Raw genomic sequence first — 461,373 nt, forward strand, 5'->3', positions numbered from 1 at the left:
GATTTATTGTCCATGGCAGAGAGGAACTGAACCGGGTAATTGAGAAGCTGCGCCAGATTGAAGGCGTGATGGATATTGAAAGGACGGCGGGGTAGAGCGATGAAGGTAGAGAAGTTTGTTATTGGAATGATCCAGACGAATTGTTATCTTGTTCAGAATGAAGAATCAAAGGAATGTTTTCTGGTGGATCCGGCTATCTGTCCGGAAGAGCTGGTGAGCCATATAAAAAGCGAGGGACTTGAGCTGAAGGCAATTCTGCTGACACACGGGCATTTTGACCATATTATGGGGATTGATGGATTCCTGAAGGAATTTCCGGTTCCCGTTTATGCACACGAGGAGGAGCAGGGGCTGCTAAATGATGCCGTGCTGAATGCCTCGGCAGAATATGGACCAGGCTATACTTTTTCAGGTGCCGAGTATTTAAAAGACGGCCAGAAGCTGACAGCTGCAGGGATGGAGATCGAGGTGCTGTATACGCCGGGACATACAATCGGCGGATGCTGTTACTATATTCCTGCGGAAGGTGTACTGTTCAGCGGGGATACCCTGTTCTGGACTTCCATCGGCAGAGGGGATCTGCCCACAGGAAGCTACAGCGAGCTTGTGCGGTCCATTCAGGATAAGCTGATGCGCCTTCCCGGGAAGACTAAAGTTTATCCGGGGCATATGCAGGAGACTTCGATTGGTTTTGAGAAGATACACAATCCGTTTATTTGATATGGCAAATTCGGTTGGAATTCTCTGTACCGCATTGTCAGCAACTCTCCAAAAATAACTTATAGTCAGGAATTTGAGTTTATTATGATAGAGATCAGCAGTAATGATACATTGTATATGTACAATTTGTACCATATCGTAAAAGCCTTTTTTCCGAATGAGGAAATCAGGCAGAAGGTGGATGACAGGCAAGAACCTCTGGTAAGACTAGTGTTGGAAGGGGGCTCTTGCTTTTCCATTACGAAGGAGCAAGCCGGGCATTCCGGGGACCGGCAGGAGATGAAACGTCATGTGACAAAACGGATCTATGATTATCTCAGCAGCGTGACCGGGAGGGCGCTTGCCTGGGGAATGCTGACCGGCGTCAGGCCGACGAAGCTGGCGATGCAGAAGCTGGAAAACGGTATGAGCCAAGAGGAGACGATCAGATTTCTGGAGGATGTATTTGGGGTCAGTCCCCAAAAAGCAGCGCTTGGATGTGAGATTGCGCAGCGCGAGAGGGAACTCCTGGGGCGGCTGGACTGCCAAAATGGCTGGAGCCTTTATGTAGGTATCCCATTCTGCCCCAGCATTTGCTCATACTGCTCCTTTGGCTCGTCCCCGCTTAACCGGTGGGCTGACAAGATGGATCTGTATATGGACGCCCTGTGTAAAGAGGTGTCGGCCATCGGCAGGGCGGCAGCGGGCCGAAAGCTGAATACCATTTATATCGGGGGAGGCACCCCGACCACGCTCCACGCAGCGCAGCTTGATCAGCTGCTAAGCCTTTTGGAGGAGGAATTTTCTTTTGACAATCTGCTGGAATTCACGGTAGAAGCGGGAAGACCGGACAGTATTACTGTTGAAAAGTTAGAGGTACTGGCGCGTCATCCGGTGACCCGGATTTCGGTGAATCCGCAGACCATGCAGCAGAAGACGCTGGATGCAGTTGGAAGAAGGCACAGTGCCCAGGACGTGAAAGACGTGTTTTGGCAGGCCAGGAGAATGGGATTTACGAATATTAATATGGACTTGATTGCAGGGCTCCCCGGAGAGGACGCCGCGGATATGCGTGATACGCTCAGACAGATCGAGGAACTCGGGCCGGACAGTCTTACGGTTCACTCGCTTGCAATCAAAAGAGCCGCAAAGTTTGGGCAGGAGAACCGGGAGATAGACCTTCATTCCGGGATTGAGCAGATGATGGAAGAGTGCGCTGCATCCGCGGAAAGGATGGGCCTTTTACCCTACTATCTGTACCGTCAGAAGAATATTGCAGGAAATTTTGAAAATGTTGGCTATGCAAAGGTTGACAAAGCCGGAATATACAATATACTAATTATGGAAGAAAAGCAGACAATCCTTGCCGCCGGGGCCGGTGCTTCCACGAAAATTGTGCTGCCGGAGAAGATTACCTTGGAGAACGGCAGGCAGACAAGCCTGGTAAGAATTGAAAATGTGAAGGATATTGCGGAGTATATCGGCCGCATTGATGAAATGATAGAGAGAAAAGGAGAATGGTTATGGCGTTAAAGAAAAAACCGGTTACCGGAATGAAGGACATGATGCCCGGAGAAATGGAAATCAGAGATTATTGTATCGGGCTCATTAAGGAAACATACAAGGCATTCGGATTTTCATCGATCGAGACCCCCTGCGTGGAGCATCTTGAAAATCTGTGCAGCAAACAGGGCGGAGATAATGAAAAGCTGATTTTTAAGATCCTGAAAAGAGGAGAAAAGCTGAAAATTGATGCGGCCCGGGACGAGGCGGATCTTGTGGACGGCGGCCTGCGCTATGACCTGACTGTGCCGTTGTGCCGTTATTACTCCAACAATGCGAACGACCTGCCATCCCCTTTTAAGGCGTTGCAGATGGGAAATGTATGGCGTGCCGACAGACCTCAGAGAGGGCGTTTTCGCCAGTTTATGCAGTGCGATATTGATATTTTAGGAGAGCCGGGCAACCTGGCAGAGATCGAATTGATCCTTGCCACGTCTACCCTGCTTGGAAAGCTGGATTTTAAAAACTTTACCATCCGCATCAATGACAGAAGATTTTTAAAGGCAATGGCAGCGTACAGCGGATTTCAGGAAGCAGACTATGAGAATGTTTTCATCACACTGGACAAGATGGACAAGATCGGCATGGACGGTGTGGCGGCGGAATTAGAGGATTGCGGTTATGCGAAAGAATCGGTGGAAAAATATCTTCAGTTATTTAAAGAAATTACAGGGGACGTGGAAGGCGTACGCTACTGCAAAGAGAAGCTGGAAGGCTTTCTCGAGAATGAAGCGGCGGCTTCGCTGGAAATGATTATTACAAGTGTAGAAAGCGCGAAGGAAGCGGATTTCAGAATCACGTTTGACCCCACCTTGGTGCGCGGCATGTCCTATTATACCGGAACTATATTCGAAATTTCCATGGATGAGTTCGGAGGCTCCGTTGGAGGAGGAGGACGCTACGATGAGATGATCGGAAAATTCACCGGGCAGAATACCCCGGCGGTAGGATTCTCCATCGGATTCGAGCGGATTGTCATGTTATTGCTGGAACGGGGCTATCAGGTGCCTTCCAGCCGGGATAAAAAGGCATTTTTAATCGAGAAAAACATGCCCCAGGAAGGTATGCTGAAAGTGCTGAACCTGGCAAAAGCAGAGCGCGCGGCAGGGCGGCAGGTCATGATCGCCAATATGAAGAAGAACAAAAAGTTCCAGAAGGAACAGCTGACAGAACAGGGATACGGAGACATCGTAGAATGTTATCGGGATTCCATAGATACTCTCTAAATGTGAAAAAAGTGTGAACGGGGTCTGACCCTTTTGCAAAGGGGTCAGACCCCTATGAAGAAAGGATGAATAGGATATGGCTGAATCAATGAAAGGATTAAAGAGAACCCACCGCTGCGGTGAGTTGTCCAGTGCAAATATCGGCGAGATGGTAACGGTTATGGGCTGGGTGCAGAAGAACAGAAACAAGGGTGGGATTGTGTTTGTGGACCTGAGAGACCGTTCCGGTATTCTGCAGATTGTGTTTGAGGGGGAGGATAAGTCTGCCCTGATCGATAAAGCGGCGAAGCTGCGCAGTGAGTTTGTAATTGCGGTTGTGGGCAGGGTGGAAGCGCGCAGCGGCGCTGTGAATGAAAACCTTGCAACAGGAGAGATTGAAATCAGGGCGGATGAACTGCGAATCCTTTCCGAATCAGAGACACCTCCGTTCCCGATTGAAGAGAACAGCAAAACAAAGGAAGAACTCCGCCTGAAATACAGATATCTGGATCTGAGAAGGCCGGATCTGCAGAAAAACCTGATTATGAGAAGCCGGATTGCTACTCTTACCAGACAGTTCCTTTCCGAAGAGGGATTTCTGGAGATCGAGACTCCGATACTCGGTAAGAGCACTCCGGAGGGCGCAAGGGACTACCTGGTGCCGAGCCGTGTTCATCCGGGCAGTTTTTACGGGCTTCCCCAGTCACCGCAGCTTTTTAAGCAGCTGCTGATGTGTTCGGGTTATGACCGCTATTTCCAGATCGCAAAATGTTTCCGCGATGAGGATCTCCGTGCGGACAGACAGCCGGAGTTTACCCAGATCGATATGGAGCTTTCCTTTGTGGACGTAGACGATGTGATTGATGTAAATGAAAGACTTCTTGCAAGACTCTTTAAAGAGGTGCTGGATGTGGATGTAGCGCTGCCTATTCCAAGAATGACATGGCAGGAGGCGATGGACCGTTACGGTTCCGACAAGCCGGATACCCGTTTCGGCATGGAGCTCGTGGATGTGACAGAAGTGGTCAAAGACTGTGATTTCGTTGTATTCAAAGGCGCCGTGGGGAATGGAGGGACAGTCCGGGGCATCAATGCCAAAGGCCAGGGCGGCATGCCGCGCAAGAAGATCGATAAACTGGTCGACTTTGCAAAAGACTTTGGTGCTAAGGGACTTGCCTATATTGCATTGCAGGAGGATGGCAGCATGAAGTCTTCCTTTGCCAAATTCATGACAGAGGATGAAATGCAGGGCCTCGTACGGGCAATGTCCGGCGAACCGGGGGATCTGCTGCTCTTTGCGGCCGATCAGAATAAGGTTGTATGGGACGTTCTGGGAAATCTCCGCCTGGAAATTGCAAGACAGACGGAAATCCTGGATAAGAATGAGTACAAGTTTGTGTGGATCACGGAATTCCCGCTGCTCGAATGGAGCGAGGAGCAGAACCGCTATGTGGCAATGCACCATCCGTTCACCATGCCGATGGAAGAGGATCTGCAGTATATAGACTCTGATCCCGGCAGAGTACGCGCAAAGGCATACGATATCGTGCTGAGCGGAAATGAAATCGGAGGCGGCAGTGTCCGAATATTCCAGAATGACGTGCAGGAGAAAATGTTCGAGGTGCTTGGATTTACAAAAGAACAGGCCCATGAGCAGTTCGGCTTCCTTCTGGACGCTTTTAAATATGGAGTTCCGCCTCACGCAGGACTGGCATACGGACTGGACCGTATGGTGATGCTAATGGCAAAAGAAGACAGCATCCGTGATGTAATGGCCTTCCCGAAGGTAAAAGACGCTTCCTGCCTGATGACAGAAGCGCCGAATATTGTGGATGAAAAACAGCTGGGAGAACTGGGACTGGAACTTAAAAGCGCTGAATAGGAAGGTGGACCATGTATATTGTTGCTTATCGGCTGATTAACCTGCTCAATGATTCGGAATATGATTCTACTGAAGCTCACATTGCGGAAAGCCTGCTGGGGATAATCAAAGAAATTGAACACATGCCCATAGACCAGGTTGCGGACAAATGCCACATATCAAAGTCCACGTTGTCCAAGTTTGTAAAAAGACTGGGGTTTGAAGACTACAAGGAATTCCGTGACAATGCACGCAATGAAAAAAAGAGGGCAGGATATCATAACTACGAAGAAAAAGTCCCCATGGACAGATTCATTGAACAATACGGTATCGAGAGATTCCTGAGCGTCCTCTCCGGAGATATCGAACACTTCTTATCCGGCATAGACAGAAATCAGATCAGGGAACTCGCAAAAGCCCTGCATCAGTATAAGAAGGTGGCGGCATTCGGTTCTGTATATTCCGAGACCGTTGCAATGGATTTTATGTACGAAATAGCCGGAGTGGGCAAATACATCAAGACCAATATCTATGATGTCAAGCAGGAACAATATATCAATGAGGCCGATGAGGACACACTCATTATCATCTTTTCAAATTCAGGCCAGTATATATACGAAAACGGGATGAAGCCCCTGGATCAGTCCAGGTCCTTCGTCCGCAAAACAAAGGGCAGGATCGCCCTGATCACCTCCAACCGGGAGGCTGCATCCGATCCAAGCGTCAGCTATCCGGTACTGTATCATTTCACAACCAGAGTGCAGAACCATCCCTTCATAGAACGAATCATAGCCCAGATGATTGTCGAGGAGTTTAAACGTATTGGAGGGGGTCGCAGTACAGGCCCATAGAACACCGTCCACCGCTGGAAACGGAGATAGGGGGATTGGGAAGCGGGGGTTCGGCTGTAAGCTGGAGTAGAGTAAAAAAGAAGGAAAACCGGGGCGACCTGGCCACATCACCCGAAGCCTGATGGCTTCGCGCGCTGGGGCCAGGAATTTTTGTGATTCGGAATCACAAAAATTACCCCGGTTTTCCTTCTTTTTTACTTTACTCCAGCTAACAACCGAACCTACGCTTCCCAATCCCCCTATCTCCGTTTTCAGCGGTGGACGGCGTTCTATGCGCTGTACTGCTAGGGGGTTCCGGGGGCGGGAGTTTAGCGGGGAAACTGAGAGTTTTTAGGCGGGAGAGGCGGATTTTGGATGGGGATGCGGGATGGGGTGCCGATATAGGATGAAAAAAGCACCGGCTTGGTTATTGTGCATTTGATCAATATATATCCTCATCTCCATATCTTAATTCGGCAGCCGGATATGCCTGTGCAGTCAATTTGATCCACTGCTCCCGTCCAATCCGCTTCCATACGCAAAGATAAAACCAAACTCCCGTCCGGATGGACCCAGCCTGACAGGGGCGGAGGGGGTGCCGGAGGGGGAAACTTTGCAGGCCTTTTTGAGCGGCATAGAGAGCGCCGTAGTATCACTTGATAAAAACCGCACCGGATGAGAAGGCTAAACTCTGCTTCCGAAGCAGAGTTTAAGCCGGCCTGAGCCGCGCAATTCATCAGAATTGCGGGGTGAATGCCGGTGGTGCCTTCTCATCCGGTGCGGTTTTTATCTAGTGATACTTGGCAAACGGATCGCCGCTAAAAAGGCCTGCAAAGTTTCCCCCTCCGGCACCCCCTACGCTCCTGTCAGGCGCCCCCTTCCCTCATCTTTTTGTGTAGACTACACAAATTTGGGGTATCCTATACTTGCAATTTGCATAAAAAAGTTTCCAAATCGCGAAATTTTACACGTTAAAAAAATAATCTGTTTATAATTAGGACAATCTATTATGCATAATAAATTTATTTGAAGGGAGACAGAGTGTGGAGATGATTAAGAATTTTGAATGGCCGGATGATTATGGGAATCCTGAATGGTTTATGGAGGACCGTTTCGGGCTGTTCATACACTTTGGATTATTTTCGGCCGCGGCCAGACATGAATGGGTAATGACACTGGAGCAGATTGGAAAGGACGGATATCAGAAGTATTTTGACAACTTCAATCCAGATCTGCTGGACGCCAGGAAATGGGCAAAGAAGGCAAAGGCAGCGGGTTTTAAATATGCGGTGCTGACAGCAAAACACCATGAAGGGTTTGCTTTGTGGGACACAGCACTCAGCGATTACAAGATTTCCAATACGGCCTATGGCCGCGATTTGGTGAAAGAATATGTGGAGGCGTTCAGGGCAGAGGGTCTGCAGGTTGGACTGTATTTTTCCCTGATCGACTGGAACCACCCGGATTTCCTGGTAGACGGGTATCATCCGGAGAGGAATAATAAAGAATATATTAAGAATCATCCGGGGGATATGGAGTCCTATACAAAGTTTATGCATGGGCAGGTCAGAGAGCTTCTGACAAATTACGGGAAGATTGATTATCTGTGGTTTGACTTTTCCTATGCAAACAGAGACTGGGGCGATTCCGTCGGAAAAGGCAGGGAAGACTGGAAATCCGAGGAGCTGGAGAAAATGATCCTCTCCCTTCAGCCCGATATTATCCTGAACGACCGCCTGGATCTGGGGCGGGGCGTAGGAACTCCGGAACAGTACCAGCGCAATGCTAAGATGGAAAACGGCAAAAAGCAGCTTGTCTGGGAGGCATGTCAGACGCTGAACGGGAGCTGGGGCTATGACAGAGATAATCTGGACTGGAAGACACCGGAGATGGTAACGAAGTTATTGATTGATACTGTTTCCAAGGGCGGTAACATGCTGCTGAACATCGGACCGAACGCCCGCGGCGAATGGGATGCGAAGACGGAAGAGATTCTGGGCCGGGTCGGTGAATGGATGCGGCTGCATGGCAGGGCGATATACGGCTGTGGGGCCAGCGAGTTCGATGCTCCGGCAGATGCGCGCTTTACACAGAATGGGAACCGCCTGTATCTGCACCTTTTCTCATGGCCGTACAGAACGCTGCTGATCGAGAAGCTGGGTGGAAAGGTTGCTTATGCACAGCTGGTCAATGACAATTCTGAAATAAAATATATTCAGGACGAAGGGCTTTCCGGCAAGAGAAAATCCCATAAAGATCTAAATGCCGAGGTAACCGAGATTCATATTAAAGATAAGTTTGAAGACAACTCCCTGCTGGTAACCCTGCCGGTGCAGAGACCGGATGTGCTTGTACCGGTCATCGAATTTATTCTGAAAGACTAGAGGAGGAAGACATATGTATTATATCCTTGCTTCACACGGAGAATATGCAAAGGCTTGCAAAGCAAGCTGTGAAATGATAACAGGGGCTGCACCGCAGTTCTTTGTGGTCACATTTACCGAAGACATGACAAAAGAGTCTGTGGAAAAGGCTTACAGGGCAATACTGGCAGAGAACGGGGCTGATCAGTGTGAGGCCATCATCACGGACGTGCCGGGCGGCACACCGTTCAATGCAGCTGCGCCTGTCATACATGAGTACAGCCGGATCGCGCTGGTATCAGGGCTGTGCCTGGGAATGCTCATAGCGCTGAATACCGGAGATACTCTGCACAGCGCAATGGAACAGGCAAAGGAAACGATCCTGGGCGAAGGCGTAAAGAACGACAGCCAGCCGGAAAAGAAACAGGAGCATAAAGAGCCTGTTGAAAAGAACGGTATTGTAAACTTCAGACTGGATGAGCGTCTGATCCATGGACAGGTGGCAACTTACTGGACAAGGACACTGGGAGCAACAAGAATCATGGTGGTCGGCGATGACATCGTAAATGATGAGATCGCTAAAAATGCACTTAGGGCTGCAGTTCCGGCGGGTATGAAACTTAGCGTGCTGACTGCTGAAAATGCTGCGAAGCGTCTGAATGAAGGGGTTTATGCAGGACAAAGAGTCTTTTTAATTGTGAAAGACCCCGCTACGATTGTAAAATTGCTTGAATATGGCGTAAAGGTTAAAGAAGTCAATATAGGAAATATGGGAGTAAAAGAGGGCAGGGAGCAGATTAAAAAGTCTGTATACTGTACAGCAGAAGAGCTGCAGACAATTCTGTCCATTGAAAAGTCGGGAGTTCCTGTCTATGCACAGATGGTGCCGAACGATGAAAAAAGAAAATTTGCATCTTATTTAAAATAGCAGAGGAGGAAACAAAAAATGGAAATTCAAATGTGGCAGATTATTGCATTGACAGCGCTGGCATTCTTTGCAATTTGTGAAAACTTATCCACATCAGTCCTGGGAAACCAGCCGGTTATTATAGGTACGATTGCCGGGATCATCATGGGGGACATGAAGATGGGGCTGGCTGTGGGAGCAACCCTGCAGCTGATGATTCTGGGTGTTGGTACTTACGGCGGTTCTTCCATGCCTGACTACATGACGGGATCAATTATTGGTACGGTGTTTGCAGTAACATCCGGAAAAGGAATGGATTTTGGTATCGGACTTGCGGTTCCGGTGGGACTTTTGATGGTACAGCTGGACGTGCTGGCGAGATTCTGCAATGTGTTCTTTGCAAAAAGAGTCGAGGCAGCTGTGGACAGAATGGATTTTAAGGCCATTGGCAGAAATACATGGCTGGGCTCTCTGTCCTGGGGATTGTCCAGAGCGCTTCCCGTATTTTTAATGCTCATTTTCGGACAGAATCTGGTCAACCTGATTGTAGACTACATGCCTGAATGGCTGATGGGCGGACTTACAGTTGCAGGCGGACTGCTTCCGGCAGTCGGTATCGCGATCCTGCTGAGATACCTTCCGGTGAAGAGTTATATCTCATATCTTCTGGTTGGATTTTTTGCCGCTGCATATTTAAGCGTTCCTATGGTCGGAGTGGCAATATTAGGTACAGCATTGGCAGTCGTTGCATTTAAACAATTTCTGGAGAAAAGCCAGAAAGTAGTTGCAGTTAACACAGGATCAGCTCAGGAGGGATTGTTAGATGGAGAATTTGAAGATTAATCAGGAGAAGATTACAGATCAGGATATTAAAAGGGTCAGCAAAAGATGGATTCTGGCATCCCAGATTACATGGAATTACGAGAAAATGATGGGTGTCGGCTATCTCTATGCGATTCTGCCTATATTGAGAAAATTATACAAAAAGTCCGAGGACTTGAAAGAAATGATGAAAAACCACGTGCAGTTTTTTAACACAACACCGCACATGGGAGGTTTTATTCTTGGAATTGACGCCGCAACGGAAGAGTCCGGCGGGAAAACCGCGAAGGATGCGGCCAGTGGTATCAAGACAGGTCTGATGGGGCCGTTTGCAGGCGTGGGCGACACTATTTTCGGAGTACTGATCCCAACCATTTTCGGTTCTATCGCGGCTTATATGGGACAAAATGGCAATGTGACAGGTGTTGTGATCTGGCTTCTTGTCAATATTGCAATACTGATTTTCAGATATTTTACAACAGGAATTGGTTACCGTGAGGGAACAAAGCTGGTTACCTCTGCAAAGGATAAACTGGATGCCCTGACACATGCGGCGACCCTGCTTGGAATTACGGTTGTGGGTGCGCTGATCCCTACAGTTGTAAAGGCTAACATAGCGGCAAACTTTAAATCCGGTGATGTAACGCTGGAAGGCCAGGCAATCGTAGATCAGATCATGCCAAGCCTCGTGCCGGTACTTGTCGTAGCCGGGATCTACTTCCTGCTGGGCAAGAAAAAAATGACTTCAACAAAAGCAATTTTAATTATTATGGTGGCATCTATTGTATTCTATGCGATTGGATTATTAGCATAATTGACAGACAAGGAGAGCATTATGGGACTGGAATTTTTTGACAAGGCAAAAGAGGTTATGGGAAAACTGGAAGAGACACAGGCGGAAAATATTCATGCTGCAGCACTTTTGATTTCCGAATCGATACAAAAAGGCGGGATTCTGCAAGCCTTCGGCAGCGGGCATTCCTATGCCGGGGCGATTGAGGTGTGCGGAAGAGCCGGGGGCCTGATTCCGAGCAAGGTGATACGTGACCGGGCGGAAGGCATGTATGAAAGCGTGGAAGGTGTTGCTCCGTTTCTGATGCGGTGTGTAGACATACAGCCAAATGATATTTTTATACTGATCTCCAACTCAGGGAGAAATCCAATGACGATCGAGATGGCGGATCATATTAAGAAAAAGGGCAACAAGCTGATCGTAGTAACCGCGCTGGAGGTATCCAGCAGTTCTACTTCCAGACATTCTTCCGGAAAGCTGTTATATGAATTTGCCGATGTGGTTCTGGACAACCAGTCCGCATTTGGAGACGCCTCTCTGGACATAGAAGGACTTGACAGCAAGGTGTGCGGTACATCCTCATTCAGTACATGTCTTCTTCTGCAGCAGACAATATATGAGGCTGTGAAAGACATGACAGAAAAGGGATATGAGGCTCCGGTCTATAAGAGTGCGAATATAGATGGCGGCAGGGAGTTTAATAATGTACTGGAACAGAAATATGCGGACAGAATCTGGCATATTTAAAGATCATAAGAAAGAGGGCCGTTTTTACGGTTCTTTTTCTATTTGGTGTCTTCCGTGAAACAAAATGGACAGTGATCGCCATCATGTTACTGGGGTTTCATTGTGCTGAAAAGCGGGAACCGGATAATAATAACAAGGCCGAGGCAAGCGGCAGAATGGAGGATGAAATGAAGTTAATTAAAGATAAGAAAATATACACCGGAAAGGAAGTAATTTACCGGGGGTATATCCGTTTTGACCAGAAAATTACAGAAGTGGGAGATATGGAAAACTTTACGGAAAAGACCGGTGACGAGGAGATTGTGACGGAAGGGGATATACTGATTCCGGGTTTTATTGATGTTCACAGCCACGGTGGATATGGGAAAGACAATATGGATGCACTGCCGGGGGAAATCAGCAGTATGGTGGATAAAATGGCTGCAGAGGAAGGGATTACCTCCTATTTCTGTACAACCATGACACAGACATATGATAAGATAGCAGAAGCAATGAAAAATATCGGCAGTGCGGCAGAAATGAACCCCATCATACAGGGAATCCATGTAGAAGGACCGTTTATTTCTGAAAAGTTTAAAGGTGCGCAGGATGCCTCCTATATTAAAAAACCGGATGAGAAAGTACTGGAGGAATGGAATAAGATCAGCGGCGGACTGATCCGGCTTGTGACATATGCTCCCGAGGAAGCAGACGCACAGTTTGAGGCTTGGTGTGAGGAGCATAAGGTAGTCTTAAGTGCCGGGCATTCGAATGCACTTTATGCAGGGCTTGGACGCAGCCGTGCGAGTCATATTACCCATCTTTACAATGCACAGAGAGGCTTAAATCACAGAGAGCCGGGAGTGACCGGATACGGCCTTTTGACGCCGGGGGTGAAGGCAGAGATTATCTGTGACGGAATTCATATCGTGCCGGAGATGGTGCGGCTTGCGTATGAGATAAAAGGAAGCGGCGGGATTGAGCTGATCACGGATTCCATGAGAGCCAAGGGGATGCCGGAAGGCTTAAGTGAGCTGGGCGGACAGAAGGTGTATGTTAAGGACGGTACAGCCAGGCTGGAAGACGGTACGATAGCAGGAAGTATTCTGACCTTTATTCAGGCATTCCGCAATATGATGGACTTCACGGGGGCTTCCCTGGAAGATGCTGTGCAGATGAGTTCTGTAAACCAGGCAGAAGAGTTCGGGCTGGAGCACAAAGGGATACTGTCTGTGGGAAAGGATGCGGATATCCTTGTGCTGGACGGTGAATTTCATTTGAAGAACACATTCAGCTGTGGTAAATTAATATGTGGCTGAATTGCGCGGGCAGAAAGGAATAATTAATACGGATATTCATTTTAAGTCAGAAGAGGGCATGAAAGGAGAAAAAATGGGAAAGTATGTACTGGAAGTATGTGCGGACTGCGTAGAGTCCGCAATAGCAGCGGAAAAAGGAGGCGCAGACCGAATCGAACTGTGCAGTAATCTGGTGATTGGGGGTGTGACGCCGGGGCAGGCATTATTCAAGCTGGTGCGCAAATATACAGATATTCGTGTACGCGTGCTGCTGCGCCCCAGATATGGGGATTATTGCTATAATGATTATGAGTTTGAACAATTGAAAGAAGAAGTGCAGATGTACCGGGAACTGGGGGCTTCCGGGGTGGTTGTCGGCATGTTAAATCCGGACGGCACTCTGGATACCGGGAGAATGTTGGAACTGGTGAAGGCGGCAGGAAATATGGACGTTGCACTGCACAGATGCTTTGATGTATGTGCGGATCCGTATAAAGCGCTGGAAGAGGCGGTATCAATGGGGATGAAGACCATTTTGACCAGCGGGCAGAAAGCGACCGGCTGGGATGGCCGGGATCTTCTGGCCAGGCTGCAGGAGAAGAGCGCAGGCAGAATCGAGATCCTGGCGGCCGGCGGGATACAGGCCGGGGTGATCGAGAGGCTTGTACCGTCTTCAGGGATAACCTCCTACCATATGTCTGGAAAACAGGAGGTAGAAAGCGCCATGCAATTCCGGATGGAAGGTGCCAGCATGGGCCTGCCGGAGAGAAATGAGTATGTACTTTGGAAGACTTCTGAGGAGGCTGTCAGACAGGCTGCTGCGGTGCTGCATAATCTGTGTGGTTAGCAGCCAATATCGGACCGGCAGGAGGCGATATTGGCGCAGGATGCGATAAAGCGAAAAAGTGATAAATCCTGCTTTGCAATATAGTATGTTACAGGCAGGCCTGCTTATGGTTTCGGGGAACCATTTCCGGAACCGGACAGGCCTGGTTCAGTGAGACGGATATTTCTGTTTACTAGTGCATCCAGACTTATCTGAAATGTATCTGCAATCGATATCAGAATAAATATATCGGGGAGCCGTTTGCCTCGCTCGTAGGAGCACAAAGTGGCCCGGTGGAGATGAAGCTTTTCTGCTAGATGTAACTGTGTCATATTACGCTCTTTTCTCAGGCGCTGTATATTCTGGCCGATTGAATCATTAGTAATCATCGCATTTACCCAATCTAATTTGAAAATTTATAACCGTTCCGGGGGGACTCTTTCGGACGTGCCCATGAACGATCTGCAGATATTTTAATAAAAGACGCAATGTGTCTATTTTATATTACGGTATATAGAAATACAAATGGAAAACACTGGTATATCCTCGCGCTTTGGAGAAAGAAACAAAGCAGCCGGTTAGGGCAGACTGAAGCAAGTCTGCAGAAAAAATAAAAAAGTTAAAAAAGTTTGAAAAAATTGTTGACAATACGGACTGCATATAGTATAGTAATTATTGTTCCGGTCAGGGAACACACAAGATACGCGATAGTGGCTCAGTTGGTAGAGTACGACCTTGCCAAGGTCGGGGTCGCGGGTTCGAATCCCGTCTATCGCTCTAAGTTATCCTTTGAAGGATGCATGGATGGGTATTAAAATAGTTGTCTAAGTAAATTAGGTGATTATTTTAATGCCCATTTTAGTATATCAGATTCTTTACATAAATCTATTTATTTCTGTCGTTCAGGCATCGAATTTTCAGCTGATTTCCATAGGGATGCACCTTGATAATTTAATAGACTTTATACCGGGGCATGTGTTATAATGTCCACACAAAAGGTGAGGTGGTAAGCATGTTTATATCAGAAGAACAGTTTTTGCAGGCAATTTCCAATATGATGGATAAAAAACTGGATGCAAGACTGTGTGAGATGCCGACGAAAGCGGAATTGGACGCAAGGCTGTCGGAGATGCCGACAAAAGCAGAATTGGACGCAAGGCTGTCGGAGATGCCGACAAAAGCAGAACTGGACGCAAGGCTGTCGGAGATGCCGACAAAAGCAGAACTGGACGCAAGGCTGTCGGAAGTACCGACAAAAGCAGAACTGGATGCAAGACTGTCGAAGATGCCGTCGAAAAAAGAAATGGCGGATAGTCTGTATAGACTTGAAAATAATCTTCTGGAGGAACTTGATATCGTGCAGGAGAAAGCTAACAGACGTTTTGAAAGGCTTGAGAACCGGATGGTTTCTCTTGAGTCAGCGGTAAATGCAATCAGGATTGAAAGCAGCACGATTAATCTGCTGGCGGAAAAGTATTCAGATTTAGAGACAAGAGTAAAAGGATTGGAACAGAAAATATCATAACTGCAGGACACTGATTTCGTGTCCTGAGGCATATATTTATATGGATGACATAGTACATGCGAAGGTGTAAAGCCTGTTAAGTTATTAAGTAAATGAAGCAGGATCGGTGTTTCTTTGGCAGGCTGCTCATTTCCGCAGCATAAACGGGGTGTTATAATGAAAGGACAAAAGATGAAGGCAGCGCTGCTTGGACTGGGAACGGTGGGGACGGGTGTTTATAAACTGATTCAGAGAAGATCAGATATAATGGAGCGCACGATAGGTGCGGAACTGGAGATATCACGGATACTCGTCCATGATATGAGCAAGAAAAGGGAAGGAATCGATCCTTCACTTCTGACTGATAACTGGCCGGAGATACTTGCGGATAATGATATCACAATTGTGATCGAAGTGATGGGGGGAATCGAGCCGGCCAGGACTATGATTTTGGAGGCTCTTCAAGCAGGCAGGCATGTAGTAACGGCCAACAAGGATCTGGTGGCAGAGTATGGCCGGGAACTACTGGACGCCGCGGAGGAGAATCAGTGCGACTTTTTATTTGAGGCAGCTGTTGCAGGCGGAATTCCGATCATCCGTCCGCTGAAGCAGTGTCTGGCAGGAAATGATATTTCCGAGGTGATCGGGATTGTAAACGGGACTACCAACTATATTCTAACGAAGATGTTTGAAGAGAATATGAGTTTTGAGTCAGCGCTGGCGAAGGCAACGGAACTTGGATATGCCGAGGCCGATCCAACAGCGGATGTGGAGGGGCTTGATGCGGGAAGAAAGGTAGCGATCATGGCGTCGATAGCATTTCATTCCAGGGTGGTATTTAAAGATGTTTATACAGAGGGAATCACGAGAATATCTTCGGAAGATATTGCGTATGCGAAAGAATTTGACAGTGTTATTAAGCTGCTTGGTGTAGCGCATAATACGGAAACCGGGATCGAGGTGGGGGTATATCCCATGCTGCTGAACAAAGAACATCCGCTTGCATCCGTGCGGGATTCATTTAATGCTGTATTTGTTCATGGCGATGCGGTAGATGACGCGATGTTTTATGGAAGAGGAGCAGGTGAACTGCCGACAGCCAGTGCGGTTGTTGGCGATATCATTGATGTGGCAAGAGACCTGCAGTATGGCTGTATGGGCAGAATCAGCTGTACATGTTACAGGGAGCTGCCGGTAAAAGATTTTAGTGAGGTCAGGAATAAGTTTTTTCTGAGGATGCAGGTGAAAAATCAGCCAGGCGTACTGGCGCGTATCGCACAGGTTTTCGGAGATCATAAGGTAAGCATTGCAAGGGTAGTCCAGAAGCATGTAAAGGAGAACCAGGCGGAACTTGTTATAGTGACAGAAAAGGTAAAAGAGTATCATTTACAGGATGCTCTGACAGGACTAAAGGAAATGGAGAGTATACTGGAAATCAGTAGTATTATCCGCGAGTACTAGTACTCTATCCGGCAATACAGGACTTTCATAAAAGGGGTGTGATGAAGTTGACACACCTCTTTTATAATGGTATAACAGTGTATAGCAAGCTATATATTGCCAGTACGGAAAGGAGAAAACCATGGAGCGAAGAAACCAGCCGATTGGATTTACTATAAAACAAATCAACAACGTTTTTGAGAAAGACTTGAATGGAAAGCTTAAAACTATTGGAATTACAGCTTCTCAATGTGCCGTGCTGGATTATCTGTTTCATACGAACAAAGAAGAAGTGAACCAGAGGGATGTCGAACGTCATCTGAGTTTGAAAAATCCGACAGTAACCGGGCTTTTAAAAAGGCTGGATGAAAAAGGTTTTATTCTCTGTGTCCCCAACGCGGCTGACAAACGGAGAAAGAACATTTATCTGACAGAAAAGGCATATGATATTCAGCGCAGGATGGAAGCTGACCGCAGAAAGATGGACAGAGAGATGACCAGAGGGATGACAAAAAAAGAGATTGCGGCATTAAACAGAGGTCTGGAGAAGATGCTTTATAACATCTCAGACCCATAAAAATAGATAATAATTTTCAGAATATTCAGAATATGGTGGGCAAAGGGGTCAGACCCCTTTGAGGAAGGAGCGACATGAGTTACGCAGATAAGGTTTTTATTGGAATGTGCCGTGATATTATTGATCATGGTACCAGTACGGAGGGGGAAAAGGTGCGTCCCGTGTGGGAGGATGGCGCGCCGGCTTATACGGTAAAACGATTTGGGGTTGTGAACCGGTATGATCTGAGGAAGGAGTTTCCGGCGCTTACGCTGCGCAGGACGGGGATTAAGAGCTGTGTGGACGAGCTGCTTTGGATCTGGCAGAAGAAGTCGAATAATATTAATGAGCTGAACAGCCATATTTGGGACAGCTGGGCTGACGAGGAAGGTTCGATTGGGAAGGCTTACGGGTATCAGATGGGCGTGAAGCACCAGTACCGGGAGGGGATGATGGATCAGGTGGACCGGGTGATTTACGATCTGAAGAATAATCCCTACAGCCGCAGGATTATGACGAATATTTATGTACATCAGGACCTGCATGAGATGAATCTGTATCCCTGTGCTTACAGTATGACGTTTAATGTAACAAAGGAAAACGGCAGCGATAAGCTGACGCTGAACGCGATCCTGAATCAGCGGTCTCAGGATGTGCTGGCGGCTAATAACTGGAATGTGTGCCAGTATGCGGTGCTTGTCCATATGCTGGCGCAGGTTTGCGATATGCAGGCGGGGGAATTTGTTCATGTGATTGCGGATGCCCATATTTATGACAGGCATATACCGCTGATTGAAGAGCTGATTTCCAGGGAGCCGCTTCCGGCGCCACAGTTTTGGCTGAACCCGGAAGTGAAGGATTTCTATGCCTTTACGACGGATGATGTGAGGCTGGATCATTATGAGACACATCCTCAGATTAAAAATATTCCGATTGCAGTATAGAGGGGCAGCAAAAACTAGCAGAAGCAGAAATGGAAGGATTTTACAAAGATACTGGTTTACTGCCGTCAAATAAGGCATTAGAAAATGTTGGATAAACAGGAGGATAATATATGAAATTAATAGCTTCAGCAGATAAGAACTGGGGAATTGGCTTTAAAAATAAATTGTTGGTGAGTATTCCGACGGATATGAAGTTTTTCCGTCAGACGACAACAGGGAAGGTTGTAGTGATGGGGCGTAAGACTTTGGAAAGTTTTCCAAACGGGCTGCCTTTAAAAAACAGAACTAATATTGTATTGACGGGCAACAAAGATTACCGTGTAAAAGACGCGGTTATTGTCCATACTCTAGAGGAGCTGCAGGAAGAACTGAAACGTTACCAATCGGATGACATCTATGTGATCGGGGGAGAAAGAATTTACCGCCAGCTTCTTCCCCTTTGCGATACCGCTTATATTACCCGGATTGACCACGCGTTTCAGGCGGACACATTTTTGCCGAATCTGGATGAACTGGAAGATTGGAAGATGACAGAGGAAGGGGAGGAGCAGACCTGCTTTGACCTGGAATTCAGATTTACTAAATACGAGAGACGGGCATAAGAATACAGCAGTTATATTGCTGGGAAAAAGGAAGTGGTGTTACATGGCCGGCATTTACAATGGAAATGGAAAAAGAACAGAAGCTGTTTGCCGGAAAATGGCAGCCGTTTTGCTGATGTGTCTGTTATTCGGAATGTCTTGCCTTTTGTCAGGCTGCTCAAAAGCAAAGCAGCAGGAAGGGACAAGCACGGATGACGACAGGATCAAAGTGGTTACAACCATATTTCCCCAGTATGATTTTGTCAGACAGATAGCAGGCGGCAGGGCAGACCTGAAGATGCTTCTGAAGCCCGGGGAGGAGAGCCATTCTTATGAGCCTACTCCTCAGGATATCATAGCCATCCAGAACTGTGATCTTTTTATCTATGTGGGCGGGGAAAATGACGAATGGGTGGAGGATATCCTGTCCTCAATGGACACAGGCAGGATGGCAACACTACGCCTGGTAGACTGTGTTGATACCGTGGAGGAAGAACATGTTGAAGGGATGAAGGAAAATCACCGGGAAGAGGAGGAAAACCAGGGGGAATATGATGAACATGTGTGGACATCTCCTAAAAATGCGGTGAAGATTGTGGATAACATCACGCAACTGCTGTGCAGGGCAGATGCTGAAAATGCGGATGCCTATAAGCGGGATGCAGAAACCTATATACACAAACTTGAGGATCTGGATGCGCAGTTCAGGCAAGTGGTGGAGGAATCTGACCGGGATACTATTCTGTTTGGGGACAGGTTTCCGTTCCGCTATTTTGCGGATGAGTACGGACTTAGGTATTATGCCGCATTTCCCGGATGCGCCTCGGATACGGAACCCAGCGCGGCCACCATGGCTTTTTTAATTAACAAAGTGAAGGAAGAAAAAATACCGGTTGTTCTAAAAATGGAACTGAGCAGTGATCATATTTCCCGGGCCATTGCAGAGGCAACAGGGGCGGAAGTAAAAGTGTTTTACAGCTGTCATAATATTAGCGCAAAACAATTTCAGAATGGCGAAACCTATGTGAGTTTGATGGAAAAAAATGTAGAGACATTAAGGGAGGCATTGTCAGATGGCACTGATTAAATGTGAAAACATTTCAATTGCATACGAAGGCCAGACGGTTGTGCATGACCTGTCTTTTCAGGTGAGTGAAGATGACTATCTTTGCATTGTCGGGGAAAATGGTTCCGGCAAGAGTACTCTGGTGAAAAGCATTCTGGGGCTGAAGAACCCGGTAAAGGGGAAGATTATTCTGGGAGACGGCCTTTCCCAGAATGAGATCGGGTATCTGCCGCAGCAGACGGATGTACAAAAAGATTTTCCGGCAAGTGTCTATGAAGTGGTACTGTCGGGGCGGCTGAACGGCAGGGGGATGCGTCCCTTTTATACCGCGGCGGACAAGCGCAGTGCAAGAGAGAATATGGAACTGCTGGGTATCCGGGAACTGGAAAGACAGTGTTTCCGGGATTTGTCCGGCGGACAGAAGCAGAGGGTTCTGCTTGCCAGGGCTTTGTGTGCTACCAGGAAATTACTGCTCCTGGATGAGCCTGTAACCGGCCTGGACCCGATTGTGACCCAGGAGTTTTATCAGCTGATTAAACAGATCAACAGAGATTCCCGGATTGCAGTGGTTATGGTATCCCACGACATTGAAAGTACCATGGAATATGCCAGCCACATACTGCATCTCCAGGAGACCGCCCTGTTCTTCGGGACGGCAGAAGAATACAGGAACAGCGAGATTGGAAAGGCATTTCTGGGAGGTGGACAGCGTGTTAGATAAACTAATTGAAATGTTCTCCTATCCGTTTATGGTAAGGGCCATACTGGTGGGGACGATGGTATCGCTTTGCTCTGCCCTTCTGGGAGTTAGTCTTGTGCTGAAGCGGTATTCCATGATTGGGGACGGCTTGTCCCATGTGGGGTTCGGCGCCCTGGCCATTGCAGCCGCAGCCAATGCGGCACCGCTTGCAGTGGCTATTCCGGTGGTGGTTCTGGCAGCGGTTCTTCTGCTGCGGATCAGCGGCAGCAGCAAAATCAAAGGGGATGCGGCTATTGCACTGATTTCAACGAGCGCTCTCGCGGTGGGAGTCATGGTGATATCAATGACCACAGGCATGAATACAGATGTCTATAATTATATGTTTGGGAGCATTCTGGCCATGAGCAGCGGGGATGTCAGAATGAGTGTCCTCCTTTCTGCGGCAGTACTGATTCTATATATTCTGTTTTACCATAAGATTTTTGCGATCACATTCGACGAGACTTTTGCCCAGGCTACGGGGGTAAAAGCCAATCTCTACAATACATTGATCGCCGTTCTCACAGCGGTTACCATTGTTCTGGGAATGCGCATGATGGGGGCGCTGTTGATTTCAAGCCTTATTATATTCCCGGCTCTGACTTCCATGAGGGTGTGCAGGACATTTAAAAGTGTGGTTATAAATTCGGCGGTCATATCCGTCGTATGTCTGTTTATCGGTATTACCGTCTCCTACGTATGGGCAACACCGGCGGGTGCAAGTGTGGTTATTGTAAATATCGCTGCGCTGTTGATCTATACGATTGCGGGGGCAGTAAAGAATAAAACCTTTCAGTAAACGAATGAAAATGGAGGACGTATGTTAGGAACGGCGGCAATATTCATGACAGTCTTCGGTCTGGTATATTTTTTCTGGAAAGACAGCGGCAGCAGAAAACCACTTATATTTAAGGCACTGGCTACGTTCATGCCCGTACTGCTGGCGCTTTCTGCTGCCGTGTCTTCACAGACTCCTCTGGCTTGGTGGACCTTTGCCGGGATCGTCTGCTATATGGCAGCGGACGTACTTCTGGAAATATGGTTTCTGGCAGGCGTTGCCTCTTTCGGAGCGGGACACATCTGCCTGATAACCGGTATCCTGCTGGATGGGCGGGGCTGGCGGAGCGCAGTCATTTCGTTTGTAATTCTGTATGGTTTTATGTTTTTGATTCTCAGGCCTCACCTGGATAGACTGGAAAGACGGCTGCTGGTCCCGGGGTTTGTCTATGCGGCACTGCTTTGTATCATGGCCGCTATGATGGCGTCCTGGGGGATACATGCCGGCAGTATACAAGGGATCATCGGGGGAGCCGGGGGGATCTTTTTTGTTATATCGGATACGATTCTGGGGTGGAGCCATTTGAGCGGGAAAAGAACCCGCTGGCACAGCGCCGTACTTCTGACACTTTATTATCTGGCTGTATATTTTCTGGCGGTCAGTCTGTACTGAAGAGGGCTTTTATATCTTCGGATAAGGTGGAAGGACAGTGGCGTATATGTTTCAATAGGACAGACACTTTCTCCACTTCCACTATCTTCCGGTTTATGGTAAGCGTTCTCTTCGTCCGCTCCCGGAGCAAAAGCTCGTGATTCGAATCCCGATTATATTTTATCATTGACAAAGTGAAAAGCAGACACTATAATAAGTATAACTTTTAGCAATTTAAAGCCTACCCAAATGGGACCGCGTAACAGAGGCCCTGCAGGCTGGTCTGCAGCATTGCTGCAGGTTAATGTATGTGAAATGCAGTGATAAGGAGGAGTACATAATTACCGGAAGCTAAGAGAGAAGGCGGCAGGTGCGAGTCTTCGTGAAGGAATTATGGAAGTAGCCTTTGAGCAGTGGACCGAACAGGTGAATGCCCCAGTAAGCTCCAACGTGATTCCTACGTTACAGGGAAGCAGTATCGGACAGCGGTTCCCGTACTGACAGAGTGCAGAGAAGATTTCTCTGAATTTAGGTGGTAACACGGATTGGATATTCGCCCTAAGCTAGTAATAGCTTAGGGCTTTCTTATGATTTAGGAAATTCAAGGAGGTATATGTATGAGACAGATTTCAGGAAACAAATTATTGGTTAAGGCGCTGAAGGAAGAGGGGGTAGACACCCTGTTTGGCTATCCGGGGGCATGTACGATTGACCTGAGCGATGAACTTTACAGACAGGATGATATCAGAGTGATCCTCCCGCGGCATGAGCAGGCCCTTGTGCACGAGGCGGATGCTTATGCCAGGACAACGGGAAAAGTCGGCGTATGCCTGGTTACAAGCGGGCCTGGGGCAACCAACCTGGTAACAGGCCTGGCGACGGCCAACTATGACAGTGTGCCGCTTGTATGCTTTACGGGGCAGGTAGCCAGACATCTGATTGGAAACGACGCATTCCAGGAGGTTGATATCGTAGGCATTACCAGAAGCATTACAAAATATGGGGTGACAGTCCGCAATAGAGAGGACTTGGGCCGGATCATTAAAGAAGCCTTTTACATAGCCAGTACAGGAAAGCCTGGGCCGGTGCTCATTGATCTGCCGAAAGACGTGATGGCAGAACTGGGCAGCCCGGAATATCCTTCCGATGTCAACATCCGGGGGTACAAACCGAATACTAATGTACACATCGGGCAGCTGAAGAAGGCGATTAAGATGCTGAACAAGGCAAAGAAACCACTCTTTCTTGCAGGAGGCGGAGTCAATATCGCCAGAGCAAACAGCATTTTTACGGAAGTTGCTGAGAAGACGAATGTACCCGTAATAACAACGGTCATGGGGCGAGGCGCGATTCCGACAAATCATCCGCTGTACATTGGCAATCTGGGCATGCATGGCGCGTATGCAGCAAATATGGCAGTCAGTGAGTGCGACCTGCTGTTCTCCATAGGAACCAGATTCAATGACCGTATTACGGGCAAGCTTCATGCATTTGCCCCGAAAGCGCAGATAGTACATATCGATATCGACACGGCAGCCATTTCCAGGAACATTCATGTAGATATCCCGATTGTAGCTGATGCTAAGGAAGCGATCTTGAAAATGCAGGAGTACGTTGAGCCATGCAACACAACGAAATGGCTGGGGCAGATTAGCGAATGGAAGACGAACCACCCATTGGATATGAAGAAGCACGCCGAGATGGGGCCGAAAGATATTATAGAGGAGATCAACCGGCAGTTTGATGAAGCTATTATTGTAACTGACGTGGGACAGCATCAGATGTTTGCTGCACAGTATGCGGAGATCACCGAGAAGAAACGGATCATCATGTCCGGTGGACTTGGTACCATGGGATATGGTTTTCCAGGAGCAGTCGGCGCCAAGCTGGGCAATCCGGATACGCCGGTCATCGCTATTTCCGGGGACGGGGGCATGCAGATGAATATCCAGGAGTTCGCAACTGCGGTGCTGGAAGAATTGCCGGTGATCCTCTGCGTATTCAATAATGCGTATCTCGGCATGGTACGGCAGTGGCAGAAGCTGTTCTACGGGAAGCGATACGGCATGACAAACCTGCGCTCCGGTGCGCTTTTCCGCAGGACCGATGGAAAAGAGATGCCCGAATACACACCGGATTTCATAAAACTGGCAGAGAGCTACGGGGCAAAGGGCATCAGAGTCACCAAAACGGAAGAAATCTCTGCTGCCTTTGAAGAGGCAAAGAAGAACACGAAAACACCGACCCTGATAGAATTTATCATTGATCAGGAAGAGATGGTATTCCCGATGATCCAGCCGGGAGGGACTCTGGAAGAGATGATTGTGGACTGCTAGAGTGTGTTTGTTAATTTATTGCCGCAATATGCCGTCCCACTTCACGGTTTATTTACTGCCAAATCCAGTTAACGCAGCCCGCTACGCCTCCTGTATTTGACAGTAAATACCCCGCAAATTGGTACGACAAGCAATTTTCAAACACACGCCAGCATCGAAAGGAGAGAAGCATATGGAGAACAATACAAAAAAAAGATGGATCTCATTATTCGTAGAAAACCAGGTGGGTGTCCTGTCAAAAATATCCGGTTTATTTTCCGGTAAATCCTATAACCTGGACAGTCTTACAGTGGGGACTACAGAGGATCCGACCATTTCAAGGATGACGATAGCAACTGTCAGCGATGATGAGACATTCGAGCAGATTAAGAAACAGCTGAACCGGCTTGTGGAGGTAATCAAGGTCATAGATTTTACGGATATTTTTGTGAGAATGAAGGAAATCCTGTATGTAAAGGTCAGAAAATGCACACCGGAAGATAAGGTGCAGCTTTTTCAGATAGCAGAAACATTTAAGGCGAGAGTTATCGACTATGGAAAAGACAGCCTCCTGCTGGAATTCGTTCAGACAGCTACAAAAAATGATGCGGTCATTAAGCTCATGAAGGAAGAGTTTAAGAACATTGAAGTTGTACGCGGGGGCAGCGTCGGCATCGAATCTATTAGTATGATGGAGCGTTAAAGCGTGTGTGAAGCCGGGCAAATGGACGAGTGCAATGGATTATCAAATATGCCTTGAGGCGTGTTACCGAATACGCGCTGTCAGGTCAAATAGAAGTTACCAGAGGGTAACAATTCTGGCCTGCCCGAACTGTTACACCAGTGGGAGAGCGGATTAACAAAAAAACAGAGCGCGCTCTTGAATTTTAATAAGAGAAGTATTATAATTGGCTCATAAACAGTGATTTGCAGAATGAAAGCAGAGGATCGGAGGAGTTACAGATGGATAAGAAAAACATTGACTGGGAGAACCTGGGGTTTGCCTATATTGAAACGGACAAAAGATATGTGGCTGACTTTAAGGATGGCAAATGGAACGAAGGCGGGCTGATAGACGACCCTAATATTACGATGAACGAGTGTGCGGGCGTCCTGCAGTATGCGCAGACAATCTTTGAGGGGCTCAAAGCATACACAACGGAGGATGGGCATATCGTGGCGTTCCGCCCTGACTTAAATGCACAGCGCATGGTGGACTCCGCGAAAAGACTGGAGATGCCTGTATTTCCGGCTGAGCGTTTCGTAGAGGCGGTCGTGCAGACTGTAAAGGCAAACGCCGCCTATGTTCCTCCCTATGGGTCAGGAGCAACCCTGTATGTCAGACCTTACATGTTTGGAATCAACCCGGTGATCGGTGTAAAACCGGCTGATGAGTTTCAGTTCCGCGTATTCACTACACCGGTAGGCCCTTATTTTAAGGGGGGAGTAAAGCCTCTTACCCTGTGTGTATCTGACTTTGACCGTGCGGCTCCATGCGGAACCGGGCATATTAAGGCCGGATTGAATTATGCCATGAGCCTTCATGCAATCGTGACGGCACATGCAAACGGATTTGACGAGAACATGTATCTGGATTCCGCAACCAGAACAAAGGTGGAGGAGACCGGCGGAGCGAACTTTATCTTTATTACGAAAGACAACAAGGTCGTGACACCCCATTCAGATACGATCCTTCCTTCTATAACAAGACGTTCCCTGCTCTATGTGGCAGAGCACTATCTCGGCCTGGAAGTGCAGGAGAGGGACGTTTATCTGGAGGAGGTAAAAGACTTTGCAGAATGCGGACTCTGCGGGACTGCTGCTGTTATCTCGCCGGTTGGAAAGATTGTTGACCACGGGAATGAGATCTGCTTCCCAAGCGGAATGGAGAAGATGGGACCGACAATCCAGAAACTGTACGACACACTGACCGGTATCCAGATGGGACAGATCGAGGCGCCAAAGGGGTGGATTCAGGTAATTGTATAGTTAAAAGAATTGCGATATTATAATAAAAAGCAATCCCGACAGGCTGTTGACAGCGTATAGGGATTGCTTTTTGTATCTTATTACTTATTATTCGATATACAAGATGCCGCGATGTGACCGCCGCAGGCGCGAGTTTCGCAAGCGAAACTCTATTTTATAGAATATCTCTCGGAGAGCCTGTTACGAACAGCTCTGTCTGAAGTGTCTCATTCATGTAGTATTTTGCATTGGAAGCCATGACAACCTCTAGTTTGTTATACATCAGGGAACTGGACGGGTGAACCTTTTTCAGAAGATAACGGTGAAGAATTTTCACGGCAAAGTATCCCTGGTTAAAAGGTTCATGACAGATAGTAGCGGTGATATATTTATTTTTTAGCCGTTCAAATATATTTTCATTTAAATCATAGCCGACAATCACGGGAGCAGGATCCAGCTTGAGGGCCTGCACGGCATCGGCAGTCTGTACAAGTGCGTCAAAACTGACATAGATACCCTGGAAATCCGGGGATTCCTTCAGGAGATCCAGCAGTACCTCATATACGCGGGAACCGTCACGGTTGAACCGTTCAATGCGTTTGATATTCAGGTGCTCATGCTTAGAGAGTTCCTTGCGGAAACCGGTGATCCTCTGTTCAATTGCATAAACCGAATCTTTCAGGGTCAGCACGAGCAGATCCGAGCGGTCCGGAAGAAACCGGGAAAATAATTCCCCTGCAAGGATGCCTGATTGAATATAGTCACAACCGATATAGCAAAGCTGATTGGCTGTGGGGATCTCCACGTTGATGATGACAACCGGGAATCCGCCGCTGGAAAGCCGGTCGATCTCGCTTGCCAGCAGCTGGGGATTATTCGGAGCAACGGCTATCCCGTCGTACCCTTTCTGAGGGAGAGTGCGGATCAGTTCCAGCTGCTCTTCTGGTTTCATCATATCGGTTACAAAATAATCCACAATAACGCCCTGGGATGCCAGATCGTTCTGGGCAGTGCTGACTCCGCTCTGAACCTGTGCCCAGAAAAATGCCGGCTGGGAGAAGACAATGACTGCAATGTGGAATTCCTTTTGCATCACCAGTGAGCGGGCGGTTTCATTCGGAATATAATTCAGTTCTTTGAGCGCTTCCAGTACCCTCTTACGTGTCTCGGGTTTTACATTGGGGTGGTTGTTGAGCACACGGCTCACAGTTCCCCGGGAAATTCCTAATTTTTTTGCTATTTCTGAGGTTGTCATTCTAAACTCCTTTACTTATTGCTTTTTTACAAACATCTACCGGATGGTGATGCTCCATGATTTTTCACATGTACAGCCCAAAGGCAGTGAAATCAGATTTTTCTGCTGTTCCAGATCTTCGATAACTCCTTTTCGGGAAGGAAGGGAGCACCAGGGTTCGATACAAATATAGCCGGCTTCGGTTCTCGGGCAGTGCCAGAGGCCCAGATAAGGAAAGCCGGCGAACTGTACGCTCACAGAATGAGGTGATTTATCTGAAGCAAGGGTGATCTCTGAACCGGCATTTTGAAGTATGAGTGCATCTCGGTCAAATAAACTGTGTCTCAGCGCAAGCCTGCCATCTGCGGCAAGCTTAAATTCCTCTACCGCATCAGTTACGAAACAATCTTCTGTAAAAATCAGCTGCTCCGGACGGCAGCCGGACTCAAACTGCAGAACATAGTCTTCGAAGCACAGCGTCTGATCCAGAGGAACGAGAAATCCGGGATGCCCTCCCAGGCCAAAGTACATGGTTTCATCGCTGTGATTTTCGATGTGGTAGGTGATATGAAGTGTCTGTCCTTTCAATTCGTAGCAGATAGAAAAACGGAAGGAAAAAGGGTATTGCCTGATTGTTTCTTCCGTATCCTCGAAGTATAGTACAAGCCGGTTGTCGCTGTGGCTTTCGCATAACATCTCGGAATCTTTTAAAAATCCATGAATATCCAGGCTATAAGTTTTACTTCGGTAAGTATATTTTCCGTCCGTCAATCTTGCAACATAAGGAAAAATATTAGGCGCGCGGTCCGCCCAGTATTCCGGATCACCCTGCCAGAGGTATTGTGTTTTATCTGGCGTGCAGATGGATTGCAGTTCACCGCCGTGTGATGAGACATTAACATTTAAAAATGGATTGCAGATCGTATAGTTCATGTATAGAATCCTCCTTGTTTGATGGACTTCAGACACAATAATTTTCCCAGAACGCTGTGAGTAAAGGCAGCGCCTCGTGCTCATAGTGAATGATTCTGACCGGACGGCTGAACTTTTCTGTGAGCTTTAGGGCAGCTTCGTCGAGAGCAGGACAGGGAGAAGTATACCATGCTTCACTCTTCAGTGTGTCTAAAGTTCTAATTTCCGTTATTGTACCATTTTCTACCAATAAAACAACATCAAACCAGATAAATTCTGCTTTTGTTACAACAAAAAATACAATTTGCCTGTCCTTTAAAAATTTTCCGGCATAATCCAGAGCTTTCCGGTAAAATGTGCCGGAACACTTTCTGCGGGAATAAATGTCTATCCCTTTATGGCAACTGTAATAATCTGTAATGAAGTCCAGATATTGCATTGTATTTTTCTCTTCCAGGCTGATACTCTGCACCGAGGTGTAGTAGTGGACAAGGGCAGCGTATTCAAGCACATGGATTTCGTCGATATCAGGATACAGCTCGAAAAGCCGGCAGGAAGGAAATTCTTCAGACTGATATTTGGAAAAAGGAAGAACGCAGGCCTTATTATCAGAATCTGCAGCTTTACAAATAATTCCCTGATCATGCAGGATATACAAAGTTTTGCGGCGTGGATTCAGAAACTCCATCAGTTCACCAAGATGCCGCCAGGTGTAAGGATAAATGTCTAAATATTTACAATTAGGATGAATCATGGCAGTACCTCCCATATGCTGATAGAGTAGGCAGGCATACATAGAAAAATGGCATCGGTGCCCTCTTTGCAGCCGGCATTGTATTTGGGTTTAAAGGTTCTCTTTCCCGAGAATTCTATGGTGCATTCCTGTGTGCGGCCGAGTGTATTTGCAGCCCAAAGGAAAACCGTCTCTTCCCGGTAATGGCAGCTAAGTTCAATGCCTTCGTCCTGGGTTTTGAATGGAATGGGAATATCGAGTTTATTTAAAAGTTGGGAATCCACCTTGGTACAGAGCCGGACATTGTCGAGCCCTGCGGCCTTTTCCAAAATGTTACAGGGGAACATTTCCATGTTTAAATAAGGAAGTCCCGGCCCCAGAATCAGTGTTTTTCCGGAGTGTGCATATGAAGCGAGTGCATGCTGTGCATCTTCGGACATGAAGTCGTAGGAGGATGCAAAAATATAGTCATACGAAAGCATTTTTTGGACAGGAAGGTGCGTGTCGCTGATGTTGAAATCGATCTGCAGGCGCGAAAGTTCCCGGATTGTATTTTCGATCCAGTATTCGGAAGCCCAGTGCGAGTTATCTTCATCAAAGTGTTCGAAACCAAATATATTTCCGATGGAAAACAGTTCCGAAGGAAGGTTGAATCCGGGAGCGAAGGTATTCACATCCAGGGGGGCAAAGTCCATGGAGGATAAAACGGCTTTTATCCGGGCACAGTCATAATTCTTCAATACAAGTACTTTTGGTTTTCTAAAGAATTCCCAGTACCTGTTCTCGTATAAGAAATTCTGGAAGCGACTGTAGAATTCGAAGTAACCGCGGCGTATCCGGTTGTCTCTTGTAATGGGACTGCCCTGCCACCGGTCCCTCTCCACCAGCATATAGTAGTTAATCGCTTTCAGTCCGTTCATAAATGCATAGCATGTGGTAAATTCCTCCTCTTCCGGCAGAAATGTTGCGGGAAATTCAAACCAGCCCCCGCTTCCGTATTCCGGCACAAAGGGCAGTATACTGCTTCCGCTCATATAGCGTATCTTTTCCCTGATTGGTTTTAGGGCGGTACGGTTTGGATACATGTCGATCCCGCAGATATCTACACATTCGCGTTCGATACGTATGTTATCAACAGGCGTGTAGTAATGGTACCCAGTATTCTGATAAAAAGGCAGGCAGACCCCTCTTTCCCTCCACATATCTGCGAAACGGCGCAGACACATGCATATCTGAAATTCTTTGTATTCTGCCCAGTCCAGATAATAAGGAAGATCCTCTCTGCAGGAACCAGAGAAGCCATGTGGCGGCTCGATCTCACTGAATTCCTTCCAGGAACTTCTGTATACCCTGTTCAGAGTCTCGATGGAAGTGTATTTGTCCTTCAGCATTGTGCGGTAAAGCGCCACAGAGTCAGGGTGGTAATCGGAAACATAAGGCCGCTCCCTGAAAAAATAGCAGGTTTCATTATCAGACTGTAGTGCAATTATATTTCCGTTTGGATAGGCATGTTTTCTTATAATCGGAGCGAGCGCATCGAAATACACTTCAACTTCCCGGTAAAAGGCCTCGCTGGCATAACTGGGGACCGGGATCACCTTGGGCGAGTGAGGGAGGTTTACCGGCGTATGATAAGGGGAACGGGCCTGAATGGCTGTATCGTACACGATTCGTTTCGGGTAGCCAAAATAAGTCATCTCCGAGTTAATGTGGGGACCCGGGCGGACGTGAACGAAAAGATCGAGCTCTTCGCACAGCGTAAGAAACGCATCCAGATCCTTTCTTTTATCAATCCTTCCGAAATCAAACTCCCCGCGGGAGATTTCGTGTACTGACCAGGGAATGTAAGTTTCTATAATATGAAAACCCATTTTCTTCACGTTTTCCAGAATATCCTTCCATAACGTGCGGTCCAGCCTCCAGTAATGCACGGCGCCGGAGTAGAGTGGTAGCAGTTCGCCATCCAGCGAAATGCCTTGAGGTGTAACTTCTGCTCTTTTTTTCATGATGCGTACTCCTTTTTAAAAAACTGAATGTTACAAAATGTTACAAAAATAAGGATTGGTACAATGATATTATAACATTTGTAATATTAAGAATCAATATTCAAAAGCTTAATTTGCTATTTTGACGAAAAAAACAATAATAAATTAGCATATTTGCACATAAAAAATTAATTGACATGACTGTAAATGTACGATATGATAAATAAAACAATATTACACGTGTACAAAACAAAAGTGGAGGAGAAACAATGAAGAAAAAGAGAATGATTGCGGTTATGTTAACCGCAGCAATGGCAGCAACCATGTTTACAGGCTGTAAAACAAAAGCTCCCGAATCAGAGAGCACGGAAAGCAAGACAGACAGCGGAAAAAAAGTTCTGACATTTAATACGAACTCCTGGGCTGCGCCGCAGAACGTTCCAGGTCTGCAGGAGCTATTTGACCAGTGGGAAGAAGAGAATAATGCAGAGCTTGAAATCACGATAGGAACGGATGATTACCTTCCAAAGCTTCTGCAGGATATTAATGCAGACAATGTGGCCGATATTTGTATGGTAGACGGCTCAAATCTGGCGGAAGTCGACAAAACCGGCGCAATGGTATCTCTGGATCAGTGGTTTACCGAAGAGAAACGGGCGGAACATTATCCGTACGCTGCAGAAGGAAGCATGGTAGATGGAGAAGCAAAAGCAGTCTGGTTCCACGGCGGTCTCTGGAATCTATATTACAGAGAAGACATTTTAAAAGAGGCGGGATATGACGCGCCTCCGAAAGATTGGGACGAGCTGCTGGAAATGGGGAAAAAGCTGACGGTTGACGAAGACGGTGACGGCGTAATTGACCAGTATGGGCTTGGAATTCCTGCGTTTCCGGATGCCGTTACCTCTTGTACACTTCTGCCGTGGTTCTGGGGGCATGGTGAAGGCGCTGAGCTGACAGATGGAAAAGAAAAAGTGATATTCGGTGAAGGTAAGAGTTTTGACGCAATGCTTGATACCATGCAGTTCATTCAGAAACTGATTGATGAGAAGATCGTGGCTGAGGATATTGCATCTGTGAAGTTTACGGACGTAGAAGCGAACTTTGTAGGCGGTCAGACTGCTATGGCTATTCTTGGAAACTGGCATTATCCTCTGATGAAAGATTCTGGCGGCGAAGAGTTTATCTCTAAGGTTGGCATTGCAGATATTCCTGCAGTTCCAGGGCAGGAGCCGTGCACAACAGCCGGAGGATGGACACTTGCTATGTTTACCGATGACCCGGAGCAGCAGGAGCTTGCCTGGAACTTCATGGACTTCTACAGGAGTGTGGAGGTACAGACACTTTTCACCAGAATCGGACAGATGTCAAGTCTGTTGGAAGTATATGAGCAGGATGAATTCAAGAATGACCCTGTTTGGCAGGCGTATTCTCAGGGTCTCTATGCGGCTAAGCCAAGAGATGCAGTAGCATTTTACAGTGCTGCAGACGAATCTTTTAAAGAGATTGTACAGAGTGCGGCTACAGGAGAGACTGATCTGGAGGGCGTTATCAAAGAAGAGGCAGAGAAAGCACAGAAATCTGCTGATGAGATTATGAAGCAGTAGAAAGTGAACGTACGTGGAAATGGCTCATTTCAAATTTGCAAATGAGCCATTTTTCGTAAAGGTTCAGACAGGTCTGAACCTTTACCATTTTCCAATAATAGCGAGGTGCAAAATGGGAAAATTTATTAGGAAGCATATATACTTGGTTTTCATATTACCTGCATTGATATGGATTGGTGTTTTTACTATTTATCCATTTTTCTATTCCTTCTATATCAGTGTTACAGATTTGAATTTACTTCGGATGGGGACTGAGGAAATCATCGGCATGAAGAACTATGCGGAACTGTTCCAGAACAAAGATTTCATACACAGCTGTGTTGTATCGCTGAAGTTCTCGGCAGTTGTAGTTGTGGGGCAGTTTACCCTTGGGTTTGCCCTAGCCTTTCTTTTCCAGAAAAAGAGACCTTTTTCTGGTATCGGGAGAACAAGTGTCATACTGCCGTGGGTCGTACCGCCGGTGGCTCTTGGCCTTATGTGGAAATGGATCCTAAGAAGCGGGAAAATGGGGCTTTTGAATGCGGTATTGATCCAGCTCGGCGGCAGTCCCAAAGACTGGCTCGGCAGCAATATGGCCCTGACTACCTTAATGTTTGTCACAGTCTGGATCGGAGTTCCGTTTACCTTTATGCTTGAGATGGCGGGGCTGCAGAAGATCCCGGGAGAGCTTTATGAAGCTGGCGCCATAGACGGCGCAAACGGGTTTCAGAAATTTATATACTTAACAATACCTATGATGAAGAGTACATTTTTAATTAATCTGATTATGATCACAATCGGTACCATCGGGTACTTTGATATTATATATGCCCTGACAGGGGGCGGACCTAAAAATGCCACAGAAGTGCTGCCGCTGTACATGTATAATTCGGCATTCAAGTTCCACCAGCTTGGGCAGGGAGCGGCTATGGCTGTCATCATGCCCCTCATAAGCCTGATACTTACCGTTGTATATATGTTTGTATTTAAGGGGGAAAGTGAAGAATGAGAAAATGGAAAAAGAAGGCCAGGCCGATCGGAGTTTACATATTGTATATCCTTGTAATATTAGCTTTTCTGACACCAATATACTGGGTAATCATCACGTCCTTCAAACAGCCCGGAGATATGTTTGCTTATCCCCCTCAGTGGTATGTGTCTAACGGAACCCTTGCCCATTATAAAAAGGTGCTGCTTGAAACCATGATGCCGATCGGATTTCGGAATTCCTTTATTATCAGTTCTGCGACTGTTTTGATTGCGGGGGTTTTGTCTATACTGGCAGCGTATGGGTTTTCCAGATATAAGTTTAAGGCAAATAAACCGCTGATGCTCCTGCTTCTGGTAACGAAGATGCTTCCAGCGAGTGTATTGATTGTTCCGCTGTACGTCATGATGAACAATATGAGGCTTCTGGATACATTTCCGGGGATTATAGCCGTATATGTATCCATAAATATTCCGTTCTCGGTCTGGATCCTCAAGTCGTTTTACGATTCCATACCAAGAGAATTGGACGAGGCGGCGTTGATTGACGGCTGCTCTACGTTCGGAACATTTACGAAAATATTATTACCGCTAACTATGCCGGGAGTTATCGCAACTTCGGTCATTACATTTTTTACCTGCTGGAATGAATTTGTCATTGCCATGACTCTGACCTCCAGCACAAAGATCCAGCCGATGTCAATCGGACTGTATACATTTATGACAGAACAGGGCGTAAAATGGGGCCCGATAACCTGTGCGACAGCGATTGCGATTTTTATACCTGCAGTGCTGTTTATCATCTTCCAGAAGCATTTTATTTCAGGCATGACAAGCGGAGCAGTGAAAGGATAGAACTATGAAAAAATTAAAGGCACACATGATTTGCCATACCCATTGGGACAGGGAGTGGTATCTGACACGGGAACAATTCAGGACAAAACTGGTCAGGCTCATAGACGGGCTTCTGGATTTGGTTGAAGAGGTTCCGGAATATGTCTCGTTTATGCTAGATGGACAGACAATAGCGATTGAAGATTATCTGGAGATAAAACCGTATTGCAGAGAACGTCTCTTCAACGCGCTGAAGACGGGAAAAATTATCTGTGGACCGTGGTATGTTCTGCCGGATGAACTTTTAATCAGCGGGGAGTCTCATATAAGGAATTATTTGAAAGGTGCACAGGTAACGGCGGAAGCTGGGCATAAAATGGAGACGGCCTACCTGCCGGACTCCTTCGGGCACCCGGCACAGATGCCCCAGATAGCGGTGGGGCTGGGGATGCATACGATGGTATTCTGGCGGGGCGCTTCCAGAGAAATGGATAAGACAGAATTTTACTGGGAATCTCCTTTTCCGGACTCGCGTGTCCTTTGTATCCATATGCCACATGGCTATGGCAACAGCGGGAATCTGAGCAGTGACATGGATATTACCGTGCCAAGGGTGAAAGAATTGATTGAAAGCCTGGGGGCAAAATCAACAACAGATGTGGTCCTTCTGATGAACGGCTCGGATCATATCATAGGGCAGAAGGATATCTGTGAGGTGGTCAGACAGCTGAATGAGCAGATACCGGAGTGTTATATTGAACTGTCCACTATGGAAAATTACCTGAATGAACTTCGGGAACAGTTAGAGAAACGTACAAAGGGGTCTGACCCCTTTGCACTATCAGCCTTCCGTGGTGAGATTCGTTCGGGCGAGTGTTCTATGCTGCTTGGAGGCACTCTGTCAAGCAGAATGTATTTGAAGCAGAGAAATGATATTGTACAGAATAAAGCGGAGCGCTATCTGGAACCCCTGCTTGCGCTTGAAAAGCTGAGCGGACGGGAATTCGACAGCTGCGGGTATTTGGACTATATCTGGAAGAAGATTCTGGAAAACCATCCCCATGACAGCATCTGCGGATGCAGTATTGACGAGGTGCACCGGGAAATGATGACACGCTACGCCTGTGTGGAACAGCTGGAAGATACGCTGATGCACGACACTGTAGTGAGAAATGAAACGAAGGGGCAGCGGGCAGACAAGAGAGCGGCAGAAATCGCTCTGTTTGAACCGTGCGTTAAAGAACAGCCGGCCTATGCGGAACTGGAGATCTGTATGGATGAGACGCTTGTACAGTCTGTTGACTATACGAAGTCTGTAATTGTAGATTGTGAGAATAGCATCTGCCATCCGGATATCCCGGCGGGAATCAGAATTACGGATGAGGCGGGAAGGAAGATACCACATGTTATTCTGGAGGCAAAGAAGGATTACAATACGTTGTACCAGGATCATACCATGCCGGAGATTTATAAGGTAAATAAGTTCCGCGTGGGTGTGATGCTTCCCGGCTTTACATATGGCTGCCACCAGCTGACAGCAGCGCCGTCTGATGAGCCATCTGATTGGGCAGTCAGGACAGAGGGCAGTGCCATAGAGAATGAGTTCTACCGTCTGAGTGCAGGGGAAAAAGGGCTTATCCTGCTGGATAAAAGGACACAGGCGGAACATGAAGGATTTGCCAGAATGATTGATAAGGGGGATGCTGGTGATGAATATACATATTCATGGCCGGAAGAGGATCGTGAATGTACAATAGACGGTTCTGCACTGGAGGTTGAGAAAGAAATTCAGGAGGGTATCTGCCAGGCTCTGATACTCCGCGGAAATATGATACTTCCGGAAGCACTCAGTGAAGACCGCAGGTCAAGGAAAAAGGCGATGACCAAATGTTCTTTTGCTATGAAAATCACCTTATACAGCGGGATAAATCGGATTGACTGTCATCTGGACTTTGAAAACAATGCTAGAGATCACAGGCTCCAGGTACAGTTTCCATCAGGAATACGGACGAAAACCAGTGAGTCTTACCAGATATTTGATATAACAGAGCGTCCAGTTGAAGTTGAAGTTCCTGAAAAATGGATGGAATATCCACAGTCCACACATCCTAATCACGGTTACGTTGGTATTCATGACAATTGTGAGGCGATGAGTGTGGGAACAACAGGGCTTCCGGAATATGAAGCAGTACAGACAGAAGCGGGAACAGCCGTAAATTTGACACTTCTCCGGTGTGTGGGGTGGCTTTCCAGAACGGATTTGCTGACACGGCATGGAAACGGCGGCTGGACAATTGAGACGGAGGAAGCGCAGTGTATCGGAAACCACAGCTTTGATTTTTGTGTGGTATATCATCCGAACCGCACGGCCGAAGCTTTTGATGTGATTGAGAGATTCCGCTGCCCGGTCTACACGCAGTCTTTAAAAAACGGGTGCAGGAGTCTCCTGGCTGAAGAACATGCGGGAAATTTTATGAATAAGCTGCCGGAAGGCGTCCAGCTTTCAGCTTTGAAGATTTCGGAAAGGCAGGATGGCGTTATCCTGAGGATCTACAGCATTCTGGACGACAGGCAGGAAGTGGTTTTGCCGGTGCAGCCCGGAATGGATAAGGTATACATGGCGAACCTTGCGGAGGAAAAGCAGAAGAAACTGGAAGTGCGAAACGGAGAAATAAGATTTGAAATCAAAACCGGACAGATTATAACGTTATATATCGAGACCAAACCTTAGGAGGCGGCAATGAGATTCAAAGAGGACATTGATATAGTAAGAAAAAGACTGTATGCATTCTGGGACAGAGAGATGATAGACAGGGTACTGATATCAGTGACAGCCCCGAAAGAAAAGGGAAAAAATATTTCCATGTTCCATAATTCCCAAGATCTTACCGGAAAGCCCGAAGAGCTTCGGAAATACTGGGAAGATCCGGAGACAATATACCAAAATAACATGGAAAGACTTGAAAATACTTTCTTAGGGGGCGAAACTCTCCCCATTATCTTCCAGAATTACGGAACCAGCGGGCACTGTAATTATTACGGGGCTGTCCCTGCTTATGGGAACGACACGATCTGGTTTGACCCGGTTTGGGAGGGTTTATCTGAAGCAGAGGGCAGTTATACGGAAAAACGCCTGAAAAAACATCTTGAAATTACACGCTGTCTGACAGAACGCGCCAAAGACAGCTACTTTATAGGGATGCCGGACAGCAGCGGAACGGTGGATGCACTTGGGCACCTCTACGGGACGGAAAACGTTCTGATGGATATGCTCTCCCAGCCGGAAGAAGTAAAGAAAGCAGTCCGGATTCTGAATGAAGGATGGATAAAAACAAATGAAATGTTTTATCGGATAACCGAGCAGCTCAATGGGGGCGGGGCGCATGCCTGGATGCATCTTCTTGCTCCGGGGAGACTGGCGCATATGCAGTGCGATATGTCGGTGATGTTCTCGAAAGAGATGTACAGAGAATTTATTGTGGATGAACTGGAACAACAGATGGAATGGCTGGAATACCCCGTGTACCATTTTGACGGTGTTGAACAGGAACAGCATCTGGATTACATACTGGGCCTGAAAAAATTGAAAGCAATTCAATGGACTCATGTCGCAGGACAGCCCCCGGCCTCCCATTACCTGCATATTCTGAAGCGCATGCAGGGGGCTGGGAAAGCCCTGATTATCATGGCGCCTCCGTCCGATGTTCCTATCCTGCTTGAACATCTTTCCGGGAAGGGGTTGTATATCCATACAGAGACGGAGGAGATGGAGTCCGCAAAAGAGATCATAAAATATGTAGAGAAACACGGAAAGGAATAGATATGGAAAAAAGATACAAAGAATATCAGCATCATTTTCCGGCAGTTCTGAAGGGGGTGGAGATGGAAGGCGGAAACTTCAGAATCAAAGCGCTGGATAATTTCGGAGAATCAATCAACCTCTGTCTTTGTGCATATCAGTCGGGTATCATACGGATAAGAATTGCCAAGGGAGAATTCACACCGGTGAAGTATCCGGTGGTTAGAAGAGAGTTTCTACAGGAGGCATCTGTAAAAACAGCAGAGACAGAGGAAATGTATTGCATCACTACGGAAGAATACCGGATAGAAATAAGAAAATCCCCTTTTGCCTTCCGGATCTATCATGCAGACGGAAGGATTGCCTGCCGGGAGAGCCAAAACGATGTGGATTCTGTGGGGGACGGATATAACCAGATACCACCGGCAGGATACAGCATGGATGGGGACGAATTAAAGGGAATGAATCTGGGGTTTTTGCTTCACTATGATGAAAGTATCTATGGACTGGGCGAGCATTTTACACAGTTCGATAAGCGGGGGCAGACAGTGTCCATGCGGAACTTTGACACCCTGGGATGCAGGGATGAAACGGCATATAAGAACATTCCATTCTATATGAGCAGCTATGGCTATGGACTTTTTGTGCATCATCACGGAATCTTTGACTTTCATATTGGGAGTGAATCAGCGGCTACACTCAGTGCACATATTCCGGACAGCTCGCTGGAATACTATCTGATTGTCAGACCATCTCCAAAGGAGGTGCTTTCTGCCTTTGTAAATCTGACGGGGCCGGCTGTACTGCCTCCGAAATGGTCCTTTGGGCTGTGGTACTCAACGGGGTTTAAAGGGAATTCTGAAAAGAATGTGGAGGAGGATGCAAGGCGTTTCCGGTTGGAAAAGATTCCATGTGATGTCATGCATTTTGACTGTTACTGGCTCAGAGAAGATAAATGGTGTGATTTTGTGTGGGATGAAGCCCAGTATCCGGACCGCAGCAAAATGATAGCCGGGCTAAGGGGAAAAGGCTACAAAATCAGCCTGTGGATCAATCCCTATGTGACAATTACCACGGAGATGTATCAGGAAGGAAAAGAAAAGGGTTACTTTGCAAAGAACAAAGAGGGAGAACCTTATGAGGCGGACTTATGGCACGGACTTCTGTCGCCCTGCGTCCTTCTGGATTTTACCAATGAGGAGGCGGCTGCATGGTTTAAAGCAAAATTGAAAACTGTGCTGGAGGAAGGCGTGGATGTCCTGAAGACTGATTTTGGCGAAGACATTCCTTATGATGCGCTGTTTTCTAACGGGATGACAGGAAAAGAACTGAGGAATGTATATTCCAGGCTTTATAATCAGGCGGTATTTGAGGTTTCACAGGAATGTAAGGGGGCGGGAAATGCTCTTGTCTGGGCCAGAAGCGGCTGTGCGGGCATGCAGCAGTTTCCGGTCTGCTGGTCCGGAGATCCTCATTCCAGCTACGAAGGGATGGCCGCAACACTGCGTGCAGGCCTGTCTATAGCGATGTCAGGTGTCCTCTTCTGGAGTCATGACATGGGAGGATTTTATGGTGACGTAACGAAAGAAATCTTTATCCGCTGGTCGCAGTTCGGACTGTTCACATCACACAGCCGCCTGCATGGCACAACCACAAGGCAGCCATGGGCTTACGACGAGGAGACGACTGACATTCTCAGACAATTTATCAGTCTGCGTTACCGGCTGATGCCGTATATCTGGAAAACCGCATCCGAGTGTGCAGGAAGCGGACTTCCGTTCATCCGCCCCATGGTATTGGAATATCCCAAGGACAGAAATGTAAGAGGAATGTATGACCAGTATTTCTTCGGAAAAGATATCCTCGTGGCCCCTGTTTTCGGCGGCAGAGATGCTGTCAGGCAGGTATACCTGCCTGAGGGAGTCTGGGTGGAGATGCTGGGGGAAAAACGGACTTATATGGGTGGAAAGTGGTATTCTTTCACGTGCCCGCTGGATTATATGCCGGTTTTTGTAAACAAGGAAGCTGTCGTTGAAACAGAAGATGTTAAAATGTATGTGGAGGATGAAAGATGACATCAAAAGAAAGAATGCTCTGTGCAATCGAAGGGCGAATCCCTGACAGACTGCCGGTGACGGTTCATCAGTGGCAGCCGTATCATTTAAAAACGTATATGAACGGAATGAGTGATATTGAGGCAAATAAAGCGTGTGGTCTGGATGCTTCGATCAATGTATTTTCTGTGTCAGGCGAAGAAAGCGATACGTGGAAAGTGAGCAGTACACGGGAGCAGAGGGAAGGCTTTTATGTGAAACACTACACGATTGAGACACCGGATGGAATACTAACGGCCTCAGAAGGCATCAGTCCCATGACTAGCTGGGTGATGGAACATTTGATAAAAAAGGAGGAGGATATCCATCTTCTCAGGAGATACCGGCCCGTTCCCAAACTGGATAGAAAACTAGTTGCGCAGACTTATGATGCATTGGGAGAGGATGGTATATTAAGAACCTTCATATGGGGGAAACAGGGCGGCTGCTGGCAGGACGCCTGTGAACTGTATGGTGTCGAGAACCTGATACTTATGACCTATGACGATCCGGAGTGGGTACACGAGCTGCTTCAGATTTTATTAGGGCAAAAGCTGGCTTATATTGAGGAAAATCTGCCGGGGATGCCCTTCGACCTTGTGGAGACCGGAGGCGGAGCTTCCAGCAACACGGTGATCTCACCCGATATCCACGAAGAATTCTGCCTTCCTTACGATATAAAAATGCATGACGCCCTGAAAAAGCACGGGTTTCGTTCCGTCTATCATACATGCGGGGGCATGACACGGATTGCAGATCTGATAGCAAAAAATCACTGCAGCGTATCGGAGACACTTTCTCCTTCGGCGGTTGGCGGGGACATCGGTGACAGGGAGGATGAGCAGAAAGTCTACAATGCGCTTCATCCGTTTGTGGGACTGATCGGGGGGATGGACCAGTTCCATATTCTGGAGACGGGTACAAAAGAAGAGATCGAAACAGAGGTAAGACGGCTCTATGAAAGTTTTGGCCTGGACGGAGGATACATTCTGTCTGCCTGTGATCATTTTTTTGAAGTGCCGCCTCAAAACCTGCGCTATTTTTCCGATGCAGCTAAAAATATTTTTTATTAAATTCCATATATAAATTGAATACATTTCTTAGGGGATGCGCACTGCGGCGTAAGAGGCGGCTGCTGCAATGCGGCCGCCGAAGGCACGGGTTTCGCGGGAGAAACTCTATTTGATTAAAGGAAAATAAAGGAGGTATCTATGATAGCGAGAGAACAGTATGAAGAATATAAAGCGGCTACGCTTTCTGCACTTGAGAAGGCAGGCATTGCCCTTACTGAAGAAGAAAAGAATCAGGTTGAAGTTGCTGATTTCGGGTTGAACCGGCTGGATGAAATCGGGCTGCAGGTTATTACATATGTAAATACGCAGAGGTGCTGCGCGAAGGAACTGGTTCTGATGCCTTACCAGATCTGTCCGGAGCACAGACATCCGGAAATTGACGGTTTGAAAGGGAAGGAAGAGACATTCCGCTGCCGCAGGGGAACGGTCTTTCTGTATGTGGGCGGATTTGCAGACAGCGGACAAAAAGAAGGGATTGCCGGGAAGATTCCAAAAGATATGGAAGAATACTTTACTGTTTTTCATGAGATCTGTCTGCATCCGGGAGAACAATACACACTTGCGGAAGACACACTGCACTGGTTTCAGGCAGGAGAAGAAGGGTGTATTGTCTCAGAATTTTCGACCAGAAGTGTAGATGAGGCCGATATTTTTACAGATATTCACATAAACCGCATGCCGCAGGTCGGAGAATAGGAGGCGGAAGTATGCAGGATTACAGCAGTCAGGCAGCCTATATTAGAGAACTTGCCAAAAAGCTTGCAGAACTGCCTGATACACAAGAGAACATCAGTAAGCGGAAACGCTGGGCAGATCATAACGATCTGATATCCCCTCAGCAGCCATTAATCTGGGTCTGTCCGGATGATGACGGTGGTTGGCTGGAACTTGTTCCAGAGTCTTCCCTGCAGTGTGAAGACCCCCTTCTGAGGGATATGGAGAATAAAATCAAAAAGTACCTTTACCAGGCCCAATACCTGAAAGATGATTTTGTATTTGAAAAGCGTCTCTATTTTTCTTATCCAGGCGTTTATACAGGGTATCTCTATGGAAATACCAGACAGGAGACGGCGTGGGGGATTTCCATAGTAAAACCGGAGATTGGAGCGAATGCATATCACCTTGATAATTTCCTGAAAACAGAAAAAGACTATGAAATCCTTTTGAATCATGAAGTGGATTTCCTTCCTGATAAAGAGACAAAGAACGCGATGCAGGAGAAAGCCGGAGACGTACTGGATGGGATTCTGGATTTTGAGTTTCAGATTCCCTACAGTGTTCTTGTACAGAGCCATCTGATAGAAATGGTACATTTAAGAGGCCTGGAAAATCTGATGTATGACCTGTATGATGAGCCGGAACTTCTGAACAGTGTGTTCAGACATATGGGAGAGAGTAAGGCAAGGCTTTTGAAACGTCTGGAAGAGAAGCGGCTTTTATTTGATAACCGGATTAATATCTATACAGGTTCCGGGAGTCTGGGCTACACGAATGCTCCCTGGAAAGAGCCTGAAGACGTGAAGCTGAAGGATATGTGGGGATTTGCAGATGCCCAGGAATTCAGTAATGTTTCCCCGGAGATGTTCGAAACATTCGCAATTGCCAACCAGAAGATTGGGCTGAATTTATTTGGAAGGGGATGCTATGGCTGCTGTGAGCCTCTCGACCACAAGTATGAGGCTATATACAGACATATCACAAACATAAGACGTCTGAGCGTCAGTCCATGGTCGGATATAGAGGAAGCCGCAGAACAGATAGGCCAAAAAGCAATCTTTTCGTGGAAACCGGATCCGTCCAAAATATGCACGGGATTTGATGAAAGTGAAATGCGGAAGTATCTGAAAGAAGTTGCTATAAAGACAAAGGACTGCTATATGGAAGTGATCTTAAAGGATATACGGACATGCGGACATACAAACAGGCATCTTGTAAAGTTTATTGAACTGGCCAGGGAGGCGTTTTCATGATATGGGAAATTCCTTTGGAATTTCTTATATCAATAAATCCTCAGGGAGAATGCACACGCCGCGATCAAATATATTACTGCAAAGCGGCATTGCAAAAGTGTGCATCCATACGATAACCAAAGGGGATATCGAAAGAAGGATGTCAGTATGACAAAAAAAGAGAGGGTATCAGCAGCAATCCGGCATCAAGAAACGGACCGGGTTCCAAAAGGCGAACTGCATATTGACGGGGAACTTGCAAACCGGCTCCTGGGCAGGGAATATCCGCTGGCCTATGAGTGTTTTGAGCGGGAGAAGGCGATTCGTGAACTTTTGCGGATGGATCTGGTTAATGTAGGCGAATGGCCGGAGTGGGAGCTTTCGCCAGGACAAAATGGGAGGCATCTGATACAGACTGTTTACGGCCAGATTTACGAGATGGGGTCTGGAAGCCGGCGGCTTGTCAGAGCGGCTGTAGAAGAAATAGAGAATGCAGAGGCATATAAAAAGCCCGATAGTTCAAAGGTAACGGGAGAGATTGTAAAGCGTTTTGCACAGGAGACGGATTTTTTTGTGTTTGCTCAGATTGGCGGACCTGTCACACAGCTTGATGAAATGTTTAGTATGGAAGATTTTATGGTTTACAGTATGACCAATACAGACGATATGCATAAGATTGCGGTAAAAGTGATGGATTATGAGATTGAGAAAGCCAAGATCTTTCTTGACAACGGGGCTGACGGGATCGTAATCGGGGACGATGTGGCCTTTAATACCGGCGTATTTCTCCCGCCGCATATTATGGAACAGAATGTTTATCCATTTTGGAATCAAGCTGTAAAAGAGATTAAAGCTTATAAAAATGTCCCTGTATTTCTGCATAGTGACGGAAATGTGAATGCTGTTTTGGAAAAAGTAACAGAAGCGGGATTTGATGGGATACAGTCGCTTCAGCCATCTGCGGGGATGGATATCGGCGAGGTGAAAAAGAAATACGGTAACAGGCTGTGTCTGTGGGGGAATATCGATTTAGACTACATAATGTGCCATGCATCACCTGATGAAGTCAGAGCTTCCGTGAAAGAAACAATCAAAAAAGCAGGAGCAGATGGGGGATATATTTTGTCAACATGTAACACTTTGATTTCTTCAATTCCTCAGGAGAATATTTATGCAATGATTGAAGCGGCAGAATAAGGATACCCAAAGGGCGCCCCGTAGTACATGCCCCTTCGGGTATAGGATAAAAGGAGGATCAGGAAGTATGAAAAAATCAGGAATTCTAAATAGCGATATCTCAAGAGTACTCTCGTATATGGGGCATACAGATACCATAGCCGTTGGAGACTGTGGGCTGCCTGTGCCGGAAGAGACAGAAAGGATTGACCTGGCTTTAAGAGAGGGGCAGCCCTCCTTTATGGACGTGCTGGAGACAGTTTCGGCTGATATGAACATTGAGAAAATCGTTCTGGCTGAGGAGATCAGAGCTGACAATCCGGTAGTTCTGGAACGAATCCTTGCACTATGTGAAAAGCTTCCTAAGCAGTGCCAGGTGGAATACATTTCCCATGAAGAATTAAAGCTTCAGCTTAAAACATGCAGGGCGGTGATCCGTACCGGGGAAGCAACCCCTTATTCAAATATCATTCTGCAGTCCGGATGCAGGTTTTAAAGATTGTTTTCGGAATGCTAAAATGTAGAAAAACAAGGAATTGAGCAAGGACGTGTATTGGGAATTAAGGCATTTATTATGGACTATCGTGAAGAAGGCTTCAGTGAAGAGAAGATAAGAACAAAGCTGGTAAAACGCTTTTTAATAACCCCGGATCAAGTTCTGGATTATTGCAAAATGATTGTTTAGACAGAAAGGTGTAACAGTTCAGATAAGTCTGAACTGTTACATAAAGGATATATTTCTTTCGATACATGCTCAAAAATACGTTAGTTTAATCGCCTCTTATATAGTTTCATCACTATTTTATCCAAAAGGTACATTGTAATTCTTACCCTTAGGTTTAGAAAAAAGCAATGTCATAAGTTAAATACCCTGGTTGCAATACTGAAGTATACCAGTATAGAGCAGGTGTCTACCATAGTAGTAATAAGCGGTGAAGCCATAATCGCCGGATCCAGGTTCACTTTTCTGGCCAGCAGCGGCAGGATACACCCGATCAGCTTGGACAGGATGATCGTGATAACAAGGGAACACCCGATAACCAGGGCCAGCATCGTATCATGGTACATAATCAGGATCCGGATTCCGTTGGCCACTGCCAGCGCAACCCCGACGATGAGGGAAACCCGGAATTCCTTAAATATTACTTTGAAAATATCCCGGAACTGAATCTCATTCAGCGCAATTCCCCGAATAATCAGTGTAGCACTCTGGGATCCGCAGTTTCCGCCGGTATCCATCAGCATAGGTATAAAAGAAACGAGCAGAGGGATAGCAGCAAACGCATCCTCATACTTTGTAATAATAGTCCCCGTGATTGTCGCAGAGAACATCAGGATTAGAAGCCATGCGATACGGTGCTTTGCATGGCTGAACACAGAGGTCTCGAAGTAGGACTGTTCGCTTGGGCTCATAGCTGCCATCTTTGTGATATCCTCGGTAGCCTCCTCCACCATGACATCCATTGCATCATCGAATGTGACGATTCCCACCATCAGTCCCTCGGCATCCAGTACCGGGAGTGCAAGCAGGTCATATCTGCGGAAGAGCTGAGCCACTTCCTCCTTGTCGGTGTGTGTGGAGACAGAGATGATTTCTGTTTCCATCAAATCCCGGATCAGCAGGTTGTCATCCGAGGTCATCAGTTCCTTGGCTGTCACAATGCCGATCAGTTTTCTCTTATCAGTTACATAACAGGTGTAGATCGTCTCTTTGTGAATTCCTGTTCTTTTAATATGGGCCATGGATTCCTCCACAGTCATTGACTGGCGAAGCCCCACATATTCCGTCGTCATGATACTTCCTGCGCTGTCATCCGGGTAATTCAGGAGAAGATTGATCATGTTTCTCTCTGACTGGCTTACTGTATCCAGAATCCTGGTAACGAGATTAGCCGGAAGCTCCTCCAGCAGATCCACAGTATCATCCATATATAAGTCATCTAACAACTCTTTTAATTCTTTTTCCGTAAACATTTCCACCAGATATGTCTGCAAGGAATTGTTCATATTGGCAAATACTTCTGCCGCTTTGTCCTTGGGAATCAGGCGGAAAGCGAGGGCCAGTTCCCTGTCATCTAAGTCCGAAAGAAGGGAGGCTATGTCCACTTCGTTCATGACATCCAAAATGCTCCTTACAGCTTTGTAGTGGTGCTGCGTAAGGAGTTCTACAAATATAACTTTGTCCATCATAATAACATCTCCAATCTGTATTCAATTCTAGTTTGTTACACGAATGATAACTGGCACCAGCGTCCATAACCTCACCACCTTTCTGAGATAGATATAAAACAGAGTTTCGTTTGGAAACTCGCGCCTGCGGCGGTCACATCGCGACATCTGCTTCTTGCGCGCAGTGCGCTTCCCGCCGGGATGGTTTTTTTATCTTACAGGTGAGCTTTCCTATAAGATAAAAAAACCGTCACTGCCTGAACAGTGACGGAAACATAGCATACCCGTACATAAGAATCCACCGTTCAAGCTTTAGCATCACAGGGCATATCAATTGCATTAGGTTATGCCTTCACGACATAGCCTGCTAACCAGCTCGTTGTGTCTCCACAATCTCGCGGCAGCAATCTCAGGAAAATCCAAATCCCTGTGGTAGCCTCACCTACCGAAATGTTTTATTTAATTATCCTTACCCATTGTAGAACAACAAAAGAGATGTGTCAAGAGGTTTGTGACGGGCTATTAGACTTGTCAACGGATGCGCCCAGCGAAATGAAGGGATTGCTGAAAGCCGCCCAACGGCATATGTGCATTTGGGCGGCTTTCGGCAATCCCTTTATTTCGTGCCCTCTCTCTTATATCCTAAGGCCAGATTCCACGCATATTTTTGGCGTCAATGACGCGCTTAACCGAGATTAGATATGCCCCTGTACGCAGGGAGACTTTCTTTTCTCTGGCGATATCCCATACGGACTGGAATGCCTGATCCATAATCTGCTTCAGCTGCTCGTTTACATGCTCCTCGCTCCATGAAATGGACTGGATATTCTGTACCCACTCGAAGTAAGAGACGACAACGCCGCCTGCATTGGAGAGGATATCGGGAACAACGGCGATTCCTTTTTTATCAAGTATTTCATCGGCATCAATGGTTGTGGGGCCGTTGGCTGCTTCTACGATAACCCGGGCCTGTATTTTATCGGCGTTGGAGGTGTTGATCTGGTTTTCAAGTGCGGCAGGGATCAGTACGTCTACGTTGAGTTCCAGTAATTCTGCGTTAGTAAGATGGATGGTATTTCCGTTGTGATATCCTTCCAGAAGGTTGCCCCGCTTCTGAGAAAGGTATTCCAGGATGGAAGGAATATCTAGTCCGTCCGGGTTGTACAGGGCGCAGGATACGTCGCTGACAGCGACGATTTTTAAGCCTTTTTCAGAGAGAAGCTTTGCGGACACACTGCCTACATTTCCCATGCCTTGAATGGCGGCTTTTGTATTTTCCGGATTCATCCCCAGAGCCTTTAGAATGTTCAGGGTTGTAATCATGACGCCGCGTCCTGTTGCCTCGTTTCTTCCCAGTGCGCCGCCGAGTTCAATTGGTTTTCCAGTGACAACACCGGGGACGCAGTGGCCTTTCAGCATGCTGTACGTATCCATGATCCAGCCCATGACATTCGCATTTGTGCCGACATCAGGCGCGGGGATATCCTGGTCTGGCCCTATGATGGGGGCAATCATAGCCGTGAAGCGCCTTGTCAGGCTTCGAAGCTCGCTTTCCGAGAGCTTTGTGGGATCGCAGATGATACCGCCTTTTCCGCCGCCGTAAGGGATATTAACGACGGCACACTTGAAGGTCATCCATGCTGCCAGTGCCTTGACTTCGTCGAGATCAACATTCTGGTGATAACGGATGCCGCCCTTTGCGGGACCGCGGGATGTTGAGTGCTGGACGCGGAACCCTTCAAATACTTTCACGCTGCCGTCGTCCATCCGAACCGGTATGGCAACCTTCAGTTCTCGTTCCGGGTATTTCACGGCCTCATAGTCGCTGGGGGTATAGCCGAGTATTTCGGCTGCATTGCTTACAACAGAGAGCATGTTTTCGTAGGGGTTATATTTTGCTTCCATTTTAATTATCTCCTTTCTGTTTGCTTTAAAATTTCAGCAGGGACGAGATGTCTGCAAGCTGGCATCCGGGGTTCAAATCACATGCACGCATCAGGAAGTTCAGCTTATCGATCCGTTCACCGGAGCGGGGGGCGCCGTTTTTGATGAAGCCAACCTGAAGTCCTACGGCGAAATCCATCACTACATCTCCGATGACGCCTCCGGCTCTGCCGGAAGGAATGGCAAGCAGATCGTGTTCCTTTGCAAAGTTATAGGCATTCATAGCCTCTGTGATGGTGCCGACCTGATTTGGTTTCAGGATAAAACCGTCCAGAGCGTTCAGTTCATAAGCTCTCTTCAAACGATCTAAGTTTGTTACAATAAAATCATCTCCGATGATATTCGTCCTGGTAATTTCCTTATGTGCTTTTGGATAGGATTCCCAATCTTCTTCGTCCAGCAGATCTTCAATAAATACAAAATTGAATTTCTGGGTCAGCATCTTTACATAATCGATCAGGGCATCGGCAGTCACGCGCTCTCCCTTTAAAAGGTATGTATTGTTTTTACGGTCGTACATTTCACTGGAGGCACAATCGAAGGCAAAGCCGATTTTTCCTGTGTAACCGCATTTTTCTACTGCTTCAGAGATCAGATTCAAATTCACTTCCGGATCGGCTGACGGTGATGCATATCCATAGGAAGGTGCGACCTCTGGTTTATGTCCCAAATGCTTTGCAATTACTTTTTCCAGCTCTTGGAACGTATTGATGCCCATTTCAACTGCTTCGTAAATATCCGATGCACCGTATGGCATGATGATAAACTCATTGAATGGCTGTGTTAAGTCTGCATAATGACCGCCATTTATTACATTAAAGCTCGGAACCGGCACTGTTTGGATGGTATCACCGGCGATATACTGATATAAAGTCTGGCGGGATGCCTTGGCGGCAGCACGAAATACAGCGATGGAAGTGGAGTAAATTGCGTTTCCGCCCAGACTCTTTTTTTCTGGCGTGCCGTCCAGATCGATCATGATCTGATCGATTTCCTTTTGCCTGGTGACATCCATACCGCATAATGCAGGAGCAATCAGATTGTTCACATTGTCAACCGCTTTATGTACACTCAAACCATGGTATTCGTCAGGATTGTTATCCCGCAGAACATAGGATTCAGACATGCCTACCGAAGAACCGGTGGGGGCGCACCCTCTGCCGAGATATCCGTCCTCAGTTACTACATCCACTTCCACCATGGGTCTGCACTTACAATCTACAATTTGCCGGGCATGGATTGATTTAATTTTTGAATTCATAGCCTTAACCCTCAACTTTCGGAATATATAGTACGTTAAAGTCACAGAGATTTGTTCCTGTATTTCCGGTAAATACAGTATCCCCTATTGCTTCTAATGCCTCATAGCAGGCATGGCCCCGAAGGGCGGCATATACATCGATATCTTTATCAAGCGCCTGCTGATAGCTGCTGGAGTCACAAATACCTCCGGCTACAGGAGTAGTTCCGTCTGTTCCTTCGGAATCGATGGACAGCATGCAGGCACCTTTTGTTTTTGCTGCAAGAATAGAAAAACTTAAAGTCAGTTCCTGTCCCGGACCACCATGTCCAGTGATTGTACTGTTGTCCAGAATTTGTGTTGTAGTTTCGCCGGAACTTAAAATGACACAAGGCGGTTTGATCGGATTACCATATGCCTGTGCTTCTCTGGCGATGGAGGCGAAGAAGGAACCGGCGTCTTTACTTTCTCCTTCTAAAAAGGAAGAAAGTATGATAGCTGGTATACCCATCTCTTCTGCGATCTCCTTTGCATAAATGCAGGAATCTGGCAGTGTGTTCAGCAGAAAATAGGTATTGTCCGGAAAAGCTTTTGGTGTTTCTCCTTCTGGTCCGACGTTCATGAGATAATCTACGACATTTTTAGGAAGACGTTCGGCAACGTCGTAGTCCCGTATGACTCTCCTGGCATCTTCTAAAGTGGTCTTGTCAGGTCCCATTGGAGTACTTGCATACTTTTCGTAGGGCACGCCGATATCACCGGTTGCTGGATTACCCACAGCATCGCTGATACCAAAGCCGATCAGGTCAGCCCCGACAGACTGGATCCGTTTTGCGAGCATCCCGCCGTTCATGGCAGAAATATGACGCCGGATGGCATTGATCTCATAGATTCCCGCACCGGATTTCAGCATGACATCCGTAGTTTTGATCTCGTCTTCCAAAGTGATTCCCTCGATAGGACAGCTCATAAGGGCAGAACTGCCGCCGCTGATTACAACGATAAATAAGTCATCCGGTCCGGCATGATCTACCAGATCTAGGATTTTTAGGCAGGCTTTGTATCCGGCTTGATTTGGCAATGGATGGCCGCCTACATATACATCTGTGTTTTGAAAATGGTCTGTTTTTTCCGCAACTTTTACAATAGCGATCCCTTTGGTCAATTTGTCACCAAGAACTTCATCTACAGCCATTGCCATATGATTGCAGGCTTTCCCTGCCCCGAGCAGATAAATATGTTTCTTTTTAGATAAGTCCCATGACTTGGTTCCGATATGCAATATATCGCCATCAAGCTTCATAATGCTTTTTATGCGGTGATACGCATCAAGACGCTGTAATGTCTTATCTGTGATTTCGAGGACCACCTTCCTCGACTCCACATCCCCATGGTCAATCAGTTTGTCGTAATTCTTGATTTTTTTCATAGATAGAATCTCCTTTAAATCTAACAACTAGCTGGTTAAAATATTAAATAAAACAAAAAATAAGATAAAAATGAAAGAATGTATTAAATTGTACTTAAAGTATATTTCGATATATCGAATATGTCAATGTTAATTCTGGAAAATAAAATCATATTGGTGTTAATGCATAAAAAATGAGCAAAGAATTTGGTAAAAATAGAAAAGTGAACAAAAAACAAGATAATTAGATTGACATATGCAATATATCAATATAAAATGAATGTATTAAATAAAACATTTTAAGGGAACGAAATGAAAGACAAATTGTTTTAGAATGGAAGGAGAAAAAACATGGCACACAAAACAGAATTTCTATATTTATCAGAGAGCGACACTATCGCGGCAGGGGTTCTTGATGCGGAAAAATGTATCGACAATGCAGAGGAGGTCTTTACTTTATTAAGTCAAGGGGACTATTTAATGGGAGGCAGTAATCATAATAGTCACGGATTGGGTATTGTATTTCCGAAAGAAACTCCATTCCCGAATATGCCGGTTGCGGGGCCGGACAGAAGATTTGTAGCGATGCCTGCTTATCTGGGCGGACGTTTTGATGTATGTGGAAATAAATGGTATGGATCGAATGCCGAGAATCCAAAGAAGGGGCTGCCGAGATCTGTTTTGACTGTAACCCTTAATGATAAGGATACAGGCGAGCCGCTTTCTTTTATGTCAGCCAATCTCTTAAGTGCCGCCAGAACGGGAGCTGTTCCTGGTGTGGCTGCAAGGCATCTGGCGAGGAAAGATTCAGAAGTGATAACGGTACTCGGATGTGGCCAGATCAACCGCTCATGCTTACGTTCGATCTTAACACAGCTTCCTAATGTTAAGAAAGTTGTGTGTTTTGACATTTTTGAAGCTGCGGCGCAGAAGTTCCTGGAGTGGGAGAAGGAAGAGTTGGGAGTTGACGGTGTTGTGGAACTGGATTTGGAAGCAGCATTGAAAGATGCAGATGTGATCACAGTCGCTGCCTCAAGGCTAAAACCATTGTATGTGAAAGACGAGTGGATGAAAGATGGTGTTACATTGCTGATCACAGGTCCAATGCAGACAGATGATTCTTATTGGATCAATACAAAACTGATCTATGATAATGTAAGACTTCACGAGGCTTACGTGCAGGAAGCAATCGAATCCGGGGATAAAGCAGGTTATTATAAAGGGGTGATAGGAGGTCCTATTTATACTTTGATTGACGACGGCAAGATGCCGCCGCTTGAGGAGTCTGCCAGTATCGGAGAAGTGATCATGGGAAGCAAGCCAGGCAGAACGGATGAGAAAGAAAGAATTACATTTGTTGCTTGTGGCATGGCTACATTTGATGTAGGTCTGGGGTATGATCTATATCAGACTGCATTGAAGGAAGGCATTGGAACGAAATTAACCTTATGGGATGATCCGTATCAAAAATAATGTGCGAAGGGAGTAATGAAAAGTGTCTTTATCTTTACTTATTATGATCATATGCTTTTTACTGCTAATGGTAATTGGCCTGCCCATCGCATATAATCTGATCGTCACAACACTGGTTTATACAATGGTCGCGGGATTTGATCCAATCCAGATGGCGATCAAAATGTATGGAGGAATGAACAGCTTTTCGTTTTTGGCGGTTCCGTTTTTTGTATTGACAGGACAGCTCATGCTGAGGGGCGGATTGCTGGAGCGGCTGATTAAGTTTGTAAATGCATGGTTCGGACGGTTTAAAGGGGCGATTGCGATCGTTACGATCGGGGCATCTCTGCTGATGGGATCAATCGTGGGGCTTGCAGTGGCATCGGCAGCATCTTTAGGAGCATTTTTGATTCCGATGATGAAAAAAGAAGGGTATTCAGCACCGTTTTCAGCAGCTGTCATGTCTTCGGCTTCTTTGCTCGGACCAATCATGCCCCCAAGTGTTTTGATGATCCTATATTGTACGGCAGTGGGAAAGACCTCCATTACTGGTATTTTTATGGCCGCCGTAACACCAGCTATACTGATTGCTCTGCTGCAATGTATGGTGGCGCATCGTGTTGCTAAGAAAAGGAATTATGCGTCTTATGGTAAGACGACCTTGTCGGAGAAAATGCATGCCACAAAGTCAGCAATTCCGGCATTGGTTCTGCCAGTGATTATTCTGGGCGGTATATTTAGCGGTATTTTTTCTATCACTGAGGCATCTGGCGTAGCAGTTGTCTATAGTGCTATTCTTGCATTCTTTGTGAACAAGAGCGTGAAGTTAAAAGATATACCGGATATGATTATCGAAGCGGCTTCAACATCCGGCCTGGTATTGATCTTGGCAGGAGCTGGAACTGCAATGGCATGGGGAATTGCCAATGAACGGGTGATGGATATGCTGATCGGCCCAATGTCAGCCCTTCCGCCGTGGGTGTTCTTGCTGATAGTGAATATAGTGATGCTGATCTGCGGGATGTTCATGGATGATTATGCATCTACGGTCATACTTGCACCTATTATTGGACCGATTGCATGGGCCCTTGGAATCAATCCGCTGCATATCGGAGTAGTATTTTGTGTCAATCTGGTCGTGGGACTAGCGACTCCGCCATTTGGAATCACTTTATTCGTTACAAGCCCTGTAGCAGGGGTAAAATTGGAAGAAACGGTCAGAGAGTCCCTGCCATTTTTGGCAGTGACGATCGGAGTATTGCTGTTAATCACGTTTGTGCCTCAGGTGGCACTTTGGCTGCCGAGTCTGATGGGATATACAGGATAAGAATAGAATATTAAGGAGAGAAAGATTATGAAGAAAAATATGAAACGATTTTTAGCAACAGCTCTTGTCCTCTGTTTTAGTGTTTCAGCAGCGGGGTGCCAGATGAAGACCACGAACAGCTCCGGCGGCTCATCGGGCGGAGGGGCTGCAGAGGAGGATGTTTCCGGAAATTACGTGATCCGTATCGCATGTGAGAACTCAGAAACCTATCCTGCGACTCTTGGACTTGAGGTAATGAAGGAATATATTGAAAAAGAGACAGATGGTAATGTTGAGGTAAATATTTATGCAAGCGGCCAGCTGGGAGGAGAGGAAGAAACTCTGGAGCAGGTGGCTCAGGGCTCGTTGGAAATGGCAGTTGCATCTTTTGCTCCTGTGGTGACCTATGATCCGGAATTTGAAGTCATGGACCTTCCGTTTGTTTATAATACATATGAGGAGGCGTGGATGGTATTAGACAGCCATATTGGTACAGATATGCTGAATTCTTTAAAAGAATGTGACATGATCGGCCTTGCATTTATGGAGAATGGTTTCAGACAAGTGACGAGCAGTAAGGCTCCGATTACCGGCATCGCTGATCTGAACAGTCTGAAGATTCGTACGATGCAGAATAATAACCACATGGAATTCTTTGCAGCGCTAGGCGCAAACCCGACTCCGGTAGCTTTTTCTGAACTTTATATGGCACTCTCTCAAAATACGGTAGATGCTCAGGAGAACCCGATCGCAAACGTCACAGATAAGAAACTTTATGAGGTACAGAAGTATTTATCACTGACAAAACATATCTATGACGCAATGCCGTTAGTCTGCAATCTTAAGTTTTTTGAAAGCCTGCCTGGAAAATATCAGGGCATCGTGAAAACAGGGGCCGTACTTGGTATGGAATACAGCCGGTTCTGTAACGCAGAGAGAGAAGAATTAATCTTAGATGAAGTGACCAACCTCGGGATGAAAGTAAATGAGCTGGATGATGCGGCACGCGAAGAGATGAAAGCTGTTGCACAGCCAGCGGCAATGAAATCAGTTGCAAAGGATATCGGCCAGGATAAGGTAGATGCATATCTTGCTGATGTTGAGAAGGTACTTAATGAAATTAGCGATTATTAATCGGGAGAGGTTTAGAAATGATGGAAGCATTTGACAAAGTAATAACGGTTCTTTATAAAATTATAAAGGTGATTTTATGTGTTGTCCTGCTTACAATGGTTGGTGTATTGATGGCTCATATTATTTTCCGTTATGTCCTAAACAGTTCTCTGACCTGGTCAGAGGAACTGTTAAAAATCCTGCTTGTATGGTTCGGGATGATGAGTGTGGCGATCTTAGCGGTTCGCAGAGAGCATGTATCGATCGTGATTTTTAAAGAGCATATGCCGAAGAAAATGTCTGCAGCTCTTACAAAGCTGACACAGATTATTACAGTTGTGATCTGTCTGATCGTCATCTACGTTGGTATACAATATGTACTCGCGGCCGGACATCGTCCCACACCTGCACTTCGTCTGCCATATGGATATGCATATGCATCAATTCCAGTATCTTTTGTCTTTGTAACGATTTTCGAACTTCGTAATCTGATCGTAGATCTAACCGGCAAAGGTAATTATGCCGTAATTGAAAAAAAAGAAGAAGATTTGACGGGCGGCAGTGATATGAAGCTGGATTAAACAGAAGCGGATTCTTATGTTGCTGGTACAGCGGTTTTTATGCGGATAGCAGAGAAACGCTGTGCCAGTTTTTGTATGGAGGGATGTGGAAGATGTATCATTTAGAAAAAAAAGAGAAGTGGATTTATACAGATCGGGAACTTGATATGAAGGTCACAGTACCCCCAGGATGGAAAGCGGTCAAATTGGAGACGCCCAGGCTGCCTGCACTGCCAGATAAGGAAGACGTGAAGAAGGCGATCAAATGTCCTGTCTATGGGAAATCGATAAAAAATCTGGTTGTTGAAAAAAATGCAAAATCTGCATGTGTTTTAGTATCGGATGCGACGAGAGCGGTTCCCACCGCGCAAATAATGAAATATGTGGCAGAAGATCTGGTCAGCGCGGGCATTCCTTATGATCGGATTTACGTTTTTGTGGCAATTGGTGTCCATAGGGAAGCAACGGAAATGGAGATGAGAAGTTTTCTTGGAGATCTTTATGGGAGGTTATCCATAGAAAATCATACGCCTTTTGACGCTTCTAATTTGATCTATTTAGGCGAGACAAGTCACGGTACACCTATCTGGGTAAACAGGAAAGCATATAATTGTGATCTGCATATTCAGATCGGAAAGGTGGAGCCCCATGAATTTGCGGGATTTTCAGGTGGGCGAAAATCTGTTTTACCGGGCGTCAGTGCCGAAGAAACAATCGTGATTAATCACAGGCCGAAAATGATCCTATCGGAAAATGCGGCCATAGGGGTGCTGGAAGGAAATCCGGTTCATGAGGATATGGTGGAAAGTGCGGAAAAATTCAGGATTGACTTCGGAGTTAACTGTATCATCAACAATCGGCTGGAACTTTCCGCGGTTTTTGCAGGGGATATGACGAGGTGCCATTTGGCGGCAATAGAATATATCAAAGAATATCTTGGTGTCAAAATGAAGGCTCCGGATATTTTGGTAACGACACCGGGGCAGCCGTTGGATATTGATTTTTATCAAGCAGTAAAGGCACTGATCGCTCTTACGGAAGTTCTTGATAAAAAAACGAAAGTGGTATTATACTGCGGCTGTCCGGAAGGAGTGAATTCGGAGGATATGTTGAGAGCTTTTAGAAGTGGCGAACGCCTTGAACAAGTAATTTCTTATACGAAAGAAAATTATAAAATTCAAATGGATCATGTCTTGCTGCTTTCAAAGGTTTTGAAGAAAAATGTTGATATTTTTGTTTGTTGTAAAAATGTTTCAGATAAAGAAATCAGGGAGATGTTCATGACTCCTTGTAAGACGCTCCAAGATGCGGTTGACGAAGCGGTCAAGCTTACAGAGAAAGAGGAAGGCGAGATTCTGTTTTATCCGAGACCTCAGACCGGATTGCCGGTTTTGGAATAGGGATTCATTCTATTTTAAACGCTGCAGTGCTTGGAATAAAAATATTCCAGGCACTGCAGCGTTTTTATAGCCCCAGATAAAAGCCTTGGTTTAGAATAGCTTCTGTCCGTTCAAGAACTCTTTGAGACTCCGCATAGTTCTTCTGAGCGATAGCCGCAATGAGATAATTGGAAAGGCTCATAGGCGCCGCGTAAGAATTTTTGTAGGAAAGGCTGGAAATGGAACAAGGCAGGATGACATCGCCATATCCCTTGACAGCGCTATAGTTTTGACTGGTAAAAAGTATGATTGTGACCCCCTCGTTTTTCAGCCATGAAAGAACGGTGGTGCTTAGCTTTGAGTATCGGGGAAATAGATAAGCAACGCAGACATCTCCTGGCTTTGCACTTACGATTTCTTCCGGATATAACATTCCTACTGATTGGATCAGATGAATATTTTCCCGAATCTCGCTTAAACGGGAAGCTGTGTAGTAGGATATGGAGAAGGAACTTCTCATTCCCAAAACATACACAGTAGGTGCGGTAGAGATCAGATCGATCGCCTTTTGCAGATCTTCTACGTTCTGTGCCTCCAGTGTAGACTGAATGTTCTGGATATCGTTTTGGAAAGAGTCAGCCAATAACGTGTTCGACGGATAGTCCTTATGCAGTGATAATCGTTCAGGAAGGCTGACTTTTGTCTGGAATCCGTTTTGAATATCCTTTTGCATTTCTGAGTAACCAGTGTATCCAAGCGCTCTTGAAAAACGTATGATGGTCGTAGTGCTGACGCCAATGCGGTCTGCAAGTTCTTCTAACGTACAGAATGCAATGGAGCTTAGGTTATTGGATAAATAATCTGCGATCACTTTTTGAGAGCGTGTAAAATCATGATAGTTATTATTTAAGGCTTGTAAAAAATTTGACATACCATATCCCCTGCCTATGTGTAATATATGTAGATTCTATCATTTGTTGAAAGGGGTGTCAACGAATGAAGTGAAAACGTCTTGCTGCTGTTTACGCCTGAAGCGTGTGAACTGTAACAGCGTTATTCCTGCGTTGTGAGGAAATAATATAAAAATCTGGAATGTGGAATTGATTTCTGGTATGATTGAAAAAGAAAGAGAGGTGCTGTGTATGCCATTGCCAAACAAAGAGTTAGCGTTTGAAAGGACATCAGCGAAACAGAGGGTATACGAGACCGTAAAAGACTGGATTATTGAAGGGCAGTTTAAACCTGGGGAAAAGGTTTCGGATATTGAGATTGCAGATTATTTTAAAGTCAGCAGAACTCCGGTACGTGAGGCGCTGCAGCTTTTGGAAGCGCAGAAATTGGTGAAATCTTATCCGGGGAAAGCGACAATTGTAACAGAATTAGAGAAAGACGATATTGAGAAATGGTATCTGCCGATGGCCATGCTGCAACAGCTGGCTATCACACTTGCTGTAGAGAAGATTACGCCGGCCCATATAAACCATCTCAAAAAGCTGAGTGAGGTGTTCAAAGAGTGCATTAAAGAACAGGAAAAGCCCATGCCGATATTAAAAGCGGATAAAGCGTTCCATAGCTGTATATTGGAGGCAGCCGGGAATGAATACATTACGGATTTTTGCGATGTGCTGTGGATACATATTCAGAGATTGGAATACAGTTTCTTTCGGGACACACCACTGGAAGCATCTGTGGAGGAGCATGAGAGGATGATCAAGGTGCTGGAAATGAAAGACAGTTATCTTGCTTCTGTACTTGCAAAGGAACATTGGGACAGGACGGCTTTGTCGATCCGTGAGTTGAATAAAAATGCGTAGGGGATTTGGCGCAGAGGAACGGATCTGTTTTATTTGCCCCGATGCCGTGCAGCGAGGTGCACGGCACGGTCTGAACAGTAACGAATACTCCACACTGAAGACAGGGGAAACAGTTGTCTTGTGCCGAATGTTTATGATATACTATTTAAGTTATGACAAGAGGATTTTTCTAAAATATCGGGAGGCTTACAGGTGGAGGCTTATACGAGTTTTGCGTCCGTGTACGATACATTTATGGACGATGTGCCCTATGAGGAATGGGGGGAATATCTGCACGGACTTTTAAAAGAATATGGGATCAATGACGGCCTGGTGCTGGATCTGGGCTGCGGGACGGGTACGATGACGGAGCTGCTGGCGGATCTGGGATATGATATGATCGGAGTGGACAACTCTGCGGATATGCTGGAGATTGCTTTGGAGAAGAAGGTGGAGTCCGGGCACGATATCCTGTATCTGCAGCAGGATATGCGGGAATTTGAACTCTATGGGACGGTTCGCGCGATTATCAGTATCTGTGATTCAGTGAATTATATTACGGAGCCGGACGAGCTGCGCCGCGTGTTCTTTTGGGTGAATAATTATCTGGACACGGACGGGGTTTTTATTTTTGATTTTAACACAGAATATAAATACCGGGTGGTACTGGGTGATACCACCATTGCAGAGAACCGGGAAGAGTGCAGCTTTATCTGGGATAATTATTATTATGAAGCGGAGCAGGTCAACGAATATGAGCTGAGCCTGTTTATAAAGGATCAGGAATCCTCAACGGGTGGTGCTGAGATCTACCGGAGATACCAGGAGACGCATTTCCAGCGGGGCTATACCCTGGAGGAGATGCTGGAGCTTGTGAAGACGTCCGGGCTTCAGTTTTTAGCAGTGTATGACGCATTTACCAAGGAGGCTCCGAACGCTGAGAGCGAGAGAATTTATGTGATTGCAGGAAAAGGACAAAGAACAGGAGAATAGAAATGGAAGATTATATTGTAAGAGCAACAGCTGCGAACGCGCAGATCCGTGCTTTTGCCGCATCAACAACAGAATTGGTGGAGCAGGCAAGACAGCGCCACAATACAAGTCCGGTGGCGAGTGCGGCGCTGGGACGGCTTCTGACGGGAGGCGTGATGATGGGGAGCATGATGAAGAACCCCACCGATATCCTGACGCTGCAGGTGAAGTGCGGGGGACCCATAGGCGGACTTACCGTGACAGCAGACAGTCAGGGGAAAGTAAAAGGATATGTAAATAATCCGGATGTGCTTCTGCCCCCAAAAAACGGGAAACTGGACGTCGGAGGAGCTCTGGGGGCAGGTTTTTTAAATGTAATCAAAGATATGGGGCTGAAAGAGCCATATTCCGGGCAGACTGTACTTCAGACAGGGGAAATTGCGGAGGATCTGACCTATTATTTTGCAACTTCTGAACAAGTGCCCTCATCCGTGGGGCTGGGAGTCCTGATGGAAAAGGACAATACCGTCAAATGTGCGGGAGGATTTATCGTGCAGGTAATGCCGTTTATTGAGGATGAGGTTCTGGAACGTCTGGAAAAGAATATTCAGAATATCCAGTCCGTTACAGCAATGCTGGATAACGGGCATACGCCTGAGGACATGCTGGCACAGGTTCTGGAGGGACTGGAGCTGGAGATTGTAGATACACTTCCGGCACATTTTTCCTGCAATTGTTCCAAAGAGCGGATTGAGAAAGCGATTATCAGCATCGGGAAAAAGGATATTCAGTCCATGATTGATGACGGTAAGGATATCGAGGTAAAATGCCATTTCTGCAATACCGCTTATAATTATACGGTGGATGAATTGAAGGAGCTGCTTAAGAAGAGCAGATAGAGACGCGGTGAATGAGCACTCTGAATTAAAAAAGGAGGAAGTCAATGAAACAAGGATTTGTGAAGGTTGCAGCAGCAACACCGGATATCAGGGTTGCAGATGTGCCATATAATATGAAGAAAATCTGTGAGGCAATCGAGGAAGCGGTGCAGGAACGGGCTAAGATCCTGGTATTTCCGGAGCTGTGCATCACCGGATATACATGCGGGGATTTATTTACCCAGGAAGTGCTGCTGCGGGACGCGAAAGCTGCACTTTTGAAAATCGCAGCATTTACGGCAGATAAAGATATTCTGGTCTTTGTGGGTCTTCCTCTTTGTGTGGACGGAAAGCTTTACAATGTAGCAGCAGCGCTGAACCGAGGCGAAGTGCTGGGGCTGACGACTAAGATGTTCCTGCCGAATTACGGTGAATTCTATGAGATGCGCCAGTTTACTCCCGGTCCGGATACTGCCAGAGAAATCCTGTTTGACGGGAGCCTCGTTCCCTTTGGCCCTCAGATTCTATTTCAGGCAACAACTATGGAGGAACTGATCGTATCTGCTGAGATCTGCGAGGATGTATGGTCCCCGATTCCGCCGAGCATTCGGGCGGCTATGGAGGGAGCTGTGGTGATCGTGAACTGTTCCGCCAGCGATGAGACAATCGGAAAGGGACGCTACCGCAGAGAACTGATCCAGGGACAGTCAGCCAGGCTGATCGCGGGCTATATCTATGCCAATGCAGGGGAGGGAGAATCCACCACAGACCTTGTATTCGGGGGACACAATCTGATTGCTGAGAACGGGGCTGTTTTAAAAGAGGCGAAGCGTTACTGCAATGATATTATTTATTCTGAGCTGGATATTCACCGGCTGACAGGAGAACGGAGAAAGAATACTACATTTAAGACAAACAGTGAGCGCAGCCTTATCCGGGTGCCGTTCTATATGGAGATAGAGAAAACGGCTCTCACCAGGCGTTTCCCGAAGCAGCCCTTTGTTCCTTCTAATGAGAAGGAGCGGGCAAGAAGGTGCGACGAGATTCTGACGATTCAGTCCATGGGTCTGAAGAAGCGGCTGGCACATACCCATGCGAAATGTGCTGTCGTGGGAATTTCCGGCGGGCTGGATTCTACGCTTGCGCTGCTTGTAACTGCACGGGCATTTGAAATGCTGGGAAGAGACAAAAAGGAGATCATCGCCGTGACAATGCCGTGCTATGGAACCACGGACAGAACCTATCAGAATGCCTGTAAGATGGCGGTTCAGCTGGGGGCCAGGCTTCAGGAGGTACGGATTGCCGATGCGGTTAGCGTTCATTTCCGGGATATCGGGCACGATCCGGAGGATCACAGCGTAACATATGAAAATGCGCAGGCCAGGGAGCGGACCCAGGTGTTGATGGATCTTGCAAATGAGATGGGCGGTATGGTCATTGGAACCGGCGATATGTCGGAACTGGCGCTGGGATGGGCGACTTATAACGGAGACCATATGTCCATGTATGGAGTTAATGCGTCCGTGCCGAAGACGCTGGTGCGCCATCTTGTGAAATACGCAGCAGACGTGACCAGGGACGGTCAGCTAAGGGAAGTGTTATATGATGTTCTCGATACGCCTGTGAGCCCGGAACTTCTTCCGCCGAAGGACGGGGATATCGCGCAGAAGACGGAGGATCTGGTAGGGCCCTATGAACTTCATGATTTCTTCCTGTATTATTTTGTGCGTTTTGGCTATGAGCCGAGCAAGATCTTCCGCCTGGCTGTGGAAACTTTTGAGGATAGCTACGACAATGTTACGATATTGAAGTGGCTGGAGACATTCTGCAAAAGATTTTTCTCCCAACAGTTCAAGCGGTCCTGTCTGCCGGACGGACCGAAGGTGGGAACCGTGGCTCTTTCCCCGCGGGGAGACTGGCGGATGCCAAGCGACGCGTGCGTGGCTGTGTGGCTGAAGGATCTGGAAAATATTTCGCTGATGGATTCACTTTAGAAATAAAAAGTACGGTTAGGCATAAGGAGGAATTGCAGGATGAAGCTGATCAGAACAGAAGAGGCAGAGGGATGTGTGCTGTGCCATGATATCACACAGATTATCCCTGGAGTTACAAAAGATGCGGTATTTCGGAAAGGGCATATCGTGACCAAGGAGGATATTCCGGTGCTGCTGTCCGTGGGCAAGGAGAATCTGTTTGTCTGGGAAAAACAGGAGGGAATGCTTCATGAGAACGATGCCGCCGAGATCCTGCGCCAGGTATGCCAGGGCTGCTATATGGAACCCTCGGAGGTAAAGGAAGGAAAAATTGAGCTGACAGCTGCCTGTGACGGTCTTCTGAAAGTGGATCGTGATAAATTGAACCGGATCAACGGAATGGGGCAGATCGTGGTGGCTTCCCGGCACGGAAATTTTCCGGTCAGAAAAGGGGATAAGATAGCCGGCATGCGCGTTGTGCCTCTGGTGATTGAGGAAGAGAAGATGGAGCAGGTGAGGCGGGCGTGCGGAGATGAACCCATTTTCCAGATCCTGCCTTTCCGGAAGATGAAAGCGGGAATCGTGACTACGGGAAGTGAAGTGTACTACGGGAGAATCCAGGATAAGTTTACTCCTGTGGTGATTGAAAAGCTTGAGGAGTACGGGGTTGAGGTTCTTGGAAACACCGTATGTAATGATGATTCGGAGATGGTGGCCGAAGCCGTCAGGGAGTGGCTCGTGCAGGAGGCGGACATGGTGGTCTGCACCGGCGGCATGAGCGTGGATCCGGACGACAGGACCCCGCTTTCTATCCGCAATGCAGCGGATGAAGTCATCACATATGGGGCGCCGGTTCTGCCGGGAGCGATGTTCATGCTTGCCTATGCCGGGGAAGTGCCCGTGATGGGGCTGCCGGGCTGCGTTATGTATGCGAAACGAACAATCTTTGATTTGGTTCTGCCGCGGATCGTGGCAGGAGAAAGGCTGGCGGAAGAAGACTTTACGGTGCTGGGGCAGGGCGGGCTGTGCCTGTCATGCCCGCAGTGTACATTTCCGAACTGCGGGTTTGGGAAATAGAGATCAGTTCGTAAGCTTTAGTCTTGCGATGGATGGGGACGCGGACGCTGAAAAACCGGGAAGCCTGCCCCATGCCGGGAGCATCTATGCCATTTTAAAAATCCGCTCCGTTTACGCAAGAGGCCCTAAAGGAAAAAACACAGAAAATGGCGGTCCAGCGGCATGCAGCCCGAAATTTGATAATTTCGGGCCTTAGGCCGCTTCAGAATTTGACATGAGACGTCAAATTCTGCCCACCATTTTCTGTGTTTTTTCCTTAAGGGCCTCTAACGTAAACTCTAGGACTTTTAAAATGGCATAGATGCTCCCGGCATGGGGCAGGCTTCCCGGTTTTTCAGCTGGTACATCCGGTCGCTGGGAAAAACTTGCCCACAGGGAGGGGCTCTAAAACGGGGGCAGCGTATTAATTCTTTTGGTGGAACGTGTAAGTCCCAGTACGTTATTGGTGATTATAGTACCGTTTTAATCGCTGCTGCTGGAGAGAGTGTGTGTATATACCATTACAGTGCAAGATTATCATGTAAATTCTACTATCTATAGAAGATGCTATCCTCTTTATTTACTGGAGCTATTTTATACCACCAAACGAATCAATACGCTGCCCCCGTTACGGAGCCTCCCCCCAGTAGACTCGCTTTACTCCCGATTGGATGAACCTAGCGAAATGAAGGGATCGCCGCAGGCCTGTGGCGATCCCTTTATTTCGCGCCCCCCCATCCGTCGCCAAGTCTAAAGCTTGTCAACTAAAAGATTTGTATTGACAGTAAATTTGAGAGGTGTTAGGATTATATATATAGAATAATAAAATTAAAGAATACTTATATAGGTTCATAATCGGATGGACGTTTCTACCAACTACCGGAATAGTTGACTATAAGTATCTGCGGAGGTATCTCTGTAGTTACTTGTGCGGCAGGGATGCGGGAAGGAGGCGTCAGCAGATGAATGAACCTATTTTTATATTAAAAGGAAATATTGTATACAGCAGGAGTGCAGAGGAACTGGAGATATGCGAACACGGCTATCTGGTCTGTGAAAACGGACGGGTGAAGGGGGTGTACCAGACTCTGCCCTTTGTGTATGGAGGAATCCCTATTACCGATTATGAGGACCGGCTGATTATACCGGGGCTGGTGGATCTGCATGTGCATGCACCGCAGTATTCGTACCGGGGACTGGGGATGGACATGGAGCTTCTGGAGTGGCTGGAGACAAATACATTTCCGGAGGAGGCGAAGTTTCAGGAGACGGAGTACGCGAAGAAGGCATACCGAATTTTCGTGGATCGTATGCGCAGAAGCGCTACCACCAGAGCATGTATCTTTGCCACCGTGCACAGAGAGGCAACCCTTCTTTTGATGGATATGCTGGAGGAAGCTGGGTTAAATACGATGGTCGGCAAGGTGAATATGGACAGGAATTGTCCGGATTACCTGCGGGAAGAGTCGGCGGAGGCCTCTGCTTCGGAGACTGTGGAATGGATCAAGGATGTGCTGCATAAGAAATATAAGCATACAAGGCCAATCCTGACTCCCCGTTTTACGCCGAGCTGTACGGATGACCTGATGGAGCGGCTGAAAATGATCCAGATGCGCTATGAACTTCCCCTGCAGTCACATTTATCGGAGAATCCGGGGGAGATTTCCTGGGTGAAGGAGCTCTGCCCATGGTCGGAGTTCTATGGGGATGCTTATGATAAGTTTGGCCTCTTTGGTTCGGACTGCCCGACGATCATGGCACACTGCGTATATTCGGATGAGAAAGAAATAGCCAGGATGAAGGAGAACGGTGTATATATCGCGCACTGTCCGGAATCCAATATGAACATTGCCTCCGGTGTGGCTCCCGTGAGAAGGTTCCTGGCTGAGGGACTTCATGTGGGGATGGGAAGCGATGTGGCCGGAGGCTCTACGGAGAGCATTTTTACGGCTATGGCCCACGCCATCCAGGCATCCAAGCTCCGCTGGCGGCTGCTGGACGGTTCCTTAAAGCCGCTGACTGTGGAGGAGGCATTTTATATGGCCACAAAAGGCGGAGGAGAGTTCTTCGGCAGGGTTGGAAGCTTCGAAGAAGGCTATGAGATGGACGCGGTTGTGCTGGATGATATAAGGCTTGAACATCCCCAGCCGCTGGACGTGAAAAAACGTCTGGAGCGGATGATTTATTTCTCGGATGACAGAGAGATCTATGCAAAATATGTAGAAGGCAGCAGGCTGTTTTAACGCAGGTAACAGTCTGTCAAGCGAATGATCTGATGCGGAGGTGGAAATATGGAGGATAGGGAACACATTGTAGGGAAAAGTGTTAAGCGGGTGGATGCCTTTGAGAAGGTGACGGGACGCGCCAAGTACACGGATGACCTGTGCGATAAGGGCGCTTATGTGGCTAAGATTCTGCATTCAGCAGTTGCCCACGGTATTGTGAAATCCGTTGACACAAAAGAGGCGGAGCAGATTCCGGGTGTCGTGAAGATTGTGACATGTTTTGACGTTCCAAAGAATTATTTTCCAACGGCAGGGCATCCGTGGTCCACAGACCCTGCACACCAGGACGTACAGGATCGTCTGATCCTGACGGACCATGTGCGGTTTTACGGGGATGATGTGGCGGCTGTGGTGGCTGAGAACGAAGTGGCCGCGGCGAAGGCCGTGCGTGCGATCAAGGTAGAATACGAGGAACTGCCGTTTGTGCTGGATGTCCAGAAGGCGATGGAGGCGGATGCCCCGCTGATCCACGAGGAATATCCGGGGAATATTCTGAAGCACACGGCGATCAAAAACGGCAATTATGAGGAAGCGAAGAAAGAGCCGGGTCTGATCCGGGTGGAGGGCTGGTACAATACACCTACGGTACAGCACTGCCACATTGAGAATTTTATCTGCTATGCCTATATGGAACAGGGGAGGATTGTGATCGTCTCCTCCACACAGATCCCGCATATCTGCCGCAGAGTCGTAGGGCAGGCGCTGGGGATCCCCTGGGGGCAGGTGAGAGTGATCAAGCCATACATAGGCGGCGGGTTCGGCAATAAGCAGGATATCTTATATGAACCGCTCTGTGCGTATCTGAGTACGGTCGTTGGAGGTCGTCTTGTAAAGTTGGACGTATCCAGGGAGGAGACGTTTGTATCCAACCGGGTACGGCACGCCATACGCACCCATATCATTTCCTATGTGAGGCCCGACGGCAGTTTTGCGGCCCGGAAGATCGAGTGTTTCTCAGACCAGGGGGCCTATGCTTCCCACGGGCACAGCATTGCGGCGAAGGGGCTGGGGGCATTTCCGCAGCTTTATCCCTGTCCGAATGTGGAGGGGGACGCTTACACAGTATTTACGAATAAGCCGGTGTCCGGGGCTATGAGAGGTTACGGCATCCCGCAGGCAATGTTTGCGGTGGAGAGCCATACGGATGATGTGGCAAAGGCGCTGGGAATCCCCCCCTATGAATTTCGGTGGAAATATCTGATGCCAAAAGGATTTACGGATGGATTTTCTAAAAATAAGAACTATTATGATACCTTCCATCAGTGTATGGAAAAGGGAAAAGCATACATAGACTATGACAGGAAGCTTCAAGAATACAACGGACAGACAGGAGAGATCAGAAAAGGCATCGGTGTGGCGGCATTCTGGTATAATACGGGCGTGTGGCCCATCTCCCTGGAGACCTCTTCATGCCGGATGGTGCTCAACCAGGACGGTTCCATACAGGTACAGGTCGGGGAGACGGAGATTGGCCAGGGGGCAGATACGGCATTCGGTCAGATGGCGGCGGAGACGCTGGGAATTCCGTTCGAACAAGTCCATGTCATGACCGTGCAGGATACGGATATCACTCCGTTCGGAACCGGTGCATATGCATCCAGGCAGACCTATATGGCCGGATTCTCAATCAACCAGACGGCAGCACTTTTGAAGAGCCATATTCTGGATACGGCCCAGGAACTGACCCGGCATACAAAAGAAAGCCTTGACCTTATAGACGGCAATATTGTCCGGAAGGGAGACGGGGAGATTCTCATGAGCCTGGCGGAGCTGGCCACAGAAAAGCTGTACAGCCTGACGAACAACGGGCATCTGACCGCGGAGAGTACCTATCAGGCGAAGACAAATGCGTATTCCTTCGGATGTACATTTGCGGAGGTTGAAGTAGATATCCCGGCATGCAGGGCGGTACTGACAAATATCGTCAACGTGCATGACTGCGGGAAGCTGATCAATCCGGCCCTGGCCGAGGCCCAGGTGCACGGGGGCATGAGCATGGGGATCGGTTACGGGTTATCGGAAAGGCTGATTTTTGACGAAAAAACAGGAAAACCGCTGAATAATAACCTCCTGGACTACAAGTTATCTACCTTTATGGATCATCCGCACCTGGAAGGCCATTTTGTAGAAAATTACGAGCCCACCAGTGCATATGGTACGAAAGCGCTTGGAGAGCCGCCGGTCTGTTCCGTTGCTCCGGCAATCCGAAATGCCGTGCTGCAGGCGACGGGTGTGGCTATAGATGAGATTCCGCTGACACCGCATATACTTTTCAGGCGGTTTAAAGAAGAAGGACTGATATAGACCGGAGCATAGTCCACTGTTGTTAGTGAAGGGAGGATACGAGATATGTATGATATGAAAGCGCTGTACGAGGCAGAGAGCGTGACCCATGCCATTGCACTGCTTCAGGAGCATCCGCAGGCCCAGATCATTGCCGGTGGAAGCGACGTTCTGGTACAGATGAGAGAGGGCAAGCGCGCAGGAGCAGAGCTGGTAAGTCTGTTTGGCCTGGATGAACTGCGCGGGGTAAAACTGGAGGAGAACGGGACCATCCGCATCGGTTCCCTGACCAGCTTTTCCCATATAACAAAAGATCCGGTTATACAAAAATATATCAATGTACTGGGGGAGGCCGTAGACAAGGTAGGAGGCCCTCAGATTCGCAATATCGGTACCATAGGAGGCAATACCTGCAACGGAGTTACCTCAGCAGACTCTGCGTCCACACTTTTTGCATGGGATGCAATCGTCGAACTGACCGGCCCGGAAGGGATCCGGAAGCTGCCGATCCGGGAATTCTACATCAAAGCAGGAAAAGTCGATTTAAGGCCGGCAGAGATACAGACAGGTATCCTCATCCCCCGTAAGTCGTACGTGGGATACTGCGGGCATTACATTAAGTACGCCATGCGGGGAGCCATGGACATAGCAACCCTCGGCTGTTCGGTTAACGTAAAGCTTTCCGAAGACAAAAAGCAAATAGAAGATGTAAGGATCGCCTACGGTGTAGCCGGCCCGATTCCCATGCGTGCCGTCCACGCAGAACAGGCGGGCAAAGGCCGGCAGATCGAAGATTCTACTATAGAATTAATCGGTGACACTGTATTGGAAGACGTAACCCCAAGAGACAGCTGGAGAGCCAGCAAGGCCTTCCGGGAACACATCTCAAAGGTCCTGTGCAAACGGGCCCTGAAAGAGTCAATCCGTCTGGCAGGAGGTGTTTATCATGAGTGAAAAGCAATATAAGCTCGTAACATGCACAATCAACGGAGAAAAGCGCGAAACCATGGTAGATGTAAGGGCATCTCTGACAGACATGCTCCGTAACGACTACCGTCTGACCAGCGTAAAAAAAGGCTGTGAAGTAGGAGAATGCGGAGCCTGCAACGTCATCATAGACGGAGAATGCTACAACTCCTGCATCTACCTGGCTGTATGGGCCGATGGAAAAGAAATCCGAACACTGGAAGGCCTCATGGGCCCCGGAGGAGAACTCTCCGATATCCAGCAGGCCTTCATAGACGAAGCAGCAGTACAATGCGGCTTCTGCACCCCCGGAATCATCATGAGCGCAGTAGAGATCCTCGAGTCCGGAAAACAATACACAAGAGAAGAACTAAGGAAATTACTGTCCGGCCATTTATGCAGATGCACCGGCTACGAAAACATCCTCAACGCGGTAGAGAAAACAATGCAGGGGAGGTCGCCTGTCTGAAACGGGGAGCGTGCTGCCGCCGGGATAAAAGGGTATGGAGGCTGGGAGTAACCCACTTATGGAGAAGTACTAACATAAAAGACGCCGCCCACGAGGGCACATCCAACATGCAGCCAGAAAGCCTGATGCTTTCTGGCTTTAGTTGGAATGGGAAATGATTTTGGAAAATCATTTCCCATCCCTCGTGGGCGGCATCTTTTACGTAAGTACTTCTAAACCATGTGTTCTAAACTCCCAGCCCCCATACCCTTTTATCCCGGCGGCAGCACGCTCCCCGTTTCAGACAGGCTGGGTGCCTCCAATCGGGAGTCCGGCAGCCCAGAAGGAGCCGCCAAACGGAACCAGCGTATTAAACCGCCTAACCGATACATAAAAACTCCCCAGCAATTCATCCAACCGCGAGAGCGGGCACTGTAAGCTGCCCGAACACGAGCCTGCCAAACAGTCCCCCTTTGCATATCCTCCATATTTCCAACCTAAACCTACTGGATCGAACACGAGCCGTTTTACCATTTCTATACGCTGGCCCCGTCACACCGCCATTCTTAAGCGGCTTCCCAATTGCTGTCCGGTGCGGACGAAGCTAAGTAAAAGGCGAGGCAGACTCCGGGGGAGCTGTCCATGCCATTTCAAAGTCCATAGAGAGCGCGGTTAGAATCCGTTAGAGAAAAAACAGGGAACTTGGAGGGTGCTTGCCGCCGGCGGCGCGAATGCATCGGCATTCGGGCCAACTGCGGCAAGCACCCTCCAAGTTCCCTGGTTTTTCTCTTACGGATTCTCCGCAAACGGACAGGACATTGAAATGGCATGGACAGCTCCCCCGGAGCCTGCCTCACCTTTTACTTAGCGTCTCCACTACCTGCATCATCCGGAGCCGCTTCCAGCGGAACCTCTTTGTCTCTGGGCAGGATGATGTTTAGCAGGACCGCTATGAGTGTTGCGATTACGACCGGTGATTTTCCGAATATGGTGACAAACCAGTCCGGGAATGACGCCAGCGCGCCGCTTGCCTGTGAGATTCCCATTCCCAGCGCGGCGGCGAGTCCTACGATGGATGTGTTGCGGTAGGACATATTTTCTGTGTTGATCAGTTTCATACCTGTCATGGCAATGGAGGCGAATACGGATACGGTTGCACCGCCAAGGACACTGTAAGGTATGGTGGTCAGCAGGGATGAAAACTTGGGAATCAGGCCTGCTACCAGCAGGATGACCGCGGCAAGGCCGAGGACGCAGCGGTTGACGACTTTTGTCGTAGCAACGATCCCGACGTTCTGGCTGTAGGTTGCCGTGGGAAGGCCGCCCAGGAGTGCGCCTATGATGTTGGTGATTCCGTAGCCGACGATTCCGCCCTGCAGCTCATTGCTGGATGGCATACGGTTTAATCCGCCGCTTGTGGTGGCTGAAAAATCTCCGATGGCCTGGATGGCGTTGATGGCGAATAACAGTCCGATCGCTACGCAGGAGGAGATCTCAAACTTGATTCCAAAGTGAAGCGGCATGGGGAGCTGGAAAGCGGAGGCCTGGCCGATGGGAGTAAAGTCTACCATTCCGAAGCACAGGGCTACGATGTATCCTCCAATGATTCCGATCAGGATGGAGGCCAGCTTCCAGATTCCTTTTCCGTAGTGGTTTAATATGGTTACGATTGCAAGTGTTATGATCGCAACCAGCCAGTTCTGCCAGGAACCATAGTCCGGGCTGCCTGTTCCGCCGGCCATATAATTGATGGCGGTAGGGTACAGGGAAAGGCCAATTGTGAATACCACAGTCCCGGCAATCAAAGGCGGGAAAAACCTGCGGATTTTTTTTATAAAGATACCTACCAGAATTGCCACGCAGCCGCCGACAATCTGTGCCCCAAGAATGGTGGGGATATCAAAGTCTGAGGCGATAGACTGCATGCTGGGCAGGTAGGCAAAGCTGATGCCCATGATGACAGGAAGTCCCGAGCCGATAGCAATCCACTTTGTTTTAATAAATGGAAACAGCTGGAGTAATGTGGACAGCGCGGATACGATCAGCGCTGCCTGGATCAGTATTACGGAGTCGCTTTCAGACAGGCCGCCGACTCCAGCAACGATGATTGCAGGCGTTACACAACCCACAATCATCGCAACAACGTGCTGGAGGGCAAGAGGAAAGGCCTGTTTGAAATTAGGCACACCGTTAAGGTCAAATATAGTGGAACGGGTCACTTCTTTTTTCATGCGTTTATCCCCCTTTTAAGCCTGACTGATTCTGGTGCCTGTGGTTCCCTTGATTCCGTCTTTGGCTTTTTCAAGAAGGGTAATCAGAGCCTGGCGTCCCGGCGCGGATTCCGCGAATTCTACGGCAGCCTGTACCTTAGGCAGCATAGATCCGGGGGCAAAATGTCCCTCAGACATGTACTGTTTTGCTTCCTCTGCAGTGATATGATCGAGCCATTTCTCGTTCGGCTTCCCATAGTTAATTGCCACTTTTTCGACTGCGGTCAGGATGATCAAAAAATCTGCATCCAGTTCCCGTGCGAGCAGGCTGCTGGCAAAATCTTTGTCAATCACGGCGCTGGCGCCTTTTAGGTGGTTTCCCTGGCGGGTTACGGGAATTCCGCCGCCGCCGCATGCAATGACAAGATCACCCGATTCTACCATGGTACGGATCGTTCCGATTTCAATGATCTCCTGTGGTCTCGGTGATGCTACCACTCGGCGGTAACCTCGCCCCGCATCTTCTTTCATGACATAGTCATATTTCTCTGCCATATCATCGGCCTGTTCTTTTGTGAGGAAACGGCCGATGGGCTTGGCGGGATTATTAAACGCCGGGTCGTCCGCGTCAACGCGCACCTGTGTGATCATGGTTGCCACCGGGATATCTTTGATGCCGCGGTTCAGCAGTTCTTCGCGCAGAGCATTCTGCAGGTCGTAGCCTATGTATGCCTGGCTCATTGCCACGCAGACGGACAGCGGCGTGTTGGGCTGCAGCGGGTCTTCGTGGGTGAGCGCCAGCATTGCGTTATTTACCATTCCGACCTGTGGGCCGTTGCCGTGTGCGACCACGACCTCACAGCCCTCTTCAATCAGGTCTACAATGGCACGTGCAGTAATCTTTACTGCCGTCATCTGCTCGGGCAGGGTATTGCCAAGGGCGTTTCCGCCCAGCGCGATGACGATGCGTTTCTTTTTTGCCATTTTATTTTCCTCCGACATAAGCGATGGTTTCTACTTCACAAAGAACTCCTTTTGGCAGATCCTTTACGGCAACACAGGAACGCGCCGGTTTTCCTACAAAATACTTTGCGTATATCTCATTGAATGCTGCAAAGTCGCCCATATCCGCGAGGAAACAGGTGGTTTTCACAACGTCTTTGAAGTCTGCACCCTGACTTTCCAGAAGGGCGGCTACATTCTTCATTACCTGTTCAGTCTGCTCCTGGATTGTTGTGCCTGCTACTTCGCCGGTTTCAGGTGAGAGCGGGATCTGGCCTGAAAAGAAAGCGATATCATTTACGATGATACCCTGTGAATATGGTCCGATTGCTGCTGGTGCGTTTTTTGTATCAACATATTTTAACATGTCAAATACCTCCTAATGTTTTTCTTCTTATTATACCAGTTACTGTAACAGTTCAGACAGGCCTGAACTGTTACGCATCCAGCCCATTAAAATTCGCCTGCGGCGAAGGGCTGAATGCCTGCAACCAATATGTTCTCGTACGGTCTGCGCAGTAAATGCGCAGACCTGTCTGAACGGTTACCAGTTACTGCCTGTGTGTGCTGCTTTTTATGTTTACGGTACCGCAAGGGTTTATTCGAAAACTCGTGGAGTGCCTTTTTCTTCCAGTCTTTTTAAAACATCGGCAGGATCTGCGAATTTTGCGAGGAAGATCATGGCAGCGATGATGTATGGTTTGTAGCTTGCTTCTTTGTAGAGAGGATCTCTGTAGCGGTCGAATACGCTGGCGTCCACTTCTCCGGTTTCGCAGCTTACGCCTGTGATGTCAGCCGGCAGGCAGTGCATGTAGAGTGCCTTTCCGTCTTTGGTAGTTGCCATAAGTTCTTCTGTGCAGGCCCAGTCTTTGTGCTCAGCATTCTGTGCAAGAAGTTCCTTCTCCAGTTTCGAGATGCCGTCGAAGTCACCGTTTCCATAGAGCTCTGTACGTTTTTCCATGGCAGCGAAAGGAGCCCAGCTCTTCGGATATACGATATCTGCGTCTTTGAAAGCCTCTGCCATATCGTTTGTTTTTGTGAAGGTACCGCCGGACTTTTTAGCATTGTCCGCAGCAACGGCTTCTACTTCCGGGAATACTTCGTATCCCTCAGGATGAGCCAGGACAACATCCATCCCAAAACGTGTCATCAGACCGATGATACCCTGGGGAACGGACAGCGGTTTTCCATAAGATGGAGAGTAAGCCCATGTCATGGCCAGTTTCTTGCCCTTCAGATTCTCAACGCCGCCGAACTGGTGGATGATATGAAGCATATCTGCCATCGCCTGTGTCGGGTGGTCGATGTCACACTGCAGATTGACAAGTGTCGGTTTCTGTTCCAGAATGCCGTCTTTATTGCCCTGAGTTACAGAGTCAACCACTTCATGCATATAGGCATTTCCCTTGCCGATGTACATATCATCACGGATACCGATAACGTCAGCCATGAAAGAGATCATATTTGCTGTCTCGCGGACGGTCTCGCCGTGGGCTACCTGTGATTTTCCTTCATCCAGATCCTGAACTTCGAGTCCCAGCAGGTTGCAGGCAGAAGCAAAAGAAAACCGGGTACGTGTAGAATTATCGCGGAAGAGAGAGATGCCGAGTCCGCTCTCAAATACTTTTGTGGAGATATTGTTTTCTCTCATAAAACGAAGTGCGTCGGCAAGAGTGAATACTGCTTCCAGTTCATCATCTGTCTTCTCCCATGTCAGAAAAAAGTCTCCATTGTACATTTCTTTAAAGTTCAGTGCGTTCAGCTTATCAATGTAATCCTGTAATGTTTTCATCGTAAAATCCTCCTAAATTTTGTGAATATTCTGAATATGGTGTTCAAGGGGGTCAGACCCCTCTGCAGAGGGGTCTGACCCCCTTGCACCAGTTTGTTAAATTATTTGCAATATAACGTCGGCAGTGCAGCATATACAGCAGCACATACTACCAAATCTGCTTTCCATGTTTTCTCGTTTGGAGCATGAGCCTGTGCCTCTGCGCCAGGTCCAAATCCGATGCACGGGATTCCATTTCTTCCCATGATGGATACGCCGTTTGTCGAGAAGGTCCATTTGTCGGTTAACGGGCGGGCTTTTCTCATTGCCTCCGTCTCTGCGGTTCCGATTCTGGTGTCGCCGTAGAGGCTGGTGTATGCTTCCTCGAGTGCTTTTGTTACGGCGTGATCCTCAGGGATTACCCAAGTCGGGAAATAGCACTCGATCGGATAGGTAAGACCTGTGTAGGAGGGCCTGTCGTAGTTATACATGGAAACTTTTACGTCATCACCATATTTTTTCACGCTTGGAAGTGCGCGGATCTCATCCAGGCAGCTCTCCCAAGTCTCGCCTGCTGTCATGCGGCGGTCCAAAGATACGGAGCAGGAGTCGGCCACTGCACAGCGGCTGGGAGAGGTAAAGAAGATCTCGGATGTTGTGACAGTTCCTCTGCCCAGGAAACGTGCTTCTTTCCATTCCGGATTGAACTTCTCATCCAGCATCTTGACGAGGCCTTTGATCTCGGTGCCTTCCGCAGCATCATTTTCATTTAACGCACGGATATCCTGCAGGATATCGGCCATCTTATAGATTGCATTGTCACCGCGCTCCGGTGCAGAACCGTGGCAGGAGACGCCTTTGACATCCACACGGATCTCCATGCGTCCTCGCTGCCCGCGGTAGATTCCGCCGTCTGTCGGCTCTGTCGATACAACGAATTCCGGGCGAACCTTATCTTCATTAATAATATACTGCCAGCAGAGACCGTCACAGTCTTCCTCCTGGACAGTTCCGGTTACGAGAACGGTGTATTTGTCGTTCAGCAGTCCCAGGTCTTTCATAATCTTTGCCCCGTATACTGCAGAGACAATACCGCCGCATTGGTCGGATACACCGCGGCCGCCGATCTCTTCGTCGTTTTCATATCCTTCGTATGGATCGAAAGTCCAGTTCTCGATATTCCCGATACCTACAGTGTCGATGTGGGCGTCAAATCCTATGATCTTTTCACCTGTTCCCATGTAGCCAAGAACATTTCCCTGGGGATCGATTTCCACCTTGTCAAACCCCAGGCTTCTCATCTCTTCGGCGATACGTTGGATGTGCGCTTTCTCATCACAGCTCTCGCCCGGGAATTTTACAATGTCCCTCAAAAATTTGGTCATGTCAGCCTGATAACCTTGTGCAGCTTCTTTGATTTTGTTAAAATCCATGATTACTTCTCCTTTTTAGAATTTATAATATTGAAATTGCTTAGTTTAACGGTCATTTCCGCCCCACACGATGGATTCGTATCTCTGCGGATCTGTATCTCCTTCGGTGGAGAAGAGCAAGACTCTGGACTCTTCGTTCAGTCCAAGATGCTCTCTTAAGTCTTTATATTCATCCATACACATGATGCACGCCAGCGCACCGAACGGTGCAGCTCCGGATTCCCCGGAAGTAACAGGTGCGTCTCCCTTTACCGGCGCCGCCAGCATACGCATGCCTTTAGCGGCTACCCAGTCAGGCGCTGCGATAAATGTATCCACATGGTTCTTCAGGATATCCCAGGAGATCGTGTTCGGTTCTCCGCAGGCCAGCCCAGCCATGATTGTCACCATATCCCCATCCACGATCTGGATGCTTCCGTCCCCCAGGGCAGCGCCCTTGTAGAGGCAGGCAGCGGCTTTGGCCTCCACAACGATTACTTTCGGCGGATTCTCCGGATAACGGTTGGCAAAATATCCCTGCACAGCTCCTGCAAGAGATCCCACGCCTGCCTGGATAAATACGTGGGTTGGTCTGCCGCAGCCGTATTCCTTCAGCTGTTCATTTGCCTCCATTGCCATGGTCCCGTATCCCTGCATGATCCAGGCCGGAATCTCTTCGTAGCCGTCCCATGCAGTATCCTGCACCATAATGCCGTTATCAGTCTTCGATGCCATGTCTGCGGCCATGCGTACACACTCATCATAGTTATATTCCTCGATCGTCGCCTGTGCGCCTTCAGCGAGAATATTATTGAGGCGGGTCTGTGTGGTGCCCTTGGGCATCAGCACGACGGCTTTCTGCCCCAGCTTATTGGCTGCCCACGCAACGCCGCGTCCGTGGTTGCCGTCTGTAGCCGTGAAGAAGGTTGCCTGGCCGAATTCCTTTTTCAGTTCTTCGGAAGTCAGCACCTGATAAGGAAGCTCAGAAACATCCTTACCAACCTGTTTGGCGATATAACGCGCCATTGCGAATGAGCCGCCCAGTACCTTGAAAGCATTGAGGCCAAACCGGTAAGATTCATCCTTTACGTATACTTCCTTCAAGCCCAGCCGTTCGGCCATCTTATCCAGCCTGGCAAGCGGGGTGATGCTGTACTGCGGAAAGCTTTCATGAAAGGCCCTTGCTTTTTCGACCTCGCTAAGCGCCATAACCTTCAGTTGTGCATCGTCTGTTTTAGGCATATGGTTCACTGCCCATTTGATTGATTCCATGTGTGAAAACCTCCTATCTATTTGCCTGCGTCCATGTAACTATAAAGTGTGAATTTTGAAATTCCCAAAAGAGAAGCAATTTTGTCTCCGGATTTAGTGATCAGAAATGCGCCGGCGTTGTTCAGGTACTGAACGACTGCGACTTTGTCATCCTTATTCATGATAGCAACCGGTTTGCCAACGAGTGCAAGCGCCTGTTCGATCAGGGTGTCCAGCAGCTCGTTTACATTGTGGGTGATTTTTTGCGGCTGTTTGTTATCGGTTTCCTGTTCCTTTTTTTGTTCCGTGCTGATTAATGAATGGATGGCAGATTCGACAGTGAGCAGTGAGGTGATGTCATAGTTGAGAGAAAATATGTAAGCGATGCTGTCATCATCATCCCTGATATACATGGTGCTGGATTTGAGAATCCTACCGTCTTCTGTCTTGGTGAGATAGGAAAGACGGTCCTGTATCTGTGACGGCTTCCGGCTCAGTGTCTCCAGAACCACGCTGGATGGACCGTCGCCAAGCTTTCTGTTGGATACATGCCCATTCTCGATATAGACAATGGAGCTGTCCAGTTCTTTCTTTCTCAGATCGTGGATAACAATCTCACAGGAACTGCCAAACTGTACGGCAAGGCCGTGGGCGATCTGCTTTAATAAGTCTAATTTCTGGCTCAAAGTTACCATTCCTTTCGCGTGTGAGTATGGGAAATTATCCCGAAAACTTTTTGCTTCTAAACTCATCATAGCATAAAAAAAAATTAAATCAATACTTTTTCTAAAAATTTTTTAGGTTACCTAAATTTTTTTGAGATTCTGTATTGCAATTATCTTATATAAATGGTATTCTATATACAACAAAAGCAGTCCTTAAAAATCTGTGCGAAAAAGAATGGTCTGTTTTTACAAAAGGATATACAAAATATAGTGCGACGTGCAAGGAAACCAACCCCCTTGTAGAATTTGTATACGCGGTGACATGCACCGGAAACCTTTAGAACATTTCATTAAGAAAAGGAGACGAATAGTATGCTTATTTTAGGAAACGGCAGGGTAATCACGCGTGACGAGAAGAATCCGTATCTGGAAAACGGCGCTGTGGCGATCGAGGGAAGCACCATCCAAAAGGTGGGAGCCTCAGGTGAAGTCAGAGCGGCATATCCGGAGGCGGAATTTATTGATGCCGGAGGAAAAGTAATTATGCCGGCATTTATTAATGCTCACGAACATATTTACAGTGCCTTTGCAAGAGGACTTTCTGTAAAGGGATATGACCCGAAGGGATTTCTGGATATTCTGGACGGCATGTGGTGGACTATAGACAGGAATCTCACGCTGCAGGATACATATTTGAGCGCTATGGCTACGTATATTGATTGTATTAAGAACGGAGTGACAACCATATTTGACCACCATGCCAGCTTTGGATCAATCCGGGAGTCTTTATTCCATATAGAAAAAGCAGCTAAGGAGACAGGGGTGCGTTCCTGCCTGTGCTATGAGATATCCGACCGGGACGGCAGGGAGAAGGCAAGGGAATCTGTGATGGAAAATGCAGAATTTATCCGCCATGCCCAGCAGGACGGAAGCGGGATGATAGCCGGAATGATGGGGATGCACGCACAGTTTACCATATCAGATGAAACCATGGAACTGGCGGCATCTAATAAGCCGGACGGAGTGGGCTACCATATCCATGTGGCAGAAGGGATCGAGGATCTGCACCACTGCCTGAAGCACTATGGGAAGCGTATCGTTGACAGGCTGATGGACTGGAATATCCTGGGGGAGAAGACCTTATTGGGCCATTGCATATATATTAACGGACACGAGATGGAGCTGATTAAAGCCACAAACACTATGGTCGTACATAATCCAGAATCTAACATGGGCAACGCCTGCGGCTGCCCGCCGACGATGGAGCTGGTGCACAGAGGAATCCTGACCGGTCTAGGGACGGACGGATATACCCACGACATGACGGAGTCCTATAAAGTAGCCAATGTTTTGCACAAACACCATCTATGCGATGCGGCGGCGGCATGGGGCGAGGTACCGCAGATGCTCTTTGACGGCAACGCTCAGATTGCAGGCAGATACTTTGACCAGAAACTTGGTATTCTGGAAGCGGGCGCGGCAGGGGATGTCATTATCGTAGATTACGATCCGCTGACCCCCTTCGGAGCAGACAACTGCAACGGGCATATCCTGTTTGGCATGAACGGACGGAATGTAGTAACTACAGTGGCTAACGGGAAAGTCCTGATGAAGGACAGAGAATTGCAGCATATAGACGAAGCAAAAGTGATGGCGGACTGCAGACAGGCGGCGGCAGAACTTTGGGGACGGATTAACAAGTAAAAGCGGCAAAGTGGTGCAAGGGGGTCAGACCCCTCTGCAGAGGGGTCTGACCCCCTTGCACATCATTTACAGAATATTCAGATTATTTAGGAGGTTTACGCAAATGAGTGATATTATGACCCCGATGTCTTTCGGGCATTTAGTAGATTGGATGATGACGGAGCGTGAGAAGTCGGGCACTGTATTTGGCGAGCATGCGCCCTATCAGGCCGATTCCAGATATAACAGGACGATTTTCGGACGCCCGCTGGAGACTCCGGTCGGCCCGGCAGCCGGTCCGCACACGCAGCTGGCGCAGAATATTGCGGCCGCTTATTATACCGGAAGCCGTTTCTTTGAACTGAAGACCGTTCAGGTGATGGACGGCGCCGAATTGTCGGCATGTGTGAGCAAGCCGTGCATCAAGGCTGACGATGAATGTTATAACTGTGAGTGGTCTACGGAACTCTACGTGCCGCAGGCAATGGAGGAATACATAAAGGCGTGGTTCCTGCTCAAGGTGATGGCAAAGGAGTTTGAGCTTGGCAGCATGGACGGATTCCAGTTTAACATCAGCGTGGGATATGACCTGGAGGGGATACAGTCTCCAAAGATAGACCGTTTCCTGAATGTCATGAAGGATGCCGGAGATTCTGAAATTTTCAGGGATTGTAAAGCATATCTCCTGGAGCATGCGGACAGATTCCAAAAACTGACAGAGGAAGATATTGAGAGTATCTCATCAGAGGTCTGCAACTCCGTCACGATCTCCACACTGCACGGATGTCCTCCGCAGGAGATTGAAAAAATTGCAATGTATCTGATCACGGAAAAGGGTTTCCACACCTTTATCAAATGTAATCCTACCTTATTAGGATACGAATTTGCCAGAAAGACCATGGATGAGATGGGATATGATTACGTGGCATTCGGGGACTTCCACTTCAGGGATGACCTGCAGTACAAGGATGCCGTGCCGATGCTCACTAGGCTGATGAAAGTGTGTGAGGAGCGCAACCTGGAATTCGGCGTGAAGATTACCAACACGTTCCCCGTAGATGTCAAACAGAACGAGCTTCCGAGCGAAGAAATGTATATGTCCGGAAAATCCCTGTTTCCGCTTTCCATCTCGCTGGCCGCAAAGCTGGCGGAAGAGTTCGGCGGCAAACTCAGGATCTCCTTTTCCGGAGGAGCCGATTTTTACAATATAAAGGGCATCGTGGATGCAGGTATCTGGCCGGTTACCGTTGCCACTACACTGCTGAAGCCGGGTGGATACCAGAGAATGTGCCAGATCGCCCGTATCCTGGAGACAGAGGGCGCTGTATTTGAAGGTGTAAGCATAGAAGGATCAAAAGCGCTGGCAGAAGCTGCAATAGTGAGTCCCCATCACGTGAAGGCAGTCAAACCGCTCCCATCCCGCAAGATGAACAAGGAGGTACCGCTTTTGGACTGTTTCGTGGCGCCGTGTAAGGAAGGCTGCCCGATCAGCCAGGATATCACCACATACCTGATGCTTGTGAATGCCGGAAAATATGAGGAGGCAATGAAGGTCATTACAGAGAAGAACCCGCTGCCGTTTATTACCGGAACGATCTGTGCACATAACTGCATGAGCAAATGTACCAGAAACTTCTACGACGAACCTGTACATATACGGGCTATGAAGCTGGAGGCCGCAGAAAATGGCTATGAGGACTGGCTGGCAGATGTAACGCCAAAGCCTCTGACGGAGAAAGGGAAAGCAGCCGTCATCGGAGGCGGCCCAGCAGGCATGGCGGCAGCATATTTTCTGAGACGCGGCGGCATGGAAGTTACCCTCTTTGAGCAGACCGGCTCCCTGGGCGGAGTGGTACGCCACGTGATCCCGGAATTCAGAATCCCGGGAAGCTCCATTGACAAAGACGCAGAAATTCTTAAGGCAGCAGGGGTTGATATTCGATACAACACAAAAGTAGAAAGCGCGCAGCAGTTAAAAGAGCAGGGGTATGGAGCGGTCATATTTGCAGTGGGCGCATACAAACCGGGCACGCTGAAACTGGAAGCCGGCGGGACAATGAATGCGCTGGAGTTCCTCGGAGCGTTTAAAGAAAAGAAAGGCAGCCTGGACATCGGGAAACATGTGGCTGTCATCGGCGGGGGAAACACCGCGATGGATACGGCCAGAGCCGCAAAACGGACCAAAGGCGTCGAGACGGTTTCTCTGGTCTACAGAAGAACCAAACGCTATATGCCAGCGGATGAAGAGGAACTGCTGCTGGCTGTCGAGGACGGCGTGGAATTCAAAGAACTGTTAGCTCCGGTCAGGCAGGAGGACGGCAGACTGATCTGCAGGGTGATGAAGCTGGGGGATTTCGACGATTCCGGCAGAAGAAGTGTGATTGAGACAGAAGAGATCCGGGAAGTTTTGGCAGATACCGTGATTGCCGCTGTGGGTGAAAAGGTTCCGACAGAGCTGTACGAGGCGAACGGAATCCATGTAAATGAGCGTGGGAAAGCAATGGTTAACGCGGAAACCTGCGAGACAAATCTGGAAGGCATCTATGTGATCGGAGACGGCCTGGGCGGCCCGGCAACGGTAGTAGAGGGCATAAGAGACGGCAGGAAGGCGGCAGAAGCAGTGATCGGACGGAGCCTTGCGAAAGATTTCGACAGGCAGGCGGACGAGGCTAAGGTCTACAGCCGCCGCGGCATCCTGCGGGATATGGAGAACGGGAAGGCAGAGACAGAGCGCTGCCTGGGATGTTCCAGTATCTGTGAAAACTGTGTGGAAGTATGTCCAAACCGTGCAAACATCGCCATTCGGGTGCCGGGTATGGCAAAACATCAGATTATCCATATAGACTATATGTGCAATGAGTGCGGTAACTGCAAGAGCTTCTGCCCATATGAGAGCGCCCCTTACCTGGATAAGTTCACACTCTTTGCCGGAGAAAAAGATATGGAAGACAGCAAAAACCAGGGATTTGTGGTAGTGGACAGAGACGAGGCAGTATGCAGGGTAAGATACCTGGGAGATACCTTTACCTGGACAAAGGGAGAAGAGACAAAGCTGCCGAAGGGACTGCAGCAGCTGATTGAAACAGTAGTTCAAGATTATCCTTACCTCCTGGGATAAAAGAGCGCAGCATAAAAGGAGGGGCACGGCAGTCAAGAGCGGCAGGTCAAAAAGAAAAGCAACAGGACAGCAGGCAGGGGCAATAAGCGCCCCTGCACAGACAGAAAGAAGGAATGGTTATGAAACGTTTGTTTAAAGGCGGAATCATCGTCAGCGGCGAAGGACAAAAAAAGTTGGACATCCTGGTAAAAGGCGAAAAGATTCTGGCAGTCGGTGAAAATCTGGAATTCAGGGACGCCGAGATAGAAGACGTCAGGGGCAAGTACCTTTTCCCGGGATTTATTGATGCACATACCCATATGGCTCTGGAAGTCAGCAACACCATAACTGCAGACAAATTTGACACGGGAACCAAGGCAGAGATTGCGGGAGGAACCACCTGCATCATAGATTTTGCCACACAGAACAAAGGAGAGACACTTGCCCAGGCGCTCGATAACTGGCACCAAAAAGCAGATGGCCAGTCCTCCTGTGACTATGCGTTCCATTTGGCGCTATCTGACTGGAACGAGGACATCAGCCGTGAACTGGAGCAGGTTGTGGCGGAGGGAATCTCTTCTTTCAAACTATATATGACATACGATAATATGGTCGTGGATGACAAGACCATGTATGAAATTCTGTCCCGTTTGAAAGAACTCGGCGGAATCGCAGGAGTACATTGCGAAAATAAGGGAATCATAGATGCAAGGCTGGAGGAAGTTCTGCGGAAAAAAGGAAACCGCAGGGATGTCTCTGATTATTCAGGAACGAGGCCTCCGGCAGCAGAAGCGGAGGCCATCAACCGCCTGCTTAAGATAGCGAAGTGTGTGGATACACCCGTCATTGTGGTACATTTGAGTTCGGCAGAAGGCTTCCGGGAAATCCAGCGGGGCAGGGAAGAAGGGCAGACGGTCTATGTGGAAACCTGTCCCCAGTACCTCCTTATGGATGACAGCAAGTACTCCCTGCCGGATGGGGAAGGCAGGAAATACATGATCGCGCCGCCGCTGCGCAGAAAGAAGAATCAGGAGGTGCTGTGGAAGGCGCTTACGGAGGGCAGGATCCAGACAATCTGTACAGACCACTGCAGCTTTAATCTGGAACAAAAAAGTGCGGGGACCGAAGACTTCTGTCTGACACCGTGTGGAATGCCAGGCGGAGAAGAGCGTCCTGGACTGATCTACCAGTTTGGCGTAAACGAAGGACGTATCACCATAGAACAGATGTGCAAATATCTGTCCGAAAATCCAGCAAAGTTATACCACATGTATCCACAGAAAGGAACGCTTTCTCCGGGAAGCGATGCAGATATTGTTGTATGGAATCCCGATACAGAGTGGATTCTGTCAAAAGAGTCACAGCAGACCAACATCGACTATTGCCCAATGGAAGGCACTAAGATCAAAGGCAGGGCAGAAAAAGTATTTCTGCGGGGCCGGCTGATAGCGGAAAACGGGGAAATTAAAATAGAAAATGCAGGGCAGTATATAAAGCATGGAGTCACGAAGGAAGCTGATAATTAAAGAAGGGCGGCACATGATAAAAGCATACCGGGAGGGAAAACTGGTACAGTTCCCCTCCATTCTGGAGGCATTAAATATAGAAAAGTCAACGGCTCCCGTTCTCTCATTCACAGGAGCGGGAGGCAAGACAACACTGATTACACGGATGGCTGAGGAGTATCTGCGAAGGGGAACAAGAGTTGTAGTGACGACGACTACCCACATGATGGCCTGGGATTACCCGTGGTTTCTTCTGGAGCCCTCGGCAGAGCAGATGGAAAGAATCCTGTCTGACGAAGGCATGGTATGGCTGGGCCTTCCCGCCGGTGATGGAAAAATGCAGGCTCCACCCCGCGGGTTTCTGCAGCTGGTTTTAGAGATGGGATACCCGCTTCTGATCGAGGCAGACGGTGCGAAGAGGTTCCCGGTCAAAGCGCCTGCTTCCCATGAGCCGGTGCTGCTCCCCGAGACCACACATGTGATCAATGTCTGCGGACTGGACAGCCTTGGAAAGCCCATGGAAGAAGTCTGTTTCCGGCCGGAGATTGCTGCCGAACTGCTGCAAAAACAAAAAGCGGATCCGGTCACCCAGGAAGATATTGTAGAGCTGGCGCTGGACAGCCGGGCCGGGAAAAAGCATGTAATGCCCCATATGTCTTATCAGCTGATTTTGAACAAAGCAGACGGTACGAAGGACGAGGCAAATGCCCTGGAAATCTGCAGATTGGCAGAAAAAAGGGGATTTACACAGATCACAGTAACAGCAGGAGGAAGACAGATACAGAGATGAGAATACTAATCAAAGGCGCGGGAGATCTGGCAACAGGAATCGCTTCGCGCCTCTATCACAGCGGGCACCAGATTGTCATGACAGAGATCGCAGTCCCTCTGACGGTGCGCAGAATGGCGGCGCTTTCCAGAGCTGTTTATGAGGGGACAGCCGTCGTAGAGGATATGAAAGGCATTCTTGTATATTCGGAAAAGGAAGCAGAACAGGTTCTGGCGGACGGGGACATTGCAGTGATTGTGGACGCAAACGCTAAAATAGCCGCGGGACTTCAGCCGGATGTCATTGTGGATGCAATACTGGCGAAAAGAAATACCGGGACCAAAATAACAGACGCTCCCTTTGTGATTGGAGTGGGCCCGGGATTTACTGCGGGAATCGACTGCAATTGTGTTGTGGAAACAAAAAGAGGGCACACACTGGGGAATATTTTTTATTCTGGCAGTGCGCTTCCAAACACCGGAATTCCGGGGGATGTGGGAGGTTATACGACAGAACGCCTGATCCGCGCCGCAGCAGATGGGGAGATGCAGCCGCTGGCAGCCATTGGGGATATCGTAGAAAAAGGCCAGGCGGTTGCTGTTACCGGTGGAAAAGAAGTATATGCCCGGATGAGCGGCGTGATCCGGGGATTGCTTCAGCCCGGCGTCCGTGTAAGCAAAGGACTGAAAATCGGGGATATCGATGCACGCTGCGAGAAGTCCCACTGCTTCACCATTTCCGACAAAGCGAGGGCCGTGGGCGGAGGGGTATTGGAAGCGGTAACCCGGCATGAACATCTGAGGGGAAAATATGCCCTTGTTGTGCTTGCCGCAGGAAAAAGCACACGGTTTGGGGAAAACAAGCTCCTGGCACAGATTTCCGGCAGACAGATGTTTGAATATATGCTGGACAAAATTAGTGCGTTCGGAGCCTTCCCAACATTTATTGTGACGGGGTATGAAGAGATTGAAGAAAAAGCAAGGCGAAAGGGGATACGGGTTGTGAGAAACGATGAGCCTGAACTGGGGATTTCCCGTTCTGTCAGGCTGGGAGTAGAAGCCTGTACAGAGCAGTTTCCTGATATCCAGGGCATTCTTTTTTCCGTATGTGATCAGCCCGCTTTGCATACGGCCACGATCCAGCGGATACTCAATGCTGCAGGTCTCCACAGGGGAAAGATTATCAGCGCCTGCCATCAGGGCCGGCCGGGCAATCCGGTTCTCTGGGACAAAAAGTTCTTCCACAATCTCAGGCGGCTTTCCGGAGACAACGGAGGGCGCCAGATTATGTCCGGTCTGCAGGACAAAGTAAGATATGTGGAAACACAGGAAGAAGAATTAAAAGATATTGACTTTCGGTCAGATCTTTCAGAATAAAGTTCCGGGAAACGTAACAGTTCAGGCTTGCCTGAACGGTTACCGGGAAAAGGAGGGTATTATATGTTTACAGTACATGTAAATGGAAAAGATTATCAGGCAGAGCAGGACAAAAAGCTGATGCGGTTTCTGCGTGACGACCTCCGTCTGACATCCGTGAAAGACGGGTGCAGCCAGGGAGCATGCGGCACCTGTACGGTTCTGGTAGACGGAAAGACAACGCGTGCATGCATTCCCATGATTTCTAAAATGGAGGGCAAATCCATTGTAACAGTTGAGGGATTAAGCGAAAGAGAAAAAGAAGTGTATGCTTATGCTTTTGCCATGGCTGGCGCCGTTCAGTGCGGCTTCTGTATTCCCGGCATGGTCATGAGCGCAAAGGGCCTGATCGATGTCAACCCAGATCCGACCCGCCTGGAGGTGATAGCGGCGATCCGCAATAACATCTGCCGGTGCACAGGATATAAGAAGATTATCGATGGAATCCTTCTCAGCGCCAGAATATTCCGGGAAAATCTTCCTGTGGCGGACAACAGCGGCATCGCACTGGTAGGCGATGCAATCCAGAGGATTGATGCCAGAGAAAAGGTGTTGGGAACCGGGGAATATCCGGACGATATCTATCTTGACGGCATGATCTACGGCAGCGCAGTGCGTTCCGAATATCCCAGGGCAAAAGTACTGGCGATCCACGCGGAGGAGGCACAGGCGCTGGAAGGCGTGATCGGAGTCTATACAGCAGAGGACATTCCGGGGCAGGTAAAGGTAGGCCACCTGAAGCAGGACTGGGATACCATGATTCCGGTCGGGAAAACCACGCATTACCTCGGGGATGCGATCTGTCTTGTGGCGGCGGAAACACCGGAAATACTTGAACGGGCTAAGAGCCTTGTGAAGGTGGATTACGAAGTGCTGGAACCAGTGCTCAGTCCCTTTGACGCCATGAAAGAGGATGCGCCGCTTGTTCATGCATCCGGAAATATTCTGGCCCATGAGCATCTGGTCCGGGGAAATGCCGACGAGGTCATTGCTAATTCGAAATATAAAGTAACAAAGCATTACGAAACACCATGGACCGAGCATGCATTTCTGGAGCCGGAGTGCGCGGTCGCCATGCCGTTTGACGATGGGGTATTTATTTATTCTACAGACCAGGGTACATACGATACCCGGCACGAATGCTGTATCATGCTGGGACTCCCTCCGGAGAAGGTGATTGTGGAAAACAAACTGGTCGGCGGCGGATTTGGCGGAAAAGAGGATGTCAGCGTCCAGCATCACGCAGCACTTCTAGCGTACCTGACGAAACGGATCGTAAAAGTAAAGCTCTCCAGGCAGGAAAGCATTGTTATCCATCCAAAACGCCATCCCATGTGGATGGATATCACAACAGCCTGTGACGAGAACGGCATGCTGACCGCGATGAAGGCTGTAGTCGTATCGGACACAGGAGCCTACGCTTCCCTGGGCGGGCCTGTGCTACAGCGTGCCTGTACACATGCAGCGGGGCCGTATAATTTCCAGGTAATTGATATAGACGGAAAGGCAGTGTACACGAATAATCCGCCTGCCGGTGCGTACAGAGGCTTCGGAGTAACCCAGACCTGTTTTGGATCTGAGAGGAACCTGGATCTGCTGGCAGAGATGGTTGGTATCTCTCCCTGGGAGATCCGTTACCGTAATGCCATACGCCCTGGCCAGGTGTTGCCGAACGGACAGATTGCCGATGGCTCCACGGGTGTTGCGGAAACATTGGAAGCCGTAAAAGACATCTATGAGAGTGAACCCTATGCCGGAATTGCCTGTGCCATGAAAAATGCGGGCGTAGGAGTGGGACTGCCCGACTGGGGACGCTGCCGCCTGCTGGTAAAGGACGGAAAAATACAGATCCATGCAGGTGCGTCCTGCATCGGGCAGGGACTTGGCACGGTTCTGACACAGGTGGTATCCGAGACGACCGGCCTGCCGGTTGACTGTATCAAGTACTGCCAGCCAAATACCGCGGATTCCCCCGATTCAGGAACCACTTCCGGTTCACGGCAGACACTCATTACCGGGGAGGCTGCGAAGCGGGCGTCGGAAGATCTGAGAAACGAGCTGGCAGGGCAGACACTGGAGGCTCTGGAAGGAAAAGAGTATTACGGTGAGTATCTCGCCAAGACAGATAAGATGGGCAGCGATGTGCCGAATCCGGTGTCTCATGTGGCCTATGGTTATGCAACGCAGGTATGTGTCCTGAACGAGGACGGAACGGTCAAGAAAATGGTGGCGGCCCACGATGTGGGCAAAGCCGTGAACCCGGTCAGCGTGGAAGGCCAGATAGAAGGCGGCGTTGTGATGGGAATGGGATACGCACTTACAGAAAGATATGAGATCAAGGACGGGTATCCGGTATCCAGATTTGGTACGCTGGGGCTGTTTAAGGCGGATAAGGTGCCGGAACTGGTTTCCCTTATCGTGGAAAAACCAGGCGTGGACGTGGGGTATGGGGCTATTGGAATTGGAGAGATCACATCCATACCAACGGCGCCGGCTGTTGCGGGGGCTTATTATAAATGGAATGGGGAATTCCAGACTGTATTGCCGCTGGAGGGGACTCCTTACTCTAAGAAAAAGTAGAGCGGGGGTTGGCGACGAGATTTCGTCTTGGCGCGGATGGGGACGCTCTGTGAAGGGATAGCCGAAAGCCTTCCGGACAGCATCCATGTCCTTTCAAAAATGCGGCCACGGGCCTAAGAAATTCTAGGTGGGAAACAGCCGTGAAAATGGAGCACAGCTGACACATCACGTGAAATCGGATGATTTCTCGCGCTGGGTCAGCTGAATTTTTGATTCGGAATCAAAAATTCTCTCCATTTTCACGGCTGTTTCCCACCAAGAATTACTAAGCCCCGTTTTGAGCGTCTTTGAAAGGACATGGATGCTGTCCGGAAGGCTTTCGGCTATCCCTTCACAGAGCTGGTGCAACCGGCCGGCAGGAAAAGACTCGTTCCTAAGGGGGCCTTGAACGGGGGCAGTGAATGGGATTGGACTGGCGGGGATTTTATATCTTCGGGAAGGATTAGAAGACTGGGGGATTGGAAAAGGATTAAAACAGTGTGCTGAACGGTATAAATTGATCTGTATAAAATCGGATGAAAACTTACCCGAAAACTTCCTGGATAAGCAAGTTGTTTTTGTAAATAACTTGCTGTATAATATGTACAGTGGACTTTATATTGGCTGATATGAGGTTTAATAGAAAAATAGAAAAAAGGAGAAAGACTATGAAAAAGTTTAAAAGAGCAGGAAGTGTGTTTCTTACGGCAGTGATGATAGGGGTTTTGGTATTTGGGTGTTCTTCTAACAAGGAGGAGAAAAGGGCTGACGTGAAAGGCGGTGCAAAAACAGAGGTACAGGATGCCGAGGATAAGGGGGCGGAAGAACCTGTAAAATTACTTGTTGCAGCGGCAGCCAGTCTGGAGTATTCTTATGAGGACGAACTGATTCCGATGTTTGAGGAGGAGAATCCAAACATTACCGTAGAGGGGACATACGATAGTTCGGGGAAATTACAGACGCAGATCGAGGAAGGGATCGAGGCTGATGTATTTATGTCGGCCGCTATGAAGCAGATGAATGCATTGGCGGACGAAGATCTGGTGGACAAGGATTCCGTAGTGGAGCTTCTGGAGAATAAAATCGTGCTCATTACCTCTGCAGATTCTGTCCTGGATCTGAAGGAATTTACGGATATTACGAAAGCCGGATCGATTGCAATTGGCGACCCGGCAAGTGTTCCGGTAGGGCAGTACTCACAGGAAGCGCTTACATCTCTTGGGATCTGGGAGGAAGTGTCAGCAAAAGCGAGTCTTGGTACGAATGTAACAGAAGTGTTGAACTGGGTTGCTGAGGGAAGTGCGGAGGCAGGGATCGTTTATGCTACCGATGCAGCGACAACGGATAAAGTGAAAGTAGTAGCAGAGGCGCCGGAAGGCAGCCTTGCAGATAAGGCAGTCTACCCGGTAGGTGTTGTGTCTGCTACAGCACAGAAAGAAGCAGCGGAGAAATTCGTGGATTTCCTGCAGAGTGACAAAGCAATTGCAGTATTTGAAAAATATGGATTTATACAGAATAAATAATATAAGAAAATGAAAGCGGAGGGCTCAGGATGGATTTATCACCGATACTGATATCGATGAAAACAGCAATGACGGCGATTGTGATTACCTTTTTTGCAGGGATTGCAGTCGCATACTGGGTTGTAAACATGAAGCATGAAAGGATCAAAATGGTTTGTGACGGAATCCTGACCCTGCCACTTGTGCTCCCCCCCACTGTGGCCGGCTTTTTCCTGTTGTATATTTTCGGGATTAAGCGTCCGGTCGGTAAACTGCTCCTGGATTTTTTCGGAGTAAAAATTGCATTTTCCTGGTGGGCAACCGTCCTGGCGGCAGTGGTCATATCATTTCCTTTGATGTACCGCTCTGCGCGCGGGGCCTTCGAACAAGTGGATTTTAATCTGCTCTACGCGGGAAGGACGCTGGGAATGTCGGAGTGGAGTATTTTTTGGAGGATTCTGATCCCAAACGCTCTTTCAGGTATCTTATCCGGTGGGATTCTGGCCTTCGCAAGAGGGCTGGGAGAGTTCGGGGCCACGGCCATGATTGCTGGCAACATTGCAGGAAAAACGCGCACCCTTCCCCTTGCGGTCTACTCCAATGTGGCGGCAGGGGACATGCATGGGGCATATCAGTATGTACTGATTCTGGTTGTAATCTCGTTCTTTGTAGTAACAGGAATGAATTATGTAACCTACGTGTTTGGTAAATACGGCCGGAGATAAGCGCTGCCTCCGGAAGAAAAAAAAGAAAAAGGAAAAGAGAGAAGGTGCTGCTATGTTTCATCCGGTTATAAAACTGAAAGTCTACAACGAAGATCTGGTATTTGGTCCGGGTCTGATAACGTTACTGGAATACCTCAGGCAGACAGGTTCCATGAAAGAAGCATGCGCCGCCATGGGAATGTCCTACAGCAAAGGCTGGAAGATCATGAACCGGGCGGAAAAAGAACTGGGATACGAGCTTTTACTGCGCAGGCATGGCGGCAGTATGGGAGGAAAATGCGAACTGACAGAAAATGGAGATTCCTTAATCATAAGGTATCGAAATATGGAAAAGAAAGTAAATGAACAGACACGGAAGGCCTTTGAAGAATATTTTCCAGAGTATAAGCCCGAAGCCTGATGGCCGCCGTCAAAGACATCAGGATAGAATCTGTCTTGATGTATCACTAAAATAGGTCTGGCAGATGAACCGTTATCTACACCTAGTACATCCCCTCCCAATTTTTAATTTTAAGTTAATAATGATCGATTCGGTAGATTTCCACAGTCAATTGGAGTATAATAAACAAGGCTTGTGAAAAAGCTGATTATACAGGAGGTTGAGATTATGTGGACGAGATATGATTTAAAGATGAGAGGACGGGAGGCATTCCTGAGAAATTACTGGGCTTCGGTTGTTGTTGCACTGGTGATGTCCGTTGTAGCAGCGGTTTTCAGCGCCACAAGTTCTCATGGTTCCAGGGGATTCCGTGGAAATTATAGTGGGTGGGGTTATTTTTCAGAGTATTCCCTGATTTGGGCTGCGCTTGCAGGAATCGCTGCAATATTGGGCATAGGTTTACTGCTGCTGGCCATTTTCGTCGGTAATGTACTAATCGTCGGCGGCTGCCGTTATTTTGTACTTAACCAGACAGAGATGCCGACAGTAGGATATCTTGGATACGGGTTCAAAACCGGTCATTATGGCAACATAGTCCTGGTCATGTTCCTGCGTGATTTGTTTACCTTTTTATGGACTTTGCTGTTTGTCGTGCCGGGAATCATCAAGCATTACGAATACCTCATGGTGCCGTATATTCTGGCCGAGAATCCTGGAATGGGGAGAGAGGAAGCATTTCTGATCAGTAAGAAGATGATGATGGGACAGAAATGGGAAGTATTCGTTCTTGATTTATCCTTCCTGGGATGGAGGATACTTGAATATATAACATTTGGAATAGTTGGGATATTCTATGTAGAACCTTATTATCAGGGAACAATGGCGGAACTATACAGCGTAAACAGAACATTGGCTTACCAGAATGGGTATATTCGGTAGGGGGCGCCTGCCTGTGACGGTTTATATTGCACCGGAGGGGATCTCTGTGGGTGCTTTGGGATACCGGCCGTTCAGCCTAGTACTGTGTTGCGCAAATAACGAGTACTATATCACAGTTATTTGCGCAACGCAGTACTCGTTTTCGTAAGGATAAAATTGGAAAATCTGATGGAACCAGCGACATGCAGCCTCAAATCTGATGATTTGAGGCCTTAGTCGCCTCAGACTTTGCCTGGTAAGGCAAAGCCTGTCCATCAGATTTTTCAATTTTATCCTTACGAAAACACGGCACACTTAGAGGCATCCCAAAGCACTCACAGAGATCCCCTCCGGTGCAGCATAAACCGTCACAGGCAGGCTGGGTACATCCTGGCGGAGGTGAGGATATGGGTGGAAGTGTAACAGAGGGGACGCTATACGGTTGAAGACGGAACGGGGGAAGGCTGATCTGACGGAATGGGGAATGATAAAAGGAAAGAGCTGTTGCAGTTTGTATGTGCAGCAGCTCTGAGAAAAGGGAAAATCTATCTGTTGTTTTGAATTGTTTTATTAGGCGAAGTCCAATGGCCGCAGATGCAGTGCTGCAAGTGCAGCCATTGTCTTCTGTTTTTCATGTTTATAGAATATCAGGTAATTGTGAATGCATTGTGACAACATTTGGAAAATTTTATTAATTAAATATAAGATATTCATAAACTGTATAATAGAAGAGGGTGCATATCGGATCGTGCATTTACCGTATCGGCATGCGGTAACGTTGAAGCTGAGGCAGCAGGCTCCTTCGCCCAGGCCAGTTTCTATGGCTTTGCGGTTCTATTTTCAATTGAATATTAAGGGCTGTCAGGATATAATAATTCTATAGTTATCTTGAAAGAAGATTCTGGGGGATTGGTTATGGAGAAAAATGAAATGAAAAAAGAAAAGTTTGCTTCTGATACTTCAAAACGGAGCGCAAAAGATTGGGTGAGGGCGCTGGCAGTCCTGTTGGGAGGATTGATCGTGGCGCATTTGGGGGTCACTCTTTTTCTGTTGTCTGAGCTGGGAACAGATACATTTACGGTCTTCATACAGGGGCTTGCGAGGACGGTGCATTTGACTGTGGGGACGGTACACGTGATTATACTTTGCATTTTGATGGTTATGATGCTGTTGACCACAAAGGGGTACATAAAACCGGGAACCGTAGTGTGTGCGTTCTGCGGCGGCCCTATTATTGATTTGTTTACGTGGCTGTTTCAGGGATATATTAACGGAAGTGCTTCCTTGATTCTTAGGATCTTCAGTATGCTGGCGGGATGTGTAATTTTGTCTGCAGGAATGTCAATTGTAATCAACAGTAATGCGGGAACTGGGCCGAATGATCTGGTTGCCATCATATTATCGGATAAATTGGAAAAAATAGAGTTCAGATGGGTCAGAGTTGGATGCGACTTATTCTTTGTTGTGCTGGGATTTTTCCTCGGAGGAACAGTCGGTATCGGTACAATTGTGGCTGTTTGCCTAACGGGGCCGCTGGTTCAATTCTGGCTTCCGAAAACGAAAAAATTGGTGGCAGGGATCGAAAAAGGGCGGTAAGCTCCTGGGAAAATAAACCTTTCATGGACCGTCAGATGGAGCAGGGACATCAGACGGTTCCTTTATGGACAATGTGCATGGCATTTTTGGAGGATTCCTGCCAAAGCTCTTTTTTCTGGTCATACATATGGTACAGCCATTCTATGGCCGAGTCCATGCCCTCGTCTGACATGGGAAAGGATTCATGCTCTTTCTTTTCTTCGGGGGTTTTTTCAAAAGACCAGGGTTCCGGGTAAACGGTAACTGTAAATGTCTCTTTGCTGTCATCTACCCTGAATATATAGCGCATTCCGCCATGGGATCCGGAAAAGGGCTCCCTTTTAAGTCCTCCTACGGGGATTAGCTTTTTATCGATCATAAGCGTCACATACCTTTCTTAATGCTATAGGTAACGGGGATCCGTTCTGCAGAAGATTATAGCATATTTCAGGAGGACACGGCAATATAATTAATTCAGGCTCAGGAGGGCAGATATGAATGATATGATGAGCAGTACCGACAATTTAGTCTATATAATCGATGAAACATATCACATAGTTCATTTTAATGATGTGCTGCAGGACGTGTACCCGGAAATGCATTCCGGGGATACTTGTTACGAGGTGCTCTGCGGGAATAGCTCTCCGTGCCGGAAATGCCCGCTTGCAGAGTGGAATGCTTCCACGGTGGAGATGTATAATGAAAAATTAAAGTGCTGGGTGGAACTGAATACCGGGAAGATCGATTGGCCCGGGAAAGGAGCATGCAGCATTATTATTTCCAGAAATATTCCGGAACATCAAGTGCCGGCGGCAAACGCAGGAGGAGCTGGCGCAGAAGGTATTCATTCTCTCACCGGACTCTATAAAAAAGGAGAATTCTTTCAGGCAATGGAGGCCTTTCTGCGGGACGCGGGGGAGGAAAGGTATTGCCTTGCGGCCGTGGATATTGAACATTTTAAGCTGTTTAATGAGTGGTATGGGAAAAAGGCGGGGGATGAATTTCTGGTAAATTTCGCAAAGTGTCTGAGAGAGATCAGAAATGAATACGGCGGGCTGGCCGGTTATTTTGGGGAGGATGATTTTTGTCTTCTGATTCCCTGTGTTGAGGCAAATCTGGACTGCATGCAGAACCGCATTCTGAGATTTGTCAGACAGTACAGAGGGAATGCCGGGTTTCTGCCGGCCTTTGGCGTGTATGAGATCACGGACAAATCCGTGCCCGCCAGCATGATATATGACAGGGCTGCGATTGCGATGTCTATGGTAAAGGGAAATTATGCAAACCGAATGTGCCGGTATGATGCAGTTATGATGCAGAGAATGGAAGAGAAACATTTGATGCTTTCGGAGGTGCAGAGAGGACTGGAGAACGGAGAATTCACATTCTATCTGCAGCCAAAATGCAATATGGGTACAGGCCGCATTGTGGGAGTGGAGTCCCTGGTAAGATGGCAGCATCCGGAACGGGGGCTGGTCACGCCGGGGGCGTTTATACCGCTTTTGGAACAAAGCGGATTTATTGCCAAATTGGATCTGTATATCTGGAAAGAGGTCTGCAGATATCTTAGAAAATGGCTGAATGAGGGGAAGACGCTTCTTCCGATTTCAATAAATGTATCCAGGGTGGATATTTACACGCTGGACGTGGTGGAGTGCCTAAAAAATATGGCAGAGGAGTACTGCCTTCCGGCAAATCTTCTGGAGATCGAGATTACCGAGAGTGCTTATGCGGAGGAATACCAGAAGATTACAGGTGTGGCAGAGCAGCTGCGCAGCGCAGGATTTACGGTTCTGATGGATGACTTCGGAAGCGGCTATTCTTCACTGAATATGCTGAAAGATATTAATGTCGATATCCTGAAAATTGATATGAAGTTTTTGGATATGGATGAAAAGAGTGCGGATAAGGGGCTGGGAATACTCGAGGCCATTATCAGGATGGCAACGCTCATGGGACTGCGTATTATAGCAGAGGGTGTGGAAACCGGAGAACAGGTTAAGGTGCTCCTGGAAATGGGGTGCCTGTACGGACAGGGATATTATTTTTTTCAGCCGCTTACCATTGAGAGTTATGAAAGATTGCTGGAGACTCCGGAAAACTTTGATTTCAGAGGGATTAAGGCCAGGGATGTAAAAAGCCTCCGTATTAAGGAGCTTCTGAATGCGGACATATTCAGTGAGACAATGATCCATAATATACTGGGCGGGATCGGGATTTATAAAGTGTCCGGCGGCCATGTAGAATTGCTGCAGGTAAATGAACATTATTATAAGGTTACTGGAAGCAGTCCGATTGATCTGGAAGCGCAGCGTCTGCAGTTCCAGAGCGGAATATATGAGGCGGACCGGAAAGAACTTCTGGACATCTTTCAACGGGCGGATAAAAACAGGCTGAACGGCGGCAGCGGACAGATCCGTCATATCCTGGCCGATGGTTCTGTCATCTGGATACAGCTGCATGCCTTTTTTCTGAAGGCACAGGAGGACGGCAGAATCTATTATGGAGCCGTTTCAGACGTTACGGAACAGAGACGGCGGGAGCAGATCATAACGGAAAATATGAAAACACTGGAGATATTCCGCAGTCAGGCGCTGTATGATTTTAAAGTCTGCCTCACAAGGAAAAGCGTGTGCGGCGAAAGTCTTGACAGCTGGGTGGGCGAGACTGGATGCAGCCAGATTATGCTGTTAGAAGGTGCATCGGATTACATGTGCAGCGAACTGATTCTGCCTCGTTATCGGGATCTGTTCCGGACATTTACGGATACAGAAAGAATGTATCAGGCGTATCAAAACGGCAAGGTTATGGAAAGCCTGGATTATCAGCGGATGTACAAGGGGACATCGAGCTGGATGCGGATGCTCATGCACTATACCCGGTCTGAGGAAAACGGTGAGGTCTATGCCTATATTTTTGTGACAGATATTGACGCGCAGAAGAAGCAGGAGCTTCAGCTGGCCAGGATGGCCGAGACGGATGCTATGACAGGCCTGTATAACCGCTGTACTGCCAAGAAGAAGATAGAGGATTATATGAAAGAATATCCGGATGAGGAGTCGGCAGTGATTATGTTTGATATGGATAATTTTAAGACGGCAAATGATGTATTTGGGCATGCGTACGGGGATTCCATGATCCGTAAAAATGCGGAGAAGCTGAACAGCTATTTCAGGGAGAATGATATTGTATGCCGTATGGGCGGAGATGAATTCCTTGTTCTATGCAGGAATATCAGGGAAGAAGCAGTGAATGAGAAACTGAGGCAGATCCTTTCCGATATGGAGGTTACTTACCATACAGGAAAAAAGGCAATTAAGTTTTCGATATCGGCTGGGTATGCGATGATTCCGCGGCAGGGAAATACATTTGACGAGCTGTACAGGAAAGCGGATACTGCGCTGTTCACGGCAAAAATGAATGGAAAAAGTACATTCGTTCAATACGATTCCGGAATGAAGGAGGTTCGTCCGGAACTGGCAGATCCGGAAAAGGCTCCGGAATAAAAGGAAAGAGTCACAGTAACTGTGACTCAAGGGGGAAAAAGTTTATGAAAAAGTGTTCTTTTCTTTTGAACAATTATAGTATACCTTTTACTTGTGGAAAAATTGTGATGCATTTTTGAATGAATTGTAAACAGTTATAAAATAAATTATGAAGAGCGGCGATATATAGAATGAAACGAGTATGGAAAAGAATCTTTCTGGCTGCAGGTATCATGTGCGCTTTGGATTGTGTGGCAGTTGGTACATTTTTCAGTATGGCGGTGGGGCGCTCCTGTGTCTTTTTCCGAAAAAAGAGAGACAAAAGGAAAAAACTGCGCAAGAGGACAGTACAGGAAGAGGCGGAAGAACTTAAAGAACGCAGTGAGGGAATCCAATGGATCGAGGGGATGCACTGTGAAAGTGTGCACATAAAAAGCGAAGACGGGCTGAGACTAAACGGATATTATCTAGAGGCAGAGCAGGCGGAACGGGTTGTTGTGATGTTCCATGGCTGGCGTGGATCCTGGCGGCATGATTTTGGGGCATGCCTGAAATGGCTTTACAAAGAAAACAGCAGCCTTCTGCTCGTAGAGCAGAGGGCGCAGGGGGAAAGTGAAGGAAAATATATGGGATTCGGGCTGTTGGAACGCAGGGACTGCCGGATATGGTTAAATTGGCTGGCAGAAAGGAATACCAACCGCCTTCCGGTCTATCTTTACGGCGTATCCATGGGTGCGGCAACCGTGCTGATGGCGGCAGGGGAGAAGCTGCCGGCAGAGATAAAAGGGGTAATTGCCGACTGCGGATTTACCTCCCCTTATGAGATGGTATACCGTTTTGGACGAACGAACTTTAAACTGCGGGAACATCCGGTTATGGATCAGCTGAACTGGCTGTGCAGGAAGCGCGCCGGTTATGATCTGAAGGAATATAGTACGCTTGAGGCGATGAAACACTGCAGCGTGCCGGTTCTTTTTATCCACGGCAGGGCGGACACATTTGTGCCCTGTGAGATGACGCTTCGCAATTACGAGGCCTGTACGGCAGATAAGAAGCTGTTGCTGGTGGACGGGGCAAAGCACTGCATGAGCTTTATAAAAGACCGGGAAGGTTATACGCAAGCGGTCAGGAAAATGTTTTCCAGGGAAGAAAAATGCGGTGCCTGACTGCATCAGCGGGCGGTCAAATGGCAATACTCCGTTAAGTAGGCAGGGACAAAACGGACATGGTGTACTTCTCTTTTATTTTTATTGGTGCTATGCTTAGTGGCAGCAGTGCTGTTGAATTTTATCACTAAGATGGCAAAAGAGTACCAAACAGCCATCCTTAACTACATCATTATTAAGCTGGGAGGCAGACAGATGCTCGAAGAGAATGTTTTAGTATCGTTTTTAAAAAAGTTTGATGAACATCCATTTCTTGTGAAGATGGACAACAAAGAATACTTAATCGGAGAAGGGGAACCCACTTTCACGGTAATAATCCATAAGATGATTCCATTGACGGAACTGATGACAAGCACATCGCTTGCTCTTGGAGAGGCATACATGAACGGGGATCTGGAGGTTGAAGGCGACCTGTATGAGGCGTTGAATCATTTTCTGGGGCAGATGGGCAAATTCTCAACGGACAAAAAAGCACTTAAAAAGCTAATTTTCTCGTCCTCTGCAAAGAAAAACCAGGAGAAGGAAGTGCGCAGCCATTATGATATCGGCAACGACTTTTACAAGCTTTGGCTGGATGAGACATTAAGCTATTCCTGCGGGTATTTTGTGCATGAAGACGATACGCTTTACCAGGCGCAAGTCAACAAGGTGGATCACATTTTAGAAAAACTTTACCTTAAGGAAGGGATGACTCTGCTGGACATTGGCTGCGGCTGGGGATTTCTGCTCATTGAGGCCGCGAAAAAGTATAAGGTACATGGGACAGGGATTACACTCAGTGAAGAACAATATAAAGAATTTAACCTCCGTATCCAGGCGGAGGGGCTGGAGGACCTGCTTACGGTGGAACTGATGGATTACCGTGATCTGCCCAAAACAGGCTGGAAGTTTGAACGCGTAGTGAGTGTTGGGATGGTCGAGCACGTCGGGCGTGACAATTACCAGGAATTTATAGACTGTGTAAACAAGGTGATGGAGCCGGGCGGCCTGTTCCTGCTGCATTTTATCAGTGCATTGAAGGAGCATCCGGGCGATCCATGGATTAAAAAGTATATCTTCCCGGGCGGTATGGTTCCAAGTCTGAGGGAGGTGCTTGCAGATGTGGCGGAGGATAACTTCCATACGCTTGATGTGGAGAATCTGCGGCCTCATTATAACCGTACACTATTGTGCTGGGAGCGCAACTTCAGGGAACATATTAACGAGGTGCGGCAGATGTTTGATGAAAAATTTGTCAGAATGTGGGATCTCTATCTGTCCTCCTGTGCGGCGACCTTCAATAATGGGATCATTGACCTGCATCAGATCCTTATGACCAAGGGAATTAACAATCAATTACCTGCTGTGAGGTGGTATTAAAGGATCAAGCCGGGCCGGCAGGCTGTATGCAATGGCCGCTGAACGTTCTCCTTTTGGAAGATCCAAAATGGCGGACGTTCTTTTTGTGCAAAAAAATATACAGGTATGGATATCTTCAACGAAACAATGGATGATAGCGTTTGAAGCCGGAGCGTTTATATGATAAGATAAATTATAATACACTAAAAAATGGGGGGAGCTATGACAGCGCAGATAAAAAATGCATTGGCTATGACGGCTTTTGGAACCATCTCCATTTTTGTACGGGGGATTGCCCTTAGTTCCATGGAGATAGCCTTCTGGCGCGGGAGTATAGCGCTGGTGGTATTGTGGTTCATTAAAAAGGCCTTTTATAGAGAAAATAATATACATATCAGCAGGAAACAAAAAGTTCTTCTGTTTTTATCAGGGATGGCGGTTGGCTTAAATTGGGCACTGCTGTTTATGGCTTATGAACATACAACTATTGCGGTGGCTACGCTGGCCTATTATTTTGCCCCAGTGATTGTGATGATAGTGTCGCCCCTTTTGTTTAAAGAGCGGATGACGCTGTTTCAGCTTTTGTGTTTCGCAATGGCAACTGCAGGGCTTGTGCTTGTGGTCAGCGCCGGTAACAGCATGGCAGTCGGCAGCCGGGCGGGCATTGGTTTTGGCCTGGGAGCCGCCGTGTTCTATGCTGCTGTAGTGCTGATGAATAAATGGATCCGTGAAGGGAGCGGGCTGGAGCGTACGATCATCCAATTTTTGGGGGCAGTGTCCTTGTTGTTTGTGATTCTGATGGTACAGGGCGGGTTCCGGATCCAGGCTGCTTCCCCCGGAAGTATTGGAAATCTACTGGTAGTAGGCGTGATTTATACAGGGCTGTGCTATTGGCTGTATTTTTCATCGATAAAAGATTTAGCGGGGCAGCAGACGGCCATCCTCAGCTATCTTGATCCCTTTGTGGCAATTCTTGTCTCAACTTTGTTTTTCCGGGAACCTATACGGGTGCTTCAGGGAATTGGCGCCGTGTTAATTCTGGGATTCACCTGTCTTTACCAGATTGACAGAGGCCGGCGTGACGCCGCGGACAAGGAGTAAGCAATGGCTGTAGAAGCAGTCAACAAAAAGGGATACCCTCTGGGTATACTTAGGAAAATACAGCGTCAACTATTTACATGATACGTGAAAGCAGGTGTGATATGGGAATTCAGGAATATTTAAACGATTTATTAGGAAACCAGCTGAGGGAAATGAAATATCGATATAGAGAACAGATTGTGGCCGATATAAAGAACAGAATGTGTTCCCTGTTATCCAAATGGGACGATGAGGAATACAGGCGGACAATCTTGTTTGTAACGGATGAAGAGGCATTGTTTTATGAACCTTATGCAGCTGCCGAGGTAAAAGAATTTGTCGTTGCAGCGTTAAGAAATAGTATGCTTGAGGTAGCAGCAAGTGTCAATTGTACCCAATTTAAAATGCAGGATCCCCTGTCAAATGAAAAAATAAGACAGTTGACATCGGATGCGATTGTATATTTCAGGCAGTGCAGTTTCGCATCTTTACGGGAAGAAGCACAGAGTATGGAATTCAAAGATGTTTACGGACAAGCCATAAAGAAATATCCACTGGCATGGGATGTTTTGAAAAAGACGGCATTAATGACAGGAGAAATATTAGAATTTGCAGGGGCTGATCAAACAGTTTCCGAATATGAAGACCAGAAACTGGATTGCAGAAAATATGATAAAGTGATTTGTGATGGATATAGCCTGGAGTTTGATGAATATTTGGAGGAAGCGCTCGGAAATCTGATTTCAGGACATACGGAAGTGTTTTTTGTAGATTCGTTTAAAATATTAACGAGAAACTTTGAAAAGGTTTTGCATGTCCTTCAGATCATCCTTGAGAATGGGCGGACTTTCGTGACCTGTAATTATTATATTAGCAACGGATATATCGAAAAAAGAAAGGAAATATTGAGAGCAGCACATAGTGAAAAAGATGTACTGAAAAACCTGCGGAACATGAGGGGGACTCAGGCAGAGCTGAGAACTATCCTAAAAGGACTGGCAGATGCTGAGCTCTAAATGTATATTTCATATGATCATGATGACAGAGCTTTATTAGTACTAAGAATACTACAGAGAAATATCCCGCGGAGAACTCTGCGCTGAAAAGCATCGAGTTCCACGGGATATTTTTCTTTGATAAAGGACTTAAAATCAGTATTAACCGAAAACCCCGACTTTTCCGTCTAATGCTTATTGAGCGAAAGATACTCGTTCACATTGTCTATCAGCGGCTGCAGGCTGCTCTTTTTTTTCATCAGAACGGATAGATACAGCGTATCCAGCAGACACAGCGCAGGTACACGCTTGGCCAGTACTTCGTCCATCACATCGTAAGAAAAAGAAGCGGTCAATAAAAGAATATCCGAGTGCTTTGCCAGCGGCGCACCGGGGAAATTGGTGATGGTGATGACTTTAATGCCGTGTTCCCTTGCCACCTTAGCCAGGCTGCAGATATTGCGGGTCTTACCGGAATGTGAGATGCAGATGAGGGCATCTTCGGGCGTCATCTGTGATAAAGCGATCAGCTGCGAGTCGAAGTCTGAGGACGCCGTAGTCTGATAACCGATGCGCATGAACTTTTGGGCGGCCGAGGCGGCTATAAAATGTGCGTCTCCCGAGGCGGCAAAAATAAACCGCCTGGAGCCGGAGAGCAGATCGATTGCCTGAGACAGGGCGCCGTAGTCAATGGACTGCAGGGAATCCTGCAAATACAAGATGCAGGAATTGAATACGCTGGAGGTGATCGACTGAAGGCTGTCCGATTCTGATATACCAATATAATTAAATATATCTTCATATTCTTTCGGCAGGATATTTGCGCGCAATTCCGGATAGCCGCCGTATCCCAGCCTGCGTGCCAGACGTACGAGGGTCGCTTCGCTGCAGCCGCTTCTCTCGGCTACTTCACTGATCGTCAAAGTAGCAACGTCGGAAGGATTGCTCAGACAGAAATCAGCAGCTTTTCTCTCGGCTGATTTCAAATTATCATAAATAAAATGAAATTTAATTAGACATGCATGTGATATTTCTTTACTTTCTTTATTGATTGGCCTGTTTTTGGTGATCAAATCTCTTTGCCTCCGCAGTCATTTTTATTTTTGAATCTTATTTATAGGGTTATGTGTATTCTACCATATAAAACGGGAATTGACAATGCAGTATTGAGAGAAAACCGTGGAAAATAAAACGCCGGTGAATGAAGTCCGGCATAATATACAGAATGGAACGCGCTGTTTTGTGAAATATGTAGAAAATGCTTTCATTTTCACTTTTTGTAATTAAAAATGAAAATATTTGTTGAAAAGTAAAAAAACCTGTGATATGATTTAGTCAACAGAAAAAGCCTAGACAGCGAAAAGAAATCAAAAATAATTCAAAGGTATAAGAAAGGAAAAGGAGGATGTTATGAAAGTAAAGAAAGAGGATATTGTAGAACTTAATCATGTTTTGGAATCCGGAAAAGAAAATTTTCCCTTTGAGTCTTCATTTCGTGATGTGGTAGAACTGGATCCGAACGGGAATGCCCGTGCCCATGCAGAGGATGTCTGGTACATAGAGAGTGAGGTGAAGATGCATTCCCATGTAGGGACACACATAGAGGTTCCCTTCCACCACAAATTTGACGGCCCCGACTGTGCACAATACCCTGTGGAACGCCTGGTCGGTGAAGCGTTTATCATGGATTGTACGGGAAAGAAGGCCGGGGAATTTATTACTCTGGAAGAGATCCAAAAATATGAAGACAGGCTTCAAAAGGGAGACATGATACTTTTTTACACGGGGTTTGATAAAAAGTTCCATGACCCGGACTGGGAACCCTTTCCACATGTAGAGAAGGAAGCGGTTCTCTGGCTGATTGAAAAGTTTGACCCGCCGGTGATCGGGACGGATGCATCCGGAATTGAAGTGCCTGACGATGACCGCCAGCCGAACCATACCAATTGTTTTGAGAATAATACGGCAATTATAGAATCACTTACGAATCTGGAAGCGGTCAAAGAGGAACGTGTCACGTTATTTGTTCTGCCGCTGCGGATGAAACGGGTCGATTCTTGTGCCGTCAGAGTCATCGCAATCAGAGGCATCTAAAACACAGCAGAGATCTTATAAGGATGGAGGAGAAAAGGTATGAAGAAAAGAATATTAGCATTCGTATTATCAGGTTTCATGGTTTTATCAATGGCGGCGTGCGGCAATCAGGAATCCGGGGAACCAAAAGAAGCGGAGCAGTCTACAGAAGAGGAGCAATCAGCAAAAAAAGCGGATGCAGGTGAAAAAAAGGACGGCTACACAATTGGCTGTGTCATCATTAATGATGCAAATACACACTGTATAGCTTTCGCGGACAAATTTAAGGAGATTGTGGAGGCGAAAGGGGATACAGCTATTGTATTGGCGGCAAATGATGATTCCGAAACGCTGCTTCAATGTATTGATGATCTCATGGCAGCAGGTGTTGACGGGATTGTCATGGAGTCACCCAACGCAACGGCGCCGGTAGAGGCATTGAGAGAGGCGGCTGAAAAGGGCGTTGTGATATCCGCGGCGGACGTATTGCTTGATATTGAGGAGAACGAGGGCGTTCTTGTGTCGCAGACTGTGTCTGATAATTACGGGGCGGGCGTACTCTGTGCAGAGGACTTTATCAAGAGGCTGGACGGCAAAGAGGGAACAGTCTGCCACATGATCTATGAGGAAAATGAAGCTGTTACGACTCGTGTGCAGGGATTCCTTGATACGATTGCGGAGCATGATAATATTACGGTGCTGGAAGGAACGCAGCCCACACCTGTCACACAGGAAGCCGAGATGGCGGTTGCGGAGTCCTGGGCCGCGAAATATGATGAGATTTCCTGCGTATTTGGCGGCGGCGGACCGATCTCGATCGCATTTATGCGCGGGCTTGAATCCGCAGGAGTCGACTGCGGTCCGGACGGGGGCTGCCTGATCTATGGTGTGGACGGTTCGCAGGATGAGTACGCATGTATTGTTGACGGCGACTACACCGGAACGGCGCGTCAGCAGCCGGATGAACTGGCCAGAATTGCCACGGAGGATGTTTATACGGTTTTAGGCGGCGGCGAGATTGACCATGACTGGCTGACCTACGTAGATGTGATTTATGTAGATGCTTCTAACGTGGATGAATACTACGAAAAATAGGCAGTAGACGAAGAGCGCACAGGTATGCATGTACTTCGTGCGCTTTTCCTTTGCTATCGGAAAGAAGGTGAAGGAAGGGACTTATGGAAGAACTCATTTTAAGAATGAAGGATATTACCAAATCCTTTCCCGGGGTAAAAGCGCTGAAAGGAGTCAGCATGGAACTCCGAAAGGGCGAAATCCACGCGCTGCTGGGAGAGAATGGAGCGGGCAAGTCTACTTTGATTAAGTGCTTGGGGGGAATTTACCCCATAGACAGCGGAAGTATTGAACTTGACGGAAGGAAAGTAGATATCAGGACGCCGGGGGAATCGATGAAGCTGGGAATCAGTGTGATCCATCAGGAATTGGTACTGGCAGAACAGCTTACGGTGGCCGACAACGTGTTCATGGGTATGGAACCTGCAAACAGAGCGGGATTTATCGATAAGAAAAAAATATACGGCCAGTGTGAAGAGATTTTACGCTCACTGAATGCAAGCTTTCATGCGTATAACCGGGTATTTACACTGAGTACGGCCCAAAAACAGATGCTGGAGATTGCCAAGGCGGTCCACAAGCAGGCACGCATTTTGGTCATGGACGAACCAACTGCCTCTGTGTCACAAAAAGAGGTTGATAAAATCTTCGATCTGATCAGAGAACTCAAAGGGCGGGGGATTACGATCGTCTATATTTCCCACCGCATGGATGAAATCTTTCAGATTGCCGACCGGATTACAGTACTCAGGGACGGCAGCAATGTGGCAACGGCAGAAGCAAAGGACATTACACAGGATGAGCTTGTACAGATGATGGTAGGGTACAGCCTGGAGCAGTATTTTGCCAGAAGCCGCCGAGACATCGGGGATGTGGTCATGAAAGGGGAAGGGATCACCCGGAGAGACGGCAAAGTAAAGGATGTCAGCTTTGAGCTGCGAAAAGGCGAGATTATCGGATTTGCGGGGCTTGTAGGTTCGGGGCGGACGGAACTGGCGAGGATGCTTGCTGGGATTGATCCAATCGGCAGGGGAACGCTGGAACTGTCCGGACGGCGGGTGTCGTTTAAAAATACCAGGCAGGCACTGGATGCAGGAATCTGCCTGGTGCCTGAAGACAGAAAGCATGAAGGGCTGATTCTTCGCAATCATGTGCGGTTTAACCTGAGTATCGGAATTCTGCCGCAGTTTATCCGGTGGGGATATCTGGGAGTAAACCGGAAGAAGGAGGAAGAGATTGCGCAGAAATATATAGAGAAACTGGCAATCAAAGTTTCGGGACAACAGCAGCTTGCCATTAACCTTTCAGGCGGAAACCAACAGAAAATCGTGCTCGGGAAATGGCTGGCCGCATCGAAGGATATCCTTATTTTGGACGAACCCACGAGAGGGATTGACGTGGGGGCAAAGGCAGAGATTTATGCGCTGATGGATGAGCTTACAAGCCAGGGCAAAAGCATCATAATGGTCTCATCCGAACTGCCCGAGGTGCTCAATATGAGTGATCAGATCTATGTCATGCGGGAAGGGTGTGTCTGTAAGGTGTACCGGGACCGGAACAGTTTTGACCAGAAGGAGATCTTAAGCTATATGCTGGGTCTGCAGTAAATGGAGGGAATGTCATGAAAGAAATTGAAAAATCACCCGGCAGCAGGAAGGTGAACGTGGTGGATGTCTTGAAGGTGAATGGCGGAGTACTGGCCGCCTTTGTATTGATTTTTGTGATAAGCTCAGTTGTAAATCCCCGATTCTGCACCGTCGGCAATATGATGACTATTCTGCGGACAAATGCCTGTACTGCACTGTGTGCCTTTGGGATGACCTATGTCATCCTTACAGGGAATATTGATTTATCCGTAGGTTCATTTATGACTTTATGTGGGTGTCTCACCAGCATTCTGATCGCCCAGAAGGGAATACATACATTCGCCGCAATTGGGCTGGCCCTGGTGGTGTCACTGCTATTTGGAGCGCTGAACGGGGCTCTGATTACGAAGATGAGAATACCGGCTTTTATCGCGACGCTGGCTACGATGAATGTGCTGCGGGGGGCATGTTATGTGATGACAAACGGGAAGCCGGTCGTTTTTTCTAAGGGATTGTTTACAAGTATTGGAGGAGGCTACATAGGGATCTTTCCCCTGCCGGCTGTTTACATGGTGATTGCATTCGCGGTACTCTGGGTCGTGCTCAATCAGACCAAGTTCGGGAGGCGCATTTATGCGGTCGGGGGAAATCTGGTTGCGGCACGGTATTCGGGTGTCAATACGGACCCACAATCATTGTTGTATACATGATTTCAGGATTTATGTCAGCGTGCTCCGGAATTCTTTTAATCTCAAGGCTTGGTTCCGGACAGCCGACAATTGGGGAGGGCGCCGAACTGGATGCAATTGCGTCCTGCGTAGTCGGCGGTGTCTCCATGACCGGCGGAAGCGGCACTCTGTTTGGCACATTGGTCGGGTGCCTGATGATGGGTGTTATAAGCAATATTTTGAATCTGGTAGGTGTGAATTCTTATATACAGCTGATTGTAAAAGGCGTCATTATCGTTTTATCCGTATATATAGACATCTTACGGATGAGCCTTGCTACTAGTACATCAAAGAAAATTTAGCAGGAGGCGGTTATATGAATGAACAGGAGATTCTTAAGGAAATAGACAGGAGCATCGGCATGGAGGCGGATGCACTGCGGAAATTATGTGAGCTTCCTGACCGTGAGGGAATCTTACTGACGGTACAGGCGATCAGGGAGTGCAAAGGTAAGATTATTCTGTCAGGCTGCGGAACATCGGCCATGGCGGCAAAGAAAATTGTCCACTCCTTAAACTGTGTGGAACGGCCGGCTTTGTTTTTGACGCCCTCGGATGCGGTGCATGGAGGACTTGGGGCTGTGCAGAAAGAAGATCTGGTAATCCTGATCAGCAAAGGGGGAAATACGCAGGAACTGGTCCGGCTGATACCAGCCTGTAAGAAAAAAGGAGCATCCCTCATCAGTGTCTCGGAAAATCCGGAATCGATATTAGCGCGGGAAGCAGATATCTATATGCAGATCAAAGTTGAACGGGAACCATGCCGTTTCAATATGCTGGCAACAGCAAGCACACTGGCGGTAATCTCCATGTTTGACGCGATCTGTATCACAATAATGCAGCTGACAGGTTACACAAAAGAACAGTTTGCGGTCATCCATCCCGGCGGTGCCGTGGGGGAAAGGCTGCTGGGAAAGGCAGAGGATGTGATATGAAAGGAAATATGAAAGCGGCAGTATTTAAGGATGTGGAGCGGATCGACATGGAGGTAATGCCGATTCCCAGCTGTCCGCCGGATGGGATTCTGATTCGGATCTGCGCCTGCGGAATATGCGGGAGCGATGTGCGGAATTACCACAATGGGCTGAAAGACGGTATCCAAAATCAAATCATGGGGCATGAGATCGCAGGCGAGATCGTGGAAGCCGGGGAAAAGGCCATTTTATTCCGCCCCGGAGAGCGTGTGGCGTTGGCCCCGGATGTGAGCTGCGGACACTGCTGGTATTGCAAAAGAGGGCTGGTGAATCTCTGTGAACACCATAAGATGCTTGGAACCCACTATCCAGGGGGATATGCTCAATACATAGCCCTTCCGGGAGAAGTGCTCCAAAGGGGATTTGTAGAACGGATACCACAAAATATGAGCTATGAACATGCAGCTTTTGCAGAGACCTGCTCTGCGGTTCTCGCATGCCAGGAGCGGAACCAGGTGTCGATGGGGGAAACGGTGGTCATTATAGGGGATGGCCCAGTGGGCTGTCTGCACTGTGAAGTGGCACGCTCCAGAGGCGCGTCCAGGATTATCATGGTAGGAAGAGATAAACTGGAGATGGCGGCGGCCTTTGGGCCGGACTTTCTTTTGGATGGAGCAAGGCCAGTGAAAGAACTGGTTCATGAAGTGCGTGCATGCACAGACGGAATCGGAGCGGATATTGTAATCTGCGCAGTGCCTACGGCTGCGGTACAGCAGGAAGCGCTTGAAATGGTGCGTAAGCGGGGCAGGATTGTCATCTATGGAGGCGTATCGAAAACCGGGGAGATGAGCAGCCTGAATTCCAACTTAATTCATTACGGGGAAATCACAGTAACCGGGGCTTTTTCCTATCCGGCTACAGGTCTGGCTGACGCGCTGTCCGCGCTGGCAGACGGGCATATCCATGCAGAAAAATATATTAACGCAAGGGTTCCGCTGGATGATGTGGTGAAAGGAATGGAGATGATCAGCCGGGGAAAGGCGCTGAAGGTGATGATAGATCCGTGGCTGGAAACAGAGGCAAGCCAGCCGGACAGACAGACCCGGTAGATATAGAAAGGAGAGGAATATGTACGAAATAGACAGCAAGCTGCTGGAACTGGAAGCAAAAGGGACTCCTATCCGCGTAAGCCTGATTGGCTGCGGCCAGATGGGGAAGGATATTGTGGCACAGATCAGCAAAATGAAGGGGATTGAGTGTGACATTGTGGTAGATGTCGATCCCGCGATTGCGGTGGACGGGTATCAACAGGCTGGGTATCCGGCTGGGGATATTGTGGTGGCAGACAACCTGGAGGCTGCCGAGGAGGCAGTTTCGGCAGGGAAAAAAGTTGCATCTTCTAATTATCGGCTGGCAGTTGCGGCAAGCCGGACGCAGGTGGTGATCGATGCTACAGGGTCTCCTGAAATGGGAGCGAGAGTGACGATGGAATGCATTTTCCACAAAAGGCATATCGTGATGATGAACGTAGAATGTGATGTAACGGTTGGTCCGATCCTGAGAAAACTCTGTGATCAGGCAGGCATTGTGTATTCGCTGACGGCTGGTGATGAACCAGGGTCTATCTGTGAAGTATACCGGTTTGCGAGAGCTCTGGGGTTTCAAGTCGTTGCGGCCGGGAAAGGGAAGAACAACCCACTGGATATTTATGCAAATCCGGGAATGAAAGAGTGGGCGGACAAAGCGGCTGCCCGGCAGATGGCTCCGCGGATGCTTATCGAATTTGTTGATGGCTCGAAGACGATGATTGAAATGTGTGCGGTATCCAATGCAACGGGGCTGGTGCCCGACGTACGGGGCATGCACGGTGCAAAATGTAATGTCAAAGATCTTACGCAGGTTTTCAGCCTGAAAAGCCAGGGCGGGATTCTAGAGAAAGAGGGTGTGGTAGACTTTGCAATAGGAGATATCGCCCCCGGAATTTTTGTTGTCGTTACGACAGATAACCAGAGGATTATTGATGGGCTTGTTCAGAGAGACATGGGGAACGGGCCAAACTATCTGCTGTACCGTCCCTATCATTTATGTTCGATAGAAACACCGATCACAGCGGTGCAGGAGGCGGTATATGGAGAGTCCACGGGTCAGCCTATGGATCACCTGACCAGTGAATGTATTACCATCGCAAAGAAAGATCTGAAGGCGGGAGAAGTTCTGGATGCGATTGGAGAGTACTGCTACCGTGCCAGCATTGAATTGGCAGACGTGGCAAGAATAGGGAACATGCTTCCCGTAGGTCTGGCAAAAGGGGCTCGGATGAAAGTGGATGTGCGTAAGGATGAAGTGATTACCTATGATATGGTTGAACTGAACGAAGATTCGGTACTGCTTCAGCTTCGGCGGATGCAGGATCAGCTTCTTTGCGCCGCCGCCATGCAGGCTCAATAGAAATCATATACGGATATATTAGGAGGAAATGTTGTGGGCGAAGCATATCTAATAGGACTGGATGTTGGAACAACAGGATGCAAGGCTGTGGTCTTTGACCAGGACGGCCGGCAATTCGGGCGCGGTTACAGAGAATATGCTGTGATTTCGAAAGAACCGCTCCAGGCCGAGCAGGATCCGGAACAGGTATTTTCCCTTCTGACGGAATGTATGCAGGAGGCGGTAGAGCGTGCAGGAATCAGCCGCGCAGAGGCAATGAGCCTGAGTGTGCAGGGGGATGCGGTTATTCCTGTGGACAGGTTCTTTCAAGTCCTGCATCCTGCTGTTTTAGGGATGGACTACAGGCCGCGGAAACAATGTGAATGGTATCGGGAAAATTACGATGCCTGGCAGCTGTATCAGGAAACGGGGCAGCCGCTTCATCCGATCAATATGATGGCAAAAATCATGTGGTTTCTGGATGAAAGGCCGGAAGTCGCGGAAAAGACATGGCGGTTTATTACTTATGAAGAGTTTATCTTTCAGAGACTGGGCGGGGAGCCTGTGCTGGATCATACGATGGCCAGCCGCTCGATGGGATATAGCTTAGCGGAAGAAAAATGGTCCCAACGGCTGTTGCGGAATATGGGGATTTCGGAAGAGTTGCTATCTCCGGTCTGTAAATCGGGAGACAGCATTGGAAGACTATCCAGTGACCTGTCCGGACAGATTGGCCTGAAGAACTCCCCACTGCTGGTTGCGGGCGGGCACGATCAGCCGGTTTGCGCCGTCGGGGCCGGGGTGACCGAAGACTGGATGGGGTTAGACACTACCGGAACAGCAGAAGTCTTTTCAGTTACCTATCCCGAAAAGATTTTGACTCCAAATATGCATGATAGTTTTTACTCCTGCTATGATCATGTAGTTCCGGGACAGTATTTTACCTTCGCGCATATGCAGGTTGGCGGTATTTTACAGCAGTGGTACCGGGATCAGTTCGGATACCGGGAGTGGGAGGAAGCGAAACAGCTGAATCTTGACTACTACGACTATGCGCAGAGCAAATGTCCCGCAGGCCCGTCCCCGGTTCTGGTCCTGCCGCATTTTAACGGCAGCGGCACACCTTTATGCGATATGGAAAGTAAAGGGGCAATTGTGGGCTTAACGCTTTCAACTACCAGGCATGACATTCTAAAGGGAATTCTGGACAGCCTATGCTACGAATTAAGGTTTAACATGGATACAATGGAAAAAGCCGGGATCCGGATCAGGAAGCTGAGGGCAGCAGGCGGGGGCGCACGTTCACCTTTGTGGCTCCAGACAAAGTCGGATGTAACGGGGCAGGTGATTGAGACATTGGAATGCAAAGAAGCCGGATGCCTGGGAAGTGCGGTACTGGCGGCGGCTGGAGCTGGGATTTATGATACAGTCAGACAGGCTGCGGAGAAGATGGTAAGAACTGATAAAAGTTATTCTCCTTGTCTGGAACAGGCGAAAAAATATGAGGAACAATATCGGCGGTATCAAATGCTTTATGAGGGGGTAAGTAGGCTATATCATGCGGGAGTATGAAGGGGGGCGCTTACCGTGAGCCGGGACGGTAAGCTAGGTTCATCCAGCCAGCAGGTAAGAGCATTTACCCGGTTGGGGCATAGGGCGGGGCAGCAGATGTTGGCTGGCTGTGCGTAATTGTGTATCTTCTTCTAAAGTTCTTGTCAAGAAATTTATGGAAGAAGTGACGGCGGATGCCATTTTATAAATAAAAACAGACAGGGCACATGTGCTTCATAGGAATATGTGCCCTGTCTGTTTTTATCTATCCAGCCGGTTTCCATTAATGGATGTGCTGTTTAATCGCATCAAAACTTTCTTTACTTATCACATGCTCAATCTTACATGCATCGTCGGCCGCTGTATTCTGGTCCACTCCCAGGCGCATAAGCCATGCGGTCAGAAGTTCGTGTCTTTCATAGATCATTTCGGCAATTTCCCTACCAGTTTCCGTCAGGGTAATAAATCCTTCCTTTGACACCGTGATGTGCTCATTTTCCCGAAGATGCTTCATTGCAACGCTGACACTGGATTTCTTAAATCCCAGTTTTTCAGCTATATCTATAGAACGCACCGCTGGTTGTGCTTTGCTCAGGATCAGGATGGTTTCCAGATAGTTTTCAGCGGATTCATTTGTTTTCATAGGCATTTAATTTACCTCCGTATTTTTGTAAATAATCTTTGGATATTGGATATATGTTAACATATTTCACTGTACAGGGCAATCAGATTCTGAGGTTATCGTTTTAATTCTTTGGGCCGGGAGATAGTTATGAGCTTTAGGCTCGTTGGCGGATGGCGACGCGAATGACGAAGTGAATCGGGAACCTGGAGGGGCAATGTCTGCTGGTGAAATGTCCTGACACTTCGCTTCGCGTCTCCTCATCCGCGCCGAGATAAAAAATTGCCACAAATATTGAACTTAATGATAATTTTTATCAATAAACTGCTTGACAAATACTGGAAGTTAGATTATACTAACCTTGTAAATGAAAAGGATTATCATTAATTTAAGAGAAAGAAGATGAATTGTGATGCCATTGACAATGATGAGAGAAGGCGAACCAAACGTGATCCGAAAAGTCGGAGGTAAGGAAGAGACCAGAAGATTTCTGGAGAATCTTGGTTTTGTTGCCGGAGGGACTGTTACAGTTGTTTCGGTAATCGGAGGAAATATGATTGTAAATGTGAAAGAATCCAGGGTTGCCATTGGCAGGGATATGGCGAACAAAATCATGGTCGGCTAAAGGGAAGGAGAAATAACGCAATGAAAACATTAAAGGAAATTCCGTGTGGGGAGACAGCCAGAGTGAAAAAACTGACTGGTGAAGGCCCGGTGAAGAGACGTATCATGGATATGGGGATAACAAAAGGTGTAGATGTTTTTGTGAGAAAGGTAGCGCCTCTGGGCGACCCCGTGGAGATTACCGTCAGAGGATATGAGTTGTCTGTGCGCAAGGCAGATGCGGAAATGATTTTGGTGGAATAGATTACAGCGGACATTTCTGCATCATTTTTTTATCTGTGAGTTAGTGAAGACTAATTGAATGCAGGCTTGAAGGATAAAAAATACCCAAGGGGTACCCTGTAATTCATGCCCTGCGGGAGGAATCGCAGTAAACTGCGATATAAGGTATACGATGTGTTAATTAGCTTGAATTGTTGTCAGGAGGAAAGGGTAAAATGGCTATTAAAATTGCTTTGGCAGGAAATCCAAACTGCGGAAAAACGACATTGTTCAACGCTCTGACCGGTTCCAATCAGTTTGTAGGGAACTGGCCGGGGGTTACGGTTGAGAAAAAAGAAGGAAAACTAAAAGGGAATAAGGATGTTATCATCATGGACCTTCCGGGTATCTACTCCCTCTCACCGTACACACTGGAGGAAGTCGTTGCAAGAAATTATCTTATCAATGAAAAACCGGATGCAATATTGAATATTGTAGACGGTACAAATATCGAGAGAAACCTCTATCTGTCCACACAGCTCATGGAACTGGGAATACCGGTTGTCATGGCGGTAAACATGATGGATGTAGTCGAAAAGAGCGGAGACAAGATACATATTGATAAGCTGAGCAAAAAACTGGGCTGCGAAGTTGTTGAAATCTCAGCGCTGAAGGGGAATGGAGTTACAAAGGCTGCAGAGAGGACTGTGAAGATTGCAAAGAGCAGAAATGCAGCGCTGCCGGTTCACAAATTTACACCGGAGGTAGAAGATATACTGAATCTGGTGGAGAACAAAATAGGCAGCGGCGTTCCGGAGGAGCAGAAGAGGTTTTTCGCGATCAAACTTCTGGAGAAGGATGACAAGATTTCTTCCCAGATGAAGTTTGTACCCGATGTTAAGGAAGAGATCGATGCCATAGAAAAAGAGATGGATGATGATACCGAGAGTATTATTACAAATGAAAGATATGTTTATATTTCTTCTATTATAGATGAGTGCTATACTAAGAGCAGCAGAGGAAAAATGACGGTTTCCGACAAGATCGACAGAATTGTTACAAACCGGTTTTTGGCGCTTCCGATCTTTGCGGTTGTCATGTTTGTTGTCTACTATGTGTCGGTCACAACGGTGGGCACCTGGGCTACGGACTGGGCAAATGATGGATTGTTCGGCGACGGATGGAGCCTGTTCGGGCTGGAAGTCCCCGGCATCCCGGTTCTGATTGAATCCGGACTGAATGCGATCGGCTGTGCGGCATGGCTGCAGGGGCTGATCCTGGATGGTATTGTAGCCGGTGTCGGTGCAGTGCTTGGATTCGTACCGCAGATGCTTGTACTGTTTATCTTCCTTGCTTTCCTGGAGGCATGCGGATATATGGCCAGAGTTGCATTTATCATGGACAGAATCTTCCGCAAATTCGGACTTTCCGGAAAATCATTTATCCCAATGCTTATAGGCAGCGGGTGCGGCGTACCTGGAATTATGGCATCCCGTACGATTGAGAATGACAGAGACCGCAAGATGACGATTATGACTACGACCTTTATTCCATGCGGTGCGAAACTGCCGATCGTGGCACTGATCGCAGGCGCTTTGTTCGGCGGAGCCTGGTGGGTAGCGCCAAGCGCTTACTTCGTAGGAATTGCTGCGGTCATCTGTTCCGGGATTATTTTAAAGAAAACAAAAATGTTTGCAGGCGATCCGGCTCCGTTTGTTATGGAACTTCCGGCATATCATCTGCCAACCGTGGGAAATGTACTCCGCAGCATGTGGGAACGCGGCTGGTCCTTTATTAAAAAAGCAGGAACAATCATCCTGCTCTCCACGATCCTGGTATGGTTTACTTCTTACTTCGGATGGATCGATGGGCAGTTCAGAATGCTGGAGGATATAGAACTGGATCACAGTATCCTGGCGGCAGTTGGCAACGGAATCGCTTGGATATTCACTCCGCTTGGATGGGGGGACTGGAGATCAGCGGTTGCAGCAATCACAGGCCTGGTAGCAAAGGAAAATGTAGTCGGTACATTCGGCATTCTATATGGCTTCGCGGAAGTCGCAGAGGAAGGCAACGAAATATGGGGATCACTTGCAGGAAGCATGACTGCAGTTGCAGCCTATTCCTTCCTCGTATTCAACCTTCTGTGTGCACCATGCTTTGCGGCAATGGGCGCGATTAAGAGAGAAATGAACAACGCAAAATGGTTCTGGTTTGCAGTAGGGTATCAGACACTGCTCGCGTATGTAGTTGCACTTTGTGTATATCAGATCGGAACATTTATCACAGTGGGAACCTTCGGCGTTGGAGTTGTTGTGGCAATTATACTTGTAATTGGATTTGTTTATCTGTTAGTAAGGCCATATAAAGAGAGTAAAACGTTAAAAGTTAATACAAAGAATCTGGCAAGAGCCAAGTAGCAAAGAATTCAGGAACCGGTATGCAGCCGGTTCCTGCAGGAAAGGAGGCAGCTTCTATGGGAACACTTCTGGCGGGAGCTATCGTAGCAGGTGCGGTTGCACTTGTAATACGCGGCATGATACGGGATAAAAAGAATGGCAAATCTATTCAGTGCGGCGGTGACTGTAAACATTGCGGAGGTCATTGTGGAAAGTAAAGAATTGATCATTGAGAAACTAAAAGAGAACGGATGCAGAATTACGAAGCAGCGTCTCGTGTTAATCGATATCATTCTGGAAAATGAATGTCAGAGCTGCAAGGAAATTTATTATAAAGCTGCCCAGATCGACCATAAGATTGGCGTGGCGACGGTATACAGAATGGTGAACGCCCTGGAAGAAATCGGGGCAATTAACCGGAAGCTGGTACTCACTCTCTAAGCTAAGACAGGAGAAAAGATACGGCTGCCTGCATACATGAATAAGACGCTTCTGCCTCTGCGGTATTATTATATAAAGCATAGCGCTTAATGAGAGATACTCCCACTAAGCGCTTTTAAATTGGGATAAAAAGGAAAGGTATGATCAAAAAGAGGTGAATATGAAAAAGATTATCAATGGTATATTTATTGCACTGGGATTTTTGTTTGTCGGACTGGGGGTCGTGGGGATTATTCTTCCGCTTCTTCCGGCCACTCCATTTCTGATACTGGCGGCGGTCTGCTTTGCCAGGGGTTCGGAAAAGTTTCACAGATGGTTTCTGGGAACGGCAATGTACCAGAAATATGTAGAGCCTGCCGTAAACAAAAAAGAGATGGAGAGGGCGGCAAAGAAAAAAGCGCTCGGCACACTGTGCCTGATCTTTACAATCAGCTTTCTGATCGTGCCTGTATGGCAGGCAAAAGCGGTAATTCTTGCGGTCGCTCTGTTCCACATCTATTATTTTACATTTAAAATCAAGACGGCAAAGGGCGAGAACAGGGAGATCGCAGTAAATGAATAATAAGACAGATGTTGAGAAAAAGCGGAGACGGGAGATGGAGACGCTGGATACCATGATCTCCATTTACTGTCGGGGAAATCATCATACAAAAGACGAACTGTGTCCCGCATGCGGAAGGCTGAGGGAATATGCACTGTCTCGGACAGAAAAATGTCCGTTTATGGAGACTAAGACGTTCTGCAGCGCCTGTACGGTGCACTGTTATGCACCAAAGATGCAGGAAAAGATCCATCTGGTTATGCGGTATGCGGGACCCAGAATGCTGCTGGTACACCCGGTACTGGCGGTTCGCCATGTGATGGTTACAATGAAAGAAAAGCGAAAGGGAGCGGCACATAAATGAAAAAGTATGGAGAGGTTTTGTTTTATATTGTAACAGTGATTATGGTTCTTTCCGGATTTTTTATCCATCCCCTGGGAGGCGTGATAGCGGTGAAAATCTTACATAAGATGTCAGGGCTTGTATTCTGTATCTTCCTGATCGGTCATATCACGCGTTATGGGAGAAGAATCAGAAAGGGGAAAAGAGCACATGTTTCATAAACGGTTATTAAAAGAGTTTCGGGATAATCGAAAATATGTCGCCGGCATGGTAGCCACACAGTGGGGCATCCTGCTTGCGAATGTAATTCTTATGCTGGCAGCGGCTGATTTTATAGGTGAAATGAGGGCGGCCAGCCTGGAGACTGCCAGAATTCTGAGGATTCTATTGATTCTGGCAGCAGTGCTTCTGGTCAGGGGGAGCATGAATTCTCTGAACAGCAGGTTTTCGTTTCGGGCTTCCACGGAAGTCAAGCGCCGCCTCCGGGAGAAAGTTTATGCAAAGCTAATGGAACTGGGCGGCAGGTACAGAGATACGGTTGCAACCTCTGAGGCAGTCCAGATCAGTACGGAAGGCGTGGATCAGCTGGAGATCTATTTTGGGAAGTATGTGCCGCAATTCTTTTACAGCCTGCTGGCCCCGCTGACCCTGTTCGTGATTGTGGGGACTATGAACATGAAAGTGGCAGCTGTCCTGCTACTTTGTGTGCCGCTGATTCCACTTTCCATCGTGGCAGTGCAAAAATTTGCAAAAAAAATGCTGAACCGCTACTGGGGGACATACACGGAACTGGGGGATTCTTTTCTGGAAAACCTCCAGGGGCTGACTACCCTGAAGATCTATCAGGCGGATGCCAGATATGCCAGAAAAATGGATGAGGAAGCAGAAAAGTTCAGGAAGATCACCATGCGCGTGCTGATTATGCAGCTGAATTCGATCAGTGTTATGGATCTGGTCGCATACGGGGGCACCGCAGCGGGAATCATTCTGGGCATTCTGGAATTTGGAAAAGGAAGGATCAGCCTGGAGGAGTGTTTCTTCATGATCATGATTTCGGCAGAGTTTTTCCTGCCCCTGCGCCTTCTGGGATCTTTTTTCCACATAGCCATGAACGGAAACGCAGCGGCAGATAAGATTTTCCGGCTTCTGGATGCACCTGTGCCGCAGAAGGGGACAGTCTGTCAGACAGAAGGAAATGAGGTCTGCTTTCAGGATGTATCCTTTGGCTACGATGAGGAAAAGCAGGTGCTAAAGGACGTCAGTTTTAAAGTGCCTCAGAAGGGATTCACAGCGCTGGCAGGCGAATCCGGATGCGGAAAGAGCACCATCGCATCTCTGCTGATGCAGGATCACGTGACATATAAGGGAGATATAACCGTCGGCGGCGTCAGCATCCGAGATCTGGCTGAGGAGACGCTTTACAGCAAGATTACCAGGATCCGGCATGACAGTTATCTGTTCAAGGGCACCGTCATGGAGAACCTGCGGATGGGCAGGGAAGACGCATCGGAGGCAGAGATGCTGGATGTGCTCAGACAGGTCGACCTGTATGAAACTGTGATGGAAAAAGGCGGACTTTCTATGCAGCTGGATGAGAAGGCATCGAATCTGTCCGGCGGCCAGAAACAGCGCCTCGCTCTGGCGCGCGCCATACTGCACGACAGCGATATCTATATTTTTGATGAAGCGACGTCCAACATTGATGCAGAAAGCGAGAACCAGATCATGAAGTTGAGGGGACGAAAACAGTATTTTTAATTTCCCACAGGCTGGCAAATGTGGCTGGCGCTGACCAGATTCTGATGATCAGGGGTGGCCGGATTGCGGAGCAGGGCACCCATGCAGAGCTGATGAAAATGCAGGGAGACTATGCAAGGCTTTATACAGGCCAGAAAGAACTGGAAAAATATACAGGAGAGGGGGCGGCATAATGGGACATAAAGAAGAAAAAACAAGGAGTTCATTCCGGGTGATGGCCGGGCTGATCGGGATGGTAAAACCGCTTTTGGGCCTTATGGCGCTGGCGGTCCTTATGGGATGCGTAGGAAATCTCGCCGCCACATTCCTGACCGTTTTTGGTGGATACGGCCTGATGTCCGCGGCGGGGCTTTACGATGGGCAACCATTTTATATGATCGCAGCCGCATTGATTATATTCGCTGTATTCAGAGGAATTCTGCGCTATGCGGAGCAGTCATGCAATCATTACATCGCCTTTAAACTGCTGGCTAGAATCCGCCATAAGGTTTTTGCATCCCTTAGAAGGCTGGCGCCGGCGAAACTGGACGGTACTGGGAAGGGAAACTTGATTTCTATTATTACCAGCGATATTGAACTGCTGGAGGTGTTTTATGCCCATACCATCTCACCGGCTGCCATTGCGGTGATTACATCGGTCTTCATGACCATATTCATCGGGCTGCAGCATCCTGCCGCAGGCGCGCTTGCTCTCGTGTCCTATGTGGCAGTGGGGGGAGTAATCCCCCTGCTAAACGGGAAAAAAGGAAAAGAAAGCGGACAGAAGTACCGGGATTCTTTTGGTGAGCTGAACACTGCCGTGCTGGATAATCTTTACGGATTGGAAGAGCTGCTGCAGTATGGACAGACCGGGAAGCGCATGGAGAAGATGGCGGAGCAGACAGAAGAACTGGAAAAGACCAGTAACGGGCTGAAAAAAGATGAAAACGTGCAGCGGATTTCCACAGATACGGTGATTCTTGCCGCCGGGATTCTGATGCTGGTTCTCTGCGGCGTTCTTAACCGCGGAGGCGAAATGGAGTTTCACCAGGGTGTAACAGCAGTCATTGCTATGATGAGTTCCTTTGGTCCTACGGCGGCACTTTCTGCGTTGTCAAATAACCTGAACCATACACTTGCAAGCGGAAACCGCGTTCTCAATATCCTGGAGGAGAAGCCTGCCGTAGAAGATGTGATAGCCGGCGCAGAGTTGGAAGAAGGCGCCGTTGGCTGCCGTGATATCAGTTTCCGGTATCAGGAGGAGCAGGATGGCGTGCTGGAGAACTTTAACGCTGATTTTGAACCTGGAAAAATCCATGGAATATTCGGAAAAAGCGGTTGCGGGAAGTCTACCCTGCTGAAGCTGATGATGCGCTTTTACGAGACGGATCAGGGGAAGATCACCTATGGAACTGAAAACGTGAACAACATCCGGACGGATTCCCTGCGCTGCGGCATGTCCTATGTGACACAGGAAACATTTCTGTTTCACGATACGATTGAAAATAATATCAAGATTGCGGATGAGAATGCCACCAGGCAGGAAGTGGAGGAGGCGGCAAAGAAGGCGTCCATCCATGAATTTATCATGTCGCTGCCCCATGGGTATGACAGCAGGCTGACAGAGCTTGGAGACTGTATATCCGGCGGGGAAAAGCAGCGGATCGGGATTGCCAGGGCTTTTCTTCATAAAAGCCGGATGATACTGCTGGATGAACCGACCAGCAACATTGACAGCCTGAATGAAGGCATCATACTGAAAAGCCTGAAAAAAGAGAAAGAAGGGAAAACAATTCTGCTTGTTTCTCATAGAAAATCTACAATGGGGATTGCTGACAAAGTAGTGCAGATGTAGGAAATGATAAAATTTCTCAACAACGATGGTTAGCTTTGACTAGCCGGAAAATCCGTTGTTATGATGGTTAAGAAGGCAGGGACAGGCGTTTTTCAGATAGGAGTGGTGGAAAAATGAAACAGCATAAATTTTGGGCGTGGGCCGCGGTCTTTTGTTTTGCGATGGTGTTCTATACCGGATACAAGCATAAGTAAATAACCTATTAAAACAAATATAGTACAAGGAGGAACATAAGAATGGATATTTTTAAACTAAAGAGAATCGGTATTTTTGCAGGAGGTGTTTTATTTGGTACGGCAGGAGTAAAAGTGCTTTCAAGCAAAGATGCAAAAAAGGTTTACACAAACTGTACGGCAGCCGTACTGCGCGCAAAGGAATGTGCTATGAAGACTGCTACGACGGTACAGGAGAATGCAGAGGATATTCTGGCAGAGGCAAAACAGATCAATGAAGAACGTGCGGAAAAAGACGCAGTGCAGACGGAAGAGATGTCTTCAGATGAAGCTTCAGCCGAGGCATAGGGAACTCTGTTAGTAAAAATAGGTGAGGCGAAGACGGGGCTGGGCAGATGCGACAGCCCCGTTTTACTGCAATGCCGAGGGGAGAACACTCTGGAAATATATGGGAGGTGTTACATTGAGATTTATAATTAAACACGAAATAAAAGGCCGGATGCGCATACACGTCCTGCAGGACAGGATGACTTATCAGGAGGCAGATACTCTCCAATACTATCTAAGCAGCCTTCCCCAAGTGCTGGAGGCGAAAGTATACGAACGGACGGCCGATGCGTCTGTCCAGTTCGAGGGCGATAGGGATGGACTGGTGATTCTTCTGAAGAAGTATCATTATGAAGCGGTGGAGGTCCCGGAAGGGCTGATTGAAAATTCAGGCAGGCAGCTCAATGCAGAATATCAGGAGCGGCTGATTCAGAAAATCATTTTACGGTATGGAAGCAAATTTCTTATCCCATATCCTGTCCGGAATGTCTGCATTGTTCTGAAGTCTCTCAAATATCTGTGGAAGGGCCTTAGATGTCTGATGAAAGGCCGGCTGGAGGTACCCGTCCTGGATGCCGCTGCAATAGGAGTATCCGTGCTGCGGGGAGATATGGAGACCGCAGGTTCTGTGATGTTCCTGCTGGGGATCGGAGAAGTGCTGGAAGAGTGGACGCACAAGAAATCCGTCGGTGACCTTGCCAGAAGTATGTCGCTGAATATAAAAAAGGTCTGGCTGCATGCAGACGGCCATGAGGTGTTAACGGATGCCTCCAGGATAGTTCCGGGAGACCAGGTGGTTGTACATATGGGGAATGTCATACCGTTTGACGGCATTGTTGCGGAAGGGGAAGCGTTCGTAAATCAGGCTTCTCTCACCGGTGAGGCTCTCCCTGTGCGTAAGGAAACAGGAGGATACGTGTACGCAGGTACGGTACTGGAGGAAGGCGAGCTCATCGTTCAGGTCAAAAAGACAAAGGGTACAACCCGCTTTGAAAAGATCGTATCCATGATCGAGGAGTCAGAAAAATTAAAATCAACGGTGGAAGGGAAAGCGGAGCATCTGGCAGACAGACTGGTTCCCTATACACTTGCAGGAACAGGGCTGGTATGGCTGTTTACAAGAAATATAACGAAGGCGCTGTGTGTGCTGATGGTGGACTTTTCCTGTGCCTTAAAACTGGCAATGCCCATTGCTGTTTTATCTGCCATCCGGGAGGCAAACCAGTACCAGATTACTGTGAAGGGCGGAAAGTATCTGGAAGCCGTGGCAGAAGCGGAGACAATCGTATTTGATAAGACGGGGACGCTTACGAAGGCAAAGCCGACGGTAAAAAAGGTCATTACCTTCGGAGAAGGGGACGCGGAAGACATGCTTAGAATCGCGGCATGCCTGGAAGAGCATTTTCCGCATTCTATGGCCAAAGCGGTGGTGAAAGCCGCCAAAGTAAAAGGACTTGTTCATGAAGAGATGCATGCAAAAGTAGATTATATCGTGGCGCATGGTATTTCCTCCTCCATTGACGGTAAAAAAGTTATAATCGGAAGCCATCATTTTGTATTTGATGATGAAAATTGTACGGTACGGGAGGGATATAAAGAGAAGTTCAGCAGTCTCCCCACAGAATATTCCCATCTTTATCTTGCCATTGAGCAGAGGCTTGCCGCAGTCATATGCATAGAGGATCCGCTGAGAGAGGAGGCAGCAGAAGTAATAGCATGCCTCAGAGATGCCGGATTCAAAAAAATAGTTATGATGACCGGTGACAGCGAGCGCACAGCGGCAGCTATTGCAGAAAAAGTGGGTGTGGATGAGTATTATTCCGAGGTTCTGCCGGAAGATAAGGCAAAATTTATTGAAAAAGAAAAAGCGGCCGGCCGGAAAGTGATCATGACGGGGGACGGTATCAACGACTCTCCGGCGCTATCAGCCGCTGACGTTGGAATTGCCATCAGCGAAGGTGCTGAGATAGCGAGGGAAATAGCCGATATCACAATCGCTGCAGAGAATCTGCGGGAAATAGTAAAACTGAAGCATTTAAGCGATGCACTCATGAACCGTATCCATACAAATTACCGTTTTATCGTTGGATTCAACACTTCGCTGATTATACTGGGGATAGCGGGAGTTCTTATGCCTGCCGCATCCGCGCTGCTTCACAATGCATCTACGCTGACAATCAGCCTAAAAAGTATGCAGAATCTTGTAGAAGAAGAGTAATAAATATATAGAAACATAGGTTCTTTGAGGATTGAGTGCGGACAGATTCTACCGCTTGATCCTCAGAGCTTTTTATACATTATTCTGCAGCTAGGCTGCAGACCCGCCCGCAGGGCATGCATTACGGGGTGCCCTTTGGGTATACGAAACTCCGCAATAAACTGCATATACGGGTATTTGAAAGTGTTTGAGATGCATTATTGAGAAAAAATATCACTAAATGTTATTGCTATTTTGAGTGAGAATGGTTATCATATACATAAGTTAGTTAAAACTAACTAGGTATAAACAACGAGAAATACGGACTGGAAAACAAAAGCATTACGCAGGAAATCAATTAAGGAGGATTTTATGAGTATAGTAATAATTGGAGGACATGACCGTATGGTAGGTCAGTATAAAAAAATCTGTAAACAGTTCCACTGTAAAGCAAAAGTATTTACCCAGATGTCTGCGGCACTGGGGAAGCAGATTGGCAGCCCGGATCTGATCGTGCTGTTTACGAATACTGTATCCCATAAAATGGTAAAATGTGCTGTGGAGGAGGCCGGAAGATGCAATGCGGATGTAATCAGATGCCACACAAGCAGTAAGAATGCACTCGAAGAAATATTGGGGGGCGTCTGTGGCAACGCATAATCACTAAGTGCAGTTTATATGAAGATGGCGTTTGGATTATTGAAGTCCGGACGCTTTTACTTTGCAGTGATATCCGGCAGCCAGAGGAAGATAAGATTGTGTTTTCCATTCAGGGCTAATATAATTAATCCTGTTAATATGAACAAAGTATAGAGAAAAGAGCTGAGAGAAACGTAGAAGAAGGAGGGCTTACATTGCCATTTCCGATCTGCCTTGGCTGAGTTCTTCTGGTGCCCGTCGGTTTATCCCTTCTTTCTGAAAGGGTTCAACTTAGATTTAAGGCTCAAGTCTCTGTAAATGAATGTGAAATCAAGGCTGAAATCTATTTTGGGGGATTTCAGCCCTGGCTCTTTTTACATACCTTGTGCTGCAGTTTTACTTCAGTCACGTCCGCAAGGCATGTGTTACGGGGCCTCGTGCATACTTAGTATCTTGAAAGTGCGTAGTTTACATGTTTGGATAAAAGGGATAAAATCATACTGTAATCAGGAGCGGCAGAATAAAAAGGGCTGGGAAGATGTAACCTTGGGAAATTCGCGGGCGGAGAGGCCGGATACCTGCCGGGAAAGTTAAGGAGGTGCGAGCTGGAGCGTGAACGGAGAAGTTACGATCATGCAGATCAGACGGATATCACACATGGCGTAAAAAAGCTGAGACTGGCAGCAGACAGTGCAGATGCAGTTGTTATTGGCGGAGGAGCAGGCTTGTCTGCGGCGGCGGGGTATGAATACGGAGGCAGCAGATTTCAGAAGTATTTTGGGGATTTTATTGCACGGTATCATTTTCGGGACATGTATACAGGTGGATTTTATCCTTTTGAATCCTTGGAGGAGCACTGGGCATACTGGAGCAGGTATGTTTTCATCAACCGGTACCACGATGCACCCAAGCCGGTTTACCGGGAGCTGTACGATATTGTGAAAGACAGGGATTATTTTGTGATCACTACGAATGTGGATCATTGTTTTCAGCGGGCAGGTTTTGATGAGGAGAGGATCTTTTATACACAGGGGGATTTCGGGCAATGGCAGTGTTCCGTACCGTGCTGTGGGAAGATATATCAAAACGAACGGCAGATCAGGGCAATGTTCGAAAGGCAGGAGGAGATGAGAATTCCCTCTGAACTAGTCCCCTATTGTCCCGAGTGCGGTGCTCCGATGACCATGAACCTGAGAGTGGATGATACATTCGTGGAAGGCAGGGGATGGCAGCAGGCTGGAAAACGATACGAGGAATTTTTGGAGAAACATAAGAAGGATCAGGTTTTGCTTTTGGAGCTGGGATGCGGCATGAATACTCCTGGTATTATCAAATTTCCGTTCTGGAAGCTGACGGCCAGGTATGAACGTTTTACTTATGCGTGTGTGAATAAAGGCGGGGCATGGGCTCCGGATGAAATCACGGGACGTTCCATATGCCTGGATGCGGATATAGCGGATGTGGCTGCGGAAATGAGTGGAAAAGGAGGATTGGGATATGAAACAAGCAAATATGACTCATGAGGAACAGCGTATTTTTTTGATTGAGATGCTGCTGGCGGAGATGCCGCAGTATCGTACAGCAGTTCCACCTGATGAAGAAGGGCAGAAACGGCTGTTAAGAAGCCTCATGAATGTGAGGCCGGTATGGCCCGCGAACCGTCGTTTTCTGGAGGTACAAGATGAATACCTGCGCAGGGAGGCAGAGCAGAAAGGTGTGGTGGACAGTGAGAAACTGCCGGCTATATCCTGGAATGAAAGGCTCGTTCTCTGGCAGGGAGATATTACGGCGCTGAAAGTGGACGGGATTGTGAATGCGGCGAACAGCGCCCTGTTGGGCTGTTTTGTACCGTGCCATTCCTGTGTGGATAATATCATTCACAGCGTCAGCGGAATCCAACCGCGCCTTAAATGTAATGAGATCATGGTAAAGCAGGGATTTGAAGAACCAATAGGCCAGGCAAAACTAACCCCGGGGTATAATCTTCCGTCCCAATATGTGCTGCATACGGTGGGGCCTATCGTATCAGGGCCGCTGTCAGAGGTACACTGCCGGCAGCTGAGGGAATGCTACCGGAACTGTCTGGAGCTGGCATCACAAAACCAGCTGAAGAGCATTGCCTTTTGCTGCATTTCAACAGGAGAATTTCATTTTCCGGGGGAGAAGGCTGCAGAGATTGCCGTTCGGACGGTGACTGACTTTCTGGAGAGGGATGTTCAGATTGAAAGAGTCATCTTTAACGTTTATAAGAACGAGGACTATGAGATATATAGAAGTATCCTGGATACCGGCCCGCAGGGCAGACAGAATTGAGACATATAACAAGCCGCAGCATGGATGATAGATCATTTATGCTGCGGCCTTTTTCATTAGACGGGAAGGGCTTTCAGGCTTGACAGTATATCATGGATTTTTCGGAAGCGGTACACACCGGAGTGCTTGTCTTCTATGATGGTAAGACAGGACAGTAAGTATAAAAATAAAACAAAATGATTGATATAATTAATATAAAAATTAAAATAATTAATATTTGTATTGAAAATAATAAAAAATAGTGATATATTATTAAAAGAAAGGAAGTGGATATATGAAAAAGGTCATCAGCCAGTGCCCGGTCTGTGACGGGGAACTCAGTGTTGTGCGTCTGAAGTGTGCCAAGTGCGGGACAGTGATAGAAAATGATTTTACACTCAGCAAGTTTGACTACTTGTCGGCCGAGGAACTGCATTTTACCGAGACATTTATCAAGTGCCGGGGAAACATCAAAGAAGTGGAAAAGGAACTGGGAATCTCTTATCCCACTGTGAGGGCGAAGCTGGACGGCGTCATTCAAAGGCTTGGGTTCGAGAAGGATGCGGCCCAGGACGAGGAGATGCTCCTGCGGGAGGCTGTCCTTAAAGCATTGGAGCAGGGCGAGATCACCGCGGAGGAAGCGATCCGCAAGCTGAAGTAAGTAATAATAAAAAGCAGGCAGGGGGGAGCGTTAATAGAAACTCTGCAGACAGAATTCATGATAATAAACAAAAAATTGGAGGTCATTATGGACGAGAGATTAAGAATTTTAAAAATGGTGGAAGATAGTACGATAACCGCGGAGCAGGCGGCAGAGCTTATGAAAGCGATGGGAGTAGAGGCGGAGCAGACGACAGCTGTTGCGCACAGAAGCTACGACAAGAAGATGTTCCGCATCATTGTGGACAGTACCGGAGGAGACAAAGTAAATATCCAGTTCCCTGTTGGCGCAGTCAAGAAGGTGCTCAAGGCAACCGGAAAGCTTCCGCTGCCGGAACAGGAACTGCAGGGGATGGATTTATCCGCCATTATGGAGGCAGTTTCTGAGTGCCTGGACGAAGAGGTGGAAGGTGATTTTGTGAATGTCAGTGCGGCAGACGGCACTACAGTCAGAATCTATGTGGACAAATAGCAGGTAAGCGAGGATATGTGGCATGATGGTAGTAGTCAGATCAAAAGATGTAAATCTTAGAATTCCGGTTCCCATGGGGATGGCGTCACTTGCGGTAAAAGTTATACCGGAAGCTGCTTTCCGGCAGATGCGCAGGGATGTGCCCCCGCCCTATGATGTATTGATTACCAGACAGGTCCTTGTGATGCTGCTGGACGAATGCATGGATATACTGAAGGAAAATAAGGGACTCGAAGTAGTACATGTGGAGGCAGCAGACGGAACCTTTGTTTCTATTAAGCTGTAGGATTTTGTAGATATGAAGTGGAACAGAGACGCTTTACCGTTACTATGCATAGCCCATTGGCCGTGCATAGTAACGGTTTACCGCCCGAAGTATATGATCCTGGGGGATTGTACACTTCGGGCGGTATTTTTCGGCTGAAGATCATTATAAAAACGTCTCTGGTTATGCCACACCTCTAATATGGAAGATTTTCCAGAATTCTTAAAAATTTATTAGGATTTATGAAAGAAACGGAGAGAAGAGGTGCAACTTTCAAAAAGTCTGTTATAATAGCAATAGACTGAAGAGAAAGGGAGACTGTTATGGGGAGAATATCCGGAAAAAGAAAACCGGTTGTACCACAATATGCGGTGTTCCCGCTGCTATCCTGTGTGATCCTGAACTTTATTGTTTATACCGGCACGGATTTGCTGGCGGGATCATGGAAACATTATGACTTAACGCTTCCCTTAGACCGGGCGGTTCCTGTTATTCCGGGATTTGTTACCGTCTATCTGGGGTGCTATGTGTTCTGGATTGTGAACTATATATTAATTGCACGGCAGGGGGAAGATCACTGCATCCGGTTTGTGACAGCGGATATGCTCTCCAGGCTGGTATGCGCATTTTTCTATCTTGTGCTTCCCACAACCAATGTCAGGCCGGTGCTGTCTGGCAGCGGGATCTGGGAGACGGTTCTGGGAATGGTGTACGGGGTGGATGACCCGACCAGGCTGTTCCCTTCCATCCACTGCCTTGTGAGCTGGTTCTGCTATATCGGTATCCGGGGGCGAAAGAATGTGCCGAAGGCATACAGAGCCTTTTCCTGCCTGTTTGCGCTGCTGGTTTGTGCATCCACGCAATTTACAAAACAGCATTACATAGTAGATGTGATCGGAGGGATCCTGCTGGCTGAAGGAATGTACCGGCTGGCATTCCACACACAGCTGTACCGTTTTCCAAAAAGGGTATTTGACATGCTGGAGAGAAAATACTTTCGCAGGCGGGAGATGTCTGCGGGAAAGCAGGTGGGCTGTGACGAGTAAAAAGAAAAAGATTGTGAATATCGTCTTTCTCCTGGTCGTATTTGCATTGACTATCTATAGTGTATTTAAAGGGGAGGACCTCCGGGCCGTGATTAAGGCCATCCTGCAGGTAAATCCATGGTATCTTCTTCCGGGAATTCTGGGAGTGGTAGTTTTTATCTGGGGAGAGTCCATCATCATCCATTATATGTTCGGAACTCTGGGGATCCGGGAGAAAAAGCGGACCTGCTTTTTATATTCCTGCGTTGGGTTCTTCTTCAGCGCCATTACCCCGTCGGCCAGCGGCGGGCAGCCGATGCAGATATATTACATGCGGAAGAATAAAATTCCGGTTCCGGTCTCGACATTGGTGCTGATGATTGTTACAATTACATATAAGCTGGTATTAGTGGCTGTTGGTTTGTTTGTCGCCTTTTTCCAAAGGGGATTTGTACATAAATATCTGGAAGGAATTCTGCCGGTATTCTACCTGGGGGTAGGGTTGAATGTGGCGTGCTGCATAGCTATGTCAATTCTGGCATTCCATCCGGCTCTGGCAAAGGGAATTATGATGTGGTGCCTGAAAATACTGGAGCGTATCCATATCATGAAGCACAAGCCGGAGAGAACTCAGAAGCTGGAGAATTCCATGGATCAGTATAATGCGACGGCAGCCTATCTGCGCAGCCATGCCAGAGTTATGGTCAATGTCCTACTGATTACATTTTTTCAGCGATTCGCCCTGTTTTTTGTAACATGGTTTGTGTACAGGGCTTTTGGGCTTCACGGAGCGCATATATATGATGTTGTTATGCTCCAGGCAGTTGTTTCAGTATCGGTTGATATGCTGCCGCTTCCCGGAGGCATGGGAATCAGTGAGAATCTGTTTCTGATTATTTTCAAAGGGGTATTTGCAGCGGGTCTTCTCCTGCCTGGGATGGTACTAAGCCGCGGAATTGCGTACTATGTACAACTGCTGCTCAGCGCGGGAATGACACTGTTCGCGCATTTGACGATTGGACAAAAGGCAGCAGATAAAATATAAACAAAGGAAAAGAGAGAAAACATGATTGGATTTTATAATTATACGGTGGTATTGACCTATGCAAGCCTTGGCATATCTGTATTCGGGATGACACAGGCGATTCACGGAAGATTTAAAACGGCAATTATCTGCCTGGCTTTATCCGGGCTCTGCGATATGTTTGACGGGAAAATCGCCCGGGCAAAAAAGGACAGGACTGAGGACGAGAAAGCATTTGGGATTCAGATCGATTCCCTGTGTGATGTTGTCTGTTTTGGGGCATTTCCTGCATTGATCTGTTACCTGCTGGGCGTGCGGGGACCCGTCGGTCTTGCGATTATTATCTTATACTGTATCAATTCCGTGGTCCGGCTCGCGTTCTTTAATGTAATGGAGGCTAAGAATGCCCTGGTATCGGAGGACGGGGAAAAGTTCTACCGGGGGCTTCCGATTACATCCATGGCCATTGTTCTGCCGCTGGTATTTATGATTCAGTTTTTCGTGCCGGACTTTGTGTTTCGGATCTGTCTGCATCTGGCCCTTTTGGTCGTGGGCATCCTGTTTGTCGTGAATTTTAAACTGAAAAAGCCGAAAAATATGACTTTGGCGGTTATCGTGGGTGTTGTTGCCGCGGCGGTTGTGGTCATGCTGTTCTTTACACGTTACAGAATTAGTTTCCACCCGGGCTGGCCATGGATTGTAAGGCGGTAATGGAGAAACAAAACGAATTTCTTAAACGGGAAGCTTACAGGAATACGGAAGAAAGGAAGTCCCCGGGAAGCTGATATGGAAATAACAGGCGGGGATGCAGTGATTATATATGAAATATATCGACAGAGACGGCAACATGACCGAAGAAAAGAACGGGCAGGACAGCCTGCTTGATTGGCTTTATAACCACAGGAGCGGAAGGACGCTCGTCGGCCTGCTGGTGAGGCCGGGGATATCAAGAGCAGGAGGATGGCTGCTGGACAGAAGATGGTCCACATGCCTGATTGATCCTTTTGTGAAAAAAAGCGGCATCGATCTGTCCTGTTATGTGAACCAGAGATATAAGTCCTACAATGAATTTTTTACGCGGGAGATCAAACCGGGAGCACGGCCGTTGGAGGGCGGGGAAGGGACTCTGATCAGTCCCTGTGACGGGAAGCTGAGTGTATATCCGATTACCGCAGAAGAGGGGGAGGAGAGCCGGTTCCGTATCAAAAACACCGAGTATACGGTGGGATCGCTGCTGCGCTCCGTGAGCCTGGCTAAGCGTTACGAGGGAGGCTGGGCATGCGTGTTCCGTCTGACGGTGGATGATTATCATAGATATTGTTATGTGGATGACGGGGAGAAGTCCAAAAACTATCACATCAACGGCATTTATCATACAGTAAATCCGGCGGCAGGGGATGTGTATCCAATTTATAAAGAAAATACGAGGGAATATTCGCTTCTAAAGAGCAGGCATTTTAAGACTGTGCTGATGATGGAGGTCGGCGCGCTGATGGTGGGACGTATTACGAACTACCATGGGGCATGCCGGGTCAGAAGAGGTGAACCTAAGGGGCGGTTCGAGTTCGGAGGATCCACCGTGGTTTTGCTTTTTCAGAAAGATGCGGTGGAACTGGAGGAACGGCTGATTCTCAATACCCGGGCAGGATGCGAAACAATCGTAAAAATGGGGGAACGGATTGGGGAGAAGGGGCGCTCCGCGGAAGGCGAGGCAGGATGCGTCTGTAAAAGGAGACAGGGGGGCTGGAAACGGAATACAGAAGCAAGCTGGAATAGAGCAAAAAGGAAGGAAAACCAGGGCAGACCTGGCCACAGTACCTGAAGCCTTGATGGCTTCAGGCTCTGGGACCAGGGAGATATGTGATTTGTGATCACATATCTCACCCTGGTTTTCCTTCCTTTTTACGCTACTCTAGTCGTTTAGTTTTGCCTAAAGTGTACAAGTTTTCTTTGTATGAGGCAGAGAGGGGAATTTATGATGGAAAATTATTTGGTTCAGGCGTATAATGAATAGCGTTTAGCAATATTTTTTGTTTATGAGGTGGCGGGGATGGTTAAGGATCGAGCGTTTTATGCGAATTTTTTTAAGATTTATAGTGCGCTGGTACTGCAGAATGTGATTACATTGAGCGTGAATCTGGCGGATAATCTGATGCTGGGGGCTTATAGTGAGACTTCGCTGGCCGGGGTTGCGGCGGTGAATCAGATTCAGTTTATTTATCAGCAGCTGCTGATGGCGCTGGGGGATGGGCTTGTTATTTTCTGCAGCCAGTACTGGGGAAAGAAGCAGACGGGGCCGATGAAGAAGATTGCGGCTTCTGCCATGCATGCGGCGCTCGCTGTCGGGGTGCTGCTATTTGTTTTGGTCAGTCTGTTTCCTTACCGGGCAGTGGGGATGTTTACGACGGATCAGGCGATTATTGGTGAAGGCGTGAAGTATCTGGGTATTATTCGGTTTACATACTTGTTTTTTGCGGTTACGCAGCTGCTTTTGGCAGCTCTGCGCAGTGTGGAGGTGGTGCGGATCGCTATGTGCCTATCTGTAGTGACTTTTTTTGTGAACTGCGGGATTAATTATGTTCTTATCTACGGACACTTCGGAGCGCCGGAGCTGGGAGCCAGAGGGGCGGCAATTGGGACTTTGATTGCCAGAATCATAGAATGTACGGTTTTGATCGTCTTTGTAGTGAAAAAGGAGAAGAGGCTGAACCTGAAATTGAAAGATTACCTGCAGTTTGACCGGGTGCTCTGCAGGGATTACTTCAAGATTACGGCGCCCATGCTGGTGGTGCAGGGGCTTTGGGGCCTGAATACGGCTCTGCAGACCGTAATACTGGGACATATGACTGCTGCGGCGATTGCCGCTAACAGTGTGGCATCGACACTCTTTATGATGGTCAAATCCATGGCAGTAGGCGCGGCATCCACCGCTTCTATTATTATTGGAAAGACCATCGGGATGGGAGATATCAAAGTGGTGAAACAATATTCCATCCGGCTGCAGAAATTATTTCTGGGAATTGGGATTGTTTCCGGGATTATTCTGTTCTTTATTAGAATCCCCATCCTGAATCTGTATGAGCTTTCGGCCTCCACGAAGGAAATGGCGAATACATTTCTGCTTATCCTGAGCGTGGTGATCGTGGGCATGTCGTATCAGATGCCCACAAATAACGGAATTATCCGTGGCGGCGGCAATGCAATGTTTGTTGTGAAAATGGATCTGGTCAGTATCTGGATGATTGTAATTCCACTTTCCTTTATTATGGCGTTCGTCGTAAAAGCATCCCCGGCGGTGGTTGTGTGCTGCCTGAATGCTGATCAGATTTTCAAATGTGTGCCGGCTTTTCTGGAATCACATTATGGAAATTGGATACGCAAGCTTACTAGGGATGCTTAAGTGACCTATTTTCCTGTTGCAGCGTGATCCGGATTTTTAATACATTTTGTTCCAGGACTGCATCGATCGTTCCGCCCATTTTCTCCGTCATTTCCCTGACGATTGCAAGCCCCAGTCCGGAGGAACCCTTGCGGCGTGCCCCGTCTGCTTTATAGAACCGGTCAAATATCTGTTCCACATCCATCTGAGTATCTTCGGCGACAGGATTTTCAAAAGACAGCAAGCTGCCGGTCTGTTTGACTGTAATCCCTCCGGTTCCGTGCAGAAGAGCATTTTGAATCAGATTGCGGAAAATGCGCGTCAGGCATTCTTCATCCGCCATACCCCAGACACCTTCATCTTCGAATTCCACGACTGGTTCAACGCCCTTTTCTTCAAACTGCCGGTACATACCGACCAGGCACTCACCCAGCAGCGGAAGAATCTGTACTGACTGGATAGAAAGCTCAAACTCATTGCTGGATAGCTTCGTGTACAGGAACAATTCTTCCAGCATATCTTTCAGCTCTTCCAGCCGGTCCTGGCTGACGGTTAGATACCGGTCTCTTTTTTCACCATCCGTGCATTCCATTCCCATCTGAAGATACCCCGCTGCACTTGTCAGCGGGGTGCGGATATCATGCGCCAGGGCGGAAATGTTCTGCTTCAGCCGTTTTTGGGCCTTGTCGTACTGCCTCTCTTTCTGGCGGTTCAGTTTCATCACCAGATTCAGTCTGCGGCACAGTTCCACGAAAGCTTTATCCTTATGATTTACAAACAGTTCCATGTGGCTGCCCTGGGCCAGTTCATCCAGCTGCCGGCAGACGGACCGGATTTCCAGGCGGTAAAGGATGCAGCGTATAAGCAGAAGAACTGCGGCGGCGCCAAAGGCCAATGTGAAGATTATCATATGATCATACCTCCTGTTACTTATCTCACGCTCTGGGCAGACTGACTCCGGACGCCGGTTAAATATCTTTCTTACTCAGGGCGGTTCCCGCAATTACCATATACACAATCAGGAACACAATTCCCACGGCAAATCCCGCCAGGTCTGCAGGACTTTGGTACACCTCCGGCGCGTCCTGCAGGCTGAAGTATAACGTATATTTCAGCCAGCCATTCACGTGAAAGAGCCCAAGAAGTGCATTCAGCAGGGTGACGATTACTCCGCTTGACACCAATACGGCTGCAAGAATACCGGCTGCAATACTGCGGGTGAGCATACATACCAGGAGAACCAGCGCCAGCATTGCCATGGTCAGAACCCATGCCTGAGCCAGGAAAAACAGCACAGAGCTGAATCCGGTAACAGGAATATTCCCGCCCATTAATAGATTTACTAAAAAGGTAAACAAATAGGACGCAGCGAGATAGATGATATCTAAGATTGCGAAGGAAAGTATCTTGCTCCCAATATATTTCCAGCGGTTTACGTGCACGGACATAATGTTTTTAATAAATCCATTTTTAAAATCAGCACACACAAATATAGTAAAATATATCGTGAGTACAAGGGCAAAAAATCCACCGTCCATGTTGGACTGTCTGAATACCAGCAGAAGATTAATCTCCCTGAACAGGGCTTTTGCTTCCTCCATCTCTACAAAATCCATCATGCCGAGTCTGCTTGCGGCCGCCTGCCCTGTAGGCGTGAGCATCAGAAAGAGAAGAAAATAAACAAGTGCGATTGTCGCCAAAATTATGCCCAGGCAGATATAAGCAGCCTTGCCTTTTCGCATCCGGTATAGATCCATACGCAGTAAATTAAGCATCGCGGGCGCCCCCTTCCATCTTATCCAGAAAGTATTCTTCCAGATTCATGTGGTGGAAGCCCGAGGAATACACCTGGACCTGGTTGGTGACCAGCAGCTGGATCAGCCATGCACTGTCCGTGAAACCGTAGATGCGCAGGGTCTGGTTATCATAAACTTCCACGCCGGCATCTCTCAGATTTTCGGAAATAACGGGAAGCGCACGGTCCACATTATCCACTTCAAGCTGGAAATAATCACGGCACTTTTCCTCTAGTTTTTCCCTGCTGATTTGTTCAATCATCCTTCCTTCACGAATGATCCCATAGTGGGATGCGATTTTACTCAGTTCGCCGAGAATATGGGAACTTAAGAGTATCGTTTTCCCTTCCTCATTCAAGGTGTTCATCAGTTCCCGCAGTTCCCGGATTCCCTCCGGGTCCAGTCCGTTGATCGGCTCATCCAGAATCAAAAGGTCGGGATTCCCAAGAAGCGCAAGGGCGACTCCCAGCCTTTGCTTCATCCCCATGGAGAAATGTTTTACTTTCTTCTTACCTGCATTGGCAAGTCCGGTTATTTCCAGTACTGAATCGATATTCTTTGGGCCGGGCAGCCCCATGCATTCTGCTTTCATCCGCACATTATCCCGTGCCGTCAGATCGTGGTGCAGTCCGGCTTCCTCAATCAGCACACCCATTCTTCTGCGGACCATAGGTTCATTTACATTCCTGCCGAATAGTTTGGCCTCCCCATGCGTTGGGCGTACCAATCCGCAGAGCATTTTCAAAGTGGTAGACTTACCCGAACCGTTAGGTCCGATAAGCCCATATACTGCCCCGGTCTTTACCCGCATATTCAGCTGGCTGACCGCGTCTGTGTTTCCGTATGTCTTGCAGAGCCCTTTTGTCTCTACAGCGTATTCTTCCTTCATAAGCTTAACTCCCTTTTCAAGTTTTTGATTATGGCATTATTATAAAACGCAAAGTTTCATAAAGTGCTCAAAAATGTTTAAAAAAGTTTAAAGCCTAAGCCCCAGACCGTCTGGATATAAGAATCCGTTCCGCTGTCTTTCAGTTTGGAGCGGATATTACTGATATGGACATTAATCGTCTTATCCTCTGCAAGATACTCCTCACCCCAGGCATATTCATAGATCATCTGCTTAGAAAACACCCGCTTCGGATTCCGCAGGAACAATTCCATGATCAAAAACTCATGACTCGTAAGCTCAACAGGATCTCCGCCCGCCGTCATCTCATGATTTGCAGGATTCATCGTCCATTCCCGATAAGAGAGAATCGTCTCATCCGTTCCTGCCTCAGGCTGCCGTCCGCGTTTGCGGAGCTGAACCTGGATCCGTACCAGAAGCTCCTGCAGTTCAAAAGGCTTGCACATATAGTCATCTGCCCCTGCCTTCAGCAGCTCAATCTTACTATCCAGCCCATTTTTAGCCGAAAGAACAATCACCGGAACCCGATCCGCAAAGACTTCGATCAGCTCCTCCCCCGGAATTCCAGGCAGCATCAGATCCAGAATAACCAGATCAAACTCCGACATAGAAAAAAGCAGCTTCCCTTCGCTTCCCGAGAAAGCCTGGGAGCAGCAAAATCCTTCTCCGTTTAAATATTCACATATCATCTGATTAATATCAGAATCATCCTCAACAATAAGAATACGATACATTCTGTTACACTCCTTAACCTGCCGGTATATTTCGAATCTGCCGGCAATATACATATGGGTTAATCATACCATAAAATCCCGATGAACACCAAAAAAACCTGCAGGGAAAGGGTGGATACCTCAGCCAACATGCTCTCGTACGGTCTGCACAGTAAATGCGCAGACCTGTCTGAACTGTTATTGGATATTTGACATATCTACCGGCAAAGTATAAAATTCTAATTAGAATGGTTCTCTGAAGATAATGGAAGGTAAGGTGGTATAATGGGAAGACCAATGAAATGCAGGCGGATATGCCAGATGCCCAAAGTGGATGAGTTCATCCCTTCAGGGGCTGGATGCGATGAAATAATAGAAATGACCGTAGATGAATACGAGACGATCCGCCTGATTGATCATCTTGGATATTCACAGGAGCAGTGTGCGCAACAGATGAACGTAGCCAGAACTACGATCCAGGCAGTTTATGACTCAGCCCGAAAGAAACTGGCGGATGTGCTTGTGGAGGGGAAAAAGCTGAAGATTGGAGGAGGATCATATGAAGTGTGCCCGAAAGCATCCGGATGCTGCAGAAGGCAGTGTGAACATGCCAAGTGCAAAAACTCTGTGCAGGAGTGAGGAAAGCATAATCATAAAAAACTAAAACATAAAAGTTATTGACATATGCCGGAAATAGGTGTACAATTTTGTTACAAAATCATTGGGAGGTATAGAGATGAAAGTAGCAGTTACCTATAAAGACGGAGAGATATTCCAGCATTTTGGCCATTGTGAGCAGTTTAAAATGTATGAGACAAAAGAGAACCGTATTGTTTCCTCAGAGATTGTAAGTGCGGTCGGAAGCGGACATGGAGCACTGGCAGGATTTTTGAAGGCGCACGATGTACAGTCCCTGATCTGCGGAGGGATCGGCGGAGGTGCACGGATGGCCCTGGCAGAGGCAGGCATCGAATTGTACCCGGGAGCAGAGGGGAATGCAGATGCCTGTGTAGAAGCATTGCTGCAGGGTAATCTGGCGTACAATCCGGATACAATGTGCAGCCATCATCACGGCGAAGGACATGACTGCGGTAACCACAGCTGCGGAGAAGACAAACACGGGTGCGCGGGAAATCACTAAAATAGGAAAATCTTCATGGAAAAGACCAGAACTGAGCGGGATCATTTTCATGGAGATTTTTTGTTTCGGGGGAAAGTACTTTTGAAGAGTCTTTTTTCATATGGCTGCTGTATTAGAAGATTACATTTTCAATGTGGGCTCGGTTTATACAAACTTTCTGACCAGAAAATTCATAGAAAGCCACTTCGATATTCTCAAAAACATCAAGAATGGGCTGGGGATCAAATAGCCTGGCACTAGTAAGTCATTCTGACTGAACAAGCAGGACATTTAGTGTGGCTCACACTATTTCCTTCTGTGTCCTACAAGTTCGTCTAAAGAAATATCGAACAGATCTGCAATTTTTACAAGTTCGTATATATCAGGAACGCGTTTGCCAATCTCATAATTGGAAAGTGTCTGCCGTTTCAAATATAACTTTTTTGCCATCTGTTCCTGGGTCATCCGGTTCTTTTTGCGCAACGTCTTTATATTATTGCCAATTGTATTATGTGACATATATGATCAATCCTTTAAACAATTTTTTGAAATAGATTTAATAAGCTTATAAGCTACAATGGATTATATAAATAATCTATACTTATAAATATATGATATCAGTTCTTAACTATAAATACAAGTAATGTTTTGAGGGAGTAGGACACGATGAAACTAATTCATAAAATAAAATGAAAAAACTTTATCTGTTACAAAAAAAGAATTTCGCCCGGTTAAGAAAACCACACACAGCGATCATCGGAATCCGTATTCATTTTTATACATAAAGGAGGAGCCATTGCGCCGGCAGAAGATTCATCTGCTTTTACAATGGCTCCCTATTCACCGCATCCAGACGGTATTATTTACTTGCATTTTCAGCAAATTCTGTCGTTACAAGGTCTTTATAAGGCGCACGTGTATCGAGTTCGCCTGCGCTTTCCAGAATATCCTGCAGCAGATCCAGGCTGCTTTCCTCGAATACAAGATTATCTTTCCATGTATCCTGATCGTAATATCTGGTTACAATTTTTGTGATTGTCTCCAAATCTGTTTCCGGGAATTGTGGTTCAATGACTGCTGCAATCTCTTCCGGTGTGTGTGACTGTACGTAGTCCATGCCTTTCTGCAGAGCGTTTACAAAACCCTGGATGACGTCCGGGTTCTTTTCTATAAAGCTCTTCTTTGCACTGTAGGCCGTATAAGGCACATACCCGCTGTCTTCACCAAGAGAAGCGACAACGTATCCCTTGTTCTCTGATTCCAGTGTGGTTGCCCCGGGTTCAAATTCAACGGTAAAGTCTCCCTGTCCCTCGGCAAATGCGGCTGCTGTGGAACCAAAGTCAATACTCTGGTTGATCTCCAGGTCAGCGGACGGGTCGATGCCGTTCTGCTTCAGTATATACTCAAACACCATTTCCGGCATTCCGCCTTTTCTTCCGCCAAGTACGGTACTGTCCTTGATATCATCCCATGAAAAATCAGGCATTTCTTCCCTGGCAACCAGGAAATTTCCTGCGCGTTGCGTCAGCTGTGCGAAGTTGACAACGTAGTCATTGGCCCCTTCGTTGTAGGTATAGATCGAGGCTTCGGATCCCATAAAGCCGATATCGGCTTCCCCTGACAGGACAGCAGTCATGGTTTTATCAGCGCCAAAACCACACACCAGATCGAGATTGATCCCTTCCTCCTCAAAATACCCTTCTTCAATAGCTACATACATTGGCGCATAGAAAATGGAATGCGCTACCTCATTCAAAGTGACATCGGTCATTTCAGTTTTGGTATTCTCTTTTTGTGTCTCTGATGTGGCTTTACCGGATGTTTCTTTTTCATCTTTTTGTGAACCGCAGCCGGCCAGCAGCGCCATTACCATAACGGCTGCGAGCATTGCGGCAAGTATCCGCTTCTTCATAAAATTCCTCCTGTAACAATTCGGTCTCTTATACTATATGAAAAAAAACAAAATTGGTGTATCTGATCAGAAACATCAACGTAACAGTTCAGGCTTGTCTGAACTGTTACACATCAACAGCCGCAAATTGGTTTATATTAGCCAGAAGGATAGCAATTTTCAGCAACCTCTGATATGATAAAAGCAACAGATGCAATAGAGGCATGATTCAAAAAAGAGGAAAATATATGAGAAGAGAAGCTGATTTAACTGCATGGGGAAAATTGTATGAAACCGCAGGGAAAATAAAGGCTCTGGAGCCCTGGAAGGATTTTTGGGACATGGATTTAATCATCGTGTGCCCAAAGGGGAAGAAAGTTCCTTACTTTTGCAGTATCATGGGACACGGCGGTGTCTGCTGCGGGATAAGCGTTTATAAAGGCGAAGAAGGACTCCGGGATTTTGATATGCTCACGATGGCTGATGTAGGGGGGATTCCTCTGGATTATGCAATGTATGAACAGAACAATCTGACCTGCTACTGGGGCGACCGGGAGGAAGTGGGGACAAAGCAGAAAAAAATAATCAAAGAACTGGGCCTGAAATTTCGCGGCAGAGGACAGTGGCTCTTTTTCCTCTCTTTTAAAAAGAGGTATACCCCATATCTTCCTGATGCAGAGGAGGTTGAGGAACTGACTGGAGTCTACGAAGGTCTTTTGGCTATCCTAGAGGATTACCGGCAGAGCCACATACCAGTTGACTACGAACAGGGAGAATATCTCTGGAGCATCTACAATAAAAAAGAGAAAAGATGGAAAAGCGAGATACATGCCCTTCCCTATGAACCGGAGAGTGCGATCAGCATTATCGAACTCAGCGATGAGATATTGAAAAAAAAGCTGCAGAAGTGTCCCTCCGTGGAAGGTGAGTTGCAGATGGATTTTCTCTATCTGAACAACAGCACCATAGAAAATGAATATGACCGGCCGATTAACCCGCTGTTGTTTCTCGTTGTAGACGGAGAAAGCGGAATGATTCTTAACGTAGAATTGTTGGATCCTGAAGATGAGGAAATAGATTTTATCCTGAGTTTCTTCGTTGATTTCACGCAGCAATACGGCAGGATAAAGATGATAAAGGCGAGAAATCCCTTAATCTACTCTGCTCTTGCAGATATCTGCCAAAGATGCAGTATCGAACTGACGAACGGAGATATGACTGAGATCGACGAAGCCATTCAGGATCTGAAAGATCATCTTTAAGAAAATAAGTAAGGTTCTCCCATCTTCATAGGAGAAAGATGAATCACTAAAATCAAGATTAACGGCAGGCAAAGAAGCTGTGCGGTCTTAAAATAAAATGCTCCCATCCGGGCAGAACAGAGTGCGGTTGAATACCGCCGGTCAGTCCGGATGGGAGCATTTCTAGGATTTTTTAATAATTATCATGATCCTCCTCAAAAGGATCATCGTATTCATCCTCATAATCTTCTTCATCGCCGCTTCTGGAAGCGATCGTCAGTACAAGGAAGATAACTGCCAGCACAGCACCTGCAATGGCGCCATACAGAAGCCATTTATCGTTTCCGCGCTTTAGGAAGGCAAAAACGGCGCTTCCGATGTAGAAGATCAAAGGAAGCACAAATGCGAATATCGTGCGCTTTTTCTGCATAATCAGAAGAAGCAGTCCGGATACAAGCATGCAAAGTGCAAGCACAATATATATCGTCCCGGTCGTAGCATTACTGCCCGCCGATATATTATTCAATCCTGCCATGAAGCCTTTATATGCGAAAAATCCAAATGCCACAATGGATATAATTCCAAAGATGATGCGGAGTGTTCTGAATTTAGGCTTAGGCTCTTCCTTATCCACAGGGGGTCTTTCCGGCTGAGGAACCGCTGTTCTGGCAGCAGAAGCTGCAGCGGGTCTCTTCGCAGGCTGTCTTTCTAAATCAGAATCCGGCCGCCTTTTCTTCACCGGTTTCCGGTTCGGATCTGTGGAAAGCATATCTTCATAACTCTGTTTAACTGCCTGTTCTTTTTTCGTTCTTATTTTTTCAGGAGGAATATTGCCGTATTTCTGTGGGCTGTTTCCAGACGGAGCAGCGTTTCCTGCAGCTGCAGGCCTCTTCTGTGGAGGTCTGGTTCCTGCCTGGGCCTGTTTTTTCACAGGAGCAGCGGGATTGCCGTCGGAAGAAGCGGGTCTCTTTGCGGCACCGGCGGGTCTGCCGTCGGGAGAAGCGGGTCTTTTTGCCGGAGCAGTTGGTCTGCCGTCGGGAGAAACAGATCTTTTGGCCGGAGCAGCTGGTCTGCCGTCCGCAGATGCAGGTTTCTTTCCCCCTGGGGCGGGTTTTCCATCAGGAGCTGTAGACCTCTTCGATGAAGGAACAGGCTTCCCATCGGGAGAAGCAGTTTTTTTCGCTGAGACAGCAGGTTTTCCGTCAGGAGAAACAGGTTTTTTCACAGGAGCAGCGGTGGTTCCGTCAGAAGAAGCGGGCCTTTTTGCCGGAGCGGCAGGTTTGCCGTCGGGAGAAACAGGCCTTTTCGCCGGTGAACCCGGTTTCCCATCGGGAGAGGCCGGTTTTCTGGCCGGATCAGCTGTCTTCCCGACAGAAGAAGCAGGTCTCTTTATCTGGGAAGCCGGTCCTCCGTCGGAAGCTGTCTTTTTAGCCGGTGCTGCGGCTGTACCCTCAGGAGCGCCGGCTTTTTTTGGTGCAGCTGAGTTTGCATTCGGAACGGCCGTTTTTTTGGCCTGGGCCGGTTTAGAGTCGGCAGCCTGTGTTTTGGCCGGTCTTGCCTTTTGCGAAACTTTATTATCGGCTGCCTGAGGCGCCGCCTTTTTCACAGGATCTTTCCCGGATTCAGATTGAACAGTTGCATTTTTTGTATGATCAGAAGCGTTGGTATTCACCGCTTTTTTTTCTCTTTGTTTGTCCAGATTCCATTGCTTTTTGCAGTCTCTGCAGATTGCGTATTCGTTAAAGATAGGTTTACCATTCTCATCAACGCCTACTTGCTTGTTCTGAAGTTCAACGTCTTTACCACATTTCGGACATCTCATTTATGCATTCCTCTCTTTCATAGGTAGATTAACAATGGTTTTATTATAGCATTTTGTCAGGGGAAGGACAAGGAAAAATGCTATATCTTGCTGTTTTATGTCGAAAACACGCTACAGGGCACATGATTTGGGCTGTAACGAAAACACCACCATTGTATGAATGGCGGTGTTTTTTCGGGAAATACTATTTAGTAATTGTTATCGTGAGGCGGTTGTTCTGAAGCATTGGCATGTGTGGATGACTTGGCCTTGATAACAGGGGGCTGATACTGGTACAGATCATTATAGGCTTCCAGTTCTGCGTCAGACATCGGGAGAGAGGGGATCAGGCCCGTACAATCCATAGTTGATGCCGCATTTGACAGATAATCATAATCGTCAATGATTTTTTCATTTTCTTTATTATTTAACATGAAATTCACCTCACTGATAGTATGTACGAAAGTAAAAATTGTATTCTGGAAGAAATATGGTATACTTAGAAACGTATGGAAAAATTAATGTGAAAAGAAAAGGGGGACGAATATGAAATTTGTAGCAGATACGCACGCACATACGCTGGCCAGCGGCCATGCATACAGCACAATCCGGGAGATGGCGGCGGCAGGAGCTGCTAAGGGCCTTAAGGCGCTGGCAATAACAGAACATGCACCCGAGATGCCGGGCACCTGCAATTTCATTTATTTTCAGAATCTGGATGTTGTCCCGAGGGAAATGAATGGGATGCAGATGCTCTTTGGAGCTGAGCTGAACATCATGGATCCGGATGGAACCGTGGATTTGCCGGAAAGCATCTGCCGGGATCTGGATATTGTAATTGCAAGTATCCATCCGCCCTGCTATGGGAAGGGCCACAGTATGGAAGAAAATACAAGGGCGTACATTGAAGTGATGAAGAAACCCTATATCAATATTATCGGACACCCGGATGACGGGCGTTTTCCGGTAGATTACGAGGCTGTGGTGAAGGCGGCCGGCGAGACTAAGACGCTGTTGGAGCTGAACAACGCATCCCTGCGCCCCCAGAGTTTCCGCCAGGGAACCCGGGAAAATACGCTTACGCTGCTGGAACTCTGCAAACAGTACGGTGTTCCGGTCACAACAGGAAGCGATGCACATGTAGATGTGGATGCGGGGAATTTCCGAAATATACTGGACATCCTGAAATTCTGTGACTTCCCGGAAGATTTGATTGTAACCACGGATTTTGAAAAGCTGAAGCCTTACTTAAACCGTTATAGCTCTCAGGGAAGCCTTTAGACCGTTGTGGCAGTTCAGTCAGACCAGAGCTTAAGTTCTATTCACAGCCCAGGCCGCGCATAGTAACGGCATCTGGGCCATTTAAAGCCGCCTGAGGCAAGGGCCCAGATGCCCGGCTCCATCACTTTAATGGCTCGGATGCCGTGCAGCGGGGTGCACGGCCCCGTGAATAGCAACGAGCGTAATCTGAAAACTATATTAAACGTGATAAAAAGGTAGACTTTACAAGTTTAGTGTGCTAAAATGTAACGGTAGTCATTTGACTGATAAAGGAGATCGGTAGTATGAGTAAAAAGATAAGAACAGAGGCGGTAGATTATCTGTTTAGTGCCATACTAAGTCTGGAAAACAAAGAAGAGTGTTATACATTCTTTGAGGATATCTGTACCATCAATGAATTGTTATCACTCTCACAGCGCTTTGAAGTAGCGAAGATGCTGAGAGAACAGAAGACTTATCTGGAAATTGCAGAGAGAACCGGGGCTTCCACAGCAACCATCAGCCGGGTGAATCGTTCACTGAATTATGGGAATGACGGATACGACATGGTATTTGAAAGGCTTGGAAATAACGAAAAAGAGGATGCGTAAGCATCCTTCTTTTATTTTTTAGGCTGTTTGCCTTCTGAACGAGGCAGTTCGTCGATGATCTTTTCAATCAGCAGTTTTTTGACATACACATCAAAGCTGAGACTGCAGATAAATGAAAACAGATGCAGATAACTGCGGTCATCCTCGGCCGCGTCAGAAAATGATTCCTCGGCTTTTTCATAAGCCGCCCTGATCTCTTCCTGTAACGGGTTAATCTGGGCCTTTTCCATCGCACAGATCGCTTCATAAAGCTCGGTCATGTCGAGTGTCTCCCCATCAGAAAAAGCCTTGTCTGTGATCGGCTTCAGCAGCGTCTCTATATCTTTAATAGAAAGAATGTTCTTAAAATAGTAGATAAAAATCAGGACAAGCACATGCTCCTTCGTGTACTTCTTCTTGACAGGAGGAGGAAGGAGATTGTTCTTGGCGTAATTGTTGATCATGGTTTTTGTGAGAATCTTATCCTCATGATAGCGTTTTGTCGATGCAAGCTGAGCATCCATGAAAGTCGTGACCTGATCCATATATAAATCTATATTGGGGATGTCTTCCGGATGAATATAATCAATGCGGGAGATACTTTCTAAAATACTGTTCAGCATATCATTCGTATTAATCGTCATATTATCACCTCAATGACTTTATTATATAGTAATCAATACTAGATAGCAAGCATTTTTAAGCGTAAAATGAATAAATTCATTTTGCCCTATTATGTTAATCCACTGCTCGGAATTCATTTTCCAAAGTTTGATACATAACGTCAACGGGGGCCGGCATGCCGGTCCAGAATTCAAAATTTAAAGCGCCCTGACGTACCAGCATCCCGATCCCGGTTATAATTTGGGCTCCGCGGGACTGCGCTTCTCTCAGAAAGAGCGGCATGACCGGATTGAAAACTACATCGCATGCGATCATATTTTCGGTGATACTTTCGTAGTTTATATCTGGTTTCTGTTCCACATTAGGATGGAGGCCAATGGAAGTTCCCTGGATCAGAATCTGGGTCTCGACGGGAATCTCCATGCCAGGTGTCCAGGGAAGGTACTCGGAATCAGTGCCCGTCTGTGATGCAATCAGTTCTGCCAGTTCCCTGCCTCTCCCCTCATTACGGTTAATAATCAGGATCTTTTGGGCTCCGGCAAGGGCGCATTCTACTGCAATGGCACGGGCAGCCCCGCCGGCTCCAAGGATGGTGACGGTCTTGCCCTCGGGGGAAACACCCTTATCTTTGAGGGCCAGGACAAAGCCTTTCCCATCTGTATTTTCTCCGATCCAGGTTCCGTTATTATTGATCACGGTATTGACAGCGCCGATAATCCGGGCAGCCTCTGACAGCTGGTCAAGGTAGGGGATAATCGTGATCTTATGGGGCATGGTCAGATTTACCCCTCTCATATTGACTGCTTTTGCACCGAGAAAAGCCGCCTCCAGATCTTCGGCTCTGACCTGCATGGTTATGTATCGGTAATTGAGATTCAGGGCCTCATATCCGGCCTCCTCCATTACGCCGGTGGGATTTCCATCCACGGGATCCCCAAAAACTCCGGTAAGTTCAGCTCTATAATTTTTTTTCATATAATAACACGTCCTTTCTGTAAAAAATCTGAAAGTGTCAGGCATGCAGTACAGCTGCAGTTTAAAGGAAGCCCAAAGGACTGTCCTTAATATATGCCCTGGCGGGCGGGTCTGCAGCGAACCTACGGATTATAGTATAGCATTTTAAGCAGCAGTCTTCAATGGAGGAAAAGGTTCTGCGGCAGTTCTACATCAAAACATGTGGGAAAACCAAAAGGATGGATTGGAAAAGAGGGTAAAAATGAGGAGGGAATACTCTTTTTCGCGTGACAGAATACTTGTTTTGTATTATAATCTCATAGATAAGATGTAAAGCAGACAGGAGATACATATGAGTATATACGATACATTGAATGAACAGCAGAGAGAGGCGGTATACTGTACTGACGGCCCGCTTCTGATACTAGCCGGTGCGGGTTCGGGGAAAACGCGGGTCCTGACACACCGGATTGCCTATCTGATCGAGGAAAAGGGTGTAAATCCCTGGAATATACTGGCCATCACCTTTACAAACAAGGCGGCCGGCGAGATGCGTGAGAGAGTGGACAAACTGGTGGGGTTCGGCTCAGAAAGCATCTGGGTGAGCACCTTCCATTCGACGTGCGTGAGAATTTTGCGGAGATATATCGACCGGCTGGGATATGACAATAATTTTACAATCTATGACGCGGATGATCAGAAGACTTTGATGAAGGATGTCTGTAAACTAATTGATATTGATACCAAGGTTTATAAGGAAAGAAGCCTCCTTGGAGCGATCTCTTCCGCCAAGGATGAGCTGGTCACTCCGGAGGAATATGAACTCAATGCGGCGGGAGATTACGGGAAGCAGAAGATCGCAAAGGTTTACCGGGAATATGAGAAACAGCTGCGCGCCAATAATGCGCTGGACTTTGATGACCTGCTTGTGAAGACGGTACAGCTCTTCCAGACCCAGCCGGACGTACTGGAGAACTACCAGGAGCGTTTCCGCTATATCATGGTGGACGAGTATCAGGATACCAATACGGTACAGTTTAAGTTTGTAAGCCTTCTTGCGGGAAAATATAAAAACCTCTGCGTAGTCGGTGACGATGACCAGTCGATCTACAAATTCCGCGGAGCCAATATTAAAAATATTTTGAACTTTGAACAGGAATTTCAAGATGCAAGAGTAATCAAGCTGGAGCAGAATTACCGCTCCACGTCTAATATACTGAATGCTGCAAACGCAGTGATCAGCAACAACTGCGGCAGAAAGGAAAAGACGCTCTGGACAGACAACGGGGAGGGCGAAAAGATCCAGTGCCGCCAGTTTGATACGGGTTACGATGAGGCAGAGTTTATTGCGGAGGATATCCGGAAACATGTGAGAGAAGAAGGCTCCACTTACAACGATCATGCAATCCTGTATCGGACGAATGCGCAGTCGCGTCTGTTTGAGGAACGTTTTGTTTCCTCCAACATACCATATAAGATAGTCGGCGGCGTGAATTTCTACGCAAGGCGGGAGATTAAGGACCTGCTGGCTTATTTGAAAACGATTGACAACGGGCAGGATGACCTGGCTGTCAGACGTATCATCAATGTGCCGAAGCGAGGCATTGGACTGACAACCATTAACCGCGTGCAGGAATCGGCTCTGGAGCGTGAAATCGGATTCTATGAGGCTCTGCTGGGATTGGATCTGATCCCCAATATCGGGCGGAGCGCGGCAAAGCTGGAGTCATTTGTGGCGTTGATCGAATATTTTAAAACACGGGCCCGGGTGGACAGCATTTCTGACTTAATGAACGAGATCATTGAGAAGACTGGATATGTGGAAAATCTGGAAGCGGAGGATAAGGAAGATGCGCAGTCGTGTATTGAAAATATTGATGAACTTTTAAGTAAAATAGCAGCCTATGAGGAAACCTGCCTTGAACAGGACGAGAAGCCTACGCTCAGCGGCTTTCTGGAGGAGGTAGCCCTGGTGGCAGATATAGACAGCCTGGATGAGAATCAGGATTATGTGGTGCTGATGACACTGCACAGCGCCAAGGGTCTGGAATTCCCTCATGTCTATCTGGCAGGGATGGAAGATGGGCTGTTTCCGAGTTATATGACGATTACATCGGATGATATCGATGAACTGGAAGAAGAAAGAAGGCTCTGCTATGTTGGGATCACGCGCGCGGAAAAAGAACTGACAGTCAGCTGCGCCAGGAGGCGGATGATCCGCGGAGAAACGCAGTTTAATAAGATGTCCCGGTTTTTAAAAGAAATACCGCAGGAACTGTTGGAAACAGGCGCGGATTTCGGGGAAACATACGAAATGCCGGCACAAAATACATACCAGCAGGCAAAACAGCTGTTCAAGACAAAGGCATTTGCCCCGGCAAAAGTGGGGAAACAGTTTACCGTTACAAAAGAAAAAAGCCTGGATTATACCGTTGGGAACCGCGTGCGCCATATGAAATTCGGCGAAGGGCTGGTAAGAGATATTACAGAAGGCGGCCGCGATTTTGAGGTGACAGTGGATTTCGACACAGCGGGAACAAAGAAAATGTTTGCCTCATTTGCCAAGCTCAGAAAAATATAGAATTTATATAAAATTGGCATAAATAAGTAGTAATCTGAAAATGATAGTGATATAATAACCTAAAGTAAACCTGTATCGACAAGATGGGGAAAGGACGTGGAAATATGAGCAAAGTAGAGGAATTAATTGCGGAGACAAAACTGAATGAATTGCTGCGTAAAAAAGAGGACGACAAGCAGAAAAATACAGTGCTCTGGGTTCTGGCAATTGTAGGTGCCGTAGCTGCTGTAGCAGGTATTGCATATGCAGTATATCGTTTCTTTACACCGGATTATCTGGAAGACTTTGAAGAAGATTTTGACGATGATTTTGATGACTATTTCAGTGAGGAAGACCAGGTATAATCAGGTAACCGAACTAAACCATGGACAGGATGTGGCGGGAACACTGCACCCTGTCCATTTTTATGTATAGAATGATTCAGGAGAAGATGATGAAAAAAGGACAAGTATTTGAAGGCATAATAGAAAAAGTAGAATTTCCAAATAAGGGGCTGGTGTGGGTCTCGGAAGAGGAACGGTATGTCACTGTAAAAAACGGAATGCCCGGACAGAAGATACGGTTTGTAGTGAATAAGTTTAAAAAGGGGGACGCGGAAGGCAGGCTTCTGGAGGTTCTGGAAAAGTCGCCCCTGGAAACACGGGAACCGGTATGTAGTATTTTTCCGGCATGCGGGGGCTGTATGTATCAGACTATGGGGTATGAAGAACAGTTGAAAATGAAAGCCGGGCAGGTGAAAGAGCTTCTGAATGCGGTGGTGAAGGAGCCTTATGACAATGAAGGGATTAAGGCCAGCCCGAAGGAGTTCCGGTATCGGAATAAAATGGAGTTTTCCTTTGGGGATGAGTATAAGGACGGCCCGCTGTCGCTGGGGCTTCACAAGAAAGGAAGTACTTATGATGTGCTGACAGCAGGAGACTGCATGCTGGTACATGAGGACATGAACCAGATTCTGCTGTGCGTTCTGGAGTATTTTAAAGAGCGGAATGTGGAGTATTACAGGAAGATGCAGCATGTTGGGTATCTGAGGCATCTGCTTTTGAGGCGCGGGGATACGACAGGGGAGATCCTGGTGAATCTGGTGACGACGACTCAGGAAGAGCATGATTTAAGTGGGCTTGTGGAGAGGCTTTTAGAGTTGAAATTGGAAGGGGAGATTGTGGGGATTCTTCATATTCTGAATGATTCGCTTTCCGATGTGGTGCAGAGTGATGAGACGCGGATTCTCTATGGGAAAGATTATTTTTATGAGAAGATACTTGGGATGGAATTCAAGATCACCCCGTTTTCTTTCTTCCAGCCTAATTCCAGAGGGGCTGAGGTGCTTTATGAGACGGTGCGGGAGTATATCGGGGATATTCAGGATATGACGGTCTTTGATCTGTTCAGCGGGACGGGGACGATTGGGCAGGTGCTGGCTCCGGTGGCGAAACAGGTGATTGGGGTAGAGATTGTTGAGGAGGCTGTGGAGGCTGCCAGGGAGAATGCTGCCCGGAATGGGCTGGATAATTGCCGGTTTATTGCGGGGGATGTCTTTAAGGTGCTGGATGAGATTGAGGAGAAGCCGGATGTGATCGTGCTGGATCCTCCGCGGGATGGGATACATCCTAAGGCGCTGCCTAAGATATTGGATTATCAGGTGGAACGGATTGTCTATATTTCTTGTAAGGCAACTAGTTTGGTGCGGGATTTGGAGATGATCTTGGGACGGGGGTACCGGGTGGAGAAGTGTGTGGCGGTGGATCAGTTTTGTGAGACGGTGCATGTTGAGACGGTTGCGCTCTTGACCCGTAAAAAGGATGTAGAAAAAATCGACATTGAAATGACCGTGGATAAGGAAGATGTGACGGAGAAAGCCACGTATCAGAAGATTAAGGAGTATGTGAAGGAAAAGTACGGGCTGAATGTGCATACGAAGTATATTGCGGAAGTGAAGAGAAAACATGAATCGCCGAATAAGGTGGATGTGCCGAAGAGGGAATATCCGGGGTGTCCAGAAGAGAAGGCTGGAGCGATTGAAGAGGCATTACAATATTTTGGAATACTGTCAATTTTATAAAGTATTATAAGGGAGAATATTTCATGAACGCATTTGAAACATATAAAACGATTTATCGAAGTCAAAAATATAGTGAACATAAAAATAAGAGTTGTGATAGCTTGGAAGAAATTGTCAAAGAGAAGTTGGAGTATTCTGGAGATATAAAACCAGAATTTTGGAATATTTTATGTGAAGTAGTATTAACATCGCCATGTGATTTTTGGGATAGGAAGGTAGAAGAGTCTACATTAGATGGTTTGCAGAAATTATATGATGACAATGGTTGTGCAATCAAGATAAATGAAGAAATACTTGAATATTTTTATATGGGTTATAGTACTTATAGACAAATTACAGATATTATTGTTGATTTTGAAAAAACTATTGATGATACAATTACGAAAAATAGATTATATAGAATACCAATGTTTGTTAATCTAATGGAAGGATGTTTGACGAATTTTTTTAGAGTAATTGTATTAATTATAAACTATACTGTCGAGAAGGATTACAGTAATCAAAGAATGTTGAACCCGTTATGTGAAGTGTTAAGAAAAAATGGTTTCGAGGAATTACAAAATAAAATAGATGTAGATATTAGAAATGCAATTAATCACGGTGGTGTATTCTTTAGAGAGAATGGTAGGGAAATCGTATTTCATTATGTTAAGGAAGGAAAAGTTGTTGAAAAGATACTGAAAACATACGAATTTGATAAATTAATTAATGATACTTATGATGTGGCGAGTGGCATATTATTAGGGATTTCTCTTTTTTTAAATACCAATCTTGAAAGTATAGAATTAATTAGAAAAAATACTTATGTCTCTTATATAATGTTTGCACAAAAATTGAATGTTCCAGGTATTAGATGTAGGGGGATATCAGAGTCCCAGAATCCAATACAAATTAATGCAGAATTTGACTTTGATGTAATTGATAGAAAGTATTGTAGACAATCAGCATTACTATTAGCAATACAAATATATGAAGTGTATCCAGAATATAAGCAATTTTGGATTGGAATTCATAATATTCGTTTAAAAGCAAGTTGGATGCGCTTTATAAAGAAAGACATTGAAGCGATTGTTAAAGGTAACAAAGACGCATTTCCTAATGCAGTAGAAAATATGTTAAAAAGAGGTGATGAGGTTTTATTTGAACCATCAAAAGAGCAAATTGATTTAGAAGAAATAAAATATTATAAATATCCACAATATAATAGTGAATCATATAAAATTAGAAGTGTTGAAGATTGTAGTTTGGAGAATAAAAAAAGATTCAGAGCACATGTTTTTATCGGCAACACAAGTAAAAGAGAAGATATTATTAAAATAATTAATGAAGCAGTTTTATGGGTGTCTAATCTTAAAAATATTGCAGACCCGAAAGATATTATTAAACATGGAACTATGGAAGCAGATTCTGTATATCTAAACATATATAGGGAAGATGGGAGGAAGAGCAAAGAATTATTTCCCAGTAATGATAACTTTATATGTTTTGTGGATTATAATCTTGATGGCGAAACAAGTCTTAAAGATGGTGGTATTCCTTCAAATCTTTGGGCGAAGTTAACACATGAGAAGATAGGGAAGTTTCTTATTGCATGGGCTGATTCAAAATTTGCTAGAAATAATTTGGTTGACAAAAGAAAAGTTGGAAGAAATGATCCTTGTCCATGTGGAAGTGGAAAAAAGTTTAAAAAGTGTTGTATAAATAAGAAATATTACGATTAATAATAATAAAAATATCATATAAGTTTTTATTCGTCCTCAAATATGGTTTCATTCATTTCCGGAAAATCTAATAATTCAGATACAGTCATTCCCAAACCGAGAGCCAGCTTATGCAAGGTTTTCAGTTTGGGATTTTTTGTCTTTCCAGACATGATATTTTCCACCGTAGACTGTGTAATGCCAGATAAGGTAACATCGGTAAACGTCAAACCATCCGCCTTTCTTTCTGATGAGTTTTATGGCACACTTGAAAAAATGCAAAAAACTAACTAGTTTTTTCAAGTGGAGGTAAATACTATGGATAAAACCACTCATGAAGTAAGGCTTGCTAATTGGAAATCAATTATTGAGCAATGTCAACAGCGACCGGAAGGACAGACTGCCAAACAGTGGATGATGGATCATGACATCAGCGAAAAGAGCTACTACTACTGGCTTCGCAAAATACGCAAGGAAGCATATGAGCAAATGTCTTCAATCAACCTACCGGCTACCAGTCAGGAAGGCACTGTTACATCTGCAGAATTACCAGTTCAACCACAGGGAGCTTCTGAATCTTTCGGGCAGTCATTTCAAGCAGATGCAATCATCCGCACCGGGAAGTTGACGATAGGATTATCAAACACTGTTTCTCCTGAACTTCTAAAACAGATGTTGGAGGTTGTTATCCATGTTAGCTGAAGCAGCCGGCGTGAAACGCATCATATTGGCCTGCGGAAGAACTGATCTTCGAAAAGGAATTGATGGTCTGGCACAATTAATCGGCACAAAGTATGATTTAAATCCTTTTGAGAAGGATGTGCTTTTCCTGTTCTGTGGGTGCCGAACGGACAGGATTAAAGGCCTGCTTTGGGAGGGAACCGGGTTTTTACTTTTGTATAAGCGTTTGGAAGATGGCTCATTCAGCTGGCCGCGCACGCCCGAGGAAGCGGCGGAACTGACTAGAGATCAGTACCAGATGCTGATGCAGGGCTTGAATCCGATTGTTCCAAAGATCAAAGAGGTCCATCCAAAGCATGTGTTATAAATTTTTTGTTGTGCAAAACAGAGAAATTTAAACCTTCGGTTTTTGCTGTAACTTTGGAATCCCAAAACTTGCCGTAAAGCTGTCAGTATTGCGGCATATACGCCTGAAACAAGGCACTTTTGAACATTGAAAACTCTATATTTCTATCCTTGTATAAGAGGTATAAAGCGTGTAAACCATAGGCATTATGACGAAGTGCCAAAGTGCCGAAAGTGGCATAAATACGCTATCCGCGGTATAATAAAGACAATTAGGAGAGCGAACTTATGGCTGAAAAATATACCGTGGAACAATTGAATAAGCTAAACAAAAAAGATCTGATGCTCCTTGTGTTGTCTATGCAGGATCAGTTAACACAGATGAATGATAACTTGGAGAAACTTATCGAGCAGATACGTATTGCAAACCAACAGCGCTTTGGACGCCATACGGAAACACTGGATGCAGTCAGCGGACAACTATCGCTGTTCAATGAAGCCGAAGCACTTGCGGAAGATACTACGGAAGAATTAACGATAGAAGAAGTCCTTGCGACAATCCTAAAACAGAAAAAGCAGCGCGGTAAGCGGGATGCGGATTTGTCTGGATTTCCGGAAGAAAAGATTCTTCACAGTGTCTCGCAAGAAAAACTTAACGAGATGTATGGTGACGGAAACTACAAGCGTATGCCGGATGAATCTTATAAGCGTCTGCGTTACGAACCGGCTTCCTGGACAGTTGAAGTTCATACGGTTGAAGTGTATGTCGGCACAGATGGGCTCCATCAGGATGAATTCGTCCGGGGTGATCGTCCAAAAGATCTTCTTAGGAACAGCATTGTAACTCCTTCATTGGAAGCTGCCATCATCAATGGGAAGTATGTGAATTCTATTCCGCTGTACCGAATCGAGCAGGAGTTCCAGCGAGGTGGTGTCCATATCAGCAGACAAAATATGGCTAACTGGACCATCCTGTGTGCGCAGAGATACTTTCAGCCAGTTTATGACTATATGAAGGAAGAACTATTTAAATATCATGTCACCCAATGTGACGAAACACCGGTTGAAGTGATCAATGATGGACGTTCTGCAGGAGCACAGAGTTATATGTGGGTTCACCGGTCTGGCGAATACTACAAAGACAAGCCCATTGTCCTGTATGAATACCAGAAGACCCGGCATCATGATCATCCGGAGCAATACTACAAAGACTTTAAGGGAGTCCTTGTAACGGATGGTCTAAGCCAGTATCATCTGATTGAAAAGAATCTGGAGGGGGTGACCAACGCGAATTGCTGGGCACACTGCCGCAGATCGTTTATGAATGCGGTAAAGGCAATGGATGACCGGGAAACAGCCAAAAAATCGGTTGCATACCAAGCACTAATAAGGATATCTTCCATCTATAAACTGGATGAATCTTTAAAGACGCTTACAGCAGAAGAACGGCTCAAGGAGCGAGAAAAAAATGTAAAACCGCTTGTTGAGGAGTATTTTGTGTGGGTAAAAAAAGTGCTCCATGAACAACTGCCAAAAGGCGAAACCGCTAAAGGTTTAAAATACAGCATCAATCAGGAAAAGCAGCTAAAGGTATTTCTGAGAGATGGAGAAGTCCCGATAGATAACTCGGCTTCTGAGAGATCAATTCGTACATTCTGCATTGGCAAAAAGAACTGGGTAATAATTGACTCTATGAAAGGAGCAGAAGCCAGTGCTGTGATATACAGCATTTCGGAAACTGCCAAACTGAATAATCTGAGTACTTACAATTATTTTTGCTATCTGCTTACAGAATTGCCAAAACTTGCAGACAAGGATGGAACTATAGACAAAAACGCATTGGCATCTTTGATGCCGTGGTCAACCAATCTGCCGGAAAAATGCCGGATACCACGCCGCTGAAAAGCGGCGTTAGTTTAGGTTGGGGCGGATGGATTGACGTTTACTAACATCGCCCTGCATATACAGGATTGATAATTCAAAAACAGCCAGAAATCAACGTCTGCAGATGTTTGAAAGGTGTACTAACCAGCACACCGGAAAGGAGAGGATAGGCAATCGCAAAACGTGACAATGTGAGTATCAAGATTGATTACATCAGCATTGTATTTGATTCTGCCAGGACAGAAGAGGTCATTCGGAGGGTGCTGGAACTCCCGATAGATATTTTTACGAAGTATCCGGCAAAGGTCAAACACAAGTCATATCAGAGCTTACATCAGGCAGGAAGCATTAAAGTGTTCGGGGATTCCAAACAGACAGAAGATAATCCAGATGGGACAGGATGTTATCTTGTATTAAGCGGTATGGGATGGGACGAAATTTTCCGTATATTAGATATGCACGGTTATTCCTTTGGGGATTTATTCCGGCATTGCGAAAGGTTATATGGCAGTAAATTTCGGTTTACAAGGCTGGATATAGCAATAGATGACAGGAACGAAACGCCATTTTTTACACCAGAGCAGATAAAGCGGAAATGTGAAAGGGAAGAGTTTATTGGCTGACTTCCTTATCCTTGTCATAAAAGCGATAGGACAGATTGGATTTCCCAGCCCCGATATACACTGTTTTAGCGGTATCCTTCTCCGTATAACTGCTCTCTACAAACCGATAACTGTTGCTTGAAGTATAAGAAGCCATATGAAGAGATCGGGAGCTGGAAACGGACGGAGATACAGTTGCGTGAAGATAAGGCGCATACCTTTGCTATGCTTTTTAAAGATAATCCTTTGAATTTGGGAAAACTGGCATTTGACCTCTTGGCAGGAAATTTAAGATTCATTGTACCAGACAAGAAACAGAGTAACAGAAGCCACTGGAAAACGTGCCAGTTTTGGAATCGTTTTCTGGGGGCAGTCGAACCTTTACAATTACATACGGAAACTCCCCGGAGTACCCTTCTGGAAACCCAGAGGTGGATAAAAGAAGGCGGCGTATTGTCTGCGGTAAAGGGATTCTGTTTTCTGGAAGAACACGAAGCATTAGGTGGTCTGGAACGGATAGAGGATATGCTGAGACATATAAAATACAGCCCGGCAGTTGGAAATAAGATGATAGGGCATTTAAGCAGGATTAATAGAGAAGATTTATACCATATATACAGGACGATATGAAGAAAGGGGGCGTTTCTTGAAACCAGAGACTCACAGAAAATATAAGACATACACCACCGAAGACGGTGTGGAAATAAATATACCGGCAGGGAATGAAGCCGATATGGAACAACAGCAGAGTTATCAGAGGTTTATCAATGTGCTGTCTAATATTGTAACAAAATATGTGGCAGAAGAGAAGTGCGATAAGAAATAGCGGTTATGACGGTCAGTTCTCAATAAGGGCTGACCGTTTTTCAAAGATGGAAAGAGTACAGGAAATTGTATCAGACAAGAACATGAAAGACATGTGTTATCTATATCCTGGTAAGCAGTGAACGACAGGTGAAAGGATATAGTCTTGATGGACAGAAACGGTATCTGACCGAATGTGCAGAGCGGCAGGGAATGAAAGTGCTGGCAGTTTATGTGGAAGAGGGAAAAAGCGGAAAGAGCATAGAGGGAAGGACAGCATTTCAGACAATGCTTGATGAGATTAAACGGGGGACTTTGCAGACAGATTATGTACTTGTGTACAAACTATCAAGGTTTGGAAGGAATGCAAGGGACGTTTTGAATTCGCTTGAGTTTATTATGCAGTATGGCGTACATCTGATGTGCGTTGATGATGGGCTGGAATCTTCTACTTCAATGGGAAAGATGATGATAAACATACTTGGGGCAGTAGCAGAACTGGGGCGGGAAAACATCATAGCACAAAGTCTGTTAGGAAGAGAAGAAAAGGCAAAATCCGGGGGATGGAATGGAGGATTTGCGCCTTATGGCTATGATTTGAAAGAGGGAAAGTTAGTGTCAGAGGAAGGAGAAGAAGAGGTTGTGAAGATGATTTTCGACCTGTTTTTGAATAAAGGGATGGGATATTCTACAATAGCCCGGTTTCTGAATCAGAATGGTTATACAAGGGAACCGGCCCCTAATGCGGTCAACCCTAAATTCAATGACTGGAAAGCAGACCAAATAAAGCGGATTCTGGATAACCCACTGTATACTAGCAGGATCGCATGGGGCAGGAGAAGGACGGAGAAGGTACAAGGTTCAAACAACGAACAGCGTCTTGTAAAACAGGAAGAATTTGTAATGAGTGAGAAGAAAAGCCACGAAGCGTTAGTGTCAGAAGAGGATTTTCAGAAAGTACAGGAAATTCGGAAAGTGATGAAAGAAAAATCATGGGGAAACCATAATATCAGCCAGAGCAGAGCGCATTTGTTGTCCGGGATTGCACGCTGTCCGCAATGCGGTTCTGCAATGAACGTGGACTGTAACCAGTGGACTAATAAAGACGGTACGTTCCGGGAAACATTCACTTATGTATGCAGTCATTATAAACGGGCTTTAGGAACAAAACAGTGCCGGAGAAATGGAATATCAGCGGAAAGGCTGGAACGGGAAGTGCTGGAATATACGAAGAAACTTCTGCGGAATCCTAAATTTGCCTGTGACATTAAGGCGAAAATAGGCGTTGCTGTAGATGTGACGAAGATACAGGAAGAGATAAAGAACTATGAGAAGGAGTTGAAGAGGCTGGCTAGAAGCAGGATGAATCTGGAACAGGACATAGATAATCTGCCAGACGATAAGTATGCGGAAAGAAAGCGGAATGAGTTCAACCGCAGGCTGGATAAGATATACAATCAGATTTATGAAACAGAAGATAGGATAGAAGGGTGCAGAAGAAGGATTGTTATAGCAGGGCAGGAGTCTTTGAATGTGGAGATGATTTATAAGATTCTGCTGTCCTTTGATGAAATCTATGATAAAATGGATGACAGGGAGAAACGGGAATTGATTAAATGCATGATAAAGGAAATCAAGTTGTATCTTCCAGAAGAGCAGAAGGAACAGGGTCATGCAGTGAAGAGTATTGTGTATTCATTCCCGATTGAAGAAGATGTGATTCAGTCTTTACGGGTGAAAGAAATACATGTGGAGACTGTTGTACTGCTTTCCCACAAAAAGCCAGATAGTCATATCAACGTTAAAGTCGAGTTTGGCGAGGGTGAGGGCAAAGTTCCGTTAAAGGCAATCTCTGAAAGAGCAGAAGCCTACAAGCCGAAAGAGCGAGTTACCTATAAAATGATAAAGGAGTACATAGAAGCGAAATATGGCTTCAAAGTACATACCGCATATATCGCAGAGGTTAAGAGAGATTTGGGATTGCCGATGTATGATGCTCCTAATGCGGTAGAGGAATTGAAAAATCCGAGAAAACATCCGACAGCGGAGAAAGTGGAAGCGATAAAGGATGCATTAAAATATTTTAGGATATGTAATTAATTACTATTGAGTTTTAGATTAAAGAGCGACATTTACCATTCTATATGGTAAGATGAAATAAAGTTACGATTTTATAATGTAGGTGGTAAGCATGGGAGATAATCGAAGAATTTTTAGTGATAATGAAAAAATGGTATTATTTAATGAGGTTGATGGACGATGTCCAATTTGTGGAAGATCTTTAACTAATACCAAGAATGGGCAAATTATTAAAATATTTGAAGTGGCACATATATATCCTGCGAATCCTCGTCCAGAGGAAATCGAATTATTAAAAGACGAGGAACGTTTGAGTAAAGATGTTAATAGTTTGGATAATGTCATAGCGGTTTGTAGAATATGTCATAAAAAATTTGATACGCCACGAACTATAGAGGAATATCGCTCTTGGGTAAGACTTAAAAAGAAATTGTTGCAAGATGCACAGTTAAAAAATACATATGCACTTTTTAACATAGAGGAAGAAATAAAGGAAATATTAAAAAATTTAAATGATGAATCTTTAGAGGAAGATTTGGTGCGGATAAATTATGAATCTTTGAAGATAGAGCAGAAGGCTAACGCTACATTACCTTTTGCAATAAAACGTACCATTAAAAATGATGTGGTAGATTATTTTGACTATATTCATAAGATATTTATTGAAATGGACAAAGTAACACCATACAAATTTGATACCCTAGCAGCTCAGATAAAGGGATTTTATTGCAAGACTATGCAAATTAATCCTAACCAGGAGTTTGTATATGCCTCTTTAGTAAATTGGCTTAATGAAAAGACAGGTTCATATTCAAGAAGAGCTTGTGAAATTGTGATTGCATATTTTATACAAGATTGCGAGGTGTTTTCATGATATTGCCGAATAAGCTAATAAGTTTTCAAGATTGTATACTGGCAAAAACAGTTTATATTTTAGAAAAGATTAGTGATTCAGATTTTTCAGTAATTGAGTTATACGAACAAGTGGAAACTCATTTTGAAGATTTGAATGAATATATGTTGGCTTTGGACGTTCTATATGTTCTTGGAAAAATAAAATATAATGAGGAACTGCGGGTGATACAGTATGTTAAAAAAAATTAGTTGTAATATATTTTTGCAGAAAGAAATTGTATTTCATGAGGGATTAAATACTATTGTCGGAGATGATATTGCATCTAATTCGATAGGAAAATCAACGATGCTTATGATTATTGACTTTGTTTTTGGAGGCGATGATTATATTAGTAAAAATCATGATGTAGTAGATAATTTGGGGCATCATGATTTCAGATTTATTTTTAATTTTGATAATAAGGATTATTATTTTATTAGAAGTACAAATGAATACAAATTTGTATCTATTTGTAATGAGAAATTTGAAATTTTACAGAGTGTAACAACGGAAGAATTTACTGCATGGTTGCAAGAAAAGTATGATTGTCAATTAGAATCATTAACATTTAGAAATATTATTGGCAGATATTTCAGAATTTATGGGAAGGAAAACTTGAATGAAAGAAAACCTATTCAATATTTTGAAAAAGAAACTGCACCTAAATCTATATTAGCTCTTTTAAAATTGTTTGATAAATATAAATCATTAAAAGCATATGAGGAGCAAATAGTAAAATTAAAAAGTGACAAAACCACATTGGTAGATGCGGCAAAAAAGAATTTTTTACCGAATGTCAACACAAAAAGTTTATTTAATAGAAACGAAAAGAAGATTGAAGAATTAAGCGCTCGATTAGAAAAAATAAAAAAGGAAATCGTAACAACATCTCTTGATTTAGAATCAATGATTTCACAAGAAATATTAAAACTAAAGCGGGAGAAAAGTCAACTTAGTATTAAATTAAATTCATATCAAAGCAGGTTGTTAAGAACACAAAATAATATAAAAAATAAATCTGTGAAAATTGGTGCTGAGTTAGAACAATTTGTATATTATTTTCCGGATTTTAATGTAGAACAGGTTAATAAGGTGGATGATTTCCATAAAAATATAAATAAAATTTTAAAGGGTGAGCTTGTAGTAGTAGAGAAGGAATTAAAAACTAAAATCGAGGAAATTAATAATCAGATAATAAAAATAGATAAGGAAATTGAAGAGAAGTTGTCCATAAAAGATGCACCTAAATTAGCTGTAGATGAAGTGGTCGATTTAGTTGCACAAATAAAACAACTTAATGATGAAAATGGATACTATACCAAGAAGAAACAATTAGATGAGACTATATCACAGGCTAAAGATGATTTAAGTGAATTAAAAGAAAAGGCATTAGATGAAATATGTAATGAAATAAATGTCAAAATGTACGAACTAAATAAAGAAATATATGTTGATGGAAGGCGAGCACCGACATTGAATATTCACGGAAGTAAATATTCGTTTAATACTGCGGGAGATACGGGAACCGGTACAGCTTTTGCTAATTTAATATCATTTGACCTCTCATTACTGGAATTAACTCATTTGCCAGCTATAGCCCACGATTTGCCATTATTAAAAAATATTGAAAATGCTGCAATGGAAAATATTATATTAATATATAGTAAAAGCGACAAGCAAATATTCGTTGCTATTGATAAATTGAATTCTTATGACGAAAAAGCGGAAGCTATTGTAAATGAATATAAAGTATTGGAACTTTCAAAGGATAAATTACTCTTCACTAAAAACTGGAAAAAGAATTAAAAATTTGGTGAGTCCCGAATAAAAGAATTGGAGGGTAATTTTGTATGAAGCAAATTTTTTATGATGAGATTAGGAATATTTTAATTACAGCCAGGAATAAAGTTTATCAAACAGCCAATTTTGCAATGGTTGAAGCCTATTGGAATATAGGAAAATCAATCATTGAAGAACAGGGTGGTAATGAAAAGGCAGAGTATGGGACAGGTTTATTAAAAGAATTATCAAGACAAATGACACAGGATTTTGGCAAAGGGTTTACAGTTGCCAATTTGAAAAATATGCGACAGTTTTATTTGACATTTCCAAATGGCTACGCACTGCGTAGCGAATTGAGCTGGACACATTATCGGCTCCTGATGCGAGTAGAGAATGAAAATGCACGAGAATTTTATATGCAGGAAGCTGTAAAATCCCAATGGAGTACCAGGCAACTTGAGCGTCAGATAAATTCCTTTTTTTATGAAAGATTATTATCCAGTAAAAATAAAGAGAAAGTTACAAAGGAAATACAGACATTAGAGCCAACGAAGAAACCAGAAGATGTTATCCGTGACCCGTATGTGTTGGAATTTCTTGGATTGACACCTAATGATGATTTTTATGAAAGTGATTTAGAGCAGGCGTTGATAACACATTTGCAAAAGTTCCTTTTAGAATTGGGACGAGGATTTTCATTTGTCGCAAGACAGAAAAGAATAACATTTGATGGACGCCATTTTAGAATTGACTTGGTATTTTATAATTACATCTTAAAATGCTTTGTTTTGATAGACTTAAAAGTTGGAGACTTAACGCATCAGGACTTAGGGCAGATGCAGATGTATGTTCACTATTATGAACGAGAACTTATGAATGAAGGAGACAATCCGCCGATTGGTATTGTCTTGTGTGCAGCTAAAAGTGAGTCTGTAGTTAAGTATACGTTGCCTGAAAATGAAACACAGATTTTTGCTTCAAAATATAAATTATATTTACCAAGTGAGGAAGAATTACTGCGAGAATTAAATCAGGAATATCAAGCGTTGGAATCTAGTACGACAGGGGAAGAAAACTTTGGTGATCTGTAAAAAGAATAAATTTTGCATCAAGGTGGTGCAAAATTGATGGCACTTATTTTTTGTGGGAAAAAGGATGTATGAGTAGTATTAGTACTGAACAAATATTGCCCATATTTCCGTGATTTTGTGGGGATATGTTTTGATTTGGTACTCATGTGGAGACGGTTGCGCTCTTGGCCCGTAAAAAGGATGTTGAGAGAATCGACATTGAAATGACCGTGGACAAGGAAGATGTGACGGAGAAAGCCACGTATCAGAAGATTAAGGAGTATGTGAGGGAAAAGTACGGGCTGAATGTGCATACGAAGTATATTGCGGAAGTGAAGAGAAAACATGGATTGCCTATGCATGAAGCACCGAATAAGGTGGATGTGCCGAAAAGGGAATATCCGGGGTGTCCAGAAGAGAAAGTTAAGGCAATAGAAGAAGCATTAAAGTATTTTGGACTAATTAAATAAGGAGGACAGAAGTATGAACGAAAATGGAGAAAAAATTCAAATTCGTAATAGTACGGTGGACTTTCTTGTTTTTACAAAACAAAATTCTGAAGATGGAATAGACGTGCGGATACAAGATGATTCTGTATGGCTGACACAAGAAGGACTTTCACAACTTTTTGATAAGGGAAGAACCACAATAACAGAGCATTTGAAACATATTTTTGAAGAAGGAGAATTAGTGGAAGATTCAGTATGTCGGAAATTCCGACATACTGGTTCTGACGGGAAAAATTATAATACGAAGTTTTATAATTTGGATGCGATTATTTCTGTCGGATATCGTGTTAACTCTTTACGAGCAACGCAATTTCGTCAGTGGGCTACAAAGGTGTTAAAAACATATACAATACAAGGATATGTGTTAGATAAGAAACGCCTGGAAAATGGACAAATCTTCGATGAAGAGTATTTCGAGCATTTACTGGATGAAATAAGAGAGATTAGAGCCAGTGAGCGTAAATTTTATCAAAAGATAACGGATATTTATTCAACGGCCGTAGATTATTCTAAAGATGCAAAAACAACGAAAGACTTTTTTGCGACAGTGCAGAATAAACTTCATTTTGCGATTCATGGGCATACAGCGGCAGAAGTTATTTTGGAGAGAGCTGACCATAAAAAAGAGCATATGGGATTGATTTCATGGAGAAATGCACCTGATGGGAAAATTGTAAAAACGGATGTAAGCGTAGCAAAGAACTGTCTGTCTATGTTGGAAATGAAAGACTTAAATCAGTTTGTTTCTATGTATTTAGATTATGCGGAACGGCAGGCAAGAAAGAGAATCCCGATGACAATGGAAGATTGGGCAAAGAAGCTGGATGTATTTCTGGAGTTGAACGAAGAAACGATTTTACATGGGCAAGGCAGAGTAAAAGCAGAAATTGCAAAGGCTTTTGCAGAAAGTGAATTTGAGAAGTACCGGGCAATACAAGACAAAAGATACAAGAGTGACTTTGATAAATTATTGGATGAAATATAGAGGCAGATAATATGGAGTATATGCAGAATATATTAGAAAATGAAGCACTAATAAATGGAATTTCATTAATCATATCGGTTATTTAGATTATGTGGACATATTTCCATAGTGTAGAACCATCGAGACGGTTGCGCTCTTAACCCGTAAAAAGGATATAGAGAGAATCGACATTGAAATGACCGTGGACAAGGAAGATGTGACGGAGAAAGCCACGTATCAGAAGATTAAGGAGTATGTGAAGGAAAAGTATGGCCTGAATTTGCATACGAAGTATATTGCGGAAGTGAAGAGAAAACATGGATTGCCTATGCATGAATCGCCGAATAAGGTGGATGTGCCGAAGAGGGAATATCCGGGGTGCCCGGAAGAAAAAGTTAAGGCTATAGAAGAAGCCTTAAAATATTATTATTGGATTTAATAATGTGACTATCCCAACAATTTAATAATTATTGGGGCAGCTACATTATTCTTTAATAGTTGAATTCCATAAAAGTATCAATAGAACGTAATTTGGAATTTATGTATTTACTTTGCTCATTGGTTCTAAGTGTTTTTTCGGGTTTGCAAGAGCATGTGAAAAAGTTTCTGTAAATAAGGATTTATGTGGTCTTCTATGATTTTTTATTTTATCATAGAAGACCACATAAATCCTTATTTACAGAAACTTTTTCACATGCTCTATAGGTGGCCGTGATAGCAGGGCATCTGTTTCTCCTGTCTCAATATAAATGTCCCCCATGATTATATTATCCGAAAGTGTGATTTCAGTCTCCGTTTTCTTTACCAGTTCCCGTATTTCTTCCTCGCGTTTCCTTAATATCACTCCTTCTTCGGTCAGCGTCACCTTCCGTGATCCCTTTGTTCCACGTATCAGTAACTGTCTGCCAGGTTCCTCTTCCATATTTTTTATCTGTGTCGTAAGCGTTGGCTGGGATAAATGAAGGGACTCTGCCGCTCGCTCGATACTCTGTTCTCTTGCTATCGCCAGAAAATATGGAAGTACCCGTAATTCCATATGGCAATCTCCTTTGCAATCAGATTTATTCTTAGCAGTTATCGGCATCTTATTTCTATAAAAGCTTTAGCTTGGCTTTAATATAGAATTCCATAGGTCCCTACTATACTAATGACTAAGATATAAGTATTGGCTATTGTAATGAATCCAGACTATAATGTAATTGAAAACAGAAGTCGTTTTATAGTGGCGAAAGGAGGCAGAAAATATGTTAGGAAATTTTGCGTATTCAAACCCAACGAAACTTTATTTTGGAGAAGATTCTTTAAACTATCTGAATGAGGAGCTGCCGAAATATGGAAAGAATGTACAGCTTGTATATGGCGGCGGTTCCATTAAAAAGACGGGTATTTACGATAAGGTTGTGGCAATCTTAAAAGCCTGTGGAAAAGAAATCTTTGAGGATGGCGGCGTTATGCCAAACCCAACGGTTGAGAAGCTCTATGAGGGCATCCAGATCGCAAGGGAGCATGAGGTGGATTTAATTTTAGCAGTGGGAGGCGGTTCCTGCTGTGATTATGCCAAAGCAGTCTCCATATCCGTCAATTGCAGGGAGGATCCCTGGGAGAAGTATTATCTGAAATTCGAGGACGTAGATGCAGATACTGAAATCATTCCGGTAGGATGTGTGCTGACTATAGCTGGCACCGGGTCTGAGATGAATGGCGGAGCAGTGATTACAAACCATGAAAGTAAGCTGAAAATCGGCCATGTCTTCGGAGAGCAGGTATTTCCCAGATTTTCAATATTAAACCCGGTCTTTACCTATTCTCTGCCGAAGTACCAGATGGTATCCGGAATTTATGACATCCTGAATCATATCTGTGAACAGTTTTTCTCCGGTGATGATGATAATACGTCTGATTATCTGATGGAGGGACTGATGAGATCACTGATTCACAGCTCCAGGATTGCGATAAAGGAGCCGGAAAACTATGAGGCCAGAAGCAATATCATGTGGACGGCTGCATGGGCGTTGAATACGTTGGTTGCTATGGGGAAATCCACAGACTGGATGGTGCATATGCTTGGCCAGGCAGTGGGAGCTCATACAGATGCCGCCCACGGGATGACGCTTTCGGCAGTATCCCTGCCATACTACCGGTATATCATGCCTTATGGTCTTAAAAAATTCAAACGCTTTGCCGTGAATGTCTGGGATATTGATTCAGAAGGAAAAACGGATGAAGAGATAGCAGCAGAAGGTTTAAATGCCCTGGAAACATGGATGAAAGAAATTGGAGTAGTTATGAATATTACAGAACTGGGTGTGAGGGAAGATATGGTGGATGACCTTGTGAAAAGTACCCTTGTCATGGAAGGCGGTTATAAAGTGCTGACACAGGAAGAAATCAGGGAGATCTTTCAAAAGAGTTTGTAAAATGACAGAAAAAGCAAAAAAATAGCGTGTTTGCAGTAATAATCCTGTTTGCGGCATTTGGCAGAGGCGCCTGCACCTGAGACGTTAAAATGCACAGTAATATTTTCGTTCGGCAGGTTATTTTGTGGAATCTGATGAAACTGAAAAAAGTGCTTACGAGCAGTCAGGAGATCTGTTAAAATAGCATCAGTATAAGCGAAGGCAGTCGTTTTCGCACCGGGGTTTAACAGAATATTGGTTTAGATGAGAATGGTAGTGGTGATTATAGTTCTGTAATCATAACGAAAGTTATGAACAGTCTTTAGTCCCGCTGCCTTTTATTTTGGCCAAAATTATGCTGTGCGGAATCTTCTGAATGCCAGAGCTTAGAGAAAATATTTAAATATGAGGAGAAAGAAATATGCCAAAAACAAAATTTCAGGAAATTATTTTTACGATTATCATGGTGATTGTGATGGTGTATGCACTGGTTGTATACAATATCGCTCTGGACAAAGGGGAGTTAACGAACCAGGTGTTTGTTATAGCACTCCAGGAGCTTGTTATTATGGGAATTATCGGTTTCATTCTGGAGATGCTGATTGCCGGACCACTTTCTAAAAAACTTGCATTCCGGCTGGTGACACCGGGAAAAGATAAGCCGGTTTTTGTGATTCTTGCCGTATCCGCGATGACGGTCTGTCTTATGTGCCCGATGATGAGTTTCGCTGCCACAGTATTATTTAAAGGTGCGGATGCTCAGTTGATTTCAAAATGGCTGCAGACCTCTGTAATGAACTTCCCAATGGCGTTCTGCTGGCAGATATTCTTCGCAGGGCCACTGGTAAGATGGATATTCGGGCGGCTGTTTCCGGTAAAAATGGACGTATAATAAAACCTCCATTGCCAGAGGTGGATAATTGCGATATGATATTTTTATAAAGTCAGGCAATTGTGAGGTGATCAGGTAATATGAAGGAAAATGCAATAGAGGATCAGACAGCTGAAAATCGAATGGGGACAGCCCCGGTAGCGCCGCTGCTGCTTAAGATGGCATTACCCATTATTCTTTCTACGCTGGTACAGTCACTCTACAACATCGTGGATGGGATATTCGTTGCCCAAATTAGTGAGGAGGCAATGACAGCTATTACATACGCACAGCCTCCGGTCATTGTTCTGCTGGCTGTCGGAACAGGGATCGCGGTCGGTATGAATACCATGCTTTCTCATGCATTGGGTGAAAAGAATCAGAAATGTGTAAACGATGCAGCGCAGACTGCGATTTTCCTGACTGTGGCAGCCTCTATAATTTCGTTTGCAGCTTCGGTAACACTGGTGCGACCTTATATAATGACACAGACAGAAAATCCCGTGATTCTTGAGATGGGGGTGAAGTATCTGAGAATTTATATGGCTCTGGGAATTGGAACTATGGGGCAGCTTGTATTTGAGAGAATGCTGATATCCACAGGAAAGACCATGTATAGTATGATTTCACAGATTACTGGCGCCGTATTGAACTTAGTTCTTGATCCGATTTTGATTTTCGGGTTACTGGGAGCGCCCGCCATGGGAATTTCAGGCGCGGCGCTTGCTACTGTGCTCAGTCAGATAGCGGCATTGATTATCGCTTTGGTGTTGAATCTGAAGAAGAATCATGAGGTGTCCTTACAATTCAGCATAAAACCGGCAGGTTATGCCGTAAGGAGACTGCTGTTTTTAGGAGTCCCTTCTACTATTTTTATGACGTTAAATGCCTGTATGATGCTGGGAATTAACGCCATATTGAGGAGCTTTTCAGAGACGGCTATTGCGGCGATAGGCGCCTGCGCGAAAATTACAACCCTGTTTATCAATGTGGTGAATGCGATGGCGAATACACTTATGCCGATGGTGGCATATAACCATGGAGCAAAAAAGAAAAAGCGTATTGATCAGGCCCTGAAATACGGTTATCTTTACAGTCTGATATTAACTGCCGCGGGAACACTTGTCTGTCTGTTGTTTACCAGACAGATTTTACTGATGTTTAATGCAAAGAATGAGATGATGAAGATCGGCATAAACGCAATGCGGCTGATGAGCTGCGGTTATATGATGCTGGCGATCCGGAATGTCAGTACCGCAGTAGTGCAGGCGCTTGGACACAGCGTCCAGAGCATGATCGTAGATTTATTCAGAAGTTATGTAATTCTACTGCCTTTTGCATGGCTGTTTGCAAGATCAGGTAATGTAAACAGAGTATTCTGGGCATATCCGTTGGCTGATAGTTTGACTGCACTTGTCGGTATCCTGCTGTTGTGGTACTTTTACAGAAAAGATATCAGGACGATGCAGAACGCTTGCGATGTATAAAGAAATTTTTAAGACAGAGATGACTATTAAATTTTGTCAGATCTGTCTTTTTTGTTTCATTATAATAAAAATCCTTCTTAGTATGATGCAAATTGCGGCCAAAATCTGCAAAGTAAAGCCAGAATCTTGAAAAAACCACCTCTGAGTAATAGATTTAAAGTCATAGATTAATTACAACCCACTGTGCAAACGCAGTGAAGACGAATAAGAGGGAGGTCTTTTTTAATGAAAACAACAAAGAAACGATTTGCAGCAGCGCTGTTCAGTATCTGCCTGCTTGCCAGTATGCTGCCGGGCACGGGCATGGCAGTATTTGCACAGGACAGCGTCCGCGATGCATGGGACGGAACTGCCGATACTGGCTGGTACGATGGAACCAAAACAGAGTATGAAATCAGTACGGCGGGGGAGTTGGCAGGTCTGGCTGTTTTGGTGAATAGCGGGACGAAATTTGAAGGAGAAACAGTCTTGCTGTTATCGGATCTTGACCTGGGGGGATATGAATGGGTTTCCACCGGTACGGGAAATAATTCTCAAAAATATTTTGGCGGAACATTCGACGGAAAGAATCATTGTATTTACAACGTTATAAGTACGGAATCGCCTGATTATAGCGGATTATTTGGAGTTATATCCCATGGAGGTACGATACAGAATCTCGGCGTGGCAGATGCTTACTTTACAAATTCGCCCTTCTTCAATATGGGCATCCTGGCCGCCTGGGCAAACGGTGGGAGCATCCGGAATTCCGCGGCAAGAACATTACGGAACAGGCCGTTGTAGATGGCTATGCCGCTGATATTGAAGCCGCCATCAAAGCGCTTGAAAAAAAGAAGGACAGCCCGAAACAGCCTGCTGATACGGCAAGTCCGGCAAAACCGGGGAAAACACATAATTCCAATGCCCCGTAAAAAATTTACCACCCAGAAAGACGATTATGAAAACCTCAGTCTTAGCTGGTTTGTTAAATACTGCGAACTATATTGCAAATGTGAATTCAACAATATAGTTTCCCAAATCCGGTGCAATGTCTTTCTGTGATTGGATCACAGCTTCGCCGCCAGTACCATCAATTTTACTTATATTTTCCATACTTCTTTCAAATCTTGTTTTCTCCATATCATTTTAACTCCGTGTTTGATAGAATAGAATTAGTGACCATTAAAATAAGATTGACTGTTATTAGAATCAGCTGTTATTAATTGGGTTCTCCTTAAATGTTTTTTAATTTACGGAAGAAAGTGAGGAAATAATATGAAAAAAGTTCTGGAATTTGATGCAGTTCTTGTTAAAAAACCGGATATGGATGCGGCATATATAGAGATCCCTTTCGATATGAAAGCGATTTTTGGAAAGTCACGGGTACTGGTACACGCAACTTTTGATGGCGAACCTTATGATGGACAGGCCGTGAAAATGGGTACGCCATGCCATATTATTGGCGTCAGGAAGGACATCCGCAAAAAAATAGGGAAAAAACCGGGAGATAAGCTTCATGTGACGCTGGAAGAACGGGAAAGAGGAAAGTGACTATTTCTGTTGAATCAAAGTGGTTGTATGATATACTAGAAGCATCTTAATGAACGGAGGCTGCAAATTATGGGAATTTGGACAAATAAGCACTAACGGCAAGGTGTTGGTGTTTTTCCAGGCCTTGCTAATCAGGAAGCGGAAAACAGATCAGTGATTAGGAGGCAAATGATGTCATATTTTTATTATCAGTCAAAAAAGATTTATTACACAGAAACGGGGAGTGGAAAACCAGTGCTGTTTTTGCATGGCAATACGGCATCTTCCAGGATGTTTGAACTGCTGCTGCCCTTGTATGAGGATCAGTTTCATGTCATTCTCATCGATTTTCTAGGGCATGGGAAATCCGACCGGCTTGAAGAGTTTCCGGCGGATCTTTGGATGGAAGAAGCCCGCCAGACCATCGCATTGCTGGAACATCTGAACCTTGGAAAGGTGGATCTTGTGGGCACCAGCGGCGGTGCCTGGGTTGCCATCAATGCTGCACTAGAGCGCCCGGAGCTGGCAGGGAAGATTATAGCGGACAGTTTTGACGGCCGGACATTGGCGGACAATTTTTCTAAGAACCTGGTTCAGGAGAGAACGAACGCCAAAAAGGATGAAATGGGAATTGGTTTTTACCAGTGGTGCCAGGGAGATGATTGGGAACGCATCGTGGATATGGATACAAAGGCATTGATTCAATGTGCCGGAGAAAAGCTGCCGTTATTCACAAAACCACTGTGCAGTCTGCAGGTTCCGCTGCTGCTCATGGGGAGCGAAGGAGATGAAATGTCCAGGGAGGATTTTCAGGAGGAGTACGCTGCAATAGCCGGTGAAACAGGGGCTGAGATTTGTATTTTTCCAAATGGAAGCCATCCCGCAATTCTTTCTAATGCAAAGGAGGCTGCAAAAGCGATCTGCAAATTTCTGGAAACGTAGAAATAGCCGTCGTCGCGACATGCTCCAGGTATATTCTTTTTGTTAAATAATGCTGTGGCAGGTTATGGCACAGAAAAGGCATGGACAAATATAAAAATAAATGTTCATGCCTTTTTATATACCGGAATTAATGAAAGCAGCAAAGGGAATTTCCAGTGATGGCTGCTCTATAGAAATTCTAAGTTTATCCTTCAAATAAAATTGATTCTTAAAAAACGAAATTGGCCAGATAAAACAACAGGAATGTATGGGCGGGATAAAAAATATAGAAGAAATATTTCATGCCCGGCCCCTTTTGATTATTGTACTTCAGCATGATTGGCAGGGCCAATACCATCAGGCACTGCAGTCCGTAAATACCATCCAGCATTTCCATGCTAAACTGATTGATGCAGAAAATGATGTACATGACAATAAAGCAATCTTTTTTCTCTTTCAGAAAATACATCAATACTCCAAGAGCAACAAATTCAAACCCATATTCATTCAAATAAATGTTAGGGATAAGTCCAGTCAGCACATCGCTGCTTAAATAACGTGAAAACGGCAGTATATAGAAAAGAAACTGAACTGCAAAAATACATCCAAGCAGTATCCCGCCCTTTTTATGGTCCTGCAAAAATATTTCAATTGTACTGATTAAAACGCCTACTATAAACATAGTAAGAAAAATATTGTGATTACCATACCCGTATTCGGTTGGCATAAAGTAGTCAACAGCATAACCGAAAATTGTCATGAACACACTCATTAGATATAAACGCAATAAATATATCCTGCGGTTTTTTGTATATTGGTAACCCCATACCATACAAAACAGGAAAAGAGGAAAACTCGCTCTGCCCAGCCAGCGAAACCATATTGGCGTTCCTTCAAAATAGTAGCCTATATGGTCTATAACCATTAGAATTAATGCGATTATTTTAATCTTAAATGTATTCATGTGTGATACCTCGCTTCTGTGATTATCGTTTTTATGAACGCCTAACCTGCCAAAAGCGGGTATCTTACCTCGATCCATTATGGCTCAAAACGGTTACTGCATGATGCATATTTTATCATATTTCTGCAGCTTCGTCTATCTCGCCTTTTTTGAGGTCTATTTTGTCTCCCAGCTGATGAACTGGCCTAGTACTACAGCGAACATGCAATATAATTCTAAGCAGCTGTGTGATTCACGTGGGAATTCCTTTTATTTATCAGTGAACAATATATCATCCAGTATGGCGGCTCGGATCCATCATTTATTTTAAGAAGATTGATTCGATAATCATACCCCTCAATCGTAATCGTATTGTCGTCATCGTCTGGATGTAGCCTGTAAGTTAAGCTGTGTTCCCAACAGAAGTGAATAATTAAATCCAGAATCATTTTATGGTGATTTGGCTGTTGTTTACTGAAAAGAATATATGCTGTTTTCATAAGATACCTCCGCTTATATAAAATGCTTATAAATTGTGTTTTAAAATGGAACCGGCATTTCCAGGTGTATGAACCGTAACAGAACGAATCGGTTTCTTACAGTTCAGCAGATTGTATTTCTGCAAAGTGGAATATAATTTCTCTGCCATTGTGGAATCCATGTCACAGAGGGGCAGACGGCAGTGTCCTGTGTTATAGCCCATTGCGCGCATGGCCTGTTTGACGGGGATGGGATTGACATCCAAAAATAAAGCCTCAATCAGCTCCAGATATTTTAACTGAAGGCTGTCGCTTTCGTCACTGTTGCCGGCAAAATAAGAGGAACAGATGGTATGCACTTCTCTGGGCACGAGATTGGAAAGGACAGAAATGACTCCCTTTGCCCCCAACGCCAGTGCCGAAGTAATCTGATCATCGTTTCCGGAATATATGGCAAGGTCGTCCTTACAGAGTGCTGCGATCTTGGCAATCTGGGAAAAATTGCCGCTTGCCTCCTTGACGGCCACGATATTATCTATTTCACTGAGACGCTTGAAAGTAGCCGGATAAATATTTACTCCAGTGCGGGAAGGCACATTATATAAAATAATCGGCAGATTCGTTGCATCCGCACATGCTGTAAAATGCAGGAATAACCCCTGCTGTGATGCCTTGTTGTAATACGGTGTGACATGGAGCAGCGCGTCTGCGCCGGCTTTTTCGCATTCCCTTGACAGATAAACCGCATGGGCGGTATTGTTGCTTCCGGCTCCTGCGATCACCGGAATACGCCCGTCCACATGTTTGACTGCGCGGCGTACCAGCTCAATATGTTCTTCATCTGTCAGTGTGGAACCCTCCCCAGTTGTTCCGGCAACGATGACAGCGTCTGCATTTTCACGGATCTGCATATCCAGTAAATTTTCAAAAACAGGAAAATTAATTGAAAAATCATTTAGCATCGGGGTTATGATTGCAGTACCCGCTCCTTTAAAAATCAATTTTTTCATGATGATGGCCTCTCCTTTATTCATAGCTAATTTAGATACATTTATCATATGGATTCTTTGATTAAAAAGGGATAAAAGTCTTAGCAGAAGATATTAAAACGATATAAATATTCCGGGACTGGCTGAGCGCGCCCGTGCAGGTTATTCGAGTTTGTAACAAAGTCACAGTAAAAATCGCCTGCATCGTGTATACTGACAACAAATAAAGTCGGAGGTATTGATTGTGGCTGATAAAAAATTGCGTAAAAAGGCTTTTATTGTACAAAATGAGTGCGTGGCATGCGGATGCTGCGTAAAGGTATGCCCGAAAGATGCTATTCATATTGAGAGAGGAATTTTCGCAGACGTTGATTTGGAAAAATGTGTTGGCTGCAGCAAGTGTGCACGAGAATGCCCTGCATGCGTAATTGAAATTCGGGAGGTGCCTGTATGAAGAAACAATGGTATGATTATCTCTGGATATTTTCTACTGTTTACCTGGTGCTCGGTTTTTTCAACATCCTTTTTGCATGGATCGGACTGCTTTGCTTTTTTATCCCTTTGATTATTTCCGTCGCCGGAGGCGGCAAGGGATATTGTAACCGCTACTGCGGAAGGGGACAGCTTTTCTCCTTACTGGGCGGACGATTTGGCCTGTCCCGCAGAAAGGACCCGCCGAAATTTCTGCGAAGCAAATGGTTCCGCTACGGGTTCCTGCTCTTTTTCTTTACCATGTTTTTTCAGATGCTTTGGAGCACATGGCTGGTGTTTGGTGAAGCGCGCAGCCTCAGGCAGATGGTGACGATCCTTTGGACGTTTAACCTGCCCTGGCACTGGGCGTATGATGGAACGGCGTTTGCGCCGTGGATGGCGCAGTTCGCCTTTGGATTTTACAGCGTGATGCTGACATCCACGATACTGGGTATGATTACAATGGTGCTGTTCAAGCCTCGTTCCTGGTGTGTGTACTGCCCAATGGGGACCATGACACAGCTTATTTGCAAAGCAAAGTCAGGTAAGAGCGTGAGCTTACTCCAAAATACAGAACATAGCTAAAATGTCAGTTGCAGCCGGGTATAGTTTTATAAAACTATATTCCGGCTGCAATTTTATGATATACTAGTCTGGTACACGGAGTGTTAATAGAAATTCATGGTGATGGTCTTATACGGCTCAAAACCCTGATTCAGACAGTAGTGAGAACCATATATATCAAGAATAATGGAGTTGGGTGTGCCATTTATCTTTGTATGTTCCCGCACAATTAGTTCTGTTGTATTTTTGATCGTCCAGAACTTGTAAATTACAACGCTGAGCCTTACTTCTCTTGATTGATCGGTTGTAATGTTCGATTCATTTGCGATTTGATAGTCGGGAAGCATGTTGATTGTTGTTAGAATTAAAACGAGAGCTATAAAAATAATACATAGTTTCTTTTTCATCAATAATTCCCCCTGTAAAAATGATAGGGCTGAAAATGATGCAAATCTACAGGTAAATAATGGGAGATCTATGTGTTGCGTACATAGGGGAATATAAATAGGACTGGAAGGGAACATAACAGGAATGTACAAAGGATAGGAGAGGATACGGATAACATGGGAAAGGGACTAATAGATTCATTATTGGATCATATTTTCCTATTTCTAAGTGCAGATATGTATGTAATGCAGAAGAATGATATTAGAGGAGATTTATATGAAAGCGATCGGTTTGATAATATTATTAGTTTTCTATTTTGTCTATATTGGGAAGATGGTTCTGCAGAGAAGGCAGGGCATTCAGACAGACCAGATTGCAAAAGGAAGCCGCAGAGATAAAGTGTTTTATATAGAACTTATCATGAAGGCAGCTACATATTCGGTAGTCATTATAGAAGTGATCAGTATTGTGTTTGTGAAGCCGGTGGTGCCGTCTCATGTGAGGTTCCTGGGAATGATACTAGGATTCGTGGGAGACGTGGTTTTTGCTCTTGCGGTTATCACAATGAAAGATAACTGGAGAGCAGGAATTGCTGAGAATGATAAAACGGAAATGGTAACGGCGGGGATCTATCAGTTCAGCAGGAATCCTGCGTTTCTGGGATTTGACCTTGTATATCTGGGGATAGTGTTGATGTTTTTCAACTGGGTGCTGCTTTTGTTTTCTGTATTTGCTGTTGTTATGCTTCATTTGCAGATCTTGCAGGAAGAAAAATATCTGCCGCAGGTTTTTGGGGAAGCGTATTTGCTATACTGCAGCAAAGTCTGTAGATATTTGGGAACTAAACGATAGGAGAGAAGAATGAAAGAAAGATTTGAGACAGAGCGTCTAATTCTGAGGCACTGGAATAACGGGGATGCAGAAGAATTATACCGGTATGCCAAAGATGAAAGGGTAGGCCCACCTGCGGGATGGCCGGTGCATACCAGTGTGGAAAACAGCCGTGAGATTATAGAAAAGGTGCTTTTGGCCGAGGGAACCTATGCGGTTGTATTAAAGGAAAGCAATCTTCCTGTGGGCAGTATTGGCCTGCTGCTGGGCGGCGCAAGTGATCTGGTGACGGCAGATACAGAGGCGGAGATCGGTTACTGGATCGGCGTCCCATATTGGGGACAAGGATTCATTCCGGAGGCCGCGCGGGTTTTGATACAATATGCCTTCGATGAACTAGGCATGGATAAGCTCTGGTGCGGCTATTTCGAGGGGAACGATAAGTCACTCAGGGTACAGCAGAAGTGCGGTTTTGTATATCATCATACCAATGAGAATATTTCCTGGCCGCTTATGGGGGATATTCGGACGGAACATATTACCTGTCTGACAAAACAGCAGTGGAAAGAGAAAGACATGGTAAAATCTGATCAAAATGAACTGCTTTTAAATTTACATCGGCTTCATACGACAGAATTGGGTATTGAGCGAATTAGAACAAACCTTTGTATACAAACGGAAGATGTTATTGGATGGTGCAGAGATAAGATACGGGACACGGGCAGCAGTGTTACCAGAAGAGGGAAGAACTGGTATATTAGTTCTGGCGATTGTACTATTACTGTTAATGCGAATAGCTTTACCGTTATTACGGCACATAAGCGTAAATAACAGGCGGATTACAGATTCAAAAATGCAGAAGTGAGAAAGGTTTTGGCAGCTATATGGTGAATCATATTGAAACGAAACGATTAAGTATTACTGCCCTGACGCCCGGACAGCTGGAGTTGTGGATAAACGATATTCCAATGTTGGAAAAAGAACTTGGGTGCAGCTATCAGGCGGAGCCGATGAAGGGCGTATTTAAAGAAATTGCTGCAGGTCAGTTAGAATTAGCGAAAAACGCAGGAGAAAATTATATTTGGTATAGCTTTTGGTTTATGATCCGAAAGTCGGATAACGTAGTAGTGGGTTCTGCGGATTTCAAAAACCTTCCGGATAAAAATGGAGAGGTTGAGATTGGCTATGGCCTGGGAAAAGCATTTGAACATTGCGGATATATGACGGAGACTGTTCAGGCAATGTGTGACTGGGCAAGGAAGCAGAAGGGAGTAAGGCATATCATTGCAGAAACTGATATAGACGGTTATGCTTCCCAACGAATATTACGGAGATGCGGGTTCAAAGAATATAAAAGGGATATTACGGTGTGGTGGAGGCTTTGAAGAGAGAATCAGGAGATGTGTATTTAATCAGATCTTCTGTGATCAGAACTGCCCATTTATGCATAAGTTCTAAAAATCTGGTACAGATTCTAAAATATGTGACATATAAGCGCCTCACTTTTTATGATACCCTTAAAAAAAGTGAGGTGCTTATATTATGAAAATAACAATTTTAGGCGGTACAGGCTGGCTTGGAGCAGAGATTTCTGCAGAGGCAGTAAAACGGGGGCATGTTGTGGCAGTAGTTTCACGGCATCCGGAAGATATCAAATATACGCTGACTCCGGATGTGGAGTCCCTGAAAGCGGATGCGGGCGATTATACACAGTTGATAGAAACCATTCCGGTAGACAGCGACATAGTCGTTAATTCTCTGATACCTGATCCGTTTCAGCCGGAACAGTTCTCCAATTTATGCAGCAATGTGATACGAGCTTGTAAAGAAATAGGGATCCGAAGGCTGATAGCCATTGGAGATGCGTGCGTGTTTAAAGTGACTCCTGATAAAATGTTAAAAGATACGACGTTTTTGACACCAATGTACAGAACCTGGTTTGGAGAACACGAGAAGACTCATGAGCTCTATCTGAATGAAACAGAGCTTGAATGGGTAGAAATTGCGCCGGCAGCAAAATGTCTTCCGGACAAAGGCGGACAGGAGTATATGATTGCGGAAGATGCGCTTTGCACATTAGATCCGCTGGTTGCTGAGTTAAAGACTCCGGATCCGGATCATTTTCCTTTTGCGGACAGCAGCTATATCTCCACACAGGATTTTGCCCGCGCTGTATTGGATGAGATAGAGCATCCAAAATACAGCGGGAAACGAATCTGTGTGGCGTGGAAGCAAAAACATGAAATGTATTGGGAGGGGGAAGCAAAGTGAAGATCGCTATTTTAGGTGCAAGCGGAAGAGTAGGCAGCAGAATTGCAAAAGAAGCGCTTATGCGCGGACATCAGGTCGTCGGAATTGACGTAAATATAAAAGAAGAATTGAAAAACCAGGTGGAATTCTATAAAATAGATATGGAAGATACAGAAGGTGTTGCGGGGGCAATCCGGGGGTGTGATGTGTATATTTTTGCCGTGATTCCGGTATTAAAAGGCTTAGACAGGATTATTCCCGTAGTTCAGAGTGCAATTGAAGCGTGTAAGATAGCGGGGGTGCCGCGGATGATCTATATCTGCGGAGGCGTTTCCTCGTGGGTGAGGCCCGGAGTGTACATGCTGGATGACCAAAAGGTTCCGGGGCATCGGCAGACCCATAAGGCAAACGATGCGATCATAGGAAGCCATGAGATTGCATTGGAGTACCTGCGGACGGTTCATGATTTCGACTGGTGCTGTCAGACCGCTCCACTGTGGATGGAGGAAAATATGGGGGGACGAACGGGGAAATACCGGATGGGGACGGAATACCCGGTACTGATAGACCCGGAGAATAAAGAGATCAGTATTCAACAGAACTGCCATATTTCTATGGAAGACTTTGCAGTCTGTATGATAGACGAGGTGGAACAGAAACGTCATCACCAATGCAGATATACAGTAGGATATTAAGGTAACAGTTCAGACAGGTCTGAGCATTTACTGCGCAGACCGTGCGGAAACATGGTGGTTGCAGGCATCCTGTCTACGCTCTGCTTCGGTTCGTGCTAAACGTGCGCCACTGGCGTACAGCATCCTTCGCCGCAGCCGAATTCCTATGGGCTGGATGCGTAACAGGTCAGGCTTGCCTGAGCTGTTATATTAAGGAAAAGGCACCCCTGAGGGTGTCTTTTTTGGATTGCTGTGATATACTGAAGACAATCAGCCTTGTGGTGTGGAAAACTATATGTGGACAGGTGAAAACAGATGAAAAATGTAATCATTGCAGATGACGAAGTACATGTAAGAAGCCTATTGAAACATCTGGTGCATTGGGATGAATATGGGCTTAATCTGGCAGGCGAATTTGATAATGCAGAAGATATCATTGAATTTATGCAGCATGAAAAAGTTGATATTGTAGTCACAGATATTATGATGCCGGGACTCAATGGGATTGAGATGATAAAAGAAATCAAGAAACAGCAGATCCAGTGCCGTTTTGTGCTGATAAGCGGGTATCGGGATTTTGAGTTCGCGCAGGCAGCAGTTAAACTCGGCGTATCGGATTATATTCTGAAACCGATCAACGAGGATGAGGTAAATGCGGTCTTAAAATCCCTGGCGGAGGAGAAGAGCGAAGGCGGGGAAGAAGAATTCAGAAGAAAGGCAATCCGTCAGAAGTTCCGTGAGGTTCTGGCGGGAGATACCGCGGTACCGGATCTTGAAACGGTGGAGAAAAAGTATTGTCTTCATTTCCAAAAAGAAGGTGCATTTTTCCGGGTATTGCAGCTGGGTTTCTGCGGCTGCCGTGAGGGAGAAGAGGTTGAGCAGGTGGCAGGCGATATCTGGAATATCCTGCGAAAAAACATTTCTGAATGCTGCGTGGAACAGGAAATGTTTCCGTCTTCCTGGCTTCGCTATAACATCGTGCTTCAGATTAAAGATGATATGAAGAGCCGGATTCTGCGGATCTTGGATACCACCTACCGGGGATTAGTTCAAAATTATAGAGATAATCTTCCGTTTCATCTCTATCTGGGCGTTGGAAAAGCGGTAAATGAGTTAAATGACCTCAGAATATCTATGGTAACCGCTGCGTTTTTCATGAGCGGAAGACTACGGTATGGGGACAGCCGGATGTATGTGGCGGACATTCTTCCACAGGCGGATAAGCTTCTGAGAGAGAACCGCCCAATTGATTCCTCACAGATGCGGCGGTTTGAGAGTTCTGTTGAAGCGATTGACGAGAGCGGAGTGAAACAGGTGATACGGGGCCTGTTTGAGGAATATCAGAAACAGAGTGATCAGAACTATATTCAGTACTTTTATATGGTAACGGAATTGGGGAACCGGCTTGCGGATGTTCTGGGCAGGCTGAATATCCATCCCCGGGAAACCCAGGAAGTGAAACGGCAGCTGCAGAGGCTCTCAGAGAATTGCGATACGATAACAATGCTGAGAAGCGTAACAGAAAAGTTCTGTGTTGATAACATGAATAAATATCTGGCTGGGAAAAAAGACCATGTGCTGGTTTATGTACATTTCGCAAAGCAGTACATTGAAGAACATTATGCGGAAAATATTACCCTGAACAGGATTGCAGAAGAGGCCCATGTGAATCCGGTTTATTTGTCTACCATTTTTAAAGAGAGTACAGGGATCAACTATTCGGCATATCTTACTTCAATCAGGATTGAGAAGGCAAAGGAATTGTTAAAGAAGCTGGATTTGAATATATCTCAGATCGCCAATCAGGTTGGATATGCCAGCACCCGCTATTTCAGCAGGATTTTTGAGCAGGAAAGCGGGATGAAACCAAGTGAGTATCGAAGAATATATTTGAAAGGACTGCGGGATGAAATGTAGAAAATTACTCGGGGGAGACTGCATAAAGCGGGAAAGAAGCATCCTGCATGGTCTTTATATTCAGGCAGGCTTTGCTATAGCAGGAACCTTGTTATTCCTTCTACTGCTTCTGTGGGCCGCTGATTTCAAAACAGCAGTATTGCTTTTGGTGTATTACGTGCTTTTTCTGAGCCTGTTATGGGTTTCTGTCCGTAATACCAGACGTATGCATCGGGTGATCCTGCAAAAGGCAGAGTCAGAGAAGAAAGCGGTGGAGGCAGAACTTGAACAGAAACGCCAGCAGCTGCTTGCGCTGGAAAACCAGATAAATCCCCATTTTCTGTATAATACGCTGGATACGTTCCGTGGGCTTGCGCTTGAGAACGGAGACAGGCATCTAAGCGATATGATAGAAGCTCTTTCGGTGATGTTTAAGTACAGTGTGAATTACGATGTGGAAATGGTTAGTATTAACGCAGAACTGAATTATCTTTCCAAATATATTCAGCTGCAGCAGTTGAGATTTCCAGATCGGTTCGAATATCAGGAGGTGATTAACTGCACACCGGAACAGCTTCTGCTGGAGATGTGTCCTCGGTTTGTGTTGCAGCCGCTGGTGGAAAATGCCATCCGGCATGGCCTGAGAAATGTGCGAAGAGGAGGATGTATTACAGTTTCATTGGAGATCCGGGAAGGTGATTTTTATATTGATGTGGAGGACAATGGGTGTGGTATGAGCCAGCAGCAGGTAGCAAGTATAAATCAGAGATTCAAAAAGCCCGAACAGCCGGAGGATGGAAACAGGACGGCGGAAGGGCAGGAGGATACGAAAGTGAGAAAAGGGCAGGGCGGGATTGGCCTTGGAAATGTAAACAAGCGGATTAAGATGTTCTGCGGGGAAGAGTATGGCCTTAAGGTTATTAGCACGCCGGAGGTGGGAACTCAAATCGTAGTGTGCCTGCCTCTCTATAAGGAGGCAAGAGAAGGATAAGAATTACTATTCACGGGGCCGTGCACCACGCTGCACGGCATCCGAGCCAATAAAGTGATGGGGACGGGCATCTGGCTCCTCGCCACTGGCGACTTTAAATGAGACAGATGCTGTTACTATGCACGGCCCATAGGCCGTGCATAGTAACGAATAAGATATAGACTGCGGCCGTATTGACGGCCGCTTTTTCGATCTCCGAAAAAGTTTTGATTACATACTATGAAAAATGTGACACTTTTCTGAATATAGAGACATTAAAAAGATAACCAAAGATAGATAAAATAAAGACAAATAAAAGATAACTGCATACCAAAAAGCAAAACAGGAGGTTAAGAAAATGAGATTAAAAAAATGGATGGGAATTATTTTATCAGCGGCGATGCTGTTGGCGTTACTGACCGGTTGTTCTTCCAAAAGTCCGGCGGAGGCGGACAGCGGGAGTAAGCAGAGCAGCGAAAGCAAAGAAAAAACCGGTGGAACGGTTGGGATTCTCATTGTTACAAGTGGTTCCCAGTGGTGCAATGACATTGTAGATTCTGTGACAGAAGCGGTAAAAGGGGAAGGGTATGATGTGGTCGTTTCGGACTCGCAGGTCTCTGTTGACAATGAACTGTCCGGGATGGAGAACCTGATTAATTCAGGGTGTAAGGCCATTGTAGTAAATGCCATGAATCCGGCCGGCTTATCAGATCTCTGTAAACAGGCGCAGGAAAAGGGGATTTATATCATAGGATGGTCTGATCTGCTGGTGAACTATGATGCTCTTGTAGAAGAAAACCCGAAAGAGGAAGCGGAACTGATCGCAGATGCCATGGCGGATTTTGTGGATGAAAGTGCAGGAGAGGGCAGTGAAATGGCTGCAATCTGGCTGTCTGACTCTGCAAACCCAGATACGACGGCAGGAGTATTCAAGGAAGCCCTGGAAGCTGAGTTTGAAGAGACATTGGTGAAGGGGAAGGGCGTCAATCTTGTAAACAGCCAGTATGCAACGGATTCCACGAAGGCAATGGATGTTACAGAGGCGATTCTCGCGGCAAACCCAAATGTAAAACTGATTTTCTGCCAAAGTGATGAGATGGGAGTTGCGGTTGCTCAGACACTGGAAGCAAAGGGGATTGGAAAAGACGAGGTTATGGTTTGCGGGCTGGACGGCAGCGAGGAGGCATTGAATGTGATTGCCGGAAATAATTCAACGCTCAGAAGCACAGTTTATGCAAATACAAAACTGATAGGACAGAAAGTCGGAGAGGCAATTTGTAAGTATATGACAGACAATACTGCAGAAAATGTAATCGCAGAATATGTATTAATTAACAGCGATAATGCGTCAGAGTATGTAACTCAATAAGAATGGAAAAAGGAAAGGATAAAACGGTGAAGAAAAAGATATTAGAGTTTCGCCATGTCAGTAAAGTCTATCCTGGAGTCAACGCATTGTCAGATGTTTCCCTTGACTTGTACGAGGGAGAAGTCCTTGCGCTGATGGGCGAGAATGGCGCTGGAAAATCTACACTGGTAAAATGCATTACCGGCGCCAATGAACCTACCTCCGGAACGATCACTGCAGACGGACATGAATATACGAGAATCACACCGGCAGACGCAAGAAGTCTTGGAATTGGGGCGGTTTATCAGGAGTTCACTTTGGTGCCGGAACTGCCGGTAGTAGAGAATGTGTTTATGGGGAATCTGCGTGGAAACGGTATATTGGTAAATAAAAAACAAATGATCCAGGATGCGGAAAAAATCTTTCATGATTTTGGAGTTCCGATTGATCCGATGGCAATGGTAAGTTCCCTCTCTCCGGCTATGATGCAGATTGTAGAGATTGCAAAAGCAGTTTCTTTGAAGACCAGAATTCTAATCCTGGATGAGCCGACGGCGCCTCTTACGGTTAGAGAGGTTGATACACTGTTTTCTATCATCCGCAAGTTAAAGAAAGACGGTGTGTCTATCGTATATATCAGCCATAGAATGGAAGAAATTTTCGAAATTACGGACCGTGTTGTTGTCATGCGCGACGGATGCTACATCTGTGAAATGGAGACGGAGATGACTTCCAGACCGGAACTGATCCGCGCCATGATTGGGAGGAAACTAGATGACATTACGTACCCACACAGTTACTGCGCGAAGGATGAAGTTGTTCTTAAAGCAGACAATGTAAGCGGTAATGGCGTCAGTAACATCAGCTTCGAACTGCACAGAGGAGAAATCTTAGGCTTCGCCGGACTGGTGGGCGCCGGCAGGACAGAACTCATGAGCGTACTATTTGGCGACGTGAGAAAAGAGAATGGCAGGATATATATCCATGGAGAAGAGGTGGATATCAGGCATCCATATGAGGCTATTAAAGTGGGCATTGGACTCCTGCCGGAGGACAGAAAGGGCAAAGGGCTCCTCCTTGATAAGCCTGTATTTGCCAACATCACACTTTCCAGCCTGATGAAGTACTGTAAAATGGGGAAAATCAATAAGGCAAAAGAACAGGAGCATGTGCAGGAATATGTAGAAACACTGAAGATCAAGACCCCCGGTATCTGGCAGGAGGCACAGTATCTTTCTGGCGGTAACCAACAGAAGCTGATCGTGGCGAAATGGCTGGATGTTGACAGTGATATCCTGATTTTTGATGAGCCTACCAGAGGAATTGATGTGGGAGCAAGATTCGAGATCTATCAATTGATGCATGAACTTGTTGAAAGCGGAAAATCGATTATTATGGTATCTTCGGATTTTGAAGAATTAGTTGGAATGTCAGACCGCATTATCATCCTTGCTGAGGGGCAGCTTGCGGGAGAGGCAGGCAGTGAGGAGTTTGATAAAGAAATACTGCTGGATTTGGCATCCGGCAGCCGCTAAGGAGAAAAATATGAATACAACAGTGTTGATAAAAATAAAAAAATTTGTCGCGCAGATTCTGCTATTGCTTATTATCATTATTTTTGCGGCAATGAAACCGGCTACGTTTTTTACGCTGGAGAATTTACTTACCATTATAAGACAGGTAGCTACCATGGGTATCGTAGCATTGGGTGTCTCATTCCTGATGCTGACCGGCAGCCTTGATTTTTCGGTCGGAAAAGTTTACGCATTTGCAGGCGTGGTGTGTGCACTTTTGTATAAAGCAGGAATATCAATATGGATATCGGTGCTGATCTCTGTACTGGCCTGCATAGGAATCAGCATGATAACAGGGTATATTTCCATGAAATTTGGCATTCCGATGCTGATCGTATCGATTGCGATGATGCAGGTAGTGGATGGGCTGAACATGATTTTAACGGACGGAGCTACCATATACGGGCTGCCGGAGAGTATCAAATTCCTTGGACAGAACTATATCCTGGGGATTCCTGTGGCAGTCATCGTGTTTGCCGTGCTGGCCCTGATTGTGGCATTCATATTAAATAAAACATATCTCGGGCGATACTTATTCGCGGTAGGCGGCAATAATGAGACAGCGCGGCTCTCAGGCATCCATGTGAATAAAATCAAAATGATTGCAAGCATACTCTGTGGATTCCTGACAGGAATCGCCGGCATTATTATGATGTCCCGTTCTTTTTCGGGAAGTCCCTATAGCGGGAGCAATATAGGAAATGACGTAATCAGCGCTGCGGTTCTCGGCGGTGTCTCCATCTCAGGAGGAACCGGAAAGACCAGCGGTGTTGTAACGGGCGTATTGATTATCGGGGTACTTTCCCAGGGGCTCGTTATGATCGGCCTGAGCAGCAACTATCAGAATATGATCAAAGGTGCAGTTCTTATTCTGGCGGTTATTATGGATACACGGTCGAAAATTGTGAAGAAGGCAAGTGTATAACAATGCTATGAATATAAGAACGATGAAAAGCGGAGAAAAACAAAAATGACAGACTTAAGTAAAACACCCTTTCATTTGGGAAAAACACAGCAGGAATGGGTAAAAAAGACATTAGGCCAGATGTCTGTGGAGGAGAAGGCCGGACAATTGTTCCTGGTGATCGGCCAGTCGGATCATGATGAGGATATCCTGGATATGTACCGGGAATTTCAATTTGGCGGGATCATGTATCGGCCGGACCGGGCAGACAAATTAAAGAATAGAAATGATAAACTACAGGCGCTGGCGAAGATCCCTGTGCTGATTGCAGCGAATCTGGAGGCAGGCGGAAGCGGCGCCGTACTGGAGGGGACAAACTTTGCAAGCCAGTTGGAAGCGGCAGCCACCGGTGACGTCCGCCAGGCATATCATCTGGGAGATATCAGTGCTCGGGAAGGGAGCGCGGTCGGAGTGAATCTGGCTTTTGCCCCTGTATGTGATATCGACAGAAACTGGCGGAACCCAATTACGAATACAAGAACCTATGGAAGTGATCCGGAAATTGTCCTCAGTATGTGTGAGGCGTATATGGACGGTGCAGCGAAGAATGGCGTTGCAGTCTCAATCAAGCATTTCCCGGGGGATGGCTGTGATGAACGGGATCAGCATCTGGTAGCATCCGTCAATGACTTAAGCTGTGAAGAATGGGATGCCACCTATGGGAAGATATATAAAAGCCTGATAGAAAAAGGCGCCCAGACCGTGATGGCAGGACATATCCTGCAGCCCGCATACAGCCGCAATTTTAGTCCGGAGCTTACAGAGGAGCAGATACTTCCGGCCTCCTGTTCTAAAGAACTGGTTCAGGGCCTGCTGAGGGGAAAACTTGGATTTCAGGGAGTTGTCCTTACCGATGCCGCAAATATGCTTGGCTACTGCACAGCTATGAAACGAAGAGATCTGATACCGACAACAATCAATGCCGGCGTTGATATGATACTATTTGGCAAGAACCTTGCGGAAGATCTTTCCTATCTGATCGATGCAGTGCGTACAGGAGTCGTGAGCGTGGAGCGGCTTGATGAGGCAGTGACGCGTGTTCTGGCATTGAAAGCTTCTCTGGGGCTTCACGAAAAGAAACATTTTACTGCGGACAATTACCGCGGGCTGATCGCCGCACCAGAATCTTTGAGGCTGGCAGCAGAGTGTGCGGATCAGGCAATTACATTAGTAAAGGATACGCAGAATCTGCTCCCGGTTACGCCAAAAAAGCACAGACGGGTATGGCTCCATGTAAACGGGGATAAGCCGGGATTTACCGGCGGCAGCCGCTGCCGGGAAATGGTCATTCGCGCTTTGCAGAAGGCGGGATTTGAGGTAGATGTCTATGATGCCGAACATACAACAATGGAAGAGACAGTCGTTTCTACGGAGGAGATTGCGAAGAAATATGATGTCATCATGTATTTTTCCAATATCATCAATGCCAGTTACCAGACAACAGCCCGGATTCAATGGCAGGGCGCAGTGGCGCAGGAGGGACCGTATTTTGTAAAAGAGGTTCCTACCCTGATGGTATCTCTGGGAAATCCATATGGATTTGCAGATGCACCCATGATTCCGACCATTATCAACACATACCACGTATCCCAGACAATCATCGATATGGTAGTCGAAAAGATCATGGGCAGGAGTCCTTTTAAAGGCATTTCTCCTGTAGATCCTTTCTGTGGAATGTTTGGAACCACCCTATAGCAAAAATAAAGGAAAGGGGCGGGAAGGATACCTTCCCGTCAATAACATAGTCATGAAATGGAAAGGAATCATTTTTGATCTGGACGGCGTCCTCTGTTCTACTGATCAATACCACTATATGGCGTGGAAGCGGGTGGCAGATCAGCTGCCGGTTTACTTTGATGAGGAGATCAACCAAAGGTTAAGAGGCGTGTCCAGAGCGGAGAGTCTGGAGATTATTCTGGAAAAATATACAGGAACGCCTCTACATACGTTAGAAAAACAAAAGATACTTGCAGAAAAGAATCAGATATACAGGACGGCACTGGAGCAGATGAATGAGCAGGATCTGTCCGCAGAGGTGCGCGATACGATTTTAAGACTGCGGGAAAAAGGGTACTCTCTAGCGGTTGGGTCCTCCAGCAAGAATGCACGGTTCATTTTGGGGCGTTTGGGCCTGTACGCAGCGTCTGCCGGGCATACCGGAAAAGAGGCAGACATGACAATTGAAAAAAAGACAGGTCTGGCTAATGTATTCGATGCGATAATAGATGGTACTCAGATCACACATTCAAAACCTCACCCGGAAGTATTTCAAAAGGCTGCCGCAGAACTCGGATTAAAACCAAAGGACTGCCTGGTAGTGGAGGATGCCGCCGCCGGAGTGGAGGCGGCACATAGGGCCGGGATGGAGGCTGCCTGCTTGGGACAGGCGGGAAAAGATCATTTAGGGGATTATAACCTGGAGAACTTTAAGGATATTTTAAGCGTCTTGAATGAATGATATATACGTATATTGATAATTATGAATTTTTGACGCGGCGTGGACCGGCAGATGCCGGATCTGCCTCGTCATTTGTGTTCCTGCTATGTCAACGAGTCTAAGTTCGTTGGCTGTTTGAATCTGCATCATCAGGCACTGCGGCATTTTCCGTCTTTGAATCTGAATGCTGGTCTGATAGCTATTTATAAAAGAACTCTTCATCTTTGCAGCAAACAACAGATATACAAAACAGGGAGGGCAAACAGTAACAACAGCAAAAAATGTTTCGAAAAGAAATACATAGAAGGTTGCTATTTGAAACATATTGGGTTATACTAAAGAAAAAGGAAAGGTGTGGCCCGAGATGAAAACAAAGTTTCATGAATATCTGGTCTTATTTCGGAAGCAGAGAGGATATACGCAGGTACAGATGGCGGAGAAACTGGAGATTTCCCGTTCCACCTACACGAATTATGAAATCGGGAACCGTTCCCCGGATTTGGAGACTCTGGAGAGAATCAGCGAAGTATTGGAATGCTCCCTGGATGAATTGTTCGGAAGAGCACCGGCACGCACAGCGGATACGGTTAGGGAAGCACCGGGGTCTTATAGAGCGGCCTCAAAAAAAGCTCAGAAGGTAAAGGAAAGAAAACTGGCAATTGGACTGCAGGATTTCCGCAGGTTACGTGAAAAGAATGGCTACTATGTAGACAAGACACAGTTGATAGAGAAGTTTTTGGAATCCGAATATCAGATTACACTGCTTACCCGACCAAGACGTTTTGGGAAGACGCTGAATATGTCTATGCTGTCAGAGTTTCTGGATTGTACAAAGCGCTCGGAAGATCTGTTTGCAGGCATGAAAGTCAGTGAGAGTTGTGTATTGGGAGAGATGAACAGGCATCCTGTTATTTTTGTTTCATTTCTTAATGTAAAAGGAGATACGGCAGATGGAATGCTGTACCAGTTAAAGTGTGTGCTCAGGGAAGAATACCAAAGGCAATTTGCTGTACTGGATGATGGAACACTTTCGGGCGAGCAGAGAAAAGAGCTGGATAATATTTACGAAGGATTGTGGCAGTCTCCTGATGCCATAGAGGCGGACAACTGCATCAGCAGGTCTGTTATCGTACTGTGCCAGGCACTGGAGCGGTATTACGGTAAGAAGGTATATCTCCTGATTGATGAGTATGATACGCCATTTATTGCTGCCAATGCCGGAGGATATTATGATGAGGTGAGAGGAATCCTAGCAGGCATGCTGAGCGCCTCTTTAAAAGGGAATCCGGCGCTGGAGAAGGCGATGCTTACGGGGATTCAGCGGGTGGCAAAGGAGAATATTTTTTCGGGACTGAATAACCTGGCAGTTTGTACAGTCTGTGATGAGGAGTACTCGGACTGCTTTGGGTTCACTGAGGAGGAGACCGGAGAATTGCTGGAGTACTACGGCTTGGAGCTGTCAGAAGATATCAGGTTAATGTATGACGGCTACAGGTTCGGATCAACAGAAGTTTACAATCCATGGTCTGTCACATTTTATGCAGTAAGAAAAAAGCTGGAGCCATATTGGGTGAATACAAGTGAAAATAGTATGATCAAGAACGCACTTGACCAGAGAGGAGAGAAGTTTGCCTCTGCCTACAAGAAACTGATCGAAGAAGGTTCGGTCAATGTCAGGGCAGAGCTGGCAACATCTTATTATGAGGAGCCGGACGATGCTTCCCTCTGGGGCATGCTGATCAATGCAGGGATGGTAACGGTTCAGGAAGAATTAGAGGAAGGCTTCTGCCGTCTGCGGATACCAAATTATGAGGTGCGCAGGGCGTTTCAGGATTTGACTGCCTTCTATCTGAACTTAGAAGAAGGGCATATCGCAAGTATGCTGAGGTATCTGAGGCTGGGGGATATGGAAGAGTTTGCCGAGGAGTACCAGTGGATACTTCTGGATCTCCCGTCCTGCCATGACCTGAAAAGCGAGAACAGCTATCACATGATGATGCTTGGCATGTGCGCGTTCCTGTATAGATATTATGACGTGAAAAGCAATCGGGAAAGCGGGTCGGGCAGAAGCGATATTCTTCTCTATGCGAAGAAACCGGAACTGCCCCATATGATTCTGGAATTCAAATATACCAAAGAGGAATCACAGAATTTGAAAGAACTTGCGCAGGGAGCGGTTGAACAGATCAAAGCGAAGAAATACGGTGCAGGCATGACCGGGCCGGTATATTACATTGGACTTGCACATTTTGGGAAGAATGTAGAAATGGAGTGGGAGAAAGCGGTGATTGAATAAGGGAATCCCCGTATAATATTTGAGTCAGTAAGGCGGTATATTCTGATGGTATGGCCGGTTTGCCAGGATTATGACGAAAGCTGCCATGTACAAAGCGATATTTTTGTACATGGCAGTTTTCTTTTGTATAAGGGGGACAAAAAATCCCGGGCTTTTCCGTCCCCTTTCGGTTTCTATGTAAGCGCACTTCATTAACGCAGGACGCATTCGGTTTTTAAACTTTACTGCGAACCCGCCTGCATGGGCTTGTGTTACGGGGTGCCCTTTGGTTATAAGATATTCTGATTCAAAAGTCTCATTCTCTGTTCTACCACTTCACTGATTGCCTCTTTTCCAGCCTGGAATGTAGTAGTTACATTGTACCGGAAATCTTCTGCCTGCTGTACTTCGGCAATCCTCTTAGCCGCTGCTGTCACCAGATCTGTAGCTATATTTATCTTCGCAATTCCATGGTTTACAGCTTCAGCAATCTTATCCTGCGGAGTGCCGCTGCCGCCATGCATGACGAGTGGGATAGACACTTTCTTTTCGATTTCCATTAATCTTTGTATATTAATTTCAGGCTTAAATGACTTAGGATATGCGCCATGCATGGTTCCAATGGAAACAGCCAGTGCGTCAATGCCGGTCTGCTCTGCAAAGTAAGCCGCTTCATCCGGATCTGTCTGAAAGGACTCCTCGACCGTTACATCCTCGTCCCCTTCATTGCCAGGGAGCCTCCCGAGTTCCGCTTCTACACTGACACCTGCAGCATGAGCGACCTTCACAACTTCTTTTGTAAGGCGGATGTTCTCTTCCAGAGGAAAACGTGATGCATCAATCATGACAGATGAGTAACCTGCCACAATAGCCTGCACAATGGCATCGTAGGAACGGAAGTGGTCTGCGTGCAGTGCAATCGGAACATCCACAGTTTTTGCAACACTCTCGGCGATACGCGCAACATTCGCAAAGCCTCCCATAGATATTGCTTCACCTTCGCCGATAATATAGATAGCGGGCAGGCCAAGCTTCTGCGCAGTGTCTGCTATAGCTTTGGCAGAATCATAATTCCAGATCATAAATCCTCCAACTGCGCATTTGTTTGTACGTGCATTCTTTAGCATTTGGGTCATTGGTACAAGTGTCATAATAAGTGCCTCCTTTAAATTAATTAATTTTTCTTCACGAGGTGTATTGACAGATACAGAACTCGTTGCTATAATTGTATTATCGTTCATATTAACGTTCATGTCAATACCTTTTTTGAAAGTGAGGTAAAAAATAATGACGGAAGAGATTAAAGATATTAAAAAGTATATAATAAACAAAAAACATGTGAAATTTAGATTTAATGCAGAAGAAACGGAAAAATCATCTATAAGAAAAAGCTCGGAAATATGCGGGATTGACAGGGGAACGCTGCAGAACCGCAAGAAGGTGCGCCTGTGTTCGCTGCTGGAAGCGGAAAAGCCGGCGTTCATACCCGGGATGAACCTTGTATTTATGCGAACAACGATTACAAACGGGTGTATCGTTAATACAGAAGAGGAAAAAGAGCTTAGAAATCTATATTATTTACATGAGAAGGGGCACGTATGTAATATCTCTCCCGATTACAGCGGGATATTGGCAGAGGGGTTCCAAAGGCTGGAAAGAAAAATTGCAGCAGCAAGGGAAGCACTGAAAGTTTCTGATAAAGATACAGCGGATAAATATGAATATGCAGATATACTCGAAGAGATTATTGAAAGTATTTATGCATTTGTTGAGAAATATGCCGCCGCACTTGAGAGTGACGGGCGCGGGGAAAAAGCAGAGTCTTTGAGAAGAAGCGTCCGCTCCGGTGCGGAAAGTTTTCCCGAGGCGCTCCAGCTGTTGCGGCTCCTCCATTATCTGGCATGGCTGGAGGGAGAATACCATATCGGGCTTGGACGGTTTGACCAATATCTGTATCCATATTACAGACAGGATCGTGAACTTGGCAGGATAACGGAAGATGAAGCGCTTTCATACATAGAAGAATTCTTCTTGTCCTGCAACATTGATAATGACCTGTATCCCGGAGTCCAGCAGGGAGACAACGGACAGAGCCTGATGCTGGGAGGTGTGGACACAGAGGGGAATGACTGCTTCAACGAATTGTCTAAGCTGTGTCTGCAGGCCAGCAGGGAACTGAAGCTGATTGATCCGAAAATCAATCTGAGAGTGAACAGCAGGACGAAAATAAGTCAATACGAGGAAGCCACCAGACTGACAAAAGCAGGGCTGGGATTTCCTCAATACTCAAACGATGATGTTGTAATTCCGGATAAAGTCCGTATAATTGTGTAAAAGTAAAAAGGCCATATAACAGTCCTTTTACGGTACAATGTTTTTAACGACAAAAACATACCCAGGAGGACTTTTACATGACCCAAGTACATTTTACACTGAAAAGCGAAGAGATTCAAAGCATTATTGAATATTCTGTAAAGGATGACGTTTCTAAAAATATTTTAACAACGGTATTTAATCAACTAATGGAAAATCAACGAACAGAATATATTCAAGCAAAAGAATATGAACGAACAGAAAACCGACAAAGTCAACGAAATGGCTATTATGAGCGCAGCTTTACGACACGTGTAGGCACGCTAGAATTAAAAGTACCCAGAACACGTGATGGCCATTTTTCACCCACAGTGTTTGAACGTTATCAACGAAACGAAAAAGCCCTCATGGCTTCAATGTTGGAAATGTATGTATCAGGCGTTTCAACTCGTAAAGTATCAAAAATTGTGGAAGAACTTTGTGGTAAATCCGTCTCTAAGTCCTTCGTTTCTAGCTTAACAGAACAGCTAGAACCTATGGTTAACGAGTGGCAGAATCGTTTATTATCAGAAAAAAATTATCCTTACTTAATGACCGATGTACTCTATATAAAAGTACGAGAAGAAAATCGAGTACTCTCAAAAAGCTGTCATATAGCGATTGGAATAACCAAAGATGGCGACCGTGAAATTATCGGCTTCATGATTCAAAGTGGCGAAAGCGAAGAGACCTGGACAACATTTTTTGAATACCTAAAAGAACGCGGTTTACAAGGTACGGAACTCGTTATTTCTGATGCGCACAAAGGATTAGTCTCTGCCATTAGAAAATCCTTCACCAACGTAAGTTGGCAAAGATGCCAAGTTCACTTCCTAAGAAATATCTTTACCACCATTCCTAAAAAAAATTCAAAATCTTTCAGAGAAGCTGTTAAAGGAATTTTTAAGTTCACAGATATTAACTTAGCGCGTGAGGCTAAAAATCGATTGATTCATGATTATATCGATCAACCAAAATATTCAAAAGCTTGCGCATCATTGGATGATGGATTCGAAGACGCCTTTCAATATACCGTACAAGGAAATTCCCACAATCGACTAAAGAGTACCAATCTAATTGAACGACTGAATCAAGAAGTACGCAGAAGAGAAAAGATTATTCGCATCTTCCCCAATCAAACATCAGCCAATCGCTTAATTGGAGCCGTTCTTATGGACCTACATGATGAATGGATTTATTCTTCAAGAAAATACATCAATTTTGATAAGTAGAAATGGTAAAAACATTGTATAGCATTTTACACAGGAGTCTGGACTTGACTTAATTCCGGCACTGCTGCGCTGGGGATATGAACCGGAGGATGCGCGCAGCTATACGGTAGCGGCCTGCTGGGAGTTCATCATACCGGGAAAAGGAATGGATATCCCCAATATTGAAGCCGTATCATTCCCGAAAATCGTAAACCGGTGTGCAGAGAAATATCTGGCCGATACAGACAGCATGGAGCAGTTCTGCGAGATGTTTCTCAGGGAACTAAAGGCAGAAGTGGACAGTATTACGGAGAAAGTAGATTCTGTTTTTATGTTTCCAGCCCCATATCTATCCATGCTGATGGAGGGATGTGCGGAGAACCTCCGGGATATCTGCGAGGGAGGGATCTATAACAACTATGGGCTACATGGAACGGGAATAGCATGTGCCGCAGATTCTTTATATGCACTTGAGAAGTTTTACTACGAAGACAGAAGGATTTCGGCGGATCAACTGGTACACGCAGTACAGGAGGACTTTTCCGGTGAGGAGGATTACCTAAAGCTGGTGAGGGAAGAGATGCACCATATGGGAGACGGGGATCCGGAAGTAGACAAATACGGAATCTGGCTCCTGGATACATTTGCAAAGGAAGTGGAAGGGAGAAAAAACAAGCTGGGGGGTATATACCGGGCAGGAACTGGTTCCGCGATGTATTATATACGTCATGCAGAGGAACTTGGGGCTTCTCCGGACGGCAGACGGAAAGGAGAATATTTCCCGGCGAATTATTCACCCGGACTTTCTGTTAAGACCAAGGGGCCGTTATCTGTAATTAAGTCATTTACGGCGCCGGATTTAAGTAAGGCAGCAAACGGAGGTCCGCTGACACTGGAGTTCCATGACAGTGTATTCAGGGGAGAAGACGGGATAAAAAAGGTGGCGGCGCTCGTGCAGTTGTTCGTGAAAAATGGCGGACATCAACTTCAGCTGAATGCCATCAATGCAGGTACACTGAAGGATGCACAGAAAAATCCCGAAAATTACCGGAACCTGATCGTAAGAGTCTGGGGATGGAGCGCTTATTTTGTAGAGCTGGATAAAGTTTACCAGGATCATCTGATACGAAGAGCGGAATATACCGTATAAAAACAGGGGATTAGGTATGAAGTCAGGAAGAATATTTGATATAAAGGAATTTGCCGTATATGACGGAGCGGGAATCAGGGTGACTTATTTCCTGCAGGGATGCCCTTTGAGATGCGAGTGGTGTCACAATCCGGAAGGCCAGGCAATGGAAGGCGGAAAAGTAAGAACCTCCGGGGAGGTTATTCGCGAGATCCTGGAGTATGCCTCTCTGTGGCAGGACTGTGAGGGGGGCGTCACATTTTCCGGCGGGGAGCCGCTGATGCAGGCAGGATTTCTGCTTGAGATTCTGGAGGGAATCGGAAATGTTTCAAAAGCGGTAGAGACTTCCGCCGCAGTATCAAAGGAGATATTCCAAAGCGTGCTGAATAGAGTGGACTTCGCTTATGTAGATTTGAAAATATATGATGAAGTATTACATATGCGTTATACAGGGTTAGGAAACCAGCTTATATTAGAGAACATACGGTGGCTGGCAGATACGGATATTCCATGTATCATACGGATTTCGATGATTCCCGGCGTGAGCGCAACGGAAGTGAATTACAGGCAGACGGCCTCTTTTCTGGCGGATCTGCCCAGAAAGCTGCCGTTGGAGCTTCTTCCCTATAATACGCTGACAAAAGCCAAATATGACGCGGTTGGGCGGGAGTACAGCATTCAATTTCCGGAAGAAGGGCCCGTCTGTGACGATGTGCAGATTTTCCGAAGATGCGGATTATCTTGCAGGATATTATAAAAAGGTCTGCCATGCCTTCATACATGGCTTTAAATAAAAAAGAAAAAAAGGAGTTGATGACAATGCAAAATTTTGAATTTCGGAATCCTACGAAGATTATCTTTGGAAAAGGAACGGAAAATGAAGTAGGAAAAGAATGCAGCCGATATTCAAAAAAAGTTCTGCTGCATTACGGTAAAGGAAGCGTCGTACGCAGCGGGCTGCTTGACCGTGTGAAGAAATCACTGGAAGCAGCGGAAGTAGGGTATGTAGAGTTAGGAGGCGTACAGCCAAATCCGAGGATCAGCCTGGTCAGGAAGGCGATTGCACTTTGCAAGAGGGAAGATGTCGGATTTATCCTGGCAGTGGGCGGCGGAAGTGTAATTGATTCTGCAAAAGCTACGGCAATGGGGCTGAAGTATGACGGGGATGTGTGGGATCTGTATGCAAAGACTGCAGAGCCGCAGGGGGCCGTGGGGGTGGGCGTAGTCCTGACCATTCCGGCGGCAGGAAGTGAATCCAGCAATTCCTCTGTTTTGACAAATGAAGAGGAAGGGTTGAAGCGTTCCTGCGATTCCGATGATATTTACCCGAAGTTCTCAATACTGAACCCGGAACTGACCTATTCCATGCCGAAATATCAGATCGCATGCGGCAGTGTGGACATCATGGCGCATATTATGGAGCGTTACTTTACCCAGACCATGCATAACAGTGTATCGGACCGCATGGCGGAGGCGCTTCTGAGGAATATGATAGAGTTTGCGCCAAAGGCCTTGGAAGAGCCGTTAAATTATGATTACCGTGCAGAGGTCATGTGGAACGGCACGCTGGCTCACAATAATCTGATTAACTGCGGCAGACAGGCAGACTGGGCAAGCCACCCGATCGAGCACGAACTGAGCACGGAATATGATATGGCGCATGGCGGCGGGCTGGCAATTGTTTATCCGGCATTTATGAAATACGTTTATAAGCAGAGACTTTCTCAATTCATCCGCTTTGCAACAGCTGTCTGGAATGTGGAATATGACAGAAACGATCCTGCGGCAACCGCATATGAAGGAATCGTGAGGCTGGAAAGATTCTTCCGATCCCTCGGGCTTCCTACTACCCTGGAGGATGCGGGTCTTGACTATGATGACGCAAAGCTGCGCTTTCTGGCGGAACGCTGTGACAGAAATGAACTGGGAAAAGTCGGGCACTTTGTGGAGTTAGAGACAGACGATGTGGAAAAGATTTATCATTTAGCAAAAAAGGAGGGATAAGTTATGGCGGACACAACAGTGAAGATCGGGTATGCAGCTACAAGAAGAGGCTGTTTTACCCATCCGGAGGGAAAGGAATACCGGGAGAAAATCAAAGAAACCGTTGCAGGCTGGGGCGCAGAGCTGGTTGATATCGGCGGTATCAATGAAGAAGGACTGCTTGTTAAACCGGCAGACGTGGAGAAAGCCGTGAAAGTATTCAAAGATGCAGATGTGGATGGAATCTTTATCGCCAACTGCAATTTTGGAGAAGAATCTGTGGCAGCCATGGTTGCAAAAGAACTTAACAAGCCAATTCTGCTGTGGGGACCGAGGGACAATACCCCGGCGCCGGATGAGGACCGCACCAGGGATACACAGTGCGGGCTGTTTGCAATCGGCAAGGCATTACGCCGTTATAATCTGCCGTTCACCTACATTCCCAATGTAGCACTGGAAGATCCCACATTTGAAAGAGGCTACAAGTCATTTGCGGCAGTATGTTCGATCGTTAAGAACTTCAAAAAGACCAGAATACTGCAGATCAGCACCCGCCCGCAGCCGTTCTGGAGCGTGATATGCAACGAAGGCGAGCTGGTAGAAAAATTTGGGATTGAAGTATTCCCGGTTACAATCCAGGATGTAAAAGACATGACAGAAGAACTGGAGAAAACGGACAGTCCTCTGGTAAAGGAAGCAAGGGCTCGTTTTGAAAACAGCCTTTCTTTGGGCGGCATTTCAGAGGAACAGTTACTAAACAGCGTCCGCCTCTACGTGGCAGTGAAAGAATTGTGCAGGATCAACGGATGCAATTCCGTAGCAATCCACTGCTGGGGGCCGCTCCAGAAAGCGGTTAAGTCGGCAACATGCACCGTAAACAGCCTCCTGACGGAAGACGGGATACCGGTTGCCTGCGAAACAGATATTCATGGCGCAATTACATCTATTATTTTGCAGTCAGCGGTATTCTGCACGAAATCTATTTTCTTTGCAGACCTGACAATCCGCCATCCGGAAAATGATAACGCAGAACTTTTGTGGCATTGCGGCAACTTCCCGCCTTCACTGGCAATAGAAGGGGCGGAACACAAAGTGGAACTGCTGTGCCAGGATCTGGGTCCGATGCCGACGCAGAACCATTGGGAAATCAAGCATGGCGATATGACAATATGCCGGTTTGATGGAGACCATGGCGAATATCAATTACTCATCGGGGAAGGAAAAGGAGTGGAAGGACCGAAGACACGGGGAACCTACAGCTGGTTTGAAGTAAATGACTGGCCGATGTGGGAGGAGCACCTAGTAAAAGGTCCTTACATCCACCACTGTGCAGGCGTACATGGAAAAGTTGCACATATCTTGTATGAGGCCTGCAAGTACATTGGCGTGAATGCCGACCCGGTTTCCCCCACAAAAGAGGAAATAGAAGCTTACTGGAGAGGGAGATAAGATCGGAGGAAACATATGGATGTTGTAGGAGTGGGATATCCTGTACAGGATATGCTTGTTAGAATCGAGCAGATACCAAAAGCGCGTGTCCATGTCCTGTCCAAAATACTTTCTTCCAGCTGGCAGGGAGGCGGCATGGTATCTACCGGGCTGGTAGCAGCCTCTGTACTGGGCGCATCCGCAGGAATGATAGGAGTAGTAGGCGGTGATCTGTACGGTAAGGCATGTATCAATGATTTCCGGATGAACGGGGTTGACACAAGCCATCTTCTGATCGATGAAGGTGAGACAACAAATTATACTATTGTTTTGACGGAGACCTCTACTAAGGAACGCTGTTTCGTGGCAAATGACGGGAGCAAGAGAGAGCTTGCCGTGGAGGAGCTTGATGAAGCATATATCCGACAGGCAAAATACCTGCTAATCACCGAAATGGATGAGGTAAGCATCAGGGCTGCGGAAATTGCAAAGGCGAACGGTGTGAAGGTAGTGATAGATGCGGACCTGTATGAAAAAAGGACAATGGATCATATTCATCTGATCGATGTATTTATCTGTTCCGAGGAATTTTATCGGGGACTCTTCCAGGATGAGAAGTACGTCATACATTGCAGGGAAATACAGGCAATGGGTCCGGAAGCAGCAGTCGTGACTCTCGGGGACAAAGGATGCAGGGGCGTTTATGGAGATACGGTCATTGATCAGAAGGCATTTACAGATATTGAGGTTGTGGATACCAATGGTGCGGGCGATGTTTTCCACGGCGCATTCATCTACGGGATGGCACAGGGATGGGAGCCGGAGTATATTGCCAGATTTGCATCTGCGGTGTCGGCTATAAAATGCACCAGACAGGGAGGAAGAGCTGGAATTCCAGATGCTGAAACCACTAAAAAATTCCTAGAAACTGGCAGGATCGACTATACTGAAATCGACAAACGTGTAGAAATTTATAAAAATGGCTTATTTTAACTCTCTTGTTTTGCAATAATTAACGTTAATATATATAATAGAGAAAAAAGAGAGAGGAAGCAACCATAATGAATAATAGAAGAGTAACATTAAAAGATATCGCGGAAAAAACAGGATTTTCAATTAATACGGTTTCTCTGGCATTAAAAGGGCAGCGAGTCAGCGAAGAAACAAGAGATTTGATCATGAAGACAGCGGAGGAGATGGGGTATATCGGGAATGCCCTTGCAAGTTCCATGCGTTCCGGGCTTACAGGGACGATTGCCATCATTGTTGGAGATATTGCCAACCCATATTTTTCGGCTATTATAAAGGGTACGGTCAATATGCTGAGTGCGAAACAGTACAGTACAATTATTTACAATACAGAGGAGCGGGAGGACTATGAAAAAAGCAGCATCCTTTCGGCACTGCGACAGAATGTAGATGGAATTATGTACTGTCCGGTTGTAAAAGACGGGCCAAATACGGAACTGTTGAAAAAGTCGAATATTCCGTTTTTGATATTTGGAGGCGTCAGCCAGGATCCTGAAATTAATACTGTCTGCCTGGACGATGAAAAAGGCGGGTACATTGCCGCGAAATATCTTCTGGAAAGAGGGCATCGCGATATTGTATTTCTGAATGGACCGGATTATGCCCACAGCAGCAAGGAAAGACTAAACGGCTATAAGCAGGCGCTGCTAGAAGCAGGCGTGCCATACGATGAAAATAAGGTGCTGCACTGCGACTTGAAAAACGACAAGCTGATATGGGATCAGGTCAAGTACCAGCTCAGCCAGGTCTTGGATTACACGGCTGTGATTGCATACAGCGATATGACGGCGATGCGGCTATATTCATTATTGGACAGCGAAGATTTTAAGGATAAGGCGATAGGGGCTAAAGATATTGTAGGATTTGATAATGTTATGGCGACATTTCCTTTACCAATAAAGACGGCGAGCGTTGGTGCGAAAGACATTAAAATGTCGGTCGTTGCGCCCAGTCTTCTTCTGGATCTGATACACGGAAATTCACAGGGCGTGAAAAAGATTGTGTTGGATGTAAAGGTCTATGTCCCATAAAGTGAAGGAGATCGAATGGAACCGATATATCATGTGACAGACGAGAAATTTACCCGTTACGGCAGAATTCTTAGCAGCTTTCCAGTTAAACGGCTGGCAGAAAAGGCGGCAGGCTTTGACCGTACCTTTGACGGGGTGAAATATGAACGTTCAATTGCAGAACTGGAAGAGCTGGAGGAATTTCAGCATATACAGCGCTGGTTCGGCGGAGAGAGCAGGCTTCAGTGCGGACTTTGCTGGGGGCACAATGTAAAAATGAACGCAGTGGAATACCACCGTTCTTCCGAGATCAATATCGGCGCAGAAGACATGATTCTGATGCTCGGTGATCTGAGGGATGTAAAAGACAACCAATATGATTCAAAATTGCTGGAATTGTTTTTCGTACCCAGGGAGACGGCGGTAGAGCTCTTTGGGACAACGCTTCATTTTGCACCCTGCCAGACATCAGATGTAGGCTTTAGTACGGTGATCATACTGCCGGATATGACAAATGCACCTTTGAGTGAGAAAATCCGGGAGGAGATTCCGTTGAAGAAGGGAGAAGAAAGACTTTTATTCGGTAATAATAAGTGGCTGATCGCACACCCGGAATGTGATGACGCAAAAAACAGCTTTGCTTATCCGGGAGTACAGGGGGAGAACAGAACCGCTGTATGGGACGGGATAGGATAGATAACAGATTGTAAGGATCAATAGATCCTGGACTGGTAAAAAAGAAGGATGTGTACGGGTGAAGGAACAATTTTATTGTGAGACTGTGAAACATCAGGAGTATGGAGAGATTATAGTCTTAAAAAGTGAGGACAGAGAGTCAGGAAAAACGCAGAAAATATATCTTACGCCGGAATATGGCTTTAACTTGGCAAAGTATGAGGTTGATGGAGAAGACTTGATTTATACGATGCCGGATGTGTTGAGAGAGGAAGGATTTTCAGGCATTCCGATTCTTTACCCCACACCGAACCGTGTCAGGGATGCACAATTCCGATTTAAAGGGCAGAGTTATCTGCAGCAGAAAAAGGGAGAACGCAGATATTTGCACGGACTGGTTTACGATGAAAGATGGACAGCAGGCAGGCCTATGCTGACAGAGCAGGGAGCGCAGGTAAGCGCCTGGATTGACTTTGAAGAGGATAAAATCTGGTTTCAGAGCTTTCCGTGGAAGCACAGACTGACCGTTACCTGGAAACTGAAAAGCAGCGGTATCCGCCTGGAATATGAAGTCCACAACCAGGACGAAAAGGAACTGCCGTACGGATTCGCAATACACCCATATTTTCCCGTAAAAGCATATGGAGAGACAGCAGCAGTATGCGTACCGGCCAAGAAAATGTTTGAGAGTACGCAAGAGAGATTCCCTACAGGAAACATATTCGATATAACAGGTACGGAATATGACCTGTGTAAAAGCCGGATAGTTACGGAACTGAAACTAGACGACGTCTATACAGGACTTGGGAGAACAGAAAGCGAGATTCGTTATGGCAGCCACGGTCTGATTTTGTCAGCATCAGAGGAATTTAAACAAATGGTAGTCTATACGCCGGAAATGGATTTCTTCTGCCTGGAGAATCAGACCTGCATGACAGACGCGCATAATTTTTATGACAAGGGTTATAAAAACAGCGGAATTATTTTGGTCAGGCCGGGCGGCGTTCGCAGTGGATGGATAGAATTAGACAGTACCAGGACAGGAACTCTTAATGAAAAGTAAGTGTGATGAAAGGGAGGTACTAATATGAGAAGAAAAAATTTATATTCAAGAATTGCAGCGGTTGTAATGTGTGTGGCAATGAGCGCGGCTCTGGTTGTTGGATGTGGTTCAGGAACAGATTCAGACGGCGGCGGAGACAGCGGAAAATCTGATAAAGGCGGCGGTGGAAAAGTCCAGACAGTAGAGATTCTGACACAGTTTGGTGAGGCTGGCAAAAAGGCAGGGCTTGAAGCAATCAGCAAAGAAGTGGAAAAAGAACACCCGGAGTATAAATTTGAAATTATCTGCCTGTCGTATGACAAGTACGTGGAACGGCTGAAACAGGAAATGTCTGCAGGGGATCCTCCGAGCATTTTTACGGGACGCCCGAAAGAATTCCCGGAATTCGTAGAAGCGGGGCAGGTATTAGACCTTACGGATTATGATTTTATCAATGACTTTGACGAGAAACTCCGTGAAGAGGTAACGAAGGACGGAAAAGTATGGTCCGTACCTTACGATAAAGAGATTTACGGCGTATTTTACCGCCAGGAGCTGCTGGATGAGTATAATCTGGAAATCCCGACAACGAAAGAAGAATGGATTAAGGTATGCGACACCCTGAAAGAAAACGGTGTGACACCGGTTGCATTTGGCGGTGCAGATACCGATCCGTGTAACTATACACTGGAGACATTCTGGGATGCGGCATTAATCAGCGGAGGCAATACAGACGCAATCCAGAAGGTAATGGACAAAGAAATCTCAATTAAAGAGGTTCCGGAATTCAAAACTGCCCTTAAGAATGCCTATGAGATGCTGATTCCTTATATCGAAGTAAACGATATGAGTATCACAAGAGACACGGCATACGAGAATTTCTGCTCACTTGACCGCGCATTTACAATCCACGGCAATTTCTGTGCCAGCATCCTGAGAGATGGTGCACCGGACGGAGAGATCGGGATCTTTCCTCTTCCATGGAGCGATGATCCGGCAGACGCTAAGCTCCGTTATGGCGTAGACGATGCAATGATGATTGCCGCAGAGGGGAATACGGAAGCTGCGATCGCATGGATGGAATATGCAACATCAACAGACGGCCTGAGTATCTGGGCAGAGAACAGTAAATCTTATTCTGCATCTAAATTAGTTGGTGAGATTGAAAACCCGGATCCGATTAACCAGGACATTAACAAATATTTTGACGCGGGCGAATACTATTTTAAGGGCGACCTGAAATATTTTGATGGAAGTTATCTTTCAGAATGGCAGAATATGGCGCAAAAATTTTTCTCAGACGGACTGGAGGCATATGGTAAAGGACAGAATTCAGAAGAATTCGTTACAAGTTTCCTCGACGAAGTGGATTCCAGATTTTCCGCTTTCTAGCAGGAACTGGATTACGGAGCTGATGTGAGTTTACGGGGGCATCTGTCCGATGCCCCGCGTAAACAGGCAGAAATGCCCGGGAAAGGAACGGTGGAAAAGTGAAGCGGTATTGGAAAAGAGAACGGGTTTACATATTATTCCTGCTTCCCACCCTATTGTTCATGATTGTTTTCTTATACTATCCATTGATTAAAGGAATACCAATTGCCTTTACAGACTGGGATGGTTTCAGCCAGACGTCAAACTTTGTCGGCCTGGATAATTTTAAGAGGGTATTGAGAGACATCAATATCCCAAGAGATTTAAAAAACACACTATTGTTTACCGTTATAGAAACCGTTTTTTGTAATGTAATCGGTCTTGCGATGGCATTAGCAGTTAAGAAAGCAACAAGATTAAACAACTTAATGAGGACAATGTTTTTCATGCCTTTTGTAATCAGTCTTGTCTTGTCCTCCTATATGGTTCAGTATCTGATCTACCAGGTATGCCAGACATTTTCATGGACCAGCCCGCTGGCGGTGCCTAGCCAGGTTATTCCGGGGCTTGCGCTGATCGCGATTTGGAGGGATTCGGGATATTGTATGATCATATACATTGCGGCGATCCTCGGGGTGGATGAATGTATGTATGAGAGTGCTGCCATTGAAGGCGCAACAAGATTTCAGCAGTTCAAAAAGATTACGCTGCCAATGATCGTACCAGCGTTTACTGCTAACGTGACGCTGTTACTGTCATGGGGCCTGAAGCTTTTTGACTATTCTATGACAGCGGTGAAAGGTGATGCATCGGAGTCTATTAATGTATACGTATACCGGATGATTTTCCCGGGGTACCAGGCCGGGTATGGGCAGGCGGTTGCGCTGCTGTGGCTGGTTGTTGTATTTATCATTACGAACTTTGTATCAAAAACGCTGCGAAAGAGGGAGGTTGAACTATGACCAGAAAAAGACGTCTCTCTGCAATTACCCAGAATACTTTTAAAATATTGATTTTGATCGTTTTTATGAGCCCGTTTTACGTGGCCCTGAATTACGCTTTAAAGACAAAGCAGGAAATTGCCCAGACAGGCCTGGCATGGCCTGAGGCATTCCACTTTGAGAATTTTACAGAAGCAATACGCCAGACTTATGTTGCAGGGATGCCTTTCTTTAAGGTGCTGATGAATACAGTTGCTGCAACAGTAGTGGGAACGATTGTTATTGTATTTATCTCGGCCATGGCGGCCTATTCCATTGCTAGAAGGAAAGGAAAAATATATTCCCTGTGCTATACACTGATGGTTGTTACGCTGCTTGTCCCGATTCAGGCATACATGTTCCCCTTGTATGATGAACTCAGGGCCATGGGACTGCTGAATACAACGCTCGGGTTTATATTTGCAAAGGTAGGGGCGCAGGTAGGATACAGCGTCATCATAACGACAGGATTTGTAAAAAATATTTCGGTTGAAATAGAAGAAGCCGCTTTGATCGATGGCGCCAGCATTCTGAAAATGTTTGTGAAAATTGTAATGCCTCTTTTAAAACCAATTTTCATGACGTCCATAGTGATTAATGCGTTGAGTATATGGAATGATTTTGGACTGGCATTTATTATACTGACAAAACCGGCAAACTATGTTCTGCCATTACTCCAGTTCACATTCATCACGTCAAATACATCCATGCTGAATCTAGCGTTTGCTTTATTCCTTCTGACAATGCTGCCGATTCTGATTCTTTATCTTTTTCTTCAGAAATATATCGTCAGCGGCATCATGCTTGGATCTGTTAAGGGATAGTAAATGCAGAGTGTGAGCATTAAAGTGATTCTGTATCCGTGAATATAGGCGCGGCATGTACGGAACGAAAAGAAACGTATTTAGTATAAGATAACAATATGAAAACAGGAGTGAAGAATATGAGAAAAATTAGGTTAGGCGGTGCGCTGGAGGTTTCGGCGGTTGGCCTGGGGTGTATGCGCATGGAAGATATGGAAGCGGCTGATGTGCGCAAGGTAATTGAGACGTCATGTGAAGCCGGCATTACATTTTTTGACCATGCGGACTGCTATGGATTTGGAAAATCAGAATCTGTATTCTCCGAAGCTATGGAGGCAGCAGGAATAAAAAGAGAAGATGTGGTTCTGCAGTCCAAATGCGGGATCAAAAAAGGACGCGGCCGATATCCATTTTGCAAGCAATATTATGATTTCTCGAAAGCGCATATTATCGAGGCAGCAGACGGGATACTGAGCAGGTTGAAAACGGATTATTTGGATATCCTACTTTTACACAGGCCGGATACACTGGTTGAGCCGGAGGAGGTTGCAGAAGCATTTGACATTCTGGCATCTAAGGGAAAAGTACGTTACTTTGGCGTGAGCAATGAGTCTCCGGCGCTTGTGAAACTGCTGCAAAAGGGACTCAACCAGCGTCTGATAGTTAATCAGCTTCAGTTCAGCCCGGCTCACGCGTGGATGGTGAACCAGCAGATTTATATGAATATGAATGAGGAACAGTCGGTTGGGCGCTCATGCGAGATCCTGGAGTACTGCCGAGAGAAAAATATCACAATACAGGCTTGGTCTCCGTTCCAGCACGGATTCTTTGAAGGGACATTTTTAGGCAATGACAGGTATCAGGATTTGAATCTGGTGCTCAATGATCTGGCAAAGGAAAAAGGAGTGACACCGGAGGCGGTCGTTATCGCATGGATCATGAGGCATCCGGCAACGATTCAGCCGATCATAGGAACGATGAATCCGCAGAGAATCCAGAATATTGCGGCGGCAGCAGAGATGGAGATTACACGGGAAGAGTGGTATGAGATATACAGTGCGGCGGGGAATGTATTGCCGTAGGTCAGGCGGCTGAAAGGGGCGCAGAATAAAGGGATAGGCTCCTGGAATGCAGAACCGATGACATCCCAGGAGTCTGAACTTTTAAAACAACAACTCAGATAAAGAATCCAGAGAGAGGGGATCCTGGCGGGATTCTATATAATATTCGGTCAGAAGCAGATTACCTGTAATAATTCCGTTTACCAGGTATATCAGATTTTTGTCTATGGTATCATTTGAATTCGCAGTCCATCCATACACTTTTTTATCCTGTATCCTGATAGCATTCGTAATATCTATGGATAGTGAGGTCGTTTCCAGACATTATCCGTCAATATAGTCAATGTCAAAGTCTCTCGAATAGAGCAGGGGCGTAATATAAACGGTTTCTATTCTGGGTTCCAGTTCTTTTACTTTTTCCAGCACCTGAAGGTTCATGGAGGCAATCGCACACTGGTGAAGCATATCGTACCTCTTGATCAGTTCAAGCGTCTGCCTCTCCAGGATGCCTTTCTGCTCATGGCCTGTCAGCTTCAGTTCAATCATCAGATGTATCTTATTTTTTGCATGTTTCAGCTTTATCTTTAACTTCTCTGAAAAGATTTCCAAAAAATTTCTAAAGAAAAATCTTATTTTATTTCCATATCCCAGTCAACATTCAAGGCAGAGTGGTTGCACTGCTACGCCCTTTAAGGGGCATAACTATTTAACACAGGGGGCGCGTTTTTGAATTCTACTGACAATAGACTGGCGCTTAAGTGATTATTATGCTAAGATATTTTAAAAGCATGAATATATTTCTAAAACTTCTAAACGGGCAACCCCGGATCTGGTATCATTTCTAATGACAGATATCAATGCAAGAAATCTCAATGCTTTGGATTCCAATTTAAACAGCAGAGAGGTTTCAGTAATAGCTATTTGGGGTAGAAGGAGCCTCCTGCATAATTACGAAGGAGGCAGATATATGCAGAAAGATGTACAAAACAAAGAAACAGCGCAACGGCAAGAACATGGGGCGGTTAATGAAAACGCCAGCGGGATGCATGCAAAACGTACCTACAAATCCAGACTTTTTGAAATGATATTTAGTGAGAAGAGGGCATTACTTGACTTGTATAACGCAATGAATGGAACGGAGTATAATGATCCTGAACTACTGGAAATTAATACTCTGGAAAATGCAATTTACATGTCAATGAAGAATGACCTGTCGTTTATAATCGACTCCCGTCTGACATTATATGAGCATCAGTCTACATTCAGTCCGAACTTACCGCTGAGATGCCTGATGTATGTGTCGGATTTATATTCGGTCATGACAAGAGATGAAAACTTATATGGAACGAAGACCATACAGATCCCAACTCCAAGGTTTGTGATCTTTTACAACGGGACTGAAAAAATGGAGGATATCAAGGTATTAAGGCTGTCTGATGCCTTTACGGTACCTGAACAGGAGTATGCTCTTGAGTTGACGGCAGTTATGTTAAATATAAATCCAGGACACAATACAAAACTATTAGATACGTGCAAGACACTAAAAGATTATTCAGAGTATGTGTCGAGGGTAAGGGAATATGCCGGCAGTATGGGCCTTGAGGCTGCAGTGGAACTGGCGATCACGGAATGTATCAGAGAAAATATTCTGTCGGAATTTCTTAGTAAGAATAGAGCGGAGGTGAAAAGCGTGAGTATCTATGAATATGATGAGGAAAAACATATGCGGCAGGTGAAAGAAGAAGGGTTCCAGGAGGGGCATCAGAGGGGGATAGAGGAAGGACGCCAAAAAGGGTTACAGGAAGGGCATGAAAAGGGCGTACAGGAAGGTCATGAAAAGGGCGTACAGGAAGGAATACAGGTATTGATTGAGTTTTGCCGCGAGGTGAAATTTTCCAGGGAAAAGACGAAAGCGAAGGCGGCAGAGAAATTCAGCCTGGAGCCGGCAGAGGCTGAAAAGTACATGGAGAAGTTCTGGTAAAATCCTGACGGCGGATGGGGATGCGATAGGAAAGGGACAGTATTGAAAGCATGAAAAAGAGGGAACCTGTGGATAAGAGTAGAAAAATATTTAGCTATAGATTGGCCCTCCGTTTCCCACCACCTGCAGATACTGAAAGATGCAGGGACTGTTAATATGAGAGGAGTATTCTATGTTTACGGATATTAGAAGTCAAAAAGTGGTTTTTATAGCACATTGCCTGTTGAATCAGAATTCTATATCAGATGGTACTGCAGTGTACCCTGCTGCTTTCAAAGATATGATACAAATGTTTCTTGATGCAGATGTGGGAATCGTTCAGATGCCGTGTCCGGAGCTCTGCTGTCTGGGGCTGGACAGGGGAAACATACGGGGAGCGGACAGCCCCGTTGTAGTAGAAAACACCCGGATCCGGAGAGAGATGCAGAAGACAGATACGTATGATAAGCTGACGTACCTTGTAGATTACGTGATGCGGCAGCTTATGGAGTACCAAAAATATGGATTTCAAATTCTCGGAATCATAGGAGCGAACCGTTCTCCAAACTGCGGCATAGAGACGACTTCCGAGTGTAATCAGGAGACGGAAGGAATGGGTTTGTTCATGGAGGCGCTTAGCAGACGGCTTGCAGCAGAGAATCTGAGCATTCCTATGCTGGGGATAAAAGGCTCTGACAATGTGGCGGAAAAGGTAAAACTACTTTTATAAAGAGACTTGTTCTGAAACAATAAGGCAAATATAAAACTACTAACCAATGCACGAAGAGTTAGTAGTTTTTTCACACAGAAAAATACCTATATATTAGAAACGGACTGGTCATCACATGGACAATTGGCTTCATTTACCAGAATTGTTGCCAGTGTATCCCCAAGCTGCGAAAAGATGGCGGCCAGCATTTCGAGTTCCTCCGTAGAGCAGTTTTTTGAGAGAAAACATGCAATGGATGATATATAAGTAACGAGTTCACAGGAATTCATATTAGTCACCTCCATATATATACTATGCATGGACGTCATAATAAGTGAGAGCCCTAAATCAGATTAAATGCGGCAGCCGCTGCATTACTGTTAAAAACGCCATATATAAGTATAGTAAGAATGTGATTTATAATGGCGTTAACCTGCTCTATGTAGTATAATTTTCGTATCACATCTTAAATAAATCTCTCAGAACGTCAGATAACGGACTTCTGGCCCCTCTGCACATTGAGGCGGTCTGGCAGATGAGAAACGGCCTGTTTGATGAGCTGGAAGAGCAGGGGAGAGCGACTCTCTGGTTCCGGTATCAAAACATGGAAAGGAGGAATGGAGTATGCTTGAGCTGCCGGAGGTATTAACGACAGCATCGCAGTTAAAAGATGCGACTGCAGGAAGAACTGTCAGCGAAGTTCTGCCGCCTACCAAAGTACACAGATTTTGCTGGTATAACGGGGAACCTGCTGCATATAATACGGTCTTAAAAGGAAAGAAAATTAAGTCGTCAGAGGGATTTGGGATTTTTGCCGAAATCATCTTTGAGGAGGGATACAGGCTTTGTTTTAACGACGGTGTGAATGTCCGCCTGATACCCCGGGAAAAAGTTCCTAAAAATTATCAGCTCTTAATCGCGTTAGACGACGGCATGGCACTGGTATTTACAGTAGCTATGTATGGGGGCATGATTGTCCACAGGGGAGACTATGCTGATGAATACTATGAGAAAAGCAGAAATGCTGTTTCTCCTTTTTCTGATGAATTTAAGATTTACTTTTATGACATGATAAAAAGGTGTAAGCCGGTGAGCAGTGTAAAAGCACTGCTTGCAACGGATCAGCATTTTCCGGGAATAGGGAATGGAGTTCTGCAGGATATTCTGTTCGAGGCGGGGATCCATCCTAAGAGAAAGCTGCAGGCACTGGGCGAAGAGGAGAAGCAGAGATTGTTTTCCTGCACGGTCAGCGTGCTGACGGCGATGGCAGAGCAGGGCGGCCGTGATACGGAGAAAGATCTGTTTGGTAATCCGGGAGGATACCGGACAAAAATGTCAAAGAACACGTGGAAGGAACCATGCCCGGTCTGTGGCGGGGCTATCAACAAAGAAACCTATATGGGGGGATCGGTCTACTACTGTCCGGTATGTCAGCCGCTGGATTGAAAATCATCGGAAAAAGGCTATTTTTTTAAAGAGGAAGACAGATGACGAAATATAAAACAGCAGAAGTTGCAGCAATTATAGGAATCCATCCCAATACGGTGCGGCTGTACGAAGAACTGGAACTGATACCGAAGCCTAGGCGGCAGCCCAACGGGTACCGCATTTTTACCGATGTTCATATCGAACAACTCAGGCTTACCCGCCTTGCCTTTCAGATTGAGGTACTGCAAAATGGCCTGCGGAAAAAAATCATTCAAATGGTAAAGGTATCGGCCGGTGGGGATTATGATACGGCCGCCGCACTTACGCAGGAATATTTAAAACAGGTGCGTCAGGAGAGGAAGAACGCAGAAGAGGCCGTAGAGCTGGTCAAACAGATTCTACTGGGAAAGCCCTGTGAAAATAAGCGCTTTTTAAAGAGGAAAGAAGTGTCCAGGTATCTGGACATTTCGATGGACACTCTGCGGAACTGGGAGATGAACGGCTTATTGAAGATCCGGCGCAGAGAAAATGGATATCGGGTTTATACGGACGAAGATATACGGCGGCTTAAAATAATCCGCTCCCTGCGGTGCGCAAACTACTCTTTGGAATCAATCCTGCATATGCTCAGCCTGTTATCAGAAAACCCGGATCTTGATATTGGAGGCGCACTTAATACACCAAAGGAGGACACAGACATTATCGCAGTATGCGATAAGCTTATGACCTCTCTCTCAGAGGCAGAACAGAATGCGCTGAAAATACTGGATATGCTGCAGAAAATGAAAAATAAATTTTCATAACCCTCCACTTTACCACCAATGTTTTGATTGGTGGTATTCTTTTGCAGTAAAAAGCACCCTAAAAAAGAAATGGAGGTAATAACATGCAGGAAGTAATCAAAGTCAGGCAGCTTACAAAATCTTATCATAATCTGCCTGCGGCAGACAACGTAAGCTTTTCTGTGAACAAAGGCATGGTGTTCGGACTGCTCGGGGCCAATGGCGCAGGGAAGAGTACAACGATCGAATGTATCTTAGGCACAAAGAAAGCAGACAGGGGCGAGATCTCCGTTTTGGGAATGAATCCACTGACAGACCGGAAAAAGCTGTTTGAAAAAGTTGGCGTTCAGTTCCAGGAGACCAGCTGTCAGGAACAGATCACAGTGGACGAGCTCTGTGAGGTGACTGCGTCTTTATACCACAATGCTGCGGATCCAGCGAAATTACTCGAAAGATTTGGTATCTCGGACAAGAAAAAAAGTCTGGTAAAGGATTTATCAGGAGGACAAAGACAACGCCTGTTCATTGTCCTTGCGCTTATTCCGAATCCGGAGCTTGTATTTTTGGACGAACTGACAACCGGGCTTGATGCCAGGGCACGCCGTGAAGTTTGGAAAATTCTTTCCATATTAAAAGAAAAAGGCTTAACCATTCTATTGACGTCTCATTTTATGGATGAAGTGGAAGCACTATGTGACCAGATCTGTATTTTAAAAAAGGGAAAAATCGTGTTTTACGGAACCGTATCCGAAGCGGTTCAAACCAGTCCGTATGACAAGTTTGAGGACGCGTATCTTTGGTATTCAGACGGGGAGGAAGAGGCAGATGAAGACTTTTAAGACAATGCTGAAAACGGAGTTGAAGTTATCATTACGGGGAATGGATATGTTCATATTTGCCATATGTGTCCCTCTTGTTGTGTTGATCATTCTGGGCATTATTTACGGAAACAAGCCAGCCTTTGCCGGAGCAGAGTATTCCTTTCTGGAACAATCATTCGGCGCACTCACGACAATCTCAATCTGCGCGGGTGGTGTGATGGGACTACCGTTAGTAGTATCAGACTATCGCAGCCGGCATATCCGAGCATGTGAAAAAGTTTCTGTAAATAAGGATTTATGTGGTCTTCTATGATAAAATAAAAAATCATAGGAGGCCTTTTATTATGGCGAGAGAAAAGAAACCGGTACACAAAGTACAAATGACAGATGGAAAGCGAAACATTATTCATCAGCTTCTGCAGGAATACGATATCCAGTCAGCAGAAGACATTCAGGATGCCCTGAAGGATCTGCTTGGCGGTACCATCAAAGAAATGATGGAAACAGAGATGGATGAACACCTGGGCTATGGAAAGTCAGAACGTTCTGACAATGACGATTACCGCAATGGCTACAAATCCAAGCGTATTAACAGCAGCTATGGCAGCATGGATCTCCAGATTCCTCAGGATCGGAAGTCCACTTTCGAACCACAGGTAGTCAAAAAACGGCAGAAGGATATCTCTGATATTGACCAAAAGATCATCTCTATGTATGCCAAAGGCATGACCACACGGCAGATTTCTGATACACTGGAGGATATTTACGGCTTTAAGGCTTCAGAAGGCTTTATCTCCGATGTTACCGATAAGATCATGCCTCAGATTGAGGACTGGCAGAACCGTCCTCTTTCAGAGGTATATCCGGTGCTCTACATTGATGCCATCCACTACTCCGTCCGTGATAATGGTGTCATCCGCAAACTTGCGGCTTATGTGATTCTCGGGATTAATCAGGATGGACGGAAAGAAGTCCTGACCATAGAGGTTGGTGAAAATGAAAGTTCCAAATACTGGCTGTCTGTTTTGAATGGCCTGAAAAACCGGGGAGTAAAAGACATTTTGATTATCTGTGCTGACGGGCTGACCGGTATCAAAGAAGCAATCGCAGCTGCATATCCAAAGACGGAATATCAGCGCTGTATCGTGCACCAGGTTCGTAATACAATGAAATATGTGTCAGACAAAGACAGAAAGCCATTTTGTGCAGATCTTAAGACCATCTATCATGCAGCAACGGAGGAGAAAGCGCTAGAAGCCCTGGAACGTGTCACTGAAAAATGGAGCGAAAAATATCCCAATTCCATGAGAAGCTGGAAGCAGAACTGGGATGCCCTTTCCCCGATTTTCAAGTTTTCAGCAGTGGTCAGAAAGGTCATTTACACGACCAACGCCATTGAGAGCTTGAATGCCACCTACCGCAAGCTAAACCGTCAGAGAAGTGTATTTCCAAGCGATACAGCTCTTTTGAAAGCGTTGTACCTGTCTACATTTGAAGCTACAAAGAAATGGTCAATGCCTATCAGAAACTGGGGTCAGGTCTATGGAGAGCTAAGCATCATGTATGAGGGGCGGCTACCAGAATAAGTCCTTTTAAGCAATCTGCTACAGGCGGATTTTTCCGCCTGCTCTTGACATGCAACAGCATGTGCTGTTATATATAAACCAAGGGCTGAAAGCCCAACTAAGAACTTTCAGCCCACCTGTTATCATAGAAGATCAGCATTTACAGACTTTTCTTCACACGCTCGCATATCCTAAAGCGTTACAAAGTAACGCCCATCAGCCCCGCGCTGATCCTGCTGGTACAGGTAGCCATCTATACAATATACGCAGTGCTTTCCCTTTTGCTGTTGTTCCTTGCAGCTAAATGTTTCTTTGGATATCAGTTCCGTGGCTCAATTTCCGGCTTTCTGGGCGGATATATTTTAGTCATAATTTCTATCTTCAGCATAGGCATGATGGTAGGAGGCATAGCACCCAATACAAAAATGGCCGGAGTCATTGCAAGCATACTCTATTTTCCAATGTTAATATTTTCAGGGGCAACGCTTCCCTACGAGGTCATGCCTCCGGCACTGCAGAAAGCAGCCGATCTTTTACCCATGACTCAGGGGATCAAACTGCTCAAAGCGGCATCTCTAGGTATTAAAAGCGAAACAGTCCTCCTTTCGGTAATCGTAATGATACTTATCGCTGCCGTCTGCATCGGAATCTCATTAAAATTCTTCAAATGGGAATAGAGGCTGTAGAAAATAGGTTTGTTAACACAACCATGAAAAAACCGCCCATACAGCAAATTACCAGTTGGGCGGCTTTTTCATGCGAAACAGAGCATCCCTCCTCCTGCAGTTTTACTGCAGACCGGCTCATCAGAGCGTGAGTTACGGGATGCCCTTGAGTTTTCAATCTTCTGCAGGCGCCGTAAGCTTTTCCAGAAGAGCAAGCAAAGACATCTTTTCGTCCTCACTCAAATTATGAAACAGAAACTGCATCTGCTCAGCCTGTTCATCCTGAACCTCAAAAGCCCTGGCTTTTCCCTTTTCCGTCAGAAAAATAAGCGTGGCCCTCTTATCACTCTCATCCACCCGTCTCTCCAGATATCCATCTGATTCCAGCTTATAAATCAATTCAGACATAGAAGAAGGATTAATTCCCAGCTCTTTTGCAATCTGCTTCTGCCGTATGCCATCCTCATGTTCCAGAATAATCCTTAAAACACGTTCCCTGCCAAGGGGCCCCTTTCGATCCGGGGGCCCCTCATGCAAAGGCCCACGTCCCAACCCCCTCATCTCAGAATGAGGAGGCTCAGGAGGTCCCGGATGCCTGAAATGCTCCCCATGAAAACCAGGCCCGCCGAATCCCGGCCCTCTGCCATCATGTCCCCGATGCCCGCCCGGCCCGTCCGGCCGCATATTCCTAAAAAACAGCGTCAACTTCTCAAACAACAACTCATCAATCGTTTTTTCCATAACGAAACATCTCCTTACAATATTTATTCCGGTACCGTAATATTATGATAGCACACACATATCCATGTGTCAATATATTTCGGTGCCGAAATAAAAAATGCAAAATTCCCCCCATTTTTATCACAGAATGTAAACACATCTTCAGCCAAAAGCCAAACATGCCCCCGCTCCCCATCTCAGACAGGCGTCCCCCTTTAGCCAATTCTTAAATCCCCTCATTCTCAATTTTCCCCCTATTTTTATAAGGTGATTTGTGGTAAACTTACCCCAATGGCATAGTTCGCAGGAATCCAGCAGGGTAAGAGTTTCCCTGCTGATTTTATATGAAAGGTGATATTTGAATGGAATACAAACAGTCTGAACTGGAATTTGAGAATCATAGATTCGAGGATACAAAGGCGCTGGCACTGAAACAGCTGGAACGTGCCCGTAAGCGCAATGAGGAAAACAAATCGGATATTATAAAAGCCAAGAAGGAAATGCGTGATAACACGTCTCACTCGATACCGGACCTCTGGTCCTCGGATGGTTTTGAGGCGCTTGCCGAACTAAGTCAGGATATGAATTTTGTGACGGATAAGATTGTGGCCTATGAGGAAATGGAACATAAAATATCTTTGCTGGAGAAGATCATAAAGTCACCTTATTTTGCCCGGATTGATTTTAAATTCGAGGGGGAAGACGATTTCGAGAAAATCTATATAGGACGCGCTTCTCTAAAGGAAGAAACATCGCATGAAATGTATATTTATGACTGGAGATCACCCATTGCCAGTGTTTTCTACCGCTTCCTGACCGGTAAGGTTTTTTATGATGCGCCTGCTGGCCGGATTGCAGGCGAGGTAAACCTGAAGCGGCAGTATGAGATTCGTGACGGGAAGCTGGAATATTTTTTTGATGCGGATGTACAGATCGTCGATGAATTTCTGCGGCAGCTGCTGTCCAGAAACACTTCCACCAAGATGAAAGCAATTGTTGAGACAATACAGCGGGAGCAGGATCTGGTTATCCGGGATATGGAAAATGATTTGATGATGGTGCAGGGTGTTGCGGGAAGCGGAAAAACTTCGATTGCGCTGCACCGGGCCGCATATCTGATGTATCAGGGCCTTTCGGGAAGGCTGGCGGCAAATAATATCTTGATTATCTCGCCCAATTCCCTGTTTGAACACTACATCTCAGAGGTACTGCCGGAGCTGGGGGAAAGTAATGTTGTCTCCATCGTATTCGAAGATATCCTTGCCTCCGTCCTGAAGACAAAACGCATCCAGTCCAAGAATAAATTTCTGGAGAATCTGATTACAAGCAGGGAATACCATAAGATAATAAAAAGCAGCATTGAGTTTAAAACTTCTCTTCAATTCCTGGATATTTTAAACCAGTTTATCAAAGATCTGCCACATAAGTGGATTGAGTTTGAAGATGTGTACTATGAGGATAAGTGTATTGTGAGAAAAGAGGCTTTGCGCAATAAAGTACTGGGCAGAGAAGAAACTCCCCTGGGAATTAAGCTTAAGCAGCTCGAAGGTATTATTCTGGACTTAATCCGTGATTCAAATAAGGGAAGAATCCGGAAAGCGGAAAAGATAATGATCAAGCAGGAGATTCAAAAATTTACGGAGCCTGATCTTTTCAGCCTCTACCAGAAACTGTTCTGCGATAAAGCATACTTCCGCAGTCTGTCGGGAGATTCACTGGCCTGCAGCAGCCTGGACGAGATACTGGATTATACACAGGAAAATTTGGATACCGGTTATTTATATTACGATGATGCCATTGCCCTGGCATATTTACATCTGAAAATGAACGGAGCAGGCAGGTATTCGCAGAGAGACCCCCAGAACGCATATTCTGCAGCAGGGGGAGCAGAGGGCGGCAGGATCAGGTATCAGGACATCAAACAAGTGGTAATAGATGAAGCACAGGACTATTATCCTCTTCAATATGAGATCTTTCACCTGTTGTTTTCTAACTCCAAATTCACAATTCTGGGAGATATTAACCAGACGCTGGAAAAACAGGAGAACCTGTCTCTATATGAACAGATAAGGAATATCCTGAATATGAGAAGATCCTCTCTGATAACCATGGATAAGAGTTTCCGATGCACGAATGAGATATTGAACTACAGCCTGAAATTTATTGAACACAGGCCAGAAATTAAAAGCTTTAACCGTAAAGGGGATGAGCCGGAGATTCATATGGCCGGCAGTCAGAGGGAGCTGGACGCTATGATTGCCGATGAGGTCGATTTCTGCCTTGAGAACGGATACCGGTCCATTGGGCTGCTCTGCAAGAGTGAGAAAAATGCCCGTGACTTGTTTGAAAGCCTGAGGGACAGGATGGAGATTCAGCTGATACAGGAGGGGAGCATGCCGAAGCTTGTGGGAGGATTTGTCATGCCTGTCTATATGTCAAAAGGGCTGGAGTTTGATGCGGTTCTTATATGCGATGCCAACCTGGAAAACTACAGCAGCAAAGAAGATAAAAACCTCTTATATATCGCATGTACAAGAGCCCTTCATCGTCTCGGGGTATTCGGCATCGGAGAGGCAAGCCCATTACTTTAAAATTCTGGATATGGAGATCGGCTTCAATACAATAGAGTGGTGAAGAGAAGAATAAACACATAGCACGCTATGCAAAAAGGCCCGGGCTTATTCTGCCCGGTGACGCTTTCTGAAGTCATTTGGCGTGCACCCATAGTTTTGCATAAAAATTTTCGAGTAATAGCTGTGGTGATTGAATCCACATGCTGTTGCGACCTGTGTGATCCTGAGTGCGGTGGTTTTCAGCAGGCTGCAGCTGACCTCGAGCCGGTAATGATTTAAGAAATCTATAGGGGACTGCTGCAGATAAAGTTTAAAGATGATACAGCATTTGCTGCGGCTGACGTTCCCCGCGGCGGCTATGTCGTCTAGTGTTAACTTTTCAGCGTAATTCTGATAAATGAACGATACCATGTCTTTTTGAATTGTAAGATCGGAGTCGGGACGCGCCTCCGGTGCTTGGGAGGCCATCTGCGGGAGACTGAGAAGACGGCTCCACATGAGCAGCATAGAGCCGGCCACTTCCAGTTCATATCCAGGGGCAGCCTGTTCCTTCCGCCGCATGGTCTGGTCAAGGAACGCCATCATTTCATGATGAAGTGCATCCTGCGGACGGAAGTGGAGATACTCCAGGCAGGAATTATCTAATATGGGCGCAAAGTATTTCTGTTTCAGCAGTTGGTTTGCCGTAAGCAGACCCGGGTGAATCAGAATACATATAAATATACAATTCTGCTGGTTCTGAGAATACCCATAGTGCATCTGTTTTGCATTCACCATGAGGCAGTCATTTTCATTCAATAATATTTTTTTCCCATTGATGCTGTAATTCATCCTGCCTTTCAGGATCCGGATAAATTCGATATCCTCATGCCAGTGGCAGAGGGCGCGCTTATCCGGATAATGATCCAGACTGCCGGTTCTGATATATAAAGGGATACCTGCCGTATCATAATGGACAATTTCAGAAGCATCATGCATAAGATCCAGAGTGACTTTAGCCATAAAACACCTCACAAATACGATTATTATAAAAATTAAAGAAGATATTGATAGAATTAAGCGGGTTTCAATAATATTATTATAATATATCACAAGAAAAACCCGAGGAATCTATTCTTATCATGTAACAGTTCAGGCAGACCAGGACTGTTACCTTATCATATCATACTAGTACATCAAATAATAATTAACTTACTGTTAAACTGACCTAAATAACGATCAACTTGACAATACGCTGAATTTGTGGGGGGGGGAGGCAATGAAAATAAAAAAGAATGAATTTTATAGAAAACTGTTTGTCCTTGTTTTACCAATTACCATGCAGAATCTGATGGCAGCCCTGGTCAGCGCGTCAGACGCCCTAATGCTGGGTTTTTTAAATCAGAGCGCCCTGGCGGCTGTATCCCTGGCAGCCCAGGTGCAATTTGTACTGAACTTGTTTTATGCGGCACTGGCTATTGGGACTACTGTCCTGGCGGCACAGTACTGGGGAAAAGGCGATACGGAATCAATGGAAAAGATTCTGGCGGTTGTCCTGCGCTTGTCTGGTGTGGTCTCAGGCATGTTCTTTCTAGGCGCGGCATTGATTCCCGGAGCGCTGATGCGCATTTTTACAAATAATGGAGAGCTGATCCTGTTGGGAATTCCGTATCTTAAAATTGTTAGTCCATCCTATCTGTTTACAAGTGTTTCCCAGATCTATCTGTGTATGATGAAGAACAGCGGCAGGACGATGAAAAGTACAGCATACGGCTCCATCTCCGTTGTCCTGAATATCATATTAAATGCAGCTTTGATATTTGGACTTTTAGGCTTTCCCAATATGGGAATCGCAGGGGCTGCCCTTGCAACAACGATTTCAAGGGCCGTGGAATTGCTGCTGGTACTTCTCGAAAACAGAAAGAAAGATGCGGTGCGCATCCGATGGAAATATATGGCGATGGATCAGAGAAGGCTGAAAAAAGATTTTTATCGCTATACTGTACCCGTACTGGCAAATGAACTGGTATGGGGCTGTGGATTTGCCATGTTTTCCGTGATTATGGGGCGCCTGGGAAGCGATGCAGTTGCGGCCAATTCCATTGCCAATATTGTGAAAAATATTATCGCATGTATGTGTCTTGGAATTGGAACCGGCAGTGGAATTCTGATTGGAAATGAACTCGGAAGAGGAGAACTGAAACTGGCAAAGGAATATGGCGGCAGGCTTTGCAGGCTGTCGCTTGCCGCGGGGGCGGCGTCAGGGATCCTGATTCTTGCATGCAGTCCGCTGGTCATCCGTTTCGCAGCCGGCCTCAGTGGCCAGGCACAGGAATACCTGAAAATCATGCTGCTCATATGTGCCTATTACATGATAGGAAAGTCCTTGAATTCTACCACAATTGCCGGAATCTTTTGCGCCGGGGGCGACACCAGGTTTGGCCTTTTCTGCGATCTGGTAACAATGTGGGTGATTATTGTACCCATTGGGATACTGGCGGCATTTGTATGGAAGATTCCGGTTCCTGCAGTTTATTTCCTGCTGAACCTGGACGAATTCGTGAAGCTTCCCGCAGTATACCGGCATTATAAAAAATATGGATGGATGAAAAATCTGACAACTGATACAATATAAACAATCATCAAAAATGGAAGAAACAATAAGAATCAGAGATAAAGATCAGGAGGGAATGAATATGGATAACAGAAAACGAAGGGATCTGGGAATGGCATATATTTCGGATGATGCCGTAATGGAGGAACAGAAGAGATGCAGAAGGCTGATGCAGAAGCTGAACTCTGTGGACCGCTCCGACTATGAGGAGATAAAAAAGATCATAAAAGAAATGCTGGGTAAATCGGAAGATGCTTTTATTAATCCTCCGTTTTATTGTGATTATGGTTTTAACATTGAGGCAGGAAAGAACTTCTTTGCAAATTATAACTGTACGATTATAGACGTGGCGAAAGTAACAATCGGTGACAATTGCCAGCTGGCCCCGAATGTCGCCATCTATACGGCCGGCCATCCGGTGCATCCGGTATCGAGAAACTCGAAGTATGAATATGGCATAGAGGTCACCCTAGGTGATAATGTGTGGATCGGCGGAAATACAGTGATTCTTCCTGGGGTACATATCGGAAGCAATACGGTCATCGGTGCGGGGAGTGTGGTGACAAAGAACATCCCTGACTGGGTAGTAGCAGGGGGAAATCCCTGCAAGGTGATCCGGATGATTACGGAGGAAGATAAAAAGTTTTATTACAAAGACAGGGAATTTGATACGGAGGCCTGGGAAGTGGTACAGAACCTCTGAACCGAAAGAAAATGGTGATCATGAATGATAGATTTATGATATAATGTACGCAGAGCGTACCATTATATCATTGCGCATCAGGCAGTTTCTGCGGAACCGCAGAAAGCTGCTGCGCATCCGCCGGAGGCATCATGACCGCTTGCGGTCATGATATAATGTACGCAGAGTGGTTATGATAGAAAAGAAAAAATCACATCAGTGCAGGAGGAGCGTCTATGATTTTTTATTTTTCCGGTACGGGAAACAGCGAATATGCAGCAAAACGAATAGCGGAGGTTCTGGGAGAACCGGCCGTGTTTTTGAATGACAAGATTAAGGAGAAAGAAGGGGCTCAAGTAAAACAAGAAGAAAGACTTGTTTTTGTCTTACCAACCTATGGTTGGCGGATACCGAGACTGGTGGAGGCATGGATTCAACGGGCCAGATTTAAGGGACCGCACGAGGTATATTTTGTTATGACCTGCGGCGGCGGAGTCGGGAATGCAGAGAAGTATCTGAAGAGGCTTTGTGAGCAAAAGAATTTCATATATATGGGGTGTGCAGAGATTGTAATGCCTGAGAACTATATTGCCATGTATCCGGCACCGGAGGAAATGGAAGCGAAAATGATTGTGAAAAAGGCCCTGCCGGAGATTCAGAAGGCGGCAGAGTATATTCGTGATGGAAAGAATCTTCCTGAAATGAAGATTACGACGAGAGATAAAATCAAGAGCAGTATTGTCAATGACCTTTATTATCCTCTATATGTTCATGCAGATAAGTTTTATGCTAAGGATACTTGTATCGGATGTGGAAAGTGCGAGAAAGCCTGTCCGCTCAATAATATAAAGCTCGTGGATCACCGTCCGGTCTGGGGAAAGCGCTGTACACACTGTATGGCCTGTATCTGCGGCTGCCCGGTGGAGGCAATCGAATATGGGAAAAAGAGCATGGGACAGCCGCGCTATCAGTGCCCGCTTTAAGCGTGCAAGAACACCCCGTTTGGAATAGGAAATAAGTGTTCGGTAATATGTAACAGTTCGGGCCTGTCTGAACTGTTATAGTAATATTGGAGTTTTACTTAATGCCTGGGCATCCAATTTGGATGCCTTTTCGGTAGCACCTGACTATATGACATCGAATTATTAAGTGAAAAGAAGGTGAGATAACCATGGTATTGGAAACAAAGCGATTATATTTACGCAAAATGAATCAGGGTGATTACGACGCACTCTGCAGGATTCTGCAGGACCCAGAGGTCATGTATGCATATGAACATGCATTTTCAGACGAAGAGGTGCAGGATTGGCTGGACCGGCAGATCCGGAGATATGAAAAATATGGCTTTGGCCTTTGGGCGGTTATATTAAAAGAAAATGAAGAAATGATCGGCCAGTGTGGGCTGACCATGCAGGACGCAGGCGGCCGGGAAGTCGTGGAGGCAGGCTACCTTTTCCAGAAGGCATACTGGCATAAAGGATATGCCACAGAGGCGGCCATTGCATGCAGGGATTATGCGTTCGAGAAATTACATATTGAGGAAGTGTATTCTATCATCCGAGACAACAACATTCCTTCACAGAATGTGGCAATACGAAATGGTATGGCTGTCTGCGGAGGGTTTACAAAACATTATTACGGAATAGATATGCCCCACCTGGTATATTCAGTAAAACGGGAGAACCAGTCAATAAAAAGTTAAGAGGCGAGTACAATCATGAATCTTCATTTTGAACCAATAACGAACGAGAACAGAGTAACAGCCCTGAAATTAAAAATTGCCGGCAGCCAGCATGGTTTTATCGAGTCCGTAGAGCAGTGCCTCTCTGAGGCAGACCGGTGTAAGCGCTGGCATCCGGTAGGCATCTATGACGGTGATACAATGGTTGGCTTCGCCATGTATGGATTCTTCCTATGGCAGTACCTTCCCTTTGGCAGACTGTGGATGGATCGTCTGCTGATTGATAAAAAATATCAGGGGAAGGGGTACGGGACCGCCGCTTTATCCGAACTGCTTAAATTGCTGATCCAAAATTACCGCTGTAGGAAAATTTATCTGAGTGTGATTGAAGGGAACGAGGCAGCGATCCACCTGTATGAAAAGTTTGGCTTTTCTTTTAACGGAAAACGGGATCTGCATGGGGAGCATATCATGGTATATAAGGTGAAGCCTGATTAGGAGGATGCCCTGCTAATCATCCTCCTGCTCCATGAGCCGCAGCCCCGCAGTTTCCGTAACAGGCAGGGAAAACACAATCGCTTTTGCCTTACTTCCCAGTCCGGCCTGATCCATGACAGCCCTCATAATGCTGCTTTTGTCTTCGCTTTTAGCCACAATGAAGATCATTTCCTTTTCAGAAGCCAATGAAACCCCCAGGAAATGCTCGTATTTTTTCATCCCCGTTCCTTTTGCATGAATGACTGTGCCTCCGCCCGCTTTTGCGCCTCTGGCGGCATCCATAATCAGTTCTGTATATCCCTGGTTAGCTATCACAACGAGAAGCTCATGTTTCGTGTCCTTCAACGTACTTTCCTCCTCTTTCTCAAAATTACGTCCTTCGGTTATAAACTGCAGCTGTTTTTTTCCGCCGACGCTGCTTACCGGTACGATAAAGACGATCCCGGTGCCCGGAATATCAATTTTAACTTGTTTTTCCAGGCCGCTCTTTATTGTCTTCCACTCTTTAGTTGTAACCATGGCAAAAAGGACGGCCTTTTCTGATGCCTCGAAGCCGAAGGAATGCAGCACATCATCTTCAGCAGTTCCCCGTCCCATGGAGATCAATATGATATTAACGTTATATTCTTTATAAAATGCCAGAAACCTTCGGATCTGGTTCCGGTCACTGATCGTAACCATCAGATTTAATTCACTCATAAAATCCTCGATTCTTATTTGAATTATAAGTCTATAATTGCATCATCATCCAGCATCTCAAAATCACTTGCCGGCTGTGCAGGTATGGTATCCTGCCCGCTTCTGCTGTTTACAAGTTTTGCATAAAGCCCCATGACCTGAATCGTAATGAGCGGTGTCATGGCAACCATTGCTACTAATCCAAATGCATCCGTTACGATATTTCCGCCCAGGGTCACGCATGCTCCCTGTGCCAGCGGCAGCAGGAAGGCAGCCGTCATGGGGCCGGAAGCCACGCCGCCGGAGTCAAAAGCGATGGCAGTATAGATCTTGGGCACAAAAAACGAGATACCCAGCGCAAGAGCATAACCCGGGATTAAGAACCAGAGAATAGAAATCCCTGTCATCACCCGGATCATTGCGATGCCAAGTGAGATCGCCACACCCACAGAGAGTCCGATTCCCATAGCTTTTGCCGAAATAGCGCCGTCTGTAATTTCCTCTACCTGCTTATTCAGCACATATACGGCAGGCTCGGCTTTTACAATGTAATATCCCATCACCATTGCAATCGGAATCAGCGTCCAGTGATGTTCCAGGCCCGCGAGTACCTGGCCCAGATAATTTCCGGCGGGCATAAATCCCACATTAACCCCGGTCAAAAACAGAACCAGACCGATATATGTATAGATAAGACCCATAAATATTTTCATAAGCGTACGTTTTGACAGTTTTAAAACTAAAAGCTGAAAAGCAAGGAAAAACAGCACAATAGGCAGCAGAGAAAGGGCAATTTCTTTCATATAAGTAGGAAACTCAACAGCGAACAGATGCCATAGCTCCGTTGAATTTTCAATGTCCGGAATGACAGGCGGTACATATGCGCTTTCCTTCGGATTGTAGATCATTCCCAGAATCATAACCGCCAGTATCGGGCCAATCGAGCAGAGCGCAACAAGACCGAAACTGTCATCCGCTGCATGCCGGTCACTTCGGATTGAGGAAATACCAATACCTAAAGCCATGATAAATGGAACTGTCATAGGACCCGTTGTCACGCCACCGGAGTCAAAGGCTACACCCAGAAAATCTTCAGGCACGAAAAATGCCAGCACAAAGATAATAAAATAGAAAATCAGAAGCAAAGGCGGCAGCGGTATTCCAAACAGCATACGCAAAAATGAAACGACCAGAAAAACACCCACACCACACGCTACAGATAAAATCAATACCATATTTGGAACGGATGGAACCTGTTGTGCAAGAACCTGCAGATCCGGCTCCGATATTGTGATAATTGCCCCAAGTAAAAAAGAAATTCCAACTACGAGCAACAGCTTCTTACTTTTGGTCAGACAGGTGCCGACCCGTTCACCCATCGGTGTCATTGCAACCTCTGCACCGAGCGTAAAAAACATCATGCCCAGCAAAAGCAGTACGGCTCCGATCAAAAAGCAAAGTAAGATACTTGGGGAAATCGGCGCTACTCCAAAGCATAAAAAGAGTACGATACCGATAATCGGCAGAACAGCGCTTACCGCCTCCCGCCATTTCTCATTTAATTTTTTTGTAATACTCAAACTTTCACCATGACTCCTTTCTAGAACGTGTCTGAAAAAATTGTACAGTTACCGAGAATTGCTCTCATTATAAGTATTAGTATAACATAAATTCTTTGGCACCGAAATATTTTTTTATGAAAAGTTCATAAAAAATGTATCGGTGCTGCTTTTTATGAAAGTGGGGTAGGGTATGCTCGCCCCCATTCGCCGGCAAGTCTAAAGTTATGCAAATATATTGATACTATGCACGGTCCATAGGACGTGAATAGTATCAATATCTTGTGTCACAAGAGAATCAGCAGGAGGAGACCGCTTGTATAACATTTTAGGGTATGTTAAAGTTAAGTAGCTTATAAAACGAGACATGGAGAGGAGATCATGTATGCTGACATTTCACAATATATACCGTCCGCTGACCGCCCGTCCTTTTTTAGCGGACGATACTTACAGAGAGTACAGTCCATGCGTTTCCCTGTCACCTTATGTGGCATGTTACTGGACGGAGGGGGATTACATACCTATAGACGGCAGACAGAATAGCTGTCACAATTATAAAGGAAGCAGCAGGGAGGTGCTGGTGATACCGGATACCTGTATGGATATTATTGTAAATGTAAACCATACCAGCCAGAAGATTACCGGTTATTTGTGCGGGATACAGGACAAGCCGTTTCTGGCACAGTCACGGGAAGATACGGACATAGTCAGCAGTTTTGCCATTCGTTTTCACTTTTGGGCCGCCAGTTTTTTCTTTTCTATGAATCTGAAAGATGCGTGTAATCAGACAACGGAGCTGGAGGCTCTGGGAGAAGGCTGGGGCCGGCTCTTTGACCCGTTCTTTTATCTGACGGAGGTGGAAGAGCGGATAGCATATGTGGAGGCATTTTTGCTGCAGAAGCTGGAAAAGGCAGAGGAAAATTCAGATCTGCTCAATTCGATACAACGAATATTGTCTGCATCGGGCGCGGTGGCTGTCCGGGATATCTGTGAGTACAGTGCGGTCAGCCAGAGACAGATCGAGCGCCTGTTTCTGCAGAAGATAGGCATGCCTCCGAAAAAGATTGCCAGCCTGGTGCGTTACCAGAATGTATGGCGGGAGATCGTGACGTCGGAGTCATTTAACGCGCAGAACGCAGTATACCGTTACGGGTACACAGACCAGGCGCATCTATTAAAGGAATTCAGGCGTTTTCACGGTACAAACCCGGAGGGGGCTAAGAAAATTGCCATAAAAAACCAATGACCATGTCGTTTTTTTACAATACGGACAGGCCTGATTCTGATAATATTTCTGTAAAAGACTGATGGAGGAATAGGATGATGAAGACGCTCAAACAAAAAGATTATCAGGAAATACGTACATGGTTTCACAGAAACGCAAGACCACTGGAGATGGCCCTGTGGAATTATTTTCATGAAGACGGGACGCGGGAGGCGGTTGCAGAGGAACTGTCATATTATCAGAATGAGGACGGCGGATTTGGAAACGCGGTAGAACCCGACGGCTGGAACCCGGAATCTTCTCCCTACGCTACAATGACAGCAGCTATTACGCTTAGAAAAATAGAGTTAATGGAGCATGCAGGCACGGATCACCCTATGGTTCAGGGAATCTTACGTTATCTGGACAGCGGGGTTTACAGCGATGAAGACGGATGGTTTTTCTCAATCCCATCCAGTGACAATTACCCTCATGCGCCATGGTGGACATTCAGTGAAAAAGAAAACAAACTGCAGAGCCTGGGAATCACTGCAGGCCTTTGCTCTTTCATTCTGCATTACGCAGAACCGGAGACATCTGTATATAATAAGGCGCTGAAGTATACAGAACAGCTTCTTAAAAAAGCGGAATCCACGGAAGATTTTGGAGAAATGGGGGCCGGCGGCATGTGCGTGCTTTTGATAGATGTGTTGCAGAAAGGCCTGTTTCCGGATCTGGAATGCGGGAGGCTTCTGGAGAAAATGGGAGAGGCTTCTAATAGCAGAATTGAGCGGAACCCGGAAAAGTGGGCAATGTACACACCTAGGCCGTCGGAATTTATCGAGTCGCCAAACAGTCCATTGTATAAAGGAAACGAAGAAATCGTAGAGAAAGAGCTGGATTATCTGATAGATACGCGTAATCCGGGCGGAGTATGGGATATCACATGGAGCTGGTTTGATCTGGGGGAGAAATACGCAAAAGAATTTGCAATCAGCGCAAATTGGTGGATGGGAGTGAAGGCCATCGATAAGGTGGGGTTCCTTAAAAGCTTTGGGAGGGTGGACGCTTTATAGAAGCCCATAACGGAAGACACCCTACGGAACATGATATAGGGGGCTGAAAAAGCGTAGGCACGGCTGTAAGCTGGAGTAGAGTAAAAAAGCAGAAAAACAGAAAAATCGGGGTAACCTGGACACATCACGTGAAGCCTGGATGGCTTCACGCGCTGGGGTCAGGGATTTTTGTGACTCGGTATCACAAAAATCACCCCGGTTTTTCTGCTTTTTTTCTCAGCTCCAGCTTACAGCCGTGCCTACGCTCTTCCAGCCCCCGATATCATGTTCCGGGGGGGGGGGGCTTCCGTTTGGGTTTCTATAACGCTGGTGCGTCCGGGCGGGAGGCGGAGCAGCGGAAAGTGGCGGGGAAGGCGGATTGAATTGAGGGGTTATACAATTGACCAGTAAGAAATAGGTAAGTTTTCCAAATTTTCACTTTATGTTATACTTATTTTATTAGTGTTTTTAGGAGAATACATATGAGAATATCTTTTTATGATTATTGTAAGAGGCATGGGCGGGAAGAGGTGCTTGAACAGTGGGATTATGAGGTGAATGGGCTTTCTCCAGAGGAGGTGCCGAGTAGTTCCAGAGAGGCGGTTTCCTGGAGGTGCGGGCGGGGGCATACGTGGACAGCTCCTCCTGCATGGCGTAATAGGTGTAAGTATACGGACTGCCCTTATTGTTCTCACAGGCGGGTATCGGAGGAGTATAATCTGGAACGGATTTATCCGGAGCTGGCAAAGTGCTGGGATTATGAGAAGAATGAGAGGACCCCGGATCAGGTGCTTCCCGGTTCGGGTAAGAAATTCTGGTGGAAATGTGATCGCGGGCACAGCTGGTATAAGAGCCCGAATGAGCAGGGGGATTTTAAGGGATGCTGCTACTGCCGGGGAGAGCTGGTAAGTGAAGAGTATAATTTGCAGGCGCTGTTTCCGGGGATTGCACGGGAATGGGATTATGAAAAAAATGACCTGAAACCGGAAGAAATACATCCATTCAGCGGGAAGAAGGTTTACTGGCAGTGCAGCTTTAACCCCACGCATAGGTGGCGGGCGTTTGTGTCAAACAGGACGCAGCATGCACAGGGCTGTCCGGTTTGCAAAAAGCAGGGGAAAACTTCTTTCCCGGAACAGGTGATTTATTATTATATGAAGAAAATTTTCCCGGAATGCACCAACAGAGCTGTGATCGATTGTTTTGAAGTGGATGTCTTTATACCGGACCTTCAGCTGGGGATTGAGTATAATGGAGTGTTCCATGAGATATATGACCGGGCGGATTATGATAATCGTAAAGCGGACTATCTGCAAAGCATCGGGATCGGGGTGCTGACGGTCAGAGAGCAGACAGGGGAACGGGACTGGGAAGCAAAAGGAACAAAAGAGCAGAAACAAGAGACAAAACGAGAGATTGTCTGCAGTGTTGACCATTCGTATAAGTATATGAATGAGGTTGTGTCCGCGATTGTGAGATACATAAACAGCCATTATGGGATGAACATAAAGATGGATGTGGATGTCGTCCGCGATGCCCAGTATATCCGTACGCTTCTGGTGGAAGGTAAAAAGAAAAACAGCCTGGCGTCCAGATATCCGGAGCTCGCAGGGGAATGGCATAAGGAGGCGAACTGGCCGATTACTCCCGAGATGGTGGAATACGGAGCAGGAACTGATTATACTTGGCAGTGCGAAAAAGGGCATGTCTGGAAAATGTCCCCAAATAAACGGACCAACCGCGGTTATGGCTGCCCTTTTTGTTCCGGGCACAGAGTGAGCAATGAGAACCGGCTGTCAGTGCAGAATCCGGGGATTGCGAAGATGTGGGATACCGAAGGCAATGATGGGCTTACGCCGGATGACGTATCGGTAGGCTCCCACGCAATAGTCAGCTGGCGCTGCGAAAAGGGCCATACGTGGAGGCGGAATGTCAGAGAGATGGTGAAAAGCGGAAGGTGCCCCTACTGCAGCGGCAGAAGGCTCACAAGGGAGAACAGCCTGGCTGCAAAAAAACCGGAGCTTTTGGAACAATGGGACTGGGAGAAAAACGAGGGCTCTCCGTGGGAGTTATCCTGTGCGAATAACAACTATGCCTATTGGATCTGTGAAAAAGGCCATTCCTGGAAGGCTAAGATATCCAACCGCAGTGTTCTGGGGCGGGGCTGCCCTTATTGCTCCGGTCGCAGGCCGACAGAAGGGGAGAACCTGGAGGCTGTATACCCGCATGTTGCGGCTGAATGGAATTATGAGAAAAACGATCCGCTAACTCCAAAGGATGTGCGGCCGAAATCCAATAAAAAAGTATGGTGGATCTGTTCTGCCGGGCATGAATGGGAAAAGGAGATTCAGGCCAGAACTGCAGGCAGCAGATGTCCTGTATGCCGCAGCCGGTATGTGCGCGGCGGGAACAGCCTGGATAAGACGCATCCGGAGGTGGCAGCCCGCTGGCATTATGGTAAAAATAAAATGCTGCATCCCAAAAATGTTTCAGCCGGATCCGGAGAAAAAGTCTGGTGGCAGTGCACGAAGTATCCGCATCATGAATGGTGCAGGAGGATCTCGCATGAGGTGGGCAGCAAAAAGGGCTGCCCCTACTGCGCCGGATACCGGGTATGCAGGGAAAATTCGCTGGCAGCTTGTTTTCCGGCCCTGGTAAGGGAGTGGGATTACAGGAAAAACGGTTCGCTTCAGCCCCATGACCTGACCTGTACAAGCAGAAAACCGGTCTTTTGGATCTGCGAAAAAGGACACTCATGGCAGGCAGACGCCGCAAGCAGGACGCAGAAGAACAAAACGTGTCCGTACTGTGAGGAAGGCGGACGTTATTGAACCGCGATTTTCGTTGTGTTTTAAGCCGGGATTCAGTATAATTAAGAAACAACCGAATTACCTGCCAGGTGCGAAAGAAATACCGCATGTGGGACTGGTTAAAATAATAAGAAAGCGGGTTTAGACGGCGTGAGAACAAAAACAGACAGAGAGTACAATCAACGTTTGGAGGATGTGAAAAACCTGGCCAGCAGTATGATGCACATGCATTACTGCGATCATGATATGGAGGGGATTACGGCATTGTTTTCTCCCCAGTTTTCCTGGCTCGGCACCGGAGAAGATGAGTGCCTCTCAGGCCGGGAAGCCTGTACGAAGCAGTTTCTGAATTACGGCGGGGTCATACCGAAATGCATGATATGGGATGAAGAATATGATGTCATTGTTCCGGTGGAAGATGTATACGTGGTGATGGGGCGCATGTGGATTGCCACAGACCCCAATACCGAGATGTACCTTAAAGCACATCAGAGGGTGACATTTGTATTCCGGGATACGGATGAGGGGCTGCGCTGTTCCCATATCCATTGTTCCAATCCCTACCAGGAACTGCTGGAGGGGGAACTGTTTCCGGATAAGATCGGCAGACAGTCCTATGAATATGTGCAGGAGCGCCTTCTGGCTCTGGAGGAGGAGAAGAAGCAGCAGAACCGGCAGATGGAAGTGATCATGTCCTCAATTGCGGGCGGACTTAAAATCAGCAATGACGATGATACCTATTCTTTTGCATTTGTGAGCAGGGAGGCGGCCGGCCTGTTTGGCTATACGGTGGAGGAGTTTATGGAGGCCACAGGCGGCACTGCGGTGGGGACAGTATACCCTCCGGACCTGGAACAGGCGCTGGCCGACTGCGCGGAAGCCTTCAAAGACGGCGGGCTGGAGTATTCCACAAAATACCGGGTCCGGTGTAAGGACGGAAGTCTGAAGTGGATTATTGACAGTGGAAAAAAGGCACAGGACGCGGACGGAAACTGGATGGTCAACAGCCTGTATCTGGATATAACGGGATCTGAGGAGGATGCCCAGCGTCTTCGCGAGCAGACCGAACTGCTGACGAGTATCTACGATACCGTACCCTGCGGGATTATACGCTTTGTTCAATGCCGTGACGGCAGTTACCGCTTAATTTCTCTTAACTGGGCCGTTGTTTTACTGATGGGATATCACAGTATAGAAGAGGGGATGGGGGACTGGCAGGAAGGTGTGCTTGGGGCAGTGAGCGCGGAAGACCGGGAAGTTCTGCATGAGATATATTATGGGCTGAATAAAATCGGGGATTACAAGGATAATGAGTACCGCGTTATCTGGAAAGACGGTTCTGTCCACTGGATGCAGGGTACCACTATGATTGTGGGAACCACGTCTGAAGGTGAAAATATCCTGCAGCGCACTGTTATAGATATCACGCAGAGAAAGATCCTTCAGGAGCAGCTGAACCGGGAGCAGGAAATGTACCGTGTGGCCATGGAGGTCAGCTCTGCCGTCATGTTTGAATACGATATGGAGGCAGACCGTTTTATCAGCTATGAACCGATCACGGGCGAGGGGGTTCTTCGCAACGAGATAGAAAATTATTCTAAAGCACTGCTGGAGCAGGAGATTGTGCATCCCGATGATGTCCCAATGGTAATGGATAACATATGCAAAGGGCGGACCGAAGTGTTTGAGGTGCGCTGTTCAACTCCGCGGACAGGTCTTGGCAGTTATTTATGGTATAGGGCAAACGGACGGCTCGTGATGGATAATGGAAAGCCGGCCCGCGTGGTAGGCGCACTCTATAATATCCATAGGATGAAGTCGGAGCTCTCAGAAAACAGTGAACGCCTCTACATGAACCAGTCTGCGCTCCAGGCAATCAATGGCGTGTATGTGAGTATTTTCTATGTGAATCTGGAGGAAGACACTTATTATGCGGTTCGGCTGCCCGAGGCGGGAAGTGTAATGGCGCCTCCCAGAAACGGTTCCTATTCCGGCCAGCTCCGCAGTTATATTTTGCGGGAAATTAATCTTGCTGACTGGAATAAGGTATCTGATATCTGCAGAAAAGAAAATCTTCTGAGAGAGTTAAAAACAGAGAACCGGCATATGGAGGTGGAATTCCGGAACAGACAGTCCGAGCTGTGGCTGCGTATGGAAGTGCATCTCAGAAAGGCGGAGAACGAAAAACCAGATACTGCAATCATCGCGTTTCGTAATATCAGTGCAGAAAAACAGAAGGAACTGGAATATTATGAGGAAGAAAAACGGGCTAAGCACGCACTGGAAGAAGCTTATGATTCCCTGAATAAGGCAAACCAGGCGAAGTCTGATTTCCTTTCAAAGATGAGCCATGATATCAGAACTCCGATGAATGCGATTCTGGGCATGACCACCATTGCCAAGAATCATATGGAGGATAAGGAAAAGATGGAAGACTGCCTGAATAAGATCGATCTGTCCGGAGGGCATCTTCTCGAATTAATCAATAAAGTGCTGGATATGTCCAAGATTGAAGCGGGCAGCGTAGCGCTCAGTGAGGATAAGTTTCGGATTGACGGCGTACTGGAGGAGGTGTCGGAGATCATCCGCCCCGATGCGGACAGCCATAAGCTGGCTTACACAGCCTGTGTAAAGCAGCCAAAACACTGCTGGGTGTATGGGGATGCCGTGCGTGTAAAGCAAATTCTGCTTAATCTGCTTTCTAATGCAGTAAAGTATACCAATGAAAACGGTCATATCAATGTCCGGCTGGAAGAAAAGCTTTCAGGAAGGAATGGGATCGGATGCTACGAATTTGTTGTGGAAGACGACGGAATAGGCATGTCGGAACCGTTTAAAAGCAAGATGTTCCTGCCCTTTGAACGGGCAGAAGATTCCCGTGTGAGCAGAATTCAGGGAACTGGCCTGGGACTGGCTATTACCCGCAATCTGGTACAGATGATGAACGGCAACATCCAGGTGGAGAGTGAGTTAAATAAGGGATCCCGTTTTACTGTCACGATCTTCCTAAAACTTGCACAGGAGGAAGAGGGAGCTGTATATCCCCATTTTTCGGTACAGCCGGGGCCCGAGGCGGGATTCGCCGGGCATATGAGGATACTGCTGGTGGAGGACAATGCGCTGAACCGGGAAATCGCCGAGGAACTGCTGACTGCTTATGGGCTGGATGTTATATGTGCTTCCAACGGACAGGAGGCCGTGGATCTCTTCTGCGCCGGAATGCCGGGAGAGTTTGCCCTCATTTTGATGGATATCCAGATGCCGGTGCTGGATGGCTACGGCGCTGCAAGGGCGATCCGGAAACTTGCAGAAAACGGACAGCGCCCGGATGCAGAGAAGATCCCAATTATTGCTCTGACGGCCAACGCATTTGCGGATGACGCTTACAGGGCAAAACAGGCGGGGATGAACGAGCATGTAGCAAAACCACTGGAGATCGGACGGCTGCTGGAAGTTATGCATCGCTGGATTTGACCAGATTCCAGCGCATAGAGCCGGATGAACCGTGATTTTTATGGTCTTCCTCCGCATTTCGTATGAGTTTATCTTCCTGCAGATGAGTCAGAATAACCAGGGTATAGTATAGTTGAGAATCCGGCTTTTCTGTGTGCTTAATTTTGTCCAGCAGTTCCATATTGGACTGATATTTCTTCCAGAGCGCGCGGGTCGCTCTGTCACGGCTGTAAGGGAACATCATATAGTTCAGTACATATGCCGCAGCCGCACCAACCAATATATACGAGAAGCGGACCAGGAACATCTCGGTTACTGCCTGGAAACCAAATGCGTTCATAAAGACCGCTCCTCCGAGTGCTCCGATGGTAGAGCATGCATAAGTTTCTGTGTAATCTGCAAAAAAGAAAGACAGGTATCCTGACAGCATCATTGCAACGGTCCGTCCGACTGGAGAGGGGACTAGAGAATAGATGACAACGGAGATCAGGCCGCCTGCAATTGTAGCTATGATACGTTTTCTCATTTTCTGGGGGACATCGTCTGCGTAGGGCAGTGATACGGAAGCCAGGGTAAAGAGAAGCCATTTTCCGTGGGGCAGTGCCAAATACTGTACGAGCGCTGTGGCACAGGTCAGGATCATTGCAACCCGCAGTGCATAGATTCCCCGCACAGGGCTCCAGTCCAGAGCCATCTGAAGCTGTATTTTCAGAGAAAGAGCCGTTTTACGGTAGTGCAGCTTTTTCTCCGGGTCCGACATATGCAGCAGTTTTTGATAAATAAAGGTTAAATGTTCCCCTACGCGTCCGGCTGTTTCTGTTGCATGTATGCCGGACAAGACAGGGGCGGCTGGCGGCCGCAAGTCTGCAGTCTCTGCATTTATATAAGCGCGGTACATCTTTAACTGGGATTGAATATACTGGAGCAGGTTTTTTTCAGAATGTACCGTTTTCCGTGGAATCTCCTGAAGATAGGCCAGCAGGTGTTCCAGGCCGCGTCCAGCCTCAACCATGCAGAAACCGGCGTCCGAGATACAGAGTGCTTTTTTTCTTCTGTCATAGACGATCTGGCTCAGGCTGCACAGCTTGTGACGTATATCGGAGAGATCCGGCTTATCAGGCGATTCCAGCAGCAGCCAGGCAATATAACCTGAGATATCGTCTATCATTTCAGTGAGTACATCCTGTGCAGTCTCAGCGACACGTTTTCTTCCCATGACCCATTGATACAGAATAATGGACAGGGCGCCCACCAGCATGCCAACAAGTCTTTTTGGCAGATGGGCGGCATCCACCGGCGTGATGAAGATGAGAAACAGGTAGGAAAGAATATAAGGAAAGTACATATGGGTGGAATATTCGTAAGTAAAAGCATACAAAATCATAAATAGTGTGATAAAATTAATGACGAGGGACAGCGGCATCGGCAGATATACAACCCAGCATGCCGCCAGTGCGATCCAGACCAGTACGGCGGACTGGAGGATCAGATGCCTTACCGGAGTAGCGGTCAGATCACGGACCATAGAAGCGGACATCATTATAGTAAAGATAACGCCCACAATGGAATTTTCAGGACCAAAGATATGCTGAAAGATATTAACGTAGGCGATAATAAAAATAAAACTCAGCGTACCGAAACGAAATTTATCTTTTACATTTTCAATGAAATTTTGTATGTAGTTTTTCATAAACAGCGTCATCTCCTTTAATTGTTTAGTTTGGCATGGATAGTATTTGAATTTAGAAATTGGTGATGGTACAATAAAGATTAAACAATGATGATAGTCATATTTTATTTACTAATTTAAAAGCATAACACGATCAACTTTATTTGTCAACGGAGAGAAAGATGAAAAAAGAAAAATATTCGGAACAATTTGTTAAAAATCTGCTTTTGGTAATGCCGGATTGGCATTCAAAACTGGTGCGTCCGTTTAAAGAGACACTGCACCGGGAGATGAGCCTGGAGACTTACTACTGTCTGGAAACAGTCAGGAAATGTGAGACAGTGACAATGACGGAGCTGGCACAGCAGCTGAAGGTTCCGAAACAGCAGGTCACCAAGCTGGTGGATAAGCTTGATAAGTATGGATTTATAGAACGGCAGTACCATGAGAATGACAGGCGGATGATCTGGCTGCGGCTTACTCCGAAGGCCACTGCCTATTTAGATGAATATTATCTGAAAAATAAAGATTTTCTTCGTTCCCTGGAAGAAAAGCTGAGCCAGGAAGAACTGAGTAGACTGAATGAGGCTGTTGAGGTACTGGGGGAGATTCTGCCGAGACTGGAATAGACGCTGGCAGAGGAATGGAAAGGTATTTGCGAACAGGCCGCATCGGCAGGGCACGTATGATATAATCAGAAGCGGCAAAACCAATATGAAAAAGGAGCTCTGGGATATGAAGATACTATGGAAGGGGAGAATGAAAAACTGCATCATGCTGTTGGCAGCTGCATTGTTTTGTTCAGCGGCGCCTGTGCAGGCGGAAGAGCAGACAGAACAGCGTGTCCTTCGGGTTGCTTTTCCGGAATTGGAAGGATTTACGGAGACAAGTGAGGATGGAACGAGGCATGGTATCGTGGTGGATTATCTAAATGAGATCGCCAAGTATACAGGCTGGAAGTATGAATATATCGACACAACAGGTGAAACCATGATTGACGAGTTTCTAGCGGGTGAATACGATTTGATGGGCGGCAGTTTTTATCTGGAAGGAATGGAAGAATATTTTGCATATCCGGATTACAACACCGGCTACAGCAAATCTATCCTTTTAGCGAGAAAAGGCGATGAGAGTATAAAGGCTTTTGACTGGAAAAGTATGTCCGGAAAAAAGATCGGCGTATATAAAAATGCGGCTGAGAATATCCGCCGCCTTAAGGTTTTTTTGGACAGCAACGAAATAAATGCTGAATTGATTGAATTACCGCGGGAACAGCATATAAATGGAAATTTTTATCATTTACTGGAAGACGGCAGCGTGGATATGCTTCTGGGAAACAGTACAGAAGATTCCGGAAGGTTCCGATTGGTAGCAAAGTTTGATTCACAGCCCCACTATATCGTGACAACAGGGAATAATCAGGAAGTTCTTGATGGATTGAATATGGCAATGGCAAAAATTATCGACTCTAATCCGAATTTTGCCGAGGAGCGTTACGAGGCTAATTTTCCCGATTCCGGAATGTCTGCTATTTATTTGAATCAGCCTGAACTGGATTACATCAGCCAGAAGAAAACGGTAACAGTAGCTGTATTGAAAAAGTGGCATCCTCTGTATTGCATAGAAGATGATGACGGCCAGCACGACGGCATGATACCGGATGTGCTGAAAAAGGTGGAGGAGTTTACCGGGCTGAAGTTTGAGTTTGTTTATGCGGACAGTTACAGCGATTCACTGGACTTGGTGAAACAGGGAAAAGCGGACATGCTCGGCTCTTTTCTTGGCACCGATAACGAAGGCGCCCAGATGAATCTGGCAGTAACAAAGCCGTATGCGGTTCTGAATGACATCATAGCACGTAATAAGTCTGTGACATTTCCTTCGGAAGGGCTCATCGGGGCAGTGACCAAAGGGCGGGTGATGCCTGGCAGCATCCATGTATCAAAGGTAAAGTACTATGAGACTGTGACCGAAGCGTTGCGTGCAGTTAATAGCGGAGAAGTCGACTTTTATTATGGCCTTTCTTCAAGAATCGAGCAGGAAATACAGGCGAATCAGTTTAAAAATGTCGTCCCGAATACTGTGATCAATGAAAAAAATGATATGAGTTTTGCAATGCCCAGTCCGGTTGAGGGAGAGCTGCTGACGATCATGAACAAAGCCATTAACACAATGACCAGTGATGAGAAGGAGACGATAGAGAGCCGGAATATGATATCCATAGGCACAGGTCATCTTTCGGCAAGCCAGATGATTTATGCGAATCCTATGCTGTTTATAACCATACTGGCAGGGATATCTATTCTGGTAGTCATCTTTATCCTGATCATGGCGCGCTATCGTATTCATGCGGCAAAGATGCAGGTAAACCTGGAGCGGGCTGAAGCTGAAAGCCGTGCGAAAGGGGAATTTTTGTCCAGGATGAGTCATGAGATCAGAACCCCCATGAATGCAATTGTCGGTATCAGCGACCTGACCTGTATGATGGACAGCGTACCGGATAACGTAAGGGAGAATCTTTCCAAGATACGTGCCTCTTCCCGTTATCTGCTGAGTTTGATCAGTGACATCCTGGATATGAGCAGAATTGAAAGCGGTATGATGACAGTGGCAAGCGAGCCGTTCTCTTTGGAGCAGATTCTGGATGAATTGGAAAGCATGATGACGGCGGAAGCAAAAAGGCGGGGATTAGATTTTTGGATGAAGAAGGAGATTCAGGACGACGTGATTGTCGGGGACTCAGTACGCCTGAAGCAGGTGCTTGCTAACCTGATTTCGAATGCCTTTAAGTTTACCCCTGAGGACGGAAGGGTCAGAGTATGTGTGACGCAGATGCAGAGTTCTGAAAAGAAAGCGGCATATAGATTCCAGGTTATTGATAATGGTATGGGGATCTCCGAGGCAAATCAGAATCGCATCTTTGAGGCATTTGAACAGGTAGGCACGAGCTTTTCCAAAAGCCAGGGAACCGGATTGGGACTGGCTATCAGCAGGACGCTCATAAGGCTGATGGGGGGTGAACTGAAGCTTGCCAGCCAGGAAGGAAAGGGCAGTGAATTTTATTTCACTATTGAATTTCCAATTGGGGCGCTGGAGCCAAAACCGGAAAAGACGAAGAACGATCACTTCCTGGAGCACATGAATTTTATCCTTGCCGAGGATAATGACCTAAATGCAGAGATCGCCATTGAGCTGCTGAAGATGCAGGGTGCAGCGGTGAAGCGGGCAGAGAATGGAAAACAAGCGCTCGATTTATTCCTGGAAAGCAGCCCGGGTGAATATCAGGCGGTTCTGATGGATATTCAGATGCCCGTCATGGACGGGCTGGAAGCGTGCAGGGCCATTCGCAGCCAGAATCGGGCCGATGCGGCAGAGATTCCTGTTATTGCTATGACTGCGAATACGTTTAAAGAGGACGCCGATGCTGCGGCTGATGCCGGAATGAATGGCTTTGTGACAAAACCGGTGGATGTTGAGTACCTCTACCAGGTACTGGCAAGTCTTATTCAACCAAAGAAATATTGATTTTGGCCTTTCCAGGATAGAACGGTTAAATGTTACTGCGTATATTTTGCTCAGATTCTGACGCAGTGTACCAGCCATCTTCCAGGCAGGTATCGTACATAGCGAGTACATTCTCAACCGGAGTCTCTTCCAGAAGGTAGTCATGGCTCGGGGAAAGAATGTAGCCGCCTCCGGGCTTCATGCATTTGATGGTTTCACGGGTTACCCTGACTGTATCTTCTATGCTTCCATTTATAAGTACGCTGATTGAATCGATACATCCATTGAGGATAAGCCTTTCTCCGAAGCGTTTTTTCAGGTTAGCCGGCTGCATTTCCCTGGTGATCGGCTGCAGGCTCTGGACGGCGGAGATGCCGCTCTCAATTAGCGCCGGCATAAGCTGGGCATAGCTGCCGCAGCAGTGCATCATCGTAGGAAGTCCGTATTCCCTGCCAAGATCCGCCAGCCGCTTCAAATAAGGATATAGAAATTTGCGGAACAATTCTTCGCCCAGCAGAGGTCCGGTCTGGCTGCCCAGGTCATTTCCGATAAAGAAAATATCGATTGCCCCTTGGGCCGCCTCAAATTCTCTTGCTGACAGCTCATAATAGAAATCTGTGATGTGGGAAAGCACGGCGTGTACGATATCCGGGTCTTCATACATAAGGATCAACATATTTTCCATGCCGAGCAGGTCGATGGCATCATGAAAAATAGGGCACCATTCCCCGCCCAGGACAGCATATTGATTCTTCCATGCCAGTGCGTCTTCTCTGATATGTGAGACATCAAACCAGTCGGGGGACGGCCAGGCATAGGTATGGATTTCTTCGATTTCAGCATTGGCAAGGGGATGTGCCGCTGCCTGGCCATAGCCAATGCCTTCTCTTTCAATGCCAAATATGGATTTTGTCTTTCCATTTATGGGACCACAGTCCGGATTAAATTTGTCCGGGCCGGCATAACGTGAATAAACCCGACGGAAATCGTCATGGAAACGCCGCAGAACCTCTTCGTCATTCTTAACATTCAGAAAGCTGCGCGCCTTTGCCATAAAATCAGGAGACGCACCGCACCACATGGGAATACGGTCCGGAATCTGATGGGAAAATACTGCCATTACGCGTTCTTTTGAAGTCATATAGAATCCTCCTTGTATCTTTTTTCTTTCATTTTAGATGCTTGTGACAGGATTAACAATGCACCAGATTCCTTTAAAATAGTACGGAAATCGCTTCTGCCAGAGATACAGACAGACACTAGGGCGGTATCAGATAACTTTCGTAGAAATATGGTCAGGAAATTTATTTTTCCGGAGTTAAAAATGCACAAAGTAGTATTAACAACTATATAAAATAGTTGACATAACTGTGATATACGAGTAAGATAAAATTATAAATGCAGCAGAAAAGGGGGAGAGGATTGTGGAAAATTATGCATTAAGCTGTTGCTCGACTGCGGATTTGTCGCCGGAGCATTTTAAAGAACGGGATATCTCATTCATATGCTTTCATTATTATTTGGACGGTGTGGAATATACGGATGATTTGGGGCAGAGTATGCCCTTTGATGTTTTTTATGCCAGAATGAAAGAAGGAGCCGATACCAAGACTTCTCAGGTAAATGCGGGGGAATTTATGGAGTATTTCCGCAGCATACTTATCCAGGGAAAGGACATTCTGCATGTGTGCCTGTCATCCGGGCTGTCCGGAGTGGTTAATTCTGCGGAGACTGCGAAAGAGGCACTGTTGGAGGAGTTTCCGGACAGGAAGATTTTTATTGTGGATTCACTGGGGGCTTCTTCCGGTTACGGACTGCTTATGGACCGTCTGGCCGACCTGCGGGACGAAGGTAAGGGCCTGGAGGAAGTGTACCAATGGGCAGAGGCTCACAAATTGAATCTGCACCACTGGTTTTTTTCAACAGATCTCACCTTTTATGTAAAAGGGGGCCGTATATCCAAGGTTTCCGGTTGGTTTGGAACAGCGCTGGAGATCTGTCCGCTGCTCAACATGGATCACACCGGGCACTTGATCCCCCGCTTTAAGATCCGGGGAAAGAAGAAAGTAATCCGGGAGATCGTAAAGAAAATGGAACTGTTTGCAGAGAACAGGCTGGATTACTCCGGAAAGTGTTTTATATCCCATTCGGACTGCTACAATGATGCGAGAAAAGTGGCGGATATGATAGAAGAGCGTTTTCCAAAGCTGAATGGAAAAGTTGTAATCAACAGTGTTGGGACAACGATCGGAAGCCATACAGGCCCCGGAACGGTGGCCCTGTTCTTCTGGGGGGACACAAGGAAAGACTGACATACAGCGAAAAGAATTATTATACATGGTTCGTCTGCGCCCGGTGCCGTTACGGCATCCGGGCGTTTTGCATGTGCATAAAAACAGAACGCTCCGCCCATAATAACTGGTAATATCAGTTAGAAATGGGAGAAATTAAAATGAAAACATTTGAAGAGCTGTACCGGGAGATTCTGAACCGGAAAATATCACTAAAAGCGCCTCTGCCGCCTGAGTACCACCCCTATCATCTGGATTGTCTTCTACATCCCCAGAGCCATGCACCGGTCGTCTTTAATGAGCCGTGCGAGGAGTGTGAATATGAGCGTGCGTGCCAGAACAGCTGTATCTTTGACGCAATTGAGGTCGGGGAGGATGGAAAATTATTCATCAACCCGGAGCTGTGTACCGGGTGTGAGGCGTGTATTGAGGCATGCAAGACAGATAAAATCACAGCGGGCAGGGACGTGCTTCCGGCAATGAAGGCCGTAAGGGAGTCAGAAGGGCCTGTATACATGATGGTTGCCCCGGCGTTTTTGGGACAGTTTTCGGAAAAAGTAACTCCGGGAAAGCTGCGGACCGCTTTTCAGGCCCTGGGCTTCACGGGAATGGTGGAGGTTGCTCTTTTTGCGGATATCCTGACCTTAAAGGAAGCGCTGGAGTTTGATAAACATGTCAACGAAGAAGGGGATTACCAGCTTACAAGCTGCTGCTGTCCAATCTGGATCTCTATGATCCGCAAGATGTATCATGAATTGATGCCCCATGTGCCGGGGGCCGTATCTCCCATGGTTGCCTGCGGGCGAATGATAAAACAGCTGCATCCGGATGCACTCACTGTATTTGCAGGTCCCTGTCTGGCAAAGAAGAGCGAGGCAAAAGAGCCGGATATTGCCGGGGCTGTGGATTACGTGCTGACATTTCAGGAAATACAGGATATCTTTGAGGCCGCGGACATCCACCCGGAGGAACTGGCCGATAAAGAAAAGGAGCATTCCTCCAGGGCAGGCCGGATCTACGCAAGGACCGGCGGCGTGAGCGAGGCCGTGCAGGAGACCGAAAAGCAGCTGAGACCGGATCGGAAGATAAAGGTGAAGGCAGAGCAGGCAGACGGTATACCGGCCTGCCGGGAATTAATTAAACGGATTCAGAACAAAGAGACGGATGCCAATTTCTTCGAAGGAATGGGGTGCCAGGGTGGATGCGTGGGAGGTCCCAAAGCCATCTTGAACCGAAAAGAAGGGCGCAGGCAGGTAAATGCATATGGAGAAAGCGCTCCCTTTGCGACCCCGCTGGAAAACCCTTATGTAATGAAAATGCTTGAAGAGTCTGGGTTTGATACAATCGAGGACTTTATAGAAAAAAGCGATCTCTTAGTCCGGAACTTCTCCTGACTCTCACATCGGGATTTAGCGACGAAATTTAGTCTCGGCGCGGACGGGGACGCTTCATAAATGGATAGCCGAAAACCTTCCGGAGAACATCCATTCATGAAGCGTCCCCGTCCGTTGACTAGGCTAAAGCTAGCCGACTAAATCCCGATAAGTACTTGACTCTCACATTATGGTATACTGTATGGTATAAATGAGCTCAGAAACAGACACATGTGAAAGGTGGTACCAATGTTAAAAATAGGAGATTTTTCGAAGTTGTCAAGAATCAGTATCCGTATGCTGCGCCATTATGATGAGATTGGCCTGCTGAAGCCGGAGGTCGTGGATGACCTCTCCGGTTACCGCTACTATGGCGTATCCCAGCTGCCGCTGGCTGAAAGAATCCAGGTATTGAAAAGCATGGGTTTTGGCCTTGCAGTGATCGGGGAGATCTTAGAAAAGTATGATGATCCCCGGGCTATAGAAGAGTTTCTGCTGGTTAAGCGCAGGGAGCTGGAGGAGCAGGAACGGCTGACAAAGGAACGGTTACAGGTTCTGGACAATACGATCAGATGGTTGAGAAAGGATGGTAATCTTATGAATTACGAAGTAACGTTAAAGACGCTCCCCCAGAGGTATGTAGCCAGTGTGCGCCAGGTAATTCCGGCATATGATGCGGAAGGAATGCTGTGGCAGATGTTAAATGAGGAGACTGCTTCCCAGAATTTGAAACAGGCCGTGCCGTGCTATGGACTTGCAATATTCCACGACGAGGGGTACAAAGACGGCGATGTAGATGTTGAAATACAGGCTTGCGTGGAGGGATCTTATAATGACACCGAACATGTGAGATTCAAGACCGTGGCGCCGGTTCAGATGGCTTCAGCAACATACAGCGGAAGCTATGACCAGATCACAAAGGTGAACGAATCTGTTGCCAGATGGATTCAGGAGAACGGCTATGAATTCGACGGCCCCTCGTTCTGTATTTACCATGTAAGCCCCTATGAGGCGAAAAGCCCGGACGATCTGGTGACAGAAGTATGTTATCCGGTTAAAAAGAAATAAAGACGACACACAGCTGTCCTGATTATTGTGGTATGATACATGAGAATACAAACTTACGGAGGAAATATCATGGGATGGATTGAAGCATATACAAGAGAGGACAAACCTGAATTTGAGGACATCAGCGCTTATGTGGACTGTCCGTTTTGGGAAGGGCTGTGTGAATTTATTGAAGAGACGTATTCCATAAAGCCGGCCATAGAATACAGCAGATGTTCCGGGGCGCCGGGATGGAATGTGAAATATAAGAAAAGCAGCAGGGCATTGTGCACGTTATATCCGAATAAAGGATATTTCACCTGCCTCATATCGATTGGGAGAAAAGAAGCGCCGGAGACGGAACTGATGCTGGGATCCTTCAGCTCATATCTGCAGGAACTTTATAAGAATACTAATGTATTTAACGGCTCCAGATGGCTAATGATCGATGTGGCTACTGAAAAGATTTTTGAGGAAGTAAAAGAACTGCTCTGTATCCGGATACATCCTCCAAAGAAAAAAGCTGCGGATGGAACCAGCAGATAACTAGTGCTATTATTATTTAACAAGAAAAGTGAAAATCTCCCACTTCTATAGGGGGAAGAGAATAATCACTAAAAACAAGAATACGTGTAATGAAAGGTCATTTTCTTGATTTTATACAGGAAAATGACCTTTTGTGTTAGAAGTATTTTGCACATAGAACTTGGCATATCTCATATTTTAGTGTCCGGTCTTTCTTCTTTACTGCTCTAATCCTGCTTTTCTGACGGCGTATAAGCAATCAGTACAATTTCCTGGTTGGTTTTTTCTTTCAGAGTTTTCTGCAGCTTGTCAATCTCATGGACACATTGACCGGATATGTCGGCTATCTGATAGTTTTGATCCATTTGGACACCTCCTCATAAATAAAATTATGGCTTTATTATTATGAGTAAAATAAAGGCTGATTATGCGGGATATGATAGATTGCAGTATGAACCTGAAGGCAGAAGGTAAATTAATTAAATTCATATGGAAATAATTTCCTATAATTTTTTCAATATGCTGAAACTTTTCAATCTATTTATTTATCTAATTAGTATCAATCGATTGAATAAAAATATGAATACTATTATCTAAGACAGAGCAGGTGTGATAACCGCTAGTACCTCGAATAATAATTAACTTGCTACTTATTTTCGATGTAATAGTCCCGCTGGACAAAATGTTTGGGCGTGACGATGAAATATCAGACATAAGCTGCGATACAAAGGGGGAGTGTGAAGTTGAAAAATCTGGTAAAAAGGGCGCAGGCCGGTAATAAGGAAGCTTTTATAACATTAATGGAAGAGCACAAGCAGGCTTTGTATAAAATTGCAGTCAGCATGCTGAAAAATGATGCAGACGCTGCAGACGCGATGCAGGACACGGTTTTGAGCAGCTTTGAAAATTTGCAGGGCCTGCGGCAGCCGGAATTTTTTAAGACGTGGCTGACCAGAATACTAATTAATCACTGTAACCGCATATTAAAGGAGCGTGGAAAAATGGTGCCGATATATGAACATCCAGAACTGGAGGAAATGCAGGTGGATACGTCTGGCAGGGAGTTTTTAGGCCTGTTGAATCAGCTGGAGGATCAGTACCGCATTGTCTTGCTGCTTTACTATGTGGAAGGCTTTAGTATCAAAGAAATCGGCTCTATACTGGAGATGAACGAGAATACCGTAAAAACGAGGTTATCGCGGGGGCGGAACTCCTTTAAAAAAATATATCTGAAGGAAAACCCGTCGTCAGCATATGGAATGGAGGTGCAGGGATGAACAGGCAGGATCATGATATTGAACTGAAAGAAGCATTGCAGAATGATATAAAGATACCGGAAATTGTAGACGGCCGTATGGAGGAAATGTATGACAAAATCCGCAGCGGTGAGGTGCGTATGAAGCAACTTAAGGGCGGCAGCCAAAAGAAAAGGCTGTACAGAGGGCTGGGGATTGCTGCTGCAGCAGCATGCCTGGTCATTGTACTATCGGGCGTATTTTATGTAAACCCGGCGCTGGCAAAGGATATCCCGCTATTGGGAGATGTATTCGGCCGCCTGCAGAAGATGCGGGAGGATAACCCTTACCCCGAGAAAGACAAGACCGCGTACAGCAATATCGAGAAGCATTCCAAGCCGGTAGTAACAGAGCCCGAAGAGGAGATCACAAATGTAGCGGAAGACCAGGGAATCACCATCAGCGTGACAGATGCATATTGTGACGGACTGGATTTATATTTTACCCTTTCCATGCGCTCAGAGGATCCGGAGTTGAACACCGCCGACAGACTCGATCTGCTCACCTACAAGGAAGGGGATCCGGTTTCCTTCTGGGCCTGGCTTACAGTAGATGGAAAAGAGGCATACACCACTGAAATATTATCCGGAAAAAAATCTGAGGACGGAGTCTATGTATCCCTCATGAGGATACCTTTATCGTATGTAGAAAATGGTGAATTCACCGAAAATACAGCAGTAGAAATACACGCAGACGCCATAGGAGCCCACAGATTCGGTGAAGAGGAAGACACAACCCTGGAGAATTACGGCAAAGTAGACTTCAGCAGACTTGGATTCAAAAGCATAAAAGGCAGCTGGACTTTGAAATTCAAGCCAACCATGGATACAACTCAGAACAAAGAAGCAGAGCCAAATGCAGAAAACAACGGATTCATTGTACAGAAAGTAACACAAACACCAAGTAACATGCACATCGAACTCTTCATGCCCGAAGAATATATAGAAAGAAACCCTGCAGTCATCCTGACAGACACCAATGGAAACCGCGTATATGAAGAATTCGGCAGCAACACTACAGACACAGAAAACGGAGGCCAGATACAGGGAATGGTATTCGACCACTCCGACGCCACACAATTTATACTACAAGTAATAGACAAAAACGGCGACATGAATGTACTGGCAGAGATTCCTTTCGGAATGGAGTAGCATCGAAAGGGTACACACCATTATCAGCCAGTGATGAAAGAATTCACATCTCATGTCTCCTAACCGGTTACAAAAACGTGCCCCATCCCAGTCTGATCCACTGCTCCTGTCCGAAATCCCCCCGAGTAGGAAGGCCCTGCCGTCCGGATGCACATAGCCTACACAAAAAGAGAGTCCGTCCGGCACGGGCGAAAAGAAAAGGCCCCTTTGCAGAAGCCTTTTCTTTTCGCCCGTGCCGGACGGACTCTCTTTTTGTGCAGGCGTACCTCCCCCGCACCACCCGTCTAGATATCCACCTTCCAGAACCCATGCAGGTTACAGTATGCGTATGCCGCCAGCGCCCTGTCCCCATCACACACTACAAAGGTTGCGACAGGTTCTTCGTCCGGAACCAGCTGGATTCTCTGGCCGCCCTTTTCTGTCTGCAGGTAGATCCACTCAATACTGTGCTCCTCAGACATGGGATGAAAGATACTTCCCACCTTAACTGTGATGGTATTTCCGTTTTGTTCGACAACCGGCATATGCTTTTCGTGGGCGCCTTCAGAAGTGTTCGGAGTAAGTTTTTCCATCTGGGTTCCACAGCAGGAAAACCCCTCTTTTGTACCGATGATTTCTTCAATTATGACATGACAATTGTCACAGGCGTAAAAAATTGGTTCATGTTTTGCCATTTTTAATTCCTCCGTTTGAATTATATTTTTCATGGTCTGCCCAAAATGGTGCAGTCTGTTTTAGAGAACGAGTGAAGGGGCAGCATAGACTCTTGCCGCAAACTCTTTGTTGAGTTCGTAGAGTCCCTTAGAGTCATTACCGAATAGATTCATTTTAGCCATGAGGTCGCTGGCAGCCTTTTCTTCCTCTCCCTGTTCCATAATGAACCATTCGAGCAGCTGTGTGGTGCGGAAATCTTTTTTCTTAAAAGCCGTCTCATAGATCTGGTTAAACCGCACGGTTACCTGCTTCTCATGCTCATAAGCGACTTTCAGTGGCTGGGCGTGGGAGGTCAGTTTCAGATCGGGTTTACGGATCTGCTCCAGTTCGACTTTTTCGTCATTATTATGAAGATACTGGATCAGAAGCATGGCGTGATCAAGTTCCTCCTGTGCCTGGATGCGGAACCAGTTCTCAAAACCGTCCAGATCGGCTTCCGCGTAATAATTTGCAAAACCAAGGTAAAGATAAGAAGAAAAGAATTCAAAATTAATCTGTACGTTAATCAACTGCAGTATTTGTGTGTCCATACGTGCCTCCTTAAATAGTTTCTCAGAATAGTATTTTCATGTTTGGAAAAAATATACGGAATCTGTCATCAGAAGGTACTGGTCTTTAATCTCCTTTTTTTCTTAAAAATTCAACAAAAGCAAACAGAATTGATATGACAGTTAGAACGGAGACGATCAGCTCAGCCATGTTATTTGCATAGTCAGCCTTTGCAGGCGAAAGGATAGCCATAACAAGAAAATAACTGCACCATATTAATCCCAGCAAAAGCAGCAGAATGGTGATGTATTTTAAGATGGCGGCTGTTTTATTTATTAATCTGCGGGTTGACCGGACTTTTTCGTCTGAATAGGTTTTCCGGAGAAAAGCGGCTTTTATGCCACCGCCTATCATTCCTATTAATAAACCTGCCGACAAGGCAATGCATATTTTATAAAATGTACTCATAAGAACTTCTTTCTTTGTATATAGAATTTTTGATAAACTGCTTACAGGAATAATTCTATCATATTTGCAAGGCAATGTCACTTTTGTTTTGGCCGAAGCGAGGTCATGTGTCTTTTGGATCTGTGTTGAGGAAATATGGTTTGCAAGGCACTATATGATGTGGTAAACTTATACCCGAAGGGCACCCCGTAATTCATGCCCTGAGGGGCGTATATGCAGCAGAGCTGCAGTTTAATGTATACTCGCAGTTAAACTGCGGAATAAGATATAAATATGTGGATGTGCAGATGAATTTTCGTGATACCCGGAGGACGAATATGTGAGCGAGATTAATAATATATTGCTGGATGACATTATAAAAAATTATGTCAAAGATGGTACAACCTTCTCAGTGGTCTGTGCAACAGAGAGACGCGGTGAGAATGTAATACAATTATTAAATGCGTATTTTGAGAATTTAACAGTAGAGATTATTAATAACGAGATACAGCTTTTTAAAAACCTGACGGTGATTGATAATATTTACATTGACCGGGTGGAGGCTCTGGGACGGAAGAAGAAGAAACAGATCCAGGAGTGTCGGGAACTTCTGAATAAATTTAGTATTGATTTCAGACCAGATACCAGCCTTGATAAGTTAACAAATGAGGAGCAGTATATAGTTGCACTTTTGAAAGCATATGTCCTTGCGCCGGAGGTAATCATACTGAATAATACTGTATCTTCGTTCGGATACTATTATTACGATGCCTTTTCAAGAATTATCCGGGGATTTCAGGAGTATGGCGCCAGAATTTTTCTGATCACGAATCACTGGGAAGATACATTGAAATTTAGTAAATATGTGGCGGTAAGAGCAGATGAGGATATGTTCACGGTATTCACTATTGAAGAAATTGAACAGAATCCCAGAAAAATCCTGTTTGCTCTGGCGGGCGATGTTGTCGAAACAGAGGGGGAGAAAAATAAGAAGAATGCGGCTTATTCAGCTATTTTTAAAGGGGCGGAACTGTTCGCTCAAAATAAAGAGCTGTCTGAAGCAATGGAATATCTGACAAGACAGATTGCAGAAGCATTTTCAGCGCAAAGCTGTAAAGTATATTTTGTTGGTGATAACGGAGAAATTTTTCATTATGACAGCAATAAAGAGGATGAGAACAAGTATTTGCTTCGGGATGATTATGTTCTTCAGTGTATGCAGAGAACAACGGAACAGGTATTTTACACTACTAAACGAAATCAGGATATGGGAAAGATTTTTCGCAGTTTAGACCCGGAAATACGTGTATTACTGGCATTACCTGTTATAGCAATTCCCAAGCGTGTTGGGTTACTGGCAGTTTCTTTTGATCGGTACTTCACTTATCAGGAGGAGGATTTGATTTTTCTGAAAACAAATTGTCATGAAATAGGCCAGCTGGTACAGTCCTCGCAGTTAATTAATAAATCAATACTTCTGCAGGAGGTATATCACCGGATCAAAAATAATCTGCAAATGATTATCGGACTGATTTATATGCAGAAGTATACCTTGAAGGCAGAGGGAATCGATGAAATGCCAACCGAAAAAGCAGCTATGCTTATGGATAATATTATCGGACAGATTAAAAGCATTGCCTATGTCAACGAATTGATGACGGGGGAGGGGTATATAGATGATAAGGTCAGCCTTGAAATGGCGGTAGAGAATGTCGTTTCCTTATATCGCTCTGATGAGTTTAAGATTTCTATGCATATTGAAAACATACATATTCCTTACAAAATGACAATATCGATATGCATGCTGGTAAATGAGCTGATATGTAATGCGTGTCATCATGCATATGCAGAGGCATGCGATAAGGTGAAACTGATAGACGTATCAATGAAAATTTTGGACGGTAAATTATATTTGAGTGTAAGGGATAATGGGAGTGGCATCAAAAATCCGGATGATTATTTAAAGGCGGGAAGCACTGGTATTACAATTATTCGGAATCTTCTGAGGGAATTAAAAGGAGAAATAGAGGTTTACAGCGAAGAGGGACTGCAGGTTCAAGTTATATTACCTATGCCCGTGAAATATTACAGTAAAGGATAATTGACTCTTGTTTCCAGCATCGATAACAGGAGTGCGTCCTGAAAAAGAATATTTCAATACACCAGGCGGTGTGGAGGTTGAGTAATTAGAAAACGGAGTGTTCATTATGGAAGAGAGACTGAATGTATTAGTGGTTGAAGATGAGGGGATTGTGTCGGCGGGGATTGTATGCTGTGTGCAAGAATTAGGGCATACGGTGACAGGACAGGCTTTTTCGGGAACTGAGGCCATCGAACAGGCGCGTCAGAGCAAGATTGACATTATTCTTATGGATATAAATCTTCCCGACATGACGGGAATTGAAGCATTGAAAGAGATTTCCAGGATAAAAAAAATACCTTGTATATTTATTACCGGATATTCCGACAGAAAACTGATCACTGAGGCAAATAGTTTGAATACAACATATGGATACCTTATAAAGCCGGTGAATCAAAATGAACTTGCGGCTGCAATTGAAATTTCTATTAAAAGATCTGATGAGAGAAAGGAACTGGAAAGTTCCATGAAGAATGCCGAGCAGGCGCTTCAAAATCGTAAATTAGTGGAACGGGCAAAAGGATTATTAATGGACAATTTCAGGATGAAAGAAGGAGAAGCAATGCGGTATATTCAGAAGCGAAGCCGCGATGAGAACAAGAAAATCCAGATTGTGGCCAGGGATGTAATTGAATTTTTTGAAAAGTAAATGCAATTTTGTTTTTTTTCGATTTGTTTGATTTAGAAAATAAAATTTTATAAATAAAAGTTGTTATAAAGGGTTGACAAGAGAAATAAAAAATGGTATAGTTTGGTCAATAAGAAAGCTTATGGCAGGTTTTCTTTTCGAAAGTGTTATGAACGCACTTAACCGACAGGTTAAGTGCGTTTTTTTATTGCAAATCAACATAAAAAAGAAAGGAGAAGTTTATGATGAAAAAGAACTCTATTGTTGATTTAAGTCAGAAAATGTACAGTGGAAAGGAGGTTAATTTTAATTTTGAACTTGAATTACGCGATGCTGTGGAATCAATGTCTCAACTGAAGTATACCGACGACGTCTGGTATAAAATCGGTTATGTCAACATGTGTACACATAACGGAACACACGTGGAAGTTCCCCGGCATCATCAGCGTGAAGGGGCGGATCTGGTACAGGTTCCGCTTGGACAGCTTATCGGTAATCTCGTAGTGCTCGATTTTACAAACAAGCCAGTCGGCGGATGCATTACAGCTGAAGATTTGAAAAAACACGATGCAGAGATTCACGAGGGAGATATTGTATTTCTTAAAACACATACGGACCAGCTGTTTCGTACACCTGACTGGGCAAAATATCCCTACGTAACGGTAGAAGGCGTGCAGTATCTTGTAGATAAAAAAATTGGATGTCTTGGTGGTGATGGTTCTGGCATTGAGGATGAAAACGCAGAAAATCAGCCAAGCCATATCACATTATTTAATGGCGGTATCCCTCTTGTTGAATCAGCAACAAACCTGGACGAGGTTGAAAGTGGAAAGTATATGGCATTTATTCTGCCGCTTCCGATTGTAGATGGCGACGCAAGCCCGGTTCGTATTGTTGCAGTCAGCAAGGAGGCTCTGGCAGAAGAATTAGGACTGAAGTAAATGGGGTACATAAAAACGAAAGTAAAGGAGATTGATTATGAAAAAGAGATTATTAACTGTAGCTATCGTTGCAGCCATGATTGCATCCCTGGCAGGCTGTTCTAATGGTGACAACAAAACTGATGCAAAAGCGGACACAACGACTGAAACAACAGCCGATACAGGGAAAGAGAATGAGAAAGATAAAGATTATGTGATTGGGTGTGTCCTGATATCCGGTACAATTCAGCATTGCCAGTTATTCAAGCAGGGATTTGAAGAAACATGTGCGGCAAATGGAGCGGAAGCAGTAGTTTTGGACGCTAATTATGATCCGCAGGTATTGATTAGTTCAATCAATGACCTTGTGGCAAAAGGCTGCGATGGTATCGTGGTGGAATCCTGTGATGCCAATGCTCCACTGGCGGCTATCAAAGAAGCAGCGAATGCAGGCGTTGTAGTAGCCGCTGCAGATATGTATCTGGACATTTCCGAAGAAGACGGCACCGTTATTTCACAGACTGTTTCAGACAATTACAGCGGTGGGTATGAATGCGGCGAGGATGTTGTTAAGAGAGCAGACGGTAAAGATTTTAATGTATGTATTATGGAATTACAGACAAACACTTCGGCCGTAGACCGGGTAAAAGGATTCCAGGATGCGATTGAAGGACACGATAATATCAAAGTCCTTGATATCGGTACGCCAAATCCGGAGAATCTGGAACAGAAAGTAGCTGTTTGTGATGCGTGGGTCGAGAAGTTTGATAAAATTGATGCAATTTTCTGCTATCATGATCCAGCTGCCATTGCCTGTGTTTCATCTCTTAAAGCAGCTGGAAGACTCGAGAACACCTTTATCTATTCCGTGGATGGCAATGAGGAAAACTTAATTGCAATTAAAAATGGGGAGGTCACAGGCTCTGCAAAACAGGATCCATATAAGATGGCTCAGGCCTCCACAGAGGATATCTTTACTGTTCTTAACGGCGGTGCCATTGATCATGATTATTTGACGAAAGTTCCGATTACCTATGTAGATGCTTCTAATGTGGATGAATTCTTAAAATAATGAATGATTTAAAATCGGTGGCACAAATAGTGTCACCGATTGTTTTCAGAGAAAGCGGGTGAGAACAGTGAACAGCAAAATCATTGAGATGAAGGGAATAAATAAATCATTTTTTGGCGTAAAAATTCTTGAAAATACCAGCTTTGATTTAAAGTACGGGGAGGTACATGCTGTCTTAGGAGAGAATGGAGCCGGAAAATCCACTCTGATGAAATGCCTGTCCGGTATTTATCAGTGCGATAGTGGGGATATCTATTACGAAGGAAAACTGATAAAAATTACTGATGTGAGGGATTCTCTGAAGTTTGGAATTGGTTTTATACAGCAGGAAATTATTCTGGCAGAGCAGTTGAGCGCCGGAGAAAATATCTATATGGGAAGAGAGCCTAAGAACAATCTGGGGATAATAGACAGAAAAAAAATGTTCCGTGATGCCCAGAATATTATAGATGACATTGATGGAAATTTCAATGCCCACATAATCGCCAGAGATTTGAGTCCGGCACAAAAGCAGATGATAGAGATTGGCAAGGCAATCAGTCTGAATGCAAAAATTATTATTATGGATGAACCAACTGCAGTTCTGAGTAAAAGGGAAGTCGACATGCTTTTTACACTGATTAGAAAGCTGAAAAAAAGAGGCATTTCATTTGTATATATTTCCCATCGAATGGGTGAAATATTTCAGATATCCGATAGAATCACTGTGTTACGAGATGGCAAAAACGTAAAAACCCTGCAAACCTCCGGGGCAACAGAGGATATGCTGGTGGAAATGATGGTTGGTTATAAACTGTCGGATTATTATGATCCTCAGGTAAACCGCAAAACAGGGGCTCCGGTTCTTGAGGTAAAGGATCTGACTCGTTCAGATGGCAGGGCCCGGGATGCAAGCTTTTATCTGAACAGGGGGGAAATCCTTGGTTTTGCAGGACTGGTCGGTTCCGGACGTACAGAATTGATGCAGATGATTTTTGGTATCGAGAAGCCGGAAAAAGGAACAATAAAGCTAAATGGAAAAGAAGTGAAATTTAAAAATGCAGGCAATGCAATGAAAAATAAAATTTCTCTGATTCCGGAGGAAAGAAAACTGCAGGGCGCCGTTGTAAGCAATACTGTTGAATTCAATCTGACCTTGAATGTTTTAGAACGATTTTTAGGATCCGGACGATATAACAGAAAAAAAGAACATGCAATAACAGATTACTATCGTGACCACCTTAAAATAAAAATGGATTCAGGCAGACAGAAACTTACATATCTCTCGGGAGGAAATCAGCAGAAGGTTGTGCTGGCGAAATGGCTCGCAACAAAGCCTGAAATACTGATTATGGATGAACCAACCAGAGGCATTGATGTTGCCGCAAAGGCAGAGATTTATGCGCTTATGCACGATTTGACGAATCAGGGGGTGAGTATTATCATGGTTTCTTCGGATTTGCCGGAGCTTATGAATCTGAGTGACAGAATTTATGTCATGTGCGAATCAAGGATTAAAGCATGCTTTACAAGGGAAGAAGCTGATCAGGAAACGATACTTCGCTATGCTTTAGGGGTAAAAAATGGAGAAATGGAGTGATTTAAAATGAAAGAGAGTCAGTTAAAAGATTTCGGCGTTGGATTTAAAAATGCCGCAAAAGTCAATATAGGTTCTATCGTGGCATTTGCATTTGTCTTTATTGTATCTATATTCGTATCATCCAGGTTCTGTACGGTTAGTAATCTGCTGTCTGTCATGCGCAATGCAGCGACCAATTCCATATGTGCGTTTGCTATGACATTTGTCATGATTACCGGGGGAATTGATCTTTCTGTTGGATCCTTTATGTCACTTTCCGGGTGCTTATGTACCGTTTTGGTTGCCTGGAAGAATTTCCCCCTGCCGGCAGCCATTCTGCTGTCCCTTTGCGTTGGTGCCGTTTATGGCCTGATCAACGGGTTGATTATAACAAAATTGAATATGCCTCCGTTTATAGTTACACTTGCAGCGATGAATATTTTAAGAGGCTCATCCTACTTAATGACTGATGGCCGTCCGGTAATTATCGATAATAAAGTTTTCGCGGAGATAGGCGGAGGGCTCTGGAATAACATACCGATTCCGGTTTTCTATGTGATTGTTTTATTTATAGTGTTCTGGTTTTTGCTCAACAGAACACGATTTGGACGACATGTATATGCAGTAGGCGGGAATATTACAGCCGCAAAATATTCCGGAATTAAAACGGATAAGGTGATTACAATAACCTATGTTTTAAGTGGGCTGATGGCATCATTTGCAGGTATTATATTATCTTCCAGACTCAATTCAGGACAGCCTATTATCGGCGACGGTGCAGAGATGGATGCCATTGCAGCCTGTGTTGTGGGCGGTGTAGCAATGACAGGAGGCGCCGGTACGCTGTTCGGAACACAAGTCGGCGCATTTATTATCGCAATACTAAGCAATATCCTCAATCTGTCCGGTATTAATTCCTATGCACAGTTAGTAGCTAAGGGAATTGTTATTCTGGTTGCAGTTTACCTGTATTCATTAAGAGATGCAAAAAAGGGTATAAGATTCATGCGCATTAAGAATAGAAAGTCAAATGAAAACAGCGGAATATAAATAGGAATATAGACTCTGGATGAGTCTGGAGGAGGTTTTATGTCTTATAGATTGGGAATCAACCTTGGCTTTGCAATAAACAAATATATAGAACCGGAAGTATGGAGTAAAATCGTCGCGGAAGAGCTGGAACTAAGATATGTTCAGTTTGTGGCAGATTTGCTGAATCCTTTTCTTCCGGAAACATACGTGGAAAGCCAGATTAAAAGGATTAAGGATGCTGTGAAATTTTATGATATCCGGGTGGAAAGCTTATTTACATCTGCATTTACAAGGGTAAACCATTTCATGCATCCGGATGAAGAGGCCAGAAAAATCTGGCTGGAATGGTTTAAATCATATCTCAGGATCGGAAGCGAACTTGGAGCTAAAAACTGCGGAAGCCATTTTGGCATTCTGACATTTCATGATTATGAGGATCCGGACAGACGGGAATTTATTATAGAAGAAGCTGTAAAAGGATGGCAGACTTTAAGTTTCTATGCAAAGGAGCTGGGGTATGAATGTTTAATATTTGAACCGATGAGTGTTCCAAGAGAAATGGCGAATACCATAGCAGATACAAAAGAGCTCATGGACCGGGTGAACGCTAATTGTGGAGTTCCGATGAAGGTCTGTCTGGATATAGGACATGCACCGGATCCAAAGGAAAGGGATCCCTACCCGTGGATTCAGGCCCTGGCAGGCGTATCGCCGGTGATCCATTTGCAGCAGACAGTTTTAAATAAATCAAATCATGCCCCCTTTACTGAGGAAAATAACAGAACGGGGATCATCAAAGCGGAAAAGGTTATGGAGTGTGTAAAGCAGGCCGGATGTAAGGACAGCCTCTTTGCATTTGAAATTTCACACCGAGAACATTATGATACAGAGTTCAGAATCATTCAGGATCTGAAAGAAAGTGTAAAGTACTGGAAACCCTATATTACAAATCAGGAGGTGGCAGTTTGAAGGCCTGTGTATTACATGCGGTAAACGATTTGAGGTATGAGGAAACTAAAACTCCGGTGCCACAGGAGGATGAGGTTCTCCTGAAAGTCAGGGCGGCCGGAATATGCGGAAGTGATGTTCCCAGAGTATTTGTAAAAGGAACTTATCACTTTCCAACGATACCGGGACATGAATTTTCCGGTGAGATAGTTAGTGTTCCTGAGGGAGGAGATTCTTCCCTGATTGGGAAACGTGCGGCTGTATTTCCGTTGATTCCGTGTATGGAATGCGCTCCATGTTCTGCAGGCTTATATGCCCAATGTAAGAATTATAATTATTACGGTTCACGCTGCGATGGAGGGTTTGCAGAATATATTGCCGTAAAGAAAAAAAACCTTGTATTAATACCAGATAATGTATCCTATGAAGAAGCGGCCATGTGCGAACCAACAGCCGTTGCAATCCATGCGGTTACGCGGGCGAGAGTTGGATACGGTGATGTCGTCACTATTTTCGGAGCGGGAACAATTGGTTTGCTTCTGGCGAAAATAGCTGCAGCATATGGCGCTTCGAAGGTCATTTTATTTGATGTGATGGAAGAGAAGCTGGAATTTGCCAGAAAGCTTGGTTTTACATATTGTTATAATAATGCAAAGTGTGATGTGAAAGACATTGTTGCAGGCCTCACGAATCAAAAAGGTTCCAATGTGACTATCGAAGGAACAGGAGTCAGCGCGGCGCTGGAAAATTGTATTCAGGTAACGGGAGTATCAGGACAAATTGTTCTGATGGGGAATCCAATAAAAGAAATGAAACTGTTACAGGATAATTACTGGGGGATTTTACGGAAACAGCTGACCTTAAGAGGAACATGGAACTCAGATTTTAATGGAATGAAAAATGACTGGCAGACGGCTGTACAGGCAATGCCAAAATTGAAGCTGAAAGAGCTCATATCTCATAAGTTCCATTTTTCAGAATGCAGGAAAGCATTTCAGACGATGAAAAGCAAAGATGAATTCAGTGTAAAAATAATTTTTATTAATGAAAGTGAGGAATAGGGATGAAGGCAGCATTTTATTTGGGAAATGAACAGATGGCAGTCAGGGAAGCGCCCAGGCCGGAAACAGATGCAGATAGTGTTTTGGTCAGAGTGCGGTCCTGTGCGGTCTGCGGCTCGGATATCAGAATTTTTCATTCCGGTAATAATCGTGTGACTCCGCCACAGATACTGGGTCATGAGATTGCAGGAGACGTTGTGGAAGCCGGAGCGAATGTTACCAGAGTGAAGGTTCAGGACAGAGTTGCGATTGGCGCTGACGTTCCCTGCGGAGAATGCTCATTTTGCGAGTCCGGAATCGGAAACAACTGCCAGATTAATTATGCTATGGGTTATCAGTTTGCAGGCGGTTTTGCCGAATATGTTCTGTTGAATAAAACCGTTATGAATTATGGACCGGTACATCTTTTACCAGATCATGTTACATATGAGGAAGGTTCGCTTGCAGAACCGCTGGGGTGCGTATTAAATGCTCTGGATTTAGCGCCGGTACGGTTAAATGACGTGGTGTGCGTTATTGGGGCCGGCCCGATCGGAATGATGCTCTGCTGCGTTGCCAGACGAATGGGCGCGTCGAAAGTAATTCTTGTGAATCGTTCGGAGCAAAGACTGGAGATTGCAGAAAAGCTGGATGTGGCTGATATTTATGTTTGTTCCGGGAAAGAGGATGCAATCCTCAGAGTGATGAAAGAGACAAATGGACTTGGCGCAGATGTGCTCTTTACTTCCTGCCCATCTCCTCAGGCGCAGACGGATGCGATGCAGATGGCGAAGAATCGTGCGAGGGTATGTTTCTTTGGCGGGCTGCCAAAAGAAAAGAGCCAGGTTACCATTGATACAAATATAATCCATTACAAAGAACTGTTCATCACAGGCGCTCATGGAGCAACGCCTTATCATCATGGAAGGGCAGTGGAATTAATCGCTTCCGGCGTCGTAGATGTAAAGAAATTTATTTCTGCCAGCTATCCATTGCATGAGATTGATAAAGCTTTTGAAGCTGCAGAGAAGCACTCAGGTCTGCGTATTATAGTGAATCCACAGGGGGGAGATCTGTAAAATGAGAGGTAAACTATCCCCTTCTATGATGTGCGCTGATATCAGAGATATGGACAGATATTTGAAAGAGTTTGAAAAAAATGGCGTTGAGTATTTGCATATTGATATTATGGATGGACATTTTGTGCCTAACTTCGCATTGGGTACGGATTTTATTCGGAATCTGAGAAAATGCACCTCTATACCACTCGATATCCATATGATGGTAAACAATCCGGAAGACCGGCTGGGCTGGCTGGATATCCATAAAGGAGATTACGTATCTGTGCATTATGAAAGCACAGTACATATACAAAGAGTATTGAGCGCTATCCGGGAAATGGGCGGAAAACCAATGCTGGCGATCAATCCGGGAACACCGGTTGAAGTATTGAAATGGCTGCTGGATGATTTGGACGGTATACTGATCATGACTGTAAATCCGGGATTTGCAGGACAGAAATTGATTCCTCAGTCATTAAATAAAATCAAAGAAGTAAGAGCTTATCTGAATACAAATGGGAAAGAGAAGATAGAAATAGAAGCAGATGGAAATGTCAGCTTCGAGAATGCAGAAAAGATGCGGAGGGCGGGGGCGGATATCTTTGTCGCCGGAACTTCCAGCGTGTTTAATAACGAAATGAGTTTAGATGCGGCGTTGAATAAATTAAGAAATATCGTTCATTGAACGCAGCAGGCCACCTTATTTAAAGTTTACCCGGATTCTGTATCTTGATTGGATATTTTTGTGATTCATTATAAATGATTATACCACAAACGACAGGCTCCCCGGAGCCTGTCAGCTGTGTGTTGCAGATAAAACAGGACGTTAATCCATTGATAATAAGAAAATGGGTTCAATAGTATATAGTAATTTTTGACAGAGAAGGGGGAAATCTAAGATGATTAGATATTATCTGGCGGTAGACATCGGGGCATCAAGCGGGCGCCATATGCTGGGCTGGCTGGAAAATGGGAAAATGCAGATACAGGAAGTTCACCGTTTTCAAAATGGAATGAAAGAAATCAATGGATCCCTTTGTTGGGATGTAGATCAGTTGTTTAAAGAGGTGATCGCCGGATTAAAAAAATGCCGTGAGATGGGGAAGATTCCAGAAAGCATGGGAATTGACACGTGGGGGAATGATTTTGTATTGTTGGATGAGGACGGTCGGAGGATCGGAAATGCAGTCGGCTATCGGGATGCAAGAACGAATGGCATGGACAAAGAGGTGTACCGTGAGATTTCGGAAGAGGAGTTATATGCGCGTACTGGAATTCAGAAGCTGATGTTTAATACAGTATATCAGCTTATGGCATTGAAGATGCAGTATCCGGATAATCTCCAGCAGGCGGATACATTGCTTTTAATGCCAGATTATCTGCATTATCTTTTAACAGGTATAAAGGCAGCTGAGTACACGAATGCGACCACGACACAGCTGGTCAATGCAAAAACAAAAGACTGGGACCGGGAGCTGATTGCCCGGCTGGGATATCCCGGGAAGATTTTCCAGCAGATACGAACGCCGGGAACCAGGCTTGGGAAATTTTCCCGGGAAATCTGCGAATTAGTCGGTTTTGAATGTGAGGTTGTGCTTCCGGCAACTCATGATACCGGTTCGGCGGTTCTGGCGGTTCCATCACATGAGGACCGGACAATGTATATCAGCTCAGGGACATGGTCACTGATGGGAGTGGAGAGGATGGATGCGGACTGCTCGCCTGGGAGCAGGAGACTCAATTTCACCAATGAAGGGGGATATGAATACCGTTTCCGTTACCTGAAAAATATTATGGGGCTGTGGATGATTCAGAGCGTAAAAAAAGAATTGCAGGATGCTTATTCGTTTGCAGAACTTTGTACTCTGGCAGAAAAATCAGGGATTTCTACCATCGTAGACTGTAATGCGTTAGAATTTCTTGCGCCTGAATCCATGATGAAGGCAATATATGCACAGTGTAAAAAGCAGAGTTCCATATCGGAAGCAGGTGAGCTTCCGCAGACACCGGGCGACTATGCACGCGTAATATACCGGAGCCTTGCAAGGTGTTATCAGGACACGGTAAAAGAGTTAGAGAATCAGATGGGTTGTGAATATGGGCAGCTTCATGTAGTAGGAGGCGGTTCAAACGCAGCATATCTTAATCAGCTGACGGCAGAGGCGACGGGAAAAAAGGTTCTGGCCGGGCCGGCAGAGGCAACCGCAATCGGTAATCTTATGGTACAGATGCTGGAAAAGAAGGTGTGGAAAAGTCTGCGTGATGCAAGAGAGTGTGTATATAAATCCTTTGATGTTCAGGAGTTTAGTCCTGGCAAAGGGGGTACTTCACCCATTGCCTGAACATTCATCTTCGCGTTTTTTGAAAACGTATATTGTTTGTTTTATTACTGTTCTCAGATTAGATATTGTATTGCAGCGTGCTATCAGGATATGGAGGGATATGTAAATGCTACATATGGACTGGATATGGAGAAGATCGGCGTTATTGGATTCAGCGGTATGATGCCACGGCTACCTTACATTTATATAAGGTCGGAGAGCTACTGACAGCGTTCCGTACATGGAGAAATAGCATTACCGGTCAAGCATCCAAAATACTGCAGAAAGTAACCGGCAAATAATAATGCGGTAAAATCTTGAATTACTCCAGCCCTTTGTGAGTTGGAGTAATTTAATATAATTCACATAATCCACTATAAGTATGTTATTTCTGTTTTTCGTTTATCTGACATATTATCTTTCGTGTCCAATTCATCGGCAAATCTGCTTGTCACCTACATTTCATTTCTTGATACTGACTAAGGCGTGATTTGTAATCGTCAATAGGGAGCATTCTTGAATGCTGTGAAAAACTTTGTTAAAAAATAGTTGTATTAAATACCCGGAAAGGATAAAATAGAGTTAATTCAGGAGTTCTGTAAAATAGCACGAAAAGAAGGCCTGGAAGTAAGGAGACAATTCTGAATAAGTAGGAAAGGGTGTTTAATAAGCATGGAAGCAAAAGAAATCATTACTGCGGGAAAGACCGCTCTGGGAATTGAATTTGGCTCTACAAGGATTAAAGCCGTACTGGTGGATGAGGCCGGTAAGGTTCTTGCATCAGGCAGTCACGATTGGGAGAACCAGTACGTGAACGATATCTGGACATACAGCCTTGATGCTGTATGGAAGGGGCTGCAGGATTGCTACCAGGATCTGGCAGGCAGTGTAAAGGCTACATATGGGCTGGCACTGGAAACAATCGGTTCCATCGGGTTTAGCGGCATGATGCACGGCTACCTTCCTTTTAATAAAGACGGAGAGCTGCTGACACCGTTCCGTACATGGCGCAATAATATCACCGGACAGGCTTCTGAGAAGCTGACAGAGGTATTTCAGTATAATATTCCGCAGAGATGGAGTATCGCGCATCTTTACCAGGCGATCCTGAATGGGGAAGAGCATGTGAAAGATGTTGATTTCTTTACAACGCTGGCCGGGTATGTGCACTGGCAGCTGACGGGCAGAAAGGTGCTTGGCATCGGCGAGGCTTCCGGCATGTTCCCGATTGATGTAGAGAGGAAGGACTTTAACCGTCACATGATAGGCCAGTTCGACGAACTTGTAAAAGAGTGCGGATACCCATGGAACTTGGAAGCACTGCTTCCGGAAGTACTGGTGGCAGGGGAAGATGCAGGCGTGCTTAGCGAAGATGGGGCAAAACTGCTGGATGTGACAGGTACCTTGAAAGCAGGCATTCCACTGTGTCCGCCGGAGAGTGATGCCGGCACGGGTATGGCGGCAACAAACAGCGTCGCAAAGCGTACGGCTAATGTATCGGCCGGAACCTCTGTTTTCGCTATGGTTGTTCTGGAAAGAGAGCTTTCCAAAGTATATCCGGAGATCGATATGGTGACGACACCCGCAGGGGATCTTGTGGCCATGGTACACTCCAATAATTGTACATCCGATTTGAATGCATGGGTGAATCTGTTTAAAGAGTTTTCAGAAGCTATGGGCATGGAAGCAGACATGAACAAGCTATATGGGACTCTGTATAATAAGGCGCTGGAAGGCGATGCGGACTGCGGCGGACTGCTTTCCTACTGCTATTTCTCAGGTGAGCACATTACCGGTTTTGAGAAAGGAAGCCCGCTGTTTGCGAGGACATCCGAAAGTAAGTTTACGCTGGCTAACTTTATGCGTTCCCATCTGTTCACCTGCCTGGGCGCTCTGAAGCTGGGGATGGACATCCTCTACAACGACGGTGTGGAGCTTGACCAGATTCTGGGACACGGCGGGCTGTTCAAGACAGCCGGTGTGGGACAGAGAATCATGGCAGCGGCGACAAAGGTGCCGGTATCTGTCATGGAGACGGCAGGAGAGGGCGGCGCTTGGGGCATTGCACTGCTGGCTTCCTATATGAAGAACAAAGAGGCGGGCGAGACACTGGATGCCTATCTGGCGCAGAAGATATTTGCAGACGAGAAGTCTGTGACACTCGAGCCGGATCTGAAAGATGTGGAAGGCTTTGAAAAGTTTATGGAGAGGTATGTGGCAGGTCTGCCGATTGAGCGGGCGGCTGTAGAGATATTGGATTAACAGCGTGCCTTATCGGGTGAGATAACATGAATCGGGATTTTACGGAAGGCAGTATCAGAAAATCTCTGATCTGGTTTGCCCTGCCGATGATGGCGGGAAATCTGCTTCAGCAGCTGTACAATATTGTTGATACTCTAATTGTAGGACAATTTTTAGGGAAGGAGGCACTGGCGGCAGTCGGTGCTTCCTACACGTTGATGACATTTCTGACATCAATTCTGCTGGGGCTGTGTATGGGGAGCGGCGTAGAATTCTCCCTATGTTTTGGAAAAAAGGACATGGACGGCCTGAAAAATGGCGTGTTTATGTCTTTTATACTGATCGGCGGTGTAACGGTGCTTGTTATCGCGATTGTATTCGGGGGAATTGATCTGATTCTCCGGCTTATGCAGGTGCCGGGGGAGATTTACGGAATGATGCGAGATTATCTCTGGGTGATTTTCTGGGGACTGCCGGCAACGTTCCTGTACAACTTTTTTGCCTCATGTCTTCGCGCCCTGGGCAACTCTACGGTTCCCCTTGTATTTCTCGGAATCTCGGCCGTTTTGAATATTTGCCTGGATCTGTATTTCGTACTGGTTTTAAAAATGGGCGTTGCAGGGGCGGCAGGGGCAACGGTGCTGTCACAGTATGTATCCGCGGCCGGAATCTGTCTCTATGTCATGCTGAGGTTCCGTGATATGATGCCCGGCCGAAGGCATTTCAGATGGAATCTGCCTGTATTAAAAGACATTTTTCAACTGTCCTTCCTTACCTGCATCCAGCAGTCGGTCATGAATTTCGGAATTCTGATGGTGCAGGGCCTGGTAAACAGCTTCGGCACGATCGTAATGGCGGCCTTTTCCGCCGCGGTAAAGATCGACTCCTTCGCCTATATGCCGGTACAGGATTTTGGAAATGCATTTTCCACCTTTGTGGCACAGAACTATGGCGCAGGCAGAAAAGAGCGTATCCGGGAAGGGATCAAAAATGCAGTACTGCTCGTACTCATTTTCTGCCTGTTAATATCGGCAGGCGTCTTTATCTTCGCAAAACCACTTCTCCTGCTGTTTGTAAAACCCCAGGAGACGGAGATACTCGCCGTAGGTATAAGCTATCTGAGAATTGAAGGCAGCTTTTACTTCCTGATCGGTTTTCTCTTCCTGTTCTACGGCTTCTACAGAGCAATCAAAAAACCGGGCATGTCTGTCATCCTGACTGCGGCATCCCTTGGAAGCCGCGTCATTCTGGCATACATCCTTTCCGCTGTTCCGTGGATCGGAGTAACCGGAATCTGGGCAGCTGTCCCCATAGGATGGCTGCTTGCGGATGGGATCGGGTATCTTTATTATCGGCGGAGGGTGAGATAAATGGGACGCTGAGCGGGAGCAGGAGAGTCTCTTGCGGAAGCGGGATCAGGGGATAATTATCCACCGTAATCACGGTTACTGGAATGATGACCGTCAGAGTGAATGTGTTCACTGCATGAAGGCCGGTGTAGAGATCGCGTTGAAATACCTGGAAATGGAACAGGAAGATGCAGATAAACTTCCCTATGCAGAAAATATATTTCACTGGGAATAAAATTGACTGTTACAGATTCCTCAGATCTTAATGAAGCGGCAGCGCAAAAAGCCGGCATCTCCTGCGATATTGTATATACATATCTGCGGATATTGCCGGCTTTCAGCCGGACAGTTCCCCGCTGCCAAAAAGGGCCCTGCCTTTGTTCCTCTCTCCGGCCGCATCCCATCTCTGCGAGAGCGGCCTTTCCCTGTAATTTCTAAAAGCCTCCCAACATTTAAAGAATACCAAGAATCTGCTGGGATTTGTGAAGGGCGCGTCTGTAAACCAGATACAGGACACCCCAGATGATCAGGATTAATATGAGCAGATATCCCAGGTTGAGAAGTTCCGAGTGAGATACTCTCATGTCGTTAAATACGGACATAAACAGTGCGTATATCCAGCCAATGGCACATCCGAGCAGTGCGGGATACTGGAAAATCTTCCGCAGTTGTTTTTTCAGGATGTTTTTGTTGTAGGCGGATCCGGCGCCTAGTTTTGTAAGGCTCTGGAACAGGGCCTTGTTGTCCGTAGCAACGGTGATGCTCCGTACGTAACTCATGATGGTGATGGTTGCCAGCATGATGATGAAGATGTACAGGCAGAGCATGACGTAAACGGAAACCTGCTGCATATATTCCTGACGTATCTGCACGACGAAACGGGGCGCGTATTTCCAGTCGTAAGGAGTGTTCTCCATGTCCTGTGAAAGCCCGATGCTTCCGGCATAGCCATAATCTTCCCCATTTTCCTGTGCGGTGCGGTCCTCCCAGGCATCGTAATTTCCCATATGATCGGACAGTGAGGTAGTGCGGGCCAGATATTCCTTTCCCAGCGCCCTGGCAAATGTGTAGGAATGTTCGGCGTCTTTTAAATCAAAGCAGATGACCTTTTCCATGTACTGGCTGCCAAGAGAAGCTGCAGCCGTCTGATAATCCGTATCATTCAGAACATAGGCGAAGGGGCTGCTCATATCGCTGAGGGCATCAAATTCTACGGTACCGTCAAAGGAAAGCGGAAGTGTTGTATCGGTATCCGGGTTGGAAGCGGCGTACAGTCCGTCTTTGAATTCCCACACAGTCTCTCTGTAGCCGGTAGTAGTAATCGTTTTATACGTATTGGGTTCTACGGTAATATCCTGTCCGCTGATCTCTTCATAGGCACTCTCAGGGAAAAACAGCGCCAGTTTGGCTTTCTTTGCATCCAGGGTCACGTACTGGCCGTCGATCAGATCCCTTTGGCGGAAGGAGATTACCAGATTTGCGGCATCGGTTTCCGCGTAGGAAGACAGCGGCATATCGTACTCATCGGAAAGCTTTTGAATATCCTCTCTCGTAATCTGTTCTTCCTGTACCGGAAAATGTAATGCATAGGCTTTTTCATTTTCTCCGATGGTAATACCGGACTGGTCGCTGTACAGCATGCCGAAAAAGGCGGCGAACAGGGAACAGAATAATAAGAGCACAATGACGCACATGTTTTTCGTTGTCACCTTCGCAGTAAAACGCATCATACTGATGGAAACCAGGTTTTTGTAGTATTTTTCTCTATGCTTTCCGGCCGAGGACTGAGAAACAAAGCTGAGAATGATCAGATAGATCCCGGCAAGGGCAACGAGATAAACAAGGTTGAAAATGGATGGGATGTTAATAAGCAACACTTTGGCAGCGACAGCTGGCACGCCAAGGCCAAGTACGATGCCTGTGACGGTCAGGATGACGCCCACTTTCCCTGTCCAGGAAGGGATCACCTTTACCATCTCTGTTTTCTGTCCTGACCGCAGAATCTCCATAATATCGGTTCTGCGGATAAAGCGTCTGCCGGCGAGAAAGAGCAGCAGAACAAGAACGATACAGAATGCAATTCCTACGATAAATCCCTTCCAGCCAAAGCGGTATACCATATCCTCTGTCGGAAGCAGAAATGTCTCGAACAGCTTCCAGATTCCGAAGGATACCGGTACGGAAAGGATCAGTCCAATGACTGCGCCGATGAAGGTTACGAGGGCAAGCTCAGAAAGCAGCATGGGCTTCAGCGCTTTTTTGGGGGTTCCAAGAGCTAGCAGAATACCGTATTCCCGGCTCTTATAGCGGAAGAACAGGCTGGATGCATAGAGGGTGAAGATGGTACACCCCACGGCTGTCACTGCCAGCAGAAGTGTCGCAAGTTTTCGTGTGTCGCCGCCGTCCGGCAGAAAATTCTGTACCGTAGGGCCCAGATACATGAGGGCAAAAGCGGTAATCAGCAGGACCGAAAGGGAAATACAAAATCCCAGCATCAGGTACTGCCCTTTATTCTGTTTTCTGAGTTTGGAAAAAATATTATGCAGCGTCATTAGAATCATCACCTCCAAGTATTCTGAGTACATCCAGCAGCTGGTCCATAAATTCCCGGCGGCTTCCGGTGCGCTCCAGTTCCTGGTTCACCTCACCGTCTTTTAACACAATTACCCGGTCACAGAAGGACGCGGCATAGCTGTCGTGGGTTACCATAAATACGGTTGCATGCATCTCTTCCTTTGCCTGAAGAAATGCGTCGATAACAGCACGGCAGGACTTGCTGTCCAGGTTGCCCGTGGGCTCATCCGCAAGCAGCATATAAGGCTGGTTCATAAGCGCCCTGGCAACCGCTGTCCGCTGTTTTTCTCCGCCCGATATTTCAGCCGGATATTTTGCTGCGATCGAGTCGATGCCGAATATCTCACAAAGCCGTTTCGCCTTGGCTTCCATTTGAGCGGCCGGCTTTTTCGCGATGATCTGCGGGAGGCAGATATTTTCGAATACAGTCAGACCGTCCAGGAGCATGAAGTCCTGGAAGACAAATCCCATATGCTGATTCCGCACAGCTGCAAGCCTGGCTTCACTGAGGCCGGAGATATCTTTTTGATTCAGCAGTATTTCGCCGCTGTCGTGGGGGATAAAACAGGAGATACAATTGAGCAGTGTAGTTTTGCCGCTTCCTGAGGGCCCCATAACTGCAACGAATTCCCCTTTCTTAATTTCAAATGAAATATCTTTAAGCACCGGATAGACGGCGGTTCCTGTCTGATAACTTTTACTTAAATGATTGACCTTTAGCATCTTGTAATTCCTCCTTGTATTTTCTGTACTTGATGACTCTATTGTAGTGGATAGGGGGAAAAATAAATATCTTCCGTACTGTCAAGTTTGGCATAGATTCTGTCATATTTGGTTGACAGTTCAGGCATGCCTGAACTGTTACATATTTGGAAAGTGCATACAACAGAATTCCGGGAAAGGGATTGCAATTATGGCGGTGGGTATGATAGCCTATGGAGGAGAACGGAATCTGGGGGACAAACGAGATGAGAATTGCAATCTGTGATGACGAGAAAAAACTGAGAAACAGCCTGCGCAGAGTGTTGGAAACGCAGCTGCAGCTGGATGGTGTGGACTATGAGATTCAGGAATATGAGTGTGGGGAGGATCTGCTTGCCAAGATAGAACACAATGTGCCGGATATATTGTTCCTGGATATAGAGATGAATGGAATGGACGGAATGGAGACGGCCAGGGAGCTTCGCAGAAAGTATCAGGATACGGTGTTGATCTTTGTGACAGCTTATCCGGATTTTGTGTTTCAGGGATATGAGGTGCATGCCTTCCATTATATATTGAAGCCTTATAAGGAGGAGAAGATACGGGAAGTACTCGGGAAAGCCGTGGAAGAGACCGGGCTGAGCCAGGAAAAGTATTATCTGGTAGAGCAAAAAGCAGGGACGCTGCGCCTGCCGTTTGGAAGGGTACTGTATTTTAAAAGTGAAGGGCGGACCGTGGAGGCATTGCTTGACAACGGAGATATGGAAGCCAGCGCTGCTTATGAAATCGTAAAATTTTATGGAAAGCTTGGTGAGATCGAGGAAGAGATGCCGTCGTTTTTTATCCGGATACATAACCGATATCTTGTGAATCTGAAATACGTGGATAAGCTGGAGGCAAGCAGTCTGGAATGCGGCGGGCAGAGCCTGCCGGTCAGCAGGGCATATAAGCAGGCGACGGCAGTAGCATTTGCGAAGCTAATGTTGAAGTAGCGTTTTGCACAGGAAGGGACAACATGCATATAACAGGGTTTTTTGACATATTGGGGACAGGTTTATATTTTATAGGGAGTTACTTTTTTTACCGTACGCTTACCTGCTTTTTGGAACCGCGCAGGCAGTTTAGCCGGCGGGCAGTGAGTTATCTTATTGGGCTGTTCGTAAGTTCAATGGTGATATTTCCAAGGGATGTGGTAAATATTACGGTTACGATTCCTCTTTTCTTTGCTATGCTGCTGATTGGATTCAAGCAGAAGATTCTGGTAAAAGCTTCTGTTGTGCTTATGTTTTTTCCGATCATCATATCTTTTAATTTCTTGATACAGCAGATTGGGACATGGATCTGGATAAATATGCTGGCAAGAGACGAAATTGCCAATGCGGCGTTATCGAATCTGTCATATATTTTAAATATTTTGTTTTGGTATTGGTTTTGGAAGATTTGGGAAAAAAAGACCAGGGAGATGGTGGATACTCTGGATGAGCAGTCATGGCTTCTGCTGGATGCAGTCTGTCTGGCATCGCTGACCGCTGTGATGAGCTGTGTATACTATACGCCTAGGGAATCCTACAAAGTATGGCTCTGTATGCTTGCGTGTCTGATTACCAATTTTGCAAGTATCAGGCTGGTATTCTATCTGGCGGAGAATATCCGCGGCCGCCTGGAACAGAAAAATGAAAAACTACAGCAGGATTATTACAGGGAATTAGAGGCCGGGCAGCAGGAACTGCGGAAATTCAGACATGATATGAATAATCATTTCAGCGTAGTGGCGGGCTTGATGGACGATGGAAAAGAAGAAGAAGCAAAGAGATATTTCCGGAAATTGTCGGGACATCTTAGCGCGAAAGGGCGTTCATTCTGCAGAAACAGTATTGTTAATGCCGTCCTGAATGCAAAGTACAACCGGGCCTTGGAACAGGAAATTGACTGCTTTTTTAATATTGAGATTGACGAGCTGTTTTTCATTGATCCTTTGGATATCTGTACTATTTTTTCAAATACGCTGGACAATGCCATAGAGGCATGCATGAAGGTAGTCCCAGAGAAACGCCGGATATCTTTGAAGGCGCGATGTACGGAAAAAGGGTATTTCAGTTTTGAGATTGAGAACTCCAAAAACGGGGAGGTTCTGATGGAAAACGGAAGATTCAGGACATGGAAAAAGGAGAAGCAGCAGCATGGGATCGGCATAGAGAATGTCAAAGATGTGGTGAGGCGCTATCAGGGAACGGTGGATATTACCTATGATGCGGAGAGATTTTGTGTTGTAATCCTGATCGCAGAGGGCAGCAGGCTGGCCTGACGATTTCTTTCAATCAAACGGATACCTGATATTAAACAGTATTCTGTAGCTCTGCTGCAGACCCGCCCGAAGGGCATGAGTTACCGGGTGCCCTTTGGGTATGCTTTAACAGATCTGATAGGTTATACTTTTATTTAACAGCAAATAGGAATGATTCGCTCAATTTTTCATATACTTATTTTACAGAATGTGGTAAATGAAGGATGGGTTTATGCAGGAGATTATTATTCAGATTATGAATCAGTTCGGATATCTGGGGGTCTGTTTCCTGATAGCTGTGGAAAATATTTTTCCGCCGATTCCTTCAGAAGTCATCTTGACTTTTGGCGGATTTATGACGACCTATACAAGGCTGACAGTACCGGGGGTTATTATTTTTTCAACTCTCGGCTCCACGATAGGAGCGCTTGTATTGTATTGGGCGGGAACGGCGCTGAATCCGGAACGGCTGGAGACGCTGACCAAAGGGAAAGCATTCCGGCTGCTTGGCTTTGAAAAAGAGGATGTCGAAAAAACGCTCTGCTGGTTTGACAAACATGGAAAAAAAGCGATTCTGTTTGGCAGGTGCATTCCGATCATACGAAGCCTTGTTTCGGTGCCTGCGGGGATGGCGGGAATTAATATGCCGGTCTTTCTCCTTTACACGATCGTAGGGAGTACCATCTGGAATATCGTGCTCGTGTCGCTGGGAGCCATACTGGGAGCTTCCTGGGAAGTTGTTCTGGTGTACATACAAAAATATTCGGCTATCATAAAAGCAGCACTGATTGTAGTCTGCCTGTATCTGGTGATACGGTTTATGTGGAAAAAAATAAAAGCTGCAAAATAGAAGTGCCGGCATTTCAGGAGAGAAATGCCGGTAATTTTATTCTGGCGAGAAAGCCGCCGTATTTGCTGTGTCCTAGTTCCAGTGAGCCGCCGTGGGCCATGGCAATCTGTTTAACGATCATGAGCCCCAGACCATGCCGCTGTCCGTCTGTCCTGCTGTCACAGATCATATAGTGCGGAACCGTGTTTAACTCCTCCAGCTGTTCATCAGTGACTCCCACACCGTTATCCTCGACCGTGATACTGCATGTTTCGTCCTCATAGGATACACTTAAATGCAGTGTACAGCCCTGGGGATTGTGTGTCTGGGTATTGACTAGCAGGTTAGATACGGCACGTCGGATGAGATCTTTATCTGTAATGGACATGCACATACTAAGGGATTCGTCTGTCTCCCAATCTATGGGGTATCTGTTTTCCAGATCCATATTCAGCGCATCAACCACTGTCTGACGGATGATAGGAATGATATCGTTTAGTTCTGTGTGCAGAGGCTGCATATTGTATTCCAGCTTCGACGCGAGGTTCAGGTCGTTGATCAAATGTTTCATGCGGATACTCTGCTCTCGTATGACGGAAGCCTTACTGCGCATACTCTCAGGAACCATAGGAGATTCTTCCAGTTGTCCTGCATATCCCATAATCATAGAAAGCGGCGTGCGGATGTCATGGGAAACACCGGCGATCCAGTTTGCCCTTGCCTGTTCCTGTCTTCGCAGCGCTGTTTCCTGCATCCGCAGCTTTTCCGAGGTACGGTTGACTGCCCGGGCTATTTCCGAAAACAGACCGGATTCCCTGACAAATACATGCTGCCCGCCGGGGAGTTCTTTGATGCCTTCTATGATCGGTTTTATTGTGCCCAGAAGGCGGGTGGTCACCGCCATATAGATCAGAAACATCAAAAGAAAATTCATGCAGATAAAAAGCAGCGCTGTTTTGGGAAAATCGGCAATCAGCTGATAGTCATAGGTATTGTGTACCAGTTTCCAAAAGCGGTCTTTGGGAAAGCCTACAACAAGGAGGCCGTCCGGATGGCTGCTTGTTGCAGTGGGATAATCCCTGAGATAAGCCCTGGACAGATAGGCAATGTCGGCAACGCTGTAGGAAGAAGGAATTTCCTTCGGGAGGAAATCACTGTGCCAGGTAATCTGCAGGGTCTGCCCATCGATGAGGACTGCCCAGGCGTTATCTGTCTTCAGCTGCGCTGCCGCACTGGCGTCCAGGACATATGGGCCGTCTGACTGTTTCGTTAAACCCGCGGATATCGTGTCGGCTGTCGCCCATCCTCCCTGGCTTTTTAACTGGCGTCCGGCTGTGAAAATCAAGAGGGCCAGGTTCAAAAATAGAAGAAGAAAGACGGACAGAATTAAGATTCCAAAAAATCGTCGGATCAGTTTTGGGATGCTGTTCATGCCTGATCCTCCTCAATAATCAGTTTGTAGCCCAGACCCTTTACTGTGATCAGGGATTCAGGGCAGGACGGTACCTTTTCTATCTTCTCGCGTAGCCTGCGGATGTGGGCCATCAGAGAATTTTCATAACCATAGGGGTTGTTGCCCCAGAGGGCCTCACAGAGCAGATCAGTAGTGACGATCCTGCCGGCATTGCGTGAGAGTGCGGACAGGAGTTCGAATTCTTTAGCTGTCAGCGACAAAGTGCCGTCTTCGCGTATGACTTCCGCCCGTTCAAAATCAACGGTACAGTAGGCAAGCCGCAGAAGAGGCGTTTCATGCTTATAGCTTCTGCGCAGAATGGCGCCCAGCCGCAGGGTCAGTTCCCTGGGCAGAAATGGTTTTACTATATAATCGTCGGCGCCAAGCCCCAGCCCGCGGAATCTATCTTCATCTTCTCCGCGCGCGGTCAGAAACAGCACAGGAAAATCCGAGAACCGGCGTATCTCTTTGAAGAGTGTATATCCGTCTCCGTCCGGCAGCATGACATCTAGTACGGCCAGCTCCGGTTTCCAGGTGCGGCAGAGCTCCAGGGCGTCTTTTTGCGTGGAAGCAGTACGGATCCGCCGGTAGCCGTCGTCCTGCAGAATGGAGCGGAGCATTTCCAGCAGATCGTCCTCGTCATCGACCAGAAGGATTTTTTTCCCTTTTAAATAATCCAGTGACATGAACAGTCCCCCTTTTTATATATCTGTTATTATTATAGCATGGAGAATTTCTGAATTTCCTTTTCTGTCATAAATGTAAGGTAAATGTAAGATTTAAAAATATAGATGAAACAAGAACAGGGGATCAGCAATTCCAGACTGCTGATCCCCTGTTGTTTTATTCTTTGCTTATTGCGTTCCTGTTAATCAATGCCGGAAATACTTCTAATCTCTGAATTCATCTTCCTGTCCATCGTAAAATAATTCATAATCTGAACTGCAGAATTCTGATTCATCAGATTGTCCGGAATGGTACATAGAATCTTCCGTCTCATAAGTGTCCCTGCTTACCGGGTAATTTTTGCTTTGAAATCTGCCTTCCTGACTTGGAACCGCTGCATTCTGCCTGGGCGGGCAGAGCCTTGGCGAACACGGACGACAGGATCTCGGAGTACATGACCGGCAGTTATTTGGCTGACACGGCTGACAGGATCCTGGCTGATAGGGCGGGCAAGGCCTCGGAGGCTCAGGCCGGCAAGGTCTCGGAGGCTCAGGCCGGCAAGGTCTCGGAGGCTCAGGCGGGCAAGGCCTCGGAGGCTCAGGCGGGCAAGGCCTCGGAGGCTCAGGCGGGCAAGGTCTCGGAGGTACCGGCGGGCAAGGTCTCGGAGGTTCAGGCGGGCATGGTTTTGGAGGTATTGGTGGAGTCGGTTCCGGCTTCAGGCCGTGGATGAGATCAATCAGCCATTTAAATGCCTCATAAAATCCACGTGCATAGAGAGAATGCAGGAAGAATTCATATACTTCAGGCATTGCCGTTTTTAGATATTCCAGTTTATCCAGTGTGAATTTGTACTTATGTGTTGCAAGTTCATATAGTGCACAATTATTTTTATTTGTCAATTGTACGGCGGTTTCCTGTGCCGCGTTTCTGGTAAGCGACTGTGGAGTATGCGGTTTGTCATAATGAACCAGAACCGTCAGTCTTTTCACGGAGTACTCTTTTTTCGTATACCCGATCTTTCGGAGGGCGCTTACAAAGTTATCGCGCATTTCAGCATCCGGAAAGGTAATTTTTGCATCCATTGTCAGTGTGTCTGTCTCGGAAAACTCGCCCAGCTTAAACCCTGTCAGCCACCAGTGGACCGCACTTCGTTTGATTAGTACTTTTCGGTTTTTCCTAAGTATAAAGGCCAGTGGGATCAGTTCGGCGTCGCTGACAGCCTCATAGAAGGTTCCTTTGAATTTTTCGTGGTCAATGTCTTCTTTTATCGTATTGTAAACCCCGATTTCGCCTCCGGTGGTAATGCCGTACTGACCTTTCCAAAGTTCGATCAGCCAGCGTTTCCCGCCATAAGAAAATGTGACAGGCTCGCAGTCCATGATCATGTTAAAAAGCGGGGAACCCTCATCATAAGCCTCACAATACCCCATCTCTCTCTGCCAGCAGTTCATCAGGGAGTAAAAATAATCCCCCTTTATATCATAGGCAAACCCGGTTTCCTTTAAATCCGCGTTTACATTAGCCGCTAGCAAAGCCTTATCCGAAGTAGGACTAAACTTGTGTGTACGCACCTTCCAGACGATGACAAATATCACAACCAGGAGGAGCAGAACAGCGCCAATTATAATTAATATGGTCAACATGGATAGAATCCTTTCAATATAGTTACTTTATTTTATTCCGTAAAAAGTAAACAGTACCGGATTTTACGTGAAAGTTGCGAAATTAGAAGCAGAGCGGCAGTATAAATCAGATTTTTTATAGCAGTCGGATAAAGTTAGTGTCTGATAATTACCTGCGATTCATATTGTTAAAAGGACCTTTGAAATATTTTTTTATATCAGTCAGAAGCTTGTCTTTCAGGTAAGAAAGTCTATTGACAAAACAGAATTTCGAAGGTATCATAAATAAAACAAAAGGGAGGAATTTTTTATGAAAAAAGGAAAAGCAATTTTAAGCATTCTTTTGGCAGGCATGATGGTGCTTGGAGCAGCAGGATGCGGAGGCAAAGAAAAGAGTGCCGATGACAGTGCCAAAGACAGTACCTCAAAGAGCTCTGCAGAGAGCACGGATTCAGGTTCTTCTGACGGCGATACCTTCAAGATTGGAGGCATCGGACCAACCACAGGCGGAGTGGCTGTTTACGGACAGGCAGTGAAAAACGCAGCAGAGCTGGCAGTCGCTGAGATTAATGAGGCAGGCGGCATCAATGGCAAGCAGATTGAACTGAACTTCCAGGATGATGAGCACGATGCGGAAAAGGCTGTTAATGCTTATAACACACTGAAAGACTGGGGGATGCAGGCGCTGCTTGGGACTGTAACATCCACGCCGTGTGTTGCAGTAGCCAATGAGGCATATGCAGACAACATGTTCTTACTAACACCATCCGGTTCAGCAGTAGAATGTGTACAGTACGACAACGCATTCCGCGTATGCTTCTCAGATCCTAACCAGGGGCTGGCATCCGCTAAATATATCGGAGAGAATAAGCTGGCGTCAAAGGTAGCTGTAATCTATGACAGCTCTGATGTATATTCATCCGGTATTTATGAAAAGTTTGCAGAAGAAGCAAAGAATCAGGATTTTGAGATTGTTGCAGCAGAAGCATTTACCGCCGACAACAACAAAGACTTCTCTACACAGATTCAGAAAGCCAAAGATGCGGGTGCGGAATTGGTATTCCTGCCAATCTACTATACCGAAGCATCTCTGATCCTTGACCAGGCTAAAAAATCTGGATTCGATACGAAATTCTTCGGCTGCGACGGCCTGGATGGAATTCTTGCCGTTGAGAACTTTGATACATCACTCGCGGAAGGCGTAATGCTTCTTACACCATTTGCAGCAGATGCAGAGGATGAGGCAACACAGAAATTTGTTTCTGCATACAAAGAAAAATACGGCGACATCCCGAACCAGTTTGCAGCAGACGCTTATGATGGAATGTATGCGCTGAAGGCTGCATTTGAAGCGGAGAATGTGACTCCGGACATGAGCGCTTCTGACATCTGCGAGGCGGCTAAAAAAGGCATGACAGCAATCAAGATTGAAGGTTTGACCGGCGGAGAAGAAGGAATTACATGGACAGCTGACGGAGAACCGAACAAGTCTCCAAAAGCAGTTGTCATCACAGACGGTGCATATAAAGCGATGTAATAGCAGAGCTAAAGCAAGTAATAACAGAAAAAAGGCAAAAGAGAGCGGAGAACTGCCGGCATGTGGTTCTTCGTTCTTTTTTACAGAGAAAACGGGATTGCATAAAAATATTGTCGGAATCGCCCGTATATGCTATACTTTTGTGAGAAAAAAGAATGAGAAAGAGGTGCCTTATGAGTTTTTTGTCGTATTTAATTAATGGCATAAGCCTTGGCAGTGTCTATGCGATCATAGCGCTGGGATATACCATGGTTTATGGTATTGCCAAGATGTTGAACTTCGCTCATGGTGATGTCATTATGATTGGCAGTTTTGTTGTGTTCATAACTACGAGCGCAACAGGGATGAATCCGCTGCTGGCAGTTTTACTGTCTGTTGTAATCTGTACCATACTTGGTATCGTGATTGAAAGACTGGCATACAAGCCGCTTAGAGGAGCTTCGCCGCTGGCCGTACTGATTACTGCGATTGGTGTCAGTTACTTTTTACAAAACATTGCGCTCCTTTTATTTGGTGCAAATCCGAAATCCTTCACATCTGTGGTGAAGGTTCCGGCGCTGAATCTGGCGGGCGGTAAGCTGATTATCTCAGGAGAGACGATTGTGACGATTGTAACATGTCTTGTAATTATGATTATCCTGACTATGTTTATGAAAACAAAACCAGGGCAGGCCATGCTGGCTGTATCCGAGGATAAAGGTGCAGCGCAGCTGATGGGGGTAAATGTCAACAAGACGATTTCCCTTACATTCGCGATCGGTTCCGGCCTGGCAGCAATTGCAGGCGTGCTCTTGTGTTCTGCATATCCATCCCTGACGCCTTATACAGGCTCCATGCCGGGTATTAAGGCGTTTGTAGCAGCGGTGTTTGGAGGAATCGGTTCTATCCCGGGCGCACTTCTCGGCGGTGTGATTCTTGGTGTGATCGAGATCCTTTCCAAGGCATATATCTCCTCACAGCTTTCGGATGCAATTGTTTTTGGTGTCCTGATTATTGTGCTGCTTGTGAAGCCTACCGGTATTCTGGGCAAGAAGATCAATGAGAAAGTGTAGGTGGGACAGATGAAAAAGAAGATGCTAAAGACTACAAAAAATAATTTTATTACATATGGCATAGTGATTCTGGCCTATATTATTGTGCAGATATTCGTATTATCGGGCAGCATGTCCAACCTGATGCAGGGGCTTTTAGTGCCGCTTTGCACTTATGTTATTCTTGCGCTCTCCCTGAATCTTACGGTGGGTGTGCTGGGGGAACTGAGTCTTGGACATGCGGGCTTCATGTGTATCGGTGCGTTTACCGGAGCCTTTTTTTCAAAGTGCACCTTTGGAACCATGCCGGACGGGCTTCGTTTTTTCCTGGCCATTCTGATTGGTGCGCTGGTGGCGGCAGTTTTCGGTATATTAATCGGAATTCCAGTTCTTCGCCTGCGCGGAGATTATCTGGCGATTGTGACGCTGGCATTTGGGGAAATTATTAAAAATGTGATGAATGTTTTATACGTTGGAAAAGATTCATCCGGATTCCATTTTTCATTGAAGGACCAGATGTCGCTCAACCTTGAAGCGGGCGGCGAAGTAATCATAAAAGGTGCGCAGGGAATCTCAGGAACACCGAAGAATTCTACATTTACAATCGGCGTGATTCTGGTTTTGATTACCTTGTTTATCATTCTTAATCTGATGAATTCCAGGGATGGACGTGCAGTTATGGCGATCCGCGATAACCGTATTGCTGCAGAATCTATCGGAATCAATATTACAAAATATAAATTAATGGCATTCGCAATCTCTGCCAGTCTTGCAGGTGTGGCGGGCGTCCTCTATGCACATAACCTTGCAACACTGACAGCGCTTCCGAAAAATTTTGGATACAATATGTCCATCATGATTCTGGTATTTGTGGTGCTCGGCGGAATTGGAAATATGCGCGGATCTATTATTGCGGCAGTCATTCTTACCCTTCTTCCGGAAGTGCTCCGCGGGCTCAATGATTACCGTATGCTGATCTATGCGGTCGTATTGATTGTTATGATGCTCTTTAACTGGAGCCCTAAGGCTCAGGACTGGAAGGCGCGCCATTCCCTGAAGAAGTTATTTGGCAGAAAAGACCATGCAGCGAAGGGAGGGAACTAAGATGGCTCTATTAGAAGTAAAGAATCTGGGTATCTCATTCGGAGGTCTCCGTGCGGTAGACGCTTTCGATGTCGCTGTCGAACCTGGCCAGCTCTATGGGCTGATTGGGCCGAACGGAGCGGGTAAGACAACCATTTTTAATTTGCTGACAGGTGTCTACCAACCGACGGAAGGCAAGATCCTCCTCGACGGCAAAGATATAACAGGGAAAAAAACCATCGACATTAACAGAGCCGGTGTGGCCCGGACCTTTCAGAATATCCGCCTTTTTTCAGCATTGACTGTCCGGGATAATGTAAAGGCAGGCCTCCACAATGGACATCGTTACAGTACCGTGGAGGGGATTCTGAGGCTTCCACGCTACCACAGGGTGGAAAAAGAGATGGACGAAAGAGCGATGGAATTATTAAAGGTCTTCGATCTTGATAAAGAGTCGGAATATCTTGCATCCAATCTTCCCTATGGAAAACAGCGGAAGCTGGAGATCGCAAGAGCTCTTGCAACGAATCCAAAGCTCCTGCTGCTGGACGAACCTGCGGCCGGCATGAACCCGAACGAGACGAATGAACTGATGGATACGATCAAGTTTGTACAAAAAGAATTCAAGATGACGATCCTTCTGATTGAGCATGATATGAAGCTGGTCAGCGGAATCTGTGAGAAGCTGACGGTACTGAACTTTGGACAGGTGCTTGCCCAGGGAGATACAAAAGAAGTGCTCAGTAATCCGGAAGTAATTACGGCTTACTTAGGCGAATAGGAGGGGATATAGTTGTCAATGTTGAAAATTACAGATTTGGAAGTATATTACGGGGTAATCCAGGCAATCAAAGGGATATCCTTCGAAGTAAAAGAAGGCGAGGTCATCGCGCTGATTGGGGCAAATGGTGCGGGGAAAACGACGATTCTCCACACAGTTACAGGGTTGATTGCACCAAAAGCCGGAAGAATAGAATTCGAGGGAACCGATATCACGAAGACACCTGCCCATAAGATTGTATCCATGGGAATGGCGCACGTACCGGAAGGAAGACGTGTGTTTGCGCAGCTTTCAGTATATGAGAACCTGAAGCTTGGAGCCTATACAAGATCAGATAAAACGGAGATAGAACAGACACTAGAGATGGTATATAAGCGTTTCCCGAGGCTGAAGGAGCGCAGGAACCAGGCGGCAGGAACCTTAAGTGGCGGCGAGCAGCAGATGCTTGCTATGGGGAGGGCGCTGATGAGCCATCCGAAAATCATTCTGATGGATGAACCTTCCATGGGACTTTCCCCCATCTTCGTAAATGAAATATTTGATATCATCAAAGAAGTAAGCGCCGGCGGCACAACCGTGCTGCTCGTGGAACAAAATGCAAAAAAGGCATTGGGAATTGCAGACAGAGCATATGTTCTTGAAACCGGGAATATAGTGCTTACAGGAGAAGCGAAAGCACTGATGAACGATGAGTCAATTAAGAAAGCTTATCTGGGTGAATAAGAGGGGGTGTACTTGTGGACAACATTATTATTACAATTCAGAGGCAGTTTGGAAGCGGTGGAAAGACGATTGGTGAAGATCTTGCCAGAGAACTTGGCATTCCATGCTATGGAAGAAACATCCTGCGAATGGCATCGGATGACAGCGGAATTAACGAAGCATTATTTAACGAGGCCGATGAAAAGATCCAGTCGGGCAAACTGTTCGGGATATCCAAGCATATCTATGACGGACAGTTGATTCCTCCGGGCCGGGACAACTTTGTTTCGACCGAGAACCTGTTTTACTATCAGGCAAAGATTATGAAGGAACTGGCGGAAAAAGAATCCTGTGTGATTATCGGGCGCTGCGCCGGGTTTGTGCTCCGTGATAATCCCAATGCAATCAGCGTTTTTGTACATGCGAACAAGCAATTCTGCCTGGACAGGGCAGGAGAGCGCGTTGCGCTGACCGGAAAAGAGCTGGAGCGGTATGTGGAAGAAATTGATAAATACCGGGGGAATTTTCATAGGTACTATACAGGTCTGGAATGGGATGATGCGAAGAATTATGACTTGAGTATCGACAGCGGTAAAGTCGGATTTGAAAAGACTGGGGAGATTATAAAGGAATATGTGAAGATCAGGTTTGGAAGACTGCCTTATGCGGGGGAACGGTAACGAGATACTTTTTTGGCGGATGGGACGCTCGAGGAAGGGAGAGCCGTGAGCCTTCAGAAGAATATACCTGTCCTTTCTATACGCGGACACGGACCTAAGAAATACCAGGCATGGTACAGCCGCGAAAATGGAGCACAGCTGACACATCGTGAGAAATCTGATGATTTCTCGCGCTGGGTCAGCTGATTTTTTGATTCGGGATCAAAAAATCTCTCCATTTTCACGGCTGTACCACGCCTGGTATTTCTAAGATCCGCTTTAGCGTATAGAAAGGACAGGCATATTCTTCTGAAGGCTCACAGCTCTCCCTTCCTCGAGCTGGTGCATCCGACGGGAAGTGAAACCCGTTTCCATGGAGGTTCCTTAGACGGGGCAGCGTATGGGAAGTGAATTGGTGGAACTTTTATTCCCAGTAAGTTTTTAAACATTTCCGATCCACTTGGACTAATATACCACCCGGGAATGTGCCATTTCCTGCCGGGCAGATGAACGATTATGTGCAGTCAGCCCACATCCGCTGCACCCGTAGAAGTCCCTCCGGATAATAATCTCTTAACTACCGTTCGGATGCGCCAGCTTAATGACAGGGATGCCGGGAAGGGGATGGGGCTATATATGCCGGTTCGAGCATGCTGGAGTGCGCCTACTGCTTCTTGGACAACCGGTGCCGGCCAGGCGGGGAAAAACTTGATTACCAAATCAAGTTTTTGCAGAACCCAGCGCGGGAAATCATCAGATTTCCCGTGATGTGTTCTGCGTACCCGCCTGGCCGGCACCGGTTGACCTAGAAGCAGTTGGCAGCACGGGTGCATTTCGAACCGGCATATATAGCCCCATCCCCTTCCCGGCATCCCTGTCATTAAGCGTCCCTCATCTATACGAGTAATCCCACAGTTGCTATTATCCCCCTTGTCCCCTATAATAGACTTCAGTGTATTAATTGTAACTAAGCGGGAGGTGGTTCTGATTAAGAATATTATGATTATAGATGACGATGTAAGTATCGGGAATATGCTGGAGGAGGCGCTGGCCAGGGAGGGGTTCAGGGTTTCCCGCGCGTATTCTGGGACAGAGGCGCTTCTTTATCTGGAGGCGAACAGGCCGGACCTGATCCTGTTGGATCTGATGCTGCCGGGGTTAAGCGGAGAGGAAGTGCTTCCTGAGATAAAGGGGATTCCTGTGATTGTGATCAGTGCGAAAGCGGAAGTCAGTGATAAGGTGGAGCTGCTGCTGGGCGGGGCAGCGGATTATGTTACGAAACCGTTTGATATACAGGAGCTGCTTGCACGAATTGAGGTTCAATTTCGCAACAGATCCTGTACAGAGGCCTCTTCTGTTCTTAAATGGGAGAAATTGTCCATGGATTTGTCCGCACATTCTGTCAGTGTGAATGAATGCGGAGTCCATCTGACGAAAACAGAGTTTGCGATTTTAAAGCTTCTTATGAAAAATCCTTCTCAGGTGATACCAAAGTCTGTGATACTGGACAGAATCAGTGAGGATACCCCCGACTGTGTGGAAAGCTCTCTAAAGGTTCATATCAGCAATCTGAGAAGGAAGCTGCGGGAAGCCGGGGGCAGGGATTATATTGAAGCCGTCTGGGGAATTGGTTTCAAACTGAAAGAAGAATAAAATCTTTACGATTTCTTTACTGCCTTCTTTACTGCTGTCTTAACCTTTATCAGTTAGAATGCCAGTATCAAATAAAAGGAGGCAAAATAAATGGAATATGTTCTGACAACCGATTCTTTAAGCAAACAATACGGACATTTTAAAGCATTGAATAATTTTTCCATACATGTTCCGAAAGGGGCAATCTATGGTTTTGTGGGTAAAAACGGCGCCGGTAAGACAACACTGATCCGGCTCATATGTGGCCTGCAGGAACCGACATCTGGGCAGTATACGCTCTATGGGGCCGGCGGCAGAGGCGCAGAGATTGCACAATCCCGCCGCAGAATGGGGGCAGTAGTGGAAACCCCCTCTATCTATCTGGATATGACTGCACAGGATAATCTGAAGGAGCAGTACCGCATCCTGGGTCTGCCGTCTTTTGATACGATACCGGAGCTTCTTAGGCTGGTGGGACTGGAAGATACCGGAAAGAAAAAGGCAAAGAACTTTTCCCTGGGGATGCGGCAGAGACTGGGAATCGCAATTGCACTGGCGGGGGATCCGGATTTTCTGGTATTGGATGAACCGGCTAATGGCCTGGATCCGCAGGGGATCATCGAGATGCGGGAGCTGATTCTAAAGCTGAACCGGGAGCGACAGATTACCGTTTTGATTTCCAGTCATATACTGGATGAACTGTCCCGTCTTGCCACGCATTATGGTTTTATAGACAGGGGACATATGATTAAGGAGATCAGTGCACAGGAACTGGAGGCTGCCTGTCGTAAGTGTGTGCGTGTGGAAGTGACAGACACGGGTGTGCTGTCAAAGGTGCTGGACCGGATGGAACTGGAGTATGAGATCTTGTCTGAGAGCCAGGCGGACATCTTTGCCAGTGTAAATGTAACCGCGCTGGTACTGGCGCTTGCAGAAATGAACTGTGAAGTGCTGTCCATGAATATCCGTGATGAAAGCCTGGAAAGCTATTACGTCAGTCTTGTAGGAGGTGGCAGCTATGAGTAAACTTTTGTCTGCGGACTTTGCGAGACTCAAAAAAGACAAGGTGTTCTGGATCGGTATGATATTTATGTTTGTGTTGGGAATTTTAAGTCCTGTTATGAACTATATAGATATGAATCGGGGAGGGTACGAAATTCCCCTAGAGAGTTCATTTTTTGTGTATGCGATCTACATCGGGATTCTGCTGTCAGCATTCTGCAGCCTGTTCGTGGGCACTGAATATAGTGATGGGACGATACGGAATAAAATTGTGATCGGTCATGGCAGAATTCAGGTTTATTTTTCGCACTTTCTTATATGTGCAGCTGCTGGGCTGCTGATGTGTGCAGCCTATTTTCTGCCGGCAGGGATTATTGGAACCTGTTTGCTGGGATTTTTTCAGACGGATATTCAGGTGATTCTGGGATTGATTTTGTGCAGTGTTATTATGTCGCTGGCCTTTACTGCTATTTTCACAATGGTTGCTATGCTGAACCAGAACAAAGCGCTTGTGGCGGTGATCAATATGCTGGGGGTATTTATTCTGCTCTTTGGGGCCATATATATCCGGGCAAAGCTCTATGAACCAAAAGTATATGAGGGTTACGTATATAAGGACGAAAGCGGGGAAATCGTGGAGGTCGAAGAGGAGCCTAATCCCAATTACCTCAGCGGCAAAAAGCGGGAAGTGTATACATTTCTCTATGATTTTATACCTACATGCCAATCCCTCCAGATAACGGGGATAGAGGCGGTAAGCCCATGGAAGCTGGCCGGGTATTCTGCAGCAATCACCATTGTGGCAACAGGGGCCGGCCTGTTTTTCTTCCGGAAAAAGGATATAAAGTGAGTACTCCCGGCAATTCAGTCTCAAAAACAGGTGCAAAAGAGTGTCCGGGAATGCTCAAAGGAAAGGAGGATATGTCATGCTCTGGCTCAGTATTTTATGTGCAGTTCTTGGAATCACAGTTGTCGTATTGCTGGTCAAAATCGCTCTGCTTCACCGGGCGGCCGATGAAATACACTCTCAATTTGTTAAGAAGCTGGAGAATGACACGAACACCCTGATCCTCCTTTCTACCCGTGATCGCTATATGTGCAGGCTTGCCGAAGAGATCAACGTACAGCTCCGGGAACTCCGTGCACAGCGCCGCCGTTTTCAGCAGGGGGATTTTGAACTGAAGGAGGCGGTTACGAATATCTCTCACGATCTTCGTACCCCTCTGACTGCAATCTGCGGCTACCTGGATCTGCTGGAACAGGAAGAAATATCAGAGACAGCCGGCAGATACCTGACGGTCATAAAAGAGCGTTCCGATACGTTAAAACAGCTCACTGAGGAACTTTTCCGCTACTCTGTGATCACATCAGTACACAGGGACGCCAATGAGGAAGATATCATATTAAATCACGTTCTGGAAGAAAGTATATCTGCATATTATGCCGCTCTGAAAAACAGCCGGATTGAACCGCAGATCTCCATACCGGAAGAAAAAATCAGGCGCAGGCTGGACAAAAAATCAGTATCCCGGATTTTCAGCAATATTATAAACAATGCGGTAAAATACAGCGATGGCGACCTTCATATCACGCTGCGGGAAGATGGTGAGATAATCTTTTCCAATCATGCATCCCGGCTCAATGAGATCCAGGTCGGGAGAATGTTCGACCGCTTCTACACGGTCGAGGCAGCAGATAAGTCAACGGGGCTGGGCCTTTCCATTGCAAAAATATTGACAGAACAGATGCATGGGAAAATCAGCGCGCGTTACAACAACGGCGTGCTAAGTATCCATGTTCGCTTTGAAGAATTGGAAATTAGTTACGAGAATTAGCGACGAGCTTTAGCCTCGGCGCGGATTGGGCCCCCTAATAACCAAAATGCCGGGAAGTGTGCCCTTAAAAGCTTTCTGGGGATAAAAAATGCCTCCGATCCAATACCTTAAGCTGCCCCCGTCTAAGGCTCCATCTTAGGAACGAGTCTTTTCCTGCCGGCCGGATGCGCCAGCTCCATGAAGGGATAGCCGAAGGCCCCTAGAAGAACATACCTGTAATGAAAAATCGCTTAAGCGGAACTTAGTAATTCTTGGCGGGAACCGGCCATGAAAATGGAGAGCTTCATTGATTCCGAATCAATGAAGCTGCTGACCCAGCGCGAGAAATCATCAGATTTCACGTGATGTGTCAGCAGTGCTCCATTTCCATGGCCGGTTCCCGACTAGAATTACTTAGGTCCGTGTCCGCGATTTTTCATAACAGGTATGTTCTTCCGGGGGCCTTCGGCTATCCCTTCATGGAGCGTCCTCCACCCCGAAAAAAACTACGTCCCTAAATCCCGAAAAATATCTTTGCAATGAGAAATTTTGATGTTATAATAGCATACATATGCAGCAAAAAGGAGAAAATGTATCAGGGATACATTACTTGTGCGGACTATGTTTGGTTATGTAACGATATGTGAGCCTGAACTCAAGGTAAAAGATTTAAGGAAATATAGAGCATATTACTGTGGACTGTGCCGGACGCTGAAGGAGCGCTTCGGGGGCCTGGGACAGCTGACCCTGACCTATGACATGACGTTCGCGGTTATTTTGCTGACTTCATTATATGAGAGTGAAACCAGATTCTCCAGCCATCGCTGCAAGGTTCATCCAGTGAAAAAGCAGAATATGCTGCAGAATGAAATGACAGAATATGCGGCGGATATGAACGTGCTCCTGGCCTATTACCATCAGAAGGACGATTGGGAGGATGAGAAGAAGATAAGCGGTTTTGCGGGGTATCATGCCCTTAAGGGCAGGGCGCAGAAGGTGGTAAAGAAGTATCCGAGACAGAGCCGTGTGATAGAGGAAGAACTGAAAAATCTTGCAGACTTTGAAAAAGAGGCGACGCAGGATATCGACAAGACTGCCGGGTGTTTCGGCAGGCTGATGGCAGAGATGTTTGTGTTCCGGGAAGACCTGTGGGAGGGAAGGCTCCGCAAGATGGCCTTTTACCTTGGAAAATTTATCTATATCATGGACGCATACGAAGACTTGGAGAAGGATAAGAAGGCCGGATGCTACAACCCCCTGAAGGAACTGAGCCGGAGGGAGGACTATGAGGAGCGGTGCAAGGAACTTCTCTGTATGATGATCGCAGAATGCAGCGCGCAGTTTGAACTGCTTCCCTGTTTATTAGATGTAGACATTTTGCGGAATATATTATATGATGGTGTGTGGACCCGTTATCGTAAGATGCAGGAACAAAAGAAGAAAAGTGAGGATAATCAGAATGACAAAGAATCCATATGATGTGCTGGGAGTTTCTCAGAATGCATCGGATGATGACATAAAAAAAGCATACAGGGATCTGACCAGAAAATATCATCCGGATGCCAACGTGAATAATCCGCTGGCTGACCTGGCGGAGGAGAAGTTCAAGGAAGTGCAGGAAGCCTATGATGTGATCATGAAAGAGCGGGAGCAGGGCGGCGGCTATACAGGCTATGGTTCCGGCAGCAGCTCCGGCGGTTATGGCTACGGCTATGGCGGTTCGGCAGGCGGTTACCAGCAGAGCAGCGGGCCCCAGAATGCAGAGATGCAGGCTGCCGTCAATTATATCAATTCGAGGCGCTACCAGGAAGCTGTCAATCTTCTGAACCGTATGCCGCAGCGGGATGCACAATGGTATTATCTGAGTGCGGCGGCTAACATGGGTATGGGCAATAACGTGCTGGCAAAGGATCATGCGGGCCAGGCCGTGAACCTGGACCCAGGTAATCCGCAGTACCGCCAGTTGTTAAACCAGCTTGAGTGGAACAGCCAGAGGTATCAGAACAATCCTTACGGAGGCGGATACGGGGGCGGCAGCCAGTCCTGCGGTACGGGAAACCTGTGCTGTGACCTGTGGTGTGCGGATAGCTTATGTGAATGTATGGGAGGAGATCTTTGTTCATGCATGTAAAGGCTAAGAAAATGGCTTTTGGAGGACTGCTGCTGGCTTTGACAATTGTATGTATGGTGCTGGGCAGCGTGATAGAATCTAATACCTTATTTCTTCTGGCGGCGGCATCCTATTTCGTGGGTATAATTATCCGTGAGACGGGAATGCGGACAGGGGCGGCCTTCTATATCGCGGCGGTGCTGCTCGGATTTATCGTGGCGCCGAATAAGATTTATGTCGTATCCTTTGCGGCCATGGGCTTTTATATACTTGCGGTGGAACAGGCGTTTGTGATGCTGGGCCGGACTAAGGCCAGGGTAAACAGAAAGGCGTTGTTCTGGGCGATTAAGTATATCATTTTTAATATTTTATATATTCCTGCGCTGATCGTGTTCCAGCAGCTTTTGTTCGGCAGGAATCTTTCCCCGGCATGGATGGCAGGGCTGATTGCCGCAGGGCAGGCAGGGCTTTGGATTTATGACAGGGCATATGATTATGTGCAGAGACATATATGGAATAAGCTGCGAAAACGGCTTTTTTAGGTATGATAAAATTAAAAAAAGAGATGAGTATTCATTCCCGGTATGGCAGAAAAGTACATATCGGGGATTTTTTTGCTTATTTTAAATCCTTTTGGTTATAAACAGGATTATATAGAGAGTAAGACGTTTTACAAAAAGAGAAAGGGGGAAGCGTTTTGTGGAGGACAGGGAACTGATCAGGCGGATTCAGAATGGGCAGAAGGAATATCTGAATGAAATTGCTAAAAAATATTATGATGACATTTACTATTTCTGCTGTTATCAGACCGGCAGCCGGGAAGACGCCTATGATCTGGCGCAGGAGACGTTTCTCCGCTTTATACGGTACGCAGAGCAGTACAGGTACAGAAATCTGAAAGGCTATCTGCTGACGATTGCCATGAATCTGTGCAGGAGATATTTTCACGAGACAGGGCGGACGCGCCTGGTTACGGAAACTGTGGGAAATATCGAGGGGAATGTGGCGGGATCCGGCAGGGCAGCAGCCGGGGATAAACCTGCATTGGAGGGGCCGGAAACGGATACTACCGTACAGGCCATGGAGGCGCTTGAGCAGAGCCGGCTGCTGGCGGAAGCGCTTCTGAAGATTCCGGATATACAGCGTGAGGCAGTCCTTCTGCATCACTTTTATGGCTATAAAAACCGTGAGATTGCCCGCATGACCGGGGCATCCTGTGCAGCGGTAAAGTCCAGGGTTAATCAGGGACTCGGCAAGCTGCAGGAGCTTTTGGCGAAGGAGGATTTTTATGGATAGACGAACGGAATGGGAATCCTGGAGATTTCCGCTGGATGTAAAAAGAAAGAAGGAAAGTCTGGGGAAGATTGGCCAGGCTGTGGAAAAAAAGCAGATCCGCAAGTATCCGTCTCTGGCGGCAAATATCCGAAGCCAGTTTAAGTTTCAGTCGTGGAAGTACTGGGCTTTGCAGGGCGGGATACTTGTGGCAGCCATGGCGCTGGTTCTATATCTCAGCAGAGTAGAAGCAGACGGAGAGGGAGCCATCTCTGTCTGCGCTGTATTTCTGGTGTTTGCCGGCAATATTGGGTTGAGCGGCCTGGGCCGGCTTTTCTCACGGAATATGGCTGAACTGGAACAGACGCTGTATCTGAACCTGAAACAGATGGTATGTATCCAGATGCTGTTTGGCGGGGCCGCAGATCTTCTTGTATTAGGAATGATTGTGGGTATTGCAGGCGGACAAAATGAAGCCGGTGCCGGAGCCTGTCTTTTGTATATGCTGGTTCCTTTTCTGTGGTCAGACTTACTGTATCTGTATATGTTGACCGCATTCCGGAGTATTTGGCCTGGTTTTTGGCAGGTTTCGGCGGGATTGATCGGCGGACTGCTTGCGCTTATCCCGGTGTTCCTGAAAGATGCCTATAAGGCGGTATATTTGCCGGTATGGGGAGTTCTGGCGGCTGCAGGCTGTCTGCTGCTGGCGGCGGAAATTCTCTATATGTTGGAAAAGATAGAAAGAGGGGAAGGATTATGCCTGAATTAATATTAGACAGGGTGACAAAACAGTTTAAAAATAAGATTGCAGTGGATAAAGTATCGCTTCGGTTAAAGTCAGGAGTATACGGATTTCTGGGGGCTAATGGTGCGGGGAAGACCACGCTGCTTCGAATGCTCTGCGGCGTCCTCAGGCCCACTTCGGGTGATATACTATGCAATGGTGTACCGATACGGGTTCTGGACGGCGAGTACCGTTGCATGCTGGGGTACCTGCCCCAGGATTTTGGCTATTATCCGGATTTTACGGCAAAGCGGTATCTGGAATATCTGGCCGCATGCAAAGCGGTTCCAAAAGAGATCGCCGGAGAGAAGGTACAGGAAGTATTGGAACTGGTTGGACTGAAAAAAGAGCAAAAGCAGAAAATCCGAACGTTTTCAGGAGGAATGATCCGAAGGCTGGGGATTGCCCAGGCTCTTTTAAATGAGCCGGAAATTCTGATTTTAGATGAGCCTACATCCGGCCTGGACCCCAAAGAAAGAATCCGGTTCCGCAACATTATCAGCGCGTTGTCCAAAAGCCGGATTGTAGTTCTGTCCACCCATATTGTCTCCGACGTAGAGTTCATAGCGGATGAAATTCTTCTTATGAAGGCAGGATGTATTGTAGAACAGGGATCACCGGGGGCGGTGACGGAGAGCGTGAAAGGCCGGGTATGGGAATATCGGGCGGATGAAGCAGAGGCGCTGCGGATGAATGCGGCGTTTTCGGTCAGCAACCTAAGAAATGAAGGGGACAGGATCTATCTCCGGCTTGTCTCAGAAACTTGTCCCTGCGAGGGAGCAGTGCCGGTACAACCCGGGCTGGAGGATGTGTATATGTATTACTTTGAGGAGGCGTCGGATCATGTGGGAAATCTGGAAAAAAGAGATATATAAAATTGCATCCCGGAAAGTAATCTGGTGCGGTGTGCTTTTACTCCTTGCCTTTGTAACCTTCCGTCTTTACGCTGAACAGAAAGACTATTCTGTAACCATTGACGGACAAAGTTATTATGGAAAAGAGGCCATTGAAAAGGACCGGGAGCTGACAGCAGAGTATGCAGGAATCCTGACACTGGAAAAGGTGCAGGAAATCTATGATAAATACGGATTCTATTATTATGATGATAAAACAGAAAGCAATGCAGGAAACTTCTGCAGCAAATTTGTAACAGAGCAGATGACGAATTATAACCAGACCAGCGGGAATGATCCGTCCCAAATCCAGTTTTACGAGGGCGAAGAGTGGGAACAAAACGCAGAGCCGCTCCTGAAAGAAAATCTTCAGTTTGACTATTTCTATGGCTGGCAGGATTTCCAGGAAATTTACGGTATGATGGGCATCCTGTTATTATATGTAATCCTTATCATCGGGCTTTCTCCAGTATTTGCGGAGGAATATACACTGCGGACTGCGGACATCCTTCTGTCCACACAGCGGGGAAAAAAGAGCTGTATCTGTCTGAAGATTGCAGCAGCGCTTTCCTTTACCGCCATGGTATACCTCATGGTAACGGCATATATCTGGTTCATTTATCTGCTCGTATACGGCACACAGGGTTTGGATGCCTCAGCCGTCCTGGCGGGAGCCAGCTTTTTCGGTTATGGCCCCGGCAGCATCGGGGGATTCCTTCTGTCCATGTCGGCCCTGGGCCTGGCCGGAGGGCTCCTGCTGACCGGATGTGTCCTGGCAGCCTCTTCTCTGTGCAGAAATTCCTTCCTAACCGTAGTCGTTTCACTATCCCTCTATCTGACACCCGTAGTCTGGCTCAAAGTCTTTGCCCCTATGTGGATACTAGGATACAGCCTGACCCGTGCGGTAAACCACTTCATGGCATCTATGCCCTTCTACCTCCCCATGAACTGGAGCTTTGGATTCACCGCCGCCCAGATCCGATGGCATCTGCTAACCGCACTGGCCGTCGCCGTCTCCTGCCTGATCCTGGCCTACCAAAAATACCGAACCTACCAGGGCAGAAAATAACAGAGCCCGCAAATTAGGAAGATACCTTACAACAGTCAATTTTCAATCACACGCTTCCCTCATTTGTGTAAGTGACAACCCCAGATTCCCATTCCAAATCCCCCTCTTTATTTCCAGAGTTTTTTCGTGTACAATAAGACGGTATGGAGGTGAGAAGAGATGGACAGGCACAAGATTTTAATTGTGGAAGATGACACCGACATCAACCGCTTACTGCAGCGGATTCTGGTGCAGGACGGTTATGATACGATCCAGGCATTTTCAGGTACAGAAGCGAAACTGCTGCTTGGACTGGAGACACCTGACTTAATATTGCTCGATCTGATGCTGCCGGGTATGAGCGGAGAGGAGCTTATTACATCCGTAAGAGGGGAGATGAATCTGGACCTGCCAATTCTGGTGCTCTCGGCCCGGGCAGGCCTGGAGACAAAAGTAGAGGCCCTCAAAGGCGGCGCGGACGATTATCTGACCAAGCCTTTCGAACCGGAGGAGGTCCTGGCAAGAGTGTATGCTGCCCTCAGGCGTTATAAGATAGAAGCCGGGAAGACAGAGAAGGATACGGAGGTATACAGGTATAAGAAGCTGAGCCTCCACCCAGACTCCCGTAAAGCGGAGATTGAGGGACAGGAGCTGTCCCTGACTATGCATGAATATGATATTCTGTATCTTCTGATTAAGGACCCCGAAAAAGTGTACTCAAGGGAGAACCTTTATGAGCAGGTATGGAAGGGCGGTTATTACGGGGAGGATAACACGGTAAACGTCCATATCAGTAATCTGCGCAGAAAGATTGCGGCAGCCGATCCGGAGGATGAGTACATTCGGACAGTCTGGGGAATAGGTTTTAAAATGGCATAAACTTTACGATTTCTTTAAACTTTCTTGAGGACTTATTAAAGACCACCGAGCTACAATAACTTACGTCAAGAGGCAATCACATTAAGGAAGGAACAGAGAAGTATGAAAGAGCATGTCATAGAAGCCAGAAGCGTTACAAAAAAATACAAAGATGTTACGGCTCTCAGAGACGTTGATATTACAGTCAAACGCGGAGATATTTATGGCCTGATCGGCGACAACGGGGCGGGCAAGACTACATTTTTAAAACTGCTGACCGGACAGATCTATACATCAGGCGGCGAACTGAAACTATTCGGGGCTTATTCCGAAAAGGAACTGGAACAGAACAGGAAACGTACCGGAGCGATCGTAGAATCGCCGGGATTTTATCCAAAACTTACGGTAGAAAAGAATCTGGAGTATTACCGGATTCAGAAGGGGATACCGGGAAAGAACCAGACTGAGGAAGCCCTGAAGGCAGTGGGGCTCTGGGACAAGAGAAAAAAAAAGTGCGCGGCGTTGTCCATGGGGATGAAACAGAGACTGGGGCTTGCCATCGCACTGCTCGGTGAGCCGGAGTTATTGATCCTGGATGAGCCGATCAACGGACTGGATCCCAGCGGCATCATAGAGATGAGAAACCTTCTGTTAAGGCTGAATCAGGAAAAGAATATTACAATCATCATATCCAGCCATATACTTTCGGAGCTGGAACAAATTGCAACTGTTTACGGCTTTTTAAGCCAGGGCTGGCTGCTTCGTGAACTGACAGCGGAGCAGCTGCACGAACACTGTGCCGGTTATTTGGAGATCAAAGTAAGTGATCCAGAACGCTACGCAGCGCTATTGGAGAAAGAGATGGACGGCGTGCAGTACAAAGTAATGCCGGACTTACAGATACGGATACAGAACCCGCAGCTTCCGGTGGAAGCATACAGCGGTCTGGCATCCGGACATGGGGTCAGTATCATGAGGCTGGAGCAGAAGCAGAAGTCGCTGGAAGAGTATTATATGGAATTAAAGGAGAGGGGGAGACTGTCATGTTAAATTATTTGAAGAGTGAATTTTACAGGATTCTGCATGGAAGAGAGATCTATTCGGCAACGGCCGCGCTGGCCGGCCTGACTGTGCTGATGAATCTGGTTCTCTTTGCCTTTGACAGGCTGACTCCGGATTTTCCATATGCAACGGTGACATTTTCTTTGAACATGATGACGGGCAGTATGCCGATGCTGCTTATGGCCGGCCTGATCATCGTTCTCTTTTTGTTTTCGGACGAATATAAGAATGGTACTCTGAAAAATACAATTTCATACGGTATTTCCCGCAATGCATTTTTTACCGGAAAATGTATTGCATGTGCAGTGGCAGCTTTTTTGAGTATGCTTGTGGTCCTCGCCGTTTATATCGGCAGTGCATATCTGCTTTTGAATGCAGAAGGCAGTATGCCAGTCAGACAGCTGCTGACAGGTACAGCCGTGAATCTGCCGGCTGCATTTGCTTCGGTTATTCTGGCATCGGCTCTATGCTGCCGTTTTAAGAAAGAAACAGCGGTTGTTCTCTGGTGGCTGGGAATCATATGGTGGCTGCCCATGGTCTGTTTTTTTCTGGGCCTGAAGATAGAATCTATTGAAAGAATTTCTGAATGGATGCCCTGGAATTACCTGAAATATGAGGTATCCGTTAATATGTCAGGCTACAGCTGCCTTTGGGATACGCCGGAAGGAGTAGCCAAATGCCTGATAGCAGGCTCCATCGGGATACTGGTATTCTATGTGGCAGGTATCTTGGTCTTTCACAAAAGAGAGATCAATTAGATCTGGGAGGTGCATGTAGAAATGGTATATATGTTATTAGCAGGCGCATGTCTTGCGGCGGTATATTTCTGCATGCGTTTACTGCTTCTGAAACGCGCAGTCCGGCTGGCAGCAGGGGAACTGCGTGAGATTACCGGAGATCTGGAAGAAAACAGGGTGGTAAAGCTGGCAGTGCCCCAGAGGGAACTGGAGGAACTTCTGGAGGAGATTAACCGGAACCTGGCAGAGATCCGGAAAGTAAAAATCCGCTATAGGAATAAGGAACGGGAATTGTTGAATCAAATTGAGAATATCAGCCATGACCTCCGTACGCCGCTTACGGCTATCATCGGGTTTTTGGAGCTGATCGACAGGGACTCTCTGGACGTTGAGGACAGAGAGTCCCTGGATGTGGTTAAGAAGAAAGCCCTGGCGCTGAAAAAGCTGACCGCACAGTTTTATGATCTGTCCAGGCTGGCTGCGGAGGACTACCAGCTGAAATTGAAGAAAACGGATTTAGGCAGGATATTGCGGGAGGCGGTTCTGGATTCCTATCAGGAACTGAAGTTAAGGAATCTGAATGTCAATGTGGACATTCCAGATACTCCGGTTTTTGTAAGGGGGAATGAGGAAGCGCTGGAGCGGATCTTCCAGAATCTGCTGCAAAATGCGGGACGTTACGCTGTAAGCGTCTTTTTCGTAAGTCTGACTATTGAGTCCGGCAACATATTTGTCCGGATGGTAAACGATACGGATATGGCGGATCAACAGGACGCAGATTCTCTGTTTGAAAGATTTTATACAGGGGACAGCGCGAGAAAGCAGGGAAGTACGGGCCTGGGCCTTCCCATAGCAAAGCACCTGGCGGAGGCGATGGGCGGAAGGCTGCATGCCGGCTTGAAAGAAGCAGAAGAAAAAAACTGGCTGTCACTATCCCTGGAAATTCCTGGATTGAAGATATAATACAAGCAAAATTACGGAAAGTATAGTATAACTAACAATAGGATATCCAAAAAAGATCGTGAGGTAGGACATTATGGAAAAGAAAATGCAATGGCGCCATGGGTGCGGAAAGCAGGAAGGAGGGGATGCATGATGCAAAAGATAAATGGAGCCGGACATATAGCAGCGTTATTTACAATTATTGTGTGGGGGACAACGTTTATTTCTACAAAGGTGCTGCTCAGGGATTTTCAGCCTGTAGAAATCCTGGTGATACGGTTTGTAATCGGCTATCTCCTTCTGCTGGCTGCTAAACCGGGCTGGGTGAGGCTGAAAGAAAAGAAACAGGAGTGGCTGTTTGCCGGAGCTGGTTTATGTGGCATCTGCCTGTACTTTCTGATGGAAAATATAGCATTGACTTATACACTTGCATCGAATGTAGGAGTCATCATCTCGGCGGCTCCTTTTTTTACGGCCATTTTGACGCATATTTTTATGAAAGAAGAGGGCAGGCTGCGGCTGTCGTTCTTTTTGGGGTTCGGAGTTGCGATTGGCGGAATCTGTATGATCAGCTTTAGCGGTCAGGATTTTGCGGTGAATCCGACGGGGGATCTGCTGGCCCTGGCGGCCGCCTTTGTGTGGGCCTGCTACTCCGTGCTGACGAAGAAGATCAGCAGCTATGGGTATCCGATGATCCAGACAACCAGGCACATCTTCGGGTATGGGATTCTCTTTATGATCCCGGCCGCTTTTGCGTTTGACTTTCACTTGGGAATCACAAGGTTTCTGGAGCCTGTCAACCTGCTGAATATTCTCTTTTTGGGAGCAGGGGCATCGGCAGTCTGCTTTGTGACATGGAATTTTGCCGTTCAGGTACTGGGAGCTGTGCGGACTAGTGTTTACATCTATGTGGTACCAGTGGTGACGATTGTCACATCTGTGCTGATCCTTCATGAGCAGCTGACCGGGATGGCGGCAGCCGGAGCAGTGCTTACACTTCTGGGACTGATTATTTCGGAAGGGAAAATAGAGCTGAAAGTCTTATTTACCACTAGAAAACAGGATGCTATACTAAAAAGAGAAAAGGAAAATTAGGAACATGAAATTTTATTTGGCGCCTTTGGAAGGGATTACCGGGTATGTATACCGTAATGCCTATCATAAATATTTCGGAGAGATGGATAAGTATTTTATTCCTTTTATCAGCCCCAATCAATTCGGGCATTTAAGTTCAAAAGAGAAGAATGATATCCTTCCGGAACACAATGAGGGAATGGAAGCGGTTCCCCAGATCCTGACGAACTCGGCGGAAGATTTTATCAGAACAGCCGGGAAGCTGAAAAAGTATGGATACAAAGAGGTGAATTTGAACCTGGGGTGCCCTTCGAAGACGGTTGTATCAAAGGGGCGGGGCTCCGGTTTCCTGGCATTTCCGGATAGGCTGGATCGATTTTTAGGGGAGATATTTGCATACACGGATATGGGAATATCGATTAAGACAAGGATTGGTAAGGATAGTTCCTGTGACTTTAAGGAACTTCTGGATATTTATAATCAGTATCCGATAAAGGAACTGATCATCCATCCAAGACTGCAGTCGGATATGTATAAGAACACACCCAACTGGCAGGTTTTTGGGGAGGCACTGGACAGATGTGAGTGTCCTGTGTGTTATAATGGAGATATTTTTACCGTTCAGGACTTCAAGCGGTTTGCAGAAGCATTTCCGGAAGCAGGATGTGTCATGCTGGGACGCGGCATTCTTTCCAATCCTGGGCTGGTCAATTCCATTCGGGGAAGAGGAGCGATGGATAAGGAGACGCTGCGTGCTTTCCATGACCAGATATACCGGGATTATCAGGAGATTCTGTATGGGGAGAAGACAATTTTATTTAAGATGAAAGAACTTTGGTTTTATATGGCCTCTGTATTTACCAATTACGCGAAGTACGCGAAGAAGATTAAAAAATCAGAAAGGCTGGCAGTGTATGAAAGTGCAGTGGCAGCTCTGTTTGATGAGCAGGATATTTTTACAGGATAAGGAGATGCGGATATGGAAAGATATGTCAGACTTGAAGAAATCTCGGACGGAAGGCTTTACGGGCCGAATGATATGGTGCGTGCCGACTGCGGGGGATGCGAGGGATGCCCTGCGTCGTGCTGCCGGGGGATGGGGAATACCATTGTCCTGGATCCGCTGGATGTATTCCGTATGACGACTGCTCTGGGTGCGAAGTTTGAGGAGCTGCTGATAGACAAAATAGAGCTGAATGTGGCAGACGGACTGATTCTGCCGAACTTGAAGATGGATGGGGAGGGAGAAAGCTGTGTTTTTCTGAACAGCCAGGGAAGATGCAGTATCCACGATGCAAGACCAGGGATATGCAGGATTTTTCCTCTGGGAAGATATTATGAAGACAGAGACTTTCGGTATTTTTTGCAGACTCATGAGTGTTTGAAGGAAAACCGTGCAAAAATAAAGGTTGCAACGGTGTACAAAGGGAACATAATAAAAAACTTAATAATGGACTGCCAATCTTACACAAAGTACCGCCCAAACGAGACTACGGGCGGTATTTTTGTATCATGGCGGAGAAAGGAGGAACTTCCCACGGGGGCTTGACTGAAAAGTTGAGCCCCTTTTTTCATGCCAAAAAACAGGAGGTAAATGCTTATGGCAGATGATAAAACCACAAAAACGCCGGAACAGCCGGTAACGGATAGCGGGCCGGGCAAGGAAACGCCTCCCGCTCCCCCAAAAGAGCCGGGGAAGGTTTCTGTTTCCCCGGAGCCGGAAAAAAAGACGGAACCAGAGGTAAAGAACCCACAGGTTTCTGTCTATAACTTCGCTGAAATTATGAAGGAAAAGAAAGTCGAGGAACGGGCGGCAGCTCCCGGCGTGGAAAAGCCTGACCCGGCAAAAGCGGAGAAACCGGAAAAGCAGCCGGAGGCTCCGAAAAAAGCAGAGGAAAAACCCAAAGAGCCGGAACAGCCGAAGCGCCGGGGCCGTCCCCCGAAAGCAGATAAGGACAAGGACGCAGCCCCGAAGTCCAAAGCTCCCGCACAGAAACCGGAAAAGGCGGTCAAAAAGGAACCGGAGAAAAAAACGGCTCCAACGATACAGGCCGCTCCCGCTCCGAAAGGACCCGAAAAGCCAAAGGATGCTCCACGCCGGGGCAAGGAGCAGATCGTCTATATCAAGCTGAACGAACTCCACGCCTTCAAGAACCATCCCTTTGAAGTCCGGGATGATGAAGAAATGCAGGCTATGGTGTCCAGCGTCAAGGACAAGGGCGTGACCCAGCCCGCTATTGTCCGTCCCCGTGAGGATGGCGGCTATGAGATCGTGTCCGGCCACCGCCGCCAGAAAGCCAGCGAGCTTGCCGGGTATGCGGATATGCCCTGTATCGTCCGAAACCTGACGGACGATGAAGCCATCACGCAGATGGTCGAGGACAATCTCAACCAGCGTGAAGAAATCCTCCCCAGTGAGCGGGCCAAAGCCTTGAAAATGCAGCTTGAGGCTATCAAGCACCAGGGCTCCCGCACTTCGGGCCAGATTGACCCGAAGGACGCAGGCAAACGCTCCAACGAGATTGTGGCCGAGCGCAATAAGATGGCGGTCAAGCAGGTGCAGCGGTATATCCGGCTCAATGAACTGGTTCCCGACCTGATGAAGCTGATGGATGAAAAAAAGCTGGGCTTTACTACGGCGGTGGAGCTTTCCTATATCGGCAAGAAGAACCAGAACTATATCGCCGTAGCCATTGACAGCCAGCAGTCCTCTCCTTCGCAGGCGCAGGCAAAGCGTATGCGTGAGCTGGACGAAAAGAAGCTGCTCAACGGGGATGTGATCGACGGCATTATGATGGAGGACAAAAAGGAGGTAGACAAAGTGATTTTGACAGGTGCGGAACTGAGCAAATATTTCGGCAAGGAAACTACGCCGAGGGAAATGAAGGACCAGATCATCAAGTTGCTGGACGACTGGAAGGGACAGCAGAAGGAACACGAAAAGCCGGAGAAGAAAAACGAACAGGAAAAGTAAGCCCAAACTTCGGGTCAGCATGGCCCGAGGATTGCGGGGTTCTGCCCCGCGCCCCGAAGCTCTGGAGATATAAATGATTCCCCGTCGCCAGTTATTCCGTAGCATAGCCGGGAAAATCAGTCAAGGGCAGCGCCGCCGCAGGCGGTGCCGGAGGCACCCTTGACGGATTTCTCCCGGTTATGCTTTTTCCCGGTCAAGCGACGGGGATATAAATTCTCCAGAGCCGTTCCCCTTCCCGGGGGAAGGGGCGGAGGGGTTGGGCGAACTCTTGCTTTTCCCTAAACCTAAACAGAAATGGAGGCTCAACCAATGAAACGACCTTTAGCGTACCTGACCGCCGCATGGAGCGGCGAGCCGGATGTTGATATGGAGCTGGCGGCCCACTACTGCCGTCTTGCTTATGAGGCGGGCTTTTCCCCGATCTGCCCGCTCTTGTATCTGCCGTTGTTTTTGAATGACAGCGTTCCCGAGGAACATAAGGCCGGGATCGATATGCGCCGGGATATGCTGCGGCGCTCCCATACCCTGATCGTCTGCGGTAGCGTTGTGGACGAGGATGTAAAAAACGATATTGCGGTTGCCGGACGGCTGGGCATTGCGGCGACAACGCTGGAAGGGGTGCTTGCCGTGAAGGGACACGGCACCCCGGGCCATGCCGGACATTAAGCTGGGGAGCCTTTTTGACGGGATCGGCGTGTTCCCTCTGGCTGCTTCCCGGTGCGGTATCCGTCCGGTATGGGCCAGCGAGATTGAAAAAGCGCCCATCTCCATAACCAAAAGGCACTTTCCCGATATGGCGCATTTGGGAGATATTACGAAGGTGGACGGCGGGAAAATCCCGCCGGTCCATGTGATAACCTTCGGCTCTCCCTGTCAGAACCTTTCTCTGATCGGCAACCGCTCCGGCCTTGCCGGGGCAAAATCAAGCCTGTTCTATCAGGCGTTTCGTATCATACAGGAAATGAGGGATGCTACTGATAACCTATATCCAGCTATCGCTGTTTGGGAAAACGTCATGGGAGCGTTTTCTACAAATGACCGGATGGACTTTAGAGCCGTCTTATCCGCCTTCTCGGACACCGAAGTTCCAATGCCTCCTCCGGGAAGATGGGGAAACGCCGGAATGGTGCGAGGGGGAACGCCTGATGTGTGCTGGCGGCTCATGGACGCCCAGTATTGGGCAGGCTCCCGAAGGCTGGCACGAAGGCAGCGGATTTTCGTCGTGGCGGATTTTGGAGGCAGACGTGCCGCAGACATACTATTTAAGCCCCGTCCAATGCTCCCACTTCCTCCGCCTTGCGGAGAGGGCGGGCGGGCCGCCGCCGAAGGAGATCGAACAGCTTCTTTTGAAACAGGGCGGCAGATACCAGTCATCCACCCCTTTCAGTGCTTCCGTATGCGGGGAGCGGCAAAAAGGCAGGAAGAAACGGCCTTCCGAAACAGCTTCGGATTACCAACTGACCCTTTTCCCACTCTTTTAGCCAGTGATGTAACGCCCTTTGCCTTCTGGTATGAGGGCGACCCGGAGGGCGGCTGTATCCGTTTTCTGACGGAAACAGAAAGTGAACGGCTGATGGGGCTGCCGGAGGGCTGGACAAAGTACGGGGCGGACGGCATGGAGATCCGGCCTCTGCAACGCTACAAGGCGCTGGGAAATGCGATTGCCCTCCCTTGTGCCGATTACATTATGGCCGGGATCTATGAGGTGCTGGCTGACCGGGCCGGAAAGGAGGAATAAGCCCATGTTTGAAGCCTATATAACCAATACAGCCCTGTACCCCTTAATGGGGATTGAGGTAGGGACAACGGTACATTTCCCCACGACGACACAGGAGTTGCAGGCCGCCCTTGCCAAAATCGGGATAGATGGGAAACGGTACAGCGAAGTGTTCTTTACCAGCTTTGACAGCGATGTGCTGGGGCTCTACGATCATCTCTACGAATGTGAGAACATCGACGAGCTGAACGAGCTGGGCCACGCCCTGCTGGAAGTACGGGATAAGGGCGGACTGGAAACCTTTGAATCCGCTCTTATCTTGGAAAACCACACAAGGAGCGTGAAGGATTTGATAAACCTGACACAGAACCTTGACCTTTACCGCTTTTACCCGGATATTTCTGATGATGAAGGGCTGGGCCGTCTTTACGCCGACGAGCTTGGGACTATCGACATACCGGAGCACATTCAGAACTACTTCGATTATGAGGCATACGGGCGGGATGTGCGTATCAACGAAGGCGGCGTATTCGCTCCCGGTGGGTATGTGTCGGCAGTCCCGGAGGGCTTCAAGGAGTATTACCACGGATCGCAGGACATCCCGCCGGAACACCGGATATTTGCCTATCCCGAAAAGGCCGAGCCTGTCCACTCCATTCTCGCCGCACTCAAACGATTTCAAGAGGCTCCGCCCGCTCCGAAAAAGGACAAGGCGGGGCCTTCCCATGAAGAACGGTAAGACTTCGGGCCAGCATGGCCCGAAGCATGAAGGAGGTGCATACCATCAACTATTACCCTATCAATGAAGGGACCGCCCGCCGGGCAAAAGAAATGAACAGCTTTTCCGACTACAAGGAAGGGAGCGCAACGGCGGAATACCGGGCAATGGTGGACAAGGCCACCGCCATAGCGGAACAGCAGAAATCCCGGGTGGACCCCATGTACCATGAGAAGATCGACCATCTGCTGGACACCTACGCCCGCAAGCTGGCCGAAAACATGAACCAGGGCTTTGCCATTGACGCAAGGGTTCCCTCTGTGATGATCGCCGGACCTGCCAATTTCCCGGTGGGAAAAAAGGAAAAGCAAAACCGGGCCCGGAACAGCAACATGGAAGAATGGCGGTATATTCAAGGGCTGCTGGATAAGATACGCAGTACCGGCATGGGCGGGATCAGCGCCGATGACCCGGCAGCGATCGAAAAGCTCCAGAAGAAGCTGGACGGGCTGGAACGCTCCCAGCTCATTATGAAGGAGGTCAACGCCTATTACCGCAAGCATGGCAAGCTGGACGGCTGTGCGCTGCTGTCGCCGGACCAGATCGAAAAGCTGAAAGCAAGCATAGCGTCAAGCTGGCGAAGCGACCCGAGGCCCTTTGAAAGCTACCAGCTTACCAACAACAATGCGGAGATCCGCCGGGTAAAGGCCCGTATCGAACAGCTTTCCAAACAGGCACAGCGGGAGTTTTCCGGCTGGGAGTTCGACGGGGGCCGTGTGGAGATGAACCGGGAGGACAACCGCTTGCAGGTATTCTTTGATGGAAAGCCTGACGCGGATACCCGGGCCGAGCTGAAAAGCAGCGGCTTTCGCTGGGCTCCCAGCGTAGGCGCATGGCAGAGGCAGCTCACGGACAACGCCATCCGGGCGGCTGACCGACTGGAATGTATCAAGCCGCTGTCCGGCGAAAAGCCCTCCCAGCTTCAAAAGAAGCCCTCTATCTTACAGACCATGCGGGAACAGGGCGAAAAAGTCCAGACGGAGCCGGAAAAGAAAGCTCCGTCCGGCAGGGATGCCGAGCGGTAAACCTCGGGCCACATTGGCCCGAGGTTTTCTGTTCCCCGAGATTGTACGGGGGCCTCCCGGATAGCGGGAACCCCGACGGAAAGGAGGTTTTATGCAGGAAGAAGTAAACCAAAAAACGGTTGCCCTTTCGATCAGGACAACGAAGCTCACGGGAAAAGTGCTGGCTGCCGCTCTTGGGAAGGTAGCGCGGGCGCTGCAAAAGCACCACCGGAAGGCGCTGACCCCGCAGGGACGCCAGAGCGTAAAAAAGCTGATGAACCACTATGGCGGCAAAAGTGCCATGCCCTATGTAGGAGCTCCAAAGGATTTTGACCGGATTGCGAAGGAGTTCCATGTGGACTACGCTTTCCATAAAGTGAGCCCCGGTCATTACCTGCTGTTTTTCAAGGCTAATCAGGCGGACGCTATCACGGCGGCCTTCCAGAAGTACAGCGCAAAGGTGCTGAACAAAGAGCAGGACAAGGCTTCCATCCTCGGCCAGCTTCGGAAATTCACGGAGCAGATCAGGACACAGGCAAAGGAAAAGCAGCGGACCAGAGAGGCGGTGAAGGACGGACGTTGAGTGACAAGATCAGAAAATATGTGCTCCCAAACCTGCCGTACCTCTTTGTGTTCTGGTTCTTCTCCAAAATCGGGACGGCCTACCGGATCGCCCCCGGCACAGACTTCGGGACAAAGCTCATGGGGATGCTCGATACCTTCCCCAAAGCCTTTGAAACCTACTGGCCGGGGCTTGGCGGTATTGACCTGCTGGTGGGCCTTGCCGGTGCGGCTGGGGTGTATCTGCTGATACAGTCAAAGATCAGGCAGGCGAAAAAATTCCGGCGGGATGCAGAGTACGGCACCGCCCGCTTTGGAACAAAGGAGGATATAAAGCCGTTTGTTGACCCTAAATTTCAGAACAATGTCATTCTGACCGGGACGGAGTTCCTGACCATGAACACCCGTCCGAAGATACCCGCCAATGCCCGGAACCTGAACGCCTGTGTCATCGGCTCGTCCGGTTCGGGCAAGACAAGGTTCTGGCTGACCCCGCAGCTCCTTCAAGCCCATTCCTCGTATGTGGTGGTAGACCCGAAGGGCGGCACCCTCGACCAGTGCGGGCGGTTTCTGCAACGGGAGAAATACAGGGTGCGGGTGTTCAACAGTATCGACTTTTCAAAATCCATGCACTACAATCCGCTGGCCTATATTAAGACGGAAAGCGATGTTTTGAAATTTGTTACCGCCCTGATCGCCAACACCAAAGGCGACGGCAAGGAGGGCGACGAGTTCTGGACCAAAGCCGAAACCCTTTTGTACTGCGCCCTTGTGGCTTACATCGTGTTTGAGGGGCCGGAGGAAGAACGCAACATGAATACGCTGGTGGAAATGATAAACAGCATGGAAGTCCGGGAGGATGACGAAACCTTCAAAAACGCGGTGGACTATATGTTTGACGGGCTGGAACGCCGCAGCCCCCAGCACTTCGCCGTGAGGCAGTATAAGAAATACAAGCTCGCCAGCGGAAAAACCGCCAAGAGCATATTGATTTCCTGCGGTGCAAGGCTGGCTCCCTTTGACATTCCACAGCTCCGGGAGATCATGTCCTATGACGAGCTGGAGCTTGATAAGCTGGGGGACGAAAAATCGGCGCTGTTCTTTCTTATCAGCGACACGGACACCACCTACAACTTTTTGGTTGCCCTCGCTTTTTCGCAGATGTTCAACCTTCTGTGTGAACGGGCTGACAACACCTATGGCGGGCGTCTGCCCTACCATGTGCGGGTGCTGTGGGACGAGGCTGCCAACACCGGGCAGGTGCCGGGGCTGGAAAAGATTGTGGCCGTCATTCGCTCCCGGGAGATCAGCCTGACGCTCTTTTATCAGGCTATGAGCCAGTGCAAGGCATTGTACAAAGACCATTCCGAAACCATCATGGGAAACATGGACAGCATCGTGTTCCTCGGAGGCCGGGAGGCTTCCACCCTAAAGGATATTTCGGAAAACTGGCTGGGCAAGGCCACCATCTCCATGCAGACCGAGGGCCGAAGCCGTGGACAGTCTGAAAGTTACAGCCAGAATATGCAGCGGCTTGGCCGGGAGCTGATGACCACCAGCGAGATCACCACCATGCCCGGGGATAAATGTATCTTGCAGCTTAGGGGGCTCCCGCCCTTCCTGTCCCCGAAGTATGACTTGAAAAAGCACCCGAATTACAAGTACACAGCCGAATTTGATAAAAAGAAAAATGCCTTCCGCTTGGAAAGCCTGTTCCGCCACCGGCCATTGAGACTAAAGCCGGAGGACGAATACACGGTGTACGAAGTGGATGGCTCCGACACGGACGAAGAAGCTGACCTGTTGAATTTCGATGATCTGGACAGCGACGAGTTTGTGTAACTTCGGGCCATGATGACCCGAGGCGCCGCCGATGTGGGCGGCTTTTTTTTGTACCCAAAACCATCAAACAAACAAAATGGAGGAACGTATATGGAATTTTTCAATCAGGCAATCGACATTCTTAAAATTCTGGTCATGGCTCTTGGCGCTGGTCTGGCGGTATGGGGCGTCATCAACCTTCTGGAAGGTTACGGGTCGGACAACCCTGCGGCAAATGCTCATGTACGGTAAGGAAGCAAGCAACCGAAAACAAGAGATAGACCGCCAGCACTACACTATTCCGAACCAAAGACCAAAAGATAAGCATTGTGGGAAAATCTAAACTTTTGGATTTTCCTACAATGCCGACTACGGCGGAATCCTTCCCACTCCTTATATCTTTATTTCCGTATACATTGAATTTGTATTTAGTAAATGCTATAATGTCCCTATTCAAATTATAAATGTGTTGAATTAGTTACATGTACATATTTTTTGTGCCGCATAAATACCCTGTTGAGGTTGTCGTTCTTTGTCCAGATGTGGAAACAATAAAAGGAAGGGAACGATACAGGGAGAAAACAGGCTATTCCGGCTTTACGGTTGAAACCTTATACGATACATTTATGCAGACAACACCACGGATCGGCTTTTGGCTGGACAATTCCAACCAAACACCACAGCAGACAGCAGAAACCATTCTGAACGCCAGAAAGTCGGTATGATTGTTACATATAAGGGGAAGAAAAATTTCTTTTAGGTACTTTCTTTCCTAAAACTAATGTGATATAATAGCATCATTCCAAAAAAGGAGTAAAAAATATGCGGCAAGGTATTCTTAAATAAAACTATAATCAAATAGTGGGAACAAAGGATTATGATAGTCCCTTTTGTGGGGGCTTGGTTTTTTGTACCCAATTTAAGAATACTTTTGCCTTATCAATTTTGACATATCCGAAAAACAGCAATCACAAACAGGTGTATGCTGTATATGTGTATGTCCGCAAATTATAATCCCCAGTGGTAAAAGTATTTTACTGCTGGGGATTTTTATGCCCTTTTGGGGCTGTAAAAGGAGGACAATCACATGAAAATAATCAATATTGGAATTCTCGCCCATGTAGACGCAGGAAAAACAACATTGACGGAAAGCCTGCTGTACACCAGTGGAGCGATTGCGGAACAAGGAAACGTGGATAAAGGAACTACAAGAACAGACACTATGATTTTGGAACGGCAGCGCGGAATTACCATTCAGACAGCGGTTACTTCTTTTTGCTGGAATGATTATAAAATCAATATCGTGGACACTCCCGGTCATATGGATTTTTTAACCGAAGCATACCGCTCTTTATCTGTCCTTGACGGAGCTGTTTTAGTCATTTCGGCAAAAGACGGCGTACAGGCACAAACCCGTATATTATTCCATGCGCTTCAGAAAATGGACATTCCGACAATTATCTTTATAAATAAGATAGACCAAAATGGGATCGACCTGCGGCGTGTTTACCAAAGCATTAAAGATAAACTTACCAGTGATATGATTGTCATGCAGGAGGTTTCCCTGTCGCCAAAGATAACCATGACCGATATTTCTGATTTGGACAAATGGGATATGATTATTTCCGGAAGCGATGAACTATTAGAACGATATGTTGCAGAGGATTCTTTGGATATACAGGAATTACAATATGAAAAGTGCAAAAGAACCAGATGCTGCTCTTTGTTTCCTGTTTATCATGGGAGTGCAAAAGACAATTTAGGAACAGAAAAACTGATTGAAGCGATTACAGAAACTTTCATTACAGAAACAGACGATATTCAGTCTGAATTATGTGGATATGTTTTTAAGGTTGAGTATACAGAGCGGAAAAAACGGCTTTCTTATTTACGCCTGTATCATGGGACGCTCCATTTACGGGATACCCTGCTGCTGTCAAAAAAGGAAAAAATAAAGATTACAGAAATGTGTATTCCGTCAAATGGTGAAATCGTCCCGGTTGACCATGCCTGTCCGGGAGAAATTGTTATTTTAGCTGATGATACTTTGAAACTGAACGACATTCTGGGAAATGAAAAACTCCTGCCTCACAAAACACGGATTGATAATCCCATGCCATTACTTCGGACAACGGTAGAGCCGCAAAAGCCGGAGCAAAGGGAAGCCCTGTTAAATGCCCTCACAGAGATTGCTGATACAGACCCTCTTTTGCATTTTGACATTGATACTGTTACACATGAGATTATATTATCTTTTTTGGGAAAAGTACAGTTAGAAGTTATTTGTTCGCTATTAGAAGAAAAATATCATGTGGGCGTGGCTATGAAAGAGCCTTCGGTTATTTATCTGGAAAGACCGCAAAAAAAAGCGAGCTACACGATTCATATTGAAGTGCCGCCGAATCCGTTTTGGGCATCTATTGGTTTGACTGTAACACCGCTTCCTGTTGGAAGCGGAACACAATATAAAAGCGAGGTATCTCTCGGCTATTTAAACCAAAGTTTTCAAAATGCCGTCATGGAGGGTGTGCGTTATGGAATGGAGCAGGGCTTATATGGCTGGGGAGTGACAGACTGCCAAATTTGTTTTGATTATGGAGTTTATTACAGCCCGGTCAGCACCCCCGCTGATTTTCGTTTTCTTGCGCCTGTCGTGTTGGAGCAGGCATTGAAAAAAGCAGGAACACAACTGTTGGAACCATACCTTTCCTTTACCCTTTTTGCACCGCAGGAATATCTTTCACGGGCTTATAATGACGCACCAAAGTATTGCGCAATCATTGAATCAACCAGACTTGAAAAAGATGAAGTTATTTTTAAGGGGGAAATCCCTGCCCGTTGTATTGGTGAATATAGAAATGATTTGAATTTTTATACAAATGGAAGAAGTGTCTGCATTACAGAATTAAAAGGGTATCAGGAAACTTCCGGCGAGCCTGTGTTTCAGCCACGCCGCCCGAACAGCCGTTTAGACAAGATCCGGCATATGTTTCAGAAGATAATGTAACATCTTGCGCAATGCAAACGTTCATTGCTGGCTATTGCGAAATATCATTGATAAAATCAGCATCAGAGAGGAGGAACCATTTTGAACCAGAAACAGACGGATATTACAACAGGAAAGCAAATACGTCATCTGCGAACACAATCGGGAATGACACAGGAAGAACTGGCTGGGAAATTGAATGTTACCCGGCAGGCGCTATCGAATTGGGAGAGAGATGTTAATGAACCCGATTTAAATACGTTGAAAAAAATTTGTTTTCTTTTTGGAGTCCACATGGACGATTTTGCGAAGGAGGTAATAACAAAAATGGAAACATGTGAAAAAAAGAGAAACGACAATTTAATAAGTATGATATGGCAATTGGACTTTTTTATGGTGTCGGGATATTTCTTGGCATTGGTATTTTCTTTGTTGGCGGTTTTATGACAATGTCGGGTGCAGGGTGGGGAGCATCACTATTTGGCGGTGGCTGTTTTTCTCTTGTATTTGGCTTGATATGCCATGCAGTTATTACATTGAGAAGAAATGACAAATGATGACATATCCTGCTTTCTAGTCTTTTCGGTCATATCGCGTAAAAAAGCCGCTGCTTTTGGCTTTCCAATAGCGGCGGCAAAGGGAAATATCCTTTGAATACCTTACAGAAGAAAAGTTTTGCAGCATTATAAAAATAAAAGCCTATACCATTTTGGAAAGAAAAGATACATAATAGTCAAGACGGCAACAATCAGAAGTTATGGAGGGTAACAATGGAATATAGTAAGGAAGATTTAATGGAAGCAAAAAGGCAAATTTTGGGAGTGGGAGAGAACATGGGAACAGAGGAAAGCAAAAAGATCTGGGAGAAAAACGCACAATTTTGGGATGATGCAATGGGTGACGAATCCAATGAATTTCACAGAGAGGTAGTACGTCCCAAAGTAACGGAACTTCTCTCTCCTGATCCTTCGGATTACATTTTGGATATTGCGTGCGGCAATGGAAATTATTCTTCGTATCTTGCACAGAGAGGCGCTTCGGTCGTCGCTTTTGATTACAGCAAAAAAATGATAGAATTGGCTAAAAGACGGCGATCACAATATGCAAAACAAATTGAGTTTTGCGTAGCGGATGCGACCAATAGAGAAAGCTTATTAGGATTAAAAAGAAATCGAGCCTTTACGAAAGCAGTTTCTAATATGGCAATTATGGATATTACGGATATTGAACCGCTTTTTATGGCTGTTTATGAACTATTGGAGGAAAACGGGATTTTTGTCTTTGCAACGCAGCACCCTTGTTTTATCACATTGACTGAAAAATATATGACACCGCACAGTTACTATGATATAGCGATCGAAGGGCAGCCGGAGGAGCAGATTTATTATCATCGTTCCATACAAGATATTTTTAACCTTTGTTTCAGAGCTGGATTTGTCATTGATGGATTTTATGAAGAATGTTTCAAAAACAATAAAGAAATTCCTATGGTAATGATAGTAAGGCTTAAAAAGGTAAAACGTGATAGCTTAAAATAAATTCAAGTTTGCCGGATAAATAGCAAACCCGGCCGAGCCAGTCAACGGTCAAGATGAACGGGCTTCGCCCGCCGTTGACAGCCCCGCCCGGTTTTGCAGTTAGGCAGTCAAGGAGCGACAGCCTAAAGTGCTGCCGCCCCTTACTATCATAAAAAGCAACTACTAACCAGCCACAGCCCTTTTGGGAGGAAAGGGGGATTTTCCATGACCTGTACAGAAGAATATCGGGAACATATCGAGTACACTTTCCATGCCTTTTGCAAAGTCGTTATCCGAAATGCAACGATCAACGCAGCGAGGACACGGAGCAGGAAGCACAAAAGAGAAATATCCCTTGAATACCTCACAGACGAAAAGCACTACCCTTTAGGCACGACAGATGAATATTTCCAAGCCCCGGAGCCGGACGAGGAATACATACTTACCCTTTGCGGCGATACGGTCATTTTCAGCAGCGGTTTACTTGCGGAAGCCCTGTCACGGCTGGACGAACGGGAGCGGGAAATGATTTACCTGTCCTTTTTCAAGCGTATTCCACAGCACGAAATTGGCAGACAGTACGGGCGCAGCCGCAGCACAGCGGGCTACCATATCCGAAAAGCCCTACGGCAGCTCCAAGCGGAAATGGAGGGAATGGCATATGAGAAATAATAGGCTTCTCCCCTATGAAACAATCGTCCAAGCCGCCAGCGGGGAGCCGGAAGCGGTGGGAACTGTATTGCAGTATTACCGCCGCCGCATACAATGTGCCGCCCGTGTGAATGGACGGGTAGACCAAGATACAGAGGACTACATCACCCAGACGCTTCTCACAGCTATTTTCAAGTTCCGCTTTGGGAGATAGCCCTACCGCCTACAACTGAATAACCGCCGCTTCGCCGGCAACCAGAAAGCAGTAAATCTATTCAACAGATTTGCTGCTTTTTTTCGTTCCTGTTTGGCATTTTTGAAAATCCCCAGTATGAAAAAACAAAAGGGAAAATAGCCGCCGCAGTTGGCAAAATCCCTTACTTATCCGTAGAGGGTATCAAAGAAAAAAATACTGCCATTGTCCGCCTATTCCGGCTTGCGTGGTGTTGTAGGGAATAGAGGGGAAATTCTAAAAATCTCCGTCCATTTTGCTTTGCGTGGTGTTGTAGGTAGTGAAAGGAAAATTTTCAAGATAAGCCGGAATAGCGGGTAGCAAAGCCCTTTTGAAACGTTTTGTTAGCGGAAAGGACGGGAGCCGGGGAACGCCGGAGTTTTTCAGAGCAAGATTCTACCGAGGTGCCAAAATTCGCTCTCCGCTTATTTTTGCCCCTGCGGGAATCTTGTTGGGGAGTGCCTTCCCCAAACCCTGCTATGCGCCCTGTCGGGCGAGAAAGGAGGTCACAGACCATGCGAAAGAAATACAATACGCCCCACCGCCGTCATGTGGTAAAGACCCGCATGACCGATGAAGAATACGCCGACTTCACCGGGCGGCTGGCGGCTTATGAAATCAGCCAGTCCGAGTTTATCCGGCAAGCCATACGGAAAGCGACCATACGCCCCATTGTCACCGTTTCCCCGGTCAATGACGGGCTGCTTGCCGCCCTCTCCAAGCTCACGGCAGAGTACGGGAAAATCGGCGGCAACTTAAACCAGATTGCCCGGAGCCTGAACGAATACGGAAGCCCCTACCGGGGGCTGGAAAAGGAAGTGCGGGGAGCCGCCGCCGACCTTGCCGCCTTGAAGTTTGAAGTCTTGCAGAAAGTAGGTGAAGCCGTTGGCGATACTCAAACATATCAGCTCTAAAAATGCCAACTACGGGGACGCTGAAAAATACCTCACATTCGAGCATGACGAGTTTACCATGAAGCCCACCCTTGACGCAGACGGGCGGCTCATACCGAGGGTAGACTACCGCATATCCTCTCTGAATTGTGGCGGGGAGGATTTTGCCGTTGCCTGTATGCGCTCCAATCTCCGCTACGGCAAGAACCAGAAACGGGAGGACGTAAAGAGCCACCACTACATCATCAGCTTTGACCCACGGGACGGCCCGGACAACGGCTTGACCGTTGATCGGGCGCAGGAGCTGGGCGAGAAGTTCTGCGCCGAGCATTTCCCCGGACACCAGGCCCTTGTCTGCACCCACCCGGACGGACACAGCCACACCGAAAATATCCATGTGCATATCGTCATTAACAGTCTGCGGATTGCGGAGGTTCCCATGCTGCCCCACATGGACAGGCCAGCGGACAGGAAAGCAGGCTGCAAGCACCGCTGTACGGACGCAGCTATGAACTATCTGAAAGCCGAAGTCATGGAGATGTGCCACAGCGAGGGGCTTTACCAGATAGACCTTTTGAACGGCAGCAAAGAACGCATTACCGAGCGTGAGTATTGGGCGCAGAAGAAAGGACAGGCTGCCCTTGACAGAGCCAACGCCCCTATTGCTGCGGACGGTATCGCGCCCCGGCAGACCAAGTTTGAAACGGATAAGGCGAAGCTGCGCCGGACTATCCGGGAAGCCCTTGCCGCTGCTTCCGGCTTTGATGAGTTTGCCGCCCTGCTTCTCCGGCATGGTGTGACCGTCAAGGAGAGCCGGGGGCGGCTAAGTTACCTCACGCCGGACAGGACGAAGCCAATTACCGCCCGGAAGCTGGGGGACGATTTTGACCGGGCTGCTGTCCTCTCCGTTTTGGAGCAGAACGCCGCCAGAGCCGCCGAAAAACCCGCAGCCATAGCGGAATACCCCGGCAGTATCAAAGACCGCTTACGGACGAAAAAAGAAGCGAAAAACGCCCCGAACAATGACGCTGTACAGCGCATGGTAGACATAGCCGCCAAGCGAGCCGAGGGGAAAGGACGGGGCTATGAGAAGTGGGCGACCATGCACAACCTCAAACAGATGTCGGCTACCCTCATGCTCTACCAGCAGTATGGCTTTTCTTCCCCGGACGAGCTGGACGCTGCCATTTCCGCAGCCAACACCGCCACGCAGGAGAGCCTTGCCGGACTGAAAGGGCTGGAAGCCGCTATCCGGGAGAAAAAGGAATTGCAGCGCAACCTTTTGGGCTATATCGGCACGAAGCCCGCCCGTGACGGTCTGAAAGCGCAGAAATCGGAGAAAGCCCGGAGAGCCTACCGGGAACAGCACGAAAGCGATTTTATCATAGCGGACACAGCCGCCCGTTATTTCCGGGAGCATGGAATAACCAAGCTGCCAGCCAGCAAAGCCCTGCAAAGGGAGATTGAGCAGCTTACCGTCCAGAAGAACGCCGGATATAACGACTACCGGGAGAAACGCCAGCGGGCGCAGGAGCTTCAGACAGTCAGACGCAATATCGACCAGATTTTAAGGGGCGCACCGAGCCAGCAGAAAAAGCGTGAACAGGAGCGTTAAAGACCGCCCCGAAATGATACCGAAACCCTACAAAAATACAGGTATGATATGAACCCTTACCGCAATACTCCCCGACTTCCAAACGGGGCTTACAGGGCAGAAAAAGCCCGAAAATGATACCGAGAACATACAGAAAATGCCCCCTATCCCGCTACACCGATAGGAACGGCAGAAAGGAGCTTACCATTGCCGAGAATGAGCAAGAAGCGGCGGCTGGAATGGTCTTTCTTCCTCAACCACCGCAACCGTATCACTTACAACGACCTATGCCGGGGCTGCACCCGTGACTGCAAACAGAGCTTCCGGGCGGTTATCATACTATGCCCTCGCTATTATTCCAAACGCTGGAAAAAGGAGGACGCAGCCTATGGCAGATAACCGCAAATATTACTACCTCAAGCTGAAAGAGAGCTATTTTGACGATGATGCAATCGTTCTGCTGGAAAGTATGCAGGACGGCGTTATCTATTCCAACATTCTCTTGAAGCTGTACTTGAAATCGCTGAAAAACGGCGGGAAATTGCAGCTTGACGAGAATATCCCCTACACCGCCCAGATGATTGCGACCATTACCCGCCAGCAGGTAGGTACCGTAGAGAGAGCTTTGAAAATCTTTATGAAGCTGGGGCTTGTGGAGCCTTTGCCAAGCGGCGCACTCTACATGAGCAACATTGAGCTTTTAATCGGCCAGTCCTCTACCGAGGGGGAGCGCAAGCGCAGGGCGCGGCTGGCTTTGCAGGAACAAAAAGCCCTGCCGCAGACAGGGGCGGACAAATGTCCACCATATCGAGCGGACATTTGTCCACCAGAGATAGAGATAGAGAAAGAGATAGATATAGAAATAGAAAAAGAGAGAGAGTTAGAAACGGGACACCCCGCCCCCGCCGCCTATGGCAGATACCACAATGTCATTCTTTCCGATACGGAGCTTGACGGGCTGAAAACAGAGCTTCCCGGCAAGTGGGAGTATTACATTGACCGCCTATCCTGCCATATCGCTTCCAGCGGGAGGAAATACAAGAGCCATGCAGCCACGATTTTCAAGTGGGCGCAGGAGGACGCAGCCAAGAAAGCCCCGAAAAAGGGCATACCCGATTATACCTGTAAGGAGGGCGAGAGCTTATGACGAATGGATTTGATGAAATGATTTTGAATATGACCGACACCACGCCGGAGCCGGAGGACTACACCGGCGAGGACGGGCTTTTATACTGCGGGAAGTGCCACAAGCCCAAAGAGGGCTATTTCCCCAAAGAAACCGCCGCATGGCTGGGGCGTGACCGCCACCCGGCAGAATGTGACTGCCAGCGGGCAGAGCGTGAGGAACGGGAAGCCGCAGAGAAACAGCGCAGTCACCTTGAAACTGTCGAGCGGTTGAAGCGGCGGGGCTTTACAGACCCGGCTATGCAGGGCTGGACGTTTGAGAACGACAACGGCAAGTGCCCGCAAATGGAACACGCCCATTTCTATGTGGAGAACTGGGAAACCATGAAAGAGCGCAACATTGGCTATCTGCTATGGGGCGGCGTTGGCACAGGCAAGAGCTATTTTGCGGGCTGTATCGCAAATGCCCTTATGGAGCGTGAAATCCCCGTGTGCATGACAAACTTTGCATTGATATTGGGTGACCTTGCCGCCAGCTTTGAGGGCAGGAATGAATATATCTCCCGACTTTGCAGCTTCCCGCTGCTTATCCTTGACGATTTTGGAATGGAACGGGGAACGGAATACGGCTTAGAGCAGGTCTACAACGTGATTGACAGCCGTTACCGCAGCGGCAGGCCGCTGATCGTCACGACTAATCTCACGCTGGAGGACTTGCAGCACCCGGAGGACACCGCCCACGCCCGCATTTATGACCGTCTGATTGAAATGTGTTCTCCTGTCCGCTTTACCGGGAGCAACTTCCGAAAAGCCACGGCGCAGGAGAAAATGGGACAACTGAAAAAGCTGATGAACAGAAAGGAGAGCCGCCTATGACCAACACCCCAAAGAATGACCGCAGCACCCGCCGCCCGGATTGCGTGACGGAAATCCGCATAGGTAATTCTGTCCTTGTCGTTTCCGGCTATTTCAAGCAGGACACCACCGCCACCGCCGCCGATAAAATGCTGAAAGTGCTGGAAGCGGAAGCTGCTACACAAAAATCGGCAATTTGACGGGACGTAAAGAAGCAGAAAGGACTGTACAGCCAGCCCCGGCGTGTGGTATGATAGTCATACGGAATAGTGGGGCTGGCTGTCGGAAATGGAGGACACTATGTTAAGACAGACCACCCGAAACCTTATTACCGCCCTTTATCCGAGATTATCCCACGAGGACGAGCTGCAAGGTGAGAGCAATTCTATTTCAAACCAGAAGCGTATTCTTGAAACCTATGCGAAGCAGAACGGCTTTTCCAATCTGCAATGGTACACAGATGACGGTTATTCTGGGGCGAACTTCCAAAGACCCGGTTTTCAAGCCATGCTTGCGGACATTGAAGCCGGAAAAGTCGGCACCGTTATCGTCAAGGATATGTCACGGTTAGGGCGAAACTATCTGCAAGTGGGAATGTATACGGAAATGATTTTCCCACAGAAAGGCGTCCGCTTTATCGCTATCAATGACGGAGTGGACAGCGCACAGGGCGACAATGATTTTGCCCCTCTGCGGAACATTTTTAACGAATGGCTGGTGAGAGATACGAGCAAGAAAATCAAAGCAGTAAAACGGTCTAAGGGTATGAGCGGGAAGCCCGTCACGAGCAAACCCGTATACGGCTACTTTATGGACGAGGACGAAAATTTTATCATTGACGGGGAAGCCGCCCCTGTTGTGCGGCAGATTTACAGCTTGTGCCTTGCCGGGAACGGGCCGACCAAGATAGCCCGTATGCTCACAGAGCAGGAGATCCCCACGCCGGGAACGCTGGAATACCGTCGGACGGGAAGCACCCGCCGCTACCACCCCGGCTATGAGTGCAAGTGGGCGACCAATACCGTGGTACATATCCTTGAAAACAGGGAGTACACGGGCTGTCTGGTAAACTTCAAGACGGAGAAGCCGTCCTACAAGACCAAGCACAGCGTAGAGAACCCCATTGAGAAACAGGCGATTTTCGAGAACCACCATGAGCCTATCATTGACACCCAGATGTGGGAGCGTGTGCAGGAGTTACGCAAGCAGCGCAAACGCCCGAACCGCTATGATGAAGTGGGCTTATTCTCCGGCATACTCTTTTGTGCCGACTGCGGCAGCGTCCTTTACCAGCAGCGTTACCAGAACGCCACCCGCAAGCAGGATTGTTATATCTGCGGGAGCTACAAGAAGCGTACCCGTGACTGTACGGCGCACTTTATCCGCACCGACCTGTTGACCGCCGGAGTGACCGACAATCTGCGGAAAGTCACCAGCTATGCAGCGAAGCACGAAGCCCGGTTTATGAAGCTGCTGATCGAGCAGAACGAGGACGGGGGCAAGCGCAGGAACGCCGCAAGGAAAAAGGAGCTGGAAGCCGCCGAGAAGCGTATCAGCGAGTTATCCGCTATCTTCAAGCGGCTGTATGAGGACAGCGTGACCGGGCGCATTTCAGACGAGCGTTTCACGGAGCTGTCGGCAGACTATGAAGCCGAGCAGAAAGAACTGAAAGAGAGAGCCGCCGCTATCCGGGCAGAGCTTTCCAAAGCGCAGGAAGCCACGGTAAACGCAGAAAAGTTTATGAATGTTGTCCGCAAGTACACCAGCTTTGAAGAACTTACCCCTACCCTTTTGCGTGAGTTTGTGGAGAAAATCGTTGTGCATGAGTGCAGCTATGACGAGAACGGCACACGCAGACAGGACATTGATATTTATTACTCTTTCGTTGGCAAGGTAGACCTGCCCGAATGACCGCCCGACCTATCCGGCGCAATGCGCAAACGCCGGATAGGAACGGCAAAATTTTTTACACTTCTACTACTTCTTTATCACACATCAGCAAAAAGCCAGGGCATTAAGCAGCTCATGGCGGGCGGCGGTGTCGTTCTGATCGGCCTTCAGCTTATCCCTCTGCTGTCCGGCCTGTTCAGCTAAATGTCACCCGTTGTCCCTTTTTCCAGAAAAGGAGCTGATGTATGGACTTTATCATCGACGCAATCGTTGAATGGCTGAAAGGTCTGCTCGTCGATGGTATCATGGGGAATCTGGACGGCCTTTTCGATAACGTCAATCAGAGCGTTGGCGAAATCGCCACACAGGTAGGCACGACCCCGGCGGACTGGAACGCCGGGGTCTTTTCCATGATACGACAGATCTCCGAAACTGCCATTCTGCCAATCGCCGGGGTCATCCTCACTTTTGTTATGACCTATGAACTGATACAGATGCTCATAGAACGCAACAACCTCCATGAAGTTGACACATGGATGTTTTTTAAGTGGGTGTTCAAAACCTTTGTGGCTGTGATGATCCTGACGAATACCTTCAATATCGTGCTGGCGGTCTTTGATGTGAGCCAGCATGTGATCCAGCAGTCAGCGGGCATTATCCAGAACGGGACAGAAATCACGCCGGATGTGCTGGACAGTCTGCGGACAGAGCTTGAGGCGATGGAGTTAGGCCCTCTGTTCGGACTCTGGCTCCAGTCCTTCCTGATTCAGCTTACCATGATTGCCTTAAACATCGTGATTTTCGTCATCGTATATGGCCGTATGATTGAAATTTATTTACTCACAAGTTTAGCACCTATCCCGTTTGCCACAGTCCCCAACAGGGAAACCGGACACGTGGGGCAGAACTATTTCCGCTCCCTCTTTGCGGTGGGCTTTCAAGGTCTGTTGATCTTAGTCTGTGTCGCCATCTATGCGGTGCTGATCCAGAGTATCGCCACCGACGGCGACCCCATCGGGGCGATCTGGGGCTGCGTGGGATATACGGTGCTGCTGTGTTTTACCTTATTCAAAACAGGCAGTCTTGCAAAATCCATCTTCGGCTGCCATTAAGAGACTTCGGGCCATGCTGACCCGAAGCGGAAAGGAGAAATCCATGCAGGAAAAAACTGCGGGCGGGACACCAGCCGCCCCTATGAAACTGGATGTAAGCGTGCGGGTCATCGAACCTGTGAAAAACCTCATGGGCTTTGCCAGCGTGAAATTCAATGACTGCTTTGTAGTGGAAAATCTGAAAATCGTACAGGGCAGCAAGGGCCTCTTTCTTGGGATGCCCAGCCAGCCGGACGGCAAAGGCGGCTATCGGGATATGGCCTACCCTGTCACAAAGGAGTTCCGGGAACAGCTCAATACTGCTGTTCTGCAAGCCTATGAGGCAAAGCTGGAACAGATGGCGGAGCGCGGCTCTGTGGGGCGTGCGTCCATCAGCGACCAGCTCAAAGCCGGAAAAGCGGCTGCCGAACAGGCAAAGGTAGAGCGGCCTCCGAAGGAAAAGCCCAGCCGCAGTGCAGAGCGTTGACCTCGGGCCATGCTGGCACGAAGCAGAAAGGAGGCGGGAACCATGCCACGCAAACGGATGGGCTATGACGCGGCCTGCTATTACGACGGAAGACTGCTGGGCCGCTGTACCAAAGCGGACAGCGACGCCTATACCCTGTTGATGAACGCCTGCGGCGGGGAGGCCGCCCGTGTCCTTCGGGAATATGCCTATTTTTCCCCGGAACTGAAAGCCATCTTGGAAAAGGCAGCGCTCATGCAGGCGGATCGGAGCCGGACGGGCGGAATGTTCCATGCGCCGAAAAGCTCCCCGTGGGGCGAGGTGCAGAGCTGTGAAACCCTCTGTCCGGGGGTGTTTTTGGTATCTACCGCCAGCCACGGCGGAACGATGGTGGCAAACGAGGTAGCCGCCGTTCTCTCCCCGGCGGCCAAAAAATGCGGCTTCAAGGACAAGGGCTATATCTGCTATGAGGAGGACGCACAGGAAAGCGTAGTGCTCCGGGAGCTGCTGGACAAAAAGCTCTGGAAGATCCCCGACCGTATCAAGGACAAAGAGCGGTTTGAAGAAAACCTCAATCAGTCCATCCGGCAATACAATCCCGAATACTGGCGGGCAAGGCAGAGCGGACGGGAGGCCGCCGAAGCCGCCCGCAGCACAGCCCCGGCCAAAGAGGCCGTAAGGTAGCTTCGGGCCATGCTGGCCCGAAGCGGCAAAGGAGGTGTAACGAAATGGCCTATGTGCCAGTACCCAAAGACCTTTCCAAAATCAAGACAAAGCTGGCCTTCAACCTAACGAAGCGCCAGCTTGTTTGTTTTTCCAGCGCGGCGGCGGTGGGCCTCCCGGCTTACCTGTTTTCCCGTGGCAGTATCGGGAACAGTGCCGCCATGTTCCTGATGATCGGCCTCATGCTCCCGTTCTTCTTTCTGGCTATGTATGAACGAGACGGTCTGCCGCTGGAAAAGGTGCTGAAAAACATCATCCGCACCCGGTTCCTCTATCCCCGTGTGCGGCCTTACAAAACCGAAAACTTCTATGCGCTGCTTAGCGCCAGAAAGGAGGCGCAGCCGATTGCGAAACAGCAGAAGGGCCGGAAAGCCCGCAGGCAGAAAGCCTGAAAAGCAGGGCCTTACCGGCCTGTTCACGAAAGGAAAGAACATTCCCACCACCGCCCAGCAGACCCTCCCTTACCGGGAAATGTACCGGGACGGGGTGTGCCGGGTAGCGGACCGCTATTACACCAAAACCATTGAATACGAGGACATCAACTACCAGCTCGCACAGTCCGAAGATCAGGCAGCCATCTTTGACGGGTGGAGCGCCTGCCTCAACTACTTTGACAGCAGCCTTCCGTTCCAGCTTTCCTTCCTCAACCACCGGAGCCGCCCGGGCAGCCGGTACAGCGTGAACATCCCCATGCAGGACGATGATTACAACAGCGTCCGGTGTGAGTATGTGGAAATGCTGGAAAACCAGATCGCCAAAAGCAACAACGGCATTGTCCGCACAAAGCTCCTGACCTTCGGCGTGAATGTGGACGACCTTTCCACCGCCAGGGCAAGGCTGGAACGTGTAGAGGCGGACATTTGCGGGAACTTCAAAAAGCTGGGCGTCAAGTGCCGTTCCCTTTCGGGGCTGGAACGGCTGGAGCTTCTTCACGGGCAACTCCACCCCGGCAGCGGCTCCCCCTTCCGGTTTTCATGGGATATGATCCCCAAAACCGGGCTTTCCACCAAAGACTTTATCGCCCCGGACAGTTTCGATTTTCGTTTCAGCCGTCTGTTCCGGGTGGGGACGACTTGGGGCGCTGCCTCCTACTTGCAGATTTTGGCCTCAGAGCTCTCGGACAAGCTGCTGGCGGAGCTTTTGGAAATGGATGCGGAAATGACCATCACTCTCCATATCCAAACCGTCGATCAGGCCGCCGCCGTAAAATCTATCAAGGCCAAAGTCTCCGACATTGACAAGATGAAGGTGGAGGAACAAAAGAAGGCAGCTCGGTCAGGGTACGACATGGACATACTTCCGCCCGACCTTGTAACGTACAGCAACGACGCAAAGACCCTTCTGGAAGATTTACAGAGCCGGAATGAAAGAATGTTCCTGCTGACCTTCCTTGTGGTAAACATGGCCCCGACCCGCCGGGAGCTGGACAATGACCTGTTCACGGTGTCGGGTATCGTCCAGAAATACAACTGCACCTTGAAGCGGCTGGACTTCCAGCAGGAGGACGGTTTTCTTTCCAGCCTTCCGCTGGGTCATAACGGCATTGAGATCAAGCGCGGCATGACGACCAGCTCCACGGCCATTTTCGTTCCCTTTATGACGCAGGAGCTCCGCATGGATGGCGAAGCCGTCTATTACGGGCTCAACGCACTTTCCCATAACGTCATCATGGCAAACCGGAAAAAGCTCAAAAACCCCAACGGCCTGTTCCTCGGCGTGCCGGGCTCCGGCAAATCCTTTGCCGCAAAGCGGGAGCTTGTGAACGTGTTCCTTGCCACCCGTGACCGGATCATTGTGGTTGACCCGATGGGCGAATATTCGCCCCTTATCAAGCGGCTGGGCGGTCAGGTCATCGAGATCGCCCCGGACAGCCCCCACCACATCAATCCGATGGACATTGATTTGAGCTTCGACGAGGAAAACCCGATGGCGCTGAAAGCCGACTTTATCCTGTCACTGATGGAGCTGATCGTCGGCGGCAAGGACGGCTTGCAGCCGGTGGAGCGTACCGTCATTGACCGCTGTGTGCGCCAGATGTACCGGGAACACTTGCAGGACCCGGAAACAAGCAAAATGCCGACCCTCCAAACCCTGTATGACCTGCTCTGTTCCCAGCCGGAGGGCGAGGCGGTGCGGCTGGCAACGGCCCTTGAAATTTATGTGTCGGGTTCCCTTAACGTGTTCAACCATGAAACCAATGTGGACCTGAACCGCCGTCTGGTATGCCTTGACTTGAAAAAGCTGGGGGCCGGGCTTCGGACGATTGCCATGCTCATTATGCAGGACTTGGTAAACTCGCAGGTGTCTATGAATTTCCTGCGTGGTATCGCTACATGGTGCTACTTCGACGAGTTCCATGTGCTGCTCCGTGACCGGCTGACGGCAAGCTACTGTGTGGCGATCTGGAAAATGCTGCGAAAAAAAGGGTGCGTTCCCAGTGCTTTAACGCAGAACGTAAAGGATTTTCTGGCAAGCCCGGAGATTGAGAACATCTTTGAAAACTCGGACTTCCTTGTGCTGCTCTCGCAGGCACAGGGGGACCGGCAGATTTTAGCCAAACAGCTTGGGATCAGCCCCCACCAGCTTTCCTATGTGACCCATACCAATTCCGGCGAAGGGCTGCTGTTCTTCGGGAACACCACCATCCCGTTTGTTGACCGCTTCCCGCAGAACACAGAGCTGTACGCCATTATGACCACCCGCCCGGAGGACAAAAAACAGGAAATGAACCGGGCATAACACACTTCGGGCCATGATGGCCCGAGGTTTGGAAAGGAGGGATACATCATCGGAAAGAAACCGGACAAACGGAATTTTCAAAGGTCGGGGCCGACGGAGGATACCGGGGGCAATCGCCCCGGACCGGCTGAACGGGAAAGACCTTCCCCCGCACCATCCCGACGTCTGCGGTTTGAGGACGAGGATACCGGGCAGGACAGTCCTTCGGGCCACGATGGCCCGAAGTCCAAAAGCGGCAAGTTTCAAGAGGACAGCCGGAAAGCCCGCCCTTCTGACCGCATGAGGCAGGAGGATGACAAGGGCGGTCCGCAGGATACCGGAAAGGCGCAGGAGCCGGAAGGCCCCGCCGAGAAGGCCGGGAGCAAAAAGGACAAGTACCAGAAGGCGCAGGCCAAAGCGGAGCGCGCCGGGGAAAAGCTGGGAAAGGCCCGGGAGAAGCTGGATAAGGTCGAGGCGAAACGGGCGGCGCAGAAGCCACCGGGGCTTGCAAAGAAAGCTGTCCGGGGAGCCCGCACCGAGGCATGGTTTTATCTCCACAACAAAATCAACGAAGTCGAACATGAAAATGTGGGCGTGGAAGGAGCGCATAAATCCGAGCTGACCGCCGAGGCCGGGACCCGGAAACTGGCCCGGTATGCCAAACGGCGCTGGCAGGAACACCCGGCCCGGAAGGTGGCAAAGTGGGAACGGAAGGACATAAAAGCCCGGGCTAATATGGATTTTCAGAAGATGGCTTCCGATCACCCGGAGCTTGCCAGCAATCCGCTTTCCCGTGTGCAGCAGAAATGGAAACTGAAACGCCGGTATTCCAAAGAAGCAAAGGCGGCTGCAAAACAGGGCGCAAAGGCCGCAAGGAAAACCGCTGCCGCTTCGGGAACTGCGACCCGTCGGGCGGCGCAGTTTGTGACCCGTCATCCAGTGGCGGTGCTGGTCCTGCTCCTGCTGTTGCTGCTCTGTTTTCTTGTGTCGGCGGTAAGTTCCATTTTCCCCACGCTTGGCAGCGGCCTTGCCAATGCGTTATCCGGCACTTCCTACGCCTCGGAGGATACGGACCTGCTGGGCGTGGACGAGGACTACACGGCGCTGGAAAACGAGCTGGCGCAGACGGTAGCGAACATCGAAAGCACCCATCCCGGCTATGACGAGTACCGCTATTCCGTGGACGAGATCGGCCATAACCCCTATGAGCTGGCGTCCTATTTCTCTGCAAAGTACCATGTCTATTTCCGAGAACAAGTGCAGGACGAGCTGCGGGAGATTTTCGAGGCACAGTATGAACTGACCTTGACGGAGGAAGTCGAGATACGCTACCGCACCGAAACCAGCACCGACCCGGAGACCGGGGAAACCACCACCGAGGAAGTTCCCTATGAGTATTACATTCTCAATGTGACCCTCACAAACAAGACGCTGCCTGCCGTGATCCTACCGAGGCTTAACGAACAGCAGCGGGAAATCTACATCGTTATGCAGCAGCTCAAAGGCAACAAACCCTATCTGTGGGAAGGGATTTACAACGGCGGCGAAGATACTGGCCCCAGCTATGAGATACCCGGCGAGGCGCTGGATGACCCGGCTTTTGCGGCGCTCATGGAAGAAGCCACAAAGTACATCGGCTGGCCCTATGTGTGGGGCGGCTCCAGCCCGTCCACCTCCTTTGACTGTTCGGGCTTTGTCTGCTGGGTGTACACGGCCAGCGGCGTCCACAACCTGCCCCGTACCACGGCGCAGGGCATTTACAACCAGTGTGCTATCATTTCCCCCTCCGAGGCAAAGCCCGGCGATATTATCTTTTTCACGGGAACCTATGACAGCCCCGGCCCTGTGTCCCATGTGGGGATTTATGTGGGCGACGGGATGATGCTTCATTGTGGTTCGCCCATCCAATACGCAAACATCAATTCAAGCTACTGGCAGACACATTTCTATGCCTTCGGGCGTTTGTGAGCCAGAGGAAAGGAGTCCTTGCATGAACAAGATCGACAAGCTCGATAAGGAACTGGAAAAAGCCCGGGAGAAGGCTGCCGAGTGGCAGGCCAAAATCCGGGAGCTGGAAAAGCAGAAACAGGAGGAAGAAAACAGCCAGATCGTGCAGGCGGTGCGCTCCCTCAAATTGACGCCCGCCCAGCTTATGGCTTTTCTGAATGACCCCAAAAACAGCCTTACCGCTTCGGGTCATACTGACCCGAAGCCGGAGGCACCCGAAAAGGAGGACACAGCCCATGAAGAAAATTAAATACCGCAGGCTGGCGGCGATGGCTGCCAGCCTTTTGTGTTGCCTGATCTTTACAGTCCCGGCTTATGCACAGAGCAGCGAGCCGCAGCCGGAGACAGCTCCCTCCCCGGCAGAAACCGAAGCAGAGCCGGAAACCCAGAACCCCTTTACCCCGGACGGGACGGGAACCGTGGTGGACAACGCCACCGACGAGGATGGAAAGGAGTTCTACACCATCACCACCGCAGACGAGAGCGTGTTTTATCTGGTGATCGACAAACAGAAAACCAGCGAGAACGTCTATTTCCTCAATACCGTTACCACAGACGACCTTCTGCCTCTTGCCGAACAGGGTAAGGAACCGCCCAAAGAAGTGACCCCGGAGCCAGAGCCAAAGCCCACTGAACCGGTGGAGGAAGTACCGGAACCCGAGCCGGAGAAAAAGGACAGCCCCCTTCTCTCTCTGCTCCTGATTGGTGCGGTGGTGCTGGCCGGCGGTGGGATTGGTTACTATTTCAAGATTTACAAGCCGAAGCATGAGGCCCCGGATTTGGAAGATGATTACTGCGAATATGAGGACGGGGAGCTGGAGGAGATCGCAGAGGAACCCGAGGACGAAGATACCCCGCCGTGGGAGGAAGATACGGAGGAATGAGAATGAATTTTACAAGCAGCCCTTTTGAACGAATGATGAAGGAAGTACCGCACCCCGGCTGGGACAATGACAACCCTTGTAAGGGATGCCGTTACTACAAGGAGTGCAAAGGAAAGAAAAAACAGTGCCGGAAGAAGTTCCGGGCGCTGATCGTGGAGCCCCGCCCTTCGGGCCATCGTGGCCCGAAGTCTTAAATGGACGCCCGGGAGCTGACCCGTGACGAGAAGAAGAAAATCCGTTCTCTGGTCACGGGGATGTGTGCCAACTATGACAGGGAAAGCGGCCTGTGCCTTCCTCTGGACTGTGCCTGTTATATGCTGCACAAGTGCTGGACAGGGGCGTACTGCCGTTACTTCCGTGAGGCTGTCCTGCCCCTTGACCCGGAGCTTCAAGCGGCGCTGACAACGGAAGGCATCTCCCCGGAACTGCGGGCCTGTGCGGTCTGCGGAAAGGCGTTTTTGCCCGAGGGGCGTCAAGCCTACTGCTCCGACGTCTGCAAGGCCGAAGGAAACCGTCGGAAAAGCCGGGAACGCATGAGGAAAATGCGGGAGAAAAGGCCGGGCGGCTGTTACGATTTGCCGCCTCCAAAGGCTTGACATTCCGGGCTTTTTTGAGGGTGTTTCCGGGGTGGGAATATCTTATTACATTCCTCCCCGGTCTGCCCTCTTATTTCGTAACATCCAGCACTTCGGGTCATGTTGACCCGAGGCACAGAAAGGAGGGATCTCTTGGAGGCAGTACAAGGATATGTGATTCTGAAAGCTGCCACCTTTGAAACCGGACACGGCTTTGCACTGGGGCATAATCCGGGAGCGCCGAGCCCCTTTGTGACCTGGCAGTTTACCGAGGGGGAAAACGGCCATCGGGATTACTACTGGGGCCGCTATGGAACCAGTCAGGCGTGGGCGCAGAGGGACTTTGACCGCCGGGTGGACGACTATCAGCAGCTTTACCATGCGGTGGTCAAGCATACTGAGCTGGGACCGGAGGGCGTTTACCGCTATTATTCCACCCAGCGACCCGTGGACATAGGCACCTACCCGAAGCCGCCGGATAACCAGCCTCTTTCCATCGTCAACTACGATGATGACAGGCGGCGTCCTGTGGCAGACGGCAGGCTGATGGCATGGGGCGAACTGACCTACGCAAAGCCGCTGACCGAAAAGCAGATGGAGGATTATGAACTGAAACCAGCACCGGGCAATCCTGACCGGGTGCGCCCATCCATTACCGCCCGGCTCAAAGAAGGAACCAGAGGGCAGGCCCCCCCGAAGGAGCCCGGCCAGAAGCGGAGCCATAAAAACCATGAGGAACGATAAAGGAGGATCGCCATGCACGAAAAAGACAACTATCTGAAAACCGCCGAGCTCTCCACGGAGCAGAACTGCAACATGATCGACGGCGTACCCAACAATACGCCCATCCCACCCACGCCCCCGGAGCTGGACGCAAAGCCGCTGGACAAGGTAAAAGAGCCCAAAGAGCGCCGGAAAGGCCGGGAGCTGGAACGCTGATGGAGAACCGCAAGCGGAATGTCCATCTGCATGTCATGGTAACGCCGGACGAGCTGGCAGCCATCCATGAACGGATGGCTGAGGCGGGCATTTCCAACGCCGGCGCTTATGTACGGAAAATGGCTCTGAATGGGTATATCCTGCACATCGACCTTGCGCCCGTAAAAGAGCTGATCTCTCTGCAACGGCGCTGTTCTAACAATCTCAATCAGGTTGCCATACACGCACATACCTATGGCGTGTACCCGGAGGAAATCGACGGATTGAAGCGGGACTATGAAAAGCTGTGGGGCGAGGTGTCAAAGGTGCTGCGGGAGCTCTCCGAGCTGGTGGCAAAGTAAGACGAGGGCGGCAGGTTTTGCCTGTCGCCCTTCCTTTTTCATTTTGATGATAACTTTTGCCTACTATGACATTGATAACTTTTCTATATAGTCGTATAATTAAATTGATTGTAGATTCTGACAATATTTTTAAAGGGGGTAACTCGATGGCTTCCAGCAGTATTTTTATATATGAATTGCGTTCACCGGCAGAAATCAATGTAGAATCAATATATTCACGCTTGAAAGGTTATCCAGAAGATAAAAATACCTATTTTAATTTGGAAATGATTAGTGCCAATGAACTACTGGGCGAATATGTCATTGTCCAAAATGCTCAAGAATCTTATTATAACCCTGAGCAGAGAGTTTTTGAATATCGTATTGTTCCTAAAGCAAATGTTATTTCTTTCAGCATTACGGATGATTTTTTAGAAATTTGGGGAAACAAAACTTCGGCAAACAAATTAGTATTTGAGCTATCAAATTTGTTAGCACCTATTTCCATTAATAGTGTCGAAGTTACGATTGACACTCTATTAGAAAAATTGAAAGGTTATAAATTAAAAGTCTCTAAAGTCTGCTTTCAAGATTTTCTCTTTACGGAAGATATTGTTGGCAACTTTACTGTGGATCTTTCATCGTATGGAGATGCTTTTTCTATCCTACAGAAATATAATGATAAAATTTCAAGCATGACTATTATTCTTTACTGTGATAATAGTTCAATTAAACTCCGGATTACAGCAAAGGGGCGAGTTACCGTTTATAAGTCTCGTTCTTCGATGGACGATGAAGAAATATTGTTTCTCCATCAAATCTTGCTAAATGGAGGTGAACATTAATGGGCGAACTTAGTCAAAGAATTGGAAAAAAATTAGAGCACTATGGAAATTCTATTTTTGAGCATTTGGAATGGAAGATTTTAGCTCAAGATGTTCAAATTGATTGTATAAGAGCTGCACATAAAAATGCAAAATCTTCTGACAAAAAAACGCATGGTGTAGATATATTAGCAGGATATTATAATCCTTTCACTAAACGCCAAGAGGCTTTTATTATAGAATGCAAACATCGCGAATGGTCTAACTTTATTCCAAGTAATTTGTCATTATGGGTTGAGGAATTGTGTAATACTATTGAGTGTGCTTCAACATCTCCTGCCTTAACTACATATTTAGAAGAATATACTTTAATCGGTGGGATTTTATTATATAATTCGAGTGATAACATATACGAGATGAAACGTGCGTTAAAAAGCATTTCCCAAATTAAGGTTCCAAGACGTCGCCATCCTCTAATGATTTATCTTGCAGATAATAGTAGGCTTGAAAAATGGTGTTCTTTTAATGCTGAAATTGCGAAAATTAAGCAAAACAGTATTGAAAATAGCTTTGGCATTATATATCCATCCATTGGTGGTTCTACCTGGGATCGTTCACCTGTAGTCACGCCAACATATTTATTTTCCGACTACATCTTGGCATCCTATATTAAAAGTGTAACTAACCAAGGCATTACAACAAAGGTTGATATAAAGGCCCTGTTTTGTTTTGAGCATGTTACAGATGATTCTTTAAAGTATTTGCAGGATATGATTAATGAATTACAATTAGAATCGAGAAGTGATCGTTATCAAGAAGTTCATTTCTATTTTTATCCTGAAACAGAAAAAGACATAGATCACATTAAAGAATCTTTTTCAAAAATGTTCGCAGAGAAAGATACTTTTAAATATTATCTGATGGATAATCGTCGTTTATCAAGAATCTATTATGAGTCATAAGGGAGGCGAGAATAATGGCAGTTCAATCCTTTGTTAAGGGGGATGACCTTAAAAAATTAATAGACGATAAACTAATTAACGCTCAAAGTGTCAAATATGTTTTACGGCAAAAAGGTATCCTTCCCGTATGTACTAATTCAGAGGCTCTTTCTGACTTGATACACCATCATTTTTTTGGCTCTGCAACTATGACTCAGATGCAAGAGGTTATGAATTTTGAGCAAAACAACTTGAAGTCTACTGTTGTCATAATCTCTCCTAAAAGCGAACAGTCCAAAGAAGATTTTCTGACGAGTATAGCAGATGAATTTGTCAATAAAGGCCGTAGTTCGAATACTAAGTATACATTAAAAAACATTGCAAGAAATCAAACCAGCGTAACATTGCAGTACATATATAAAAAACCCCAAAGAGGCCGTATTAAAATTGCTGAAACGCGAACAGTGACTTTAGATGTTACCATTTCCCCGTTAGAAGATGATTCGCAGAAGTATAAAGTTAGCATACGGCACGAAGGAATGTCCGAATCAAAACAGTTTGTCACACTTCTGGATGAAATGATTCAAGAAGATAGTGAGCAGGCTGTATTTGGTCTTAAAAGAATAACTTTAGCAAGTCTTTTAAAGGCACACAAGGTAGATTTCTTTGATGATTTTGGCGCGTACACTCACAAAGAATGGAAACTAACAGACATTATTAATGTTACTGTAAACAAAGATGAAAAAAGCATTGATGATGAAAATGACGAGACTACATCAGGCGAAATTGATGCTTCTGAACCCACCGGACGCCTTTCGGGAATTAGTAGTGCGATTTTAAAAGGTGACGGGTTAAGAAATAATGATTTTGTAAAGGAATGTATGTCTCAAGGTTTTATTTTTTCAAGTATGAGTTACAAGTTATCGCACAAGACACTCCCGATAACAATAGTAATCGATGTGAATTTTAAGCAAACCGACTTGAAAATCAATATTGTAAAAACATACCAGCTTGAAGATGACGGTATAGAACGTTTGGCCCCTTTACCTGCAAGTGACCAGAGTTTGTATATCGATTATTTTCAAAATGTTGCTTATGCAGTTTACTCAAATCTCATTGAGAAACAAAAAACTGAACTGGTTAAGCAAACTATCAAACCAGAAAAATAGAATATGTTTAAAAACGGATGGTTTCATTAGACCATCCGTTTTTATTTGAAAATAGATTTAGGACAGGATTCACTAATCTTTCGCAACATTTATGTCCCCGGACAGGCATGGTAAAATGAAGATAGAAAAGATAAAGGAGGTTTTGATGATGAAGATACTGCTGAAAATATTGGTTGCGCCCTTCGCTCTGGCGCTGTCCCTTCTGACGGCTCTGCTGGTATTTCTGCTTGATATTTGCGCCTTCCTGCTGACGATTGCCTCCGTGATCCTGGCAGTGCTCGGTATCGTCCTCTTTTTCACGCCGACCCCCATCGGCGGGATTGTATTTCTGTTCCTCGCCTTCCTGCTTTCGCCGTATGGACTGCAAGCAGTGGCGGGCTCCCTTCTTTGGGCACTGGACGGAGGCAAATCCGCTCTGTACCGGTTTCTGGAAAGTTAAGCAGCCTCGGGCCATACTGGCCCGAAGTCGGGGCGGTCTGAATGGGCCGCCTCTTTCTTATGGAAAGGAGGGATGATTTTTGGCTACTACAACTTTGTTGCAGCGCCATGCGGGCGAAGGCGAAACGATTGCTGAGGCTATCCGGGATTGTCTGGACTATGGCAAGAACCCGGAAAAAACAGAAAGCGGAAAGTACATCTCCGCTTATGAATGTGATCCGGCCACCGTGGCGGACGAGTTCCTTTTGGCAAAGGCCAGCTATGCCGCCATGACGGGGCGGGAACAGAAAAAAGAAAATGATGTGCTGTGCTATCAGATACGGCAATCCTTCTATCCGGGCGAGGTTCCCCCGAAGGAGGCAAACCGTATCGGCTATGAACTGGCTATGCGCTGGACGAAGGGGCGGCACGCTTTTATCGTTACCACGCACACCGATAAGCAGCACATCCATTGTCACATTTATTACAACTCCACCACCCTTGACTGCACCCGGAAATTCCGAAACTTTTGGGGCTCCAGCTTCGCCCTTCGGCGGCTCTCTGACAGGCTGTGCCTTGAAAACGGGCTGTCCATTGTAGAGAACCCGAAGCCCCGGAGCAAGGGCAAGTATCGGAATTATGGAGAATGGCAGAAAGAACGAAAAGGGCCGCTTTCCTATCAGGACAGACTGCGCCTTGCCATTGATACTGCGCTGGCGGAACGCCCCGCTGATCTGGACGAATTTCTCAATCTGATGAAGCGGGCCGGATATGAGGTCAAGAAGGTTCGGGGCGGCGGTATCAGCTTCCGGCTGACCGGGCAGGGACAGGAACGCTTCACCCGTCTGCGCGCCTCCACGCTGGGGGACGGCTACGACTTGCAAGATGTTCTGGCCGCCATTGAGGGCAAAGAAAAACGCCCCGGGCACTTGGAGCGGAAAATCAGTCTGGCGGTGGATATTCAAGCGAAGCTGGCTGCCGGTAAGGGGCCGGGATATGAACGCTGGGCGAAGGTATTTAACATTAAGCAGATGGCTGCTGCCCTTGCCTATATACAGGACAATGGCCTGACCGATTATGAGCAGTTGGCACAGAAAGCCACCGAGGCAGCAGACCGTTTTCATGCCATTTCCGAGCAGATCAAGCAGACGGAACAGGCCATGAAAACCAATGCCGGGCTAAAGGCCGCAACGGTTCAGTATGCCAAAACCCGTCCGGTCTTTGAGCAGTATAAGGCGACGAAGTACAGCCGGAAATTCCTTGCGGAGCATGAGGCCGACCTTGAACTGTACCGGGCTGCACAAGCGGAAATGCGCTCTCTGCTGGGCGGGGCGAAGCTCCCTAAAATGGATGTGCTGAAGGAAGAAGGCCGTAAGCTCACAGCAAAGAAAAAACAGCTCTATGGAGAATATCAAAAGGCACGACGGGATATGCAGGAGATCGTCACAATCAAGGCGAACATTGACACTCTGATGGGCTACACCGATCCGGGAAGAAATCAGGAAAAGGAGCGTTAAGGTTATGAAAATAAGGAGCAAAGCGACGCTGACACTTCGGGCCATGTTGGCCCGAAGATACGGGTTTGGGGCGAGCCCCAACAAGCCGCCTTTGTGCCACTTGTGGCCACAGAGGCATTGCTTGCCACTTAGCGACAACCAATAATTGGGGCTTCTAAGGTATATCTGAAAATCCCCAGCACTGTCTTATTTATATAAAAGCAATACTACTTGAAGGAACATCGTCCGATCTTTGTAGCAGCCTGATTTTGGGCGAAAAGCTGTACCCGCACCTGTTGGAGATTGACCGGGCGGCGCGGGAGCGGATGGATGCCATGCTGCCCCGGATGATGGAGGCGGCGGGCGTCACCGAGGAACTGAAAGCCCGTGACCCCATGCGCTGGGTGGGGCTGATGAACACGCTGAAAGCGCAGGCGGAGGAAATCGTTTTTCAGGAATTGATCTACGGATAAGTATAGTATAAAAGAGGCCGGAATTTGCCGCCACAGGGCGATAAATCCCGGCCTTTATATCATGCTATGTAATTAAAGCTGCCATCCAGCGGATGCGAGTTTGAGGTTTAGGAAATTTCTATAAATTCCCTCTTGTGAAATCAAAGACTGGTGAGTTCCCTGTTGAGCAATTCTACCCTGATCTATTACAATGATTTGATCTGCGTTTTCCACTGTACTCAAACGATGGGCAATCGAAATTAAGGTTTTATTTTTCGTCAGTTCTGAAATCGCAGATAAAAGTGCCTGCTCATTTTCCGGATCAACGCTGGAAGTGGCCTCATCCAAAATAATAATAGGTGCATCTTTAAGAATCGCTCTGGCAATAGAAATTCGTTGCTTCTCTCCGCCGGAAAGTGTAGAGCCTCCCTCGCCGATGATTGTATTGTACCCATCTGGCAACGCTGAAATAAAATCATGGCAGCAAGCACGTTTTGCGGCAGCTTCTACTTCCTCGTGGGTAGCATCAGGCTTTCCAAATTTGATGTTGTTTTCAATAGAATCGTGGAAAAGATATACATTCTGAAAGACCATGCTGATATGCTCCAAAATACTATCCGCAGTATAGTTTTTTACATCCTTTCCGCCAATTCGTACAGCGCCATCCTGCACATCCCAAAACCGGGCAATTAAATTACACAAAGTTGTTTTTCCACTTCCAGATGGGCCAACAATAGCACAGGTAGTATGTTCTGGAATGTTCAGAGAGATGTCATGGATGACCTGCCGCTTGTCATAGCCAAATGATACATGATCCAGTGTTATATCGTAGTGGGAAGTTTCTAATTTGTCTGTGCTGGTGTCCATTTGAGGTATATTGGTGACTTCTTCTAACCGATCCAGTTCTGTATTGATTTTCTTGCTCAAAAAGGCGCTGTTTCCCATTGTTTCTAAGTCAGAGTACACAGTAAATGCGCAAAACAGGAAAGTCAAGCAGTAGGGCAAACTTATTTTTCCAGCCATAAAAAGCAAACCCGCCGCAGCAATCAGTACACAGCTCATGAGCTTATAGACCAGAATATAAAAACGGAGAACCCCGGCCGTAGCCTTTTCCTGCCCATAATCTGCATCCCACTTTTTTTGAAATGCGCTGCGTACTTCTCGTTGTCCTTCCTCACCTTTGGAGAAAGACCGTAGAACAGAAATCCCTCGGATATATTCCATTGTTTTGCTCACCAGGTTTTCCTGTGCTTCTTGATAAATAGGAGCATATTGCGCGGCTCTACTGCGGACCCAACGAAGAACAAGTAAACCTAATAATAGTCCAATCAAACTTAAAATGGCAATGATAGGGTTGAAAAAGAACATCATAATTGACATGAGAGCTGCCATAGCAACACCGCTTGTCATCTGCTCGATTGCAAGCATGGAGTAACCCTCTAAATCAGCAATCGTCGTAGTAAGTATTGTCTGAATAGTTCCTAAATTTTGCTCTGAAAAGTAGCCCATAGGAGCCTGTTTCAATTTTTCTCCTATTTCCAGACGATAATCACGGAAAATATCATATCCCGTTCCACTCATGGTACGGTCATACATCCATTGGAAGAAAAAGCGTCCGATAACACTTCCTAATACAACACCAAAGGCTTGTAGAATAATAGTAGGTGTAAGATTTTCTAAATGTAATAAAATCCAAAAAACACCGAACATCATAAAACCATTGAAAAAGGATTTGAGAATATTAAATGTGATGCCAACGATGATTTTCTGTCGGCTTCTACCCGCAATCTTAAAAATCCGGCGTATCATTTCAAGCATGGTTTTCCACTCCTCCTTTCAAGTCTGCTTCTTCTATGGTTCCGGCATAATCTTGCCACATCTTTTGATAGATGGGGCATTCCCGGAGAAGTTCTTCTTGTGTCCCACGGCCTGCAATATTTCCGTTTGCCACAACCAGAATTTGATCGGCATTGCGAATCGTATTCAAACGGTGCGCTACAACAATCAATGTCTTTCCGGCCACTAATTTGCTGATTGCCTGTTGAATTAGCGCCTCATTTTCTGGATCAGCATAGGCAGTGGCCTCGTCTAAAATGACTACGGATGACGGTTTTAGCATGGCCCTCGCAATCGTAATACGTTGGCGCTCCCCGCCAGAAAGTCGGTCTCCGGCATCACCGGCCAGTGTGTCATATCCCTGCTCTAACTGCATAATAAAGTCATGACAGTTAGCAGCTTTTGCGGCATCTTCTACTTCTTCATCTGTTGCTGCCGGATTACCCATGCGGATATTTTCCCGAATGGATTTGTCGAATAGGAAATTGTCTTGTGCCACATAACTGATTTCACCCATCAACTGCTCAAAAGGGATTTGACGAATATCCTGGCCGCCGAAACGCACAGAGCCAGAAGTCACATCCCAAAAACCAGCCATCAGTTTTGCAATCGTGGATTTACCAGAACCGGAAGGCCCAACAATAGCCGTCATAGTGCCGGGTCTGGTTTGAAAAGAAATACCGTGGAGAACTTCGGTTTCTTTATAGCCGAAATGTACGTCCTCAAATTGGTAAGTACGTTCTCCCAAAGATACAGGTTCAGAGGGTCGGACAAGTTCCGGGGTTTTTAGGAAAGCGGTTACTTGCTCCAAATTACCTTTTATCATGCTGACTTGCTCCATCGCCTCGGACACTTTCATCAATGGAGCAACGAACCCCAGCGGAACTACTAAAGATATTAAAAATACGGGAAGTGAAAGCGTTCCTTCCATGTAAAGCCATGCGCCTACTGGCAATGTACCCAAAAGAGTAGAAGGCAGGACAGCTCGTGCCGCTGCATTCCAAAACCAGCATTGACTCCACCACTCCATTGTAGAATCGTGAAAATAGTTGACAGACTTTGAGTATTTTCCATAAGAGGATGCAGAACGGTTAAACGCTTTAATGACTTGAATGCCGCTGACATATTCTACTAAGGAGCTGTTCATATCATTGGCAGAGCGCATATAGTTTTCCATTCGAGGGCCATAACCGCGCATCATAGCAGCGAAAAAGAGAATACCCAGTGGAATTGTGATTAGGGATGCAAGCCCCATGCGCCAGTCCAGAATGAAAATCAGGAGAATACTGCACAACGGCGCTGCAATATTCGATGGCAGCTCTGGCATAAAATGAGCCATAGAATCCTCTAACTTTGCAACATTATCTACAATTAGGTTTTTGAAAGTTCCCGTAGGCGTTTCCAGCATAACGCCCATTGGGACTTTTGCCATCCGATCTGTAATTGCTTCACGGATATTTTTCAAAATTGTGAAGGAAATTTTGTGGGACATAAGAGAAGATCGCCATGTGAGAAGCATTTTTATAAGCTGACATATGGCGGCTATTCCACTAAAGAACAAAACACGCTGTATGGTGGCTGTACCGCGGTAGAGTTCATCCGCCAACAGCGCCACCATTAGGAATGGTACGATACCAAACATTTCCCCTAACACAGCAAGAAGAATGGAAATACGCATTTTGCTGTTTCTCTCGCCCACAAAAGCAAAGAGTTGGCGGATTGCACCCGGTTCTTTATTTGGCATAAGAAAGCCTCCTTTCGAGCAACTGAAAATACAAGGAGGGTATTGCATTTTCGATGGCATCGTGATATAATCTGAATTACGGTGTAATATTACAGTGTAATTCAAGTATAGGATGGAGGGATGGAAATGTCAAGGGATTTTCAGCAGACCCATGAAAATCTTTTGGCCTGTGCAAAAAAGCATTTTCTGGAAAATGGTTTTGAACGTGCCAGTATTCGTGAAATCTGTAAGGCCGCCCATGTGACAAACGGGGCATTTTACAATCATTTCGAGGACAAAGAGGCTTTGTTCGGCGCACTTGTCGAACCAGTGGTTCAGGCGGTATCTGAGATGTATTCCGATTCTGTCATCAAGCATTTTGAATTAGCTCGGACGGATGAATTAAAGCAACTCTGGAAACTGTCGGAGGACACGATTCGCCAGATTATCGAATACATTTATGAACATTTTGATGTATTCAAACTGCTGCTGATGCAGTCTGCGGGGACAAAATATGCTTCTTTTCTGGATGATGTGGTGCGTTCCGATGTTCGGGAGACACAAAAGCTAATTGCGGAACTGAAGGAACGCGGAGTTCCCGTACATGATTTGGAGGATGACGAGTGGCATATGCTTGTTCATTCTTACTATTCATCTATCGCAGAAATTGTCTTGCACAATTATCCGAAAGATGCCGCGATAAAATATGCTCATACATTGGCCGCTTTTTTCAGTTCCGGGTGGCAAACTGTTTTGGGGATTTGATCCCCAAAATTTTTGATTGGCAGTTAGCGTAATCTAACTAACTGTGATAAAGGAAGGTGGTTTAATCTCTCATATTTAAAATGATTCTTGCTTCTTAATGTATCAATCGAAATTATATTGAAAGGACTTTTTGAAAATGGAAAACACAAATAAACTTACAGGCAAAGATCTTATCAATGTTGGTATTTATTCTGCAATGACTCTCGTCATTTTCTTTGTCGTTGGACTATTAACTGCGTTACCAGTAGTATATCCATTCCTTTTTGTGATTTGGCCGATTGTATGCGGTATCCCTATGATGCTGTATTACACAAAAATCAAGAAATTTGGAATGCTTACCATTACCGGCATCATTGGCGGTATCTTCTTCTATTTAATCGGCTATGGCTGGATCGGCCTGCTCGGCTGGGTGCTCGGCGGCATTCTAAGCGATGTTGTGCTCAAAATCGGCGGCTATCAGAAATTCAAAGTCACTGTTCTGAGCTATGCCTGCTTTTGCCTCGGTATCATGGGTTGCCCCGCCAATCTCTGGTTTGCCGGTGAAGCGTATTGGGAAAACATCCACACCTCCATGGGTGATCAGTACGCAAACACCTTGCAATCCCTGATGCCCTCCTGGATGATGTATGTGGGCTTTGCGCTGCTGTTTGTGGGCGGTATTCTGGGCGCGCTTCTGGGCCATAAAATGCTGAAAAAACACTTTGAGAGAGCGGGCATTGTGTAATGGAGCAGCTTCAAGCGGTTGTTGAAAACAGAACAGGCTTTTGCTTGGACCCACGAACCAAGCTGTTGCTGATGGCCGTTGTCGCTACCGCAGAATTTCTATATAGCCACACCGCGTTTATGATTGCGGTAGCCTTAATCCCATTTGTGTTGCTTTTAACGAACAGGCAATATAAAACGGCCATTGTCTTTTTCTGCTTATTTACAGCAGGACTGTTTGTGCAAGCAGTTCAAAACTCCATTCAATTTCCTATGGTTATCAACATGCTGGTGGTTCTGCTGGTGGGTTTAGTGCTGCGATTATTTCCTGCCTTTGTTATGGGCGCATATATCATCAAGTCTACTACGGCCAGCGAGTGCATTACTGCGCTGGGCCGAATGCACATTGGACGGCAGATCACAATACCGCTCTCTGTCCTGTTCCGTTTCATTCCCACTATGCAGGAAGAATCCGCCGCTATAAAGGATGCCATGCGGATGCGTGAGGTGCAATTTGGAACGAAAAAGTTTTGGCAGAATCCAGCCGCTCTCATTGAATACCGTTTTATCCCTTTGATGATTTCGGTAGTCAAGATTGGGGACGACCTCTCTGCGGCTGCCCTGACACGCGGATTGGATAATCCTGTCCGCCGAACCAACATTACCAAAGTCGGTTTTACCGGCTGGGACTTGATAACGGTGCTGATTGCCGGAACCGCGCTGATAATTACATACTTTTTTAGTCCGTGGTAAGGGGGTGCAAGAATGATAGAGTTAAAGGATGTTTCTTTCACTTATGAGAGTGGAGAAACGGAGAATAGCCTAAAACACATTGATCTCACAATCCATGACGGAGAAACAATTTTATTTTGTGGGGAATCGGGATGCGGCAAAACAACCTTGACCCGCTTGATTAACGGTCTGATTCCGCATTATTACACGGGCAAATTGGATGGGAAAGTGTTGCTGGACGGTAAGGAATTAAAAGACTACCCTCTGTACCAAATCGGACAGAGGGTGGGTTCGGTGTTTCAGAATCCGCGAACACAGTTTTACAACGTAGATACAACCAGCGAGATTGTGTTCGGGTGCGAGAATATGGGATTGCCGGTTCCTGAAATGACAAGGCGCCTTGAAGATACTACAAAGAGTTTGAAACTGGAAAAGCTGTTAAACCGAAGCCTGTTTGCATTGTCAGGTGGCGAAAAACAAAAAATTGCCTGTGCCTCGGCGGATGCGATCCATCCAGATATTTTCGTGTTGGATGAACCTTCCTCAAATTTGGACATTGCAACGATTGAAGATTTAATTCAAGTCATTCGCCATTGGCAATCCGAGCAAAAAACTATTTTGGTAGCGGAACATCGGCTTTATTATCTTGTTCCTTTAGCTGATCGCATTATCTACATGAAGCATGGAGAGATCAGCAAGGAATTTACAAGGCAGCAATTTCAATCATTGTCCCCCGAAACTTTACAGGGAATGGGGCTACGTGCCCTTGATCCATTCAACCTTCCACCGGAGGCCAAACCAAAAGCGAAACCGCCGACTTTACATATCAAGGAATTTCGGTTTTCTTATGATAAACACGGCCCTCTTATTGTGGACATTCCTGATTTGACGCTACCACAAGGAGAAATCATTGGAATTATTGGGAATAACGGCGCGGGAAAATCCACATTTGCTCGTTGCCTGTGTGGATTGGACAAACGGGCTTTGGGTGAGTTAGAACTTAATGGACATTCTTATCGTGCAAAGCAGCGGTGCCACATATCTTACATGGTTATGCAAGATGTAAACCACCAACTGTTTACCGAGGATGTGTTGGATGAATTGCTTCTTAGTATGGACGGTGAGGACGAAAAAGAAAATACAGAATGGGCAAACCAGATTTTATCCAGCCTTGATTTAGCAGCCAAAATCAAACTGCATCCCATGTCTTTATCTGGCGGGGAAAAGCAACGGGTAGCGATTGGAAGTGCTATCGCCTCAAACAAGGAAATCCTTGTTTTTGACGAACCGACCAGTGGCTTAGACTATTTCCATATGGTAGAGGTGTCTGATAATTTGAACCGCTTAAAAGACATGGGAAAAAGCCTATTCCTGATTACCCATGATCCTGAATTGATTTATAAGTGTTGTACTTATCTTCTGTTTATTCAAGAGAATAAGGTGCTATGGCATCGGCCAATGGATGATGAAGCAATCAAACTCTTACGGGCATTTTTCTCACATGAAAAAGGAGCAAATATAATCAATGCGTCTTAGCAAAACGCTTCATGCGTCCGGGGAGGACTACATGGAAACCATCCTTGTTCTCCAAAAGAAACTCGGTATGGTGCGCTCCGTAGATGTGGCCCGGCACATGGAGGTGTCAAAGCCCAGCGTGTGCCATGCAGTGTCTACCTTGCGGGACGGCGGTTTTCTCACGATGGACGAGGATCACTTTCTCCAACTGACCGATGTGGGCCGCGAGGTGGCTGAAAAAATCTATGAACGCCACTGCTTCTTTACCGAGCAGCTTATCGCCGCAGGCGTTGACCCCAAGACTGTGGAGGCCGACGCCTGCCGGCTTGAACACATCATCAGCGATGAGAGCTTTTCGCGGCTGAAAGAGGCAGCCGCACAAGAGCAAGAATAAACCGAATAAGCCAAGCGATCCTGCCCCGCCAGACGGGGAAAGAAAAAAACCGTTGCAGGGCAGGTAGCTTCGTGCGCCCAAAATGGATTTTCCGGGTACTGCGGCGGTTTTGAGTAACATCAAGGCCGCCGTTCCTTATGCCCTCGACAAAGGAGTGACGACTACACGCTGACACGGCGGCTTTAGGAGGGAACCGCCATGAAGCACATTGACCGCCGACAAATTCAGACGATATTTCACTACCGTCAAAAAAAGCCCAGTCAACGAACAGGCTCCGTCTGGTAGCCGGTGCGAAAATTGTCATTCTGTAAGTGAATATTGGAGTTTTTGCGCTCGAATAGCTTTCTGCTGTCCGGGCGCTTTTTTATATTTCCGAGTTTACTTCGGGTCGTGTTGGCCCGAGTTCATACCCCGGTGTCGCTCACCACCGCCTCCGTTTCGGCTACCCGTCAACCCGAACACCCGAAACGGAGGTATTTATGAAAGTTATCAATCTGCGGGATATTTACCCTCATTATACACAGGATTGTTTTGTTGAAGTAACTGACGAAGTGGCCGATCTGTTTTCCGAGTTCGACCACAAAGAAGCGGCTTACCGTCTGCGTACATACCGGCACAAGGCATACTACTCCCTTGACCGGAACGACGGTATTGAGCATGAGGCTCTTTTCGTTGCACTTTCTCCGCATGAGCTGTATGAGCGCAAAGTGACTATGCAGGAACTTCATGCCGCCATTTCCCGGTTGCCGAACAAACAGGCGAAACGTATTTACGCCCATTTCATTCTCGGCATGACCAAAAAAGATATTGCCCGGGCAGAAGGTGTCCATGAGAAAGTCGTGCGGGTCGCCATTGAGCGCGGTCTGCGGAGCCTGGAAAAAATTTTGAAAAAAGTTCTGTAAGGCGTACCGATTTAGACCAAAAAATGAAATGGTATATGAGAGGCAGTCAAAGCCTCGGGCCACATTGGCCCGAAGTTCGGACAAGCCTTACGCAGCTTGAAAACTGAATAAAAAGATACCCGGATACGAAGGGTGCTTGTGTCCAGTGACAGGCCCGCCATGATCTCTATTGTCAGAGGATAGAGGGAGCGATAAGGCCCATGCCGCAGGCGGGCCTTGGCAGGTCAGCCGGATAAAACACAAAATCCCGGATACTTGCGATTAGTCACAATCCGAGCGTGCAGCGGTGTTGCGAACCGTGAGCCGTCGCAGGTAATGAGATCGCCTTGCCATCAGAATGGGGAGAGCTGAAATGCTATGGGGAGGAACGCCAGCCGCCCGTCCGGTCTATCTGAAAAGCACTTTTGACCCGTGGGGACCCCGCCGCTATTCTGTCTAATGATAGAGCGACCTTTCCGGCGGGGCCCCATAATTTTATGAACAGGAGAACCTTATGAAGAAAACTTATCCGTCCATTCCGGGATTGGAACCGGACGCGTGGAGCAATGACGCCTGCCGTGGTTATGTGATTATGGCAATGCATGACTGTGGCTTCTCCCATGAGGATATTCGCCGTGTGGTACGGCAGCTTCACGAAGCCTTTGACTTCCATACCATCAACGAGGCCGAGCAAAAATATTATCATGGGGACTATTGACCTCGGGCCATGTTGGCCCGAAGCTGGGGAAAGCTCAAAGAGCGGCACCTTCCGGGGTGCCGTTTTTTGATGTTTCCCCATTCGGACAAGAGGGAGACTGGTCGGCATTAACCTATACTGGAAAAGGGAGGTTTTCAATGGTTCAAGCTGTTACATACCAAAGCGATAAGCAATCTGTTTATTTTCAAGGCAAACTCATTGTGCTGGAAAACCTGACGCCGATACTCTCCCCGGAGGAAAAGAAGAAGCGAAAAAGAGAAATCGAAAATAACCTGTACGATATATTCAGCAAGTACGGGGACAGGTTTCGCTAATCAATCGCAACATTGTCGTCCGGGGCTGCTAATGGTATAATATAGTTGTAAGGTTGGTAGCTCCATTCCATACGGAAAGGAGCCCAATATGGACATTATCAGAGAAGATTGTATTTACGCAAGGCAGTCAGTAGACCGAAAGGACAGTATCAGCATTGAAAGCCAGATTGACTTTTGCAAGTACGAACTGAAAGGCGGGAGCTGTAAGGTATTCAAGGATAAAGGCTATTCCGGGAAAAACACGGACAGGCCGGAATTTCAAAAACTGCTGGGAGAAATCCGAAAAGGCAGGGTACGGCGGGTAATCGTCTATAAGCTGGACCGGATCAGCCGCTCCATTCTGGATTTTGCGAACATGATGGAGCTGTTTCAAGAGTACGATGTGGAGTTTGTTTCCTCCACTGAGAAATTCGACACCTCGACCCCGATGGGACGGGCCATGCTGAATATATGTATCGTATTCGCACAGCTTGAACGTGAGACAATCCAGAAGCGCGTGACGGACGCCTACTATTCCCGGTGCCTGAAAGGCTTTCACATGAGCGGGCAGGCTCCATATGGTTATCAGTTGGAGCCGACAGTGGTTGAAGGTATCCGCACAAAAAAGATGGTTGCCGACCCCGTAGCCGCCGACCATGTACGACTGATGTTTGAGATGTACGCCGAGCCGGAAACCTCTTTCGGAGACATTACCCGCTACTTTGAGGAACAGGGTATCAAGATTTACGAAAAGTCAATGGTTCGGAGTTTCCTTTCCCAGCTTTTACGGAACCCTGTTTACGCACAGGCCGACTTGGAACTATATGAGTTTTTCAAGAGCCAGGGCGCGGCGATTGTCAATGACGCTTCCGATTTTGCCGGAACCAACGGCTGTTATCTCTATCAGGGCCGTGATGTAAAGGAGGATAAGGACAGGTGCCTGAAGGACCAGATACTTGTGATTGCCCCACACGAAGCACTCATACCGTCTGATGTTTGGCTGAAATGCCGGAAGAAGCTAATGATGAATAAGACCTTTCAGCAAGGCCGCAAACCCAAAAATACATGGCTTGCCGGAAAAGTCAAATGCGGGCGTTGCGGATATGCTTTGAAAGCAACCCATGTTCCGAACAGTCCGGGATATTTCCGCTGTACAAAACGGGCAGAAAATAAGGGCTGTCCGGGATGTGGGAAAATCCGAAAGACTGAATTTGAAGAATTTATCTTCAATGCCATGCGGAAAAGATTTAAGAATTTTCAAGTCCGGCATGACAGGGAAGAAAAAGTAAATCCGAAACTGACCGCCCATCAGATCGAGCTTGCACAGGTCGAGGCTGAAATTGAAAAACTGCTTGATACACTGACCGGAGCCAATGCGACACTGCTTGCCTACGCCAACAAAAAAATTGAAGAACTGGACACTCGCCGCCAGACTATTTCAAAGGCGATTGCAGAATTGTCCGTTGAAACAATGTCGCCCCAAAAGGAACAGGAGCTTTCTTATTTCCTTGACCACTGGGACAGCATTGACTTTGAGGACAAGAGAAAATCCGCTGACGGCCTGATTATTTCAATCAGCGCAACCAGCGACCACGTTCAAGTAGAGTGGAAAATCTGAACACTCTTGATTTTGCCACTCTACTTACTTTCAAATCTAACATTTCTTTTTAATCTTGTTTGTACCCCTTGTACACCGATGCTTAAAAAATGGATTGATACTCCGGAACTGGAGAAAAACCAGAAATTCATTGCGGATTGGCACTATTTTCTGAAGGATACGCAGTATATGCTTCAGAAGCCGGAGAATGAGGCGAGGAGAAAAGAAATCAGTATGTATATATTGACGAGCTTCTATATGATAGAGTATCGGGAAAATGAAGACTTCTATGCACAGGTGGAGAGAAGAATGAAACAGGGGAGGGAGAGTGTTGGTACGGGGGCGTTTTAGAAAGGGCCTCTGGCAGAATGCGGGATTCTGCGTGAGCCGGGGACTGAGGTAATTAAGGATAGAGTGTAAAAGGAAACCCAAAGCAAGTAAGATTTTGGTGCTGTGGGCTTCCTTTTCTCTATTACTTCCGGCTTTTGGCATGTAAAAGCGATTCAGGCAAGGAGTTCATATATTCCCAGGGCGGCCAGAATCAGGCCGGAGATGAAGTCGGCGGACTGGTCGGATATGTGTGGGACTTTTGTTTTACCAATCAGGTTGCCTGCATATAGGAAGATGACGGACACGACCAGGGACATGACAGCGGTAGGGAGTAATTTCAGTCCCGTTATGCTGGCTCCGATGCCCATGCCGAAGTTATTGATGGATAAGGCAAGGCCAAGGAAAAGCCCCTCCTTCATGGTAAGCAGGGAGGCTTTCGCAGGTACATTGTTTTGGGTTCCGGAACCGCATTCGTTCGACTTTACTTCAGCCTTTTTGATTTTTTCCCGGATATAGCTGAAAAAAGATTTTATGATATAGTAAAGGCCGAGTCCGATCAGAAGAGCACATCCTATGGCCTGTGTGGAAGAGGCCGGCAGAAACTGTGAGATTTGTGTGCCCATCAGTATGGCAATCACGGTGCCTGTCAGTGTCACGAGGCTGATGACAGTGCTCTTTAAAAGGTCGATATTGGATTTTTTGATTCCATAGGACATACCGACAATGAAGCTGTCTATATTTGCAGAAATTGCGAATAGAAGTGATGAGATTAGATGCATAATCTGCTCCTGACATCATAATTGTTGTTTGTATTCAGTATATTCAGAAGTATTTGTTGCGTTCATGGCGCATAAACTATTAAGAGTTTATCCTGGAAGGCGTCCAAATTTATGCGTAAACGATTGATTTCCCCGTTTGGGATTACTGTTGAAATTCTGCTGCTGTTTCTGGTTCTTTCTATCTGGCAGGCCGGGGATGCAGACGGAGAGAACGGGTGGAAGATAAGCAGAGGAGGTATTTCAGACAGCATTTCTGTCAATGCACAAAGCGGAACAGGAACCGGCTATTGGGAGAATGAAGTACAGAGAGAGGAGACGGAGCAAGGGGAGACACAGGAAGAAGATACACAGGCAGATGATTCACAGGGAAAGAACGGACAGGATCGAAATACGAAGGAAGAGGAGAAAAAAGACTTTATTAAATGGGTGGAATTTAATGTAACTTACGAAGCATTGAACAGGGCCTATACATATGATGTGGAAACCTATGAGGAGGACGTCCATCTGAGCTGGGTGGAGCTTCTGGCCTACCTGGGCGCGAAATACGGTGGGGATTTTACACGTTATTCGGAGCGTGATATGACAGAAGCTGCCGAAAAACTGTTGTCGGGCGATGTGACCATGGAAGAACTGACTGCAGGCATGCAGTATTACGGGTATTACCGGGAAGCGTACGGAGCTGTCCTGGATGGAATGGTAGGCGAATATGAGATTGAACGGCCGGCTGGGGAAGGGGCAGATAAAAAGGTCTGGAAAAAGTATTACGGACTGAAAGCTTACTGTCCAATTGCGAAGACATTTCCCTATTCGGATTACGACGACTTCGGGGTGTCCAGAAGCTATGGTTATCGGAGAAACCATCTGGGGCACGATATGATGGGGCAGGTGGGTACACCCGTGATTGCCGTGGAGTCGGGCTATATCACTGTCATGGGCTGGAATCAGTATGGCGGATGGCGGATCGGTATCAACAGCTTTGACGGTAAAAGATATTATTATTACGCACATCTCCGTCAGAATATCCCATTCGCGGAAAATCTGAAGGAGGGCGATGTTGTCCAGGCAGGTGATGTGATCGGTTACATGGGAAGAACCGGGTATAGCACGACGGAGAATGTAAATAATATTGATACTTATCATCTGCATTTTGGTCTTCAACTAATCTTTGATGAATCTCAGCGGGAGGGGAATAATGAGATATGGGTCGATGTCTATCCCCTGGTTAGATTTCTTTCTCAGAACCGTTCAGATGTACTGAGAAATGATGCCAATAAAGAGTGGTACCGACAATATAAGATGAAGGATCCGGCAGCAGATGCTTACATAAAGAGCAAAGAAGAATAGCAGCTAAACCACAGTACAACATAGTTTGGCTGTAAAAAACGAGATCATAGACGGATAAATCATGCGGGAAAACATTAAAAGACAGAAAAGATAACAAATAACTATAAAAATATTGACTAATTAAAGGATAAGGGATAATATAAAGATAACAGAAAAGGCAGAAGGGAGTGGAAGCTATGTTAGAAAAATTTATGATCTTATTCATCTCCGCAGCAGCGTTGGTGATCGTCTGCTGGATACTTGCAGAATACTGGCTCCGCTCTGTCAGGAAGCTTTCAGTAGAGAAAATTTCCAATCTGAGCATCTGGAACAGAATGGTATACGCTTTCGAAGATTTCTGCGGAGGAGTAAACCATAAAAAAGACTTCCGCAGGATGCGGATCGGAGAAGAACTAGGGAGCGTACACAGAGACGAAGAAATCAGTCATTACAGACAGGCGGAGACATGCAGGAAAGAAGACTGCAGAGAGAAAGACATCTTCAAAAAAGAGAGAAAATACAAAATGAAGGCAAATATGTAGTGCGGCTAAAATCGACCCCCTCATAAAGAGGAGGCTGTTACAGAAACCTGTTTTCCGTAACAGCCTCCTCTTATTAGTTTATGGCAATCATTTCCAGCAAGTTTTTAATACTATAATTGTATCATCTATGAATTGCTTATTTATAAAATACCGGTCTATGATTTATAATTGATCATTTTTAAATAATAATTTTATATAAATATTGACAAAAAGAGTACGACTGCATATTATAAATAGAAACTCTTTGCACTGCATATTATAACTACAGTACAAACTGAGCAGGTTATGTAACACATGACCGGGCCGCCAGACAGCGGCAGCAGATAAAAGACATCTGCGGAACAGTTTTCGTTTTTTGTTCCGCAGGTGTCTTTTTTGTGAATATTCTGAAAATGGAACGCAAAGGGGTCAGACCCCTTGGGAGGCTAAGTATGAATGAACCAAATAAGATCGCTATGCGCGTCTCAATTGTAAGCATTGTGGTAAATGTCATTTTGTCTGTTTTTAAGCTGCTGGCTGGCCTGCTGGCTGGCTCGGGTGCTATGGTGTCCGATGCGATTCATTCGGCATCGGATGTCTTCAGCACGGTGATTGTTATAATTGGGGTGACTATATCCGGCAAAAAGTCCGATAAGGAGCATCCCTACGGGCATGACAGGATGGAATGCGTGGCTTCGATTCTCCTGGCTGTGGTTCTGTTTGCGACAGGGCTTGGAATCGGAGTAAATGGGATAGAAAAGATTGCGGGGGGCGGGATGGAATCGGCAGCAGCCCCTGGCAGACTGGCGCTTGCAGCAGCTGTCATATCAATCGTTGTGAAGGAATGGATGTACTGGTATACAAGGGCTGCGGCAAAGAAAATTAATTCCGGTGCGCTGATGGCGGACGCGTGGCACCATCGTTCGGATTCCCTCTCCTCGATCGGAGCTTTTGCGGGGATACTGGGTGCCCGCCTGGGATTTCCGGTTCTGGATCCGCTGGCAAGTATTATTATCTGTATATTTATTGGGAAAGCTTCCTGGGATATCTTCCATGATGCTATGAACAAGATGGTGGATAAATCCTGTGATGACAGGACAATTCAGGATATGAGACAGTCAGTCTTGGAAAACCCTGGGGTAGCAAAGATTGATGAAATGAGAACCAGAATGTTTGGCGCAAAGGCCTATGTGGATATAGAAATTGCTGCGGATGGGAATCTGACATTAAATGAAGCGCATAAAATAGCCGAAAGCGTTCATTCGAGGATTGAAATGGAGTTCCCGGAAGTCAAGCACTGTATGGTCCATGTTAATCCTCTGAATGAAAGGGCGATGAAAGAACTGCCATAGACAGCCTTTCCTGCGTATGTTATACTTTTAAATTATTATGATACATAAAATCAACTCGAAGGGAGCATTTATGGATTTTCTTTTACAGCTAGACGGAAATATCTTACTCGCGATCCAGGAATATATCCGGCATGACTGGATGGATTCCTTCTGGAAGTTTATCACGTCACTCGGAGATTCAGGCTGGTTCTGGCTTACGGTCTCCCTCCTGCTGCTGATCCCCCGGAAGACGAGAAAAGCAGGGATTACCGCTATAGCGGCCATAGCAATCGGAGCGCTTATTACAAACGTAACACTTAAAAACCTGGTAGCCAGGACCCGCCCATACGAAGTCGTGGAGGGACTGACTCTCTTAATAGGGAAGCAGCATGATTATTCATTCCCATCCGGCCACACATGTGCATCCTTCGCCGCGGCGCTTGTCTATTACCGTATGCTTCCCAGATTCTGGGGCACAGCCTCCGTAATACTGGCGGCCCTGATCGCCTTTTCACGTCTCTACGTAGGAGTACATTACCCCAGCGACGTAATAGCCGGGCTGTTTATAGGAGCATTCGCGGCATGGGCAGCCGCCAGGATAATTGCGGATGTCGAGAAGAAGGGTGCGGAGCGCCGTAAAGAAGGTGAGCCCGGCTCCCACTGAAGGGTACAGCATATTAAAACCCTTGTAAGGAACTAATCAGGGATGTGAAAAAAACAATCAGTCAACAGCAAAAAACATCTTCATCCAACAATATCCGCATTAGCCAATCCAATCCGCTTCTCCCGCTGAATCTCCCCGAGGAGTGGATCACTAAGCCAGGATGAACCTAGCCTGCACGTGCAGAGACCTCCTTGGCCCCGTACGTGCAGGCGTACACTTTACTCCCCCCGCATCCCACTCCTCAAATGAGCCGCCTCCACAAACCCCTTGAAGAGAGGATGCGGCCTATTCGGCCTTGATTTTAGTTCTGGATGCGCCTGTGTCGCAATGAACCAGGGATGATCCGGAATCTCGAGCATTTCTACAATCCTGCCGTCCGGTGAAAGCCCGGAGAGTATCATGCCGTGCTCTTCCAGCGCCTCTCGGTAGTCGTTGTTTACTTCATAGCGGTGGCGGTGGCGCTCTTGGATTTCTTCTTTCCCATATAAACGGTATGCCAGTGAATCCTTTTTGAGAACGCAGGGGTATGAGCCAAGGCGCAGAGTCCCGCCTATATCTTCGATGCCGATCTGATCCGGCATGATATGGATGACGGGGTGGGTAGTGTCAGGCTGCAGTTCCATACTGTGCGCATCGTTGTAACCGAGAACATCTCTTGCAAATTCCACGATGGAAAGCTGCATCCCCAGGCAGAGGCCCAGGAAGGGGATGCGGTTGGTCCGGGCATACCGGATTGCCTCAATCATTCCTTCTATGCCTCTGTCGCCAAAACCGCCGGGAACAATGATTCCGCTGACATCGCTGAACACCTCTGCGGCATTATCCGCAGTGACTGTCTCGGAGTCCACCCATTTGATATTAACGGTCGTATGGCTGTAGATTCCGCCGTGCTTCAGCGCCTCAACAACGCTGATGTAGGCGTCATGGAGCTGGATATATTTTCCTACAAGGGCAATGTGAACCTCCTGGGTTGGATTGCGGAGGTTGTCCACCATCTCGGTCCAATCTTTCAGATCTGGTTCCGGACAGTCGAGATGCAGGCATTCACATGCAACCTGGGCCAGATTTTCCCGTTCCATGGCGAGGGGAGCTTCGTATAAATATTCAACATCGAGGTTCTGGAGTACATGATTTGCAGGAATATTGCAGAATAAAGAGATCTTATCCTTCATGCCGGCGTCCAGAGGATACTCGGAGCGGCAGACAATGATATCCGGCTGTATGCCCATTCCCTGGAGCTCTTTCACACTCGCCTGGGTCGGCTTTGTTTTCATCTCCTGTGAGGCTTTTAGGTAGGGAATCAGGGTTACATGGATCAGAATAACGTTATCACGGCCTTTTTCGTGCTGGAACTGCCGTATGGATTCCAGAAAAGGCTGGCTTTCGATATCGCCGACGGTTCCGCCGACTTCTATAATGGCGATCTCAGTGTCTTTGGCAGCAGGATTGCGGTAAAATCTGCTTTTGATCTCGTTGGTGATGTGAGGAATAACCTGTACCGTTCCACCGCCAAAATCACCACGGCGTTCTTTCTGTAAGACAGACCAATAAATCTTTCCTGTTGTTACATTGGAATTTTTCGTCAGGCTTTCGTCAATAAAGCGTTCATAATGTCCCAAATCCAGGTCCGTCTCAGCGCCGTCATCCGTTACGAATACTTCACCGTGTTGTACCGGGTTCATTGTTCCAGGGTCAATATTGATATAAGGGTCAAACTTCTGCATTGTCACAGTATATCCACGTGCCTTCAACAGGCGGCCAAGTGACGCAGCGGTAATTCCTTTTCCGAGTCCAGAAACAACTCCACCGGTAACAAATACATATTTTACTGCCATATAATCCTCCTTGTATGAAATCTGTGCCTAAAAAAATACTTAAAGAGTATACACCAATTTCTACAAAAAATACAGTTTTTTTTCAAGTACATGGAAAAACACTTGGAGAAAGGAAGCAGCCGTTCAGATTTGTCTGAACGGCCGTTTGATTAGTGGTAAATATGGTCTGTCTCGTAAACAGCCTGGCAGGTGAGCTGTACGCCCAGCTTTTTGAAGGTTTTGATATCCACATCCGAAAGCATGACCGAGGTGTGTGCCTGACAGCCTTCCAGTTTCGGCAGCTGTTCCAGCGCTTTTCGGGCCATATTACTGTTGGCGGCGCTGGCGGAAAGGGCGATCAGAACCTCATCCGTATGCAGGCGAGGATTCTTGCTTTTCAAATAATCGACCTTGAGTTTCTGGATCGGCTCAATGGATTCAGGAGAAATAACATGCAGTTCGTGGTCAATTCCCGCGAGTTCCTTTAACACATTTAAAAGGAGAGCCGCAGAGGCGCCCAGCAGATTGGTTGTCTTGCCGGTGATCATGCGCCCGTCATCCAGTTCCATAGCCGCCGCAGGCCCGTTCGTCTCCCTGGAGCGTTCCAGAGCCTTTGCAACCACTTGGCGGTCCTGGACGGAGACATTCGCCTGGTTCATGAGGAGTTCGATTTTCTGAGCCTCCTCCTCGGAAGTTGTCCCCATCAATAAAGAATTCAGTGATGCAAAATATCTCCGGACAATCTCCTGCCGGGATGCCTCACGACAGATTTCATCGTCGCAGATACATTTGCCGGCCATGTTTACACCCATGTCGGTTGGGGATTTATAGGGGCTTTTTCCGTAAATTTTTTCAAAAATTGTGTTTAAAACAGGGTAAATTTCCACATCCCGGTTATAATTCACGGTAGTTACGCCATAAGCTTCCAAATGGAAGGGATCAATCATATTGATATCATTCAGATCCGCGGTGGCGGCCTCATATGCAAGATTAACCGGATGCTTCAGAGGCAGGTTCCAAATGGGAAATGTTTCAAATTTGGCATAGCCTGCATGAATTCCACGTTTATGCTCATGATATAATTGTGACAGGCAGGTCGCCATTTTCCCGCTTCCAGGGCCGGGAGCGGTGACAATCACGAGGGGACGGGACGTTACAATATAATCGTTTTTGCCGTATCCGTCATCGCTGATAATCAGAGGGATATTAGAAGGATAACCGTTGATGCAGTAATGCATGTATACAGGGATATCCAAATTCTCAAGGCGGTTTTTGAAGAGGACGGCGCTTTCTTGTCCGGAATATTGTGTGATGACAACGCTTCCTACATAAAGACCGTTTTCACGGAAAGAATCCATCAGCCGGAGAACGTCGGAATCGTAGGTAATGCCCAGATCTCCGCGAACCTTATTTTTCTCAATATCACGTGCGCTGATCACGATGACAATCTCAGCCTGGTCGCTGAGCTGCTTCAGAAGGCGCAGTTTACTATCCGGAGCAAAGCCAGGCAGCACTCTGGCAGCATGGTAATCATCAAATAATTTTCCCCCAAATTCAAGGTAGAGCTTGTTGTCGAACTGGTTAATCCTCTCGCGGATATGTTCTGACTGCATAGATAAGTACTTTTCATTATCGAATCCTATTTTCATTTTCACATTCCTTTTCATGACATATTTCGTTCTCAGTATACTATAAAATGCCCTGTGTTTACAATATTTTCATAATCTTTTTATTGATTTATATGGAACCTGTACTTATAATGGGGATAGTGGATTTTAGGAGGCATAGAATGGACAATCAGAATAACAAGAATAATAATAATCCTAAGAACAATAAGCAGGGGTGGGGAGTGATTCTCGTAACCACGCTGCTGACTGTTTTTATTGTAATGGGATTGTATTCAATGATGCAGGACAAGAATCCTGCGGAGTTGAGTTACGATGAGTTCCTTACAAAGGTAGATGACGGAGAAATTGAGAAAGTAACGATTGATTCATCAAAGTTATATGTTACTTTAACAGATGAGGCAAGAAAAAATGAGAAATCGGATAAAAAGACTGCGGGCGGTGATACGCCGAAGGACGCGTCGGATCTGATCAATCAGCTTGAACAAAAAAGCGGAGAAGAGGAGCGGGCACCGGACTATTATGTTGTCCGTACAGCTGATGAAAAACTGGTGGAACGGCTTCATAAAGCGGGGGTTCATTTTGAGCAGCAGATGCCCGACACAGCCTCTTCTATGATATTTGAGATATTTATCACCGTTGTGCTGCCGATCATTATGATCGTAATCCTGTTCAATTTCCTGATGAAACGAATGTCAAAGGGCGGCGGAATGATGGGAATCGGCAAGAGCAACGCCAAGGTTTATGTGGAGAAGGAGACTGGCGTCACTTTTCAGGATGTTGCAGGTCAGGATGAAGCGAAGGAATCTCTGCAGGAGGTGGTAGACTTTCTGCACAATCCGGGCAAATACACGGGAATCGGTGCGAAGCTGCCAAAGGGAGCTCTGCTCGTCGGCCCTCCCGGTACGGGGAAAACGCTGCTTGCGAAGGCGGTGGCAGGTGAGGCAAAGGTACCGTTTTTCTCACTGTCGGGTTCTGCATTTGTAGAGATGTACGTTGGTGTCGGTGCATCCAGAGTGAGGGATTTGTTTAAGCAGGCACAGCAGATGGCGCCGTGTATCGTATTTATCGATGAGATCGATGCAATTGGTAAGACACGTGATACGGCCATGGGCGGTAATGATGAGCGTGAGCAGACACTGAACCAGCTTCTGGCGGAGATGGATGGGTTTGATACCAACAAGGGCCTTCTGCTTCTGGCGGCAACGAACCGACCGGAGGTACTGGATCCGGCGCTGTTGCGTCCGGGCCGTTTTGACCGCCGCATCATTGTTGATAAGCCTGACTTGAAGGGGCGTGTGGATGTCCTGAAAGTACATTCCAAGGATGTTAAGATGGATGAGACTGTGGATCTGGAGGCGATTGCTCTGGCAACCTCAGGTGCGGTCGGTTCCGATCTGGCCAATATGATTAATGAAGCTGCAATTAATGCCGTTAAGAATGGACGACATGTGGTCAGCCAGAAGGATTTGTTCGAGGCTGTAGAAGTGGTGCTGGTTGGTAAAGAGAAAAAAGACCGCATTATGAGTGAAGAGGAGAGAAAGATCGTATCCTACCACGAAGTAGGCCACGCGCTGGTGAGCGCCCTGCAGAAAGATGCGGAGCCGGTGCAGAAGATTACGATTGTGCCCAGAACGATGGGCGCTCTGGGATATGTGATGCAGACCCCGGAGGAGGAAAAGTTCCTTAATACCAAAAAAGAGCTGGAGGCCATGCTGGTTGGTGCACTGGCAGGGCGTGCGGCAGAAGAGCTTGTGTTTGATACGGTAACAACAGGGGCTTCCAACGATATTGAACAGGCGACGAAGATTGCCAGGGCAATGATCACACAGTATGGTATGTCCGACAAGTTCGGGCTGATCGGGCTGGAATCAATTCAGAACCGCTATCTGGACGGACGTCCGGTTATGAACTGCGGGGAAGCCACGGCTGCTGAGATAGACGGCGAAGTCATGAGCATGCTGAAAAATGCTTACGATGAAGCAAAACGTCTGCTGGGTGAGAACAGAGAAGCACTGGACCGCATTTCTGCATTCCTGATCGAAAAAGAAACAATTACGGGAAAAGAGTTCATGAGAATATTCCGTGAAGTTAAGGGAATTGAGGAGCCGGAACAGGGTGAGGAAATAAAAAAAGAAGTGCGTATCGCTATGAAGCCAGTTGAGGGAGAGGCGGACGCGCAGTAACCGTTTAGGCCTGCCTGAACGGTACCACAAGGAATCCGGAGGATAAGGAAAGTTAGAATGGATACTTGAAAAAAGTTTTGCCGGCATGTATAATTTATCTAGTACATTAAAAAATAAGTTAATTATTATTCAGTGTACTAGGCTTAATCAGTGGATTGCCGTTCAGTGATTGCCGATAACTGTTCTTTACAGTTATATAAGCTATCCTCTCTGCCAAGAGGATAGCTTTTTGTATAATAGGAAAGTGCTCGGCACTTTTCAATTATATAAAACCCTCCGGGGGGGGGATGCACATGCCGCATTAAACTAAATAGCCGCAAAGCGGCATCGCGGCGGTACTAAAGTGTGCAGGCTCACTTTGATTTTGATTCTGGAATTCTATTTTCACTTCCTATATTTTCCCTTCACAAATCCCTCGTTAGGCCTTATAATAAATGGCATGGATAATTATAATTTTGACATACAGGAAGAACTGAAAAAGCTCCCGGCGAGCCCGGGAGTTTATATTATGCATGATGAAAAAGACAATATCATATATGTGGGAAAGGCAATCAGCCTGAAGAACAGGGTGCGCCAGTATTTTCAGAGCAGCAGGAATAAGGGGGTTAAGATTGAACAGATGGTCACTCATATCCGTCGGTTTGAGTATATCGTAACGGATTCTGAGTTAGAAGCGCTTGTTCTGGAATGCAACCTGATTAAAGAGCACCGGCCCAAGTATAATACGATGTTGATGGATGACAAGACCTATCCTTTTATCAAGGTGACGACCAACGAGCCGTTTCCCAGGGTGATGCTTGCGAGAAAGATGCTGAAGGATAAGGCAAAGTATTTTGGGCCTTATACCAGTGGTCTGGCGGTCCGGGACACCATAGACCTGATTCATAAGCTTTATCATGTGAGGAGCTGCAATAGAAATCTGCCCAAGGATATTGGAAAAGAGCGGCCCTGTTTGAACTATCATATTAAGCAGTGCGATGCGCCGTGTCAGGGATATATTTCCCGGGAGGAATACGGGAAATCCATCCAGGAGATCATACGGTTTTTGAACGGGAATTTCGACAGTATACTGAATGACCTGGAAGAGAAGATGAATGCGGCCTCGGAGGCTCTGGAATTCGAGAAGGCGATTGAGTACAGGGAGCTGCTGAACAGTGTGAAAAAGGTATCCCAGAAACAGAAAATCACGGACAGCAGCGGAGAAGACCGTGATATTCTTGCGGTGGCATCCGAGGAGGAGGACGCTGTTGTACAGGTGTTCTTTATCCGGGGCGGAAGGCTGATCGGGCGGGATCATTTTTATCTCCGTATTTCAAAAGACGAACAGGAAAGTGAGATTCTAGACAGTTTTATCAAGCAATATTATGCAGGCACTCCATTTATCCCAGGAGAACTGATGCTTCCTGCCGAGCTGGAGGATGTGCACCTGCTGGAGGAATGGCTGAGTGCGAAGCGCGGAGGAAAAGTGACCATCCGGGTGCCCAAAAAGGGGACGAAGGAAAAACTGGTAGAACTGGCGGCAAACAATGCCAGTCTGGTTCTGAGTAAAGACAAAGAACGGCTGAAGCGCGAGGAGGGCAGGACAATCGGTGCGGTCAAAGAGATTGCCCGCCTTTTAGATCTTGAAGACATCAGCCGTATGGAGGCATTTGATATCTCTAACACAAATGGATTTGAGTCAGTCGGCTCCATGGTGGTATATGAGCGTGGAAAACCCAAACGAAATGATTACCGGAAGTTTAAGATAAAGGGGATCCAGGGGGCCGATGACTATGGCAGTATGAGAGAGGTACTGACAAGAAGATTTAGGCATGGACTAAAGGAGCGGGAAGAGAGCCGGGAATTGGGCGGTTTTACTGCATTTCCGGACCTGATCCTTATGGACGGAGGTAAGGGACAGGTAAATGTAGCCCTGCAGGTACTCGAAGATCTCCGCCTGAATATTCCGGTATGCGGGATGGTGAAGGATGATTACCACAGGACAAGGGGATTATATTACCATAACGAGGAGATTCCGATTGATAAGTCCTCTGAGGCGTTCCGGCTGGTTACCCGGATCCAGGATGAGGCTCACCGTTTTGCGATTGAATATCACAGGCAGCTCCGTGGCAAGGGACAGGTACATTCGATACTGGATGATATTGACGGCATCGGGCCGGCCAGAAGAAAGGCCCTCATGCGCCATTATATGAGCCTGGATGCCATTAAGGCCGCATCGGCGGAGGAGCTTGCGAAAGTTCCCTCCATGAACGAAAAATCGGCAGAAGCGGTATATGCTTTTTTCCATCATGCAGGGGAGCAGAAAGAGGAACTAGAATAACTACTTACGGGGCAGTGCACGGTAACGATTTAAATACGAGGAATTAAATGCATTTTGATAGAGCTTTTATGAAACTATGGTTTATGGTATAATAACCGCATGAGGATCAATCTGCCGTCGGATGGAAGCAGTTTTGTGCAGATTTGTGATGTCTGGCTGTGCAGTGAATATAAGAGAAAAGGAGATAGCTATGGGACATGGTGTAAAGCTACAGGAAATTGTCGAGAAAATGAATTTAAAGAATCTGACCCCCGAGGTTGAGCTTTTAGGGCGGGAGGTGAATGTTCCGGATATCAACAGGCCGGCGCTGCAGCTTACCGGATTCTTTGACCATTTTGACTGCGACAGGGTACAGATGATCGGATACGTAGAGTACACATATCTGCAGACACTGGAGGAGGAAAGAAAGCTTCAGATATATGATGAATTCCTCAGCCATAAAGTGCCGTGTATTATTTTCAGCAGAGACATGGAACCGGAGGAGATACTGCTTAAAAAAGCAGTAGAGCATGATGTTCCTGTATTTGTAACTTCAAAATCTACGTCTTCATTTATGGGAGAAATTATCAGATGGATGAATGTAAAACTGGCGCCTTGCATATCGATTCATGGCGTGCTTGTTGATGTATATGGTGTAGGTGTTTTGATTATGGGTGAGAGCGGAATCGGCAAGAGCGAGGCTGCACTCGAATTGATTAAGCGGGGCCACCGCCTGGTGACGGACGATGTGGTGGAGATCAGGAAGGTCAGCGACGATACGCTTGTCGGAGCTGCTCCCGATATTACAAGGCATTTTATAGAGCTTCGCGGCATTGGTATTGTAGATGTGAAGTCCATGTTCGGCGTACAGAGTGTCAGGGAAACCCAGAATATCGACCTGGTTATTACTCTGGAAGACTGGAACAGGGACAAGGAGTATGACAGACTTGGGCTGGAAGAGAACTATACGGAATTTCTTGGCAACCGTGTTGTATGCCATAGTATTCCGATCCGTCCGGGCCGTAACCTTGCAATCATAGTGGAATCCGCAGCGGTTAACCACAGACAGAAACAGATGGGATATAATGCGGCACAGGAATTATACAAACGTGTCCAGGAAAACCTGACAAAAAACAGATAGTCAGCATAGAAAAGATACTAATCACGGCTTAGGCCGTGATTAGTAACATAGAGAATTGAAATCAGACAGGAGAGTTAACATGAAGTATTGTTTTGGCATAGATGTTGGGGGAACTACCGTTAAGATGGGATTATTCGAGGAGAGGGGAAAGATCCTTGATAAATGGGAGATTGTGACGCGCACAGAAGAGGAAGGAAAAGCCATTCTTCCGGATATTGCCGCATCGATTCTGGAAAAGATTGAGGAAAAGGGACTGAAGAAGGAAGATATCGTGGGAGTGGGAGTCGGCGTGCCGGCCCCTGTAACAGAAGAAGGGATTGTAGATGGCACCGCGAACCTGGGATGGAATTATAAAAATGTCAGAAAAGAGCTGGAAGAGCTTACGGGGCTGTACGCACAGATTGGGAATGATGCCAATGTAGCCGCCCTTGGAGAGATGTGGAAAGGCGGCGGAGCTGGCCAGAAGAATATGGTAATGGTTACACTCGGGACAGGCGTCGGAGGCGGAGTTATCATCGGCGGAAGAGTGCTGACCGGTGCTCATGGAGCGGGCGGTGAAATCGGTCATATCTGTGTGAATTATGAGGAGACAGACACTTGCGGCTGTGGAAACCACGGCTGCCTGGAGCAATATGCTTCGGCGACAGGAATCGTTAGGCTGGCGAAAAAGAAACTGGTAGCTGAGACGAGAAACACAATGCTTCACCTGGAAAGCGTCTCTGCAAAGGACGTATTTGATGCGGTTAAGGCAGGGGATGTTGTGGCTAAGGAGATTGCGGAGGAATTTGGCCAGTATCTTGGCCATGCCCTTGCAAATCTGGCAGTTGTGACAGATCCTGCAGTCTTTGTAATAGGGGGCGGCGTGTCCAAAGCAGGAGATATGCTGATTCCTTACATTGAGAAGCCATACCTTGAACGGGCATTTTTTGCAAATAAGAATGTAAAGTTTGTGCTCGCCACACTGGGTAATGACGCGGGTATTTGCGGTGCAGCTAAGCTGGTGCTGGGGGATCGGGCTTAGAGGGATATGGCAGTGGGCCTGCGGTATGGAAGCAAGGCAGGTCTATTGAAATGTAGTATGGCGGTGCAACAGCCGGGAATAAAATGAAAGCCAACATGTTCATCATGCTGGCTTTCATTTTATTCCCGGCTGTTATGCCGTAAAAGACGGATCTATCAGTGTTCTGTTGCGAAGGAATTATTCGGCAGGAGGTTCTTCTCCGCCTCCGGCATCCGGCGTTTCGGCTCCACCACCTTCATTACCGCCGCCTTCATTGCCGCCGCCATCCGGCGGTGTGACACTTCCTCCATTTTCATCCGGATTCTCGGGATTTTCATTCTTTTTATCATCGTCTTTGTTTTTATCTTTGTCTTTCTCGTCGTCCTCTTTTTCCTCTTTCGGCACATAGTGTCCGGAACAACTCTGTGACGGAGCGGTTCCTTTTGCAAAGTATTCGGTCAGAGGAGGACAGGTTGCCGTAGCCAGTAACCCGGTCTGCGTACAGATAGTCTTCTGTTCAACGGAGGAAGGCATAGTGAAATCTTTATACTCCAGACCTTCATGAACCCGTTCCATGATGTTCTTCCACATAACCTCATGCCATGCCTGATCCATATTGCTCATCGGCTTATTAGAGTCGTAGCCGCCCCAGACGGAACATGTGTAATATGGCGTATAAGCGGAGAGCCAGAGGTCAGTACTGTTTTCGGTTGTACCAGTTTTGCCGGCTGCAGGCATGCTGTATAATCTTGCGGCAGTACCTGTACCACGGGTGATAACGTCCTGCATTGCACTTGTAAGAAGCGCTGCAGTTGAGTCTTTAATGACCTGATGAGTTGCAGGTTTGGTGTTGTCCAGGAGCACATTCCCGTCCTTGTCCAGAACCTTTGTGTAGAGGATCGGCTCTGTGTAGGTACCGTTGTTTGCGATCGCTGCATATGCCGCGGTCATTTCCAGGTTGTAGATACCGCGTGTGATTCCTCCGAGTGCTGTGGCCTGTGCCACATCGGTGAATCCCGGATAGTTGTCATCGTCGTTATTCACCAGAGTGGTAAATCCAAAGTTCAACAGATAGTCATAACCTGTCTGTGGGCCGATGGCTGTCAGTGTCTTAACCGCGCAGACATTCATAGAATGCTCAATTGCATAACGCACGCGTGTGCTGCCGATATACTGGTGATCCCAGTTGTTCACGGGTTTTCCGCTCGCATAGCTGAAAGGCTCATCTACGATTGTAGTTGCAAGTGTATAACCGCCAGAGTCCATGGCGGGCGCATAGGTTGATAAAATTTTGAAGCAGGAACCGGGCTGTCTTGTCGAATCGGTTGCTCGGTTAAGGGAAAGGCTCGTTGTCTTTTCACCACGGCCGCCCACGATTGCCTTTACCTTACCTGTATATTGATCCATCAGGACCACGGAGGTCTGAGGCTGCGGGGTGATATCTTTATTTTCAATTATGGTATCTTCTTCTGTAATGCCAAGTGTGCCTTTATATTCCGCAATTGCCTGTTCAGCTTCATCAGGGGAGGAGAATACTAGCGGGAATTCTCTTCCCCATGCGTTGCGGATATACTCTCCAAGCATCTCCTTGCTGTAATTATCTGAGTTTCCGTCAGGATGTGTAACAGTCAATGCATATTCAAGTCCATATTCAACGGTGTAGGGATAATTGTTCGGATTGGCAACCTCCTCGTCACAGATATTCTGGATTGCAAGATCCTGGGTTGCTGTGATTGTCAGGCCGCCGCTGTAAAGCAAGTTATATGCCTGCGTCTCAGTATAACCCTTGCGTTCCCTGAGATCGTGGATGATCTGCTGTGTAAGCTCATCAACAAAATAGGAATATGGGGTGTTATCGGTAGCATCCTGTGAAGTTGCTTTGATTCTGTCATATACCGGATCGGCTTTGGCCTCATCATATTCTTCCTTGCTGATATAGCCCTGATCCAGCATGTTTTTCAGTACTTTATCCCGCCTCTCGGCATTAGCCTCCGGAAAATTCACCGGATCATAATCCGTAGGATTCTGTGTAATACCTGCCAGGACGGCACACTCGGAGAGGTTCAGTTCGGATACGTCCTTGTCAAAATAGCGTTTTGCCGCTGTCTGTACGCCGAGGCAGTTCTGCCCAAGGTTGATGGTGTTCATATAGGCTTCCGCTATTTCTTCTTTGCTCATCTGCTTTTCGATCTCAACGGCCAGATACTGCTCCTGCAGCTTTCTTTCCAGCCTGTCATAGAATGTCTTCTCTTCTGTAAAATTCGGGAATACGTTGTTTTTAATCAGCTGCTGGGTTAGTGTACTTGCACCCTCTGAAAAATTACCCGAGGTCACGCCGACAACAGCGGCCCTGAGGATACCCTGCATATCAATCCCGTTGTGCTTGTAGAAACGTTCATCCTCAATAGCTACAAATGCATGCGTCAGATTGATCGGAATGTCATCGTATGATTTATAGACACGATTAGATCCCTTTTGACGGAACTTATCCAAAAGTTGTCCGTCTTCCGTGTAAACAAAGGAAGTGGCTCCGGAGGGCTTGACCATGTTAGGAGTCACTTTTGGGGCATCATCTATAATTTTTTTGACAAACAGACCGACTCCTCCGGCCCCGATTACTGCAATGAGTAAGACGCAGATCACAAGAGCTTTGAAAAAACGGACGCCAACCCGCTTCTTTTTCATATTCTTTTTTGAAGAGATATTCTTCTTTCTCTTATCGAGATTTTCTTTTCCGTAATTCATGAATCATATCCTCCTTTAATCATTCCACTCATTATATCAAATTTACCTGCTTAAATAAAGAAAAAATAGGAAAAGTTCATATTTCTAAAAAAATCTTAATAATTTCTTGTGGTTTTCTACAGTTCTGTTATATTCTATTTATGATTACTAAAGAAACCGAGGTAAAGCCGATGAACTATAAAACAGTATATCAGGGAGCCTCTGCGGAAATCGTCGAAAAAAAGTCACGTTTCATAGCCGATGTATTTCCTGTCTCTTCCGCAGAAGAGACAACGGAGTACCTGGAAAAAGTAAAAAAGCAGTACTGGGATGCCAGGCATCACTGCTGGGCCTATGTAATCGGTGTTGAAAATGTACAGGAGCGCTGCAGCGACGACGGAGAGCCGAGCGGAACCGCAGGCAAGCCCATTCTCGAGGTTATAAGGGGACAGGGCCTGCACAATGTGCTGATTGTCGTCACCAGATACTTTGGAGGCACGCTGCTTGGAACAGGGGGGCTGGTGAGGGCATACACAGCAGCATCGCGGGAAGGCCTGTCTCACAGTAAGATTATAACCAGGATTTACGGATTTAAACTGAAAATAAGCACGGATTACACCGGCCTGGGAAAAATACAATATCTGCTTGCACAAAAAAATATCCCGCTGCTCGACACCGCATATACCGACTCCGTAGATATCACAGCCCTTGTATCCCAGGAGGAAGAAAAACATATCACCAAAGAAATCATAGAAGGAACAAACGGAAAAAGCCAGATCCAAAAAGAGGGGGAGTGCTGGTATGCGGTTGTGGAGGGGGAGGTTGTTTTTGAGTGATGGGGCCGCATCAAGGCAAAAGAGTTCCCCCTGCCGCTTGGGGAGCAGCGGCGGGGGCAGCGGATGGAGCATCCTGGGTGCGGCAGATTGGGAGGGCCAGGGATGTCAGGGATGGAAAGCGTACCGCATACCCAATTCAATCCGGCCCTACCGTCAGATCCCCCCAAAAAGCGGAGGTTCTGCAGCCGGATGAAGCCCACTCCACATTCCGCTTAGGCGTCCCTCAGCCACAACAGCCCCCGCTCCCAAAATCTAATCGAATTCAGGTTCTATGAGTCCAAATGACCCGTCTTTCCGTTTATAAACTACGTTTACCTCATCTGTCTCAGCATTGCAGAATACGAAGAAGGAATGCCCTACCAGATCCATTTGGATGCAAGCGTCTTCCGGATACATTGGCTTGATTCCGAAGCGCTTTGTCCTTACAATGCGGATCTCGTCATCCTGCTGTTCGCTGTCTTCTGATTCAAAGAATTCTTTTTTGAAGTTGCTTCCGCCGGCAGAGGCTGTTGGGTGCCCCTGGCTCTTTGCAACCAGTTTATTTTTATACTTGCGGAGCTGTCGCTCGATTACTTCCTCTACGAGGTCGATGGATACATACATATCATTGCTTGTCTGCTCGGAGCGGATAATATTTCCCTTTACCGGGATTGTTACCTCGATCTTTTGTCTTTCTTTCTCTACACTGAGCGTTACGATAATTTCTGTTTCAGGAGTAAAATACCTTTCGAGTTTTCCCAACTTGTGTTCAATAGTGTCTTTTAAGCCTGGTGTTACGTCGATGTTCTTTCCACTAATAATAAATTTCATGATGCTCAACTCCTTTTGTTCATATTATACAGACAGTCGTGTGTTTACTGCTTGTATTATGTAAATATTATAGCATGTAAAAACTTTATTGTATAGAACGAATCACTTCAATTCTTCTAATTTTTCCCAACGTAAGCTTTGCCATTCGGAGCCCAAACTGTGGGGAATTGATGCATGCACTAAACGAATACAGAACGAGGGGGGATGATTGTATCTTATTGTAAAATCTACTTATAAAATAAAAAGTCCTCCCGGCGGGAGGCGCTCTGTGGCGAGAGAGACAGATGCCGCAGTGCGGCCGCCACAGGCGCGTGTTTCATAAGCCTGATTCTATTTTGCATTACTTCTTTTGCGCATTCTGGAATCCAGGATTTTCTTGCGGATACGCAGTGACTGCGGCGTAACTTCGAGCAGTTCGTCGGTATCAATGAAATCCAGCGCCTCTTCCAGGCTTAATATGCGCGGCGTAGTGAGCCTTAATGCTTCATCCGCGCTGGAAGAACGGGTGTTGGTCAGATGCTTGGTCTTGCAGACATTTAGTTCGATATCTTCAGCTTTCCCATTCTGGCCGATTACCATACCTGCATATACTTTTTCACCAGGGCCGATAAATAAGGTGCCTCGCTCCTGGGCGCTGAATAATCCGTAAGTTACAGACTCCCCATTCTCAAAGGCAATCAGGGAACCCTGCTTGCGGTACTGAATATCCCCCTTGTAGGGCGCATAGCCGTCAAAGCTGGTGTTGAGGATTCCGTTTCCTTTTGTATCGGTTAGAAATTCTCCTCTGTATCCGATCAGCCCTCTGGATGGGATGGAAAATTCCAGACGTGTATAGCCGCCGTTGGAGGCGCCCATGTTCTGCAGTTCCCCCTTGCGCTGGCTCAGCTTGTCGATGACGGTTCCTGTGAATTCGTCGGGGACGTCCACATAGGCAATTTCCATGGGTTCCAGCTTTTTGCCGTTTTCATCCGTCTTGTAGAGGACCTCTGCCTTGCTTACGGCAAACTCATAGCCTTCGCGCCTCATATTTTCGATCAGGACAGACAGGTGCAGCTCGCCGCGTCCGGATACCTTGAAGCTGTCTGCATTTTCCGTTTCCTCCACGCGGAGGCTGACATCGGTGTTTAACTCTCGGAACAGTCGGTCTCTGATGTGGCGGGAGGTGACATATTTTCCCTCTTTGCCGGCAAAAGGGCTGTCATTGACGATGAACTGCATGGATATTGTGGGCTCGGAGATTTTCTGGAAAGGAATCGCTTCCGGGCAGTCGGGAGAGCAAAGGGTGTCCCCTATGGAAATACCGGAGATACCGGAAATGGCTACGATAGAACCGATGCTTGCTTCTTTGACTTCCACCTTGCTGAGGCCGTCGAATTCGTACAGCTTGCTGATCTTTACCTTTTCCAGTTTATCCGGATCGTGATGGTTTACAAGTACCATATCCTGGTTGACGGAAATAGTACCGTTATCTACTTTTCCGACCCCGATCCGTCCCACGTATTCGTTGTAATCAATGGTACTGATCAGTACCTGTGTCGGTGCTTCCGGGTCGCCTTCCGGCGCCGGGATATAGTCCAGGATTGTTTCAAATAAAGGCTGCATGTCCTTCTCATCATCAGTCAGGTCCAGCACGGCAATTCCGGACTTGGCGGAAGCATAGATGAAGGGACAGTCCAACTGCTCATCGGAGGCGTCCAGATCCATGAAAAGTTCCAGCACTTCGTCGATGACCTCGTCGGGCCTTGCCTCTGGCCTGTCTATTTTATTGATGCAGACGATAACAGGCAGTTCCAGCTCCAGCGCCTTGCGCAGCACGAATTTGGTCTGTGGCATAGCCCCTTCAAATGCATCCACAACGAGGATCACGCCGTTGACCATTTTGAGGACGCGCTCTACCTCGCCGCCGAAATCAGCATGTCCGGGCGTATCGATGATGTTGATTTTGGTTCCTTTATAGAAGACGGCAGTATTTTTGGAGAGAATTGTGATGCCCCGTTCCCTCTCGATGTCATTGGAGTCCATGACACGTTCTGCGACTTCCTGGTTCTCGCGGAAAACACCGCTCTGTTTTAAAAGTTCGTCGACCAGGGTGGTCTTGCCGTGGTCAACGTGGGCGATAATCGCGATATTTCTAATATCTTCACGTTTTGTTTTCATAATTTTCAACACTCTTTCCTACTTATGTTATGTGGTTACAACTTTTTTATTCTATCACAAAAAATTACGGAAGGGAAGGTACATTTACAGAAAGAAGCGGGAGCGGAAGCTCACATATCACTATTCACGGGGCCGTGCACCATGCTGCACGGCATCCGGGACAGTAAAATGATGGAGCGGGCATCTGGAGCTTCGCCACAGTAACTCTAAATTTACGATATTCTTCATGGTATTTGGACAATTTTCGCCTGGATCTTAAAACTTTGTCGAACGATTCAGACCTGTTTTTCGTTCTAAAGCATAAGTCATGTTCATAGACTTAGTATTGACTCAAAAATACCACTCAGAGGAAGGGAGAACTACAAAATTATGTCAGATAAGATTATTGAAAACAATCAGGTAACAATCATGGGCGAGGTGGCTTCAAAATTCACATACAGCCACGAGGTATTCGGAGAAGGTTTTTATATGGTGGATGTGCTTGTGAAAAGGCTCAGCAATTCAGATGACCGGATTCCGCTTATGATTTCAGAGAGACTCATTGATGTGACCCAGGATTATACAGGGGAATTCATTATGGCCTCCGGGCAGTTCCGCTCTTACAACCGCCATGAAGAGCAGAAGAACAGGCTGGTGTTATCTGTATTTGTGCGGGAAGTTGAGTTTATCGACGAGGAGCTGGACGGGGCGAAGACAAACCACATACTGCTGGAGGGATACATATGCAAAAAGCCCGTGTACCGGAAAACACCGCTTGGACGTGAGATCGCAGACCTGCTGCTGGCAGTGAACAGGCCTTATGGAAAATCAGATTACATTCCATGCATCTGCTGGGGCAGAAATGCCAGATATGCATCCGGTTTTGAGGTAGGAGAGCATGTGCAGATTCTGGGCAGAATCCAGAGCCGGGAGTATGTAAAAAAATTATCTGAGACAGAAACGGAGACACGCATAGCGTATGAAGTATCTGTAAGTAAACTTGAATGTATGGAAGATTAAAGATAGAAGGAAGAAGGAGTGTCATTTTGTAAAATGACGCTCTTTCTTTACGTTGACATCAACCATTTTTAATGTTAAACTTTGGAAGAGATAAGCGAATTAGATTAGGAGGATGTATATGTCAATTTTTGAAGGAGCCGGCGTGGCTTTGATTACCCCATTTAAGGCAGATGGCAGTGTGAATTATGATAAGCTCGATGAGTTGATAAACTACCACTGTGAGAATGGCACAGACAGTATTATTATTTGTGGTACGACAGGCGAATCTTCTACATTAACCGAAGAAGAACATATGGATTGTATTAAGTTTACGATAGAGCGCACGAAGAAACGGATTCCGGTAATCGCCGGGACCGGATCCAACTGCACCCGCACCGCGGTGGAGATGTCAAAGGAAGCTGCGGAGGATGGGGCTGACGGCCTGCTTGTCGTGACTCCTTACTATAATAAGGCCACACAGGCCGGGCTTGTTGCCCATTATAAGGCGATTGCACAGGAGGCAAAGGCTCCGATCATTTTATACAGTGTTAAGAGCAGGACCGGCATGAATATTGAACCGGCTGCGGTAGCGCAGATGGCCAGAGAGGTGGAGAACATCGTGGCTGTTAAGGAAGCGTCCGGGGATATTTCCCAGATTACGAAGATTATGCAGCTGACAGACGGAAAGATTGACCTCTATTCCGGCAATGACGATCAGATTATACCTTTGATGGCTCTGGGCGGCAAGGGCGTTATTTCCGTATTGGCCAATATTGCGCCGAGAGAGACGCACGATATCTGTGAGAAGTTTTTCAAGGGAGATCTGGAAGGCAGCCGTGCACTTCAGCTCAAGGCGCTGCCGCTGATCGAGCAGCTGTTCTGTGAGGTGAATCCGATACCGGTCAAGAAGGCGGCGAATCTTATGGGTATGGAAGTAGGCGGCCTGAGAATGCCTTTGACAGAGATGACGGAAAAAAATGCGGCAAATCTGGCAAAAGCAATGGCTGATTTCGGGATTAAGCTTGCTTAATCAGGTAAATATATGATTGTGAAAGGGATATCATACGTTGAGTAACTGGCTCAAATGTGGTATCCTTTTTTATATAGAGGGACTCCTTTGAGAGTTCCGTACATTATATGAAAAGGCTCGGGAGGGACAGATATGATAAAGGTTTTAATGCATGGCTGCAACGGAAAGATGGGACAGATGATAACAGGACTCATCAGAGACGATGAACAGGTGGAGATTGCCGCAGGCGTGGATGCTTATACAGGGCTTGCTAATGACTATCCTGTGTTTGAGAGTGTGGATTCCTGTGATGTGGATGTGGACGTGGCGATTGATTTTTCAAACGCCGGAGCGGTGGACGGGCTCCTGGACTATTGTGTGGAAAAGCAGGTTCCTGTGGTGCTCTGCACAACCGGCCTGTCAAAGGAACAGCTCAAAAGGGTCAGTGAGGTCTCCAAAAAGGTCGCAGTGCTGAAGTCTGCGAATATGTCCATGGGAATTAACTTACTTCTGAAAATGCTCAAGGATGCCGCGAAGGTGCTTGCTCCGGCGGGCTACGATATTGAACTGGTGGAGAGGCACCATAACCAGAAGGTGGATGCTCCCAGCGGCACGGCCCTTGCTCTTGCAGATTCTATGAATGAGGCTTTGAATCATGAATATACTTATGTATATGACAGAAGCCAGGTGCGCAAAAAGAGGGAGAAGAAGGAGATGGGCATCTCAGCTGTCCGCGGCGGTACGATTGTCGGGGAGCATGAGGTGATTTTTGCCGGCCCGGACGAGGTGATCGAGTTCAGGCATACGGCTTATTCCAGAAGTGTTTTTGGAAAGGGTGCAGTGGAGGCGGCCAAATTCCTGGCAGGAAAAGAGGCCGGTATGTATGACATGAGTGATGTGATTCAATTTTAACATGATAAACGTGGATTGAAACCATCACAATGTATGGGGAGGAAGTATTATGAAAGATCTGGAAACAAGATATCTTGAGCGGCTTTCTGATTTATATCCGACGATTGCCGCGGCTTCAACAGAGATTATTAATCTGCAGGCAATTTTAAATCTGCCCAAGGGAACCGAACATTTTTTGACAGACATCCATGGGGAGTACGAGGCGTTTGCACATGTGCTGAAGAATGGGTCTGGTTCGGTAAGAAGAAAGATAGATGATGTTTTCGGTAATACCTTAAGTTCCAGGGACAAGCAGTCCCTGGCTACGCTGATTTATTATCCCAAGGACAAGATGGCCCAGGTGAAAAAAGTGGAGAGCAATATGGAGGACTGGTACAAGATCAATCTGTACCGTCTGATTGAAGTTAGCAAACGGGCGGCGAGCAAGTATACGAGGTCCAAGGTAAGAAAGGCGCTTCCGAAGGATTTTGCATACGTGATCGAAGAACTGATTACGGAGAAAGTGGAAGTAAATGATAAGGAATCTTATTATAATGAGATTATTAAGACAATTATCCGAATAGGCCGGGCGGAGGAGTTTATCGCGGCGATTTCGGAGCTAATCCAGCGTCTTGTCGTGGATCATTTACATATTGTGGGAGATATCTATGACAGAGGCCCGGGCCCCCATATCATTATGGATAAGCTGATGACCTATCACTCCCTGGATATCCAGTGGGGCAATCACGACGTCCTCTGGATGGGCGCGGCAGCAGGGCAGAGAGGCTGCATGGCGAATGTGGTGCGTATCTGTGCGAGGTACGGCAATCTGGATATTCTGGAGGACGGCTATGGGATTAATCTGCTTCCTCTGGCTACATTTGCGCTGCGGACTTACGGGGATGACCCGTGCACCTGCTTTGCACTGAAAGGACCGGAAAAGGCAAATAAGGCGGAGATGGAGATGGATCTTAGGATGCACAAGGCGATTTCCATTATCCAGTTTAAGGTGGAGGGGCAGATTATAAAGCGCCATAAAGATTTTGGGCTGGATGACAGGGCTCTTCTGCACAAGATTGATTTTGAGAAAGGGACGGTTAACCTTGACGGGACGGATTATCCTCTTCTGGATACGAATTTTCCGACGATAGACCCCAAAGATCCCTATAAGCTTTCGGAGGAAGAGAAAGAGATCATGGAGCGTATGGAGCGCGCATTTCTCGGCTGTGAGAAACTGCAGGAACATATGCGTTTTCTGCTTGCAAAGGGCAGCCTGTACAAGGTTTATAATCATAATCTGCTGTATCATGGCTGTGTGCCTTTAAATGAAGACGGCAGCCTGAAGGAAGTGTGTCTGTTCGGAAGAAAGTTTAAGGGAAAATCACTGTATGATGCCCTGGACCGGTATTTGAGAAAAGGATTTTTTGCATTGAACGAGAGGGAACGGGAGGACGGCAAGGATATGATGTGGTATATCTGGCTGAATCCGAATTCTCCGCTGTTTGGAAAGAATAAAATGGCTACATTTGAGAGATACTTCCTTGCAGAGAAGGAAACACATGTGGAGAAGAAGAATCCGTATTATTATCTTCTCGAGAAAGAAGAGGTGATCGACAATATTATGCGGGAGTTCGGTCTCTGTCCGGATGAAGCGCATGTTGTCAACGGTCATGTCCCTGTAAAATGCAAGAATGGAGAAAGCCCCATAAAATGCAACGGCAAGGTACTTGTGATTGACGGTGGATTTTCGAAGGCTTACCAGAAGGAGACGGGAATTGCTGGTTATACGTTGATTTACAATTCTTACGGACTGCTTCTGGTTGCCCATGAGCCTTTTGAATCCACAGAAGCGGCGATCCAGAAGGAGAGCGATATCCACTCGGATTATATGGTGGTAAAGCGGGTGCTGGAGCGGCGCCTGGTCGGTGATACTGATATTGGAAAAGAACTGAAGGAGCAGGTGGCAGATCTGGAAAGGCTGCTTGCGGCATATCGAAGTGGTGAAATTATCGAAAAAATATGAGAAACGAGGTACTGCCCGGAATCCATTTTCCGGGCAGTCTGCGCATATAGAAATATTAAGACAGAAAGGCTTGGAAATAACATGGAAAAATATGCAGGGCAGGGATTTTCAATTCCTGATAATGTAGAGGTGACGGAACCTCTGAAAATCTATTTGAAAGAGATTGGGAGCATTCCTCCTCTCAGTGCCGGTGAAGAGCTCGAACTGGGGAAAAGAATCGCGGCAGGGGACACAGACGCGAAACGGAAGCTGGAGGAGGCGAATCTCTGTCTGGTCGTGTCAGCCGCCGGGCAGTACAGCGGGCGCGGCCTGCAGTTTTTGGATCTGATCCAGGAAGGCAGTATTGGGCTGATGCAGGCTGTAGAAATGTTTGATTATACAAGGGACGGCACATTTTCCGATTATGCACGCAGCTTTATTGAGGAGGCCATAAAACGTGCAGTCGATGAACAGTCCAGGGAAATCCGTGTGCCGGCTTATGTTGCAGAGAATATGAAAAAGGTACAGAAAATCTCAAATGAACTGCGGCAGGAACTGGGGCGTGCGGCTACGGCAGGCGAGATTGCGGGAAGGATTGGGGATAAGACAGAAGAGGAAGTGAAAAGCGTGCTGGCATTTCTTGAAAATCCGGTTTCACTGGAGGCTCACACAGAGGAGGAAGAGGATGATATTCTGGAAGATCATATCGAGGATCAAGAAGAAAAGACTCCGGAAGATGCGGTGAATCTTTTAATTCAAAAAGAAGAAGTGCATCATCTCCTGGAGAATCTGAGCGAAAGGGAACGTCATGTAATCAGCATGCGTTTTGGTCTGGAGGATGGCAGGGTCCATACCCAGGAAGAAGTTGGACGGGAGCTGAATGTGTCAAAAGAGCGGATCTGTCAGATTGAAGAACGTGCGATGAAAAAACTCCGCGAAGCCGCCGAAAAAGAATAGTATCCGAGGTTCCTGTTAAAATAGAAATTTTTCCCACACATAAACATTCTAAAATTGCAAATATTACTAACACAAGATTATGAATGGAAAGGGAGAAATAAAATGAAAAGATTTAAAAAGTTTTTATTATTAATGATGTGTGTTGGAGTACTTTGCGGTGTAACAGCATGTGGTACAGATAAGAACACAAACGATGGAAAAACAAATACAACTGACGAGAAGAATATGAACGATGCTACAAACGGCAAAGACACCAAGGATAATAAAGGCGATGGTGCGGTAGATAACGCAGTGGATGATGTAACGGATGCTGTAGATGATGCTGCTGATGATCTTACAGATAACAATGGTCCTGAAAAGGATAATCTGGAAGACAGAAATACGAACAACAAAGATGTAAATAATAACGATGCAGCTAACAACACAGATAACAATGCTGCAAACAATCAGTAGGATAACACCGCAGAATCTGCGAAGGGGTCTGACCCCTATGCGCCCCATTTTCTTAATTGTTTCAAACAATTAAGAATTCGAGGTTCATAGGGGTCAGACCCCTAGTTTTTTCAACTTTACTGTGGTAAAATAGCACAATGAGACATTTCATAAGTTAAGATATCATTCGAATACGTAAAGAAACAAAAGTAAAGGAGTACATATTATGAGTATGGAAAGAAAGCTTGTTATGGGCAACGAAGCGATTGCCCTGGGTGCTGTCCGTGCCGGTGTGAGAATGGTGGCCGGTTATCCGGGGACGCCGTCGACAGAGATTCTGGAGACAGTTGCAAAGTATAATGACGGGAGCATTCACGTGGAGTGGTCTACCAATGAGAAGGCCGCTATGGAAGTCGGTGCAGGAGCTGCTTATGCCGGCGCCAGAACGCTGGTTACGATGAAACAGGTGGGGCTGAATGTGGCTTCCGACCCTCTGATGAGTCTTGCCTATGTTGGGGTAAAAGGCGGTATGGTGATTGTGTCGGCGGATGATCCGGGACCGATTTCTTCACAGACGGAACAGGATACAAGACATTTTGCACAATTCTCGAAGCTGCCTGTGTTTGATCCATCATCACCGGATGAGGCATATCTGATGATTGCGGATGCTTTTGAGTATTCGGAAAAGTACCAGACGCCGGTGCTTTTCCGCCCGACGACAAGAGTGTGTCACGCCTGTGTGAGCATTGATCTGCTGCCAAAGCTGGATGTGCCTGAGCCGGAAGGGTTCATCAAGGATACCATGCGCTGGGTAATTTTCCCCAGGCTTTCCTACCAGAATCATATCAAGATAGAAGCGAGAAATGTGGAACTGTCGGAAGTCTTTTCTTCCTACGACAAGAACCTGCGAAGGGAAGGAAAAGGCAGGAAAGGCGTTGTCTCTGGCGGGGTAAGTTTTGCGTATACGAGCGAAGTGATACCGGAGGATGCGCCGCTTTTGAAGATCAGCACGCCTCATCCGTTTCCGGAGCGTCTGGCGAAAGAATTTATGGAGGACCTGGATGAAGTGCTGGTACTGGAAGAACTGGATCCGGTGATTGAAAAGGAACTGCTTCAGATTGTGGGTAAATACCATCTGAATGTAAAGATTTGTGGAAAACTTACGCATGATACGAAGAATGCGGGGGAAAACAGTGTGGAAAGCATTAGGGGGGATCTGGAGCATTTTCTTGGGGCCGAAGAAATTGATTCAAAAGAGCAGGGCAGTGCACGGGGGGATATACCGCAGCTGCCGGTCAGGCCTCCGGTTCTGTGTGCCGGGTGTCCCCACAGAGCTTCCTTCTATGCAGTGAAGAAGGCAATGCGCGGGAAAAAGGCGGTATTCAGCGGGGATATCGGCTGTTATACCCTGGGAAACGCGAAGCCGCTGGATATGGTGGATACCTGCCTCTGTATGGGGGCAGATGTAACGATCGCCCAGGGATTACATATTATAGAACCCGACGCGGTGAACTTTGCGTTCATCGGAGATTCCACATTTTTCGCTTCCGGTATTACCGGAGTTGTGAATGCTGTTTACAATCAGACGGACATTGTGCTGATTGTGCTGGATAATTCTACAACGGCGATGACCGGCCACCAGCCTCATCCTGGAACAGGTGTAACCATGATGGGGGAGGTTGCGGCCAAAATCAGTATCGAGAATATTTTGCGGGGAATCGGGTTAACGTGGATTGAAACCGTTGATCCGCTGAACCTGGAGCTTGCTGCAGACACGGTGAAGAGGGCAGCCAAAGAAAAGGGGGTGCGTGCCGTGATCTTCAAGTCTCCGTGCATTGCGGTAGCAAAACCGGGAACGTTATATGAGGTAAAGCAGGAGTCCTGTACAAAGTGCAAGGTCTGCATCAGCCAGCTGGGATGCCCGGCAATTACAGTAAATGGCGGTGAAATTGTGGTGGAGCCGTCTCTGTGTTATGGATGCGGCCTTTGCAGCCAGGTATGTCCGTCAGGAGCAATCGGGGAGGTGGAAAGCGATGAATAAAAGTTGTCTGTTATGTGGAGTCGGAGGACAGGGCGTTGTGCTTGCCTCTAAACTAATTGCCTATGCGGCTATGGAGCAGGGAAAATTTGTGAGAACGACGGAGACCATCGGGATGGCACAGCGCGGAGGCTCTGTTGTGAGCCATGTGCGGATGGGGACAGAGGTGCATTCTCCGTTGATTCCGCTGAAATGTGCGGATATGCTGCTGGCATTTGAACCGGCAGAGGCGGTGCGCTGTCTGCCGTATTTAAAAGTGGGCGGTACAGTGATCGTCAGCAGCAAGGCGGTAAAACCGGTTACGGCCACGCTGAGCGGCAGTACATATGAAGGAACCGAGATGCTGGATTATCTGAAAAAAAATGTAGAGAACCTTGCCATATTGGACGGAGAAGAGATCTGCAGCCAGGCGGGTTCTTCCAGGGTTTTGAATGTAGCGCTGCTGGGCGCGGCGGCTGCCAGCGGCGTGCTGGACATTTCCGCAGAAGAGATGGAAAGTGCCGTGGCCGTCAACGTGAAGGAAAAATTTCTGGATATGAACAGGAAAGCATTAACACTTGGAATGACCGCGTTTGAAAAGGCATAGAGGGGAGCAGATATGAAAATGACAGAATTACAGCTGGAGCTGATTAAAGAAAATCTGAAACAGCTGACATCCAAAGATTGTTTTTACAAAGAAAAGTTTCAGGATATCGACGTTTCAAAAATACAGAGTCAGGAAGACTTTGAAAAGCTGCCGTTTACCTGGAAGGGAGATCTACGGGAGGCATATCCGCTGGGGCTGCAGGCCGTGCCCGATGAAGAGGTAGTGAGAATTCATTCGTCTTCAGGGACAACGGGGACTCCGGTTATTATCCCTTATACCAAAAAGGATGTGAAAGACTGGGCGAAGATGTTTGCCCGCTGTTACGAGATGGCCGGAATCACGGCGCTGGACAGAATTCAGATTACTCCCGGATACGGACTGTGGACCGCCGGTATCGGATTTCAGGCAGGCGCCGAGTATTTAGGTGCAATGACGATTCCGATGGGACCAGGTAATACGGATAAACAGCTCCGCATGATGAAGGATATGAAAGCCACCGTTTTGTGTGCGACTTCTTCTTATGCACTGCTTTTGGCGGAGGAGATTGCAAAAAGGGGTATTTCTGACAAGATACATCTGAAAAAGGGCGTGATCGGTTCCGAGCGGTGGGGTGAAAAGATGAGAAAACGGATCGCCTCGGAGCTGGGGGTTCAGTTGTATGATATCTATGGGCTGACGGAAGTGTATGGGCCGGGAATTGCCATGAGCTGTGATTATGAATGCGGAATGCATTATTGGGATGACTATCTGTATTTTGAGATTGTGGATCCAAAGACAGGGGAAACTGTACCCGACGGTGAAATCGGCGAGCTGGCGATTACAACCCTGCGCAAACAGGGCGCACCGCTTGTCCGATACCGTACCCATGACCTGACGCGTTTTATACCGGGTGAGTGCAGGTGCGGTTCAAAGTTCCCGCGGATCGATACACTGATCGGAAGAACGGATGATATGGTAAAGGTAAAAGGCGTCAATATCTTCCCGAGCCAGATTGAAGAAATGCTGGGCGGAGTACCGGAGGCTTCCAGCGAGTACCAGTTTATGCTGGACCATATGAATGGAAAAGATGTCTGCACCCTGTTTGTGGAAGTGAACAAGAATGTGGATAAAAAGCAGGCGGAAGAAGCTGTGAAAAAGGCGTTTAAGACGAAAATCGGTATTACTGTGAATGTGATGCCGGTATCAATCGGAGATCTGCCGAGAAGCGAGAAAAAATCTACACGTATATTTGATAACCGATATTGATAAATGTTTGACAATGAGGTTCAAGGGGGTCAGACCCCTCTGCAGAGGGGTCTGACCCCCTTGAACAAGAAAGGAAGAAGATGAAATTCAGACCATGTATTGACATCCATAATGGAAAGGTGAAACAGATCGTAGGAGGCAGCCTGCGGGATCAGGGGGACCAGGCGGTTACCAATTTTGATTCGGAGCTGGACGCTGAATGGTATGCTGGACTTTATCGGCGGGACGGTCTCAAGGGAGGCCACATCATCCTTCTGAACCCTGCAGCTTCGGAATATTATGAAGCTACAAAAAAACAGGCTTTGCTCGCTCTCGCCGCATACCCCGGAGGGATGCAGATCGGCGGTGGAATCCATGCAGGTAATGCGGCGGAGTACCTGGAAGCGGGAGCCAGCCATGTAATTGTGACTTCTTACGTTTTTCAGGACGGAGTGTTCCATGGGGAAAATCTGAAACGCCTGGTGTCCGCTGTCGGAAGGAAACATATCGTACTGGATCTGAGCTGCAGGAAGAGAGGCGGGGCATATTACATTGTAACAAACCGCTGGCAGACCTTTACCGATGTCCGCCTTACGCCTGAGGTACTGGACAAGCTTTCTGCATCCTGTGATGAATTCCTTGTGCACGGTGTCGATGTGGAGGGAAAATCTTCCGGTGTGGAGACGGAGCTTGTGTATATGTTAAGTGGGTGGAATAAAATCCCCGTCACATATGCAGGCGGTATTGGCAGCATGGAAGATCTGGACGCCTTTGCTTCCGTGAGCGGGAAAAAACTGGATTTTACAATTGGCAGTGCGCTGGATTTATTCGGAGGAAACATTCCCTATGAGATTATTGCAAAGCTGTAAATGAATTATTAACAAGTAATGAATTTGTTGAATTCACTGGAAGATAGTGTTAGAATGGAGCGTAGAGTAAATTTAGACAAGGAGTAAATTACAGATTATGGGTTTTATAGAGAAGATTTTCGGAACACACAGCGAAAATGAATTAAAGCGTATTTACCCAATCGTGGATCGGATCGATTCGTTGGAACCAGAGTTTCAGGCTCTTTCCGACGCAGAATTAAAAGACAAGACAAGAGAATTCAAAAGGCGGCTTGCCGATGGGGAGACCTTGGATGATATCCTTCCCGAAGCATATGCAACCGTTCGGGAAGCGGCAAAGAGAAGTCTGGGAATGCGCCATTACCGCGTCCAGCTGATCGGCGGAATTATCCTTCATCAGGGACGTATCTCGGAGATGAAGACCGGTGAAGGTAAGACCCTGGTTTCAACACTTCCTGCATATCTGAACGCGCTGGAAGGAAAGGGCGTGCAGATTGTAACAGTCAATGACTATCTTGCAAAGCGTGATGCCGAGTGGATGGGAAAGGTTCATGAATTCCTGGGACTGACCGTAGGGGTAGTCTTGAACTCTATGGATAATGATGAGCGCCGTGCAGCATACAGCTGTGACATCACATATGTTACCAATAACGAGCTGGGCTTTGACTATCTGAGAGATAACATGGTCATTTATAAGGAGCAGCTTGTACAGAGAGGACTGAACTACGCCATCATCGATGAGGTCGATTCCGTTTTGATCGACGAGGCCAGGACTCCTTTGATTATTTCCGGCCAGAGCGACAAGTCTACAAAGTTGTATGAGGCCTGCGATATTCTGGCGCGTCAGCTGGAACGGGGCGAGGCCAGCGGCGAATTCTCCAAGATGAACGCCATCATGGGGGAAGACATCGAGGAGACGGGAGACTTTATCGTTAATGAGAAGGAAAAGGCAGTCAACCTGACCGAAGACGGTGTGAAGAAAGTAGAGAAGTTCTTCCATATCGAAAACCTGGCGGATGCCGAAAACCTGGAGATCCAGCACAATATCATTCTGGCACTGCGCGCACACAATCTGATGTTCCGCGATCAGGATTATGTAGTGACTCCGGAGGGGGAGGTTGTGATCGTCGATGAGTTTACCGGACGTATCATGCCGGGACGCCGCTATTCGGACGGCCTGCATCAGGCAATAGAAGCGAAAGAACACGTAAAGGTAAGGCGTGAGAGTAAGACACTTGCGACCATTACATTCCAGAATCTGTTCAACAAATACGAGAAAAAGAGCGGGATGACAGGTACGGCCCTCACAGAAGAAAAAGAGTTCCGTGATATTTACGGAATGGACGTGATCGAGATACCGACCAATGAGCCGGTACAGAGAATGGATCTGGAGGACGCGGTATATAAGACTCAAAAAGAAAAGTTCAAAGCGGTTGTGGAAGAAGTCGAGAAAGCTCACGCGAAGGGGCAGCCGGTACTGGTCGGCACCATAACCATCGAGATCTCCGAGCTGCTGAGCAAGATGCTGAAAAAAGCGGGCATCCCGCATAAAGTTCTGAATGCCAAATATCATGAAATGGAGGCCGAGATCGTAGCGGATGCCGGTATACACGGCGCGGTAACGATTGCCACCAACATGGCGGGCCGTGGTACAGATATTAAGCTGGATGACGAGGCAAAGGCCGCGGGCGGACTGAAGATCATCGGTACGGAACGCCACGAGTCCAGACGAATAGATAACCAGCTGCGCGGACGTTCCGGACGTCAGGGAGACCCGGGGGAGTCCCGTTTCTATATTTCCCTGGAAGACGACCTGATGCGCCTGTTCGGTTCTGAAAAGCTGATGAGCGTGTTCAGCACACTTGGAGTAGAGGACGGAGAGCAGATCGAACACAAGATGCTTTCCAGTGCGATTGAGAAGGCGCAGAAGAAGATCGAGAGCAACAACTTTGGTATCCGTAAGAATCTGCTGGAATACGATCAGGTCATGAACGAGCAGAGAGAGATTATTTACAGCGAGAGACGCCGTGTGCTGGACGGCGAGAGTATGAGGGATACGATTTACAGCATGATCACGGAATACGTGGAGAATACAGTGGACCGTTTCGTGTCATCGGAAGTAGATGCTGAAGAGTGGGATCTTACTGGTCTGGATGTGACTCTGCATGCGGTCATCCCACAGCTGAAACTGCCTTCGGTGAAAGAGGCGCAGGAGATGCAGCAGAAGGAGCTGAAACACCTTCTGAAGGAACGCGCCGTAAAAGCTTATGAGGCAAAAGAGGCAGAATTTCCGGAGGCAGAGCATCTGCGTGAGGTAGAGCGTGTCGTATTGCTGAAAGTCATTGACGGCAGATGGATGGATCATATCGACGATATGGATCAGCTTCGTCAGGGAATCGGGCTTCAGGCATACGGTCAGAGAGACCCGCTTGTCGAGTACAAGATGATGGGATATGATATGTTCGGCGAGATGACCAACTCCATCGCCGAGACAACCATCCGCACCCTGTTCCACCTCCGTATTGAACAGAAGGTGGAAAGAGAACAGGTGGCAAAGGTGACCAGTACCAATAAGGACGAGAGTGCGGTCCGCGCACCGAAAAAGCGGGAAGAGAAGAAGATTTATCCAAACGACCCGTGTCCGTGCGGAAGCGGAAAGAAGTACAAACAGTGCTGCGGAAGAAGATAATAAAAATCAATAACAGTTCACACAGGTCTGAACTGTTACAAAAATCAAACAAAAGTGCAGAATAAATGACTGCACTGCATATGAGAATCTGTCATGGCAGATTCTCATTTAAATGAGAAAGAGGTGAATAAGGTGGTTTTGTTAGACGAATTAAAAGCAAGGCTTACTGCATACGAAGAACCGCTGAAAGATCTGAGGGATTCACTTTGACTTAGCGTCAAAGAAAGAGCGGATTGAAGAGTTAGAAAGAAAGATAGAAGAACCCGGTTTCTGGGATGAGCCGGAAAAGTCGCGGCATACGATGCAGCATCTCAAGGCTCTCCAGGAGTCTGTCAAGCAGATCGAGCAGCTTTACGGGGATCATGAGGATATCGGTCTCCTGATCGAGATGAGCGAAGAGGATCCGGACGAGGAGACCATAAAGGGGATTGAGGAAGAACTGGCCCGTTTCGAAGAAGAATTTGAGGCGCTGCGGATCCAGACACTTCTGACAGGGGAATACGACAGCAGTAATGCGATTGTTACCCTGCATGCCGGCGCGGGCGGGACGGAATCCTGCGACTGGGCCAGCATGCTGTACCGGATGTACAGCCGTTGGGCAGAGAAAAAGGGCTTTTCACTGGAAGTGCTGGATTATCTGGACGGCGATGTGGCCGGGATAAAGGGCGTAACTTTTGAGGTGGAAGGAGAGAACGCATACGGATATCTGCGCTCCGAAAAGGGCGTGCACCGTCTGGTCAGAATCTCTCCGTTTAATGCTGCCGGTAAACGGCAGACATCGTTCGCATCCTGCGATGTGATCCCGGATATTGAGGATGACATTGACATTGAGATCAATGAGGAAGACCTGCGGATCGATACGTACCGTTCCGGCGGTGCAGGGGGGCAGCACGTCAATAAGACATCCTCTGCTGTCCGCATCACGCATCAGCCTACTGGGATTGTTGTTCAGTGCCAGAACGAACGTTCCCAGCATATGAACAAAGACAAGGCAATGCAGATGCTCAAGGCAAAGCTGTATCTGCTCAAACAGCAGGAGCAGGCGGATAAAGTGTCAGGAATCCGGGGCGAAGTTAAAGAGATCGGCTTCGGAAGCCAGATCAGGTCTTATGTCATGCAGCCTTATACGATGGTGAAGGATCATCGTACGAATATGGAGATCAGTAATGTGAACGGGGTCATGGATGGAAACCTGGACCCGTTTATTAACGCATATCTGAGTATAAAACCATAACAAAAGGAAAAGGGAAAAAGGAGGAAAACATGGTAAATATAGCGGTAATGGGATACGGTACAGTGGGTTCGGGAGTCGTAGAGGTCATCAATACAAACGGGAAGCGGATCAATCAGAGAGTCGGTGATGAGATCAACATCAAATATGTTCTGGATCTCAGAGATTTTCCGGGAGATCCGATCCAGGAAAAACTGGTTCACGATTTTGACGTAATTGTAAATGATCCTGACGTGCAGATCGTGGTGGAGGTTATGGGCGGTATCGAGCCGGCTTATACTTTCGTCAAGCGCTGCCTGCAGGCTGGGAAAAGTGTAGCGACCTCTAACAAGGCTCTGGTGGCAAAACATGGGGCAGAACTTCTCTCCATTGCAAGAGACAACAATATCAACTTTTTGTTTGAAGCCAGCGTCGGAGGAGGCATCCCGATTATCCGTCCCCTGAATTCATCCATGACGGCCGATGAGATCGAAGAGATCACAGGAATCCTCAACGGAACAACGAACTATATGCTGAGCAAAATGTTCTATGAGGGGGCTGACTACGATGAAGTTCTGAAAGAAGCCCAGGCAAACGGGTATGCGGAGCGCAACCCGGAGGCGGATGTGGAAGGCTACGATGCCTGCAGGAAAATTGCGATCCTGTCCTCCCTGATTTCAGGGCAGCAGGTAGATTTTGAAGATATCTATACCGAAGGTATTACCAATATCACTAAAGAAGATATGATGTATGCGAAAGCACTCGGCATGACTATAAAGCTTCTCGCTTCCAGCAAAAGAGACGGCGATAATCTGCATGCGATTGTTGCTCCTTACATGCTCCACAAGGAGCACCCGCTCTATAATGTAAATGATGTGTTCAATGCCATCTTTGTCCATGGCAATGTGCTTGGCGACGCCATGTTCTATGGCAGCGGAGCCGGAAAACTGCCGACAGCCAGTGCGGTTGTTTCCGATGTAGTGGATGAGGCGAAGCATCTGAACCGGAATATCATGACCATGTGGAAGAGTGAAAAGTTAAGCCTTCAGCCGATCTCGGCAACCAGTAAAAAGTATTTTGTAAGAATCCAGGGGGATGCCGATGCAATGAAGGCGCATCTGGAGAGCAAGTTTGGCCCAATCGAGATTGTGAAGGCAGAGGGCCTGAAAAACGAATTCGGTTTCGTTACAGGTGTGATGACAGAAGGTGCTTATGAAGAAAATGCGAAAGAATTTCCAAGCATTCTGCATATGATACGTGTAGAAGGTTAAGATAAAGACCTGAAAATAAACTGGAGGCATAACATGAAATATGTAATTGTACTGTGTGACGGAGCTGCAGATGAACCGCTGGAGGAACTGGGCGGCAGAACCCCGCTGCAGGCAGCTGAGACTCCCAACACAGATAAACTGGCGCCCAAATCAGAGATCGGCATGGTCCGCACCGTGCCTGCAGGGATGGCGCCCGGGAGCGATACGGCGAATCTGTCCGTGATCGGATATGACCCAAAAGAGTATTATACCGGAAGATCCCCGTTAGAAGCGTTGAGCATCGGAGTGGATATGGAACCTTCTGACGTTGCTTTCCGCTGCAATATTGTGACATTGACGGAGGCGCAGGACTGCTATGAAGACAGAGTGATTGTGGATCACAGCTCCGATGAAATCAGCACAGAGGACGCGTCCGTACTCATTGAGGCACTGAAGGAAGGACTGGAGCGGGAAGACTACGAGTTCTACGTGGGAACCAGCTACAGACATCTTCTGATTCAGAAAGAGGGCAGGGTAGTGGAGCTGACCGCTCCCCATGATATTCTGACCAGGAGAATCGGGGACTATCTGCCCGCCGATCCTATCCTGCGTGAAATGATGGAAAAAAGTTATGACATACTATCCGTCCATCCACTGAATGTTGAGAGAAAAAGGCAGGGGAAGAACCCGGCCAATTCCGCTTGGTTCTGGGGAGCAGGCACAAGGCCTATGCTGACCTCCTTTGAAGAAAAGTTCGGAAAGAAAGGCGCCATGATCTCTGCGGTGGATCTGCTGAAAGGCATTGCCACAGGGGCCGGGATGCACAATATTTCAGTGGACGGAGCCAATGGCGGTTTACATACCAATTATGCCGGAAAAGCAAAGGCAGCTGTGAAAGCTCTGACACAGGAGGGGTATGATTTTGCCTACATCCATGTGGAGGCGCCAGATGAGATGGGGCATCAGGGCAGTTTTAAAAATAAAATAACGGCCATTGAGAATATCGATGCCCATATCATCGGCCCGGCGGCGGAGATGCTGGAAGCGGCAGGGAAAGAGTTCCGCATGCTGATACTTCCGGATCATCCGACACCGGTAAGCGTGCGCACTCATACAGGAGATCCTGTGCCATACCTGCTATATGACAGCAGAAATGCGGTGCAGGGTTTGGCTTCCTACGACGAGGAGAGTGCTCGCAGCAGCGGAATAAGGGAAGAAGTGGGACACACATTGATTTCCCGTCTTTTTGAGCAGAAATAATGCACAGCCGGTCAGAAATCAGGAGGACAACATGCTGATAGTTAAAAAATTTGGGGGAAGTTCAGTTGCGGACAGGGAATGTCTTTTCCGCGTGGCTGAGCGCTGTATCGAAGAATACAGAAAAGGAAACGACGTGATCGTTGTCTTGTCTGCAATGGGGGACACAACGGACGAACTCATAGAAAAAGCGAAGTTAATCACTGCAGAACCGTCGAAAAGAGAGATGGATATGCTGCTTACAACAGGAGAGCAGGTCTCGGCATCTCTACTGGCTATGGCCATCAACTCGCTGGGAGTGCCGGCCGTCTCACTGAATGCATTCCAGGTCAGGATGCACTGCACATCTGCCTACGGCAATGCCAGGTTTAAACGGGTAGAATCCGAAAGAATACGCCACGAACTGGATTCCAGAAAAATAGTGGTTGTCACAGGCTTTCAGGGCGTGAATAAATACGAGGATTATGCAACACTTGGCAGAGGCGGTTCAGATACCACCGCAGTAGCCATTGCGGCTGCACTTCATGCGGATGCCTGCGAGATCTATACGGATGTGGACGGCGTATACACTGCGGATCCGCGGATCGTGCCGAATGCGAGGAAACTGGATGCCATCAGTTATGATGAGATGCTGGAACTCGCGTCACTGGGGGCGAGAGTGCTCCACAACCGTTCCGTGGAGATGGCAAAAAAATACGGTGTACAGCTGGTCGTACGTTCCAGTCTGAACAGAAATGAAGGAACGGTAGTCAAGGAGGTAGTGAAATTGGAGAAAATGTTAATCAGCGGAGTTGCTTCCGACAAAAACACATCCAGAGTTTCCGTGATCGGTGTAGACGATAAGCCCGGCGTGGCATTTAAAATATTCAACACACTGGCAAGGAAGGGGATCAATGTGGACATCATTTTGCAGTCAGTAGGACGAGAGGGAACAAAAGACATCTCCTTTACCGTTGCGCAGGACGATTTGGAAGAAACGCTCAGGATTCTGAATGAAAATAAAGAGGAGCTGACAATCCAGGCAATCGAACACAAAGACAATGTAGCCAAAATCTCCATCGTCGGTGCGGGCATGATGAGCAATCCGGGTGTGGCAGCAAAAATGTTTGAGGCACTGTTCAATGCGGGCGTAAATATCAACATGATATCCACGTCCGAAGTGCGGATCACTGTGTTGATTGAAGAAAACGATGTAGAAAGAGCCATGATAGCAGTACACGACAGATTCGGGCTGGCGGAGTAATGGATTGAGGGGCACTTTCCTGACCAGGAAGAAGTCGGGCCCGTATGTGTGCGGTACTGCGCGGGAGGACGGATGAGGGCATTTAGGCGGCGGTAAGCGCCCCTTCATCAAAAAGAGCATTGAAATATGGACCGTCTGCAGGGTTACAAGCCCTGCAGGCGAGCTGACCTGCAGGGTGAATGCATCGGCATTCACGCGAATGTCAGCGGTGTCCAATATTTCAATGCTCTTTTTGATTAGGGGCGCTTACCGCCGCCGGCAGCTCTCAGCTAGGCCATATTCCCATTTCCTCCGGCGTCCGCATACCCTCTACTATTCAACGAGTAGCCTTTTGACTACTGCTTTTACGTCTTCACCTGCATTCCGAACGCCCATGACAATTGCAACCTCTTCTTCTGAAAGATATATGGTGTCACCGGTCAGGAGTTCTATTCCTGGTTGAAATGGTCCTTTATCCTCCTGGATTATGCCGTCTGCCCTGTAGGGATGTTTAATCAGATCGTCCAGTGTTATGTTATAAATCTGTGCAATTTTAAGGAGCAGGTCTAAATCCGGCGTTCTTTTGCCGGTTTCGTAGTTTGAATATGCCTGCCGGGAGATGTTCAGCGCTCTACCAAGTTCTTTTTGAGTCATTCTGCGGGCCTTTCTGTAACGCCCCAAGTTTTCAACCAGTTGTATATTGGCCAATGTGACACCTCCATTCACAGGAAAATTGAAATCTTCATAAATTATAGCAATTTTTCCTGCAAATAGATATTTTTGCCGCGAAACGTATATTCGATGTAAAAAGCAACTTTTCGTTGCCATCTGTTTTATCGGCTTAATATGCTGTTGTGGTACCTGGAGGAGAAGGTGACATCTTCCCCGAACCAGGATGGCGCCTGGAAGGAGACGGCGGTTTCCTCATCTGGAAATTCAACTTCAGCCAGAATCAGCGGCTCCAGATCGCCGTGAAAAAGATCCAGCTCAATAGTAAGTCCGTTGTCCAGCGGCAGCATATAGCGTGTCTTCTGGATCAGCCGTCCGTCAATTTTTGCTTTCAGGTGCTGATAGGCCTCTGACGTCAGGGGGAGGTTGTATTCCTCGCGTACCATCAGCCCTCTTGATTTATAGGTGAGTACGTAGTCTTCGTTGTCTCTCCGGATGCGCACCACGGGTTCTGTACAGAGATAGCCCTGCTCGATCTGCCGGCTTGGATACTCTTCCAGGCGGCAGGGAATGTTGTCTTTATCGATCAGATATTTGCGTTCGATTTCCATAAAGTGCTCCTTATCATTTTTTTATTATCATAATACTGCGTGTAAAAATTGTAAACCATTGCATTTCCAGACTTCATTTGATACACTGAAATTGCGCTGAAAATGCAGACAGTAAAGTGTAATTTGAAGGAGGAATCAGTGATGAAGGATGTAAAAGTATTTCTGGCGGACGGCTTTGAAGAAATCGAAGGACTCACCGTTGTGGATCTGCTCCGAAGGGCGGGGGCTGCCGTCGATACAGTATCCGTAACCGGATGTTCTGTGATCAGCGGTGCCCATGGAATCAAGGTGGAGGCAGATATTCTGTTTGAAGAGGCAGACTTTTCCGGGACAGATATGCTGGTACTGCCGGGAGGCATGCCGGGTACAGTGCATCTCCAGGAGCATCCGGGGCTGAACGGGCTTCTCAGGGACTTTTACGGCAGGGAAAAATATATTGCGGCAATCTGTGCGGCGCCGAGTATTCTGGGAGGACTTGGATTTCTGAAAGGACGCAGGGCATGTTCCTACCCCTCAAAAGAGAAGGAACTGACCGGTGCGGAAGTGGTACGGACACCTGTGGCAGTGGATGGAAACATCATAACGAGCCGTGGAATGGGTACTGCCATACCATTTTCCCTGGAATTGATTTCCTTACTGTGCGGGGCTGAAAAGTCAGACGAAGTCAGAGCGTCAATCATATTTGGGTAAAAAGTATCCAAAAGGCTTAAAAAACCCCGAAAAATAAGGAATAACAAGTAAAAAGTACTGGAAATTTACTGACGAATGTGCTATACTCCTTTAATGACTGTGAATGTATATTATCAGGTACGGAACCGCCTGACTGATACAAAACTGCATGACGAATGGTACGAATCAAGGAGGAAGATAAAAAATGAGTTTACAGGTAGAAAAGTTAGAACATAATATGGCGAAACTTACAATCGAAGTTCCGGCCGAGGAAGTGGAGCAGGCTCTCCAGGCATCATACTTAAAACAGCGCAATCAGATTAGTATGCCTGGTTTCCGCAAAGGAAAAGTGCCGAGACAGATGGTTGAGAAGATGTACGGACCGGAAGTGTTCTATGATGATGCGGCAAACAAGCTTGTTCAGGAAGCCTACGCAAAAGCTTTTGATGAGTGCGAGCTGGAGCTTGTGACACCGCCGGATATCGATGTTGTACAGCTGGAAAAGGGAAAGCCGTTTATCTTTACTGCAGAAGTTGCAGTAAAGCCGGAAGTGACCCTTGGCGAATATAAAGGATTAAAGGTAGATAAGATATCCACCAGAGTTACCGCAAAAGAAATCGATGAAGAGATCGACAAAGAGCGCGAGCGCAATGCGAGAACTGTCGATGTGACAGACCGCGCAGTGGAGGATAACGACCAGATCACACTGGATTTTGAAGGATTTGTTGACGGAGTGGCATTCCCAGGCGGAAAAGCACAGGATTATCCGCTGGTTATCGGATCCGGATCATTCATCCCGGGATTCGAGGAGCAGTTGATCGGCGCTGAGATCGGCAAAGAGATGGAAGTCAATGTGACATTCCCGGAGGAATATCAGTCAGCAGAACTTGCTGGAAAAGATGCTGTATTTAAATGTACAGTGCATGCAATCAAGGCAAAGGAGCTTCCGGAACTGGACGATGAGTTTGCTTCTGAAGTATCCGAGTGTGAGACACTGGAAGACTATAAGGCAGAAGTAAAGAAAAAGATCAAAGAGCGCAAAGAACGCGAAGGAAAAGAAAAGAAAGAGAATCAGGTAATTGATATGGCTGCAGAGAATGCGCAGGTAGACATTCCAGAAGCGATGATCCAGATGAAGATGAGAGAGATCTTAGGGGAATTAGAACAGCGCATCCAGCAGCAGGGCCTGAGCATGGAGCAGTACCTTCAGTTTACGGGTGTGTCAAAAGAGGGTATGCTTGCGGAGTTAAGGCCGGAGGCAGAGAAGCGTATTAAGACGAAACTGGTTATGGAAGCAATCGTAAAAGCTGAGAATCTTGAGACATCCGAGGAACGTCTGCAGGAAGAACTGCAGAAGATGGCGGATGCTTATGAGATGGAAGTTGAGAAACTCAGAGGCTTCATGGGAGAGAATGAAAAGAAGCAGATGGAGGATGGCCTTGCCGTACAGGAAGCCATTAAACTGCTGGTAGCTTCTGCTGTGGAAGAGTAAATGAATGGGCTTTATGACTGAGCAGAGATAACCCGGTGACTAGCCCGGCACCTGTCGGGCAGTCCGTATTCAAAAATTATTAGGAGGGACATCAATGAGTTTAGTACCTTATGTCATTGAGCAGACGAGCCGTGGAGAACGTTCCTACGACATATACTCAAGATTATTAAAAGAAAGAATCATTTTCCTTGGAGAAGAGGTAAATGATGTGTCGGCAAGCGTAATTGTTGCAGAGCTTCTTTTTTTGGAAGCGGAGGATCCGGATAAGGATATCCAGCTGTACATCAACAGTCCTGGTGGTTCTGTAACCTCAGGAATGGCAATCTACGACACCATGCAGTACATCAAGTGCGACGTTTCTACCGTGTGTATCGGTATGGCGGCAAGCATGGGGGCATTTTTGCTGTCAGGCGGCAAGAAGGGCAAACGCTTTGCGCTTCCTAACGCCGAGATTATGATTCATCAGCCGTCAGGCGGAGCACAGGGGCAGGCAACTGAGATTCAGATTGTAGCAGAGCATATTCTGAAGACACGCCAGAAGTTGAACCAGATACTGGCCGAGAACACCGGACAGAGCCTGGACGTGATCAAGGTCGATACAGAGAGGGACAATTATATGTCGGCTCTGGAGGCTAAGGAGTATGGATTAATAGATGAGGTAATTGCCAGTCATTAAGGGCAATATGAGGTGAAAAGCATTATGGCAGGAAAAGTAAGCGATGATACAGTGAGATGTTCTTTCTGTAATAAGACGCAGGCGCAGGTGCGTAAGCTGATCGCAGGTCCGAACGGAGCATATATCTGTGATGAGTGCATTGACGTGTGTGCCGAGATTATTGAGGAAGAATTCGAGTACGATGAGATAAGAGCGTTTGATGATATTAATCTTCTGAAGCCGGAGGAAATAAAGACATTTCTGGACGAGTACGTAATCGGACAGGATGAAGCAAAGAAAGTCCTTTCAGTAGCTGTATATAATCATTACAAGCGGATTATGGCAGAGCAGGATTTAGGAGTGGAGCTGCAAAAGAGTAATATACTGATGCTTGGGCCGACTGGCTGCGGTAAAACGCTGCTTGCTCAGACTCTTGCGAAGATTCTGAATGTACCATTTGCTATTGCAGATGCCACGGCATTAACTGAGGCCGGTTATGTGGGAGAGGATGTAGAGAATATCCTCCTGAAGGTGATTCAGGCCGCGGATGGAGACATTGCCCGCGCAGAGCACGGCATCATCTATATCGATGAGATCGATAAAATTACAAGAAAATCTGAAAATCCGTCCATCACACGTGACGTATCCGGTGAGGGAGTACAGCAGGCACTCTTGAAGATTATCGAGGGTACTGTTGCATCGGTTCCCCCCCAGGGGGGGAGAAAACATCCCCATCAGGAATTGATACAGATTGACACGACAAACATCCTGTTTATCTGCGGCGGAGCGTTTGAGGGGATCGATAAGATGATTGAGACCCGTATCGATAAGAAGTCGATTGGATTCAATGCGGAGATTGCATCCAAGCATGAATACAATGTCGATGTGCTGCTGCATCAGGTATTGCCGCAGGATCTGGTAAAGTTTGGACTTATACCGGAGCTTGTCGGACGTCTGCCTGTGACGGTGACCTTGGATATGCTGGATGAAGAGGCCCTGATCAGGATACTGACAGAGCCGAAGAGTGCAATTGTGAAGCAGTATCAGAAGCTGCTGGAATTAGACGGCGTTAGGCTTGACTTTGATGAGGATGCCCTCTACGCAATCGCAGAGACATCTTTTGCAAGAAAGACAGGAGCCAGAGGCCTTAGGGCGATCATGGAAGATATTATGATGGACACCATGTTTAAGGTGCCGTCTGATGATACGATCAAAGGATGCCGTATCACAAAAGAAGTGGTGAAAGGGACGGGAAAACCATTGTATGAATGCGATGGTGAAGAACGCAGATCGTTCCTGGCATCGGAGAGTGCATAAGAAAGACAGGCGGGTGCAGTGGTATACCATGTATCCGCCTTTTCACATGCACATAAAAAGCCGGTAAGGCAGTTTAGTGGGTGGAGGAGATAATATGAAAAGTGAGAAACAGAGCCTTCCGATGGTTGCGCTGCGTGGTATGACTATCATGCCGGAGATGGTGGTGCATTTTGATGTAAGCCGCCAGCGTTCAATAGCGGCGATCCAGGAGGCTATGGTAGAAGATCAGAAGATTTTCATGATAACGCAGAAAGATCTGGAGACTGAGAATCCAAAGCAGGAGGATCTTTATGAAGTAGGAACCGTAGGAACGATCAAACAAATTATTAAGCTGCCGAAGCATATCATGCGGGTACTCGTTTCCGGGGAGACGAGAGGCGTCCTGCAGAAGATTGAATACGAGGATCCCTATCTGCGCGCGGAAGTGGATGTTATGGACGAATCCGATGTGCTGATTAGAGATGATTTGAATGCACAGGCCATGGAGCGCGGCCTTAAAGATATGTTTGTGGACTTTGCGGCAAAGAGCGGGAAGATGTCCAAAGAATCAGTGGCTCAGGTTCTGGAGATTAAGGGGCTGAAAAAGCTGGTCGATGAGATCGCGGCCAATACTCCGCTGTTCTATACAGATCTTCAGGAGATTCTGAATGAAACGGATTTTTGGAAGCGTTACGAGGCACTGGCCTTTAAATTGGTGAATGAAATACAGATTATGAATCTGAAAGAAGAGATCCAGATGAAAGTAAAGGAGAGGGTGGATAAACACCAGAGAGAATATATTCTCCGGGAACAGTTAAAACTAATCCGGGAGGAACTGGGTGACGATACAACCCTCTCGGATGCTGAGGAGTTTGAAAAAGCGGCGAAGGGGCTGAAGGCTCCCAAGGAAGTGAAAGAGAAGCTGGCTAAGGAAATCAGCCGTTTTAAAAGTTCCCTGAACAGTCCTGCAGAAAGCGGCGTCATCAGGACCTACATCGAGACGCTGCTGGAAATGCCGTGGAATAAGTCGGTGAAAGACAGCGGAGATATCGAATTCGCCCGGAAAGTGCTGGATGAGGATCACTACGGTCTGGAGCAGGTAAAGGAGAGAGTGCTGGAGTTTCTGGCCGTGCGTTCCCTGACCAAAAAGGGAGAAAGTCCGATTCTGTGTCTGGTGGGCCCGCCGGGAACCGGTAAGACCTCGATTGCCAAGTCCCTTGCAAGGGCGCTGAAAAAGCCTTATGTCAGAATTTCCCTGGGCGGTGTGCGGGATGAAGCCGAGATCCGCGGCCATAGAAAGACATATGTGGGAGCTATGCCAGGCAGAATCGCGAATGGGATGAAGAGCGCAGGCGTGAAAAATCCGGTTATGCTGCTTGACGAGATCGACAAAGTAAGCACCGATTATAAGGGCGATACATTTTCTGCTCTCTTGGAAGTACTGGACAGCGAGCAAAACAGCAAGTTCAGGGATCATTATCTGGAGGTGCCGATGGACCTGTCAGAAGTGCTGTTTATTACGACGGCAAATACACTGCAGACCATACCGAGGCCGCTTCTGGATCGTATGGAAGTGATTGAAGTGAGCAGCTACACGGAGAACGAGAAGCTCCACATTGCCATAGAGCATCTGATTCCAAAACAGCTGGAGAAGCATGGATTGAAAGAGGAGCAGCTGACTTTCAGTAAGCATGCGATCTGGAAGATGGCACGCAACTATACTAAGGAAGCCGGTGTCAGACAGCTGGAGAGGGAGATCGGGAATATCTGCAGAAAGGCTGCTAAGGAAATACTGACAGTAAACAAGAATAAGATCACGATAACAGAGAAGAATATTCATAAATATCTCGGAAAAGAAAAATATACGTATCAGATGGCAAATGTTTCGGACGAGATCGGTATTGTACGCGGCCTGGCTTGGACAAGTGTGGGTGGTGACACGCTTCAGATTGAAGTGAACGTCATGCCGGGAAATGGCGAGATTATGCTGACAGGGCAGCTGGGTGACGTGATGAAGGAATCGGCGCGAACAGGGATCAGCTATATTCGTTCCATCAGCAGGCGGTATCAGATTGCGGAGGATTTTTTCGAAAAGCACGATATCCATGTACACATTCCAGAGGGGGCGGTTCCAAAAGACGGCCCTTCCGCAGGAATTACTATGGCAACGGCTATGCTTTCTGCCATTACGGAACAGAAAGTCCGGGCAGATCTGGCCATGACCGGCGAAGTGACGCTGCGCGGCCGGGTGCTTCCGATTGGAGGACTGAAGGAGAAACTGCTTGCGGCGAAAAACGCGGGGATAAAGACGGTGCTGATTCCAAAAGAAAATAAAATAGATGTGGATGGCCTTTCCACCGAAATCACGAAGGGCCTGGAGATCCTGCCGGTTGAAAGTATGGATGAGGTACTGAAGGCGGCCCTGACCGGGGAGACGAGCGGGGATAAGCCACAGACAGGAGTATAGAATGGTAATCAAAAACATTAATTTGGAGACAGTCTGCGGGATCACAAGCGTGCTTCCGGACAATGACAAGCCGGAGATCGCGTTCGCAGGGAAATCTAATGTAGGAAAATCTTCGCTGATCAATGCGCTGATGAACCGAAAATCCTATGCGAGAATATCCGCTACACCGGGTAAAACACAGACGATTAATTTTTATAATATCAACGAAGAGATGTATCTCGTAGACCTGCCGGGCTATGGCTATGCAAAAGTCTCAGAAAAGGAAAAGGTACAGTGGGGAAAGCTGATTGAGCGTTATCTGAATGGATCCACCCAGCTGAAGGCCATTTTTCTGCTGATTGATATCCGGCATGAGCCTTCTGCTAACGATAAGATGATGTACAGCTGGATTGTGGAACAGGGATTCCAGCCGATCATCATTGCCACAAAGCTGGATAAACTAAAGAGAAGCCAGATTCAGAAGCATGTGAAAATGGTAAGAGAGGGCCTTGATCTGGTTCCAGGGACGAAGATTATTCCGTTCTCCTCAACCACAAAACAGGGCAGAGATGAGATTTGGGAGCTCATAGAAAGCGAGTATTTAGACAGAGCAGAGGTGGAGTAGATATGGAGAACAGACGGCCGTACTGGCAGGTGGCTGTAAGCCTTGTTTTTAGTCTTGCGGCGACAGCGGCTTTTGTGTTTATTGGAATAAAATCAATCGGATTTTTTATGCCGTTTGTCATCGGCTGGATAATATCGGCGATTGCCACGCCCGTAGTGAACTGGCTGGAGAAAAGATTGAAGATTGTGAAAAAGCTGGGTTCGGCCCTGATTGTAATTGTAGTGCTGGCATTGATCGTACTGCTTATTTACTTTGCCGTCAGCAAAGTATCTGCGGAGATCGGGGATCTGATTAAAAATTTTCCGGATCTTTACGCCCAGCTGGAAGTAGGCCTGCGCGAGATCGGGAGCACACTGTCGGGAGTATTCTCGAAGCTACCGGCGGGTATACAAAACGGTTGGAATGCTGTTGTTGCAAACCTGGATCAGTCGATGGGCGAGCTGGTGAGTAAGATCAGCCAGCCGACGGTAACTGCAGCGGGCAACTTTGCAAAGAGTCTGCCGTCCTATCTGATATCCTTTATTGTGGCGATGATGTCGGCCTACTTTTTTACGGTTCAGAGAGAAGAAGTGATCCTATGGCTGAAAAAGGTTTCCCCTCCATCGGTAGAAAAGCGGATGAGCCTTGTCATGGACAATCTGAAATATGCGGTGGGCGGATATTTCAAGGCGCAGTTCAAGATCATGGGAATTGTATTTCTTATCCTGTTTGCAGGACTGGGGATGTTCGGCGTACATTACGCCATCTTGATTGCGTTTCTGATCGCATTCCTGGACTTCCTGCCCTTTTTTGGTACGGGTACAGCCATGATACCGTGGGCCTTGTATAAGCTCCTAACGGGGGATTACAAGATGACGGCGGCGCTGCTTGTAATCTATGTGATCACCCAGCTGGTGCGCCAGCTTCTGCAGCCGAAACTGGTAGGGGACAGCATGGGACTGAACCCGCTTGTGACGCTGCTGCTGCTTTATATTGGATACAAGGTGAGCAGCGTACTGGGGCTGATCCTGGCAGTGCCGATCGGAATGGTACTGATAAACATGTGCCAGGCAGGGGCCTTTGATTATATATTCGATGATGTAAAGATACTCGTGGAGGGGGTGCTGGGGCTGCGGGAGTAGGGGGCGTTATGTTCGCCTGCCAGCGGTTCTGGTATCAGGCACACACTTCTCCTGTGCCTGATACCAGAACCGCTGGCAGGCTGGGCGCATCCGGTAAGGAGATGCGGCGGATCAGGAGGTGGTTTAAACGGATGATGGTTAAGACTGATTTTATGTTCTCGGAGAGAATTGGGTGTTTTGAGTGGAGATTTTTATTAGTGGGGTTACGGATATGGCTCCGGAGATGTCTATGTTTTCTACTTCCGGAGGGTAGGTCAGGCTGAAGGATAGGCGGGCTTCTTCGGTGGCAGCTGCGTTGGTGGTGAAGCTTCCGGCGGCGGAGGTGTTGCGGGAGCCGCTGCCTGCGGGGGCAAGGAAGGCATAGAGCAGCTGCAGGGTTCCGTTAATTCTGGGAACGATCTGCATGTAATTGTCTGGCTCTGTGGTGGCAAGAAGCAGATAGTTAATTAGGTATAGATAGCCGGGGGCCAGAATGATTTCGGTGTTTCCGTTCAGGTGTATCTGAGTGCCCTCCTGGAAAATGGGGATCATAGGCAGGTTTGAACCTGACGGCGGACTAGCCTGTACGCCGTACTGGGCATAAAAATCGATTCTTCCCTTGGGCGGTTCAGGCGGACATGGTGGAATTGGCGGTGGACAACAATTTGGTCTCAAATTGATACACTCCTTATCTTTCTTATATAATTAGTATATTGATAAGACAGGAGAGTGTGACGGGGAAGCGATGGTTTACAAGCCGTATCGGCGATTTCCGCTCTTTTTCACGTGGTGCAGGCTGTACATGCAGAACATCAGCCAAATGGGCAGAATGATGCCTTTCAGGACACTGGAGATACTGATACTCCACCAGATCCCATTCAGCTTCAGTACGCTGGCCGAGAGGACGGCTGCCAGTGGAATCCGAAGTGTGTTGAATATGATTCCGGTCAGAGAAGGCGGCAGTGTTCTGCCCAGTCCCTGGAATGCTCCGGCGGATGCGGCCTCTGTGCACATAAAGAGCTGTGAGACAGCCAGAATGCGCAGGTAGTCTGTGCCCATTGGGAGGATGTCTGTTTCCGGGATGAAGACGCGGAACAGGATTTCCGGGAAAAGAAGAAGCGCAAGAGTCGTAAAAAGACCCCAGGTGCACATGATTTTGAGTGCGCTGAAGTAGCCTTTTCTGACACGGTCATTTTTACCGGCGCCATAATTCTGCGCGGTAAATGCATTGACTGCACTGCCAAATCCCTCCGCGGTCATCCATGAGATGGATTCAATCTGGCTGCCGACTTTCTGGACTGCAACGGCTGCATCGCCCCAGCCTGCGATCATTCTCGCAATCAGCATGGAGATGCCGGTGAAAATCAAATTCTGGACGGAAGCGGGAAGACCCACAAGCAGAATTTCCCTCATGCGTTTTACGGCAGGCCGCTGCAAAATACGGACTTTTGAAAAGATCAGAGCATCCCTCCGGATACGCAGGATATAGATTGAGAACACCATTACCTGTGCAAAAACAGTGGCTGCTGCGGCACCCTTTACACCGAGACGGGGCAGCGGCCCAGGGCCGAATATCAGAACCGGGTCGAGGACCAGGTTGATAACAAGCCCGATCGTTGTGGACCAGAACGTGATCATACTATTTCCCATGGCCGTCAGAAGCCCTGTGAAAATTTGGTTGATAAAGTTAAATACAATTCCTCCACAGGTGACCGCCAGATACCAGCGGGCGTCCAGAATCACTTCCGGGCTGTTGAGGCGGAAAAAGCCAATCAGTGGTCTATTAAATATCACGGATATGACGCCGTAAAGAAGTCCAAAGAGCAGTCCCATCTGTAGGGAAGCCGTGGCATACTGCACCGCCTTTTCCTTTTTACCGGCGCCCAGAGACTGGGCCGTAAGCACCTGTCCCCCCATCCTTGCAAGCATGGTAATTCCAGCGGAAAGCCAGATATACATGCCGGCTGCGCCAACGGCTGCAACGGCATTACTGCCAATCCGTCCGATCCAGAGCATATCGGTCAGATTATAGGCCATCTGAATCAGCGAAGTCCCCATAATGGGAAGGGCCAGCCTGGCCAGAGACCCGGCTATCGGGCCATTTAACAAGTCAATTCCTTTTTTCATTCTATGATTTCCCCTAATGAAGCAGTTAATTTTAACAGTTGTAGATACAGCAGTATCCATGTGTAATTCTGAACAGTTATAAACAGCGGTAATATTATAACATGGAATGATACGATATGACAGAGGAAAACCAGGAATCAAATTACCTTACCATGAAACAGAATAAGAATTGACTTCCCGGTAATCTCAGGCCTATAATAGTCGTATTACAACTACATATAAAGAAAATGGAGGCGTTACTATGACAAAGGTATTAATTCAGCCAGGACCATGCGGACTTGACACACAGGTAGAAGCAACTTCAGAGGACGGGATGGAGGTACAGGTAAAGATTACATCTGGCTGCGAATCCATCAATAAAATGACAGAAGAATTAGGTGATACATGGGACGCCTACGAAGTCTGTCTTGGAAAGCCGGGAACCGGCCCTCTCTACGATTATGCAGCAGAAAAACTGCCGGGCCATGCATCCTGTCCTGCCATAGCGGGAATCATCAAATGCATCGAAGTAGAATGTAAACTGGCACTCCCAAAAGATGCATCAATCACATTTGTTTAGGGAGTGAGGTTTTAACGAATGAATGGGAGGACGCTGTCCGGAATCGCGGCAGTCCTCTTTGGGATGCGGCTTTGCGGCGTAACAGCCGCTAATCAAAATGAAAGCCAGCATTATGGACACCGCCGACAAACACGGGTATGCCGATGCATACCCGCTTGAGTCGGCTTATTCGCAGGACTGGAAGTCCTGCGAATAGTCCATATGCTGGCTTTCATTTTGATGTAGCGGCTGTAACACCACAAAGAAGCATCCCAAAGAGGACTGCCGCGATTCCAGACAGCTGGTGCATCCGGCCGGTAGAAACATCTTCCCTCCTCGGGAGAAGCTCAGAACGGGAGCTACGGATGTTGTCTGAATGTCCGGTAAGTGTAACATACAATAAAGTGATAATACCTAAACCTATAGATCATATATCCGCAGACCCATTCCCGTCCGCCTTCCCCGTCTGCGGCTCCTCCGGGAAGGGGGGCAGCCGCCTTGATGCACCCAGCCTGATTGAAATGTGGAGGAGGATGCCCTGTTCACCGCATTCTCTCAAACCCTATTCAGCACTCCTTTGATATATTTACCTGTGTAGGATTGTGGATTCTCAGCGATTTCTTCCGGTGTTCCGGTTGCGACTACGGTTCCGCCTTTGTCGCCCCCTTCCGGTCCTATATCGATGATGTAATCGGCAGTTTTGATGACATCCAGGTTGTGTTCGATAACGATGACGGTGTTGCCGTCTCCGGAGAGCCGCCTCAGGATTTCGGTCAGTTTGTGGACATCGGCAAAGTGGAGGCCGGTTGTTGGTTCATCCAGGATGTAGACTGTCTTTCCTGTGCTGCGTCTGCTCAGTTCGGACGCCAGTTTGATCCTCTGGGCTTCACCGCCCGATAATTCAGTGGAGGGCTGTCCCAGGCGGATGTAGGAAAGGCCCACATCATTGAGGGTCTCCATCTTTCTCCGGATGCTTGGAACATGCTCAAAGAACTGCAGGGCCTCCTCTACGGTCATATTGAGGACGTCATAAATGGTCTTTCCTTTGTATTTAACTTCCAGAGTCTCGCGGTTGTATCGTTTGCCTCCACAGACTTCGCAGGGGACGTATACGTCCGGAAGGAAATGCATCTCGATCTTTAGGATCCCATCCCCGCTGCAGGCCTCACAGCGTCCGCCCTTGACGTTGAAGCTGAAACGCCCCTTTTTGTAGCCGCGCGCCTTGGCGTCGGGGGTTGATGCAAACAGATCGCGGATCAGATCGAAGACTCCGGTATAAGTTGCAGGATTGGAACGGGGAGTACGCCCGATTGGGGATTGATCGATATCGATTACTTTATCGACCTGATCCAATCCTTCGATGCGCTTGTGTTTCCCCGGGATTGTCCTTGCACGGTTGAGTTCCTTGGCCAGTTTTTTGTAAAGGATTTCGTTTACAAGAGAACTCTTACCCGAACCGGAAACACCTGTCACACAGGTCATAATTCCAAGTGGAATGTCTACATCAATATTTTTCAGGTTATTCTGCTGTGCACCGATAATTCTGAGGTATCCGGCAGGCTGTTCTCTCTTTTCGGGAATCGGTATTTTGATCTTGCCGCTCAGATAGGCTCCGGTGATGGAGTTCTTGTTTTTCATGATTTCCTGCGCGGTTCCGACGGCGATCACTTCTCCGCCGTGCTCGCCTGCGCCGGGGCCTATGTCCACGATGCAGTCGGCGGCCAGCATGGTGTCCTCATCGTGCTCTACGACAATCAGAGTGTTGCCCAGATCCCGGAGATGCTTCAGCGTGCCAAGAAGCTTATCGTTGTCCCGCTGATGCAGTCCGATGCTTGGCTCATCCAGAATGTAGGCGACGCCTACCAGGCCGGAGCCGATCTGGGTAGCCAGGCGGATCCTCTGGGCCTCCCCGCCGGATAGAGAGGCGGTTGCCCTTGCCAGTGTCAGGTAATCGAGTCCCACATCCATCAGAAACTGGATCCGGGCCTTGATTTCCTTGAGTATCTGCCCGCCGATCAGCAGCTGTGTCTCGGTGAGCTGCAGTTCGTGTAAAAACTCCTGCAGTTTATTGATGGACAGAGCGGTAACGGCGGCGATATTCTGACCGCCAACCGTAACGGCCAGAGCCCCCTTTTTCAGACGCTGCCCTCCACATTCGGAGCAGGGGGTGATATTCATAAAAGTTTCGTATTCTGCCTTCATCGTGTCCGAACCTGTCTCGCGATAACGGCGTTCCACATTCTTTAGAAGTCCTTCAAAGGCCACATCGTAGACGCCTTCTCCGCGCTGTCCTTTATAATATACCTTTACAGACTTTCCGTTTGTTCCGTGGATCAGGATGTCATGCACTTTCTTTGAATACTGTTCGAAGGGAGTATCTAGATCAAACTTATATTCCTTGCAGAGAGCATCCAGAATCGCCCTGGTAAAACTGGATTTGTCCGTACAGGACTGCCAGCCGATGACTGTGATAGCCCCCTCGCTGATACTGAGCGACGGATTGGGGATGATCAAGTCCTCAGCAAATTCCATCTTATATCCCAGGCCGAAGCAGACCGGACATGCGCCGAAGGGATTGTTGAAGGAGAAGCTTCTAGGCTCAATCTCTTCAATGCTGATTCCACAGTCCGGGCAGGCAAAGCTCTGGCTGAAATTCATTGCTTCTCCCCCGATGATATCAACAGTCAGCAGGCCTTCTGCAAGGCTCAGTACACTTTCCACGGAATCTGTCAGGCGTTTCTCGATACCGGGTTTTACGACAAGACGGTCCACGATAATCTCGATGTTATGCTTAATATTCTTATCCAGGGTAATTTCCTCGGATAATTCATACAGGTTTCCGTCGATGCGTACACGCACGTAGCCGCTCCTTTTTGCCCGTTCCAGGAGCTTGGTATGGGTTCCCTTGCGGCCCCTGACTACCGGGGCCATAAGCTGGATTTTTGTTCCCTCGGGCAGGTTCATGACCTGATCCACCATCTGGTCCACGGTCTGCTTCATAATCTCTTTGCCGCATTTGGGACAGTGGGGGATACCGATGCGCGCGTAGAGAAGACGAAAATAGTCGTAGATTTCCGTAACAGTTCCAACTGTAGAACGGGGGTTGTGATTGGTTGATTTCTGGTCAATGGAAATTGCGGGAGAAAGCCCTTCAATGCTCTCCACATTAGGTTTTTCCATCTGGCCCAGAAATTGCCTTGCGTAAGAGGAGAGCGATTCCATATATCTGCGCTGGCCTTCCGCATAAATCGTATCAAATGCAAGGGAGGACTTCCCGGAGCCGCTGAGTCCGGTCAGAACGACGAGTTCATTTCTGGGAATGTCCAAATCTATATTTTTTAGGTTGTTTTCATTTGCGCCGCGTATCTTAATGTACTTTCTGGCGTCCATTTTTTTGCCCATTTGTTATCCTTCCTGTTCCTTCTAAAATGTATTTATAATGCTCTGTCAGTCGTCCATATCGTTCAGGACTTTCTTGAGCTCCACCAGCTTATCTCTCAGCTCAGCAGCGGACTCGAAGTTCAGTTCTGCGGCAGCCTTTTTCATCTGTTTTGACAGGTCTCCAATTAATTTTTCCAGTTCTTTCCTGCTCATCGATTCCGGATCTTTTTCCATCCGCAACTCCTCTGCGGCAACTTTCTTGGAAATACTGATCAGGTCACGTACAGATTTACGGATCGTCTGCGGTGTGATTCCATGCTCCTCATTGTACTTCATCTGTATTTCGCGGCGGCGCTGCGTCTCATCCATGGCTGTCCGCATGGAATCTGTTATGGTATCTGCGTACATGATGACATGCCCCTCTGCGTTACGCGCTGCCCGGCCGATCGTCTGGATCAGAGAGGTGCCGGAACGCAGGAAGCCTTCTTTATCCGCATCCAGGATCGCCACCAGTGTGATCTCGGGAATATCCAGCCCCTCCCTCAGAAGGTTAATGCCCACGAGTACATCAAATACATCCAGACGCATATCCCGGATGATCTCCGAACGCTCCAGGGTATCGATATCGGAGTGCAGGTATTTGACACGGATACCCACCTCGCGCATATAGTCGGTCAGGTCCTCGGCCATTCTTTTTGTCAGTGTGGTTACCAGAACCTTATTCTTTTTTGCAACCTCCTTATTCACTTCTCCGACCAGATCGTCGATCTGCCCCTCCACCGGACGGACCGTGACCTCGGGATCCAACAGCCCTGTGGGGCGGATAACCTGCTCTGTCCGAAGCAGTTCGTGTTCTTCCTCATAAACACTCGGCGTGGCAGATACAAATAAAACCTGATTGATCTTGCTTTCAAATTCTTCAAAATTGAGCGGACGGTTATCCTTTGCTGAGGGCAGCCGGAATCCGAAGTCCACGAGGGTTGACTTGCGCGACTGGTCGCCGGAGTACATGCCGCCGATCTGGGGAATGGTCTTGTGGGACTCATCTATCATGATGATAAAATCATCAGGGAAGTAGTCAATCAGCGTGTAGGGCGGCTGCCCGGGAGCAAGCCCGGCCAGATGGCGGGAATAGTTTTCAATGCCGGAACAGAATCCGGTCTCCTTTAGCATCTCAATATCAAAGTTTGTGCGCTCGGCAATCCGCTGTGCTTCCAGCAGCTTATCCTGGCGCTTGAATTCCTTAACGCGCTCTTCCAGCTCTGCCTCGATGGCGGTTACCGCGCGGGCGATATTCTCCTTGTCCACAACATAATGTGATGCGGGGAAGATTGCGATGTGCTTCAGCTCATCCTTGATCTCCCCGGTCAGGACGTCAATCTCGGTAATCCGCTCCACCTCATCCCCGAACCATTCGATGCGGATCGCGGTATCTTCGGAGTAAGCAGGGATCACCTCCAGAACGTCACCCCGCACCCGGAAGGTGCCGCGGTGGAAATCCATTTCATTTCTGTCATACTGTATCTCGATGAGTTTTGCCATGACTTCATCTCTGTCCCGCGTCATGCCCGGGCGCAGTGAAATCACCATGTTCTGGTAGTCCATCGGGCTTCCCAGTCCATAGATACAGGATACGCTGGCTACGATGATCACATCCCGCCGTTCCGCCAGGGCCATAGTGGCGGACAGACGGAGTTTGTCAATCTCGTCATTGATCGCCGAATCCTTGGCAATATATGTGTCTGATGAGGGAACATAGGCTTCCGGCTGGTAATAATCGTAGTAGCTTACGAAATATTCGACCGCATTGTTGGGAAAGAATTCCTTAAACTCACCGTATAGCTGTGCGGCCAGAGTCTTGTTGTGGGCGATGATCAGAGTGGGCCTGTTCAGCGCCTGAATCACGTTGGCCATGGTAAATGTCTTACCGGAACCGGTAACTCCGAGCAGAGTTTCAAATTGATTGCCCTCTTGAAACCCACGCACCAACTCAGCAATGGCTTGGGGTTGGTCGCCTGTGGGCTGATATTCCGATACAAGTTTAAAATGATCCATAAACCCGATACCTCCATATATAAACAATTCCCTAAAATTGGGAATTTCATACTCTCATAGTGTCAGATATGATTATAGCAGAGGATCTGGAAAATGTACAGTGGAAATCGAATGTTTGTTCTGTATAATTCCGAGGACATGTACCCGTTCTGGACGGACTGAACCGGTACGAATCCAGCCCATGGAAACTCGCCTTCGGTGAGGGGGAGAAAACATTGCAAAGAAGGCTGTTTATGGTATAATGAATGTTAGTGGGAAAAGCGTGCCTGCACATTTTTCAAACGGCGAATGGTGGCCATGAATCTCAGATTCATAATATCATGATACTGATTCGATATTAAATGGGGGTCATATTTTATATAAAATTATCCGTGCATGCTATTGACTGGCAATCGGAAAATGAGCGAAAGGACAGAAGATATGAAAAAAAGAATGATTGCACTGCTGATCCTTTCCGCCTTTATACTGTGCGCATTATCCGGATGCAAAGAGAACAGCAGAGTCGTAAACTATGAGGGGCAGGACGGAGAAACTACAACCATCACCTTTTTTGGGAATAAGTATGAACCAGAAAATGTTATGGTCATAGAGGAGATTATATCCGGCTTCATGACAGAGAATCCCGGTATCCGAGTTTCCTATGAAAGCCTGAAAGGGTCCGAATATTTTGAAGCATTAAGAAAACGGATGGCTTCCGGCAAGGGAAACGATGTATTTATGGTAAATCACGATATCCTGCTGGAGCTGCAGCATAAAGGGCAGGTGGCGGATCTGTCATCGCTCAGCGTGATCCCGGAGTATACCGGACAGATGCGCAGCCAAATGGAGGAGAACGGAGAAATCTACTGGGTACCTACCACGGTATCTGCGTTTGGGCTGTACTGCAACATGGATTTACTCAAGGAACACGGGCAGGAGGTGCCTCAGAATCTCGGAGAATGGGAAGAAGTGTGCGGCTATTTCAAAAACAGAGGGATTACACCGGTGATTGCCAACAATGATATTTCTCTGAAGACATTGGCCATTGGGTACGGATTTTACTCTGTCTATCAGGAAGAGCGGCAGGCAGAGGTATTTGCTCAGATTAACAGAGGTGAAGAGACGCTGAGCGGTTATCTGAGTTCCGGGTTTTCTATAGTGGAAAGTTTTATCCGGAAAGGATTTATTGACGGGGAAAAGGCACTTGATACGAAGAAAACCTCCGATGACCTGGAGGAGTTTATCAAGGGAGAATCTCCCTTTATGCTGACGGGTGCATGGGCGGCCGGGCGCGTCAGCGCGATGCAGCCGGAGTTCGGCTTTGAGGTACATCCGCTCCCGGTTTTAGAGGACGGTTCTCTGCTGGTGATCAATCCGGATACCAAACTGAGCGTAAATGCCGGCAGCGGGCATTTAGATGCTGCCATGAAATTTGTAGAGTATTTTACCAGGGCGGAAAATATTCAGAAATTCGCGGACCAGCAGTCTTCATTCAATCCGCTGCAAGGGAAGGACCAGGCACCGGCGCAGGAGATCCTGCCGCTGGTGTCCTGTTACAAAAGCGGGCGTACGGTGATAGGTACGGACGCATTACTGGATCTGCCGATCTGGGAGCTGACTACTGAAGCATCACAGAGGCTGCTTGCGGGAGAAGCGCTGGATACAGTCATGGATTGGATGGATCTGCAGGTGGAGGAGGACAGGATGCCTTGAAAAAGAATGAAGCAACAGAATCGAAAAAATCAAAATTGTTCATTGTGACCGCAGCGCTCGTCACAGGCGTTTTGCTCGGCACCATAACAGTATTTTTCGTAAGGACGGTACAGCGCCAGCTGTGGCAGCAGTCGATGGCTTCCATTATGGAGAGTACCCAGCAGGGACGCAACACGCTGCAGATCCAGCTACGAGGGGAATACGAAGTGATGGGAACCGTGGCATCGCATTTAAGGGAATATGCAGGTACGCAGGCCGCAGAACTGGACGAATATTTAAGGAATTACAGTGAGGTGGATACAGGAATCCTCCTGTATCTGGAGAATACAGCATGTTATCCGGATGATATGGGGATGGACGAAAACTTAACGGAAATACTTGAGAAGAATGACCAGAAACAGGGAATCATTGCCCCGCATATCAGCAGTGCTACTGGTGTCAATGTATTTAACCTGTTTGTTCAAGTGACGCTGAAAGACGGTACAAAAGGATATCTTATCAAAGAGTATGAGGTGGATCGGATCGTTGACACATTTACTGTTTCGTTCTATCAGGACACAGGCTTTTCCTATGTGCTGGATACAAACGGCAATATCCTCATCCGGCCGCCCCATCCCAACAGTAACAAAACCGTACAGAATCTTTTTGATATGCTGCAGGTACCTGAAAACAGCCAGACCGGGCTGGAACGTTTTACACAGTCGCTGAGGGAGGGGAAAACGGGATGGGCCACCTTTACCTATCAGGAGGAAAATACCGTTTTCTGTTATATCCCTTTGAAGCTGGATACCGACTGGTATTTGGTTTCCATTATCCCTTCTGCCGTTGTGAATAAGCAGACCAGCCAGATTATAATGCGTACATTTACCTTGATTGGCTGCATTATCCTGGGAATAGCCCTGTTGGTGCTGCTGTATTTTCGTTATGTAAACCGGGCGAACCACAGGCTCCGCAATCAGGCGGAGTATATCAGCCACCTGTATAATGCTGTTCCTGAGGGAATTCTCCTTACGACATCGGAGGAGCCGTACCGGTTTCTGCAGGTCAATGATGAGGGGCTCCGCCTTCTGGGATTTCCGGAAGGATCACCGAACGACACCCTGGAAGGTAAGAGTCTTCGCTGTATGGCACATTCGGAGGATTATGAAAGAGCGGTGCAGCTGTTTCAGGATACGGCATGGAATGGGCATAAGAACGTTTTTGAAATCCGGATCAGAAAAAAGAATGATTCTTACTTTTGGGCGACCGGAATTGTGGAAAAAACTCTGGATCAAAATGGTCATCCAGTGTTCATCATTGCCTTTCACGATATTACCGAGGAAAAGCTGGCGAAAGAAGAGGCTAAGCGCAGGGATCTGCAGGAGCGTTTAACACTGGTGGGAGCGATCTCCAATGCGTATCCTTTGATTATCAGCCTTAACCTGTCCCTTGATACTCTGAAGTTTGTGTATGTCAGGCCAGGGCTGATGCTCTCCATTGGAGAACAGCAGTCTTACAGCGAGCTGTATGCCGATATGGCGCCAGCCGTCCATGAAGACCATCGGGAGCATTTTAAGCAGCGTTTCGCGCCCGAGCAGCTTTTGGGCACCCTGGGCGGGGAAAGAGATGAAATCAGTGGGGAATATAAACACCTGCTGGCGGATGGGGAGTATCATTGGATTTCTACTCAGATCATAGAGGTAGACAATCCCTATTCCGAGGATAAACTGGCGATCCTGATTTCCCGGAGGATCGATGAGCAGCGATACGAGGAGGAACGGCAGCAGCAGACTTTAAAGAGTGCACTGGAAAGCGCTAGGGCCGCCAATGTGGCTAAGAGTCAGTTCTTATCAAATATGTCACATGATATCCGCACACCGATGAATGCGGTCATTGGAATGGCTGCGATCGCGGCCGCGCATCCGGATGATCCGGACAGAGTGACGGACTGCCTGAAAAAAATTGATATCTCCAGCAGGCAGCTGCTCAGCCTGATCAACGATGTGCTGGATATGTCGAAGATAGAGAGCAGGAAGCTGACGATCAGGGAGGAACCTTTTAATTTTGCCGAATTGGCAACGGATATCATAGAGCTTTTCAGGCCGCAGACGGCAGAAAGCCGGCTGAAGCTGGATGTGCATCTGGCAGGACTGAAGAACGAAGCAGTAATAGGAGATTCTCTTCGTATCCGGCAGGTTTATATCAATATACTGAGCAATGCGGTGAAGTATACGCCTTCGGGAGGGGAAATCCGTGTGGAAGTGCGGCAGAAAAAGGAGATTCATAAGGGATACTCCAGTTTTATTTTCTGTTGTTCTGACACGGGAATTGGAATGAGCGAGGAGTTCCAAAAGAGACTGTTCGAGCCCTTTGAGAGGGTACAGGATACTACCAGCAGCAGGATTGTCGGTACCGGACTGGGGATGGCGATTACCAAAAATCTGGTGGACTTGATGGACGGGGATATCCAGGTGGAGAGCAAACTGGGAAAGGGATCTGCCTTTACCGTAAGGATTCCGCTAAAGCTGCAGGCAGAAGAACCGGAGGCAGTCCCCAGGGAATGGAGCGGGGTACGCTGTCTGATTGTGGACGGCGACCCGCAGGTCAGTGAAAGCATGGTGGAACTGTTGGAAGACATGGGAATGCATGCCAGCTCTGCCGCCTCTGGGCGAGAGGCTGTTTCCTATGTTTTGCAGGCGAAGGAAACGAAAGATCCGATTCGGCTGGTGATACTGGATCTGGAAATGCCGGATATGGATGCGGGTGCTGCCGCACAGTGTATCCGGGACGCGCTGGGAAATGATATTCCTGCGATTGTCATGACGGCATATGATTGGTCGGGATTAGAGAGCGAAGCCCGCAGCTATGGGGCAACAGCGATTCTTACTAAGCCTTTTTACCGCAGGAAAATATCCGGTCTGCTTAGGAAACTAAGCGGGGATGAGGAAGTGACCAATCCGATGTTCAGTGGAACTGCCGGTGATTTCAATGGAAAACGTGTTCTGCTCGTAGAAGATAACGAAATAAATCTGGAGATTGCACGCACACTGATAGAAGAGAGCGGCGTCCAGGTGGAGGAGGCATATAATGGTGAGGAAGCTGTGCGGAAGGTATCGGAATCTGAGGAAGGGTATTATGATTTGATTTTCATGGATATCCAAATGCCGGTCATGGACGGATATCAGGCAACAAAGGTGATTCGGGCCCTAAACCGGGATGACGCATTGACCCTGCCGATTGTGGCAATGACGGCCAATGCGTTTCAAGAAGACGTATGCGACGCGCTAAAGGCGGGAATGAACGTACATCTGGCGAAGCCGGTTGACGTGGCGGAATTGGGTCAAATCCTGCAGCGATTCCTGGGGCAGAATATGTAATACTGCAGGTATCAATGTACTAAAATAGGGAACTGTGCACGATTTATTTTATGCAGCAGTTCCCTTTTTGACCGACAATGAAATGATCTGTTATTCTTCCATATTTATACAGGAACACAGGTAATTATAAAACGCTTATCAAGCAGCTTTTTTCGGTGCTGTCTTAGGATAATTGAAAATATTTTTCTTAACAATATTATAGTAAATAATACAAACAATAATTGTACTCGTTGTAGCAGTAGGTGTAGCCAGTGAAAGATGGAAAAGTGTTGCGCCTGCCATATGGCTGTAAATATAGGCAGCAGGTACACGCATAACCCATGAATCCCAGAATGCCTGGAAAAATACGAACTTTGTACGGCTGCAGCCATTGTAAAATCCCATAAAGCAGAATAAAATACCAACCTGTATACAGTCGACAGAGAATCCTTTCAGGTACTGTGCCGCAGCAGCGATTACGGTCTGGTCAGAAGTGAAGATCGAAGCCAGCACATTGCCGTGGAAACATACAAAATAAAATACAATAAGTCCTGTTACAACAGAGGTTCCCATGCCATAGAAGAGAGTTCTCTTTGCTCTTTCTGGTTTTTTAGCACCCATGTTCTGCGCAATAAACGCAGACATTGACTGCATGTATGAGATCGGTATCAATAAGACGAAGCTAACAACACGCCATGCAATACCGTATCCGGCCGCCATGATTAGTCCCATGCCGTTTGCAAATGTATTGACAGCAAGAAATGAAATCTGTGTAACGAGATCCTTCATTGCCACAGGTGTTCCAATGGAAAACATCTCTTTGATCTTTTCCTTATCAAACCGAATATGTTTTAACTTGAATACGAACGGCAGCTTTGTGAATCGGATAATAATAATTGACAAGATAAGGCTTATGGCCTGTGCAGCTACGGTAGCTATGGCTACGCCCTTTACTCCCATATCAAATACGGATACTAAAACAATATCACCAACAACGTTAATTACACAGGCGATAATAACGAAAACCAATGGAAGAATAGAATTGCCGATACCTCTGAATATACAGCTCAGCAGGTTATATCCGACAATAAAAACCAATCCTCCACAGCAAATCGATAAATACTGAACGGCAAAATCATGAGCTTCTACAGGCACGTTCATAGCGCTTACCAATGCTGGCGTTACAAAAACCATGATAATCGTTAGAATTACGCCAAAAACAGCAAATATGCTGATAGAAGCCCCCATAGATTTTGCGGCACTTTCGCCGTCTTTCTCTCCGATATAGCGCCCTATTGCTACAGTAACACCCATAGCAAGCCCTGTGACAACTACCTGAAGGAGATACATTACATTACCCCCCGAAGAAACAGCGGCACTTTCGGCAGGCCCGCAGTAACGGCTGATAACAATTAGGTCAACCGCGCTGTATAAAGCCTGTAAAAACATAGATATCAGAATCGGAAACGTAAACTTTAGAAATGGGGACAATATGGGTCCCGATGTAAATGAATTTGTTTCATTATTGTTGCTCATCTTTAAACCACTCCTCTCAATAAGTGCATAAGTACATGAATAACACAGATTTTGTTGATGCAGAAATAACCTTAAAAACAACCTTAAAAAATATACCCTAAGTATTGCTGCTTATCTTCAGCTTTGCTCTTTCTTTATGACGTCTACCAAAAAAGAGCCCTCGCGGACTGGGCTGGAGATCAAGCCGTTGCTTCTGCAAAACACCTGCTGGAGAGGCAGACAGCATACTTAAGATACAAGAGATACGAGTATCTGAATATTCTGAATATACATTCTTTTCCCCCTTACCTCCTTTGAATGATATTTATCATATGATATTTTTTATGTAAGATTATTTTATCATCCGGGTACCTGAACAAACAGTGAACAATGCACACGATTATTAATAAGAAAGCATAGAGGGCTGAGATTAACGCTTCAGATTATTTATTGAGTACTCTCGGAAACATTTATTTTAATTATTGCTGAAGCGCTGACATAAAAACTTTCGAATTCTGCATACTAAATAAGTATAAACAGAACCTCTTATATTTTAGGGTACTACATACCAGTATCATAAAATATAAAAAGGGTCGTATTTTGGCGGGTGTATTTTTACAATCCTTAAGAAATACTAAAAATACAAAAAAGGGGTTTCCATTTCTGGAAAAGTTTATTATACTATTGGTGCAAGTTGGGGAGAGACTGCACGGGGAAACAGAGGAATTTATCTAGACCAAGGCGTGTTTAAAAATATACTTGAAGAGAAATTTCTGCGGGGCAGAGGAGTACGAATGAGTGGAGATTAAGAGTAATATGGGTTGTGGAAGGGAGCGTAAATATGTCTGTAGATATCGGGATAGATTTGGGAACAGCCAGTGTACTGGTGTATGTAAAAGGAAAAGGGGTTGTGTTGAAGGAACCCTCAGTTGTAGCGTTTGACAGGGATACGAATGTTATCAAAGCGATCGGGGAGGAAGCGCGCCTGATGCTGGGAAGAACTCCGGGGAATATTGTGGCGGTGCGGCCGCTGCGCCAGGGGGTTATTTCGGATTATACGGTTACTGAGAAAATGATTAAATATTTTGTACAGAAATCGCTTGGAAAAAGGACTTTTAAGAAGCCGCGCATCAGTATCTGTGTGCCGAGCGGTGTTACGGAAGTGGAGAAGAAGGCGGTGGAGGAGGCCACGTTTGCTGCGGGGGCCAGAGAAGTACATTTGATAGAAGAACCGGTAGCGGCTGCGATCGGCGCAGGGATTGATATATCCAAGCCCTGCGGGAATATGATTGTGGATATCGGAGGCGGGACCGCGGATATAGCGGTGATTTCGCTGGGCGGTACGGTGGTCAATACTTCGATCAAGATTGCAGGGGACGATTTTGACGAGGCAATCGTGCGTTACATGAGAAAGAAACATAATCTGCTGATCGGTGAGCGCACGGCGGAAGATATTAAGATTAAAATTGGGACAACATATCCTCTTGTCGAGGAAGAGACCATAGAGGTTAGAGGACGGAACCTAGTGACAGGACTTCCAAAAACAGTCACGGTGACGTCTTCGGAGACTGAGGAAGCGCTGAGGGAGGCTACCGGACAGATTGTAGAGGCGGTAATTGCCGTACTGGAACAGACACCGCCGGAGCTTTCCGCGGATATTCTGGACAGGGGTATCGTACTGACCGGCGGAGGGGCCATGCTGCGCGGCCTGGAAGAACTGATTGAGGAGAAGACAGGGATCCATACAATGACCGCCGAAGACCCCATGAAGGTTGTAGCGATTGGAACAGGTCAGTTCGTAGAATTTATGAGTGGCAGGACTGACTTCTAAGGGAGGAAGCCAGGGTGGGACAGACTGCTTCAGACGGTGCAATGCGCTGTTGAAGGGGTCTGTCTTAACTTATGTTACGAAGGAGCCTGCCGGATGTTCCGGGGATATTCTGTGGGATGAAAGGCTCCGGTTAGGAGGAAATTTTGGAAGTAGTCACCGGATATGTGGAGCATATTGTGTTCCGGAATGAGGATAATGGGTATACGGTATTTAATCTGGAAAATGAAGACGGGGAGACTACCTGTGTTGGCAGTTTTAACTATATTAATGAGGGGGAGATGCTGGAACTGCATGGGGAGTTTGTTAACCACAGTGTGTATGGAAGCCAGCTCAAAGTGAGCTCCCATGAGGTAAAGGAGCCTGAGGATCTGGTATCTATAGAACGTTATCTGGGATCCGGGGCCGTGAAGGGTGTTGGAGCGGCGCTGGCAGGAAGGATCGTGAGGAAGTTCAAAAAGGATACGTTCCGCATCATTGAGGAGGAGCCGGAGCGTCTGGCGGAGGTGAAGGGGATCAGCGAGCGAAAGGCCAGGGAGATTGCCGTGCAGGTAGAGGAGAAGAAGGATATGCGCCGGGCGATGATCTATCTGCAGAAATATGGGATATCCACGACCCTTGCTGTCAAGATTTATAAGTATTATGGAACGAAACTGTACCAGGTGCTTGAGGAGAACCCGTACCAGCTGGCGGATAACATAGAAGGCGTGGGATTCAAGACGGCCGACGAAATCGCATCCAGGATAGGGATACATACGGACTCTGATTTCAGAATCAGAAGCGGTATTTTTTACACGCTGCAGCAGTCCACCCTGGAGGGACATGTCTATCTGCCCCAACAGGTACTGGAGGCGCGCGCCGGAAAGCTTCTGGGGGTGAACATCCAGGATGTTGAAAAGTATATCATGGATCTCTGCATTGAGAAAAAGACGGTGCGCAAAGAGGCGGAGGGCGAGATCAGGATCTATCCGGCCCGCTATTATTACCTGGAACTCAATACGGCCAGGATGCTGCATGATCTGAATATTGACTGCAATATGCCGGAGGACATGATGGAGAAGCGGCTCAGAAAGGTGGAGCGGCAGGAACAGATTTCCCTAGACCCCATGCAGCACAAGGCGGTGATAGAATCCATCAAGCACGGGCTTCTGGTCCTGACCGGCGGGCCCGGGACCGGTAAGACGACTACCATTAATACCATGATCCAGTTTTTTGAGAGCGAGGGGATGAGCATTCTGCTGGCGGCGCCTACAGGAAGGGCGGCTAAAAGAATGACGGAGGCCACCGGATATGAGGCACAGACGATCCACCGCCTCCTGGAGGTCAGCGGGAATCCGGAGGAAGAGGGCAATGTAAATGGCTTTATGCGGAACCGGCAAAATCCCCTGGAGACGGATGTGCTGATTATCGATGAGATGTCCATGGTAGACCTTCCGCTGATGCATGCTCTGCTTTCAGCCGTTGTGGAAGGCACGCGGCTTATATTAGTGGGGGATGTGAACCAGCTCCCTTCCGTGGGACCCGGGAGTGTTCTGAAGGATATAATAGCTTCGGACTCGTTTCCGGTGGTAACGCTGACAAAGATATTCCGTCAGGCAGGCGAGAGCGATATTGTTGTAAACGCTCATAAGATCAATGCCGGGGAACCTGTTATCCTGAACAACAAGAGCCGTGACTTTTTCTTTTTAAAACGGCAGGAAGCGGATGTGATTATCAGTGTAGTGATTACCCTGATTCAGAAAAAGCTTCCCAGGTATGTGGATGCACTTCCCACGGAGATTCAGGTCATGACTCCAACAAGGAAGGGCCTGCTGGGGGTGGAGCGGCTGAATACAATCCTGCAGCGTTATTTGAATCCGCCTTCGCCGGAAAAAACGGAAAAGGAAAGCGGGCAAAGATTGTTCCGCGTTGGGGATAAAGTGATGCAGATAAAAAATAACTACCAGCTGGAGTGGGAAATCTGCACGAAATTCGGACTCACTGTGGATAAAGGTATGGGAGTATTTAACGGAGATATGGGGATTGTGAAGGAAATCAATTCCTATGATGAATCAATGGTTGTCGAGTACGACGAGAAAAGAACGGTAAAGTACCCCTTCGAGATGCTGGAAGAACTGGAACTGGCATATGCCATTACGGTTCACAAATCTCAGGGGAGCGAATATCCTGCGGTTGTGATACCGCTGCTGCAGGGACCGCGTATGCTGTATAACAGAAATCTGCTGTATACGGCGGTAACCCGTGCAAAAAAATGCCTGACAATAGTGGGGAGTGAAGCGACATTTCAGGAAATGATACAGAACAAAAACGAACAGAACCGTTATACAAGCCTGGCGGAGTGTATACGCGGATTTTAAATCTGCTATATCCGCAGGTTTGTCCGTTCTGTGGCAGAATATCGGAACAGGGGATCTGCAGTGTATGTAAAAAGAAGATTATCTATGTACAGGAACCACGCTGCATGCGCTGCGGCAAGCCGCTGGAAAAGGCGGAACAGGAGTACTGCAGGGACTGCACAGAACATGATGCCGCCTATGAACAGGGGCGGAGTGTATGGCTGCACAGGGAGCCTGTTTCGGACGCAATTTATCGGTTCAAGTATGGGAATAAGAGGAACTACGGCCGGATATTTGCCATGGAAATGGCGGAACATTGCGGGGCTCAGATCAGAAGGTGGGGAGTTGAAGAGATCATTCCGATTCCGCTCCATCCCGCCAGAAAAAGAAAACGGGGATATAATCAGGCGGAAATACTGGCGGAGGAGCTGGGCTGCCTTCTTCACATACCTGTTAGGAAAGACGTGCTTTACAGGATACGGAATACCAGGCCGCAGAAAAGCCTTAATGACACGGAGAGAATCCGCAACCTGAAGGGGGCCTTTGCGGTGGCCGGAAAAGAGAAAGTAAAGGCAAAAGTACTGATCATAGACGACATCTATACGACCGGCAGCACGATCCGCAGATGCGCAAAAATGCTGAGACTAGCAGGAGCTGAAAAAGTGTATTTTTTAACTATAAGCATTGGACAAGGACTCTGAGTATATGCTATACTAAAAATGATATTTATCTTAAAAGAAGATAAGAATCCCACCTTTACAGGTGGTTAAGAAAAATTAAATTTAGGAGGGAGCCTTGTCTCCTTCCAGGATAAAGCCGCCGGCGGGCGGCAGAGGCGCGCAGAAGTATGATGTCATGCAGGGCATGACGCGCGCCTCGCCGCAAGTACGCCAAGGCGTGCCTGCACTGAAAGAAAACATAGAGGTGAGGAAATGTTAGATAAGGAACGCATCAGGCTGATGACAAAGATGGCGGCATATGAGAACACTTTGGCGCCGGATGATTTGAAAATCAGCAGTTATTATAAGAAAGATTATTCAAGCCTCAACACACTGATCACAGCGATCTGGGTCACGATCGGATACGCCATTGCCGCAGGTTTGGTTATACTGTGCAATGTCGACGCAATGCTGAAGGATCTGACGGTTGCAAAGCTGATTATAATCGCGGCTGTCGTGGTGGGTGCATATATTATCTTACTTGTGGCTTACTGCGTATGTGCCAGCAGCTTTTATAAGTCGAAGCACAATAAAGCAAAACAGCGTGTGAAAAAGTATTACCGGGATTTATCCCGCCTGGGAAAGATGTGTATGAAGGAGAAAAAATAAAATATGAGTACTTTACTTGTCTGGAAAGAGCAACTGCAAAAAATATATGCGAAGTATTCCACATATATAATGAAAGCATTACAATTTATTTTAGGACTCTGTGTCTTCGGCCTGATTAATTCCAATATCGGTTTTATGAAGGCGGCATCGTCTATTGTCTGTACTGTGGGGCTTTCCGCAGTCTGTGCATTTCTGCCGCTGGTCGTGATGGTGATCGCAGCCACGGTGCTGGTACTGCTGCATTTTTATACCTTATCCATGCCCATAGCTCTTGTATCTCTGGCGATCTTTCTGATCATGTACATCTTCTATTTCCGGTTTACACCGAAAAAAGCATGGCTTGTGCTGCTGACGCCGGTTGCGTTTGCACTGAAGGTTCCGTTCGTCATTCCGGTTGCCTTAGGCTTACTGGGAACGCCGGTCTGTGTGCTTCCCGTTGCATTTGGGACGATCGTTTACTATATGCTTCACTTCGTGAAGATGTCATCTACCGCCCTCAAGGGAGGGGATGCAAAAGGCTTGGTGGACAGCCTGATGGTTTTTACAAAACAGTCTCTGACCAATAAGGAGATGTGGGTAATGGTGATTGCAACTGCCGTCAGTCTTCTGATTGTATATGCCGTACGAACAAGATCCGTTGACCATGCGTGGAAGATCGGATCGGTCGCTGGCGCGATTGCAGGAATTGTCATCGCTGCTGCGGGGAATATTACACTGGATGTGCATCTGTCATACGTTACAATGGTGGTCAGCGGTGTTGCAGCGATTGTGGTTGGGCTGGTGCTGGAGTTTTTGTTCTTTTCTGTGAACTATTCCAGAACGGAGCGTATGCAGTTTGAGGATGATGAATATTATTATTATGTAAAAGCCGTTCCGAAAATAGTAGTATCTGCACCTGAGATGAGTGTGAAGCATATTAATGAAAGACAGGACCAGAGTGAATGGCAGGAATTACAGGACAGTCAGGAGACGGTGCTGATTGATACTTCAAATGTACAGAGGGCGGCAGGGGAGCCGCATTCGCAAAGGAAGCGCCCGGCGCTAAAGCAGGAAGAACACGCGAAAAAGATAGATCACGCCAGGGCAGCGGACGAGATTCTGCTGACAAGAAGCCTTACCAAAGAATTGGGTATAAATCTTGAAGATCTGGAAGATAAATAATACCTAAGGGGCACTCGGGGACTCATGTTCTTTGGGCATAAGATGAATAAAGGGAGCAGCATTCTTAATTAAGACAGGAGGTGGCAGAATGGAACAGTGGATCAAAACGTTTTTTGACAACTATGTGAGCGACATGTACTTTCCGAATGTTCACCTGACAGATATCATAGAGATTATCATTGTATCGATCATCGTCTACGAGATTATGCTGTGGATTAAGAATACAAAGGCATGGATGCTTTTGAAGGGCATGATCGTCCTCGGCTTGTTTATACTGGTAGCTGCTATATTTCGAATGCATACGATATTGTTCCTTGCCAGAGAGTCGATCAACGTTCTGGCAATAGCCGCTGTGGTAGTATTTCAGCCGGAGCTGCGGCGGGCGCTGGAAAAGCTGGGGGAGAAAAACCTTCTGAGCAATATCAATCTGTTTGACAGAAGCAGAGAAAACCAGAGGTTCTCCGATGTAACGCTGGAGAGCCTTGTAAAAGCCTGTTTTGACATGGGGAGTGTATGTACAGGGGCTTTGATTGTAGTAGAGCAGGCCATTCGTCTTACGGAATATGAGATGACCGGAATCGAGCTGGACTGCAAAGTCTCTTCTCAGGTTCTGCTGAATATATTTGAACATAATACTCCGCTTCACGACGGAGCTGTAATTATAAGAGGAGACAGAATTACTTCAGCCACATGTTATCTGCCGCTTTCAGATAACATGTCAATCAGCAAAGACCTGGGGACCAGGCACAGAGCTGCATTGGGAATGAGTGAAGTAAGTGATGCACTGATTATTGTTGTATCCGAAGAGACAGGCCAGGTTTCCGTTGCGATGGGAGGGCAGCTTGCGAGAGGAGTTACGCCGGAATACCTTGCTACAAGGCTGAACCAAATCCAGTATAGAACTGCGGAAGGCAAGAAATTTACTATACGGAAAGGACGGCAGCGGCATGAAGAAATATAAATTTACGAACAACCTGGGGCTGAAGATTATGGCACTGGTTTTCGCTGCCCTGTTGTGGCTGATCGTAGTGAATATAGATGATCCGGTGGAGACGACGACCTTCCGGAATATTGATGTTACGGTACAGAATACTGAGGTTGTGACAAATGAAGGAAAGACCTATAAGATATTAGACGATACACAGAAGGTAAGTGTGGTAGTGCGTGCGAAGAGATCAGTTCTGGCTAAACTGTCCAGCAGCAGTATCATTGCGACGGCGGACATGAGTGAGATGCAGATCAGTTCACTGATTCCCATCACAGCAACAGTTCCCGGTTATGAAGGCAAGTATACCGCGGAAGCAACACCAGGCAACCTGAAGGTTAAGATAGAGGATCAGACAAAGAATCCATTCCCGGTGAATGTCAGCGTGACGGGCATTCCGCGTGACGGGTATGTAGTCGGCAATACGCCGACCAATCCGGCAAAGGTTACCGTGAGCGGGGCGGAATCACTGGTCAACAGTATTGATAAAGCTGTGGCAAAGGTGGATGTATCGGGATTGTCCAAGACGACAGTACTGCAGGCCGAGCTGACCTATTATGACAGTAACGGCAATCCGGTAGATAAGAGCCAGTTGAAAGATAACCTGGGGGAGGATGGCATTACCGTCGAGGTGGAGATACTCAATACAAAGAGCATAGCATTGAATTTCAATGTTATGGGGACTCCGGAAGAAGGGTATGTATACAGCGGCCTTACCAGTGAACCGGAGCGGATTCAGGTCTGCGGTACGGCGGAGGCCCTGAGCGGGTTCACCGAACTGGACGTACCGGCCTCGGAGATAGACATCAGCGGGGCAACAGGAAAGCTGGAGAAGACGATAGACATAGTGCCATATCTGCCGGATGGGATTAAGCTGGTGGACGAGACCGCCAATAATGTTGTAGTCACCGTATCCATAGAGCAGGAAGGAACCCGTACAATTGAGCTTCTCGCAGAATCTATCCGGGTCATCAATGTACAGGAAAATCTCAGGGTATCCTTTGAGGACAATACCGATATTCAGCTGCAGTTTAAAGGAGCGCAGGAGGCGCTTGAGAAACTGGATGTGAAAAATGCAGTATATATAGATTTAAAGACCTATACAAAACCAGGGACACACGAAGTACCGGTGAATGTAGATCTGGATATGGACGGAGCGAACGGTTCCAATATTGTATTGCTGAAGAACCCAACGGTGAAGGTTACTCTTACTGAGAAAGATGAAAAAGAGGAGCAAAATGTAACAAAGGAAGAATAACGGGAGGAGAGAGTTCACATGGTAAGCGAAAAAGTTACGATAAAGAACCCTACAGGCTTGCATCTCAGGCCGGCAGGCTTGTTCTGCAGAACTGCCATGCAGTACGGCAGCAAGATTACGGTAGAAAAGAAAACAAAGTCTGAGGATGTCACGGCGAATGCCAAAAGCGTGTTAAGCGTGCTTGGCGCCTGCATTAAAAGCGGAGATGAGATTCGAATTATCTGTGAAGGAGACGACGAGGAAACCGCACTTCGGGAGATGGTACGTATTGTAGAAGATGGTTTGGGAGAATAGAATACAGCCTGTGAGAAGGCAGGAATAAGGAGAAAAAGATGAGCAAGGCAACATTAGTGATCATGGCGGCAGGAATTGGAAGCAGATTCGGCGGGGGCATTAAGCAGCTGGAGCCGGTTGGGCCCAATGGTGAGATTATCATGGATTATTCCATCTATGATGCCATGGAGGCAGGATTTGACAAAGTTGTATTTGTAATCAGACGGGATCTGGAAAAAGACTTTAAGGAAGTGATCGGAAACAGGATCGAGAAGGTAATCGATGTCGATTATGTTTTCCAGGAGGTGGATGATATTCCAGAGCCATATAAAGAGCGGTTTGCCGGAAGAACAAAGCCATGGGGAACCGGTCAGGCAATTCTCTGCTGTAAGGATGTGGTGGACGCGCCGTTTCTCGTAATCAATGCGGATGACTATTACGGTAAGCAGGCATTCAAAGAAGGGTTTGAATATCTCACGGCCGAGTCCCGAAGCGATGGCATGGAGATCTGCATGATCAGCTTTGTGTTAAAAAATACACTGAGCGATAATGGGGCGGTAACCCGGGGTGTGTGCAGCGTGGATGAAAATGGCATGCTCGCAGACATCGAGGAGACCCATAACATCGAAAAAGTTGACGGCCGGGCGGTCGTGCAGAAGGAATGCGGCAGCCGGGAGATTGATGTGGAGTCTCCGGTTTCCATGAACATGTGGGGACTGAGGCCGGACTTCTTCCAGATACTTGCAGATGGTTTTGAAGAGTTTTTGAGTATGACAGATGAGGAGAACCTGAAAGCCGAATACCTCCTTCCAACGATTATAGGGGAGCTGCTGGGAGAAGGAAAACTGGCCGTGAAGGTGCTGAGGTCCGGGGATAAATGGTTTGGAGTAACTTATAAGGAAGATAAAGATGCTGTGGTTTCAGCGGTAAGGGGACTTGTTGATGCGGGAGTATATCCGGAGAAGTTATTTTAGAATTGAGTGAGAAGAAGGCATGTGTATCCTAAAAAAGGATACATATGCCTTTGTGCTTGAAAGTGTTCTATTGACAAGGGCAGGAGAAAGTATATATACTTAGCAGGTGGCAATTGTTTATTACAGAAAGGAGAGGCTAGATGACAAAGAACATAAGAAGATTAATTGCGGCAGTACTTGGTATTAGTATGATAGCACTTGGAGCGCCAGTCAACGGGACAATCAGTTATGCAGCATCGGAGTATGAAGATCCGTCAACACAGGATTTTCAGAAAATAGATAACAGTGGTGAACCTTCAGTATATGGCGATCAATCCAAACCAGAAAATGCTGATAATACAGAAAGTGGTGAAACTCAAACAGATGGCGCAGAAAAACGCGAGAACAGCTGGCGGTATGAGGACGGGAACCTGATTTCGGGAGTAGAGCTATATGCACAACATCCAAACGCATGGGAAAAGGTCAACGGTGTCTATGTAAACAGTGTCGGAAATATAATCAAAGGGGCAGTGAAAAAAGGCATTGATGTAAGTGAACATCAGGGAAAAATTGATTGGGAAAAGGTGAAGGCAGCTGGTATTGATTTTGCTATACTGCGTTGTGGATATGGTAATGATGAGTCATATCAAGACGATGGTCAGTGGGCGAGAAATGTATCCGAGTGCGAACGCCTTGGTATACCATATGGAGTATATATCTACTCATATGCGACTAATCTCAATATGGCCAAAAGTGAGGCGGCGCATGTCCTGCGTCTTTTAAAGGGCCATACCCCTTCATATCCAGTATATCTGGATATGGAAGACCGTACTACCGAAGGTGTCGGAACAAAGATGCTGGGTAGTATAGCAAAAACATTCTGTGATACAATCTCAAATGCAGGATATAAAACAGGAATCTATGCAAATCTGGACTGGTGGAGCAGACTTCTGACAGATGCTGTATTTAATAACAGTTCCTGGTCGAAATGGGTTGCACAATATAACACAACCTGTGATTACGGCGGCAGTTACGATATCTGGCAGTGCACCTCATCGGGAAAAGTAAATGGTATCAACGGCAATGTAGATCTTAATTTTTGGATGGATGATACCCTCCCTTTTGAGGATTTAGGCAAAGACTGCTGGTGTTATGACGCGGTTTACTATATGTACTGGAACGGCCTGATGACAGGACTGAATTCCACGACATTCGGCGCATCTGAGAAGGTGAGCAGGGGGCAATTTGTGACGATATTGTATCGAATGTCAGGATCACCGGAGGTGTCATATTCAACCAGATTTCCGGATGTAAAGAATAATGAGTTTTTTACCGAAGGAGCTTTATGGGCATCTTCGGCAGGGATTACGACGGGATATGAGAACGGCTGTTTCGGTCCGGCAGACGAGATTACACGAGAACAGATGGCGGTAATGCTGAACAGATATGCAAAATACCAGGGATATAGCGTAACGGCCAGCGGCAGCCTGGATCAGTTCCGTGATGGGGGGATGACCAGCCAGTTTGCAATAGAAGCAGTGAGATGGGCTGTTGGGACTGGAATTATCAGTGGAAATGGAGATGGTTCACTCGCTCCGGGCGGTGCAACTGACCGTGCTGCATGCGCAACGATGTTGATGCGCTACAGAACAGGAATAGAAAAAAGATAAAAGTGAGGATATGTAATGGAAGTTACAATTATCATTCCAAATTATAATGGCAGACATTTTATGGAGCCATGTTTGAAATCTCTGGCCAGGCAAAGCTATCAGGATTTCAGGATACTTGTTGTAGACAATTGTTCAACGGACGGAAGCCTGGATTTCATGAGAGAAACATATCCGAACATACAAGTTGAAGCGCTGGATAAAAATTATGGATTTAGCTATGCTGTGAATCAGGGCATCAAGATGTCTGATACTCCTTATGTAATCCTGCTGAATAATGACACTGTGGTCGAAAAGCATTACGTTGAGGAAATGATCAAGGCAATGAAGAGAGATCATAAGATTTTTTCAGTTAGCAGCAAAATGGTCCAACTGTACCATCCTAAACTGATCGATAGTGCAGGGGATCTGTATACTCTGCTGGGCTGGGGAATCTGCCGCGGGGCCGGCCGGTCTGTGGAGAATTACAGAAAGGTTGATCAGATTTTTTCGGCTTGTGCGGGAGCTGCAATCTATCGAAAGGCCGTTTTTGATAAAATCGGATACTTTGACGAAAGCCATTTTGCTTATTTGGAAGATGTTGATATGGGATACCGTGCCAAAATATACGGATATAGGAATACTTACTGCCCGACTGCTCTGGTTCGCCATGTTGGCAGCGGTACAAGCGGATCAAAGTATAACACATTCAAAGTAAAATTATCTGCAAGAAACAGCATTTATCTGAATTATAAGAATATGCCCGTATTTCAGCTGGCATTGAACTTTCTGCCGCTGGCAGCGGGGTACGCAATTAAATACTTGTTTTTCTGCAAAAATGGTTTTGGAAAGGATTACCGTGATGGGATCAGGGAAGGGCTGAAAACATTGAATGGCTGCCACAAAGTGCCCTTCCAATGGAAATTCTTTTTTAATTACTGCAGGATAGAATGGGAGCTTTTTGTGAATACATTGGCTTATGCTGCAGACTGGGGAAATAGAAAATTGAAACAGAAGTCTGAATAGGCAATGACAATAGAGTAGAATCGGAGTCTGCAGTGGTAAAGCGCTGCAGACTCCGATTTATCGGGAGAGTTACGGATGAGATTGATTGATTTTTTAAAGAAAAACAGAACCGTTTTTATCACAGCAGGAGTTCTATCGTTTCTGTGTTTTATCTATATGATTGTAAAGCCGGGAATTTCAATAGACGAAGAAACCTGGATACAGATTGAGGAACCTTTTACTAAATGGTTTGTCCAGGGAAGATGGGGAATTGATTTATTTAACTATCTCGCCATGGACAATGGGAGGTATGCGCCGGTATTATGGGATATTCTTGCTATTGCCCTGTGGAATGCAGGAGGAGCGCTGTTCGGATTCACTCTATTTGGTGATAACGCAAAGAAAGTTCCGCTGTTCTTTTTCCAGGCATACTTTTGTTCACTGCCATTTGTAATGGGGGAAATGTTTTCTTTTTCTATGTTTAGCTTACAAATTGCTTCAGGAATGATATTTACAGCATGGGGATTCATGCTGAGTGTTGAGGCGGCCGAAGAGAACGGCAGAAAAAAGTGGATTTATTCCCTGTTGATGCTAATATATGCATTTGCTGTTTATCAGGCATACACTTGTGTTTATGTGACAGCAGTTGTGGCATATTGTTTGAAAAACTATTTGGAAGGACAGGTCCGGATTGGCAGTAAACTGATAAGATGGGCGGGAGTGTTTGCAGGAGGCCTTATTGGGTACTATGGAATTTATTTGATTCTTATGAAGCTGTTCGGAGCATCCAGCTATCTCGCAGATAATTATGTGGGATGGTTTGATGAGGGCGGCATTGGAAAGGCACTATTCATGGCGTTTGCTAACATCGTAAGAGTTTCTTTCGCGATTCCAATTGCCGGGGAGTACATATATGGTGGTGAAGTGATACGGATTGTTACCACTTTATTTGTGGTTTTTGCCGTGTGGGCTTTCTTTAAAGCGAATTTTGCGCGCAGAAGACTGGGGATTCTGTTTTATACGGTGGCATTGGCGGCATCCCCGTTTATATTATATCTGGTTCTTGGCACGTACAAAACGCACGGACGGACACTGCTGGGTCTTGCCCTGTCTGGCGCGGTTGAGCTCTATCTGATTCTCTCTGTTTTGAAAGCGCCAATGCTGAAGCGGCTGGGGATGATTGGAGGAGCATATCTATTGTTTCTAAACGCGAAAAATATGAATATGCTCTTTTACTCGGCAAATGTTGCTTATGAATATGATAGTAATGTGGCAAACCAGGTGATGTACGACATGAAAAGACAGGGAATAAAATATGAGGATAAGGCAGTTGTATTCATCGGTATGGAACCCATGGATGAAGTAGGGCTTCAGAAGTCAGATACGGTGGGCAGTTCTATCTTTGAATGGGATGACGGTAATATCTCCAGAATGTGTAATTTTATGAAAACGGAAGGGTACTGCCTGAATCAGCCGACACCCGGGCAGATAGAACAGGCTCTGGAGATGACGCAGGGAATGAAGCCATGGCCGCAGGATAATAGTATAAAAGAAACGCAGGATACCGTAATTATATTTTTTTCTGAGCCCACAGACAAATGGTATAAAGTTAATCTGGGGCGATAGCCCCCTTTTTTATGAAAAACTAATAATATTACGGAATTATTAAGCAAATGTTAAAGAACATAGAGATTTCACTTGTCCTTTTACTGAAAATATTGTATCATATAACAGATAATGTACAATCTAATTTGTGAATAAAAATTAGCAATAGTAATGAAACTTCGGGATAACCCGTAATACATGCCCTTCGGGCGGATCTGCAGTATCGCTGCAGAATATGATATAATATATAAACGAGTAAGGTGAAAATAATGATTAAAGATAATCAGAAATATTTGAACCGGATGCAGGTGGTATTGGACGGGCTGGTTATCATAGCTTCTTACGCACTTGCTTGGTATCTGCGATTCAGAAGCGGATTGATGGAGGTAGATGAATGGTATCTGCCTTTTGAAATCTATATGCGGGCGCTGACATATATCGTTCCGGGATATTTGATTTTATACGGATGTTTTCAGGTATATACACCAAAGCGTGTACAAGGCAGAAGACTGGAAGCATGGCATATTACCCAGGCGAATGTTATAGGATTGCTGGGTTTCATCCTGATTCTTTATTTGACAAAGCAGCCCAACTTTTCACGGAAGATGATTTTCGTGTTCTTTCTTGTGAATGTTTTTCTGGAAGTGCTGTCAAGAAATCTGATCCGGTATTTTCTCCGCAATATTAGAAAAAACGGATACAATCAAAAGCATATGATTTTGGTTGGTTACAGCCGTGCTGCGGAGCAGTATATTGACCGGATAATGGCAAATCCGGAATGGGGATATTCCGTCAGAGGGATTCTGGACGACCATCAGCCGAGAGGTACGGAGTATAAGGGCGTAAAAGTCATCGGAAGTATTGATAATCTCCTGATTATTCTTCCTCAGAACAGAGTTGATGAGATAGCCATAACTCTTGGTATTGATGAGTATCATAAGCTGGAATATATTGTAAACATGTGTGAAAAGTCCGGTGTGCATACAAAATTTATTCCGGACTATAATAATATTATCCCCACAAAGCCATATACGGAAGATCTGCTTGGGCTGCCGGTAATTAATATCAGACATGTGCCCCTGAATAATACCGTTAATAAAGTAGTAAAAAGAAGTGTGGATATTTTTGGCGCGATCGTGGCGATTGTATTGTTTTCACCAATAATGCTGGCTACTGCGCTGGCTATAAAAGTGACTTCCCCGGGTCCTCTTATATTCAGCCAGGAGAGAGTGGGACTGCAGAATAAACCGTTTGCCATGTATAAATTCCGCTCTATGGTAGTGCAGGAGGCAGAAAAAGAGAAAAGCAGATGGACTACAAAAAACGATCCCAGAGTTACAAAAGTTGGAAAGTTTATTCGCAAAACAAGCATTGATGAACTCCCACAACTTTTCAATGTACTAAAAGGTGATATGAGCTTGGTCGGCCCAAGGCCTGAACGGCCGCTTTTTGTAGAAAAGTTCAGGGAGGAAATACCCAGATACATGGTGAAACACCAGGTTCGTCCCGGCCTGACCGGATGGGCGCAGGTGAACGGCCTTCGGGGAGATACTTCCATTAGAAAGCGTATAGAATACGATTTGTACTATATTGAGAACTGGACGATAGGATTTGATTTTAAAATCTTGTTCCTGACATTTTTTAAGGGTTTTGTAAACAAAAATGCCTATTAGGCAAAGATCAATTTTAAGGGGAAGTGAAAATGGCTAGAAAAAAATCCAAGGGTAGAATGACAAAGCAGCAGCGTGCTTTGTTACATAAGAAAAAGATGAGAAAAAGAATTATACTGCTAGTAGTGGAGATCATTCTTCTTCTTGTTTTGGGAGCAGCAGCTTATGCAATGTCCAAATTGGACAAACTGGATTTTCAGACGGTTAACACCTCAAACCTGGAAATTTATCAGGATACGGGAGAATTTACCAATATTGCACTGTTCGGGCTAGACTCCAGAGAAGGAGAGCTGGACGGAGGAGTAAGAAGCGACAGCATGATGATCGCAAGTATTGACAATAAAACAAAAAATGTAAAAATTGTATCTGTGTTCAGGGATACACTGACTCAGCAAGATGATGGGACATACGAAAAGGCCAATGCGGCATATTCATTTGGCGGTCCGGAGGAGGCCATTGCATTGCTGAACCGGAACTTTGACTTGGATATTCAAAAGTATATGAGTGTGAATTTTAATGCCCTTGCAGATGTAATTGATTTGTTAGGAGGAATCGAAATTGATCTGACTGCCGAGGAAGTATTTTGGACAAATGGGTACTGTACTGAAACTTCACAGGTTGTAGGGAGAAAAACAACAGAACTGACTCAGCCGGGAAAACAGGTTTTAGATGGTATTCAGGCAGTATCATATGCAAGAATAAGATATACGGAGGGAGACGATTATAAACGTGCCGAAAGGCAGAGAACTGTTTTGCAGAAGGTGGTAGAAAAGGCCAAGACGGCGAGCCTGTCTACATTAAACAAAATTATTGATCAGGTACTGCCGCAGGTTTCAACGAATTTATCTACAAGTGATTTTGTTGGGCTTGCAGCAAGCGCTGCCAGATACACGATCGGAGAAATGACAGGATATCCGTTCGATGTTACGACATCAGAAGATGTAATTGGGCTGGAAGGTTCTTTTGTCGTACCGATCGGTTTTGCAGATAATGTCAGGCAGCTCCACAAATTCTTATTTAAAGCAGAAAATTACCAGGTGTCCGAAAAGGTACTGCAGATAGACAGCGATGTGGCCTATTTAACCGGAATCGCTGGTTCCTATAATGACAATGCCGACAGTACAGACGCTGCAGGGGGAACCGGAGGTGCGAATGGCTACGGGCCGGCAGATACTCAGGATACTGGGGATTATGGAAATCTCGACAGCTCAGATGGCAGCGAATATGATTACGGAGATAATGCAGGATATTAGGAGAAAATAATGGACAGACCCACAGTGGATATAATCATTCCGACTTACAAACCGGATATAAAGTTTGAAAAGCTGATCAGAGGACTAATAAGACAGTCATACCCTATACAGAATATCTTTATTATCCACACCAAAGGCGGGCGCTTCCCTTGGGAGACAGCAGGCCTGGATGGCAGGGTGACTGTGAAGGAGATTGAGAAGGATAAGTTTGACCACGGGGGGACACGCCGGATGGCCGCAGGTTTAAGTGATGCAGATATTTTTATCTGTATGACCCAGGATGCGGTTCCAGCAGATCGTGATCTTGTGAAGCATCTTTTACAGGCTTTTGAGAATGATAAAGTGGCTTGTGCCTATGCAAGGCAGCTGCCGGACGAGAAGTCTGATGTGATTGAGCGCTATACGAGAAGCTTTAATTATCCGGCAGAAGGCTGTATAAAGGATTTAAATTCGATTGATAAGATAGGGATTAAAGCATTCTTCTGCTCCAATGTATGTGCCGCATACCGAAAAACGTATTATGATGAACTTGGAGGGTTTGTGAAAAAGGCAGTTTTTAATGAAGATATGATTATGGCTGGGAGAATGCTGAAGGCAGGGTACAGCTGTGTATATGCTGCAAAAGCAGAGGTGATACACTCACATAATTATACTTGTATCCAACAGTTTAAGAGAAATTTTGATGTTGCTGTTTCACAGGTTGATAATCCAGATGTGTTTGGCGGCATTAAATCTGAGAGTGAAGGAATCAGGCTGATGAAAAATACAGCAGGATACCTTATTAAGATAAGGAGACCCTGGCTGATCATGCCGCTTGTTATAAAAAGTGGATTTAAATACCTGGGATATAAGCTGGGACAGCATTATAAGCATCTTCCACAAAGGCTAGTAGTAAAGCTCTCCTCAAATCCTAAATATTGGAACTGAAGCAGGAAGAATACGGAAATTAAGATTGAAGTTTAGCTGGAAGTATTGTATGATTAATTGTGATCATGAATTCGATATTTTAGGAAGGATTTACAATGGCGAGAAAAAAGAATATAAGAAGACGCAGAAGAAGAGCAAAGAGGGGATTTGCATCTTGGGCAGTATGGAAGAAGGCTCTGGCTATTGCGGGGGGGACTGTTGTCCTGCTGACAACTGCCGGAGTAGCCTTTGCGGCATCGAAGCTCAATAAGATAGAAACCACGAAGCTGGATGCATCAAAGCTGAATATATCGACAGAAGTTGAGCATAATGAAACTGGATATCTGAACGTGGCGTTGTTTGGCCTGGATACCAGGCCGGGGAATCCGGAAGAGGGGGAGCGAAGCGATACGATCATTATAGCAAGCCTGAACCGTGAGAACAAAGAAGTCAGATTATGTTCCGTATTCAGGGATACGCTACTTCAACAGGATGACGGATCGTACAATAAAGCGAATGCAGCCTATTCTTTTGGTGGCCCCGAAGAGGCTGTAGCCATGCTGAATAAAAATCTGGATATGGACATACAGCATTATGCAACAGTTAATTTTAATGCGCTGGTGGATGTTATAGATGAACTGGGCGGTATTGAACTGGATCTTACATCAGAAGAAGTTTTCTGGACTAATGGCTACTGCACAGAAACATCAAGGGTAACAGGCAAGACCACAACCGAACTGACGCAGCCTGGGAAACAGATACTGGATGGCGTTCAGGCCACATCTTACTGCAGAATCCGCTATACACAGGGCGATGATTTTAAACGGGCAGAGCGGCAGCGTACGGTATTGGAACAGATTGTCAAGAAAGCCCAGACAGCCGATCTTACAACGATTAATAAGATTATTGATAAAGTTTTTCCAATGATTGAAACCAACTTTTCGCTGACAGAAATTTTAGCATATGCCAAAGATGCTTTTGAATATAATTTAACAGAAATGAGTGGGTTCCCATTCGATAAATCAACAGCAAGTTTATCCGGTGTAGGAAGTTCGGTGGTACCGGAGACATTGCAAAGTAATGTCCTGCAGCTGCATGAATTTTTCTTCGGTGATGACGGATACAGTCCGTCTTCTACCGTAACGGTTATAAGTTCGGAGATAGGCAGTTATGCTACGAATATAATTACCGATGAAGAGGCCGCAACTTATGAACCACAAGAGGGCAGCTATTATTATAATAGCACACCCCAGGGGAATGATGATGGAAGCACAGAAAATTCGGATGCTGCCGGAGGCAGTACGGGGAATCCGGACGGGACTGGTGATGGTTCCACACCGGATAGCGGAGGAAACAGTTCTGAAACAGGCGGAAACTTCGAACAGCCAGAGAGTGGAGCCGAAGGAGGAACTTCAGATCAGGTAAGTGGAGCAGTACAATAAAAGATGGCAAAAGAGGTAGATAAGATGAAGAAAGCATTTAAACAGATAGGAGTCGCAATATTAACATTGTGCCTGACGGTCTCTTGTTTTTCATTTGTTGCATTGGCGGCAGAAGGGACTCTGCAGTTTTCAGACCCCTCAGCGGCGGCTGGGGAAAATGTTACGGTAACAGCAAAGGTGATTTCCAACGCGGAAGGTGTTGCTGTGGGCGACACGGATATTACAGTCACTTATGATCCTTCTATATTAAAATTCGTCAGTGGAACAAATGCAACAGGCGGTGATGGTACGGTCAAATTGTCTGCCAAAGGTGACGGAACCTCAATGGAAGTAAATTACTCTATGGAGTTTACGGCCCTGAAAGAAGGAACCGCAACACTTGAGGCGAAAGAATATACGGCATATCTGGCCAATGATGAAGCGCTGAATCTTACTCTTGGTACTTCACAGGTGACAATACAGGGCGGTACTCCGGTTTCTGAGGAAGAAGCAGGTGAAAATGAAGGCCAGGCAGGTTCAGACGGACTAAAGGTAACCGTAGACGGAAAAGAATATACGGTAAATGCAAACTTCTCAGAGGCCGTGATTCCAAAAGGATTCACGGCAGCAGAAACGGAACTGGACGGCCAGAAGACGAAGGCAATGGTTCAAGAGACCAGCGGGCAGTATATTTTCTTTCTGCAAGACAGCGACGGCAATTCTGACTATTTCCTTTATAGTGACGATGACGGCTCCTTTTCACAGACAGCGGTAGTCGATGTTAATTCTTCGCTCTCTATCTTTTTAATGGAACACAAGGACAAAGAAGGTCTTCCGGAAGAGTATAAGGAGACAACAACGGATATTGGTGGAAAGGTGTTTACTGCCTGGCAGAATACATCTGAAAAAGAGTACTATCTGGTATATGCATTGAGCAGTGAGGGCAGCAAAGGCTATTATCAATATGATACTACAGAAAAGACCTACCAGAGATATACGCCTCCAGTGGTAGAAAAAAAAGAGAGCAGCAATACGCTGACTGATAAACTTACAAATTTTATAAATAAATATATGACAATTATATTATGCGCGGTATGGGGCGTGTTCCTTGTCATGCTGATTATTATAATCGTCCTGGGCGTAAAGCTGAGCCGCAGGAATCAGGAGTTGGACGACCTGTATGATGAATATAACATTGATGGGGATGGACAGGATGATATGCCGAAGTCAAGAAAGAGGGACAGAGATCAGTTTGTCGGGTTCCAGGATGATAGTGATGAATATGAAGACGATTACGGCGATGATTATGATGACGATTTCGAAGAATATGATGAAGACTTCGATGACGAGTATGCGGATGACGATGATTCCTATGATGACGAATTTGAAGAATATGAAGAAGAAACACCCTCAGTCAGAAGCAGAAAGAAAAAAGATGACGATGATTATTCAGTAGATTTTATTGATCTGTAGCAGTCTGTTGAATGTATCAATGTGAATGGCTGGGGGAACCAGCCATTTTTCATGATACAGAAAACATTGCTCTATATAGAACTGGGTGCTATAATAGATAAGAAAAATTTGTGGAAGACCTGGCAGTATCCCGGGATGCTGCCAGTTCGCGTTATACTGCAGGGTTTCCCCTGATAGATTCCATTACCGCAAAAGAAGAGGAGAAGTAACTGTTTTGTCAAGATATATTCAGAATTTTTTGAAATTTAAACCTCTGTTGGGGGAACTGGTTGCAAGGGATATTAAAATTAAATACAGAAGATCTGTACTGGGCGTATTGTGGACCTTGTTAAATCCACTCTGTATGATGATTATTTTGTCCGTGGTCTTTTCGAATCTGTTTAAATTCGATATTGAAAATTTCCCATTATATATTCTAAGCGGTCAGGTAATTTTTAACTTTTATTCAGATGCTACATCAGGTGCGATGTCGGCAATAATAGGAAGTGCAGCGTTAATTAAAAAGGTGTACGTTCCTAAATACTTATTTGTTCTGTCAAGAGTCTTTTCCAGCACGATCAATTTGATGGCATCCTTTACAGCGATGCTGATTGTTATGGTGGCAACAAGAACGGAACTTCACTGGACTGCTTTTTTATTTCCCATACCGCTGATTCTGCTGGTACTTTTTTCGTTAGGAATCGGCCTGATCCTGTCGGCAGTAACAGTTAAATTTAGAGACATTATACATTTATATGGAGTTTTTGTAACGGGTCTGTTGTATTTAACACCTGTTATTTATCCGATGTCGATTTTACCTGATTGGTTATATAAAGTGGTTATGCTGAATCCATTGACGAATATTTTAATGATGTTCCGAGATGTGATGTTGAACAACAGCATGTTCAGCTTATCCTCCCTGTTGATTGCACTTATTGAGGCATTCTTGTCTTTGGGGATCGGTCTGTACGTCTTTTATAAGAATCAGGATAAGTTCATTTTAAATATTTAGGAGTTGATTATGGATAGAAAAACAGTTGTAAAAGTAGAAAATGTATCAATGAAGTTTAACCTTTCATCTGAAAAGTTCGACAGTTTTAAAGAATACATTATAAAGAGTATTAAAAACCAGGTATCTTATGATGAATTTTGGGCGCTGAAAGATATATCTTTTGAGGTAATGCAGGGAGACTCTCTAGGCCTGATCGGTCTCAATGGCAGCGGGAAGAGTACGATGCTTAAAACAATAGCCGGGGTATTAAAACCTACCCAGGGTTCCGTGGCAGTCTATGGGAATGTAGCTCCGCTGATTGAACTTGGAGCAGGATTTGATTTTGATTTGACGGCCAAGGAGAACGTTTATCTAAATGGTGCACTTCTGGGATACTCAAGGAAAATGATGGAGGGATATTATAACGACATTGTGGAGTTTTCAGAGCTTCATGACTTTATGGATGTACCAGTCAAGAATTTTTCTTCGGGAATGGTGTCCCGGCTTGCGTTTGCTATAGCAACGATCGGCACGCCAGATATATTGATTGTAGATGAGGTGCTGTCTGTAGGCGATTTTCGTTTCCAGCAAAAGTGTGAGGAGAGGATTCACCACATGATGGATTCCGGGACAACAATCTTGTTTGTATCCCACAGCATTGAGCAGGTAAAATCTATCTGCAACAAGATTGTCTGGCTTGAGAAAGGGAAGCTCAGAAGATTTGGAGATGCAGAGGAAATCTGTGAAGAATATAGTAAATGCTATTGATAAGTGCTGAGGAGATAAGATGAAAAGAGTAAAAAGTCTGATTATAATTGTTCTTATACTCGCGGCTGCATTTTTGTATGCCCATATAGGAAAAAATAATCTGGTATATGATAAGAATGTGGATAACAGTCAGTACATTCCAACAGGAGCTGTAGCAAAAATAGAACAGACTTTTGTAGGCCAGGAGGAGACACTGGATGGATTTCGTGCTAAGTGCCAGGTAATTGGGGATGTCACGGGAATGAAAGTAAAATACTCACTGTTAAATATGGAGAGCGGCGAGAAAGAAGCGCAGGGGACTGCGGATGCTGAAAAAATAAAAAATGGACGCTTTTATTATTTTAAATTTGATACTGTAAAAAATTGTAAGGGGAATAAGTACAAAGTCATTTTTGAGAACGAGAGCGTGGATGAATCCAAAGGAATAGGGTTCAGTTTTCAGCCTGAAACAGAGACGGGAACCGAACTTACAATTAAAGGTGTAAATACAACAGGCACAATGATCGTAAAAGTAGTAACGGAAAGATTTGATCTAGAGACCTTTATTGTTCTGTTGGTATTTATATTATATGTAGCAGTTTTTATTAAATTTTTGTACAGATTGTTCAAATAGGCAGATTCAGAAAGAGAAGGATTGTATGGATTTTAAATATTATATTGACCAAAAAAAGTTCAGGATAAAACCGGCAGAAAGATATATCCGTGTAAATGGATGGTGTTTTGAGAAAAATGGAGAGCCGTTTACCTATGAATCCGTAGTGAATGGTAAAGTGGTTGAGAGCAGAATAAAAAAGATTGTACGACCTGATGTACAAAACAAGTTTGGCGGAAAGTATAGTCCGGCTGCGGATACCGGGTTTCACATAAAGACTTATGTCGATTGTGGTGTTACTCCGGAAAGTTATCGTCTCTACATCCGCCGGGGCAGCTACAGAAAATGTATTGTTTCCATGGACCGAAAAGAGATCATTGCTTTAAAGGATGAGAGTACGATTTCTTATAATATTGACTGGATACATGTTGAACCTCTGAAAATTATACTATCAGGATGGGCAGTATCTACATCAGGTACAGATAAGGTACATGTCAGTATAAGGGATGATATGGACAAGGCTCTAAAAGTAAAAATGCAGAGGACAAAGCGAAAAGATGTAGAGGATGCAGGGCTCATTGAGGCTCACAATGTGGAATGCGGATTTATAGTTGAATTTATATGCGATCCAGGAAAATGCTATACACTGGTTATAGAAGACGGAGTGAAACGGAAAAAGATCCGGCTTGATCCGGTAAAACTTAAAAAGTACGAGAGAGCACAGCGCAGCAAGCAGTTTGCAGTACGGTTTGTAAAGGCATTAAATAAAAAGAACATAGAAAAAGGGATGAAGTACCTTCGGAAAAATGGATTGTATGGATTGAAGGATCACATTTTGTCCTGTGTAAATGCACAGGGGAAACCATATCAACAGTGGTTTGAGGAAAACAAAGCTACAGAAGCAGATTTGAAGAAGCAGAGAGAGACCATATTTGCATGGCAGCCGAAGGTCAGTATTATTGTTCCCACTTATAAAACTCCGGAGATCTTTTTGCGGGAGATGATTGATTCTGTCAGGAACCAGTCCTATCAGAACTGGGAGCTGTGTATTGCCGATGGAAGCGGTGGTGACGAAACCGTGGAAAGAATTCTTGAGGAGTATGCTGTCAAGGACAGCAGAATCAAATATTGTTTACTAAAAGAAAATCTTGGTATATCAGGAAATACAAATGCAGCGCTGGATCTAGTGAGCGGAGATTATGTGGGGCTGTTTGACCATGATGACGTTCTGACACCGGATGCCCTTTTTGAAGTAGCAAGTGCATTGCAGGAATACAGATACGATATACTCTATACAGATGAGGATAAGATGACAGGAGACGGTTCGGAGTACAATGATCCGAATTTTAAGCCGGATTTCAGCATGGACTTATTCCGTTCCCATAATTATATTACGCATTTCTTCGTTGTTAAGACAGAAATTATTAAAAAGATTGGTGGGTTCAGAAGTGAATTTGACGGATCTCAAGATTATGATTTGATGTTTAGATGCATTGAAGAGTCTGAGAAGATACGGCATATACCGAAAATATTATATCATTGGAGAATTCATATGAATTCTGTAGCCGGTGATCCTGCTAGCAAAATGTATGCATATGAAGCAGGAAAACATGCAATCGAAGAGCACTTAAAACGAGTTGGAATCGAAGCGTCTGTTGAGCACGTGGGACTGTGGGGAATGTACCATGTAAAATATGCAACTCCGGGAGATCCTAAAATATCTATTATTATACCAAATAAAGACCATATAGAGGACTTAGACCTCTGTATTAAATCAATTCATAAACGGAGTATTTATAAAAATTACGAATTTATTATCATAGAAAACAACAGCAGCGAAAAGAAAACCTTTGAATATTATAAATATCTGGAAGAGCAATACTCCAATGTTAAAGTAGTATACTGGAAAGAAGGATTTAATTATTCTGCTATCAATAATTTTGGCGTACAGTATGCTACCGGTGAATACCTGCTGTTTCTGAACAATGATACGGAGATGATAACAGAATCTGCGCTCTCAGAGATGCTTGGTATCTGCATGCGGAAGGATGTGGGAGCTGTAGGAGCGAAACTGCTGTATGCTGATGATACAGTACAGCATGCAGGGATAGTCATTGGTTTCGGAAATTATGCAGGACACGTACATGTAGGACTGAAGCGCGATGACTATGGGTATATGGTGAGGGCTCGGATAAACTGCAACTATAGTGCAGTAACAGCCGCGTGCCTGATGACAAAGAAAGCCCTTTTTGAGGAGGTAGGCGGCTTTGACGAACAATTTGCTGTTGCCTGCAATGATGTGGATCTCTGCCTGAAATTAAGAAAAGCAGATAAACTGATAGTTTATAATGCATTTTCAGAGTGGCATCACTATGAATCAAAATCAAGAGGCTACGAAGATACTCCAGAAAAGTTAAAACGCTTTGAGAGAGAAGTAGAAAAATTTCAGAAGAAATGGCCGGAGATACTGGAAAAGGGTGATCCGTTCTACAACCCTAATTTTGCAATTAACCAGGCGCCTTATACGTTGCCGTAAGATGCAGAAAAAGTAAGAGTTCAGAGATGCCTGAACTGTTGAACCAGATGAGTTAGACACAATGAAGGGAGTTACATTATGTGTGGAATAGTTGGATATGTAGGTGAAAAACAGGCAGCCCCCATTTTGCTGGACGGTTTGTCAAAACTGGAATACCGCGGTTATGATTCCGCCGGCATTGCAGTATATGACGGACAAGAGATCGAGATGAAGAAATCCAAGGGCCGCCTTAAGGTACTGAATGAGCTGACCCATGACGGGGCGACCCTGCCGGGAACGGTCGGAATCGGGCATACGAGATGGGCGACCCACGGGGAACCGTCCGATGTCAATGCACACCCGCATTTCAATAAAGAAGAGAGTATCATCGTTGTACACAATGGAATTATAGAGAATTATCTGAAACTGAAAAACAAACTGGTCAATAAAGGGTATGAATTTATATCGGATACGGATACGGAGGTGATCGCCCATCTGCTGGACTATTATTACCAGGGAAATCCGCTGCAGACGATCACGAAGATTATGCACCGCATGGAGGGATCCTATGCGCTGGGAATTATGTTTAAAGACCATCCGGATGAGCTTTATGCGGTACGTAAGGACAGTCCGCTTATTGTCGGTAAATCCGAGGGAGGCTGCATTATAGCATCCGATGTGCCGGCAGTGCTGAGGTATACGCGGGACGTCTATTTTATAGAAAACGAAGAAATTGTCAGAATGACTGCGGGAACTATGGAGTTTTTCAATGTGGATGAGGAACCGATTGAAAAGGAATCCACCCATATTGAATGGGACGTGGATGCCGCCGAAAAAGGCGGATATGAGCACTTTATGCTGAAGGAGATGTATGAGCAGCCGAAAGCGATTACAGATACCTTTTCACCGCGCATCAAAGGCGGTGATATCGTGATCGAAGAGCTGAATATGACGGACGAGGAGATACAAAAGATCGACAAGATCATGATCGTGGCCTGCGGTTCCGCATACCACGCGGGGATGACCAGTAAATATGTATTCGAGGGAATGGCGAGGATTCCCGTGGAAGTGGACCTGGCCTCGGAGTACAGATACCGGGATCCCATCGTTGAGGAGGGGACCCTGGTTGTTATCATCAGCCAGTCGGGGGAGACAGCAGATTCACTGGCGGCCCTGAGGGAGTCTAAGGCAAGAGGGGCCAAGGTTCTAGGAATTGTAAATGTGGTGGGAAGTTCCATTGCCAGGGAGGCAGATAATGTCATGTATACCTGGGCAGGGCCGGAGATCGCGGTAGCTACCACCAAAGCATATTCCTGTCAGCTCATCGCTATGTATCTGCTGGCCATGAAATTTGCAAAAGTACGGGGAAAAATAACCGATGCGGATCTAAAGACGTATATTGAGGACTTGAAACGGATTCCAGATCAGGTAGAACTGCTTCTGAATAATAAAAACAGAATTCAGAAATTTGCCAATAGATATCTGGCGGCCAGAGATGTATTTTTTATCGGAAGGGGAATCGATTATTCGATTTCTATGGAAGGTTCCTTGAAATTGAAGGAAATTTCTTACATACACTCGGAAGCATATGCGGCAGGTGAACTGAAACACGGCACGATCTCCCTGATCGAAGAGGGAACACTTGTAGCCGCGGTTCTGACGCAGGAAAATTTGTATAAAAAGATGATCAGCAATATGGTAGAGGTCCGGACCCGGGGGGCGTTTGTTCTGGCTGTTACAAACGAGGGCAACGACGAGGTAGAGCGCGCAGCTGACTATGTAATCTATATACCGGAAACAAACCGTTATTTTACAAATTCGCTGGCTATCATCCCGCTTCAGCTGTTTGGATATTATATTTCTGTAGGCAGGGGCTGCGATGTGGATAAGCCGAGAAATCTCGCCAAATCGGTAACAGTTGAATAAAATGACGGCTGTTTCAAAATTTGTTAAATAAATAAACACAATTCCATCACAAAGAGCGGCTATTATATCAATATAAAATACAAGAGAAAGAAGGTATTTGTATGGAAAATCAATATAATTATTACAATCCCGAAGGACAGCAGGGGAATGCTCAGTATAATAGCCAGCCGGATCACGACAGTCACAGCAGAAAACCAAAAAAGAAAATGCCCAAGGCTGTCGTAGTAACCGGATGCGCTCTATTATTTGGAGTTGTTTCCAGCGCAACATTTTTAACATCTAATATTGTGGGCAGTAAGGTACTGGGGCTGAATGAGTCATCTAATACAGCGGCGAAGAATACGGCTCCGGTTAATAGCAGCTCTCTTACCAAAACATCCAGTGTCATCACATCAGATGTATCCGGTGTTGTGGAAAGCGTTATGCCTTCCATTGTTTCAATCACCAATATGAGTGTCCAGCAGGTGCAGGATTTCTTCGGAGGCATATCCCAGCAGCAAAGCGAGAGCGCAGGGACGGGTATCATTATCTCCCAGAATGATTCGGAACTTTTGATTGTGACGAACAATCATGTGGTGGAAGGCAGCGAGACACTGACAGTTACGTTCGATGACGGCACAAGCCTCGAGGCAGATATTAAAGGGACAGACCCGTCTCATGACCTGGCAGTTATTGCCGTGCCGTTGGATACGATTTCCAAAGATACAATGGATAAGATCGCAGTAGCTACCCTGGGAGATTCTACTCAGTTGAAAGTGGGGGAACCGGCCATTGCCATCGGAAACGCACTCGGATACGGCCAGTCTGTTACGACAGGTGTAATAAGCGCGACGGATCGTGAGAGTACGACTACAGACACTATGACAGGTGAAACAACAACCAGCGATGTCAGACTGATTCAGACAGATGCAGCGATCAATCCAGGAAACAGCGGCGGCGCGCTTGTGAATGCAAACGGGGAGGTTATCGGAATTAACTCCTCCAAACTTGTAGGAAGCTCTGTCGAAGGTGTCGGCTACGCAATTCCGATCAGCGATGTGTCAGATATTATTACGAATCTCATGAATCAGCAGACAAAATCCAAAGTTGCAGAAGCGGACAGAGGATATCTGGGAATCGAAGGTATTGATGTGACTTCTGAGAATGCGCAGAGATTTAATATGCCGCTTGGTGTTTATGTGACAGATGTTACCAGCGGAGGCGGAGCAAAAGCAGCTGGAATGACGAAGGGGGGAGTCATAACAGCATTGAATGGAACAACGATTGACAGCATGAATACACTGAAAGAACAGTTAAGATATTATGCAAAAGGTGACACTGTGACGCTGACGGTCCAGGTTCCAGGCAGTAACGGGGAATACACTGAAAATACCTATCAGGTAACATTAGGTGCAAAGGCGGAATAGCCTTATAGGAAATCAGATATATACCTGCAGGACATCTTTCATGTATGTCCTGCAGGGACAGAAAGAACACACAGCGGCAGGTACCGCATAAATAAAATACAGGACGCAGCCTTCATGGTAAGGCTGGGTCCTGTATTTTAAATTTATGAGCCGTTCGTTTGAAGGGGTTATATCAACAGATAGAGCTTGCTGATGCAGCTTTATTTACAGCCGCAGTCCTGACGAATATCGAATTCAGGATTGATGGCATAGAAGTTTTTACTGTCCAGATTATCCTGAACGATGCGCAGGCTTTCACCGAACCTCTGATAATGAACAATCTCACGTTCTCTCAGGAAACGTATAGGATCGCAGACTTCTGGGTCTTTCACCAGTCTCAGGATATTGTCATAAGTTGTTCTTGCTTTCTGTTCCGCAGCCATATCTTCATGGAGATCTGTGATCGGATCGCCTTTTGACTGGAACACGGTTGCCGTCCATGGCATCCCGCTCGCCGCTTGCGGCCAGAGCGCAAGGGTATGGTCTACATAATAGGTACCGAAGCCGGATTTCTCAATTTCTTCCGGTGTCAGGTTTCTGGTGAGTTGATGGACAATGGCACAGATCATCTCCATATGAGCCAGTTCTTCCGTGCCGATATCTGTCAGAATACCAGTCACTTCTTTGTAAGGCATTGTGTATCTCTGTGAGAGATAACGCATAGAAGCAGCGAGCTCGCCGTCGGGTCCCCCAAATTGTGTGATAATGATCTGAGCAATTTTCGGGTTGGTCTGTGTAATTTTTACAGGATACTGCAGTCTTTTTTCATAACCCCACATATACTAACATCCTCCTTCCTGCCATGGCCATGGCTCATTGATCCAGTCCCACCTGTCAGCGCAGGAATAGATAGTAGTATCAATTGTAAGAGGACCATAGTATGCGGCATATTCTTTCAGAGCCTCATTTCTCATACGGCTGTACTCGCGAAAGTAAGCGAGTGCATCTTCATCGCAGGGATGGGTATCCAGAAAAAGTTTCACGTCATCCACCGCGAAGCTGACCGCATTGATATGGTCAAGTAAATCTTTTCTGCATGGACGTTCACTCATCGATTACACCCTCCTCTTCCATGAAATGGTTTTGAGAGGTCTTCAAAAATTGTACCTCTCTGTAACCCTTTACAAGGTTCGTATAAATTCCGCCATTTCTGCCAGGGTACGTATGCCATAGCAATTGGGAAATCTTCCAATGCATCATAACGGCATCCACACGGCTGTGACGGACGGCGTTCCGGAGTGCGGCATTCACGCTGTTCTGGTTTGTGGTGTTCCGGAGTGCGGCAACCGCATTGTTCTGGGTTACGGGATTCTGGAGCTCGGCAACCGCATTGTTCCGGTTTTCGTGGTTCTGGAGTGCGGCAACCACATGGTTCCGGTTTGCGTGGCTCTGGAGCACGGCATCCACAAGGTTCTGTTGAGCCGCACTGGCGGCGGTCAGTTCTCGGCATGGGGGCAGGTGCAGGACGGCAGTTATTATTACCGTTCGGCATGCTGCGGCAGTTATTATTGTTCATTTGTCTGCCGTAGCGCATATTGTTTTGACAATTCGCCATTTGCGATATCTCCTTCCATATCATTTACAATATTATAGTATGGAAGAAAATTAAAAAGGTTCCACTTTACAATTTGGCAAAAGTCTTATATAATATAACAAGTGAGGCGGGGTGTGGCTCAGTTTGGTTAGAGCGCACGGCTGGGGGCCGTGAGGTCGCAGGTTCGAATCCTGTCACCCCGATCAGAGTAGCAGTGCATAAGAGCACTGCTTTTCTTATGTTAAACATGTTATTTGGAATTGATCATTTTTGGCGAAAAATCATGCCAATCTCCCATCTTTTAAAAAAAGTTGTTTTTATATGTAAAAAAAGCTATAATATAGGACAAGTTATATAGTATAGTATCCTTTGATACGCGGTAGAACAGGAAGGCATAATAAAAGGAGATAAATTTTTATGTGTGGATTTGCAGGATTTGTAGGAGAAGTTGAAGATAGAGAACAGGTACTGGTCAATATGATGAACACGATCGTACACAGAGGACCGGACAGTGAGGGCAGGTATGTGGATGAGGATGCGGCGCTGGGGTTCAGACGGCTGAGCATCATCGACCTCTCACCGGTGGGAGACCAGCCGTTGTATAATGAGGACCGCAGCATGGTGCTGGTGTTTAACGGAGAGATATATAATTACCAGGATCTGCGGAAAGACCTAGTGGAGGCTGGTCATCTATTTGTATCAAATACGGATTCCGAGACTCTGCTGCACGGCTACGAGGAGTGGGGCGAGAACCTCGTAGACAGGCTGCGCGGGATGTATGCATTTGCAATCTGGGATATAAAGAAGAAAAAACTTTTTGCGGCAAGGGATATTTTTGGCATTAAACCTCTGTATTATGCAAAGATGAATGGCGCCCTGATGTTCGGTTCAGAAATCAAGTCTTTTATGGAGCATCCAAAATTTGATAAGGTCTTTAATGAGGCAGCCCTTGGAAATTACCTTTCTTTCCAGTTTGTCCCTACGAATGAGACTTTCTTCAAGGGGGTATTTTGCCTTCAGCCGGGCCATTATTTCACATATGAAAACGGAAAGATGGAAATAACCAGGTACTTTGAACCTCATTTTACGGGAGACAGCAGGAAGTCCTTTGAGGAGATTGTGGAAGATGTCGAACACGTTATGAAAGAGTCGGTGGAAAAACACAAAATCAGCGATGTTGAGGTCGCTTCCTACCTGTCAAGCGGCGTGGATTCCAGTTACCTGACGTATCTGGGGCAAGTGGACCGTACCTTCACTGTAGGGTTTGACGAGGGTAAATACAGTGAGATTCAGGATGCAAAGGAATTTGCGGCAAGCATCAATATGCAGAACGATGCAAAGGTAATCACGCCCGAGGAATATTGGGACAAATTATCGGATATCCAGTATTATATGGACGAACCGGTGGCGGATCCAGCTGCGATCGCCCTGTATTTTTTGAGCGAAGAGGCTGCCAAGAAGGTAAAAGTTGTACTTTCGGGAGAGGGCTCTGACGAGCTTTTCGGAGGCTATAATATATATTGTGAACCTCTGGAGCATACCGGATTTAATAAGATTCCCATGTGCATCAGAAGAGTGCTTGGTAAGTTTGCGGAGCGTTGTCTGCCAAGAGGAGTGAAGGGGAGAGGATTTCTGATGAGGCACGGCAAGACACTGGAGGAGCGGTATTTTGCAAATGCCACGAATATTTTTACGGAGCGAGAAGCCAGCCGTCTGCTCAAGAAAGGATGTGAGCCCGGAATTCAGAAGGTAACCCGACCACTTTATGAACGGGTAAAGGGAAAAGACCCGGTAACGAAGATGCAGTACGTGGATCTGCATCTGTGGCTTGTGCACGATATCCTGATGAAGGGCGATAAGATGGGAATGGCTAATTCGCTGGAGGTCAGGGTGCCGTTTCTGGACAGGGAGGTGCTGGAACTGGCCGAGACACTGCCGCTGGATTATAAAGTGCGCGCACCAAGGACTAAGGTGGCTCTGAGGGCGGCCGCAGATAAAGTAATACGGAGTAAGACGGCAGAAAAGAAAAAGCTGGGCTTTCCGATTCCGATCAGAGTTTGGCTGAGGGAAGAGAAGTATTATAATATAGTAAAAAAGATGTTTACATCCGAAGCGGCGGAGAAGTTTTTCAATACAGACATGCTGGTGAAAATGCTGGATGAGCATAAGGATGGTAAGAATACAAATGAGAAAACAGACAACAGCCGTAAGATCTGGACGGTCTATATTTTCCTTGTCTGGTATGACAGATTTTTTGAGCATGGCAAACCGGTGCATCCGGCTATGAGCAGCAGATAGGAAAAGAAGGACAGCTGGCCGAAGCCGATGGCGGCCGGCTGTTTTAAGGTGTCTGTTTTCGTAATATGCCACAAGAATACCTGGCAGAAGTAAACAGATGAGATCTTTTGTAAAAATTCAGGAACAGGGGAGATATCATGAGAAGCAGGACAGTGCAGCCGATTCGAAATAACGGGAGGAAGCGTGCAACGCCGCCGGGCAGAGGCGGCAGTGATGGCAGCAGTATAGAAGCCAGGAGAAAGAGGCCGGACGCAACACGGCCCATGCAGAGCGTTCCGCACTCTCCGCCGCCTGCGGAAAAAAAGGCCGGAAAGAAGAAGTGGGTGAAAAAGGGCATCCGGTATTTTGATTACGATCTGCTGCTGGTGATCATTTTTCTGATGTGTTTTGGTCTGGTGATGCTATACAGTACCAGCGCCTACAGTGCACAGTCAGACTTTGAGAACGATATGTATTATTTTTCCAAGCAGGCGGTCATCAGTGTTTTGAGTTTTGCCGCTATGTTTATAGTATCCAAGATTGACTATCATATATATGGAGCGTTTGCGTTTGAACTTTACATATTCGCTATGATTATGATGGCTCTGGTACAGACACCGCTGGGAATTGAAATATATGGAGCCAGAAGATGGATCCAGCTGCCGGGAAATTTGACGCTGCAGCCATCTGAGATAACCAAGATAGCGGTGATATTGTTTATATCCTATGAATTGTGCAGGCTGGGGAAGAAAATCAATACGAGAGAAGGGCTTGTGAGGATTATGGCATTCGGTGTAATTGCGGCCGGGGGTGTCATGTTTCTGACAGACAATCTAAGTACGGCGATTATTGTGATGGCGATCACCTGCATACTGATTTTTGTAGTTCACCCTAAGACAAAGCCTTTTATCGCGGTGGTGGGAGCATTTACCGCAGTGGCGGTCGTGGGGATTTCCGTGATGGCGGCGACCATTACCACAAGTGAAAACTTTCGTCTGCGCCGGATCATTACATGGCTGGATCCGGAGAACCACGCGGACAAAGGCGGCTTCCAGGTAATGCAGGGGCTGTATGCAATCGGTTCCGGCGGATTTTTTGGAAAAGGTCTCGGAAACAGTACACAGAAACTCGGGGTAATTCCGGAAGTGCAGAATGATATGATCCTATCTATTGTCTGCGAGGAGCTGGGGGTTTTCGGCGCGATTGTGATACTGGTCTTGTTTGGCCTTTTATTGTACAGGCTGATGTTTATAGCCAGAAATGCGCCCGATCTGTACGGTTCCCTGATTGCTACCGGGATTTTTGCCCACATTGCACTTCAGGTAATTCTGAATATTGCAGTTGTTACCAACTTGATTCCTACAACGGGTATTACGCTTCCCTTCATTAGTTACGGAGGGACATCCATCTTGTTTCTGATGACGGAGATGGGGATTGCACTGGGAATATCCAGAAAAATCAAATTGGGTGACGGGTAATTAAAAAAATATCTTTTCATACGATATAAAGTGTGCTATATTAGTATGTAGTATTTAAAACTACATATAATAGATGCGGAATGCACTATTTGTAGTGTGGGAGGATATAATATGAGCTATAAAGTAATTGTAGACAGCTGCGGTGAATTAACGGAAGATATGAAAAAAAGCGGGCTTTTTGAGACCGCTTCCCTGAGTATGGAAGTGGGCGGAGTCCGGATCATAGACGATGAGACATTTGATCAGGCCGATTTTTTGAGACGCGTGGCGGCAAGCCCGGAATGTCCCAAGTCTTCCTGCCCGTCGCCGGAAGAATACATGGAGAGATATCACTGTGAAGCGGACAGGGTTTACGCGGTTACTCTGTCTGCGGAACTGAGCGGGTCCTATAACAGCGCGGAGTTGGGCAGAAAGCTTTACAAAGAAGAATATGGAGAAAAAGACATCTATATTTTCAATTCTCGATCCGCATCCGTGGGAGAGACCCTGATTGCGATGAAGATACAGGAATGCGAAGACCGGGGAATGACGTTCAAAGAGGTGATTGACACCGTTGAAAGATATATCGCGGGGCAGAATACTTATTTTGTACTTGAGACCCTGGATACCCTCAGAAAAAATGGCAGGCTGTCGGGTATTAAAGCAATCGTGGCAAGCGCCTTGAACATTAAGCCGGTTATGGGTGCAAAACCCGAGGGCATCATCTGCCAGCTGGGACAGGCAAGGGGCATGAAAAGGGCGCTGGCAAAAATGGCGGATCACATAATCGAAGATCTGGAGATGCCGGAGGATAAGATACTGGCGATTTCCCACTGTAACTGTGAGGAGAGGGCGCTGGAAGTACAGCGGATGCTTTTAGAGAAGATTCATGTCAAGTCCAGCTTCATTATAGATACGGCCGGGATCAGCACAATGTATGCAAGCGACGGTGGAATTATAGTTGTGATATAGAAAAGTTTGTGATAAAATGCTGTTAGGCAGTGAGAACGGATAATGTTCTCAAAAAGATACACGAAGGAGTTTAAAGATGAGCCAGGAAAAAGTAGATAGATACAAACAAGAAAAAGCCAACAGGAAGAAAATAGTTAAAAAGCAGAGAATCATGAATGTTGTGCGCAAAACAGTGCTCAGCTTAGCAGTAATAGCTTTAGTCGGATGGCTGGGATACTCGGCATACCAGACACATGAAGCGGGGAAAGAAAGACCTGTAGCTCAGGTAAACTATGACTCCATCAATAATTATATGAGCCAGTTGAGTCAATAGCGGGGGAAGCGCGAAATGTGGGGCCGCCTGAACGGCAAGGTGTGTATGCCTTTTGCAGGGGCGGTATATGTATCAAGATTTGCTAAAATGAAAAAGACGAAAAAGCAGGGCAACCTCGGCAGGCCGTCCGAAATTCTGATGAATTTCGTACGTCCGGCCGAGGCAAAACCGTGATCCGGAATCACGGTTTTGACCCTGCTTTTTCGTCTTTTTCATTTAAGCAAATCTAAGATGCATATACAGCCCCTGCAAAAGGCATACACACCTTGCCGCTCAGGCTGGGTGCATCATAGCGGATTTGTCCGCTGGGGATTACTTAACTGGGCCTCGTGGACGGTGACGAAAGGGGGACGGGGATGGGATCCGTTTGAAACTCCCTCCATCTGTCCCCACTCGAATTAATTCCCCACCAGCCACCACGAATTGAAGAACATCTCCACCTGCCTCCACTCAGATTGATTCCCCCACAGGCCCCCACCTAAACATAATTTCCCCCACTTCTCTCCATTGCACAAAAATCCCCTATCATCTAATATCCACCCCACCAATGTCAATCAATCCTCTCCCCAAAGCGCAAGCGTAAACCTCCGCCCAGCCCCGCGCCCCAGCCATTCCCGCCAATTCCCCAAAGGGGAAGCGGCAGTTGTCAGTTTCCGGATGAACACAGCCGGGAAAAGCGGGAATATGGGGGCCAGGGGCGTCTTTGCGGGAGTTAGCCGGACTTAAAGAAAAAAGGCGGAAAACCGGGACAAAAACTGTGATCACAAATCATAGTTTTTCCTTGACTCTGAGATCAAAATCATCAGATTTTGGGCTCAGTGTCAAGGTTGTCCTGGTTTTCCGTCTTTTTTCTTTTAGTCCGGCTTACCCCCGCATACCGCCCCAGGCCCCCATATTCCCGCTTTTCCCGACGGACTCACCCAACCTCCACTCCCCCTCCCAAGAATTTTTTTGAAAAAAGGACTTGAAAATGGAGGAAGAGTGGTTTACAATGGTGACAAGTGGTAGGAAGTGGTAGTGAGTGGCACAAAGTGGGGAGGAATGTGGAGGCCCACTTAGCAGAAGGGGTTCCGGATGTTATTAGGAGAGTTTAATCATACAATTGATGAAAAAGGCCGACTAATCATCCCAGCCAAGTTACGAGACGATTTGGGAGATAGTTTCGTAATTTGTAATGGCTTGGAGGGCTGCCTTTTTGTCTACTCCATGGACGAATGGAACAAATTCGTTGCCGAACTGGAAACCTTACCACGCATGAGTAAAGATGCCAGAGTATTCAAGCGTTATTTCTTCGGAAGTGCATCAGAAGGCAGTTTTGATAAGCAGGGAAGGGTACTTGTACCTCCGACGCTTAGGAAAGCAGCCGGACTGGAAAAAGATGTTGTCCTCGTGGGAGTTCAGGACCGCGTTGAAATCTGGGATAAGGCACTTTGGGAAGAGCGGAGCATGGTCAGCGAAGAGGATCTGGATGCCATTGCAGAAAGAATGGAAGCAATTGGGATCAGAATCTAAAAGTGATGGCTGCTCTTTTGACAAATGGAGGAATTTATGGCATTCAGGCACACATCAGTTTTACTTGAGGAAACTGTAGACGGTCTGGCGGTAAAGCCGGACGGGATTTACGTTGACGCTACACTCGGCGGGGGCGGACATGCCTTTGAAGTGTGCAGCAAATTAAGCAGCAAGGGGAGTTTTATAGGAATAGACCAGGACGCGGCGGCGATTGAAGCGGCCGGCGCCCGATTACTCGACTTCGGGGAGAGAGTTACAATAATCAGGAGCAATTATTGTGATATGAAGCCGAGGCTCCATGAGATAGGCATTGACAAGGTCGATGGAATTGTTCTGGATCTGGGCGTATCATCTTACCAACTGGATACGGCAGAACGGGGATTTTCCTATCGGACAGATGCACCTTTGGACATGAGGATGGATCAGAGGCAGAAGATGACGGCAAAGGATATTGTCAATGACTACAGCGAATCGGACCTCTACCGCGTGATTCGGGATTACGGGGAAGACAGGTTTGCAAAGAATATTGCAAAGCATATTGTAATCGCACGCGGGAAGGGCCCGATCGAAACTACAGGACAGTTGAATGAGATTATCAGACAGGCCATCCCGATGAAGATCCAAAAGACTTCGGGACATCCCTCCAAGAGGACATATCAGGCCATCAGGATTGAACTAAACCGTGAGCTTGATGTACTTCGGGATACGCTGGACGACATGATTGATCTATTGAATCCGGGCGGAAGGATTTGTATCATAACTTTCCATTCACTGGAGGACCGGATTGTCAAGAGTGCGTTTCGGAAGAATGAGAATCCATGTACCTGTCCGAGCCATTTCCCGGTATGTGTCTGTGGAAATGTATCAAAAGGAAAAGTAATTACAAGAAAACCAATTCTGCCGAGTGAGGAAGAACTGGAAGAAAACAGCCGTTCCAAGAGCGCAAAACTGCGGATATTTGAACGGAGCCTGTACATCCCATCAGGAAGTAGGGAGCCTGATGAGGGTTAAGCTTCCGATTGTGGGGAAGCTGCATTTATTAAGGAGTATAGCAAATAGAGCTCCGTCAGGAAGGGGAGAGCCTGGCGGAACAGTATCAAGGAAAGGGGCAGACGAATATGGCTGCAAGAAGACAAGTTACCGCATACAGAAGATCAGACAGCATGAATAGCAGCCATAGACAGGCATATGTTTATGGGAATACAGTACGCCAGCCGGAAGTCCTGCCAAAGAGAATGCCGGAGGAGCGGCCTCAGCGTCCGGAAAGGACAAGCCGCCAAGTGCGAAAAAACCGGAAAAGAGCAATGAATATGAGCCCCGCTTATGCGGTATTTCTGGTAGCAGCAGCAGTCTGTGCAGTTTTTATATGCGTTGCATATCTGAAACTGCAGTCAGACATTGTAAACAGGTCAGAGAATATTTCAGCGCTGCAGGAGAAGCTTGCAGACCTGACAGACGAGAATGATACGGCGTATAACGCAGCGGCGGACTCCGTAAATCTGGAGGAGATACGCAGCAAAGCCATGAATGAGATGGGAATGGTATATGCGGCGCAGGGCAATGTAGTGGAGTATGAGAGCCCTACAAGCGATTATGTAAAGCAGTACAATGACATACCATCTGACGGTGTTCTGGCGAAATCCAGAGACGTATCAGATTAAGGATAACAACTATGGCAAAACGTAAAAGAAAAAACCGATTTCAATTTTTAACTAAAAAATTTCCGAAGAGGATGCAAAAAAAGCTGGTAATGCTGTTCATGGCAATCATACTGGCTTTTATTGTTCTTGTAGGGAGAATTACTTATATTAATGCCTCTAAGGGGAATAAATATACCAAGATTGTACTTGACCAGCAGGAGTATGACAGCAGAGTAATCCCTTATAAACGGGGAGATATTGTGGACCGCAACGGTACCAAGATCGCTACCAGCGAGAGAGTATACAATGTCATCCTGGATGTAAATGTGATGGTATCGGACGATGATTATATAGAACCCACCATTAAAGTGCTGGAAGACTGTTTTGGAATCAAGGAATCAGAGATCCGGACCCTTATAAAGGAAAAGCCGGAAAGCAGGTATGAAATACTGGCAAAGGGCGTATCCTACGAGAAGGCAAAGGAATTCGAGGCGATCGAGGAAGATAAGAAAAAGAATCCGAATGTCAAGGGAATCTGGCTGGAAGACGATTATAACCGGTCATATCCTTACAACTCCCTGGCCAGTGATGTGGTAGGATTTACCGTATCCGGTAATCAGGGCGCGGTCGGAATTGAGAGCGCATACAATGCGATTCTGAACGGGACCGATGGCCGTGAATATGGATACTTTGACAGTAAATCCACGGTAGAGCGCACGGTGAAGCCGGCAAAGAATGGCAGCACGGTCGTATCCACTATTGATATGACGCTGCAGAGTATTGTGGAACAGAGTATTAGAGAATTCAACGAGGCACATACCGGACAGGAGCGGGAAGGGGAACCCGGAAGTAAGAATACAGCAGTCATAATCATGAACCCCAATACAGGGGAGATTCTGGCCGAGGCATCTTATCCGAATTTTGACCTGAATAATCCCAGAGACCTGACGGGATTATATTCTGAAGAGCAGCTGAAAGAAATGTCGGATGATGAACAGCTTGAAGCAATGAATGCGCTGTGGAGGAATTTCTGCGTCAGCGATGCGTTTGAGCCCGGTTCCACGGCAAAGCCTTTTACGGTTGCGGCAGGACTGGAAACGGGAGCGTTAAAGGGGGATGAGAACTATGTCTGCGGCGGCTATCTGCATGTCGGAGATTATGATATCCATTGCCATCTCCGGACGGGTCATGGGCCGGAAACAGTAGAACAGGCAGTGGCAAATTCCTGCAATGTGGCACTGATGCAGATGGCTGAGTCCATAGGAATCAAGGATTTTACCAGGTATCAGCATATTTTCGGATTCGGTGAATATACCGGGATAGACCTGCCAGGAGAAGCCTCTACGTCACCTCTTGTCTATACGGAAGAGACAATGGGAATTACAGACCTTGCCACCAATTCCTTTGGGCAGGGATTTAATGTGACCATGACGCAGATGGCGGCAGCATTTTCCTCTCTGGTCAACGGAGGGTATTACTATGAACCCCATGTAGTAAAACAGATTCAGGATGAAAGCGGAAAAGTCATTGAGACCAAGGATCCGGTACTTCTTAGAAAGACAGTTTCTTCGGAAACATCGACCACGGTCAAACAATATATGAAGGCGGTTATGACTACCGGAACAGGTCAGGGCGCCGCAGTGGAGGGCTATGATATCGGAGGAAAAACCGGTACTGCCGAGAAACTACCGCGTGATCAGGGAAAGTATCTGCTATCCTTCATAGGGTACGCTCCGCAGGAGAATCCGGAGGTCGTTGTATATGTGGTCATAGACGAGCCAAACGTACCGGATCAGTCCACCAGCACCTATGTTCTGGAGCTGTCAAACAAAATTATGGCGCAGGCATTTCCTTATCTTGGTATTACAACAATGGAGGGGTATACTGCAGCTACGGTAGGAACCGTACAGGAGGGCACACAGCCCCAGCAGACGGAGTACGAGAATTTTGATTCTGCCTATGAGGATACTTATGATAATGCAGACGGCTCCTATATAGATGAAAATTACAATCCGGACCTGGATGACTGGGCGGCCGGTCAGCCAACGGAATAGAATACGCATAACCTTACAAAAGATGTAATATGTTATAAAAATGTCTTTTGTAAGGTTATTTATTTATGAAGAACAAAACATATAATAAAAGGAAGATACTTGTCGTATTCTGCTGTGCATCCGTCATTTTGCTGGCACTGATCGGCCGCCTTGTATATCTCATGGTATTCGACGCAGAATACTACCAGAAAAAAGCGGAATCACTTCACGAAAGAGAGCGGGAGATCAAAGCGGCCAGGGGAGAAATCGTGGACAGAAATGGGACAGTGCTTGCCACAAATAAGACGGTCTGTACGATTTCCGTAATACACAATCAGATAGAAGATCCGGAACTGGTAATCCAGACGCTGATGAAAGAGCTGGAGCTGGATGAGGAGACTGTGCGCAAAAGGGTTGAAAAAGTTTCTTCGATGGAAAAAGTAAAAACAAATGTGGCCAAAGAAGTGGGGGACAGAATCCGCAATTATAATCTGGCCGGCGTTAAGGTGGACGAAGATTTTAAGCGTTATTACCCCTACGATGAGATTGCCTCAAAGGTGCTGGGATTTACAGGCGGTGATAACCAGGGAATTATCGGGCTGGAAGTGAAGTATGAAGAGTACCTCAAAGGAATAAATGGGACGATCCTGACTGTGACGGATGCGAGGGGAATCGAACTGGAGGGAATCGCGGAGGACCGGATCGAACCTGTGGCGGGAAATACACTGCAGATAAGCCTGGATTACAATATTCAGTCTTTCTGTGAGCAGGCGGCCCTGAAGGTAAAAGAAGAAAAACAGGCGGACAGCGTTTCCGTGTTGATGATGAATCCCCAGAACGGTGAAATACTGGCAATGGTAAATGTTCCGGAATTTAATCTGAACGAGCCGTATATACTAAATACAGGGACAGATATGGACACGTTGACGGACGAACAGAAACAGGAAGAGCTCAACCGTATGTGGAGAAATGGATGCATCAACGACACATATGAACCAGGTTCTGTATTTAAGATAATTACGGCTTCTGCATGTCTCGAGGAAGGCGTTGTCAGTCTTAGTGATAACTTCTCATGCCCTGGTTACAGAGTCGTGGAGGACAGAAAGATACGCTGTCATAAGGTGGGAGGCCATGGCGCCGAGACCTTTGTACAGGGGATACAGAACTCCTGCAACCCTGTATTTATCGATATCGGGCTCAGGCTCGGTTCCGATAAATTCTATGATTATTTTAAACAGTTCGGCCTCCTTAGCCTGACAAATGTTGACCTGCCGGGAGAGGCTGGAACCATTATGCATAAGAAGGAAGATATCGGTACGGTGGAACTGGCCACAATCTCCTTTGGGCAGTCATTCCAGGTTACGCCGATTCAGCTGGCGACAACAGTCAGTTCCCTTGTAAACGGCGGCAGGAGGGTAACACCGCACTTAGGGATGGCAGTACTGGATAAAGAGGGGAATGAGATCGAAAAATTAAAGTATAAAGAGAAGAAGGGGATTGTGTCTGAGGAGACTTCCGCAACCATGAGGATGCTTCTGGAAAGCGTTGTATCAGAAGGATCAGGTAAGAATGCCTATATCGAAGGCTATACCATCGGCGGCAAGACTGCGACATCACAGACACTGCCCAGAAGCGCTAATAAGTATATTTCATCTTTTTTAGGATTCGCGCCTGCAGAAAATCCACAAGTGCTCTGCATGGTACTGATCAATAACCCGCAGGGCGTGTATTATGGAGGAACAATCGCCGCACCGGTGGTACGCAGCATTTACGATAATGTCCTGCCGTACCTAGGGATAGAAAAAAAGGAAATCGCACAGGATGAGGCAGAAAAGAACGGTACAGGGGAAGAGGATATGGCGGATTAAGCAGAAAAATGAAGGAGTTCTGTGAGGGGACAAGAGAGAGTTTTGGTTGAAAAACAGCAGCCAATGAGGTATACTGAATGAGGTGTTCTGCTGCGGGCCGGGAGGACACGAAAGTAGTTAGAATATGGAGCGAATTTCCGTTAACAAAAGAGATGAAGAGGTGTGTGTATGAGTTATCATTTAGCGATTCCGGTATTGATTTCATTTGTATTGAGTTTACTCATGGGACCAGTGGTAATACCGTTTCTTAGAAAACTGAAGATGGGGCAGACCGAGAGAACGGACGGCGTACAGTCTCATTTGAAAAAAGCAGGTACCCCGACGATGGGCGGTGTCATTATCCTTGGCAGCGTGATCATTACCTCCCTGTTTTATGTGAAGGATTATCCCAATATCATTCCGATTTTGTTTTTAACCATAGGCTTTGGACTGATTGGATTTTTGGATGACTATCTGAAAGTGGTAATGAAACGGTCCGATGGGCTGTATCCGAAACAAAAGATGGCGCTTCAGATTGTGGTGACCGCAATCTTTGCCTACTATATTATAAAGGTCGCAAAGATTCCGCTTACGCTGCTGCTTCCGTTTTCGGGCGGCAGGTACTGGGATATCGGCTGGGTCGCGATCCCGCTTATGTTTATTGCGGTGATTGGAACCGTAAACGGCACAAATTTTACGGACGGCCTGGATGGCCTGGCTTCCAGTGTAACCGTGCTGGTAGCGACATTTTTTACCGTTGTGGCAATTGGAACGAAGAGCGGGGTGGAACCGATTACCTGTGCGGTAGTGGGAGCACTGCTTGGATTCCTTCTATTTAATGTATATCCTGCCAGCGTGTTCATGGGAGATACGGGTTCTCTGGCACTGGGAGGTTTTGTCATTGGAACGGCATATATGATGCAGATGCCGCTGTTTGTTATCATCGTAGGCCTGATTTATCTTATAGAAGTGGCTTCGGTCATGATCCAGGTCACCTATTTTAAAAAGACGGGCGGAAAAAGATTCTTTAAAATGGCGCCGATCCATCATCACTTTGAATTGTGCGGATGGTCTGAGACGAGGGTGGTTGCCGTATTCTCCATTGTGACGGCGATCCTGTGTCTGATCGGGCTGATGGGGGTATAAATCATGGACTTAAAAGAAAAAAATGTACTGGTGTTCGGCTCAGGGATCAGCGGAGTGGCGGCAAGCCGTCTGCTTCTGAAAAAGGGCGCCAACGTGATCCTTTATGACGGCAACGCGTCTCTGGACGAGAAGCGGATAAGGGAAGAAATCCTGGATGGTATAAAAGGCAGCGTTAAAATGATACTTGGGGAGCTTCCGGAAGAGGTTCTGGAGACACTGGATCTCATCGTTATGAGTCCGGGCGTGCCAACGGATCTTCCTGTTGTAGACCGGATGAGAGAAAAGAATATTCCTGTATGGGGCGAGATTGAGCTGGCCTATGTTTCAGGGAAGGGTGATGTGCTTGCCATAACCGGTACCAATGGAAAGACGACCACCACAGCGCTTCTCGGGGAAATCATGAAAAATTACAGGGACAGCACTTTTGTGGTGGGGAATATAGGAAACCCTTATACAGATATTGTTCTGGACACCAGGGCAGATTCGGTGATTGTGGCAGAGATGAGCAGTTTTCAGTTGGAGAGCATACATACCTTCCGTCCGAAAGTAAGTGCTGTTCTCAATATTACGCCGGATCATCTCAACCGGCACCACACGATGGATGCCTATATTGCAGCAAAACTGAATGTAGCGAGAAACCAGACCGGGGAAGATACATGTGTTCTGAACTATGAGGACGAGGTGACAAGAGGTTTTGCGGAAAAAGTGAACGCAAAGGTTCTATATTTCAGCAGCCAGCGTAAACTAGAGAAGGGAATATATCTGGAAGATGGCAGCATTGTCTGCAGTATAGATGGGACACCGGCGGCGGTATGCCATATAGATGAATTGAAGCTTCTGGGCACACATAATCATGAGAATGTAATGGCTGCGGCAGCTATGGCTGCGGCGTATGGAGTGCCGATGGAGATTATTCGGAAGACCGTGAAGGAATTCCCAGGGGTAGAGCATCGGATCGAGTTCGTTGCGGAAAAGAACGGTGTTGCATACTATAACGATTCCAAGGGAACCAATCCGGACGCTGCTATTAAAGGTATTCAGGCGATGAAGCGCCCCACACTGCTGATTGGGGGCGGATATGACAAGGAATCCTCCTATGATGAATGGATTCAGGCCTTTGGCGGCAAAGTAAAAAAACTTGTGCTGCTGGGAGCGACAAGAGAAAAGATTAAGGAGACTGCAGAACGTCTTGGTTTCTGCGATATCATTCTTGCAGATACCTTTGAGGAGGCAGTGGAAACCTGCGTAAAATATGCGCTGCCCGGTGACGCTGTACTTCTGTCGCCTGCATGCGCAAGTTGGGGAATGTTTAAGAATTATGAAGAACGTGGAGATAAATTCAAAGAACTTGTAAATCAGTTATAAGGAGTGAATTTATATTGGAGCGTCCTGCTAAAAAGAAGCGGTATGATTATACACTGCTAATTGTTGTGTTACTTCTGGTGATCATAGGGCTGGTTCTTCTGTACAGCACCAGTGCCTATAATGGGCGGGTAAAATTCCACGATTCTTTTTATTACCTGAAAAAACAGGGATTTGCAACTGCACTGGGATTGGTTGGCATGATGATCGTGGCGAAAATTGACTATCACAAATGGGTACCCCTGGCAGGCCTGGGCTACCTGACGGCGATACTGTTATCGGTTGCAGTTATGTTTATAGGAGACGAGTACAATGGGTCCAAAAGATGGCTGTCTTTAGGGCCTGTTTCATTTCAGCCGTCGGAATTTGCGAAGGTTGCCGTCATTTTGTTTTTGGCCTGCCTGGTTACGAAAAATGCAAAGAAAATGGGGAAACTTACGACGCTCATAAAGGTAATGGTCCCAGTCCTCCCCGTAGTAGGGCTGGTTGGAGCCAGCAACCTCAGTACTGCGATTATTATTATGGGAATTGCAGCGGTACTGATCTTCGTGGCAAGCCCTAAATACGCGCAGTTTGTCTGGATGATCGTGGCCGCCGGTGGATTTATGGGTATCTTTCTGGCATTGGAAAGCTACCGTCTGGAACGGCTGGCCATCTGGAGGAATCCGGAGCTTTATGAAAAGGGTTATCAAACCCTGCAGGGCCTGTATGCCATCGGTTCAGGCGGTCTGTTCGGCAGGGGCCTGGGTGAAAGCGTACAAAAACTGGGATTTCTGCCTGAAGCACAGAACGACATGATATTTTCCATTATATGCGAGGAACTGGGCCTTGTGGGGGCAAGCCTGATTATTCTGCTTTTCCTGATTCTGATCTGGCGTTTTTTTGTCATAGCAACCCGCGCCAAGGATCTGATGGGGGCCCTGATTGCCGCCGGCGCAATGGCGCATATGATGATTCAGGTGATCCTGAATATAGCAGTTGTAACGAATTCGATACCGAATACTGGAATAACGCTTCCCTTTATCAGCTACGGAGGCACATCCGTTATGTTCCTGCTTTTGGAAATGGGGCTTGTGCTGAGTGTTTCCAATCTGATAGAATAGGGCAGAGAATACAAAGCAACTCAAAGGGCATCCCGTAACACATGCCCTTACGGGCGGGTCTGCGGTAAACCGCAGATTATGGTAAGGAGGACGACAGATGAAACGTAAAAAAAAGAGCAGACGTGAAAGATATGAAGAATACGATGACGAGGCATATATAAACGAAGTATTATATAAGGAAGGATACCGTCCGCCGGAGCGTAAAAAGAAAAAACGGCGGGGAGTATTTCTTGGACTGCTGACATTTATTCTTGGTATTGTGATTATTGTATTTGCCTTTCTGCTTCTTTTTCATATACAAAAGATCGAGGTCAAAGGTAACAAGTACTGCACGGAAAATGATGTCATCGGCTGGCTCAGGGAAGACAAGTATGCCGTGAATTCGGTTTACGTCTGGTGGAAGTATAATAAGGCAGATGTGAAACAGCTGCCGGTGGTAGAGTCCTCAAAGATCTCGTTCAGGGCCCCCTGGGCCATACGGGTTACCGTGAAAGAAAAGGAGATAAGCGGTTATATTGACTATAACAACCAGTACCTTTACTTTGACAAAGACGGTACGGCTGTGCTGTCCACTGCGGAGAAGATAGATTCGGCGGCTTATATAGAGGGCATGGAAGTGGATGCTTCTAAGGTGAAGCTGGGCAAGGTTCTGCCGGTTTCCGATAAGAATGTATTTAAGCGTATTGTGGAGATCTCTCAGCTGCTGGTAAAGTATGAGCTCTCGCCGGACCGGATTACCTGCTCGGGAAGCGACCTGAACCTGTATTTTGGCAATGTTGAGGTGTTGCTGGGCAAGACTAATTACGAAGTACGGCTCGCGCAGGTGCCGCCGATTCTGCAGAAACTGACAGAACAGTATCCGGACAAGCAGGGCACCCTGCATCTGGAAAATTATGATGCCGCTGACAAGGCGGTACGTTTCGTGCCAAAAGAAGCCCAGGAAGGTGCACAGACAGATGAACAGGACGACGGGCAGGCGCCGGAAGGGCAGGAAGAGGGACAGGATGACGGACAGAATGCAGCGGAACCACAGGATTCACAGAACCAGGATTCGGCTCCGGAAACAGAAGATCCTCAGGAGCCATAGGGGACAGAATCGGCCAGGGAGTAAGGAAGGGGCGCTGAACTGCGGTACCGGCAACGTGGAAGATGTTTCCAGAACCCCGTAAAAAAAGCCTTCCAGGAGCCTGGCAAAAGAAAATTAAAGGCCCGTGAATTGAATAAAAAAATCAGAAAATACACAAATATCTATTGATTATTTACCGAAAAGACTATATTATATACTTATTGAATTATATCGTTCAAGCATAAGGGATGTATAAAATAATATTAATAGGACGACAAAGGAGGAAATACTCTTGTTAGAAATTAAAACCAACGAATCAGAAGCAGCTGCAAGAATCATTGTTATCGGAGTCGGCGGCGGCGGGAATAACGCAGTAAACCGCATGATCGATGAGCAGATTGCAGGTGTCGAATTTATAGCGATTAATACAGATAAACAGGCACTCCAGTTATGTAAAGCACCAACTTTAATGCAGATAGGCGAGAAGCTCACAAAGGGGCTCGGTGCTGGTGCGCAGCCCGAAGTAGGGGAGAAGGCTGCAGAGGAGAGCTCAGAAGAGATATCTGCCGCACTGAAAGGCGCTGACATGGTATTCGTAACATGTGGTATGGGCGGCGGAACAGGAACAGGAGCAACTCCGGTCGTTGCACGTATCGCAAAAGAACAGGGCGCACTGACGGTAGGTGTTGTTACAAAGCCCTTCCGTTTTGAATCGAAGACCCGTATGGCCAACGCCCTTGCGGGGATTGACAAGTTAAAAGAGAACGTGGATACGCTGATTGTCATTCCGAATGACAAGCTGCTTGAAGTAGTGGACAGAAGAACTACAATGCCGGAAGCCCTGAAGAAGGCGGACGAAGTGCTGCAGCAGGGTATTCAGGGTATTACCGACCTGATCAATGTGCCATCACTGATCAACCTGGACTTCGCGGATATTCAGACCGTCATGAAGGACAAAGGTATCGCACATATCGGTATCGGTGCGGGCCGCGGAGACGACAAGGCACTGGAGGCTGTAAAGCAGGCTGTTGCCAGTCCGCTCCTGGAGACAACCATCCAGGGAGCGTCCCACGTTATTATCAATATTTCAGGAGATATTACGCTCATGGATGCATCCGATGCTGCTGAGTACGTTCAGGAACTCGCAGGAGAGAACGCAAATATCATCTTCGGTGCTATGTATGATGATTCCAGATCCGATGAGGCAACAATTACTGTTATCGCAACCGGCTTACATAACGTAGGCGGCAGCTCTTCCAAGTTAAAAGCAAGACTGGAAGGACAGCAGAAGGTGGGATCGATTCTTCCGTCAGGCGATGTGGTAAGCAGAAGCGCTATTGATCCGGAGCGCAGAACAGCATCTCCGAGACCGGCGGGCAGACCGGCAGGCGGCACAATGCCGACCCTGGATCAGCCGAGAACACCGTCCAGCAAAGTAAAAGAGCAGTCCATTAAGATTCCGGATTTCTTTAAGAAATAAAACCGGACAGGCTGATTACAATAAGAAAAAACAGGCAGGAGCCCCGCGGAGCTCCTGCCTGTTCTTTCTACAGGAAATTCTCAGGGAAACCTCTGCGGAAACCTACCTCATTGGAGTTTAACATTTTTTTAGCGGCTCGTACTGCCCTGTTACTCACCGTGACAGTTCAAACAGGCACAGGAGTCTATTAGATTCTTGTGAGATTGTCGAAACAATTTCTTTTTTTCCCGTCAGTATCTGACAAAATTTCAGTGACATGCAATATATAATAAGTCTTGCTTGAGTGCCAAATCGATTTAGTACCAACGAGAAAGAGGGTGGAACATGTACTATGAATTATACATAGACGTGTTGTTTCTTGTAAATTTTATGATGGATTCCCTTCTGCTTTTGTCAGTGAACCAGGTGCTGAAATGTCCTACCACACGTGGACGCATATTTCTGGGCGGAGCATTGGGGGCATTACTGACATGCGTAGTAACAGTTGTACCGATGCCGGGTGTCATAAAATTAATCATATTCCACGCGGTTATCAATACATTTATGATAAAAACAGGATTAAAGATCAAAGGAAAAAAGCAATTTTGGAAAGCATTTGGTTTATTGTATATCGCAGCATTTCTGTACGGGGGGATTCTGCAGGCATTTCATCCCTATGCGCGCGCGGGAAGCCTGTTTTTTGCGACAGCCGTGGGCAGCTATTATCTGATACGGGGAATCTGGAAATTCCTGATCAGACTGCGGACTCTGCAGGCAAAGATATGTGAGATTACGCTGTATACCAGTGCAGGCGAACAGAAAGTAAAAGCGTTAATTGACACGGGAAACGGTTTGGAGGACAGTGTGTCGAAAGAACCGGTAAGTGTAGTAGATAAAGCTCTGGCAAAATCCATTCTGACAGATGACGACATGAAAAACGGTTTCCATTACATACCATACCGTACAGTCGGAAAGGAAAGTATTATGCCGGTTTTCAGAATTCGGAAAATGTGTATTCATCTGGAGGGAGAACGGTGGATCGAGAGGCCGGTCATAGGCGTTTGCGAAGAGCATGTTTCAGAAGAAGAGGAATATCAGATGATTTTAAATCCTGACTTATTAGGAGGCATATAAAATGGTTGTAAAAGTAGCAGTACCCCAGCAGTTTAAACTGAAAGTAATACCAGACATCAGAAGCATTTTCTTCCCTAACCACAAAGAAATACATTATATTGGAGGATCCGAGGTGCTGCCGGCCCCGCTGGAGACAGAACGGGAAACAGAGGTGATAGAACATCTCGGTTCCGAGTATGACCAGGAAGCCAAAAAGCTTCTGATCGAGCACAACCTTCGTCTGGTCGTTTACATAGCTAAAAAGTTCGACAATACAGGAGTCGGAGTGGAAGATCTGATTTCCATAGGGACGATCGGTCTGATTAAGGCCATCAATACATTTAACCCTACGAAGAAAATCAAGCTGGCCACCTACGCATCCAGGTGCATTGAAAATGAGATCCTCATGTACCTGCGCAGAAACAGCAAAACCAAGATGGAGGTATCCATAGATGAGCCTCTTAACGTAGATTGGGACGGTAATGAACTTCTGCTGTCGGACATTCTCGGTACGGACGAGGATACCATATATAAGGATCTGGAAAACGAGGCGGAAAGAAAACTTCTAATCAAGGCCATCAATAAGCTGTCCAGCAGGGAAAAGCTGATCGTAAAAATGCGTTTTGGACTCGATAACCCGGAAGGCGAGGAAAAGACACAGAAAGAGGTGGCAGATCTGCTTGGAATATCACAGTCCTATATCTCACGGCTTGAGAAAAAAATCATGCAGCGACTGAAACGCGAGATGGTGCGGTATGAATAAAAGCCGGCAGGATGAGGTTGGCGTTCCGCCGCAGGGGATACAAATGTGGTCATCTGCCGTGCTTCAGGGAAATGGGGAAGCGGCTAAATAAAATTTCAGGTGAAATAGCGGACAGCGTAGACACCAGGAGCTGTCGGGAGATGAAATCCATATACGAGATATTGTTGCAGACCATATGTCTAAACAGCAATATATAGTATATATAATTCATTTTCCGATCCCCCCTGCGGGTCTGCTCATTTTCCGAACTTGTGGTTCAGAAAATGGTCCGTATTTCACCTGAAATTTTATTGAAGCCGCTTATCCCATATTCCTGAACGCCCGGCAGATGACCAAATTCGTATCCCCTGCGGCTGCTTGCATCCAGGCGGGGCTTTTATTTTGGGAAGCCTTACCAGGAGGAGAGGCGGATGTGGAATGGGAGATTGGTGTAGTGTCCGAGCGGGACAGGCAATCTGGTGTGACAGCTATTGATGCCGCGTGTTATTTTGGAGGGGGACGGAGCTGGGGGATGTGCAAATTTTACTGGTATTGCTTGATTTTTTAGCGTAATATGTATAATATTTAAGTATATGGACCTGCAAGTGTACTTTGGTGGATTTATTTGTGTAAAATTGACAAAACATTTTCGCGGGATTATTGTTTTCCGGCGATATACACAAAAAAAGTAGCCGAAAGTAGTATGGTGAAAAACTAGATATTCGTTTATTATTAAGTTAGTTAGAAACGTATTAACATTTTCAAAAGGAGGTAGACGAATGTCTAGAAAGATCAAACTTAATTACACAAAGAGGGATGATTTAACACCGAGATTGAAAGCGGCAAAGGAAAAATTATTTGCTACAGAGCCACACATTGATACTCGTAAACTTATTATCGAGACTGATATTTATCAGAAATACGGCTTTACGAAGAGCCCGAACATGCTGAAAGCTATGGTATTTGATCGCTTAAGCCGCGAGAAAAAGGTATGGATTGATGACAATCCGATCTGTGGACATCTGACAGACTATACATACGGAAGTTATTTCCAGCCGTTCAGAGAGTTTGAGTGGGCAATCGACCGCGATGAATTTGCTTTCCAGAGAGGTTCAGCTATCGCAACAGAAGAAGAAAAAGAGATCATCAGAAAATGTGGTGAGTTCTGGGTAGGAAATGCAGTTAAAGACCGTGTTCGTCCGATCATTAAGGATCGTTACGGACTTGATGTTCAGGAACTGATTGATGTTGGTGTAGGCCTTAACTTTGACGATGATATGGGTACAACAACATTCCCGGATCACGATACTGTTATCAACGAAGGTTTGAATTCAATTATTGCAAAATGTAAAGACTATCAGTCAAGATTGAAAATATGGAATGTTGACCGTCCGGATCCATTAGCTGGTGAAGTTCCTGATGAAAACACATTCAATGAATCAACGATTCCGATGCCTGACTATAAGAAATGGGAATTCTACGAGGCTTGTATTATTTCTTGTGAAGCTTTGATCCATCAGGCACATCGTTATGCAGACGCAGCAAGAGAAGCAGCAGCAGTTGAAACTGATCCTGCACGTAAGGCTGAGTTAGAAGAAATGGCTGAGACATGCGATTGGGTACCAGGCAATCCTGCACGTACATTCAAAGAAGCAATCCAGGCACTGTGGTTCATTACCATGGGCGGATGGCAGAACCTGTGTATGACAGTTGACCATGCACCGCTTCGTTTTCCACAGTATATGTATCGCTGCTATAGAGATGATATTGATGCTGGACGTATCACAGACGACGAAGTTATCGACTTAATCCAGTTCTGGTTCCTGAAAGTTAATACACAGAACTTCGTTATGTCACCTGAGCTTGCTCTGTGGAACTCAAGCCGTATCGCTCAGCAGCTGACCATCGGCGGACTTGATCCGAAGACTGGTGAAGACGCTACAAATGAACTTGATTATCTGGTTGTAGAAGCACAGCGCCGTGCACAGTGTCCGGAACCGCTTCTCGCTTGTATGTATCATAATAAATTATCACACAGGTTCCTTGTTAAATGTGCTGAACTTGTTGCAACAGGTATTGGACAGCCATCATTCCATGGCCAGGAAGTTGCTATGAAACGTCGTCTGCTCCATGAGCACGGCCCAATCGAAGATATCCGTAACCAGGCTGTTTCAGGTTGTGTACAGTCCGTTATTCCAGGCTATACGGATGGCGCATGGGAAGCTCGTTTCAATATGTACAAACCGCTTGAATTCATGCTTTCAAATGGTGTTGACTTCAAGAGCGGCAAACGCATTGGACCAGCTTACGGTGATCCTTGCGAGTGCGAGACATGGGATGACTTCTATGCTCAGCTGCTCAAATATTATGAATACTGGGAGATCATCTGCCGCGACATTTCTACATTAGAGTGGAACGTTATGAGAGACTTCCCGTGTCCGCTGCTTTCCGCAGTTACATATGACTGCCTTGCAAGAGGTATGGACGTTGTAGACGGTGGCGCTAGATACAACTGGGGTGATGGAATCTGTATCTCTGGTAATGTTGATACAACAAACTGTCTGGCAGCAATTAAGAAACTCGTTTATGATGACAAAACAATCACCATGAAACAGCTTGTTGAAGCAGTTGCAGCTAACTGGGAAGGATATGAAGATATCCAGAGCATGTGTAAGAAAGCTCCGAAGTATGGCAACGATATTGATTA

General features: G+C 46.8%; 414 protein-coding genes, 2 tRNA genes, 9 pseudogenes, 3 riboswitches and 1 other annotated feature (2 of these 429 running past the window's edge). Of the genes and pseudogenes, 353 read left to right on the plus strand and 72 right to left on the minus strand.

Going from position 1 to position 461,373, the window contains the following annotated elements:
- From MWG26_RS06870 to MWG26_RS06930, 13 genes are all read left to right on the plus strand, one after another.
- A protein-coding gene (locus MWG26_RS06870) for a RelA/SpoT family protein (protein ID WP_025655283.1) crosses the window boundary here: on the plus strand, positions 1 to 95 show its final stretch. Its footprint begins 2,209 nt before the window's first position; 95 of the gene's 2,304 nt are visible here — the last part of the coding sequence; its start codon lies off the left edge, out of view; it ends in the stop codon at positions 93 to 95.
- A 4-nt stretch (positions 96 to 99) separates the two neighbouring features.
- Positions 100 to 720 (plus strand): MBL fold metallo-hydrolase, encoded by a 621-nt coding sequence (locus MWG26_RS06875; RefSeq protein WP_025655284.1) that lies wholly within the window; start codon positions 100 to 102, stop codon positions 718 to 720.
- Positions 721 to 804: 84 nt separating this feature from the next.
- On the plus strand, positions 805 to 2,232 hold the full coding sequence (gene hemZ, locus MWG26_RS06880; protein WP_025655285.1) for a coproporphyrinogen dehydrogenase HemZ: 1,428 nt from the start codon (positions 805 to 807) through the stop codon (positions 2,230 to 2,232).
- A complete protein-coding gene (gene hisS / locus MWG26_RS06885) occupies positions 2,223 to 3,488 on the plus strand; it encodes a histidine--tRNA ligase (protein ID WP_025655286.1) in 1,266 nt (421 codons plus the stop codon). Before hemZ ends, hisS begins: the two co-directional genes overlap by 10 nt.
- A 76-nt stretch (positions 3,489 to 3,564) precedes the next feature.
- On the plus strand, positions 3,565 to 5,349 hold the full coding sequence (aspS, locus tag MWG26_RS06890; protein ID WP_117440730.1) for an aspartate--tRNA ligase: 1,785 nt from the start codon (positions 3,565 to 3,567) through the stop codon (positions 5,347 to 5,349).
- A gap of 11 nt (positions 5,350 to 5,360) precedes the next feature.
- Positions 5,361 to 6,179, plus strand: coding sequence for a MurR/RpiR family transcriptional regulator (locus tag MWG26_RS06895; RefSeq protein ID WP_117440729.1), 819 nt, complete (start codon positions 5,361 to 5,363; stop codon positions 6,177 to 6,179).
- Positions 6,180 to 7,207: 1,028 nt separating this feature from the next.
- The gene (locus MWG26_RS06900) at positions 7,208 to 8,542 is read left to right on the plus strand and encodes an alpha-L-fucosidase (protein WP_025655287.1); all 1,335 of its coding nucleotides are present in this window, start codon (positions 7,208 to 7,210) and stop codon (positions 8,540 to 8,542) included.
- Between the two features lie 13 nt (positions 8,543 to 8,555).
- Entirely contained in the window at positions 8,556 to 9,449 is an 894-nt protein-coding gene (locus MWG26_RS06905; RefSeq protein ID WP_025655288.1) for a PTS sugar transporter subunit IIAB, read from the plus strand.
- Positions 9,450 to 9,467: 18 nt separating this feature from the next.
- A complete protein-coding gene (locus tag MWG26_RS06910) occupies positions 9,468 to 10,271 on the plus strand; it encodes a PTS mannose/fructose/sorbose/N-acetylgalactosamine transporter subunit IIC (protein WP_025655289.1) in 804 nt (267 codons plus the stop codon).
- On the plus strand, positions 10,252 to 11,064 hold the full coding sequence (locus MWG26_RS06915; protein WP_025655290.1) for a PTS system mannose/fructose/sorbose family transporter subunit IID: 813 nt from the start codon (positions 10,252 to 10,254) through the stop codon (positions 11,062 to 11,064). Before MWG26_RS06910 ends, MWG26_RS06915 begins: the two co-directional genes overlap by 20 nt.
- A 21-nt stretch (positions 11,065 to 11,085) precedes the next feature.
- Positions 11,086 to 11,790, plus strand: a complete 705-nt coding sequence (locus MWG26_RS06920) for an SIS domain-containing protein (RefSeq protein WP_025655291.1) — start codon at positions 11,086 to 11,088, stop codon at positions 11,788 to 11,790.
- Positions 11,791 to 11,957: 167 nt separating this feature from the next.
- Positions 11,958 to 13,088, plus strand: coding sequence for an N-acetylglucosamine-6-phosphate deacetylase (nagA, locus tag MWG26_RS06925; protein WP_025655292.1), 1,131 nt, complete (start codon positions 11,958 to 11,960; stop codon positions 13,086 to 13,088).
- A 73-nt stretch (positions 13,089 to 13,161) separates the two neighbouring features.
- Positions 13,162 to 13,914 carry a copper homeostasis protein CutC gene (locus MWG26_RS06930; protein ID WP_025655293.1) on the plus strand — a complete coding sequence of 251 codons (753 nt, stop codon included), beginning with the start codon at positions 13,162 to 13,164 and terminating at the stop codon, positions 13,912 to 13,914.
- Positions 13,915 to 14,018: 104 nt separating this feature from the next.
- Here the strand turns inward: MWG26_RS06930 and MWG26_RS23010 are convergent, their stop codons facing one another.
- On the minus strand, positions 14,019 to 14,282 hold the full coding sequence (locus MWG26_RS23010) for a helix-turn-helix domain-containing protein (RefSeq protein WP_044926616.1): 264 nt from the start codon (positions 14,280 to 14,282) through the stop codon (positions 14,019 to 14,021).
- Between the two features lie 315 nt (positions 14,283 to 14,597).
- On the opposite strand from MWG26_RS23010, the gene MWG26_RS06940 reads away from it, so the two are divergent.
- The 13 genes from MWG26_RS06940 (at position 14,598) to MWG26_RS07000 (ending at position 26,456) form a co-directional block, all read left to right on the plus strand.
- Positions 14,598 to 14,670, plus strand: a tRNA-Gly gene (locus tag MWG26_RS06940).
- Between the two features lie 235 nt (positions 14,671 to 14,905).
- Positions 14,906 to 15,418: a hypothetical protein gene (locus tag MWG26_RS06945; RefSeq protein WP_025655295.1), complete on the plus strand. Its 513-nt coding sequence runs from the start codon at positions 14,906 to 14,908 to the stop codon at positions 15,416 to 15,418.
- Between the two features lie 156 nt (positions 15,419 to 15,574).
- Positions 15,575 to 16,858, plus strand: coding sequence for a homoserine dehydrogenase (locus tag MWG26_RS06950; protein WP_181969564.1), 1,284 nt, complete (start codon positions 15,575 to 15,577; stop codon positions 16,856 to 16,858).
- 121 nt (positions 16,859 to 16,979) lie between these two features.
- Entirely contained in the window at positions 16,980 to 17,414 is a 435-nt protein-coding gene (locus tag MWG26_RS06955; protein WP_025655297.1) for a MarR family winged helix-turn-helix transcriptional regulator, read from the plus strand.
- A gap of 74 nt (positions 17,415 to 17,488) precedes the next feature.
- On the plus strand, positions 17,489 to 18,337 hold the full coding sequence (thyA, locus tag MWG26_RS06960) for a thymidylate synthase (protein WP_025655298.1): 849 nt from the start codon (positions 17,489 to 17,491) through the stop codon (positions 18,335 to 18,337).
- Between the two features lie 110 nt (positions 18,338 to 18,447).
- Positions 18,448 to 18,939, plus strand: coding sequence for a dihydrofolate reductase (locus MWG26_RS06965; RefSeq protein ID WP_025655299.1), 492 nt, complete (start codon positions 18,448 to 18,450; stop codon positions 18,937 to 18,939).
- Between the two features lie 97 nt (positions 18,940 to 19,036).
- Positions 19,037 to 20,005, plus strand: a complete 969-nt coding sequence (locus MWG26_RS06970) for a metal ABC transporter substrate-binding protein (RefSeq protein WP_117440740.1) — start codon at positions 19,037 to 19,039, stop codon at positions 20,003 to 20,005.
- Positions 19,992 to 20,705 (plus strand): metal ABC transporter ATP-binding protein, encoded by a 714-nt coding sequence (locus MWG26_RS06975; protein WP_117440728.1) that lies wholly within the window; start codon positions 19,992 to 19,994, stop codon positions 20,703 to 20,705. The genes MWG26_RS06970 and MWG26_RS06975 overlap by 14 nt, the downstream gene beginning before the upstream one ends.
- A 10-nt stretch (positions 20,706 to 20,715) precedes the next feature.
- Entirely contained in the window at positions 20,716 to 21,522 is an 807-nt protein-coding gene (locus MWG26_RS06980; RefSeq protein ID WP_275891991.1) for a metal ABC transporter permease, read from the plus strand.
- A gap of 21 nt (positions 21,523 to 21,543) precedes the next feature.
- The gene (locus MWG26_RS06985; RefSeq protein ID WP_025655303.1) at positions 21,544 to 22,173 is read left to right on the plus strand and encodes a lysoplasmalogenase; all 630 of its coding nucleotides are present in this window, start codon (positions 21,544 to 21,546) and stop codon (positions 22,171 to 22,173) included.
- Positions 22,174 to 22,463: 290 nt separating this feature from the next.
- Positions 22,464 to 22,716, plus strand: a binding site (T-box leader).
- A gap of 53 nt (positions 22,717 to 22,769) precedes the next feature.
- Entirely contained in the window at positions 22,770 to 24,488 is a 1,719-nt protein-coding gene (gene ilvB / locus MWG26_RS06990) for a biosynthetic-type acetolactate synthase large subunit (RefSeq protein ID WP_025655304.1), read from the plus strand.
- A gap of 172 nt (positions 24,489 to 24,660) precedes the next feature.
- Complete coding sequence (gene ilvN, locus MWG26_RS06995) at positions 24,661 to 25,170, plus strand: acetolactate synthase small subunit (protein ID WP_025655305.1); 510 nt, start codon at positions 24,661 to 24,663, stop codon at positions 25,168 to 25,170.
- Positions 25,171 to 25,394: 224 nt separating this feature from the next.
- Entirely contained in the window at positions 25,395 to 26,456 is a 1,062-nt protein-coding gene (locus tag MWG26_RS07000; RefSeq protein WP_275891940.1) for a branched-chain amino acid aminotransferase, read from the plus strand.
- A 154-nt stretch (positions 26,457 to 26,610) separates the two neighbouring features.
- Here MWG26_RS07000 and MWG26_RS07005 read toward each other — a convergent pair whose 3' ends face one another.
- From MWG26_RS07005 to MWG26_RS07020, 4 genes are read right to left on the minus strand one after another with little or no spacing between them, the layout of a single operon-like run.
- Positions 26,611 to 27,690, minus strand: coding sequence for a substrate-binding domain-containing protein (locus MWG26_RS07005; RefSeq protein ID WP_025655306.1), 1,080 nt, complete (start codon positions 27,688 to 27,690; stop codon positions 26,611 to 26,613).
- A gap of 36 nt (positions 27,691 to 27,726) precedes the next feature.
- The gene (locus tag MWG26_RS07010) at positions 27,727 to 28,602 is read right to left on the minus strand and encodes an aldose 1-epimerase family protein (protein WP_025655307.1); all 876 of its coding nucleotides are present in this window, start codon (positions 28,600 to 28,602) and stop codon (positions 27,727 to 27,729) included.
- 28 nt (positions 28,603 to 28,630) lie between these two features.
- On the minus strand, positions 28,631 to 29,335 hold the full coding sequence (locus tag MWG26_RS07015; RefSeq protein ID WP_025655308.1) for a hypothetical protein: 705 nt from the start codon (positions 29,333 to 29,335) through the stop codon (positions 28,631 to 28,633).
- Positions 29,332 to 31,320, minus strand: coding sequence for a beta-galactosidase (locus MWG26_RS07020; RefSeq protein WP_025655309.1), 1,989 nt, complete (start codon positions 31,318 to 31,320; stop codon positions 29,332 to 29,334). Before MWG26_RS07020 ends, MWG26_RS07015 begins: the two co-directional genes overlap by 4 nt.
- 248 nt (positions 31,321 to 31,568) lie before the next feature.
- Between MWG26_RS07020 and MWG26_RS07025 the strand changes: the two genes are divergently transcribed.
- The 11 genes from MWG26_RS07025 (at position 31,569) to rbsD (ending at position 45,292) form a co-directional block, all read left to right on the plus strand.
- Positions 31,569 to 32,906, plus strand: a complete 1,338-nt coding sequence (locus MWG26_RS07025; RefSeq protein WP_117440726.1) for an ABC transporter substrate-binding protein — start codon at positions 31,569 to 31,571, stop codon at positions 32,904 to 32,906.
- A 268-nt stretch (positions 32,907 to 33,174) separates the two neighbouring features.
- Positions 33,175 to 33,894, plus strand: coding sequence for a carbohydrate ABC transporter permease (locus MWG26_RS07030; protein ID WP_181969563.1), 720 nt, complete (start codon positions 33,175 to 33,177; stop codon positions 33,892 to 33,894).
- The gene (locus MWG26_RS07035; protein WP_025655312.1) at positions 33,891 to 34,727 is read left to right on the plus strand and encodes a carbohydrate ABC transporter permease; all 837 of its coding nucleotides are present in this window, start codon (positions 33,891 to 33,893) and stop codon (positions 34,725 to 34,727) included. The genes MWG26_RS07030 and MWG26_RS07035 overlap by 4 nt, the downstream gene beginning before the upstream one ends.
- 4 nt (positions 34,728 to 34,731) lie before the next feature.
- Complete coding sequence (locus MWG26_RS07040; RefSeq protein ID WP_025655313.1) at positions 34,732 to 37,437, plus strand: alpha-mannosidase; 2,706 nt, start codon at positions 34,732 to 34,734, stop codon at positions 37,435 to 37,437.
- Positions 37,438 to 37,446: 9 nt separating this feature from the next.
- On the plus strand, positions 37,447 to 38,526 hold the full coding sequence (locus MWG26_RS07045; RefSeq protein ID WP_025655314.1) for a uroporphyrinogen decarboxylase/cobalamine-independent methonine synthase family protein: 1,080 nt from the start codon (positions 37,447 to 37,449) through the stop codon (positions 38,524 to 38,526).
- 2 nt (positions 38,527 to 38,528) lie between these two features.
- Positions 38,529 to 40,580: an alpha-xylosidase gene (yicI, locus tag MWG26_RS07050; RefSeq protein WP_025655315.1), complete on the plus strand. Its 2,052-nt coding sequence runs from the start codon at positions 38,529 to 38,531 to the stop codon at positions 40,578 to 40,580.
- Positions 40,577 to 41,671, plus strand: a complete 1,095-nt coding sequence (locus MWG26_RS07055; protein WP_025655316.1) for a uroporphyrinogen decarboxylase family protein — start codon at positions 40,577 to 40,579, stop codon at positions 41,669 to 41,671. Before yicI ends, MWG26_RS07055 begins: the two co-directional genes overlap by 4 nt.
- 138 nt (positions 41,672 to 41,809) lie before the next feature.
- The gene (locus tag MWG26_RS07060) at positions 41,810 to 42,367 is read left to right on the plus strand and encodes a D-lyxose/D-mannose family sugar isomerase (RefSeq protein ID WP_025655317.1); all 558 of its coding nucleotides are present in this window, start codon (positions 41,810 to 41,812) and stop codon (positions 42,365 to 42,367) included.
- A gap of 11 nt (positions 42,368 to 42,378) precedes the next feature.
- Positions 42,379 to 43,641 carry a hypothetical protein gene (locus MWG26_RS07065; protein ID WP_025655318.1) on the plus strand — a complete coding sequence of 421 codons (1,263 nt, stop codon included), beginning with the start codon at positions 42,379 to 42,381 and terminating at the stop codon, positions 43,639 to 43,641.
- Positions 43,642 to 43,788: 147 nt separating this feature from the next.
- Positions 43,789 to 44,817 (plus strand): uroporphyrinogen decarboxylase family protein, encoded by a 1,029-nt coding sequence (locus tag MWG26_RS07070; RefSeq protein WP_025655319.1) that lies wholly within the window; start codon positions 43,789 to 43,791, stop codon positions 44,815 to 44,817.
- A 67-nt stretch (positions 44,818 to 44,884) separates the two neighbouring features.
- Complete coding sequence (rbsD, locus tag MWG26_RS07075; RefSeq protein ID WP_025655320.1) at positions 44,885 to 45,292, plus strand: D-ribose pyranase; 408 nt, start codon at positions 44,885 to 44,887, stop codon at positions 45,290 to 45,292.
- Positions 45,293 to 45,651: 359 nt separating this feature from the next.
- Here the strand turns inward: rbsD and mgtE are convergent, their stop codons facing one another.
- The 4 genes from mgtE to MWG26_RS07095 form a co-directional block, all read right to left on the minus strand.
- Positions 45,652 to 46,983 carry a magnesium transporter gene (mgtE, locus tag MWG26_RS07080; RefSeq protein ID WP_025655321.1) on the minus strand — a complete coding sequence of 444 codons (1,332 nt, stop codon included), beginning with the start codon at positions 46,981 to 46,983 and terminating at the stop codon, positions 45,652 to 45,654.
- Positions 46,984 to 47,255: 272 nt separating this feature from the next.
- A riboswitch (M-box (ykoK) riboswitch) is annotated at positions 47,256 to 47,422 on the minus strand.
- 185 nt (positions 47,423 to 47,607) lie between these two features.
- Positions 47,608 to 48,870 carry a Glu/Leu/Phe/Val family dehydrogenase gene (locus tag MWG26_RS07085; protein ID WP_025655322.1) on the minus strand — a complete coding sequence of 421 codons (1,263 nt, stop codon included), beginning with the start codon at positions 48,868 to 48,870 and terminating at the stop codon, positions 47,608 to 47,610.
- Positions 48,871 to 48,895: 25 nt separating this feature from the next.
- A complete protein-coding gene (eno, locus tag MWG26_RS07090) occupies positions 48,896 to 50,170 on the minus strand; it encodes a phosphopyruvate hydratase (RefSeq protein WP_025655323.1) in 1,275 nt (424 codons plus the stop codon).
- A 4-nt stretch (positions 50,171 to 50,174) separates the two neighbouring features.
- Complete coding sequence (locus MWG26_RS07095; protein ID WP_025655324.1) at positions 50,175 to 51,578, minus strand: glycerate kinase type-2 family protein; 1,404 nt, start codon at positions 51,576 to 51,578, stop codon at positions 50,175 to 50,177.
- A gap of 330 nt (positions 51,579 to 51,908) precedes the next feature.
- Here MWG26_RS07095 and MWG26_RS07100 point away from each other — a divergent pair, with 330 nt between their 5' ends.
- The 5 genes from MWG26_RS07100 to MWG26_RS07120 all read left to right on the plus strand — a co-directional run bounded on the left by MWG26_RS07100 (position 51,909) and on the right by MWG26_RS07120 (position 57,391).
- Entirely contained in the window at positions 51,909 to 53,030 is a 1,122-nt protein-coding gene (locus MWG26_RS07100) for a tyramine oxidase subunit B (protein ID WP_025655325.1), read from the plus strand.
- Positions 53,031 to 53,073: 43 nt separating this feature from the next.
- Positions 53,074 to 54,339 (plus strand): TRAP transporter large permease, encoded by a 1,266-nt coding sequence (locus MWG26_RS07105; RefSeq protein WP_117440739.1) that lies wholly within the window; start codon positions 53,074 to 53,076, stop codon positions 54,337 to 54,339.
- Between the two features lie 27 nt (positions 54,340 to 54,366).
- Complete coding sequence (locus MWG26_RS07110) at positions 54,367 to 55,452, plus strand: DctP family TRAP transporter solute-binding subunit (RefSeq protein WP_025655327.1); 1,086 nt, start codon at positions 54,367 to 54,369, stop codon at positions 55,450 to 55,452.
- 17 nt (positions 55,453 to 55,469) lie between these two features.
- Positions 55,470 to 56,012 (plus strand): TRAP transporter small permease, encoded by a 543-nt coding sequence (locus MWG26_RS07115; RefSeq protein ID WP_025655328.1) that lies wholly within the window; start codon positions 55,470 to 55,472, stop codon positions 56,010 to 56,012.
- Positions 56,013 to 56,104: 92 nt separating this feature from the next.
- The gene (locus MWG26_RS07120) at positions 56,105 to 57,391 is read left to right on the plus strand and encodes a nickel-dependent lactate racemase family protein (protein WP_025655329.1); all 1,287 of its coding nucleotides are present in this window, start codon (positions 56,105 to 56,107) and stop codon (positions 57,389 to 57,391) included.
- A gap of 64 nt (positions 57,392 to 57,455) precedes the next feature.
- Here MWG26_RS07120 and MWG26_RS07125 read toward each other — a convergent pair whose 3' ends face one another.
- Entirely contained in the window at positions 57,456 to 58,301 is an 846-nt protein-coding gene (locus MWG26_RS07125; protein WP_025655330.1) for a MurR/RpiR family transcriptional regulator, read from the minus strand.
- A gap of 181 nt (positions 58,302 to 58,482) precedes the next feature.
- On the opposite strand from MWG26_RS07125, the gene MWG26_RS07130 reads away from it, so the two are divergent.
- The 9 genes from MWG26_RS07130 (at position 58,483) to xdhC (ending at position 70,045) form a co-directional block, all read left to right on the plus strand.
- Positions 58,483 to 59,184: a GntR family transcriptional regulator gene (locus MWG26_RS07130; protein ID WP_240285655.1), complete on the plus strand. Its 702-nt coding sequence runs from the start codon at positions 58,483 to 58,485 to the stop codon at positions 59,182 to 59,184.
- Between the two features lie 192 nt (positions 59,185 to 59,376).
- Positions 59,377 to 60,156, plus strand: a complete 780-nt coding sequence (locus MWG26_RS07135; RefSeq protein WP_025655332.1) for a class I SAM-dependent DNA methyltransferase — start codon at positions 59,377 to 59,379, stop codon at positions 60,154 to 60,156.
- 2 nt (positions 60,157 to 60,158) lie between these two features.
- Entirely contained in the window at positions 60,159 to 61,034 is an 876-nt protein-coding gene (hslO, locus tag MWG26_RS07140) for an Hsp33 family molecular chaperone HslO (protein ID WP_025655333.1), read from the plus strand.
- A gap of 44 nt (positions 61,035 to 61,078) precedes the next feature.
- Positions 61,079 to 63,007, plus strand: a complete 1,929-nt coding sequence (locus MWG26_RS07145; RefSeq protein WP_025655334.1) for an NAD(+) synthase — start codon at positions 61,079 to 61,081, stop codon at positions 63,005 to 63,007.
- A 39-nt stretch (positions 63,008 to 63,046) separates the two neighbouring features.
- Positions 63,047 to 64,063 carry a molybdopterin-binding protein gene (locus MWG26_RS07150; RefSeq protein WP_025655335.1) on the plus strand — a complete coding sequence of 339 codons (1,017 nt, stop codon included), beginning with the start codon at positions 63,047 to 63,049 and terminating at the stop codon, positions 64,061 to 64,063.
- A 798-nt stretch (positions 64,064 to 64,861) separates the two neighbouring features.
- Positions 64,862 to 64,957: riboswitch (purine riboswitch) on the plus strand.
- Positions 64,958 to 65,004: 47 nt separating this feature from the next.
- Positions 65,005 to 66,285 carry an amidohydrolase family protein gene (locus MWG26_RS07155; RefSeq protein WP_025655336.1) on the plus strand — a complete coding sequence of 427 codons (1,281 nt, stop codon included), beginning with the start codon at positions 65,005 to 65,007 and terminating at the stop codon, positions 66,283 to 66,285.
- Between the two features lie 48 nt (positions 66,286 to 66,333).
- Complete coding sequence (gene xdhA, locus MWG26_RS07160) at positions 66,334 to 68,631, plus strand: xanthine dehydrogenase subunit XdhA (protein ID WP_025655337.1); 2,298 nt, start codon at positions 66,334 to 66,336, stop codon at positions 68,629 to 68,631.
- A gap of 45 nt (positions 68,632 to 68,676) precedes the next feature.
- Positions 68,677 to 69,564 carry a xanthine dehydrogenase subunit XdhB gene (xdhB, locus tag MWG26_RS07165; RefSeq protein ID WP_025655338.1) on the plus strand — a complete coding sequence of 296 codons (888 nt, stop codon included), beginning with the start codon at positions 68,677 to 68,679 and terminating at the stop codon, positions 69,562 to 69,564.
- Entirely contained in the window at positions 69,557 to 70,045 is a 489-nt protein-coding gene (xdhC, locus tag MWG26_RS07170) for a xanthine dehydrogenase subunit XdhC (protein WP_025655339.1), read from the plus strand. The genes xdhB and xdhC overlap by 8 nt, the downstream gene beginning before the upstream one ends.
- An 839-nt stretch (positions 70,046 to 70,884) precedes the next feature.
- On the opposite strand, the gene MWG26_RS07175 is transcribed toward xdhC, so the two are convergent.
- The 7 genes from MWG26_RS07175 to MWG26_RS07205 form a co-directional block, all read right to left on the minus strand.
- Positions 70,885 to 72,255: a uracil-xanthine permease family protein gene (locus tag MWG26_RS07175; RefSeq protein WP_117440724.1), complete on the minus strand. Its 1,371-nt coding sequence runs from the start codon at positions 72,253 to 72,255 to the stop codon at positions 70,885 to 70,887.
- A 15-nt stretch (positions 72,256 to 72,270) separates the two neighbouring features.
- A complete protein-coding gene (gene arcC, locus MWG26_RS07180) occupies positions 72,271 to 73,218 on the minus strand; it encodes a carbamate kinase (protein ID WP_025655340.1) in 948 nt (315 codons plus the stop codon).
- 1 nt (position 73,219) lies between these two features.
- On the minus strand, positions 73,220 to 73,603 hold the full coding sequence (locus tag MWG26_RS07185) for a RidA family protein (protein WP_025655341.1): 384 nt from the start codon (positions 73,601 to 73,603) through the stop codon (positions 73,220 to 73,222).
- Between the two features lie 231 nt (positions 73,604 to 73,834).
- A complete protein-coding gene (ygeW, locus tag MWG26_RS07190; protein WP_025655342.1) occupies positions 73,835 to 75,028 on the minus strand; it encodes a knotted carbamoyltransferase YgeW in 1,194 nt (397 codons plus the stop codon).
- A gap of 101 nt (positions 75,029 to 75,129) precedes the next feature.
- Entirely contained in the window at positions 75,130 to 76,440 is a 1,311-nt protein-coding gene (locus MWG26_RS07195) for a YgeY family selenium metabolism-linked hydrolase (RefSeq protein WP_025655343.1), read from the minus strand.
- 45 nt (positions 76,441 to 76,485) lie between these two features.
- Positions 76,486 to 77,691, minus strand: coding sequence for a diaminopropionate ammonia-lyase (gene dpaL, locus MWG26_RS07200; RefSeq protein ID WP_025655344.1), 1,206 nt, complete (start codon positions 77,689 to 77,691; stop codon positions 76,486 to 76,488).
- Between the two features lie 17 nt (positions 77,692 to 77,708).
- The gene (locus tag MWG26_RS07205; protein ID WP_025655345.1) at positions 77,709 to 78,356 is read right to left on the minus strand and encodes a helix-turn-helix transcriptional regulator; all 648 of its coding nucleotides are present in this window, start codon (positions 78,354 to 78,356) and stop codon (positions 77,709 to 77,711) included.
- 351 nt (positions 78,357 to 78,707) lie between these two features.
- Between MWG26_RS07205 and ssnA the strand changes: the two genes are divergently transcribed.
- From ssnA to MWG26_RS07260, 11 genes are all read left to right on the plus strand, one after another.
- On the plus strand, positions 78,708 to 80,039 hold the full coding sequence (ssnA, locus tag MWG26_RS07210) for a putative aminohydrolase SsnA (protein ID WP_025655346.1): 1,332 nt from the start codon (positions 78,708 to 78,710) through the stop codon (positions 80,037 to 80,039).
- A 103-nt stretch (positions 80,040 to 80,142) separates the two neighbouring features.
- Complete coding sequence (gene ygfK / locus MWG26_RS07215) at positions 80,143 to 83,136, plus strand: putative selenate reductase subunit YgfK (protein WP_117440723.1); 2,994 nt, start codon at positions 80,143 to 80,145, stop codon at positions 83,134 to 83,136.
- A 119-nt stretch (positions 83,137 to 83,255) separates the two neighbouring features.
- Entirely contained in the window at positions 83,256 to 84,641 is a 1,386-nt protein-coding gene (hydA, locus tag MWG26_RS07220) for a dihydropyrimidinase (RefSeq protein WP_025655347.1), read from the plus strand.
- Positions 84,642 to 84,654: 13 nt separating this feature from the next.
- Complete coding sequence (gene yqeC / locus MWG26_RS07225; protein WP_181969562.1) at positions 84,655 to 85,410, plus strand: selenium cofactor biosynthesis protein YqeC; 756 nt, start codon at positions 84,655 to 84,657, stop codon at positions 85,408 to 85,410.
- Positions 85,407 to 86,765 carry a selenium-dependent molybdenum cofactor biosynthesis protein YqeB gene (yqeB, locus tag MWG26_RS07230; protein WP_025655349.1) on the plus strand — a complete coding sequence of 453 codons (1,359 nt, stop codon included), beginning with the start codon at positions 85,407 to 85,409 and terminating at the stop codon, positions 86,763 to 86,765. Before yqeC ends, yqeB begins: the two co-directional genes overlap by 4 nt.
- Positions 86,766 to 86,828: 63 nt before the next feature.
- A complete protein-coding gene (gene xdh / locus MWG26_RS07235; protein ID WP_240285657.1) occupies positions 86,829 to 89,384 on the plus strand; it encodes a selenium-dependent xanthine dehydrogenase in 2,556 nt (851 codons plus the stop codon).
- A gap of 647 nt (positions 89,385 to 90,031) precedes the next feature.
- Positions 90,032 to 90,886 carry a molybdate ABC transporter substrate-binding protein gene (gene modA, locus MWG26_RS07240; RefSeq protein WP_025655352.1) on the plus strand — a complete coding sequence of 285 codons (855 nt, stop codon included), beginning with the start codon at positions 90,032 to 90,034 and terminating at the stop codon, positions 90,884 to 90,886.
- A gap of 29 nt (positions 90,887 to 90,915) precedes the next feature.
- On the plus strand, positions 90,916 to 91,590 hold the full coding sequence (modB, locus tag MWG26_RS07245; RefSeq protein ID WP_025655353.1) for a molybdate ABC transporter permease subunit: 675 nt from the start codon (positions 90,916 to 90,918) through the stop codon (positions 91,588 to 91,590).
- Between the two features lie 52 nt (positions 91,591 to 91,642).
- Positions 91,643 to 91,990: a winged helix-turn-helix domain-containing protein gene (locus MWG26_RS07250; RefSeq protein WP_025655354.1), complete on the plus strand. Its 348-nt coding sequence runs from the start codon at positions 91,643 to 91,645 to the stop codon at positions 91,988 to 91,990.
- A gap of 207 nt (positions 91,991 to 92,197) precedes the next feature.
- Positions 92,198 to 92,908 (plus strand): DUF975 family protein, encoded by a 711-nt coding sequence (locus MWG26_RS07255; protein WP_025655355.1) that lies wholly within the window; start codon positions 92,198 to 92,200, stop codon positions 92,906 to 92,908.
- Positions 92,909 to 93,802: 894 nt separating this feature from the next.
- Entirely contained in the window at positions 93,803 to 94,483 is a 681-nt protein-coding gene (locus tag MWG26_RS07260; RefSeq protein WP_025655356.1) for a YczE/YyaS/YitT family protein, read from the plus strand.
- A gap of 49 nt (positions 94,484 to 94,532) precedes the next feature.
- Here the strand turns inward: MWG26_RS07260 and MWG26_RS07265 are convergent, their stop codons facing one another.
- Positions 94,533 to 94,841 carry a hypothetical protein gene (locus tag MWG26_RS07265; RefSeq protein WP_025655357.1) on the minus strand — a complete coding sequence of 103 codons (309 nt, stop codon included), beginning with the start codon at positions 94,839 to 94,841 and terminating at the stop codon, positions 94,533 to 94,535.
- Positions 94,842 to 94,956: 115 nt separating this feature from the next.
- Between MWG26_RS07265 and MWG26_RS07270 the strand changes: the two genes are divergently transcribed.
- The 5 genes from MWG26_RS07270 (at position 94,957) to MWG26_RS07290 (ending at position 102,547) form a co-directional block, all read left to right on the plus strand.
- Complete coding sequence (locus MWG26_RS07270) at positions 94,957 to 97,968, plus strand: EAL domain-containing protein (RefSeq protein ID WP_025655358.1); 3,012 nt, start codon at positions 94,957 to 94,959, stop codon at positions 97,966 to 97,968.
- A 170-nt stretch (positions 97,969 to 98,138) separates the two neighbouring features.
- On the plus strand, positions 98,139 to 99,113 hold the full coding sequence (locus tag MWG26_RS07275; protein ID WP_025655359.1) for an alpha/beta hydrolase: 975 nt from the start codon (positions 98,139 to 98,141) through the stop codon (positions 99,111 to 99,113).
- 195 nt (positions 99,114 to 99,308) lie between these two features.
- Positions 99,309 to 100,472 (plus strand): SAM-dependent methyltransferase, encoded by a 1,164-nt coding sequence (locus MWG26_RS07280; protein WP_025655360.1) that lies wholly within the window; start codon positions 99,309 to 99,311, stop codon positions 100,470 to 100,472.
- 201 nt (positions 100,473 to 100,673) lie between these two features.
- Positions 100,674 to 101,552 (plus strand): DMT family transporter, encoded by an 879-nt coding sequence (locus MWG26_RS07285; protein WP_025655361.1) that lies wholly within the window; start codon positions 100,674 to 100,676, stop codon positions 101,550 to 101,552.
- Positions 101,553 to 101,653: 101 nt separating this feature from the next.
- Entirely contained in the window at positions 101,654 to 102,547 is an 894-nt protein-coding gene (locus MWG26_RS07290) for a hypothetical protein (protein ID WP_025655362.1), read from the plus strand.
- Between the two features lie 167 nt (positions 102,548 to 102,714).
- On the opposite strand, the gene MWG26_RS07295 is transcribed toward MWG26_RS07290, so the two are convergent.
- A complete protein-coding gene (locus MWG26_RS07295) occupies positions 102,715 to 103,599 on the minus strand; it encodes a MurR/RpiR family transcriptional regulator (protein WP_025655363.1) in 885 nt (294 codons plus the stop codon).
- Between the two features lie 337 nt (positions 103,600 to 103,936).
- Between MWG26_RS07295 and MWG26_RS07300 the strand changes: the two genes are divergently transcribed.
- The 8 genes and pseudogenes from MWG26_RS07300 to MWG26_RS07335 all read left to right on the plus strand — a co-directional run bounded on the left by MWG26_RS07300 (position 103,937) and on the right by MWG26_RS07335 (position 112,899).
- On the plus strand, positions 103,937 to 104,620 hold the full coding sequence (locus MWG26_RS07300) for a cyclase family protein (RefSeq protein WP_025655364.1): 684 nt from the start codon (positions 103,937 to 103,939) through the stop codon (positions 104,618 to 104,620).
- Between the two features lie 39 nt (positions 104,621 to 104,659).
- Complete coding sequence (locus tag MWG26_RS07305) at positions 104,660 to 105,694, plus strand: sugar ABC transporter substrate-binding protein (protein ID WP_025655365.1); 1,035 nt, start codon at positions 104,660 to 104,662, stop codon at positions 105,692 to 105,694.
- 83 nt (positions 105,695 to 105,777) lie between these two features.
- The gene (locus tag MWG26_RS07310; protein WP_025655366.1) at positions 105,778 to 107,280 is read left to right on the plus strand and encodes a sugar ABC transporter ATP-binding protein; all 1,503 of its coding nucleotides are present in this window, start codon (positions 105,778 to 105,780) and stop codon (positions 107,278 to 107,280) included.
- 209 nt (positions 107,281 to 107,489) lie between these two features.
- Positions 107,490 to 108,289 (plus strand): annotated as a pseudogene (locus tag MWG26_RS07315) (ABC transporter permease).
- 14 nt (positions 108,290 to 108,303) lie between these two features.
- A complete protein-coding gene (locus MWG26_RS07320; RefSeq protein ID WP_025655367.1) occupies positions 108,304 to 108,921 on the plus strand; it encodes a KpsF/GutQ family sugar-phosphate isomerase in 618 nt (205 codons plus the stop codon).
- A complete protein-coding gene (locus tag MWG26_RS07325; RefSeq protein WP_025655368.1) occupies positions 108,918 to 110,009 on the plus strand; it encodes an alcohol dehydrogenase catalytic domain-containing protein in 1,092 nt (363 codons plus the stop codon). Before MWG26_RS07320 ends, MWG26_RS07325 begins: the two co-directional genes overlap by 4 nt.
- 19 nt (positions 110,010 to 110,028) lie before the next feature.
- Entirely contained in the window at positions 110,029 to 111,348 is a 1,320-nt protein-coding gene (locus tag MWG26_RS07330) for an NAD(P)H-dependent oxidoreductase (protein ID WP_025655369.1), read from the plus strand.
- Between the two features lie 33 nt (positions 111,349 to 111,381).
- Entirely contained in the window at positions 111,382 to 112,899 is a 1,518-nt protein-coding gene (locus MWG26_RS07335; RefSeq protein ID WP_025655370.1) for an FGGY-family carbohydrate kinase, read from the plus strand.
- 262 nt (positions 112,900 to 113,161) lie between these two features.
- Here the strand turns inward: MWG26_RS07335 and MWG26_RS07340 are convergent, their stop codons facing one another.
- The gene (locus MWG26_RS07340) at positions 113,162 to 113,521 is read right to left on the minus strand and encodes a metal-dependent transcriptional regulator (RefSeq protein WP_117440737.1); all 360 of its coding nucleotides are present in this window, start codon (positions 113,519 to 113,521) and stop codon (positions 113,162 to 113,164) included.
- A 388-nt stretch (positions 113,522 to 113,909) separates the two neighbouring features.
- Between MWG26_RS07340 and MWG26_RS07345 the strand changes: the two genes are divergently transcribed.
- The 23 genes and pseudogenes from MWG26_RS07345 (at position 113,910) to MWG26_RS07455 (ending at position 134,115) form a co-directional block, all read left to right on the plus strand.
- On the plus strand, positions 113,910 to 114,125 hold the full coding sequence (locus MWG26_RS07345) for a FeoA family protein (protein WP_025655372.1): 216 nt from the start codon (positions 113,910 to 113,912) through the stop codon (positions 114,123 to 114,125).
- A 20-nt stretch (positions 114,126 to 114,145) separates the two neighbouring features.
- Complete coding sequence (locus MWG26_RS07350) at positions 114,146 to 114,367, plus strand: FeoA family protein (RefSeq protein ID WP_025655373.1); 222 nt, start codon at positions 114,146 to 114,148, stop codon at positions 114,365 to 114,367.
- Between the two features lie 194 nt (positions 114,368 to 114,561).
- Positions 114,562 to 116,745, plus strand: a complete 2,184-nt coding sequence (feoB, locus tag MWG26_RS07355; RefSeq protein WP_117440719.1) for a ferrous iron transport protein B — start codon at positions 114,562 to 114,564, stop codon at positions 116,743 to 116,745.
- A 56-nt stretch (positions 116,746 to 116,801) separates the two neighbouring features.
- Positions 116,802 to 116,942: a FeoB-associated Cys-rich membrane protein gene (locus MWG26_RS07360; protein ID WP_044926618.1), complete on the plus strand. Its 141-nt coding sequence runs from the start codon at positions 116,802 to 116,804 to the stop codon at positions 116,940 to 116,942.
- Positions 116,881 to 117,147: pseudogene (locus MWG26_RS07365) on the plus strand (transcriptional repressor); the annotation flags it as partial. The gene MWG26_RS07360 and the pseudogene MWG26_RS07365, both read left to right, overlap by 62 nt.
- A 178-nt stretch (positions 117,148 to 117,325) precedes the next feature.
- On the plus strand, positions 117,326 to 117,727 hold the full coding sequence (locus MWG26_RS07370) for a YbaN family protein (protein WP_025655375.1): 402 nt from the start codon (positions 117,326 to 117,328) through the stop codon (positions 117,725 to 117,727).
- Positions 117,720 to 118,070, plus strand: a complete 351-nt coding sequence (locus tag MWG26_RS07375; RefSeq protein WP_025655376.1) for a nitrous oxide-stimulated promoter family protein — start codon at positions 117,720 to 117,722, stop codon at positions 118,068 to 118,070. The genes MWG26_RS07370 and MWG26_RS07375 overlap by 8 nt, the downstream gene beginning before the upstream one ends.
- Positions 118,067 to 118,270: a hypothetical protein gene (locus MWG26_RS07380; protein WP_025655377.1), complete on the plus strand. Its 204-nt coding sequence runs from the start codon at positions 118,067 to 118,069 to the stop codon at positions 118,268 to 118,270. Before MWG26_RS07375 ends, MWG26_RS07380 begins: the two co-directional genes overlap by 4 nt.
- Positions 118,260 to 119,980: pseudogene (locus MWG26_RS07385) on the plus strand (ABC transporter ATP-binding protein/permease). The gene MWG26_RS07380 and the pseudogene MWG26_RS07385 overlap by 11 nt, the downstream one beginning before the upstream one ends.
- Complete coding sequence (gene cydC / locus MWG26_RS07390; RefSeq protein WP_025655379.1) at positions 119,980 to 121,641, plus strand: thiol reductant ABC exporter subunit CydC; 1,662 nt, start codon at positions 119,980 to 119,982, stop codon at positions 121,639 to 121,641. The pseudogene MWG26_RS07385 and the gene cydC overlap by 1 nt, the downstream one beginning before the upstream one ends.
- A gap of 236 nt (positions 121,642 to 121,877) precedes the next feature.
- Positions 121,878 to 122,162 (plus strand): DUF6110 family protein, encoded by a 285-nt coding sequence (locus MWG26_RS07395; protein WP_025655380.1) that lies wholly within the window; start codon positions 121,878 to 121,880, stop codon positions 122,160 to 122,162.
- Positions 122,163 to 122,277: 115 nt separating this feature from the next.
- Positions 122,278 to 124,359, plus strand: a complete 2,082-nt coding sequence (locus MWG26_RS07400; RefSeq protein WP_025655381.1) for a heavy metal translocating P-type ATPase — start codon at positions 122,278 to 122,280, stop codon at positions 124,357 to 124,359.
- A 351-nt stretch (positions 124,360 to 124,710) separates the two neighbouring features.
- Positions 124,711 to 124,998, plus strand: coding sequence for a DUF2325 domain-containing protein (locus MWG26_RS07405; protein ID WP_025655382.1), 288 nt, complete (start codon positions 124,711 to 124,713; stop codon positions 124,996 to 124,998).
- A 629-nt stretch (positions 124,999 to 125,627) separates the two neighbouring features.
- Positions 125,628 to 126,500: an SIR2 family NAD-dependent protein deacylase gene (locus MWG26_RS07410; protein ID WP_044926620.1), complete on the plus strand. Its 873-nt coding sequence runs from the start codon at positions 125,628 to 125,630 to the stop codon at positions 126,498 to 126,500.
- Entirely contained in the window at positions 126,475 to 127,290 is an 816-nt protein-coding gene (locus tag MWG26_RS07415) for a protein-ADP-ribose hydrolase (RefSeq protein ID WP_240285658.1), read from the plus strand. Before MWG26_RS07410 ends, MWG26_RS07415 begins: the two co-directional genes overlap by 26 nt.
- Positions 127,291 to 127,564: 274 nt before the next feature.
- Entirely contained in the window at positions 127,565 to 127,930 is a 366-nt protein-coding gene (locus MWG26_RS07420) for a DUF2089 domain-containing protein (protein WP_025655385.1), read from the plus strand.
- 87 nt (positions 127,931 to 128,017) lie between these two features.
- Entirely contained in the window at positions 128,018 to 128,401 is a 384-nt protein-coding gene (locus MWG26_RS07425) for an SHOCT-like domain-containing protein (RefSeq protein ID WP_025655386.1), read from the plus strand.
- Positions 128,402 to 128,423: 22 nt separating this feature from the next.
- The gene (locus MWG26_RS07430) at positions 128,424 to 128,687 is read left to right on the plus strand and encodes a hypothetical protein (RefSeq protein ID WP_025655387.1); all 264 of its coding nucleotides are present in this window, start codon (positions 128,424 to 128,426) and stop codon (positions 128,685 to 128,687) included.
- 302 nt (positions 128,688 to 128,989) lie between these two features.
- Positions 128,990 to 129,712: a phosphatase PAP2 family protein gene (locus MWG26_RS07435; RefSeq protein WP_117440718.1), complete on the plus strand. Its 723-nt coding sequence runs from the start codon at positions 128,990 to 128,992 to the stop codon at positions 129,710 to 129,712.
- Positions 129,702 to 130,736 (plus strand): lysylphosphatidylglycerol synthase transmembrane domain-containing protein, encoded by a 1,035-nt coding sequence (locus MWG26_RS07440; protein WP_025655389.1) that lies wholly within the window; start codon positions 129,702 to 129,704, stop codon positions 130,734 to 130,736. Before MWG26_RS07435 ends, MWG26_RS07440 begins: the two co-directional genes overlap by 11 nt.
- Positions 130,737 to 130,757: 21 nt before the next feature.
- Positions 130,758 to 131,426 (plus strand): CDP-alcohol phosphatidyltransferase family protein, encoded by a 669-nt coding sequence (locus MWG26_RS07445; RefSeq protein ID WP_117440717.1) that lies wholly within the window; start codon positions 130,758 to 130,760, stop codon positions 131,424 to 131,426.
- A gap of 109 nt (positions 131,427 to 131,535) precedes the next feature.
- Entirely contained in the window at positions 131,536 to 132,537 is a 1,002-nt protein-coding gene (locus tag MWG26_RS07450; RefSeq protein WP_025655390.1) for a phosphatidylserine decarboxylase, read from the plus strand.
- A 228-nt stretch (positions 132,538 to 132,765) separates the two neighbouring features.
- The gene (locus tag MWG26_RS07455) at positions 132,766 to 134,115 is read left to right on the plus strand and encodes an MATE family efflux transporter (RefSeq protein WP_025655391.1); all 1,350 of its coding nucleotides are present in this window, start codon (positions 132,766 to 132,768) and stop codon (positions 134,113 to 134,115) included.
- Here MWG26_RS07455 and MWG26_RS07460 read toward each other — a convergent pair.
- From MWG26_RS07460 to MWG26_RS07475, 4 genes are all read right to left on the minus strand, one after another.
- Positions 134,102 to 135,004: a sensor histidine kinase gene (locus MWG26_RS07460; RefSeq protein ID WP_025655392.1), complete on the minus strand. Its 903-nt coding sequence runs from the start codon at positions 135,002 to 135,004 to the stop codon at positions 134,102 to 134,104. The two genes, MWG26_RS07455 and MWG26_RS07460, sit on opposite strands and share 14 nt — an antisense overlap.
- A gap of 58 nt (positions 135,005 to 135,062) precedes the next feature.
- Complete coding sequence (locus MWG26_RS07465; RefSeq protein ID WP_025655393.1) at positions 135,063 to 135,869, minus strand: ABC transporter permease; 807 nt, start codon at positions 135,867 to 135,869, stop codon at positions 135,063 to 135,065.
- Entirely contained in the window at positions 135,862 to 136,779 is a 918-nt protein-coding gene (locus MWG26_RS07470) for an ABC transporter ATP-binding protein (protein WP_025655394.1), read from the minus strand. The genes MWG26_RS07465 and MWG26_RS07470 overlap by 8 nt, the downstream gene beginning before the upstream one ends.
- Before the next feature lie 77 nt (positions 136,780 to 136,856).
- Positions 136,857 to 137,531: a response regulator transcription factor gene (locus MWG26_RS07475; protein WP_025655395.1), complete on the minus strand. Its 675-nt coding sequence runs from the start codon at positions 137,529 to 137,531 to the stop codon at positions 136,857 to 136,859.
- 264 nt (positions 137,532 to 137,795) lie between these two features.
- On the opposite strand from MWG26_RS07475, the gene MWG26_RS07480 reads away from it, so the two are divergent.
- The 3 genes from MWG26_RS07480 to MWG26_RS22705 all read left to right on the plus strand — a co-directional run bounded on the left by MWG26_RS07480 (position 137,796) and on the right by MWG26_RS22705 (position 138,880).
- Positions 137,796 to 138,149: a DUF134 domain-containing protein gene (locus MWG26_RS07480; protein WP_044926621.1), complete on the plus strand. Its 354-nt coding sequence runs from the start codon at positions 137,796 to 137,798 to the stop codon at positions 138,147 to 138,149.
- Between the two features lie 97 nt (positions 138,150 to 138,246).
- Positions 138,247 to 138,651 (plus strand): NifB/NifX family molybdenum-iron cluster-binding protein, encoded by a 405-nt coding sequence (locus MWG26_RS07485; protein ID WP_025655396.1) that lies wholly within the window; start codon positions 138,247 to 138,249, stop codon positions 138,649 to 138,651.
- 100 nt (positions 138,652 to 138,751) lie between these two features.
- Positions 138,752 to 138,880, plus strand: coding sequence for a hypothetical protein (locus MWG26_RS22705; protein WP_276519059.1), 129 nt, complete (start codon positions 138,752 to 138,754; stop codon positions 138,878 to 138,880).
- 56 nt (positions 138,881 to 138,936) lie between these two features.
- On the opposite strand, the gene MWG26_RS07490 is transcribed toward MWG26_RS22705, so the two are convergent.
- Together MWG26_RS07490 and MWG26_RS07495 are read right to left on the minus strand one after the other, a co-directional pair.
- Positions 138,937 to 139,149, minus strand: a complete 213-nt coding sequence (locus MWG26_RS07490) for a helix-turn-helix domain-containing protein (RefSeq protein ID WP_025655397.1) — start codon at positions 139,147 to 139,149, stop codon at positions 138,937 to 138,939.
- Between the two features lie 340 nt (positions 139,150 to 139,489).
- Positions 139,490 to 140,542, minus strand: a complete 1,053-nt coding sequence (locus MWG26_RS07495) for an ABC transporter substrate-binding protein (RefSeq protein ID WP_025655398.1) — start codon at positions 140,540 to 140,542, stop codon at positions 139,490 to 139,492.
- Positions 140,543 to 140,769: 227 nt separating this feature from the next.
- On the opposite strand from MWG26_RS07495, the gene MWG26_RS07500 reads away from it, so the two are divergent.
- Positions 140,770 to 141,783: a DUF7309 domain-containing protein gene (locus tag MWG26_RS07500; protein ID WP_025655399.1), complete on the plus strand. Its 1,014-nt coding sequence runs from the start codon at positions 140,770 to 140,772 to the stop codon at positions 141,781 to 141,783.
- A gap of 172 nt (positions 141,784 to 141,955) precedes the next feature.
- Here MWG26_RS07500 and MWG26_RS07505 read toward each other — a convergent pair whose 3' ends face one another.
- Both MWG26_RS07505 and MWG26_RS07510 read right to left on the minus strand, forming a co-directional pair.
- Entirely contained in the window at positions 141,956 to 143,584 is a 1,629-nt protein-coding gene (locus MWG26_RS07505; protein WP_044926622.1) for a hypothetical protein, read from the minus strand.
- 188 nt (positions 143,585 to 143,772) lie between these two features.
- Positions 143,773 to 143,997, minus strand: coding sequence for a hypothetical protein (locus MWG26_RS07510; RefSeq protein ID WP_025655400.1), 225 nt, complete (start codon positions 143,995 to 143,997; stop codon positions 143,773 to 143,775).
- 112 nt (positions 143,998 to 144,109) lie between these two features.
- Between MWG26_RS07510 and MWG26_RS07515 the strand changes: the two genes are divergently transcribed.
- Complete coding sequence (locus tag MWG26_RS07515) at positions 144,110 to 144,844, plus strand: phosphatase (RefSeq protein ID WP_025655401.1); 735 nt, start codon at positions 144,110 to 144,112, stop codon at positions 144,842 to 144,844.
- A 284-nt stretch (positions 144,845 to 145,128) separates the two neighbouring features.
- Positions 145,129 to 145,434, plus strand: a complete 306-nt coding sequence (locus MWG26_RS07520; protein ID WP_025655402.1) for a YerC/YecD family TrpR-related protein — start codon at positions 145,129 to 145,131, stop codon at positions 145,432 to 145,434.
- A gap of 11 nt (positions 145,435 to 145,445) precedes the next feature.
- On the opposite strand, the gene MWG26_RS07525 is transcribed toward MWG26_RS07520, so the two are convergent.
- Together MWG26_RS07525 and aroE are read right to left on the minus strand one after the other, a co-directional pair.
- Positions 145,446 to 146,057 (minus strand): DUF1836 domain-containing protein, encoded by a 612-nt coding sequence (locus MWG26_RS07525; RefSeq protein WP_025655403.1) that lies wholly within the window; start codon positions 146,055 to 146,057, stop codon positions 145,446 to 145,448.
- Between the two features lie 94 nt (positions 146,058 to 146,151).
- The gene (aroE, locus tag MWG26_RS07530; RefSeq protein ID WP_025655404.1) at positions 146,152 to 147,012 is read right to left on the minus strand and encodes a shikimate dehydrogenase; all 861 of its coding nucleotides are present in this window, start codon (positions 147,010 to 147,012) and stop codon (positions 146,152 to 146,154) included.
- Positions 147,013 to 147,343: 331 nt separating this feature from the next.
- Between aroE and pcrA the strand changes: the two genes are divergently transcribed.
- The 4 genes from pcrA (at position 147,344) to MWG26_RS22915 (ending at position 153,352) form a co-directional block, all read left to right on the plus strand.
- Positions 147,344 to 149,572, plus strand: coding sequence for a DNA helicase PcrA (gene pcrA, locus MWG26_RS07535; protein WP_025655405.1), 2,229 nt, complete (start codon positions 147,344 to 147,346; stop codon positions 149,570 to 149,572).
- A 104-nt stretch (positions 149,573 to 149,676) separates the two neighbouring features.
- Positions 149,677 to 149,916, plus strand: a complete 240-nt coding sequence (locus tag MWG26_RS07540; protein ID WP_025655409.1) for a hypothetical protein — start codon at positions 149,677 to 149,679, stop codon at positions 149,914 to 149,916.
- Between the two features lie 89 nt (positions 149,917 to 150,005).
- On the plus strand, positions 150,006 to 151,631 hold the full coding sequence (rlmD, locus tag MWG26_RS07545; protein ID WP_025655410.1) for a 23S rRNA (uracil(1939)-C(5))-methyltransferase RlmD: 1,626 nt from the start codon (positions 150,006 to 150,008) through the stop codon (positions 151,629 to 151,631).
- Positions 151,632 to 151,654: 23 nt separating this feature from the next.
- Positions 151,655 to 153,352, plus strand: coding sequence for a YecA family protein (locus tag MWG26_RS22915; RefSeq protein WP_025655411.1), 1,698 nt, complete (start codon positions 151,655 to 151,657; stop codon positions 153,350 to 153,352).
- Positions 153,353 to 153,378: 26 nt separating this feature from the next.
- Here the strand turns inward: MWG26_RS22915 and MWG26_RS07555 are convergent, their stop codons facing one another.
- Entirely contained in the window at positions 153,379 to 153,561 is a 183-nt protein-coding gene (locus tag MWG26_RS07555; RefSeq protein ID WP_025655412.1) for a helix-turn-helix domain-containing protein, read from the minus strand.
- 88 nt (positions 153,562 to 153,649) lie between these two features.
- On the opposite strand from MWG26_RS07555, the gene tnpA reads away from it, so the two are divergent.
- The 14 genes from tnpA (at position 153,650) to MWG26_RS07625 (ending at position 165,385) form a co-directional block, all read left to right on the plus strand.
- The gene (tnpA, locus tag MWG26_RS07560) at positions 153,650 to 154,033 is read left to right on the plus strand and encodes an IS66 family insertion sequence element accessory protein TnpA (protein ID WP_025655413.1); all 384 of its coding nucleotides are present in this window, start codon (positions 153,650 to 153,652) and stop codon (positions 154,031 to 154,033) included.
- Complete coding sequence (gene tnpB / locus MWG26_RS07565; protein WP_009005799.1) at positions 154,023 to 154,379, plus strand: IS66 family insertion sequence element accessory protein TnpB; 357 nt, start codon at positions 154,023 to 154,025, stop codon at positions 154,377 to 154,379. Before tnpA ends, tnpB begins: the two co-directional genes overlap by 11 nt.
- A 266-nt stretch (positions 154,380 to 154,645) precedes the next feature.
- Entirely contained in the window at positions 154,646 to 156,259 is a 1,614-nt protein-coding gene (gene tnpC / locus MWG26_RS07570; RefSeq protein WP_025655414.1) for an IS66 family transposase, read from the plus strand.
- Between the two features lie 173 nt (positions 156,260 to 156,432).
- Entirely contained in the window at positions 156,433 to 156,864 is a 432-nt protein-coding gene (locus MWG26_RS07575; protein WP_117440716.1) for a hypothetical protein, read from the plus strand.
- A gap of 117 nt (positions 156,865 to 156,981) precedes the next feature.
- The gene (locus MWG26_RS07585; protein WP_117440715.1) at positions 156,982 to 157,473 is read left to right on the plus strand and encodes a replication initiation factor domain-containing protein; all 492 of its coding nucleotides are present in this window, start codon (positions 156,982 to 156,984) and stop codon (positions 157,471 to 157,473) included.
- A gap of 16 nt (positions 157,474 to 157,489) precedes the next feature.
- Positions 157,490 to 157,669: a hypothetical protein gene (locus MWG26_RS07590; RefSeq protein WP_025655415.1), complete on the plus strand. Its 180-nt coding sequence runs from the start codon at positions 157,490 to 157,492 to the stop codon at positions 157,667 to 157,669.
- Between the two features lie 107 nt (positions 157,670 to 157,776).
- On the plus strand, positions 157,777 to 159,747 hold the full coding sequence (locus tag MWG26_RS07595) for a recombinase family protein (RefSeq protein WP_154253367.1): 1,971 nt from the start codon (positions 157,777 to 157,779) through the stop codon (positions 159,745 to 159,747).
- Positions 159,748 to 159,838: 91 nt separating this feature from the next.
- The gene (locus tag MWG26_RS07600) at positions 159,839 to 160,600 is read left to right on the plus strand and encodes an ABC-three component system protein (RefSeq protein WP_025655417.1); all 762 of its coding nucleotides are present in this window, start codon (positions 159,839 to 159,841) and stop codon (positions 160,598 to 160,600) included.
- Positions 160,597 to 160,830 (plus strand): ABC-three component system middle component 7, encoded by a 234-nt coding sequence (locus MWG26_RS22800; RefSeq protein ID WP_025655418.1) that lies wholly within the window; start codon positions 160,597 to 160,599, stop codon positions 160,828 to 160,830. The genes MWG26_RS07600 and MWG26_RS22800 overlap by 4 nt, the downstream gene beginning before the upstream one ends.
- Positions 160,814 to 162,427: a DUF2326 domain-containing protein gene (locus tag MWG26_RS07605; protein WP_025655419.1), complete on the plus strand. Its 1,614-nt coding sequence runs from the start codon at positions 160,814 to 160,816 to the stop codon at positions 162,425 to 162,427. The genes MWG26_RS22800 and MWG26_RS07605 overlap by 17 nt, the downstream gene beginning before the upstream one ends.
- Before the next feature lie 44 nt (positions 162,428 to 162,471).
- Positions 162,472 to 163,494 carry a PDDEXK nuclease domain-containing protein gene (locus MWG26_RS07610; protein WP_025655420.1) on the plus strand — a complete coding sequence of 341 codons (1,023 nt, stop codon included), beginning with the start codon at positions 162,472 to 162,474 and terminating at the stop codon, positions 163,492 to 163,494.
- Positions 163,495 to 163,658: 164 nt separating this feature from the next.
- Positions 163,659 to 163,943 carry a hypothetical protein gene (locus tag MWG26_RS07615; protein ID WP_240285660.1) on the plus strand — a complete coding sequence of 95 codons (285 nt, stop codon included), beginning with the start codon at positions 163,659 to 163,661 and terminating at the stop codon, positions 163,941 to 163,943.
- Between the two features lie 13 nt (positions 163,944 to 163,956).
- Positions 163,957 to 164,967, plus strand: a complete 1,011-nt coding sequence (locus MWG26_RS07620) for a virulence RhuM family protein (RefSeq protein WP_117440714.1) — start codon at positions 163,957 to 163,959, stop codon at positions 164,965 to 164,967.
- Positions 164,968 to 165,142: 175 nt separating this feature from the next.
- Positions 165,143 to 165,385, plus strand: a complete 243-nt coding sequence (locus MWG26_RS07625) for a hypothetical protein (RefSeq protein ID WP_044926634.1) — start codon at positions 165,143 to 165,145, stop codon at positions 165,383 to 165,385.
- A 279-nt stretch (positions 165,386 to 165,664) separates the two neighbouring features.
- On the opposite strand, the pseudogene MWG26_RS07630 reads toward MWG26_RS07625, so the two are convergent.
- Positions 165,665 to 165,982, minus strand: a pseudogene (locus tag MWG26_RS07630) (LysR family transcriptional regulator); the annotation flags it as partial.
- Positions 165,983 to 166,190: 208 nt separating this feature from the next.
- On the opposite strand from MWG26_RS07630, the gene MWG26_RS07635 reads away from it, so the two are divergent.
- From MWG26_RS07635 to MWG26_RS07650, 4 genes are all read left to right on the plus strand, one after another.
- Positions 166,191 to 167,363, plus strand: coding sequence for an iron-containing alcohol dehydrogenase (locus MWG26_RS07635; RefSeq protein WP_025655424.1), 1,173 nt, complete (start codon positions 166,191 to 166,193; stop codon positions 167,361 to 167,363).
- Positions 167,364 to 167,763: 400 nt separating this feature from the next.
- Positions 167,764 to 168,234 (plus strand): DUF2798 domain-containing protein, encoded by a 471-nt coding sequence (locus MWG26_RS07640; RefSeq protein ID WP_025655425.1) that lies wholly within the window; start codon positions 167,764 to 167,766, stop codon positions 168,232 to 168,234.
- An 80-nt stretch (positions 168,235 to 168,314) separates the two neighbouring features.
- Positions 168,315 to 169,700 carry an MATE family efflux transporter gene (locus MWG26_RS07645; RefSeq protein ID WP_025655426.1) on the plus strand — a complete coding sequence of 462 codons (1,386 nt, stop codon included), beginning with the start codon at positions 168,315 to 168,317 and terminating at the stop codon, positions 169,698 to 169,700.
- A gap of 225 nt (positions 169,701 to 169,925) precedes the next feature.
- Positions 169,926 to 170,483 carry a hypothetical protein gene (locus MWG26_RS07650; RefSeq protein ID WP_025655427.1) on the plus strand — a complete coding sequence of 186 codons (558 nt, stop codon included), beginning with the start codon at positions 169,926 to 169,928 and terminating at the stop codon, positions 170,481 to 170,483.
- 195 nt (positions 170,484 to 170,678) lie between these two features.
- On the opposite strand, the gene MWG26_RS07655 is transcribed toward MWG26_RS07650, so the two are convergent.
- Positions 170,679 to 170,819 (minus strand): hypothetical protein, encoded by a 141-nt coding sequence (locus tag MWG26_RS07655; RefSeq protein ID WP_044926637.1) that lies wholly within the window; start codon positions 170,817 to 170,819, stop codon positions 170,679 to 170,681.
- Between the two features lie 135 nt (positions 170,820 to 170,954).
- Between MWG26_RS07655 and MWG26_RS07660 the strand changes: the two genes are divergently transcribed.
- Positions 170,955 to 171,230 carry a DUF1905 domain-containing protein gene (locus tag MWG26_RS07660; RefSeq protein WP_025655428.1) on the plus strand — a complete coding sequence of 92 codons (276 nt, stop codon included), beginning with the start codon at positions 170,955 to 170,957 and terminating at the stop codon, positions 171,228 to 171,230.
- Between the two features lie 171 nt (positions 171,231 to 171,401).
- Entirely contained in the window at positions 171,402 to 172,151 is a 750-nt protein-coding gene (locus MWG26_RS07665) for an alpha/beta fold hydrolase (protein ID WP_025655429.1), read from the plus strand.
- Positions 172,152 to 172,359: 208 nt separating this feature from the next.
- Here the strand turns inward: MWG26_RS07665 and MWG26_RS07670 are convergent, their stop codons facing one another.
- A complete protein-coding gene (locus MWG26_RS07670) occupies positions 172,360 to 173,172 on the minus strand; it encodes a TraX family protein (RefSeq protein WP_309295979.1) in 813 nt (270 codons plus the stop codon).
- Between the two features lie 427 nt (positions 173,173 to 173,599).
- Positions 173,600 to 174,562: a 4-hydroxy-tetrahydrodipicolinate synthase gene (gene dapA, locus MWG26_RS07675; RefSeq protein ID WP_025655431.1), complete on the minus strand. Its 963-nt coding sequence runs from the start codon at positions 174,560 to 174,562 to the stop codon at positions 173,600 to 173,602.
- A gap of 223 nt (positions 174,563 to 174,785) precedes the next feature.
- Here dapA (MWG26_RS07675) and MWG26_RS07680 point away from each other — a divergent pair, with 223 nt between their 5' ends.
- Both MWG26_RS07680 and MWG26_RS07685 read left to right on the plus strand, forming a co-directional pair.
- A complete protein-coding gene (locus MWG26_RS07680) occupies positions 174,786 to 174,995 on the plus strand; it encodes a 4Fe-4S binding protein (RefSeq protein ID WP_025655432.1) in 210 nt (69 codons plus the stop codon).
- Positions 174,992 to 175,597, plus strand: coding sequence for a hypothetical protein (locus MWG26_RS07685; RefSeq protein ID WP_025655433.1), 606 nt, complete (start codon positions 174,992 to 174,994; stop codon positions 175,595 to 175,597). The genes MWG26_RS07680 and MWG26_RS07685 overlap by 4 nt, the downstream gene beginning before the upstream one ends.
- An 83-nt stretch (positions 175,598 to 175,680) precedes the next feature.
- On the opposite strand, the gene MWG26_RS07690 is transcribed toward MWG26_RS07685, so the two are convergent.
- A complete protein-coding gene (locus MWG26_RS07690; RefSeq protein WP_025655434.1) occupies positions 175,681 to 175,983 on the minus strand; it encodes a hypothetical protein in 303 nt (100 codons plus the stop codon).
- A gap of 256 nt (positions 175,984 to 176,239) precedes the next feature.
- Between MWG26_RS07690 and MWG26_RS07695 the strand changes: the two genes are divergently transcribed.
- The 14 genes and pseudogenes from MWG26_RS07695 to MWG26_RS07760 all read left to right on the plus strand — a co-directional run bounded on the left by MWG26_RS07695 (position 176,240) and on the right by MWG26_RS07760 (position 191,203).
- A complete protein-coding gene (locus tag MWG26_RS07695; RefSeq protein ID WP_243002516.1) occupies positions 176,240 to 176,815 on the plus strand; it encodes a methyltransferase family protein in 576 nt (191 codons plus the stop codon).
- 9 nt (positions 176,816 to 176,824) lie between these two features.
- Positions 176,825 to 177,364, plus strand: a pseudogene (locus MWG26_RS07700) (GNAT family N-acetyltransferase); the annotation flags it as partial.
- A 6-nt stretch (positions 177,365 to 177,370) separates the two neighbouring features.
- A complete protein-coding gene (locus tag MWG26_RS23015) occupies positions 177,371 to 177,625 on the plus strand; it encodes a DUF3781 domain-containing protein (RefSeq protein WP_207658935.1) in 255 nt (84 codons plus the stop codon).
- A gap of 56 nt (positions 177,626 to 177,681) precedes the next feature.
- A complete protein-coding gene (locus MWG26_RS07710) occupies positions 177,682 to 178,179 on the plus strand; it encodes a GNAT family N-acetyltransferase (protein ID WP_330641638.1) in 498 nt (165 codons plus the stop codon).
- Between the two features lie 157 nt (positions 178,180 to 178,336).
- Positions 178,337 to 179,065 (plus strand): NAD(P)-dependent oxidoreductase, encoded by a 729-nt coding sequence (locus MWG26_RS07715; protein ID WP_025655438.1) that lies wholly within the window; start codon positions 178,337 to 178,339, stop codon positions 179,063 to 179,065.
- A complete protein-coding gene (locus MWG26_RS07720) occupies positions 179,062 to 179,739 on the plus strand; it encodes an NAD(P)-dependent oxidoreductase (protein WP_025655439.1) in 678 nt (225 codons plus the stop codon). The genes MWG26_RS07715 and MWG26_RS07720 overlap by 4 nt, the downstream gene beginning before the upstream one ends.
- A gap of 294 nt (positions 179,740 to 180,033) precedes the next feature.
- Positions 180,034 to 181,635, plus strand: a complete 1,602-nt coding sequence (locus MWG26_RS07725) for a response regulator transcription factor (RefSeq protein ID WP_117440711.1) — start codon at positions 180,034 to 180,036, stop codon at positions 181,633 to 181,635.
- Positions 181,625 to 182,605, plus strand: coding sequence for a sensor histidine kinase (locus tag MWG26_RS07730; protein ID WP_025655442.1), 981 nt, complete (start codon positions 181,625 to 181,627; stop codon positions 182,603 to 182,605). Before MWG26_RS07725 ends, MWG26_RS07730 begins: the two co-directional genes overlap by 11 nt.
- A 337-nt stretch (positions 182,606 to 182,942) precedes the next feature.
- Positions 182,943 to 183,953, plus strand: a complete 1,011-nt coding sequence (locus MWG26_RS07735; RefSeq protein ID WP_025655443.1) for a sugar ABC transporter substrate-binding protein — start codon at positions 182,943 to 182,945, stop codon at positions 183,951 to 183,953.
- Between the two features lie 2 nt (positions 183,954 to 183,955).
- Positions 183,956 to 185,467 carry a sugar ABC transporter ATP-binding protein gene (locus tag MWG26_RS07740; protein WP_025655444.1) on the plus strand — a complete coding sequence of 504 codons (1,512 nt, stop codon included), beginning with the start codon at positions 183,956 to 183,958 and terminating at the stop codon, positions 185,465 to 185,467.
- A gap of 10 nt (positions 185,468 to 185,477) precedes the next feature.
- Positions 185,478 to 186,431, plus strand: coding sequence for an ABC transporter permease (locus MWG26_RS07745; protein WP_025655445.1), 954 nt, complete (start codon positions 185,478 to 185,480; stop codon positions 186,429 to 186,431).
- A gap of 45 nt (positions 186,432 to 186,476) precedes the next feature.
- On the plus strand, positions 186,477 to 188,165 hold the full coding sequence (locus MWG26_RS07750) for a glycoside hydrolase family 3 N-terminal domain-containing protein (protein ID WP_025655446.1): 1,689 nt from the start codon (positions 186,477 to 186,479) through the stop codon (positions 188,163 to 188,165).
- 52 nt (positions 188,166 to 188,217) lie between these two features.
- Positions 188,218 to 188,928 (plus strand): HAD-IA family hydrolase, encoded by a 711-nt coding sequence (locus MWG26_RS07755; protein ID WP_025655447.1) that lies wholly within the window; start codon positions 188,218 to 188,220, stop codon positions 188,926 to 188,928.
- Positions 188,929 to 189,271: 343 nt separating this feature from the next.
- The gene (locus MWG26_RS07760; protein ID WP_025655448.1) at positions 189,272 to 191,203 is read left to right on the plus strand and encodes an AAA family ATPase; all 1,932 of its coding nucleotides are present in this window, start codon (positions 189,272 to 189,274) and stop codon (positions 191,201 to 191,203) included.
- A 269-nt stretch (positions 191,204 to 191,472) separates the two neighbouring features.
- On the opposite strand, the gene MWG26_RS07765 is transcribed toward MWG26_RS07760, so the two are convergent.
- Positions 191,473 to 192,333, minus strand: coding sequence for a class II fructose-bisphosphate aldolase (locus tag MWG26_RS07765; RefSeq protein WP_025655449.1), 861 nt, complete (start codon positions 192,331 to 192,333; stop codon positions 191,473 to 191,475).
- A 136-nt stretch (positions 192,334 to 192,469) separates the two neighbouring features.
- Between MWG26_RS07765 and MWG26_RS07770 the strand changes: the two genes are divergently transcribed.
- From MWG26_RS07770 to MWG26_RS07835, 14 genes are all read left to right on the plus strand, one after another.
- Entirely contained in the window at positions 192,470 to 193,516 is a 1,047-nt protein-coding gene (locus MWG26_RS07770; RefSeq protein ID WP_244062711.1) for a pyruvate formate lyase family protein, read from the plus strand.
- Between the two features lie 77 nt (positions 193,517 to 193,593).
- Positions 193,594 to 194,766: an IS256-like element IS256 family transposase gene (locus MWG26_RS07775; protein ID WP_000195429.1), complete on the plus strand. Its 1,173-nt coding sequence runs from the start codon at positions 193,594 to 193,596 to the stop codon at positions 194,764 to 194,766.
- Between the two features lie 61 nt (positions 194,767 to 194,827).
- A complete protein-coding gene (locus tag MWG26_RS07780; RefSeq protein ID WP_276519068.1) occupies positions 194,828 to 195,895 on the plus strand; it encodes a pyruvate formate lyase family protein in 1,068 nt (355 codons plus the stop codon).
- A 16-nt stretch (positions 195,896 to 195,911) separates the two neighbouring features.
- On the plus strand, positions 195,912 to 196,631 hold the full coding sequence (locus MWG26_RS07785) for a radical SAM protein (RefSeq protein WP_117440710.1): 720 nt from the start codon (positions 195,912 to 195,914) through the stop codon (positions 196,629 to 196,631).
- A 62-nt stretch (positions 196,632 to 196,693) separates the two neighbouring features.
- Positions 196,694 to 197,878 carry an iron-containing alcohol dehydrogenase gene (locus tag MWG26_RS07790; RefSeq protein WP_025655452.1) on the plus strand — a complete coding sequence of 395 codons (1,185 nt, stop codon included), beginning with the start codon at positions 196,694 to 196,696 and terminating at the stop codon, positions 197,876 to 197,878.
- Between the two features lie 3 nt (positions 197,879 to 197,881).
- Positions 197,882 to 199,306, plus strand: coding sequence for an L-fucose/L-arabinose isomerase family protein (locus MWG26_RS07795; protein WP_025655453.1), 1,425 nt, complete (start codon positions 197,882 to 197,884; stop codon positions 199,304 to 199,306).
- A 15-nt stretch (positions 199,307 to 199,321) separates the two neighbouring features.
- A complete protein-coding gene (locus MWG26_RS07800; RefSeq protein ID WP_025655454.1) occupies positions 199,322 to 200,278 on the plus strand; it encodes a carbohydrate kinase family protein in 957 nt (318 codons plus the stop codon).
- Positions 200,279 to 200,346: 68 nt separating this feature from the next.
- On the plus strand, positions 200,347 to 201,345 hold the full coding sequence (locus tag MWG26_RS07805) for a LacI family DNA-binding transcriptional regulator (RefSeq protein ID WP_025655455.1): 999 nt from the start codon (positions 200,347 to 200,349) through the stop codon (positions 201,343 to 201,345).
- 15 nt (positions 201,346 to 201,360) lie between these two features.
- Positions 201,361 to 202,020, plus strand: a complete 660-nt coding sequence (locus MWG26_RS07810; RefSeq protein WP_025655456.1) for a DUF4867 family protein — start codon at positions 201,361 to 201,363, stop codon at positions 202,018 to 202,020.
- Positions 202,021 to 202,078: 58 nt separating this feature from the next.
- Complete coding sequence (locus MWG26_RS07815; protein ID WP_025655457.1) at positions 202,079 to 203,062, plus strand: aldose 1-epimerase; 984 nt, start codon at positions 202,079 to 202,081, stop codon at positions 203,060 to 203,062.
- Between the two features lie 24 nt (positions 203,063 to 203,086).
- Positions 203,087 to 204,433 carry an ABC transporter substrate-binding protein gene (locus MWG26_RS07820; RefSeq protein WP_025655458.1) on the plus strand — a complete coding sequence of 449 codons (1,347 nt, stop codon included), beginning with the start codon at positions 203,087 to 203,089 and terminating at the stop codon, positions 204,431 to 204,433.
- A 98-nt stretch (positions 204,434 to 204,531) separates the two neighbouring features.
- Positions 204,532 to 205,374 carry a carbohydrate ABC transporter permease gene (locus tag MWG26_RS07825; protein ID WP_025655459.1) on the plus strand — a complete coding sequence of 281 codons (843 nt, stop codon included), beginning with the start codon at positions 204,532 to 204,534 and terminating at the stop codon, positions 205,372 to 205,374.
- A complete protein-coding gene (locus MWG26_RS07830; protein ID WP_025655460.1) occupies positions 205,371 to 206,216 on the plus strand; it encodes a carbohydrate ABC transporter permease in 846 nt (281 codons plus the stop codon). The genes MWG26_RS07825 and MWG26_RS07830 overlap by 4 nt, the downstream gene beginning before the upstream one ends.
- A gap of 119 nt (positions 206,217 to 206,335) precedes the next feature.
- Positions 206,336 to 207,277 (plus strand): aldo/keto reductase, encoded by a 942-nt coding sequence (locus MWG26_RS07835; RefSeq protein WP_025655461.1) that lies wholly within the window; start codon positions 206,336 to 206,338, stop codon positions 207,275 to 207,277.
- Positions 207,278 to 207,580: 303 nt separating this feature from the next.
- Here MWG26_RS07835 and MWG26_RS07840 read toward each other — a convergent pair whose 3' ends face one another.
- Positions 207,581 to 207,865 carry a PI-PLC domain-containing protein gene (locus MWG26_RS07840; protein WP_025655462.1) on the minus strand — a complete coding sequence of 95 codons (285 nt, stop codon included), beginning with the start codon at positions 207,863 to 207,865 and terminating at the stop codon, positions 207,581 to 207,583.
- A gap of 358 nt (positions 207,866 to 208,223) precedes the next feature.
- Between MWG26_RS07840 and MWG26_RS07845 the strand changes: the two genes are divergently transcribed.
- Both MWG26_RS07845 and MWG26_RS07855 read left to right on the plus strand, forming a co-directional pair.
- Positions 208,224 to 209,237: an RpnC/YadD family protein gene (locus tag MWG26_RS07845; RefSeq protein ID WP_025655463.1), complete on the plus strand. Its 1,014-nt coding sequence runs from the start codon at positions 208,224 to 208,226 to the stop codon at positions 209,235 to 209,237.
- A gap of 172 nt (positions 209,238 to 209,409) precedes the next feature.
- On the plus strand, positions 209,410 to 209,946 hold the full coding sequence (locus MWG26_RS07855) for a CD3072 family TudS-related putative desulfidase (RefSeq protein ID WP_025655464.1): 537 nt from the start codon (positions 209,410 to 209,412) through the stop codon (positions 209,944 to 209,946).
- Positions 209,947 to 210,032: 86 nt separating this feature from the next.
- Here the strand turns inward: MWG26_RS07855 and MWG26_RS07860 are convergent, their stop codons facing one another.
- Entirely contained in the window at positions 210,033 to 210,215 is a 183-nt protein-coding gene (locus MWG26_RS07860) for a DUF6774 domain-containing protein (RefSeq protein ID WP_025655465.1), read from the minus strand.
- A 334-nt stretch (positions 210,216 to 210,549) separates the two neighbouring features.
- On the opposite strand from MWG26_RS07860, the gene MWG26_RS07865 reads away from it, so the two are divergent.
- The 6 genes and pseudogenes from MWG26_RS07865 to MWG26_RS07890 form a co-directional block, all read left to right on the plus strand.
- On the plus strand, positions 210,550 to 211,371 hold the full coding sequence (locus tag MWG26_RS07865; protein WP_025655466.1) for a zinc finger domain-containing protein: 822 nt from the start codon (positions 210,550 to 210,552) through the stop codon (positions 211,369 to 211,371).
- 41 nt (positions 211,372 to 211,412) lie between these two features.
- The gene (locus MWG26_RS07870) at positions 211,413 to 212,156 is read left to right on the plus strand and encodes a MerR family transcriptional regulator (RefSeq protein WP_025655467.1); all 744 of its coding nucleotides are present in this window, start codon (positions 211,413 to 211,415) and stop codon (positions 212,154 to 212,156) included.
- Between the two features lie 83 nt (positions 212,157 to 212,239).
- Complete coding sequence (locus MWG26_RS07875; protein ID WP_025655468.1) at positions 212,240 to 212,974, plus strand: ABC transporter ATP-binding protein; 735 nt, start codon at positions 212,240 to 212,242, stop codon at positions 212,972 to 212,974.
- A pseudogene (locus MWG26_RS07880) lies at positions 212,961 to 213,218 on the plus strand (ABC transporter permease); the annotation flags it as partial. The gene MWG26_RS07875 and the pseudogene MWG26_RS07880, both read left to right, overlap by 14 nt.
- Before the next feature lie 82 nt (positions 213,219 to 213,300).
- Positions 213,301 to 214,542, plus strand: a complete 1,242-nt coding sequence (locus MWG26_RS07885) for an IS256 family transposase (protein WP_117441395.1) — start codon at positions 213,301 to 213,303, stop codon at positions 214,540 to 214,542.
- Between the two features lie 167 nt (positions 214,543 to 214,709).
- Positions 214,710 to 215,198, plus strand: a pseudogene (locus tag MWG26_RS07890) (ABC transporter permease); the annotation flags it as partial.
- Between the two features lie 162 nt (positions 215,199 to 215,360).
- Here MWG26_RS07890 and MWG26_RS07895 read toward each other — a convergent pair.
- Positions 215,361 to 215,927 (minus strand): MarR family winged helix-turn-helix transcriptional regulator, encoded by a 567-nt coding sequence (locus MWG26_RS07895; protein ID WP_025655470.1) that lies wholly within the window; start codon positions 215,925 to 215,927, stop codon positions 215,361 to 215,363.
- 341 nt (positions 215,928 to 216,268) lie between these two features.
- Between MWG26_RS07895 and MWG26_RS07900 the strand changes: the two genes are divergently transcribed.
- Positions 216,269 to 218,497, plus strand: coding sequence for a HelD family protein (locus MWG26_RS07900; RefSeq protein ID WP_025655471.1), 2,229 nt, complete (start codon positions 216,269 to 216,271; stop codon positions 218,495 to 218,497).
- Between the two features lie 87 nt (positions 218,498 to 218,584).
- Here MWG26_RS07900 and MWG26_RS07905 read toward each other — a convergent pair whose 3' ends face one another.
- Entirely contained in the window at positions 218,585 to 219,481 is an 897-nt protein-coding gene (locus MWG26_RS07905) for an AraC family transcriptional regulator (protein WP_025655472.1), read from the minus strand.
- A 256-nt stretch (positions 219,482 to 219,737) separates the two neighbouring features.
- Between MWG26_RS07905 and MWG26_RS07910 the strand changes: the two genes are divergently transcribed.
- The 5 genes from MWG26_RS07910 (at position 219,738) to MWG26_RS07930 (ending at position 223,933) form a co-directional block, all read left to right on the plus strand.
- On the plus strand, positions 219,738 to 221,093 hold the full coding sequence (locus MWG26_RS07910; protein ID WP_025655473.1) for an MATE family efflux transporter: 1,356 nt from the start codon (positions 219,738 to 219,740) through the stop codon (positions 221,091 to 221,093).
- Positions 221,094 to 221,154: 61 nt separating this feature from the next.
- Positions 221,155 to 221,775 carry a sugar O-acetyltransferase gene (locus MWG26_RS07915; RefSeq protein WP_044926654.1) on the plus strand — a complete coding sequence of 207 codons (621 nt, stop codon included), beginning with the start codon at positions 221,155 to 221,157 and terminating at the stop codon, positions 221,773 to 221,775.
- A 215-nt stretch (positions 221,776 to 221,990) separates the two neighbouring features.
- Positions 221,991 to 222,737: an EFR1 family ferrodoxin gene (locus tag MWG26_RS07920; RefSeq protein WP_025655474.1), complete on the plus strand. Its 747-nt coding sequence runs from the start codon at positions 221,991 to 221,993 to the stop codon at positions 222,735 to 222,737.
- 188 nt (positions 222,738 to 222,925) lie between these two features.
- The gene (locus MWG26_RS07925) at positions 222,926 to 223,456 is read left to right on the plus strand and encodes a GNAT family N-acetyltransferase (protein WP_025655475.1); all 531 of its coding nucleotides are present in this window, start codon (positions 222,926 to 222,928) and stop codon (positions 223,454 to 223,456) included.
- A gap of 15 nt (positions 223,457 to 223,471) precedes the next feature.
- Positions 223,472 to 223,933 (plus strand): GNAT family N-acetyltransferase, encoded by a 462-nt coding sequence (locus MWG26_RS07930; RefSeq protein ID WP_025655476.1) that lies wholly within the window; start codon positions 223,472 to 223,474, stop codon positions 223,931 to 223,933.
- A 12-nt stretch (positions 223,934 to 223,945) separates the two neighbouring features.
- Here MWG26_RS07930 and MWG26_RS07935 read toward each other — a convergent pair whose 3' ends face one another.
- Both MWG26_RS07935 and MWG26_RS07940 read right to left on the minus strand, forming a co-directional pair.
- Positions 223,946 to 224,632: a P-II family nitrogen regulator gene (locus MWG26_RS07935; protein WP_025655477.1), complete on the minus strand. Its 687-nt coding sequence runs from the start codon at positions 224,630 to 224,632 to the stop codon at positions 223,946 to 223,948.
- Positions 224,633 to 224,655: 23 nt separating this feature from the next.
- Positions 224,656 to 226,185 carry a DUF1538 domain-containing protein gene (locus tag MWG26_RS07940; protein ID WP_334296521.1) on the minus strand — a complete coding sequence of 510 codons (1,530 nt, stop codon included), beginning with the start codon at positions 226,183 to 226,185 and terminating at the stop codon, positions 224,656 to 224,658.
- A gap of 370 nt (positions 226,186 to 226,555) precedes the next feature.
- Here MWG26_RS07940 and MWG26_RS07945 point away from each other — a divergent pair, with 370 nt between their 5' ends.
- The 4 genes from MWG26_RS07945 to MWG26_RS07960 all read left to right on the plus strand — a co-directional run bounded on the left by MWG26_RS07945 (position 226,556) and on the right by MWG26_RS07960 (position 234,713).
- Positions 226,556 to 227,416: a helix-turn-helix domain-containing protein gene (locus MWG26_RS07945; protein WP_025655479.1), complete on the plus strand. Its 861-nt coding sequence runs from the start codon at positions 226,556 to 226,558 to the stop codon at positions 227,414 to 227,416.
- Positions 227,417 to 227,490: 74 nt separating this feature from the next.
- Positions 227,491 to 228,450, plus strand: coding sequence for a hypothetical protein (locus tag MWG26_RS07950; RefSeq protein WP_240285661.1), 960 nt, complete (start codon positions 227,491 to 227,493; stop codon positions 228,448 to 228,450).
- A 461-nt stretch (positions 228,451 to 228,911) separates the two neighbouring features.
- The gene (locus MWG26_RS07955; RefSeq protein WP_025655481.1) at positions 228,912 to 231,260 is read left to right on the plus strand and encodes a zinc-ribbon domain-containing protein; all 2,349 of its coding nucleotides are present in this window, start codon (positions 228,912 to 228,914) and stop codon (positions 231,258 to 231,260) included.
- Between the two features lie 129 nt (positions 231,261 to 231,389).
- Positions 231,390 to 234,713, plus strand: a complete 3,324-nt coding sequence (locus MWG26_RS07960; protein WP_240285662.1) for a PAS domain-containing protein — start codon at positions 231,390 to 231,392, stop codon at positions 234,711 to 234,713.
- Here MWG26_RS07960 and MWG26_RS07965 read toward each other — a convergent pair.
- The gene (locus MWG26_RS07965; protein ID WP_117440951.1) at positions 234,694 to 236,382 is read right to left on the minus strand and encodes an FUSC family protein; all 1,689 of its coding nucleotides are present in this window, start codon (positions 236,380 to 236,382) and stop codon (positions 234,694 to 234,696) included. The two genes, MWG26_RS07960 and MWG26_RS07965, sit on opposite strands and share 20 nt — an antisense overlap.
- Positions 236,383 to 236,543: 161 nt before the next feature.
- Here MWG26_RS07965 and MWG26_RS07970 point away from each other — a divergent pair, with 161 nt between their 5' ends.
- Both MWG26_RS07970 and MWG26_RS07975 read left to right on the plus strand, forming a co-directional pair.
- Positions 236,544 to 236,990 carry a MarR family winged helix-turn-helix transcriptional regulator gene (locus MWG26_RS07970; RefSeq protein ID WP_025655483.1) on the plus strand — a complete coding sequence of 149 codons (447 nt, stop codon included), beginning with the start codon at positions 236,544 to 236,546 and terminating at the stop codon, positions 236,988 to 236,990.
- 106 nt (positions 236,991 to 237,096) lie between these two features.
- Positions 237,097 to 239,886 (plus strand): ATP-binding protein, encoded by a 2,790-nt coding sequence (locus MWG26_RS07975; RefSeq protein WP_240285663.1) that lies wholly within the window; start codon positions 237,097 to 237,099, stop codon positions 239,884 to 239,886.
- A 25-nt stretch (positions 239,887 to 239,911) separates the two neighbouring features.
- Here the strand turns inward: MWG26_RS07975 and MWG26_RS07980 are convergent, their stop codons facing one another.
- Positions 239,912 to 241,006 carry a uroporphyrinogen decarboxylase family protein gene (locus MWG26_RS07980; RefSeq protein ID WP_025655485.1) on the minus strand — a complete coding sequence of 365 codons (1,095 nt, stop codon included), beginning with the start codon at positions 241,004 to 241,006 and terminating at the stop codon, positions 239,912 to 239,914.
- 283 nt (positions 241,007 to 241,289) lie between these two features.
- On the opposite strand from MWG26_RS07980, the gene MWG26_RS07985 reads away from it, so the two are divergent.
- The 4 genes from MWG26_RS07985 to MWG26_RS08000 all read left to right on the plus strand — a co-directional run bounded on the left by MWG26_RS07985 (position 241,290) and on the right by MWG26_RS08000 (position 245,122).
- Positions 241,290 to 242,177, plus strand: a complete 888-nt coding sequence (locus tag MWG26_RS07985) for a DegV family protein (protein WP_117440950.1) — start codon at positions 241,290 to 241,292, stop codon at positions 242,175 to 242,177.
- 140 nt (positions 242,178 to 242,317) lie between these two features.
- A complete protein-coding gene (locus tag MWG26_RS07990; protein WP_117440949.1) occupies positions 242,318 to 243,550 on the plus strand; it encodes a [Fe-Fe] hydrogenase large subunit C-terminal domain-containing protein in 1,233 nt (410 codons plus the stop codon).
- A 228-nt stretch (positions 243,551 to 243,778) separates the two neighbouring features.
- Positions 243,779 to 244,597 carry a MerR family transcriptional regulator gene (locus tag MWG26_RS07995; RefSeq protein ID WP_025655488.1) on the plus strand — a complete coding sequence of 273 codons (819 nt, stop codon included), beginning with the start codon at positions 243,779 to 243,781 and terminating at the stop codon, positions 244,595 to 244,597.
- A 69-nt stretch (positions 244,598 to 244,666) separates the two neighbouring features.
- The gene (locus tag MWG26_RS08000) at positions 244,667 to 245,122 is read left to right on the plus strand and encodes a DUF3788 domain-containing protein (RefSeq protein WP_025655489.1); all 456 of its coding nucleotides are present in this window, start codon (positions 244,667 to 244,669) and stop codon (positions 245,120 to 245,122) included.
- Positions 245,123 to 245,328: 206 nt separating this feature from the next.
- Here MWG26_RS08000 and MWG26_RS08005 read toward each other — a convergent pair whose 3' ends face one another.
- Entirely contained in the window at positions 245,329 to 245,466 is a 138-nt protein-coding gene (locus MWG26_RS08005; RefSeq protein ID WP_173005488.1) for a hypothetical protein, read from the minus strand.
- A gap of 378 nt (positions 245,467 to 245,844) precedes the next feature.
- On the opposite strand from MWG26_RS08005, the gene MWG26_RS08010 reads away from it, so the two are divergent.
- The gene (locus tag MWG26_RS08010) at positions 245,845 to 246,378 is read left to right on the plus strand and encodes a sigma-70 family RNA polymerase sigma factor (protein WP_025655490.1); all 534 of its coding nucleotides are present in this window, start codon (positions 245,845 to 245,847) and stop codon (positions 246,376 to 246,378) included.
- Positions 246,375 to 247,547, plus strand: coding sequence for a DUF4179 domain-containing protein (locus MWG26_RS08015; protein ID WP_025655491.1), 1,173 nt, complete (start codon positions 246,375 to 246,377; stop codon positions 247,545 to 247,547). Before MWG26_RS08010 ends, MWG26_RS08015 begins: the two co-directional genes overlap by 4 nt.
- Positions 247,548 to 247,831: 284 nt before the next feature.
- On the opposite strand, the gene MWG26_RS08020 is transcribed toward MWG26_RS08015, so the two are convergent.
- The 3 genes from MWG26_RS08020 to MWG26_RS08030 form a co-directional block, all read right to left on the minus strand.
- A complete protein-coding gene (locus MWG26_RS08020; RefSeq protein ID WP_025655492.1) occupies positions 247,832 to 248,221 on the minus strand; it encodes a desulfoferrodoxin family protein in 390 nt (129 codons plus the stop codon).
- A 60-nt stretch (positions 248,222 to 248,281) separates the two neighbouring features.
- Positions 248,282 to 248,791, minus strand: coding sequence for a ferritin (locus tag MWG26_RS08025; RefSeq protein WP_025655493.1), 510 nt, complete (start codon positions 248,789 to 248,791; stop codon positions 248,282 to 248,284).
- 85 nt (positions 248,792 to 248,876) lie between these two features.
- Positions 248,877 to 249,218 (minus strand): hypothetical protein, encoded by a 342-nt coding sequence (locus tag MWG26_RS08030; protein WP_025655494.1) that lies wholly within the window; start codon positions 249,216 to 249,218, stop codon positions 248,877 to 248,879.
- A gap of 319 nt (positions 249,219 to 249,537) precedes the next feature.
- Between MWG26_RS08030 and MWG26_RS08035 the strand changes: the two genes are divergently transcribed.
- The 14 genes from MWG26_RS08035 (at position 249,538) to MWG26_RS08100 (ending at position 265,742) form a co-directional block, all read left to right on the plus strand.
- Entirely contained in the window at positions 249,538 to 251,298 is a 1,761-nt protein-coding gene (locus tag MWG26_RS08035) for a sensor histidine kinase (RefSeq protein ID WP_025655495.1), read from the plus strand.
- Between the two features lie 106 nt (positions 251,299 to 251,404).
- Positions 251,405 to 251,986: an ANTAR domain-containing response regulator gene (locus MWG26_RS08040; RefSeq protein ID WP_044926672.1), complete on the plus strand. Its 582-nt coding sequence runs from the start codon at positions 251,405 to 251,407 to the stop codon at positions 251,984 to 251,986.
- 221 nt (positions 251,987 to 252,207) lie between these two features.
- On the plus strand, positions 252,208 to 252,906 hold the full coding sequence (locus MWG26_RS08045) for a cyclase family protein (protein ID WP_025655496.1): 699 nt from the start codon (positions 252,208 to 252,210) through the stop codon (positions 252,904 to 252,906).
- A 37-nt stretch (positions 252,907 to 252,943) separates the two neighbouring features.
- Positions 252,944 to 253,957 carry a sugar ABC transporter substrate-binding protein gene (locus MWG26_RS08050; protein WP_025655497.1) on the plus strand — a complete coding sequence of 338 codons (1,014 nt, stop codon included), beginning with the start codon at positions 252,944 to 252,946 and terminating at the stop codon, positions 253,955 to 253,957.
- A gap of 88 nt (positions 253,958 to 254,045) precedes the next feature.
- Entirely contained in the window at positions 254,046 to 255,536 is a 1,491-nt protein-coding gene (locus MWG26_RS08055) for a sugar ABC transporter ATP-binding protein (protein ID WP_044926675.1), read from the plus strand.
- A gap of 6 nt (positions 255,537 to 255,542) precedes the next feature.
- Positions 255,543 to 256,565: an ABC transporter permease gene (locus MWG26_RS08060; RefSeq protein WP_025655499.1), complete on the plus strand. Its 1,023-nt coding sequence runs from the start codon at positions 255,543 to 255,545 to the stop codon at positions 256,563 to 256,565.
- Between the two features lie 39 nt (positions 256,566 to 256,604).
- Positions 256,605 to 257,516 (plus strand): sugar phosphate isomerase/epimerase family protein, encoded by a 912-nt coding sequence (locus MWG26_RS08065; RefSeq protein ID WP_025655500.1) that lies wholly within the window; start codon positions 256,605 to 256,607, stop codon positions 257,514 to 257,516.
- Positions 257,513 to 258,556, plus strand: a complete 1,044-nt coding sequence (locus MWG26_RS08070) for a galactitol-1-phosphate 5-dehydrogenase (protein WP_025655501.1) — start codon at positions 257,513 to 257,515, stop codon at positions 258,554 to 258,556. Before MWG26_RS08065 ends, MWG26_RS08070 begins: the two co-directional genes overlap by 4 nt.
- Before the next feature lie 2 nt (positions 258,557 to 258,558).
- Positions 258,559 to 259,614, plus strand: coding sequence for an alcohol dehydrogenase catalytic domain-containing protein (locus MWG26_RS08075; protein WP_025655502.1), 1,056 nt, complete (start codon positions 258,559 to 258,561; stop codon positions 259,612 to 259,614).
- Between the two features lies 1 nt (position 259,615).
- Positions 259,616 to 260,281 carry a ribulose-phosphate 3-epimerase gene (gene rpe / locus MWG26_RS08080; protein WP_117440948.1) on the plus strand — a complete coding sequence of 222 codons (666 nt, stop codon included), beginning with the start codon at positions 259,616 to 259,618 and terminating at the stop codon, positions 260,279 to 260,281.
- A 214-nt stretch (positions 260,282 to 260,495) separates the two neighbouring features.
- The gene (gene rhaB, locus MWG26_RS08085; protein WP_025655504.1) at positions 260,496 to 261,938 is read left to right on the plus strand and encodes a rhamnulokinase; all 1,443 of its coding nucleotides are present in this window, start codon (positions 260,496 to 260,498) and stop codon (positions 261,936 to 261,938) included.
- Between the two features lie 651 nt (positions 261,939 to 262,589).
- A complete protein-coding gene (locus tag MWG26_RS08090) occupies positions 262,590 to 264,179 on the plus strand; it encodes a xylulokinase (RefSeq protein WP_275891942.1) in 1,590 nt (529 codons plus the stop codon).
- Between the two features lie 26 nt (positions 264,180 to 264,205).
- Positions 264,206 to 265,528, plus strand: coding sequence for an MATE family efflux transporter (locus MWG26_RS08095; protein ID WP_025655506.1), 1,323 nt, complete (start codon positions 264,206 to 264,208; stop codon positions 265,526 to 265,528).
- Positions 265,529 to 265,559: 31 nt separating this feature from the next.
- The gene (locus MWG26_RS08100; RefSeq protein WP_025655507.1) at positions 265,560 to 265,742 is read left to right on the plus strand and encodes a hypothetical protein; all 183 of its coding nucleotides are present in this window, start codon (positions 265,560 to 265,562) and stop codon (positions 265,740 to 265,742) included.
- Positions 265,743 to 265,959: 217 nt separating this feature from the next.
- Here MWG26_RS08100 and MWG26_RS08105 read toward each other — a convergent pair whose 3' ends face one another.
- Together MWG26_RS08105 and MWG26_RS08110 are read right to left on the minus strand one after the other, a co-directional pair.
- Complete coding sequence (locus MWG26_RS08105; RefSeq protein ID WP_244062712.1) at positions 265,960 to 268,092, minus strand: FtsX-like permease family protein; 2,133 nt, start codon at positions 268,090 to 268,092, stop codon at positions 265,960 to 265,962.
- Positions 268,046 to 268,804: an ABC transporter ATP-binding protein gene (locus tag MWG26_RS08110; RefSeq protein ID WP_025655509.1), complete on the minus strand. Its 759-nt coding sequence runs from the start codon at positions 268,802 to 268,804 to the stop codon at positions 268,046 to 268,048. The genes MWG26_RS08105 and MWG26_RS08110 overlap by 47 nt, the downstream gene beginning before the upstream one ends.
- Before the next feature lie 212 nt (positions 268,805 to 269,016).
- Here MWG26_RS08110 and MWG26_RS08115 point away from each other — a divergent pair, with 212 nt between their 5' ends.
- The 3 genes from MWG26_RS08115 (at position 269,017) to MWG26_RS08125 (ending at position 271,917) form a co-directional block, all read left to right on the plus strand.
- Positions 269,017 to 269,775 (plus strand): LytR/AlgR family response regulator transcription factor, encoded by a 759-nt coding sequence (locus MWG26_RS08115; protein WP_240285665.1) that lies wholly within the window; start codon positions 269,017 to 269,019, stop codon positions 269,773 to 269,775.
- Positions 269,776 to 269,918: 143 nt separating this feature from the next.
- Positions 269,919 to 271,088 (plus strand): sensor histidine kinase, encoded by a 1,170-nt coding sequence (locus MWG26_RS08120; protein WP_173020083.1) that lies wholly within the window; start codon positions 269,919 to 269,921, stop codon positions 271,086 to 271,088.
- A 211-nt stretch (positions 271,089 to 271,299) separates the two neighbouring features.
- The gene (locus MWG26_RS08125; protein WP_025655512.1) at positions 271,300 to 271,917 is read left to right on the plus strand and encodes a DedA family protein; all 618 of its coding nucleotides are present in this window, start codon (positions 271,300 to 271,302) and stop codon (positions 271,915 to 271,917) included.
- A 13-nt stretch (positions 271,918 to 271,930) separates the two neighbouring features.
- Here MWG26_RS08125 and MWG26_RS08130 read toward each other — a convergent pair whose 3' ends face one another.
- The 3 genes from MWG26_RS08130 to MWG26_RS08140 all read right to left on the minus strand — a co-directional run bounded on the left by MWG26_RS08130 (position 271,931) and on the right by MWG26_RS08140 (position 275,658).
- Positions 271,931 to 273,328, minus strand: coding sequence for a sensor histidine kinase (locus tag MWG26_RS08130; RefSeq protein ID WP_025655513.1), 1,398 nt, complete (start codon positions 273,326 to 273,328; stop codon positions 271,931 to 271,933).
- A complete protein-coding gene (locus MWG26_RS08135) occupies positions 273,325 to 274,035 on the minus strand; it encodes a response regulator transcription factor (RefSeq protein WP_025655514.1) in 711 nt (236 codons plus the stop codon). The genes MWG26_RS08130 and MWG26_RS08135 overlap by 4 nt, the downstream gene beginning before the upstream one ends.
- A 204-nt stretch (positions 274,036 to 274,239) precedes the next feature.
- Positions 274,240 to 275,658 carry a DUF4474 domain-containing protein gene (locus MWG26_RS08140; protein WP_243002525.1) on the minus strand — a complete coding sequence of 473 codons (1,419 nt, stop codon included), beginning with the start codon at positions 275,656 to 275,658 and terminating at the stop codon, positions 274,240 to 274,242.
- A gap of 289 nt (positions 275,659 to 275,947) precedes the next feature.
- Here MWG26_RS08140 and MWG26_RS08145 point away from each other — a divergent pair, with 289 nt between their 5' ends.
- The 65 genes and pseudogenes from MWG26_RS08145 to MWG26_RS08465 all read left to right on the plus strand — a co-directional run.
- Positions 275,948 to 277,174 (plus strand): ABC transporter substrate-binding protein, encoded by a 1,227-nt coding sequence (locus tag MWG26_RS08145; protein WP_117440945.1) that lies wholly within the window; start codon positions 275,948 to 275,950, stop codon positions 277,172 to 277,174.
- Positions 277,175 to 277,347: 173 nt separating this feature from the next.
- Positions 277,348 to 278,226 (plus strand): branched-chain amino acid ABC transporter permease, encoded by an 879-nt coding sequence (locus MWG26_RS08150; RefSeq protein ID WP_025655517.1) that lies wholly within the window; start codon positions 277,348 to 277,350, stop codon positions 278,224 to 278,226.
- Positions 278,227 to 278,235: 9 nt separating this feature from the next.
- Entirely contained in the window at positions 278,236 to 279,309 is a 1,074-nt protein-coding gene (locus MWG26_RS08155; protein ID WP_025655518.1) for a branched-chain amino acid ABC transporter permease, read from the plus strand.
- 1 nt (position 279,310) lies between these two features.
- Positions 279,311 to 280,069, plus strand: coding sequence for an ABC transporter ATP-binding protein (locus MWG26_RS08160; RefSeq protein WP_025655519.1), 759 nt, complete (start codon positions 279,311 to 279,313; stop codon positions 280,067 to 280,069).
- A gap of 18 nt (positions 280,070 to 280,087) precedes the next feature.
- Positions 280,088 to 280,792 (plus strand): ABC transporter ATP-binding protein, encoded by a 705-nt coding sequence (locus tag MWG26_RS08165; protein ID WP_330587739.1) that lies wholly within the window; start codon positions 280,088 to 280,090, stop codon positions 280,790 to 280,792.
- 14 nt (positions 280,793 to 280,806) lie between these two features.
- A complete protein-coding gene (locus MWG26_RS08170) occupies positions 280,807 to 281,451 on the plus strand; it encodes a cytidylate kinase-like family protein (RefSeq protein ID WP_025655521.1) in 645 nt (214 codons plus the stop codon).
- A 966-nt stretch (positions 281,452 to 282,417) separates the two neighbouring features.
- Positions 282,418 to 283,083: a response regulator transcription factor gene (locus MWG26_RS08175; protein ID WP_025655522.1), complete on the plus strand. Its 666-nt coding sequence runs from the start codon at positions 282,418 to 282,420 to the stop codon at positions 283,081 to 283,083.
- A 90-nt stretch (positions 283,084 to 283,173) separates the two neighbouring features.
- Positions 283,174 to 284,088 (plus strand): ABC transporter ATP-binding protein, encoded by a 915-nt coding sequence (locus MWG26_RS08180; RefSeq protein WP_025655523.1) that lies wholly within the window; start codon positions 283,174 to 283,176, stop codon positions 284,086 to 284,088.
- On the plus strand, positions 284,081 to 284,914 hold the full coding sequence (locus tag MWG26_RS08185; protein ID WP_025655524.1) for an ABC transporter permease: 834 nt from the start codon (positions 284,081 to 284,083) through the stop codon (positions 284,912 to 284,914). The genes MWG26_RS08180 and MWG26_RS08185 overlap by 8 nt, the downstream gene beginning before the upstream one ends.
- Positions 284,915 to 284,990: 76 nt before the next feature.
- Entirely contained in the window at positions 284,991 to 285,899 is a 909-nt protein-coding gene (locus MWG26_RS08190) for a sensor histidine kinase (protein WP_025655525.1), read from the plus strand.
- 600 nt (positions 285,900 to 286,499) lie between these two features.
- Positions 286,500 to 287,357, plus strand: a complete 858-nt coding sequence (locus MWG26_RS08195; protein WP_025655526.1) for a DUF5685 family protein — start codon at positions 286,500 to 286,502, stop codon at positions 287,355 to 287,357.
- Positions 287,338 to 288,009: a J domain-containing protein gene (locus MWG26_RS08200; protein WP_025655527.1), complete on the plus strand. Its 672-nt coding sequence runs from the start codon at positions 287,338 to 287,340 to the stop codon at positions 288,007 to 288,009. Before MWG26_RS08195 ends, MWG26_RS08200 begins: the two co-directional genes overlap by 20 nt.
- The gene (locus MWG26_RS08205; RefSeq protein WP_025655528.1) at positions 288,000 to 288,530 is read left to right on the plus strand and encodes a hypothetical protein; all 531 of its coding nucleotides are present in this window, start codon (positions 288,000 to 288,002) and stop codon (positions 288,528 to 288,530) included. The genes MWG26_RS08200 and MWG26_RS08205 overlap by 10 nt, the downstream gene beginning before the upstream one ends.
- 157 nt (positions 288,531 to 288,687) lie before the next feature.
- The gene (locus tag MWG26_RS08210; RefSeq protein WP_117440941.1) at positions 288,688 to 289,284 is read left to right on the plus strand and encodes an RNA polymerase sigma factor; all 597 of its coding nucleotides are present in this window, start codon (positions 288,688 to 288,690) and stop codon (positions 289,282 to 289,284) included.
- On the plus strand, positions 289,277 to 290,029 hold the full coding sequence (locus tag MWG26_RS08215; protein WP_025655529.1) for a hypothetical protein: 753 nt from the start codon (positions 289,277 to 289,279) through the stop codon (positions 290,027 to 290,029). The genes MWG26_RS08210 and MWG26_RS08215 overlap by 8 nt, the downstream gene beginning before the upstream one ends.
- Positions 290,017 to 290,919, plus strand: a complete 903-nt coding sequence (locus MWG26_RS08220) for an ABC transporter ATP-binding protein (RefSeq protein ID WP_117440940.1) — start codon at positions 290,017 to 290,019, stop codon at positions 290,917 to 290,919. The genes MWG26_RS08215 and MWG26_RS08220 overlap by 13 nt, the downstream gene beginning before the upstream one ends.
- Positions 290,888 to 292,006: an ABC transporter permease subunit gene (locus MWG26_RS08225; protein ID WP_044926703.1), complete on the plus strand. Its 1,119-nt coding sequence runs from the start codon at positions 290,888 to 290,890 to the stop codon at positions 292,004 to 292,006. The genes MWG26_RS08220 and MWG26_RS08225 overlap by 32 nt, the downstream gene beginning before the upstream one ends.
- Before the next feature lie 159 nt (positions 292,007 to 292,165).
- Positions 292,166 to 292,864, plus strand: coding sequence for a response regulator transcription factor (locus tag MWG26_RS08230; RefSeq protein ID WP_025655530.1), 699 nt, complete (start codon positions 292,166 to 292,168; stop codon positions 292,862 to 292,864).
- Positions 292,865 to 292,966: 102 nt separating this feature from the next.
- Positions 292,967 to 293,893 (plus strand): ABC transporter ATP-binding protein, encoded by a 927-nt coding sequence (locus tag MWG26_RS08235; RefSeq protein ID WP_025655531.1) that lies wholly within the window; start codon positions 292,967 to 292,969, stop codon positions 293,891 to 293,893.
- A complete protein-coding gene (locus tag MWG26_RS08240; protein WP_025655532.1) occupies positions 293,887 to 294,663 on the plus strand; it encodes an ABC transporter permease in 777 nt (258 codons plus the stop codon). Before MWG26_RS08235 ends, MWG26_RS08240 begins: the two co-directional genes overlap by 7 nt.
- A gap of 21 nt (positions 294,664 to 294,684) precedes the next feature.
- Positions 294,685 to 295,605, plus strand: a complete 921-nt coding sequence (locus tag MWG26_RS08245; protein ID WP_025655533.1) for a sensor histidine kinase — start codon at positions 294,685 to 294,687, stop codon at positions 295,603 to 295,605.
- A 129-nt stretch (positions 295,606 to 295,734) separates the two neighbouring features.
- Positions 295,735 to 296,679: a DMT family transporter gene (locus tag MWG26_RS08250; protein WP_330587719.1), complete on the plus strand. Its 945-nt coding sequence runs from the start codon at positions 295,735 to 295,737 to the stop codon at positions 296,677 to 296,679.
- A 4-nt stretch (positions 296,680 to 296,683) separates the two neighbouring features.
- Positions 296,684 to 297,625 (plus strand): tRNA dihydrouridine synthase, encoded by a 942-nt coding sequence (locus tag MWG26_RS08255; protein ID WP_025655535.1) that lies wholly within the window; start codon positions 296,684 to 296,686, stop codon positions 297,623 to 297,625.
- 12 nt (positions 297,626 to 297,637) lie between these two features.
- Positions 297,638 to 298,207, plus strand: a complete 570-nt coding sequence (locus MWG26_RS08260; RefSeq protein ID WP_240285667.1) for a YkgJ family cysteine cluster protein — start codon at positions 297,638 to 297,640, stop codon at positions 298,205 to 298,207.
- 51 nt (positions 298,208 to 298,258) lie between these two features.
- The gene (locus tag MWG26_RS08265; RefSeq protein WP_330639533.1) at positions 298,259 to 299,632 is read left to right on the plus strand and encodes a ParB/RepB/Spo0J family partition protein; all 1,374 of its coding nucleotides are present in this window, start codon (positions 298,259 to 298,261) and stop codon (positions 299,630 to 299,632) included.
- A 309-nt stretch (positions 299,633 to 299,941) separates the two neighbouring features.
- On the plus strand, positions 299,942 to 300,298 hold the full coding sequence (locus MWG26_RS08270; RefSeq protein WP_009901612.1) for a DUF7768 domain-containing protein: 357 nt from the start codon (positions 299,942 to 299,944) through the stop codon (positions 300,296 to 300,298).
- Entirely contained in the window at positions 300,285 to 301,370 is a 1,086-nt protein-coding gene (locus tag MWG26_RS08275) for a DNA cytosine methyltransferase (RefSeq protein WP_117440938.1), read from the plus strand. Before MWG26_RS08270 ends, MWG26_RS08275 begins: the two co-directional genes overlap by 14 nt.
- Positions 301,333 to 302,088, plus strand: coding sequence for an antirestriction protein ArdA (locus MWG26_RS08280; protein WP_244062713.1), 756 nt, complete (start codon positions 301,333 to 301,335; stop codon positions 302,086 to 302,088). Before MWG26_RS08275 ends, MWG26_RS08280 begins: the two co-directional genes overlap by 38 nt.
- Positions 302,089 to 302,102: 14 nt before the next feature.
- A complete protein-coding gene (locus tag MWG26_RS08285) occupies positions 302,103 to 303,152 on the plus strand; it encodes a hypothetical protein (RefSeq protein WP_117440936.1) in 1,050 nt (349 codons plus the stop codon).
- Positions 303,153 to 303,243: 91 nt separating this feature from the next.
- The gene (locus tag MWG26_RS08290; protein WP_015567070.1) at positions 303,244 to 303,714 is read left to right on the plus strand and encodes a PcfB family protein; all 471 of its coding nucleotides are present in this window, start codon (positions 303,244 to 303,246) and stop codon (positions 303,712 to 303,714) included.
- Complete coding sequence (locus MWG26_RS08295) at positions 303,711 to 305,534, plus strand: VirD4-like conjugal transfer protein, CD1115 family (RefSeq protein WP_021425361.1); 1,824 nt, start codon at positions 303,711 to 303,713, stop codon at positions 305,532 to 305,534. The genes MWG26_RS08290 and MWG26_RS08295 overlap by 4 nt, the downstream gene beginning before the upstream one ends.
- A 90-nt stretch (positions 305,535 to 305,624) precedes the next feature.
- Positions 305,625 to 305,765, plus strand: a complete 141-nt coding sequence (locus MWG26_RS08300) for a Maff2 family mobile element protein (protein WP_015567069.1) — start codon at positions 305,625 to 305,627, stop codon at positions 305,763 to 305,765.
- Between the two features lie 290 nt (positions 305,766 to 306,055).
- Complete coding sequence (locus MWG26_RS08305; protein WP_227077043.1) at positions 306,056 to 306,238, plus strand: phosphotransferase; 183 nt, start codon at positions 306,056 to 306,058, stop codon at positions 306,236 to 306,238.
- A gap of 362 nt (positions 306,239 to 306,600) precedes the next feature.
- Complete coding sequence (gene tet(32) / locus MWG26_RS08310) at positions 306,601 to 308,520, plus strand: tetracycline resistance ribosomal protection protein Tet(32) (protein ID WP_002602099.1); 1,920 nt, start codon at positions 306,601 to 306,603, stop codon at positions 308,518 to 308,520.
- Positions 308,521 to 308,601: 81 nt separating this feature from the next.
- Positions 308,602 to 309,056 (plus strand): annotated as a pseudogene (locus MWG26_RS08315) (helix-turn-helix domain-containing protein).
- A gap of 213 nt (positions 309,057 to 309,269) precedes the next feature.
- Entirely contained in the window at positions 309,270 to 310,037 is a 768-nt protein-coding gene (locus MWG26_RS08320; protein ID WP_002602097.1) for a class I SAM-dependent methyltransferase, read from the plus strand.
- A gap of 204 nt (positions 310,038 to 310,241) precedes the next feature.
- Complete coding sequence (locus MWG26_RS08325; RefSeq protein WP_002602096.1) at positions 310,242 to 310,688, plus strand: RNA polymerase sigma factor; 447 nt, start codon at positions 310,242 to 310,244, stop codon at positions 310,686 to 310,688.
- Complete coding sequence (locus MWG26_RS08330; protein ID WP_002602095.1) at positions 310,678 to 310,881, plus strand: helix-turn-helix domain-containing protein; 204 nt, start codon at positions 310,678 to 310,680, stop codon at positions 310,879 to 310,881. The genes MWG26_RS08325 and MWG26_RS08330 overlap by 11 nt, the downstream gene beginning before the upstream one ends.
- Positions 310,882 to 311,414: 533 nt before the next feature.
- On the plus strand, positions 311,415 to 311,813 hold the full coding sequence (locus tag MWG26_RS08335) for a plasmid mobilization protein (RefSeq protein WP_002602094.1): 399 nt from the start codon (positions 311,415 to 311,417) through the stop codon (positions 311,811 to 311,813).
- Positions 311,785 to 313,407 carry a relaxase/mobilization nuclease domain-containing protein gene (locus MWG26_RS08340; protein WP_002602093.1) on the plus strand — a complete coding sequence of 541 codons (1,623 nt, stop codon included), beginning with the start codon at positions 311,785 to 311,787 and terminating at the stop codon, positions 313,405 to 313,407. The genes MWG26_RS08335 and MWG26_RS08340 overlap by 29 nt, the downstream gene beginning before the upstream one ends.
- 186 nt (positions 313,408 to 313,593) lie before the next feature.
- Positions 313,594 to 313,785 carry a hypothetical protein gene (locus tag MWG26_RS08345; RefSeq protein WP_006058351.1) on the plus strand — a complete coding sequence of 64 codons (192 nt, stop codon included), beginning with the start codon at positions 313,594 to 313,596 and terminating at the stop codon, positions 313,783 to 313,785.
- Positions 313,775 to 314,533, plus strand: coding sequence for a phage replisome organizer N-terminal domain-containing protein (locus MWG26_RS08350; RefSeq protein ID WP_002605636.1), 759 nt, complete (start codon positions 313,775 to 313,777; stop codon positions 314,531 to 314,533). The genes MWG26_RS08345 and MWG26_RS08350 overlap by 11 nt, the downstream gene beginning before the upstream one ends.
- Positions 314,530 to 315,387 (plus strand): ATP-binding protein, encoded by an 858-nt coding sequence (locus tag MWG26_RS08355; RefSeq protein WP_002605635.1) that lies wholly within the window; start codon positions 314,530 to 314,532, stop codon positions 315,385 to 315,387. Before MWG26_RS08350 ends, MWG26_RS08355 begins: the two co-directional genes overlap by 4 nt.
- Positions 315,384 to 315,566: a transposon-encoded TnpW family protein gene (locus MWG26_RS08360; RefSeq protein WP_002605634.1), complete on the plus strand. Its 183-nt coding sequence runs from the start codon at positions 315,384 to 315,386 to the stop codon at positions 315,564 to 315,566. The genes MWG26_RS08355 and MWG26_RS08360 overlap by 4 nt, the downstream gene beginning before the upstream one ends.
- Positions 315,567 to 315,666: 100 nt before the next feature.
- Positions 315,667 to 317,277 (plus strand): recombinase family protein, encoded by a 1,611-nt coding sequence (locus MWG26_RS08365; protein WP_002605633.1) that lies wholly within the window; start codon positions 315,667 to 315,669, stop codon positions 317,275 to 317,277.
- Between the two features lie 21 nt (positions 317,278 to 317,298).
- A complete protein-coding gene (locus tag MWG26_RS23170) occupies positions 317,299 to 317,460 on the plus strand; it encodes a Maff2 family mobile element protein (RefSeq protein WP_173828804.1) in 162 nt (53 codons plus the stop codon).
- A gap of 41 nt (positions 317,461 to 317,501) precedes the next feature.
- On the plus strand, positions 317,502 to 318,368 hold the full coding sequence (locus MWG26_RS08375; RefSeq protein ID WP_117440922.1) for a VirB6/TrbL-like conjugal transfer protein, CD1112 family: 867 nt from the start codon (positions 317,502 to 317,504) through the stop codon (positions 318,366 to 318,368).
- A gap of 43 nt (positions 318,369 to 318,411) precedes the next feature.
- Entirely contained in the window at positions 318,412 to 318,834 is a 423-nt protein-coding gene (locus MWG26_RS08380) for a SpoVG family protein (protein WP_240285669.1), read from the plus strand.
- 9 nt (positions 318,835 to 318,843) lie between these two features.
- Positions 318,844 to 319,497, plus strand: a complete 654-nt coding sequence (locus MWG26_RS08385) for a DUF7007 domain-containing protein (RefSeq protein ID WP_117440920.1) — start codon at positions 318,844 to 318,846, stop codon at positions 319,495 to 319,497.
- A 44-nt stretch (positions 319,498 to 319,541) separates the two neighbouring features.
- Positions 319,542 to 319,928, plus strand: a complete 387-nt coding sequence (locus MWG26_RS08390; protein WP_003500106.1) for a PrgI family protein — start codon at positions 319,542 to 319,544, stop codon at positions 319,926 to 319,928.
- Positions 319,846 to 322,275: a VirB4-like conjugal transfer ATPase, CD1110 family gene (locus tag MWG26_RS08395; protein WP_370672134.1), complete on the plus strand. Its 2,430-nt coding sequence runs from the start codon at positions 319,846 to 319,848 to the stop codon at positions 322,273 to 322,275. The genes MWG26_RS08390 and MWG26_RS08395 overlap by 83 nt, the downstream gene beginning before the upstream one ends.
- Positions 322,276 to 322,554: 279 nt before the next feature.
- Positions 322,555 to 324,222: a C40 family peptidase gene (locus MWG26_RS08400; protein WP_117440918.1), complete on the plus strand. Its 1,668-nt coding sequence runs from the start codon at positions 322,555 to 322,557 to the stop codon at positions 324,220 to 324,222.
- Between the two features lie 22 nt (positions 324,223 to 324,244).
- A complete protein-coding gene (locus MWG26_RS08405; RefSeq protein WP_005927622.1) occupies positions 324,245 to 324,511 on the plus strand; it encodes a DUF4315 family protein in 267 nt (88 codons plus the stop codon).
- Positions 324,498 to 325,145 carry a DUF4366 domain-containing protein gene (locus MWG26_RS08410; RefSeq protein WP_032521002.1) on the plus strand — a complete coding sequence of 216 codons (648 nt, stop codon included), beginning with the start codon at positions 324,498 to 324,500 and terminating at the stop codon, positions 325,143 to 325,145. The genes MWG26_RS08405 and MWG26_RS08410 overlap by 14 nt, the downstream gene beginning before the upstream one ends.
- A gap of 2 nt (positions 325,146 to 325,147) precedes the next feature.
- Positions 325,148 to 325,339, plus strand: coding sequence for a hypothetical protein (locus tag MWG26_RS08415; RefSeq protein ID WP_318272949.1), 192 nt, complete (start codon positions 325,148 to 325,150; stop codon positions 325,337 to 325,339).
- A complete protein-coding gene (locus tag MWG26_RS08420; RefSeq protein WP_117440917.1) occupies positions 325,340 to 325,741 on the plus strand; it encodes a cysteine-rich VLP domain-containing protein in 402 nt (133 codons plus the stop codon).
- A 132-nt stretch (positions 325,742 to 325,873) separates the two neighbouring features.
- Positions 325,874 to 326,464: a defense against restriction DarA-related protein gene (locus tag MWG26_RS08425; protein ID WP_240285670.1), complete on the plus strand. Its 591-nt coding sequence runs from the start codon at positions 325,874 to 325,876 to the stop codon at positions 326,462 to 326,464.
- Between the two features lie 12 nt (positions 326,465 to 326,476).
- Positions 326,477 to 326,659, plus strand: a complete 183-nt coding sequence (locus tag MWG26_RS08430) for a DUF4316 domain-containing protein (protein ID WP_003500078.1) — start codon at positions 326,477 to 326,479, stop codon at positions 326,657 to 326,659.
- Positions 326,659 to 327,000 (plus strand): plasmid mobilization protein, encoded by a 342-nt coding sequence (locus MWG26_RS08435; protein WP_012741672.1) that lies wholly within the window; start codon positions 326,659 to 326,661, stop codon positions 326,998 to 327,000. Before MWG26_RS08430 ends, MWG26_RS08435 begins: the two co-directional genes overlap by 1 nt.
- Before the next feature lie 146 nt (positions 327,001 to 327,146).
- The gene (locus MWG26_RS08440; RefSeq protein WP_117440915.1) at positions 327,147 to 327,824 is read left to right on the plus strand and encodes a hypothetical protein; all 678 of its coding nucleotides are present in this window, start codon (positions 327,147 to 327,149) and stop codon (positions 327,822 to 327,824) included.
- A complete protein-coding gene (locus tag MWG26_RS08445; RefSeq protein ID WP_117440914.1) occupies positions 327,824 to 328,765 on the plus strand; it encodes a PD-(D/E)XK nuclease domain-containing protein in 942 nt (313 codons plus the stop codon). The genes MWG26_RS08440 and MWG26_RS08445 overlap by 1 nt, the downstream gene beginning before the upstream one ends.
- 14 nt (positions 328,766 to 328,779) lie before the next feature.
- A complete protein-coding gene (locus tag MWG26_RS08450; RefSeq protein ID WP_023042377.1) occupies positions 328,780 to 329,913 on the plus strand; it encodes a hypothetical protein in 1,134 nt (377 codons plus the stop codon).
- Between the two features lie 145 nt (positions 329,914 to 330,058).
- Complete coding sequence (locus MWG26_RS08455; protein WP_240285671.1) at positions 330,059 to 330,352, plus strand: CD1845 family protein; 294 nt, start codon at positions 330,059 to 330,061, stop codon at positions 330,350 to 330,352.
- A 79-nt stretch (positions 330,353 to 330,431) separates the two neighbouring features.
- Positions 330,432 to 331,847, plus strand: a complete 1,416-nt coding sequence (locus tag MWG26_RS08460) for a relaxase/mobilization nuclease domain-containing protein (protein WP_117440912.1) — start codon at positions 330,432 to 330,434, stop codon at positions 331,845 to 331,847.
- A 198-nt stretch (positions 331,848 to 332,045) separates the two neighbouring features.
- Positions 332,046 to 332,299: pseudogene (locus MWG26_RS08465) on the plus strand (TnpV protein); the annotation flags it as partial.
- Between the two features lie 72 nt (positions 332,300 to 332,371).
- Here the strand turns inward: MWG26_RS08465 and MWG26_RS08470 are convergent.
- Together MWG26_RS08470 and MWG26_RS08475 are read right to left on the minus strand one after the other, a co-directional pair.
- Positions 332,372 to 334,096: an ABC transporter ATP-binding protein gene (locus MWG26_RS08470; protein ID WP_003500071.1), complete on the minus strand. Its 1,725-nt coding sequence runs from the start codon at positions 334,094 to 334,096 to the stop codon at positions 332,372 to 332,374.
- Positions 334,089 to 335,858 (minus strand): ABC transporter ATP-binding protein, encoded by a 1,770-nt coding sequence (locus MWG26_RS08475; RefSeq protein ID WP_003509372.1) that lies wholly within the window; start codon positions 335,856 to 335,858, stop codon positions 334,089 to 334,091. The genes MWG26_RS08470 and MWG26_RS08475 overlap by 8 nt, the downstream gene beginning before the upstream one ends.
- Before the next feature lie 126 nt (positions 335,859 to 335,984).
- Between MWG26_RS08475 and MWG26_RS08480 the strand changes: the two genes are divergently transcribed.
- The 10 genes from MWG26_RS08480 (at position 335,985) to MWG26_RS08525 (ending at position 343,785) form a co-directional block, all read left to right on the plus strand.
- Positions 335,985 to 336,602 (plus strand): TetR/AcrR family transcriptional regulator, encoded by a 618-nt coding sequence (locus MWG26_RS08480; protein ID WP_003500068.1) that lies wholly within the window; start codon positions 335,985 to 335,987, stop codon positions 336,600 to 336,602.
- 136 nt (positions 336,603 to 336,738) lie between these two features.
- A complete protein-coding gene (locus tag MWG26_RS08485; RefSeq protein WP_117440911.1) occupies positions 336,739 to 337,326 on the plus strand; it encodes an MptD family putative ECF transporter S component in 588 nt (195 codons plus the stop codon).
- The gene (locus MWG26_RS08490; protein WP_117440910.1) at positions 337,326 to 338,057 is read left to right on the plus strand and encodes an energy-coupling factor transporter transmembrane component T; all 732 of its coding nucleotides are present in this window, start codon (positions 337,326 to 337,328) and stop codon (positions 338,055 to 338,057) included. The genes MWG26_RS08485 and MWG26_RS08490 overlap by 1 nt, the downstream gene beginning before the upstream one ends.
- Before the next feature lie 12 nt (positions 338,058 to 338,069).
- Entirely contained in the window at positions 338,070 to 339,572 is a 1,503-nt protein-coding gene (locus tag MWG26_RS08495) for an ABC transporter ATP-binding protein (protein ID WP_117440909.1), read from the plus strand.
- Complete coding sequence (locus tag MWG26_RS08500) at positions 339,562 to 339,945, plus strand: metal-dependent transcriptional regulator (protein WP_117440908.1); 384 nt, start codon at positions 339,562 to 339,564, stop codon at positions 339,943 to 339,945. The genes MWG26_RS08495 and MWG26_RS08500 overlap by 11 nt, the downstream gene beginning before the upstream one ends.
- Positions 339,946 to 340,424: 479 nt before the next feature.
- Complete coding sequence (locus MWG26_RS08505; protein ID WP_003500063.1) at positions 340,425 to 340,847, plus strand: RNA polymerase sigma factor; 423 nt, start codon at positions 340,425 to 340,427, stop codon at positions 340,845 to 340,847.
- 493 nt (positions 340,848 to 341,340) lie between these two features.
- Positions 341,341 to 341,544, plus strand: coding sequence for a hypothetical protein (locus tag MWG26_RS08510; RefSeq protein WP_003500062.1), 204 nt, complete (start codon positions 341,341 to 341,343; stop codon positions 341,542 to 341,544).
- 137 nt (positions 341,545 to 341,681) lie between these two features.
- Positions 341,682 to 341,858 (plus strand): hypothetical protein, encoded by a 177-nt coding sequence (locus tag MWG26_RS08515; protein ID WP_003500060.1) that lies wholly within the window; start codon positions 341,682 to 341,684, stop codon positions 341,856 to 341,858.
- Between the two features lie 88 nt (positions 341,859 to 341,946).
- Positions 341,947 to 343,455 carry a recombinase family protein gene (locus MWG26_RS08520; protein ID WP_003500058.1) on the plus strand — a complete coding sequence of 503 codons (1,509 nt, stop codon included), beginning with the start codon at positions 341,947 to 341,949 and terminating at the stop codon, positions 343,453 to 343,455.
- Between the two features lie 78 nt (positions 343,456 to 343,533).
- On the plus strand, positions 343,534 to 343,785 hold the full coding sequence (locus MWG26_RS08525) for a hypothetical protein (protein WP_244062714.1): 252 nt from the start codon (positions 343,534 to 343,536) through the stop codon (positions 343,783 to 343,785).
- A gap of 152 nt (positions 343,786 to 343,937) precedes the next feature.
- On the opposite strand, the gene MWG26_RS08530 is transcribed toward MWG26_RS08525, so the two are convergent.
- Positions 343,938 to 344,543, minus strand: coding sequence for a manganese efflux pump (locus MWG26_RS08530; RefSeq protein ID WP_025655537.1), 606 nt, complete (start codon positions 344,541 to 344,543; stop codon positions 343,938 to 343,940).
- Between the two features lie 111 nt (positions 344,544 to 344,654).
- Between MWG26_RS08530 and MWG26_RS08535 the strand changes: the two genes are divergently transcribed.
- From MWG26_RS08535 to MWG26_RS08550, 4 genes are all read left to right on the plus strand, one after another.
- Complete coding sequence (locus MWG26_RS08535; protein ID WP_153917088.1) at positions 344,655 to 345,887, plus strand: M23 family metallopeptidase; 1,233 nt, start codon at positions 344,655 to 344,657, stop codon at positions 345,885 to 345,887.
- Positions 345,888 to 346,063: 176 nt separating this feature from the next.
- Complete coding sequence (locus tag MWG26_RS08540; RefSeq protein WP_025655613.1) at positions 346,064 to 346,408, plus strand: hypothetical protein; 345 nt, start codon at positions 346,064 to 346,066, stop codon at positions 346,406 to 346,408.
- A 264-nt stretch (positions 346,409 to 346,672) separates the two neighbouring features.
- Positions 346,673 to 346,755, plus strand: a riboswitch (NiCo riboswitch).
- An 84-nt stretch (positions 346,756 to 346,839) separates the two neighbouring features.
- On the plus strand, positions 346,840 to 347,739 hold the full coding sequence (locus tag MWG26_RS08545; protein ID WP_025655614.1) for a cation diffusion facilitator family transporter: 900 nt from the start codon (positions 346,840 to 346,842) through the stop codon (positions 347,737 to 347,739).
- Between the two features lie 70 nt (positions 347,740 to 347,809).
- Positions 347,810 to 348,382 carry a phosphatase PAP2 family protein gene (locus MWG26_RS08550; RefSeq protein WP_025655615.1) on the plus strand — a complete coding sequence of 191 codons (573 nt, stop codon included), beginning with the start codon at positions 347,810 to 347,812 and terminating at the stop codon, positions 348,380 to 348,382.
- A 218-nt stretch (positions 348,383 to 348,600) separates the two neighbouring features.
- Here MWG26_RS08550 and MWG26_RS08555 read toward each other — a convergent pair whose 3' ends face one another.
- Together MWG26_RS08555 and MWG26_RS08560 are read right to left on the minus strand one after the other, a co-directional pair.
- On the minus strand, positions 348,601 to 350,217 hold the full coding sequence (locus MWG26_RS08555) for a CTP synthase (protein WP_025655616.1): 1,617 nt from the start codon (positions 350,215 to 350,217) through the stop codon (positions 348,601 to 348,603).
- 149 nt (positions 350,218 to 350,366) lie between these two features.
- Positions 350,367 to 351,845 carry a DUF1846 domain-containing protein gene (locus MWG26_RS08560; protein WP_025655617.1) on the minus strand — a complete coding sequence of 493 codons (1,479 nt, stop codon included), beginning with the start codon at positions 351,843 to 351,845 and terminating at the stop codon, positions 350,367 to 350,369.
- 140 nt (positions 351,846 to 351,985) lie between these two features.
- Here MWG26_RS08560 and ftsH point away from each other — a divergent pair, with 140 nt between their 5' ends.
- From ftsH to MWG26_RS08580, 4 genes are all read left to right on the plus strand, one after another.
- Positions 351,986 to 354,007: an ATP-dependent zinc metalloprotease FtsH gene (ftsH, locus tag MWG26_RS08565; RefSeq protein WP_025655618.1), complete on the plus strand. Its 2,022-nt coding sequence runs from the start codon at positions 351,986 to 351,988 to the stop codon at positions 354,005 to 354,007.
- A 439-nt stretch (positions 354,008 to 354,446) separates the two neighbouring features.
- Positions 354,447 to 356,327 (plus strand): excinuclease ABC subunit UvrC, encoded by a 1,881-nt coding sequence (gene uvrC, locus MWG26_RS08570; protein ID WP_117441035.1) that lies wholly within the window; start codon positions 354,447 to 354,449, stop codon positions 356,325 to 356,327.
- Positions 356,328 to 356,517: 190 nt separating this feature from the next.
- Entirely contained in the window at positions 356,518 to 357,447 is a 930-nt protein-coding gene (hprK, locus tag MWG26_RS08575) for an HPr(Ser) kinase/phosphatase (RefSeq protein ID WP_025655619.1), read from the plus strand.
- 79 nt (positions 357,448 to 357,526) lie between these two features.
- Positions 357,527 to 358,468: an ROK family glucokinase gene (locus tag MWG26_RS08580; RefSeq protein WP_117441031.1), complete on the plus strand. Its 942-nt coding sequence runs from the start codon at positions 357,527 to 357,529 to the stop codon at positions 358,466 to 358,468.
- Between the two features lie 177 nt (positions 358,469 to 358,645).
- Here the strand turns inward: MWG26_RS08580 and MWG26_RS08585 are convergent, their stop codons facing one another.
- On the minus strand, positions 358,646 to 361,192 hold the full coding sequence (locus MWG26_RS08585) for a transglycosylase domain-containing protein (protein ID WP_117441030.1): 2,547 nt from the start codon (positions 361,190 to 361,192) through the stop codon (positions 358,646 to 358,648).
- A 170-nt stretch (positions 361,193 to 361,362) separates the two neighbouring features.
- Here MWG26_RS08585 and MWG26_RS08590 point away from each other — a divergent pair, with 170 nt between their 5' ends.
- Positions 361,363 to 362,007, plus strand: a complete 645-nt coding sequence (locus MWG26_RS08590) for a YigZ family protein (protein ID WP_025655621.1) — start codon at positions 361,363 to 361,365, stop codon at positions 362,005 to 362,007.
- A 252-nt stretch (positions 362,008 to 362,259) separates the two neighbouring features.
- On the opposite strand, the gene hpf is transcribed toward MWG26_RS08590, so the two are convergent.
- Together hpf and typA are read right to left on the minus strand one after the other, a co-directional pair.
- Positions 362,260 to 362,817, minus strand: coding sequence for a ribosome hibernation-promoting factor, HPF/YfiA family (gene hpf, locus MWG26_RS08595; RefSeq protein ID WP_025655623.1), 558 nt, complete (start codon positions 362,815 to 362,817; stop codon positions 362,260 to 362,262).
- Positions 362,818 to 363,147: 330 nt separating this feature from the next.
- The gene (typA, locus tag MWG26_RS08600; protein ID WP_025655624.1) at positions 363,148 to 364,974 is read right to left on the minus strand and encodes a translational GTPase TypA; all 1,827 of its coding nucleotides are present in this window, start codon (positions 364,972 to 364,974) and stop codon (positions 363,148 to 363,150) included.
- Positions 364,975 to 365,343: 369 nt separating this feature from the next.
- On the opposite strand from typA, the gene MWG26_RS08605 reads away from it, so the two are divergent.
- From MWG26_RS08605 to MWG26_RS08675, 15 genes are all read left to right on the plus strand, one after another.
- On the plus strand, positions 365,344 to 365,973 hold the full coding sequence (locus MWG26_RS08605; RefSeq protein WP_025655625.1) for a single-stranded DNA-binding protein: 630 nt from the start codon (positions 365,344 to 365,346) through the stop codon (positions 365,971 to 365,973).
- Between the two features lie 118 nt (positions 365,974 to 366,091).
- Positions 366,092 to 366,982 (plus strand): 4-hydroxy-tetrahydrodipicolinate synthase, encoded by an 891-nt coding sequence (gene dapA, locus MWG26_RS08610; RefSeq protein WP_025655626.1) that lies wholly within the window; start codon positions 366,092 to 366,094, stop codon positions 366,980 to 366,982.
- A gap of 132 nt (positions 366,983 to 367,114) precedes the next feature.
- On the plus strand, positions 367,115 to 367,873 hold the full coding sequence (gene dapB, locus MWG26_RS08615) for a 4-hydroxy-tetrahydrodipicolinate reductase (protein ID WP_025655627.1): 759 nt from the start codon (positions 367,115 to 367,117) through the stop codon (positions 367,871 to 367,873).
- Positions 367,874 to 367,922: 49 nt separating this feature from the next.
- On the plus strand, positions 367,923 to 369,875 hold the full coding sequence (locus MWG26_RS08620; protein ID WP_025655628.1) for a fructose-bisphosphatase class III: 1,953 nt from the start codon (positions 367,923 to 367,925) through the stop codon (positions 369,873 to 369,875).
- Positions 369,876 to 369,956: 81 nt separating this feature from the next.
- Positions 369,957 to 370,811: a sigma-70 family RNA polymerase sigma factor gene (locus tag MWG26_RS08625; protein ID WP_044926743.1), complete on the plus strand. Its 855-nt coding sequence runs from the start codon at positions 369,957 to 369,959 to the stop codon at positions 370,809 to 370,811.
- 102 nt (positions 370,812 to 370,913) lie between these two features.
- Positions 370,914 to 371,264, plus strand: a complete 351-nt coding sequence (locus tag MWG26_RS08630; RefSeq protein ID WP_025655630.1) for a hypothetical protein — start codon at positions 370,914 to 370,916, stop codon at positions 371,262 to 371,264.
- Positions 371,265 to 371,475: 211 nt separating this feature from the next.
- Positions 371,476 to 373,284, plus strand: coding sequence for an indolepyruvate ferredoxin oxidoreductase subunit alpha (iorA, locus tag MWG26_RS08635; RefSeq protein ID WP_025655631.1), 1,809 nt, complete (start codon positions 371,476 to 371,478; stop codon positions 373,282 to 373,284).
- The gene (locus tag MWG26_RS08640) at positions 373,277 to 373,867 is read left to right on the plus strand and encodes an indolepyruvate oxidoreductase subunit beta (protein ID WP_025655632.1); all 591 of its coding nucleotides are present in this window, start codon (positions 373,277 to 373,279) and stop codon (positions 373,865 to 373,867) included. The genes iorA and MWG26_RS08640 overlap by 8 nt, the downstream gene beginning before the upstream one ends.
- Before the next feature lie 12 nt (positions 373,868 to 373,879).
- A complete protein-coding gene (locus MWG26_RS08645; protein WP_025655633.1) occupies positions 373,880 to 375,112 on the plus strand; it encodes a phenylacetate--CoA ligase family protein in 1,233 nt (410 codons plus the stop codon).
- A gap of 80 nt (positions 375,113 to 375,192) precedes the next feature.
- Positions 375,193 to 375,960, plus strand: coding sequence for a phosphoribosylformimino-5-aminoimidazole carboxamide ribotide isomerase (gene hisA / locus MWG26_RS08650; RefSeq protein WP_025655634.1), 768 nt, complete (start codon positions 375,193 to 375,195; stop codon positions 375,958 to 375,960).
- 97 nt (positions 375,961 to 376,057) lie between these two features.
- Positions 376,058 to 378,628: a preprotein translocase subunit SecA gene (gene secA, locus MWG26_RS08655; protein WP_025655635.1), complete on the plus strand. Its 2,571-nt coding sequence runs from the start codon at positions 376,058 to 376,060 to the stop codon at positions 378,626 to 378,628.
- 132 nt (positions 378,629 to 378,760) lie between these two features.
- Positions 378,761 to 379,862 (plus strand): peptide chain release factor 2 gene (prfB, locus tag MWG26_RS08660; RefSeq protein ID WP_117441034.1). Its coding sequence is split into 2 segments (ribosomal slippage): positions 378,761 to 378,835 and positions 378,837 to 379,862, totalling 1,101 coding nucleotides; the frame shifts between segments, so codons are not numbered across the junction.
- 29 nt (positions 379,863 to 379,891) lie between these two features.
- Positions 379,892 to 381,109, plus strand: coding sequence for a homoserine dehydrogenase (locus MWG26_RS08665; protein ID WP_025655637.1), 1,218 nt, complete (start codon positions 379,892 to 379,894; stop codon positions 381,107 to 381,109).
- Positions 381,110 to 381,142: 33 nt separating this feature from the next.
- The gene (locus MWG26_RS08670) at positions 381,143 to 382,348 is read left to right on the plus strand and encodes a cofactor-independent phosphoglycerate mutase (RefSeq protein ID WP_117441029.1); all 1,206 of its coding nucleotides are present in this window, start codon (positions 381,143 to 381,145) and stop codon (positions 382,346 to 382,348) included.
- Positions 382,349 to 382,379: 31 nt separating this feature from the next.
- Positions 382,380 to 383,588, plus strand: a complete 1,209-nt coding sequence (locus MWG26_RS08675; RefSeq protein WP_025655639.1) for an aspartate kinase — start codon at positions 382,380 to 382,382, stop codon at positions 383,586 to 383,588.
- A gap of 312 nt (positions 383,589 to 383,900) precedes the next feature.
- Here the strand turns inward: MWG26_RS08675 and MWG26_RS08680 are convergent, their stop codons facing one another.
- Together MWG26_RS08680 and MWG26_RS08685 are read right to left on the minus strand one after the other, a co-directional pair.
- Complete coding sequence (locus MWG26_RS08680; protein WP_025655640.1) at positions 383,901 to 384,275, minus strand: helix-turn-helix transcriptional regulator; 375 nt, start codon at positions 384,273 to 384,275, stop codon at positions 383,901 to 383,903.
- Between the two features lie 125 nt (positions 384,276 to 384,400).
- Positions 384,401 to 384,847, minus strand: coding sequence for a CYTH domain-containing protein (locus MWG26_RS08685; protein ID WP_025655641.1), 447 nt, complete (start codon positions 384,845 to 384,847; stop codon positions 384,401 to 384,403).
- Positions 384,848 to 384,988: 141 nt separating this feature from the next.
- Here MWG26_RS08685 and MWG26_RS08690 point away from each other — a divergent pair, with 141 nt between their 5' ends.
- The 7 genes from MWG26_RS08690 to ytvI all read left to right on the plus strand — a co-directional run bounded on the left by MWG26_RS08690 (position 384,989) and on the right by ytvI (position 393,151).
- Positions 384,989 to 385,537 carry a DJ-1 family glyoxalase III gene (locus tag MWG26_RS08690; RefSeq protein ID WP_025655642.1) on the plus strand — a complete coding sequence of 183 codons (549 nt, stop codon included), beginning with the start codon at positions 384,989 to 384,991 and terminating at the stop codon, positions 385,535 to 385,537.
- Positions 385,538 to 385,721: 184 nt separating this feature from the next.
- Positions 385,722 to 387,008, plus strand: a complete 1,287-nt coding sequence (tig, locus tag MWG26_RS08695; protein ID WP_025655643.1) for a trigger factor — start codon at positions 385,722 to 385,724, stop codon at positions 387,006 to 387,008.
- Between the two features lie 94 nt (positions 387,009 to 387,102).
- On the plus strand, positions 387,103 to 387,684 hold the full coding sequence (gene clpP, locus MWG26_RS08700) for an ATP-dependent Clp endopeptidase proteolytic subunit ClpP (protein ID WP_025655644.1): 582 nt from the start codon (positions 387,103 to 387,105) through the stop codon (positions 387,682 to 387,684).
- 24 nt (positions 387,685 to 387,708) lie between these two features.
- Positions 387,709 to 388,980 carry an ATP-dependent Clp protease ATP-binding subunit ClpX gene (clpX, locus tag MWG26_RS08705; protein WP_117441028.1) on the plus strand — a complete coding sequence of 424 codons (1,272 nt, stop codon included), beginning with the start codon at positions 387,709 to 387,711 and terminating at the stop codon, positions 388,978 to 388,980.
- A 94-nt stretch (positions 388,981 to 389,074) separates the two neighbouring features.
- Positions 389,075 to 391,426 (plus strand): endopeptidase La, encoded by a 2,352-nt coding sequence (gene lon, locus MWG26_RS08710; RefSeq protein WP_117441027.1) that lies wholly within the window; start codon positions 389,075 to 389,077, stop codon positions 391,424 to 391,426.
- A gap of 1 nt (position 391,427) precedes the next feature.
- Entirely contained in the window at positions 391,428 to 392,030 is a 603-nt protein-coding gene (yihA, locus tag MWG26_RS08715; protein WP_025655645.1) for a ribosome biogenesis GTP-binding protein YihA/YsxC, read from the plus strand.
- A 2-nt stretch (positions 392,031 to 392,032) separates the two neighbouring features.
- Complete coding sequence (gene ytvI, locus MWG26_RS08720; RefSeq protein ID WP_025655646.1) at positions 392,033 to 393,151, plus strand: sporulation integral membrane protein YtvI; 1,119 nt, start codon at positions 392,033 to 392,035, stop codon at positions 393,149 to 393,151.
- 150 nt (positions 393,152 to 393,301) lie between these two features.
- On the opposite strand, the gene MWG26_RS08725 is transcribed toward ytvI, so the two are convergent.
- Complete coding sequence (locus MWG26_RS08725) at positions 393,302 to 393,805, minus strand: hypothetical protein (RefSeq protein ID WP_025655647.1); 504 nt, start codon at positions 393,803 to 393,805, stop codon at positions 393,302 to 393,304.
- 75 nt (positions 393,806 to 393,880) lie between these two features.
- Positions 393,881 to 395,257 carry an MATE family efflux transporter gene (locus MWG26_RS08730; RefSeq protein ID WP_025655648.1) on the minus strand — a complete coding sequence of 459 codons (1,377 nt, stop codon included), beginning with the start codon at positions 395,255 to 395,257 and terminating at the stop codon, positions 393,881 to 393,883.
- Between the two features lie 241 nt (positions 395,258 to 395,498).
- Between MWG26_RS08730 and MWG26_RS08735 the strand changes: the two genes are divergently transcribed.
- Positions 395,499 to 395,816 carry a DUF6951 family protein gene (locus tag MWG26_RS08735; RefSeq protein WP_025655649.1) on the plus strand — a complete coding sequence of 106 codons (318 nt, stop codon included), beginning with the start codon at positions 395,499 to 395,501 and terminating at the stop codon, positions 395,814 to 395,816.
- Positions 395,817 to 396,350: 534 nt separating this feature from the next.
- Here MWG26_RS08735 and uvrA read toward each other — a convergent pair.
- Positions 396,351 to 399,197 (minus strand): excinuclease ABC subunit UvrA, encoded by a 2,847-nt coding sequence (gene uvrA, locus MWG26_RS08740; protein ID WP_025655650.1) that lies wholly within the window; start codon positions 399,195 to 399,197, stop codon positions 396,351 to 396,353.
- 45 nt (positions 399,198 to 399,242) lie between these two features.
- The gene (gene uvrB / locus MWG26_RS08745; protein ID WP_025655651.1) at positions 399,243 to 401,231 is read right to left on the minus strand and encodes an excinuclease ABC subunit UvrB; all 1,989 of its coding nucleotides are present in this window, start codon (positions 401,229 to 401,231) and stop codon (positions 399,243 to 399,245) included.
- Between the two features lie 420 nt (positions 401,232 to 401,651).
- On the opposite strand from uvrB, the gene MWG26_RS08750 reads away from it, so the two are divergent.
- Together MWG26_RS08750 and MWG26_RS08755 are read left to right on the plus strand one after the other, a co-directional pair.
- Positions 401,652 to 402,923 (plus strand): ABC transporter substrate-binding protein, encoded by a 1,272-nt coding sequence (locus MWG26_RS08750; protein WP_025655652.1) that lies wholly within the window; start codon positions 401,652 to 401,654, stop codon positions 402,921 to 402,923.
- Positions 402,920 to 406,279, plus strand: a complete 3,360-nt coding sequence (locus MWG26_RS08755) for a response regulator (RefSeq protein ID WP_330639540.1) — start codon at positions 402,920 to 402,922, stop codon at positions 406,277 to 406,279. The genes MWG26_RS08750 and MWG26_RS08755 overlap by 4 nt, the downstream gene beginning before the upstream one ends.
- A gap of 138 nt (positions 406,280 to 406,417) precedes the next feature.
- On the opposite strand, the gene MWG26_RS08760 is transcribed toward MWG26_RS08755, so the two are convergent.
- Positions 406,418 to 407,794 carry an MATE family efflux transporter gene (locus tag MWG26_RS08760; RefSeq protein ID WP_240285741.1) on the minus strand — a complete coding sequence of 459 codons (1,377 nt, stop codon included), beginning with the start codon at positions 407,792 to 407,794 and terminating at the stop codon, positions 406,418 to 406,420.
- Positions 407,795 to 408,614: 820 nt separating this feature from the next.
- On the opposite strand from MWG26_RS08760, the gene mreB reads away from it, so the two are divergent.
- From mreB to MWG26_RS08875, 23 genes are all read left to right on the plus strand, one after another.
- Positions 408,615 to 409,604, plus strand: a complete 990-nt coding sequence (gene mreB, locus MWG26_RS08765; RefSeq protein WP_025655654.1) for a rod shape-determining protein — start codon at positions 408,615 to 408,617, stop codon at positions 409,602 to 409,604.
- A gap of 143 nt (positions 409,605 to 409,747) precedes the next feature.
- On the plus strand, positions 409,748 to 411,958 hold the full coding sequence (gene recD2, locus MWG26_RS08770; RefSeq protein ID WP_025655655.1) for an SF1B family DNA helicase RecD2: 2,211 nt from the start codon (positions 409,748 to 409,750) through the stop codon (positions 411,956 to 411,958).
- A complete protein-coding gene (locus MWG26_RS08775) occupies positions 411,940 to 412,638 on the plus strand; it encodes a ComF family protein (protein ID WP_044926749.1) in 699 nt (232 codons plus the stop codon). The genes recD2 and MWG26_RS08775 overlap by 19 nt, the downstream gene beginning before the upstream one ends.
- A gap of 231 nt (positions 412,639 to 412,869) precedes the next feature.
- Positions 412,870 to 413,265: a hypothetical protein gene (locus tag MWG26_RS08780; protein ID WP_025655657.1), complete on the plus strand. Its 396-nt coding sequence runs from the start codon at positions 412,870 to 412,872 to the stop codon at positions 413,263 to 413,265.
- Positions 413,266 to 413,268: 3 nt separating this feature from the next.
- Positions 413,269 to 414,426: a hypothetical protein gene (locus MWG26_RS08785; RefSeq protein WP_117441026.1), complete on the plus strand. Its 1,158-nt coding sequence runs from the start codon at positions 413,269 to 413,271 to the stop codon at positions 414,424 to 414,426.
- Between the two features lie 88 nt (positions 414,427 to 414,514).
- Positions 414,515 to 415,387, plus strand: a complete 873-nt coding sequence (gene cdaA / locus MWG26_RS08790; RefSeq protein WP_025655658.1) for a diadenylate cyclase CdaA — start codon at positions 414,515 to 414,517, stop codon at positions 415,385 to 415,387.
- The gene (locus tag MWG26_RS08795; RefSeq protein ID WP_025655659.1) at positions 415,374 to 416,669 is read left to right on the plus strand and encodes a CdaR family protein; all 1,296 of its coding nucleotides are present in this window, start codon (positions 415,374 to 415,376) and stop codon (positions 416,667 to 416,669) included. Before cdaA ends, MWG26_RS08795 begins: the two co-directional genes overlap by 14 nt.
- Before the next feature lie 18 nt (positions 416,670 to 416,687).
- Positions 416,688 to 416,963, plus strand: a complete 276-nt coding sequence (locus MWG26_RS08800) for an HPr family phosphocarrier protein (protein WP_025655660.1) — start codon at positions 416,688 to 416,690, stop codon at positions 416,961 to 416,963.
- Positions 416,964 to 417,001: 38 nt separating this feature from the next.
- Entirely contained in the window at positions 417,002 to 417,916 is a 915-nt protein-coding gene (locus MWG26_RS08805; protein WP_025655661.1) for a nucleotidyltransferase family protein, read from the plus strand.
- A 140-nt stretch (positions 417,917 to 418,056) separates the two neighbouring features.
- The gene (locus tag MWG26_RS08810) at positions 418,057 to 419,565 is read left to right on the plus strand and encodes a GH25 family lysozyme (protein WP_025655662.1); all 1,509 of its coding nucleotides are present in this window, start codon (positions 418,057 to 418,059) and stop codon (positions 419,563 to 419,565) included.
- A 15-nt stretch (positions 419,566 to 419,580) separates the two neighbouring features.
- On the plus strand, positions 419,581 to 420,567 hold the full coding sequence (locus MWG26_RS08815) for a glycosyltransferase family 2 protein (protein ID WP_025655663.1): 987 nt from the start codon (positions 419,581 to 419,583) through the stop codon (positions 420,565 to 420,567).
- Between the two features lie 75 nt (positions 420,568 to 420,642).
- Complete coding sequence (locus MWG26_RS08820) at positions 420,643 to 422,172, plus strand: glucosyltransferase domain-containing protein (protein WP_025655664.1); 1,530 nt, start codon at positions 420,643 to 420,645, stop codon at positions 422,170 to 422,172.
- A 248-nt stretch (positions 422,173 to 422,420) separates the two neighbouring features.
- The gene (locus tag MWG26_RS08825) at positions 422,421 to 423,824 is read left to right on the plus strand and encodes an undecaprenyl-phosphate glucose phosphotransferase (protein ID WP_025655665.1); all 1,404 of its coding nucleotides are present in this window, start codon (positions 422,421 to 422,423) and stop codon (positions 423,822 to 423,824) included.
- A 29-nt stretch (positions 423,825 to 423,853) separates the two neighbouring features.
- Positions 423,854 to 425,074, plus strand: a complete 1,221-nt coding sequence (locus tag MWG26_RS08830) for an LCP family protein (RefSeq protein ID WP_025655666.1) — start codon at positions 423,854 to 423,856, stop codon at positions 425,072 to 425,074.
- Between the two features lie 9 nt (positions 425,075 to 425,083).
- Positions 425,084 to 426,001 (plus strand): glycosyltransferase family 2 protein, encoded by a 918-nt coding sequence (locus MWG26_RS08835; RefSeq protein ID WP_025655667.1) that lies wholly within the window; start codon positions 425,084 to 425,086, stop codon positions 425,999 to 426,001.
- 95 nt (positions 426,002 to 426,096) lie between these two features.
- Positions 426,097 to 427,422: an LCP family protein gene (locus tag MWG26_RS08840; protein WP_025655668.1), complete on the plus strand. Its 1,326-nt coding sequence runs from the start codon at positions 426,097 to 426,099 to the stop codon at positions 427,420 to 427,422.
- Between the two features lie 24 nt (positions 427,423 to 427,446).
- Complete coding sequence (locus MWG26_RS08845) at positions 427,447 to 428,874, plus strand: cohesin domain-containing protein (RefSeq protein WP_044926767.1); 1,428 nt, start codon at positions 427,447 to 427,449, stop codon at positions 428,872 to 428,874.
- Between the two features lie 214 nt (positions 428,875 to 429,088).
- The gene (locus MWG26_RS08850) at positions 429,089 to 429,865 is read left to right on the plus strand and encodes an ABC transporter permease (RefSeq protein WP_025655670.1); all 777 of its coding nucleotides are present in this window, start codon (positions 429,089 to 429,091) and stop codon (positions 429,863 to 429,865) included.
- 9 nt (positions 429,866 to 429,874) lie between these two features.
- The gene (locus tag MWG26_RS08855; protein ID WP_025655671.1) at positions 429,875 to 430,612 is read left to right on the plus strand and encodes an ABC transporter ATP-binding protein; all 738 of its coding nucleotides are present in this window, start codon (positions 429,875 to 429,877) and stop codon (positions 430,610 to 430,612) included.
- A gap of 19 nt (positions 430,613 to 430,631) precedes the next feature.
- Positions 430,632 to 431,225, plus strand: a complete 594-nt coding sequence (locus tag MWG26_RS08860) for a hypothetical protein (RefSeq protein WP_025655673.1) — start codon at positions 430,632 to 430,634, stop codon at positions 431,223 to 431,225.
- A gap of 25 nt (positions 431,226 to 431,250) precedes the next feature.
- Positions 431,251 to 433,740, plus strand: coding sequence for a glycosyltransferase family 2 protein (locus MWG26_RS08865; RefSeq protein WP_081733077.1), 2,490 nt, complete (start codon positions 431,251 to 431,253; stop codon positions 433,738 to 433,740).
- A 78-nt stretch (positions 433,741 to 433,818) separates the two neighbouring features.
- A complete protein-coding gene (gene glmS, locus MWG26_RS08870) occupies positions 433,819 to 435,645 on the plus strand; it encodes a glutamine--fructose-6-phosphate transaminase (isomerizing) (protein ID WP_025655675.1) in 1,827 nt (608 codons plus the stop codon).
- 101 nt (positions 435,646 to 435,746) lie between these two features.
- Positions 435,747 to 437,051 carry a S1C family serine protease gene (locus MWG26_RS08875; RefSeq protein ID WP_025655676.1) on the plus strand — a complete coding sequence of 435 codons (1,305 nt, stop codon included), beginning with the start codon at positions 435,747 to 435,749 and terminating at the stop codon, positions 437,049 to 437,051.
- Positions 437,052 to 437,251: 200 nt separating this feature from the next.
- Here MWG26_RS08875 and MWG26_RS08880 read toward each other — a convergent pair whose 3' ends face one another.
- Genes MWG26_RS08880 through MWG26_RS22710 form a run of 3 tightly spaced genes read right to left on the minus strand, consistent with a single transcriptional unit; the run spans position 437,252 to position 438,261 of the window.
- Complete coding sequence (locus MWG26_RS08880; protein WP_025655677.1) at positions 437,252 to 437,869, minus strand: manganese catalase family protein; 618 nt, start codon at positions 437,867 to 437,869, stop codon at positions 437,252 to 437,254.
- A gap of 3 nt (positions 437,870 to 437,872) precedes the next feature.
- A complete protein-coding gene (locus tag MWG26_RS08885; RefSeq protein ID WP_025655678.1) occupies positions 437,873 to 438,142 on the minus strand; it encodes a spore coat protein CotJB in 270 nt (89 codons plus the stop codon).
- A complete protein-coding gene (locus MWG26_RS22710; protein ID WP_243002528.1) occupies positions 438,139 to 438,261 on the minus strand; it encodes a spore coat associated protein CotJA in 123 nt (40 codons plus the stop codon). The genes MWG26_RS08885 and MWG26_RS22710 overlap by 4 nt, the downstream gene beginning before the upstream one ends.
- Before the next feature lie 20 nt (positions 438,262 to 438,281).
- On the opposite strand from MWG26_RS22710, the gene MWG26_RS08890 reads away from it, so the two are divergent.
- From MWG26_RS08890 to MWG26_RS08985, 20 genes are all read left to right on the plus strand, one after another.
- Entirely contained in the window at positions 438,282 to 438,683 is a 402-nt protein-coding gene (locus MWG26_RS08890) for a hypothetical protein (RefSeq protein ID WP_025655679.1), read from the plus strand.
- A gap of 69 nt (positions 438,684 to 438,752) precedes the next feature.
- Positions 438,753 to 438,827: transfer RNA gene (locus MWG26_RS08895), tRNA-Pro, on the plus strand.
- 214 nt (positions 438,828 to 439,041) lie between these two features.
- Positions 439,042 to 440,922 (plus strand): asparagine synthase (glutamine-hydrolyzing), encoded by a 1,881-nt coding sequence (asnB, locus tag MWG26_RS08900; RefSeq protein WP_025655680.1) that lies wholly within the window; start codon positions 439,042 to 439,044, stop codon positions 440,920 to 440,922.
- A gap of 137 nt (positions 440,923 to 441,059) precedes the next feature.
- Positions 441,060 to 442,379, plus strand: a complete 1,320-nt coding sequence (locus tag MWG26_RS08905; RefSeq protein WP_025655681.1) for an FtsW/RodA/SpoVE family cell cycle protein — start codon at positions 441,060 to 441,062, stop codon at positions 442,377 to 442,379.
- A gap of 111 nt (positions 442,380 to 442,490) precedes the next feature.
- A complete protein-coding gene (locus MWG26_RS08910; RefSeq protein ID WP_025655682.1) occupies positions 442,491 to 443,330 on the plus strand; it encodes a DegV family protein in 840 nt (279 codons plus the stop codon).
- 76 nt (positions 443,331 to 443,406) lie between these two features.
- Positions 443,407 to 443,643 carry a hypothetical protein gene (locus MWG26_RS08915; protein ID WP_025655683.1) on the plus strand — a complete coding sequence of 79 codons (237 nt, stop codon included), beginning with the start codon at positions 443,407 to 443,409 and terminating at the stop codon, positions 443,641 to 443,643.
- A 15-nt stretch (positions 443,644 to 443,658) separates the two neighbouring features.
- Complete coding sequence (locus MWG26_RS08920) at positions 443,659 to 443,817, plus strand: hypothetical protein (protein ID WP_155857950.1); 159 nt, start codon at positions 443,659 to 443,661, stop codon at positions 443,815 to 443,817.
- 900 nt (positions 443,818 to 444,717) lie between these two features.
- Complete coding sequence (mraZ, locus tag MWG26_RS08925; protein WP_025655684.1) at positions 444,718 to 445,155, plus strand: division/cell wall cluster transcriptional repressor MraZ; 438 nt, start codon at positions 444,718 to 444,720, stop codon at positions 445,153 to 445,155.
- A 36-nt stretch (positions 445,156 to 445,191) separates the two neighbouring features.
- Positions 445,192 to 446,166 carry a 16S rRNA (cytosine(1402)-N(4))-methyltransferase RsmH gene (gene rsmH, locus MWG26_RS08930; protein WP_025655685.1) on the plus strand — a complete coding sequence of 325 codons (975 nt, stop codon included), beginning with the start codon at positions 445,192 to 445,194 and terminating at the stop codon, positions 446,164 to 446,166.
- A gap of 107 nt (positions 446,167 to 446,273) precedes the next feature.
- Positions 446,274 to 446,816 (plus strand): hypothetical protein, encoded by a 543-nt coding sequence (locus tag MWG26_RS08935; RefSeq protein ID WP_025655686.1) that lies wholly within the window; start codon positions 446,274 to 446,276, stop codon positions 446,814 to 446,816.
- Between the two features lie 11 nt (positions 446,817 to 446,827).
- Positions 446,828 to 448,849 carry a peptidoglycan D,D-transpeptidase FtsI family protein gene (locus tag MWG26_RS08940; protein ID WP_025655687.1) on the plus strand — a complete coding sequence of 674 codons (2,022 nt, stop codon included), beginning with the start codon at positions 446,828 to 446,830 and terminating at the stop codon, positions 448,847 to 448,849.
- Between the two features lie 65 nt (positions 448,850 to 448,914).
- Positions 448,915 to 450,696, plus strand: a complete 1,782-nt coding sequence (locus MWG26_RS08945; protein ID WP_025655688.1) for a peptidoglycan D,D-transpeptidase FtsI family protein — start codon at positions 448,915 to 448,917, stop codon at positions 450,694 to 450,696.
- Between the two features lie 168 nt (positions 450,697 to 450,864).
- Positions 450,865 to 451,821, plus strand: coding sequence for a phospho-N-acetylmuramoyl-pentapeptide-transferase (gene mraY / locus MWG26_RS08950; RefSeq protein WP_025655689.1), 957 nt, complete (start codon positions 450,865 to 450,867; stop codon positions 451,819 to 451,821).
- A 3-nt stretch (positions 451,822 to 451,824) separates the two neighbouring features.
- Positions 451,825 to 453,186, plus strand: coding sequence for a UDP-N-acetylmuramoyl-L-alanine--D-glutamate ligase (gene murD, locus MWG26_RS08955; RefSeq protein ID WP_025655690.1), 1,362 nt, complete (start codon positions 451,825 to 451,827; stop codon positions 453,184 to 453,186).
- A gap of 14 nt (positions 453,187 to 453,200) precedes the next feature.
- Positions 453,201 to 454,286, plus strand: a complete 1,086-nt coding sequence (locus tag MWG26_RS08960) for an FtsW/RodA/SpoVE family cell cycle protein (protein ID WP_025655691.1) — start codon at positions 453,201 to 453,203, stop codon at positions 454,284 to 454,286.
- A 97-nt stretch (positions 454,287 to 454,383) separates the two neighbouring features.
- Positions 454,384 to 455,373 (plus strand): cell division protein FtsQ/DivIB, encoded by a 990-nt coding sequence (locus MWG26_RS08965; RefSeq protein ID WP_025655692.1) that lies wholly within the window; start codon positions 454,384 to 454,386, stop codon positions 455,371 to 455,373.
- 271 nt (positions 455,374 to 455,644) lie between these two features.
- The gene (gene ftsZ, locus MWG26_RS08970) at positions 455,645 to 456,832 is read left to right on the plus strand and encodes a cell division protein FtsZ (protein WP_050640910.1); all 1,188 of its coding nucleotides are present in this window, start codon (positions 455,645 to 455,647) and stop codon (positions 456,830 to 456,832) included.
- A gap of 324 nt (positions 456,833 to 457,156) precedes the next feature.
- Positions 457,157 to 457,945, plus strand: a complete 789-nt coding sequence (locus tag MWG26_RS08975; RefSeq protein ID WP_025655693.1) for a sigma-E processing peptidase SpoIIGA — start codon at positions 457,157 to 457,159, stop codon at positions 457,943 to 457,945.
- Position 457,946: 1 nt separating this feature from the next.
- On the plus strand, positions 457,947 to 458,687 hold the full coding sequence (gene sigE, locus MWG26_RS08980; RefSeq protein WP_025655694.1) for an RNA polymerase sporulation sigma factor SigE: 741 nt from the start codon (positions 457,947 to 457,949) through the stop codon (positions 458,685 to 458,687).
- A gap of 758 nt (positions 458,688 to 459,445) precedes the next feature.
- Positions 459,446 to 461,373, plus strand: partial view of a pyruvate formate lyase family protein gene (locus tag MWG26_RS08985; RefSeq protein ID WP_025655695.1) — the 5' portion only. 547 nt of this gene lie beyond the right edge of the window; the window shows 1,928 of its 2,475 coding nt (coding positions 1–1,928); the start codon lies at positions 459,446 to 459,448; its stop codon lies off the right edge, out of view.

The organism is Faecalicatena contorta (genome assembly GCF_022835095.1).
Lineage (GTDB): Bacteria > Bacillota > Clostridia > Lachnospirales > Lachnospiraceae > Faecalicatena > Faecalicatena contorta.

What these genes read in the sequence shown, in the direction of transcription:
- MWG26_RS06875 (WP_025655284.1), top strand. Translation starts at nt 100, where the DNA reads ATGAAGGTAGAGAAGTTTGTTATTGGAATGATCCAGACGAATTGTTAT.
- hemZ (WP_025655285.1), top strand. Translation starts at nt 805, where the DNA reads ATGATAGAGATCAGCAGTAATGATACATTGTATATGTACAATTTGTAC.
- hisS (WP_025655286.1), top strand. Translation starts at nt 2,223, where the DNA reads ATGGCGTTAAAGAAAAAACCGGTTACCGGAATGAAGGACATGATGCCC.
- aspS (WP_117440730.1), top strand. Translation starts at nt 3,565, where the DNA reads ATGGCTGAATCAATGAAAGGATTAAAGAGAACCCACCGCTGCGGTGAG.
- MWG26_RS06895 (WP_117440729.1), top strand. Translation starts at nt 5,361, where the DNA reads ATGTATATTGTTGCTTATCGGCTGATTAACCTGCTCAATGATTCGGAA.
- MWG26_RS06900 (WP_025655287.1), top strand. Translation starts at nt 7,208, where the DNA reads ATGATTAAGAATTTTGAATGGCCGGATGATTATGGGAATCCTGAATGG.
- MWG26_RS06905 (WP_025655288.1), top strand. Translation starts at nt 8,556, where the DNA reads ATGTATTATATCCTTGCTTCACACGGAGAATATGCAAAGGCTTGCAAA.
- MWG26_RS06910 (WP_025655289.1), top strand. Translation starts at nt 9,468, where the DNA reads ATGGAAATTCAAATGTGGCAGATTATTGCATTGACAGCGCTGGCATTC.
- MWG26_RS06915 (WP_025655290.1), top strand. Translation starts at nt 10,252, where the DNA reads ATGGAGAATTTGAAGATTAATCAGGAGAAGATTACAGATCAGGATATT.
- MWG26_RS06920 (WP_025655291.1), top strand. Translation starts at nt 11,086, where the DNA reads ATGGGACTGGAATTTTTTGACAAGGCAAAAGAGGTTATGGGAAAACTG.
- nagA (WP_025655292.1), top strand. Translation starts at nt 11,958, where the DNA reads ATGAAGTTAATTAAAGATAAGAAAATATACACCGGAAAGGAAGTAATT.
- MWG26_RS06930 (WP_025655293.1), top strand. Translation starts at nt 13,162, where the DNA reads ATGGGAAAGTATGTACTGGAAGTATGTGCGGACTGCGTAGAGTCCGCA.
- MWG26_RS23010 (WP_044926616.1), bottom strand. Translation starts at nt 14,282, where the DNA reads ATGATTACTAATGATTCAATCGGCCAGAATATACAGCGCCTGAGAAAA.
- MWG26_RS06945 (WP_025655295.1), top strand. Translation starts at nt 14,906, where the DNA reads ATGTTTATATCAGAAGAACAGTTTTTGCAGGCAATTTCCAATATGATG.
- MWG26_RS06950 (WP_181969564.1), top strand. Translation starts at nt 15,575, where the DNA reads ATGAAAGGACAAAAGATGAAGGCAGCGCTGCTTGGACTGGGAACGGTG.
- MWG26_RS06955 (WP_025655297.1), top strand. Translation starts at nt 16,980, where the DNA reads ATGGAGCGAAGAAACCAGCCGATTGGATTTACTATAAAACAAATCAAC.
- thyA (WP_025655298.1), top strand. Translation starts at nt 17,489, where the DNA reads ATGAGTTACGCAGATAAGGTTTTTATTGGAATGTGCCGTGATATTATT.
- MWG26_RS06965 (WP_025655299.1), top strand. Translation starts at nt 18,448, where the DNA reads ATGAAATTAATAGCTTCAGCAGATAAGAACTGGGGAATTGGCTTTAAA.
- MWG26_RS06970 (WP_117440740.1), top strand. Translation starts at nt 19,037, where the DNA reads ATGGCAGCCGTTTTGCTGATGTGTCTGTTATTCGGAATGTCTTGCCTT.
- MWG26_RS06975 (WP_117440728.1), top strand. Translation starts at nt 19,992, where the DNA reads ATGGCACTGATTAAATGTGAAAACATTTCAATTGCATACGAAGGCCAG.
- MWG26_RS06980 (WP_275891991.1), top strand. Translation starts at nt 20,716, where the DNA reads ATGTTCTCCTATCCGTTTATGGTAAGGGCCATACTGGTGGGGACGATG.
- MWG26_RS06985 (WP_025655303.1), top strand. Translation starts at nt 21,544, where the DNA reads ATGTTAGGAACGGCGGCAATATTCATGACAGTCTTCGGTCTGGTATAT.
- ilvB (WP_025655304.1), top strand. Translation starts at nt 22,770, where the DNA reads ATGAGACAGATTTCAGGAAACAAATTATTGGTTAAGGCGCTGAAGGAA.
- ilvN (WP_025655305.1), top strand. Translation starts at nt 24,661, where the DNA reads ATGGAGAACAATACAAAAAAAAGATGGATCTCATTATTCGTAGAAAAC.
- MWG26_RS07005 (WP_025655306.1), bottom strand. Translation starts at nt 27,690, where the DNA reads ATGACAACCTCAGAAATAGCAAAAAAATTAGGAATTTCCCGGGGAACT.
- MWG26_RS07010 (WP_025655307.1), bottom strand. Translation starts at nt 28,602, where the DNA reads ATGAACTATACGATCTGCAATCCATTTTTAAATGTTAATGTCTCATCA.
- MWG26_RS07015 (WP_025655308.1), bottom strand. Translation starts at nt 29,335, where the DNA reads ATGATTCATCCTAATTGTAAATATTTAGACATTTATCCTTACACCTGG.
- MWG26_RS07020 (WP_025655309.1), bottom strand. Translation starts at nt 31,320, where the DNA reads ATGAAAAAAAGAGCAGAAGTTACACCTCAAGGCATTTCGCTGGATGGC.
- MWG26_RS07025 (WP_117440726.1), top strand. Translation starts at nt 31,569, where the DNA reads ATGAAGAAAAAGAGAATGATTGCGGTTATGTTAACCGCAGCAATGGCA.
- MWG26_RS07030 (WP_181969563.1), top strand. Translation starts at nt 33,175, where the DNA reads ATGAAGAACTATGCGGAACTGTTCCAGAACAAAGATTTCATACACAGC.
- MWG26_RS07035 (WP_025655312.1), top strand. Translation starts at nt 33,891, where the DNA reads ATGAGAAAATGGAAAAAGAAGGCCAGGCCGATCGGAGTTTACATATTG.
- MWG26_RS07040 (WP_025655313.1), top strand. Translation starts at nt 34,732, where the DNA reads ATGAAAAAATTAAAGGCACACATGATTTGCCATACCCATTGGGACAGG.
- MWG26_RS07045 (WP_025655314.1), top strand. Translation starts at nt 37,447, where the DNA reads ATGAGATTCAAAGAGGACATTGATATAGTAAGAAAAAGACTGTATGCA.
- yicI (WP_025655315.1), top strand. Translation starts at nt 38,529, where the DNA reads ATGGAAAAAAGATACAAAGAATATCAGCATCATTTTCCGGCAGTTCTG.
- MWG26_RS07055 (WP_025655316.1), top strand. Translation starts at nt 40,577, where the DNA reads ATGACATCAAAAGAAAGAATGCTCTGTGCAATCGAAGGGCGAATCCCT.
- MWG26_RS07060 (WP_025655317.1), top strand. Translation starts at nt 41,810, where the DNA reads ATGATAGCGAGAGAACAGTATGAAGAATATAAAGCGGCTACGCTTTCT.
- MWG26_RS07065 (WP_025655318.1), top strand. Translation starts at nt 42,379, where the DNA reads ATGCAGGATTACAGCAGTCAGGCAGCCTATATTAGAGAACTTGCCAAA.
- MWG26_RS07070 (WP_025655319.1), top strand. Translation starts at nt 43,789, where the DNA reads ATGACAAAAAAAGAGAGGGTATCAGCAGCAATCCGGCATCAAGAAACG.
- rbsD (WP_025655320.1), top strand. Translation starts at nt 44,885, where the DNA reads ATGAAAAAATCAGGAATTCTAAATAGCGATATCTCAAGAGTACTCTCG.
- mgtE (WP_025655321.1), bottom strand. Translation starts at nt 46,983, where the DNA reads ATGGACAAAGTTATATTTGTAGAACTCCTTACGCAGCACCACTACAAA.
- MWG26_RS07085 (WP_025655322.1), bottom strand. Translation starts at nt 48,870, where the DNA reads ATGGAAGCAAAATATAACCCCTACGAAAACATGCTCTCTGTTGTAAGC.
- eno (WP_025655323.1), bottom strand. Translation starts at nt 50,170, where the DNA reads ATGAATTCAAAAATTAAATCAATCCATGCCCGGCAAATTGTAGATTGT.
- MWG26_RS07095 (WP_025655324.1), bottom strand. Translation starts at nt 51,578, where the DNA reads ATGAAAAAAATCAAGAATTACGACAAACTGATTGACCATGGGGATGTG.
- MWG26_RS07100 (WP_025655325.1), top strand. Translation starts at nt 51,909, where the DNA reads ATGGCACACAAAACAGAATTTCTATATTTATCAGAGAGCGACACTATC.
- MWG26_RS07105 (WP_117440739.1), top strand. Translation starts at nt 53,074, where the DNA reads ATGATCATATGCTTTTTACTGCTAATGGTAATTGGCCTGCCCATCGCA.
- MWG26_RS07110 (WP_025655327.1), top strand. Translation starts at nt 54,367, where the DNA reads ATGAAGAAAAATATGAAACGATTTTTAGCAACAGCTCTTGTCCTCTGT.
- MWG26_RS07115 (WP_025655328.1), top strand. Translation starts at nt 55,470, where the DNA reads ATGATGGAAGCATTTGACAAAGTAATAACGGTTCTTTATAAAATTATA.
- MWG26_RS07120 (WP_025655329.1), top strand. Translation starts at nt 56,105, where the DNA reads ATGTATCATTTAGAAAAAAAAGAGAAGTGGATTTATACAGATCGGGAA.
- MWG26_RS07125 (WP_025655330.1), bottom strand. Translation starts at nt 58,301, where the DNA reads ATGTCAAATTTTTTACAAGCCTTAAATAATAACTATCATGATTTTACA.
- MWG26_RS07130 (WP_240285655.1), top strand. Translation starts at nt 58,483, where the DNA reads ATGATTGAAAAAGAAAGAGAGGTGCTGTGTATGCCATTGCCAAACAAA.
- hslO (WP_025655333.1), top strand. Translation starts at nt 60,159, where the DNA reads ATGGAAGATTATATTGTAAGAGCAACAGCTGCGAACGCGCAGATCCGT.
- MWG26_RS07145 (WP_025655334.1), top strand. Translation starts at nt 61,079, where the DNA reads ATGAAACAAGGATTTGTGAAGGTTGCAGCAGCAACACCGGATATCAGG.
- MWG26_RS07150 (WP_025655335.1), top strand. Translation starts at nt 63,047, where the DNA reads ATGAAGCTGATCAGAACAGAAGAGGCAGAGGGATGTGTGCTGTGCCAT.
- MWG26_RS07155 (WP_025655336.1), top strand. Translation starts at nt 65,005, where the DNA reads ATGAATGAACCTATTTTTATATTAAAAGGAAATATTGTATACAGCAGG.
- xdhA (WP_025655337.1), top strand. Translation starts at nt 66,334, where the DNA reads ATGGAGGATAGGGAACACATTGTAGGGAAAAGTGTTAAGCGGGTGGAT.
- xdhB (WP_025655338.1), top strand. Translation starts at nt 68,677, where the DNA reads ATGTATGATATGAAAGCGCTGTACGAGGCAGAGAGCGTGACCCATGCC.
- xdhC (WP_025655339.1), top strand. Translation starts at nt 69,557, where the DNA reads ATGAGTGAAAAGCAATATAAGCTCGTAACATGCACAATCAACGGAGAA.
- MWG26_RS07175 (WP_117440724.1), bottom strand. Translation starts at nt 72,255, where the DNA reads ATGAAAAAAGAAGTGACCCGTTCCACTATATTTGACCTTAACGGTGTG.
- arcC (WP_025655340.1), bottom strand. Translation starts at nt 73,218, where the DNA reads ATGGCAAAAAAGAAACGCATCGTCATCGCGCTGGGCGGAAACGCCCTT.
- MWG26_RS07185 (WP_025655341.1), bottom strand. Translation starts at nt 73,603, where the DNA reads ATGTTAAAATATGTTGATACAAAAAACGCACCAGCAGCAATCGGACCA.
- ygeW (WP_025655342.1), bottom strand. Translation starts at nt 75,028, where the DNA reads ATGAAAACATTACAGGATTACATTGATAAGCTGAACGCACTGAACTTT.
- MWG26_RS07195 (WP_025655343.1), bottom strand. Translation starts at nt 76,440, where the DNA reads ATGGATTTTAACAAAATCAAAGAAGCTGCACAAGGTTATCAGGCTGAC.
- dpaL (WP_025655344.1), bottom strand. Translation starts at nt 77,691, where the DNA reads ATGGAATCAATCAAATGGGCAGTGAACCATATGCCTAAAACAGACGAT.
- ssnA (WP_025655346.1), top strand. Translation starts at nt 78,708, where the DNA reads ATGCTTATTTTAGGAAACGGCAGGGTAATCACGCGTGACGAGAAGAAT.
- ygfK (WP_117440723.1), top strand. Translation starts at nt 80,143, where the DNA reads ATGAGTGATATTATGACCCCGATGTCTTTCGGGCATTTAGTAGATTGG.
- hydA (WP_025655347.1), top strand. Translation starts at nt 83,256, where the DNA reads ATGAAACGTTTGTTTAAAGGCGGAATCATCGTCAGCGGCGAAGGACAA.
- yqeC (WP_181969562.1), top strand. Translation starts at nt 84,655, where the DNA reads ATGATAAAAGCATACCGGGAGGGAAAACTGGTACAGTTCCCCTCCATT.
- yqeB (WP_025655349.1), top strand. Translation starts at nt 85,407, where the DNA reads ATGAGAATACTAATCAAAGGCGCGGGAGATCTGGCAACAGGAATCGCT.
- xdh (WP_240285657.1), top strand. Translation starts at nt 86,829, where the DNA reads ATGTTTACAGTACATGTAAATGGAAAAGATTATCAGGCAGAGCAGGAC.
- modA (WP_025655352.1), top strand. Translation starts at nt 90,032, where the DNA reads ATGAAAAAGTTTAAAAGAGCAGGAAGTGTGTTTCTTACGGCAGTGATG.
- modB (WP_025655353.1), top strand. Translation starts at nt 90,916, where the DNA reads ATGGATTTATCACCGATACTGATATCGATGAAAACAGCAATGACGGCG.
- MWG26_RS07250 (WP_025655354.1), top strand. Translation starts at nt 91,643, where the DNA reads ATGTTTCATCCGGTTATAAAACTGAAAGTCTACAACGAAGATCTGGTA.
- MWG26_RS07255 (WP_025655355.1), top strand. Translation starts at nt 92,198, where the DNA reads ATGTGGACGAGATATGATTTAAAGATGAGAGGACGGGAGGCATTCCTG.
- MWG26_RS07260 (WP_025655356.1), top strand. Translation starts at nt 93,803, where the DNA reads ATGGAGAAAAATGAAATGAAAAAAGAAAAGTTTGCTTCTGATACTTCA.
- MWG26_RS07265 (WP_025655357.1), bottom strand. Translation starts at nt 94,841, where the DNA reads ATGATCGATAAAAAGCTAATCCCCGTAGGAGGACTTAAAAGGGAGCCC.
- MWG26_RS07270 (WP_025655358.1), top strand. Translation starts at nt 94,957, where the DNA reads ATGAATGATATGATGAGCAGTACCGACAATTTAGTCTATATAATCGAT.
- MWG26_RS07275 (WP_025655359.1), top strand. Translation starts at nt 98,139, where the DNA reads ATGAAACGAGTATGGAAAAGAATCTTTCTGGCTGCAGGTATCATGTGC.
- MWG26_RS07280 (WP_025655360.1), top strand. Translation starts at nt 99,309, where the DNA reads ATGCTCGAAGAGAATGTTTTAGTATCGTTTTTAAAAAAGTTTGATGAA.
- MWG26_RS07285 (WP_025655361.1), top strand. Translation starts at nt 100,674, where the DNA reads ATGACAGCGCAGATAAAAAATGCATTGGCTATGACGGCTTTTGGAACC.
- MWG26_RS07290 (WP_025655362.1), top strand. Translation starts at nt 101,654, where the DNA reads ATGGGAATTCAGGAATATTTAAACGATTTATTAGGAAACCAGCTGAGG.
- MWG26_RS07300 (WP_025655364.1), top strand. Translation starts at nt 103,937, where the DNA reads ATGAAAGTAAAGAAAGAGGATATTGTAGAACTTAATCATGTTTTGGAA.
- MWG26_RS07305 (WP_025655365.1), top strand. Translation starts at nt 104,660, where the DNA reads ATGAAGAAAAGAATATTAGCATTCGTATTATCAGGTTTCATGGTTTTA.
- MWG26_RS07310 (WP_025655366.1), top strand. Translation starts at nt 105,778, where the DNA reads ATGGAAGAACTCATTTTAAGAATGAAGGATATTACCAAATCCTTTCCC.
- MWG26_RS07320 (WP_025655367.1), top strand. Translation starts at nt 108,304, where the DNA reads ATGAATGAACAGGAGATTCTTAAGGAAATAGACAGGAGCATCGGCATG.
- MWG26_RS07325 (WP_025655368.1), top strand. Translation starts at nt 108,918, where the DNA reads ATGAAAGGAAATATGAAAGCGGCAGTATTTAAGGATGTGGAGCGGATC.
- MWG26_RS07330 (WP_025655369.1), top strand. Translation starts at nt 110,029, where the DNA reads ATGTACGAAATAGACAGCAAGCTGCTGGAACTGGAAGCAAAAGGGACT.
- MWG26_RS07340 (WP_117440737.1), bottom strand. Translation starts at nt 113,521, where the DNA reads ATGAAAACAAATGAATCCGCTGAAAACTATCTGGAAACCATCCTGATC.
- MWG26_RS07350 (WP_025655373.1), top strand. Translation starts at nt 114,146, where the DNA reads ATGAAAACATTAAAGGAAATTCCGTGTGGGGAGACAGCCAGAGTGAAA.
- feoB (WP_117440719.1), top strand. Translation starts at nt 114,562, where the DNA reads ATGGCTATTAAAATTGCTTTGGCAGGAAATCCAAACTGCGGAAAAACG.
- MWG26_RS07360 (WP_044926618.1), top strand. Translation starts at nt 116,802, where the DNA reads ATGGGAACACTTCTGGCGGGAGCTATCGTAGCAGGTGCGGTTGCACTT.
- MWG26_RS07370 (WP_025655375.1), top strand. Translation starts at nt 117,326, where the DNA reads ATGAAAAAGATTATCAATGGTATATTTATTGCACTGGGATTTTTGTTT.
- MWG26_RS07375 (WP_025655376.1), top strand. Translation starts at nt 117,720, where the DNA reads ATGAATAATAAGACAGATGTTGAGAAAAAGCGGAGACGGGAGATGGAG.
- MWG26_RS07380 (WP_025655377.1), top strand. Translation starts at nt 118,067, where the DNA reads ATGAAAAAGTATGGAGAGGTTTTGTTTTATATTGTAACAGTGATTATG.
- cydC (WP_025655379.1), top strand. Translation starts at nt 119,980, where the DNA reads ATGGGACATAAAGAAGAAAAAACAAGGAGTTCATTCCGGGTGATGGCC.
- MWG26_RS07395 (WP_025655380.1), top strand. Translation starts at nt 121,878, where the DNA reads ATGGATATTTTTAAACTAAAGAGAATCGGTATTTTTGCAGGAGGTGTT.
- MWG26_RS07405 (WP_025655382.1), top strand. Translation starts at nt 124,711, where the DNA reads ATGAGTATAGTAATAATTGGAGGACATGACCGTATGGTAGGTCAGTAT.
- MWG26_RS07415 (WP_240285658.1), top strand. Translation starts at nt 126,475, where the DNA reads ATGAAACAAGCAAATATGACTCATGAGGAACAGCGTATTTTTTTGATT.
- MWG26_RS07420 (WP_025655385.1), top strand. Translation starts at nt 127,565, where the DNA reads ATGAAAAAGGTCATCAGCCAGTGCCCGGTCTGTGACGGGGAACTCAGT.
- MWG26_RS07425 (WP_025655386.1), top strand. Translation starts at nt 128,018, where the DNA reads ATGGACGAGAGATTAAGAATTTTAAAAATGGTGGAAGATAGTACGATA.
- MWG26_RS07430 (WP_025655387.1), top strand. Translation starts at nt 128,424, where the DNA reads ATGATGGTAGTAGTCAGATCAAAAGATGTAAATCTTAGAATTCCGGTT.
- MWG26_RS07435 (WP_117440718.1), top strand. Translation starts at nt 128,990, where the DNA reads ATGGGGAGAATATCCGGAAAAAGAAAACCGGTTGTACCACAATATGCG.
- MWG26_RS07445 (WP_117440717.1), top strand. Translation starts at nt 130,758, where the DNA reads ATGATTGGATTTTATAATTATACGGTGGTATTGACCTATGCAAGCCTT.
- MWG26_RS07450 (WP_025655390.1), top strand. Translation starts at nt 131,536, where the DNA reads ATGAAATATATCGACAGAGACGGCAACATGACCGAAGAAAAGAACGGG.
- MWG26_RS07455 (WP_025655391.1), top strand. Translation starts at nt 132,766, where the DNA reads ATGGTTAAGGATCGAGCGTTTTATGCGAATTTTTTTAAGATTTATAGT.
- MWG26_RS07460 (WP_025655392.1), bottom strand. Translation starts at nt 135,004, where the DNA reads ATGATAATCTTCACATTGGCCTTTGGCGCCGCCGCAGTTCTTCTGCTT.
- MWG26_RS07465 (WP_025655393.1), bottom strand. Translation starts at nt 135,869, where the DNA reads ATGCTTAATTTACTGCGTATGGATCTATACCGGATGCGAAAAGGCAAG.
- MWG26_RS07470 (WP_025655394.1), bottom strand. Translation starts at nt 136,779, where the DNA reads ATGAAGGAAGAATACGCTGTAGAGACAAAAGGGCTCTGCAAGACATAC.
- MWG26_RS07475 (WP_025655395.1), bottom strand. Translation starts at nt 137,531, where the DNA reads ATGTATCGTATTCTTATTGTTGAGGATGATTCTGATATTAATCAGATG.
- MWG26_RS07480 (WP_044926621.1), top strand. Translation starts at nt 137,796, where the DNA reads ATGGGAAGACCAATGAAATGCAGGCGGATATGCCAGATGCCCAAAGTG.
- MWG26_RS07485 (WP_025655396.1), top strand. Translation starts at nt 138,247, where the DNA reads ATGAAAGTAGCAGTTACCTATAAAGACGGAGAGATATTCCAGCATTTT.
- MWG26_RS22705 (WP_276519059.1), top strand. Translation starts at nt 138,752, where the DNA reads ATGGCTGCTGTATTAGAAGATTACATTTTCAATGTGGGCTCGGTTTAT.
- MWG26_RS07490 (WP_025655397.1), bottom strand. Translation starts at nt 139,149, where the DNA reads ATGTCACATAATACAATTGGCAATAATATAAAGACGTTGCGCAAAAAG.
- MWG26_RS07495 (WP_025655398.1), bottom strand. Translation starts at nt 140,542, where the DNA reads ATGAAGAAGCGGATACTTGCCGCAATGCTCGCAGCCGTTATGGTAATG.
- MWG26_RS07500 (WP_025655399.1), top strand. Translation starts at nt 140,770, where the DNA reads ATGAGAAGAGAAGCTGATTTAACTGCATGGGGAAAATTGTATGAAACC.
- MWG26_RS07505 (WP_044926622.1), bottom strand. Translation starts at nt 143,584, where the DNA reads ATGAGATGTCCGAAATGTGGTAAAGACGTTGAACTTCAGAACAAGCAA.
- MWG26_RS07510 (WP_025655400.1), bottom strand. Translation starts at nt 143,997, where the DNA reads ATGTTAAATAATAAAGAAAATGAAAAAATCATTGACGATTATGATTAT.
- MWG26_RS07515 (WP_025655401.1), top strand. Translation starts at nt 144,110, where the DNA reads ATGAAATTTGTAGCAGATACGCACGCACATACGCTGGCCAGCGGCCAT.
- MWG26_RS07520 (WP_025655402.1), top strand. Translation starts at nt 145,129, where the DNA reads ATGAGTAAAAAGATAAGAACAGAGGCGGTAGATTATCTGTTTAGTGCC.
- MWG26_RS07525 (WP_025655403.1), bottom strand. Translation starts at nt 146,057, where the DNA reads ATGACGATTAATACGAATGATATGCTGAACAGTATTTTAGAAAGTATC.
- aroE (WP_025655404.1), bottom strand. Translation starts at nt 147,012, where the DNA reads ATGAAAAAAAATTATAGAGCTGAACTTACCGGAGTTTTTGGGGATCCC.
- pcrA (WP_025655405.1), top strand. Translation starts at nt 147,344, where the DNA reads ATGAGTATATACGATACATTGAATGAACAGCAGAGAGAGGCGGTATAC.
- MWG26_RS07540 (WP_025655409.1), top strand. Translation starts at nt 149,677, where the DNA reads ATGAGCAAAGTAGAGGAATTAATTGCGGAGACAAAACTGAATGAATTG.
- rlmD (WP_025655410.1), top strand. Translation starts at nt 150,006, where the DNA reads ATGAAAAAAGGACAAGTATTTGAAGGCATAATAGAAAAAGTAGAATTT.
- MWG26_RS22915 (WP_025655411.1), top strand. Translation starts at nt 151,655, where the DNA reads ATGAACGCATTTGAAACATATAAAACGATTTATCGAAGTCAAAAATAT.
- tnpA (WP_025655413.1), top strand. Translation starts at nt 153,650, where the DNA reads ATGGATAAAACCACTCATGAAGTAAGGCTTGCTAATTGGAAATCAATT.
- tnpB (WP_009005799.1), top strand. Translation starts at nt 154,023, where the DNA reads ATGTTAGCTGAAGCAGCCGGCGTGAAACGCATCATATTGGCCTGCGGA.
- tnpC (WP_025655414.1), top strand. Translation starts at nt 154,646, where the DNA reads ATGGCTGAAAAATATACCGTGGAACAATTGAATAAGCTAAACAAAAAA.
- MWG26_RS07600 (WP_025655417.1), top strand. Translation starts at nt 159,839, where the DNA reads ATGGGAGATAATCGAAGAATTTTTAGTGATAATGAAAAAATGGTATTA.
- MWG26_RS22800 (WP_025655418.1), top strand. Translation starts at nt 160,597, where the DNA reads ATGATATTGCCGAATAAGCTAATAAGTTTTCAAGATTGTATACTGGCA.
- MWG26_RS07605 (WP_025655419.1), top strand. Translation starts at nt 160,814, where the DNA reads ATGTTAAAAAAAATTAGTTGTAATATATTTTTGCAGAAAGAAATTGTA.
- MWG26_RS07610 (WP_025655420.1), top strand. Translation starts at nt 162,472, where the DNA reads ATGAAGCAAATTTTTTATGATGAGATTAGGAATATTTTAATTACAGCC.
- MWG26_RS07620 (WP_117440714.1), top strand. Translation starts at nt 163,957, where the DNA reads ATGAACGAAAATGGAGAAAAAATTCAAATTCGTAATAGTACGGTGGAC.
- MWG26_RS07625 (WP_044926634.1), top strand. Translation starts at nt 165,143, where the DNA reads ATGACCGTGGACAAGGAAGATGTGACGGAGAAAGCCACGTATCAGAAG.
- MWG26_RS07635 (WP_025655424.1), top strand. Translation starts at nt 166,191, where the DNA reads ATGTTAGGAAATTTTGCGTATTCAAACCCAACGAAACTTTATTTTGGA.
- MWG26_RS07640 (WP_025655425.1), top strand. Translation starts at nt 167,764, where the DNA reads ATGCCAAAAACAAAATTTCAGGAAATTATTTTTACGATTATCATGGTG.
- MWG26_RS07645 (WP_025655426.1), top strand. Translation starts at nt 168,315, where the DNA reads ATGAAGGAAAATGCAATAGAGGATCAGACAGCTGAAAATCGAATGGGG.
- MWG26_RS07650 (WP_025655427.1), top strand. Translation starts at nt 169,926, where the DNA reads ATGAAAACAACAAAGAAACGATTTGCAGCAGCGCTGTTCAGTATCTGC.
- MWG26_RS07655 (WP_044926637.1), bottom strand. Translation starts at nt 170,819, where the DNA reads ATGGAGAAAACAAGATTTGAAAGAAGTATGGAAAATATAAGTAAAATT.
- MWG26_RS07660 (WP_025655428.1), top strand. Translation starts at nt 170,955, where the DNA reads ATGAAAAAAGTTCTGGAATTTGATGCAGTTCTTGTTAAAAAACCGGAT.
- MWG26_RS07665 (WP_025655429.1), top strand. Translation starts at nt 171,402, where the DNA reads ATGTCATATTTTTATTATCAGTCAAAAAAGATTTATTACACAGAAACG.
- MWG26_RS07670 (WP_309295979.1), bottom strand. Translation starts at nt 173,172, where the DNA reads ATGGATCGAGGTAAGATACCCGCTTTTGGCAGGTTAGGCGTTCATAAA.
- dapA (WP_025655431.1), bottom strand. Translation starts at nt 174,562, where the DNA reads ATGAAAAAATTGATTTTTAAAGGAGCGGGTACTGCAATCATAACCCCG.
- MWG26_RS07685 (WP_025655433.1), top strand. Translation starts at nt 174,992, where the DNA reads ATGAAGAAACAATGGTATGATTATCTCTGGATATTTTCTACTGTTTAC.
- MWG26_RS07690 (WP_025655434.1), bottom strand. Translation starts at nt 175,983, where the DNA reads ATGAAAAAGAAACTATGTATTATTTTTATAGCTCTCGTTTTAATTCTA.
- MWG26_RS07695 (WP_243002516.1), top strand. Translation starts at nt 176,240, where the DNA reads ATGAAAGCGATCGGTTTGATAATATTATTAGTTTTCTATTTTGTCTAT.
- MWG26_RS23015 (WP_207658935.1), top strand. Translation starts at nt 177,371, where the DNA reads ATGGTAAAATCTGATCAAAATGAACTGCTTTTAAATTTACATCGGCTT.
- MWG26_RS07715 (WP_025655438.1), top strand. Translation starts at nt 178,337, where the DNA reads ATGAAAATAACAATTTTAGGCGGTACAGGCTGGCTTGGAGCAGAGATT.
- MWG26_RS07725 (WP_117440711.1), top strand. Translation starts at nt 180,034, where the DNA reads ATGAAAAATGTAATCATTGCAGATGACGAAGTACATGTAAGAAGCCTA.
- MWG26_RS07730 (WP_025655442.1), top strand. Translation starts at nt 181,625, where the DNA reads ATGAAATGTAGAAAATTACTCGGGGGAGACTGCATAAAGCGGGAAAGA.
- MWG26_RS07735 (WP_025655443.1), top strand. Translation starts at nt 182,943, where the DNA reads ATGAGATTAAAAAAATGGATGGGAATTATTTTATCAGCGGCGATGCTG.
- MWG26_RS07740 (WP_025655444.1), top strand. Translation starts at nt 183,956, where the DNA reads ATGGAAAAAGGAAAGGATAAAACGGTGAAGAAAAAGATATTAGAGTTT.
- MWG26_RS07745 (WP_025655445.1), top strand. Translation starts at nt 185,478, where the DNA reads ATGAATACAACAGTGTTGATAAAAATAAAAAAATTTGTCGCGCAGATT.
- MWG26_RS07750 (WP_025655446.1), top strand. Translation starts at nt 186,477, where the DNA reads ATGACAGACTTAAGTAAAACACCCTTTCATTTGGGAAAAACACAGCAG.
- MWG26_RS07755 (WP_025655447.1), top strand. Translation starts at nt 188,218, where the DNA reads ATGAAATGGAAAGGAATCATTTTTGATCTGGACGGCGTCCTCTGTTCT.
- MWG26_RS07760 (WP_025655448.1), top strand. Translation starts at nt 189,272, where the DNA reads ATGAAAACAAAGTTTCATGAATATCTGGTCTTATTTCGGAAGCAGAGA.
- MWG26_RS07765 (WP_025655449.1), bottom strand. Translation starts at nt 192,333, where the DNA reads ATGACACTTGTACCAATGACCCAAATGCTAAAGAATGCACGTACAAAC.
- MWG26_RS07770 (WP_244062711.1), top strand. Translation starts at nt 192,470, where the DNA reads ATGACGGAAGAGATTAAAGATATTAAAAAGTATATAATAAACAAAAAA.
- MWG26_RS07775 (WP_000195429.1), top strand. Translation starts at nt 193,594, where the DNA reads ATGACCCAAGTACATTTTACACTGAAAAGCGAAGAGATTCAAAGCATT.
- MWG26_RS07785 (WP_117440710.1), top strand. Translation starts at nt 195,912, where the DNA reads ATGAAGTCAGGAAGAATATTTGATATAAAGGAATTTGCCGTATATGAC.
- MWG26_RS07790 (WP_025655452.1), top strand. Translation starts at nt 196,694, where the DNA reads ATGCAAAATTTTGAATTTCGGAATCCTACGAAGATTATCTTTGGAAAA.
- MWG26_RS07795 (WP_025655453.1), top strand. Translation starts at nt 197,882, where the DNA reads ATGGCGGACACAACAGTGAAGATCGGGTATGCAGCTACAAGAAGAGGC.
- MWG26_RS07800 (WP_025655454.1), top strand. Translation starts at nt 199,322, where the DNA reads ATGGATGTTGTAGGAGTGGGATATCCTGTACAGGATATGCTTGTTAGA.
- MWG26_RS07805 (WP_025655455.1), top strand. Translation starts at nt 200,347, where the DNA reads ATGAATAATAGAAGAGTAACATTAAAAGATATCGCGGAAAAAACAGGA.
- MWG26_RS07810 (WP_025655456.1), top strand. Translation starts at nt 201,361, where the DNA reads ATGGAACCGATATATCATGTGACAGACGAGAAATTTACCCGTTACGGC.
- MWG26_RS07820 (WP_025655458.1), top strand. Translation starts at nt 203,087, where the DNA reads ATGAGAAGAAAAAATTTATATTCAAGAATTGCAGCGGTTGTAATGTGT.
- MWG26_RS07830 (WP_025655460.1), top strand. Translation starts at nt 205,371, where the DNA reads ATGACCAGAAAAAGACGTCTCTCTGCAATTACCCAGAATACTTTTAAA.
- MWG26_RS07835 (WP_025655461.1), top strand. Translation starts at nt 206,336, where the DNA reads ATGAGAAAAATTAGGTTAGGCGGTGCGCTGGAGGTTTCGGCGGTTGGC.
- MWG26_RS07845 (WP_025655463.1), top strand. Translation starts at nt 208,224, where the DNA reads ATGCAGAAAGATGTACAAAACAAAGAAACAGCGCAACGGCAAGAACAT.
- MWG26_RS07855 (WP_025655464.1), top strand. Translation starts at nt 209,410, where the DNA reads ATGTTTACGGATATTAGAAGTCAAAAAGTGGTTTTTATAGCACATTGC.
- MWG26_RS07860 (WP_025655465.1), bottom strand. Translation starts at nt 210,215, where the DNA reads ATGAATTCCTGTGAACTCGTTACTTATATATCATCCATTGCATGTTTT.
- MWG26_RS07865 (WP_025655466.1), top strand. Translation starts at nt 210,550, where the DNA reads ATGCTTGAGCTGCCGGAGGTATTAACGACAGCATCGCAGTTAAAAGAT.
- MWG26_RS07870 (WP_025655467.1), top strand. Translation starts at nt 211,413, where the DNA reads ATGACGAAATATAAAACAGCAGAAGTTGCAGCAATTATAGGAATCCAT.
- MWG26_RS07875 (WP_025655468.1), top strand. Translation starts at nt 212,240, where the DNA reads ATGCAGGAAGTAATCAAAGTCAGGCAGCTTACAAAATCTTATCATAAT.
- MWG26_RS07885 (WP_117441395.1), top strand. Translation starts at nt 213,301, where the DNA reads ATGGCGAGAGAAAAGAAACCGGTACACAAAGTACAAATGACAGATGGA.
- MWG26_RS07895 (WP_025655470.1), bottom strand. Translation starts at nt 215,927, where the DNA reads ATGGAAAAAACGATTGATGAGTTGTTGTTTGAGAAGTTGACGCTGTTT.
- MWG26_RS07900 (WP_025655471.1), top strand. Translation starts at nt 216,269, where the DNA reads ATGGAATACAAACAGTCTGAACTGGAATTTGAGAATCATAGATTCGAG.
- MWG26_RS07905 (WP_025655472.1), bottom strand. Translation starts at nt 219,481, where the DNA reads ATGGCTAAAGTCACTCTGGATCTTATGCATGATGCTTCTGAAATTGTC.
- MWG26_RS07910 (WP_025655473.1), top strand. Translation starts at nt 219,738, where the DNA reads ATGAAAATAAAAAAGAATGAATTTTATAGAAAACTGTTTGTCCTTGTT.
- MWG26_RS07915 (WP_044926654.1), top strand. Translation starts at nt 221,155, where the DNA reads ATGGATAACAGAAAACGAAGGGATCTGGGAATGGCATATATTTCGGAT.
- MWG26_RS07920 (WP_025655474.1), top strand. Translation starts at nt 221,991, where the DNA reads ATGATTTTTTATTTTTCCGGTACGGGAAACAGCGAATATGCAGCAAAA.
- MWG26_RS07925 (WP_025655475.1), top strand. Translation starts at nt 222,926, where the DNA reads ATGGTATTGGAAACAAAGCGATTATATTTACGCAAAATGAATCAGGGT.
- MWG26_RS07930 (WP_025655476.1), top strand. Translation starts at nt 223,472, where the DNA reads ATGAATCTTCATTTTGAACCAATAACGAACGAGAACAGAGTAACAGCC.
- MWG26_RS07935 (WP_025655477.1), bottom strand. Translation starts at nt 224,632, where the DNA reads ATGAGTGAATTAAATCTGATGGTTACGATCAGTGACCGGAACCAGATC.
- MWG26_RS07945 (WP_025655479.1), top strand. Translation starts at nt 226,556, where the DNA reads ATGCTGACATTTCACAATATATACCGTCCGCTGACCGCCCGTCCTTTT.
- MWG26_RS07950 (WP_240285661.1), top strand. Translation starts at nt 227,491, where the DNA reads ATGATGAAGACGCTCAAACAAAAAGATTATCAGGAAATACGTACATGG.
- MWG26_RS07955 (WP_025655481.1), top strand. Translation starts at nt 228,912, where the DNA reads ATGAGAATATCTTTTTATGATTATTGTAAGAGGCATGGGCGGGAAGAG.
- MWG26_RS07965 (WP_117440951.1), bottom strand. Translation starts at nt 236,382, where the DNA reads ATGAAAAACTACATACAAAATTTCATTGAAAATGTAAAAGATAAATTT.
- MWG26_RS07970 (WP_025655483.1), top strand. Translation starts at nt 236,544, where the DNA reads ATGAAAAAAGAAAAATATTCGGAACAATTTGTTAAAAATCTGCTTTTG.
- MWG26_RS07975 (WP_240285663.1), top strand. Translation starts at nt 237,097, where the DNA reads ATGAAGATACTATGGAAGGGGAGAATGAAAAACTGCATCATGCTGTTG.
- MWG26_RS07980 (WP_025655485.1), bottom strand. Translation starts at nt 241,006, where the DNA reads ATGACTTCAAAAGAACGCGTAATGGCAGTATTTTCCCATCAGATTCCG.
- MWG26_RS07990 (WP_117440949.1), top strand. Translation starts at nt 242,318, where the DNA reads ATGAAAACATTTGAAGAGCTGTACCGGGAGATTCTGAACCGGAAAATA.
- MWG26_RS07995 (WP_025655488.1), top strand. Translation starts at nt 243,779, where the DNA reads ATGTTAAAAATAGGAGATTTTTCGAAGTTGTCAAGAATCAGTATCCGT.
- MWG26_RS08000 (WP_025655489.1), top strand. Translation starts at nt 244,667, where the DNA reads ATGGGATGGATTGAAGCATATACAAGAGAGGACAAACCTGAATTTGAG.
- MWG26_RS08005 (WP_173005488.1), bottom strand. Translation starts at nt 245,466, where the DNA reads ATGGATCAAAACTATCAGATAGCCGACATATCCGGTCAATGTGTCCAT.
- MWG26_RS08015 (WP_025655491.1), top strand. Translation starts at nt 246,375, where the DNA reads ATGAACAGGCAGGATCATGATATTGAACTGAAAGAAGCATTGCAGAAT.
- MWG26_RS08020 (WP_025655492.1), bottom strand. Translation starts at nt 248,221, where the DNA reads ATGGCAAAACATGAACCAATTTTTTACGCCTGTGACAATTGTCATGTC.
- MWG26_RS08025 (WP_025655493.1), bottom strand. Translation starts at nt 248,791, where the DNA reads ATGGACACACAAATACTGCAGTTGATTAACGTACAGATTAATTTTGAA.
- MWG26_RS08030 (WP_025655494.1), bottom strand. Translation starts at nt 249,218, where the DNA reads ATGAGTACATTTTATAAAATATGCATTGCCTTGTCGGCAGGTTTATTA.
- MWG26_RS08040 (WP_044926672.1), top strand. Translation starts at nt 251,405, where the DNA reads ATGGAAGAGAGACTGAATGTATTAGTGGTTGAAGATGAGGGGATTGTG.
- MWG26_RS08045 (WP_025655496.1), top strand. Translation starts at nt 252,208, where the DNA reads ATGATGAAAAAGAACTCTATTGTTGATTTAAGTCAGAAAATGTACAGT.
- MWG26_RS08050 (WP_025655497.1), top strand. Translation starts at nt 252,944, where the DNA reads ATGAAAAAGAGATTATTAACTGTAGCTATCGTTGCAGCCATGATTGCA.
- MWG26_RS08055 (WP_044926675.1), top strand. Translation starts at nt 254,046, where the DNA reads ATGAAGGGAATAAATAAATCATTTTTTGGCGTAAAAATTCTTGAAAAT.
- MWG26_RS08060 (WP_025655499.1), top strand. Translation starts at nt 255,543, where the DNA reads ATGAAAGAGAGTCAGTTAAAAGATTTCGGCGTTGGATTTAAAAATGCC.
- MWG26_RS08065 (WP_025655500.1), top strand. Translation starts at nt 256,605, where the DNA reads ATGTCTTATAGATTGGGAATCAACCTTGGCTTTGCAATAAACAAATAT.
- MWG26_RS08075 (WP_025655502.1), top strand. Translation starts at nt 258,559, where the DNA reads ATGAAGGCAGCATTTTATTTGGGAAATGAACAGATGGCAGTCAGGGAA.
- rpe (WP_117440948.1), top strand. Translation starts at nt 259,616, where the DNA reads ATGAGAGGTAAACTATCCCCTTCTATGATGTGCGCTGATATCAGAGAT.
- rhaB (WP_025655504.1), top strand. Translation starts at nt 260,496, where the DNA reads ATGATTAGATATTATCTGGCGGTAGACATCGGGGCATCAAGCGGGCGC.
- MWG26_RS08090 (WP_275891942.1), top strand. Translation starts at nt 262,590, where the DNA reads ATGGAAGCAAAAGAAATCATTACTGCGGGAAAGACCGCTCTGGGAATT.
- MWG26_RS08095 (WP_025655506.1), top strand. Translation starts at nt 264,206, where the DNA reads ATGAATCGGGATTTTACGGAAGGCAGTATCAGAAAATCTCTGATCTGG.
- MWG26_RS08105 (WP_244062712.1), bottom strand. Translation starts at nt 268,092, where the DNA reads ATGTACTCAGAATACTTGGAGGTGATGATTCTAATGACGCTGCATAAT.
- MWG26_RS08110 (WP_025655509.1), bottom strand. Translation starts at nt 268,804, where the DNA reads ATGCTAAAGGTCAATCATTTAAGTAAAAGTTATCAGACAGGAACCGCC.
- MWG26_RS08115 (WP_240285665.1), top strand. Translation starts at nt 269,017, where the DNA reads ATGGAGGAGAACGGAATCTGGGGGACAAACGAGATGAGAATTGCAATC.
- MWG26_RS08125 (WP_025655512.1), top strand. Translation starts at nt 271,300, where the DNA reads ATGCAGGAGATTATTATTCAGATTATGAATCAGTTCGGATATCTGGGG.
- MWG26_RS08130 (WP_025655513.1), bottom strand. Translation starts at nt 273,328, where the DNA reads ATGAACAGCATCCCAAAACTGATCCGACGATTTTTTGGAATCTTAATT.
- MWG26_RS08135 (WP_025655514.1), bottom strand. Translation starts at nt 274,035, where the DNA reads ATGTCACTGGATTATTTAAAAGGGAAAAAAATCCTTCTGGTCGATGAC.
- MWG26_RS08140 (WP_243002525.1), bottom strand. Translation starts at nt 275,658, where the DNA reads ATGTTGACCATATTAATTATAATTGGCGCTGTTCTGCTCCTCCTGGTT.
- MWG26_RS08145 (WP_117440945.1), top strand. Translation starts at nt 275,948, where the DNA reads ATGAAAAAAGGAAAAGCAATTTTAAGCATTCTTTTGGCAGGCATGATG.
- MWG26_RS08150 (WP_025655517.1), top strand. Translation starts at nt 277,348, where the DNA reads ATGAGTTTTTTGTCGTATTTAATTAATGGCATAAGCCTTGGCAGTGTC.
- MWG26_RS08155 (WP_025655518.1), top strand. Translation starts at nt 278,236, where the DNA reads ATGAAAAAGAAGATGCTAAAGACTACAAAAAATAATTTTATTACATAT.
- MWG26_RS08160 (WP_025655519.1), top strand. Translation starts at nt 279,311, where the DNA reads ATGGCTCTATTAGAAGTAAAGAATCTGGGTATCTCATTCGGAGGTCTC.
- MWG26_RS08165 (WP_330587739.1), top strand. Translation starts at nt 280,088, where the DNA reads ATGTTGAAAATTACAGATTTGGAAGTATATTACGGGGTAATCCAGGCA.
- MWG26_RS08180 (WP_025655523.1), top strand. Translation starts at nt 283,174, where the DNA reads ATGGAATATGTTCTGACAACCGATTCTTTAAGCAAACAATACGGACAT.
- MWG26_RS08185 (WP_025655524.1), top strand. Translation starts at nt 284,081, where the DNA reads ATGAGTAAACTTTTGTCTGCGGACTTTGCGAGACTCAAAAAAGACAAG.
- MWG26_RS08190 (WP_025655525.1), top strand. Translation starts at nt 284,991, where the DNA reads ATGCTCTGGCTCAGTATTTTATGTGCAGTTCTTGGAATCACAGTTGTC.
- MWG26_RS08195 (WP_025655526.1), top strand. Translation starts at nt 286,500, where the DNA reads ATGTTTGGTTATGTAACGATATGTGAGCCTGAACTCAAGGTAAAAGAT.
- MWG26_RS08200 (WP_025655527.1), top strand. Translation starts at nt 287,338, where the DNA reads ATGACAAAGAATCCATATGATGTGCTGGGAGTTTCTCAGAATGCATCG.
- MWG26_RS08205 (WP_025655528.1), top strand. Translation starts at nt 288,000, where the DNA reads ATGCATGTAAAGGCTAAGAAAATGGCTTTTGGAGGACTGCTGCTGGCT.
- MWG26_RS08215 (WP_025655529.1), top strand. Translation starts at nt 289,277, where the DNA reads ATGGATAGACGAACGGAATGGGAATCCTGGAGATTTCCGCTGGATGTA.
- MWG26_RS08220 (WP_117440940.1), top strand. Translation starts at nt 290,017, where the DNA reads ATGCCTGAATTAATATTAGACAGGGTGACAAAACAGTTTAAAAATAAG.
- MWG26_RS08225 (WP_044926703.1), top strand. Translation starts at nt 290,888, where the DNA reads ATGTGGGAAATCTGGAAAAAAGAGATATATAAAATTGCATCCCGGAAA.
- MWG26_RS08230 (WP_025655530.1), top strand. Translation starts at nt 292,166, where the DNA reads ATGGACAGGCACAAGATTTTAATTGTGGAAGATGACACCGACATCAAC.
- MWG26_RS08235 (WP_025655531.1), top strand. Translation starts at nt 292,967, where the DNA reads ATGAAAGAGCATGTCATAGAAGCCAGAAGCGTTACAAAAAAATACAAA.
- MWG26_RS08240 (WP_025655532.1), top strand. Translation starts at nt 293,887, where the DNA reads ATGTTAAATTATTTGAAGAGTGAATTTTACAGGATTCTGCATGGAAGA.
- MWG26_RS08245 (WP_025655533.1), top strand. Translation starts at nt 294,685, where the DNA reads ATGGTATATATGTTATTAGCAGGCGCATGTCTTGCGGCGGTATATTTC.
- MWG26_RS08250 (WP_330587719.1), top strand. Translation starts at nt 295,735, where the DNA reads ATGATGCAAAAGATAAATGGAGCCGGACATATAGCAGCGTTATTTACA.
- MWG26_RS08255 (WP_025655535.1), top strand. Translation starts at nt 296,684, where the DNA reads ATGAAATTTTATTTGGCGCCTTTGGAAGGGATTACCGGGTATGTATAC.
- MWG26_RS08260 (WP_240285667.1), top strand. Translation starts at nt 297,638, where the DNA reads ATGGAAAGATATGTCAGACTTGAAGAAATCTCGGACGGAAGGCTTTAC.
- MWG26_RS08265 (WP_330639533.1), top strand. Translation starts at nt 298,259, where the DNA reads ATGGCAGATGATAAAACCACAAAAACGCCGGAACAGCCGGTAACGGAT.
- MWG26_RS08270 (WP_009901612.1), top strand. Translation starts at nt 299,942, where the DNA reads ATGAAACGACCTTTAGCGTACCTGACCGCCGCATGGAGCGGCGAGCCG.
- MWG26_RS08275 (WP_117440938.1), top strand. Translation starts at nt 300,285, where the DNA reads ATGCCGGACATTAAGCTGGGGAGCCTTTTTGACGGGATCGGCGTGTTC.
- MWG26_RS08280 (WP_244062713.1), top strand. Translation starts at nt 301,333, where the DNA reads ATGAGGTGCTGGCTGACCGGGCCGGAAAGGAGGAATAAGCCCATGTTT.
- MWG26_RS08285 (WP_117440936.1), top strand. Translation starts at nt 302,103, where the DNA reads ATGGCCCGAAGCATGAAGGAGGTGCATACCATCAACTATTACCCTATC.
- MWG26_RS08290 (WP_015567070.1), top strand. Translation starts at nt 303,244, where the DNA reads ATGCAGGAAGAAGTAAACCAAAAAACGGTTGCCCTTTCGATCAGGACA.
- MWG26_RS08300 (WP_015567069.1), top strand. Translation starts at nt 305,625, where the DNA reads ATGGAATTTTTCAATCAGGCAATCGACATTCTTAAAATTCTGGTCATG.
- MWG26_RS08320 (WP_002602097.1), top strand. Translation starts at nt 309,270, where the DNA reads ATGGAATATAGTAAGGAAGATTTAATGGAAGCAAAAAGGCAAATTTTG.
- MWG26_RS08325 (WP_002602096.1), top strand. Translation starts at nt 310,242, where the DNA reads ATGACCTGTACAGAAGAATATCGGGAACATATCGAGTACACTTTCCAT.
- MWG26_RS08330 (WP_002602095.1), top strand. Translation starts at nt 310,678, where the DNA reads ATGAGAAATAATAGGCTTCTCCCCTATGAAACAATCGTCCAAGCCGCC.
- MWG26_RS08335 (WP_002602094.1), top strand. Translation starts at nt 311,415, where the DNA reads ATGCGAAAGAAATACAATACGCCCCACCGCCGTCATGTGGTAAAGACC.
- MWG26_RS08350 (WP_002605636.1), top strand. Translation starts at nt 313,775, where the DNA reads ATGGCAGATAACCGCAAATATTACTACCTCAAGCTGAAAGAGAGCTAT.
- MWG26_RS08355 (WP_002605635.1), top strand. Translation starts at nt 314,530, where the DNA reads ATGACGAATGGATTTGATGAAATGATTTTGAATATGACCGACACCACG.
- MWG26_RS08360 (WP_002605634.1), top strand. Translation starts at nt 315,384, where the DNA reads ATGACCAACACCCCAAAGAATGACCGCAGCACCCGCCGCCCGGATTGC.
- MWG26_RS08365 (WP_002605633.1), top strand. Translation starts at nt 315,667, where the DNA reads ATGTTAAGACAGACCACCCGAAACCTTATTACCGCCCTTTATCCGAGA.
- MWG26_RS23170 (WP_173828804.1), top strand. Translation starts at nt 317,299, where the DNA reads ATGCGCAAACGCCGGATAGGAACGGCAAAATTTTTTACACTTCTACTA.
- MWG26_RS08375 (WP_117440922.1), top strand. Translation starts at nt 317,502, where the DNA reads ATGGACTTTATCATCGACGCAATCGTTGAATGGCTGAAAGGTCTGCTC.
- MWG26_RS08380 (WP_240285669.1), top strand. Translation starts at nt 318,412, where the DNA reads ATGCAGGAAAAAACTGCGGGCGGGACACCAGCCGCCCCTATGAAACTG.
- MWG26_RS08385 (WP_117440920.1), top strand. Translation starts at nt 318,844, where the DNA reads ATGCTGGCACGAAGCAGAAAGGAGGCGGGAACCATGCCACGCAAACGG.
- MWG26_RS08390 (WP_003500106.1), top strand. Translation starts at nt 319,542, where the DNA reads ATGGCCTATGTGCCAGTACCCAAAGACCTTTCCAAAATCAAGACAAAG.
- MWG26_RS08395 (WP_370672134.1), top strand. Translation starts at nt 319,846, where the DNA reads ATGCGCTGCTTAGCGCCAGAAAGGAGGCGCAGCCGATTGCGAAACAGC.
- MWG26_RS08400 (WP_117440918.1), top strand. Translation starts at nt 322,555, where the DNA reads ATGAGGCAGGAGGATGACAAGGGCGGTCCGCAGGATACCGGAAAGGCG.
- MWG26_RS08405 (WP_005927622.1), top strand. Translation starts at nt 324,245, where the DNA reads ATGAACAAGATCGACAAGCTCGATAAGGAACTGGAAAAAGCCCGGGAG.
- MWG26_RS08410 (WP_032521002.1), top strand. Translation starts at nt 324,498, where the DNA reads ATGAAGAAAATTAAATACCGCAGGCTGGCGGCGATGGCTGCCAGCCTT.
- MWG26_RS08415 (WP_318272949.1), top strand. Translation starts at nt 325,148, where the DNA reads ATGAATTTTACAAGCAGCCCTTTTGAACGAATGATGAAGGAAGTACCG.
- MWG26_RS08420 (WP_117440917.1), top strand. Translation starts at nt 325,340, where the DNA reads ATGGACGCCCGGGAGCTGACCCGTGACGAGAAGAAGAAAATCCGTTCT.
- MWG26_RS08430 (WP_003500078.1), top strand. Translation starts at nt 326,477, where the DNA reads ATGCACGAAAAAGACAACTATCTGAAAACCGCCGAGCTCTCCACGGAG.
- MWG26_RS08435 (WP_012741672.1), top strand. Translation starts at nt 326,659, where the DNA reads ATGGAGAACCGCAAGCGGAATGTCCATCTGCATGTCATGGTAACGCCG.
- MWG26_RS08440 (WP_117440915.1), top strand. Translation starts at nt 327,147, where the DNA reads ATGGCTTCCAGCAGTATTTTTATATATGAATTGCGTTCACCGGCAGAA.
- MWG26_RS08445 (WP_117440914.1), top strand. Translation starts at nt 327,824, where the DNA reads ATGGGCGAACTTAGTCAAAGAATTGGAAAAAAATTAGAGCACTATGGA.
- MWG26_RS08450 (WP_023042377.1), top strand. Translation starts at nt 328,780, where the DNA reads ATGGCAGTTCAATCCTTTGTTAAGGGGGATGACCTTAAAAAATTAATA.
- MWG26_RS08455 (WP_240285671.1), top strand. Translation starts at nt 330,059, where the DNA reads ATGATGAAGATACTGCTGAAAATATTGGTTGCGCCCTTCGCTCTGGCG.
- MWG26_RS08470 (WP_003500071.1), bottom strand. Translation starts at nt 334,096, where the DNA reads ATGCTTGAAATGATACGCCGGATTTTTAAGATTGCGGGTAGAAGCCGA.
- MWG26_RS08475 (WP_003509372.1), bottom strand. Translation starts at nt 335,858, where the DNA reads ATGCCAAATAAAGAACCGGGTGCAATCCGCCAACTCTTTGCTTTTGTG.
- MWG26_RS08480 (WP_003500068.1), top strand. Translation starts at nt 335,985, where the DNA reads ATGTCAAGGGATTTTCAGCAGACCCATGAAAATCTTTTGGCCTGTGCA.
- MWG26_RS08485 (WP_117440911.1), top strand. Translation starts at nt 336,739, where the DNA reads ATGGAAAACACAAATAAACTTACAGGCAAAGATCTTATCAATGTTGGT.
- MWG26_RS08490 (WP_117440910.1), top strand. Translation starts at nt 337,326, where the DNA reads ATGGAGCAGCTTCAAGCGGTTGTTGAAAACAGAACAGGCTTTTGCTTG.
- MWG26_RS08495 (WP_117440909.1), top strand. Translation starts at nt 338,070, where the DNA reads ATGATAGAGTTAAAGGATGTTTCTTTCACTTATGAGAGTGGAGAAACG.
- MWG26_RS08500 (WP_117440908.1), top strand. Translation starts at nt 339,562, where the DNA reads ATGCGTCTTAGCAAAACGCTTCATGCGTCCGGGGAGGACTACATGGAA.
- MWG26_RS08505 (WP_003500063.1), top strand. Translation starts at nt 340,425, where the DNA reads ATGAAAGTTATCAATCTGCGGGATATTTACCCTCATTATACACAGGAT.
- MWG26_RS08510 (WP_003500062.1), top strand. Translation starts at nt 341,341, where the DNA reads ATGAAGAAAACTTATCCGTCCATTCCGGGATTGGAACCGGACGCGTGG.
- MWG26_RS08515 (WP_003500060.1), top strand. Translation starts at nt 341,682, where the DNA reads ATGGTTCAAGCTGTTACATACCAAAGCGATAAGCAATCTGTTTATTTT.
- MWG26_RS08520 (WP_003500058.1), top strand. Translation starts at nt 341,947, where the DNA reads ATGGACATTATCAGAGAAGATTGTATTTACGCAAGGCAGTCAGTAGAC.
- MWG26_RS08525 (WP_244062714.1), top strand. Translation starts at nt 343,534, where the DNA reads ATGCTTAAAAAATGGATTGATACTCCGGAACTGGAGAAAAACCAGAAA.
- MWG26_RS08530 (WP_025655537.1), bottom strand. Translation starts at nt 344,543, where the DNA reads ATGCATCTAATCTCATCACTTCTATTCGCAATTTCTGCAAATATAGAC.
- MWG26_RS08535 (WP_153917088.1), top strand. Translation starts at nt 344,655, where the DNA reads ATGCGTAAACGATTGATTTCCCCGTTTGGGATTACTGTTGAAATTCTG.
- MWG26_RS08540 (WP_025655613.1), top strand. Translation starts at nt 346,064, where the DNA reads ATGTTAGAAAAATTTATGATCTTATTCATCTCCGCAGCAGCGTTGGTG.
- MWG26_RS08545 (WP_025655614.1), top strand. Translation starts at nt 346,840, where the DNA reads ATGAATGAACCAAATAAGATCGCTATGCGCGTCTCAATTGTAAGCATT.
- MWG26_RS08550 (WP_025655615.1), top strand. Translation starts at nt 347,810, where the DNA reads ATGGATTTTCTTTTACAGCTAGACGGAAATATCTTACTCGCGATCCAG.
- MWG26_RS08555 (WP_025655616.1), bottom strand. Translation starts at nt 350,217, where the DNA reads ATGGCAGTAAAATATGTATTTGTTACCGGTGGAGTTGTTTCTGGACTC.
- MWG26_RS08560 (WP_025655617.1), bottom strand. Translation starts at nt 351,845, where the DNA reads ATGAAAATAGGATTCGATAATGAAAAGTACTTATCTATGCAGTCAGAA.
- ftsH (WP_025655618.1), top strand. Translation starts at nt 351,986, where the DNA reads ATGGACAATCAGAATAACAAGAATAATAATAATCCTAAGAACAATAAG.
- uvrC (WP_117441035.1), top strand. Translation starts at nt 354,447, where the DNA reads ATGGATAATTATAATTTTGACATACAGGAAGAACTGAAAAAGCTCCCG.
- hprK (WP_025655619.1), top strand. Translation starts at nt 356,518, where the DNA reads ATGGGACATGGTGTAAAGCTACAGGAAATTGTCGAGAAAATGAATTTA.
- MWG26_RS08580 (WP_117441031.1), top strand. Translation starts at nt 357,527, where the DNA reads ATGAAGTATTGTTTTGGCATAGATGTTGGGGGAACTACCGTTAAGATG.
- MWG26_RS08585 (WP_117441030.1), bottom strand. Translation starts at nt 361,192, where the DNA reads ATGAATTACGGAAAAGAAAATCTCGATAAGAGAAAGAAGAATATCTCT.
- MWG26_RS08590 (WP_025655621.1), top strand. Translation starts at nt 361,363, where the DNA reads ATGAACTATAAAACAGTATATCAGGGAGCCTCTGCGGAAATCGTCGAA.
- hpf (WP_025655623.1), bottom strand. Translation starts at nt 362,817, where the DNA reads ATGAAATTTATTATTAGTGGAAAGAACATCGACGTAACACCAGGCTTA.
- typA (WP_025655624.1), bottom strand. Translation starts at nt 364,974, where the DNA reads ATGAAAACAAAACGTGAAGATATTAGAAATATCGCGATTATCGCCCAC.
- MWG26_RS08605 (WP_025655625.1), top strand. Translation starts at nt 365,344, where the DNA reads ATGTCAGATAAGATTATTGAAAACAATCAGGTAACAATCATGGGCGAG.
- dapA (WP_025655626.1), top strand. Translation starts at nt 366,092, where the DNA reads ATGTCAATTTTTGAAGGAGCCGGCGTGGCTTTGATTACCCCATTTAAG.
- dapB (WP_025655627.1), top strand. Translation starts at nt 367,115, where the DNA reads ATGATAAAGGTTTTAATGCATGGCTGCAACGGAAAGATGGGACAGATG.
- MWG26_RS08620 (WP_025655628.1), top strand. Translation starts at nt 367,923, where the DNA reads ATGAAAGATCTGGAAACAAGATATCTTGAGCGGCTTTCTGATTTATAT.
- MWG26_RS08625 (WP_044926743.1), top strand. Translation starts at nt 369,957, where the DNA reads ATGGAAAAATATGCAGGGCAGGGATTTTCAATTCCTGATAATGTAGAG.
- MWG26_RS08630 (WP_025655630.1), top strand. Translation starts at nt 370,914, where the DNA reads ATGAAAAGATTTAAAAAGTTTTTATTATTAATGATGTGTGTTGGAGTA.
- iorA (WP_025655631.1), top strand. Translation starts at nt 371,476, where the DNA reads ATGGAAAGAAAGCTTGTTATGGGCAACGAAGCGATTGCCCTGGGTGCT.
- MWG26_RS08640 (WP_025655632.1), top strand. Translation starts at nt 373,277, where the DNA reads ATGAATAAAAGTTGTCTGTTATGTGGAGTCGGAGGACAGGGCGTTGTG.
- MWG26_RS08645 (WP_025655633.1), top strand. Translation starts at nt 373,880, where the DNA reads ATGAAAATGACAGAATTACAGCTGGAGCTGATTAAAGAAAATCTGAAA.
- hisA (WP_025655634.1), top strand. Translation starts at nt 375,193, where the DNA reads ATGAAATTCAGACCATGTATTGACATCCATAATGGAAAGGTGAAACAG.
- secA (WP_025655635.1), top strand. Translation starts at nt 376,058, where the DNA reads ATGGGTTTTATAGAGAAGATTTTCGGAACACACAGCGAAAATGAATTA.
- MWG26_RS08665 (WP_025655637.1), top strand. Translation starts at nt 379,892, where the DNA reads ATGGTAAATATAGCGGTAATGGGATACGGTACAGTGGGTTCGGGAGTC.
- MWG26_RS08670 (WP_117441029.1), top strand. Translation starts at nt 381,143, where the DNA reads ATGAAATATGTAATTGTACTGTGTGACGGAGCTGCAGATGAACCGCTG.
- MWG26_RS08675 (WP_025655639.1), top strand. Translation starts at nt 382,380, where the DNA reads ATGCTGATAGTTAAAAAATTTGGGGGAAGTTCAGTTGCGGACAGGGAA.
- MWG26_RS08685 (WP_025655641.1), bottom strand. Translation starts at nt 384,847, where the DNA reads ATGGAAATCGAACGCAAATATCTGATCGATAAAGACAACATTCCCTGC.
- MWG26_RS08690 (WP_025655642.1), top strand. Translation starts at nt 384,989, where the DNA reads ATGAAGGATGTAAAAGTATTTCTGGCGGACGGCTTTGAAGAAATCGAA.
- tig (WP_025655643.1), top strand. Translation starts at nt 385,722, where the DNA reads ATGAGTTTACAGGTAGAAAAGTTAGAACATAATATGGCGAAACTTACA.
- clpP (WP_025655644.1), top strand. Translation starts at nt 387,103, where the DNA reads ATGAGTTTAGTACCTTATGTCATTGAGCAGACGAGCCGTGGAGAACGT.
- clpX (WP_117441028.1), top strand. Translation starts at nt 387,709, where the DNA reads ATGGCAGGAAAAGTAAGCGATGATACAGTGAGATGTTCTTTCTGTAAT.
- lon (WP_117441027.1), top strand. Translation starts at nt 389,075, where the DNA reads ATGAAAAGTGAGAAACAGAGCCTTCCGATGGTTGCGCTGCGTGGTATG.
- yihA (WP_025655645.1), top strand. Translation starts at nt 391,428, where the DNA reads ATGGTAATCAAAAACATTAATTTGGAGACAGTCTGCGGGATCACAAGC.
- ytvI (WP_025655646.1), top strand. Translation starts at nt 392,033, where the DNA reads ATGGAGAACAGACGGCCGTACTGGCAGGTGGCTGTAAGCCTTGTTTTT.
- MWG26_RS08730 (WP_025655648.1), bottom strand. Translation starts at nt 395,257, where the DNA reads ATGAAAAAAGGAATTGACTTGTTAAATGGCCCGATAGCCGGGTCTCTG.
- MWG26_RS08735 (WP_025655649.1), top strand. Translation starts at nt 395,499, where the DNA reads ATGACAAAGGTATTAATTCAGCCAGGACCATGCGGACTTGACACACAG.
- uvrA (WP_025655650.1), bottom strand. Translation starts at nt 399,197, where the DNA reads ATGGGCAAAAAAATGGACGCCAGAAAGTACATTAAGATACGCGGCGCA.
- uvrB (WP_025655651.1), bottom strand. Translation starts at nt 401,231, where the DNA reads ATGGATCATTTTAAACTTGTATCGGAATATCAGCCCACAGGCGACCAA.
- MWG26_RS08750 (WP_025655652.1), top strand. Translation starts at nt 401,652, where the DNA reads ATGAAAAAAAGAATGATTGCACTGCTGATCCTTTCCGCCTTTATACTG.
- MWG26_RS08760 (WP_240285741.1), bottom strand. Translation starts at nt 407,794, where the DNA reads ATGAGCAACAATAATGAAACAAATTCATTTACATCGGGACCCATATTG.
- mreB (WP_025655654.1), top strand. Translation starts at nt 408,615, where the DNA reads ATGTCTGTAGATATCGGGATAGATTTGGGAACAGCCAGTGTACTGGTG.
- MWG26_RS08780 (WP_025655657.1), top strand. Translation starts at nt 412,870, where the DNA reads ATGTTAGATAAGGAACGCATCAGGCTGATGACAAAGATGGCGGCATAT.
- MWG26_RS08785 (WP_117441026.1), top strand. Translation starts at nt 413,269, where the DNA reads ATGAGTACTTTACTTGTCTGGAAAGAGCAACTGCAAAAAATATATGCG.
- cdaA (WP_025655658.1), top strand. Translation starts at nt 414,515, where the DNA reads ATGGAACAGTGGATCAAAACGTTTTTTGACAACTATGTGAGCGACATG.
- MWG26_RS08795 (WP_025655659.1), top strand. Translation starts at nt 415,374, where the DNA reads ATGAAGAAATATAAATTTACGAACAACCTGGGGCTGAAGATTATGGCA.
- MWG26_RS08800 (WP_025655660.1), top strand. Translation starts at nt 416,688, where the DNA reads ATGGTAAGCGAAAAAGTTACGATAAAGAACCCTACAGGCTTGCATCTC.
- MWG26_RS08805 (WP_025655661.1), top strand. Translation starts at nt 417,002, where the DNA reads ATGAGCAAGGCAACATTAGTGATCATGGCGGCAGGAATTGGAAGCAGA.
- MWG26_RS08810 (WP_025655662.1), top strand. Translation starts at nt 418,057, where the DNA reads ATGACAAAGAACATAAGAAGATTAATTGCGGCAGTACTTGGTATTAGT.
- MWG26_RS08815 (WP_025655663.1), top strand. Translation starts at nt 419,581, where the DNA reads ATGGAAGTTACAATTATCATTCCAAATTATAATGGCAGACATTTTATG.
- MWG26_RS08820 (WP_025655664.1), top strand. Translation starts at nt 420,643, where the DNA reads ATGAGATTGATTGATTTTTTAAAGAAAAACAGAACCGTTTTTATCACA.
- MWG26_RS08825 (WP_025655665.1), top strand. Translation starts at nt 422,421, where the DNA reads ATGATTAAAGATAATCAGAAATATTTGAACCGGATGCAGGTGGTATTG.
- MWG26_RS08830 (WP_025655666.1), top strand. Translation starts at nt 423,854, where the DNA reads ATGGCTAGAAAAAAATCCAAGGGTAGAATGACAAAGCAGCAGCGTGCT.
- MWG26_RS08835 (WP_025655667.1), top strand. Translation starts at nt 425,084, where the DNA reads ATGGACAGACCCACAGTGGATATAATCATTCCGACTTACAAACCGGAT.
- MWG26_RS08840 (WP_025655668.1), top strand. Translation starts at nt 426,097, where the DNA reads ATGGCGAGAAAAAAGAATATAAGAAGACGCAGAAGAAGAGCAAAGAGG.
- MWG26_RS08845 (WP_044926767.1), top strand. Translation starts at nt 427,447, where the DNA reads ATGAAGAAAGCATTTAAACAGATAGGAGTCGCAATATTAACATTGTGC.
- MWG26_RS08855 (WP_025655671.1), top strand. Translation starts at nt 429,875, where the DNA reads ATGGATAGAAAAACAGTTGTAAAAGTAGAAAATGTATCAATGAAGTTT.
- MWG26_RS08860 (WP_025655673.1), top strand. Translation starts at nt 430,632, where the DNA reads ATGAAAAGAGTAAAAAGTCTGATTATAATTGTTCTTATACTCGCGGCT.
- MWG26_RS08865 (WP_081733077.1), top strand. Translation starts at nt 431,251, where the DNA reads ATGGATTTTAAATATTATATTGACCAAAAAAAGTTCAGGATAAAACCG.
- glmS (WP_025655675.1), top strand. Translation starts at nt 433,819, where the DNA reads ATGTGTGGAATAGTTGGATATGTAGGTGAAAAACAGGCAGCCCCCATT.
- MWG26_RS08875 (WP_025655676.1), top strand. Translation starts at nt 435,747, where the DNA reads ATGGAAAATCAATATAATTATTACAATCCCGAAGGACAGCAGGGGAAT.
- MWG26_RS08880 (WP_025655677.1), bottom strand. Translation starts at nt 437,869, where the DNA reads ATGTGGGGTTATGAAAAAAGACTGCAGTATCCTGTAAAAATTACACAG.
- MWG26_RS08885 (WP_025655678.1), bottom strand. Translation starts at nt 438,142, where the DNA reads ATGAGTGAACGTCCATGCAGAAAAGATTTACTTGACCATATCAATGCG.
- MWG26_RS22710 (WP_243002528.1), bottom strand. Translation starts at nt 438,261, where the DNA reads ATGGCATACGTACCCTGGCAGAAATGGCGGAATTTATACGAACCTTGT.
- MWG26_RS08890 (WP_025655679.1), top strand. Translation starts at nt 438,282, where the DNA reads ATGCATCATAACGGCATCCACACGGCTGTGACGGACGGCGTTCCGGAG.
- asnB (WP_025655680.1), top strand. Translation starts at nt 439,042, where the DNA reads ATGTGTGGATTTGCAGGATTTGTAGGAGAAGTTGAAGATAGAGAACAG.
- MWG26_RS08905 (WP_025655681.1), top strand. Translation starts at nt 441,060, where the DNA reads ATGAGAAGCAGGACAGTGCAGCCGATTCGAAATAACGGGAGGAAGCGT.
- MWG26_RS08910 (WP_025655682.1), top strand. Translation starts at nt 442,491, where the DNA reads ATGAGCTATAAAGTAATTGTAGACAGCTGCGGTGAATTAACGGAAGAT.
- MWG26_RS08915 (WP_025655683.1), top strand. Translation starts at nt 443,407, where the DNA reads ATGAGCCAGGAAAAAGTAGATAGATACAAACAAGAAAAAGCCAACAGG.
- MWG26_RS08920 (WP_155857950.1), top strand. Translation starts at nt 443,659, where the DNA reads ATGTGGGGCCGCCTGAACGGCAAGGTGTGTATGCCTTTTGCAGGGGCG.
- mraZ (WP_025655684.1), top strand. Translation starts at nt 444,718, where the DNA reads ATGTTATTAGGAGAGTTTAATCATACAATTGATGAAAAAGGCCGACTA.
- rsmH (WP_025655685.1), top strand. Translation starts at nt 445,192, where the DNA reads ATGGCATTCAGGCACACATCAGTTTTACTTGAGGAAACTGTAGACGGT.
- MWG26_RS08935 (WP_025655686.1), top strand. Translation starts at nt 446,274, where the DNA reads ATGGCTGCAAGAAGACAAGTTACCGCATACAGAAGATCAGACAGCATG.
- MWG26_RS08940 (WP_025655687.1), top strand. Translation starts at nt 446,828, where the DNA reads ATGGCAAAACGTAAAAGAAAAAACCGATTTCAATTTTTAACTAAAAAA.
- MWG26_RS08945 (WP_025655688.1), top strand. Translation starts at nt 448,915, where the DNA reads ATGAAGAACAAAACATATAATAAAAGGAAGATACTTGTCGTATTCTGC.
- mraY (WP_025655689.1), top strand. Translation starts at nt 450,865, where the DNA reads ATGAGTTATCATTTAGCGATTCCGGTATTGATTTCATTTGTATTGAGT.
- murD (WP_025655690.1), top strand. Translation starts at nt 451,825, where the DNA reads ATGGACTTAAAAGAAAAAAATGTACTGGTGTTCGGCTCAGGGATCAGC.
- MWG26_RS08965 (WP_025655692.1), top strand. Translation starts at nt 454,384, where the DNA reads ATGAAACGTAAAAAAAAGAGCAGACGTGAAAGATATGAAGAATACGAT.
- MWG26_RS08975 (WP_025655693.1), top strand. Translation starts at nt 457,157, where the DNA reads ATGTACTATGAATTATACATAGACGTGTTGTTTCTTGTAAATTTTATG.
- sigE (WP_025655694.1), top strand. Translation starts at nt 457,947, where the DNA reads ATGGTTGTAAAAGTAGCAGTACCCCAGCAGTTTAAACTGAAAGTAATA.